This is a genomic window from Ruegeria sp. CDSB022 (genome assembly GCF_059611145.1).
On record NZ_JBXWOZ010000001.1, the window covers coordinates 55,786 to 504,862 of the forward strand.

The 449,077-nt window shown below is 56.9% G+C and carries 445 protein-coding genes, 7 tRNA genes and 2 riboswitches (2 of these 454 running past the window's edge); of the genes, 245 read left to right on the forward strand and 207 right to left on the reverse strand.

Annotated features, from left to right (window positions below):
- The 8 genes from AC2FIZ_RS00265 to cbiE all read right to left on the reverse strand — a co-directional run.
- On the reverse strand, positions 1-152 hold the beginning of the coding sequence (locus AC2FIZ_RS00265; protein ID WP_496692423.1) for a CbtA family protein. It extends 547 nt beyond the left edge of the window; 152 of the gene's 699 nt are visible here — the first part of the coding sequence; its start codon is at positions 150-152; its stop codon lies beyond the left edge, outside the window.
- A 4-nt stretch (positions 153-156) separates the two neighbouring features.
- The gene (locus AC2FIZ_RS00270; RefSeq protein ID WP_142632876.1) at positions 157-327 is read right to left on the reverse strand and encodes a CbtB domain-containing protein; all 171 of its coding nucleotides are present in this window, start codon (positions 325-327) and stop codon (positions 157-159) included.
- A gap of 37 nt (positions 328-364) precedes the next feature.
- Positions 365-573, reverse strand: a riboswitch (cobalamin riboswitch).
- Positions 574-616: 43 nt separating this feature from the next.
- A complete protein-coding gene (gene cobF / locus AC2FIZ_RS00275) occupies positions 617-1,360 on the reverse strand; it encodes a precorrin-6A synthase (deacetylating) (protein ID WP_496790406.1) in 744 nt (247 codons plus the stop codon).
- Positions 1,353-2,081: a uroporphyrinogen-III C-methyltransferase gene (gene cobA / locus AC2FIZ_RS00280; RefSeq protein ID WP_142632880.1), complete on the reverse strand. Its 729-nt coding sequence runs from the start codon at positions 2,079-2,081 to the stop codon at positions 1,353-1,355. The genes cobF and cobA overlap by 8 nt, the downstream gene beginning before the upstream one ends.
- Entirely contained in the window at positions 2,078-3,400 is a 1,323-nt protein-coding gene (locus AC2FIZ_RS00285; protein WP_496790407.1) for a cobyrinic acid a,c-diamide synthase CobB, read from the reverse strand. Before AC2FIZ_RS00285 ends, cobA begins: the two co-directional genes overlap by 4 nt.
- A complete protein-coding gene (gene cobM, locus AC2FIZ_RS00290; RefSeq protein WP_281971823.1) occupies positions 3,387-4,181 on the reverse strand; it encodes a precorrin-4 C(11)-methyltransferase in 795 nt (264 codons plus the stop codon). The genes AC2FIZ_RS00285 and cobM overlap by 14 nt, the downstream gene beginning before the upstream one ends.
- A complete protein-coding gene (locus tag AC2FIZ_RS00295; protein ID WP_142635069.1) occupies positions 4,178-4,546 on the reverse strand; it encodes a cobalamin biosynthesis protein in 369 nt (122 codons plus the stop codon). Before AC2FIZ_RS00295 ends, cobM begins: the two co-directional genes overlap by 4 nt.
- Positions 4,543-5,742, reverse strand: a complete 1,200-nt coding sequence (gene cbiE / locus AC2FIZ_RS00300; RefSeq protein WP_281971824.1) for a precorrin-6y C5,15-methyltransferase (decarboxylating) subunit CbiE — start codon at positions 5,740-5,742, stop codon at positions 4,543-4,545. Before cbiE ends, AC2FIZ_RS00295 begins: the two co-directional genes overlap by 4 nt.
- Between cbiE and AC2FIZ_RS00305 the strand changes: the two genes are divergently transcribed.
- Positions 5,741-6,490, forward strand: coding sequence for a cobalt-precorrin-6A reductase (locus AC2FIZ_RS00305; protein ID WP_142632888.1), 750 nt, complete (start codon positions 5,741-5,743; stop codon positions 6,488-6,490). The genes cbiE and AC2FIZ_RS00305 overlap by 2 nt on opposite strands.
- Here AC2FIZ_RS00305 and cobJ read toward each other — a convergent pair.
- The 7 genes from cobJ to AC2FIZ_RS00340 are packed head-to-tail and all read right to left on the reverse strand — an operon-like array spanning position 6,463 to position 14,419.
- A complete protein-coding gene (cobJ, locus tag AC2FIZ_RS00310; protein ID WP_496790409.1) occupies positions 6,463-7,215 on the reverse strand; it encodes a precorrin-3B C(17)-methyltransferase in 753 nt (250 codons plus the stop codon). The two genes, AC2FIZ_RS00305 and cobJ, sit on opposite strands and share 28 nt — an antisense overlap.
- Positions 7,212-7,940: a precorrin-2 C(20)-methyltransferase gene (locus tag AC2FIZ_RS00315; RefSeq protein ID WP_281994384.1), complete on the reverse strand. Its 729-nt coding sequence runs from the start codon at positions 7,938-7,940 to the stop codon at positions 7,212-7,214. The genes cobJ and AC2FIZ_RS00315 overlap by 4 nt, the downstream gene beginning before the upstream one ends.
- A complete protein-coding gene (locus tag AC2FIZ_RS00320) occupies positions 7,937-8,566 on the reverse strand; it encodes a precorrin-8X methylmutase (RefSeq protein ID WP_281971825.1) in 630 nt (209 codons plus the stop codon). The genes AC2FIZ_RS00315 and AC2FIZ_RS00320 overlap by 4 nt, the downstream gene beginning before the upstream one ends.
- On the reverse strand, positions 8,566-9,693 hold the full coding sequence (cobG, locus tag AC2FIZ_RS00325; RefSeq protein ID WP_281971826.1) for a precorrin-3B synthase: 1,128 nt from the start codon (positions 9,691-9,693) through the stop codon (positions 8,566-8,568). The genes AC2FIZ_RS00320 and cobG overlap by 1 nt, the downstream gene beginning before the upstream one ends.
- Positions 9,690-12,983 (reverse strand): cobaltochelatase subunit CobN, encoded by a 3,294-nt coding sequence (cobN, locus tag AC2FIZ_RS00330; protein ID WP_496790410.1) that lies wholly within the window; start codon positions 12,981-12,983, stop codon positions 9,690-9,692. Before cobN ends, cobG begins: the two co-directional genes overlap by 4 nt.
- 3 nt (positions 12,984-12,986) lie before the next feature.
- A complete protein-coding gene (cobW, locus tag AC2FIZ_RS00335) occupies positions 12,987-14,042 on the reverse strand; it encodes a cobalamin biosynthesis protein CobW (RefSeq protein WP_142632900.1) in 1,056 nt (351 codons plus the stop codon).
- A gap of 2 nt (positions 14,043-14,044) precedes the next feature.
- A complete protein-coding gene (locus AC2FIZ_RS00340; protein WP_142632902.1) occupies positions 14,045-14,419 on the reverse strand; it encodes a DUF1636 family protein in 375 nt (124 codons plus the stop codon).
- 94 nt (positions 14,420-14,513) lie between these two features.
- Positions 14,514-14,720: riboswitch (cobalamin riboswitch) on the reverse strand.
- Positions 14,721-15,911: 1,191 nt separating this feature from the next.
- Between AC2FIZ_RS00340 and AC2FIZ_RS00345 the strand changes: the two genes are divergently transcribed.
- The 3 genes from AC2FIZ_RS00345 (at position 15,912) to AC2FIZ_RS00355 (ending at position 17,933) form a co-directional block, all read left to right on the forward strand.
- Positions 15,912-16,298, forward strand: a complete 387-nt coding sequence (locus AC2FIZ_RS00345) for a hypothetical protein (protein ID WP_496790412.1) — start codon at positions 15,912-15,914, stop codon at positions 16,296-16,298.
- A 97-nt stretch (positions 16,299-16,395) separates the two neighbouring features.
- Complete coding sequence (locus tag AC2FIZ_RS00350) at positions 16,396-16,641, forward strand: helix-turn-helix domain-containing protein (protein WP_036560649.1); 246 nt, start codon at positions 16,396-16,398, stop codon at positions 16,639-16,641.
- The gene (locus AC2FIZ_RS00355) at positions 16,641-17,933 is read left to right on the forward strand and encodes a type II toxin-antitoxin system HipA family toxin (RefSeq protein ID WP_496790414.1); all 1,293 of its coding nucleotides are present in this window, start codon (positions 16,641-16,643) and stop codon (positions 17,931-17,933) included. Before AC2FIZ_RS00350 ends, AC2FIZ_RS00355 begins: the two co-directional genes overlap by 1 nt.
- 659 nt (positions 17,934-18,592) lie before the next feature.
- Here AC2FIZ_RS00355 and cls read toward each other — a convergent pair.
- The gene (gene cls, locus AC2FIZ_RS00360; protein WP_281994991.1) at positions 18,593-20,068 is read right to left on the reverse strand and encodes a cardiolipin synthase; all 1,476 of its coding nucleotides are present in this window, start codon (positions 20,066-20,068) and stop codon (positions 18,593-18,595) included.
- A 287-nt stretch (positions 20,069-20,355) separates the two neighbouring features.
- On the opposite strand from cls, the gene AC2FIZ_RS00365 reads away from it, so the two are divergent.
- Complete coding sequence (locus AC2FIZ_RS00365; protein ID WP_281994387.1) at positions 20,356-21,186, forward strand: YihY/virulence factor BrkB family protein; 831 nt, start codon at positions 20,356-20,358, stop codon at positions 21,184-21,186.
- A gap of 100 nt (positions 21,187-21,286) precedes the next feature.
- On the opposite strand, the gene AC2FIZ_RS00370 is transcribed toward AC2FIZ_RS00365, so the two are convergent.
- Entirely contained in the window at positions 21,287-22,285 is a 999-nt protein-coding gene (locus AC2FIZ_RS00370; protein WP_496790415.1) for an AraC family transcriptional regulator, read from the reverse strand.
- A gap of 303 nt (positions 22,286-22,588) precedes the next feature.
- On the opposite strand from AC2FIZ_RS00370, the gene AC2FIZ_RS00375 reads away from it, so the two are divergent.
- From AC2FIZ_RS00375 to AC2FIZ_RS00415, 9 genes are all read left to right on the forward strand, one after another.
- On the forward strand, positions 22,589-24,178 hold the full coding sequence (locus tag AC2FIZ_RS00375; RefSeq protein ID WP_281994389.1) for an arylsulfatase: 1,590 nt from the start codon (positions 22,589-22,591) through the stop codon (positions 24,176-24,178).
- A 134-nt stretch (positions 24,179-24,312) separates the two neighbouring features.
- Positions 24,313-24,816 carry a DUF1269 domain-containing protein gene (locus tag AC2FIZ_RS00380; RefSeq protein ID WP_281971833.1) on the forward strand — a complete coding sequence of 168 codons (504 nt, stop codon included), beginning with the start codon at positions 24,313-24,315 and terminating at the stop codon, positions 24,814-24,816.
- A gap of 11 nt (positions 24,817-24,827) precedes the next feature.
- Positions 24,828-25,316, forward strand: coding sequence for a PRC-barrel domain-containing protein (locus AC2FIZ_RS00385; RefSeq protein WP_281971834.1), 489 nt, complete (start codon positions 24,828-24,830; stop codon positions 25,314-25,316).
- Between the two features lie 163 nt (positions 25,317-25,479).
- On the forward strand, positions 25,480-26,046 hold the full coding sequence (locus AC2FIZ_RS00390) for an HdeD family acid-resistance protein (protein WP_281971835.1): 567 nt from the start codon (positions 25,480-25,482) through the stop codon (positions 26,044-26,046).
- Positions 26,047-26,116: 70 nt separating this feature from the next.
- A complete protein-coding gene (locus AC2FIZ_RS00395; RefSeq protein ID WP_281994390.1) occupies positions 26,117-27,820 on the forward strand; it encodes an alkaline phosphatase family protein in 1,704 nt (567 codons plus the stop codon).
- A 49-nt stretch (positions 27,821-27,869) separates the two neighbouring features.
- The gene (locus AC2FIZ_RS00400; RefSeq protein ID WP_281971837.1) at positions 27,870-28,670 is read left to right on the forward strand and encodes a transporter; all 801 of its coding nucleotides are present in this window, start codon (positions 27,870-27,872) and stop codon (positions 28,668-28,670) included.
- Between the two features lie 39 nt (positions 28,671-28,709).
- Positions 28,710-29,570 (forward strand): DUF1269 domain-containing protein, encoded by an 861-nt coding sequence (locus AC2FIZ_RS00405; RefSeq protein ID WP_281971838.1) that lies wholly within the window; start codon positions 28,710-28,712, stop codon positions 29,568-29,570.
- A 269-nt stretch (positions 29,571-29,839) separates the two neighbouring features.
- Positions 29,840-30,139, forward strand: a complete 300-nt coding sequence (locus tag AC2FIZ_RS00410; protein ID WP_281971839.1) for a hypothetical protein — start codon at positions 29,840-29,842, stop codon at positions 30,137-30,139.
- 10 nt (positions 30,140-30,149) lie between these two features.
- Positions 30,150-30,605, forward strand: coding sequence for a hypothetical protein (locus AC2FIZ_RS00415; RefSeq protein WP_281971840.1), 456 nt, complete (start codon positions 30,150-30,152; stop codon positions 30,603-30,605).
- Between the two features lie 61 nt (positions 30,606-30,666).
- On the opposite strand, the gene AC2FIZ_RS00420 is transcribed toward AC2FIZ_RS00415, so the two are convergent.
- Positions 30,667-31,953: an AI-2E family transporter gene (locus tag AC2FIZ_RS00420; protein ID WP_496790417.1), complete on the reverse strand. Its 1,287-nt coding sequence runs from the start codon at positions 31,951-31,953 to the stop codon at positions 30,667-30,669.
- Between the two features lie 357 nt (positions 31,954-32,310).
- On the opposite strand from AC2FIZ_RS00420, the gene AC2FIZ_RS00425 reads away from it, so the two are divergent.
- Positions 32,311-32,544, forward strand: a complete 234-nt coding sequence (locus AC2FIZ_RS00425; protein ID WP_281971842.1) for a hypothetical protein — start codon at positions 32,311-32,313, stop codon at positions 32,542-32,544.
- A 55-nt stretch (positions 32,545-32,599) separates the two neighbouring features.
- On the opposite strand, the gene AC2FIZ_RS00430 is transcribed toward AC2FIZ_RS00425, so the two are convergent.
- The 3 genes from AC2FIZ_RS00430 to AC2FIZ_RS00440 all read right to left on the reverse strand — a co-directional run bounded on the left by AC2FIZ_RS00430 (position 32,600) and on the right by AC2FIZ_RS00440 (position 35,139).
- On the reverse strand, positions 32,600-33,748 hold the full coding sequence (locus AC2FIZ_RS00430; protein WP_281971843.1) for a mechanosensitive ion channel family protein: 1,149 nt from the start codon (positions 33,746-33,748) through the stop codon (positions 32,600-32,602).
- Between the two features lie 614 nt (positions 33,749-34,362).
- Positions 34,363-34,641 carry a hypothetical protein gene (locus AC2FIZ_RS00435; RefSeq protein WP_281971844.1) on the reverse strand — a complete coding sequence of 93 codons (279 nt, stop codon included), beginning with the start codon at positions 34,639-34,641 and terminating at the stop codon, positions 34,363-34,365.
- A 424-nt stretch (positions 34,642-35,065) separates the two neighbouring features.
- Positions 35,066-35,139: transfer RNA gene (locus tag AC2FIZ_RS00440), tRNA-Cys, on the reverse strand.
- 228 nt (positions 35,140-35,367) lie between these two features.
- On the opposite strand from AC2FIZ_RS00440, the gene AC2FIZ_RS00445 reads away from it, so the two are divergent.
- From AC2FIZ_RS00445 to AC2FIZ_RS00455, 3 genes are all read left to right on the forward strand, one after another.
- Positions 35,368-36,021 (forward strand): protein-L-isoaspartate O-methyltransferase family protein, encoded by a 654-nt coding sequence (locus AC2FIZ_RS00445; protein WP_281972387.1) that lies wholly within the window; start codon positions 35,368-35,370, stop codon positions 36,019-36,021.
- Between the two features lie 95 nt (positions 36,022-36,116).
- Positions 36,117-37,535, forward strand: a complete 1,419-nt coding sequence (locus AC2FIZ_RS00450; protein WP_281971845.1) for a TolC family outer membrane protein — start codon at positions 36,117-36,119, stop codon at positions 37,533-37,535.
- A gap of 75 nt (positions 37,536-37,610) precedes the next feature.
- Entirely contained in the window at positions 37,611-38,327 is a 717-nt protein-coding gene (locus tag AC2FIZ_RS00455) for a hypothetical protein (protein WP_142632918.1), read from the forward strand.
- 3 nt (positions 38,328-38,330) lie between these two features.
- Here the strand turns inward: AC2FIZ_RS00455 and AC2FIZ_RS00460 are convergent, their stop codons facing one another.
- Both AC2FIZ_RS00460 and AC2FIZ_RS00465 read right to left on the reverse strand, forming a co-directional pair.
- Complete coding sequence (locus AC2FIZ_RS00460; RefSeq protein ID WP_282027318.1) at positions 38,331-39,788, reverse strand: cobyric acid synthase; 1,458 nt, start codon at positions 39,786-39,788, stop codon at positions 38,331-38,333.
- A 204-nt stretch (positions 39,789-39,992) separates the two neighbouring features.
- The gene (locus AC2FIZ_RS00465; protein ID WP_108785849.1) at positions 39,993-40,313 is read right to left on the reverse strand and encodes a DUF6280 family protein; all 321 of its coding nucleotides are present in this window, start codon (positions 40,311-40,313) and stop codon (positions 39,993-39,995) included.
- A 218-nt stretch (positions 40,314-40,531) separates the two neighbouring features.
- Here AC2FIZ_RS00465 and efp point away from each other — a divergent pair, with 218 nt between their 5' ends.
- The gene (gene efp, locus AC2FIZ_RS00470) at positions 40,532-41,095 is read left to right on the forward strand and encodes an elongation factor P (RefSeq protein WP_496790419.1); all 564 of its coding nucleotides are present in this window, start codon (positions 40,532-40,534) and stop codon (positions 41,093-41,095) included.
- A gap of 63 nt (positions 41,096-41,158) precedes the next feature.
- Here efp and AC2FIZ_RS00475 read toward each other — a convergent pair whose 3' ends face one another.
- Entirely contained in the window at positions 41,159-42,097 is a 939-nt protein-coding gene (locus AC2FIZ_RS00475) for an ABC transporter transmembrane domain-containing protein (protein ID WP_271947939.1), read from the reverse strand.
- Between the two features lie 106 nt (positions 42,098-42,203).
- A complete protein-coding gene (gene ygfZ / locus AC2FIZ_RS00480; protein ID WP_142632926.1) occupies positions 42,204-42,941 on the reverse strand; it encodes a CAF17-like 4Fe-4S cluster assembly/insertion protein YgfZ in 738 nt (245 codons plus the stop codon).
- A gap of 73 nt (positions 42,942-43,014) precedes the next feature.
- On the opposite strand from ygfZ, the gene AC2FIZ_RS00485 reads away from it, so the two are divergent.
- Positions 43,015-43,689: a TIGR04283 family arsenosugar biosynthesis glycosyltransferase gene (locus AC2FIZ_RS00485; RefSeq protein WP_496790421.1), complete on the forward strand. Its 675-nt coding sequence runs from the start codon at positions 43,015-43,017 to the stop codon at positions 43,687-43,689.
- Positions 43,690-44,527: 838 nt separating this feature from the next.
- On the opposite strand, the gene AC2FIZ_RS00490 is transcribed toward AC2FIZ_RS00485, so the two are convergent.
- Positions 44,528-45,397 (reverse strand): MurR/RpiR family transcriptional regulator, encoded by an 870-nt coding sequence (locus AC2FIZ_RS00490; RefSeq protein WP_142632930.1) that lies wholly within the window; start codon positions 45,395-45,397, stop codon positions 44,528-44,530.
- A gap of 156 nt (positions 45,398-45,553) precedes the next feature.
- Between AC2FIZ_RS00490 and AC2FIZ_RS00495 the strand changes: the two genes are divergently transcribed.
- The 9 genes from AC2FIZ_RS00495 to AC2FIZ_RS00535 all read left to right on the forward strand — a co-directional run bounded on the left by AC2FIZ_RS00495 (position 45,554) and on the right by AC2FIZ_RS00535 (position 56,029).
- Entirely contained in the window at positions 45,554-46,309 is a 756-nt protein-coding gene (locus tag AC2FIZ_RS00495; protein ID WP_496693363.1) for an N-formylglutamate amidohydrolase, read from the forward strand.
- Between the two features lie 8 nt (positions 46,310-46,317).
- On the forward strand, positions 46,318-46,890 hold the full coding sequence (locus tag AC2FIZ_RS00500) for a TRAP transporter small permease subunit (protein WP_185956598.1): 573 nt from the start codon (positions 46,318-46,320) through the stop codon (positions 46,888-46,890).
- Positions 46,887-48,206 carry a TRAP transporter large permease gene (locus tag AC2FIZ_RS00505; RefSeq protein WP_281994396.1) on the forward strand — a complete coding sequence of 440 codons (1,320 nt, stop codon included), beginning with the start codon at positions 46,887-46,889 and terminating at the stop codon, positions 48,204-48,206. The genes AC2FIZ_RS00500 and AC2FIZ_RS00505 overlap by 4 nt, the downstream gene beginning before the upstream one ends.
- Positions 48,207-48,258: 52 nt before the next feature.
- Positions 48,259-49,293, forward strand: coding sequence for a TRAP transporter substrate-binding protein (locus tag AC2FIZ_RS00510; RefSeq protein ID WP_142632938.1), 1,035 nt, complete (start codon positions 48,259-48,261; stop codon positions 49,291-49,293).
- 146 nt (positions 49,294-49,439) lie between these two features.
- Entirely contained in the window at positions 49,440-51,125 is a 1,686-nt protein-coding gene (locus AC2FIZ_RS00515) for a Na/Pi cotransporter family protein (protein WP_142632940.1), read from the forward strand.
- Positions 51,126-51,182: 57 nt separating this feature from the next.
- On the forward strand, positions 51,183-52,544 hold the full coding sequence (locus tag AC2FIZ_RS00520) for a glutamine synthetase family protein (RefSeq protein WP_281971850.1): 1,362 nt from the start codon (positions 51,183-51,185) through the stop codon (positions 52,542-52,544).
- A 130-nt stretch (positions 52,545-52,674) separates the two neighbouring features.
- Complete coding sequence (locus tag AC2FIZ_RS00525) at positions 52,675-54,057, forward strand: aldehyde dehydrogenase family protein (protein WP_496790424.1); 1,383 nt, start codon at positions 52,675-52,677, stop codon at positions 54,055-54,057.
- The gene (locus AC2FIZ_RS00530) at positions 54,054-55,199 is read left to right on the forward strand and encodes an iron-containing alcohol dehydrogenase (protein WP_496790426.1); all 1,146 of its coding nucleotides are present in this window, start codon (positions 54,054-54,056) and stop codon (positions 55,197-55,199) included. The genes AC2FIZ_RS00525 and AC2FIZ_RS00530 overlap by 4 nt, the downstream gene beginning before the upstream one ends.
- A gap of 59 nt (positions 55,200-55,258) precedes the next feature.
- Positions 55,259-56,029: an alpha/beta hydrolase gene (locus AC2FIZ_RS00535; RefSeq protein WP_496790427.1), complete on the forward strand. Its 771-nt coding sequence runs from the start codon at positions 55,259-55,261 to the stop codon at positions 56,027-56,029.
- A 107-nt stretch (positions 56,030-56,136) separates the two neighbouring features.
- On the opposite strand, the gene AC2FIZ_RS00540 is transcribed toward AC2FIZ_RS00535, so the two are convergent.
- The 3 genes from AC2FIZ_RS00540 to AC2FIZ_RS00550 all read right to left on the reverse strand — a co-directional run bounded on the left by AC2FIZ_RS00540 (position 56,137) and on the right by AC2FIZ_RS00550 (position 59,775).
- Positions 56,137-56,934, reverse strand: coding sequence for a DUF2927 domain-containing protein (locus AC2FIZ_RS00540; protein WP_281994400.1), 798 nt, complete (start codon positions 56,932-56,934; stop codon positions 56,137-56,139).
- 108 nt (positions 56,935-57,042) lie between these two features.
- Positions 57,043-59,001, reverse strand: coding sequence for a DNA topoisomerase IV subunit B (gene parE, locus AC2FIZ_RS00545; RefSeq protein WP_282021856.1), 1,959 nt, complete (start codon positions 58,999-59,001; stop codon positions 57,043-57,045).
- 213 nt (positions 59,002-59,214) lie between these two features.
- On the reverse strand, positions 59,215-59,775 hold the full coding sequence (locus tag AC2FIZ_RS00550) for an NYN domain-containing protein (protein WP_246097118.1): 561 nt from the start codon (positions 59,773-59,775) through the stop codon (positions 59,215-59,217).
- Positions 59,776-60,040: 265 nt separating this feature from the next.
- Between AC2FIZ_RS00550 and AC2FIZ_RS00555 the strand changes: the two genes are divergently transcribed.
- The gene (locus AC2FIZ_RS00555; protein ID WP_282021855.1) at positions 60,041-60,649 is read left to right on the forward strand and encodes a carboxymuconolactone decarboxylase family protein; all 609 of its coding nucleotides are present in this window, start codon (positions 60,041-60,043) and stop codon (positions 60,647-60,649) included.
- A 3-nt stretch (positions 60,650-60,652) separates the two neighbouring features.
- Here AC2FIZ_RS00555 and AC2FIZ_RS00560 read toward each other — a convergent pair whose 3' ends face one another.
- The gene (locus tag AC2FIZ_RS00560; protein ID WP_496790430.1) at positions 60,653-61,528 is read right to left on the reverse strand and encodes an alpha/beta fold hydrolase; all 876 of its coding nucleotides are present in this window, start codon (positions 61,526-61,528) and stop codon (positions 60,653-60,655) included.
- 111 nt (positions 61,529-61,639) lie between these two features.
- Here AC2FIZ_RS00560 and ppk2 point away from each other — a divergent pair, with 111 nt between their 5' ends.
- Complete coding sequence (gene ppk2, locus AC2FIZ_RS00565; protein WP_142632960.1) at positions 61,640-62,566, forward strand: polyphosphate kinase 2; 927 nt, start codon at positions 61,640-61,642, stop codon at positions 62,564-62,566.
- Between the two features lie 104 nt (positions 62,567-62,670).
- Positions 62,671-64,035, forward strand: coding sequence for an MATE family efflux transporter (locus tag AC2FIZ_RS00570; RefSeq protein WP_142632962.1), 1,365 nt, complete (start codon positions 62,671-62,673; stop codon positions 64,033-64,035).
- A 7-nt stretch (positions 64,036-64,042) separates the two neighbouring features.
- Here AC2FIZ_RS00570 and AC2FIZ_RS00575 read toward each other — a convergent pair whose 3' ends face one another.
- Both AC2FIZ_RS00575 and AC2FIZ_RS00580 read right to left on the reverse strand, forming a co-directional pair.
- A complete protein-coding gene (locus tag AC2FIZ_RS00575; protein ID WP_281971859.1) occupies positions 64,043-64,444 on the reverse strand; it encodes a hypothetical protein in 402 nt (133 codons plus the stop codon).
- An 11-nt stretch (positions 64,445-64,455) separates the two neighbouring features.
- Entirely contained in the window at positions 64,456-65,658 is a 1,203-nt protein-coding gene (locus AC2FIZ_RS00580) for a pyridoxal phosphate-dependent aminotransferase (protein ID WP_142632966.1), read from the reverse strand.
- Between the two features lie 92 nt (positions 65,659-65,750).
- On the opposite strand from AC2FIZ_RS00580, the gene AC2FIZ_RS00585 reads away from it, so the two are divergent.
- From AC2FIZ_RS00585 to AC2FIZ_RS00595, 3 genes are all read left to right on the forward strand, one after another.
- The gene (locus AC2FIZ_RS00585) at positions 65,751-66,140 is read left to right on the forward strand and encodes a helix-turn-helix domain-containing protein (RefSeq protein ID WP_142632968.1); all 390 of its coding nucleotides are present in this window, start codon (positions 65,751-65,753) and stop codon (positions 66,138-66,140) included.
- A gap of 32 nt (positions 66,141-66,172) precedes the next feature.
- The gene (locus tag AC2FIZ_RS00590) at positions 66,173-66,397 is read left to right on the forward strand and encodes a succinate dehydrogenase assembly factor 2 (RefSeq protein WP_281971861.1); all 225 of its coding nucleotides are present in this window, start codon (positions 66,173-66,175) and stop codon (positions 66,395-66,397) included.
- A 77-nt stretch (positions 66,398-66,474) separates the two neighbouring features.
- Entirely contained in the window at positions 66,475-66,972 is a 498-nt protein-coding gene (locus tag AC2FIZ_RS00595) for a MarR family winged helix-turn-helix transcriptional regulator (RefSeq protein WP_271947897.1), read from the forward strand.
- Here AC2FIZ_RS00595 and AC2FIZ_RS00600 read toward each other — a convergent pair.
- The 3 genes from AC2FIZ_RS00600 to AC2FIZ_RS00610 are packed head-to-tail and all read right to left on the reverse strand — an operon-like array spanning position 66,966 to position 68,820.
- Entirely contained in the window at positions 66,966-67,694 is a 729-nt protein-coding gene (locus AC2FIZ_RS00600) for a DUF1194 domain-containing protein (protein ID WP_496790432.1), read from the reverse strand. The genes AC2FIZ_RS00595 and AC2FIZ_RS00600 overlap by 7 nt on opposite strands.
- Positions 67,691-68,395 carry a DUF1194 domain-containing protein gene (locus AC2FIZ_RS00605; protein WP_271947892.1) on the reverse strand — a complete coding sequence of 235 codons (705 nt, stop codon included), beginning with the start codon at positions 68,393-68,395 and terminating at the stop codon, positions 67,691-67,693. The genes AC2FIZ_RS00600 and AC2FIZ_RS00605 overlap by 4 nt, the downstream gene beginning before the upstream one ends.
- Complete coding sequence (locus AC2FIZ_RS00610; RefSeq protein ID WP_142632976.1) at positions 68,392-68,820, reverse strand: VOC family protein; 429 nt, start codon at positions 68,818-68,820, stop codon at positions 68,392-68,394. Before AC2FIZ_RS00610 ends, AC2FIZ_RS00605 begins: the two co-directional genes overlap by 4 nt.
- A 175-nt stretch (positions 68,821-68,995) precedes the next feature.
- Here AC2FIZ_RS00610 and thyX point away from each other — a divergent pair, with 175 nt between their 5' ends.
- Complete coding sequence (gene thyX / locus AC2FIZ_RS00615; RefSeq protein ID WP_281971864.1) at positions 68,996-69,907, forward strand: FAD-dependent thymidylate synthase; 912 nt, start codon at positions 68,996-68,998, stop codon at positions 69,905-69,907.
- A gap of 436 nt (positions 69,908-70,343) precedes the next feature.
- Here the strand turns inward: thyX and AC2FIZ_RS00620 are convergent, their stop codons facing one another.
- On the reverse strand, positions 70,344-70,550 hold the full coding sequence (locus tag AC2FIZ_RS00620) for a cold-shock protein (RefSeq protein ID WP_142632979.1): 207 nt from the start codon (positions 70,548-70,550) through the stop codon (positions 70,344-70,346).
- 216 nt (positions 70,551-70,766) lie between these two features.
- Here AC2FIZ_RS00620 and AC2FIZ_RS00625 point away from each other — a divergent pair, with 216 nt between their 5' ends.
- Positions 70,767-71,084 carry an ArsC/Spx/MgsR family protein gene (locus AC2FIZ_RS00625; RefSeq protein ID WP_281972388.1) on the forward strand — a complete coding sequence of 106 codons (318 nt, stop codon included), beginning with the start codon at positions 70,767-70,769 and terminating at the stop codon, positions 71,082-71,084.
- Between the two features lie 41 nt (positions 71,085-71,125).
- Positions 71,126-71,494: a hypothetical protein gene (locus AC2FIZ_RS00630; RefSeq protein ID WP_281994410.1), complete on the forward strand. Its 369-nt coding sequence runs from the start codon at positions 71,126-71,128 to the stop codon at positions 71,492-71,494.
- A 1-nt stretch (position 71,495) separates the two neighbouring features.
- Here the strand turns inward: AC2FIZ_RS00630 and AC2FIZ_RS00635 are convergent, their stop codons facing one another.
- From AC2FIZ_RS00635 to thrS, 5 genes are all read right to left on the reverse strand, one after another.
- Complete coding sequence (locus tag AC2FIZ_RS00635; protein WP_281971865.1) at positions 71,496-72,014, reverse strand: DoxX family membrane protein; 519 nt, start codon at positions 72,012-72,014, stop codon at positions 71,496-71,498.
- Positions 72,011-72,772: an HvfC/BufC N-terminal domain-containing protein gene (locus tag AC2FIZ_RS00640; protein WP_281971866.1), complete on the reverse strand. Its 762-nt coding sequence runs from the start codon at positions 72,770-72,772 to the stop codon at positions 72,011-72,013. Before AC2FIZ_RS00640 ends, AC2FIZ_RS00635 begins: the two co-directional genes overlap by 4 nt.
- Positions 72,769-73,626: an MNIO family bufferin maturase gene (gene bufB, locus AC2FIZ_RS00645; RefSeq protein ID WP_281971867.1), complete on the reverse strand. Its 858-nt coding sequence runs from the start codon at positions 73,624-73,626 to the stop codon at positions 72,769-72,771. The genes AC2FIZ_RS00640 and bufB overlap by 4 nt, the downstream gene beginning before the upstream one ends.
- A 74-nt stretch (positions 73,627-73,700) precedes the next feature.
- Positions 73,701-74,003, reverse strand: a complete 303-nt coding sequence (locus tag AC2FIZ_RS00650; protein WP_281971868.1) for a BufA1 family periplasmic bufferin-type metallophore — start codon at positions 74,001-74,003, stop codon at positions 73,701-73,703.
- Between the two features lie 221 nt (positions 74,004-74,224).
- On the reverse strand, positions 74,225-76,183 hold the full coding sequence (thrS, locus tag AC2FIZ_RS00655; RefSeq protein WP_496790434.1) for a threonine--tRNA ligase: 1,959 nt from the start codon (positions 76,181-76,183) through the stop codon (positions 74,225-74,227).
- 218 nt (positions 76,184-76,401) lie between these two features.
- Here thrS and AC2FIZ_RS00660 point away from each other — a divergent pair, with 218 nt between their 5' ends.
- The 4 genes from AC2FIZ_RS00660 to AC2FIZ_RS00675 all read left to right on the forward strand — a co-directional run bounded on the left by AC2FIZ_RS00660 (position 76,402) and on the right by AC2FIZ_RS00675 (position 79,575).
- The gene (locus tag AC2FIZ_RS00660) at positions 76,402-77,151 is read left to right on the forward strand and encodes an alpha/beta fold hydrolase (RefSeq protein WP_281971870.1); all 750 of its coding nucleotides are present in this window, start codon (positions 76,402-76,404) and stop codon (positions 77,149-77,151) included.
- The gene (locus AC2FIZ_RS00665) at positions 77,151-78,131 is read left to right on the forward strand and encodes an alpha/beta hydrolase (RefSeq protein ID WP_281994412.1); all 981 of its coding nucleotides are present in this window, start codon (positions 77,151-77,153) and stop codon (positions 78,129-78,131) included. Before AC2FIZ_RS00660 ends, AC2FIZ_RS00665 begins: the two co-directional genes overlap by 1 nt.
- Before the next feature lie 28 nt (positions 78,132-78,159).
- Positions 78,160-78,774 carry a hypothetical protein gene (locus AC2FIZ_RS00670; protein WP_281994992.1) on the forward strand — a complete coding sequence of 205 codons (615 nt, stop codon included), beginning with the start codon at positions 78,160-78,162 and terminating at the stop codon, positions 78,772-78,774.
- Positions 78,775-78,858: 84 nt separating this feature from the next.
- Positions 78,859-79,575, forward strand: coding sequence for an alpha/beta fold hydrolase (locus AC2FIZ_RS00675; protein WP_142632994.1), 717 nt, complete (start codon positions 78,859-78,861; stop codon positions 79,573-79,575).
- On the opposite strand, the gene AC2FIZ_RS00680 is transcribed toward AC2FIZ_RS00675, so the two are convergent.
- Both AC2FIZ_RS00680 and phaZ read right to left on the reverse strand, forming a co-directional pair.
- Positions 79,566-80,150, reverse strand: coding sequence for a DUF6151 family protein (locus AC2FIZ_RS00680; RefSeq protein WP_281971872.1), 585 nt, complete (start codon positions 80,148-80,150; stop codon positions 79,566-79,568). The two genes, AC2FIZ_RS00675 and AC2FIZ_RS00680, sit on opposite strands and share 10 nt — an antisense overlap.
- A 5-nt stretch (positions 80,151-80,155) precedes the next feature.
- Complete coding sequence (gene phaZ / locus AC2FIZ_RS00685; protein ID WP_496700579.1) at positions 80,156-81,427, reverse strand: polyhydroxyalkanoate depolymerase; 1,272 nt, start codon at positions 81,425-81,427, stop codon at positions 80,156-80,158.
- 111 nt (positions 81,428-81,538) lie between these two features.
- Here phaZ and AC2FIZ_RS00690 point away from each other — a divergent pair, with 111 nt between their 5' ends.
- The 3 genes from AC2FIZ_RS00690 to phaR all read left to right on the forward strand — a co-directional run bounded on the left by AC2FIZ_RS00690 (position 81,539) and on the right by phaR (position 84,613).
- Positions 81,539-83,341 (forward strand): PHA/PHB synthase family protein, encoded by a 1,803-nt coding sequence (locus AC2FIZ_RS00690; RefSeq protein ID WP_496790436.1) that lies wholly within the window; start codon positions 81,539-81,541, stop codon positions 83,339-83,341.
- Between the two features lie 134 nt (positions 83,342-83,475).
- Complete coding sequence (locus AC2FIZ_RS00695; RefSeq protein WP_142633002.1) at positions 83,476-83,922, forward strand: phasin family protein; 447 nt, start codon at positions 83,476-83,478, stop codon at positions 83,920-83,922.
- A gap of 136 nt (positions 83,923-84,058) precedes the next feature.
- On the forward strand, positions 84,059-84,613 hold the full coding sequence (gene phaR, locus AC2FIZ_RS00700) for a polyhydroxyalkanoate synthesis repressor PhaR (protein ID WP_281994416.1): 555 nt from the start codon (positions 84,059-84,061) through the stop codon (positions 84,611-84,613).
- A 62-nt stretch (positions 84,614-84,675) separates the two neighbouring features.
- Here phaR and AC2FIZ_RS00705 read toward each other — a convergent pair whose 3' ends face one another.
- The gene (locus AC2FIZ_RS00705; RefSeq protein WP_281971875.1) at positions 84,676-85,890 is read right to left on the reverse strand and encodes a DegT/DnrJ/EryC1/StrS family aminotransferase; all 1,215 of its coding nucleotides are present in this window, start codon (positions 85,888-85,890) and stop codon (positions 84,676-84,678) included.
- Between the two features lie 212 nt (positions 85,891-86,102).
- Between AC2FIZ_RS00705 and AC2FIZ_RS00710 the strand changes: the two genes are divergently transcribed.
- Positions 86,103-87,080: a formylglycine-generating enzyme family protein gene (locus AC2FIZ_RS00710; protein WP_281994417.1), complete on the forward strand. Its 978-nt coding sequence runs from the start codon at positions 86,103-86,105 to the stop codon at positions 87,078-87,080.
- Between the two features lie 21 nt (positions 87,081-87,101).
- Here the strand turns inward: AC2FIZ_RS00710 and AC2FIZ_RS00715 are convergent, their stop codons facing one another.
- The 6 genes from AC2FIZ_RS00715 to AC2FIZ_RS00740 all read right to left on the reverse strand — a co-directional run bounded on the left by AC2FIZ_RS00715 (position 87,102) and on the right by AC2FIZ_RS00740 (position 94,594).
- Positions 87,102-88,406 (reverse strand): NAD(P)/FAD-dependent oxidoreductase, encoded by a 1,305-nt coding sequence (locus AC2FIZ_RS00715; RefSeq protein WP_496790438.1) that lies wholly within the window; start codon positions 88,404-88,406, stop codon positions 87,102-87,104.
- Between the two features lie 6 nt (positions 88,407-88,412).
- A complete protein-coding gene (locus tag AC2FIZ_RS00720; protein ID WP_142633012.1) occupies positions 88,413-89,771 on the reverse strand; it encodes a glutamine synthetase family protein in 1,359 nt (452 codons plus the stop codon).
- A complete protein-coding gene (locus tag AC2FIZ_RS00725; protein WP_281994418.1) occupies positions 89,771-90,451 on the reverse strand; it encodes a type 1 glutamine amidotransferase in 681 nt (226 codons plus the stop codon). Before AC2FIZ_RS00725 ends, AC2FIZ_RS00720 begins: the two co-directional genes overlap by 1 nt.
- Positions 90,452-90,510: 59 nt before the next feature.
- A complete protein-coding gene (locus AC2FIZ_RS00730) occupies positions 90,511-91,830 on the reverse strand; it encodes a glutamine synthetase family protein (protein ID WP_142633016.1) in 1,320 nt (439 codons plus the stop codon).
- A gap of 109 nt (positions 91,831-91,939) precedes the next feature.
- Positions 91,940-94,126 (reverse strand): molybdopterin cofactor-binding domain-containing protein, encoded by a 2,187-nt coding sequence (locus AC2FIZ_RS00735; RefSeq protein WP_496790440.1) that lies wholly within the window; start codon positions 94,124-94,126, stop codon positions 91,940-91,942.
- A 3-nt stretch (positions 94,127-94,129) separates the two neighbouring features.
- Positions 94,130-94,594: a (2Fe-2S)-binding protein gene (locus AC2FIZ_RS00740; protein ID WP_281994420.1), complete on the reverse strand. Its 465-nt coding sequence runs from the start codon at positions 94,592-94,594 to the stop codon at positions 94,130-94,132.
- Positions 94,595-94,732: 138 nt separating this feature from the next.
- Here AC2FIZ_RS00740 and AC2FIZ_RS00745 point away from each other — a divergent pair, with 138 nt between their 5' ends.
- The 5 genes from AC2FIZ_RS00745 to AC2FIZ_RS00765 all read left to right on the forward strand — a co-directional run bounded on the left by AC2FIZ_RS00745 (position 94,733) and on the right by AC2FIZ_RS00765 (position 98,872).
- Positions 94,733-95,344 carry a TetR/AcrR family transcriptional regulator gene (locus AC2FIZ_RS00745; RefSeq protein WP_281994421.1) on the forward strand — a complete coding sequence of 204 codons (612 nt, stop codon included), beginning with the start codon at positions 94,733-94,735 and terminating at the stop codon, positions 95,342-95,344.
- A 126-nt stretch (positions 95,345-95,470) separates the two neighbouring features.
- Positions 95,471-96,466, forward strand: coding sequence for a tRNA dihydrouridine(20/20a) synthase DusA (gene dusA / locus AC2FIZ_RS00750; protein ID WP_282027334.1), 996 nt, complete (start codon positions 95,471-95,473; stop codon positions 96,464-96,466).
- 38 nt (positions 96,467-96,504) lie between these two features.
- On the forward strand, positions 96,505-97,329 hold the full coding sequence (locus AC2FIZ_RS00755) for a sulfite exporter TauE/SafE family protein (RefSeq protein ID WP_281971883.1): 825 nt from the start codon (positions 96,505-96,507) through the stop codon (positions 97,327-97,329).
- 23 nt (positions 97,330-97,352) lie between these two features.
- Positions 97,353-98,108, forward strand: coding sequence for a phytanoyl-CoA dioxygenase family protein (locus tag AC2FIZ_RS00760; protein ID WP_281971884.1), 756 nt, complete (start codon positions 97,353-97,355; stop codon positions 98,106-98,108).
- Positions 98,109-98,143: 35 nt separating this feature from the next.
- Entirely contained in the window at positions 98,144-98,872 is a 729-nt protein-coding gene (locus AC2FIZ_RS00765; RefSeq protein ID WP_496790441.1) for a SpoIIAA family protein, read from the forward strand.
- Between the two features lie 257 nt (positions 98,873-99,129).
- Here the strand turns inward: AC2FIZ_RS00765 and AC2FIZ_RS00770 are convergent, their stop codons facing one another.
- Genes AC2FIZ_RS00770 through ccmI form a run of 3 tightly spaced genes read right to left on the reverse strand, consistent with a single transcriptional unit; the run spans position 99,130 to position 101,064 of the window.
- The gene (locus AC2FIZ_RS00770) at positions 99,130-99,363 is read right to left on the reverse strand and encodes a DUF1289 domain-containing protein (protein WP_281971885.1); all 234 of its coding nucleotides are present in this window, start codon (positions 99,361-99,363) and stop codon (positions 99,130-99,132) included.
- Between the two features lie 16 nt (positions 99,364-99,379).
- Entirely contained in the window at positions 99,380-99,844 is a 465-nt protein-coding gene (gene ruvX / locus AC2FIZ_RS00775) for a Holliday junction resolvase RuvX (protein WP_271947775.1), read from the reverse strand.
- Positions 99,841-101,064: a c-type cytochrome biogenesis protein CcmI gene (ccmI, locus tag AC2FIZ_RS00780; RefSeq protein WP_281994426.1), complete on the reverse strand. Its 1,224-nt coding sequence runs from the start codon at positions 101,062-101,064 to the stop codon at positions 99,841-99,843. Before ccmI ends, ruvX begins: the two co-directional genes overlap by 4 nt.
- A gap of 195 nt (positions 101,065-101,259) precedes the next feature.
- Between ccmI and AC2FIZ_RS00785 the strand changes: the two genes are divergently transcribed.
- The 4 genes from AC2FIZ_RS00785 to AC2FIZ_RS00800 all read left to right on the forward strand — a co-directional run bounded on the left by AC2FIZ_RS00785 (position 101,260) and on the right by AC2FIZ_RS00800 (position 106,539).
- The gene (locus AC2FIZ_RS00785) at positions 101,260-102,504 is read left to right on the forward strand and encodes a sarcosine oxidase subunit beta family protein (RefSeq protein WP_271947765.1); all 1,245 of its coding nucleotides are present in this window, start codon (positions 101,260-101,262) and stop codon (positions 102,502-102,504) included.
- 88 nt (positions 102,505-102,592) lie between these two features.
- Positions 102,593-102,922: a sarcosine oxidase subunit delta gene (locus AC2FIZ_RS00790; RefSeq protein ID WP_496790443.1), complete on the forward strand. Its 330-nt coding sequence runs from the start codon at positions 102,593-102,595 to the stop codon at positions 102,920-102,922.
- A gap of 43 nt (positions 102,923-102,965) precedes the next feature.
- A complete protein-coding gene (locus tag AC2FIZ_RS00795) occupies positions 102,966-105,980 on the forward strand; it encodes a sarcosine oxidase subunit alpha family protein (RefSeq protein ID WP_496790444.1) in 3,015 nt (1,004 codons plus the stop codon).
- On the forward strand, positions 105,973-106,539 hold the full coding sequence (locus AC2FIZ_RS00800) for a sarcosine oxidase subunit gamma (protein ID WP_281971888.1): 567 nt from the start codon (positions 105,973-105,975) through the stop codon (positions 106,537-106,539). The genes AC2FIZ_RS00795 and AC2FIZ_RS00800 overlap by 8 nt, the downstream gene beginning before the upstream one ends.
- Positions 106,540-106,599: 60 nt before the next feature.
- Here the strand turns inward: AC2FIZ_RS00800 and AC2FIZ_RS00805 are convergent, their stop codons facing one another.
- Both AC2FIZ_RS00805 and AC2FIZ_RS00810 read right to left on the reverse strand, forming a co-directional pair.
- On the reverse strand, positions 106,600-106,995 hold the full coding sequence (locus AC2FIZ_RS00805) for a hypothetical protein (protein WP_142633046.1): 396 nt from the start codon (positions 106,993-106,995) through the stop codon (positions 106,600-106,602).
- A 100-nt stretch (positions 106,996-107,095) separates the two neighbouring features.
- Positions 107,096-107,857, reverse strand: a complete 762-nt coding sequence (locus AC2FIZ_RS00810) for an FkbM family methyltransferase (protein ID WP_281971889.1) — start codon at positions 107,855-107,857, stop codon at positions 107,096-107,098.
- 101 nt (positions 107,858-107,958) lie between these two features.
- Here AC2FIZ_RS00810 and AC2FIZ_RS00815 point away from each other — a divergent pair, with 101 nt between their 5' ends.
- From AC2FIZ_RS00815 to AC2FIZ_RS00825, 3 genes are all read left to right on the forward strand, one after another.
- Positions 107,959-108,558 (forward strand): superoxide dismutase, encoded by a 600-nt coding sequence (locus AC2FIZ_RS00815; RefSeq protein ID WP_142633050.1) that lies wholly within the window; start codon positions 107,959-107,961, stop codon positions 108,556-108,558.
- 4 nt (positions 108,559-108,562) lie between these two features.
- The gene (locus AC2FIZ_RS00820) at positions 108,563-109,444 is read left to right on the forward strand and encodes a metallophosphoesterase (RefSeq protein WP_281994430.1); all 882 of its coding nucleotides are present in this window, start codon (positions 108,563-108,565) and stop codon (positions 109,442-109,444) included.
- Between the two features lie 209 nt (positions 109,445-109,653).
- Positions 109,654-110,106, forward strand: coding sequence for a host attachment family protein (locus AC2FIZ_RS00825; RefSeq protein ID WP_142633052.1), 453 nt, complete (start codon positions 109,654-109,656; stop codon positions 110,104-110,106).
- A gap of 36 nt (positions 110,107-110,142) precedes the next feature.
- On the opposite strand, the gene AC2FIZ_RS00830 is transcribed toward AC2FIZ_RS00825, so the two are convergent.
- Complete coding sequence (locus AC2FIZ_RS00830; RefSeq protein ID WP_281994432.1) at positions 110,143-110,706, reverse strand: LOG family protein; 564 nt, start codon at positions 110,704-110,706, stop codon at positions 110,143-110,145.
- 126 nt (positions 110,707-110,832) lie between these two features.
- Here AC2FIZ_RS00830 and AC2FIZ_RS00835 point away from each other — a divergent pair, with 126 nt between their 5' ends.
- The 3 genes from AC2FIZ_RS00835 to AC2FIZ_RS00845 all read left to right on the forward strand — a co-directional run bounded on the left by AC2FIZ_RS00835 (position 110,833) and on the right by AC2FIZ_RS00845 (position 114,425).
- Entirely contained in the window at positions 110,833-112,086 is a 1,254-nt protein-coding gene (locus AC2FIZ_RS00835; protein WP_496790446.1) for a LysM peptidoglycan-binding domain-containing protein, read from the forward strand.
- Between the two features lie 77 nt (positions 112,087-112,163).
- Positions 112,164-113,969, forward strand: coding sequence for an ABCB family ABC transporter ATP-binding protein/permease (locus AC2FIZ_RS00840; protein WP_496688505.1), 1,806 nt, complete (start codon positions 112,164-112,166; stop codon positions 113,967-113,969).
- A gap of 51 nt (positions 113,970-114,020) precedes the next feature.
- A complete protein-coding gene (locus tag AC2FIZ_RS00845) occupies positions 114,021-114,425 on the forward strand; it encodes a DUF2147 domain-containing protein (RefSeq protein WP_496688503.1) in 405 nt (134 codons plus the stop codon).
- Positions 114,426-114,457: 32 nt separating this feature from the next.
- Here AC2FIZ_RS00845 and AC2FIZ_RS00850 read toward each other — a convergent pair whose 3' ends face one another.
- Together AC2FIZ_RS00850 and AC2FIZ_RS00855 are read right to left on the reverse strand one after the other, a co-directional pair.
- The gene (locus AC2FIZ_RS00850) at positions 114,458-118,237 is read right to left on the reverse strand and encodes an efflux RND transporter permease subunit (RefSeq protein WP_496688501.1); all 3,780 of its coding nucleotides are present in this window, start codon (positions 118,235-118,237) and stop codon (positions 114,458-114,460) included.
- A complete protein-coding gene (locus AC2FIZ_RS00855; protein ID WP_281971892.1) occupies positions 118,234-119,466 on the reverse strand; it encodes an efflux RND transporter periplasmic adaptor subunit in 1,233 nt (410 codons plus the stop codon). Before AC2FIZ_RS00855 ends, AC2FIZ_RS00850 begins: the two co-directional genes overlap by 4 nt.
- A gap of 225 nt (positions 119,467-119,691) precedes the next feature.
- On the opposite strand from AC2FIZ_RS00855, the gene AC2FIZ_RS00860 reads away from it, so the two are divergent.
- The 5 genes from AC2FIZ_RS00860 (at position 119,692) to AC2FIZ_RS00880 (ending at position 124,964) form a co-directional block, all read left to right on the forward strand.
- Entirely contained in the window at positions 119,692-120,363 is a 672-nt protein-coding gene (locus tag AC2FIZ_RS00860) for a hypothetical protein (RefSeq protein WP_142633066.1), read from the forward strand.
- A gap of 38 nt (positions 120,364-120,401) precedes the next feature.
- Positions 120,402-121,724, forward strand: a complete 1,323-nt coding sequence (locus tag AC2FIZ_RS00865) for a PQQ-like beta-propeller repeat protein (protein WP_271947724.1) — start codon at positions 120,402-120,404, stop codon at positions 121,722-121,724.
- Between the two features lie 48 nt (positions 121,725-121,772).
- Positions 121,773-123,236 (forward strand): ribosome biogenesis GTPase Der, encoded by a 1,464-nt coding sequence (gene der, locus AC2FIZ_RS00870; RefSeq protein ID WP_142633070.1) that lies wholly within the window; start codon positions 121,773-121,775, stop codon positions 123,234-123,236.
- Between the two features lie 165 nt (positions 123,237-123,401).
- A complete protein-coding gene (locus AC2FIZ_RS00875) occupies positions 123,402-124,388 on the forward strand; it encodes a fatty acid desaturase (RefSeq protein WP_282021839.1) in 987 nt (328 codons plus the stop codon).
- A 39-nt stretch (positions 124,389-124,427) separates the two neighbouring features.
- A complete protein-coding gene (locus tag AC2FIZ_RS00880) occupies positions 124,428-124,964 on the forward strand; it encodes a helix-hairpin-helix domain-containing protein (RefSeq protein WP_496790448.1) in 537 nt (178 codons plus the stop codon).
- 57 nt (positions 124,965-125,021) lie between these two features.
- Here the strand turns inward: AC2FIZ_RS00880 and serS are convergent, their stop codons facing one another.
- Together serS and AC2FIZ_RS00890 are read right to left on the reverse strand one after the other, a co-directional pair.
- Positions 125,022-126,314: a serine--tRNA ligase gene (gene serS, locus AC2FIZ_RS00885; protein ID WP_496790450.1), complete on the reverse strand. Its 1,293-nt coding sequence runs from the start codon at positions 126,312-126,314 to the stop codon at positions 125,022-125,024.
- A gap of 72 nt (positions 126,315-126,386) precedes the next feature.
- Positions 126,387-128,048, reverse strand: a complete 1,662-nt coding sequence (locus AC2FIZ_RS00890) for a mechanosensitive ion channel family protein (RefSeq protein WP_142633078.1) — start codon at positions 128,046-128,048, stop codon at positions 126,387-126,389.
- Between the two features lie 202 nt (positions 128,049-128,250).
- Between AC2FIZ_RS00890 and yajC the strand changes: the two genes are divergently transcribed.
- From yajC to AC2FIZ_RS00940, 10 genes are all read left to right on the forward strand, one after another.
- The gene (yajC, locus tag AC2FIZ_RS00895; RefSeq protein WP_142633080.1) at positions 128,251-128,538 is read left to right on the forward strand and encodes a preprotein translocase subunit YajC; all 288 of its coding nucleotides are present in this window, start codon (positions 128,251-128,253) and stop codon (positions 128,536-128,538) included.
- A gap of 33 nt (positions 128,539-128,571) precedes the next feature.
- Positions 128,572-130,233: a protein translocase subunit SecD gene (gene secD, locus AC2FIZ_RS00900; protein ID WP_281994439.1), complete on the forward strand. Its 1,662-nt coding sequence runs from the start codon at positions 128,572-128,574 to the stop codon at positions 130,231-130,233.
- 1 nt (position 130,234) lies between these two features.
- On the forward strand, positions 130,235-131,209 hold the full coding sequence (gene secF, locus AC2FIZ_RS00905; protein ID WP_142633084.1) for a protein translocase subunit SecF: 975 nt from the start codon (positions 130,235-130,237) through the stop codon (positions 131,207-131,209).
- Positions 131,202-131,948 carry a sulfite exporter TauE/SafE family protein gene (locus tag AC2FIZ_RS00910; protein ID WP_271947703.1) on the forward strand — a complete coding sequence of 249 codons (747 nt, stop codon included), beginning with the start codon at positions 131,202-131,204 and terminating at the stop codon, positions 131,946-131,948. Before secF ends, AC2FIZ_RS00910 begins: the two co-directional genes overlap by 8 nt.
- Positions 131,949-131,957: 9 nt before the next feature.
- Positions 131,958-132,311: an Mth938-like domain-containing protein gene (locus AC2FIZ_RS00915; protein ID WP_281972390.1), complete on the forward strand. Its 354-nt coding sequence runs from the start codon at positions 131,958-131,960 to the stop codon at positions 132,309-132,311.
- 113 nt (positions 132,312-132,424) lie between these two features.
- A complete protein-coding gene (gene ccmA, locus AC2FIZ_RS00920; RefSeq protein WP_142633088.1) occupies positions 132,425-133,039 on the forward strand; it encodes a heme ABC exporter ATP-binding protein CcmA in 615 nt (204 codons plus the stop codon).
- Complete coding sequence (gene ccmB, locus AC2FIZ_RS00925) at positions 133,036-133,692, forward strand: heme exporter protein CcmB (RefSeq protein ID WP_496790452.1); 657 nt, start codon at positions 133,036-133,038, stop codon at positions 133,690-133,692. The genes ccmA and ccmB overlap by 4 nt, the downstream gene beginning before the upstream one ends.
- A 61-nt stretch (positions 133,693-133,753) precedes the next feature.
- Positions 133,754-134,527: a heme ABC transporter permease gene (locus AC2FIZ_RS00930; RefSeq protein WP_142633092.1), complete on the forward strand. Its 774-nt coding sequence runs from the start codon at positions 133,754-133,756 to the stop codon at positions 134,525-134,527.
- Positions 134,524-134,682, forward strand: coding sequence for a heme exporter protein CcmD (ccmD, locus tag AC2FIZ_RS00935; protein WP_281971899.1), 159 nt, complete (start codon positions 134,524-134,526; stop codon positions 134,680-134,682). Before AC2FIZ_RS00930 ends, ccmD begins: the two co-directional genes overlap by 4 nt.
- Positions 134,675-135,214, forward strand: coding sequence for a DsbE family thiol:disulfide interchange protein (locus AC2FIZ_RS00940; protein WP_142633094.1), 540 nt, complete (start codon positions 134,675-134,677; stop codon positions 135,212-135,214). Before ccmD ends, AC2FIZ_RS00940 begins: the two co-directional genes overlap by 8 nt.
- 199 nt (positions 135,215-135,413) lie before the next feature.
- Here the strand turns inward: AC2FIZ_RS00940 and acnA are convergent, their stop codons facing one another.
- The gene (gene acnA / locus AC2FIZ_RS00945) at positions 135,414-138,104 is read right to left on the reverse strand and encodes an aconitate hydratase AcnA (protein ID WP_496790454.1); all 2,691 of its coding nucleotides are present in this window, start codon (positions 138,102-138,104) and stop codon (positions 135,414-135,416) included.
- Between the two features lie 227 nt (positions 138,105-138,331).
- Between acnA and AC2FIZ_RS00950 the strand changes: the two genes are divergently transcribed.
- A complete protein-coding gene (locus AC2FIZ_RS00950; protein ID WP_496688478.1) occupies positions 138,332-139,033 on the forward strand; it encodes a DUF1223 domain-containing protein in 702 nt (233 codons plus the stop codon).
- Here AC2FIZ_RS00950 and AC2FIZ_RS00955 read toward each other — a convergent pair whose 3' ends face one another.
- The 4 genes from AC2FIZ_RS00955 to purB all read right to left on the reverse strand — a co-directional run bounded on the left by AC2FIZ_RS00955 (position 139,034) and on the right by purB (position 143,257).
- Positions 139,034-139,957: a lysophospholipid acyltransferase family protein gene (locus tag AC2FIZ_RS00955; RefSeq protein ID WP_496688476.1), complete on the reverse strand. Its 924-nt coding sequence runs from the start codon at positions 139,955-139,957 to the stop codon at positions 139,034-139,036.
- A gap of 106 nt (positions 139,958-140,063) precedes the next feature.
- Entirely contained in the window at positions 140,064-141,155 is a 1,092-nt protein-coding gene (locus AC2FIZ_RS00960) for a flagellar motor switch protein FliG (protein WP_281994443.1), read from the reverse strand.
- 69 nt (positions 141,156-141,224) lie between these two features.
- The gene (locus AC2FIZ_RS00965; protein WP_281971903.1) at positions 141,225-141,770 is read right to left on the reverse strand and encodes a tetratricopeptide repeat protein; all 546 of its coding nucleotides are present in this window, start codon (positions 141,768-141,770) and stop codon (positions 141,225-141,227) included.
- 182 nt (positions 141,771-141,952) lie between these two features.
- On the reverse strand, positions 141,953-143,257 hold the full coding sequence (gene purB / locus AC2FIZ_RS00970) for an adenylosuccinate lyase (RefSeq protein ID WP_281994445.1): 1,305 nt from the start codon (positions 143,255-143,257) through the stop codon (positions 141,953-141,955).
- An 89-nt stretch (positions 143,258-143,346) separates the two neighbouring features.
- Here purB and AC2FIZ_RS00975 point away from each other — a divergent pair, with 89 nt between their 5' ends.
- The 5 genes from AC2FIZ_RS00975 (at position 143,347) to AC2FIZ_RS00995 (ending at position 145,804) form a co-directional block, all read left to right on the forward strand.
- Positions 143,347-143,679: a hypothetical protein gene (locus AC2FIZ_RS00975; protein ID WP_281994446.1), complete on the forward strand. Its 333-nt coding sequence runs from the start codon at positions 143,347-143,349 to the stop codon at positions 143,677-143,679.
- Positions 143,676-144,098, forward strand: coding sequence for a DUF6314 family protein (locus tag AC2FIZ_RS00980; RefSeq protein ID WP_281994447.1), 423 nt, complete (start codon positions 143,676-143,678; stop codon positions 144,096-144,098). The genes AC2FIZ_RS00975 and AC2FIZ_RS00980 overlap by 4 nt, the downstream gene beginning before the upstream one ends.
- Positions 144,099-144,173: 75 nt before the next feature.
- On the forward strand, positions 144,174-144,761 hold the full coding sequence (locus tag AC2FIZ_RS00985) for a biotin transporter BioY (protein WP_142633110.1): 588 nt from the start codon (positions 144,174-144,176) through the stop codon (positions 144,759-144,761).
- Positions 144,762-144,897: 136 nt separating this feature from the next.
- Positions 144,898-145,455, forward strand: coding sequence for a hypothetical protein (locus AC2FIZ_RS00990; protein ID WP_246097122.1), 558 nt, complete (start codon positions 144,898-144,900; stop codon positions 145,453-145,455).
- Between the two features lie 10 nt (positions 145,456-145,465).
- The gene (locus AC2FIZ_RS00995; protein ID WP_271947672.1) at positions 145,466-145,804 is read left to right on the forward strand and encodes a hypothetical protein; all 339 of its coding nucleotides are present in this window, start codon (positions 145,466-145,468) and stop codon (positions 145,802-145,804) included.
- A 6-nt stretch (positions 145,805-145,810) separates the two neighbouring features.
- Here AC2FIZ_RS00995 and AC2FIZ_RS01000 read toward each other — a convergent pair whose 3' ends face one another.
- Positions 145,811-147,025 carry a bifunctional alpha/beta hydrolase/OsmC family protein gene (locus AC2FIZ_RS01000; RefSeq protein WP_271947669.1) on the reverse strand — a complete coding sequence of 405 codons (1,215 nt, stop codon included), beginning with the start codon at positions 147,023-147,025 and terminating at the stop codon, positions 145,811-145,813.
- A gap of 232 nt (positions 147,026-147,257) precedes the next feature.
- On the opposite strand from AC2FIZ_RS01000, the gene AC2FIZ_RS01005 reads away from it, so the two are divergent.
- Positions 147,258-147,440: a hypothetical protein gene (locus AC2FIZ_RS01005; RefSeq protein ID WP_271947667.1), complete on the forward strand. Its 183-nt coding sequence runs from the start codon at positions 147,258-147,260 to the stop codon at positions 147,438-147,440.
- Between the two features lie 4 nt (positions 147,441-147,444).
- On the opposite strand, the gene dddP is transcribed toward AC2FIZ_RS01005, so the two are convergent.
- The gene (gene dddP, locus AC2FIZ_RS01010) at positions 147,445-148,788 is read right to left on the reverse strand and encodes a dimethylsulfonioproprionate lyase DddP (RefSeq protein WP_281994448.1); all 1,344 of its coding nucleotides are present in this window, start codon (positions 148,786-148,788) and stop codon (positions 147,445-147,447) included.
- A gap of 122 nt (positions 148,789-148,910) precedes the next feature.
- Here dddP and AC2FIZ_RS01015 point away from each other — a divergent pair, with 122 nt between their 5' ends.
- Positions 148,911-149,669, forward strand: coding sequence for a heme-dependent oxidative N-demethylase family protein (locus AC2FIZ_RS01015; protein WP_281994449.1), 759 nt, complete (start codon positions 148,911-148,913; stop codon positions 149,667-149,669).
- A 21-nt stretch (positions 149,670-149,690) separates the two neighbouring features.
- On the opposite strand, the gene AC2FIZ_RS01020 is transcribed toward AC2FIZ_RS01015, so the two are convergent.
- The 5 genes from AC2FIZ_RS01020 to AC2FIZ_RS01040 form a co-directional block, all read right to left on the reverse strand.
- Positions 149,691-150,605, reverse strand: a complete 915-nt coding sequence (locus AC2FIZ_RS01020) for a hypothetical protein (protein WP_496790456.1) — start codon at positions 150,603-150,605, stop codon at positions 149,691-149,693.
- 197 nt (positions 150,606-150,802) lie between these two features.
- Positions 150,803-151,591 carry a lytic murein transglycosylase gene (locus AC2FIZ_RS01025; RefSeq protein ID WP_271947660.1) on the reverse strand — a complete coding sequence of 263 codons (789 nt, stop codon included), beginning with the start codon at positions 151,589-151,591 and terminating at the stop codon, positions 150,803-150,805.
- 65 nt (positions 151,592-151,656) lie between these two features.
- The gene (locus AC2FIZ_RS01030) at positions 151,657-152,301 is read right to left on the reverse strand and encodes an MSMEG_1061 family FMN-dependent PPOX-type flavoprotein (protein WP_496676162.1); all 645 of its coding nucleotides are present in this window, start codon (positions 152,299-152,301) and stop codon (positions 151,657-151,659) included.
- A gap of 105 nt (positions 152,302-152,406) precedes the next feature.
- The gene (gene glnA / locus AC2FIZ_RS01035; protein ID WP_142633127.1) at positions 152,407-153,813 is read right to left on the reverse strand and encodes a type I glutamate--ammonia ligase; all 1,407 of its coding nucleotides are present in this window, start codon (positions 153,811-153,813) and stop codon (positions 152,407-152,409) included.
- Positions 153,814-153,848: 35 nt separating this feature from the next.
- Positions 153,849-154,187 carry a P-II family nitrogen regulator gene (locus AC2FIZ_RS01040; RefSeq protein ID WP_142633129.1) on the reverse strand — a complete coding sequence of 113 codons (339 nt, stop codon included), beginning with the start codon at positions 154,185-154,187 and terminating at the stop codon, positions 153,849-153,851.
- A gap of 169 nt (positions 154,188-154,356) precedes the next feature.
- On the opposite strand from AC2FIZ_RS01040, the gene AC2FIZ_RS01045 reads away from it, so the two are divergent.
- The 3 genes from AC2FIZ_RS01045 (at position 154,357) to tig (ending at position 158,974) form a co-directional block, all read left to right on the forward strand.
- On the forward strand, positions 154,357-156,063 hold the full coding sequence (locus tag AC2FIZ_RS01045; protein ID WP_281971912.1) for an NAD(P)H-hydrate dehydratase: 1,707 nt from the start codon (positions 154,357-154,359) through the stop codon (positions 156,061-156,063).
- Positions 156,064-156,334: 271 nt separating this feature from the next.
- Complete coding sequence (locus AC2FIZ_RS01050; RefSeq protein WP_281994453.1) at positions 156,335-157,459, forward strand: porin; 1,125 nt, start codon at positions 156,335-156,337, stop codon at positions 157,457-157,459.
- A gap of 183 nt (positions 157,460-157,642) precedes the next feature.
- Entirely contained in the window at positions 157,643-158,974 is a 1,332-nt protein-coding gene (tig, locus tag AC2FIZ_RS01055) for a trigger factor (RefSeq protein ID WP_271948081.1), read from the forward strand.
- Positions 158,975-159,071: 97 nt separating this feature from the next.
- On the opposite strand, the gene AC2FIZ_RS01060 is transcribed toward tig, so the two are convergent.
- The 6 genes from AC2FIZ_RS01060 to rpsF all read right to left on the reverse strand — a co-directional run bounded on the left by AC2FIZ_RS01060 (position 159,072) and on the right by rpsF (position 162,791).
- A complete protein-coding gene (locus AC2FIZ_RS01060) occupies positions 159,072-159,929 on the reverse strand; it encodes an acyl-homoserine-lactone synthase (protein ID WP_281971914.1) in 858 nt (285 codons plus the stop codon).
- A gap of 97 nt (positions 159,930-160,026) precedes the next feature.
- On the reverse strand, positions 160,027-160,728 hold the full coding sequence (locus tag AC2FIZ_RS01065) for a helix-turn-helix transcriptional regulator (protein ID WP_185956601.1): 702 nt from the start codon (positions 160,726-160,728) through the stop codon (positions 160,027-160,029).
- A 191-nt stretch (positions 160,729-160,919) separates the two neighbouring features.
- On the reverse strand, positions 160,920-161,396 hold the full coding sequence (locus tag AC2FIZ_RS01070) for a lytic transglycosylase domain-containing protein (RefSeq protein WP_281971915.1): 477 nt from the start codon (positions 161,394-161,396) through the stop codon (positions 160,920-160,922).
- Between the two features lie 152 nt (positions 161,397-161,548).
- Positions 161,549-162,169, reverse strand: coding sequence for a 50S ribosomal protein L9 (rplI, locus tag AC2FIZ_RS01075; RefSeq protein ID WP_142633139.1), 621 nt, complete (start codon positions 162,167-162,169; stop codon positions 161,549-161,551).
- A gap of 12 nt (positions 162,170-162,181) precedes the next feature.
- On the reverse strand, positions 162,182-162,409 hold the full coding sequence (gene rpsR / locus AC2FIZ_RS01080; protein ID WP_005608650.1) for a 30S ribosomal protein S18: 228 nt from the start codon (positions 162,407-162,409) through the stop codon (positions 162,182-162,184).
- A 28-nt stretch (positions 162,410-162,437) separates the two neighbouring features.
- Positions 162,438-162,791, reverse strand: a complete 354-nt coding sequence (rpsF, locus tag AC2FIZ_RS01085; protein ID WP_142633142.1) for a 30S ribosomal protein S6 — start codon at positions 162,789-162,791, stop codon at positions 162,438-162,440.
- A gap of 285 nt (positions 162,792-163,076) precedes the next feature.
- Here rpsF and AC2FIZ_RS01090 point away from each other — a divergent pair, with 285 nt between their 5' ends.
- Entirely contained in the window at positions 163,077-163,595 is a 519-nt protein-coding gene (locus AC2FIZ_RS01090) for a hypothetical protein (RefSeq protein WP_142633144.1), read from the forward strand.
- Positions 163,596-163,721: 126 nt separating this feature from the next.
- Positions 163,722-164,294 (forward strand): YceI family protein, encoded by a 573-nt coding sequence (locus AC2FIZ_RS01095; RefSeq protein WP_281971916.1) that lies wholly within the window; start codon positions 163,722-163,724, stop codon positions 164,292-164,294.
- 58 nt (positions 164,295-164,352) lie between these two features.
- Here AC2FIZ_RS01095 and AC2FIZ_RS01100 read toward each other — a convergent pair whose 3' ends face one another.
- Positions 164,353-165,579: a cytochrome b/b6 domain-containing protein gene (locus AC2FIZ_RS01100; protein WP_281971917.1), complete on the reverse strand. Its 1,227-nt coding sequence runs from the start codon at positions 165,577-165,579 to the stop codon at positions 164,353-164,355.
- A gap of 171 nt (positions 165,580-165,750) precedes the next feature.
- On the opposite strand from AC2FIZ_RS01100, the gene fabD reads away from it, so the two are divergent.
- From fabD to mltG, 7 genes are all read left to right on the forward strand, one after another.
- The gene (gene fabD, locus AC2FIZ_RS01105) at positions 165,751-166,689 is read left to right on the forward strand and encodes an ACP S-malonyltransferase (protein WP_271947631.1); all 939 of its coding nucleotides are present in this window, start codon (positions 165,751-165,753) and stop codon (positions 166,687-166,689) included.
- 27 nt (positions 166,690-166,716) lie between these two features.
- The gene (gene fabG / locus AC2FIZ_RS01110) at positions 166,717-167,454 is read left to right on the forward strand and encodes a 3-oxoacyl-[acyl-carrier-protein] reductase (RefSeq protein WP_496790459.1); all 738 of its coding nucleotides are present in this window, start codon (positions 166,717-166,719) and stop codon (positions 167,452-167,454) included.
- 209 nt (positions 167,455-167,663) lie between these two features.
- The gene (locus tag AC2FIZ_RS01115) at positions 167,664-167,897 is read left to right on the forward strand and encodes an acyl carrier protein (protein WP_005982462.1); all 234 of its coding nucleotides are present in this window, start codon (positions 167,664-167,666) and stop codon (positions 167,895-167,897) included.
- Between the two features lie 177 nt (positions 167,898-168,074).
- The gene (locus AC2FIZ_RS01120; protein ID WP_342781993.1) at positions 168,075-168,575 is read left to right on the forward strand and encodes a GNAT family N-acetyltransferase; all 501 of its coding nucleotides are present in this window, start codon (positions 168,075-168,077) and stop codon (positions 168,573-168,575) included.
- A 120-nt stretch (positions 168,576-168,695) separates the two neighbouring features.
- Positions 168,696-169,439 (forward strand): 1-(5-phosphoribosyl)-5-[(5-phosphoribosylamino)methylideneamino]imidazole-4-carboxamide isomerase, encoded by a 744-nt coding sequence (locus AC2FIZ_RS01125; protein WP_271947626.1) that lies wholly within the window; start codon positions 168,696-168,698, stop codon positions 169,437-169,439.
- A 204-nt stretch (positions 169,440-169,643) separates the two neighbouring features.
- The gene (gene fabF / locus AC2FIZ_RS01130) at positions 169,644-170,909 is read left to right on the forward strand and encodes a beta-ketoacyl-ACP synthase II (RefSeq protein ID WP_142633158.1); all 1,266 of its coding nucleotides are present in this window, start codon (positions 169,644-169,646) and stop codon (positions 170,907-170,909) included.
- Complete coding sequence (gene mltG, locus AC2FIZ_RS01135; RefSeq protein ID WP_271947623.1) at positions 170,910-172,070, forward strand: endolytic transglycosylase MltG; 1,161 nt, start codon at positions 170,910-170,912, stop codon at positions 172,068-172,070.
- A gap of 33 nt (positions 172,071-172,103) precedes the next feature.
- Here the strand turns inward: mltG and AC2FIZ_RS01140 are convergent, their stop codons facing one another.
- Both AC2FIZ_RS01140 and AC2FIZ_RS01145 read right to left on the reverse strand, forming a co-directional pair.
- Positions 172,104-173,366, reverse strand: a complete 1,263-nt coding sequence (locus tag AC2FIZ_RS01140; protein WP_142633162.1) for a DEAD/DEAH box helicase — start codon at positions 173,364-173,366, stop codon at positions 172,104-172,106.
- Positions 173,367-173,683: 317 nt separating this feature from the next.
- Positions 173,684-174,220: a winged helix-turn-helix transcriptional regulator gene (locus AC2FIZ_RS01145; protein ID WP_142633164.1), complete on the reverse strand. Its 537-nt coding sequence runs from the start codon at positions 174,218-174,220 to the stop codon at positions 173,684-173,686.
- 40 nt (positions 174,221-174,260) lie between these two features.
- On the opposite strand from AC2FIZ_RS01145, the gene AC2FIZ_RS01150 reads away from it, so the two are divergent.
- From AC2FIZ_RS01150 to AC2FIZ_RS01245, 20 genes are all read left to right on the forward strand, one after another.
- Positions 174,261-174,638: a VOC family protein gene (locus AC2FIZ_RS01150; RefSeq protein WP_271947618.1), complete on the forward strand. Its 378-nt coding sequence runs from the start codon at positions 174,261-174,263 to the stop codon at positions 174,636-174,638.
- 206 nt (positions 174,639-174,844) lie between these two features.
- A complete protein-coding gene (locus tag AC2FIZ_RS01155; RefSeq protein WP_281994458.1) occupies positions 174,845-175,189 on the forward strand; it encodes a hypothetical protein in 345 nt (114 codons plus the stop codon).
- Positions 175,098-176,468 carry a DNA-packaging protein gene (locus AC2FIZ_RS01160; protein ID WP_496790460.1) on the forward strand — a complete coding sequence of 457 codons (1,371 nt, stop codon included), beginning with the start codon at positions 175,098-175,100 and terminating at the stop codon, positions 176,466-176,468. The genes AC2FIZ_RS01155 and AC2FIZ_RS01160 overlap by 92 nt, the downstream gene beginning before the upstream one ends.
- Positions 176,469-176,587: 119 nt before the next feature.
- On the forward strand, positions 176,588-177,400 hold the full coding sequence (locus tag AC2FIZ_RS01165; RefSeq protein ID WP_271947611.1) for a class I SAM-dependent methyltransferase: 813 nt from the start codon (positions 176,588-176,590) through the stop codon (positions 177,398-177,400).
- 171 nt (positions 177,401-177,571) lie between these two features.
- Entirely contained in the window at positions 177,572-178,735 is a 1,164-nt protein-coding gene (locus AC2FIZ_RS01170) for a phage portal protein (RefSeq protein WP_281971921.1), read from the forward strand.
- On the forward strand, positions 178,728-178,946 hold the full coding sequence (locus AC2FIZ_RS01175) for a GTA head formation protein, RCAP_rcc01685 family (protein WP_142633175.1): 219 nt from the start codon (positions 178,728-178,730) through the stop codon (positions 178,944-178,946). Before AC2FIZ_RS01170 ends, AC2FIZ_RS01175 begins: the two co-directional genes overlap by 8 nt.
- Before the next feature lie 14 nt (positions 178,947-178,960).
- On the forward strand, positions 178,961-179,518 hold the full coding sequence (locus AC2FIZ_RS01180; RefSeq protein WP_496790461.1) for an HK97 family phage prohead protease: 558 nt from the start codon (positions 178,961-178,963) through the stop codon (positions 179,516-179,518).
- Positions 179,519-179,553: 35 nt separating this feature from the next.
- Positions 179,554-180,732, forward strand: coding sequence for a phage major capsid protein (locus AC2FIZ_RS01185; RefSeq protein ID WP_281971923.1), 1,179 nt, complete (start codon positions 179,554-179,556; stop codon positions 180,730-180,732).
- A gap of 171 nt (positions 180,733-180,903) precedes the next feature.
- Positions 180,904-181,503 carry a head-tail connector protein gene (locus tag AC2FIZ_RS01190; RefSeq protein WP_281971924.1) on the forward strand — a complete coding sequence of 200 codons (600 nt, stop codon included), beginning with the start codon at positions 180,904-180,906 and terminating at the stop codon, positions 181,501-181,503.
- Positions 181,500-181,838, forward strand: a complete 339-nt coding sequence (locus tag AC2FIZ_RS01195; protein WP_271947601.1) for a phage head closure protein — start codon at positions 181,500-181,502, stop codon at positions 181,836-181,838. The genes AC2FIZ_RS01190 and AC2FIZ_RS01195 overlap by 4 nt, the downstream gene beginning before the upstream one ends.
- The gene (locus AC2FIZ_RS01200; protein ID WP_496790462.1) at positions 181,835-182,248 is read left to right on the forward strand and encodes a DUF3168 domain-containing protein; all 414 of its coding nucleotides are present in this window, start codon (positions 181,835-181,837) and stop codon (positions 182,246-182,248) included. Before AC2FIZ_RS01195 ends, AC2FIZ_RS01200 begins: the two co-directional genes overlap by 4 nt.
- A 20-nt stretch (positions 182,249-182,268) precedes the next feature.
- Positions 182,269-182,682 carry a phage major tail protein, TP901-1 family gene (locus tag AC2FIZ_RS01205; protein WP_142633188.1) on the forward strand — a complete coding sequence of 138 codons (414 nt, stop codon included), beginning with the start codon at positions 182,269-182,271 and terminating at the stop codon, positions 182,680-182,682.
- A 2-nt stretch (positions 182,683-182,684) separates the two neighbouring features.
- Complete coding sequence (locus AC2FIZ_RS01210; RefSeq protein ID WP_142633190.1) at positions 182,685-183,005, forward strand: gene transfer agent family protein; 321 nt, start codon at positions 182,685-182,687, stop codon at positions 183,003-183,005.
- Entirely contained in the window at positions 183,002-183,211 is a 210-nt protein-coding gene (locus AC2FIZ_RS01215) for a rcc01693 family protein (protein WP_271947596.1), read from the forward strand. Before AC2FIZ_RS01210 ends, AC2FIZ_RS01215 begins: the two co-directional genes overlap by 4 nt.
- Positions 183,198-183,860 carry an RcGTA-type gene transfer agent tail tape measure protein gene (locus AC2FIZ_RS01220; RefSeq protein ID WP_271947594.1) on the forward strand — a complete coding sequence of 221 codons (663 nt, stop codon included), beginning with the start codon at positions 183,198-183,200 and terminating at the stop codon, positions 183,858-183,860. Before AC2FIZ_RS01215 ends, AC2FIZ_RS01220 begins: the two co-directional genes overlap by 14 nt.
- A gap of 15 nt (positions 183,861-183,875) precedes the next feature.
- On the forward strand, positions 183,876-184,508 hold the full coding sequence (locus tag AC2FIZ_RS01225) for a DUF2460 domain-containing protein (RefSeq protein WP_281971926.1): 633 nt from the start codon (positions 183,876-183,878) through the stop codon (positions 184,506-184,508).
- A complete protein-coding gene (locus tag AC2FIZ_RS01230; protein WP_496790464.1) occupies positions 184,508-185,395 on the forward strand; it encodes a phage/gene transfer agent baseplate hub protein in 888 nt (295 codons plus the stop codon). The genes AC2FIZ_RS01225 and AC2FIZ_RS01230 overlap by 1 nt, the downstream gene beginning before the upstream one ends.
- The gene (locus AC2FIZ_RS01235; protein ID WP_271947589.1) at positions 185,392-185,838 is read left to right on the forward strand and encodes a C40 family peptidase; all 447 of its coding nucleotides are present in this window, start codon (positions 185,392-185,394) and stop codon (positions 185,836-185,838) included. The genes AC2FIZ_RS01230 and AC2FIZ_RS01235 overlap by 4 nt, the downstream gene beginning before the upstream one ends.
- The gene (locus tag AC2FIZ_RS01240) at positions 185,839-189,801 is read left to right on the forward strand and encodes a baseplate multidomain protein megatron (protein WP_281994463.1); all 3,963 of its coding nucleotides are present in this window, start codon (positions 185,839-185,841) and stop codon (positions 189,799-189,801) included.
- Positions 189,802-189,806: 5 nt separating this feature from the next.
- Positions 189,807-190,103 (forward strand): DUF7742 family protein, encoded by a 297-nt coding sequence (locus AC2FIZ_RS01245; RefSeq protein ID WP_281994464.1) that lies wholly within the window; start codon positions 189,807-189,809, stop codon positions 190,101-190,103.
- On the opposite strand, the gene AC2FIZ_RS01250 is transcribed toward AC2FIZ_RS01245, so the two are convergent.
- Entirely contained in the window at positions 190,084-190,422 is a 339-nt protein-coding gene (locus AC2FIZ_RS01250; protein WP_271948079.1) for a TraR/DksA C4-type zinc finger protein, read from the reverse strand. The two genes, AC2FIZ_RS01245 and AC2FIZ_RS01250, sit on opposite strands and share 20 nt — an antisense overlap.
- Positions 190,423-190,506: 84 nt before the next feature.
- On the opposite strand from AC2FIZ_RS01250, the gene cysE reads away from it, so the two are divergent.
- On the forward strand, positions 190,507-191,316 hold the full coding sequence (gene cysE, locus AC2FIZ_RS01255; protein ID WP_142633207.1) for a serine O-acetyltransferase: 810 nt from the start codon (positions 190,507-190,509) through the stop codon (positions 191,314-191,316).
- Between the two features lie 60 nt (positions 191,317-191,376).
- Here cysE and AC2FIZ_RS01260 read toward each other — a convergent pair whose 3' ends face one another.
- The 5 genes from AC2FIZ_RS01260 to AC2FIZ_RS01280 all read right to left on the reverse strand — a co-directional run bounded on the left by AC2FIZ_RS01260 (position 191,377) and on the right by AC2FIZ_RS01280 (position 196,864).
- Complete coding sequence (locus AC2FIZ_RS01260) at positions 191,377-192,681, reverse strand: pyruvate dehydrogenase complex dihydrolipoamide acetyltransferase (protein ID WP_281994465.1); 1,305 nt, start codon at positions 192,679-192,681, stop codon at positions 191,377-191,379.
- A gap of 15 nt (positions 192,682-192,696) precedes the next feature.
- Positions 192,697-194,067: a pyruvate dehydrogenase complex E1 component subunit beta gene (locus AC2FIZ_RS01265; protein ID WP_142633211.1), complete on the reverse strand. Its 1,371-nt coding sequence runs from the start codon at positions 194,065-194,067 to the stop codon at positions 192,697-192,699.
- A 15-nt stretch (positions 194,068-194,082) separates the two neighbouring features.
- Entirely contained in the window at positions 194,083-195,072 is a 990-nt protein-coding gene (pdhA, locus tag AC2FIZ_RS01270) for a pyruvate dehydrogenase (acetyl-transferring) E1 component subunit alpha (protein ID WP_496790465.1), read from the reverse strand.
- 175 nt (positions 195,073-195,247) lie between these two features.
- Positions 195,248-195,547, reverse strand: coding sequence for an FtsB family cell division protein (locus tag AC2FIZ_RS01275; RefSeq protein WP_185956602.1), 300 nt, complete (start codon positions 195,545-195,547; stop codon positions 195,248-195,250).
- 126 nt (positions 195,548-195,673) lie between these two features.
- Complete coding sequence (locus tag AC2FIZ_RS01280) at positions 195,674-196,864, reverse strand: phosphoglycerate kinase (RefSeq protein WP_496695793.1); 1,191 nt, start codon at positions 196,862-196,864, stop codon at positions 195,674-195,676.
- Positions 196,865-196,997: 133 nt separating this feature from the next.
- On the opposite strand from AC2FIZ_RS01280, the gene AC2FIZ_RS01285 reads away from it, so the two are divergent.
- On the forward strand, positions 196,998-197,504 hold the full coding sequence (locus tag AC2FIZ_RS01285; protein ID WP_271947577.1) for a peptidylprolyl isomerase: 507 nt from the start codon (positions 196,998-197,000) through the stop codon (positions 197,502-197,504).
- Positions 197,497-198,045: a peptidylprolyl isomerase gene (locus tag AC2FIZ_RS01290; RefSeq protein ID WP_142633219.1), complete on the forward strand. Its 549-nt coding sequence runs from the start codon at positions 197,497-197,499 to the stop codon at positions 198,043-198,045. The genes AC2FIZ_RS01285 and AC2FIZ_RS01290 overlap by 8 nt, the downstream gene beginning before the upstream one ends.
- Positions 198,046-198,104: 59 nt before the next feature.
- Here AC2FIZ_RS01290 and aqpZ read toward each other — a convergent pair whose 3' ends face one another.
- Positions 198,105-198,791, reverse strand: coding sequence for an aquaporin Z (gene aqpZ / locus AC2FIZ_RS01295; protein WP_496790467.1), 687 nt, complete (start codon positions 198,789-198,791; stop codon positions 198,105-198,107).
- Between the two features lie 153 nt (positions 198,792-198,944).
- Here aqpZ and AC2FIZ_RS01300 point away from each other — a divergent pair, with 153 nt between their 5' ends.
- Positions 198,945-199,742: a hypothetical protein gene (locus AC2FIZ_RS01300; RefSeq protein ID WP_496790469.1), complete on the forward strand. Its 798-nt coding sequence runs from the start codon at positions 198,945-198,947 to the stop codon at positions 199,740-199,742.
- A gap of 77 nt (positions 199,743-199,819) precedes the next feature.
- Here AC2FIZ_RS01300 and AC2FIZ_RS01305 read toward each other — a convergent pair whose 3' ends face one another.
- The 4 genes from AC2FIZ_RS01305 to AC2FIZ_RS01320 all read right to left on the reverse strand — a co-directional run bounded on the left by AC2FIZ_RS01305 (position 199,820) and on the right by AC2FIZ_RS01320 (position 203,209).
- Positions 199,820-200,320, reverse strand: coding sequence for a bactofilin family protein (locus AC2FIZ_RS01305; RefSeq protein WP_271947570.1), 501 nt, complete (start codon positions 200,318-200,320; stop codon positions 199,820-199,822).
- Positions 200,310-201,635 (reverse strand): M23 family metallopeptidase, encoded by a 1,326-nt coding sequence (locus AC2FIZ_RS01310; RefSeq protein WP_281994469.1) that lies wholly within the window; start codon positions 201,633-201,635, stop codon positions 200,310-200,312. Before AC2FIZ_RS01310 ends, AC2FIZ_RS01305 begins: the two co-directional genes overlap by 11 nt.
- Positions 201,636-201,845: 210 nt before the next feature.
- Positions 201,846-202,682 (reverse strand): ferritin-like domain-containing protein, encoded by an 837-nt coding sequence (locus AC2FIZ_RS01315; RefSeq protein WP_425595905.1) that lies wholly within the window; start codon positions 202,680-202,682, stop codon positions 201,846-201,848.
- 65 nt (positions 202,683-202,747) lie between these two features.
- Entirely contained in the window at positions 202,748-203,209 is a 462-nt protein-coding gene (locus tag AC2FIZ_RS01320) for a peroxiredoxin (protein ID WP_281994470.1), read from the reverse strand.
- Positions 203,210-203,277: 68 nt separating this feature from the next.
- On the opposite strand from AC2FIZ_RS01320, the gene AC2FIZ_RS01325 reads away from it, so the two are divergent.
- From AC2FIZ_RS01325 to AC2FIZ_RS01340, 4 genes are all read left to right on the forward strand, one after another.
- Positions 203,278-206,661 carry a YhdP family protein gene (locus tag AC2FIZ_RS01325; protein ID WP_496790470.1) on the forward strand — a complete coding sequence of 1,128 codons (3,384 nt, stop codon included), beginning with the start codon at positions 203,278-203,280 and terminating at the stop codon, positions 206,659-206,661.
- Between the two features lie 44 nt (positions 206,662-206,705).
- Positions 206,706-207,752, forward strand: a complete 1,047-nt coding sequence (queA, locus tag AC2FIZ_RS01330; RefSeq protein ID WP_282027353.1) for a tRNA preQ1(34) S-adenosylmethionine ribosyltransferase-isomerase QueA — start codon at positions 206,706-206,708, stop codon at positions 207,750-207,752.
- Between the two features lie 111 nt (positions 207,753-207,863).
- Complete coding sequence (locus tag AC2FIZ_RS01335) at positions 207,864-209,138, forward strand: MFS transporter (protein ID WP_271947562.1); 1,275 nt, start codon at positions 207,864-207,866, stop codon at positions 209,136-209,138.
- A 108-nt stretch (positions 209,139-209,246) separates the two neighbouring features.
- On the forward strand, positions 209,247-209,825 hold the full coding sequence (locus tag AC2FIZ_RS01340) for a DUF924 family protein (protein WP_142633241.1): 579 nt from the start codon (positions 209,247-209,249) through the stop codon (positions 209,823-209,825).
- On the opposite strand, the gene AC2FIZ_RS01345 is transcribed toward AC2FIZ_RS01340, so the two are convergent.
- Positions 209,822-210,256, reverse strand: a complete 435-nt coding sequence (locus AC2FIZ_RS01345) for a hypothetical protein (protein WP_496790472.1) — start codon at positions 210,254-210,256, stop codon at positions 209,822-209,824. The genes AC2FIZ_RS01340 and AC2FIZ_RS01345 overlap by 4 nt on opposite strands.
- Positions 210,257-210,470: 214 nt before the next feature.
- Between AC2FIZ_RS01345 and lpdA the strand changes: the two genes are divergently transcribed.
- Positions 210,471-211,865 (forward strand): dihydrolipoyl dehydrogenase, encoded by a 1,395-nt coding sequence (gene lpdA / locus AC2FIZ_RS01350; protein WP_496790473.1) that lies wholly within the window; start codon positions 210,471-210,473, stop codon positions 211,863-211,865.
- 134 nt (positions 211,866-211,999) lie between these two features.
- On the opposite strand, the gene AC2FIZ_RS01355 is transcribed toward lpdA, so the two are convergent.
- Entirely contained in the window at positions 212,000-213,385 is a 1,386-nt protein-coding gene (locus tag AC2FIZ_RS01355; protein WP_282027354.1) for a M20/M25/M40 family metallo-hydrolase, read from the reverse strand.
- 324 nt (positions 213,386-213,709) lie between these two features.
- Here AC2FIZ_RS01355 and hemA point away from each other — a divergent pair, with 324 nt between their 5' ends.
- The 4 genes from hemA (at position 213,710) to AC2FIZ_RS01375 (ending at position 219,192) form a co-directional block, all read left to right on the forward strand.
- On the forward strand, positions 213,710-214,933 hold the full coding sequence (gene hemA, locus AC2FIZ_RS01360) for a 5-aminolevulinate synthase (protein ID WP_271947553.1): 1,224 nt from the start codon (positions 213,710-213,712) through the stop codon (positions 214,931-214,933).
- 128 nt (positions 214,934-215,061) lie between these two features.
- Positions 215,062-216,273 carry a helix-turn-helix domain-containing protein gene (locus tag AC2FIZ_RS01365; RefSeq protein WP_496790475.1) on the forward strand — a complete coding sequence of 404 codons (1,212 nt, stop codon included), beginning with the start codon at positions 215,062-215,064 and terminating at the stop codon, positions 216,271-216,273.
- A gap of 70 nt (positions 216,274-216,343) precedes the next feature.
- On the forward strand, positions 216,344-217,465 hold the full coding sequence (gene ispG, locus AC2FIZ_RS01370) for a flavodoxin-dependent (E)-4-hydroxy-3-methylbut-2-enyl-diphosphate synthase (RefSeq protein ID WP_142633254.1): 1,122 nt from the start codon (positions 216,344-216,346) through the stop codon (positions 217,463-217,465).
- Positions 217,466-217,770: 305 nt separating this feature from the next.
- On the forward strand, positions 217,771-219,192 hold the full coding sequence (locus AC2FIZ_RS01375) for a pectate lyase family protein (RefSeq protein ID WP_142633256.1): 1,422 nt from the start codon (positions 217,771-217,773) through the stop codon (positions 219,190-219,192).
- A gap of 39 nt (positions 219,193-219,231) precedes the next feature.
- Here the strand turns inward: AC2FIZ_RS01375 and AC2FIZ_RS01380 are convergent, their stop codons facing one another.
- Together AC2FIZ_RS01380 and AC2FIZ_RS01385 are read right to left on the reverse strand one after the other, a co-directional pair.
- On the reverse strand, positions 219,232-219,990 hold the full coding sequence (locus AC2FIZ_RS01380) for a DsbA family protein (RefSeq protein ID WP_271947549.1): 759 nt from the start codon (positions 219,988-219,990) through the stop codon (positions 219,232-219,234).
- The gene (locus AC2FIZ_RS01385; protein ID WP_281994477.1) at positions 219,987-221,369 is read right to left on the reverse strand and encodes a M48 family metalloprotease; all 1,383 of its coding nucleotides are present in this window, start codon (positions 221,367-221,369) and stop codon (positions 219,987-219,989) included. Before AC2FIZ_RS01385 ends, AC2FIZ_RS01380 begins: the two co-directional genes overlap by 4 nt.
- Here AC2FIZ_RS01385 and AC2FIZ_RS01390 point away from each other — a divergent pair.
- From AC2FIZ_RS01390 to AC2FIZ_RS01400, 3 genes are all read left to right on the forward strand, one after another.
- The gene (locus AC2FIZ_RS01390; RefSeq protein WP_271947547.1) at positions 221,368-222,531 is read left to right on the forward strand and encodes a pyridoxal phosphate-dependent aminotransferase; all 1,164 of its coding nucleotides are present in this window, start codon (positions 221,368-221,370) and stop codon (positions 222,529-222,531) included. The genes AC2FIZ_RS01385 and AC2FIZ_RS01390 overlap by 2 nt on opposite strands.
- Before the next feature lie 66 nt (positions 222,532-222,597).
- Positions 222,598-223,818, forward strand: a complete 1,221-nt coding sequence (locus tag AC2FIZ_RS01395; RefSeq protein WP_142633265.1) for an N-acetylmuramoyl-L-alanine amidase — start codon at positions 222,598-222,600, stop codon at positions 223,816-223,818.
- Between the two features lie 95 nt (positions 223,819-223,913).
- Positions 223,914-226,403 carry a penicillin-binding protein 1A gene (locus tag AC2FIZ_RS01400; protein WP_281971944.1) on the forward strand — a complete coding sequence of 830 codons (2,490 nt, stop codon included), beginning with the start codon at positions 223,914-223,916 and terminating at the stop codon, positions 226,401-226,403.
- On the opposite strand, the gene AC2FIZ_RS01405 is transcribed toward AC2FIZ_RS01400, so the two are convergent.
- Positions 226,397-227,230, reverse strand: a complete 834-nt coding sequence (locus AC2FIZ_RS01405) for an aminoglycoside phosphotransferase family protein (protein WP_281971945.1) — start codon at positions 227,228-227,230, stop codon at positions 226,397-226,399. The genes AC2FIZ_RS01400 and AC2FIZ_RS01405 overlap by 7 nt on opposite strands.
- Before the next feature lie 77 nt (positions 227,231-227,307).
- Between AC2FIZ_RS01405 and prfB the strand changes: the two genes are divergently transcribed.
- The 4 genes from prfB (at position 227,308) to AC2FIZ_RS01425 (ending at position 231,440) form a co-directional block, all read left to right on the forward strand.
- Positions 227,308-228,435 carry a peptide chain release factor 2 gene (prfB, locus tag AC2FIZ_RS01410; protein ID WP_142633271.1) on the forward strand — a complete coding sequence of 376 codons (1,128 nt, stop codon included), beginning with the start codon at positions 227,308-227,310 and terminating at the stop codon, positions 228,433-228,435.
- 14 nt (positions 228,436-228,449) lie between these two features.
- Positions 228,450-229,142, forward strand: coding sequence for a M50 family metallopeptidase (locus AC2FIZ_RS01415; protein WP_496790478.1), 693 nt, complete (start codon positions 228,450-228,452; stop codon positions 229,140-229,142).
- Between the two features lie 94 nt (positions 229,143-229,236).
- Positions 229,237-230,631, forward strand: a complete 1,395-nt coding sequence (locus AC2FIZ_RS01420; RefSeq protein WP_281994480.1) for an amidase — start codon at positions 229,237-229,239, stop codon at positions 230,629-230,631.
- 29 nt (positions 230,632-230,660) lie between these two features.
- Complete coding sequence (locus tag AC2FIZ_RS01425; protein WP_496790480.1) at positions 230,661-231,440, forward strand: DUF2189 domain-containing protein; 780 nt, start codon at positions 230,661-230,663, stop codon at positions 231,438-231,440.
- A gap of 16 nt (positions 231,441-231,456) precedes the next feature.
- On the opposite strand, the gene AC2FIZ_RS01430 is transcribed toward AC2FIZ_RS01425, so the two are convergent.
- The 4 genes from AC2FIZ_RS01430 to AC2FIZ_RS01445 all read right to left on the reverse strand — a co-directional run bounded on the left by AC2FIZ_RS01430 (position 231,457) and on the right by AC2FIZ_RS01445 (position 235,205).
- Positions 231,457-232,200 carry a helix-turn-helix domain-containing protein gene (locus AC2FIZ_RS01430; RefSeq protein ID WP_496790481.1) on the reverse strand — a complete coding sequence of 248 codons (744 nt, stop codon included), beginning with the start codon at positions 232,198-232,200 and terminating at the stop codon, positions 231,457-231,459.
- A 285-nt stretch (positions 232,201-232,485) separates the two neighbouring features.
- Positions 232,486-233,046: an acetolactate synthase small subunit gene (gene ilvN, locus AC2FIZ_RS01435; protein ID WP_142633282.1), complete on the reverse strand. Its 561-nt coding sequence runs from the start codon at positions 233,044-233,046 to the stop codon at positions 232,486-232,488.
- Between the two features lie 6 nt (positions 233,047-233,052).
- Positions 233,053-233,445, reverse strand: coding sequence for a hypothetical protein (locus tag AC2FIZ_RS01440; protein WP_271947534.1), 393 nt, complete (start codon positions 233,443-233,445; stop codon positions 233,053-233,055).
- Positions 233,446-233,453: 8 nt separating this feature from the next.
- The gene (locus AC2FIZ_RS01445) at positions 233,454-235,205 is read right to left on the reverse strand and encodes an acetolactate synthase 3 large subunit (RefSeq protein ID WP_271947532.1); all 1,752 of its coding nucleotides are present in this window, start codon (positions 235,203-235,205) and stop codon (positions 233,454-233,456) included.
- 422 nt (positions 235,206-235,627) lie between these two features.
- Between AC2FIZ_RS01445 and AC2FIZ_RS01450 the strand changes: the two genes are divergently transcribed.
- Entirely contained in the window at positions 235,628-236,473 is an 846-nt protein-coding gene (locus AC2FIZ_RS01450; protein ID WP_142633288.1) for a HalD/BesD family halogenase, read from the forward strand.
- 78 nt (positions 236,474-236,551) lie between these two features.
- Here the strand turns inward: AC2FIZ_RS01450 and AC2FIZ_RS01455 are convergent, their stop codons facing one another.
- Together AC2FIZ_RS01455 and AC2FIZ_RS01460 are read right to left on the reverse strand one after the other, a co-directional pair.
- Positions 236,552-237,199: a response regulator transcription factor gene (locus AC2FIZ_RS01455; protein ID WP_142633290.1), complete on the reverse strand. Its 648-nt coding sequence runs from the start codon at positions 237,197-237,199 to the stop codon at positions 236,552-236,554.
- Complete coding sequence (locus AC2FIZ_RS01460; protein WP_496790482.1) at positions 237,196-238,629, reverse strand: cache domain-containing protein; 1,434 nt, start codon at positions 238,627-238,629, stop codon at positions 237,196-237,198. The genes AC2FIZ_RS01455 and AC2FIZ_RS01460 overlap by 4 nt, the downstream gene beginning before the upstream one ends.
- A 245-nt stretch (positions 238,630-238,874) precedes the next feature.
- On the opposite strand from AC2FIZ_RS01460, the gene AC2FIZ_RS01465 reads away from it, so the two are divergent.
- From AC2FIZ_RS01465 to AC2FIZ_RS01475, 3 genes are all read left to right on the forward strand, one after another.
- Complete coding sequence (locus AC2FIZ_RS01465; RefSeq protein WP_142633295.1) at positions 238,875-239,957, forward strand: TRAP transporter substrate-binding protein; 1,083 nt, start codon at positions 238,875-238,877, stop codon at positions 239,955-239,957.
- A gap of 119 nt (positions 239,958-240,076) precedes the next feature.
- Entirely contained in the window at positions 240,077-241,003 is a 927-nt protein-coding gene (locus tag AC2FIZ_RS01470; RefSeq protein ID WP_496691092.1) for a TRAP transporter small permease subunit, read from the forward strand.
- Between the two features lie 17 nt (positions 241,004-241,020).
- A complete protein-coding gene (locus tag AC2FIZ_RS01475; RefSeq protein ID WP_281971950.1) occupies positions 241,021-243,375 on the forward strand; it encodes a TRAP transporter large permease in 2,355 nt (784 codons plus the stop codon).
- A 135-nt stretch (positions 243,376-243,510) separates the two neighbouring features.
- Here the strand turns inward: AC2FIZ_RS01475 and AC2FIZ_RS01480 are convergent, their stop codons facing one another.
- The 4 genes from AC2FIZ_RS01480 to AC2FIZ_RS01495 all read right to left on the reverse strand — a co-directional run bounded on the left by AC2FIZ_RS01480 (position 243,511) and on the right by AC2FIZ_RS01495 (position 245,724).
- Complete coding sequence (locus tag AC2FIZ_RS01480) at positions 243,511-243,900, reverse strand: VOC family protein (RefSeq protein WP_271947522.1); 390 nt, start codon at positions 243,898-243,900, stop codon at positions 243,511-243,513.
- A gap of 6 nt (positions 243,901-243,906) precedes the next feature.
- The gene (locus tag AC2FIZ_RS01485) at positions 243,907-244,731 is read right to left on the reverse strand and encodes an arginyltransferase (RefSeq protein ID WP_142633303.1); all 825 of its coding nucleotides are present in this window, start codon (positions 244,729-244,731) and stop codon (positions 243,907-243,909) included.
- 75 nt (positions 244,732-244,806) lie between these two features.
- A complete protein-coding gene (locus AC2FIZ_RS01490) occupies positions 244,807-245,238 on the reverse strand; it encodes an RDD family protein (RefSeq protein WP_142635100.1) in 432 nt (143 codons plus the stop codon).
- Between the two features lie 63 nt (positions 245,239-245,301).
- A complete protein-coding gene (locus AC2FIZ_RS01495) occupies positions 245,302-245,724 on the reverse strand; it encodes a DUF2852 domain-containing protein (protein ID WP_496695748.1) in 423 nt (140 codons plus the stop codon).
- Positions 245,725-246,006: 282 nt separating this feature from the next.
- Here AC2FIZ_RS01495 and AC2FIZ_RS01500 point away from each other — a divergent pair, with 282 nt between their 5' ends.
- From AC2FIZ_RS01500 to AC2FIZ_RS01515, 4 genes are read left to right on the forward strand one after another with little or no spacing between them, the layout of a single operon-like run.
- A complete protein-coding gene (locus tag AC2FIZ_RS01500) occupies positions 246,007-248,796 on the forward strand; it encodes a [protein-PII] uridylyltransferase family protein (RefSeq protein WP_281994488.1) in 2,790 nt (929 codons plus the stop codon).
- Positions 248,783-249,055 carry a hypothetical protein gene (locus AC2FIZ_RS01505; RefSeq protein WP_271947514.1) on the forward strand — a complete coding sequence of 91 codons (273 nt, stop codon included), beginning with the start codon at positions 248,783-248,785 and terminating at the stop codon, positions 249,053-249,055. Before AC2FIZ_RS01500 ends, AC2FIZ_RS01505 begins: the two co-directional genes overlap by 14 nt.
- 38 nt (positions 249,056-249,093) lie before the next feature.
- The gene (locus AC2FIZ_RS01510; RefSeq protein WP_281994489.1) at positions 249,094-250,296 is read left to right on the forward strand and encodes an RSP_2647 family RNA methyltransferase; all 1,203 of its coding nucleotides are present in this window, start codon (positions 249,094-249,096) and stop codon (positions 250,294-250,296) included.
- Positions 250,293-250,835: an RSP_2648 family PIN domain-containing protein gene (locus AC2FIZ_RS01515; protein ID WP_142633313.1), complete on the forward strand. Its 543-nt coding sequence runs from the start codon at positions 250,293-250,295 to the stop codon at positions 250,833-250,835. Before AC2FIZ_RS01510 ends, AC2FIZ_RS01515 begins: the two co-directional genes overlap by 4 nt.
- A 71-nt stretch (positions 250,836-250,906) precedes the next feature.
- On the opposite strand, the gene AC2FIZ_RS01520 is transcribed toward AC2FIZ_RS01515, so the two are convergent.
- Positions 250,907-251,593, reverse strand: coding sequence for a M48 family metallopeptidase (locus AC2FIZ_RS01520; RefSeq protein ID WP_142633315.1), 687 nt, complete (start codon positions 251,591-251,593; stop codon positions 250,907-250,909).
- Positions 251,594-251,764: 171 nt separating this feature from the next.
- Here AC2FIZ_RS01520 and AC2FIZ_RS01525 point away from each other — a divergent pair, with 171 nt between their 5' ends.
- The gene (locus AC2FIZ_RS01525; protein WP_142633316.1) at positions 251,765-253,249 is read left to right on the forward strand and encodes an inorganic phosphate transporter; all 1,485 of its coding nucleotides are present in this window, start codon (positions 251,765-251,767) and stop codon (positions 253,247-253,249) included.
- A gap of 36 nt (positions 253,250-253,285) precedes the next feature.
- Here the strand turns inward: AC2FIZ_RS01525 and AC2FIZ_RS01530 are convergent, their stop codons facing one another.
- The 5 genes from AC2FIZ_RS01530 to AC2FIZ_RS01550 form a co-directional block, all read right to left on the reverse strand.
- A complete protein-coding gene (locus tag AC2FIZ_RS01530; RefSeq protein WP_496790483.1) occupies positions 253,286-254,470 on the reverse strand; it encodes a vWA domain-containing protein in 1,185 nt (394 codons plus the stop codon).
- Between the two features lie 3 nt (positions 254,471-254,473).
- Positions 254,474-254,644, reverse strand: coding sequence for a hypothetical protein (locus tag AC2FIZ_RS01535; RefSeq protein WP_185956603.1), 171 nt, complete (start codon positions 254,642-254,644; stop codon positions 254,474-254,476).
- A gap of 16 nt (positions 254,645-254,660) precedes the next feature.
- Positions 254,661-256,013 (reverse strand): DUF2927 domain-containing protein, encoded by a 1,353-nt coding sequence (locus AC2FIZ_RS01540; RefSeq protein WP_496688349.1) that lies wholly within the window; start codon positions 256,011-256,013, stop codon positions 254,661-254,663.
- The gene (locus AC2FIZ_RS01545; protein ID WP_271947502.1) at positions 256,010-256,459 is read right to left on the reverse strand and encodes a GNAT family N-acetyltransferase; all 450 of its coding nucleotides are present in this window, start codon (positions 256,457-256,459) and stop codon (positions 256,010-256,012) included. Before AC2FIZ_RS01545 ends, AC2FIZ_RS01540 begins: the two co-directional genes overlap by 4 nt.
- A 115-nt stretch (positions 256,460-256,574) precedes the next feature.
- Entirely contained in the window at positions 256,575-257,420 is an 846-nt protein-coding gene (locus AC2FIZ_RS01550) for an AAA family ATPase (RefSeq protein ID WP_271948074.1), read from the reverse strand.
- Between the two features lie 373 nt (positions 257,421-257,793).
- Here AC2FIZ_RS01550 and dksA point away from each other — a divergent pair, with 373 nt between their 5' ends.
- The gene (gene dksA, locus AC2FIZ_RS01555; protein WP_271947500.1) at positions 257,794-258,216 is read left to right on the forward strand and encodes an RNA polymerase-binding protein DksA; all 423 of its coding nucleotides are present in this window, start codon (positions 257,794-257,796) and stop codon (positions 258,214-258,216) included.
- A gap of 70 nt (positions 258,217-258,286) precedes the next feature.
- Positions 258,287-259,438 carry an FAD-dependent monooxygenase gene (locus AC2FIZ_RS01560; protein ID WP_281994491.1) on the forward strand — a complete coding sequence of 384 codons (1,152 nt, stop codon included), beginning with the start codon at positions 258,287-258,289 and terminating at the stop codon, positions 259,436-259,438.
- Positions 259,439-259,442: 4 nt separating this feature from the next.
- Here AC2FIZ_RS01560 and xth read toward each other — a convergent pair whose 3' ends face one another.
- Together xth and AC2FIZ_RS01570 are read right to left on the reverse strand one after the other, a co-directional pair.
- Positions 259,443-260,222, reverse strand: a complete 780-nt coding sequence (gene xth / locus AC2FIZ_RS01565) for an exodeoxyribonuclease III (protein WP_281994492.1) — start codon at positions 260,220-260,222, stop codon at positions 259,443-259,445.
- Between the two features lie 282 nt (positions 260,223-260,504).
- Positions 260,505-260,828 carry a HesB/IscA family protein gene (locus AC2FIZ_RS01570; protein WP_142633331.1) on the reverse strand — a complete coding sequence of 108 codons (324 nt, stop codon included), beginning with the start codon at positions 260,826-260,828 and terminating at the stop codon, positions 260,505-260,507.
- A 75-nt stretch (positions 260,829-260,903) separates the two neighbouring features.
- On the opposite strand from AC2FIZ_RS01570, the gene AC2FIZ_RS01575 reads away from it, so the two are divergent.
- Entirely contained in the window at positions 260,904-262,076 is a 1,173-nt protein-coding gene (locus AC2FIZ_RS01575; protein ID WP_496790485.1) for a deoxyguanosinetriphosphate triphosphohydrolase, read from the forward strand.
- Here the strand turns inward: AC2FIZ_RS01575 and AC2FIZ_RS01580 are convergent.
- A complete protein-coding gene (locus tag AC2FIZ_RS01580; RefSeq protein WP_496790486.1) occupies positions 262,058-262,609 on the reverse strand; it encodes a putative pterin-binding protein in 552 nt (183 codons plus the stop codon). The two genes, AC2FIZ_RS01575 and AC2FIZ_RS01580, sit on opposite strands and share 19 nt — an antisense overlap.
- 131 nt (positions 262,610-262,740) lie before the next feature.
- On the opposite strand from AC2FIZ_RS01580, the gene argS reads away from it, so the two are divergent.
- From argS to AC2FIZ_RS01610, 6 genes are all read left to right on the forward strand, one after another.
- A complete protein-coding gene (gene argS / locus AC2FIZ_RS01585) occupies positions 262,741-264,486 on the forward strand; it encodes an arginine--tRNA ligase (RefSeq protein WP_496790487.1) in 1,746 nt (581 codons plus the stop codon).
- 87 nt (positions 264,487-264,573) lie between these two features.
- Positions 264,574-265,638, forward strand: coding sequence for an SPOR domain-containing protein (locus tag AC2FIZ_RS01590; protein WP_281994494.1), 1,065 nt, complete (start codon positions 264,574-264,576; stop codon positions 265,636-265,638).
- Positions 265,635-266,642 carry a beta-N-acetylhexosaminidase gene (gene nagZ, locus AC2FIZ_RS01595; protein WP_496790488.1) on the forward strand — a complete coding sequence of 336 codons (1,008 nt, stop codon included), beginning with the start codon at positions 265,635-265,637 and terminating at the stop codon, positions 266,640-266,642. The genes AC2FIZ_RS01590 and nagZ overlap by 4 nt, the downstream gene beginning before the upstream one ends.
- Complete coding sequence (locus tag AC2FIZ_RS01600) at positions 266,632-267,426, forward strand: segregation and condensation protein A (RefSeq protein WP_142633343.1); 795 nt, start codon at positions 266,632-266,634, stop codon at positions 267,424-267,426. The genes nagZ and AC2FIZ_RS01600 overlap by 11 nt, the downstream gene beginning before the upstream one ends.
- Positions 267,419-268,066, forward strand: coding sequence for an SMC-Scp complex subunit ScpB (gene scpB, locus AC2FIZ_RS01605; RefSeq protein ID WP_271947486.1), 648 nt, complete (start codon positions 267,419-267,421; stop codon positions 268,064-268,066). The genes AC2FIZ_RS01600 and scpB overlap by 8 nt, the downstream gene beginning before the upstream one ends.
- 64 nt (positions 268,067-268,130) lie before the next feature.
- Positions 268,131-268,373, forward strand: coding sequence for a hypothetical protein (locus AC2FIZ_RS01610; protein WP_281994497.1), 243 nt, complete (start codon positions 268,131-268,133; stop codon positions 268,371-268,373).
- Here the strand turns inward: AC2FIZ_RS01610 and AC2FIZ_RS01615 are convergent, their stop codons facing one another.
- The 8 genes from AC2FIZ_RS01615 to AC2FIZ_RS01650 all read right to left on the reverse strand — a co-directional run bounded on the left by AC2FIZ_RS01615 (position 268,374) and on the right by AC2FIZ_RS01650 (position 273,723).
- On the reverse strand, positions 268,374-269,453 hold the full coding sequence (locus AC2FIZ_RS01615) for a 2'-deoxycytidine 5'-triphosphate deaminase (RefSeq protein ID WP_281971964.1): 1,080 nt from the start codon (positions 269,451-269,453) through the stop codon (positions 268,374-268,376).
- A gap of 61 nt (positions 269,454-269,514) precedes the next feature.
- Positions 269,515-269,591: transfer RNA gene (locus tag AC2FIZ_RS01620), tRNA-Pro, on the reverse strand.
- A gap of 61 nt (positions 269,592-269,652) precedes the next feature.
- Complete coding sequence (locus AC2FIZ_RS01625) at positions 269,653-270,252, reverse strand: MerR family transcriptional regulator (RefSeq protein WP_281994499.1); 600 nt, start codon at positions 270,250-270,252, stop codon at positions 269,653-269,655.
- Between the two features lie 18 nt (positions 270,253-270,270).
- Positions 270,271-270,573, reverse strand: coding sequence for an integration host factor subunit alpha (gene ihfA / locus AC2FIZ_RS01630; protein WP_037316145.1), 303 nt, complete (start codon positions 270,571-270,573; stop codon positions 270,271-270,273).
- Positions 270,574-270,669: 96 nt separating this feature from the next.
- The gene (locus AC2FIZ_RS01635; RefSeq protein WP_281994500.1) at positions 270,670-271,641 is read right to left on the reverse strand and encodes a beta-ketoacyl-ACP synthase III; all 972 of its coding nucleotides are present in this window, start codon (positions 271,639-271,641) and stop codon (positions 270,670-270,672) included.
- A 21-nt stretch (positions 271,642-271,662) separates the two neighbouring features.
- Positions 271,663-272,751: a phosphate acyltransferase PlsX gene (gene plsX / locus AC2FIZ_RS01640; RefSeq protein WP_142633356.1), complete on the reverse strand. Its 1,089-nt coding sequence runs from the start codon at positions 272,749-272,751 to the stop codon at positions 271,663-271,665.
- A gap of 22 nt (positions 272,752-272,773) precedes the next feature.
- Complete coding sequence (rpmF, locus tag AC2FIZ_RS01645) at positions 272,774-272,980, reverse strand: 50S ribosomal protein L32 (RefSeq protein WP_037316137.1); 207 nt, start codon at positions 272,978-272,980, stop codon at positions 272,774-272,776.
- 206 nt (positions 272,981-273,186) lie between these two features.
- Complete coding sequence (locus tag AC2FIZ_RS01650) at positions 273,187-273,723, reverse strand: YceD family protein (RefSeq protein WP_281994501.1); 537 nt, start codon at positions 273,721-273,723, stop codon at positions 273,187-273,189.
- 85 nt (positions 273,724-273,808) lie between these two features.
- Here AC2FIZ_RS01650 and AC2FIZ_RS01655 point away from each other — a divergent pair, with 85 nt between their 5' ends.
- From AC2FIZ_RS01655 to AC2FIZ_RS01665, 3 genes are all read left to right on the forward strand, one after another.
- On the forward strand, positions 273,809-274,285 hold the full coding sequence (locus tag AC2FIZ_RS01655) for an outer membrane protein assembly factor BamE (protein WP_142633360.1): 477 nt from the start codon (positions 273,809-273,811) through the stop codon (positions 274,283-274,285).
- Between the two features lie 98 nt (positions 274,286-274,383).
- Positions 274,384-275,118 (forward strand): GNAT family N-acetyltransferase, encoded by a 735-nt coding sequence (locus AC2FIZ_RS01660; protein WP_496688333.1) that lies wholly within the window; start codon positions 274,384-274,386, stop codon positions 275,116-275,118.
- Between the two features lie 41 nt (positions 275,119-275,159).
- On the forward strand, positions 275,160-276,968 hold the full coding sequence (locus AC2FIZ_RS01665) for an ABC-F family ATP-binding cassette domain-containing protein (RefSeq protein WP_496790490.1): 1,809 nt from the start codon (positions 275,160-275,162) through the stop codon (positions 276,966-276,968).
- Between the two features lie 81 nt (positions 276,969-277,049).
- Here the strand turns inward: AC2FIZ_RS01665 and AC2FIZ_RS01670 are convergent, their stop codons facing one another.
- Positions 277,050-277,805: a 3-hydroxyacyl-CoA dehydrogenase gene (locus AC2FIZ_RS01670; protein ID WP_496790491.1), complete on the reverse strand. Its 756-nt coding sequence runs from the start codon at positions 277,803-277,805 to the stop codon at positions 277,050-277,052.
- Positions 277,806-278,002: 197 nt separating this feature from the next.
- On the opposite strand from AC2FIZ_RS01670, the gene AC2FIZ_RS01675 reads away from it, so the two are divergent.
- Entirely contained in the window at positions 278,003-278,758 is a 756-nt protein-coding gene (locus tag AC2FIZ_RS01675) for a hypothetical protein (RefSeq protein ID WP_496688329.1), read from the forward strand.
- Positions 278,759-278,838: 80 nt separating this feature from the next.
- Here the strand turns inward: AC2FIZ_RS01675 and tyrS are convergent, their stop codons facing one another.
- Entirely contained in the window at positions 278,839-280,086 is a 1,248-nt protein-coding gene (tyrS, locus tag AC2FIZ_RS01680) for a tyrosine--tRNA ligase (protein ID WP_142633369.1), read from the reverse strand.
- A gap of 231 nt (positions 280,087-280,317) precedes the next feature.
- Here tyrS and AC2FIZ_RS01685 point away from each other — a divergent pair, with 231 nt between their 5' ends.
- Positions 280,318-281,394, forward strand: coding sequence for an anhydro-N-acetylmuramic acid kinase (locus tag AC2FIZ_RS01685; protein WP_496790492.1), 1,077 nt, complete (start codon positions 280,318-280,320; stop codon positions 281,392-281,394).
- On the opposite strand, the gene AC2FIZ_RS01690 is transcribed toward AC2FIZ_RS01685, so the two are convergent.
- A complete protein-coding gene (locus AC2FIZ_RS01690; protein ID WP_281994507.1) occupies positions 281,360-282,250 on the reverse strand; it encodes a fatty acid desaturase in 891 nt (296 codons plus the stop codon). The genes AC2FIZ_RS01685 and AC2FIZ_RS01690 overlap by 35 nt on opposite strands.
- A 3-nt stretch (positions 282,251-282,253) precedes the next feature.
- Positions 282,254-282,673 (reverse strand): cupin domain-containing protein, encoded by a 420-nt coding sequence (locus AC2FIZ_RS01695; RefSeq protein WP_281994508.1) that lies wholly within the window; start codon positions 282,671-282,673, stop codon positions 282,254-282,256.
- A gap of 85 nt (positions 282,674-282,758) precedes the next feature.
- Here AC2FIZ_RS01695 and AC2FIZ_RS01700 point away from each other — a divergent pair, with 85 nt between their 5' ends.
- The 6 genes from AC2FIZ_RS01700 to AC2FIZ_RS01725 all read left to right on the forward strand — a co-directional run bounded on the left by AC2FIZ_RS01700 (position 282,759) and on the right by AC2FIZ_RS01725 (position 288,357).
- Positions 282,759-284,177: a protein adenylyltransferase SelO gene (locus tag AC2FIZ_RS01700; protein WP_496790493.1), complete on the forward strand. Its 1,419-nt coding sequence runs from the start codon at positions 282,759-282,761 to the stop codon at positions 284,175-284,177.
- A gap of 127 nt (positions 284,178-284,304) precedes the next feature.
- Positions 284,305-285,009: an endonuclease/exonuclease/phosphatase family protein gene (locus AC2FIZ_RS01705; RefSeq protein WP_281971976.1), complete on the forward strand. Its 705-nt coding sequence runs from the start codon at positions 284,305-284,307 to the stop codon at positions 285,007-285,009.
- 73 nt (positions 285,010-285,082) lie between these two features.
- Positions 285,083-285,496: a Fur family transcriptional regulator gene (locus AC2FIZ_RS01710; protein WP_142633379.1), complete on the forward strand. Its 414-nt coding sequence runs from the start codon at positions 285,083-285,085 to the stop codon at positions 285,494-285,496.
- Positions 285,497-285,632: 136 nt separating this feature from the next.
- Positions 285,633-286,514 carry a DMT family transporter gene (locus AC2FIZ_RS01715; protein ID WP_142633381.1) on the forward strand — a complete coding sequence of 294 codons (882 nt, stop codon included), beginning with the start codon at positions 285,633-285,635 and terminating at the stop codon, positions 286,512-286,514.
- A gap of 124 nt (positions 286,515-286,638) precedes the next feature.
- Positions 286,639-287,916 (forward strand): phosphopyruvate hydratase, encoded by a 1,278-nt coding sequence (gene eno, locus AC2FIZ_RS01720; RefSeq protein WP_496701208.1) that lies wholly within the window; start codon positions 286,639-286,641, stop codon positions 287,914-287,916.
- A gap of 273 nt (positions 287,917-288,189) precedes the next feature.
- Positions 288,190-288,357 (forward strand): hypothetical protein, encoded by a 168-nt coding sequence (locus AC2FIZ_RS01725; RefSeq protein ID WP_185956604.1) that lies wholly within the window; start codon positions 288,190-288,192, stop codon positions 288,355-288,357.
- A gap of 51 nt (positions 288,358-288,408) precedes the next feature.
- Here AC2FIZ_RS01725 and AC2FIZ_RS01730 read toward each other — a convergent pair whose 3' ends face one another.
- The 3 genes from AC2FIZ_RS01730 to mazG all read right to left on the reverse strand — a co-directional run bounded on the left by AC2FIZ_RS01730 (position 288,409) and on the right by mazG (position 290,717).
- On the reverse strand, positions 288,409-288,858 hold the full coding sequence (locus AC2FIZ_RS01730; RefSeq protein WP_142633385.1) for a GNAT family N-acetyltransferase: 450 nt from the start codon (positions 288,856-288,858) through the stop codon (positions 288,409-288,411).
- Positions 288,855-289,796 (reverse strand): nucleoside hydrolase, encoded by a 942-nt coding sequence (locus AC2FIZ_RS01735; protein WP_281971977.1) that lies wholly within the window; start codon positions 289,794-289,796, stop codon positions 288,855-288,857. The genes AC2FIZ_RS01730 and AC2FIZ_RS01735 overlap by 4 nt, the downstream gene beginning before the upstream one ends.
- A 63-nt stretch (positions 289,797-289,859) precedes the next feature.
- Positions 289,860-290,717, reverse strand: a complete 858-nt coding sequence (gene mazG / locus AC2FIZ_RS01740; protein ID WP_281972393.1) for a nucleoside triphosphate pyrophosphohydrolase — start codon at positions 290,715-290,717, stop codon at positions 289,860-289,862.
- Positions 290,718-290,783: 66 nt separating this feature from the next.
- Here mazG and AC2FIZ_RS01745 point away from each other — a divergent pair, with 66 nt between their 5' ends.
- The 4 genes from AC2FIZ_RS01745 to AC2FIZ_RS01760 all read left to right on the forward strand — a co-directional run bounded on the left by AC2FIZ_RS01745 (position 290,784) and on the right by AC2FIZ_RS01760 (position 294,410).
- The gene (locus AC2FIZ_RS01745; protein WP_496790495.1) at positions 290,784-291,947 is read left to right on the forward strand and encodes a M20 aminoacylase family protein; all 1,164 of its coding nucleotides are present in this window, start codon (positions 290,784-290,786) and stop codon (positions 291,945-291,947) included.
- Positions 291,948-291,959: 12 nt separating this feature from the next.
- Positions 291,960-292,925: an agmatinase gene (speB, locus tag AC2FIZ_RS01750; protein ID WP_271947448.1), complete on the forward strand. Its 966-nt coding sequence runs from the start codon at positions 291,960-291,962 to the stop codon at positions 292,923-292,925.
- 63 nt (positions 292,926-292,988) lie between these two features.
- The gene (gene speB, locus AC2FIZ_RS01755; protein WP_496790496.1) at positions 292,989-293,936 is read left to right on the forward strand and encodes an agmatinase; all 948 of its coding nucleotides are present in this window, start codon (positions 292,989-292,991) and stop codon (positions 293,934-293,936) included.
- A gap of 69 nt (positions 293,937-294,005) precedes the next feature.
- Positions 294,006-294,410, forward strand: a complete 405-nt coding sequence (locus tag AC2FIZ_RS01760) for a DUF1499 domain-containing protein (RefSeq protein WP_496712993.1) — start codon at positions 294,006-294,008, stop codon at positions 294,408-294,410.
- Here AC2FIZ_RS01760 and AC2FIZ_RS01765 read toward each other — a convergent pair.
- The gene (locus tag AC2FIZ_RS01765) at positions 294,351-294,638 is read right to left on the reverse strand and encodes a hypothetical protein (protein ID WP_271947446.1); all 288 of its coding nucleotides are present in this window, start codon (positions 294,636-294,638) and stop codon (positions 294,351-294,353) included. The genes AC2FIZ_RS01760 and AC2FIZ_RS01765 overlap by 60 nt on opposite strands.
- Before the next feature lie 63 nt (positions 294,639-294,701).
- Between AC2FIZ_RS01765 and prfA the strand changes: the two genes are divergently transcribed.
- The 3 genes from prfA to AC2FIZ_RS01780 all read left to right on the forward strand — a co-directional run bounded on the left by prfA (position 294,702) and on the right by AC2FIZ_RS01780 (position 297,412).
- Complete coding sequence (prfA, locus tag AC2FIZ_RS01770) at positions 294,702-295,757, forward strand: peptide chain release factor 1 (RefSeq protein WP_281971980.1); 1,056 nt, start codon at positions 294,702-294,704, stop codon at positions 295,755-295,757.
- Positions 295,754-296,599 (forward strand): peptide chain release factor N(5)-glutamine methyltransferase, encoded by an 846-nt coding sequence (prmC, locus tag AC2FIZ_RS01775; protein WP_496790498.1) that lies wholly within the window; start codon positions 295,754-295,756, stop codon positions 296,597-296,599. The genes prfA and prmC overlap by 4 nt, the downstream gene beginning before the upstream one ends.
- 237 nt (positions 296,600-296,836) lie before the next feature.
- Entirely contained in the window at positions 296,837-297,412 is a 576-nt protein-coding gene (locus AC2FIZ_RS01780; RefSeq protein ID WP_496691122.1) for a DUF4167 domain-containing protein, read from the forward strand.
- A 58-nt stretch (positions 297,413-297,470) separates the two neighbouring features.
- Here the strand turns inward: AC2FIZ_RS01780 and rsmA are convergent, their stop codons facing one another.
- The 5 genes from rsmA to lptG form a co-directional block, all read right to left on the reverse strand.
- Complete coding sequence (rsmA, locus tag AC2FIZ_RS01785; RefSeq protein ID WP_496790500.1) at positions 297,471-298,313, reverse strand: 16S rRNA (adenine(1518)-N(6)/adenine(1519)-N(6))-dimethyltransferase RsmA; 843 nt, start codon at positions 298,311-298,313, stop codon at positions 297,471-297,473.
- Positions 298,314-298,397: 84 nt separating this feature from the next.
- Positions 298,398-299,360, reverse strand: coding sequence for a 4-hydroxythreonine-4-phosphate dehydrogenase PdxA (gene pdxA / locus AC2FIZ_RS01790; protein ID WP_496688311.1), 963 nt, complete (start codon positions 299,358-299,360; stop codon positions 298,398-298,400).
- Positions 299,357-300,610, reverse strand: a complete 1,254-nt coding sequence (locus AC2FIZ_RS01795; protein WP_496688309.1) for a peptidylprolyl isomerase — start codon at positions 300,608-300,610, stop codon at positions 299,357-299,359. Before AC2FIZ_RS01795 ends, pdxA begins: the two co-directional genes overlap by 4 nt.
- Entirely contained in the window at positions 300,601-302,763 is a 2,163-nt protein-coding gene (locus AC2FIZ_RS01800) for an LPS-assembly protein LptD (protein ID WP_496688307.1), read from the reverse strand. Before AC2FIZ_RS01800 ends, AC2FIZ_RS01795 begins: the two co-directional genes overlap by 10 nt.
- The gene (lptG, locus tag AC2FIZ_RS01805) at positions 302,763-303,863 is read right to left on the reverse strand and encodes an LPS export ABC transporter permease LptG (protein WP_142633419.1); all 1,101 of its coding nucleotides are present in this window, start codon (positions 303,861-303,863) and stop codon (positions 302,763-302,765) included. The genes AC2FIZ_RS01800 and lptG overlap by 1 nt, the downstream gene beginning before the upstream one ends.
- A gap of 246 nt (positions 303,864-304,109) precedes the next feature.
- On the opposite strand from lptG, the gene AC2FIZ_RS01810 reads away from it, so the two are divergent.
- From AC2FIZ_RS01810 to AC2FIZ_RS01820, 3 genes are read left to right on the forward strand one after another with little or no spacing between them, the layout of a single operon-like run.
- A complete protein-coding gene (locus AC2FIZ_RS01810) occupies positions 304,110-305,576 on the forward strand; it encodes a leucyl aminopeptidase (RefSeq protein ID WP_281971987.1) in 1,467 nt (488 codons plus the stop codon).
- Positions 305,577-305,580: 4 nt separating this feature from the next.
- A complete protein-coding gene (locus AC2FIZ_RS01815) occupies positions 305,581-306,039 on the forward strand; it encodes a DNA polymerase III subunit chi (RefSeq protein WP_496790501.1) in 459 nt (152 codons plus the stop codon).
- A 29-nt stretch (positions 306,040-306,068) separates the two neighbouring features.
- On the forward strand, positions 306,069-307,115 hold the full coding sequence (locus AC2FIZ_RS01820; RefSeq protein ID WP_496790503.1) for an aldo/keto reductase: 1,047 nt from the start codon (positions 306,069-306,071) through the stop codon (positions 307,113-307,115).
- 68 nt (positions 307,116-307,183) lie between these two features.
- Here the strand turns inward: AC2FIZ_RS01820 and AC2FIZ_RS01825 are convergent, their stop codons facing one another.
- Positions 307,184-308,170 carry a GlxA family transcriptional regulator gene (locus AC2FIZ_RS01825; protein ID WP_142633426.1) on the reverse strand — a complete coding sequence of 329 codons (987 nt, stop codon included), beginning with the start codon at positions 308,168-308,170 and terminating at the stop codon, positions 307,184-307,186.
- 131 nt (positions 308,171-308,301) lie between these two features.
- Here AC2FIZ_RS01825 and bcoG point away from each other — a divergent pair, with 131 nt between their 5' ends.
- Genes bcoG through AC2FIZ_RS01845 form a run of 4 tightly spaced genes read left to right on the forward strand, consistent with a single transcriptional unit; the run spans position 308,302 to position 311,999 of the window.
- Positions 308,302-309,216: a 3-dehydrocarnitine:acetyl-CoA trimethylamine transferase BcoG gene (gene bcoG / locus AC2FIZ_RS01830; RefSeq protein ID WP_496790505.1), complete on the forward strand. Its 915-nt coding sequence runs from the start codon at positions 308,302-308,304 to the stop codon at positions 309,214-309,216.
- A 7-nt stretch (positions 309,217-309,223) separates the two neighbouring features.
- Positions 309,224-309,778, forward strand: a complete 555-nt coding sequence (locus tag AC2FIZ_RS01835) for a lipocalin/fatty acid-binding family protein (RefSeq protein WP_142633430.1) — start codon at positions 309,224-309,226, stop codon at positions 309,776-309,778.
- Positions 309,778-311,244: a carnitine 3-dehydrogenase gene (locus tag AC2FIZ_RS01840; protein ID WP_281971988.1), complete on the forward strand. Its 1,467-nt coding sequence runs from the start codon at positions 309,778-309,780 to the stop codon at positions 311,242-311,244. Before AC2FIZ_RS01835 ends, AC2FIZ_RS01840 begins: the two co-directional genes overlap by 1 nt.
- Positions 311,241-311,999, forward strand: a complete 759-nt coding sequence (locus AC2FIZ_RS01845; RefSeq protein WP_142633434.1) for an SDR family oxidoreductase — start codon at positions 311,241-311,243, stop codon at positions 311,997-311,999. Before AC2FIZ_RS01840 ends, AC2FIZ_RS01845 begins: the two co-directional genes overlap by 4 nt.
- 1 nt (position 312,000) lies before the next feature.
- On the opposite strand, the gene AC2FIZ_RS01850 is transcribed toward AC2FIZ_RS01845, so the two are convergent.
- Positions 312,001-312,183 carry a hypothetical protein gene (locus tag AC2FIZ_RS01850; protein WP_142633436.1) on the reverse strand — a complete coding sequence of 61 codons (183 nt, stop codon included), beginning with the start codon at positions 312,181-312,183 and terminating at the stop codon, positions 312,001-312,003.
- A gap of 79 nt (positions 312,184-312,262) precedes the next feature.
- Entirely contained in the window at positions 312,263-313,132 is an 870-nt protein-coding gene (locus tag AC2FIZ_RS01855) for a helix-turn-helix domain-containing protein (RefSeq protein WP_271947415.1), read from the reverse strand.
- A 107-nt stretch (positions 313,133-313,239) separates the two neighbouring features.
- On the opposite strand from AC2FIZ_RS01855, the gene AC2FIZ_RS01860 reads away from it, so the two are divergent.
- From AC2FIZ_RS01860 to AC2FIZ_RS01870, 3 genes are read left to right on the forward strand one after another with little or no spacing between them, the layout of a single operon-like run.
- Positions 313,240-313,443, forward strand: a complete 204-nt coding sequence (locus AC2FIZ_RS01860) for a DUF2061 domain-containing protein (RefSeq protein ID WP_142635106.1) — start codon at positions 313,240-313,242, stop codon at positions 313,441-313,443.
- Complete coding sequence (locus AC2FIZ_RS01865) at positions 313,436-314,320, forward strand: fatty acid desaturase (protein WP_281994522.1); 885 nt, start codon at positions 313,436-313,438, stop codon at positions 314,318-314,320. Before AC2FIZ_RS01860 ends, AC2FIZ_RS01865 begins: the two co-directional genes overlap by 8 nt.
- A gap of 19 nt (positions 314,321-314,339) precedes the next feature.
- Entirely contained in the window at positions 314,340-315,242 is a 903-nt protein-coding gene (locus tag AC2FIZ_RS01870; RefSeq protein WP_281971990.1) for an EamA family transporter, read from the forward strand.
- Here AC2FIZ_RS01870 and AC2FIZ_RS01875 read toward each other — a convergent pair.
- The 3 genes from AC2FIZ_RS01875 to AC2FIZ_RS01885 all read right to left on the reverse strand — a co-directional run bounded on the left by AC2FIZ_RS01875 (position 315,239) and on the right by AC2FIZ_RS01885 (position 319,364).
- Positions 315,239-316,612: a DEAD/DEAH box helicase gene (locus tag AC2FIZ_RS01875; RefSeq protein ID WP_281994523.1), complete on the reverse strand. Its 1,374-nt coding sequence runs from the start codon at positions 316,610-316,612 to the stop codon at positions 315,239-315,241. The two genes, AC2FIZ_RS01870 and AC2FIZ_RS01875, sit on opposite strands and share 4 nt — an antisense overlap.
- A gap of 184 nt (positions 316,613-316,796) precedes the next feature.
- Positions 316,797-317,738: a glycosyltransferase family 2 protein gene (locus tag AC2FIZ_RS01880; RefSeq protein WP_496790506.1), complete on the reverse strand. Its 942-nt coding sequence runs from the start codon at positions 317,736-317,738 to the stop codon at positions 316,797-316,799.
- Positions 317,739-317,756: 18 nt separating this feature from the next.
- Positions 317,757-319,364, reverse strand: coding sequence for a peptide chain release factor 3 (locus AC2FIZ_RS01885; protein ID WP_281971993.1), 1,608 nt, complete (start codon positions 319,362-319,364; stop codon positions 317,757-317,759).
- Between the two features lie 109 nt (positions 319,365-319,473).
- On the opposite strand from AC2FIZ_RS01885, the gene AC2FIZ_RS01890 reads away from it, so the two are divergent.
- From AC2FIZ_RS01890 to AC2FIZ_RS01925, 8 genes are all read left to right on the forward strand, one after another.
- A complete protein-coding gene (locus tag AC2FIZ_RS01890; RefSeq protein WP_142633450.1) occupies positions 319,474-319,836 on the forward strand; it encodes a nuclear transport factor 2 family protein in 363 nt (120 codons plus the stop codon).
- A 74-nt stretch (positions 319,837-319,910) separates the two neighbouring features.
- Positions 319,911-320,690 carry an SDR family oxidoreductase gene (locus AC2FIZ_RS01895; RefSeq protein ID WP_496688658.1) on the forward strand — a complete coding sequence of 260 codons (780 nt, stop codon included), beginning with the start codon at positions 319,911-319,913 and terminating at the stop codon, positions 320,688-320,690.
- A 2-nt stretch (positions 320,691-320,692) separates the two neighbouring features.
- Positions 320,693-321,805, forward strand: a complete 1,113-nt coding sequence (locus tag AC2FIZ_RS01900; protein ID WP_496790507.1) for a YhaZ family DNA alkylation repair protein — start codon at positions 320,693-320,695, stop codon at positions 321,803-321,805.
- Between the two features lie 90 nt (positions 321,806-321,895).
- Complete coding sequence (locus tag AC2FIZ_RS01905; RefSeq protein ID WP_281971994.1) at positions 321,896-322,942, forward strand: methyltransferase domain-containing protein; 1,047 nt, start codon at positions 321,896-321,898, stop codon at positions 322,940-322,942.
- A gap of 80 nt (positions 322,943-323,022) precedes the next feature.
- Positions 323,023-324,108: an ABC transporter ATP-binding protein gene (locus AC2FIZ_RS01910; RefSeq protein WP_281994526.1), complete on the forward strand. Its 1,086-nt coding sequence runs from the start codon at positions 323,023-323,025 to the stop codon at positions 324,106-324,108.
- 121 nt (positions 324,109-324,229) lie between these two features.
- A complete protein-coding gene (gene surE, locus AC2FIZ_RS01915) occupies positions 324,230-325,012 on the forward strand; it encodes a 5'/3'-nucleotidase SurE (RefSeq protein ID WP_281994527.1) in 783 nt (260 codons plus the stop codon).
- Positions 325,009-325,659 (forward strand): protein-L-isoaspartate(D-aspartate) O-methyltransferase, encoded by a 651-nt coding sequence (locus tag AC2FIZ_RS01920; RefSeq protein WP_142633458.1) that lies wholly within the window; start codon positions 325,009-325,011, stop codon positions 325,657-325,659. Before surE ends, AC2FIZ_RS01920 begins: the two co-directional genes overlap by 4 nt.
- A 63-nt stretch (positions 325,660-325,722) precedes the next feature.
- On the forward strand, positions 325,723-326,874 hold the full coding sequence (locus tag AC2FIZ_RS01925) for a peptidoglycan DD-metalloendopeptidase family protein (RefSeq protein ID WP_496712948.1): 1,152 nt from the start codon (positions 325,723-325,725) through the stop codon (positions 326,872-326,874).
- Positions 326,875-326,937: 63 nt separating this feature from the next.
- Here the strand turns inward: AC2FIZ_RS01925 and AC2FIZ_RS01930 are convergent, their stop codons facing one another.
- Together AC2FIZ_RS01930 and AC2FIZ_RS01935 are read right to left on the reverse strand one after the other, a co-directional pair.
- The gene (locus tag AC2FIZ_RS01930) at positions 326,938-327,609 is read right to left on the reverse strand and encodes a helix-turn-helix transcriptional regulator (protein WP_496693449.1); all 672 of its coding nucleotides are present in this window, start codon (positions 327,607-327,609) and stop codon (positions 326,938-326,940) included.
- 21 nt (positions 327,610-327,630) lie between these two features.
- Entirely contained in the window at positions 327,631-327,936 is a 306-nt protein-coding gene (locus AC2FIZ_RS01935) for a hypothetical protein (RefSeq protein WP_142633465.1), read from the reverse strand.
- Positions 327,937-328,155: 219 nt separating this feature from the next.
- On the opposite strand from AC2FIZ_RS01935, the gene AC2FIZ_RS01940 reads away from it, so the two are divergent.
- The 4 genes from AC2FIZ_RS01940 (at position 328,156) to AC2FIZ_RS01955 (ending at position 330,709) form a co-directional block, all read left to right on the forward strand.
- On the forward strand, positions 328,156-328,371 hold the full coding sequence (locus AC2FIZ_RS01940; RefSeq protein ID WP_142633467.1) for a twin-arginine translocase TatA/TatE family subunit: 216 nt from the start codon (positions 328,156-328,158) through the stop codon (positions 328,369-328,371).
- A 6-nt stretch (positions 328,372-328,377) separates the two neighbouring features.
- Positions 328,378-328,836, forward strand: a complete 459-nt coding sequence (tatB, locus tag AC2FIZ_RS01945; protein ID WP_282021910.1) for a Sec-independent protein translocase protein TatB — start codon at positions 328,378-328,380, stop codon at positions 328,834-328,836.
- Positions 328,833-329,750 carry a twin-arginine translocase subunit TatC gene (tatC, locus tag AC2FIZ_RS01950; RefSeq protein ID WP_142633471.1) on the forward strand — a complete coding sequence of 306 codons (918 nt, stop codon included), beginning with the start codon at positions 328,833-328,835 and terminating at the stop codon, positions 329,748-329,750. Before tatB ends, tatC begins: the two co-directional genes overlap by 4 nt.
- A gap of 116 nt (positions 329,751-329,866) precedes the next feature.
- Positions 329,867-330,709, forward strand: coding sequence for an ATP-binding protein (locus tag AC2FIZ_RS01955; RefSeq protein WP_142633473.1), 843 nt, complete (start codon positions 329,867-329,869; stop codon positions 330,707-330,709).
- Between the two features lie 60 nt (positions 330,710-330,769).
- Here AC2FIZ_RS01955 and AC2FIZ_RS01960 read toward each other — a convergent pair whose 3' ends face one another.
- The 7 genes from AC2FIZ_RS01960 to AC2FIZ_RS01990 all read right to left on the reverse strand — a co-directional run bounded on the left by AC2FIZ_RS01960 (position 330,770) and on the right by AC2FIZ_RS01990 (position 337,608).
- Complete coding sequence (locus tag AC2FIZ_RS01960; RefSeq protein ID WP_496790509.1) at positions 330,770-331,414, reverse strand: SDR family NAD(P)-dependent oxidoreductase; 645 nt, start codon at positions 331,412-331,414, stop codon at positions 330,770-330,772.
- Between the two features lie 42 nt (positions 331,415-331,456).
- On the reverse strand, positions 331,457-331,705 hold the full coding sequence (locus tag AC2FIZ_RS01965) for a hypothetical protein (protein WP_281994532.1): 249 nt from the start codon (positions 331,703-331,705) through the stop codon (positions 331,457-331,459).
- 252 nt (positions 331,706-331,957) lie between these two features.
- The gene (gene purF / locus AC2FIZ_RS01970; protein WP_281994533.1) at positions 331,958-333,481 is read right to left on the reverse strand and encodes an amidophosphoribosyltransferase; all 1,524 of its coding nucleotides are present in this window, start codon (positions 333,479-333,481) and stop codon (positions 331,958-331,960) included.
- Positions 333,482-334,097: 616 nt separating this feature from the next.
- Positions 334,098-334,703 (reverse strand): CvpA family protein, encoded by a 606-nt coding sequence (locus AC2FIZ_RS01975; RefSeq protein ID WP_281994534.1) that lies wholly within the window; start codon positions 334,701-334,703, stop codon positions 334,098-334,100.
- A gap of 41 nt (positions 334,704-334,744) precedes the next feature.
- The gene (gene radA / locus AC2FIZ_RS01980) at positions 334,745-336,106 is read right to left on the reverse strand and encodes a DNA repair protein RadA (protein ID WP_281994535.1); all 1,362 of its coding nucleotides are present in this window, start codon (positions 336,104-336,106) and stop codon (positions 334,745-334,747) included.
- Between the two features lie 121 nt (positions 336,107-336,227).
- Positions 336,228-337,007, reverse strand: a complete 780-nt coding sequence (locus AC2FIZ_RS01985; protein ID WP_142633486.1) for a DNA repair protein — start codon at positions 337,005-337,007, stop codon at positions 336,228-336,230.
- Between the two features lie 148 nt (positions 337,008-337,155).
- The gene (locus AC2FIZ_RS01990) at positions 337,156-337,608 is read right to left on the reverse strand and encodes a paraquat-inducible protein A (protein ID WP_281994536.1); all 453 of its coding nucleotides are present in this window, start codon (positions 337,606-337,608) and stop codon (positions 337,156-337,158) included.
- Between the two features lie 119 nt (positions 337,609-337,727).
- Here AC2FIZ_RS01990 and AC2FIZ_RS01995 point away from each other — a divergent pair, with 119 nt between their 5' ends.
- Positions 337,728-338,138 carry a hypothetical protein gene (locus AC2FIZ_RS01995; protein ID WP_281994537.1) on the forward strand — a complete coding sequence of 137 codons (411 nt, stop codon included), beginning with the start codon at positions 337,728-337,730 and terminating at the stop codon, positions 338,136-338,138.
- Here the strand turns inward: AC2FIZ_RS01995 and AC2FIZ_RS02000 are convergent.
- Genes AC2FIZ_RS02000 through alr form a run of 3 tightly spaced genes read right to left on the reverse strand, consistent with a single transcriptional unit; the run spans position 338,135 to position 340,691 of the window.
- The gene (locus AC2FIZ_RS02000; protein ID WP_142633492.1) at positions 338,135-338,881 is read right to left on the reverse strand and encodes an ABC transporter ATP-binding protein; all 747 of its coding nucleotides are present in this window, start codon (positions 338,879-338,881) and stop codon (positions 338,135-338,137) included. The genes AC2FIZ_RS01995 and AC2FIZ_RS02000 overlap by 4 nt on opposite strands.
- On the reverse strand, positions 338,878-339,660 hold the full coding sequence (locus AC2FIZ_RS02005) for an MlaE family ABC transporter permease (RefSeq protein ID WP_142633494.1): 783 nt from the start codon (positions 339,658-339,660) through the stop codon (positions 338,878-338,880). Before AC2FIZ_RS02005 ends, AC2FIZ_RS02000 begins: the two co-directional genes overlap by 4 nt.
- Entirely contained in the window at positions 339,657-340,691 is a 1,035-nt protein-coding gene (gene alr, locus AC2FIZ_RS02010; RefSeq protein WP_496790511.1) for an alanine racemase, read from the reverse strand. Before alr ends, AC2FIZ_RS02005 begins: the two co-directional genes overlap by 4 nt.
- 232 nt (positions 340,692-340,923) lie before the next feature.
- On the opposite strand from alr, the gene AC2FIZ_RS02015 reads away from it, so the two are divergent.
- Entirely contained in the window at positions 340,924-341,466 is a 543-nt protein-coding gene (locus tag AC2FIZ_RS02015; RefSeq protein WP_281972004.1) for a GNAT family N-acetyltransferase, read from the forward strand.
- A 3-nt stretch (positions 341,467-341,469) separates the two neighbouring features.
- Here AC2FIZ_RS02015 and AC2FIZ_RS02020 read toward each other — a convergent pair whose 3' ends face one another.
- The 6 genes from AC2FIZ_RS02020 to AC2FIZ_RS02045 form a co-directional block, all read right to left on the reverse strand.
- Positions 341,470-342,960 (reverse strand): replicative DNA helicase, encoded by a 1,491-nt coding sequence (locus AC2FIZ_RS02020; RefSeq protein WP_142633499.1) that lies wholly within the window; start codon positions 342,958-342,960, stop codon positions 341,470-341,472.
- Positions 342,961-343,185: 225 nt separating this feature from the next.
- Positions 343,186-343,866, reverse strand: a complete 681-nt coding sequence (locus AC2FIZ_RS02025; RefSeq protein ID WP_142633501.1) for an orotate phosphoribosyltransferase — start codon at positions 343,864-343,866, stop codon at positions 343,186-343,188.
- Between the two features lie 128 nt (positions 343,867-343,994).
- Positions 343,995-345,176: an ammonium transporter gene (locus tag AC2FIZ_RS02030; RefSeq protein ID WP_281972005.1), complete on the reverse strand. Its 1,182-nt coding sequence runs from the start codon at positions 345,174-345,176 to the stop codon at positions 343,995-343,997.
- Positions 345,177-345,324: 148 nt separating this feature from the next.
- Positions 345,325-345,804 carry a CinA family protein gene (locus tag AC2FIZ_RS02035; protein ID WP_282021914.1) on the reverse strand — a complete coding sequence of 160 codons (480 nt, stop codon included), beginning with the start codon at positions 345,802-345,804 and terminating at the stop codon, positions 345,325-345,327.
- Complete coding sequence (locus tag AC2FIZ_RS02040) at positions 345,801-346,298, reverse strand: phosphatidylglycerophosphatase A family protein (RefSeq protein WP_282021915.1); 498 nt, start codon at positions 346,296-346,298, stop codon at positions 345,801-345,803. Before AC2FIZ_RS02040 ends, AC2FIZ_RS02035 begins: the two co-directional genes overlap by 4 nt.
- Positions 346,295-347,425: a bifunctional 2-C-methyl-D-erythritol 4-phosphate cytidylyltransferase/2-C-methyl-D-erythritol 2,4-cyclodiphosphate synthase gene (locus AC2FIZ_RS02045; RefSeq protein WP_282021916.1), complete on the reverse strand. Its 1,131-nt coding sequence runs from the start codon at positions 347,423-347,425 to the stop codon at positions 346,295-346,297. The genes AC2FIZ_RS02040 and AC2FIZ_RS02045 overlap by 4 nt, the downstream gene beginning before the upstream one ends.
- A gap of 184 nt (positions 347,426-347,609) precedes the next feature.
- Here AC2FIZ_RS02045 and dusB point away from each other — a divergent pair, with 184 nt between their 5' ends.
- The 5 genes from dusB to ntrX all read left to right on the forward strand — a co-directional run bounded on the left by dusB (position 347,610) and on the right by ntrX (position 354,861).
- Positions 347,610-348,593 carry a tRNA dihydrouridine synthase DusB gene (gene dusB / locus AC2FIZ_RS02050; protein ID WP_425595577.1) on the forward strand — a complete coding sequence of 328 codons (984 nt, stop codon included), beginning with the start codon at positions 347,610-347,612 and terminating at the stop codon, positions 348,591-348,593.
- Entirely contained in the window at positions 348,590-349,657 is a 1,068-nt protein-coding gene (locus AC2FIZ_RS02055; protein ID WP_281972009.1) for a two-component system sensor histidine kinase NtrB, read from the forward strand. Before dusB ends, AC2FIZ_RS02055 begins: the two co-directional genes overlap by 4 nt.
- A gap of 42 nt (positions 349,658-349,699) precedes the next feature.
- Complete coding sequence (locus tag AC2FIZ_RS02060) at positions 349,700-351,067, forward strand: response regulator (protein ID WP_496790513.1); 1,368 nt, start codon at positions 349,700-349,702, stop codon at positions 351,065-351,067.
- 99 nt (positions 351,068-351,166) lie between these two features.
- A complete protein-coding gene (locus AC2FIZ_RS02065; protein ID WP_281972011.1) occupies positions 351,167-353,455 on the forward strand; it encodes a sensor histidine kinase NtrY-like in 2,289 nt (762 codons plus the stop codon).
- Entirely contained in the window at positions 353,452-354,861 is a 1,410-nt protein-coding gene (gene ntrX / locus AC2FIZ_RS02070) for a nitrogen assimilation response regulator NtrX (RefSeq protein ID WP_142633520.1), read from the forward strand. Before AC2FIZ_RS02065 ends, ntrX begins: the two co-directional genes overlap by 4 nt.
- Positions 354,862-354,872: 11 nt before the next feature.
- Here the strand turns inward: ntrX and AC2FIZ_RS02075 are convergent, their stop codons facing one another.
- On the reverse strand, positions 354,873-355,352 hold the full coding sequence (locus AC2FIZ_RS02075) for a hypothetical protein (protein ID WP_142633522.1): 480 nt from the start codon (positions 355,350-355,352) through the stop codon (positions 354,873-354,875).
- Positions 355,353-355,448: 96 nt separating this feature from the next.
- Between AC2FIZ_RS02075 and trkA the strand changes: the two genes are divergently transcribed.
- The 4 genes from trkA (at position 355,449) to hflX (ending at position 360,000) form a co-directional block, all read left to right on the forward strand.
- The gene (trkA, locus tag AC2FIZ_RS02080) at positions 355,449-356,825 is read left to right on the forward strand and encodes a Trk system potassium transporter TrkA (protein ID WP_142633524.1); all 1,377 of its coding nucleotides are present in this window, start codon (positions 355,449-355,451) and stop codon (positions 356,823-356,825) included.
- A complete protein-coding gene (locus AC2FIZ_RS02085; RefSeq protein ID WP_142633526.1) occupies positions 356,825-358,363 on the forward strand; it encodes a TrkH family potassium uptake protein in 1,539 nt (512 codons plus the stop codon). The genes trkA and AC2FIZ_RS02085 overlap by 1 nt, the downstream gene beginning before the upstream one ends.
- A gap of 126 nt (positions 358,364-358,489) precedes the next feature.
- Complete coding sequence (gene hfq, locus AC2FIZ_RS02090; RefSeq protein WP_010440340.1) at positions 358,490-358,729, forward strand: RNA chaperone Hfq; 240 nt, start codon at positions 358,490-358,492, stop codon at positions 358,727-358,729.
- Positions 358,729-360,000 (forward strand): GTPase HflX, encoded by a 1,272-nt coding sequence (hflX, locus tag AC2FIZ_RS02095; protein ID WP_282021922.1) that lies wholly within the window; start codon positions 358,729-358,731, stop codon positions 359,998-360,000. The genes hfq and hflX overlap by 1 nt, the downstream gene beginning before the upstream one ends.
- Positions 360,001-360,052: 52 nt before the next feature.
- Here hflX and AC2FIZ_RS02100 read toward each other — a convergent pair whose 3' ends face one another.
- The 4 genes from AC2FIZ_RS02100 to hemB all read right to left on the reverse strand — a co-directional run bounded on the left by AC2FIZ_RS02100 (position 360,053) and on the right by hemB (position 364,903).
- Positions 360,053-360,445, reverse strand: coding sequence for a nuclear transport factor 2 family protein (locus AC2FIZ_RS02100; protein ID WP_496695612.1), 393 nt, complete (start codon positions 360,443-360,445; stop codon positions 360,053-360,055).
- Positions 360,446-360,551: 106 nt separating this feature from the next.
- Positions 360,552-363,014: a penicillin acylase family protein gene (locus tag AC2FIZ_RS02105; RefSeq protein WP_496790514.1), complete on the reverse strand. Its 2,463-nt coding sequence runs from the start codon at positions 363,012-363,014 to the stop codon at positions 360,552-360,554.
- Between the two features lie 173 nt (positions 363,015-363,187).
- Complete coding sequence (locus AC2FIZ_RS02110) at positions 363,188-363,763, reverse strand: lipid-binding SYLF domain-containing protein (RefSeq protein ID WP_142633534.1); 576 nt, start codon at positions 363,761-363,763, stop codon at positions 363,188-363,190.
- Positions 363,764-363,904: 141 nt separating this feature from the next.
- Entirely contained in the window at positions 363,905-364,903 is a 999-nt protein-coding gene (gene hemB, locus AC2FIZ_RS02115; protein WP_496790516.1) for a porphobilinogen synthase, read from the reverse strand.
- Between the two features lie 119 nt (positions 364,904-365,022).
- Between hemB and AC2FIZ_RS02120 the strand changes: the two genes are divergently transcribed.
- Together AC2FIZ_RS02120 and mfd are read left to right on the forward strand one after the other, a co-directional pair.
- Positions 365,023-365,550, forward strand: coding sequence for a component of SufBCD complex (locus AC2FIZ_RS02120; RefSeq protein WP_142633539.1), 528 nt, complete (start codon positions 365,023-365,025; stop codon positions 365,548-365,550).
- Between the two features lie 18 nt (positions 365,551-365,568).
- Complete coding sequence (gene mfd / locus AC2FIZ_RS02125; RefSeq protein WP_496790517.1) at positions 365,569-369,024, forward strand: transcription-repair coupling factor; 3,456 nt, start codon at positions 365,569-365,571, stop codon at positions 369,022-369,024.
- Here mfd and AC2FIZ_RS02130 read toward each other — a convergent pair.
- The 5 genes from AC2FIZ_RS02130 to AC2FIZ_RS02150 form a co-directional block, all read right to left on the reverse strand.
- Entirely contained in the window at positions 369,021-369,689 is a 669-nt protein-coding gene (locus AC2FIZ_RS02130; RefSeq protein ID WP_496790519.1) for an SH3 domain-containing protein, read from the reverse strand. The two genes, mfd and AC2FIZ_RS02130, sit on opposite strands and share 4 nt — an antisense overlap.
- On the reverse strand, positions 369,686-371,350 hold the full coding sequence (locus tag AC2FIZ_RS02135) for a hypothetical protein (protein WP_282027382.1): 1,665 nt from the start codon (positions 371,348-371,350) through the stop codon (positions 369,686-369,688). Before AC2FIZ_RS02135 ends, AC2FIZ_RS02130 begins: the two co-directional genes overlap by 4 nt.
- Positions 371,351-371,407: 57 nt before the next feature.
- Positions 371,408-372,616 carry a multidrug effflux MFS transporter gene (locus AC2FIZ_RS02140; protein WP_281994552.1) on the reverse strand — a complete coding sequence of 403 codons (1,209 nt, stop codon included), beginning with the start codon at positions 372,614-372,616 and terminating at the stop codon, positions 371,408-371,410.
- 75 nt (positions 372,617-372,691) lie between these two features.
- A complete protein-coding gene (locus AC2FIZ_RS02145; protein ID WP_281994553.1) occupies positions 372,692-373,351 on the reverse strand; it encodes a DsbA family oxidoreductase in 660 nt (219 codons plus the stop codon).
- A complete protein-coding gene (locus tag AC2FIZ_RS02150) occupies positions 373,348-374,865 on the reverse strand; it encodes a class I adenylate-forming enzyme family protein (protein WP_281994554.1) in 1,518 nt (505 codons plus the stop codon). The genes AC2FIZ_RS02145 and AC2FIZ_RS02150 overlap by 4 nt, the downstream gene beginning before the upstream one ends.
- A gap of 65 nt (positions 374,866-374,930) precedes the next feature.
- Here AC2FIZ_RS02150 and AC2FIZ_RS02155 point away from each other — a divergent pair, with 65 nt between their 5' ends.
- Positions 374,931-375,554 carry a helix-turn-helix domain-containing protein gene (locus AC2FIZ_RS02155; RefSeq protein ID WP_142633550.1) on the forward strand — a complete coding sequence of 208 codons (624 nt, stop codon included), beginning with the start codon at positions 374,931-374,933 and terminating at the stop codon, positions 375,552-375,554.
- Here AC2FIZ_RS02155 and AC2FIZ_RS02160 read toward each other — a convergent pair.
- Both AC2FIZ_RS02160 and AC2FIZ_RS02165 read right to left on the reverse strand, forming a co-directional pair.
- Positions 375,543-375,779, reverse strand: a complete 237-nt coding sequence (locus tag AC2FIZ_RS02160; protein WP_142633552.1) for a hypothetical protein — start codon at positions 375,777-375,779, stop codon at positions 375,543-375,545. The genes AC2FIZ_RS02155 and AC2FIZ_RS02160 overlap by 12 nt on opposite strands.
- A 561-nt stretch (positions 375,780-376,340) precedes the next feature.
- Positions 376,341-378,167, reverse strand: coding sequence for an extracellular solute-binding protein (locus AC2FIZ_RS02165; RefSeq protein ID WP_281972021.1), 1,827 nt, complete (start codon positions 378,165-378,167; stop codon positions 376,341-376,343).
- 290 nt (positions 378,168-378,457) lie between these two features.
- Between AC2FIZ_RS02165 and AC2FIZ_RS02170 the strand changes: the two genes are divergently transcribed.
- On the forward strand, positions 378,458-379,231 hold the full coding sequence (locus tag AC2FIZ_RS02170) for a 3-hydroxybutyrate dehydrogenase (RefSeq protein ID WP_496688253.1): 774 nt from the start codon (positions 378,458-378,460) through the stop codon (positions 379,229-379,231).
- 18 nt (positions 379,232-379,249) lie between these two features.
- Positions 379,250-380,275, forward strand: a complete 1,026-nt coding sequence (locus tag AC2FIZ_RS02175) for a patatin-like phospholipase family protein (RefSeq protein ID WP_281972022.1) — start codon at positions 379,250-379,252, stop codon at positions 380,273-380,275.
- Here the strand turns inward: AC2FIZ_RS02175 and AC2FIZ_RS02180 are convergent, their stop codons facing one another.
- The 4 genes from AC2FIZ_RS02180 to AC2FIZ_RS02195 form a co-directional block, all read right to left on the reverse strand.
- The gene (locus AC2FIZ_RS02180; protein ID WP_142633557.1) at positions 380,276-380,953 is read right to left on the reverse strand and encodes a DUF502 domain-containing protein; all 678 of its coding nucleotides are present in this window, start codon (positions 380,951-380,953) and stop codon (positions 380,276-380,278) included.
- A gap of 64 nt (positions 380,954-381,017) precedes the next feature.
- Positions 381,018-381,932, reverse strand: coding sequence for a pseudouridine-5'-phosphate glycosidase (locus tag AC2FIZ_RS02185; protein WP_271947324.1), 915 nt, complete (start codon positions 381,930-381,932; stop codon positions 381,018-381,020).
- Positions 381,929-382,822, reverse strand: coding sequence for a PfkB family carbohydrate kinase (locus tag AC2FIZ_RS02190; protein WP_496790520.1), 894 nt, complete (start codon positions 382,820-382,822; stop codon positions 381,929-381,931). Before AC2FIZ_RS02190 ends, AC2FIZ_RS02185 begins: the two co-directional genes overlap by 4 nt.
- A 56-nt stretch (positions 382,823-382,878) precedes the next feature.
- On the reverse strand, positions 382,879-383,499 hold the full coding sequence (locus tag AC2FIZ_RS02195; RefSeq protein ID WP_281972024.1) for a thiamine phosphate synthase: 621 nt from the start codon (positions 383,497-383,499) through the stop codon (positions 382,879-382,881).
- A gap of 153 nt (positions 383,500-383,652) precedes the next feature.
- Here AC2FIZ_RS02195 and AC2FIZ_RS02200 point away from each other — a divergent pair, with 153 nt between their 5' ends.
- From AC2FIZ_RS02200 to AC2FIZ_RS02215, 4 genes are all read left to right on the forward strand, one after another.
- Positions 383,653-384,396, forward strand: coding sequence for an RNA methyltransferase (locus tag AC2FIZ_RS02200; RefSeq protein WP_281972025.1), 744 nt, complete (start codon positions 383,653-383,655; stop codon positions 384,394-384,396).
- Positions 384,397-384,458: 62 nt separating this feature from the next.
- Positions 384,459-385,604: a heme A synthase gene (gene ctaA, locus AC2FIZ_RS02205; RefSeq protein ID WP_281994555.1), complete on the forward strand. Its 1,146-nt coding sequence runs from the start codon at positions 384,459-384,461 to the stop codon at positions 385,602-385,604.
- A 5-nt stretch (positions 385,605-385,609) separates the two neighbouring features.
- Positions 385,610-387,079 carry a carboxypeptidase M32 gene (locus tag AC2FIZ_RS02210; RefSeq protein ID WP_281994556.1) on the forward strand — a complete coding sequence of 490 codons (1,470 nt, stop codon included), beginning with the start codon at positions 385,610-385,612 and terminating at the stop codon, positions 387,077-387,079.
- A 196-nt stretch (positions 387,080-387,275) separates the two neighbouring features.
- Positions 387,276-387,770 (forward strand): hypothetical protein, encoded by a 495-nt coding sequence (locus tag AC2FIZ_RS02215; protein WP_271947312.1) that lies wholly within the window; start codon positions 387,276-387,278, stop codon positions 387,768-387,770.
- A gap of 140 nt (positions 387,771-387,910) precedes the next feature.
- Here AC2FIZ_RS02215 and gyrA read toward each other — a convergent pair whose 3' ends face one another.
- The gene (gene gyrA / locus AC2FIZ_RS02220) at positions 387,911-390,607 is read right to left on the reverse strand and encodes a DNA gyrase subunit A (RefSeq protein ID WP_496790690.1); all 2,697 of its coding nucleotides are present in this window, start codon (positions 390,605-390,607) and stop codon (positions 387,911-387,913) included.
- Between the two features lie 224 nt (positions 390,608-390,831).
- Here gyrA and AC2FIZ_RS02225 point away from each other — a divergent pair, with 224 nt between their 5' ends.
- Positions 390,832-391,101 carry an usg protein gene (locus AC2FIZ_RS02225; RefSeq protein ID WP_142633572.1) on the forward strand — a complete coding sequence of 90 codons (270 nt, stop codon included), beginning with the start codon at positions 390,832-390,834 and terminating at the stop codon, positions 391,099-391,101.
- A 103-nt stretch (positions 391,102-391,204) separates the two neighbouring features.
- Positions 391,205-391,900 (forward strand): lipid-binding SYLF domain-containing protein, encoded by a 696-nt coding sequence (locus AC2FIZ_RS02230; protein WP_281994557.1) that lies wholly within the window; start codon positions 391,205-391,207, stop codon positions 391,898-391,900.
- Here the strand turns inward: AC2FIZ_RS02230 and AC2FIZ_RS02235 are convergent, their stop codons facing one another.
- Positions 391,901-392,854 (reverse strand): radical SAM protein, encoded by a 954-nt coding sequence (locus AC2FIZ_RS02235; protein WP_281994558.1) that lies wholly within the window; start codon positions 392,852-392,854, stop codon positions 391,901-391,903. It abuts the gene before it with no gap.
- Between the two features lie 163 nt (positions 392,855-393,017).
- Here AC2FIZ_RS02235 and zwf point away from each other — a divergent pair, with 163 nt between their 5' ends.
- The 4 genes from zwf to AC2FIZ_RS02255 all read left to right on the forward strand — a co-directional run bounded on the left by zwf (position 393,018) and on the right by AC2FIZ_RS02255 (position 398,523).
- Positions 393,018-394,466, forward strand: coding sequence for a glucose-6-phosphate dehydrogenase (gene zwf / locus AC2FIZ_RS02240; RefSeq protein WP_271947306.1), 1,449 nt, complete (start codon positions 393,018-393,020; stop codon positions 394,464-394,466).
- A complete protein-coding gene (gene pgl, locus AC2FIZ_RS02245) occupies positions 394,463-395,134 on the forward strand; it encodes a 6-phosphogluconolactonase (RefSeq protein ID WP_281972029.1) in 672 nt (223 codons plus the stop codon). Before zwf ends, pgl begins: the two co-directional genes overlap by 4 nt.
- Positions 395,135-395,138: 4 nt before the next feature.
- Positions 395,139-396,752, forward strand: coding sequence for a glucose-6-phosphate isomerase (gene pgi / locus AC2FIZ_RS02250; protein ID WP_496790522.1), 1,614 nt, complete (start codon positions 395,139-395,141; stop codon positions 396,750-396,752).
- Positions 396,753-396,903: 151 nt separating this feature from the next.
- On the forward strand, positions 396,904-398,523 hold the full coding sequence (locus tag AC2FIZ_RS02255) for a long-chain-fatty-acid--CoA ligase (RefSeq protein WP_496790523.1): 1,620 nt from the start codon (positions 396,904-396,906) through the stop codon (positions 398,521-398,523).
- An 82-nt stretch (positions 398,524-398,605) separates the two neighbouring features.
- Here AC2FIZ_RS02255 and AC2FIZ_RS02260 read toward each other — a convergent pair whose 3' ends face one another.
- The 4 genes from AC2FIZ_RS02260 to AC2FIZ_RS02275 all read right to left on the reverse strand — a co-directional run bounded on the left by AC2FIZ_RS02260 (position 398,606) and on the right by AC2FIZ_RS02275 (position 401,658).
- Positions 398,606-400,069 (reverse strand): flavin-containing monooxygenase, encoded by a 1,464-nt coding sequence (locus tag AC2FIZ_RS02260; protein ID WP_496790524.1) that lies wholly within the window; start codon positions 400,067-400,069, stop codon positions 398,606-398,608.
- 317 nt (positions 400,070-400,386) lie between these two features.
- Positions 400,387-400,461: transfer RNA gene (locus tag AC2FIZ_RS02265), tRNA-Asn, on the reverse strand.
- Between the two features lie 127 nt (positions 400,462-400,588).
- Positions 400,589-400,663: transfer RNA gene (locus AC2FIZ_RS02270), tRNA-Asn, on the reverse strand.
- Positions 400,664-400,743: 80 nt separating this feature from the next.
- Positions 400,744-401,658: an MBL fold metallo-hydrolase gene (locus AC2FIZ_RS02275; RefSeq protein WP_281994562.1), complete on the reverse strand. Its 915-nt coding sequence runs from the start codon at positions 401,656-401,658 to the stop codon at positions 400,744-400,746.
- A 44-nt stretch (positions 401,659-401,702) separates the two neighbouring features.
- Here AC2FIZ_RS02275 and AC2FIZ_RS02280 point away from each other — a divergent pair, with 44 nt between their 5' ends.
- Positions 401,703-403,022 (forward strand): ATP-binding protein, encoded by a 1,320-nt coding sequence (locus AC2FIZ_RS02280; protein WP_496708494.1) that lies wholly within the window; start codon positions 401,703-401,705, stop codon positions 403,020-403,022.
- A 245-nt stretch (positions 403,023-403,267) separates the two neighbouring features.
- Here AC2FIZ_RS02280 and AC2FIZ_RS02285 read toward each other — a convergent pair.
- Positions 403,268-403,344 (reverse strand) — tRNA-Ile (locus tag AC2FIZ_RS02285).
- Between the two features lie 107 nt (positions 403,345-403,451).
- Here AC2FIZ_RS02285 and purM point away from each other — a divergent pair.
- The 3 genes from purM (at position 403,452) to rnd (ending at position 406,362) form a co-directional block, all read left to right on the forward strand.
- Entirely contained in the window at positions 403,452-404,498 is a 1,047-nt protein-coding gene (gene purM / locus AC2FIZ_RS02290; RefSeq protein ID WP_496790526.1) for a phosphoribosylformylglycinamidine cyclo-ligase, read from the forward strand.
- Positions 404,495-405,091 carry a phosphoribosylglycinamide formyltransferase gene (gene purN / locus AC2FIZ_RS02295; protein ID WP_496790527.1) on the forward strand — a complete coding sequence of 199 codons (597 nt, stop codon included), beginning with the start codon at positions 404,495-404,497 and terminating at the stop codon, positions 405,089-405,091. Before purM ends, purN begins: the two co-directional genes overlap by 4 nt.
- A 113-nt stretch (positions 405,092-405,204) precedes the next feature.
- On the forward strand, positions 405,205-406,362 hold the full coding sequence (gene rnd / locus AC2FIZ_RS02300; protein ID WP_281972036.1) for a ribonuclease D: 1,158 nt from the start codon (positions 405,205-405,207) through the stop codon (positions 406,360-406,362).
- A 6-nt stretch (positions 406,363-406,368) separates the two neighbouring features.
- On the opposite strand, the gene AC2FIZ_RS02305 is transcribed toward rnd, so the two are convergent.
- A complete protein-coding gene (locus AC2FIZ_RS02305; protein WP_271947285.1) occupies positions 406,369-406,893 on the reverse strand; it encodes a hypothetical protein in 525 nt (174 codons plus the stop codon).
- A 139-nt stretch (positions 406,894-407,032) separates the two neighbouring features.
- Between AC2FIZ_RS02305 and AC2FIZ_RS02310 the strand changes: the two genes are divergently transcribed.
- Entirely contained in the window at positions 407,033-407,443 is a 411-nt protein-coding gene (locus AC2FIZ_RS02310; RefSeq protein WP_281994564.1) for a SufE family protein, read from the forward strand.
- Here AC2FIZ_RS02310 and AC2FIZ_RS02315 read toward each other — a convergent pair.
- Both AC2FIZ_RS02315 and AC2FIZ_RS02320 read right to left on the reverse strand, forming a co-directional pair.
- Positions 407,440-408,102, reverse strand: a complete 663-nt coding sequence (locus tag AC2FIZ_RS02315) for a DUF1638 domain-containing protein (RefSeq protein ID WP_142633590.1) — start codon at positions 408,100-408,102, stop codon at positions 407,440-407,442. The genes AC2FIZ_RS02310 and AC2FIZ_RS02315 overlap by 4 nt on opposite strands.
- A 154-nt stretch (positions 408,103-408,256) precedes the next feature.
- Positions 408,257-408,955 carry a corrinoid protein gene (locus AC2FIZ_RS02320; protein ID WP_142633592.1) on the reverse strand — a complete coding sequence of 233 codons (699 nt, stop codon included), beginning with the start codon at positions 408,953-408,955 and terminating at the stop codon, positions 408,257-408,259.
- 279 nt (positions 408,956-409,234) lie between these two features.
- On the opposite strand from AC2FIZ_RS02320, the gene AC2FIZ_RS02325 reads away from it, so the two are divergent.
- A complete protein-coding gene (locus tag AC2FIZ_RS02325; protein ID WP_496790529.1) occupies positions 409,235-410,320 on the forward strand; it encodes a PA0069 family radical SAM protein in 1,086 nt (361 codons plus the stop codon).
- A 53-nt stretch (positions 410,321-410,373) separates the two neighbouring features.
- On the opposite strand, the gene gltA is transcribed toward AC2FIZ_RS02325, so the two are convergent.
- On the reverse strand, positions 410,374-411,669 hold the full coding sequence (gene gltA / locus AC2FIZ_RS02330; protein ID WP_142633596.1) for a citrate synthase: 1,296 nt from the start codon (positions 411,667-411,669) through the stop codon (positions 410,374-410,376).
- 121 nt (positions 411,670-411,790) lie between these two features.
- Entirely contained in the window at positions 411,791-413,191 is a 1,401-nt protein-coding gene (gltX, locus tag AC2FIZ_RS02335; RefSeq protein WP_496688195.1) for a glutamate--tRNA ligase, read from the reverse strand.
- A 78-nt stretch (positions 413,192-413,269) separates the two neighbouring features.
- On the opposite strand from gltX, the gene AC2FIZ_RS02340 reads away from it, so the two are divergent.
- On the forward strand, positions 413,270-415,285 hold the full coding sequence (locus tag AC2FIZ_RS02340) for a ComEC/Rec2 family competence protein (RefSeq protein WP_496790530.1): 2,016 nt from the start codon (positions 413,270-413,272) through the stop codon (positions 415,283-415,285).
- A gap of 3 nt (positions 415,286-415,288) precedes the next feature.
- Here AC2FIZ_RS02340 and lexA read toward each other — a convergent pair whose 3' ends face one another.
- From lexA to AC2FIZ_RS02370, 6 genes are all read right to left on the reverse strand, one after another.
- Positions 415,289-415,987, reverse strand: coding sequence for a transcriptional repressor LexA (gene lexA / locus AC2FIZ_RS02345; protein ID WP_142633603.1), 699 nt, complete (start codon positions 415,985-415,987; stop codon positions 415,289-415,291).
- A 77-nt stretch (positions 415,988-416,064) separates the two neighbouring features.
- A complete protein-coding gene (locus tag AC2FIZ_RS02350) occupies positions 416,065-417,237 on the reverse strand; it encodes a molybdopterin molybdotransferase MoeA (protein ID WP_496790531.1) in 1,173 nt (390 codons plus the stop codon).
- The gene (gene moaC / locus AC2FIZ_RS02355) at positions 417,234-417,707 is read right to left on the reverse strand and encodes a cyclic pyranopterin monophosphate synthase MoaC (protein ID WP_142633607.1); all 474 of its coding nucleotides are present in this window, start codon (positions 417,705-417,707) and stop codon (positions 417,234-417,236) included. The genes AC2FIZ_RS02350 and moaC overlap by 4 nt, the downstream gene beginning before the upstream one ends.
- Positions 417,707-418,519, reverse strand: a complete 813-nt coding sequence (trpC, locus tag AC2FIZ_RS02360) for an indole-3-glycerol phosphate synthase TrpC (protein ID WP_281994569.1) — start codon at positions 418,517-418,519, stop codon at positions 417,707-417,709. The genes moaC and trpC overlap by 1 nt, the downstream gene beginning before the upstream one ends.
- Complete coding sequence (trpD, locus tag AC2FIZ_RS02365) at positions 418,516-419,535, reverse strand: anthranilate phosphoribosyltransferase (protein ID WP_142633610.1); 1,020 nt, start codon at positions 419,533-419,535, stop codon at positions 418,516-418,518. The genes trpC and trpD overlap by 4 nt, the downstream gene beginning before the upstream one ends.
- Entirely contained in the window at positions 419,532-420,113 is a 582-nt protein-coding gene (locus AC2FIZ_RS02370; RefSeq protein WP_142633613.1) for an anthranilate synthase component II, read from the reverse strand. Before AC2FIZ_RS02370 ends, trpD begins: the two co-directional genes overlap by 4 nt.
- Before the next feature lie 193 nt (positions 420,114-420,306).
- On the opposite strand from AC2FIZ_RS02370, the gene AC2FIZ_RS02375 reads away from it, so the two are divergent.
- On the forward strand, positions 420,307-421,698 hold the full coding sequence (locus AC2FIZ_RS02375) for a divergent polysaccharide deacetylase family protein (RefSeq protein WP_496790533.1): 1,392 nt from the start codon (positions 420,307-420,309) through the stop codon (positions 421,696-421,698).
- Positions 421,699-421,748: 50 nt separating this feature from the next.
- Here AC2FIZ_RS02375 and trpE read toward each other — a convergent pair whose 3' ends face one another.
- From trpE to fabI, 5 genes are all read right to left on the reverse strand, one after another.
- On the reverse strand, positions 421,749-423,260 hold the full coding sequence (gene trpE, locus AC2FIZ_RS02380) for an anthranilate synthase component I (RefSeq protein WP_496790534.1): 1,512 nt from the start codon (positions 423,258-423,260) through the stop codon (positions 421,749-421,751).
- Positions 423,261-423,274: 14 nt separating this feature from the next.
- A complete protein-coding gene (locus AC2FIZ_RS02385; protein WP_281994571.1) occupies positions 423,275-425,116 on the reverse strand; it encodes a peptidylprolyl isomerase in 1,842 nt (613 codons plus the stop codon).
- An 81-nt stretch (positions 425,117-425,197) separates the two neighbouring features.
- On the reverse strand, positions 425,198-426,373 hold the full coding sequence (locus AC2FIZ_RS02390) for an aminotransferase (RefSeq protein WP_281972047.1): 1,176 nt from the start codon (positions 426,371-426,373) through the stop codon (positions 425,198-425,200).
- 36 nt (positions 426,374-426,409) lie between these two features.
- Positions 426,410-426,919 (reverse strand): xanthine phosphoribosyltransferase, encoded by a 510-nt coding sequence (gpt, locus tag AC2FIZ_RS02395; protein WP_142633622.1) that lies wholly within the window; start codon positions 426,917-426,919, stop codon positions 426,410-426,412.
- A 3-nt stretch (positions 426,920-426,922) separates the two neighbouring features.
- Entirely contained in the window at positions 426,923-427,729 is an 807-nt protein-coding gene (gene fabI / locus AC2FIZ_RS02400) for an enoyl-ACP reductase FabI (protein WP_142633624.1), read from the reverse strand.
- 135 nt (positions 427,730-427,864) lie between these two features.
- Between fabI and pdxH the strand changes: the two genes are divergently transcribed.
- The 4 genes from pdxH (at position 427,865) to AC2FIZ_RS02420 (ending at position 429,713) form a co-directional block, all read left to right on the forward strand.
- Positions 427,865-428,470 carry a pyridoxamine 5'-phosphate oxidase gene (gene pdxH / locus AC2FIZ_RS02405; protein WP_496790536.1) on the forward strand — a complete coding sequence of 202 codons (606 nt, stop codon included), beginning with the start codon at positions 427,865-427,867 and terminating at the stop codon, positions 428,468-428,470.
- 142 nt (positions 428,471-428,612) lie between these two features.
- Positions 428,613-429,119 carry a cold-shock protein gene (locus AC2FIZ_RS02410; RefSeq protein ID WP_282021219.1) on the forward strand — a complete coding sequence of 169 codons (507 nt, stop codon included), beginning with the start codon at positions 428,613-428,615 and terminating at the stop codon, positions 429,117-429,119.
- A gap of 6 nt (positions 429,120-429,125) precedes the next feature.
- Entirely contained in the window at positions 429,126-429,593 is a 468-nt protein-coding gene (locus AC2FIZ_RS02415) for a DUF192 domain-containing protein (protein WP_281994572.1), read from the forward strand.
- 43 nt (positions 429,594-429,636) lie between these two features.
- Positions 429,637-429,713: transfer RNA gene (locus AC2FIZ_RS02420), tRNA-Pro, on the forward strand.
- 12 nt (positions 429,714-429,725) lie between these two features.
- Here the strand turns inward: AC2FIZ_RS02420 and AC2FIZ_RS02425 are convergent.
- The gene (locus AC2FIZ_RS02425; protein WP_142633634.1) at positions 429,726-430,160 is read right to left on the reverse strand and encodes a hypothetical protein; all 435 of its coding nucleotides are present in this window, start codon (positions 430,158-430,160) and stop codon (positions 429,726-429,728) included.
- A 533-nt stretch (positions 430,161-430,693) separates the two neighbouring features.
- On the opposite strand from AC2FIZ_RS02425, the gene AC2FIZ_RS02430 reads away from it, so the two are divergent.
- Both AC2FIZ_RS02430 and AC2FIZ_RS02435 read left to right on the forward strand, forming a co-directional pair.
- Positions 430,694-434,314, forward strand: coding sequence for a vitamin B12-dependent ribonucleotide reductase (locus AC2FIZ_RS02430; RefSeq protein WP_281994573.1), 3,621 nt, complete (start codon positions 430,694-430,696; stop codon positions 434,312-434,314).
- A gap of 539 nt (positions 434,315-434,853) precedes the next feature.
- Entirely contained in the window at positions 434,854-435,099 is a 246-nt protein-coding gene (locus AC2FIZ_RS02435; RefSeq protein WP_271947247.1) for an EF-hand domain-containing protein, read from the forward strand.
- A 53-nt stretch (positions 435,100-435,152) separates the two neighbouring features.
- Here AC2FIZ_RS02435 and AC2FIZ_RS02440 read toward each other — a convergent pair whose 3' ends face one another.
- Positions 435,153-436,697, reverse strand: coding sequence for a trimethylamine methyltransferase family protein (locus tag AC2FIZ_RS02440; RefSeq protein WP_142633641.1), 1,545 nt, complete (start codon positions 436,695-436,697; stop codon positions 435,153-435,155).
- A 409-nt stretch (positions 436,698-437,106) separates the two neighbouring features.
- Between AC2FIZ_RS02440 and AC2FIZ_RS02445 the strand changes: the two genes are divergently transcribed.
- From AC2FIZ_RS02445 to AC2FIZ_RS02460, 4 genes are all read left to right on the forward strand, one after another.
- Positions 437,107-437,619: an outer membrane protein gene (locus AC2FIZ_RS02445; protein ID WP_496790538.1), complete on the forward strand. Its 513-nt coding sequence runs from the start codon at positions 437,107-437,109 to the stop codon at positions 437,617-437,619.
- Between the two features lie 318 nt (positions 437,620-437,937).
- Positions 437,938-439,338: a cysteine--tRNA ligase gene (gene cysS / locus AC2FIZ_RS02450; protein ID WP_496790539.1), complete on the forward strand. Its 1,401-nt coding sequence runs from the start codon at positions 437,938-437,940 to the stop codon at positions 439,336-439,338.
- A complete protein-coding gene (cimA, locus tag AC2FIZ_RS02455) occupies positions 439,335-440,969 on the forward strand; it encodes a citramalate synthase (protein ID WP_496688170.1) in 1,635 nt (544 codons plus the stop codon). Before cysS ends, cimA begins: the two co-directional genes overlap by 4 nt.
- Positions 440,921-441,748 carry a squalene/phytoene synthase family protein gene (locus tag AC2FIZ_RS02460; RefSeq protein WP_281972055.1) on the forward strand — a complete coding sequence of 276 codons (828 nt, stop codon included), beginning with the start codon at positions 440,921-440,923 and terminating at the stop codon, positions 441,746-441,748. Before cimA ends, AC2FIZ_RS02460 begins: the two co-directional genes overlap by 49 nt.
- Positions 441,749-441,751: 3 nt before the next feature.
- On the opposite strand, the gene AC2FIZ_RS02465 is transcribed toward AC2FIZ_RS02460, so the two are convergent.
- The gene (locus AC2FIZ_RS02465; protein WP_496790540.1) at positions 441,752-442,978 is read right to left on the reverse strand and encodes an MFS transporter; all 1,227 of its coding nucleotides are present in this window, start codon (positions 442,976-442,978) and stop codon (positions 441,752-441,754) included.
- Positions 442,979-443,074: 96 nt separating this feature from the next.
- Between AC2FIZ_RS02465 and AC2FIZ_RS02470 the strand changes: the two genes are divergently transcribed.
- The 4 genes from AC2FIZ_RS02470 to AC2FIZ_RS02485 are packed head-to-tail and all read left to right on the forward strand — an operon-like array spanning position 443,075 to position 445,172.
- On the forward strand, positions 443,075-443,707 hold the full coding sequence (locus AC2FIZ_RS02470; protein ID WP_496790541.1) for a DNA-3-methyladenine glycosylase family protein: 633 nt from the start codon (positions 443,075-443,077) through the stop codon (positions 443,705-443,707).
- Positions 443,704-444,369: an alpha/beta hydrolase gene (locus AC2FIZ_RS02475; RefSeq protein ID WP_281994579.1), complete on the forward strand. Its 666-nt coding sequence runs from the start codon at positions 443,704-443,706 to the stop codon at positions 444,367-444,369. Before AC2FIZ_RS02470 ends, AC2FIZ_RS02475 begins: the two co-directional genes overlap by 4 nt.
- A gap of 3 nt (positions 444,370-444,372) precedes the next feature.
- The gene (locus AC2FIZ_RS02480; RefSeq protein WP_281994580.1) at positions 444,373-444,876 is read left to right on the forward strand and encodes a GNAT family N-acetyltransferase; all 504 of its coding nucleotides are present in this window, start codon (positions 444,373-444,375) and stop codon (positions 444,874-444,876) included.
- The gene (locus AC2FIZ_RS02485) at positions 444,870-445,172 is read left to right on the forward strand and encodes a putative quinol monooxygenase (RefSeq protein WP_281994581.1); all 303 of its coding nucleotides are present in this window, start codon (positions 444,870-444,872) and stop codon (positions 445,170-445,172) included. The genes AC2FIZ_RS02480 and AC2FIZ_RS02485 overlap by 7 nt, the downstream gene beginning before the upstream one ends.
- Positions 445,173-445,174: 2 nt before the next feature.
- On the opposite strand, the gene AC2FIZ_RS02490 is transcribed toward AC2FIZ_RS02485, so the two are convergent.
- Positions 445,175-445,600 carry a VOC family protein gene (locus AC2FIZ_RS02490; RefSeq protein ID WP_281994582.1) on the reverse strand — a complete coding sequence of 142 codons (426 nt, stop codon included), beginning with the start codon at positions 445,598-445,600 and terminating at the stop codon, positions 445,175-445,177.
- A gap of 31 nt (positions 445,601-445,631) precedes the next feature.
- On the reverse strand, positions 445,632-446,237 hold the full coding sequence (locus tag AC2FIZ_RS02495) for a pseudouridine synthase (RefSeq protein WP_142633661.1): 606 nt from the start codon (positions 446,235-446,237) through the stop codon (positions 445,632-445,634).
- Positions 446,238-446,447: 210 nt separating this feature from the next.
- Between AC2FIZ_RS02495 and AC2FIZ_RS02500 the strand changes: the two genes are divergently transcribed.
- On the forward strand, positions 446,448-447,035 hold the full coding sequence (locus AC2FIZ_RS02500) for an HNH endonuclease (protein WP_496790543.1): 588 nt from the start codon (positions 446,448-446,450) through the stop codon (positions 447,033-447,035).
- Here AC2FIZ_RS02500 and AC2FIZ_RS02505 read toward each other — a convergent pair.
- Both AC2FIZ_RS02505 and AC2FIZ_RS02510 read right to left on the reverse strand, forming a co-directional pair.
- Complete coding sequence (locus AC2FIZ_RS02505) at positions 447,032-447,499, reverse strand: disulfide bond formation protein B (protein WP_281972061.1); 468 nt, start codon at positions 447,497-447,499, stop codon at positions 447,032-447,034. The two genes, AC2FIZ_RS02500 and AC2FIZ_RS02505, sit on opposite strands and share 4 nt — an antisense overlap.
- Positions 447,496-448,074 carry a YqaA family protein gene (locus AC2FIZ_RS02510; RefSeq protein WP_496790544.1) on the reverse strand — a complete coding sequence of 193 codons (579 nt, stop codon included), beginning with the start codon at positions 448,072-448,074 and terminating at the stop codon, positions 447,496-447,498. Before AC2FIZ_RS02510 ends, AC2FIZ_RS02505 begins: the two co-directional genes overlap by 4 nt.
- A 145-nt stretch (positions 448,075-448,219) precedes the next feature.
- Between AC2FIZ_RS02510 and AC2FIZ_RS02515 the strand changes: the two genes are divergently transcribed.
- Both AC2FIZ_RS02515 and AC2FIZ_RS02520 read left to right on the forward strand, forming a co-directional pair.
- Positions 448,220-448,305 (forward strand) — tRNA-Leu (locus AC2FIZ_RS02515).
- A gap of 398 nt (positions 448,306-448,703) precedes the next feature.
- Positions 448,704-449,077, forward strand: partial view of a TAXI family TRAP transporter solute-binding subunit gene (locus tag AC2FIZ_RS02520; RefSeq protein ID WP_142633669.1) — the beginning only. The gene runs 595 nt beyond the window's last position; the window shows 374 of its 969 coding nt (coding positions 1-374); its start codon is at positions 448,704-448,706; the stop codon falls past the right edge of the window.

Genomic DNA, 449,077 nt, shown 5'->3' on the forward strand with positions numbered 1-449,077 from the left:
ACGGTCTCGGCCCCGAAATGCACCAGCTCTCCGGATTCATAAAGCTCGGCATGCAACAATACTGGTTGCACAAATACCAACTGCAGCAAGGCGGCAATCAGCCCCGCTGCAGCACCAGCGAACAACGCGCTGGTCAATATACGACTGAACACGGTCTTAGTGGCAGGGGAAGCCGGTCGCGTGACGCACGTCATGCGCTGCATCATGCAGGGCCGCTGCCTGAACGTGACCGGTCAGCGTAATGAGGCCCAGACCCAGAACCACTGCAAACATGACCGGAACAAAGCCTGTACGCGCGGCGGATGCTGTTTTCGTTTGTGTTGCCATTTTGTATTCTCCTCTGCCGCCGCACCCGACGGCCGGTGTTTCGTTTTTGCGCCTGGCAGGTCTCCTGGCTTGCGGGTCGATGCCTCTGTTCGCCTTCCCCCCGGAGAACCGGGAGTGGCTGGTTGAACAGGGGCTCTCCGCTTACAGTCGCGGGGGCGGCTTTGGAGTTGACCACCGAGGCAGTCGCACCAAATTCCCTCTTAGCATCCGGATTTCTCCGGCAGGACCAGACACCCCCATTTAGCCGCTATAGCTGTGGCGGTGCAATCATCATTTGCGACGTATTGTGTCAGATTATGCGCTTTTTCAGCAAATAAATATCCATGATCCAACCATGGTCGGCACGGGCAAGGGCGCGGCGGTCCAGAATCTGCTGCGCAACCTCGGCCAAAGGGCCTTTGATCAGGATTTCCTCTTTCATGCCGACATATGCGCCCCACCAAATGTCCAAGTCTTGCATGTCCAGGTTTTGGAATGAACATTCGCCATCTAGCATCACCGCCACGTTTTCTGCGGTATCCGGCCATCCTTCGTCCCGGATGCGACGACCAGTTGTTACGATATAGGGCGCGCCCAGTTCGTTGATCGGAATCGCATGGGCCGCCGTCAGCGCTTGCAGCGCGGTGATGCCGGGAATCACCCGTGTTTCTGGCTGAGGGGTCAAACGTGCCGCGATTCGCAGCGAACTGTCATACAGCGACGGATCCCCCCAGATCAGCAGCGCCACATGGCGGGCCTTCGGGTGGGCTGCGATGGCCTCCTGCCAGCGCAATGCAATCGCGTCGTGCCATTCGTCCACTCCGCGTAAATAGCCATCATCGGCACGGCGTTTAGGAATGTCGAAATACGCGATTTGCGGAGGAGTATCCGCGACCTGAGCGATGATCTGCTCGCGCAGCCCTGCCAGATCGGCCTTGTTTTCGCCCTTGCGGGGGATCAGGATCAGGTCCGCCGAGCGGATCGCCTGCGCCCCTTGAAATGTCACATGATCCGGGTTGCCGGTGCCAATACCGATCAGCGTCAGGTCAATCATTTTCGAACTCTGCCAGAGGTCCATACAGGATCAGGGCCGGGGCGGTGCCGATCTCGGTTTCCAACTGCTGCGACAAGGCACCGATGGTCGAGCGTTGCAGTTTTTGCTCGGGGGTCGAGACGGACTCGGCCATCAAAGCAGGTGTGTCCAGCGGTAGGCCGTGGGAATGCAGGGCGCCAACCAAAAGGGGAAAGGTGCGCTTGCCCATAAACACGACGGTCGTAGCCTGTGGATCAGCCAGTGCTGCCAGGTTCAGATCTTCGGGCAGTTTGCCACTGACATCGTGGCCGGTGACGAATTGCACGCGCCGCGCGGTCAGTCGCCGGGTCAGCGGAATGCCCGCCGCTGCCGCCGCCGCTACCGCCGAGGGGATGCCGGGGATGATTTCATAGTCGATCCCGGCCTCTTGCAGGGCCACCAGTTCTTCTTCAAGCCGGCCGAACATGCCGCCATCACCGGATTTCAGCCGCACAACATGCTGACCGGTTTGTGCATATTCGACCAACAAGCGGCTGACGTGATCCTGCTTGGGCGAGGGGCGCCCGGCGCGTTTGCCGACACCAACCAGATCAGCATCCTCACGCGCGTGGCTCAGGATCGGGCCACTGCTGAGGTCATCAAACAGCACCGCATCGGCTTTCTGCATCCTGTCTACCGCCTTCAGTGTCAGCAATTCCGGGTCGCCGGGGCCTGAACCGATGAAGGACACAAAACCACTCATGCCGAGGCCTCGGCGATCAGATGAAAGAATGTCCCGGTGACATTGTTTCGCACCGATCCGGTTTGCGGGCCTTCCGCGCCTTCGGCGTCGAACACGCGCGCCAGCGGGGCGTCAGGCTGTTCGATGATCGAGGAATAGTGGAACTCATGCCCGCGTAGCGCTGTGCCTTCGGCAAATCCGGCCATTGGGGCCAATAATTCCGCCTTGCGATAACCCAGGTTGAACTTGCGCTTTTCATAGGAGGTCACAAGGCCCAGAAGGCCCGCCATTTCGTGCCGGTCTCCCTCTTTGTCGATCAACGCCTGACCCAGCGCCATGTAGCCCCCGCATTCGCCATGCACAGGTCTTGTCTCGGCATGTTTGCGCAGCCCAGTCTGGAAGGTGTTGGCGGCGGCCAATGTGCCTGCGTGCAACTCGGGATACCCACCCGGCAGCCAGACCAGATCGGCATCCGGGGCAGGGGCTTCATTCGCCAGTGGTGAAAACGGTAGGATTTCTGCACCCGCCGTGCGCCAGCCTTCCAGCAAATGCGGATAGGTGAACGAAAACGCAGCATCCCGGGCCAGTGCGATCCGCTGCGCCGGAGGGCGCGGCGGCACGGCTGACGATGGCCTATCTGGGCTTGAGGAAGCCGCCCGCTTGATCGCCTCCAGATCGACATGTTCACGCAGGAACGCAGCATAGCCGACAATAGCGCTTTCCAGATCGGGATGTTCCACTGCCTGGATCAAACCTAAGTGCCGCTCGGGAAGTGTCAGGTCTCCGCGTCGTGGCAGAACGCCCAGAACCGGCAGGCCTGCACGTTCCATACCCAACCGGGTCAGACGCTCGTGGCGCGGGCTGGCGCAGCGGTTCAAAATTACCCCGGCAAAGGGCAGGTCGGGGTTGTACATCCGAAACCCCAGCGCCGTGGCTGCAGCTGATTGCGCCTGACCGCCGACATCCAGAACCAACACCACAGGCCAGCCCATACGCTGCGCGGTTTCCGCGCTAGAACCATGGCCAATCTCACCGGGTTTGGCGACACCGTCGAACAGACCCATCGATCCTTCGGCTACGACGATATCCGCGCCGTCAGCCTGTGCCGATATTGCGTTCAGCAGAGGATCGCCCATCGCCCAGCTGTCCAGATTGAACGAGGCGCGCCCAGCCGCCGCCCGGTGAAAGGCCGGGTCGATATAGTCAGGGCCGCTTTTGAATGGTTGGACGGTCAGGCCATCCTCGGCCAGCGCACGCAGCAGGCCCAGCATCACGGTGGTCTTGCCAGTCCCCGAAGACGGTGCCGAAATCAGAATGCCCGGAGGGTTAGTCATCACCATGGCTCCAGCTTGACCAAGGGCTGTCCGCGCTTTGCGGGCGATACCGGCGGTCGTAATCCTTAGAATACAGGCAGCTTTCGTCAAACCCTTCACCAGCCAGTGCTGGACCCACCATGATCAGCGCTGTGCGTGAGATGCTCTCGTCCAGCGTGTCTTTCAGCGTCGCCAGCGTCGCACGGATGATCCGCTCATCGGGCCAGCTGGCACGGTAGACCACGGCCACCGGGCATTCGGCGCCATAGGCCGGGGTCAGATCGGCGATAACAGTGTCCAGATTGCCGATCGACAGGTGGATGGCCAGCGTCGCCCCGGTACGCGCAAAATTCGCCAACGTCTCGCCCTCGGGCATCGACGATGCGCGTCCCGGTGTCCGGGTCAGGACCACTGATTGCGCAAGTCCGGGCAGGGTCAGTTCCGTGCCCAATGATGCAGCCGCAGCGGCAAAAGACGGCACGCCGGGGGTCACGCTGACCGGGATGCCCAATTCCTTGAGGCGGCGGATTTGTTCGCCCATCGCCGACCAGACCGACAGGTCGCCGGAATGCAGTCGCGCAACATCCAGACCGGCCTGATGTGCGGTCTCGATCTCGGCCATGATTTGATCCAGATCCATCGCCGCCGTGTTCACGATCTTGGCGTCGTCGGGGCAATGGTCCAGAATTTCCTCTGGCACCAGCGAACCCGCATATAGGCAGACCGGGCAAGCGGCGATGATATCGCGCCCCCGTAAGGTCAGCAGGTCGGCGGCACCCGGTCCGGCGCCAATGAAATGAACGGTCATGTCTGTCCTCCGATGGCGATGGCGCAGGTGGCCAGCCGGTCGTCTGAAATCTGTCTGGGTGAGATCAGCCGCGCACCAGTTCCGGCGGCGGCAAGGGCGGATGCTTCGGCGACGCTGCCGGTGCCATAGGTGGCGCGGCTGCGGGTCGAGCAGGTGAGGGTGCGCTGCCCGGCCAGATCGGCGGGGGCAATGAAATGCAGCGGCAGGGCAATGGTCGAGGCAAAATCTGTCAGCGCGGCGTGACCTTCCTTGTCGGCAACTGTGGCCAGCGCGTCCACAGCGTGGCCGGCACTCGCCTGATCATAGGCGGCGCGCAGGCTGTCCAGCGTAGCGGTCGAGGAAAATCCGATGCCTGCGACGATCATAACGTGACGCTCCATTGCACCACCGGATAGGCCGATTTCCAACCGCGCCGTGGCCCCAGGGCCGAAGCCTGTGCCAATTCGATCCGCAGCAGCTCACCGCCCAGCATATCCTGCCATTGCGCCAGCAGCGCTTCGCTCTCCAGCGTCACCGCGTTGGCCACCAGCCGCGTGCCGGAGGGCAGGGTTGTATGCAGCCATTGCAACAGCTCACTGCTCAGCCCGCCGCCAATGAACACGACATCGGGTAGGGGCAGGCCGTTCAGCGCATCCGGGGCGGTGCCGTGCACCACCTGCAGCCGGTCTTGACCCAGCGCGTCGGCATTTCGGCGAATGCGCTCGGCGCGGTCTTCGCGGGGTTCGATCGTTGTGGCGCTGAGCGTTGGATCACACATCAGCCATTCGATGCTGATTGACCCGGTGCCGCCGCCAATGTCCCACAGATGCTCGTCCCGCTGCGGGGCCAGCGCCGAAAGGGTCAGCGCACGGATAGGGCGTTTGGTGATCTGGCCGTCGGTCTCAAAAATCTCATCCGGTTTGCCAGAGGCGCGCGGAAAGGCCTGCCCGCCGCCAGCAACCTCGAGCCCGACGCAGACCGGGTGATCGAACCCACCCAGCAGCGCCTCGGTCAGCGAGACACTGCGCGCCCGTTCGCGCGGGCCACCCAAGGCCTCCATCACGTGCAGATGTGTGTCGGCAAAACCAGTGTCGGTCAGATAGGTGGCCAGCTCGGTCACGGCCTTGCCATCGCGCAATAGCAGAATCGCGCGCAGGCCGGGGGCCAGATGGGGGCGCAGGCGGGTCAGCGGGGCTGCATGCAGACCAAATGTCTGCGTGCTTTCCAGCGGCCAACCCAACCGCGCAGCGGCCAGCGAAAAAGTGGATTGGCCGGGTAGGGCGGCCCATTCCCCGGCTTCGAAATTCCGCGCGATCACGGATCCGGCGCCGAACCAGAACGGATCACCCGAGGCCAGAACCACGGTTGATTGTCCGCGAAAACCGGTCAGGATCGGCAGACCATCGGCAAAGGGCACAGGCCATTCCACCTGCTGGGCTCCGAAATCGGGAACCAAGGACAGGTGTCGCGGTGGCCCCATGATGATTTCAGCGCGTTCCAGCACTTGACGGCTTGCGGGGGGCAAGCCATCCAGTCCATCTTCGCCCAAACCCAAAACGGTCAGCCACGGAGCTTCAGACATGTCCAACCTCCTGATATTGGGCGGCACGACCGAGGCCAACGCGCTGGCAAAAGCCATTGCCGACCGGGGTATTCCCGCGACCTACTCCTATGCAGGACGCGTGGACAACCCGCGCCCGCAAGCCCTGCCGGTGCGTGTTGGTGGGTTCGGTGGGGCCGAAGGGCTGGTGAAATATATCCATGACCACAGCATAAGCCACGTTATCGACGCGACCCACCCGTTTGCTGCCGGGATGAGCCGTAACGCGATTGAGGCCTGCCATGCGGCGCAGATTCCACTTGTTGCGCTGACACGGCCCGAATGGGCACCGCAGCCCGGTGACACCTGGCTGCGCGTCCCGGATATCGCCGCAGCGGTGGCCGCTTTGTCCGGTAATCCGCAGCGCGTGTTTCTTGCGGTCGGGCGCATGCATCTCGAAGATTTCGTCAGCCAGCCCCAGCACCATTACCTGTTGCGGCTGGTGGATGAACCCGATGTCCTGCCCTTGCCGAATTGCGAGGTTGTCGTGGCGCGCGGACCCTTTGCCGAGGCTGATGACCGGGCGTTGATGCAGCGCCACGGCACGCAGCTGGTGGTATCCAAGAACGCGGGCGGCGCCGGCGCGCGCGCCAAGCTGGACGCCGCGCGGGCTCTGGACATACCGGTGTTGATGATCGACCGTCCAGCCCTGCCGCAGCGGCTGGAACTGTCGAGCGTTCCGCAGGTTCTGGACTGGCTGGCTCATTCCGGGGTGAACCTCGGCGTATAGACGATCGGGTCACCGGCGCGTTCTATCACGCGGGTCAGCGATGAGCCGACGATGACAACGGTCTGCATATCGGCCATATCAGGCGTGGCCTCGACCAAGGTTGAAATCCGGATTGCCTCATCCGCCCGGCTGACAGCGCGGGCGAACAGGATCAGCCGCTCGGGTTCACATTCTTCGCGCAGGATTTCCAGAGTTTTGACAAAGCCTTCGGGGCGGGATTTCGAGCGGGGGTTGTAAAACGCCATCGCGAAATCCGCTTGCGCGGCCAGACGCAGGCGCTTCTCAATCAGAGGCCAAGGTTTGAGGTTGTCACTCAGGTTGATGGTGCAGAAATCATGCCCCAGCGGGGCACCAGCGCGGGCGGAGGCCGCAAGCATCGCAGTGATCCCGGGCAGCACCTCAACCGGTAGGTCGCGCCATTCACGGGGGCCGTTTTCCAGCGCTTCGAACACCGCTGCTGCCATGGCAAATACGCCCGGATCGCCCGAGGATACGACCACTACGCGCTTCCCTTCGGCCGCCATTTGCAACGCATGCTGAGAGCGGTCGATCTCAACCTGGTTGTCGCTGGCATGCAGAGTCAGGCCGGGGCGTTCGGCGATGCGCGCGACGTAAGGAATGTAGCCGACGACATCCGTCGCCTCAGCCAGCGCAGCGGATACTTCGGGCGTCACCAAAGCCTCGTTTCCTGGCCCGAGTCCTGCTATCTTGACCCAACCGCTCATGGCCGCCGCCCTTGTCCGTGAACGATGATGATCGAGAAATACGGAGTGATCCCCTCGCAATTTTCCGACAATTTGCACACGCGTTGATTGGGCATCTGAGCGTATTCCACGATCCAAGCACGGTCATACAAACCGGCCGTCTTCAGGGCCCGCTTCACTTTGTCTATATTGCGCCCGATCTTCATCACTACCAGCGCGTCGGTTTGGGCCATTCGGTGGGCCAGATCGTCTTCGGGCAATGTGCCGACCAGCACGGTCAATACGTCGTCTCCCCAGGTGATGGGGTCGCCGGTTGCGGTCCACGCGCCGGACATACCGGTGATCGCAGGCACGACTTCAACTTCAGCTTCGCCGCGTAGTCGATTGTAAAGATGCATGAATGATCCGTAGAAGAACGGATCACCCTCGCACAGGACCACCACGTCTTCGCCCTGATCCGACAATGTCTTCAGATGCGCGGCACAATCTTCATAAAACGCCGAGAGCAGCTCATTGTACCGCGGATCACTCAATGGAATTTCTGTGGTCACGGGGTATTCCATCGGGAATTCCACCGCGCCTTCGGGGATCATGCCATTGACGATCTTGCGCGCCTGACCACTGTGACCCGGTTTGCGGAAAAAGGCCACGTGACGGGCAGTGCGCAGTAGGCGGTCAGCCCGGACGCTCATAAGGTCCGGATCGCCTGGGCCGAGGCCCACGCCGTATATCTTGCCCGCGTTCATTCGGCGCGGCTCGCGATGGCGTTGATGGCTGCGACTGTGATGGCACTGCCGCCGAGGCGGCCCTTGACGATGCAGGACGGCACAGGCTGCGCCTCCCACAGAGCGTCTTTAGATTCGACCGCACCGACAAAGCCCACCGGGCAGCCGATGATGGCCGCAGGGCGCGGGCAGTCGGGGTCTTCCAGCATGTTCAGCAGGTGGAACAGCGCGGTGGGCGCATTACCGATGGCCACCACGGCGCCTTGCAGATGCGGGCGCCACAACTCCAGCGCAGCGGCGGACCGGGTGTTGCTCATCTCGGCAGCCAGCGGACGCACACGTTCGTCGTGCAGGGTGCAGATCACCTCGTTATCGGCGGGCAGGCGGAACCGGGTGACACCCTCGCTGACCATGCGGGCGTCGCACAGGATCGGTGCGCCGTCTTCCACCGCGGCACGGGCCGAGGTCACAAAACCGGGTGAGAAATGCACGAACTCTTCCAACCCCACCATACCTGCCGCGTGGATCATCCGAACGGCGACCTGTTCCTCATCGGCGTCGAACCGTGCCAGATCGGCCTCGGACCGGATGGTGGCAAAGCTTTGTTTGTAGATCGCCGCGCCGTCGGTTTCGTATTCATAGGGCATCAGGAGAAGTCCATGGTCATAAGTGTTTCGGGGCTTAACCCGCGCAGGTTTGGCTCATCTCCCGCGCGGCCTTGTTTGACAAGATCAAATCGACCATCGTGGCCGACCAGGGTGACATCAGCTGGTCTCATGCGCGCGCATCCTTTGGCACAGCCCGAGACATGCAAGTGGCCGGGAATACGCGAGGCAAGCGCGCGGGCGATATCGTGGGTCTCCACCTGCGCCTGCGGGCAGAGCGGGGCGCCGGGGCAGGCGTCAGTGGTCATCAGCGGGTCGGTGCCATCGGTGACGAACGCTGGGGCGGGTATCGCCGCCCCGCCTTCCATCAGGAACAGCCGCCAAGGGGTGACCCGCAGCGCAGAGGCACCGCAGGTCTCAATCAGCCCCGCAAGCCCGCGCGCTGGCAACTGACCGAACGCGGCTCCGTAAAACGCACCCAGTTCCACGATGCCCGGTTCAGGCAGAGCGCCAACATCACCCGGTGCGCTGCCTTGGCATTCTGACGGCAAATCCTGTGACGCAACCACGCGGGCCATGCGCCGGGCCTCGGGAGTGTGGTGATCCGCGAACCATTCGGCCAGCGCGATCAGGTGGTCGATGGCGATTTTTTCGGTCACGCGACGCCCTGTTTCGGCCCCATCAGCGCGTAGGATCAGCCCGTCGGGGCCTGTCTCCAGCCGGATATCCGCCGAATCCCCGACCAACAGGCGATTTGGTCCGGTGTCGATGGCAAACCCAAACTTGGCTGGTAGCGACGGCAATTCACCCAACCGGTCGATCAGTTCCTGCGTCAGTCGTGCGGTAAGATCGCCGGATTGGTAGAGCGGCGTCACCAGAATATTGCGCCGCACCTCGATACCCGGTTCCGCATCCAAAAGGTTCAGCGCAGCGAGTTCTTCTAGCAAAGGTTGGTGATCGGCCTCGGCCACACCGCGCAGTTGCAGATTGGCCCGGTTGGTCAGGTCAATGGTGCCATTGCCGAACCGGTCGGCAAGTTCGCACAGGCCTAACATCTGCGCTGCCTCAAGGCGCGCCAACCGCGGCCGAACCCGCACGACCAACCCGTCCCCCGACATCATCGGGCGATGGGCGCCGGGGCACCAGCCCTGAACGATCGGTGCACTCATCCCAACCCCTCCAGATCGGCTCGGATCGAGTTTCGGCGCGTGTTCCACAGGCCAGCCTCGAGCAGCGCACGGAACCGATCCTGCATGGCCTGATGCGCCTGTGGGTTCTTCTCTTGCAGAAAGGCATCAACCTCGGCGTTACCCAGTGTGGCATCGTGGTAGATGTCAAACAGATGCGGTGCAACGGTTCCCGATAGATGGGCAAAGCTTGCCATATGATCCAGCGTTGCCGCGATCTCGGCGGCGCCGCGGAATCCGTGCCGTTGCATTCCTGCGATCCAGTCAGGATTAGCCGCGCGCGCGTGGACAACGCGGCTGATTTCCTCAGAGAGGGTTCGGGCGCGGGGGGTGTCTGGGTTGGTATTGTCCAGATGGTACAGCTGCGCAGTACCGCCAGTGACTTTCTTGGCGGCGGCAAAACCGGCCTCATGCGTGGCATAGTCATTGGCCAACAGCAGATCGGTTTCGGTCAGGTCCTGAAGGTGAACAAAGCTATCGGCGTGGGCAACGCGTTGGGTAATACCATCGACATCCCGTGCAATTTGCTCGCCCTCAAGCGCAAAGGAACTGGCATCCAGCCAAGCCTGACCGGCCTGTGTGCGCGCTTCGTCCGTATAGATTTCGGATAGCTGCGTCATGTTCAGGCCATAGCTGCCGGGGGCGGGGCCATAGACACGGGCGGCCGGTGCCTGCCCGGCATATGGGTTCCAGTCTGCTGCCTCGTCCCGTTCACACAATGCTCGCACTGCCTGGCCATACAGCGCAGAAAGCGTCGGGAATACATCGCGGAACAGGCCCGAGACACGCAAGGTCACGTCTAGCCGTGGACGGCTGAGATCAGTGATTGGCAGCACCTCGATACCGGAAACCCGCTCCGACCCCTTGTCCCAAACCGGTTTCACACCCAGTAGGTGAAGCGCCATGGCGAATTCTTCACCCGCAGTGCGCATCGTGGCCGAGCCCCAGAGGTCGACAATCAGCCCCTTGGGGTAATCGCCTTCTTCCTGCAGATGCCGTCGCACTAGTTCCTCGGCCAGTTTGACACCTTGGGTATAGGCCGCGCGTGTTGGAACCGAACGCGGATCGGTGGTGTAAAGATTTCGCCCTGTCGGCAGCACGTCCGAGCGCCCGCGATAGGGTGAGCCAGACGGGCCAGCCTCGATCCGTTTCCCGGCCAGTGCGTCCAAAAGTGATTGACGTTCCGCATGCGCTGAAGGCGTGGCATCAAAATTGCCGGTCACTTCGGGGACGCGGCCAAAGACGTGCAAGCCGTCGCCGAACTGGCTTTCTTTGATGTCGCAGACAAATCGGTCGATACGGGTGATCGCTTCGGCGGTACAGGTTGCCTGATCCAGACCCAGATCGCTTTCCAGACCAATGGCCTGCGCCTCATCCCGTATGTCTTCTTGTAGTCGGTCGCGGCGTTTGGGGTCCAGCCCGTCGGCGTTCGAGAATTCGTCCAGCAGGGATTCCAGCCGCACCATACGGTCCGGCGTGTCACTTGTTCGCATCGGGGGCGGGATATGGCCCAGTGTAACCGCGCCGATCCGGCGCTTGGCCTGTGCGGCCTCGCCGGGGTCATTGACGATAAAGGGGTAGATCACCGGCAGATCTCGGACCAACGCCTCAGGCCAGCAGTTTTGGGACAGGGCGACCGATTTGCCTGGCAGCCATTCCAACGTGCCATGCGCGCCGATATGGATCAGCGCGTCCGCGCCATGCCCCTTACGCAGCCAGAGATAGAAGGCAACATAGCTGTGGCGCGGGGTGCGCGAAAGATCGTGATAGTCGTCATCGCGCAGCTCGGGCGTGCCGCGTTCCGGTTGCAGCGCGATCAGTGTCTTGCCCCGGTTCAAGGCGGTAAAGTGGAACGCACCATCGGCAAAAACCGGGTCGTCCTCAGGCTTGCCCCAAATGGATTGCAGATCCGTTTGCAACTGTTCCGGCAAGTCTGCCAGCGCGGTCTGATAGGCCGCGAGCGGCCAAGCCAGTCGCGCATCCAAAAGCGTCTCGGCTATCGGTTCGCCGGGTGCTGTATCATAGCCTTCAGCCTGCAGATCGGACAGCATCGCCTCGGCCGAGGCCAACGCATCCAGGCCAACCGCATGGGCCATCTGCCAGTCCTTGCCGGGATAAGTCGACAGCACCAACGCTGGAACCTGATCTGGCTTGGGTTTGTCGCTTAGGCGCAGCCAGCCGTCCACCCGGTCTATGATCGCCTCAACCCGTTCCGGCTCGGGGCGGTGGGCAAAACGGGAATATTCCAGATACGGGTCGCGCTTGCCCGGTTCCTTGAACGAAGCGATGCCCGCCGAAATGCGGCCATCCACCTCGGGCAGGACCACATGCATTGCGAGGTCGGCGGGGGACAGCCCGCGTTCCGCATCGACCCAAGCCTTGCGGCGTGCGGTGGACAAGGCGACCTGAAATACCGGCACATTGGCGGCGTCCAGCGGGGACGTTCCCGAGGCGCCTTTGCCCGAAAAGGAGGTGGCGTTGATGATTGCCGAGGGGGCCAGCGCTACGACCTGTTCGCGCAGCCAGTCAGCGGCGGTAGGGGCTTTGAGCGACGGCGCAAATAGGCCAACAGCCTGAAACCCACGCGCACGCAGGCGGTGGATCAAGGCCGCGACCGGGGCAGTGTCTGCCGAGGTCAGATAGGCGCGATAGAAGGTCACGAGGATGCGCTTGGCATCACCGGTGAATGCGGTATCCGCCGGGATCACACCGCGATCCGGGCACCATACGCCACATTCCGGGATCGTCTTGGCCCCCATCACCGGGCCAGAATAAAGCCCCGCGGCCAGCGCCATTTGCGCCAGCGCAGCCTGCGCTGCGACCTCACCGCCTGTGTCGCAAAGATGCGCCAGCCGCCGCAGGGTTGAAACGGGCAGGGTAGAATAGTCATCCAGGCGCGTATCTTCACGTCCATCCGCCGGCAGGACTGCCACAGCGATGCCTTTGGCGTGGGCCAGTGCCAGAACCTGCTGCAATCCGTAGGACCAGTAGGGCACGCCACCGATCAGGCGGATCAGAATGCCTTTGGCGCCCTCCAGCGTCTGCTCGACATAGGTGTCGACAGAAAGCGGGTGCTTCAGCGCCGTTAGATTGGCCAGCCGCAGGGTCGGCATCCGACCTTCGGGTCCGCCACCACGATGCCAGCCTGCCGCGAAAGCGCCAAGGTCACTGTCGGAAAAGGACAGCACCACCAGATCCGCCGGGCTCTGGCCCAGATCGGTTGGGGTCTCCGTTTCCTCTAACCCATGGCTTTCGCGGAAGACGACGTGCATGGCTTACTCGGCGGCCTCGGTCACACCCACGAGGATTTCGCGGATTTCAGCCTCTTTGATGTCGTCATGCTCGGCGATGACCACCAGACGCGAGCGACGCTCTTCACCTGGCTCCCACGGGCGGTCGTACTGATGACGCACACGGGCCCCGACTGCCTGCACCAAAAGGCGCATGGGTTTGCCGGTAACAGCGGCATAGCCTTTGACCCGCAGGATGTTCAGTTCATTCGCCAGACGTTCGATATTGGCGACCAGCTGGGCCGGATCGGTCTGTTCCGGCAGCTCGACAATGATGCTTTCGAAATCATCATGCTCGTGATCGTGGTGGCCATCGTGATGGCTGGGACGTGCCTCCATGTCATCTTCGGCAGCGGCCTCAAGCCCCAGCACAACACGTACATCCACAGCGCCTTCGGCCACTTCGACCACGGGCAGCGGGCGCGGAGCCTCTGCCGCGATGATTTCCTTGGCCTTGGCGACCCCCTCGGGGCCAGCAAGATCAGGCTTGGTCAGCAGAATGATGTCGGCGCAGGAGATCTGGTCCTCGAACACCTCGGATAGCGGCGTTTCGTGATCAATCGAGTCATCGGCCAGGCGCTGGGCATCCACCGCAGCGACATTCGGGGCAAAGCGACCGGCGGCCACAGCTTCGGCATCGGCCAGAGCAATTACGCCATCCACGGTGATTTTCGAGCGGATATCCGGCCAGTCGAACGCTTTCAGCAGCGGCTTGGGCAGGGCCAAGCCAGAGGTTTCGATCAGAATGTGATCGGGGCGCGGCTCTAGCGCCATCAGCGCCTCGATGGTCGGGATGAAATCATCTGCCACGGTGCAGCAGATGCATCCATTGGCCAATTCCATGATGTTTTCCGCCGGGCAATCGGGGATCGCGCAGGATTTGAGGATATCGCCATCGACGCCAACATCTCCAAACTCGTTGACCACAATGGCCAGGCGCTTGCCCTGCGGGTTCTGCATCAGATGACGCACGAGCGTGGTCTTGCCCGAGCCCAGAAAGCCGGTGATCACAGTGACGGGCAGTTTTTCGAGATTGCTCATATCTAAGCTCCAATCGGGGGAATGCGGGCCGCACAGTTTTTGCGGAAATGTTCAGGACGTTCGCGCCATTTAACGAGGCCATCTTGGGTCGCGAGATATTTGGTCGCGCCTTCAACAATGGTCTCGACATGATCGGTTTCATCGAGATGCTCATAGACAAAGGTCCAACGTTTGGGTCCGCCACGCAGCACAATCGAGCAGCCCTGATCGCAATTTGAAAGGCATTCTACTGCCTTCAAAGTGACGCCATCAGGAAGTTCTGCCTGCTCCAACGCCTTGTGCAGCAACGCCCCAGGACGATCTGCATCATTCTCGACGGGCAGGCCGCGGCGGCAGGTCGTGCACACCAGCAGTTCAACAGGTGTGGTCTCGGTCATGTCTCTCATCCCCCCAAATCCTCTTCGCGGGGGACGGGGTTTCATGCGGGCCACGTATTGCGACATGGGCCCGACACCGGATCACCCCGTCCGGTTTCAACTTCGGATGTTGGCAGGTCTCCCGGCTTGCGGATGTCAGAGGCTGGCCTCTGGCAGATGTCCCGCCTTCCCGGCCTGTCTGGCCAGTGGCTTTGGGCACCCTCTCCGGTCACGGTCGCGGGGGCGGCTGCGTTTGACGGTTGACCGCTGACGCATTCCCTTTTCATCTGCATGTGCAGACACCAACGGATGGGACATGCGGCACGGGCAGGGGGCTTGTCAAGCGCGGCAGACGCACGGAAATCATCGAGAATGGAAAAGCGACCTGCCAATGCCTGTCAGCGGCATGTTTGGTCAGCCATATGTAAAATGACCGCAGGCGAATTTGGGCTTTGCGCCTCGAAGATATCCAGACGAAAGGATTCGCGGGCCCGTTACTTCAAAGGGCATATCGCGTGGAATCGATAGAGCGGTCAAATTTACCGGCCGAGCCAGTGAGTTCACCGCCTTCTGATCAATCCGGTGTCAAGCTTCACTCAGCAGAGCACTGCCGTAGCGAGACGGCGTGTCGCAGGCTCGAAAAAACCGAATGCGAAGCAACTGTTTGAAAGTATTGGAGGCGAGTACCGGACCCGCTACCATTTTTCTAAGCCATTGAATAACCCGGATTATCGGGGAAGAGGTTGGCTTGTGTGTCTCACTTTGTGTCGCACAACGTGCAAATCGTTGTGAATAATGTCAATAGCCAACCCTTGTTCCCTGCATTCTGATAAACCTCACCACATAACGTCAATAACACGGCCATCGCTGTGCTGGCATACTCCCACGCCCCCTATAGACGTAAAGCCAGAACTGTCCGCGTAGTTCATATCGCATCGCATAGTTGAGCCCTTGTCTCCAAACATCACAGCGACGAGGTTACCGGTGGTTGTAGAGGTGAAAACGGGGACTGTTGTCCCATTGGCAAAGCCAACCCCAGAACCGCTGCTTGCATTGGCATACACGGCTTGCCCTTTAAAGTGTTCACCATCAATGGTTGTCTCATAGTAGTCTCGATCCATGCCTTGCTCATATTGGAATTGAACGCGGGTACCCTCGCCACGCACAACTCCTTGCATCGTTCCCCCACATGCTGCGAGCGTAGTCAGTGAGCATATTGCTGCGATCCTAGGTAAGTACTTCATAGTGCTGCCTGCTTTAATGGTTAGTATGTTTATTCTTACACTTTGGATGCAAAGTATCAAAGTTTTACTTCGGATGCTGCATCAATGTGCAAAAGCGGGGCTGATTACTTATAAGTGGTAGGTCTAAGTAGACACGGAATACCTGCAAAAAGTGCGAAGGGGTACGGGGTTCACGGTGGACCCCAAACCATCCTAAAACCATCCATAAACCACCTACGCGCAGGCGCGAGGTGGCGGAAGAGGTTGAAGATCTGGAATCTGAGAAGATCTTGGCAGTCTATCCCGAGGACAGGATCCGAGACCGGCGGACTACTCTGCGCCTGATCGCAGCAGCTGTGAAGGCCGGAGTGAAGCCCGATGATCTGAGGCAGGCGGTCAAAGCCTATGCCAAGGAAAGCGAGGGCTACACGCGCAGCAAGGTCTGTTTCTCAGACAACTGGTTCAAGATGCGCCGGTGGGAGAAGGGACTGGCCCAGATCCAGGCCGACCGCGAGAAGGCGCGAGAGGCCGAAGCCAAAGGTCGTGCAAGCCTCGCCGAATGGATCCACGAGCGCCATCCCCTGTGCCGCCATATCACGAACCGCCAGATCGAGGACTTGATCGCGTCAAAGCTGGTGACGCCCGAGCAGGTTCGTGCTGCGGGGCTGCAGGCATAAGTGCGACTCGAGTGATACGCTGTAGCGTAAAAAGCGGATATTTACGTTGCAGCGTAAGTTGTTTTCATTTACGCTGTGCCGTAAAAGGAGCCACATCATGGACCTCACAGCACGAACGGCCGAGCAGATCGGCGAGGCACTCCGCCGGACGCGCAAGGCGCGCGGCTGGACCCAAAGCGATATTAGCGCGCGCACGAATTTGCGCGTCGCGACGATTTCGTCGCTCGAGAATGGCGACGCGGGAACCAAGCTCGCCACAGTGCTCGCTGTCATGGCGGCACTTGGACTTGAGTTTCGCTTGGTGGAGCGCGGTGGCTCGCTAGAGATTGAGGATATCTTCTGATGGCGAAACGCGGGCGTAGCGGCACGATGAAGGTGCTTCTGAATGGAAAGCTGGTGGGGGCTTTGCGTCTCGCTGGTTCAGGCGCAATCAGCTTCACCTATGATCCGGACTGGCTGTCGTGGGAACATGCCATGCCCATCTCGTTATCACTGCCTTTGCGCGAAGAGGCGCACCAAGGCGGCCCTGTCATTGCCTACCTCGAAAACCTGCTTCCGGACAATCAGGCGATACGTGAGCGCGTCGCTGCCCGGGTGCGTGCGGGCGGCACGGACGCGTGGCACATGCTGGAGAAGATCGGCCGCGATTGTGTGGGGGCCTTGCAGTTCGTTTCGGGTGAGATCCCCGAGGTTGGCACACTCGAGGGAGAGCCCGTTTCCGAGGCACAGATTGCGGATATGTTACGCAACCTCGCAAGTGCCCCCCTTGGCTTAGACGAGGAAGACGACTTCCGCATTTCTATCGCAGGGGCGCAGGAGAAAACGGCGCTGCTACGCCACGAGGGCGCGTGGATCCGTCCATCGGGGCTCACCCCAACAACCCATATCCTCAAGACGCAGCTTGGCGTTCTGCCCGCAGGGATCGATTTGTCTGACAGTGTTGAGAACGAATTTTTCTGCATGAACCTCTGTCGGGCCATGGGCATGGATGTGGCGGAAGTCGAGATTGCCGACTTCGAGGGCGTGCGGAGCCTTGTTGTGACCCGGTTCGATCGGCGCTGGACCAAAGATGGCCGGTTGATCCGCCTCCCGCAGGAAGACTTTTGCCAGGCGCTCACAGTTCCACCCAGCCAGAAATACCAAATGGATGGCGGGCCGGGGATCACTGAAGGGATCGGGTTGTTGACTGGTAGTGATGACCCTGAAGCAGATCAGCGTGCCTTCTTCCGCGCGCAGGTGCTGTTTTGGCTTTTGGGAGCGACGGACGGGCACGCCAAGAACTTCAGCATTGCATTGCGCCCTGGAGGTTTCCGCATGACCCCGCTTTATGATGTGCTGAGCGCCCAGAAAGCCGTGGATGACGGTCAAATCCGCCAGAACCGGATGCGCCTCGCGATGGCCGTCGACGGACACTACCGGATCAACGAGGTGGTGCCGCGGCATTTCCTGCAGGCTGCGAAGGCGGCAGGTTTTGGTGTGGCGCTGGCGGAAGAGGTCTTGTCGAACGTCGCGACAGAGCTTGAACCCGCCCTGGACAAAACACTAGCCGACCTGCCGGATGAGTTTCCACAACCATTGGCGGAAGCCATTGTTGCTGGCGTGCGACGTCGGGCGGCTGCCTTTCATGCCGTATGATCCGCAGATCATATTTACGCTTTATGAAAGGTAGATCATATTGAGCGGCAGGCGTGCCTTCGTGAAGTAACAAGTATGTAGGGCCGGTTTACGCCGCGATTGTGAGATCGCAGGGGCCCTATTCTACTTGATGCATCGGGTTTTCCATATTTGTGGGCGCCAAAGCGGACCTTTAGGTCGATTGCAGAGAATGCCGGGAAAGAGCCCATACCGGAAGTGGCACAGCTATAATACTCGCAAGTGCAGCAAGGCTACCAACAAAGGCGTCAGCCGCGATGCAGAGAGAAAACCGGCCGTTCGTTCACAGCGCAGCGAGTTTTTGGGTGCCGATGTCCAAGTTGCGGACCAAACCATCGTCAGCTGCACCGCAGCACTGGACCTCTAGTTGAGTGTCTAATTTGCTAACAGAGCGGGTATCGTTTTAATCACTGAAGCGGTTTTCAACCCTTGGACATAAGGAACTGTTTCATTGGTGTTCGGATACGGGGTCCGAACTTGCTCCGTAATCAGGATGAAATTTGGTTGCCTAAGGAACATTTCCTTCAACTCCCAACCCGAATACAGCGGGCTAGGTCGGGCCCTACTGAAAGTTTAAGCCCGCGTGTGCCAAGTGAAAATTCTTAGCCCGAAATCTCGACCTCACGAACAAATGGCCAAAGCTACAGCACAGGCGCGAACAGGCGGGCAATCGGGGCACCTACACGGATGCCCAAGGGTTGTTCGGCAAGGGTCTTGTTCAGCATCCAAGCTCGATGAAAGTCATTCTCAAGCATAGCAGCAGTTGCGGCCGCAGGACGGGAATCAAAGAAAGTTGCCATAGCCTCAAAATTCAACCGAAACGACCTATTGTCCAGGTTTGTCGTGCCAATGGCGGCAAAGTCGTCATCCACCAAAACCACTTTCTGATGCATGAAACCCGGTTTGTAACGCCAGACCTGCACTCCCGCCTCACGTATCTCATCAAAATAGGCAAACGCCGCCAGCCAAGGAATCTTGTGGTCTATTACCTCGGGCACAAGAATGCGCACATCTACGCCGCGCAGTGCAGCATGCTTCATCGCTGTCAGTACGTCGGTATCAGGAACGAAGTATGGCGATGCAATCCAGACTCTGTGTTTGGCTGCAGTGATGGCCGAGAAGAAGAAGAGCGCGCCAGTTTCCATTTCGTCACCGGGGCCGGTCGCAACAATCATTGCCGTCATGTCTTCGGTCGCATGAGGAGCTTCCCAATTCAGATCGTTAATAAGCACCTCATTGGTAGCCCAATGCCAGTCTTCGCCAAAAACCAGCTGTAGTTGAGACACAACTGGGCCCTTCAACTGGGCGTGAGTATCGCGCCAATCACCAAATTTCGGGTTAAGTCCCATGTATTCGTCGCCGACGTTCAGGCCGCCGGTGAATCCGACTTTTCCATCAACGATAACGGTCTTTCGATGATTGCGCAGATTGATGTGAAACCGGTTCTTGGGGCCTCGTGTTTTTTTGGGATCCACGACGTGTACACCAGCTTCCAGCAGGCGTTGATAGTAAGCTCTGGGCAGTTTGGCGCTGCCGACAGCATCAAACATAAGCCGTACGACGACGCCACGCGCCGCAGCGGCAATCAAGTGTTCTTGGAGGGCTTGTCCCAGCGCGTCATCGTTAATGATATAGAACTGAACGAGGACATAGGTTTCAGCAGCGTCAATGGCACAGAATATTGCGTCAAATGTGGCTTTCCCATCAACAAGCAATATCATGTTGTTACCACGAGCCGTGGGCATTTCTGATATTTTTTCAAAGGGTTGAACTGAAAGCTCAGGTGTTTTCACAGGCGCGTTGGCCATTTGGTAAGTCCGAAGACCTTCAATGACTTCTTCGCTATCGCGCCGGGCGATCAAATAGTTTTTGAATTTGTGGTGCCCCAAAAACAGGTACAGCGGCACGCCTAGGTATGGTGCAGTGATCAGGAACACGACCCACCCAACAGCGCCTTGGGATGTTCGGGCAGACGAGACGGCGCGCCAGGCGAACCAGAAGGCAACAATTTCCAGAAAAATCAGCGCCAGTATGATAATATTTGAGCCCATTGATATTCCTAATTTTCGGTTGTTTAAGCGGTCCTTGTTAACGGCTCCGGCTGCGTATTCGACCATTTGCACGGACTAATTGACAACAGATGAGGTCCATCTGCAAGGCAGCCCCTGAACATGGCTTTGCCGAAACTCGATAGTATGTGACCTTTCCCTGATCTTTGGCAGCAGACCCGTCCATGTTTCATTGTGTCGGCAAGTCATGGGTTACCATGAAGATAGACTCCTGAGTAGCTTCCGAAATCCGAATTCTCGGCTGGTGCGGAAAGACGTGAGAAAATCGCCTGTATCAATCTAGACTTTCGGCGTGCTAGTCGAAGCCGAAGGTCTAGGTTGAGAGGATCCGTAAAATGACGGCACGGCAAGCGGCGGGGGCACTCTGGACGGCTTTGGTCTGGTTCGATGCAAAGAACGGCTGGTCAAGAAGCAGTCATATTGCCATGTCCATGATGCTGGCCCTCTTTCCGTTTACAATCTTTGCGCTGTCGTTGACACAGGCGGCGTCGGTAGATTTTTCGACTTTGGATATAGTTGAGTTCATCTATGGGACATGGCCTGACAGCATCGCTGAACCCATCGTCAAAGAGGTGCGGGCCGTGTTGCAAGACAGCAGCGTCAAGGCGATGACCATTGGCGGCCTATTGGCGGTTTTCTTCGCCTCTAATGGGGTCGATGCAGTGCGCCAAGCCCTCACGGATGCGTATCGTGAGCACGATCCGCGGCCCCTTTGGAAATCGCGCGCATTGTGTGTCGTATTCGTTTTGAGCGGCTCAGCAATTTTGACCGTGGCCGCGGTTTTGACGTTTGCGGTACCTATTTATATCGATACTGTTGACCGCGGCGGGGAAGGCGAGGGAACCTATGATATCTTACGGCTGGGTGTCTCTTTTGGCTTGTTGATTTTTTCGGTCTTTGCCTGTCATTTATGGCTTCCTGGTCGCCATCACACACTGAAGCAGGTTTATCCGGGGGTTGTCCTAACGGTGGCACTTTGGATTTCTGCCGGAAAGGTATTTGCGATGTATGTCGCAAATTTTTCGTCTTACAGCGTCACCTATGCCGGCTTGGCCGGAGTAATGTCAGCCCTTGTATTCATGAACCTGATGGCGGTGATCTTTGTGATTGGAGCTGAGTTTAATGGCCGACTTATTGCAATTAAACAGTCCGACGCAGAGGCGTGAGAGGGCGAGGAAAACGTAGTGGGTTTCGGCGGATGGATCCTGTTCATCATGAACTGACATCGCAGGTGCGAACGAACGTCGAAGCTTGGGGAGCGCTGTTTTAGGAAAGAACTTTGCTCTTTGCATATGTCGAAGGCGCACAGCCTTCCCAGCCAACGAACGCTTCCGAAAAACTCTGTCGATGCTCGAAACCAATTGCATTTGCCGTATCATCAATGCTGGCCCCAGAGGAGAGCAGGCGACAGGCTTCTTTGTGGCGTTCAATCTTTTGGATATCCCTAAACGCGGTACCTTCATCTTTTAATTGAACCTGAAGAGTCCGAGGGCCTACTCCAAGTACCTGTGCGGTGTCAGACAGCGACCATGGCGCAATGCCAAATGACGCCTTGATCAAACCGGCGACTAGGTCTGCCCTGTTCACTTGAGGTGCTTGCATAAGTTTCTTGCCACGCAGATAGCGCGAAAGGATATCCGCTCGAACGCTGTCTGAACGGTGCATTTTCGCCCGAAGCAAGTCTTCGTGAAATTCGATATAGCCCTGATTTGAGTCTCTGACTGACTCAACTGCTGAATTATTCTGAAAATGCTCCGAAGAGGCGCCAGGATAAGCCACCGTGATCTGCGGATCGACTTCGCCGAGGGCCATCAGGACAACTTTTGTAAGCAGCCCTATTGTATACTGGATGTCCTGCTTGCCATCATGAGAATTCAACAACGTAAAGTACCAGATACGGCATTTCCCACGATACGTTCTGATCACGAGTTCGGAGTTGTTCTGAAAATAGCGAAGCGCCGTCGTAGCGGTTTGCAAGGCCTCCCAAAGCGTATCCGATGAGACGATTGCTCTGCCAAAAACGCCCAGTTCGCCCACATCCTGTTCAAGGCTGACGTGGAGAAAAAAGTCATTGTCTTCCGCCGAGCGAATAACGTCACTGATGCCTTTCAGATATTCATCGGCTCCGATGATCTGTTCCGCATCCGTAGGCAAACCGAGTGATCGAAGTATCCGTGCGAAGTGTCGCGGGTCTCCGGCAAGAATTGCTGCTGGCCCGTGAAACGCACCTGCTCTGATGGCAAAATCGTTGGTTTCTTCTGACATGCAAAGCCTCATTCAGCTGTCTGGTTCACACCTTGCTCTTATAATGCTCCAATTTGTCAAGGTCTTGGCAATGGTGTCTCGAAACCGACGGTTCGTTCGTCAGCCCTCACTCAAGGCATGAACAAAGCGACGCAAATGTTTCAAGAGGCAGTGTTCGAATATTAGTTTGTTAGATTCGCATTTTCCGACAAAGCGAAGTTTTCCATCACTTAAGTTCCACATGGTTCTTGGAGCAGATCAACTCAAATGTCGCGAAGTTTGGGTGTGAATGGCGCGGAACATCGAGATCATTTTGGAGGAAACATGCGACCTATTCTTTATTCGACAAAGACGGCGGTGACGGCGGTAATGTCAGCTGTCGCGCTCTTTGCTGCGGGCCCAGCGTTCGCTCAAGACAAGCCAAACATCCTAGTAATCTGGGGTGATGACATCGGTGTCCACAATATCAGCGCCTACAACCATGGGATCATGGGCTACAAGACTCCGAACATCGACCGCATAGCAAATGAAGGCGCGATGTTCACAGATGCGTATGCTCAACAGTCTTGCACCGCCGGGCGCGCCGCCTTCATGACCGGCCAACATCCTTTTCGCACTGGGCTACTGACGATCGGCATGCCCGGATCCGAGCACGGGATTCCAGATTGGACACCCACAATTGGCGATGTGATGAAAGAGCATGGCTACATGACTGCTCAACACGGCAAGAACCACTTTGGCGACCAGGATCGCCACCTGCCAACCAACCATGGCTTCGACGAGTTCTTTGGCAATCTGTACCACTTGAATGCCGAGGAAGAACCCGAAAGCTATTATTATCCCAAAGACCCTGCGTTCAGAGAGACGTTTGGTCCACGTGGCGTGATCAAGTCGACTGCTGATGGGAAAGTCGAAGATACAGGCCCAATGACGCGCAAGCGTATGGAAACAGCTGATGACGAATTTCTTGCGGCTTCCGTCGACTTCATCAAGCGAGCAAACGAACAAGAAAAGCCGTTTTTCCTATGGCATAATTCAACGCGAATGCATGTCTGGACCCATCTGAAAGATGAAGCTGTAGGGCGCACAGGCATTGGCCTCTACCCAGATGGCATGGCTGAGCATGATGACCAAGTGGGCGTTCTGCTCGATCTGCTGGATGAGCTTGGTATCGCGGAAAACACAATTATCATGTACTCGACCGATAACGGCGCCGAGACGATTTCCTGGCCTGATGGTGGTACGACGCCATTCCACGGTGAAAAGGGAACAACCTGGGAAGGTGGATTCCGCGTCCCGCTTATCGTGAAGTGGCCCGGCCTTATCGAGCCCGGAGAAAAGTTTAACGAGATTGTCAGCCATGAAGACTGGATGCCGACCTTTGCCACAGCGATCGGAGAGACCACGCTGGTTGAGGACCTCAAAGAGGGAAAAACGTTCAACGGCAAAGACTTCCGCGTCCATCTGGATGGTCATGATCTGACTGAATACCTGTCTGGTGAAACAGACGAGAGCCCACGTGACTCGATCTTCTATTTTGATCAGGGCGCAAATCTGAACGCCGTCCGTGTTCAGGACTTCAAGGCGCACTTTGCAACACTTGAAGGCGGAATCAACACCGCAGTTCGGCAGGTCCCTGCTTGGCCTCTCGTGGTTAATCTAAAGGCCGACCCGTACGAAAAGGCCGTGCATGAATCCGAGATGTATCTGCGTTGGTATGCCGAGAACACGATGTGGATCTTCGTCCCTATCCAAGCGAAAATCAAAGAGTTCCTTCTTTCGCTCAAGGGCTACCCATTCCAGCAAGGTTCAAGCTTGTCGGCAGCCGGGATCAACTATGACTTCCTGACCAAAGTGCAGGCACTTCAACGTCTGGAAAACCTGGAAACCATCATGCCCGGTGCTCGGCAATAACGCGGTCAAACATTGAGCCGCTGGGAGCTTTGCTCGTGAAGATGAACTTTTCCCAGCGCTCACACAACTTGGAGCCGCGTGCCTGGCATGCGGCTTCGGGAAGCGAAACATAACTCAATCTGAGGAATGAACTTATGAGCGATTTAGTAGTCATCGTATTTGAAGGTCGTCACACAGCAGACGAAGCGCTTTTGCGCCTGCAAAAAATGAGCATGGACTGGGAAGTCGACCTCGACGAAGTCGTTGTGATGACCCGCGATCAAAACGGGGTCGTGCGCACCCGAAACTCCGACACATTGACCGCAGCGGGTTTTCTGGGCGGGACATCGCTTGGCGCTCTGACCGGTACCCTGATCGGGGCTATGGCTGGTAACCCGGCTGCAGGTTTTGTTGCGGGATCGGCTGTAGGTGCCGGTTCCGGGACGCTGGCAGGAATGCTGGATCAGGCAGACGAAGAAGACGCGCTAGCGGCCCGTGTTGGTGCAAAGATGAAGCCTGACTCGTCGGCATTGGCCGTGATCGGTTGGTCGAACCGGCCGACGAAACTGCTGAGCGAATTGGAAGGCATGAAGGGCGAGGTCATCGAGACGTCCTTGTCTGTCAGCGATGAAAACGAGCTTCGCGCAGCCCTGTCCTGAAGCTGACCAAGTTGATTGGAGAGGCCGGCGGCCGGAGCATCTTGCCGCCGGAAAATCAAAGTTCAAAAATCGAGAACGGAAAAAGTGAAATGAAAGAGCTTCTGACAACCGCGGCGATCTTGTGCGCATTCGCATTTGGAGCCCCTATGCCTGCATCCGCACAGTCTGCACCCCATGTGGCGGGTGGAGTAGTTGTTGAGTACAACAATCTGGACATCGCTGTGGTTGCTTCCGGCTGGAGTGTTGTCCAGCTTTTGCGCGGCGATGTTTACAATGCTGGCGGTGATTTTGTGGGCTATGTTCATGATGCGCTGGTTTTGCCGGATGGTGATACGACCTTCGTGATCGTCAATGTTGCCGGCTTTCTGAACATCGGCGAAAAGCTGATTGCGTTGCCTGCCGGCGCTTTCGAGATCAACGCTGATGGCGATCTACTGTTGCCCAACGCGACAAAAGACAACCTGAAAAGCTTGCCGCGGTTTTACTACGCACGAAACTAGGACCTCAAACCGCAGTTGTCTTTACAGCACAACCGCCCGGCATGTCTGAACATGCCGGGCGATCGGTTGGAAGGTGGGTCCAAGTCGCCTTCTGACCAACCAAAACAAAAAGGCTCCGCTTATTGTTTAAAACTAAGCGCACCGAAATCAAAGGACCAAGAGAATGAGTGATATAAAGATTAGCGCATCTGGAGATGTACAAACAAGCTGGGGTTGGTTTCTTGCTTTGGGCATTTTGATGATAATCGGTGGGGTAAGTGCGGTCTTTGCTCCTTTCCTAGTCTCCGTGATTGTCGAACAGATCGTAGGCATCTCTTTTGTTGCAGGTGGCGCCCTGATGCTGGTCCAAATGTTTACCACTAAGGACGGATGGAATGCCCGGATGATCTACCTGATACTGGGGCTGTTCACTACCATGGCCGGTGCATTGCTTTTGTTTCGACCGCTCGAAGGCCTTGTGGCCATAACACTGATTTTGATTGCTGGCGTTTTCGTCAGCGGCTTGATCCGTATCGCAATGGGTATCGCGGCACGCCCGGAAACTGGGTCTGGCTGGGTGATATTCGGCGGAATCCTGTCCGTTCTGGTTTCAGGTTATCTCATGATGAATTATCCCGAAATCAGTGTTGCTCTGCTTGGGTTAATGGCCGGATTTTCATTGATTGGCGAGGGCGCCGGATACGTCCGATTTGCCTACGGTCTTAAGAGCAATGCGGCGAGAGCAACTTAAGCATCCGTGGGGCAACTTAATGTCTTTAAAATCCCGCTCTAAAACGCAGCTCTTTTTTCAAGGGGAAAGCATGGTCGGCATCTTTTCAAAACTTGCTGTCGGGGGCACAATTGCCGTTGGCATTGTGTTCTCGTTCGCAACTTCGGCAACTGCCACAGAAAAACCCCGGCTGGTGCTCCAGATAACGGTAGATCAGTTGCGCGGTGACCTGATTGACAGATATCGGACACATGTTGGCGAAGGCGGGTTTCGATATCTGATGCAAAACGGGGTCATTTTTTCAAATGCCCATCATCGCCATGCTAACACCGAAACCATTGTCGGTCATACAACATTGTCCACTGGCACGGACCCGGCAATCCACGGCATGGTTGCCAACCTGTGGTTCGATCGAAAAACAGGCACCCCGTTCTACAATGTTCAAGACATCGAGTATCCACTTGTAGGGGCAGCAGGGATCGATGCAGCTAATGAGATTGACCCGACGCAACGCGCTGCGACAACTGACGGGCGGTCTCCGCGCAATATCATCAGTTCAACGATATCTGACGAAATTGCCATTCATTTTGGTCCGGCTTCCAAAATCTTTGGCGTGTCGGTCAAGGATCGCGGTGCCATTGCAATGGCGGGTCACGCAGGGCAGGCTTATTGGTTTTCGAAAGCCGAAGGCAGATTTGTCACCAGCACGTTTTATCGCGACGACTATCCGGCTTGGATCGCGGACTGGGAGGCGCAAGGCAAAGTGGCGTTGTACGCAAATCAGGACTGGACCCTGTTGCGGGATCGTGAGCTTTACGCTTTTGCTGATCACGACGATCAAGCATGGGAAACCGAATTGCCGGGTTTTGGTCGCACATTTCCCCATAACTGGGGCCCTGACGATAACAAGTATTTCACTACATTCCTAACTCTCAGCCCGGCAGGGGACGAGATCACGGTCGACTTCGCAAAAACGCTGATGGATGCCGAACAGATCGGAACAGACAGTGTGACGGACTATTTGTCGATCAGTCTTTCCTCGACGGACTATGTTGGTCATGTTTTTGGTCCTTCCAGTCTGGAAGCGGAGGACAACTTTGCCCGTCTGGACCGAAGCATTTCCGATCTGTTGGCGCATGTGGATAACACAGTTGGGCTGGACAAAACCCTGATTGTCTTGTCGGCGGATCACGGCGCACCCGAACACCCGGATTATCTCGCGACAGTCGGTATCGAGGCCGGGTTGTTTGACTTTCAGCGTGTGGACACCGAACCGGGGTTTGTACGCTTGCAGCTGGATTTCGGAGCTTCCCGCGATCTCATCCAGAATTTTTCAAATCCCTATCTTTATCTGAATCAGGAATTGATTGGCCAAAGGGGGCTTGATCCAACTGCCGTTGAACTGGCGATTGCCGAGGAGCTTCAGAAGTTACCCGGAATTGCCTATGCGGTCGGCAGCTCTGCATTGCGCAGCGGATCAGTCCCGCGCACCAAGATCACAGAAGCTGTTTTGGCGAACTTTCATCCTGACAGGTCCGGTGACATCTATGTAGTGTTTGAACCACACTGGTTTGTCGCCGATTTCGACGGATTAACGGTTGCGTCGGCACATGGCTCACCTTGGGCCTATGACACCCACGTCCCCCTGATATTTTCCGGCCCAGGCATTACGCCGGGGACAATTGTACGCCGCGTCGAGACGGTTGATGTCGCGCCAACGCTAGCGGCTTATCTAGGCACCAAACCTCCTTCGGGGACCACCGGCGTGCCACTGCCCGAGGTGATGCCACAATGATTGGAATACTCGGATGACAATAGATTCTAGTTCCCTTTGGAGACTGACCATGAAGATGTTCCATATTTTGTCCTTGGTTTGTGCAGTGTCTGTATGCCTGTTCAACACGCAGGCCCAAGCACAATCAGATGCCGCTTCAGATGCAGCTCAGGCGAACAACCCACTGGCCGACATCACTGCTTTTAACATCCAGAATTACTATATCAACGAATTGACCGGACCGGGGGATTTCGATGCAAACCAGTTTGTCTTGAGATACGCCAAGCCAGTTCAAATCGGTAATAGCAACTGGCTGGTCCGAGCATCGCTCCCCTTCAATAGTTTCCCTGTTGGTGATGGCGGATCGACGGAAAGCGGGATCGGTGACTTCGATATTTTTGCTGCATATCAAATCAACACTGGTGATCCCGCTGTCAGCTTTGCTATAGGTCCACAGGTCGTTGCTCCTACTGCAACCGAAGACCGTCTGGGATCGGAACAATGGCAGCTCGGTCTCGCGAATGTTTATTTCAACGCTCGTTCGGCAAAGGTGCAATATGGCTACCTTTTGACATGGCGCGGTGGAGTGGGTGACACAAATGGTCGCGAGCGCGTCAGTCTCGGCGCATTTCAACCATTCGTCTTTTACCAGCTTGGTGACGGCTGGTACACGGGCGGTGCGCCTATCTGGTCCTACAACTTCAAAAACGATAACTATTCTGTCCCGGTGGGCATTCGCTTGGGCAAAGTCTTCAAGAAGAACAAGACCGTTTACAACGTGTTCGTCGAACCGCAGTGGTCGGTGAGCGATAGCGGTAGCGGGCTGCCGAAACAGCAAATCTACTTTGCCGTTAATATGCAGTTCAAATGACACCTAATCCTCAATCAGAAAAATAAATGGAGAACTAAGTTGGACAAATTTGTAGCGGTTGTCTTTGACACCGAGGAAGCCGCCTTTAAAGGTGCAGAGGCAATGCGTGCTCTTCATCAAAACGGAGAGCTTGCTGTCTTTGCAGCGGGTGTGATCACAAAAGATGCAGACGGAGAAGTTGAACTGAAATCGAGCGCAGATGAAGGCCCAATCGGGACTGCATTTGGATTAATGTTGGGAGCTATGGTCGGGGTTTTGGCTGGTCCTGTGGCAGTTGCATCGGGCGCCGCACTTGCCGGTTCTGCGGCAGCAGCATCAGCCGCCGCGAGTGGCATGGCTGTTGGCGGCATGACTGGCGGGCTCTTTGGTGCATACCGGGATCTTTGGGTTTCGGGGATGGACGCCGTAATGCTGGACAATATCAGCACAGAACTTCTACCAGGAAAATCCTGTGTTGTCGCTTCAGTTGACGAAGTTTGGACTACGCCGATGGACACAAAGATGAGCGAGTTTGGTGGAACTGTTTTCCGAAAGTTGCGAGCTGATGCAGTTGACGACGAAATGGCAGCGGAAATGGACGCACTGGATCGCGAATGGGACGCGATGGAGGAAGAATGGCAGGCCGCAAGTGACGAAAGAAAAGCTGCTTTCAAAGAAAAGATGGACGGCATTAAGTCCAAAATGAAAGAAAGTGGTGAAAAGATCGACACTCGCATGGAAGAGCTCGATCAGGAGTTTGAAGCCCGGCTCGAAGCCATCGAAGAGCAGATTGAACGAGCCTCTGATACAACGAAGGCCAAGTTTGAAAAACGCAAAGCTGAGATCAAGGCAGATTGGCAAGAGCGCAAAAACAAACTCGCAGCCTCTTTGCGCAAGGCAGCGGCCAAGATTGAGGCCTGATTGCTCGAATAAACACAGCTTGTACGGGCGAACGCTGTCGCCTGTACAAGCTGCATTATGGATTCTGGAGCAGTCCACCAATCCACCAGAACACAGCATCCAAGCGGGGCCTCGGTTTTGGATACTTGACGTAGCGCAGTGTGCCTCGGATTGTGGTTACTAGGTGCTGACAGCCAGTGTTGTCGCAACTGGCGATTTGATCTTCAAGTTTGGTCGGCGCCGATGAGAAACGCAGAAAAGTTTGAAATTCATCGTGGGAGTTCTTCGTCATGGCAACCAAAATGGAGTTGGAAGCGGAGCTTGAGCGCCTGCGCGCACAAAACGAAACGTTACGTTCGGAGACCAGCGATTCACCCACGATGGATGTGGCGGATGATCCTCCGGGCGAAACAGATGCGATCAGTGATCTGAAACAGCTTCTGGACGAGCACGGCATCGATGGTGAAAATATTGATGCCTTGCGCACGCAGTTGACGGATGAATTCACAAAGCTTCAAAAGGAGTATCCAATAGCGGTCCTCCTGAGCATCTTCGTCCTTGGGTTTGTTGCTGGCCGGACGTTTAAGTAGGATAGAATGCATGAATAGAATTAGCAGAAATCTAACCACAATCTATCGCACAGAACGGCTGATAACACGCCGTCGTATCGCAGTAGTCCAACAACAAACGGTCTTGATGGCGCTTGCTGGATTGGCGGCACTAGCTGGACTTATCTTATTGAATATCACGTTCTACTTTGTCCTTACCAAGTGGCTTTCCCCAGCAGTTGCTGCTGGCACGCTTGCTGTCGTCAATCTTGCACTCGCCGGGTTGCTTGCATCAGTGGCCGGACGCATGAGTGTGGATGACGAGATCGCGCCAGCGATCGAAGTGCGGGATATGGCAATAACCGATCTCGAAGCAGAACTCGAAGGAATGACACTGGAAGCACGCCAGACGGTTAATGCAATCAAAGGACTGGGATCTAATCCGCTTGGTTCCGCTGCAGCGCTTTTGGTGCCGGTCTTGACGGCCGCATTGAAAAAGAAGGGCTGACACGCGAAAGCTTTTCAGCGGCGGAATGTCTGTAATTTTTCCTTCTTGGGGACAGGCTAAATCAGCTCGTATCTGTTTTGGGATTGGCGCCGGGTGACGGTTTAGACTTGCGTTGTCTGGCTTCTTTCCGCTCGAGCAACTCTTGTTTCATCAACGCAAGCTCTTCTTCTGTTTCAGAATGGGGCTGTCTCGTACCAGCATCAGAGCTTACGCTTTTGCGGCTCGACGGCCGTGCGACAGAATGCGGTGTATCATCGACTTTCACATTTTGTTCCTTTGGCAACACACCGTCGCTTGAGAGCAATCTGGCAAAGGGTTGCAAGCCCGGAATTTCCGAACAGACAATCATAATGACGACTGTCAGTGGCACGGCGATAAATGCTCCAATTCCACCCCACATAAGGCTCCAGAAGGTGAGCGCCACCATGACAACGAAGGTGCTCAAGTTAAGGGATTTTCCCTGTAGCTTTGGTTGCACGATGTTTCCAATAATAGCGTCACCGCCGCCGTATACTGCAACAACGGTCAAAGCCGGTACGATAGATTCAAACTGAAGAAGAGCCACCGTCGTCGGGAATAATACGGCGAGGAATGAACCAATGCTGGGAATGAAGTTGAGGAAAAAAACCAATAGAGCTAACGGAAGCGCGAAATCGACTCCCAAAACCGTCATAACGATAAAAGCCAGTGTACCGCTCATCGCGCTGGTGGATGCATTAATCCACATATATTGTCGGACGCCGATTGAAATCGACCTTAGGATATTTTCGACCTGCCTGGCACTATCCGGCGTTGCACAAAGCCTTGGAAGTTTTTCAGCGAACGCGCCTCGGTCACCCAACATAAATGCGACGTAGAGCAGGATCAGCCCAATATTCCCAATTGCGCCAGCAGTTGACGCCGCAAATCCTGTTAGCCAACTTTCGATGTCGATAGACAGAATGGATTTTTCGATCGCGGCGGCTCGTTCTGCTCCAACGAAAGCGTCAAATTGAGTTTCCAGCGACTGCAAGCGCTCTGTGTATCTGGGTCCGGCATCTGCGACCGCCGCAGCTTGGTTTGATAAAACGTAACCAAAACCCACAAGCAAAAGGAACAAACCGGCCGTCACCCCAATGTAGGCCGCCCAGCGAGGTATATCCCGCCCGAAAAATGTTGCAGAGTTCAAACGTTCGATCAGCGCGATATTGAGGATAAAAAGCAATGTGGCCAAAGCGAGTGGGATCAGGAAATCGCGGCCAAACCAAAGCAATCCAACTATGATGGGAAATGAGACGATGGTCAAAAACCATGTAGGAACAGCCGACGTGTTTGATGTATTTTTGCCCATAATTTTTTCGTTGGTCATCCGATATGCCTCGTCTTCTGAAGTCGTTGCCGTATCGTTTGACCGGTAATTACACTACTTTACACTGTACTACCCATGTTTCAAAGGACCAACTAAAAAGGCTCCCAGGCCCCTCATTCCCAAAAAAGTGTGCGTGTCGTTTGTATTCAGCCGTCGCTCACATGGTCGTGGGTGCGTGGCAGAACATAAAGTAGTGTAAACGGTGCAGGTGGCTTTTCGCGGCGAAGGCAAGATTGCCCGACGTGACTCACGTCGCTGCAAGCCTTCATTGCCACAAGGAGGGGCCGCAGTTGTTTGACTTCTATAGGTTTTGCGGACAACGTCGCACATGGATTTAATTAACGAAGGGACAAACGAATGATCGACGTAACCGAGATTGTGAAAGAGCTTAAACAACGCCGCGATGAGCTCAAACTGCAGCTTCATCTTGCTTCGAAAGAAGCCGAAGACGAATGGGAAGAACTTCAGGCCGAGTGGGACAAGTTTCTATCTCGATCAGAGTTTGACAAGTCAGCGGAAGAAGTAGGTGAATCTGCCCGCCAGTTGGGGCTAAAAATGAAAGCCGCATACGACAAAATGAAAACAACCTAGGTTCAAGCCCGTTTTACTGACTGGTTTTGCAAGCCGTCAACCAAAGACGCCAGCTCTAGGAATTGGGATCAAATGTGTTGTCCTGTAGCCCTTGGCTTTCCATGCTGGCGTCTATTTTCACTGTTTGGGTAGGATAGGCGAGTGTCGTGCCCGCATTGCGAGTTATGCTTAGAATCGCTAACGTTAAGCGTTCAGTGACTTGCAGATACTCTTGATAGTTTGGTCCCCGTGTCAAAACGTAAATCAGGATATCAATTGAGCTCGGCCCGAAATCGCTGACAAAGATATGCTTGGGCGCATCATCCCCAAGTTCAAAGTCCCCAGACGTCCGGTGATGATGTCGTATCCCATCCCGCACTGCCTCAATCTGCGACTGGGTGGCAGACAGCTGAAGGGGCACTTTCAGCATGATACGCCTGTGTTTCAGCGCAGAGTAGTTCAGAACAATTGAGTTCGACAAATCAGAGTTGGGGATATGTCGCGGGATTTGATCAAAGCCCACAACCAGTGTTGAGCGTAAATCAATCCTTCTTACAGTGCCAACAAACTGCCCCTCCACCTGAATAGCATCGCCCGTCTCAAAACGTTTCTCGCTGATATTCGTCATGCCTGCGACAAGGTTGCGGAGCAAATCCTGCGTTGCAATGGCCAGTCCAGCGCCCAGAACGCCAACACCGGTGAGCGCTCCTGAGATATCAATCTGCCAGACTTTCAGAAGCGATGTCAGGCCAAACAATATGACTGCAAATTGAGTTACTCTTTCAACCCAATCTGTTTCGCTGGCAACCAGACTGGAGGTGTCATCGCGCAATAACGACGCAAAAGGGCCGCTGAGGCGGTACCAAGCGCCAAAGACAGTAACAATGGCAACTGAGCTCAAAACCCTGGTTAGAAAGAGCCCCGTTTCATCGGTGGGAAAGGCTAGGCGGATAGCTACGTAAACCGCAAGAGTAACGAACAGAATTTCGGCGGCGGATTTTAGTTGTGCCTCCACATCGTCCGAAAGATTTACTCCAAACCGGGCCAGAAGTGCTTTGAAACCTACCAAACTTAACGCGGATAATGGTTTGCGTATCAAGAAGACCAAAGCAATGCCGATCAACGACCAAACCACTGAGCCCATATCCAAATAACCCAATGATTGCTTAAATGACTTGACCGTCGTCTCAAGGAACGCGTGAACCGGGCCTACTTCCGTCTCCACTTATCAACTCTCCCGATTTAAGCTCTGGGATTAACAATGCGATTTTTGACTACCATTGACCAGAGTTCGGCTTTACAAACATCGCCTAGGGTGATGTTTTCGAGGAGAATGCCCTTGTTTTTTATGGTTTATCTGCCAATTGCAGGCATTTTGTTCACGACGTCTATACATTGCCGTCTTCGACTGGCAATCACAAATATAGAATGGCTGACAGATTCCCGGTTTACGTGGCTTTGACGCGAGCATTTAGGATATTTAGTAGTAAGAACCGTCGCATTTTTTCGCGCTAAAACCAAGCCAGAGAGCGATGAATACAAGTTCAGACTAAGAGGATGGCGGCGTCGGCCTTCAAACCATGAACTCATCATGCTTTCGCCAACACCAATTGTCTGCTTCCCACCTAAACGTCCCACGGTTGTTGAATTTGCATCTGAAACCAAGAGTTCTTTCCAATCCTTCGCCTTAGTAAGCATGGCAGTCTAGTTTGTGCCGGAAACGACCGTTGAAACTGCAACAACGAAAGTCTGAAAAGTCCCGCTTAGCGGTCGCTAAAACAGAGTGCCGAGAACGGCAGCTAACAGTGCCGGCACACGCGCATTTGACCATTGTCTGGCCTATCTGCGGACGCCTCGGGCGGCTTCGGGATTTTCGGCCAGAAAACCGCGCAGAACCGCAAAGAGCTCTGTTGCATGCTGCAAGTCATCTCTGTGCAACGCGGCGCGAATATCGTCGCAAATCATCTCATGCACCTTCTGGGGCCCGTGATGCGTATGCATCAAGTATTCGCCCATAAGAGCAGCATCGTATTTTGTGATATGCTCATGTTCAGCTAGCGCTTCAATCTCGACCCGCGTCAGCGCAGACATGTCTTCAATATCTTCGATCGCAATCATGTATCACCCTCCCAAGCCATCTCATGCTACCGGTTTGGTGCTTTGATGCATTGATTTGGCTCAATCACGTAAAGGCGTTAGTTAGATGCCAATCATCATTGAGATATCGAACTTGATACTCGCATGCGGGAGCATTCCAGGGTCTCGTGAATACTAGCCACAGCTTCTGATGACTACTTCGTCCGCATACCTGACATTAGACTGTCTCTCGCTCAACGGCAGCGATGCTGAGAAACTGCTTAAGAAGTCTGTGTCTTGGTTTCTTGATTGTCCTCTCAAGATAAGGCAGTCGCCTCGATTTTTTCGCCAACGCGCTTGCGTTGAGGATACTAGCCACAGGGGTGGCTCAGCGCTGTTGTTTCAAATATCCGTGTTTGAAATTCGCGTATAGCTTCTGGAATTCGGCTAAGTACCTGAAATTAAATGGAGGCGAGTACCGGAATCGAACCGGTGTACACGGATTTGCAATCCGCTGCGTCACCACTCCGCCAACTCGCCTTTTCAAGTAATATCAAATACTTGCCGTGGTGTGACAGGCGTTTTAGCAGCTTTAATCCGGGGCGTCCAGTGGGTTCGGTCTAAATTTGAGGTACTGAAAATTGGATCACCCATTCGGATCACTCTAAAATCTTCACGACAGACGAAAGTTTCCGCTTGCGGGCCGTTGCTGGTTTGCCCGGGATGTGGCACAAGCCCATCAACCTTGGGAAATGAATGAGCGATCCAATGACAGATTTCGCAGCCCGCCGCCGCACCATGGTCGATACGCAGGTCCGGCCTTCGGACGTTACCAAGTTCCCGATCATTGATGCCATGCTGTCCGTCAAGCGCGAGAATTTTGTGCCAGACGCGCAACGCGAAGCCGCCTATGTCGAGGGTATGATAGAACTTGAGGCTGGACGCTGCATTCTGGAACCGAGAACACTGGCCAAGATGTTGGATGTGCTGAACATTACCAATGATGAGGTTGTTCTGGATATTGCTCCGGCGCTGGGATATTCGACGGCTGTTGCAGCCCGTATGGCGCAGTTGGTCGTAGCGGTGGAAGCGGATGAAGCGCTAGCTGCCGAAGCGCAAACGCTGCTGATGGAGGCTGACGCGGATAATGTGGTTGTTCACGTGGGGCCGCTGGATGAGGGCGCTGCCGAGCATGGGCCTTATGACGTGGTCATGATCCAGGGCGGTGTAGAAGAGGTTCCGTCTGCATTGATTGACCAGCTTAAGGATCATGGGCGTATCGCCTGCCTGTTCATGGAAGGTGATCTTGGGACCGTCCGTATAGGCCACAAATCAGGCGATCGCGTTACCTGGCGCCAGGCATTCAACGCAAGTGCACCAGTTCTGAAGGCTTTCTCGGCCGAGAGTGCATTTTCGCTATAGTCGGCGGGCAGATATATCTGCTGCCTTGATTAGTTCAACACAAAGACGCAAACTGGCCTGAGGGCTGCGTTATTTTGATTTGAGAGGATTTCGCCATGCGTTTTGCAGCAGGAGGAAAGCTGGTCAGGACTCTGGCAGTGACTGCAGGTATTGCTTTGGGCACGTTGCCTGGACGGGCGGTTTGGGCCGACAACCTGACCGACGCGTTCATCGGAGCATATAATACTAGTGGTTTGCTGGAACAGAACCGGGCGTTGCTGCGGGCTGCGGACGAGGATGTGGCGATCGCGCTATCGGCTTTGCGCCCTATTATCAACTGGACCGTCGCGGTTAGCCAAGACTATACGCGCAGCAGAAACAGTGGTGTTACGAACAGTGTTGATCCTTCGAACTTCTTCTCGGGCCTGACGCTGAGCCAGCTGTTGTATGATGGCGGAGCCTCGATTCTAGGCAAGCAATCAGCGCAGGAAACGGTGCTGTCGACCCGGCAGGCGCTGATCGATATCGAACAGCAGGTCCTGTTCCGCGCAGCGACCGCTTACCTGAGTGTTCTGCTGCAGGAAGAGACCGTATCGATTCGTCAAAACAACGTTGAACTGTCCGCAGAAGAGCTTCGCGCCTCGCAGGATCGTTTCGAAGTTGGGGAAGTTACCCGCACAGACGTCGCATTGTCTCAGGCTCAGCTTGCAAGCTCGCAGGCCGATCTGGCGAATGCGCGCGGCGATCTGAGCACTGCTCAGGCGGAATATGTGAACGCAGTCGGCAAACTGCCGGGCCGTACTGCTGGTCAGCCCAGCCTGCCAAACTTGCCCCGCTCCGAGGCCGAGGCTGTCAGCCTGGCACAACGCAATCACCCGTCCATTCTGTCCGCACAGCACCAAGTGCGGGCTTTTGATCTGGTCGTTCAGCAGCAGCGCGCGGGCCTGGGTCCGAATGTCAGCCTGAACGCTGATGCGGGCGTCACCGAGAGCTATGATGACGACGATTATGTGAATGATGCGAGTATCTCGCTGAACTTCAGCCAGCCGATCTATGCGGGTGGTCGACTCGCGGCAAGCGTGCGCCGCGCAATGGCATCGCGGGACGCGTCGCGTGCCAATCTGCTGAATGTTCAAAAGAACATTACGCAGGGCGTGTCTGATGCCTATGTCCGGTTTCAAACTGCAAGCGCAAGCCTGAGGGCCTCTTCGGAACGTGTGCGCGCCTCGGAAGTTGCGTTTGACGGTATCCGCGAAGAGGCAACTTTGGGTGCGCGGACCACTCTGGACGTGCTGGCTGCTCAGCAGGATTTGCTGGACGCGCAGCTTGCCGAAATTGCTTCCAGAACCGAGCGATCTCTGGCGGCTTATCAGTTGCTGCAGGCCCAAGGTTTGCTCACGGCCGAGCGTCTGGGTCTGGCGGTTCAGATTTACGATCCGACCCTTTACTATAATCTGGTGAAGAAAGCCCCCGCGCAGGTCAGCAAGCAGAGCAAAGATCTGGATCGGGTCCTGAAAGCACTGCGTCGGGACTAAACACCCAATACTGCCTGTTGTGAGGTCTGCATTGTTTGGCTACATTCGGACCTGAGGTTAGAGCGGTAGAAAACAATGACAGACAATGTCGTGAACTCCGGGATCGAAGACGTACTGTCATCGGTCAAGCGGCTGGTCAGCGAAGAAGGTCGAAAAGTTCCCGATCTGGTGCGTTCCAAGTCAGAGCGAAAGCCAGGGCGGCTTGTTCTGACTGATGCGCTCAGGGTTGGCGAGCAAACAGGTGTCGAGACGCAGCCTTTAAAGCTGGATGCTGAGTACAGCGCTGAAAAATCGGTGAAACCGATGCTTCTGCGCGCCTGCGATGTTGTTGCGGGTGATGAAGCGGAGTCGGCTACAGAACATTCACCTGATCCAGTTGCGGAAGAGGGCATAGCCAAAAGTCTAAGTGCCAAAATTGAGGCGCTGGAAGCCGCGATCGCCCGGACCGAAGATCAGTGGGAGCCGGACGGAGACAGCGTAGATGCCTATTCCGGAACACCAAATCAACCGTTGGAATGGCAACCCCAAGACGAAGCCCCAGATGCAGAGACTGAGACTGTTGAAAAGGCAGTGTTTGTACGGGACCCAGAGGTATCGGCTGCCGCGGATACAACAGGTTCAGAAGCAGATGCTGCCATGTCCCGGCTTGATGACGATGGCTTGCGCTCTTTGATTGCGCAGGTTGTTCGTGAAGAACTGCAGGGCGTACTGGGTGAACGCATTACGCGGAACGTTCGAAAAATGGTTCGCCGCGAAATCTACCGTGCGTTGGCCGAGCAAAAAGCCGAGTGAAAGTCAGCCTTTAATCGGCGTTTCAGCCAGTTCCAGCAAGCGGTCCAGATCCATATGTCGTTCCAGATGGTCGGCCAGACGATCAAGCGTATCTTCGACACCGTCCTCATAGTGCAGGGTGGAAGAGACTCCCAAAAGCTGTAGGTAGTCGGCCCGAAATTGATCGGATGAGAATATACCGTGTAGGTAGCTTCCGCGTATCCGGCCAGTCCGATCAGCTGCGCCCTCCGGGCGGCCCTCGACCTCCAGCCAAGCGCGGGTGCAATCGTTGCCTTCGGTGCGGCCCATATGGATCTCATATCCGGTTAGCGGTTGGTGCCCCGGCAGGGCGCGTGCAGTCCGCAGGGTCACCTTTTTCTCGCCGACCATAACGGTATCCACATCCAACAGCCCCAATCCATCGACTGTACCTGGCCGCCCGTCCACACCATCGGGATCAGCAATGGTGTTACCTAGCATTTGGTAGCCACCGCATAATCCCAACACGTGACCGCCACGTCGCACATGGGCATAAAGGTCGATATCCCAGCCCTGCGCACGAAAATAAGCCAAATCGCCAATGGTTGATTTGCTTCCGGGAAGCAGGACCAAATCCGCATCGCCGGGCAGCGCGCGGCCAGCGGGCACGATCTCGACCGTGATGCCAGGCTCTGCCGATAGCGGATCAAGATCATCAAAATTGGCCATCCGTTCCAACTGAGGTACTGCAACCTTACAGGAACCGCCACTGTGGGACCGGATATCCATCATATCTTCGGCTGGCAGTTTCCATGCATCGTCGAACCAGGGCACAACACCGATACAGGCCCAGCCTGTTCGAGCGGCGATGTCATCGCGACCTTCGTCGAATAGGGATACATCGCCCTTAAAGCGATTGATGGCAAAGCCTCGGATCATTGCCAGATCGCCAGCATCCAGCACGGCCTGAGTCCCGACGATCTGAGCAATTACCCCGCCTCGGTGAATATCGCCGACAAGTACGACCGGCACACCCGCGGCGCAGGCGAAGCCCATATTGGCAATATCACCCTGACGCAGGTTGGTCTCGGCCGGGCTTCCGGCCCCTTCAACCAACACCAGATCAGCGTCGGTGCAGAGCCGGTCAAAACTCTGGCGCGCGGCTGTCATCAGCTTGGATTTATCCTTGCGGTAATCGCCAGCCTGCATCGTTCCGGCGCGTTTGCCCTGAATGACGATCTGCGCGCCTGTATCTGTTTCAGGCTTCAAAAGGATCGGGTTCATATCCGTATGTGTGGCGCGTCGTGCCGCCAACGCTTGTAGGGCTTGCGCGCGCCCGATCTCGCCACCATTTTCGGTTACTGCGGCGTTATTCGACATGTTCTGCGGTTTGAACGGGGCAACCCGCAGGCCTCGGCGCGTATAGGCGCGTGCCAATCCGGCCACCAGAACCGATTTTCCAACATTGCTGCCTGTGCCCTGAATCATGATGGCGCGAACCATGCCGAGTCTCCTGTTAGCTAACGCGCAGATGACCTGATTTGACCGTGAAGGGAAAGCCCCGGATGATGCGGCATTGCCATCATTTTTCAGTCATCGGGTGAGGGAGCAGTTTCGCACCGGAACTCATATTCGGGGTCTATGCAACAAAAAAACACGCCTCCATCAATAGGAGGCGCGTTTTTTCAAACAGACTCGTGCCTGTGATCAGGCGGCTTCGGCCTGTTGGGCGGCGTTGCGGCGCTCGCTTTCTTCGCGCGAAAGAGCGACCGAAGTCCGCACACCGCGACCAACGAAATCCATCAATCCGCTGACAACCCGTTCATTTGGGTCGATACCCGCGCAAGACAGCACTTCGCGCCCATCGCGCGAGCGTGCCCAGCGGGCGATCTGTTCTGGGCCATTGCCATACTTTTTATCGTCGGCAATAGCATCATCCAGCGCAGCCAAAACGACAGCTGCGAAAAGTTTACGAGCACGGTTGCCTTGCTCATTGTTAAAGGCGGTGCCGTCAACGAAATCTCTCATCTCGTCTTCCTTGTTGTTCTTGCTCTTGCATTTTCGGCGTGACGGTTCTTATGACCTATTAAGTGCGATTCGGATACACCTAATGTGCATAGTTGCGTTGCGTCACGCGCATAGCTTGCTGCGGCTGCAGCACAAGGTGTCGTTGTCTTGTCAGGTGCGGCCACGCCAGATATAGGGTGCGCGACTGACGCATCAACCGTTTGTGAAGGATTTAAGTCATGCCCAAGATAAATGGGAACGAAATTCGCCCCGGCAATGTGCTTGAGCATAACGGTGGGCTATGGGCCGCTGTCAAAGTTGATCATGTAAAGCCCGGTAAAGGCGGGGCTTTTGCACAGGTCGAACTGCGCAATCTGCGCAATGGTTCCAAACTGAACGAACGTTTCCGCTCAGCTGACAAGGTCGAGCGTGTTCGCCTGGAACAGAAAGACCAGCAGTTTCTATACGAATCCGACGGCATGTTGGTGTTCATGGATTCCGAGACCTATGAGCAGATCGAACTGTCCGCTGATCTGTTGGGTGATCGCCGCCCGTTTCTGCAGGACGGCATGACTATCGTCGTAGAATTTTACGAAAGTGAGGCACTGAACGCCAAACTGCCACAGAAAGTGACGTGCAAGATCGTCGAGACCGAGCCTGTGGTCAAAGGTCAGACCGCTGCGAACTCGTTCAAACCGGCCGTTCTGGACAATGGTGTAAAAGTCATGGTGCCACCATTTGTGGGCCAAGATGAAATGATCGTGGTGAATACTGAAACCATGGACTATTCGGAACGCGCGTAACTGCACTTCTGCTTCAAGACACCGAGAACCGCGACAGCCCGCGCTGCGCGGTTCTTTCTATTTTTAGTCTTTGACGCGTCGGTATTTTTCTGGGTTCGGGCCAAATAGTTCGAGCATCAGTTCGAATTTGATCCGGTTTGCGCTGACCTGACGATAATAGGCGATCAGAAAGGCCGTGGGGCCTTGAATACGGCTGAGCCCACTGGTGGCGGCAACAACTGTGCCGACATCGGTTCTGCCCTGAAGGACAAGCCAGCCACCCAGCATCAGAACGCCAACTGTCCCGGCGCCGTTGATCACGCTTAGAAGGAATTTGGCCGAGAGCTTCCAGATGAACATCTTTCGGCGAGTTTCGTAGATTTTGTCGAATTCCGCTTCGATCTCGTGCGCGGCCGCGTCAATCTTTTCTGCTGTCAAACTGTCGGTGGCACGGCGCAGGATACGAACGCGTTCGGCGACAAAGACGTTTACTTTGCGTTGTGAAACCAGAACGATGATGATCTGCGGCGCGACCATTGAAAAAGCGATCAAACCCAGCCCCGGCTGTGTAGACGAGATATAGCCAATCACGCTGATCAGAGTGCCGATTTGGACCACGGGGTCGGAAAAGGCACCGCCTGCGAATTTACCCAGCTCTTCTGCTTCGGCAGAAATGGCGGTAGTCATGGTCCCCTTGCGCATGGTCTCGCCGGTTTCATCCAGATCGGCGGACCGGACCAGCAGCCTTTGCCGGATCAGGCGGATCATATCCTCGCCCAGTGTTCCTGCCCGATAGCCGAGCAGCCATTTCAGCCCCAGGCTCAGCAAGATAACCACCATCATGCCCGCACCAAGCAGGATCATCCGGTCCACAGATACATCGTCCGAGGTCAGGTGGTTGATGATATCGCGCTGAAACTCCAGCGGGACCGCTGCCAGAGCGGCAACCGCAATAGACAGGATGATAAGGATGATCTGCCGGGCGGAACTGGCACGCCAAATTGCTTTATACAGACGAAACATCAACTCACCCGGATCACTGAACCAAACCTAGTTTGGCAGCCTGTGCTGGGCGGATCAAATGGTTCCGGGGCTGGCGGGGCCATGGCCAGGCTGTATTCGAGAAATTTCATTCCGTCAGGCGCACGGTCGCGTCGCCCGCCTGCATATCGCTCTTGGCCCTGTCGAGCCTGAGATATGCGATCCCCTGGCCATCCGCTTGGGTAAACAGGCGCCCCACGGATTTCCCGTCAGCAGTTATTTCGGTTCCGACAGGCGTGGTGCCTGCGACAAGTACCGTGCGCAGCCCTTTACGCAGCTCGGTCTTGTGTTTCATGCGCGCGGTCACTTCCTGACCGACATAACACCCTTTTTTGAAATCAACGCCGTTCAGCAACTCGAACCCTGATTCCAGAATATAACTGTCTTCGGTCAGTTCGATTCCGGTTTCGGGAATGCAATGGAGCACGCGGATCGCGTTCCAATCGGTTCCGTCCTCGCTTTCGGCATCTTCGGTATATGCGCGCCAGCCCATATCTGAATGGCGCGGATCGGGCAGGGCCCCATCGGGTGCCAGGCCAGTGCCGCGTTGCAGATTCAGGCCGCTGGCTTCGATCGTCAGGTCGGCGCGCAGCTTGTACATGCTCAGACGTTTGATCAACCCGTCGGCAATAACCTCGGCGACGTCCAGCAAGATATCGTCGCCCTCGCGTTTCAGAAAGAAATCGGCCAGATACTTGCCTTGTGGGGTCAGCAGCGCCGTATAGACCAGACCCCGATCAAGCCCGGCAATGTCATTGGTCACCAGCCCCTGCAAGAAGCTGTCAACGTCGGCACCGGTTAGGCGCAGAATGCGGCGATTGGGCATGGCAGAGTCCTCGTCTTTTCCATGGTGCTCGTGATATATGAGAAGTCGCTCATAAGACCAGAGGATATCCGACGTGCCGGCACCGATCAGTATTGTAATTCCAACCCTGAACGCGGCCGAAACCTTGCCTGCGACACTTGGGGCGCTGATGGAGGGGCTGCGCGCAGGGTTGATCCACGAATTGATTGTGTCGGATGCAGGCTCTACCGACAAAACCCATGAATTCGCCGAGAATGCCGGGGCCAGGATCGTGACCGGAGAAGCCTCGCGCGGGGGGCAGCTGCGCCGTGGCTGTGCAGCCGCCAAAGCCGATTGGCTGTTGGTACTTCATGCGGATACGGTTTTGCAGGACGGGTGGAGCAATGTTGTGCGGGATCATCTGCCCTCCGGGCGACCTGCGGCGTTCAGACTGGCCTTTGTGGCCGCGGGCTTTGCGCCATCCTGGGTTGCCGGATGGGCCAATTTTCGTAGCCGGATCTTTGGGTTGCCCTATGGTGACCAGGGCTTGCTAGTCCGGCGTTCTGAATATCAAGATGCAGGCGGTTTCCCGGACCAGCCCTTGATGGAAGACGTGGCGCTTGCCAAAAAGTTGCGCCGCATCACGCTGTTGTCCGCCCGCGCCTTTACGAGCGCGGACCGGTATGAACGGGCGGGGTGGTTGCGTCGTGGTGGTCGGAATCTGTGGACTCTGACCCGCTATCTTCTGGGCGCTGATCCCGAGCGGTTGGCGCGGGCGTACCGGCAGTAAGCGTCGTTCTGAGTTCGACAATGGATTTGCCCAGCCGGAACGGGGCGGCGAAACTGACAAGGCACAGCGCAATGATCTGAAGCACCAGAATATGCCCGTTTTCCTGCAAATATTCCCATTCATCCTTAAGCTTGCCAACCTGAGTGACAAGATCATCGTAACTTTGAGCCAAGATCAAATAGTCGCCTGCGATTGCGGGAACTATCCTGCGCAGATTGTCGATAGCTTCCTGTGTCGAGTCATCCAGCGTTGTGAACACCAGAAACTGGTCGACGTCGAATGAGTGCACCTTCGATGTCATCGCGCGCATGTCATCGCGCTCTTCCCGGGCCTGCCGTCCAAACAGGAATTGTAGCCCCCTCAGAGGGGCGACTTCGTTTGTTACGGCAATAAACAACGGCAGGTCAGCGTTGCTTGCGGTTGAGGCTGAAAGGAACTCAACTTTTTCGCATAGCGCTCCGATATCCTTGTCATAGGCCGGGTCGCAGAACCGCAAACGAAACCGCGCGGCGTCGCGGTCAAAGGCAAGCGTTGCGGCATAGGCAACGTCAATCTGCCGGTCCAGACGGGAACTGTCCGCTGTATAAAGCCCGGCCATCACCGCAACCAATGCGCCGACCCCGCCCAGAACCACCCAGACCAGATCAGCCAGTTTCCATGCGCGATGCCCGGCTGGTTTACGAAACAGGAATGCTGTGCCAACTGTGCCGATCAGAAAAAACAGAATCAGCAGCGGCAGCTGGTTTTCGGTAATAAATGTCATGGAAACAAAGTGACCAACCGCCGGTCAAGTGGCAACACTCCTCACGGGCAGTTGTAGTTTTGGAACAATCCGAAGCTATGAGCCCGAACTTTGGCCGAATTTCCTAAACAGCTTGGTGCGATCAAAGGCCTGTTCCAGTTCGACCGTGCGATCTTTGACCGAATCCCAAAGCCGTTCCTGAACTTCGGCTATGGCGCATTCCATCAGGGTCAGTATCGCAGCCATCGAATCCCAGGCAGAAGGCACCGAGATGCGCGCCGCGAATGTGTGTTTGGCCAGCCGGTGGATTGGCGAGCGCCACTGATCGGTCAACAGCACGATTTCGGCCCCGCGCTCGTGGCAGAGCTGACCAATCAGCAGGCTCGCGTTCTCATAGCGCCGGACATCCAGCGCGATCAGCACATCCCCTTGACGCACGTCCAACAGATCATGGGTCCAGGATGCGGCGACCGGCAACAGGCGGACATCCGGTCGGATCATTTGCAGGTGCAGATACAGGTATTGCGCCAGTGTTCCGGTAATGCGGCCACCGGTGATGAAAATACGCCGGTTCTGATCGCTCAGCAGGCTGCAGAAGCTATCGAATTCGTCGGGGTCGATCTCGTCGATTGTGCGCTTTTGGTTGGCCAGAGAACGCTGGGAATAGCGGTTGAGGATATGTTCTTCGGGCAGGTCATTCTGCCAGACATCACGTTTGGCTACTGGCCCCGAGATCATTTCTTTGACCTCACCACGCAGCGCGGCCTGAAATTGAGGATATCCGTCAAAACCGGTCTTTTGCAGCATCCGTGCAACCGTAGTGGTCGAGACTGAGGCGGTACTGGCCAATTCGGTGATACTGCCCAGCCCGGCCATCGGGTAATCATCCAGCAGAACGCTGACCAGTTGCCGTTCAGACGGGGTCATCTTGTCTCGATGGGCCAGAAGCCTGTCTGTCACCCGCACTGGCGTGTCCTCCTATTATGCGACCAGACCATAATGTGAATAATTTTTCAGCAAGATCAAGCTTGGAAAAATTTATACAGAAAAAATATTGACAGGATGATGCGGTCTGTGGAAATTTTTCCACAATGTCTCATTTTGGAATCGCAGGACGGTAGATTGGACTTCGGCAAAGTTGTTCATACGGATTTGGCGGGCAATGCGCCTGTGGTCGTGCTGGTGTGCGAACATGCGTCTAATCGTATCCCGGCTTTTCTGGGCGATATGGGGCTAAGCGCTGAAGCACGCGAAAGTCATATTGCCTGGGATCCAGGCGCACTGGTCGTGGCGCAGGCTATGGCCAAACGCATGTCAGCACCTTTGGTCCATGGCGGGGTGTCTCGGCTGGTCTATGACTGCAATCGCCCGCCCGAGGCGGCGGGTGCAATGCCGATCCGCAGCGAGGATTACGAAATCCCGGCGAACATCAACATGTCGCCCGAGCAGCGAGTGGCCAGAATCGAAAACGTGTATCAGCCGTTTTGCGCCGCTCTGTCGGATTTGATCGATCAGCACAGCGCTTCACTTAGGCTGATGGTGACAATCCACAGTTTCACACCGATCTATCTGGGGCAGAAACGGCAGGTCGAACTGGGTATTCTGCACGGTGTGGACAACCAGTTTGCCACAGCGATGATGGCTGACGAAGCTATCGGCAGCCCTTTTCTCATCAGGCTGAATGAGCCTTATTCTGCGGCGGATGGAGTAGCTCATACACTGGATACCCAGGCGCTGCCCCACCGCTTGCTGAACGTGATGATCGAGATCCGCAATGACTTGATCCGCACGCCTAAGCAGCAGGCAGAGATGGCCGATTGCCTGGTGCCCTGGATTGCGCGTGTTCTGTCCGGTTTTCAGGAAGGGGCGTCAGCGTGATCAAAGCGATGAGCGCATATGTCCGTATCGTGGATGCGATCAACTATCGGATCGGGCGGGTCATGATGTGGGGCCTGTTTGTCATGATGGGCATCCTGCTGTGGTCTTCGATATCAAAGACCTTCTTCCTACCGTCGCTCTGGACACTTGAAATGGCACAGTTTGCGATGGTGACCTATTACATCATGGGTGGGCCATATTCGATCCAGCTAGGGTCGAATGTGCGCATGGACCTGTTTTATCACAACTGGAGCCCCCAACGAAAAGCGTGGTTCGATGCATTTACCGTGCTTTTGCTGATCCTCTATCTGGGTGTGCTTTTCTATGGCGGGTTGGGATCGACGGCGTATAGCCTTGGTTATTGGGGCGACGAACCCGTTTCCTACTTCACCGGACTGCTGACCGGCAGTGAAGAGATCGGTCGGCTTGAACGTTCGTCGACTGCGTGGCGACCGTATATCTGGCCGGTCAAATCCATCATGGTTTTCGGCTTCTTCCTGATGTTGCTGCAGGCAGTCTCGGAATTTTTCAAAGACATTGCGCGGATCAACGGGCAGGAAATCGGGGTACAGCGGGCATGAGCCAGGAATATATCGCCATCTTCATGTTCGCGTTGATGATGCTGATGCTGTTCACCGGTCAGCGCGTTTTTGGTGCGATCGGTGCGGTTGCGACGATCGCGGCGCTTTCATTGTGGGGAACCGGAGGGCAGGACATCACATTTTCAGCCGCGATGAAGCTGATGAAGTGGTATCCGCTGCTGACCCTGCCAATGTTCATTTTCATGGGCTATGTGCTCAGCGAAAGCAGGCTGGCGGATGACCTGTATCGCATGTTCCATGTCTGGATGGGGCCGGTGAATGGCGGGCTTGCCATCGGGACGATTGGTTTGATGGTCTTGGTTTCTGCCATGAATGGCCTCAGCGTGGCCGGGATGGCTATTGGAGCCACGATTGCTTTGCCTGAACTGTTGAGACGCGGGTACGACAAAACCATGGTGACCGGTGTCATTCAGGCCGGGTCCAGTTTGGGTATCCTTGTACCGCCTTCGGTGGTTCTGGTGCTGTATGCGATGATCGCCCGTCAACCTGTGGGGCAGTTATGGCTGGCGGGGATCGTGCCCGGCTTGATGATGGCTGGCATGTTCATTCTTTATATATGGATCCGCTGTCGCATTCAGCCCGAGCTTGGTCCAGCGATGAAAGACGCGCACGAGGTTCCGCGGGCCGAGAAAATCCGGTTGCTGGGCGCGGGTGCGTTGCCGCTGATTATCTTCGCTGCGATGATGGTGCCCTTTGTGAACGGGTGGACGTCACTGGTTGAAAGTTCGGCCATCGGAGCGCTGGCGGCATTGGTGGTTTCGGTGGCCAAACGTCGAATGACCTGGGCGATTTTTGAAACCTGTACCAAGCATACGCTGGCGATATCGTGCATGTTCATGTGGATCATCCTTGCAGCACTTGGTTTTGGCGCGGTTTTCGACGGGCTTGGTGCGGTGAAGGCAATCGACAACTTGTTCACCAACCAGTTGGGCCTGTCACCCTGGATGATCCTGATCTTGATGCAGCTCAGCTTTATTGTCATGGGCACGTTTCTGGACGACACCGCGATGCTGGTGATTGTGGCACCGCTTTATGTACCGCTGGTTGGTGCGCTGGGCTTTGACTTGATTTGGTACGGGGTTCTGTACACGATCACCACACAGATCGCCTATATGACACCGCCTTTCGGCTATAACCTATTTCTGATGCGCGCGATGGCACCGCCAGAAATCACGCTGAGGGATATCTATGGTTCGATCTTTCCGTTCGTCGCCGTGATGGTTCTGGCGCTTACGATTATCATGATCTTCCCGGAACTGGCTCTTTGGCTGCCCGGCTATGTCTATGGAAATTAACAAGAATGCCTTTCGAAGAGGCACGAAGCACTTCAACAGAGAGGAAATTGACATGACGACAAGACGTAAGTTTCTGAAAACCGCCGGGGTAGGGGTCGCAGCCGCACCTCTGGCCGCACCAGCGCTGGCTCAAAGCACGATCACGTGGCGCATGCAGACCTATGCCGGTCCTGCGCTGGCTGCGCATGTGATCGACCCGGCAATCGAGATGTTCAACAAGATTGCCGGTGACCGGATGCAGATCGAGCTGTTCTATGCTGACCAGCTTGTTCCGACAGGCGAACTGTTCCGTGCCATGCAGAAAGGCACCATTGATGCGGTACAGTCCGATGATGACTCGATGGCGTCGCCCACCGATGTCACAGTGTTCGGCGGCTATTTCCCGTTTGCCTCGCGCTATTCCCTGGATGTACCGGTTCTGTTCAATCAGTACGGTCTGAACGAAATCTGGGACGAAGAATACTCGAAAGTCGGGGTCAAGCACATCTCGGCTGGCGCATGGGACCCGTGCCATTTCGCCACCAAGGATCCAATCAACAGCCTGGCGGACCTGCAAGGCAAGCGTGTCTTCACCTTCCCTACAGCGGGTCGCTTCCTCAGCCAGTTCGGTGTGGTACCAGTTACACTGCCATGGGAAGATATCGAGGTCGCCGTACAGACCGGCGAGTTGGACGGCATCGCATGGTCGGGCATCACCGAGGATTACACTGTCGGCTGGGCGGATGTGACCAACTACTTCCTGACCAACAACATCTCAGGCGCCTGGGCCGGGTCTTTCTTTGCCAACATGGATCGCTGGAACGAGTTGCCGGAAGATCTGCAAACCCTGTTCCGTGTTTGCTGTGATCAGTCGCATTACTACCGCCAGTGGTGGTACTGGGGCGGCGAGGCCAGCTTGCGGGTCAATGGCGACAAGATGCAGCTGACCACGATCCCAGATGAGGAATGGGCACAGGTCGAAGGCGCGGCAATCGCATTCTGGGATGAGATTGCGGCAGAATCTGAGATCAAGGCGAGGGTTGTTGAGATATTCAAGCAATACAACGCCGACATGCTCAAGGCCGGACGGCCTTATCGTTACGGATAATAAGCAACTTCCCGACGCGGGTAACTCCTCTCGCGTCGGGATTGGACATCACCTGGCGACACCTCTTATGTTCATATCAATCCCAATAACAGAGATGCGAAACCGGATGCACAGTGCTGCTCACCGGTCGGACGGGGTATGAACACATGGCCATCGCTGGTTTTCTGATCGAGATTTTTGCCGCAACCATGTTGCTGCTTTTCGCCGTTCGCTTGGTTCGTACGGGGATTGAGCGGCGATTTGGCGCGCTATTTCAATCGCTTTTGACCCGACATTCAAACAGTTTTGTCGCCGGTGGCGCGGGTATGGTTCTGGCCACGATCCTGCAAAGTTCAGCCGCCGTGGCGGTTTTGCTGACAGGGTTTGCGGCGGCCGGAATGGTCAGTTTTGGCATCGCCCTGGCGGGGGTTTTGGGGGCCGATCTGGGATCGGCTCTGGTCATTCAGATACTGTCTTATGATTTGGGATGGTTGCAGCCGGTGTTGCTGGCGCTGGGCGGGTGGCTCTACCTCAAATCCGATCGGGCAAATGTTCGCCTGATGGGGCGGATTGTTCTGGGTGTGGCCTTCATTTTGGTATCACTGCAATTTTTGCGCGATGCTGTCGATCCGATCCGCGAAAGCGCCTTTTTGCCGGCCATCGCGGGCTATCTTGAAAGCGACTATTTCAGTGCCTTCATCGTTGGGGCTGTGCTTGCCTTTGTCATGCACAGCTCGGTTGCGACAATCCTGATGTGCGTGACGCTGGTACAGATCGGGGCAATCCCATTCGCGGCGGGTTTGTCGTTGGTATTGGGGGCCAATTTGGGCTCGGCCTTTATTCCGATCTGGTTGACGCGCGACCAGATCGTTTCGGCCCGCCGGATACCGATAGCCAACTTGTTGCTGCGCGGCAGTGCGGCGCTTGTGATGCTGTTTGCTGTCAACGTCACCGGGACCCATGCCGCATTGATGATCAGCGGACCGGGGCAATCGTTGATCTTTGCCCATATCGGTTTCAACCTAGTGGTGTTTCTGCTGGCAACCGGATTCGTCACCCGGATGGAAGCGCCGATGGCTTTGCTCATGCCCGAGACCGACCCTGAATCTGGTGTGGCAGATCAGTTCTCGGGTGCTCTTAATCCGCTAGGCGACCCCAGTGCCACAGGCCCTGATGTTGCGATGTCCTCGGTGCGCCACGAATTGTTGCAGATGGTCACTCAGGTCGAACGCATGTTCCGCCCGGTGCTGGATATCTATGAGCGTGACGACATTGATACCATTGCTGCCCTGTCGCAGCAGGATGAAATGGTAAACGCCCAGTTGACGGAAATCCGACGCTTTGTCGCGCGGTTGCCGCGGCAGAATATGAGCAAGTCTCAGATCAAAGCCGCCCGTGGTCTGGTGGAATACGCTATTCGGCTCGAGGCCGCTGGAGATGTCGTGTCGAACAGAATGACGCGTTCAGCAAAGATTAAACACATGGAAAGGGCCGAGTTTTCCGCCCAGGGGTGGAAAGAACTCAAGGATTTACACGCCACCATTCAGGAAAGTTTTTCGCTGGCGCGACACGTTTTGTTAGTAGATGACGTCGACTGTGCCCGCCGTCTTGTTCTGGACAAGGCCGAGATCAAAAGGATGTCCCGCGACAGCCGCAAGGCGCATCTAAAGCGGCTGGAGCGTGGTCAAACGGAAAGTTTCCAGTCCAGCGATCTGCATCTGGAGGCACTGCGCGCTATGCGCGATCTGCACGGCCATATTGCGGCCATCGCCTATCCGATCCTCTACAAAAGCGGACAGGTTCTGGAAACGCGGCTGGTTATGGAAATGGAGAAAGAAGCGGCCGAAGACTAACGGCCGTCGATGGGAACAGGGGCGCGGTGGGCCCGATTGTGATGAAGGATGAACATGATGGGTCATGATGTTGTGTTGGCGGACCTCAAAACCAAGGTTGAAGCAGGTGAAGTAGACACCGTTCTTGTTTGCATGGTGGACATGCAGGGGCGGCTGATGGGCAAACGGTTTCATGCCGGTCACTTTGTGGCAGGCGCTTGGCAAGAGACCCATTGCTGCAATTATCTGTTGGCGACAGATCTGGAAATGGGCACGCCTGACGGATATGCCTCGACCAGCTGGGAGCGGGGCTATGGCGATTACGTCATGAAACCTGATCTCAGCACTTTGCGCCCGGTGCCGTGGCTTGAGGGCACGGTGATGGTGATGTGCGATGTTCTGGATCACCACACGCATGAAGAGATCCCGCACGCGCCCCGGTCGATCCTGAAGAAACAGGTCAAACGCCTGAAAGCCATGGGTTACGACGCGATGTGCGCCACCGAGTTGGAGTTCTTTTTGTTTGAGAAGAGCTTTGACCAGATCCGCAAGGAAGGCTTTCGCGATCTGGCGCCGATCTCGGGCTATAATGAGGATTATCATATCCTGCAGACCACCAAGGAAGAGCATGTGATGCGTCCCATCCGCAATCATTTGTGGAACGCGGGCATCCCGGTCGAGAATACGAAGGGCGAGGCCGAGACCGGTCAAGAAGAGTTGAACATCAAATACGCCGCCGCCATGGAAACGGCCGAGTATCACTCGATCGCCAAGAATGCGGTGAAGGAAATCGCCTGGCAGCACGGGCATGCGGCCACGTTCCTGCCGAAATGGCATCATGACAAGGTTGGTAGTTCATCCCATGTGCATCAGTCGCTGTGGTCTGAGGGAAGGCCAATCTTTTTCGACGAAAAAGATCCGCTCGGCATGTCGGCAGTAATGAAAAGCTATATGGCCGGGTTGTTGAAATACGCTGCCGATTATACGTGTTTCATGGCCCCCTACATCAACAGCTACAAGCGTTTCCAAAAAGGAAGTTTTGCGCCGACGCGGATCATCTGGTCGGTCGACAACCGCACCGCCGGTTTCCGACTGTGTGGTGATGGAACCAAATCGGTTCGCGTGGAATGCCGTATTCCGGGCTCGGATATGAACCCGTATCTGGCGATTGCTGGTATGTTGGCGGCGGGTATCGCGGGCATCAAGGAAGGGTTGGAGCTTGAGCCACCAACCAAAGGCGATGCGTATCAGAGCGAGTCCGGCATGATCCCCGGGAACCTGCCCGCTGCGCGGGATGCCCTGCTTGGCTCAACCATGTTGCGGGCCGCTATGGGGGACGAAGTTGTTGATCACTATGCGCGCGCCGCCGAGGTGGAAATCGAGGAATTCGAAAGCGTGGTTACTGATTGGGAAATTGCCCGCGGGTTCGAAAGGGCCTGAGGGTGGACGAAGCTGGGGGCCCTGCCTGCCGCTATTAGTGCTTGAGCCAATGGCGCATCAATGACGGCCCCCGAGGTTTGTGTTGGCCAGATAAAGCAGGAGATTCTGCTTTTTAGAGGATGGAGTGGAGATGGGGCAGATGTTGAAATGCATCTCGCCGATCGATGGATCGGTTTATGCTGAGCGCGAAACCTTATCGCGCGAAGCAGCGTTTGAGGTGGCCGCGCGGGCCAGGGAAGCGCAAACAGCCTGGGCAGCACGCCCATTACAAGAGCGAATTGATCTTGTGATGGCGGGTGTCGCCGCTGTTGGTGCGATGAACGACGAAATCGTGCCCGAGCTGGCCCATATGATGGGGCGCCCAGTGCGCTACGGCGGAGAGTTCGGCGGGTTCAAAGAGCGCGCCGGCCATATGGCCGAGATCGCGCAGGGTGCACTGGCTGATATTGCGGTGGGCGAGGATGAGATCTTCAGGCGCTATATCAAACGCATTCCGCATGGGGTTGTCTTTGTCGTGGCGCCCTGGAACTACCCGTACATGACTGCGATCAATACGGTGGCCCCGGCGTTGATTGCGGGCAATACCGTGGTGTTGAAACACGCGACCCAGACCTTGTTGGTGGGTGAGCGGATGGCGCAGACTTTCCATTCGGCAGGTGTTCCTGAGGATGTGTTCCAGAATGTGTTCCTGAGTCATGATGTGACTAACGATTTGATCGCTGGAAATGCGTTTGATTTCGTGAACTTCACCGGCTCGGTCGGTGGTGGTCAGGCGATGGAACGTGCGGCGGCGGGCACATTCACCGGGGTCGGTACCGAGTTGGGCGGCAAGGATCCAGGCTATGTCATGGACGACGCCGATCTGGACGCAGCTGTTGATACGCTGATCGACGGTGCGATGTTCAACGCGGGCCAGTGCTGCTGCGGGATTGAGCGAATTTACGTGCACGAAAGCCTGTATGATGCGTTCGTTGCCAAAGCGGTTGAGATTGTTCAGGGCTATAAGCTGGGCAATCCGCTGGATGCAGAGACGACGATTGGACCGATGGCCAGTGTACGCTTTGCCGATGAGGTCCGCGCGCAGATTGCCGAGGCAGTCGCGGATGGCGCAGTTACCCATATCGACACTTTCCCCGAGGATGATGGGGGGGCATATCTGACCCCGCAAATCCTGACCAATGTCACACACGACATGCGGGTGATGCGGGATGAGAGTTTCGGCCCCGTAGTTGGTATCATGAAAGTGTCGTCGGATGACGAAGCCATCGCGCTGATGAATGACAGCGAGTTTGGCCTGACCGCCAGCCTCTGGACCCGCGACGTGGACCGGGCCGCGCAGGTCGGGGACCAGATTGAAACTGGCACCGTCTTCATGAACCGCGCCGATTATCTGGATCCGGGCCTGTGCTGGACCGGTTGCAAGAATACCGGGCGTGGCGGTGGTCTTTCTGTCATCGGCTATCACAACCTTACCCGCCCCAAATCCTACCATCTGAAGAAGGTGACATCATGAGCCTGTCTGGAAACTGGTCCTATCCGACCGCGATCAAATTCGGCGCTGGCCGCATCAAGGAACTGCCCGAAGCCTGCGCTGCGGCCGGAATGAAACGCCCTCTGCTGGTCACGGACAAGGGGTTGGCTGATCTGCCGATCACCTCGGCGACGCTGGATATTCTTGAGGCTGCGGGTCTGGGGCGTGGCCTGTTTAGCGAAGTGGACCCGAACCCCAATGAGAAGAACCTTGAGGCCGGCGTTGCGGCGTATCGGGCAGGCGACCATGACGGGGTAATCGCATTTGGCGGTGGCTCGGGGCTGGATCTGGGTAAGATGGTCGCTTTCATGGCCGGGCAGACGCGCCCGGTCTGGGATTTCGAAGATATTGGCGACTGGTGGACCCGCGCCGATGCCGATGCCATTGCTCCGATCATTGCGGTTCCAACCACCGCTGGCACCGGGTCCGAGGTCGGGCGCGCCAGCGTCATCACCAATTCGGAAACCCACGCGAAAAAGATCATCTTTCACCCTAAGGTACTGCCAACCGTGGTGATCTGTGACCCGGAACTGACCGTGGGGATGCCGAAATTCATCACCGCTGGTACTGGTCTGGACGCATTTGCGCATTGTGTCGAGGCGTTCTCCAGTCCGCATTACCACCCGATGTCACACGGCATCGCGCTCGAGGGGATGCGGCTGGTCAAGGACTACCTGCCGCGCGCCTATACCGATGGCACCGATATCGAAGCGCGGGCGCAGATGATGAGCGCGGCAGCCATGGGCGCGACCGCCTTCCAGAAGGGCCTCGGCGCGATCCACGCGATGAGCCACCCGATTGGCGCGGTATTCAACACCCATCACGGGACGACCAACGCAGTCTGCATGCCCGCGGTGCTAGAGTTCAACGCCCCCGCCATCGCCGACCGGTTCCAGCAGGCCGCGGCCTATCTGGGCATCGATGGAGGCTTTGACGGGTTCCGCGCCTTTGTGCAGGAGTTTAATGACTCGCTGGGTATCCCCCGCAAACTCTCGGATATGAAAGTGACCGATGCGGCAATCCCCGAACTGGTCAAGGGGGCGATCATCGATCCCTCTTGCGGCGGCAACCCGGTTGAACTGACCGAGGACAACCTGACGGCGCTGTTCAAAGCGGCGCTGTAAGCCTCTTGCCGATCCGCTCCCTCATCTCTCATAGTGATGGCAGGTGAGGGGGCGTTTCCATGACCAAAGAGATTGTTCTGATCCACGGAGCCTTTGCCGGACCGTGGTGTACGGCCGATTACGCGGGGTTCTTCCGCGACCGGGGCTGGACCGTGCACACGCCCGCTCTGCGGTACCATGACGGCGACCCCAAGGCCGAACCCGATCCGGGGCTGACCGACACCAGCGTCACCGACTATGCCAACGACATTGCAGAGTTCGTGCAGGGGCTGGACGGCAAGCCGGTGCTGCTGGGCCATGCCATCGCGGGGGTTGTGGCGCAGCAGGTGGCGGCGCGCGGGTTGGCCAGCGCCATTGTTCTGATCAACCCGAACGCGCCATGGGGCACGTTGCCCGAAACCGACGACGAACGCGCCGTGCCGCGCGCGCTGATGGAGGGCGGGGCGTTCTGGAAACAGCCCATGCGGGTTGAGTTCGATCTGATGGCCCCCTTTGCATTGAACAAGATGCCCGAGGCGCAGCAGCACGCGGTGTTCGACCAGCTGGGTGCCGAAAGCGGGCGGGTGATGTTCGAGATGTTCTTTTGGATGTTCGACGATCACCACGCGATGAAGGTGGATATCGACAAGGTCGACTGTCCGGTTCTGATCGTGTCTGGCACCGAGGACCGGGCCGTGAACCCCAACACCTGCCGTGCGTTGGCGAAGTTCTACGGAGACCGCGCGACGTTTCTGCCGGTCGAGAACCACGCGCATTTTCTGTTCATGGAGCCCGGGTGGGAGGGGCCAGTCGGGCAGATTGCGGAGTGGTTGGACGGGGTGTCGGAGTGACGCCCGATCGTGCGGGAATCGGGAATTGTGGTAATGCAGGATGGGTGTTTCGCCCACCTAGATGTGGAAAATTTGATGGTTAAAAACTCATCCTACGCTTGCGTGTTTTATTGACAGGAAGCGTTGATTACGTTTTGGGAAACTTCTTTCGTTCTTGCGGGGCTCTGCCCATTCACCATTTCATTATGATAAACCAGTTGCATTGCGATTAGAGGCCGGGCATCGAAATTTTGAAAAATAGGCGGACCAAAGGTTTCACCTGAAAGCGAATCTTCTGAAAATAGTGAATCCAAGCCTATCGGATCGCCCGGCACGCCACTTGCGTTGAAAATTTCTTCTTTCACACAATTCGCAAGCCTCATTGGCGAAGTCGATGTTTTGATCCAAACCTCGGAATACTCAATTTCTGCATCTGGCCAGTCAAAGTTCGTGGCAAGGCAGGTTAGCTTTTTGGATTTTAAGAATTTTCCAAAAAACTCCGGCACTAGAGAGGTTTGATTTGACTCATCAGAGTCGCCAACCAAGATTACGTGGATAACGCCAGTTACAGTTTCTGGATGCTCATCAAGATAGAACTCTAGCCCGGACAAGTGGTTAACCAAGTTGATTGTGTATGCGGCGTTAGCGTTGAACAGTTTTCTCGTTTTCTCAGAACCACCGTCATCTATAGTGATTTGTATGGGGCTTGTTCTTTTCTTCAACCCTTTGTCGCAGCCATCGGCTAAATGGCAGTACTCAACATCGTGTGCCATGTGGGCGACCAAGTCTGGGAATGAACCCTCGCCCTTAATGCTCTCATAGACTTCAATGTAATCACACGCAGGTTTTGACAGCTCTGAGCTTGCAGCAGTTGCGAAGGCGAGAAATATTGTACCTGATGCGATATTGAGTTTGAATTTATTCAATTTTGTAACAACTAGATTGTGAATCTATGAAGGATAGAACTATTGAGTTTTCGCGTCATTTAGATTGAAGCTGCAAAATCTTCGACGTTCACTTCTCAAAGCACAAACTCAAACATCCAACTCCTCCACAAACCGCGCGTTTTCCTGAATGTATTGGAACCGCAGTTCGGGTTTTTTGCCCATCAGGCGCTCGACCAGATCGCCGGTCTCGCCGGGTTCGTCCTCGTCGATGGTGACCCGGATCAGTTTGCGGGACGCGGGGTCCATTGTGGTTTCTTTCAGGTCCTTGGCGTCCATCTCACCTAGACCTTTGAAGCGTGAGACGTCGATCTTGCCTTTGCCGCCCAGACCTTTTTCCATCCATGCGTCGCGCTCTGCCTCGTCCAGACAATAGACGCGTTTGGCGCCTTGGGTCAGGCGATACAGCGGCGGGCAGGCGAGGTAGAGGTGGCCCGCGTCGATCATGGGCCGCATCTGGGTAAAGAAGAACGTCATTAGCAGCGCCGCGATATGCGCGCCGTCGACATCCGCGTCGGTCATGATGATGATCTTATCATAGCGCAGGTCATCGACGTTGAAACGGGTGCCAAGCCCGACACCCAGCGCCTGGGTCAGATCGTTGATCTCGGCATTGGTGCCCAGCTTGGAACTGGCCGCGCCCAACACGTTCAGGATTTTGCCGCGCAGGGGCAGCAGCGCCTGTGTTTTGCGGTTGCGACCCATCTTGGCCGAGCCGCCCGCCGAGTCGCCCTCTACGATGAACAATTCGGTGCCGTCCCGTGTTGAACTGGAACAGTCCACCAACTTGCCGGGAAGACGAAGTTTTTTAGTGGCGGACTTACGTTGTGTTTCTTTCTCGGCGCGTCGGCGCAGACGTTCTTCGGACCTCAGAATGAGGAAATCGAGAATAGCTCCGGCGGATTTCGTGTCCGCGGCCAGCCAGTTATCGAAATGGTCGCGGACCGAATTCTCTACCAGTCGCTGCGCCTCGACCGTCGCGAGGCGATCTTTGGTCTGGCCCACGAATTCCGGCTCACTGATAAAACAGGACACCAGCGCACAGCCGCCGGTGATCAGGTCGTCGCGGGTGATCTGCGCGGCCTTCTTGTTGTTGATCAGTTCGCCGTAGGCCTTGATGCCCTTGAGTACCGCAGCCCAGAAACCCGCCACATGGGTACCGCCTTCGGGGGTGGGGACGGTGTTACAGTAGGACTGGATGAACCCGTCGCGCGACGGCGTCCAGTTGATCGCCCATTCGACCTTGCCTGCTGCACCGAATTTTTCCCGAAAGTCCACGGTGCCAGCAAAGGGCTGATCGGCATAGGTGGACGAGCCGTTCATCGTTTCCTTCAGGTAATCCGACAACCCGCCGGGAAAGTGGAACGTCGCCTCGGTCGGGGTTTCGCCGTCATCGATGGCGGTTTTCCATCGGATTTCGACGCCCGAGAAAAGGTAGGCCTTGGAGCGGATGGATTTGAACAGCCGCGCGGGTTTGAATTTGTGGTGGCCAAAGATGTCGGGATCGGCATGGAAGGTCACAGTGGTGCCGCGCCGATTGGGGGCAGCACCAACCTTTTCAACCGGTCCCTGAGGTACTCCGCGCGAGAAGCGTTGTTCGAACAGCTGTTTGTCCCGGGCCACCTGAACAACCATGGAATCCGACAAAGCATTGACCACAGATGCACCAACCCCATGCAGACCGCCCGAGGTCTGATACGCCTTACCCGAGAACTTGCCACCCGCGTGCAATGTGCACAGGATGACCTCAAGCGCGGATTTGTCGGGGAATTTCGGGTGCGGATCGATCGGAATGCCGCGCCCATTGTCGCGCACGGTCAGGGCGTAATCTGCGTGCAGTTCGACCTCGATCCGGTTGGCATGGCCTGCCACCGCTTCGTCCATCGAGTTGTCGAGGATTTCAGCGACCATATGGTGCAGCGCACGCTCATCCGTGCCGCCGATATACATGCCGGGGCGTTTGCGAACAGGTTCAAGACCTTCGAGCACCTCAATGGATGAGGCGTCATAGGTATTGGTCGCTTCGGGCGTCAACAGATCGTCGGGCATATGGGCTGCTCTTGTTTTTGAGTTTCCCCATTATGGCAGGTGATGTGGTCCGGGGGAAGAGGGACGCGAGGTGTTGTAGATGGTTTGGGTCTTGGAAGCGCGAGGAGTAGGAGCGATGCTTTGGAATTGGACGTTCTGTGGTGTCTGTCTTTAGCTAAGTACAGACATACAAGCGAATACGTCAGGCAAAGCTACCCGCAAATTGGTGAGGTATCAAAGGGACAACCAAAGCATTCCGTCCTTGTAACCGCCGCGTATTGGTTTTCTGTCGTTTAGAACATCTTGGTAGTCATCAGCCCAATCGCGGAATCGGTCATTCGTAACGATGCTGGCTTGATAATCCCTGGCGGCTTGCAAGACTAATGGGTCTGCTGGTGTTCCTTTTGGAGCGACCATAACGCGATCTCTCGGTAGCCTAAGCTTGGAGGCCAGATATTTGTCACTCATGTATCGATCAGAAATTTTGTATCCCACATTCGCATCAAAGACCACTCCGGGCGTTAGCCCTGCTTTGGTCAGTGCGATCGTGACCTCGCGAACGGTCTCGATACTTGGAACATCGTCCTTCCAGTGCATGACGTTTGATCCGTCAACGACTGCCCACTTTCTTGCTTTTTGAAAGCGCTTCAGCCAGTTTTTGAGTAGCAATACCACACTTGCCAATGAGCAGGGCCCAGCCAGCAATACCCAATCGGTGAGCCCGGGTTGCGTCAATGCGACGACGGTGCCTATCCCGGAGAGCACGAAGACAGTACAGAGTATGCGCAATTCCAAAATCTCTTTCGCAAAATTGATAGTCTATGTGACTGAAGCGAATAAAACACCGAAATGAAAATTGTAATATAGCGGGGCCCGGGGCGACGTGGTGTTGGGTTTGGCGCTATGTGCACCCCAAAACGTTGTATAATAATCCCGAACCTTGTGTATCTATCTGGTTCGATGCCCCGAGGTACTAAAAGCTCTGCTTTTTACCTCGCAACGCTCAGTTTTCGCTTCTAGTCTTTTCGCGAAGCTGAACAACAGTAACAAGGCATGCTAAATGAGCTGGATCAAAACCATTCCTTTCGAACAAGCTACGGGCAAGCTGCGCAAGCTGTATGAGCGGGTGACCGGCCCCGACAACAATGTCGACAACATCATGATGGCGCATTCCTTGCGGCCGCATTCGATGGAAGGACATATGGCGTTGTACAAGAATGTGCTGCACCATTCGGCTAATCAGATTCCCAAGTGGTTTCTCGAAACTCTGGGTGTCTGGGTCAGTTCTCTGAACCACTGCGGGTACTGTGTCGAGCATCATTTCAACGGGTTGCAAAGGCTGTTAGGCGACGAAGTGCGCGGTAATGCAATCCGTGCCGCGATCGAAGCTGGGACACCCGAAAGCGCTCCATTGGAGGCTGCTCAGGTTGCGGCCATGTTGTATGCGCGCAAGCTGACGCAGGCCCCGGCGGATCTGGTGGAAGACGACATAGCCGTCCTGCGCAACACAGGGTGGGACGATGGTGAAATCCTCGAGATCAATCAGGTCTGCGCCTATTTTGCCTATGCCAACCGCACCGTTCTGGGGCTGGGATGTTCCACCGAGGGTGATATTCTGGGGCTGTCCCCCAATAACTCGGCTGATCCTGCTGATTGGGGGCATAAATAGGCCTCAGCCGTCTGTCCACTCAATGATTGCCTGTGCCATTGCTTCGGGCTTCTGGTGGTGTAACCAGTGATCCGTGCCCGGAATATCGACTCGTGTGAGGTCGGGCGCGAAATCTTCCAGACCGTCTGTCGCCTCGGGCAGCAGCGCTTTGTCATCGGAGCCCCATAGCAAAAGATGTGGGCAATGAACCATCAGCCGCTGGACCGGAAGCCGGGGCAGGTCTGTGCAGGGCTCGCCCGGTTTCGCCACAACCAGCGGAGAGGCCCGATACCAGTTCAGCATGGCATTCAGGCGACCGGGACGGGCCCATTCAGTGCGATAGTCCTCCATCCGGTCGTCGGACAGCCAGTCCAAGCCCATCCCGTGGCGAAAGAAACTTTCCAAGCGGGTAAAATTGTTCGCGGCAAAGTGTGTTGCGGCATCAGGGGCCCGTAGCGCGTTAATATATTGAGAGGCCGCGGATTGTGCGCCGCCCGATGCCATAGCCCGTTGGAAGGGCGCCGGGTGAACGCCGTTTGCGATGATCAGGCGACCGACGAGATCTGGGCGGAACATGGCCAGGCCATAGGCGACCGCGGCGCCCCAGTCATGGCCCAGAACACTGATTGGCGTATCCAGACCTTCGGCAAGTGCGATCATATCCGAGACCAGCTCGGACGTGGCATATTGGCCGACACCTTCTGGTGCCCAGCTTTGGCCGTAACCGCGTTGATCAGGGGCAATGCAATGGAAATGAGATGCCAGATGTGGCGCCAGATCGGCCCATGCCCCACCATATTCCGGAAAGCCGTGCAGCATCAGCAAGGGTGGCAGGTCGGATGACCCCCAACGGCGAATATGAAACCTCTGGCCATTCAGGATCTGAAATCGGGTTTCCATGTTTCTTGGCCTTTTCGCCGTATAAGTGAATTTGGTTTGACCCCAATCAAAGCGCGAAAGCTTCGGTTCTGCTAGCCGTTTTTTCGAACAGTGAAAAAAAGGAGAATATGTATGGATGCAGCTGCGCAACCCGAGCAAAATCTACCACGCGTGAATGACGAAACACCTGTTGCAGGTGCTGTTTCCGAGCCAAGCCCGGAAAAGATCCGCAAGGCATTCGAAAGCGGAAGATATCCCTATCATCGCAAGATGCCCCGGCGGGTCTATGAGGCCGAGAAGGCCAAACTGCAGGCTGAGTTGCTTAAGGTTCAGCTGTGGGCGCAGGAAACCGGTCAACGGTTCGTATTGCTGTTTGAAGGGCGCGATGCGGCTGGTAAAGGCGGTACAATCAAACGGTTTATGGAACACCTGAACCCCCGTCAGGCGCGCGTGGTCGCCCTTAACAAACCCACCTGGGAAGAAAAGGGCCAATGGTACTATCAGCGCTATGTGCACGAGCTTCCCACCGTTGGTGAAATGGTGTTCTACGACCGCTCTTGGTACAACCGCGCCGGGGTCGAGAGGGTGATGGGGTTTTGTTCTCCGAACGAGTACCTAGAGTTTATGCGCCAGACGCCAGAGCTTGAACGGATGTTGGTGAGGTCGGGAATTCAGCTTTACAAATACTGGTTTTCGGTCACGCAACCCGAACAACAGCGGCGGTTTCAAAGCCGTGAGACCGATCCGTTGAAGCAATGGAAACTATCTCCGATCGACAAGGCAAGCCTTGGCAAATGGGATGACTATACCGAGGCGAAAGAGGCGATGTTCTTTTATACAGACACCGCTGATGCACCCTGGACCATCGTGAAATCGAATGACAAAAAACGCGCTCGTCTGAACTGTATGCGCCACTTTCTGTCGACACTTGATTACCCGGACAAGGATCACGGCATTGTTGGCGAGCCCGATCCTTTGATCGTGGGTCAGGCGCATCATGTGATCCACCGATCCGAGCATATTCTGGGCAACGCGCTGCATCCTGACGCCCGCTGCTAGGCCTAAGGTTCGGGGCAGGGCACCTGTCCCGGATCCATGTCTCACTCTGAAATTTCTCTGTTCCGGTCTTGTCCCGGCCTTTCGCCGGGCCTATGGCTGGTGGAATGAATAAGGTGATGACATATCAAGGCCATTTCCGTGCCATTGCCGTCTTGGGTCTGCCATTGGTTGGCGGGCATCTGGCGCAGTTCGCAATCGGTCTGACGGACACGATCATGCTTGGCTGGTACGGGGTCGAAGCTCTGGCGGCGGTCACGTTGGCCAGCAGCTTTTACTTTGTCCTGTTCCTGTTCGGGGGCGGGTTCGGTCTGGCCGTTATGCCAATGGTGGCAACAGCCGCTGCCGAAGACGATGAAACCAGCATTCGCCGTTCGACCCGCATGGGGCTCTGGTTGTCGTTGCTATATGCAACAGTGGTCATGCCATTGCTGTGGTGGTCATACCCGATCTTGATCGCCACAGATCAGGATCCACAGGTGGCGGAAACTGCATCGGAATACCTGCGGGTTGCAGGCTGGGGTCTGTTCCCCGCTCTGGTGGTAATGGTCTTGAAGTCCTACCTTGCGGCGTTGGAGCGAACCCAGGTTGTTTTGTGGATCACTGTTGCTGCTGCGGTGGTGAACGGTCTGACCAACTATGCTTTGATCTTTGGCAACTGGGGTGCGCCTGAACTGGGCGTGATGGGCGCCGCTATCGCTTCGGTCGTGACGCAGACCGTGTCGTTGATTGCGGTTATCATCTATGCTGTAAAAGTTCTGCCCGAGCATAGCCTGTTCCAAAGGTTTTGGCGGCCCGACTGGGAGATGCTGCTGAGCGTTCTGAAGCTAGGCATACCCATCGGGCTGACCCTGCTGGCCGAAGTGTCTCTGTTCGCGATGTCGGCCTTTATGATGGGCTGGATCGGTCAGGTGCCGCTGGCGGCGCATGGGATCGCTCTGAACCTCGCCTCGGCGACATTCATGGTGCATCTGGGCCTGTCCAACGCTGCCACGATCCGGGCGGGCAATGCGCTTGGCCGCAAGGACCGCGCGCATCTGGAAAAAGGTGCCGTCGCCGTGACAGGGATGTCCCTTGTGGTGTCTATCCTGACAATCATCCTGTTCCTGACCTGCGCCGAGCCTCTGATTTCCGTATTTGTGGAACCGCAGGATCCGAAACGCCCCGAGATTCTGGCCATAGGTACCGGGTTGCTGGCCATGGCTGCGTTGTTCCAGCTGGTGGACGGTGCACAGGTGATCGCGCTGGGCCTATTGCGCGGATTGCAGGATGCCAAGGTGCCAATGGTCATGGCGGGGCTAAGCTATTGGGTCGTCGGAATTCCGGCGTCCTACTATTTTGGGTTCATCCGCGGCATGGAGGGCGTCGGTGTCTGGTTGGGCCTTGTGCTGGGTCTTGCCTGTGCCGCCGTACTGTTGATGGCGCGCTTCTGGTTGCGATCAGTGCGTATAATCGCTGAACCGGCAGCGTGAAGGCAAATTAGCCATTGTTCAGCCGGTCGGCTTTCTTCCGAACCAATACGCTGCGCAGATCATGCATCGCCAGTAGTAGCCGGTCCGTAACGTCCTCGAGCTGTTGGTCAGTCGCTTTGGACTGGGCCCACTGTGTGGTTAGGTTCAGATAGTCCACCGCGCGGTGAATATCGTCGATATCGCGCTGCGCCAGAAGATCTTTACGTTCTGCCATCCAGCGCTCGATTTCGGCCTGATCCGCCTCAGTCAGAGCGCGCTGACCCTGCGGCTTCACCTCTCCATTGCGGATGTTGATGACCGCGATCTGGTTCATTTCAATCCGACGTTGGCGGTTTTCCGTGTCGATCCGGAAAACCGCGGCACCGTTTTCGCGTATGCGGAAATAGTACTCAGGCAATTCGGCAGTCATAAAGTCTCCGATCAGGTCAGCGAAGCACAAAACCTCTGAATGCGCGTGCAGGCTTCGGTCAGCGCTTCATCTGACGTAGCATAGCTGACGCGGAAGTTGGGGGACAACCCAAACGCAGCGCCGAAGACGACTGCAACGTCAGCCTCTTCCAAAAGCTCGGTTGCGAAGGCTTCGTCTGTGTCGATCAAAGTGCCTGCAGGCGTGGTCTTTCCGATTAACCCGGAAATGGAAGGGTAGACATAAAACGCACCTTCCGGAGTTGGGCAGGTCACTCCTTCGATCTGATTCAGCATGCTGATGACCAGATCACGGCGGCGTTTGAACGTTTCATTGTTCGGGGCCAGAAAGGACTGTGTACCGTTCAGCGCCTCTACCGCCGCCCATTGGCTGATCGAGCAGGGATTCGAGGTCGATTGAGACTGAACCTTGCGCATTGCCGCAATCAATTCGGCAGGTCCTGCTGCATAGCCAATCCGCCAGCCAGTCATCGCATAGGCTTTGGATACACCATTGCAGGTCAGGGTGCGGTCATAAAGCCTAGGCTCGACTTCGGCCGGTGTGCAGAATTCAAACCCGTCATAGGCCAGATGCTCGTACATATCATCGGTCATTACCCAAACATGCGGGTGCCTGATCAGGACATCGGTCAAAGCTCTCAATTCCGCCCGGCTATACCCTGCACCGGTTGGGTTGGACGGAGAGTTGAAGATGAACCATTTGGTCTTTGGGGTAATAGCTGCCTCAAGCTGTTCAGCGGTTAGTTTGAAACTGTTCTCCAGGGTCGTTTCAACTGTCACAGGCGTTCCCCCGGCCAGAAGAACCATATCGGGATAGCTGACCCAATAGGGCGCAGGTATGACCACCTCATCGCCCGTGTTCATGGTGGCCATCAGCGCGTTATACAACGTCTGCTTGCCACCGGTTCCGACCGAGATCTGAGCAGGCGAATAGTCCAGTCCATGATCACGTTTCATCTTGGCGCAAACCGCCTGCTTCAACTCTGGTATGCCATCGGGCGCGGTGTATTTGGTCTTTCCAGCGGCGATGGCCGCCACCGCAGCATCCTTGATGTTCTGGGGCGTGTCGAAATCTGGCTCCCCGGCGCTTAGGCCAATTACGTCTCGTCCGGCTGCCTTTAATTCGGCCGCCTTGGCTGTCATCGCGATTGTTGGAGATGGTTTTACGCGTGACAGTGTCGCAGACAGGAAACTCATGGTCGGCCTCAGTTTGTATGTTTAGCCTGACTGTCATAGGGTGCGCCCGAACGACGATCAAGCGATATAAAACAAGAGATTTGGAGACCCCGATGAACGACGAAAATGACTGGTACGGACCCGACGCGGCGACATTCGGAGACCGGCTGGCAGGGGCGCGTGAAGCAGCGGGGATGACGCAGGCACATCTGGCCCGCAGGCTGGGTGTCAAGAAGTCTACGATTGCCGCCTGGGAAAATGATCTGTCTGAGCCCCGGGCCAACCGACTGTCGATGATGGCAGGCATGATCAACGTTTCGATCATGTGGCTTCTCACCGGCGAGGGCGACGGGATGGACGCCCCTGTCGAGGCTGGAGAAAACGCACCTGACCTTGCCGGAATCGTATCCGAGCTTCGTTCAATCCGAGGCGAGATGCGCGCCAGCGCCGAGCGGGCTGCAAGACTGGAGAAACGTGTGCGCATGATGCTGGAGGCGGAATAGTGGTCGAACCGCGCAATGTCAGGATCAAACGGATGAAAATGCGTTCCATGCGACGCGGCATCAAAGAGATGGATCTGATTCTGGCTGCCTATGCAGACCGCAATCTGGACTCCATGGATGCAACAGGGCTGGATGTTTACGACGCCCTGTTGCACGAGAATGATCAGGACCTGTATCAATGGGTCACCGGTCAGGTCCTGCCACCTGCCCAATTCTCGGACCTTGTTTCCGAAATCGCACAAACCTTTCAAAAATAAAGATTATCCGGCTTAACTGATTTTTCGGCTTTTCGCTTCATTCTGCCTGAAACTGCGCGAATGAATCGGAGGATCGTATGAGTTTGGAAATGCAGGTCTCCGCGCCGGGGGTCAAAGGCTTCATGACCAGCTATCTTGAGGCACTTGCTCTAGTTGAGCGGCTTCATCGTTTGTTGTTGGACGTTATCAAAGATGAGTTTGAACGGGTCGGTGTTCTTGAGATCAACGCGGTTCAAGCGTTGCTTTTGTTCAATATCGGAGATCATGAGGTTACCGCTGGTGAATTGAAAAGCCGCGGCTACTATCAAGGCAGCAATGTCAGCTACAACCTCAAAAAATTGGTCGAGATGGGGTATATGCACCACCAGCGTTGCGAAATAGACCGCCGTTCGGTGCGTGTCCGGTTGACGCCACAGGGCCGGGAAATCCGCGATATCGTCTCCGAGCTGTTTTCGAGACATGCCGAAGGTCTACAATCGCGCGGCGTGCTTGGACAGGAAGGGATCGAAGACATTACCGGAGCATTGCGGCGGGTAGAACGGTATTGGACGGACCAGATCCGCTATATCTACTGATGCTTGGTCGGCCTCTGTCCCGTATCCGATAGGGTCAGGCCTTCAAGTTCGCGGATCAGTTTACGGGTCATTGCTTCTTCGTAATCGTCAAAGCCCAGGGCAACCTCAACAAAGGCGCCGGGGCCAAGGATGACCCATGCTTTGAAATAGGCCAGCAGCTCTCCGACCTGAACATAGCGGGTGCTACCGATGTCAGGGTCGTCGGCACCGATGACCAGTCCATTGATCGTGATACCGTCGTCAGAGAGCGTCTGTTTCGCATTTCTTGGGTGCAGGCCGATATTGTGCTTTCCGTCCCCCGACAGATCCAATGTCCGCTTCCAGCAATCGGGTTTCTGGCCCAAAAGTTCGGCACCGAACAGCATGGCGGACCCGACGGCGGTTCCTTGCGGAGCGCCGCTGCGTTTCACATGGTCGAGCAGGGTGGCAATGCGCTCCAGATCGAGGTCCGATTGTACTGCGGTCCAGCCCAATAACAGGCGTTGGTGGTCGGGTTCGCTCCACTCAAAAATCGCGATTTGTACCGGGTTTGCTGTGTTTGAAAGAAAGAGTTGCTTAATCACGGGCCGGCGCAAAGCACCTGCCAAGCCGCCAAGCTGCAACCGGTATTCCGAGCTGTCGACTGATCCTGACACATCCAGGCCCAAAGCCAAAGCATGGCGGCATTCTGATGCCGCAGAGGTGGCCAATATGCTGACTATCGTTGCAAGCGCACGTATCATCGCTGGCCGGGGCCCGACAATGCGCCGATCTGCATACCTTTTAGTTCGCGTTCAAGTTTGCGCCGCATGGCGCGTTCGAAATCCTGGAACCCGTCGGCGATTTCCAGGAACGCGCCGGGGCCGTACAGGACATTGTTTTCAAAAAAGGGAATCAGATACAGCTCGCCTTCGAAGTCGGCGGCATTAATGACCAGGCCATTCACAATCGTATTCTCAAAGGGAAAATGCCGATAGGCGGAATCCGGGCCATATCCATCGTTGTTCGAACCGTCACCTGACAGATCAATGGTTTGAAAAAGACATGTCGGGGCCTGCTGCATCAGCGTCGCCCCAAAGGCCAGCGCATACCCCATCGCCGTGGCCGAGTCGCTGTCTGATCGGACCGATTGCTGTATCGTGGTCGCTGCCACCAGCAAATCGGTCTGCGTGTTGATCATCGTCCAGCCCAGTATGATATGCTGAACGTCCCGGCCGCTCCATTCATAAACAGCCAGCGCGACCGGCATCGGCGAGGAAAAGAAGGCCTCGGTCACCTCGGGGGCAACCAACGCTGCGGCAAGGCCCTGCCTTTGCAGCGCGTCCTCTTCTGCGCTTACCGATGTTGAAATGTCCATTGCCAGCGCAAGCGCAAGGCGACAGGGCTCGGCCCGCAGAGGGCTGGCTAAAAAGGCTAGGCCCAGTGTGATCAACCAGCGGATCACCAGTGCCCGGTGCTTTCCATGCTGGCCCAGGGTTCGGCCGGTTCCAGCGCATCACCGTTTTGTAGCAACTCTACCGAGATATTGTCGGGTGACCTGACAAACGCCATTCGGCCGTCGCGCGGTGGCCGGTTGATCACGACTCCATTGTCCTGCAGGTGCTGGCAGGTTTCATAAATATTGTCGACTCCATAGGCGAGATGGCCGAAATGGCGGCTGTCGTTGGGCAGATCGTCATCCCCATCCCAGTTATAGGTCAACTCGATTGGTCGATCCTCTTGCCCAGCAGGAGCCATGAAGATCAGGGAAAACCGCCCCTGTTCGCTGTCATAGCGGCGCGTTTCCTTAAGGCCCAGCAACTTGTAAAACGCCATGGATTTGTCCAGGTCCTTCACGCGAACCATGGTGTGGAGGTAAGTGAGCCCCATTGCGGGTTCCTTTCTGTTCCGGTGATGCCCTGCACCTTAGCGCGCGTACATCACGTGTCGAGAGGCCGCACGGACACAATTCTGAAAATGCAAATGTGGGCGCACATATCGCGGTTCCTGTCTTTTGATTGGCGATATATAGTGGCAGGCGACTCATTGCTGGAAAGGAAATTTCATGCCGCTGTCCTCTGACCAACTGGCCGAGATCGAAGCGCAACGGGCGCAATCGCATCCAACACGCCGTGTTGTAGCTGCGGGGATGGAGGAACACCTGTACACGGCGCATCAGGTTCTGGACCACGGTTTTGTGCGCGTGATCGACTATATGGGTGATGACGCTGCGATTTGTCAGGCCGCACGCGTGTCCTATGGCAAGGGCACCAAATCAGTGCAAAATGACGAAGGGTTGATCCGCTATCTGATGCGGCACTGGCACTCGACCCCGTTTGAGATGTGCGAGATAAAGTTGCACGTCAAGTTACCGGTTTTTGTCGCGCGACAGTGGATTCGGCACCGGACAGCGAATGTGAATGAATATTCGGCGCGCTATTCGATTTTGGACCGTGAATTCTATATCCCGGCACCCGAGCACGTGTCCGCGCAGTCCGAGATCAACAATCAGGGTCGCGGCGATACGTTGCAGGGCGAAGAAGCCGCGCGCGTCCTTGAGATTTTGAAAGCTGACAGCGCGCGTTGTTATGACAATTACGAGGCGATGATGGGTCAGGACGGGCAGCAAGGGCTTGCGCGTGAACTGGCGCGGATGAACCTTCCGGCGAATATCTACACGCAATGGTACTGGAAGGTTGACCTGCACAACCTGTTCCACTTCCTGCGTCTGCGCGCGGATCCTCATGCCCAATACGAAATTCGTGTTTACGCCGATGCCATGTGCAAGATCGTCGCTGATTGGGTGCCGGCCGCCTATAAGGCGTTTGAAGATTACCGCCTGGGTGCGGTCAATCTTTCCGCGCAGATGGTCGACAGCCTGCGTCGGATGTTGGCCGGAGAGACGGTCACGCAGGAAAACTCGGGCATGACCGGGCGGGAATGGCGTGAGTTCGAGGCGATCATCAAGGAAAGTTGAGTGCGCTTGCGGTCTGTCTATACGGGGCGTCATGAAATGGTTGCGATCGTTTCATGACACTTTCAGTTTTGATCAAAACCGGATGTCTGACCCTGTTCCTGCCTTGCGTGGCACAGGCCGAGTCCCCCCATCGTCGATGGTGATTTGCGAACCCACGGCTAAGTTGCACCAAAAATTTGCGCTCCAGTTCACCTCTGAGCGGGCAAGAGCCGGGATGTGCGATCCTGAACAACTGATGGAAGTGTGGACTAAATAATCCGGCAACTGGACGATGGTGGTCACCTGTGCGACCAGTACGTCCTGAATCGTGCCATGTGGAAAAATTGAACCACGCGCCCCGAAAGCAGCAGGGAGCGAGAATAGGCACATCACTTTCGATGGCCAACGGCCTGAAATTGGCCGTTGTCCTGATTTTCGTACCCGCAGTAACGGGATTTTACAGTGGCTTCAAATCTGAAGCCATTTGTCGGCCGTCACGTCCGTCTTCCAGTTCGTAAGCGACCTTCTGATTGTCAGCGAGTCCGGTAAGACCAGATCTTTCAACGGCCGAGATGTGAACAAATACGTCCTTGCCGCCTTCATCAGGGGCAATAAACCCATAGCCTTTGGTGGTATTGAACCATTTCACGGTGCCAGTTGGCATTTCCCGTGTCTCCTTCTACTTGCACGTTGTCCCACAAAATTGGTGGGGGTAGCGATTGACGTAACCGCAACACATCACCGTCTCGTCCACACGACACGGCCCGAATTACGTGTTTCGTCTTTTTCAACATTGCACGGTGAAGTAAAAAATCAAGAAATACCGGAATACACTGGCGAATTTGCCCATTATCAAGATCGAAACAGGAGCAGCCCGAAAATGCGCGTATATGGATTGAAGACTTGCGATACTTGCCGTAAGGCTCTGAAATTGCTTGAGGGTTCGGATTTCATCGATGTTCGCGCGCAAGGTGTGCCGGATGCGGTACTGGCGCAGGCCCTAAAACGTTTCGGCGAGGCTTTGCTCAATACCAGGTCGACAACGTGGCGCGGGTTGGATGCAGAGCAGCGCAAAAAAGAGCCGCTGGAACTCTTGCAGGAACACCCAACCTTAATGAAGCGACCGCTTGTTGAGAAAGACGGTGCACTTTATCTGGGCTGGACGGCTGAAACGCAGGCAGCCCTTGGCGTTGGCTGAGTGGGTACTTATGTGGTTGGTCGCAAGCTAGAGGGTTCTAAATGCGTAACGCAGCGATGATTTTAGGGGTAGTTGCCGGTCTGATCGGCATGTTGGTCGGGTTTGTTGGCTATGGATATGTCGAGTTGATCGACAGGTTTGGCGAAATCGACGGGATTGCCGAGCAGGTGGACAATGCGCAGTTGATCCGAACCGCGGCGATCCTTGCGCCTTTATTGGCTATTGCGGGCGGGGCGATGGCACATGCCCGCGCTCTGATTGGTGGCGTGTTGCTGCTGATTTCTGCGGCTGGGATGCATTATGCGTTCGGGTTCAATGTGTTCACCATGTTCCCGGTCGCCTTTGCCGCCGTGGCGGGTCTCCTTGGGCTGGCCGCGGGTAAACCGGACGAGCCCAAGGCACATTTCTGAGTTACTTCAGGCGCAGGATGCGATCGATCGAGATTGGGCCTGCGCCGTTTATCGCGATGACCAGAAACAGGAAAGTCCACATCACGCGCTGATCCATCAAAGTAAGTGCGTTGTCGAACAGGCCTCCCAGTTTGACGCCATGACCGGTCACGTCGACAATGGTCTGGACCCAAACAAACCCAATCATCCCAAGGGCTGCCACCCGGGTCAGCAGGCCGATCAGCAACAAGGCTGGCAGGACAAATTCGGCGGCTGTTCCCAGAAAGATTACGACGCGTTGGAAAAAAGTCATCTGGGTTACGTCATAAAGTACGGCCTCTGCCGCTTTGGGGAAAATCTGCCCAAACGCCCCCGCTGACGGAGAGAAAATCGATCCGTCGATTTTCAGGGTGGCTGAGTTCCAGTAGTAGACAAGCAACACGGCAACAAAGACAAGACGCGCCAGGGTTGGTGTCAGCCAGTTGGCCGAGCTGTCGATCCGTCCCAGGACGTTGTTATGAAGAGAGATCAGGGCAGTCATGTTGCCAGCCTTTCAATAGTCACAGAAGTGATAGCGCCGCCCTGTAACAGCAGCGCCAGAGTGGCCCCAAGATCAAAATCCGGGGTGGTTTCGGTAGTGTTTTCAAATGCCTGTCCGATTGTGTTTCCGGCCTTCATCGCGGCGATCCAACCCGCCCCGCCTTGCGGCAGGGCCTGAGGAACAGGATCATATTCGCGGCGCGTGATCAGGGTATCTTCAGCACCAGCTTGGGGTTTCGGTACGCCGTCTTCCGTATTGAACCGCCATATGGAAATGACTGGCCAATCCGAGCGCAAGATCTGCATCGAAGGTGCGAATTCCAATCGGGCCCGGAACAGATCTTCGGGTGGCACGGCTAACGCGTCGTCCGACGCTGGCACGCTGTCCGCCGCGTGGTAAGATCGGCGAAGGGCCAGTTCCAGTCGCGCCACATCGGGCAGGTACCCGATATGCGACAGTTGATCCATCTCGGCCAGGAAATCCGGAAACGCTTCGCCATAGAACATCATCAACGGCGAGGTTGGTGGGTGGCTGCGCAGAAAAAGCCCGGCCAACCCGTCCATGTTTTGCGAACCCAGCAACTTGGCGATCACCGGGAAGGCCTGATGCATGGCTTCGGTCAGCGAAACGGCAACATTGTTGCGATAAACACTGAAACGCCGTCCTGCCGGCTGATCCAACGCGTCCACAAGCCCCCCGGGCACTGACGTGACCGGATCCAGCAAAGCCAGATGAAAAGCTGACTGCGATACGCTCATGCCGGGATGCGGTCCAGAGCCGCTTGTGCGCGATCTGCTTCGGCACGCAAGACAGGCCAATCAGGGACGTCTGTATCCCATTCCACAAGAACAGGTTTTGGTCCCGATTGTTCAAGCACATAGTTCAGAAGCGCCCAAACCGGATCAACCACTTCTCGCCCGTGGCTATCGATCAGCAAGGGAAGCCCGTGGTCGTCTTCATCCTCATCATGCCCGCCAAGGTGGATCTCACCGACCTTGTCCAGCGGATAGGCGTCGATATAGCTCTGCGGTGAGAAGTCGAGATTTGTCGCCGATACGAAAACGTTATTCACATCCAGCAAGAGCCCGCATCCGGTGCGGCCCGAAATTTCGCGCAGGAAGTCGGGTTCGGACCACGTGCTTTCATCAAATGCTAGATAGCTTGACGGGTTTTCAAGTAGCATCTGTCGCCCAACGACATTCTGAACTTGGTCGATATGATCGCAAATCCGTGCAAGGGTTGCGTCGGTATAGGGCAGGGGCAACAGATCATTCAGGAAGTGACTGTCATGTGTCGACCAGGCCAGATGTTCGGAAAAGCTGGCGGGGTTGAGCCAGCCGACGAGGTGTTTCAAACGGGCCAGGTGGTCGGTATCCAGCGGGCCTTCACTGCCGATGGACAGGCCAACGCCGTGGACGGAAATCGGGAAGTGTTCCGACAAGTGCCGCAGCTGTGCCAGCGGGCGGCCACCATCGCCCATGTAATTCTCGGCGTGGATTTCTAGCCATGCGACCGGTTGCGGGTGATCCAGAATCTGCTGGAAATGCTGAGGCTTATAGCCGACGCCTGGTGCCGCAGGCAGCCTGTTCGATCGGATTGTGCTGTCCAGCATCTGGTAACCTCGCGGTCTTGAAAAAAGAGGCGGGCGATACTTGCCCGCCCCTCAGATTTGGCAAAAACTCAGGCTTATGCCGGCAGGTCGCGCTCCAGCGGCTCGAGCGATCCCTTGCGGGCACCGCCGTCAGCTGACTGAGGCAGGTCGATATCGGCGCAGGTGCCGGCATCTACCAGCGTCCAGGCATTGCCCTGATAATCAACAGTCGAGGTGCCCGCGCACGTGGTGCCAGGACCGGCGGCACAATCGTTCTGACCGGCCAGAGAAACGCCATAGCACTTTTCTTTGGCTTGTGCGGATGCAGTTGTGGCCATGCCTGAAACGGCTGCGGCTACGGCGCTAGCGATGACAAGGGATTTAGCGGTGTTCGACATCTCGGTTATCCTTTTGATGACTGCGTATGTCTGTGTTCGACAATGACAAAGGTAATGGGTTGCAGGGCACAGTTGAATTCACGAGCCTGTGTCTCACGAGCCCGTCAATGACTGTCATGACATCTTGCAAACTAATAGTTTGTTTTAGAAGAGATAAAACGCAAATGTTTCAATCCGGCCCCTCAGAGGGGGCCGGATTTTGTGCAATTTGCCGCTGATTGTTACAGCAGGTCGGGCGGCGTAGCGGCCCGCGACAGTTCATTTGTTACAGCTTCAAGCGGCTGCACTTGTGTCTGTTTCTCACCAAGACGACGGACACTGACTGTGCGGTCCTCAACTTCACGGTGACCGACGGCCAGAATGACCGGAACTTTGCCGACCGAGTGTTCACGAACCTTATAGTTGATCTTTTCGTTGCGGATATCCGCCTCGGCTCGGACACCTGCGGCCTTGAGTGTCTCAACCACTTCCTGCACGTAACCGTCAGCCTCGGAGGTGATCGAAGCGACCACGACCTGACGCGGGGCCAGCCAGAAGGGCAATTTGCCCGCGTGTTCTTCGATCAGGATGCCGATGAACCGTTCGAACGAACCCAGCGTTGCACGATGCAGCATGAAGGGGCGGTGCTTCGATCCGTCCGCGCCAATGAAATTGGCGTCCAGCCGCTCGGGCAGGTTGGGGTCCACCTGAAGGGTGCCGCATTGCCAAGTACGGCCGATCGCGTCGGTCAGGGTGAATTCAAGCTTGGGTCCGTAGAAGGCGCCTTCGCCTTCGAGAAGCTCATAGTCGTATCCTGCAGCCTTGCAGGCGTCACCCAGGGCTTTTTCGACCAGATCCCAGCTTTCATCCGACCCGATGCGTTTTTCCGGGCGCGTCGAGAGCTTGATGGTCCAATCATGGAAACCGAGATCGGCATAGACCTTCGACAGAAACGCGATGAATTTTGCGGTTTCAGATTCGATCTGATCTTCGGCGCAGAAAATATGCCCATCGTCCTGGGTAAAGCCGCGCACCCGCATGACACCATGCAGCGCGCCAGAGGGTTCGTACCGCGCGCAAGACCCGAACTCGGCCATGCGCAGAGGCAGATCGCGATAGGATTTCAGACCCTGATTGAACACCTGCACGTGGCAGGGACAATTCATCGGCTTCAGGGCGTTCACGGCCTTTTCACGGGCATGTTCCTCGTCGACTTCGACGATGAACATGTTTTCCTGATACTTGTCCCAGTGGCCCGAGGCTTCCCACAATTTGCGGTCAACAACCTGCGGTGTGTTGACTTCGACATAGCCGTCACGTTCCTGCATGCGGCGCATATAGTCCTGCAGGGTGGTATAGATCTTCCAGCCATTCGCATGCCAGAAGATCTGGCCCGGAGCCTCTTCCTGCATGTGGAACAGGTTCATTTCGCGGCCCAGCTTGCGGTGGTCACGCTTGGCAGCCTCTTCCAGCATGTGCAGGTGCGCTTTCAGCTTTTCCTTGCCGGTAAAAGCCACGCCATAGATGCGTTGCAGCATCGCACGGTCGCTGTCACCGCGCCAATAGGCGCCGGCGATGGACATCAGCTTGAACGCATCGCCCGGAACCTGGCCGGTATGCTGAAGATGCGGGCCACGGCACAGGTCCTGCCAGTCGCCATGCCAGTACATGCGCAATGGCTCGTCGCCCGGTATGGCGTCGATCAGTTCGACCTTATAGGGCTCGTTGTTTTCGGTGTAGAAATCAATCGCGCGCTGACGGTCCCAGACCTCGGTGGTCACGGTGTCGCGTTTGTTGATGATTTCCTTCATCTTTTTCTCAATCGCGCCGAGGTCTTCGGGCGTAAATGGCTCGGCCCGGTCGAAATCGTAGTACCAGCCGTTTTCGATGACGGGGCCGATGGTGACTTTGGTATCGGGCCAGATCTCCTGCACGGCGCGGGCCATGATATGAGCCAGGTCGTGGCGGATCAGTTCGTTTGCCTGATCTTCATCTTTCATGGTGTGCAGGGCGATTTCGGCATCAGATTCAATGGGCCATTGCAGATCCCAATGCTGGCCATTCACCGTGGCTGAGATGGCCTTTTTGGCCAGTGAGGTCGAGATGTCGGCGGCCACCTGCGCAGGGGTTACACCCACGTCATAGGATCGTGCATTGCCGTCAGGAAAAGTGAGAGAGATTGACTGTGCGTCCAAGGCCATGGCTGGCTCTCCTCGTCGGTTTGGCGCCCACTGAACGCCCGGTTGCGGGTTATGTTGTGTTCGCTTCATTTGTCAGGTGGGGGTGGACCTGTCAAGGGCCGGCGCGAGGGGCCAGCCCTTCGCGCTCCCCGAGGTATTTTTGGCCAGATGAAGGGGGATCTGGGAATTGCACTTGGGGGTGGGGCGTGCATGATATCGGAAAAAGAAAAGAGGGTGTCATGGCAGCGACGAATTTTCTGGAAACGGCGCAGGGACGGCGGCTGGCCTATCATAAAAGCGAGGGCATCGGGCCGACCATCGTGTTTCTGGGCGGGCTCAAATCCGATATGGAAGGCACCAAGGCGGTGCATTTGGAGGCCTGGGCGAAGGGGCGTGGCCATTCATTTCTGCGGTTCGACTATTCAGGTCACGGTGAAAGCGGGGGCACGTTCGAAGAAGGATGCATTGGTGACTGGCATGAGGATACGCTGGCCGCGATCACGGAATTGACGGATGGGCCGCTGATTGTTGTCGGCTCGTCCATGGGGGGGTGGCAGGCGCTGCTGTTGGCCAAAGCGCTGCCAGATCGGATTCAGGGAATGGTGACCATCGCTGCTGCGCCGGATTTTACCGAGGACGGGTATTGGGCTTCATTCTCGGAAAACCAGAAACAGGCACTGGAAACTGTTGGCCATGTCGAGCTGCCTTCGGACTATATGGAGCCTTACATCGTGACCAAACGGATGATTGAAGATGGTCGCCAACATTTGGTCCTGCGCAAGCCTCTGCATATGCCTTTTCCCGTGCGGTTTTTGCAAGGTACCGAAGACACAGCGGTTTCAACCGGAACAGCTGTGCGCCTGATTGAACATGCGTTCGGGCCCGATATGCGCCTGTCATTGATCAAGCACGCCGATCATCGCTTTTCGGATGGCCCATGCCTGGGGTTGATCGAACAAGCCGTTCTCGATGTGATGGCAGCCCAATAATGCGGATATTGGGTCGCGTTTTTCTGACATTGATCGTTGCGTTTGGCCTGATCTATTGGTTTGGCCCGCGTGAGAAGGTTGATCTGGCCCCAACATTTGACGCGCGCAAATTCGGTGAAGGGGTGCAGGTCTATTTCGAAAGTGTGGAATCTGCATTCGCCGACATCATTCCGGGGGTCGAAAAGCGAGTTTTTTGGCAAGAGGGCTATAAAGAGCAGCGAACACCTGTTTCGATTCTGTATCTGCACGGGTTTTCTGCATCATCCGAAGAGATCCGACCGGTTCCCGATCTGCTCGCCGAAACGTTGGGCGCCAATCTGGTCTACACGCGGTTGCAGGGTCATGGTCGCGGGGGGGATGCAATGGGTGAGGCGACGGCCTCGGGTTGGATGCAGGATCTTGCCGAAGGGCTGGCTGCCGCACGGGCGGTTGGGGATCAGGTCGTGGTGATTTCGACATCAACCGGCGGCACGTTGGCAGCGGCGGCCGCACTGAATGAAGAGCTGAGCCAAAACGTTGCAGGGATCGTATTTGTTTCTCCGAATTTCGGCATTAAAGCGGCCGGAGCATGGATACCCAGATTGCCTTGGGCGCGCATTTGGTTGCCCCTGATTATGGGTGAAACCCGGGGCGTCGCAGGGGTGAACCCGGAAATGAACAAATTCTGGTCGGCGGTCTACCCTTGGCAGGCTGTGGTGCCGATGACAGTGCTGGTGGATGTGGTCTATGCGCTGGATTTTTCAGACGCAAAGGTTCCCGCGTTGTTCTGGTTCTCGAATGAAGATCAGGTCGTGCGTGCCGACCTGACCCACGAGATTGCCAAAGCATGGGGCGCCCCTGCGTCGGTTGAGCTGGTAACAATGGGGCCCGGGGACGATCCTAATTCCCATGTGATCGCCGGGCGGTTGATGTCTCCGGGGCAGACCAACGATGTGGTGGCTGGTATCCTGAGATGGCTGAAAACCTTGGGGATCGAGTGAGGAAGAAACAATGCGCAGACCAGGCAGTATGTGGAGCCTTGAAACCCTCGGTCGTGTGCGTTTGTCCCGTCATTTTTTCATGCGCGATTTTCTGTATTCGGAAATAGGCAATTTTCACGAAAAGCAGAATTTTCCAGACGATCCCGACCTTGCCATCGAAACCGGAAAGGCGCTTTGCGAAACCCTGCTGGACCCGCTTGAGGAGACCTTTGGCCGGATTGCCGTACGATCCGGCTATCGCTCGGCATCATTGAACCGTTTCGGCAATGAAAACCGGCTGAATTGCGCGCGAAATGATAACCCGCTTGAATGTCACATCTGGGATCGCGCTGTGGGTGATGATCGGATTGCCGGGGCATCGATCGTGATCCCATGGTTTGCTGATCAATATGAGGCGGGGCGGGATTGGCGGGATTTGGCGTGGTGGATGCACGACCATCTGGAATATTCCGAAATCTGGTTCTTTCCAAAACTCTGTGCTTTCAATCTGGTCTGGAGGCCTGTGCCTCATAAGCGCATCGACAGCTATATCGCGCCGCGGGGCTGCCTTCTGCGCCCAGGAGGCACGCCTGGCGAGGGTGAACTTGAGCGGCAAAGACGATATGCGGACTTCCCCGCTTTTCGCGGTATCCGCTACCCCTGAACTTTAACTTGCCGAACCATACAAAACCTCTCATCCTGAAACTAATGACGACGATTTGAGTGACTTTTCCAAAGGAGGCGTTGTTTGATCGAGCCGTTGGTTCTTTTGCCCGGTTTGATGTGTGATGCGCGGGTATTTGAGCATCAGATGCGCGCCCTGTCACGTGATCGCGCCGTGACGGTCGCTTCGGTTTCGACTGCTGAACGGATTGAAGAGATCGCGCGGGGCCTATTGGTTCAGTTGCCACAACGCTTTGCATTGGCGGGCCTAAGCCTGGGCGCCGTAGTCGCTTTGGAAATTGTCCGATATGCACCCGAGAGGGTGTCGCGCTTGTGTCTGATGGCTTCGGATGCGCATTCGGAATCGCCCCAGACCGCAGCCGCGCGGGAGGAGCTGTTGGTCGCCGCCAAGATGGGTCGGTTAGAGGAAGTGATGCGTCGGCTGATTGGATCGGATTCGCTGGCCCCGGGGCCTCGACGTATTCCCATTCTTGCTGATGTCATCTCGATGGCGTTGGATTTGGGCCCGCAGGTGTTCGAGCGTCAGATTCGCGCGCTGCAGCGTCGCCCGGATCAGCAGGGCAACCTACGCCGGATCACGGCCCCGACTTTGGTGCTATGTGGGGCGCATGACACGGTTGTTCCGGTGCGAAGGCATGCGTTCATGGCGGACCTGATCCCAAATGCAGAACTGCACGTCATCAAGGATGCAGGACATTTGCCTACGTTGGAATCGCCTGAAAATGTCACCGAGGCGCTGAAGACCTGGCTCAGCGTGAAGCCTGCGCTGGATTACGCGTAGAGCGCTTTACGCTGTTCTTTGCTGAGAATGACCGGGGTTGAGATCGTCTGGCCCGTATGCTGATCAAAGAACGGGGTGTCCCTCCAGCTGCCAGAAAGCCGGGATTTTAGTACCCGCGTGACAGTCCCGGCGACAGCGTAACCCAGTCGCTTGTGTTTGTGTTTTCCATCGGCCTGCGGAATGAACCCTTGGGTCGTAACCGGCCCTAAACAGTCCGGATCGGAAACTCGTTTCACATCAAAGCCCGCAAACGGAAATTTTGGAGTATTTGATGTCGTCGCCAGCGGCGCATTGCAGCAGCTGGCATACCAGCGCAGCATCCCCTTGGGGCCAAGGCGCATCGCGGCCAGGTGTTCGATGCCGCCGTCGATCCTTATTTCTTCAGGGGCCATTTGGAAAATGTCCACCGGTTCCGGCGCAGGGTCCGGTTGCCCGAAATATATCTGCGCGGCCCGGCAATCACGGCAAAAGCAGACTACATGCGTTCCGTACTGAACGCCTCTGGCTGTAATGCTGCCAAAGAGTTTTCCACAGTTGCAGGCGAAAGCCGTCTGTTTGGCGACTTTCTTTCCCATCGGCGTTAGGCCACTTTGTTGCGGTTGGCCGCTTTGCGCGAGGGTTTGCGGGCGTTGGCGTTCATAAATTCGATCACCAATGGGCGGATATTGTCGCGCCAGCTACGGCCGGCGAAGATGCCATAGTGACCTGCGCCAGGTTCGACATGGCTGGCTTTTTTCGAGTCCGGCAGCCCTGTACACAGCTCGAGCGCAGCAATGCACTGGCCAGGGGCCGAGATGTCGTCATTCGCACCTTCGACTGTTTTGACTGCAACGTTTGTAATTTTGCCGATATCCACCTTGTGCCCTGCAACAACAAACTCGTTGCGCGCGATTTCGCGGTTTTTGAAGACGCGTTCGACGGTCGAAAGGTAGAACTCGGCGGTCATGTCCATGACAGCGAGGTATTCATCGTAGAATCTGTTATGGGCATCGTGATCCGAAGCCTCGTCCCGCATAACCCTCTGGATCTGCTCGGAAAACGCCTGAGAATGCCGGTCCGAATTCATCGACATGAACGAGGCCAACTGCAGCAGGCCGGGATACACCATGCGCCCGACGCCCTTATACTTGAAGCCGACGCGCTGAATCATGGTTTCTTCCAGCTGCCCCATTGTCACGCGGCGGCCAAAATCGGTCACGTCGGTAGGTGTGGCATCCGGGTCAACAGGTCCGCCGATCAATGTCAGCGTGCTGGGTTGGGCTTTGGGTTCGACCTCGGCCAGATAGGCTGTGGCGGCCAGAGTCAGCGGCGCCGGTTGGCAGACGGCTACAACATGGGTGTCCGGTCCCAATTCTTTCATGAAATCGACAAGGTAAAGTGTATAATCCTCTACATCAAACTTACCTTCGGACACGGGGATATCGCGCGCATTATGCCAGTCTGTGATATAAACTTCGCAATTCACCAAGAGGCTTTTTACGGTGGACCGAAGCAAAGTGGCGTAATGTCCAGACATCGGGGCGACCAACAGCACCTTGCGGGGCTGTTCGGCGCGGCCATTGACACGTATATGTATCAAATCACCAAAAGGGCGTTCGATCACCGGGACAATATCGACCAGATGATCCTTGCCGTCTTCGCAAGTGAATGTACGGATTCCCCAGTCGGGTTTTACAACCATGCGCTGGAACGTCCGCTCAGTCACCTCGCCCCAGGCGGCCATCATGCTGAACGCAGGGTTGGGCACCATCGAAAACAGCGGATAAGAAGCCATGGCACTTGCCGTAGCACCCATCCACTGATTGGTGTTGCGCAGCGTTTCCATCAGATCGTAGGTCATCATGTAGCGCATGAAATGGGCCTCCTGAGTGTCAGCCTGATAATTCGGACCATTCGTCGCTTTGCCCCCCGACGCCCACGACGTTATTCTGCATAGCAGCGAGGTTAGGGTGGAATTGTTAAAATGACAACAAGTGAAGATAACGCGCCAGAGCTGTCCGAGGAACACCTTGAACGGATTAGAGAAAATATGACGAAAGTCGAAGAACTGTCGAAAAGACTGATCGAAGTGATGGCTGGAAAAGAGGCGCACACTCCCGCGTTGGACGGTCCGAATCAAGATCTTTTCGCAAGAGCAGCAACTTCGTATTTCGCCGAAGCGTGGCAGAATCCCGCCAAGCTTCTGGAACATCAGGTCGCCTTCTGGGGACAATCCGTTATGAACTTTGCTGAGGCTCAGCAGGCGCTGGCCGCCGGCGGGGTCGAGGACAGCGAACCCGGACCCAAGGATAAACGGTTCTCAAACCCTCTTTGGGACACCAACCCCTATTTCCGGTTTATTCGCCAGCAGTATCAGACAAATGCCGATGCAATCGCGCAGGCGGTTGCTTCGGTCGACGATCTGGACGGCAAGGACAAGCAGAGGCTGCATTTCTTTTCGCAACAGATCATTGACTTGATGTCTCCGACGAATTTCCTGGCCTCCAATCCCGACGCGCTGGAAAAGGCGGTCGAGACGGAAGGGCAATCGCTGATCAAAGGGCTAGAGAATCTAGTTGCGGACCTAGAAGCCAATAATGGTGAAATGGTTGTCAGACTGGCGGATGAATCCGCGTTCAAGCTTGGCGAGAATATCGCGACAACTCCGGGCGACGTGGTCTATCGCAACAGGCTTATGGAGTTGATCCAGTACAAACCCACGACCGAGACCGTACACGAGACCCCGATCGTTCTGTTTCCGCCCTGGATCAACAAATACTATATTCTGGACCTTAAGGCGCAGAACAGCCTCATCAAATGGGTGACCGAGCAAGGCTATACCCTGTTTGTTGTAAGTTGGGTTAATGCGGATGCTTCTCATGCCGAGGTCGGTATGGGCGACTATGTCGAAGAGGGATTTCTGACCGCCATCGAGACCGTCAAGTCGATCTGTAAGGTCAAGCAGGTCAATGCGGTGGGATATTGCATTGCCGGCACCACGTTGAGCTTGACGCTGTCCCTGATGAAGCAGCGTGGCGACAAATCCATCAAATCGGCGACCTTCTTCACAACCTTGACCGATTTCGGTGAACAGGGGGAATTCACGCCGTTCCTACAGAATGACTTTGTCGATGGCATTCAAGAACAAGTGAAAAAAGACGGTATCCTAAAAGCATGGGTCATAGGTCGTACCATGTCGTTCCTGCGATCGAATGACCTGATCTACGGCCCTGCCATTCGAAGCTATATGATGGGCGAGACCCCTCCGGCGTTTGATTTGCTCTACTGGAACGGGGATGGCGCAAATCTTCCGGGCAAAATGGCAATCGAGTATTTGCGGGGGCTTTGCCAGAAAAATCAATTTGTGACCGACGGTTTCGATTTGCTTGGGCACAAACTGCATATCCGCGACGTTGATGTTCCTTTGATGGCCATCAGCTGTGAAACCGACCATATCGCCGCCTGGAAAGATTGTTATCGGGGTGTGCAGCAGATGGGGTCACGTTCGAAGACGTTTGTCGTTTCGGAATCCGGTCACATAGCAGGCATCGTGAACCCGCCGAGCAAGAAGAAATACGGCCACTACACCAACCCTGATTTGAATGCGGATGCCGATGCATGGATGAAAGAGGCCGATTTTCATAAAGGGTCCTGGTGGCCGCAGTGGGAAGCTTGGCTGAAGAAGAGATCCGGCAAGCAGATCCCCGCGCGCCAAGTGGGCGATTCGGGATACGCTTCCCTGGCCGAAGCACCAGGAACCTATGTTTTGGTGAAGGCAACAGATTGATTTTTAACAGTTTAGAAAAATATTGCTGCAGTGCAGCAAGAAAAAACTTGCAATGCTGCGATGCAGCAACGATATTGTCCTCAAGCTGATGAAGCCCGGGGTTGGCCCGGATCGGCAAGCAAAGGATTTGGACAATGGCAAAGACTCAAGACTTTACCGCGACCCTGAAAGACATGATGGGTGCATTCCCTGTTGACACCACCGCTCTGGAAGGTGCGTTCAACACCACCGCGACCCTGAACGAAAAGCTGTCGGGCGTTGCTCTGGAAGCGGCTGAGAAATCGGCTGAGATTTCGAACAAATGGACCAAGGAAACCCTGGCCAAACTGTCCGATATGTCGAAAGCGAAATCTGACCCTGCAGATTACGCAAAAGCTGCTACCGACTACGCAAGCGCGTCGGCTGAAGTTGCTGCTGAAAACCTGGCTGCTTTCGCTGAAATCGCGAAAAAAGTTCAGTCGGAAACCGTTGAGCTGCTGATGGCTGCTGGCAAAAACGCTGCAGAAGACGCAACTGCCGTTGTCAAAAAAGCAACCAACGACGTGTCCACTGCTGCGAAAAAAGCAGCTGGCGCCAAGTAAGGTAAGATAGCGAGGCGCACCCACTCCTCCCATTTGGTGCAATCGCGTTGGGCGGGTCGAAAGACCTGCCCTTTCTTTTTGTTCTGCACTCGCATAATCTCTGCTGCAATGCATCATTCCTTGGGGAGGGTAGACGGTGTCAGAACAAGAAAAACCGTTGCTAATCAAACGATATGCCAGCCGTCGGCTGTATAACACTGAAACCAGTGACTATGTCACGCTCGAAGATATTGCGGCATTCATACGTGACGGTCGCGAAGTTCAGATCATAGACCTGAAGACTGGGGATGATCTGACACGGCAATATCTGCTTCAAATCATTGCCGAGCATGAAAGCCGCGGTGAGAATGTCCTGCCGGTGAACGTGCTGAACGATCTTGTGCGCAGCTATATGTTGCCGGGCGGAGGAGTGATGCCGCAATTCCTGCAAAGCTCGTTCGAAATGCTGCGCGAAAGCCAAAGCAAAATGATGGAAAACATGTCTGCGATGAATCCGATGACCCAGATTCCGGGTTTCGAAGCACTGCAAGCGCAGCAAAAGGCATTTCTGAAGGCGATGACCAGCGGCATTTCCGGCAGTTGGTCCAGTTCGGAAACGGATAGCGAGGCCAAACCCCAGTCGAGTGAGGATCTGGACGACATCAAGAAGCAGTTGGCGGAGTTGCAGCAAAAGCTGTCTAAACTGAACTGAATTTGTCCACACAATGAAATAGGCCCGCCGCTGGCGGGCCTTTTCGTTTGAATTCAGCTTGTTCAGGTTCCAAATGCGATTTTCGGGGCGGTAATTTCCCCTACTGAAGCCAACAGAATATCAGCGATCACATCCAGTTCCGCGCCTGTCAGGCGTACAGGCAGGCGCACGTCGCAAGCTTTCATCAGCATGTTTCGCGTTTGTGGCAGCTCGGTCTGTTCCGGCAGGAATTGCCAGTTCCAAAAGGCACGGGCGTTGTCTTCACTCAGGCCGAATACCTGAACTTTCACCCCGCGTGCTTCGGATGCTGCGGCAAAGGCGCGGATATCATCATCGCTTAGGTCAACCAGATTGAACTGGATCGAGTCCGGCGCCCGGCGCTCTGGCACCAGCGGGGCAGGCACGTTGATATAGGGCGATGAGTTCAGGCGCTCTGCCACATAGTCGTGGTTTTGCAACCCATCGTGGACACGGCGTGCCAATTCAGGCATCTGGGGACGGATTACTGCAGCGCTCAGGTTGCTCATCCGCAGGTTATACAGCGGCAACTGGTTCTGCCAGCGGCCAAAGGCCTCTTCGAGTTCCGATGAGTTGTCGCCACGCGGACCTTTGTGTTTCTTCCAATTATGTTCGTAGGCGCCGGACATGATCACGGCACGCGCCACCAGATCAGCGTCGTCGGTTATCAGAATGCCACCTTCGCCCGCATTGATCATCTTGTAGGACTGAAACGAGAAACAGCCGATCTTGCCAATCGTCCCAATATTGCGACCATGCCAAGTTGTCCCCAGCGAATGGGCTGCGTCCTCGATCACCGGAATGTCGCGCGCGCTGCACAGGGTCATGATCGCGTCCATATCCGAAGTATGTCCGCGCATATGGCTAATGATCACGGCCTGCACGTTATCCAGTTTGGCGGCAAAGTCATCCATGTCGATGCGATAATTGTCACCCACCTCACACAGTACGGGGATGCAATCCGCATGTATGACCGATGAGGGCACCGCCGCAAAGGTAAAGCCCGGTATCAGCACCCGCGCGTCCCGCGGCAAACCCAGCGCCTTGAGCGATAGGAACAGTGCCGCCGAGCAGGACGATACAGCCAGCGCGTATTTCGTGCCCAGCAGTTCCGCGAATTCCGACTCGAGCAGCGCAACCGGAGCGTCCTGCGGCGCAGTGTAGCGGAACAGGTCGCCTGACTGCATCAAGGCATCAATGGCGTCGCGGGCGGCCGCGGGGATGGGTTCGGCGTCATGGACGTTAGGAGGCAGCGTCATATTTGGCATTCCTGAATTCTATCTTTGGGAAAGATAAAGCTAATGAAGTGTCAATCCAAGCCCTTAATCTTCAGGGTGGCGAAATTTCACTATTCTGTCGTAGTCAGAGAGACACAGGTTGGCTTACCCCGCGTAGCGGGAAATTCTTTTGAACTTGCAACTTTGGGGGAAGTACGGTGGCAATGGATCTTCTTTGACGTTGTTCTCGTATGATGGGTTGGATCACTGCATTGACTATCATTCGTTTGGCCCTTTGGGGCGCGCTTTCAACTTTCGCTTCGGCGGTTCACGCAGATTATCTTCTGTCGGATGGCACTGAAGTTGCGCCGCTTCAGATGTTTCAGGAATGCGATGTTTGCCCTGAGATGATTGCCTTGCCTATGGGTGAGTTCATGATGGGTGGACCACCGGGGGAGTCGAAACGAAACTTTCATTGGGATGAAAAAGGGCGCCGACCCGCGACAGCGGAAGAGCCGTATATCGCGCATCGTGAAGGTCCGGTTCATAGCGTCAGAATAGATCTGTCCTTTGCCATGGGACGTAACGAGGTTACCCGTGATGAGTGGATGGCCTGCGTTGAAGATGGGGGATGTAGCAAATATGTGCCGGAAGATTTTGTAATCGGCGATAGTTTTGAGCGCATAGATCTTACGGGCAATCATCCAGTGAATGATGTGTCTTATTTGGATGCTTTGGCTTACACGGATTGGCTGAACAAAAAACTCGGGATAGATGCCTACCGCTTACCAACGGAAGCCGAATGGGAATATGCCGCCCGTGCCGGAACGCAGACTCCTTTTGCGCAAGGAGAGGAAGTTACGACGGATCAGGCCAATTTCCATGCCAAACCGACAGAAGAGATGATTGGTGAAAAGCGGCCGGATTTAGTGTGGCGCGGTTACCCAGTTCGCGTTGATGAACTTGATGCCTCCAATGCTTGGGGTCTTCGGCATATGTCGGGGAATGTCGGGGAAAGAACGATGTCCTGCTGGACAGCGACGCACCCGGGTTGGTCGACTTCCAGCCAGCACTTAGAGATGGCGAGATCAGTCGATTGTCACAGGCGGGTTGTAAAAGGCGGTTCTTATCCATTTGCTATGGATTTTTCGCGCGCTGCAAGTCGCGGTGGGGCGGGCATTGATTGGCGGTCAAAATTGACGGGCTTTCGTATCCTGAGAGAGTTTAAGTGAGTTTCTCTGACAATCTCGAAATCAGAATCCCAGCCGGTCCCGCAGGGAAAACCATGTCATCGCCAGCACTAGCAACGGGCTGCGTAGGGCTGCGCCGCCCGGAAAGGGCAAGGCGGGCACGCGGGACATGGTGTCGAACCCCTCGGCCCGGCCCTGAATGGCCATCGCCATCAACTGCCCGGCATGGGTGGCCGTGCCGACCCCATGGCCGGAATAGCCCGAGGCCGACAGGATATTGGGCGCAACCCGCGTCAGATAGGGCATCCGCCGCATAGTGATGCCCAGAGTACCGCCCCAGGCATAGTCGATTTTCACATCGCGCAGATGCGGGAAAATCTCGGTCATCGGTTTGCGCACCTTGGAGGCGATATCTGTCGGGAAGCGGTAGCCATAGCTTTCTCCGCCGCCAAATAGCAGGCGGTTGTCGGCGCTGAGGCGGAAGTAATTTACCACAAACTTGGTATCGGCGACGGCGACATCCCGGGTCAGGACGCGGGCGGCATCGGTGCCCAAAGGCTCGGTCGCGGCGATGAAATTGTTGATCGGCATGACGCGCGACGCCACTTTGCCGTTCAGATCGCCGAGATACCCGTTGCAGGCCAATATGACGTGGTTGGCCGTCACCTTTCCCTGTGGGGTTTGCACGATGGCCAGATCGACTTCGTCGATCCCGGTGACCTCGGTACCCTCAAAGATGCGCACGCCAGCCTTGGCTGCGGCCTGCGCCAGACCCAGAGCAAAGTTCAACGGATGCAGGTGCGCCGCGCCCATGTCCAGATAACCGCCGCGATAGGTGGGCGACGGGCAGAGACCATGCGCGGCGCCTTCGTCCAGCAGCTCCATATGGTCATACCCATATCGCGCCGACAGATGCGCGGCGTGATCGTGGAGGTCTTGCTGATCCCCGGTGCTGAGGCCCAGAACCGCCACGCCCGGTTTCAGATCACAGTCGATTTTGTGCTTTTCGATCAGCGATTTGACCAGATCCTTGGCATCTTCAGCCAGATCCCACAGCTTGGCGGCATCGTCATCGCCGACCAGGCGTTCAAGGTCTTCCTGATCCATCCGCTGGGCGCTGCCCAGCTGCCCGCCATTGCGGCCTGACGCTCCGAAACCAACGCGATGCGCCTCAAGCAGCACGACGTCGAACCCGGCCTCGGCCAGATGCAGCGCGGCGGACAGGCCAGTATAGCCGCCACCGACCACACAGACATCCGCTTTGGTATCCCCAGCAAGCGCGGGAAAACGGTCGAGCGTGTTGGCCGTCGCGGCATACCAGCTGGCCGGATACTCGGCCTTGCGGTCGTTGGAATAGAGGAGATTCATCGCGGCTTAAACGTTCATGAGCAGGTGCTCACGCTCCCACGGAGAGATGACCTGTAGAAATTCTTCATACTCGGCACGTTTGACAATGCCATAGACGCGGGCAAATTCCGGACCCAGCACCTCGTGCAGGGCGGTGGCCTGATCAAACAGGTCCAGCGCATTGCCCATGACCTGCGGGATATCACCGTCACCTTCGTAGGCGTCGCCATAAAACTGACGGCGCGGACGTTCCTGCTGGGTCAGGCCGAGATAGCCGCAGGCGAGCGACAAGGCGATGCCCAGATAAGGGTTGCAGTCCATGCCTGCGATACGATTTTCAACGCGCCGCGCCTCGGGGCCGGACAGGGGAACACGGATGCCGGTCGTGCGGTTGTCACGAGCCCATTCCAGATTGATCGGCGCGGCATGGTCTTTCACATAGCGGCGGTACGAGTTCACATAAGGTGCCATGACTGCCAGGCCTGCAGGCAAGTGGTTTTGCAGCCCTGCAATGAAGTTATAGAATGCATCCGTTTCGCCGCCCTGAGGTCCGGAAAAGATATTCTGTCCGGTTTCGATCTCGGTGATCGAGTGGTGGATGTGCATGGCCGATCCGGGCTCATCCGCAATCGGTTTCGCCATGAAGGTCGCAAAGCAGTTGTGTCGCAACGCGGCTTCGCGGATCAGGCGTTTGAAATAGAACACTTCATCTGCCAACTTGACCGGATCACCATGGCGCAGGTTGATTTCAAGCTGTCCGGCGCCGCCTTCCTGGGTGATGCCGTCAATCTCGAATCCCTGATGTTCGGCAAAGTCATAGATGTCGTCGATCACCGGGCCGAATTCATCCACCGCTGTCATCGAATAGGCCTGCCGCGCGGCCGCCGGACGACCCGAACGGCCCATCATCGGTTTGATCCCCTGCGCGGGGTCGACATTGGGGGCGACCAGAAAGAACTCCATCTCTGGCGCGACAATCGGTTTCCAGCCTTTGTCGTGATACATTTTTACGACGCGCTTCAACACGTTGCGTGGGCTGAACGGGATCGGCTCTCCGTCCCGGTCATAGGCGTCGTGGATCACCTGCAGTGTCCAGTCACCCGTCCAAGGAGCAGCGGAAGCAGTCGAAAAGTCAGGCTTAAGGATCATGTCCCGTTCAATGAAGCCGTCCTCTCCGGCGGCTTCGCCCCAGTCCCCGGTGATAGTCTGGTAAAAGATACTATCGGGTAGATGGAAGTAGGACTGGCGTGCAAATTTGGTGGCCGGAACCGCTTTCCCGCGCGCGATGCCGGGCAGGTCAGAGATGATGCACTCGACCTCATCCAATCGGTGACCTTCAAAATAGGTACGGGCTGCCTGTGGCAGTTGTTCTGTCCAATCGGCCATCAGGCCCTCTCTTTCTTCAAAAACTCTGCCATGAACTGTCCGATCTTCGGACTGTCGTCGCGGGTGGGCAGGCGGTCGGCGGCGGCCTGCATCAGATTGTCTGGAACGACACCTTTGCCGCGTGTGTACATCAGCCCTTCGATGAAGCTGTCGCCATACTCCGGGTGGGCCTGAACGGTCCAGATCGTGTCGCCATAGGCCAGCATGGCATTCTGGCAAAAGGCGTTCGAACCGGTTACTTGTGCACCGGCGGGCAGCTCTACCACCTGGTCCTGATGCCAGGCATTCAAAGTGACGGTCTGTCCGTCCAAATCGTAGTCCGTCCGCCCCACGGCCCAGCCCTGTTCGAACTTTTCAACTTTCCCGCCAAGGGCTTGCGCAATGACTTGATGACCAAAGCATATGCCGATCAGGGGTTTGCCGCTTTGATGGATGTCGCGGATCAGCGCTTCGAGCTTGCGAATCCAGGCATGGTCCTCATAGGCGCCATAGCGCGAGCCGGTGATGATCCATCCATCAGCAGCGTCAAAACTTTGCGGAAAGTGATCGTCGACAACCGCATAGGTCACAAACTCAAAGCCGTTGCCATCCAGCAGCGCGCGAAACATGCCGTCATATTCACCGAACTGATCGTGCAATTCGTCAGGAGGGTGGCCGGTTACAAGGATACCGATTTTCATGGGTCACCAAATTTGATCAAATTTATTCTAGCTGAGCAGAACGAAGCGGGCAAGGGGGCTCAAACCGCCTCGAGATAACTTAGCCAATGCTCCTCGGGTGGGCGTTCGTCAAAGCGCAGGATCTCTTGTCGCTTTGTCATGGCAAGATTGCTGATCAGCGGGGCGGGAAAGATGCGCGCAACTTGCGGATCGGTTTCAAGGGCGGTGATGGCTGAAGCCCAGTCGCCAGCGAGTTGCGGCAGGCCGTCGATCTCATAGGCGTTGCCCGTGATCGGAGCTGGCGGTTCAGTTCCGTCCTCGATGCCGTTCAGCGCCGCACCGAGTACGGCGCTCAGCATGAGGTAGGGATTGATGTCACCACCAGCAACACGATGTTCGATCCTGCGGGCAGAGGGCGCGCCGCCGGGAACGCGCAGCGCGGCAGTGCGATTTTCATAAGCCCAGCATGCCTCAGTTGGGGCATGGGCGCCGGGGACAAGCCGGGTGTAGGAGTTCCCGTGCGGTGCAAAAATCAGAGTTGAACCAGGCATTGCGGACAGACATCCGGCTATGGCCGAGCGCAAAAGATCAGTGCCTTCAGGCCCGCCATTGTCAAAGATATTTTGCCCATCCTGGTCGACGACCGAAAAATGGACATGCATCCCATTGCCCGCATCCTGGGCATAGGGTTTGGCCATGAAAGTTGCGGTAAACCCATGTTTGCGCGCAAGGCCACGAGTCAACACCTTGAAAAGCAACGTATCATCTGCGCAGCGCATGGCGTCCTGATGGTTCAGGTTGATTTCAAACTGGCCGATCCCGCTTTCGGAAATGGCGGTTTGAGCCGGGATGCTCATTGCCTCGCATCCGTCATAGAGGTCTGTGAAAAAGGCGTCGAACGCATCCATTTCCGCCATTGACAGGACTGCCTCGTCGACCAGCCGTCGCCCCGTCAAAGGATTGATCGGAGGCACCGGCCGTGCACCTGATGAGTCCAATAGCGTGAATTCCAGCTCGGTCGCCGCAACAACAGACCAGCCACGCTCGGCATAGCGTTGCAGCACCGAGGTCAGAGCATGGCGAGGGTCGCCGGCAAAGGGCTTGCCCTGATCGTCATACAGGGACATCAACACCAGCGCTGTTTCGGTTTCAAGCCAGGGAACTGGGACGGGGCCACGCTCGGTTGGCAGTAATATGCCGTCCGCGTCGCCTGATTCAAACACAAGCGGGCTATCCTCGATATCCGCGCCCCACAGATCAACATTCAATGCCGAAAACGGCATCCGCACCACACCTTTACTCAGCTTGTCAGCATAAGAAGGAGGCACGCGTTTGCCGCGCAGCTGACCGTTAAGGTCGCAGGCCGCTACGCGAAAACTGTGTAGGGCGTTCAGGTCCATCGGCGTCTCCATCACTCTGGTACCCCGAGGTTTAATCGACACAAAGCGCCTTGTCACGAAATTTGATCAAATTATCCCCGCGCCGTTTTTTCGGCGCGGGGTCGGGACCTTATGCAAAGCTTATGCCGTTCTCGGCCATCGGCAGATCGGCAATCAAGGTCCCCGACATTGCCTTGATTGCGTTCGCGAGCGCGGGGGCCGAGGGCGGCGTGCCGGGTTCGCCCACGCCTGTGGGGGCCTCGGCCGAGGGCAGGATGTGGACGTCGATTGTAGCTATATCGCCGATCCGAAGGGGCTCGTAATCCGGGAAGTTGTATTGATCCACGGAACCGCCGGTCAGTGTGATCTGATCGCGCATCACATGCCCGATGCCATAGCCAATCCCACCTTCCATCTGGGCACGCACCACGTCGGGGTTCACCGCGATACCGCAATCGACAGCACAGGTAACCTTTTCGATCTTGATACCGTCATCCGGATCGCCCGAGATTTCGACCACCTCAGCCACATAAGAACCAAAGGATTTGTGCACCGCAATACCTTGCGCTCGACCGGCAGGGACGTTGCCCCAATCTGCTTTCTCGGCCGCAAGTTTCAGAACTGAGGCCTTGCGCTGTTGGTCTGCATTACCCGCATCCGCCAGATGTGCGAGACGGAACTCAACCGGGTCACGGCCCGCGGCGGTGGCGGCCAAATCCATCATTGTTTCCATCGTATAGGCAGTGTGGGTATGTCCTACCGACCGCCACCATAGGACCGATGTGGCCTTGGGTGTGTCGGTCAGTCCAAGCGCCATCCCCGGAATATCATAGGGGCTGTCTGCGATGCCTTCGATCGAGCTGTGGTCGACGCCGTCATGCACTGCAACCGCTTCGAACGGGGTGCCCTTCATGATCGATTGCCCAGCGACCTGATGCTGCCATCCGACGATATTCCCCTCCGCATTCAACCCGACACGAACTTTGTGGCCGAAGGCCGGGCGGTAATACCCGCTGCGAATGTCGTCTTCCCGCGTCCAGACCAGTTTGACCGGGCGCGAGCGGTCAGTGACAACAAAGGCCAACGCGGCCTCAACCTGATAGTCCGCATCCGGTGTTGCGCGACGCCCGAAAGACCCGCCGGCCAGCATCGTTCTGATGTGGATTTTCTCGGGTGGCAGCTGAAAGATTTGCTGATACGCCATGTGCGGGCCGGTTGGCATCTGAGCACCATCATGCAGAACGATGTCACCCTCTGCTGTCTGTTCGATTGTGCAGTTCAGTGGCTCCATCGGAGCATGGGCGAGAAGCGGGTAGTAAAAAGTTTTTTCTACGACCGTATCCGCCGCGTCGATCGCCGCCGAAACCGTGGCAACATCTGCCTTGTTCACGTTATAGGCGGGCTCGGCATTCAGCGCGTCCATGATCTCGGCCTTGATCTGATCCGAGTGGCGGGTTTCAGCGCCGGACATGTCCCATTCGACCTCAAGCGCGTCACGCGCCTGAATCGCGGCCCAGGTATCTTCGGCATAGACCGCAACGCCCGCCTGATTGGGCAATGCAGCGGCGCTGATATAGCCTTTGATCTCTTTCGAGGCGCTGTCGTCAAAGCTGATGACAACACCACCGCGCGACTCCGGACGTTTGATCATCGCAACCATCTGGTTGGGCAGGTGGACATCCATGGCGTACATCGCTTGTCCGTTGCCCTTGATGGCCGAATCCGTGCGACGCACGGCCTCGTTTCCGATCAGGCGGAATTCCGAGGGGTCTTTCAGGCGTGGCTCGGTCGGCGCTTCCATCTGCGAAGCGGCTGCCACGAAATCGGCAATCGGTGCAGATTTCTCGTCTGCTTTGATGATGCCTTCCTCAATGGCGATGCCTGATGCATCGACGCCCCATCTTTGGGCGGCGGCGTTGATCAGCATCTCACGGGCAGCAGCGCCAGCCTGACGGTATTGCAGCCAGGAATTCGCCATCGCGGTTGACCCGCCGGTGCCTTGGAAGGGGCCAAACAGCAGATTGTTATAGACTTGGGGGTTAGAGGGCGCGAATTCGTATTCGATCTGCTCCATGGATACACCGATCTCCTCGGCGATCAGCGTCGGCAGGCCGGTCGCAGGGCCCTGACCCTTTTCGAAATGCTTGACGATGGCGGTCACGGTGCCGTCGGCGTCAATTTTCACAAACGGGTTGAGTTGCGTCGTCTCAGATGAGGCCGCAGCCAGAACGCCATCGGGGCGGGAACCAACCAGCAAGACGGCACCGGTCGCAGCAGCGCCTTTCAGAAAACCACGGCGAGAGGTATTGATGGTCATGGATCAAGCCTCCAGAATTTCGGATGCGCGTTGGATACCGGCGCGGATGCGTTGATAGGTGGCACAGCGACAAGCGTTGCCAGACATGTAGTCATCGATTTCTTCAACGCTGGGCTTTGGATTCTCGGACAGCAACCCGACCGCCGACATCACCTGACCCGACTGGCAATAGCCGCATTGAACCACGTCCAGTTCGACCCAGGCCTGCTGAACAGCAGCGCCGATATCATTGTCGCCCACGGCTTCAATCGTGGTGATTTCGGCATCTTCAACATCCTCGATATACGTCTGGCACGAGCGCACCGGCTCTCCGTCCAGATGCACTGTGCAGGCCCCGCAGGATGCGACACCGCAGCCGAATTTGGTTCCTGTCATCTTCAGTTCGTCCCGGATCACCCACAGCAGGGGTGTGCCGGGCTCGGCCTCGACCGTGTGGGTCTGGCCGTTCAGTTTCAATGTTAAAGCCATTGGGGGGTCTCCTGTTGGGCTGGCTACCTGAATTAGTAAACTCATGGGTTTACTCTATTTAGGCGAGGGAGGAGTGTAAACCCGAGAGTTTACCTGACGTTTGACCGGCTCATGTCAAAGGGTCTATAGCTTTGAAGCATGAATGATCTCAGCGCACCGAAAGCATCAAAGCATGCCCAGATCATCGAGGCTGCCGTGGCCGAATTCCAGGAAAAGGGATTTTCGGCGGCCAGTATGGATCGGATCTCGGCCCGGGCCGAGGTGTCCAAACGTACATTGTACAAGTATTTCGAAAGTAAGGAAAACCTGTTCCGCTCGATCGTGGTTGAGCTGTCGAACCGCTTCTCTAAGGTTCAGGATATCAGATATGAAAAGGGCAGAGATATCCGCGCGCAACTGACAGATTTGGCTTGGGCCGAGGGGCGCATTCTCATGTCACCCGAGGTGATGGCGATGTCGCGTATGGTGATCAGCGAAACCTTGCACAATCCCGACCTTGCGGTCGCCGCGCAGGACAAATTGGACAAAACTGCCATCTTCTCGGCCATGCTTAAAGATGCGGCAGAGGATGGTCAGCTACGCATCGATAACCCCGACATCGCGGGTCGTGAGTTCATCGGATTGATCAAGAGCAGGGCATTCTGGCCCATGGTTTTTTGCGGGACCGTACTTAGTCAGGACGAAATGTCTGATACCATTCAGCGCAGCGTCGAAATGATGATTTGCCGGTACGGTGTCGACAATCGGTAACGCGGTTGGCAGACACAAGGACGGCCCCTTTCGAATATGCTAAACCCCGGGCTGCCCGATTCGATGGGCAGGAATTTGCGGTTTCGATCCGTCTGATTGGATACCGGGTGCGACGAGGACTCAGCATTGAATGACAAGGTAAGACAAGCCGCACGCCTGAGCGTCGCCCCTATGATGGATTGGACGGACAGGCATTGTCGCTATCTGCATCGGTTGCTGAGCACCGAGGCGCTGCTGTACACTGAAATGGTAACAGCGCCTGCGTTAGTTCGGGGTGGTGCGCTGCATTTGCTGGACTACAACCCGCAGGAGCATCCCGTGGCCCTGCAACTGGGCGGGTCGAACCCTCAGGAATTGGCACAAGCGGCCCGGTTGGGGGCGGATGCTGGTTATGATGAGATCAATCTGAATTGTGGCTGCCCGTCTGATCGAGTGCAATCTGGCACTTTTGGTGCGGTGCTGATGAAATCCCCTGACCGCGTTGCGGATTGTGTTGCCGCAATGCGCGAAGCCGTGGACGTAGATGTCACGGTCAAATGCCGCATTGGAGTCGACGACCAACAGCCCGAAGACATTTTGCCTGAGTTTCTGAGCCAGATCAGGCAAGCGGGATGCTCTCGGGTCACAATTCACGCGCGCAAAGCCTGGCTGCAAGGGCTCAGCCCCAAGGAAAACCGGGATATACCGCCTTTGGATTATGATCTCGTGCATCGGATGAAGGCGGAATTCCCGGATATGCACATCTCTATAAATGGTGGCATTGCTGATCTGGAACAGGCGCGCGGGCATCTGGATGCAGGGCTGGATGGTGTGATGATCGGGCGGGCTGCGTATCATCAGCCGTCAGATGTTCTGTCCACAGCGGATCCTGTGATTTTTGGGGTCGGTCAGGCCGCCGACCCGTTTGCTGTTGTCCGGAAAATGGTGCCTTATATCGAATGCCATCTTGCTGGCGGAGGGCGCTTGCACCAGATTACGCGACATATGCTTGGCCTGTTCGCAGGACGGCCGGGTGCGCGGGCTTGGCGACGGACCCTGTCTGAAGGTGCGGTGCATGACGGGGCGGGCCCCGAGGTTATGTTGCAGGCACTGGATCATGTCGCGCCTCTGACCGAGGCCTGAATGGTGGCAATACGGCAAAAGGTCGGTTGGGGGGAATGATGCCCGAAGTAATGTTGCTTGCTCAGATGCTGGTTCTTCTGCTGGTGATCGGAGCGCTGGCAGGCGTTTTGGCGGGTCTGTTGGGTGTCGGTGGAGGTATCGTGTTGGTCCCTGCTTTTTTCTATGCGTTTCAGACCCTTGGGTATGGCGGCCCGCAGTTGATGCAGCTGTGCCTCGCCACCTCACTGGCAACGATTATCGTAACCTCACTGCGGTCGGTTCTGGCACATAACAAAAAGGGTGCCGTTGATTGGGATATCCTGCGCAGTTGGGGTCCGGGCATCGCCATCGGTGCGGTGTTGGGCGTGATGGTGGCATCCGCTCTTCGGACCGAGGCATTGCAAGCCCTGTTCGGTGTATTGGGTATGGTGATTGGTGCCTATCTTGGTCTGGGTAAATCCGAATGGCGGCTTGGAGACGCCATGCCCAAGGGCCTGAAACGCGCTCTCCTGTCGCCCTCGGTCGGCTTCCTATCCGTTCTGATGGGTATCGGCGGCGGCAGCTTTGGCGTGCCGTTAATGAGCTTGTTCAACACGCCAATTCACCGGGCTGTGGCTACGGCGGCCGGGTTTGGCGTGATCATCGCTGTGCCCTCGGTCATGGGGTTCCTGTTTCTCGAAATTGCCCCTGAACACCGCCCGCCCTTTACCATCGGCGCCGTCAATCTGATTGCCTTTGGGATTGTGGTCGCCATGACCATGATCACTGCGCCTTGGGGCGTAAAGTTGGCCCATGCGATGGATCCAAAGCCGCTCAAGCGGATATTCGCGGTCTTCCTGACTCTGGTCGCCCTGAATATGTTGCGCAAGGCGTTGGGTTTTTGAGTTCTTTTGAGGAAAAGGGTTGGGTGAAATTTCCCCACGACCGGGCTATTCTGGACTGGGTATCTTATGCGCTGCCCGCAGCACGCGCTGCTGCGACGGATCCGGAATTCGCGCATTGGCTGGACTGTGAAGGGACCTGGTTCATTGGGGTCGACGCGCTGAACAACGACACCGAGGGCAGGGTCCAGGGGTCCCCGGTTCTGACCGGGGCCGTCATGGATTTCATAGTGTCGCGTTATGGGTCGTTGCCATTGCACAAAGCCCAGGTCTCGGTCATTTACCCCGGCTACCCGTTGCCCCGACGCGGAGAGGGCGAGTCTGCTGCCCAGTATCGAGCAAAGCGGGATGCGGCCCATGTGGATGGTTTACGCCCGTCCGGCCCGGACAGGCGCCGCAGGGTCGAGGAACCGCATGCGTGGATTCTGGGCATTCCATTGACTGATGCCAGCGAGAATGCGTCCCCGATGGTTCTTTGGGAAGGTAGCCACAAGATCATGCAGGCTGCATTTGCGGATGCACTTGAAGACAAGCGCCCGGACACTCTGGATCAGGTGGACATAACAGATGTTTATCAGGCTGCCCGTCGTGAGGTCTTTGATACTTGCCGTCGCATCGTATTGCCCGCACGTCCGGGCGAGGCCTATCTGCTGCACCGCCACTGCCTGCACGGGGTAGCGCCATGGGGTAGCGGGGCTGAGGCTGGGTCGGATGGCCGGATGATCGCCTATTTTCGGCCTGAATGCGCTGGCGGTGTGGCCGAATGGATCAAATCCTCCTAACGTTCTGTCATTATACAGATTTGGAGGATTTTTTGATGATTGCTGTCCACAAAAACTCTGACGGAGCATTGATTGAAATCGAGCTTTCCGGCGAAGTGACAGGTACGGACTATTCCACAACATTGATCCCGGCGATTGAGGCCGCACTGGCCGAACACGACACGGTGCGGTTGTTGGCGATCGTGCAGCCAGAGTTCAAAGGGTACGATCTGAATGCGGTTTGGTCGGATACAAAATTGGGCCTCAGCCACTGGCGCGGCTTTGACCGAATTGGAGTGGTGGCGGATCAGGGTTGGGTTCAGACCAGTATCCGGCTTGCGGCTCCGCTTTTCCCTTGCCCTGTGCAGGTATTCGATCACGCGAATATTGAAGAAGCGCGCCGATGGTTGCGCGAATCTCTGGGCTCTATTCACGTTATGGATCTGGGCGGCCCCTGCGTGCAGGTCAGCCTGATGGGAAAACTCGACCCTGACGAATTCAAAAAGGCCGAAACCGATCTGAACTACATTTTGCAGGAGAAACAGGGGTTTCGCCTGCTGATTGATCTGTCCAAGTTTGACGGATGGCAAGGCCTTACGGCGCTTGACTCGCATTTTCGGCTGGCCCGGGGGCATATTGGTAACCTGGATCGGGCTGCGGTTGTTGGCGACAAAGCCTGGCAACATCTGGCCCAACGGGTGGCCAGCCACATCCTTGGCACACGCACTCAGTTCTTTCCCGCCGAGGAAATTCAGAACGCCAAAACATGGCTTGCGTCTGGGTAGAAACGCAGCGGCTTGAGCCTGCTGTGACATTTACGTCAGGGCACAGAAATATCAGCGAGGATTTTTCTTGATCGATTGGTCAAAAAAGACGTACACAGATCGAACTCCTCTGCCGAACCACTGCAGAAGATCGATTGTTGAAACGCGCCGCTGTGGGTTGCCACTCACTCACCAGCTGTCAACGAACTTGACCCCCTCGTAGTTCAGACCAGCCCGCAGCGGTGCAGATTCAGCAATCACATCCTTTTGTGGAAATCTCAGGCCTTGTTGAGCCGCCCCGCCCGGCCGCCGCGCCGTTTGGCAAGCAGCGGTTTGCGAGACTGTAGGTCTGCCATGATATCGGCGCGCTCAGAGCTGTCCATTTTTGACCAGCGAGAGATTTCGTCGATCGTGCGGTAGCAACCGGTACAAATACGCTCGGTAGGGTGCACAACGCAGATCTGGATGCACGGGCTTTCGACCTCGTTCCTTTTCCAAACCATGTTCGACATCAGCGTTTTCCGATCCTTAAAGAAAGCGCATTCTGTCCAGCGCGCCTTGCAGAATATAGCCTGCCGCGACGTGGTCGATAACCTGTCCGCGACGCTTTCGTGTCGTATCCGCCTCAAGCAGTGCCTTTTCTGCCGCAACCGTGCTGAGCCGTTCGTCCCAGAACCCGATCGGAACTTCGGTCAAACGGGACAGGTTTCGGGCAAATGCACGGGTGGACTGGCAGCGTGGCCCTTCGCTGCCATCCATGTTTTTCGGCAGACCCAGTAGTATGCCCCCGATCTCACGGTCGGCTATGATTTCCAGCAGACGGGCAGAATCCAGAGTGAATTTCTTGCGCCTTACGGTCTCCAGCGGGCTAGCAACACCGCGCATCCGGTCCGAGACTGCAACCCCGATAGTCTTTTCTCCCAGATCAAGACCGATCAACGCGCTCATAGGCGCAAGCGAGCCTGCAAATTCCTCAAAAATGTCATGGATCATCGGGTCACCCCAGCCTGAGCTGCTGCCGCACCAAGGATATCCAGTGCGTTGTCATTGTCCGAGAATACGGATTGGGCTTCGGCGTAGATCGCGGTGGCCCGGTCGATGTCGCCAACCACCCCAAGGGCACCGATCAGCCGGGCCCATTCTTCGGGGGAGCCGCCTTCGGTTGCAAGCCTGTCTGACAGTTGCTCGACCATGCCAAGGATCATCTCTTGGCGCTCTTGTGCGGTCAGAGATGCAGCGGCCTCGATGTCATCCTCACCGGGGCCTGGGTTCCCTGCTGGCATAGGGGCGGCATTGAACACACCCGCACGAAAGGCCAGATCGTCCATCTGTGCGCGAATGGCCGTTGCCCAGGGGGCATTTGTCGGCGCGCTTGCAAGTGCATCCACCCAGATCCTGTAACCGATATCAGGTCGTCCGACCTGTACCATCATCTGTCCCAGGTAATACAAGGCCGGACCGTGGCGTGGATCACGCTGCAATGACTGTTTCAATGCGTCTTCAGCTTCGGGCGAGATATATCCGTTGGTAGCAAGGATCATCATCTCGGCAAGATGCGAATAGGCATCTGCGGGTGCCGTGTTCCCAGACAGTTCGATCACACGTTGCTGCGCTTTGTAGGCGGCATGGAAGTTACCTGCGTTCGCCTCGTGCTGGGCAAGAAGGATATGTCCTTGTAGGTCATCAGGACGACCGGAAACGGTTTCGCGAAGTTGCCCGAGAAGAGAGGCATAGCTTTCGTCAAGCTGTGGCAGTGGTGCGGGTGGCGTGGCGGCTTCTGCCTCGGCCTGACTGGGGCGCTCTGTGCGCAGGGCATCGGCCATTTCTAGCCGCAATGACAGGGGCTGATCGGGGAGCCCGGCTGCACCAAGCTTCAGATACATCCAGGATCCTCCGCCAACCAGGATGGCCGCGACAAATACGGATGCCGCAACCGAGATCCATTTGGACGGCCCTTGCGGTTCAGACAAAGATTGCATCTGCGCATCAGCCGCAAGAATGCGGCGTGAAATTTCCGTGCGAACTCGCTCGGCATCCGCGTCAGCGATGACACCACGGGCCAGGTCTCGATCTACGCTGGCCAACTGTTCACGATAGACCTGCAAGTCATACGCAGTGGATGGTTCGCGCGTATCTCGCCTACGCAGTATCGAAATCCCAAGAAAAACCGCTATCAGGACGGCGGTGGCTATGATGAGGGCCCAGAAGGTCATGATAACTCCAAGATGGCTGTCCTGACTTAGACCTGTGGCGGGGCGGAAAAAAGGGACAAATGGCCGCGAGGGGGCTTCATGTCGCAATAATAAGGGCGATGTCGCAATAGTGCGATATTATGGCGTTGCACGGCAGGGGCCAAAGGCGGTTACGCGGCATACCTGCGCCAATCACCGAACCGGATGGATTCGCTTATGAAACACTATTCAGCCTTTGCTGTGGCGCGCGAAGCGCTGCGCTATCATACCGGATGGGAACGCGCCTGGCGTTCGCCCGAGCCCAAGAAACGCTATGACGCCATCATTGTGGGGGCGGGTGGCCATGGTCTGGCAACCGCCTATTACCTGGGTAAGAACTATGGCATCCAGAATGTCGCTGTGATCGAAAAAGGCTGGTTGGGCGGTGGTAATACCGGTCGGAACACAACCATCATCCGCTCGAACTATCTGCAGGATCCGTCTGCCGCGATCTATGAAAAGGCGCGCAGCCTTTATGAGGATCTGAGCCAGGACCTGAATTATAACGTCATGTTCAGCCCGCGCGGCGTGATGATGCTGGCGCAGACCCAGCATGAAATCCGCGGCTATCAGCGCACGGCTCATGCGAATGCGCTGCAGGGTGTAAAGACTGAATGGATCACACCTGAACGGGTCAAGGAACTGGTGCCAATCATCAATCTCGAAGGCCCGCGCTATCCGGTTCTGGGTGCGCTGTGGCAGGAACGCGGTGGCACCGCCCGTCACGATGCGGTGGCTTGGGGCTATGCGCGCGCTTGTTCCGCCATGGGCATGGATATCATCCAGCAATGCGAAGTGACCGGGGTTCGGTCACAGGATGGTCGTGTTGTCGGTGTCGACACCACCAAAGGTGCGATCGACTGTGACAAGCTGGGCATCGTGGTTGCGGGCCATTCCGGTCAACTGGCCGAAATGGCGGGCTTCCGTCTGCCGCTTGAGGCGATTGCTCTGCAGGCGCTGGTGTCTGAGCCGATCAAACCCTGCATGGACGTGGTCGTGATGGCCAACACGGTGCATGGCTACATGTCGCAATCCGACAAGGGAGAGATGGTGATCGGTGGCGGCACCGACGGGTTCAACAACTACACCCAACGCGGCAGCTTCCACCATATCGAAGAAACTGTGCGCGCGTTGGTCGAGACCTTCCCGATGATCTCACGTCTGAAAATGCTGCGGCAATGGGGCGGGATCGTGGATATGACCGGCGACCGATCGCCCATCCTGTCAAAAACACCCCTGGGGAACTGTTTCATCAACGGTGGCTGGGGCACCGGTGGCTTCAAGGCCATTCCGGGGTCCGGCTGGGGCATGGCACAGCTGATGGCCACGGGTCATTCACCGCTGACCGAGGCGTTCTCGTTGGATCGTTTCAAAGAAGGCCGCTTCATCGACGAAAGCGTCGCGGCCGGGGTGGCGCACTGATGGAGATTTTTCGGCGAAAAATCTCGCGCACCCGTTACTTAGATTTCGCATGCAGCATGGTCTCGCCTGCTGCCGAGAGGATGAACATATGCTGATCCTGAATTGCCCCTATTGCGGTGTCGATGCCGAAGAAACCGAACTGGCCGCCGGTGGCGAGGCGCATCTGAAGCGTTTCGGTCCGGGCTCATCAGATGGTGATTTCCACGATTACCTGTTCATGCGTGAAAACCCTAAAGGCGTTCATTTCGAACGCTGGCGCCATGCGAATGGATGCGGCAAGTGGTTCCACACGGCGCGCTGCACGCAAACGCTCGAAGTTTTCGGCACCTACTCTGCCCAGGTGTTTGAGCCGCCCAAAGAAATTCGCGAGGCGATTACCGCCAAGCGCCCTGGCTGGACGTGGAGAGAATACAAATGATCCGCGCCACCACCCGTAATTCCGCCTGCGAAAGGTCCGCATCATGAGCACCCGTCTCGCAAATCAAGGCCGGCTGATTGATCGGTCGAAACAGGTCACATTCTCCTTCAACGGCACTTCGATGCAGGGCTACGAAGGCGACACGCTTGCCTCGGCCTTGCTGGCTAATGATCAGATGATGATGGGCCGGTCGTTCAAGTATCACCGCCCACGTGGTGTTGTCGCCAGTGGTGCGGAAGAACCCAACGCTCTGGTCGGTCTGGGGCAGGGCAATCGGTTCGAGCCGAACCAGCGCGCCACCACGACCGAGCTGTTCAACGGTCTGACCTCGATCTCTCAGAACCACTGGCCGAACCTGGAATTTGATATCGGTGCGATCAATACGCACCTGTCGCGGTTCTTGCCGGCTGGCTTCTATTACAAGATGTTCATTCATCCCAAGCCGTTCTGGAAACATGTCTACGAGCCGTTCATCCGCCAATCTGCCGGTCTGGGCAAAGCCCCCGACAAGGACAGCCGTGATGCGGATACCTATGAGCATTTCTACAACTTCGTCGATGTGTTGGTGATCGGTGGCGGCGTGGCCGGTTTGCAGGCTGCCAAAGTGGCCGCTCAGTCCGGTGCAAAGGTCATGTTGATTGAGCAGACCGCGCATTGGGGTGGCCGTGCCCCAGTTGATGGCGGCACAATCAATGATGAGCCTGTGGATAAGTTTGTGGAACAAATTGTTTCCGAACTTGAAACAATGGGCAACGTCATCTTGCGCAACCGCTGCATGGGTGCAGGGGTCTATGACCATGGCTATGTGCTGGGCTATGAACGCCTGACAGACCACAAGCCTGGTGCACAGGGCCCGCGCCATCGTCTCTGGCGTATTCGGGCGAAACAGGTCGTGACTGCTACCGGTGCGATTGAGCGTCCGTTGTCTTTTGCGGGTAATGATGTGCCGGGTGTCATGCTGGCCTCGGCCATGCGGGATTATGTCGTGAACTGGGGTGTGACACCCGGTGAAAAGGTGATTGTGGCCACCAATAATGACGACGCCTACCGGACTGCGATCACCTTGAAACAGGCCGGTGTCGATATCTTGCGTGTGGTTGACGCAAGGGCTACCTCCGGCCCTCTGGCTGAAGAGGCGCGCCAACTGGGTATCCGCGTCGATGTGGGCAAGGCCATTGCCAAAGTCAAAGGCGGCAAACGCGTCAAGAAAGTTGCCATCTGCAATCAGGACGGCATCGGTGGCGCCCGTGAAGAGGTCGAATGCGACGCTGTTGCGATGTCGGGCGGTTGGTCTCCGGTCGTGCATATGTGGTCGCACTGCGGCGGCAAGCTGATCTGGGACGATGCCAATGCGCATTTCCGGCCGGATCCTGCGCGACCCCCGCTTGGGGCCGATGGCGAAGGGTTCGTCGTAGCCGCCGGGGCATCGAATGGCCCGATGGCGCTGGGCGATGTGCTGGCCGATGCCGATGCAGCCGGTAAGGCCGCAGCCAAAGCGGCTGGATTCAAAACCAAACGCACCAAAGCGCCTGTCGGGGAAGCTACGTCCGAGGCACCTATGGCTGCGGTCTGGTTGATGCCTGCGAACGCGGATATTCAACTGCGGATGAAGTCCTGGCTGGACTTCCAAAACGACGTCAAAGTTTCGGACGTGCAACTTGCCGCGCGTGAGGGGTATGAGAGCGTTGAACATACCAAGCGTTACACCACTCTGGGCATGGCAACCGATCAGGGTAAACTGAGTAACATCAACGGATTGGCGATCCTAGCTGATGCGTTGGACTCCGAAATCCCGAAGGTTGGAACAACAACGTTCCGCCCGCCTTACACCCCAATTTCAATGGCATCTATCGGCGGTGAGGCACGTGGTGAGGTGTTCCAGCCAATCCGTCAAACCCCGATGCACAACTGGCACGACAAGAACGGCGCCGATTGGGAGCCGGTCGGCCACTGGCGCCGGACTTATGCCTATGTTCGTCCGGGTGAATCCGTGCATGACGCCGTGAACCGTGAGGTGAAAAATACCCGCGAGAACCTCGGCCTGCTGGATGCCTCGACCTTGGGCAAGCTGATCGTCAAAGGGCCGGACGCAGGCAAGTTCCTGGACATGATGTACACCAACATGATGTCTACTCTGAAGGTCGGCAAATGCCGCTATGGCCTGATGTGTTCCGAGAATGGCTTTCTGATCGACGACGGTGTTGTTGCCAGGATCGACGAAGACAGATGGTTGTGCCACACCACCACCGGCGGGGCCGAACGTATCCACGGTCACATGGAAGAATGGCTGCAAACCGAATGGTGGGACTGGAAAGTCTATGTTGCCAACGTGACCGAGCAATATGCGCAGGTCGCCGTTGTTGGCCCCAACGCCCGCAAGGTGCTTGAAAAGCTCGGCGGCATGGATGTGTCGAAAGAGGCGCTGCCCTTCATGGAGTGGCGCGATGGCAAGATCGGCGACTTTGATTGCCGGGCTTATCGCATCTCGTTCTCGGGTGAGCTGTCGTACGAGATCGCCGTCCCTGCATCACAAGGGCAGGCCTTCTGGAATGCGCTGATGGATGCAGGCAAGGAATTCGGCGTGATGCCCTATGGCACTGAATGTCTGCACATACTGCGGGCCGAGAAGGGCTTTATCATGATCGGCGACGAAACCGATGGAACCGTGATCCCGCAGGATCTGGGGCTGCATTGGGCGCTTTCGAAAAAGAAAGAGGATTACCTCGGCAAACGTGCCCATTTGCGCAGCCATATGGCCGATCCCGAGCGTTGGAAACTGGTGGGTCTTGAGACTGTGGATGGTTCTGTCATCCCGGATGGGGCTTACGCAGTGGGAGAGGGCGTCAACGCCAACGGTCAGCGCAACATGATCGGTCGTGTGACCTCAACCTATTATTCGGCCAATCTGGGCAAAGGCATCGCCATGGGCTTGATCAAGCATGGTCCTGACCGCATGGGCGAGATTGTCGAGTTCCCGGGCACCGATGGCAAATCCTACAAAGCAAAGATCGTGGATCCGATCTTCTTCGACAAGGACGGGGAGAAGCAGAATGTCTGAACCCATCAGCGCACTGAACCACGCCAGCTATGAGGGCATCGCCAAGGTTGAAGAATGCGGCCTGCAGGGCATGATCACCCTGCGCGGCGACCTGTCCGACAAGGTTCTGGTGAAGGCCGTCAAAGACGCCACCGGCCAGAAAGTACCCGGCCAGCGCGAGGCATTTGTCGACGGAGACAGCGGTGTTTGCTGGATGTCCACCGACGAATTGCTTGTGCTTGTCCCATATGCCGAGGTCGAGGCCAAACTGGCCGCGATGACCAACGCGCTAAGCGGTGTGCATGCCCTGGCGGTCAACGTCTCGGATGCCCGCGCGGTGTTCAGCATCTCGGGCTCGAACGCTCGCGAAGTTCTGGGCAAACTGGCCCCGGTAGATCTGTCGGCTGACGCCTTCCAACCCGGCCAAATCCGCCGCTCGCGCTTGGCGCAGGTTGCCGGTGCGTTCTGGCTGGATGACGCCGAAACTCTCCGCGTCGTCTGCTTCCGGTCAACCGCAGACTACGTGTTCAAACTGTTGAAGGTCGCAGCGCAGCCGGGCAGTGAGGTCGGGGTTTATTAGGTTCCGAAGCTAGGAAAAAAAGCCCCGGATTTTCCGGGGCTTTTGCGGTTTAACCGAAGCTTAACCATCGATCACTTTGCATTTGCCTTGCCCTGAAGGCTTGTTGACAAAGTTGGCATTCACCCAGTTGCCTCTCAGTTTCACGGTGTTGTCAGAAGGGTCAATGCGGGCCGTGTAATTTACCCGGACTTTTTGGCCGCCAAACTCTGTCAACTCAACGCGCCAATCCAGCTTGTAACGCTTCTTTCTATCAATTTTCAGCTTAGCGGACTGCATTTCGTTGTGCCCGCTGGCTGTTTGCGCACTAACGCCGTCCTTATCAATAACAAAGATATAGCGGGGCGCGACCCACCCGGTTCCGTCGCGGTCGCGAACGGCACAATCGTAAGTAATTGTTTCCGCCGCCGCTGCCTGTGCAAAAACGGTAAAAATGGATGCTAAGAAAAGATATTTCATGGTTCCTCGTTTAATCGGTCTATCCAGAAGGGAAGACACCAAACAATGCGAGAGTTTCAAGCGCATATGCAACTAATGCACGAAAAAAATTCTGCACATTCTATTCACGCAACACAACGGCGCGATACCGCTTCAACTCTTGAGGTTGCAGCAATTCTTCGACCTTTAGTGGGTGCCCGTTTTCGTCTTGAATTTCAGTGTAGAAGGCAAGGCTTTCTAAGAGTTGAGATGTCCGTATAAGCCGGTCTTCCTCGGCCAGAAGGGGCGAGTGGAGCGAAATATACAGGGCCGGGCGATGCTTTTTCAGAAAGGGCAAAAGGCTCGGCAGAACCGCAAATTCCGCCCCTTCGATATCCATCTTGACCAAGGAGACACGGGACAGGTCATTTACGGCCTCGAACTGATCCCACTCGATGGTCAATGCATCTGTCCCATGCACCCCGTCATGCAACAGTGAACTGGTGGAATCCCCGGGTTCACCGCGAACGGATGCCATACGGGCCACGCCGAATTGATCCGACAATGCGACGCCAAATGCCGAAACATTGCGAATGTCGTTCAGGTCCAGATTCCACGCCAGATGCCGAAACGCGGTGGGGTCTGGTTCGAAACACCAGACGTGGCGGGCTTTGCGGGCACCGTACAGCACCGTTGGGCCGATCCATGCCCCGATGTCCAGATAGTCGCTGTCCGGCGTTAGATATCTATCCAGCACGGCAAAAGTCTCGGGCTCCCACGCGCCGGCCGAGGCCTTGCGCCAGAACTTCGAGTGGTAGGGATCCAGCCGGAAAGGCTCGCCATTCAGGCTGCCCGCATAGTATCCGCGGGCGCGGTAAAACATCTTGCGCGCCTGAGTTAGCATCGCGGACCTCCGGGTTTTATGATCTCTGCCCTTGACCTGCGGCACTTGCCAAAGCATTTAACCTTGGGAACCGCAACTTACATTTTAAACAGGGGGCCGAGATGGCTTTTGAACTTCCTGATCTTCCTTATGCACACGACGCGCTGGCAGCCAAGGGCATGTCCGCCGAAACATTGGAATTTCACCACGACCTGCACCACAAGGCCTATGTCGACAACGGCAACAAGCTGATCGCTGGTACCGAGTGGGACGGCAAGTCGCTGGAAGAGATCATCACCGGCACCTACGACGCAAATGCCGTCGCGCAAAACGGCATCTTCAACAACATCAGTCAGCTTTGGAACCACAACCAGTTCTGGGAGATGATGGGCCCCGGCGACAACGCCATGCCTGGCGAGCTGGAAAAGGCGCTGGTCGAATGCTTTGGCTCGGTTGACGAGTTCAAGTCGCAGTTCAGCGCGGCTGGTGCCGGTCAGTTCGGTTCGGGCTGGGCGTGGCTGGTCAAGAATGCGGACGGTTCGCTGGCCGTGACCAAGACCGAAAACGGCGTGAACCCGCTGTGCTTTGGCCAGACTGCTCTGTTGGGCTGCGACGTGTGGGAGCATTCATATTACATAGACTTCCGCAACAAGCGTCCGGTGTACCTGTCGAACTTCCTCGACAATCTGGTGAACTGGGAAAACGTCGCTTCGCGGATGTGATCCAGTGACCCGTAGAGGGTTCATAAAGGGCCTGCTGGCAGTGATGCTGGCAGGCCTTTTTGCTGCCACGTATGGTTTCTTCATCGAACCCGCGCTGCGCCTGCGTGTTCGTAAGTGGCGGATCCGGCGCGCGGACTGGACCGCACCGCCGCTGCGGATCGCGGTGCTGGCTGATCTGCATGTTGGTGAGCCCTATGTGGGGTTGAAAAGAGTCCAGCAGATCGTTCGGCGCACAAACGCTCTGTCACCTGACCTTATCCTGCTGTTGGGTGACTATGCCGCCGGGCACAGGATAAATTTACAACCGGTTAAAATTGCCGATCTGGCGCCGGTGTTGTCCGGGTTGCAGGCAAAGCATGGTGTCTATGCGGTTCTGGGAAATCACGATTGGTGGGATGACCGGTCAGCCCAAAAGCGCAGGGGCGGGCCGAATCTGTACGGCGATGCGCTGAGACGGAATGGTATCCGGGTGCTTTCAAACGAGGCCTTCAAACTGGATGGTGCCGGGATTTGGCTTGCAGGCCTCGAAGATCAGTTGGCGATTTATACGGGCAATGGTCGATACCAAGGGCTGGATGACCTGCCTGCGACGCTTAGGCAGATCACGGATGATGCCCCGGTGGTGATGATGGCGCATGAACCGGATATCTTCCCCAAAGTTCCTGATCGCGTGGCCCTGACCCTGTCAGGTCATACTCATGGAGGGCAGGTACGGCTGTTTGGCTGGTCGCCGGTGGTGCCCTCGAAATTCGGCAATCGCTATGCCTATGGTCACGTGCGCGAAGGCAATCGTGATCTGGTCGTGTCCGGGGGTATCGGATGTTCGATCCTGCCCGTGCGTTTTGGTGTAACGCCCGAAATTACGGTCATCGAACTGTTCTCCTGACCGGTGAAAACCCGCCTATAGCGGCAGTTTCGGTGCCCGGCCGGATTGTAAGATGGCGCGCAGTGCCTACCTTAAAGGGAGCGGAGGAGAGAGCCGCAAATCACTTGCAAAAAACACAGGCGGCGCGGCGAAAAACAAAGCTGCGCAAATGGTTAGCCGTGCCTGAAAGATGAGGGATGGTCTCAGAAAAACCAAATCAGGAGATCACAATGGTCGCATTAACGCAGGGAACATGGATTGTCATCGCCGACGGGGAAAAGGCGCTGTTCATGGAGAATATCACGGATGCCGAAGACCCCAATCTGGTGGTTGTCTCGGTCGAAGAAAGCGATGTCCCAAACGCTAGGCCCTCTGATCGGGCGGGGCGGCGCTCGGACAATGGCCCAAATCAGAAATCAGCGGTCGAAGAACCCAAGTGGAAATCTCAGGCCAAGTCTTTGTTCGTGCAGGATGTGGCTAATCTGTTGAATCGCAAAGGTTTGAAGGGGGCATATAAACGCCTGGTTTTGGTCGCCAGCCCCCATGTTTTGGGCCTTCTGCGACGCCGCCTGCACAGCGAAGTCTTAAGGAAAGTAGTTGCCGAGGTTGATAAGACCCTGACCAACCACCCGCTGAACAAAGTGGAACAGGTTCTGATCAGCCGTCTAAAACCGGCCAGTTGAGTATCCGGCGATCTGCGGACGGACCATACTGCCCGACTAGCCCTTATGCGGGACCAGCATCGCCCTCAGGGTCGACATCGCCGTTTCCGGGCTGTCGACCCACGTTATGAAATCGGCCAGAGATGTGTCCGCAAATCCCTGGCCGATGACCTGCTGCACAAGATCATGCAGGGCATCCCAATATCCATCAACATTCATGACCAGAATGGGTTTGTCGTGCAGGCCCAACTGTCGCCATGTCAGGGCTTCGAACAATTCGTCCAGTGAACCCGGACCACCCGGCAGTACGACCACGGCATCGGCGTTCATGATCATGACCTTTTTCCGCTCGTGCATCGTTTCGGTAATCACGAAACGGGTCAGGTCGGTCTTGCCGACCTCGCGCTTTAACAGGTGAACGGGAATTACGCCGAATGTGTCGCCTCCGGCGGATTGTGCCGCGCGCGCAACTTCGCCCATTAGGCCCACATCGCCAGCACCATAGACCAGTCGCCAGTCCTCCTGCGCCAGAAGCTGGCCAAAGGACCGGGCGGCGTCGGAATAGCTGGTTTGGGCGCCATTGCGTGACCCGCAATACACACAGACGGATTTCTGAGACATCGGGAGGGTTCTCCGGGGTTGTATCTGGGGTTTTGACCCGTGATAGCGGTATTGATAGATTGGCTCAACCGTCAGGCAGATTGCGTTGCAGATAAGGCATTTGCGCTGCGGAGTGAAAGGAAGAGTATGGATTCCAATTCGGGTAGCGAAGGCTCCGGATCTTTCACCTGGGGGGTGATCGCCGGTTTGCTGGTTCTGTTAGGCGCAGGCGGCGCGTATTTTTCCGGCGCGTTTGATCGCACACCTCTGGACCCAGCGCCGCAAACAGATGTGGCGGAGGATGCGTCAGAGAACACCTCTGTTGCCTCCGACACAGGGGATGCCCCGCAGACCGACGATACGGATACGGATACGATAGAAGCCGAGGCGTCGACAGAAGGGGCGGACGAAACTGCTGAACCGGTAGCGGATGTTGCCGAAGCTGCACCTCCGGCCCTTGACCAGATCTTCGTCGAGCCTGATGGGAATGCGGTTCTGTCCGGTAACGCAGAGCCCGGCGTTGAGGTGCGAGTGTTGCTGGATGGCGAAACACTGCACAGCTTTACCGTCGATGACAGTGGCCAGTTTGCAGAATTCGTGTCCATTCCGTTTTCCACCGCCGCACGCGGTCTGACGCTGGAAACCGATGGGGTCGATCAACCTGTACGCTCTGATGACTATCTGATTGCGGCATTGCCCGAACCTGAACCAGAGGTCGCATCGGTCGATACTGCAGAAACCACCCCAGCCGACGAATCCGCAGTCGGCGATGAAACCGAGGCGGGGCAGGTCGCTCAAACCGACGACACATCTTCTGAAGAAACGGCAGATTCCACGCAAGGACAACAGGTTGCGATCCTGCGATCGGGGGAAGACGGGGTCGAGCTTGTCCAACCTGCGACGCCTCAGAGCACCGAACCTGATCAGGTCGCGTTGGATACGATCGGGTATTCAGACACGGGTGAGGTCGAGTTGACCGGCCGCGTGGCTGATGGTTCCGCGGTACGCGTGTACCTGGACAACCAACTGGTCGCCGATATGCAGCCCACGGATGATGGAAAATGGCGCAGCGAGATCGAAGGCATTGATCCCGGTGTGTATACGTTGCGTGTGGATGAGGTAGCCTCGGACGGCACGGTTAAAAGCCGTCTGGAAACCCCGTTCAAGCGTGAGCCTCTAGAAGTTCTGAGCGTGGCCGAAGTGGACGATGGGCCTGCACCCTCTCAGGAAACACCGGCCATCCGTTCGGTTACAGTACAAAAGGGTGATACTCTTTGGGCTATCTCTCGGGAACGATTTGGCGATGGTGTCTTGTATGTCAAACTGTTCGAGGCCAACCGAGGCGCGATCCGCGACCCGGATCTGATCTATCCGGGGCAGGTATTCACCATTCCGGAATAATCCTGTACCTCTGACCTTCCGGGGTCAGGGGCACTCTCTGACCGCAGTTCCGGTACGTGAAGAGACGAGTAGCCCCGATGAATTCCGACAATATCCCAAAATTGGACGCGCGCAGCTCTGGCTGGCGTACAATCCGGAAAGTTGCTCCTTATCTCTGGCCCGAGGATGAGCCCTGGGTTAAGCGCCGCGTTCTGATTGCTATGGGCATGTTGGTTCTGGCCAAGTTGATCGCGGTCTACACCCCGATTTTGTACAAAGGCGCGGTTGATAGCCTGGCGGGCGAGGGCGTTCCCCCCGTAGCGCTGGGTGCTGTTGGGTTGACGGTGGCATATGGTGTCGCGCGCATGATGACTGTTGGTTTGCAGCAGTTGCGGGATGCGGCCTTTGCTCCTGTCGGGCAGCGGGCATTGCGCGCACTGGCATTGGAAACTTTCCAGCATATCCACCAGTTGTCGATGCGCTATCACGTGACGCGGCGCACGGGCGGTCTGAGCCGTATTATCGAGCGCGGCGTAAAAGGGGTCGAGTTCCTCTTGCGTTTCCTGCTGTTTTCCATCGGGCCTTTGATCCTTGAACTGCTGCTTGTTGCGATCATTCTGATGTGGCTGTTTGATGTCTGGTATCTGGTGGTCGTCGCGGCAACGATCGCGCTGTATATCTGGTTCACATTTGCGGTGACCGAGTGGCGCGTGAAACTGCGCCGCGAGATGAATGATCAGGATACCGAGGCGAACCAGCGCGCCATCGACAGCCTGCTGAATTTTGAAACCGTCAAGTATTTCAATGCCGAAACGCGTGAAGCTGAACGGTATGATGTGTCAATGAAAGCCTATGCGGGGGCGGCTCTCAAGACGGCGTATTCTCTGGCGTTTCTAAATTTCGGGCAGTCCTTTCTGATCACCTGCGGATTGATCGGTGTGATGGTCTTGGCAGCCATTGGGGTGCAGGCCGGGACGCTGACCGTGGGCGATTTCGTTATGGTCAACGCCTATATGATCCAGATTACCGTACCGCTGAATTTTTTGGGTACGGTGTATCGGGAAATCCGCCAATCTCTGGTCGATATGGGCCAGATGTTTGACCTGTTGGAACAACCCGCCGAAGTGGTCGACAAGACTAATGCACCGGATCTGGATGTAACAGGGGGTGAGGTTACCTTGCATGATGTACAATTCGGATATGATGCTGAGCGGGAAATTCTCAAAGGTGTTTCCTTAACCATTCCTGCGGGCCAAACCGTAGCGATTGTGGGTGCGACGGGGTCGGGTAAATCCACCATCGGTCGGTTGCTGTTCCGGTTCTACGATGTCACCGGGGGCGCGCTGAAAATTGATGGGCAGGATGTGCGCGACGTCACGCAGACCAGCCTGCACGCGGCAATCGGAGTGGTGCCGCAGGATACCGTGCTGTTTAACGATACCATTCGCTATAACATTGCCTATGGACGCGACGGGGCCACGCAGGAAGATGTCGAAGCCGCCGCCCGGGCTGCCCAGATCCACGATTTCATAGTTACGTTGCCCGAAGGCTATGACACCACAGTCGGTGAGCGCGGGCTAAAGCTGTCGGGTGGGGAAAAGCAGCGGGTCGGTATTGCCAGAACGCTGCTGAAAAACCCGCCGATCCTTTTGCTGGACGAGGCGACATCGGCGCTGGACACAGATACCGAACAAGACATCAAGGATGCTTTGGCCCATGCGGGCGAGGGGCGTACGGTTCTGACGATTGCCCATCGCCTGAGCACAATCGCCGAGGCAGACAGTATTGTAGTGCTAGAGCGTGGCAAAATCCTGGAGCAAGGCACGCATGATGAATTGCTGAAACGTGAGGGGCGTTATGCCCAGCTTTGGAATCGCCAGCAATCGGATATGCAGGCGGCCTGATAGGCGGCCCAAACTATGTTACACTACAGATCACGCATCTGAGGTATTGTTATGCATAAATATTTCCGCAAGTTCATTGTGCCAGCCATAGCGGCAGTTGCCACACTTACACCGGTCTATGCGCTTGGAGACCCCATCATCGGAATTTGGAAGACCGAGCCGGACCGGAAGAACCTCGTCTCTGACATCAAAATTACAGCCTGCGGTGACAAGTTCTGTGGTCAGATTTTATCTGCATATGACGCCAGCGGAAAAGCAGTACAGACGCCGAATATCGGAAAGAAACTGTTCTGGGATGTCAGCAGCCAAGGCGGTGGTAAATATGGCGGGGGTGAATTCTGGGTGCCGTTAGTGGATGTTGATGCAGTTCCGCAAATGACGCTGAAGGGTGACACTCTGATGGTCAAAGGGTGTGAACATCACATTTGTGCGCATCAAACCTGGACGCGCGAGTAAAACAGGGCTGGATTGCCCAACCCTGTTGCTCTTTATTCGGCTGCTTTCAGCGGTGAACCGGTCGGTTCTTTCCCAGAACTGTCAGCGCTCGGATCGTCGGTACGCAGCTCATCATCCCAGACCATTTCGGTTGCCTGAGCATTCATCGCGGCTTTACCGATGGCCATATCCAGCGCCACCTGGCTGGATTTTCCCGCTGTAGCACGAGCCAAAATCTTACCCAACCAGATGGCATAGGTTGTCACCCAGACCCGCATAGCCAAAAGCGAAGGCGTCACGATCAGCGTCAGTACCGTCGCGATACCAAGGCCAAAGACAACTGCGGTTGCCAGCTGTTTCCACCACAGCGCTGTGGGGCTGTTGATCGAATACCCGCCGTTGATAAAGTCCAGCGACAGCCCGAACATCATCGGGGTAAGGCCAGCCATCGTGGTGAGTGTGGTCAACAGAACCGGACGAATGCGTGCCTCGGCGGTGCGTATGATCGCCTCGATCCTTGGCATGTACTGGCTATATTCCTGATAGGTGTCGATCAGAACAATGTTGTTGTTCACCACGATCCCTGCCAGAGCCACAATACCCGTTCCTGTCATGATGATCGAGAAGGGCTGTTGCATCACCATCATACCGATCAGAACACCTGTTGTGGACAGTACCACGGCCAGCAGAACTAGGATCGAATTGTAGAACGAGTTGAACTGCGCGAGCAGAATAACGAACATCAGCCCCAACGCGCCCATAAAGGCATTCACAAGAAACGCCCCGGATTCGGCCTGATCCTCCTGATCACCTGTCCATGTCCAGCTGACGGAACTGCCAAAAGGATCGGTTTCCAGCCATTCAGTCAACACAACAATCCGTTCGTTCGGGTTAATCAGACTGGTGCGCGCGTCACCGGATTCGATCAGCGTGCGCAAATCATCGGTGCTTTCTGCCTCGGTCAGCATGATCAGTTCGAACTGAGTCCCATCGGGAAATGCCAATGCGGTAGCTGTTGGGATTTCATCCTCTGCGAGTTCACGCACCACTGCCAATCTTTGATCGGCGCCATCCGGTCCTGTGACCACAACATTGCTCAGGCCGGGCTCAACATCCGCCTTCACGTCAAAATAACGTTCCTGATCGACACGGTTGATTTCGGCCAGTTTGGCGACTGGTTTGCGCGAGACAAAGTTGGACAGTGGCACCAAACCATCGACCGTGCGGACCTTGAGCGTGTCAAGCGTTGACAAGACACGATCCTGATCAGGCAGGCGAACACGGATTTCGATTTCATCATCCACGTTGTCCGGGCGCATTTCGCCCAGCAAAAGGCCACGCGTAACAAGCTGTACCATCGCACCGACGGTGGCTACGTCTGCGCCAAATCGGCCTGCTTTGGCGACATCAACGTCAATCTGCCAGTCGATGCCGGGCAAGGGCAGCGTGTCCTCGATCTTGATAAGGCCCGGGGTGGCGTCGAATACCTCACGCGCGGCCAGGGTGGCTGATGTCAGCTCTTGCCAGCCATCGGCCTTGATCCGCAGATGGACAGGTTTGGAAGAGCCTGGCCCTTGCTCAAGCGGCAAGGTCTCAACGATGATCCCCGGTAGCTGCGCAAGCTCCCTGTTCAACTCTTCCAGAACATAGTCGCCGTCATAGTCTGGCGCCACTGTGTGCCGGTCTAACAATCCTCCGAAAATCGGTTCCGAGACGTTCGGTCTGTCTTCCCAAGGGATGATTTCGAACTGAACCTGACCAACGGTATCCGCCGGGGATTGGCCACCAGGTCCACCGGTGTCCAAACCACCTTCACCAGCGAATGCAAAGACGTTGATAACAGCCGGGTGCGCACTGATAATCTCTTCTGCGGCGAGTACCATCTGGTCCTTTTCGGCCAAAGAGATATTGCCGCGCGCACGGACATAGGCCGTGGCCTGCTCTGGTTCGCTTTCAACGAAGAATTCAACACCGCGGTTGTTTTTCCCAAATGCGGTCATGACTGAAGCTACAGCAAGGCCAATCACCACAATTGATACAATCGGCATGATCGGGTTGCCCACAAGGAATTTCACCACATGCCCAAAGCGTGTGTGTTCGCGGCTGGTCTGCACATGCTCAACCGGGGCGCGTTCGATTTTTGCCGCGCTCAGGGTGACCGACCCGGCAAACGCACCTAGCATGAACAGGATCATTCCAAGAACCGAACTACCTGAATCGACCAGGTAGTCCGGGTTCAATGTCTGCATCGCCCCCAGGAAGATCAGGTATAACGACGGGGGAACCATCGCTGCCCGAACCCACCAGGCTGTTCGCGCCCTCAGCCAGTTCGACGACCGGTCAAACACGCGGCTGAGGCGGCCGGAAACGCCGCCCATCACGGGCAGGTAGATCAATGCAACGATCAACGACGCCGACAAAACGAATATCAGCGTAACTGGCAGCATCCCCATGAATTCGCCCGGAACGCCGGGCCAAAAGAGCATAGGCAAGAAGGCGCATAATGTCGTAGCTGTCGAGGATACGATCGGCCAGAACATCCGTTGTGCGGCTTCGACATAGGCATGCATGGGACCCACGCCCTCGTTGATCCGCTTGTCGGCATATTCAACCACCACGATGGCCCCGTCGACCAGCATTCCGACGGCAAGAATCAAACCGAACATGACGATGTTCGAAATGCTGACCCCCATCACTGCAAGGAATGCAAAGCACAGCAGGAATGAGGTTGGAATCGCAAAACCCACCAGCAGGGCGGCACGGGTCCCAAGCGAGGCCAGAATGACAATCATAACCAGCGCAATAGCGGTAAGAACCGAACCCTCAAGCTGGCTGACCATCGACCCTACGATCCGGCTCTGGTCGTTCGAGGTGCCCAGTTTGATCGCCGCCTGCATCTCGGCTGGCCATTTGGATTGGGCCGCTGCGATAGAGGCTTTGACCTCGTCGACCGTGTCGATCAGGTTATAGCCTTTGCGTTTGACGACCTGCAGTGCCACGGTGGCCTCGCCGTTGAAGCGGGCGGTGCCTTCGCGATCTTCGAAAGTATAGTTGATTTGCGCCAGCTCGCCCATGGTCACGACGCGGTCGCCATTGACCTTGACGGGTAGGTCATACACGTCCTGGGCGGTCTTGAAAGACGAAGGGATCTTGACCGAGAAGGTGCCTTGATCGGTTTCTACCTCACCAGCGGCGATCAGCTGGTTGTTGTTCTGAACAACATTGATCAGCTCGGCGGCGGTAACGTTATACGCTTCCAGCCGGAGCGGGTCGATGATCACTTCTAGCAATTCGTCTCGATTGCCGGCTATCCCTGCCTCAAGCACGGAATCCAATGCTTCCAGATCATCCTGCAAATCTTTGGCGACACGGGCCATTGTTCTTTCAGGAACAGCCCCGGTCAGATTGACAATCACAATCGGGAATTCAGAAAAGTTGATCTCGGTCAGGGTATATTGCTCAGCCCCTTCAGGAAAATCGGCCTGGGCGCTGTTCATGGCGTCGCGGACATCGGCCATGATCGCCGTCTTGTCCCATCCAAAATCGAATTCCAGCGCGACACCGGCATAGCCTTCGGCAGCCGTCGACGTCATTTCTTTGAGACCGTCCAGATCAGCCAGCTCGGTTTCCATCGGCTTGACCAGCAGGTTTTCAGAGTCTTCAGCGGAAATGCCGGGGAACTGAACCGAGACGAAAAGCGCAGGGATTTCGATATCCGGCTCACCTTCTTTCGGCAGGCCAACATAGGCGTATCCACCTACGATCAAGGAAATCGCGATAAATGCCAGAACCATTCGGGCTCGGCCAGCGGCCCAGCTTACTATTCCGGTCATTGCACTGCATCCCGATAAGTTGGCTCAACCATCACGCCGCGAGTCACGAATTCTTGCCCGACAATGATGATGTCCGCCGTTTCCGGCAACCCGTCAACCCAGACACCTTCGGAGGTGTCGCGCAACAAAGTGACCGGCAGGAAATCCACAATGTTCCCATTTCCAACGGTCCGTACACCAACTTTGCCATCGTTATTCAGCGTCAGTGCGGACTGAGGCAGCAGATGTGCCTTGGTCCCTTCAGCCGAGATTCGGATGTCCGCAGTCTGACCGTCCCGAATTGTCAGGTCGGGGTTAGGAACGGTAATCTCGACCTCAAAGGTCCGGGTGGTCTCATCGGCCGACCGGCTAAGGAAGGTGACCCGCCCAGAGACCTGAAGCCCCGAGATCAGCTGGGCCGAAGCCTCGGACCCTACGATGATCCGGTTCACATCTGCCTCGGGAACAAACCCGACCAACTTGATTGGGTCCAACTGGATCACAGTCGCACACAGCGACCCTGGTTGCATAAGGCTTCCAAGCTCAGCTGTGTCACTTTCTAACAGACCCTTGAATGGAGCTTCGATCGTCTGGCGTTCGATTTCACGTTCGGCGGCCTCGACTTCGGCTGATGCCGCTTCAATACCGGCGCGTGTTGCTTCCAGCCCGGCTTCGGCGCTTTTGATACCAGCCTGGGCTGTACTCATTTCTGCCTCGCTGGAAATCCTGCGGGTTTCCGACCCAAAACCGGTCTCTGATAGCTTTCGTGCGGCTTTCAAGTTGATTTCGGCTTCGGCTACGCGCGCATGTGCCTCCAGCAGACGCGCTTCGGCTTCGGGCACCCGGCTTTTGGCTTCAAGCTTGGCGGCTGTTGCTTCGGCCAGGCTTGCCGGACGGGTGCCTGGATCCAGCTCACATAACAAATCACCGGCTTCGACAAAACTGCCCTTGCGCTTGGGTTCTGATACGACAGTTGACGTCGTTTCGGCCAGAACTTCGACCTCGCGGTTTGCTCTGGTTTGTCCACGCAGAGTCACTGCACTGTCTACTTCGCGGGCGACAGAGCGCTGTGCAACTACACGGATTACGTGCCGATCCTCTGCGGGAATTTCAGAAGATTCTGCCTCGGACGTAGTGCCCGGGTTTGAATCTTCGCGGCCGGCGAATGCTAATAATGCATCCCTTTCGAATACCAAATAGAATAAGGCAACAATCACCAAAAAGGCGTTTACGAATGAAATCAAACGCATACAGGGTCTCTCCCAGAATTCTTTGCCGACTGTCCCTCGGCGCGCATGCTTAGAAATGGGGGCGGGGCCTCATCTTTTCCACACTAAACTGAATAGTTCGGTTCACTTTTTTCTGCAAGGGTATCCGCAGGTGGGGGAATTGTATGAAATCGGACCCTTGGCTTGGCAATGGCAGCGGGGTATGACATTGCCCAATATCACAGAACACAAGCCCGGGGAGCAGGGATGAGCGACGTCGACAGTTTCATTGATGAGGTGACCGAAGAGGTGCGCCGCGACCGTCTGTTCTTGCTTTTGCGCCGTTGGGGTTGGGTTGGCGTAGTGGCGGTTGTTCTGATCGTTGGTGGTGCCGCGTTCAACGAACTGCGCAAGGCGCGCGCAACCAGTCAGGCACAGGATCTGGGAGATGCGATTCTGGCCGCTATGGCACAGAATGAGTCCGCCGATCGTGCCGATGATCTTGCCTTGGTACCTGCACCAACACCCGGTGGAGATGCGATTGTTAAGATGCTGCTTTCTGCCTCGCAGACCGAAATCGAGTCCGGGCAGGGCGCTGTTGAGAGTCTGAACGCCATTGCGGTTCAGGGTGATCTGCCTGAAATTTACCGGGCCATCGCGACCTTCAAGGCTTTGCTGCTGCAAAGCGAGACAATGCCGGTAGCAGACCGGCGTCAGCAATTCGAAGCGCTGGCCGTGCCGGGAGCCCCATTGCGGTTGCTGGCAGAGGAGCAACTGGCACTGATCGAAGTGTCCGAAGGTCAAGTCGATGCCGCCATTTCCCGTTTGCAGGCAATGCGGCAGGACGCTGAAATCGGCGTAGATCTGCAGCAACGCGCAACACAGTTGATTGTTGCGCTGGGTGGTGAACCGGAACCGCTGGTCGCACGGCAAAGCTGAACCGGTAGAAAATAAATGACAGGCAAGTTCGGAGTATCATGGTGATTAGTCTCTTCCCCCGTATTGGGTTGCCGGTCGCGGTTGTTTCCCTGACATTGCTGGCGGCTTGTCAGGAGCCCGAGGTCATCCTGCCCGGAGCTCGTGAGGACATCCGACCAACATCCGACAATGAAACGGTTGAGACCCAGGGAGCCAAGCCGATCAGCCTTCCTGCCCAGACGGCCAATGCCAACTGGTCACAAAGCCCGGGAACCGCTGCGTATCGGACGACAAATGCCTCTTTGCGTAATACTCCACAGAAACTGTGGTCAACGTCGATCGGTGATGGAGATTCGCGCAAGCAGCGCATCACGGCCGAGCCGGTCGTTGCAGGTGGTTTGGTCTACACGCTGGATTCCGGAGCGACCGTTTCAGCGGTCTCACCGCAGGGGCAGGTTGCCTGGAGTACAGATCTAATCCCTGGCACCGACGGAGATTCAGATGCAACCGGCGGTGGATTGGCCTATGCTAATGGCGTTCTTTATGTGTCTTCTGGTTTTGGTCGCCTGACCGCTCTGGATGGCAAATCCGGTGCCATTCGTTGGCAAAAGCGCCTGAATGCTACGGGCAGCGGCTCACCTCTGATCAATGATGGCCTGCTGTATCTTGTCGCCGGAGATGAAATCGGATGGACGATTGATACAAAAGATGGGCGCATCCTCTGGCAGGTTCAGGGCACCCCAAGCGTTGGCAATGTATTGGGCGCGCCTGCGCCGGTGATTGCCTCGGATTTCTCGGTGTTTGCATTTGGCTCGGGCGATATAGCTGCAACGTTCCGTAGAGGTGGTATTCGCCGCTGGAACGCGTCGGTTGCTGGTGGGCGTCGAGGGCGCGCCGCAGCGCAGATCGTTGACGTAACAGGCGGCCCGATGGTGGTCGGCGATACCATCTATATCGGCAACCATTCAGGCCGCACCGTGGCATTCGATTCCACTTCGGGTGAGCGGAGGTGGACCGCGGATGAAGGCGCCGTTGATACGGTTTGGCCGGCTGGAAACAGCATCTTCCTGATTAGTGATCGCAGTCAGTTGGTGCGTCTGGATGCCTCGGATGGCTCGATTGTGTGGGCGCAGGACTTGCCTGGATTCGTCAAGGACAAGCCCGGTCGGCGTGGCGCAATCTATGCGCATTACGGGCCGATCATGGCTGGTGGGCGTATCGTTGTTGCATCGAACGATGGTTATCTAAGGTTCTATAACCCGCTCGACGGCACGCTGGTTCACCGCGTCGAGGTTCCCGGCGGTGCCACTACGGCGCCAGTTGTTGCCGGGCAAACCTTGTACGTCGTTTCGACCAAAGGTGAACTGCACGCTTTCCGTTGACGACAAGATGCGCTAAAGGGCGCGTCTGAGTCTTGAAAGTTGAGTAACATGTCCCTGACCCTCGCTATCGTGGGGCGCCCCAATGTGGGCAAATCCACTTTGTTCAACCGCCTCGTCGGCAAACGACTGGCATTGGTCGACGACCAGCCAGGTGTTACGCGCGATTTGCGCGAAGGCGAAGCGCGTCTGGGCGATCTGCGCTTTACCGTTATTGATACGGCGGGTCTTGAGGATGCGACAGACGACAGCCTTGAAGGCCGGATGCGACGCCTGACCGAGCGCGCCGTGGACATGGCTGATGTGTGCCTGTTCATGATCGACGCGCGTGTGGGGTTGACGCCCACAGATGAGATGTTTGCCGAGATTCTGCGCAAACGATCGAAACACGTGATCCTTGCTGCCAACAAAGCTGAAGGTTCGGCGGCTGATGCCGGTGTGCTCGAAGCTTATAATCTGGGTCTGGGCGAGCCGGTCCGCCTGTCGGGTGAACATGGCGAGGGGATGACCGATCTTTACGCACATCTGATGCCTCTGGCGGATGCTGCTGCGGAAAAAGCGATCGAAGAAGCGCCCGTAACTGATATCGAGCTTGATGAAGACGGCGAAGCCGTAACCCCGTTGATCACCGACGCCAAGCCGTTGCAAGTTGCCGTTGTTGGTCGCCCGAATGCCGGAAAATCCACCCTGATCAACAAGATCGTTGGCGAAGATCGCTTGTTGACCGGACCCGAGGCCGGGATCACACGCGATGCAATCAGCCTGCGGATCGACTGGGCCGACCCCGAGGGTGAAAGCACGCCGATGCGGATCTTCGATACGGCGGGGATGCGCAAAAAAGCCAAGGTACAGGAAAAACTTGAGAAGCTTTCTGTATCGGATGGTTTGCGTGCAGTAAAATTTGCCGAGGTTGTGGTGGTGTTGCTGGATGCGGCGATTCCGTTTGAACAGCAGGATCTGCGCATCGCGGATCTGGCCGAACGCGAGGGCCGAGCCGTCGTTGTCGCCATTAACAAATGGGATATCGAAGAGGACAAGCAGGAAAAACTGCGCGATCTGAAAGAATCGTTCGAACGTCTTCTGCCGCAGTTGCGCGGCGCTCCACTGGTCACGGTTTCCGCCAAAACAGGGCGGGGGCTTGAGCGCCTGCGTGCTGCTATCCTACGCGCCCATGATATCTGGAACCGGCGTGTGCCGACTGCTGCTTTGAACCGTTGGTTGATCGCAATGCTGGAACAGCACCCGCCGCCAGCGCCGCAGGGTCGCCGGATCAAGCTGCGGTATATGACACAGGCCAAAACCCGCCCCCCTGGATTCGTGGTTATGTGTTCGCACCCCGACAAGATGCCTGAAAGCTATAACCGTTATCTGGTCAACGGCCTGCGTGAGAGTTTCGATATGCCCGGGACCCCCATCCGACTGACCTTGCGCGGACAGGGAGACAAGAACCCTTACAAGGGACGGCGTAAGAAAAACGCAGGTGCCTTGGCCAAACATTTGAAGGGACGCGCGTAACTGCGCCAATCTGTTGCATTTTTCATCTCGGGGCGTGACAGCCCTTTGATGGCGCGCTAGCATTCGCTGGCGCGCTTTTGTTTCCAAGCGTGTCGCTTGTTTGCGGGAAGACCGCACTCGTTTTTAGAATCACATTGCAACGGGCCATTGTGGGGAGCCGACGGAATGGATTTGAGAGAATACACACGTCAATACGCGGTTCAGGACAATGGATTGGCCGCGATCAGCTACTTTGGGACTTTCGCGGTTTATTTCTCATCGTTGGCATTAGCCATCATCTATGTGGACCGCTGGTATGTCATGATGCCTGCCGGGGTGGTTTTCGCGTTTTCCGCTGTTCGCCTTTACGTGCTGCAGCACGATTGCGGCCATCATTCGCTATTTGAAACGCGTGCACAGAATGAATGGGCAGGGCATGGGCTGTCCCCGTTCACTTTCGCTCCATTCGAAGTGATGAAGCAAAATCACAACCTGCATCACTCCGGCATCGGCAATCTGGAACATCGTGAGACCGGCGAAATTCATACCATGACCGTGAGGGAATGGAATGCGGCGAACTGGTGGTCGCGGCTGTATTATCGCCTATACCGCAACCCGTTTGTCCTAGTACCGGTCGGAGCACTGTTTACTTATTTCATTCGCTACCGCTGGCCCAAGAATACGGTGCGGTTCGGCGTCAAAGGCGTGCTGCTGCACAACCTGTCGATCCTGATTTTCCTGGGCCTGCTGTATCTGATCGCCGGTGCGACCGGTATATTGGTTTGGGTGGCCTTTTCCTTCCTTGGCGGGATGCTGGGAGTTTTCCTAGTCTATCTTCAGCATAATTTCGAAGACACATACTGGGACCGTCGCCCAGATCTGGATCCGAAATTGGCTGCGCTGCAGGGGTCGTCGGCGCTGGATTTCGGCTGGTGGTTTGATAATGCGGTGGCCTGCATCACATTGCACGATATACACCACTTCAACGCGCGCATCCCCTCTTACCGGCTGCGGGAATGCCACTATAACCTCCCGTCCGAGTATTCGCCGCGCCGGATCAAATTCCCCGAGGCGGTAGCGGCTTTGAATCTGAAACTTTGGGATGAGGACACCAAACGGCTTGTACCTTTCCCTCCTAAGGATCAATCCCGGGGGCTGGCCCGTAGCAGCTAGCCGGTATTCCGGCCCGATGTGAGAAGGAAAGGAACTCTGATGACCGCAGTGACCGATGTAAAGGGTGTAGGCGAGGCGCTTGGGCAAGCGTTGATTGCCAATGGCTTCAAGACCGCAGAAGACCTTGCGAGCGCGAAACCCGCAGAGCTCGTCAAAGTTCCCCGCATTGGTGTGGCACGGGCACCGGTTCTTATTGCGGCGGCGAAAGCAGCCGTTTCAGCCAAAACCACGACTGCGCGCGCAGCAACCAAGCGCCCAGCTGCTCGGAAGGGCGTTACTGCTGCCTCCCGGAAGCGGGCTGAGGAAACCGCCCAGAAGGCTGCTGAAGAGAAAGCCGCTGCTGAAGCCAAAGCGCGAAAAAAGGCCAAGGCAAAAGCCAAGGCTGAGAAAGCTGCTAAAAAGCTGCTGGAAATGGAGGCCGCATTCTCAAAGGCAAAGGACAAGGTGAAAGCCAAAGCCAAAAAGGATAAAAAGTCCAAAAAGGACGACAAGAAAAAAGATCAAAAACAGGACGCCAAAGAGAAAGTGGGCAAGAAGAAGAGTAAGAAAAAAGATAAGAAAAAGGCGAAGAAGTAGACCTCCTCCACCTTTTGATTTTCTCAGGACCGGCGCAGTTGGTTAGCGCCGGTTTTCTTATGCCAGCGTGCCGTCCCGCTGCAAGGTCAGTTTACCGCCAAGATAGGGGGCCAGAACCTTGGGCAAGGTCACAGTACCATCGGCGTTCTGACCATTTTCCAGCACGGCGATCAAGCAACGACCGACAGCCAGGCCGGAGCCGTTCAGTGTATGGACGTATTCCGGTTTGCCACCCGCTTCGGGGCGGAACCGCGCGTTCATGCGGCGGGCCTGAAAATCACCACAAGTCGAGACCGAGCTGATCTCGCGATAGGTATCCTGTCCGGGCAACCATGCCTCGATGTCATAGGTACGGCGCGCGCCAAAGCCCATGTCGCCCGTACACAGGATCACGGTGCGATAGGGTATGCCCAATTTTTCCAGAATACCTTCGGCGCAGCGTAACATGCGCTTTTGTTCCTTATCCGATTTGTCCGGATGGGTGACCGAGACCATCTCGACCTTTTCGAACTGGTGCTGGCGCAGCATCCCACGGGTGTCTCTGCCAGCGCTGCCAGCCTCGGACCGGAAGCACAGGGAATGCGCGGTATAGCGGCGAGGCAGATAGCTTTCTTCGATCAGCGTTTCATTGACGATATTGGTCAGCGACACTTCGGAGGTTGGGATCAGCCACCAGCCTTCACGGGTCTGATAGCTGTCCTCGCCAAACTTCGGCAGTTGCCCGGTGCCCTGCATCATTTCGGACAGAACCAGAACCGGGCCGTTGACCTCGGTTAGTTCGTTTTCGTTGATATGTGTGTCCAGCATGAACTGCGCCAATGCGCGGTGAATGCGGGCTACGCCACCGGACAGCAGCACAAAACGCGAGCCGGACAGTTTCGCGGCTGTCTCAAAATCCATACCGGTCTGGACGGCTTCGATCTCAAAATGCTCTTTGGGCGCAAAATCCAGCGTGGGCGGAGTGCCCCAGCGGTTGACTTCGACATTGTCGTTTTCATCCGCACCTTCGGGAACATCTTCGGCGGGCAGGTTGGCGATGCGGATCAGTTGATCGGTCAGAAGGGCGTCCAGATCCTTGGCCTCGGTCTGCATCTGGGCGATCTCGGCCTTTTTCTCGGCGACCAGTGCGCGCAGACGCCCGAACTCGGCCTCATCGCCACGCCCCTTGGCCGCGCCCACCTCTTTGGAGGCTTTGTTCTGCTCGGCCTGAGCGGTTTCGGCGGCCAGAATCTTGGCACGGCGGCTTTCGTCCAGGCGCAACAGGTCCGACGACACCGGCGCGTCCCCACGGCGCGCTAGGGCGGCGTCGAAAGCGGCTGGGTTTTCGCGTATGGCGCGGATGTCGTGCATGGTTCAGGTCCTTAAATGCGTGAATCACTGAACCTGCTTATGCACCATATGAAAGGCAGGGTGTAGCACCGGTTACGACTTATCCGTTCCCTCGTGTGCTTCATGTGCCAGATGGCCATCCCAGCCTTCAGTGGGGATTTTCGGCTCGGGTGGATCGGCGATGTAAGACGGGGTCATAATCTGCACATTGTTCTCATTGAACACAGCCACAATATTGCGATGCAGGTCTGACCGAATTTTCGGGATGATGCTGCCCCGCGTAGTATAGCCGTTGATCTGATAATTGATCGCATAGTCGGCCAGAGCGGTCCACAAAACGAATGGTTCTGGCTTTGCCTTGATTGCCTTTGTTCGGCGCGCGGCTTCGATCAGCATCGCTTCGACCTTCTCCGTGGGCTCCTCATAGCCGATACCAACAGTCGTATGCAGCAACAGCCCGCTACCATCTGTTTTCTTTGAAAAATTGATCACATCCGAATTCATCAACTGCGCATTTGGGATCGAGATCAACTCGTTCTTGATAGACTTCAGGTGGGTCTCCATCAGCTTGATCCGTACAACGTCGCCGATGTGGTCGCCAATCTGGATGCGATCGCCGATCGAGGTTGAGCGGCGGTAGATCACAAACAGCCCAGCCAGCATGTTGGAGACCACCGAATTCGCGCCAAGCGATAGCATCGCACCCACCAGAATAGTCAGCCCCTGAAACGCTGCGGAATCCGAGCCTGGGATATAGGGTACTGCAAACACCAATGCGATCAGGATGACCAAAACGCGGGCAATGTTGAATGTCGGGTTTACCCAATGGCTTTCAAAATCGCCCAGTTCGAATGTGCCGGCCTCGACCGCGTCAAAGAACACGCGCATCCCTTTGATGATATACATCGCCAACCAGGCGATCAGCGCCAGCATGATAAGGTTGGGGATATAGCTGACCACTCCTTTGAAGATCAGCAGAACCGGTTCGGTCAGATAGGTCAGCAACAGCTGAGCGAAATACCGGGTTTCGGCAAAGGAAAGCAGAACAAAAGACAGGTAGTAGTAAAAGCCCAGAAAGAAGACGACCAGCAATATGAAGTTCAGACCGTAACTGACGAGGGCTGCAATGGCTTCGGCTTGAACGCTTTTGGCTGTTGCCGTTTCCACGTCCTTCAGATGGCGCGATACGAATTTCAGGGTACGACGTCTGATGCGCCGGTGCAGCCACAGAATAATGGCGATGAATACGGCAAACCCCAGCGTCCAGCCCAAAGCCTCAAGCGCGCCGGATACACGCGCCTGTTCGGTTCGGTTTGCGCGGTAAGCGACAATCGCATCATGGATGGCCGAGCCATGGAGATAGGTGATGACGTCCAGCTCCATCTGGTCCATTTCGGCATCGGCGACGGTGACCGTCGATACCGGCACGCCATCAACCAGAATACGCGTGCCCAGTTCCGTATCCTCATAAGTGACAGTAACTTCGGGATTTTCCGAGGACAGGGCCACTTGGATAATGTTGTTCTGAACGGTCTCGGCCCGTTCGGGCGCGGGCAGGGCGCTGGATCCGCGCAGGAAAAACAGGCTTTCGCCGTCGATGATGACCGGCGCTTTGAAATTCTCTGATTGTTCAGAGGTTTCAGGCGTTTCGATTGGCGCATCCTGTGCTAGCGCCATCGCTGTGCTGAACATAATCCAGACAAGCGTGAACCAGATGCGCGAAAGCGTGCCAAGCGTTTGGATTAATTGAATCATCGGTCCTCCTGCCGGCCAACTATATCCCAGCCGAGCCCGGATCAAAGGACCGATCTGCGACCCCGGTGTATTTCTTTGATCATTATGAGACAATCATTGTAAAAACCTGTGCTGCCATTCCTTGCAAACAGGTGGTTCAGAGAATAGGTTCTCGCAAAATTTGCGGAGCATTTTCGCAGTACCAAACCAAAAGGAATATCCCATGGAAGGTGGCGCAATCGCCCAGTTTCTCCCGCTGATCCTGATTTTTGCGATCATGTATTTCCTGCTGATCCGTCCACAGCAGAAGAAAATGAAGGAACATCAAGCCATGGTCGAGGCCGTGCGCCGGGGCGATCAGGTCGTTACCCAGGGTGGGCTGATTGGTAAAGTGGCCAAGGTCAAAGAAGGCGACAACGAGATCGAAGTCGAAATCGCCGAGGGAGTCAAAGTCCGCGTGGTTAAATCGACCATTTCGCAGGTTCTGAACAAGACTGAGCCGGCGAAGTAACTTCGCGATATAATCCCTTGAAAAGGCAGGGTAATGCTGCAAATTGATACCTGGAAGCGGGTTCTGATCTGGCTGGTCTGCGTGACTGGCTTGCTGATGGCCCTGCCGAATGCGTTTTATACGCGCGTTGAACAATCCAATGACGCCAAGGCGGCGATTGAGCTTGGCGTCGACACTCCTGAAATGCAGGCCGAGGCGGCGCAATGGCCGAACTGGCTGCCGTCTTCGCTGGTCAATCTAGGGCTGGATCTGCGTGGAGGCGCGCATCTTTTGGCCGAAGTTCGGGTGGGTGACGTCTACGAATCCCGCATGGATGCGATGTGGCCGGAAATCCGGGATGCGCTGCGGGATGAACGTGCCACTGTGGGCACCATCCGTCGCCAGGACTCGGCGCCTGATGAGATTCGCCTTCGCATCAGTCAGCCCGAGGGCATGTCCCGCGCGCTGGAGGTTGTCCGAGGTCTGGCCCGTCAGGTGCAGACCCTCAGCGGTGTAGGGGCCACGGATATCGAGGCCCGCGCCGAAGGTGATACGATCATTGTACAACTTTCTGAGGCCGAGAAGCTGGCCTCAGACGACCGCACCGTGCGTCAATCGCTGGAAATCATTCGCCGCCGGATTGACGAGGTGGGCACCCGCGAGCCGACCATCCAAAGGCAAGGCACCGACCGTATTCTAATCCAGGTGCCAGGTATCGGCAGCGCAGGAGAGTTGAAAGAGATCATCGGCACGACCGCGCAACTGACCTTTAACCCCGTCGTTGGGCGCGGAACCGACCCCGATGCGATAGCGGGCGTTGGCGAAGAGGTGGTGCCGTCGATTGACGAAAATGGCGTCTATTACACGTTGGATGCCGCGCCGGTTGTAACGGGCGAGGAACTGGTCGATGCGCAGCCCGCGTTTGACCAGAATGGCCGCCCGGCGGTGAGTTTCCGCTTTAACACCTCTGGCGCGCGTAAATTTGGTGATTACACGCTGGAAAACATCGGGGCACCCTTCGCCATCGTTCTGGATGACGAAGTGATCTCAGCCCCGGTGATCCAAAGTCATATCCCCGGCGGGTCTGGTATCATCACCGGTAATTTCACCGTCGAGGAAAGTACAAATCTGGCTGTCCTGTTGCGCGCAGGGGCACTGCCCGCCGGGCTGGAGTTTCTGGAAGAAAGAACCATCGGCCCCGAGCTGGGCCAGGACAGTATCGACGCGGGTAAGGTGGCTACCATCGTGGCCTTTGTCGCGGTGCTGACATTCATGGCGCTCAGCTATGGCCTGTTTGGTTTCTTCGCCAATATTGCGCTGATCATCAACGTTGGCCTGTTGTTTGGTCTGCTTTCCCTGATTGGGGCGACGTTGACCCTGCCTGGGATCGCGGGGATCGTTCTGACGGTAGGTATGGCGGTGGATGCCAACGTACTGATCTTCGAGCGTATCCGAGAGGAACTGAAATCTGCCAAAGGTCCTGCCCGCGCGATTGAGCTGGGTTATGAAAAAGCGCTGTCGGCCATTCTGGACGCCAACGTGACCACCTTCATTACCGCTGTAATCCTGTTTGCCATGGGCAGCGGGCCAGTGCGCGGGTTCGCAATCACTTTGGGTCTGGGTATTCTGACCTCGGTCTTCACCGCGATCTTCGTGACGCGCCTGATGATCGTGATTTGGTTCGAACGCCGCCGTCCGAAAACGATCGAGGTTTGACATGAGACTGAAACTCGTACCCCAGAATACCTCGTTCGATTTCTTCAGTCGCTGGAAGATCTGGCTGGGTATCTCGGCCTTGATGATGATTGTCGCGTTTACGTCATTCATGCTGCAGGGCCTGAATTTCGGCATTGATTTCCGTGGAGGGACCACCATTCGGACCCAAAGCGCGCAGGAAATCGATGTCGGCACATATCGTGACGCTATTGCGCCGCTTGGACTTGGCGACGTGACGATCACCGAGATTTTCGATCCGAGCTTCGGGCCAGATCAACACGTCGCGATGATCCGCATTCAGGCGCAGGATGATGCTGAGGCTGTCAATGCGGCCACGATTGAACAAATTGGCGAAGCTCTTGCCGCAGCGGACCCCGGGTTGAAGCTGCCCTTCGAAAGCGTCGAATCTGTAGGACCCAAAGTCTCGGGAGAGCTTATCCAGACCGCCGTAATCGCGGTGGTGCTCGCCATTGGGGCGGTGCTTGTCTACATCTGGCTGCGGTTTGAATGGCAGTTTGCGCTGGGGGCTGTCGCTGCGCTGGTGCATGACGTCATCCTGACTATCGGCATCTTTTCCGAACTGCAGATCCGCTTTGATCTGGCGATCATCGCTGCGCTGCTGACCATCGTGGGCTATTCGTTGAATGATACGGTGGTCGTGTTCGACCGGGTGCGCGAGAACTTGCGGAAATACAAGAAAAAGGACCTAAAGGAGGTTCTGAACATTTCGATCAACGAAACGCTCAGCCGGACAGTCATGACCTCTGTCACCACCTTGCTGGCGTTGATTTCGCTCTATGTTCTGGGCGGGGATGTGATCCGCGGGTTTGTCTTTGCTATGATTTGGGGTGTGATCGTAGGTACCTATTCGTCCGTCTTTGTGGCCTCAACCATCCTGTTGTGGCTGGGCGTCAAGCGCGACTGGTCCAAGCCATCAAACACTTCTGGCAACCAGTTTGCCAACATCGATGCCTGAGTATTTTGGCCAGTCCCCCACAGGGCTGGCCATCATAGTTTTTGCTGCCTTTCTTGGCGGTGTAGTGCGCGGCTTTTCCGGATTTGGGACCGCCCTGATATTCCTGCCAATCGCAACCCCATTCCTTGATCCTTTCAAGGCGCTGACCTGCCTGACAATCATGGATATACTGGGCCCGCTGCCCAACCTTCGCCGGGCCTGGCGCGAGGTCGACAGGGGTGATCTGGTCCGTCTGGTGGGAGGGTGCGCACTCGCTCTGCCATTGGGGCTGTGGTTGCTGACCACGGTCGATCCACATGTATTTCGCTATACCGTTAGCCTGTTGGCGTTTCTTATGCTGGCTATTCTGGTGTTCGGTCTGCGCTATCACGGTCATGTCAGTCGCAAAATGGTTTTGGGAATAGGAGGCGCTGGTGGGTTTTTGGGCGGTGTCGCGGGCCTGCCCGGACCGGCCGTTATCTTGTTCTATATGTCTCGACCTCTGCCCGTGGCCGTGATCCGTGCGACGATCCTGTTATACCTGTTCGCCTTTGATTTTCTGCTGCTCGGGTACCTGACTGGCATGGACCGTATCACGCTGCCTGCTGTGATATTGGGTCTGGTTCTGGCGGTCCCCAACCTGGCTGGTAATTGGCTGGGTGGTTGGATGTTCCGGCCCGAGCGGGAAAAGCTGTATCGTGCCGCTGCGTATCTGGCGATAGCGCTTGCAGCCTTGTCGGGCTTACCGCTTTGGGGCTAGATGCCTCCTATGCGTATGAATGAAATCTCTTATGACAATGCGGCCCCTGTTGACGGATATGGTCCTGGGTTTTTCCGCATCGGTGGTCAGGTCTATGACGGGTCGGTACTGACCGGCCCGTCAGGATCAGCGAAATGGGGCGGGTACGACGACAGGGATGGTCTGTTGAAATTGGCGGGTCAGGTCGATGTGCTGTTTATTGGAACCGGCGCTGAGCTGGCCCATATTCCTTCTGATCTGCGCGCCGCCTTGGAAGATTCGGGGATCGGGGTTGAGATCATGAACTCTCCGTCCGCGTGCCGCACATACAATATCCTGTTATCCGAAGGGCGCCGTATTGCGCTGGCGCTGCTACCGGTCTGATCGGATTCTTTTCCTCTGTCCTTGCGCTTAGATGCCACCCAAATACGTTGCTGTCGGTATGCTGCGGCAAATCCCGCCTTTTGCCTCTGACGGCAATAGGATAAGCGGGATTCATGACATTGACCGTGACCGACCTGTCGATCGCCCGAGGGGGCGTTCCTGTGCTGGAAAATCTCAGCTTTTCGCTGGAGCCCGGAAAGGCGCTTATCCTACGCGGGCCGAACGGGATCGGTAAAACAACGCTGCTGCGAACGCTGGCAGGCCTGCAGCCTCCGCTTGAGGGGCAGATCGACGGGGCTGAGGACCGGATCGCCTATGCCTCACATTCCGACGGACTCAAGCCGACTCTGACCGTGGTGGAAAACCTGTCGTTCTGGGCGCAGGTCTTCGGCAGTCACAGCATTCAACCGGCCTTGGACGCGTTTGCTTTGACTGAGCTGTCGGATCGCCATGCCGGCAATCTGTCGGCAGGCCAGAAACGTCGATTGGGGTTGGCGCGGATGTTGGTCACCGAACGACCCATCTGGATGTTGGATGAGCCCACTGTGTCGCTGGATAAGAATGCAGTGCAGATGTTTGCAGACGCGGTGCGCGCGCATCTGGGGCAGGGTGGGTCTGCCTTGATTGCCACCCATATCGACCTTGGTCTGGACGGAGAGGTCCTGGATGTGGGGCCCTACAAGGCTAAACCGAAACCTGTCGATGATCTCGACGGAGGTTTCCTGTGATCGCCCTGCTTTTACGTGATTTGAATCTGGCCTTCCGTGCGGGCGGAGGGTTTGGCCTTGGCCTGGCGTTTTTTCTTATCGTCACCGTGCTGGTGCCTTTTTCAGTTGGCCCGCAATCCGCGTTGTTGTCCACGATTGCACCTGGCGTGCTATGGCTGGGGGCACTTTTGGCCTGCCTTCTGTCACTTGACCGGCTGCTTGCGCTGGATTGGGAGGACGGCTCGCTCGACCTATTGGCGACGGCGCCCCTGCCGTTAGAAGCGGTCGTAACGATCAAGTCTTTGGCGCATTGGCTGACTACGGGCTTGCCACTGGTTCTGGCCGCGCCCTTCCTGGGCGTTCTGCTTAATTTGCCTTTGCCCGGCTTTTTCTGGCTTGTCGTCTCACTTTTGATTGGCACGCCCGCGATGAGCGTCATCGGAACCTTTGGTGCCGCTCTTACGGTCGGCTTGAAACGCGGCGGATTGCTGCTGTCGCTTCTTGTGCTGCCTCTTTATGTACCGACATTGATCTTCGGGGCCGAGGTCGCGCGCCGCGGCGCAACCGGAATGGAAACGCAGACACCCTTGTTGATGCTGGCTGGGATCACTGCGGCGACGATTGCCCTGTTACCTTTTGCCAGCGCCGCCGTGTTGCGCATTAACCTACGGTGACACAGTGTAACTTTGACGGATGTCAATTGAGAATGAACCCGACTCGGACTAGATAAGGCCCATGTCTATCGCAGCCAAAGCCAATACCCTCTGGGAATATGCCAATCCGCGCAAGTTTCTTGCCACCAGTGAACGGGTGATGCCGTTCTTCTGGGGCGCGGCTTTGGTTTGCATCGTCATTGGTCTGGTGTGGGGATTTTTCTTCACACCCGATGATTACAAGCAGGGATCGACCGTCAAGATCATTTACCTGCATGTGCCCGCCGCACTGATGGCGATTAACTGCTGGCTTATGATGCTGGCGACCTCTCTGGTTTGGCTGGTTCGCCGTCATCATGTCAGTGCGCTGGCTGCGCGCGCGGCCGCACCTGTGGGCATCGTGATGACATTGATTGCGTTGGCAACCGGGGCGATTTGGGGGCAGCCTATGTGGGGCACCTGGTGGGCCTGGGATCCACGTCTGACCTCATTCCTGATCCTGTTCCTCTTCTATTTGGGCTATGTCGCCTTGTGGGAGGCGATCGAAGACCCTGATACGGCTGCCGATCTGACCTCGATCCTGTGTCTGGTGGGGTCGGTCTTTGCTATCCTCAGCCGTTATGCGGTGAATTTCTGGAATCAGGGGCTGCATCAGGGCGCTTCTGTCCTGCGGGCTGGTGCCGTGACTGGAGCGGATACCGAAGAGAAGGTCAGCAATATCTATTTCTATCCTCTGCTGCTCTGCATTGTCGGGTTCGTGTTGTTGTTCATCGCCTTGGTACTTTACCGCACGGGTACTGAAATTCGCACGCGTCGGACCAAGACTCTGCTGGCGCGGGAAAGGGCAAATGGATGATCCCTGATCTTGGAAAATATGCCGATACGGTGCTCTGGTCCTATGTGGTTTCCATCGGGCTTTTGCTGGCGCTGGTTCTGGTCAGCGTGATGAGGGGCCGCAGGGCGCAGGCTGAGCTGGAAAAAGTTGAACAAAGGATAAAGCGCAATGGCTAAGATCTCGCCCCTGATGATTGCGCCCCCGCTGATCTTTGGCGCCTTTGCGGTCCTTGCCGGTATTGGCATGTTCCGCGATGACCCAAACGCTTTGCCCTCGGCCCGTGAGGGCCAAACCGCGCCACCGGTTGTATTAACAGATTTTGCAGGCAAGCCACAATTTGACGACGCAACGTTGCGCGATGGACAGATCAAGCTGGTGAATTACTGGGCCAGTTGGTGCGCGCCTTGCCGGGTAGAACACCCAAACCTGCAGGCCCTGTCGGATGAAGGCATTCCTGTCTACGGTATCAATTATAAGGACAAGCTGGAAAATGCCGAGGCATTCCTGAACGAACTTGGTGATCCCTATACGGGTATCGGCCGGGATGAACAGGGACGCATGGCGCTGGACTGGGGCGTTTACGGCGTACCGGAAACCTATGTGGTCGACGGCGACGGAACCATTATCCTGCGCTTTGCTGGGCCGATTACCCAGCGCGTCATCGAAGGAACTATTCGGCCCGCTTTGGAAAAGGCTAAGGCCGATTAACGCGGCAGGGTGAGGGAAGAAACACCAGTCTTCTGAATGATCTGGTCACAATCATCCATCTTGGTGCTGTCACCGTCGCCCCTCTGGTTGGGCAGAACCAAGTGGGAGGTCGGTGAAAAAGCCAGGCACAGTATCCTGGCGCAAATGGAACGTAAAAAGGGCGCCCGACCGGGCGCCCTTTTTAGATTGCTCAGAGATCTTAGTCGGCCTTGGCCAGGTTCCGCAGCACGTAATGCAGCACGCCACCGTTTTCGATATATTCGATTTCGGGCGCGGTATCGATGCGGCACTTAAGGGTTATGGTTTTCTCAGAACCGTCACCGTAGGTGATGGTGCAGGGCACCTCTTGCAGCGGCTGGATCGTATCCAGACCGTGGATCGAGACGGTTTCATCACCCTTCAAGCCCAGCGTCTTGCGCGAGTCGCCACCGGTGAATTCGAACGGTACAACGCCCATGCCAACCAGGTTCGAGCGGTGGATACGCTCAAAGCTTTCGGCGATCACCGCTTTGACACCCAGCAGAGCCGTGCCTTTGGCCGCCCAGTCGCGCGACGATCCGGCGCCGTATTGCTCGCCACCGAATACAACCAGCGGCGTGCCCTGTTCCTGATAGGCCATCGACGCGTCATAGATCGAGGTCTGCTCGCCATCGGGGCCTTTGGTATAGCCGCCTTCAACCGCGTCCAGCATCTCGTTCTTAATGCGGATATTGGCAAAGGTGCCGCGCATCATGACCTCGTGGTTGCCACGGCGCGACCCGTAAGAGTTGAACTCGCGCGGTTGCACCTGACGGTCGGTCAGGTACTTGCCAGCGGGTGTGGTTGTCGCAAAGGAACCAGCGGGTGAGATGTGGTCGGTGGTGACCATATCGCCCAGAATGGCCAGAACCTTGGCGCCTTCGATGTTCGAAATGGTGCCGGGCTCGTGCCCCATGCCCTGGAAGTAGGGCGGGTTCTGGATATAGGTCGAGGTCGGTGGCCAGTCATAGGTTTCGGCATCGGTGGTATCGACCGCTTGCCATTTCTCGTCGCCTTTGAAGACGTCTGCATATTTCGACAGGAACGCCTCACGGGTGACCGTCTGTTCGACCAATTCCGCCACTTCTTGCTGGGTTGGCCAGATGTCTTTCATGAAGACATCATTGCCGTCCTTGTCCTGACCGATCGGTTCTGAGGTCAGGTCGATATCCATCGTACCGGCCAGCGCATAGACCACGACCAGTGGCGGTGAGGCCAGGTAGTTGGCGCGAACATCCGGACTGATACGGCCTTCGAAGTTGCGGTTACCCGACAAGACCGACGTGGCTACCAAATCGCCCTCGGCAATCGCCTCAGAGAGCTCTTTCTGGATTGGACCCGAGTTGCCGATACAGGTGGTGCAGCCGTAGCCGACAAGGTTGAAGCCGATCTTGTCCAGATCTTCCTGCAGGCCAGCGGCCTCAAGATAAGCAGAAACAACCTGCGATCCCGGTGCGAGCGAAGTTTTGACCCAAGGCTGACGGTTCAGACCCAAGGCTGCGGCTTTGCGGGCCACAAGACCAGCGCCGATCATGACATACGGGTTCGAGGTGTTGGTGCAGGAGGTGATCGAGGCGATCACAACCTTGCCCGATTCCAGGGTATAGTCTTCGCCTTTGACGGCGACTTCCTTACCCATGGGTCGCTTGAACGTCTCGGCCATTTCCCTGGTGAACGCCGCCTTGGCACCGGTCAGAGCAACATAATCCTGGGGGCGCTTTGGGCCCGAGATCGCGGGAACGATGGTGCGCATGTCCAGCGACAGGGTGTCGGTGTAGATCGGTGCGTAATCTGCGTCGCGCCAGAAGCCGTTTTCCTTGGCATAGGCTTCGACCAGCGCGATGCGATCTTCGTCACGGCCGGTGTTACGCAGATAGCGCAGCGTTTCACCGTCAATCGGGAAGAAACCACATGTCGCGCCATATTCCGGGGCCATGTTGGCGATGGTTGCCCGGTCGGCCAGCGGCAGACGGTCCAGACCTTCGCCGAAAAATTCGACGAATTTGCCCACAACACCCTTTGCGCGCAGCATTTCGACGACCTTCAGAACCAGATCGGTTCCGGTGGTGCCTTCGACCAGATCACCGGTCAGCTCAAAGCCCACGACTTCGGGGATCAGCATCGAGATCGGCTGACCCAGCATAGCGGCTTCGGCCTCGATCCCGCCGACGCCCCAGCCCAGAACGGCCATGCCGTTGACCATGGTGGTGTGGCTGTCGGTGCCGACCAGCGTGTCGGGATAGGCAACCTCGTTGCCATCCTGATCCGTGTCGGTCCAGACTGTCTGCGCCAGATATTCCAGGTTTACCTGGTGACAGATCCCGGTTCCGGGGGGCACAACGCGGAAGTTGTTGAAGGCACCCTGACCCCATTTCAGGAACTGATACCGCTCCATGTTGCGTTCGTATTCGCGGTCAACATTCATCTGGAACGCGCGCGGGTTGCCGAATTCGTCAATCATGACCGAGTGGTCGATGACCAGATCAACGGGGTTCAACGGGTTGATCTTCTGCGCGTCACCGCCCAGAGCCTTGATACCATCGCGCATGGCGGCCAGATCGACCACCGCCGGAACGCCGGTGAAATCCTGCATCAACACGCGGGCAGGGCGATAGGCGATCTCGCGGGGGTTCTTGCCACCTTTGGCGCCCCATTCGGCAAACGCCTTGATGTCGTCGACCGAGACGGAAAATCCGTCATCTTCGAACCGCAACATGTTTTCCAACACCACCTTCAGGGCGGCGGGCAGTTTCGAGAAATCACCCAGGCCGGCCTCTTGCGCGGCGGGGATCGAGTAATACGAGATGGACTTGCCATTCACGCTCAGGCTGCGGCGTGTCTTGGCGGTATCCTGTCCGACTTTGATGGGCATCTGTGGCCTCCCTCTCAAATGACGTGGAATATGGGATTCGCTGAGGGCTATCTGCATCACCCAAGCGCGCGGTTCAAGGTCCAACAGACCAGGTGCGGCAATTTTTGTATACCATTGCACACATTTTTGCGAAAACCTTGTGTCACCGGTCTCAAGAAACCTTGATTGGTGCTTGATCAGCGTTCCGTCTAAACCAGTAATGCACCCCATGAAACCCGAGAGCAAACATGTTCAAATCTGCAACCGCAACCGCGTTGGCGTCCCTGTTTCTGGCTACTTCGGCCATTGCAGAAAGCGGACCCGTAGTGGTGGAGCTGTTCACCTCGCAGGGATGTTCGTCCTGCCCCCCGGCTGACCGGATCATGCAGGATCTGGCCAATCGGGATGACGTCATCGGGTTGGCGCTGCATGTGGATTATTGGGACTATATCGGATGGGAGGATGAATATGCCGACCCCACCCATACTGAGCGTCAGCGCAGCTATGCCGGAAATTCCGGGCGTACGGTGATCTATACGCCTCAGATGGTAGTGAATGGTCAGCAGGATATTGTAGGGGCAGATACGGCAAAGCTGGATTACCTGATCGGCGACCATTCCAAGGCCGCTCCGCAGGCGTCGGTTTCGGCCTCGCGTACAGGAGATAACGTAACTGTTGACGTTTCCTCGATCAGCTTGCCACCGGATCAGGTCTATGACATCCGGGTGGTGCAATACACGCCAATGCGCCATGCTTCGATCCGGCGCGGAGAGTTGGCCGGACAAGAACTGGATTATGCCAATGTGGTCGAGGCCTGGACAGTAGCCGGGCAATGGGACGGGACAGCGCCTAAGACCTATAAGGTATCTTTGACGTCAGGTTTACCGGCCGTTGTGTTGGTGCAAGGGGTTGGCCATGGGCCGATTATTGCGGCAGCACGCGTTCGCTGATCAGGGCATGTCTTTGGCTTGGACGCCTAGCCCGTTCCAGGTTTTCCAGCGACGATGAATCCAGAACCACTGACCCATATGCTGTCGGACAACCGCCTCGAGGTCATCATTGGTGAACTGGGTCATCGTCTTTGGATCCGTATGTGGGACCGGTTCGTGCAGGATGATTTCGAAATCAACCCCATTGGGCTGACGCACCGCATAGCACGGAATCAGGTCGGCTTTGTATTTCATTGCCAGTTCAGCATTCAAAACCGACGTCACGGCCGGTTTGCCGAAAAAAGTCAGCTCTTCCCCGCCATGTGCGTGCAGGTCTGACACAATAGCGATGATCCCGCCTTTTTTGAGTGTCCGCACCATTTCGACCATCCCGCGACGGCCTTGTTCGAACATCGGGGCGCCGGTTTTGTAGAACGCATCGACATACATGTCGTTGAAGTAGGGGTTCGCCATTCGACGGTAGAGACAGCCAATAGGCTGACCGCTGCGTTCTTGAAGGGCAATACGCGCGGCCAGGTAATGGCCGAAATGCGCAGTGATCATCATCACAGGTCGCCCCTCTGCCAAGGCGGAATCAAAGGCAGCAAGGCCTGTACCCGTGACTTTGGCAAAGCGTTGGCGTTCTGTGAAATCCTCGGGCGAGAAGTGCTCCATGATCGCGCGCCCGGCGTTGTCAGGAACGGCCTTGCAGATGCGTTTCACTTCGGATTCAGTCAGGTCCGGGCAGGTGAGTTTCAGATTGCTGCGTACTCTTTTCGAGAACCCGACCAACGGTGCAAGGTTTCTCGCTATGGCGCCCATTGTGGCAATGCGTGTCTCATAGGGCAGCAACCGTAACGCTTTGATAACGCCTTTCAGGAACATGCCGGATACATAGTATTTGCCAAGCTCGGACCTGCTTAGTTCAGACTTTTCAACGGGCATCAGAAGGTCTCGGCGTCTGTTGTGAATTGCCGGGTCAGACATACAAGCCGATCGCGGTAACCACAAGCTTTCTGCTCGGCCAGAAATTTTGGCGCGCTTTCTCTCTTTATTCGTCGCCGTCATCATCCCGGAGCGTGATGGTTCCCTCATCGACAAGTGTCCGGATGGCGCCAATGATCTGGGTCATCGCCTCCTCTGCATCGGGTTGTTTGATTTTTCCGACCTCATCCATTTCTTCGCGCAGGTTTTCGGCCATACGCGACGACATGTTGGACAACAGGTAGTCAACCGATGCCCTGTCTCCTTCCGTTTCTGCACCGGCGAGCGCTGTAACCAGGACGGGTTGTTCCACACCGCGTAGAATGGCCGGTACATCACGGGGCAGAATGCGGGACGGGATATGGGCGAAGGTGAAAATGGATTGGCGAACTATGGTGGCAAAATCGGCGTCCTCTTCTTCTAATGCGCTCAGCAGGCCGTCCCGGGTCGAAGCAGCGGACTGATTCAGTATCGCGCCAACGCGGGCACCCGGTCCGTCGGCAAACGCTGTGGCAGGGCGCTGATCCATCTGAGCCGCCAGCGACCATCCGATCCGCTCGACGGCCTCTGGGCTGACATTTGCTGTTTTCGAAACCGCATAGGTAATACGCCGAGCAACTGGGCCGGGAAGGTGCCCTAGCAGTTGCGCAGCTTTGGCGGTTTCAAGTTTCGATAGCATCACGGCCGCAATCTCAGTGCTTTCGGCCTGCGCCATTTCGGCCAGATCTTCTGTAGGGATCTCTCGCAATCGCTGCCAAGGATCGCCGATCTGGCGTATGCCGGCCACTTTACGCAAACGCGCCGCAGTTGCCGGGGCGATTTTGCCGTTCACCACATCCAAAGCGCCCGCCAGACCATGTGGAAAGGACAGGCCAACACTGTCCAGCGCATCTGCAAATTCACCGGCAACAGCGTCCAAGGTAACCCGGTCGACAAGGCCCATTTTGCCCAGTTGGTGGGTTAGCTTTTCCTGTAAATCGTCGGGGAGCTCTTCCAGCGGAATGTCCGCCCCATCATTCAGCAAGAGACGTACAACCACCGCCGCCTTTTGTCGGCTGCTGAGGCTGCGGGCCACCAAGCGAAGGTCGTCATCGTTTTCTTTGGCCAGCTGGGCAGAAGCCCCCGGGGCCACCTGTACCAATGTGTTTGTGTTCTGCATCTGCCTGCGGTGCCAAAGTTCCTGTTCCACAGGCAGATTACAGAGAGTCGGGTAAAGAAAGGCTGAAGCTTAGTAGTTGTAGGTCAGTCCGGTGCGGATCGCCTCGCGCAGGGAAACCTCTGCCCAGGTTCCTTCGCCGCCACGTGCTTTGATTTCACGCCACTGCGCAATCGCCAGATCAGTTTTGCCCTCGGCGACAAAGCCTTGCGCCATATAGGAACGTGCCAGGATATTGTCGGGATTTGCGTTAATTGCACCTTCATAGAACAGGTTGGCCAGTTCCAGCTTGCCCATCTTCCGATAGGTAAATCCCCAATAGGTCAAGACGCGATCGTCATTCTGGTCCATCACGCGCAGCACGCCTTGGGCGTTTTTGAACTGCCCGTCATAGGCCAGTTCACGCACGGCGTGGTACAGCTGATCCTGAGTGAAATTGGTGTTGCTGGGCTTTACGCATTTGCCCGCGGCCTCATCATAGACCCGTCCGAACAGACATTTCTTGGTGGTGTTTGTTGTTTTTGGCGGCGTCGATCCCCCGCCGCCACCTGCGGCATGAACCATGGGGGCAAATGTAAGGGCCTGAATTGCAATAACCGAAGCTAGGATGAGGCGCATAATTGGTCTCCGTTCGTAGGGCTGCTCAGAATAAGCATAGCGCGTTCTATACAAAAGCTAACAACTGATCGCGCGAATTTATTCACAAGTTAGAAAGCGGGAATGATCCTGCCGTGATCAAGCAAAGAAAAACCCGCACAAAAATTTTGTGCGGGTCAGTATTGCAGAGTCTTTACGAAATTTTACTCGCCAAACACCCGGGCAAAGATCGTATCGACATGTTTGGTGTGATAGCCGAGATCGAATTTCTCTTCGATCTCCTCCTTGCTCAACGCGGCGGTCACGTCAGTATCTGCCAGAAGTTCTTCTTTGAAGTCTGTGCGGTGTTCCCAGACCTTCAACGCGTTGCGTTGAACCATAGCATAAGCCTCTTCCCGGCTGACCCCTGCCTGCGTCAGCGCCAGCAGAACCCGCTGGCTCATCACTAGACCGGGGAACTTGTTCATGTTCTCCATCATGTTCTCGGGGAAGATCAGCATTTTGTCGATCACGCCCGTCAGTCGAGCCAGAGCAAAATCCAGTGTGATCGTGGCGTCCGGCCCAATCATGCGTTCCACCGAGGAGTGTGAGATGTCGCGTTCGTGCCAGAGCGCCACATTCTCCATCGCCGGGATCACCGCCGCGCGCACCATGCGCGCCAGCCCGGTCAGGTTCTCGGTCAGTACAGGGTTCTTCTTGTGCGGCATCGCCGACGACCCTTTCTGCCCCATCGAGAAGAACTCGGCCCCCTCAAGAACCTCGGTCCGCTGCATGTGACGGATTTCAATGGCAACGTTTTCGATGCTGCTGGCGATCACGCCCAACGTGGCAAAGAACGCGGCATGGCGGTCGCGGGGGATGACCTGCGTGCTGATCGGTTCGGGCACCAGTCCCAGCTTGTCGCAGACATGCTCTTCGACCTGAGGGTCGATATTGGCAAAGGTGCCGACCGCGCCGCTGATCGCACCTGTTGCAATCTCGGCCCGTGCGTCGCGCATGCGGGATAGGTTGCGATCCATCTCGGCATAGAAGCGCGCGAATGTCAGGCCCATTGTGGTGGGCTCGGCGTGGATGCCGTGGCTGCGGCCGATGCGGACAGTGTCCTTATGTTCGATCGCGCGGCGTTTCAGAGCGGCCAGCAAACCTTCGAGGTCGGCGATCAGGATGTCGGCAGCGCGGGTCAGCTGAACGTTGAAACAGGTATCCAGCACGTCCGAGCTGGTCATGCCCTGATGCACGAAACGCGCCTCATCACTGCCGACATGCTCGGCCAAATGGGTCAGAAAAGCGATGACATCGTGTTTGGTGACGGCCTCAATCTCATCAATGCGGGCCACATCGAATTCCACATCCTTTGCCTTCCACACGGCCTCGGCGTTTTCACGCGGGATCACGCCCAGATCGGCCATGGCGTCACAGGCATGGGCCTCGATCTCGTACCAGATGCGGAACTTCGTCTCGGGCGACCAGATGGCGACCATGTCGGGGCGGGAATAACGTGGAATCATTGGCAGCGGCACCTTTTTATGATTTGGCAGAGGTCGTTGCGGCGCGGTTTAAACCCAGCCGCCCTACGGAACAAGGCGCGAGTGCGGTGATGAGACGGTTTGCCCTGATTTTATCCCTTTGGCCTGGTGTTGCGGCAGCGACAGAGTTCTGGCCGCTAACGGGTGATGAAATTGCCGAAGCCTTGTCGGGCAAAAAACTAACTTATGGCGACGGCATCTGGCAAACATTCGACCAAAGCGGGGTGACCCATTATTTTTCGGGTCGTCCCAGCACCGGAAAGTGGGCCGTGCAGGGCGATCAGTATTGCTCGGTTTGGCCGCCTTCGGATATCTGGGCGTGTTATGATGTTCTGCAAAGCGGTGTCATCATTCGATTTATTGACGGCGCAGGCGAGATCACAGACGGGTATTATCCCGAATGAACTTTCCAAACGAACTGACCGACTTCGAAGGGGACTGGAGCCTGTCACGCACCATTCGGGATGCGCGGGCCGGGCAGGTGGTTTTAGCCGATGGCTCTGCGCGATTCACCAGGTCCAAAGACGGTCTGATCTATGACGAGACGGTAACTCTGCGCATTCCGGGCCAGCCCGAAATGATGGGAACGCGCCGATACCTGTGGCAAGACAAGGGCGAAAGCGTTGCGGTGCATTTTGATGACGGGCGTTATTTCCACGCTCTCAAGCTGGGCCAGGCGCAGGCTGCGGATCACCATAATTGCCCGCCGGACAGCTATGACGCAGTCTATGATTTCTCGGGCTGGCCCTGTTGGAGGGTCCGTTGGACCGTGTCCGGCCCCCGGAAATCATACGAAATGAATACGGAATACATGCTGCGGTAGCGTAATCATCTTGCAGATGCGGCGCTGACAGGGCATTCCTGTTGCAGAATCTCGGTCCGTTTAGGGAGAAACAACATGAATGCGAACGTATTGGCCAATGCATTTGGCCCACGTGAAGGGACGGCGCTGCGCGTCAAACAGGTGGTTTTGGTTGCTTTGGGCATCGTTGCCTTGGCGGTCGCCGCCAAGATCAAAGTGCCGATGTGGCCGGTTCCAATCACCATGGGTACATTTGCGGTTCTGACCATCGGCACCGCCTATGGCGCACGGCTGGGTCTGGTAACCATGATGGGCTATCTGCTGATCGGCGCGCTGGGCTTTGACGTGTTCGCGGGCTCTTCGGCTGAAAAATTCGGCCTGACTTACATGATGGGTGGCACTGGCGGCTATCTGGTCGGATATGTGCTGGCTACCCTGATGCTGGGTACACTGGCCGCGCGCGGCTGGGACCGTTCGGTCGTGAAAATGGCGCTGGCGCTGGTACTGGCCAACGTTCTGATCTACGTCCCCGGCCTGCTGTGGCTGGGCCAGCTCTATGGCTGGGACCAGCCGATCCTGGCATGGGGCCTGACACCATTCCTGGTGGGTGATGCGATCAAGCTCGCGCTGGCCGCGCTGCTGATCCCCGGCCTGTGGAAGCTGGTGGGCGACGCCCGCACCTAAACCACAGTCAACCTGGTTGACATGAACCGCGCCCGGAGCGATCCCGGCGCGGTTTTTTGTTGCGCCAACAAGAGGCTGGACAAAACCGGCTGACACAGTTCAAGCTGTAGCAATAGAAACAACAGGTTATTCAGATATGCCTAATCTATTGAGGGCTGTAACCCTTTCCTGCGCGGTTGTTTGCGCCGGGGCAGGGAGTGCAAAAGCCGAAACACCGATCACCTATACTGATGAAGGGCGCGCCTTGTTCAGCTTTGCGGTACCAGATTTTTGGTCGGTTCGTACTGGCGGCCCGCGTGAGGTCGATGACACCGAGCTGAACGATCCCCGCGCGGTTGCCCGAGTCATGGGGATCAAACCGGTAACGGATGACAACGTATGGATTGGATTTGTCTCGCCATCTGGTGTGTCATCCATCGACGGTGGCCTGCGATACCTTCAGGATATCGACAAGTTTCTGGTCAAAGATCCGATCGTTTCGGAAACAGTCGCAACCCGGATCGGAGGTCTGCCAGCGCGGGTTATCCGCGGTACCGGCACCCGTGATCGGCGGGGGATAAATTTCACGGCCACAGTGATTGACTTGCCGCGTGATCGCGTGGCTGTCGCAGTGGCCGTATTAAGAGACGGCGCCGATCCTGGCTATGTGGACGACCTGAATGCCGTATTCGCGTCATTCCGGTCGCTTCAGTGAGGAGGTTTGGATGACTCGAAAGCTGATGAAACGGTCGATCGCCGCGCTGGTATTCGGTTTGACCAGTATCACCTTGTCTGCCTGCGACGGCGTGACGGTTGGTGTGGGATACGGATATGATCCGTTCTATGACTCGATGCTTTGGAACGACTACTATCACGACGTTGATGTGGACATTGATGTAAATCGTCCACCGCAGGGTAAGCCTCCGGTCAAACCCAAACCTCCGGTCACCAAGCCCCCGGCGCGCCCACGCCCCCCTGTCGCCAAGCCCCCCGCACGTCCACCGGTTGCCCGGCCACCAGTTGCCCGGCCGCCTATTCACCGCCCGTCACCGCGGCGGCGCTGATGCGGATCAGGACAGCAATTCCGTCGTGATTTTCGCTGTTCCTTCAAGTGTCCTGTGAACAGGGCACTTGTCGGCGATTTCAAGCAGACGTGCGCGCTGATCCTGATCCAAGGGGCCCTCGAGCCGGATTTTGCGGCGGAACAGATCGACCTTGTTGTCAGTGATCAGACCCGCATCCTGTGCGTGGACCTTGTTATGGCAAACATCGACAGTGATGCCTGTTAGTGGCCAGCCCTTGCGCCGCGCATACATCCGGATTGTCATCGAAGTACAGGCTCCCAGACCCGATGACACAAAGCCATAGGGCGACATACCGCGGTCGGTGCCTCCATATGAGGCCGGTTCGTCTGCTACAGCATGATGCTTGGGGCCGGACTGAATGTCTTGCTGGAATCCGTTGGGATCGGCCTCAGTCACCCGCACCACGCCTTCGGGCGCACCCGGTGGTGGGGCAGGCGGGCGCAGCACCACATAGCGCGTAACCCAAGCCGCTATTACATCTGCCGCATATTCCGCATCCGCCGCGCGTGTAATCAGGTGATCAGCGTCGTCCAGCGTCACAAAGCTTTTGGGATGTTTGGCTGCCAGAAAGATCGCGCTTGCATTGTCAATACTAACCGTTTCGTCGCGTGGCGCATGAAGTATCAGCAGCGCGGCCTTCAGATCCGCAATCGCAGGGGTTAGCGCGGATTGGGCGATATCTTCGACGAACGCTTTGCCAATACGGAACGGGCGACCACCCAAAGTGACCTCGGCCGATCCCTTTTGTTGGATTTCCGACAGTGCGGCGTCGAAATGGTGCGAGACATGCCCTGGATCGGCAGGCGCGCCCAGCGTAACAACGGCCTTAACACTCGAAATACCAGCTCGGGCGCGCAGAACCGCTGCCCCTCCGAGAGAATGCCCGATCAGCAGAGACGGGGACATGTTCCGTCCAGCCAGATACCGTGAGGCGGCGATCAGATCCTCAACATTCGAGGTGAAAGTGGTGTTTGCAAATTCGCCGTCTGAATGACCCAAGCCTGTGAAATCAAACCGCAATACCGCGATACCCATCGCTGCCAGACGGGCTGCGATCCTGCGCGCGGCCGGGATATCTTTTGAACAGGTAAAGCAATGGGCAAACAATGCCGTAGCAAGGACAGGCCCGTCCGGCAGGTCGAGGCGTGCAGCCAGTTGGTGGCCGTCGTGACCGGCAAAGGTGATGCGTTCGGTGGGCATGGCAGTTCCTTACGTCATGAGGTGCCTCAATATTGTGGCCGCCAGCGAGGGGTCTCAACCCCAATGTAAGAAGCGTCACGGGAAGGTGAGACTGGGTCAGGTGCCGGCGGAGTTCTGGCGCGATAGGTTGAATCAACTTTTGTGATGCGTTCCCAATCAAACATTCACTTTAATAAAGCGAACGCCACCTTCATCTTGAGCCTGTCGAACATAACCAGCCACGGAGGCAACAATGGTACATCTCACTTCTCAGCCACATGGCACAAATCTTCGAGTAGATTTACTGATCGCTATCGCCGTAACTGCGGTCGTCAGTTTTGCCGCGGGTCAGAACTGGACACAGCCGACATCTTTTGCCAGCGCGGAAATCGAGGACTGGCATGGGAACGTCAAACGGTCAAACTGGCCGAACTGAGGGGTCAGGCCAGCCCCATAAGCTGTGGGTCAAAGGGATAGGTGGAAAGGTTTTCATACCCATCCTCAGTGATCAGAACCTGATCTTCGAGTTTGATTGAGAAATCTGCACCTATCTCGCCAACCGCGGCTTCGACGCACAGAACCATGCCCGGTTCCAGTTGGTAATCGTAGGCACCTGCAACGGCCTTGTCCGGATAGGCGACCAGAGGCCACTCGTCACACAGGCCAACGCCGTGCATCAGGCAACCGTATTTCTGATCCTGAAACTTGTCATCCAGCCTGTGACTGTTGGCGGTCAGTTCGGGGATCGTAACACCGGGTCTCAGCATCTCCATATTGGTCATGATATGCTCATGCGCGTGCTGCATGGCATAGACCATATCCGGGCGGGGTTTTTCGTCCCCGATCCACCAGGTGCGCGAGATATCGATGCAGATGCCGTAAGACCCGATCAGATCGGTATCGAAGGCGATGATTTCATTCTTTTGCGTGATCCGGGGACCACATTCCTGAAACCAAGGGTTGGTGCGCGGGCCTGACGCCAGCAGGCGGGTTTCGATCCACTCACCCCCTCGCCGGATGTTTTCGGCATGCAGAATGGCCCAAATGTCGTCTTCCGAGGTTCTTCCGTCTCCGACATTGGCGCGGGCAAATGCCTCCATCTCGGCCACCGCGGTCTCGCAGGCGTGATTGGCACAACGCATCGCCAGAATTTCGTCCGGGCCTTTCACGGCGCGGGACTTTTCAGTGACTTCCTCGCCTTCCATGATCTCGAACCCCTGGGCCTCAAGGGCGCGCAAACCGTGCAGCATGATCTTGTCCACGGCCAGCCGCTTGTTGCCGCCGCCATGCGCATCAATCAGCGCCCGCACTTCGTTCGAGAGCACATCCGCCGCAACATCGACCTTGTCGCCGCGATCGAAATAGAACAGGTCGGCGCCCGAACGTTGTTCCTTAACTAACGGGTTGAATTTGCTTAGAAAAGGTGAGTTTTTATAATCCCAGATCACCATATACCCGTCGGCACATAACAGCACCGCGCGGAAGGGGTTATGCGTGTTCCAGAGCTGCATGTTGGTGCTGTCTGTGGCGTATCGAATGTTCAGAGGATCAAACATCAACAAGCCACCATAGCCACGATCTACGATGGCCTTGGTCAGACGTTTCCACCTAAACTCACGCATCCTCTCAAGGTTCGGCAAGGACAGCCCGGCGGCTTCCCATTCGGCGAAGGCCAGCTGTGTGGGGCCGATCTCGATCCGGTCCAAATCATTGGGCGTGCCGTCCCCAAGCGCTGTGCCTTTGGTGGGGTCGATCTTGCGGATATCTCTATGGTGACGGTTCATAGTAGCCCTCCCTGCCTGTCTATCGAGCGTGAAGAAGCATTCTTTCAGCGTCTTGATAATTTGCGACCGCCATCCGTCGCTTTTTGACCGACAAGTCGAAGTGCCGATGTTAGGTCGGGTTCATGACGACCATTTTGCAGACCTCTACTCCCTATGATCCTTTGAAACCCCGCCCGCTGCCGGGTATTCAGCCCGCCAGTATGGAAACTTGGTTGCATCAGGACGAAGCGTTCGCGGCCCAGATGGAATATCGGGAAGCGTTGCTGAAAGAGCGTCACGCTGATGTTCTTGCGCTGGCGCTCGAAGCCGAACCAGCCGCACAAGAAGTCTTGGACCTGGTGTTGCAATATGCGTACCCCGGATGCTCAGACCTCGTCACGAGAGCCGATGGGCAGAAGGTCCAGATTGATCGGCAGGCCCCAATGGAAACCCTTTGCAGACTGGTGCAGGAGGATATCTGTATCTTGCAAAAGCAAGGGGACGAACATGTTTTGACTGGCGCGGTTTTGTGTTTTCCAGCCAGTTGGCGACTGTCAGAAAAATTCATGCGTCCCCTGATCGACATCCATGTACCGGTCAACAGCTACGACGAAAGCATCGCGCGCCGTGTCCAGCGGTTGTTTGATGGAATTCAGCCCGATAAGCCGCTCTGGCGGTTTAATGCGCTGTGGTATGAGGATGCCGATCTGCATCAGCCTCGAAGCGCTACAGAACCGCGCGAGGTCAGTTCACCCGGAGCCGCGTGCTATTTGCGCAGCGAGAGGCAAACATTGTTGCGGCTGCCGAAAACGCGGGCTGTGGTTTTTTCGATCCACACCTATGTTCTTGAGGCGGAAGCCTTCGCCAAAAAGAAAACCCCACCTGACGGCGGGGCTTCCTAGGAGGGTCTTATTGGAATTAGTCTACATGCCTAAAGCAGTTGCCACACCGGCAAAGGCACCGCTGGTGCTGAGCGCTGATATTGCAACCGAATAGGCAAGTACCTGAGTATTCAGGCGGAAATCTTCACCTCGGATCAGGTTGACGGCAGCCATCGAGGCCGCGATCGGGACCGACACGCTGGCCACGGCACCCGTAAGTCCCCAACTGGTAAGTCGCAGGATATCATTGGGTTTCTCGTGGTCGAGGGGGGGAGTGTCGGTCCGATCATCCGGTTTCTGCTCGATCGGTTCTGTCCGAAAAGCAATGCTAAGCAACTGCTCGTCTGACAGCTGGATTGGCCGCGCATGTGAGGTCTGCGTTTTGTTTCTTGGCTCATCCAGATCTTCTGTCTCCGTTAATTCAAGACCTGCAAACGGCCCGGAAACGGATTCGAAAATTTGTTTTCTGTCCCGCTGTTTAACGGGCGCCAGAGTGTCAAAAGCACTCATGAATTGTTCCATGGTCAGGACTGTATTCGGAGACAGCCATTCCACGCGCTGAGTCGCACAGATATCAACCATGCGATACAGGATCACAACAAGCATAAGCTCCGAGATCTCGCTGTCGTCCAGCAAGGCGGATACAGGGGTAATTGTGACCGTCAACCGGTTTTCGGGCAGGGTCACCCGGGGTTTCGAGAGGGTTCTCAGACCGGCCGCACGGTCCCGCCGTTCAAACCGGTCTTCTGTTTCAGCCAGTTGGGTATCCAGCGTAAGGCGCACGAGGTACTGACTTGAGACGATGCTCGCCTCGGTCGTGTTCAGGATCGTTTTGCGCTCAACAAGATGGCCGTAATCTTCCAGGGTCGCCGCCACAATGGCACCAAACCGCTCGATCGCGCCATTGGTCTTGCCTGTGAACTGCAGGCCGCCGTGATAGCTGTGCTTCGGAGTCACTGCGCATTCCTTTGTGCATTCCGTCAGATGACTCAAATTATCAACAGATAAGGGAAAGAATTGGGCGGAAATGGAAAAAAATGAGAAATCGGCAAGATTGATTACGCATTGGAAACCTAGGCATTTTAAGGGCTATTTAGCGTCTGTGGCGACAATGTGTCTGAATTGCGGTCGCTCTACATGACAGACCGACACAATCATCCGTCGATTCGAGCAGCCATGATTGCGATGGATTCTTGGTACACCGTCGCGGCATTCCACTGTTGAATGACCGCAAAATTCGGTTGGCCCGGTTGATATCCGCGTCCGGGCTTCCAGCCCTTTTTACGCAGGAAATTAGCGGTCGAGGCCAGCGCATCGGTCATGTTGTAGAAATCGACCTGACCGTCACCGGTGGCATCAACACCGTATTCCAAGGCATTGCCCGGCAGAAACTGTGTATGTCCCAGTTCACCGTGTTTGGCACCAACGGTGTTGGTCGTAATGCTGCCTTGATCAACCAGTTTCAGTGCTCCAATGGCGTGAGGGACAAAGAACTCGGATCGGCGACAATCGTAAGCCAAAGTAGTTATTGCTGACACAACCTGACTGTCGCCCATGAAATTCCCAAATCCTGTTTCCATTCCGTGGATAGCGATCAGGATGCCTGCTGGTACCCCATACTGACGCTCAAGCGTCGCATAGAACTGGGGGTTTCTGGCTTTGCGTTTGCGGCCTTGTGCAACGATGGTATCCGCGCCGCGGATCTGCATGAATTTATCCAGCGAATACCTAAAGCTCTTTTGGTTTCGGTCCGCGGCAATGGTTCTGGTGGCGTATTGGCTTTGGCTCAGCGCTTGCAGACCTTTCTTTTTCACACCAGCGCGCCGGGCCTGTTTGGCGAAATCCTGTTTCCAAGCCTCAAATCCGTTCCCGGTGTTGCCGCAGGGGGCCGCCGCCGCAAAACCTGGGAGAGAAAATGCCAGAATAAGAGCAAACCGAAACATCGTGTAATCCGATCCAATGAAATGACATAAGCAGCCTAGGCAGGTAAGCCGCGCCCGAAAAGGGGTTAATACAAGTCGAGTTCCCCGGTGCCCTTCAAGCTTTCGAACCACTCATCCGGCGTTTTGTCGATTTTAGCATGCTTGACCATCATAGCATTCATATTGGGGAGATCAGACGAATCCGGCCAGTTTTCAGGGTTCCACAGATCCGAGCGTATGACGCATTTGGGGCAATGTGCGAAAGCGGTCTCGACATGAATCAGAAGGGCCAGCTTAGGGGCGTGATCCTTCACCGCCAGACTGTTCAGCAGATCGGGGTCAGTACATATGCGTGCGGTTCCCCGGATGCGCAGAGTCTCCATCTTGCCGGGCACAAAGAAGATCACGCTGACGCGCGGGTCCAGGAGAATATTGTGAAACGTATCGGTCCGCTTGTTTCCGGGTCGGTCGGGAATGGCGATCAGATTATCCGAGACCACCCGGACAAACCCTTCGGGATCCCCCCGAGGAGAGATATCCAGATAGCCGCCGGGGTTGGCAGAGGCGATCAAGCAGAAGGTCGACTTGGCGATAAAGTCACGGCATATGCCGTCCAGCGCGGTCTGTTCCTTGGCGATGATCTGGGGAAGGGGCGCGCCAGTGATGCGTTCCAGCTCCTCTGTCGACGTGATGAAATCCGAAAATGGGGCGAATGCGGTTTCGGCTGACATGCGATCTCTCCTAACCGGGGTAACGGCAACTGTGAAAGATCGTGCCAAACGAAACAAGGGGCGCCCGGTGGACGCCCCTTTAGAATTTTCGACGAAAATTCTGGATCAGCAGCTGTAATACATGCCGTACTCAACCGGGTGCGGCGTGTGTTCGTAGGTTTCGACTTCGTCCATCTTCAGCGCGATGTAGCCGTCGATCTGGTCTTTGGTGAACACGTCGCCCTGCAGCAGGAAGTCGTGATCCGATGCCAGAGCTTCCAGAGCCTCACGCAGCGAGCCGCAAACGGTCGGGATGTCGGCCAGTTCTTCGGCAGGCAGATCGTAGAGGTTCTTGTCCATGGCTTCGCCTGGATCGATCTTGTTCTTGATGCCGTCCAGACCAGCCATCAGCAGCGCGGCAAACGCCAGGTAGGGGTTTGCGGCCGGATCAGGGAAGCGGGCTTCGACGCGCTTGGCTTTCGGGCTTTCGGTCCATGGAATACGGACACAACCCGAACGGTTACGAGCCGAGTAAGCACGCAGGACGGGGGCTTCAAATCCGGGGATCAGACGCTTGTAGCTGTTGGTCGCCGGGTTGGTGAAGGCATTCAGTGTCTTGGCGTGCTTCAGGATACCGCCGATGAAGAACAGTGCCTCGTCCGACAGATCAGCATACTTGTCGCCAGCAAACAGAGGCTTGCCGTCCTTCCAGATCGACATGTTCACATGCATGCCGGTACCGTTGTCGCCTGCGATTGGCTTCGGCATGAAGGTCGCCGATTTGCCGTAGGCATGCGCCACGTTATGGATGATGTATTTGAACTTCTGCAGCTCATCTGCCTGTTTGGTCAGGCTGTCAAAGATCAGGCCCAGCTCGTGCTGGCATGACGCAACCTCGTGGTGATGCTTGTCGACCTTCATGCCCAGACGCTTCATGGTCGACAGCATTTCCGAACGCAGATCCTGGGCTTCGTCGATCGGGTTGACCGGGAAGTAACCGCCCTTAACCCCCGGGCGGTGGCCCATGTTGCCCATCTCGTATTCGGTGTCGGTGTTCCAGGATGCATCAGTTGCATCAACTTCGTAAGATACTTTGTTGATGCTGTTGGAAAAACGAACGTCGTCGAACAGGAAGAACTCGGCTTCAGGACCCATATAGGCCACGTCGCCGATACCGGTTGCTTTCAAGTAGGCTTCGGCTTTCTGGGCGGTGCCGCGCGGGTCACGCTCATAAGCTTCGCCGGTGTCGGGCTCAACAACTGAGCAATGCACGCAGATGGTTTTCTCTGCGTAAAACGGATCGACATAGGCGCTGTTGGTATCGACCATCAGTTTCATGTCCGAGGCTTCGATGGACTTCCAGCCAGCGATGGAAGAGCCATCGAACATGAAGCCTTCTTCAAGGAAGTCTTCATCTACCTGATCGGCTACCAGGGTGACGTGCTGCAGTTTGCCGCGCGGGTCAGTGAAGCGGACGTCGACATATTCGGCGCCTTCGTCCTTGATTAGCTGAAGAACTGCGTCCTTGCTCATTCTCTTGATTCCTCTGAATTGAAGATTTGGTCTTGTTACAGTGCGTCCGAACCGGTTTCGCCGGTACGGATGCGAATTGCTTGTTCGACGGGTGAGACAAAGATCTTGCCATCGCCGATCTTGTCGGTTTTGGCGGCGGAAACGATGGCTTCGATGGCGGCATCGACCAGATCGTCGTCCAGCACAACCTCGACCTTCACCTTGGGCAGAAAGTCGACCACATATTCCGCGCCGCGGTAAAGTTCAGTGTGACCTTTCTGACGGCCAAACCCCTTGACCTCGATCACGCTGAGGCCCTGGACTCCGACGTCCTGCAGCGCCTCTTTCACTTCGTCCAGTTTGAACGGCTTGATGATCGCTTCGATCTTCTTCATACCGGGCTCCCTTTAACTCTTGTCAGGATGGCACTGACCACGTCTAAGATCGGGCGGCAATGTGAATGAGAAAATGGCGATGCCGGGTTGCATGGAAATTGGATGGCCGGTGAAATTTTGAACAGTTTGCACAAAAAATAGTCAAAATTGAATCGCACGAGGGTTCAGCATGACAGACTTACTGACTGCAGCACAGATGCGGGCGATCGAACAAGCGGCCATTGAGTCCGGTGAGGTGACCGGTCTTGAGCTGATGGAACGGGCTGGGCAGGGTGTTGTCGAGGCGATTTTCGAGGAGTGGCCAGAGTTGGACAAGCGAGGGGCCAGCCCCTCGCGTTCCCTGACGTATCCGCGGCCAGATGAAGAGGATCCGTTGCGGGCAGTTGTCTTGTGTGGGCCAGGAAACAACGGTGGGGACGGGTTCGTCGTGGCCAGGCTTTTGCGGGAGCAAGGGTGGGAAGTCGCGGTGTTTCTGTATGGCGACCTAGAGAAGCTGCCGCCGGATGCGCGGGTGAATTATGAGCGGTGGCTGGAGCTGGGTGAAGTTTCTAAGCTTACCCTGCCGACACCGACCAAACGTGAAGTTTCCAAGTTGGAGAAACACGCAGCCCGACCGTCAAGTTCGCAAGGCCCTGATTTGATATTGGATGCTTTGTTTGGAACAGGGCTAATACGTCCGATTGGTGGATTGAAACCTGCTCTTGCCAAGCTTCAGATAGGTTCAGAGGCGGATGCCGATCCGTGGTGGCCGCGCGTCGTTTCGGTCGACATTCCGTCTGGTCTTTGCGCTGATAGCGGTAGGATTCTGGGGGACGAAGGTGTAATTGTTGGCGCCCACCTAACAGTGACGTTTCATAGCAAAAAGCGTGGACATCTTCTGGACGTAGGGGCCCAGTTCTGTGGAAAGACCGTCATAGTTGACATTGGGCTGTCTTCACCAAGCGATCTCGGTTCGATCTCGCGCATGTCTTTGGCTGATCTGCATAGCGAGCGACGTTTGGGGAGAGTGCTGTCTCGATTGGTAGATGAAAGTGGATTGCCACAGAATCTCAGCAAGGCTTCGTTTGAGCACAAATACTCGCACGGCCACGCCTTGATCATGACCGGAGGCCCCGGCAAAACCGGTGCTGCGCGGCTGGCAGCGCGGGGGGCGCTGCGGATTGGGGCGGGGCTGGTGAATCTGGGCGTGCCTCCTGCGGCTCAGATGGAGGTTTCGGCGCAAGTGACGGCGGTCATGTTGCAGCGGGTCGAGAGCGCGGATGGTCTGTCGAAAATCCTAGAGGATGAGCGGCTGAACGCTTTGTGTCTCGGCCCCGGATTGGGGCTGGACCGTGCGCGCGATCTGGTGCCGGTTGCGTTGGCTGCGGAGCGGGCGACGGTTCTGGATGCTGACGCACTGACGGCTTTTGCGGATGATCCTGCAGCCCTGTTTGGGATGCTGCATGAAAACTGTGTTCTCACTCCGCATGGCGGCGAGTTTGCACGGTTGTTCCCGGACATTGCGGAAAAACTGAAAGCGGTTCCCATCAAGGGTCCGGCCTATTCCAAAGTGGACGCCACCCGAGAGGCTGCCAGGCGGGCAGGGTGCGTGGTTCTGTTCAAGGGGCCCGATACCGTGATTGCGGATTCGAACGGGCGATGCTCAGTGAATTCGGCCGTCTATGAACGTGCGGCGCCCTGGTTGGCGACAGCCGGGGCCGGCGACGTGTTGGCGGGGTTTATCACCGGGTTGCTGGCGCGGCGGTTCTCGCCTTTGCAGGCGGCGGAAACTGCGGCATGGCTGCATGTGGAATGTGCGCGATCTTTCGGGCCGGGGTTGATCGCTGAAGATTTGCCCGAACAGTTGCCACGGGTTTTGCGGGAAGTGGGTTCTTAATCGCCTCGGCGAAAATCCGCCGCTGCAGTATTCGATGTCCCAAAATGAGCGTATGATGAAATTCAGGTCAGGCGTCAGTATTGCGGCAAGCGGTCTGGGTGACTTGGATGACATATATTCTATCGTTTTGAAGTAGATCAAATTAACACCCTTCAGCTGCGGTTGTATTCGCACAAGATGCGCGAGCTGAATGGGCCCGAGACAGGGGATCATAGAGAAATCGCGCACAAGCGAGCAGTGCCCGTAAATGGATCCATTATGGTGAATGACTATGACCCAGAAAGTATCGATAAGCACGATTGCGACTTGTCTGACCGCTGCATCGGCCATCCCAGCAGCGGCAGAGCTTAGATATAACAACAACAGCGGCGGTTATGTTGAGCTGTATGGCCAGTTTAACCCCGTAATTGTCTCGGTTGACGACGGGGATGAGACGGAAACCCGTTTGCTGGACAATGATCTGTCCAACAGCCGTGTAGGGCTGTTTTTGATGCAACCCTACGGTAGCAATGAGTTTACCTTCCGGTTCGAATCCGGTCTGGGCCTGCCGAGCACGGGGAGCGCCAACCAGGATGGGACAAATGCCGATGGTTGGAACCGTGAAGATATTCGGCACGTCGATTTTGCGCTGAAGGGGGGCTTTGGTAAGTTCTCTGCCGGGCAGGGCAGCATGGCCTCGGACGGGGCGGCAGAATCCGATCTGTCCTATGTTGGTACCGCGCTCTATTCCTTTACCAACGATGAGAATGGCGCATTTTTCTACCGTGAGGCTGATGGTATGCTCAGCGGCATTACCGTTGGTGACACCTCTGATAACTTCGATGGATCACGGCGCGGGCGCATTCGCTATGACACGCCGGATTTCAATGGGTTTTCAGCAGCCATAGCCTATGGTCAAAACATCCTGTCCAGCAGCGATGACGATGATTACTACGATGTGTCGGTGTCCTATGGAAATACCTTATCCAACGGGGTGGAGATTGCTGCATCCCTCGCCTACGCCGTGCGCGATTACGATAGCAGATCCGGGGAGAGAAAAGACACAATCGGGTCCGCCTCGGTTCTGCTGCCCAGTGGTTTCAGCGTAACCGCAGCTTTGGGTACAAGAGATGACACTTCCAGCGGTGCCAGTGACCCGAATTATTGGTATGCGAAGCTTGCGTATGAAGACGATTGGGTGTCATGGGGTAAGACTGGTATCGGCATCGACTATTTCGACGGATCTGATTTCTCGATCGACGGCTCGAGTACTAAGGCCTGGGGTATCGCTGTGGTACAGCGCATCGACGGTATTAATACCGATGCCTACTTGAAATACCGTAACCATGATTTTGATGACACCACGAGTTTCGATGACAACGAGGCTTGGGTGCTGGGTGCGCGCTGGAAGTTCTGATCCCGCGAACAATTCCTCAAGAACGCTCCGGCCAGGTCCGGGGCGTTTTTTTGGTCAAATCGGCGGCAAAACAAGGCTGATCCGGGCTTTGCCCCTTGCACGCGGGCGGCTGGGCAAATAGAAGGCCTCAAATTTGCCCGGCGCGCCGTTTTGCGCGCCCCGAATCCTATGGGGACTACCATAATGCAGGTTACCGAGACGCTGAACGAAGGTCTGAAACGCGGCTATAACATTGTCGTATCCGCAGCTGAGCTGGACGACAAAGTTAACGAGAAACTGGTCGAAGCACAGCCTGAAGTCGAGATGAAGGGCTTCCGCAAAGGCAAGGTACCGATGGCACTGTTGAAAAAGCAGTTTGGTCAGCGTCTGCTTGGCGAGGCGATGCAAGAAAGCATCGACGGTGCAATGAACCAGCATTTCGAAGACAGCGGTGAGCGTCCGGCACTTCAGCCTCAGGTGAAGATGACCAATGAGGATTGGAAAGAAGGCGACGACGTACATGTCGAGATGTCTTATGAGGCCCTGCCTGCCATCCCTGAGGTCGACTTGAAATCGGTTGAATTGGAAAAGCTGGTTGTCAAAGCCGATGACGCGGCCGTTGAAGAAGCGCTGGGCAACCTGGCTGAAACCGCGCAGGATTTCAAATCCCGCCGCAAAGGCTCGAAAGCCAAGGACGGCGACCAGATTGTGTTCGATTTTGTCGGCAAGGTTGATGGCGAAGAGTTCGAGGGCGGATCCGCTGAAGACTATCCGTTGGTTCTGGGTTCCAACAGCTTCATCCCCGGTTTCGAAGAGCAGCTGGTTGGCGTAAAGGCCGAGGAAGAAAAAGACGTAAACGTCACCTTCCCCGAAGAGTACGGTGCCGAGCATCTGGCCGGCAAAGACGCTGTGTTTACTTGCACCGTCAAGGATGTGAAAGAACCCGTCGCCGCCGAGATCAACGATGAGCTGGCCACCAAATTTGGTGCAGAAGACTTGGAAGCGCTGAAAGGCCAGATTTCAGAACGTCTGGAAGCGGAATATAGCGGTGCTTCGCGGGCAGTGATGAAGCGTGCTCTGCTGGACGCATTGGACGTGAAGGTTTCGTTTGATCTGCCACCGTCGCTGGTAGATGCCGAGGCCAAGCAGATCGCACACCAGCTGTGGCACGAAGAAAACCCGGAAGTGGAAGGCCACGACCACGATGAGATCGAGCCGACTGACGAGCACAACAAGTTGGCCGAACGCCGCGTGCGTCTTGGCCTGTTGCTGGCCGAGCTGGGCCAGAAGGCCGAAGTTGAAGTCACCGATGCCGAGATGACCCAAGCGATCATGAACCAGGCGCGCCAATACCCTGGTCAGGAACGCCAGTTCTTTGAGTTCGTGCAGCAGAACGCTCAGATGCAGCAGCAACTGCGCGCGCCGATCTTCGAAGACAAAGTCATCGACTATATCGTCGAGCTGGCCCAGGTTGCGGATAAAGAAGTCAGCAAAGACGACCTGCAGAAAGCCGTAGAGGCATTGGAAGAGGAGTAATCCTCTTCTGCCCATAGAATTCTTATGGGCACAAAAAACGGAGCCGTCTGAAAAAGACGGCTCCGTGTGGGTGGCTTTATGCTATGAGGTGAGGGGGTCAGGCCTCATGAGCAAAAGCACGGGGGGTCCTTAGCAGAGCAGTTTTCTGCTCTGGGGTGAACCGATCCGAAACTGCTTCGATCAGGTTCAATACAGCTTCGGTTTCGGCTTTTGTGGTTGCCGAATTCATCTGTTCGACAAAGTATTTTTCCATCTGGCTTAGTGGTTGGTGGTCGTAATTCGCCACACCTGTATCTGCCGGTGTTTTGTTTCTGGCATACTGATCTATTGCCTGCTCGTCAGTCAGGAATACATCGTGAGCGATGTTCGCATATTCCCGAATTCCGGAAATTCTCTCATCTGAGCAGTCCATCAAAGCGGCCATGGCTACGACTTTACCCATGGGCTTAGCACTGCCGAGGTAGTCATAAGGCGCGTTACCGGACCTTTGCAGAACGCGGTTCATAACTGGATCAATCACCGCGATCGAGTCAAGAACGCCAGCCGCTTTGGCATATTCGAAAGAGCCAATCATAACTTCGCTGGTCACATAGGATACAGAATTTTCACCGCGCCCTCGGCCCAGTTTTTTAGTATCGACACAGAACCGGGTGGCTTCCCAGACTTGCGCGCTCCGAATTGGAGGTTCTCCATCCAAGATCGAATGGAAAACATCGGACAGCATATGCGGTCCTTTGGTTTGCAGTAGTCTCATGCACCCGACAACGTCCCCCTCGTCGTCGATGCTGACTACATGTGCTGGATGCAGATCATCGAAGTGGTCGCGCTCGCGCCCATCCTCAATATTGACCTCCCAACCAAGGCGATCGCCGAAAACACGAGCGCGCAGTTTGAACATGTCATCCAAGACATCTTTGAACTTATGTTGATTAATACCATCAATAACGATGATCATTTCCATCCCCCTACAGTCTGGTTACCGTAGGGATTAGGTTAACCAAGAAATAAGCGCAGACTATTAGGGATTTCCCGTAGAAGTGCTTTTTTTTTGATTAACCAGGGGCAATTAGGCCCAGGCCGATCGCACGACCAATAGCCTGTGAGGTGGTCAGTGCGCCCAACTTTTCACGCCCGGACCGCATATGAACTTCGACGGTACGGTGTGAAATAGACAAAATATCACCGATATCTTGTTGCGACTTTCCATCAGCTACCCATTGGAGGATTTCCTGTTCGCGTGTGGACAGCGTGGGCAGGTAAAGAGCTTTGGCCAGCAAGCCGGATTGCATAACAGTATCGTGGGCTTGAACGGCAGCAAGTTGCAGATCACCCATGACATGTTTCTTTAGCTTATCCCATTCGGAATCCGAACAGTCCCGGGTAACGTTTAACAGTCCGCATTCACCATAAGGTCCACGAACAGGAACTGTTAACCCTCTGGAACTAATGCCAAAATCATGGGCGTCACGGAACACCGCGTTGAACTTCTCGTCCTGATCAAAGCGTCCCCAATCAACGGGTGCAATGCTTAGGACAGATTGATAAAGCGTCGGATCGAAGTGATGAAAGCCCTGGCTGCCATAGTGGATTTTCCACTCATCAGGATAGTTTGCATAGCCCTGCACATCACCTTTCACAGGGTTAAAGGTGGCATAAGACGCATAGTCGAAGCCAAGCTCTTCGCAGACGGCGTTTATAACGTCAGCGGCCGACTTCTCTGTGTGGTCGACCGCGGCCAAATCTATAAGTTTCACCTGTCCAACCCTTGTGGCGGCATATCTCTCCCCCAAGACATGCCAGACTTGTCCTTAGGGGTATACGTTGCGTCAACCACAGGGCATTGTGCAAGCAAATTGTTCGCCTTGTGTAGTCATATTGCGATGTAATGGCAACAGAATGGTCCGAAACAGCATGTCTCAGATGATTCGTTTCGGGGTAAATCCGGTTATTCCGGACGTAGCCCTGTTTCGACCAGCATCCCACGTGCCTTGGCTTCGGGATAGAACCCTTTTGCGTAAAGGAATATGGCGCGTTGCTGGTCGCCGTCGGACAATAGCCAAGCGCCCCGCAGATATTTCCCGGCAAATTCGAGATTTGTGTCTGCATCCAAAAGGCCTTTGGCGCTTCCAGTATATCCCATTGAACGAGCTGTGGCCGGCAGGATTTGCAGCAAGCCATAATAGGGCCGATTCACAGCCCAAGGTCGGTGGGTGCTTTCGCGAATTGCTAGCTTGTGCACCAGTTCGCGCGGCACTTCGTAGTGGTCGGCCCATTTGTTTATGGAGGCCCGCAGTTCCGGTGTTTCGTTGGGATAGAGCGGAGGATCAAACGTGTTCTGGGTTGGGGTATCGGGCCCTCCGCACGCCGCAAAGGGTGCAATTATCAATAATGCCAATACACTGCGGCGCAGAAGAAATGTCATTGATCGTCTCCGAATAGTTATTATGCGATGATAGGAAACCTATTGATGACCGCAAGCAAAGGCCGGGGCCCAAGCTGGATTTCGCCGGGCGGAGGCATAAAAAAGGCCGCACAGATCGTGCGGCCTTTCTTGTTCAATTCGAAACCCGAGGATCAGGCTTTGGCTTCGTCTTCTTCGGCCGAAGCATCCTGAGCAACCAGATCGTCGTCGTCGGAAGCGGCGGAACCGATATCGTCGAACAGCTCGGCGATTTCGAATTCTGCGGCGGCTTCTTCTTCGGCGGCCAGTTCCTGAATCGATTTGCCAGATGCCTGTAGTTCGGCTTCTTCTTGCGAACGAGCAACGTTCATTTCGATTTTCACTTCAACCTCGGGGTGCAGTTTAACTGCGACTGTGTGCAGACCCAGATCCTTGATCGGTGCAATCAAGGCAATCTGCTTCTTGTCGACAGTGAAACCTGCTTCGGTAGCGGCGTCTGCGGCGTCACGCGGGGTGACCGATCCGTACAGTGCGCCGGCATCCGAGGCCGAGCGAATCACGATGAATTGCTGTCCGTCCAGCTTTTCAGCCAGCGCTTCAGATTCTTTCTTGGATTCCAGGTTGCGGGCTTCAAGCTGCGCTTTCTGGGCTTCGAACGACGCGATGTTGGCGTCCGATGCGCTCAGCGCTTTGCCCTGAGGCAACAGGAAGTTGCGGGCATAACCGGACTTGACGTCAACGACGTCGCCCATCTGACCCAGTTTCGCAACGCGTTCCAGCAGGATAACTTGCATGTCAGTATCTCCTTACTTAACGGCGTAGGGCAGCAGGGCGAGGAAGCGGGCGCGCTTGATAGCACGGGCCAGTTCACGCTGCTTTTTCGCCGAAACGGCGGTGATGCGCGAAGGTACAATCTTGCCACGCTCAGAGATGTAACGCTGCAGCAGACGAGTGTCTTTATAGTCGATCTTCGGCGCGTTCTCACCCGAGAACGGGCAGACCTTGCGGCGGCGGAAAAATGGTTTTGCGGCCATGGTTTAGTGTCCTTTCTTCAGGCGTTAATCAACGGCGCTCGCGGCGGCCTTCGCGCTCGTCGCGCTTCTGCATCTGGACCGAAGGGCCCTCGTTGTGCTCGTCGACCTTGATGGTCAGAACGCGCATAACGTCGTCATGCAGGCGCATCAGGCGTTCCATTTCCTGAACGGCGCCAGCAGGAGCGTCGGTCTTGAGGAAGGAATAGTGACCCTTGCGGTTCTTGTTGATCTTGTAGGCCATCGTCTTGACGCCCCAGTACTCGCTGTCGATGACGTTGCCGCCATTGTCAGCCAGAACGGTGCCGAAATGTTCGACGAGGCTTTCTGCCTGCGCGTTGGACAAATCCTGACGCGCGATCATTACATGCTCATATAGTGGCATGTGCACTCCTGTTTCTATCAAGGCGCATTTCATAGGCGGGGCCGTTTCGTCCTTCGCGACCCTGCCACGAGAGGCTGCGCGATTCATGTCGTTTGCGAAGGATGGCCCGATATACACGTTTGTACGCTGGGGGCAAGGCCTGCCACAGATGCCTTTGTGAAGTCGCGCTATTTCCTCTGCGCTGCCCAATTCCTGACGCTTTTCGGCTCAAAGTTGTTTTGTATACCGGAAATTAACCGGACTGACAAAAGTTGGAACGGCAACCTGAGAAACAGGGTACTGAAAATGACCGCGATTAACACAAATACCTTCGAGAAATCCGCCACAGGCGTAAGTTTTGAAAAGTCAGTGCCGGTGCTCATTAGCTTTGCACCAAATTGGAAAGCTCGGATGGTTCTGGCCCGTGTGGCTGGTGCGCTACTGATAGTTTCTGCCTTTTCCATGTGGTTGATGCCCAGCACGGCAATGGCCGCTGAAGTCTGGCCGATCAAATTGGCGGCCTCGCTGATGTTCCTTCTGGTAGGTGTCAGCCTTCTGACCATCGAAGTTCTGGACGCGCGTCCTGATGCGTATTTTGACCCGATCCGCCGCGAGGTCCGGGTATTGCAAAAGAATGAAAATGGCCGCCCGCAGACAGTTTTGCGCCGGAGCTATGACAGCCTGGGTGGTGCCCGTTTCATTGAAGACCAGATCGAGTTGTTCGATGTGGACGGCAGCTTGTTGATGAAACTGCCGCTTGAATCGGCGGATGTCAGCCGAGCGCTCAAAGGTCAACTTAGCGGAAGTGTAACAATTTTCGCCTGAGTTTTATTCTGTTCAATTAAGAACAGATATTGTGAAATAATATTACTTGTGTGCTGCCCTAGGGCAGCACATTTTCGTTGTCGAGCAACCCAAGAGGTTTGCATCTACAAAATTGCGGAGATTATCATGAAATCCACCCTTCTTGCAGCAGCGCTCGCGGTTTCGGCCACAACGGCATTTGCCGGCGCCGAAAAATACGTTCTGGACTCCAGCCACAGCCAGGTTCTTTTCAGCTATAACCACCTTGGCTTCTCGACCACCCATGGCATGTTCTCGGGGTTTGAAGGCGAGATCATGTTCGATCAGGAAAACCCGGCTGCATCCAGTGTTACAGTTTCCATGCCAGTGGTCGAGATGATTACCGGTTGGAAGCCACGTGAAGACCACTTTATGTCCGAAGATTTCTTTGGTGTGACCGAAGGAGAAATGGTGACCTTTACTTCTACTGGTATCGAAGTCACGGGCGAAAACACTGCCAACATCACTGGCGATCTGACTATGAACGGCGTGACCAAATCGGTTGTTCTGGATGCCAAGCTGAACCAGGTGGGTGAACATCCTATGGCAGGAAAGCCCTGGGCCGGTTTCGACGCAACCACCACCTTGGTACGTAGTGAGTTCGACCTTGGTCAATTTGCGCCATTCGTGAGCGACGAAGTTGAACTTCAGATTTCAGTCGAAGCCCAGAAGGCCGACTAATACCATTACAACGAGTTGAAACGAGGCCGCCGGAGTAACCCTTCGGCGGCCCATTTTCTTAGTTGCCACGTTTTGCTGAAAGATCAACTGATACTGTAACAGCAAAACCCAGCGAATCCTCGGTCGACTGCGAAGTGCCGATGTCGAAATCCAGCCGGTTCAGTTCAAGCTGTCCTGAAATAGCTGCGCTGTCATCCTGAAGGTCGAGAGTAAATGGCAACACTACGTCCACACTCTTGTCGCGAATGGTCAACGCGCCGCGCGCTTCGTACCCGTCCTCAGTTTTGAAGAGATCAGCTTTGAATTGAGCGGTTGGAAATTGCGCACTGTCGAAGAAATCAGCACCCATTGCCTGATCTGTGACTGTCCCGAGCTTGAGCGACGTTATCGCGATTGTGACATCTGCTGATCCGGCTAAGCCCGGCGTGGGCGGATCTTCGAAAGCGATTGCAGCGGTCCAATCGGAAAAGCTGCCGGTTACCGGGCTGCCCAGCTGGGTGATGGTAATGCTTAGATTGCCTTCCTGGACGTTCCAGTCGGACTGTACCTGGGTCAGTTCTGCGACCTCTGTGCTAGCTGTAGATTGGTGGTCAAACGCGCCGATTGACCATCCTCCGACCAGAACGGCACCCCAAATGGCCAAAGAGGCCAATGCGGGCGTCATTGAATGGCTTTGCTCTGGCGGTTCCGGTGCATCCGAGGCGCCCGGCATCATTCGACGCAGCGTGCTGTCTTTGTCGATAATGTGGTGTTTTAGCGCTCCGGCGACGTGCAGCGCGACTGACCCGGCCAGTGTCCAGACGAACAGCCAATGCAGGCTTCCGGTCAGCTCTGCCAGAAACTCGGATTTTGGTATAAGGGGTAGGTCCTGTCCGAAGGGCCACAAAATCGGAGCGAAACCTTCGGCGGCAGCGTGATGGGTCCAACCGGTCAGTGGGGCCAGAACCAAAGATGCGTAAAGCAGCCAATGCACGGTTTCAGCTGCAAAGGCCTCGGGCTTGTTCTCGGCGTTCAATAGGCCGGGTTTGGTCTGCGTTATCGCCCACAAGATACGCGCGAGCGCGACGAAGAAAACAGTGATCCCGACGGTTTTATGGAGAGAAAAAAGGCTGGCGGCGCGTGCAATGTCATCTTCGGTTGTGGCTATTGCAGGATCGTAAATCGCATGGGCCAATCCGTTGGCGACCCACCCCAGAGGGAATGCGGTGAAGATAAGTAACGCGGTCAGCCAGTGAAAAGTTTTGGTTACGCTTCCATAGCTTGAGAAGGTGTTTGACGAAGGCATCTGAGGCTCCGGAAGGTGGATCGTATGCAACAACCTACCGCTACAAGCCTAGGACACAATAGCAAGGGATGCACAGAGCCGGTGCCAAAGTGCAGAGATCAGGCAAAGCTTGTGCCGCGCGGTCTGTCGGTTTACACCCCGCGGCAACCTAACGTCATCCAAGAGGTTGCAATGACACGCGCATTTGTTTTCCCGGGGCAAGGTGCCCAGACTATCGGTATGGGTAAGGCTCTGGCCGAGGCCTATCCGGCTGCACAGGCTGTATTCGACGAGGTGGACGAGGCGCTCGGGGAAAAGCTGAGCGATCTGATCTGGGAAGGTGATATTGCGGACCTGACCCTAACCCAGAACGCGCAGCCAGCGCTAATGGCGACCTCGATGGCTGCGATGCGAGCCCTGGAGGCCAATGGGATTTCGATTGCGGATGCTGGTTTTGTCGCTGGGCATTCGCTGGGGGAATACTCCGCGCTCGCTGCGGCAGGGGCATTGTCGGTCGCTGATACGGCGCGCCTTTTGCGCACCCGCGGGCAAGCGATGCAGAGTGCGGTTCCCGTTGGAGAGGGCGCAATGGCCGCTATTCTTGGATTGGATCTTGATGCTGTGCGCGCTGTTGCAGACCAAGCTGCCCAGGGTCAAGTTTGTCAGGCTGCCAATGACAATGATCCCACACAAGTCGTGGTATCAGGCGCAAAGGCTGCTGTGGAACGCGCCGCCGAAATCGCCAAAGAAAAAGGCGCCAAGCGCGCGGTCATGTTGCCCGTCAGCGCACCTTTCCACTGTGCATTGATGCAACCTGCAGCTGATGTCATGGCCGAAGCCCTGGCAAATGTCGAAATCAAAGCTCCTGCCGTGCCATTGGTTGCCAATGTGCGGGCCGAGGCTGTCACAGATCCCGATCTGATCCGTGGGTTGCTGATCGAGCAGGTCACAGGTTCGGTTCGCTGGCGCGAAAGCGTACTGTACATGGTTGCGCAAGGCGTGAGTGAAACTTGGGAAATCGGGGCGGGCAAAGCTCTGTCCGGTATGATTCGCAAAATTGACCGTGCGATCGTTGGTAAAGCTGTCGGTACGCCTGATGACGTGCAGAATGTGACTCAGGCCGAATCGTAAGACACCGAGCATCAAGAGGAAGACCGAATGTTTGATTTGACAGGTAAGAATGCACTGATCACCGGTGCATCGGGCGGGATCGGTGGCGAAATTGCGCGAAGTTTGCATGCGGCCGGTGCAACTGTGGCTTTGTCTGGAACGCGAGTTGAGCCGCTACAGGCTCTGGCCGAAGAATTGGGTGAATGCGCCCATGTTCTGCCCTGCAACCTGAGTGATGCCGAGGCGGTGACAGCCCTTCCGAAGCAGGCTGCTGAGGCAATGGGATCGGTTGATATCCTGGTGAATAATGCCGGGATCACGCGAGACAATCTGTTCATGCGCATGTCCGATGAGGAATGGCAGAGCGTGATTGACGTCAACCTGACATCTACTGCTCGGCTGTGCAAAGGCGTTTTGAGGGGCATGATGAAAGCGCGCTGGGGCCGGATCATTAATATCTCATCGGTGGTGGGTGCGACTGGGAACCCGGGTCAGGCCAACTATGCTGCATCCAAAGCAGGCATGGTGGGCATGACCAAATCGTTGGCCTATGAGGTTGCCAGCCGTGGAATCACCGCCAATGCGGTGGCACCCGGTTTCATTACGACTGCGATGACCGACAAACTGACCGAGGATCAGAAATCTGGGATTTTGACGCAGGTTCCTGCCGGTCGTATGGGTGACCCCTCGGAAATTGCTGCGGCTGTGCTGTATCTTGCAAGTGCCGAAGCCGGATATGTTACCGGAACCACCTTGCATGTGAACGGCGGTATGGCCATGTTGTGAGCGCGGATCGAGGTGGGCGCGAAAGCGTTTGCCTCGGGCGTTGTCTGTGTTATAGGCGGCGCACATATGCAGGGGCTGGCCGGACGGTCAACCTTCTACTTACCCGGTAATCGGGGACCTAAACCGCCCAGAACGGGCACATCAAGGCCAGCCTGAGCGGGCAAGGGCAGAACCGGGCACTATGCCCTGAAATGAAATGAGGAATAGACATGAGCGACGTCGCAGATCGCGTTAAAAAGATCGTTGTTGAGCACTTGGGTGTTGAAGAAGATAAAGTGACCGAAAACGCGTCCTTCATCGACGATCTGGGTGCAGACAGCCTGGACACTGTTGAACTGGTTATGGCCTTCGAAGAAGAGTTCGGCATCGAGATTCCTGATGACGCAGCCGAAACCATCCAAACTTTTGGCGACGCCGTCAAATTCATCTCTGAAGCGTCTTAAGACCTTCTTTATCCGCTAAAACGGCGCTTCCGGGCAACGGAGGCGCCGTTTTTTTTGCCCAGCCGGAATTCGCGCTTGCCAGATAGCTATTGACCCGCAACCATTTACGCGAGGCAGGAAATTCTGAGCGGGCAGGGCATGCTACGATCCACCCCGATGATAAATACGGCACGTCTGATGCTTTGCGCTATGCGTCCCGACGACTTTAGTCGTTACGCTGAGATTTGGCGGAACCCTTGTGTTGTGCGCCATCTTGGCCGGGAACCGTTATCGCGGGGCGAAGCGTGGGAATCCTTTCTGAGGAATGCCGGCCACTGGCAGATGGCCGGTTTTGGCCAATGGGCCGTCTTTCGACAGTCGAATCGTCAGATGATAGGTCAAGCTGGCTTTTTCTATCGTAACCGAGGGTTAGGCGACGACTTCGACAGCTTTCCCGAGGCCGGATGGCTATTGGCACCAGAAGCCCAGGGGCAGGGATTTGGTCTTGAAGCGGCTCAGGCCGCACATGACTGGTTTGACAGAATAATGCCTGGACCACTGGTTTCCCTGATTGATGCTGAAAACCACGCGTCGCAGAATCTGGCGGCAAAGCTTGGTTATGAGCTCATGGCCGAGCGCGACTATATGGGAAGTCAGGTGAACCTGCTGAAAAGAAACGGGCCGCCCAAACTGGCTTAACCTTTCTCTTTGATCGTGCCGCAAATTGCCTTTGGTTTGCCGAAACTGGAAATTCTCGCCGATAGGGTTGAGGGTATGGTATCCTTTATTGACGTTGCGATTGAGCGGAGGAGCAAGCTCATGAGGATTTACCCTACGATGGAACTGCAGAACGGCCGCTGTGTCACACTGGACAAGGGTCGTCTGGATGAGGCCATGATTTGGCACGTGAATCCCGCAGAAACGGCGCGCAGTTGGGCCGATGCTGGAGCCGAGTGGATGCACTTGACCGATTTTGACGCGATTGAAGGGCGCGATACCAATTCGGAGTTGGTTGAAGAGATCATCCGTTCTGCCGAAATCCCTGTGCAGTTGGCAGGTGGTATGAGATCGCGCGAGCAAGTCGAGCATTGGATCGACAAGGGCGCAGGCCGGATTGTTATCGGCACTATGGCTGCGTGGGATCCAAATCTGGTGAAAGAACTGGCCAAACTCTACCCGGACCAAATCGTTCTGGCCGTGGACGTATGGCAAGGCTCAGTGATGACCGACGGTTGGCGTAGTCAAAGTGCGTTTACACCAGAGGCCTTTATCGAAGCGTTTTCAGAAACGCCGTTTGCGGCAATTCTGGTCACTGATATCGATAGCGACATGGAAGACGTTGAGGCACAGCTGGGCCTGATCTCGGGGCTGGCAGAGACATCTCGCACACCGATCATCGCAAGCGGTGTGGTCCGCACGACAGATGATATCTCGCGGTTGGCTTATATCCCGAATATTTCGGGCGCCTTGGTTGGCCGCGCGCTGTTCAGAAAGACGCTCGAGCTTTCAGATGCGCTGAATGTTGCCAGCACAGCGCACGAACCGGTTGCGGCGTTTCAGTAAGATTTCTTCCAAAACAACAGGTTCCGCCCTTTCATGTCCAGTGAAAGGGCGGGCTTTCATCTGGCCAGGAGCCGCATTGCAAGAGTGTATACTGTAGATGTTCCGCTCAATCTGCTTGTATGATGATTGCGCCTTGCTCTTGCCCCCGCACCCCGGCCCGGGGTATGAGCGTTTCTCAAACAGGAAGCAGGCAAGAGGCATTTTATGCGCAGAGTCGTTGTAACCGGTCTTGGGTTGGTCACTCCATTGGCCAGCGGGGTCGAGGAAACATGGTCGCGGTTGCTGGATGGGGAATCCGGTGCAGGCCCGATCACGCAATTTGATGCTGAGGCAAGTGGGGTCACCACAACGTATGCCTGCGAAGTTCCGCGAGGCGACGGCACCGACGGGACGTTCAATCCTGACGACTGGATGCCGCCGAAAGAGCAGCGCAAGATCGAAGACTTCATTCTGTACTCGATTGCAGCTGCTGAAATGGCCTGCAAGGATTCCGACTGGCTGCCCGAGGATGAAGAGGCGCGTTTGCGCACTGGTGTTCTTATCGGTTCAGGTATCGGTGGGCTGGGCTCCATTGCAGCAACGGCTAACCTGATCCGTGACAAGGGCCCTCGACGGGTGTCGCCTTTCTTTATTCCAGGCGCGCTGATTAACCTGGCCTCGGGTCAGGTGTCGATCCGCCATGGATTCAAAGGCCCGAACCATTCGGTTGTGACTGCATGTTCGACCGGTGCTCACGCTATTGGTGACGCAAGCCGCATTATCCGTGCCGGTGACGCTGACGTAATGGTTGCCGGTGGTGGCGAAGGGTGCATTTGCGAAATCGGTATCGCTGGATTCAACGCTTGCAAGGCGCTGTCGACCAAATACGCGGATAACCCCAAAGCAGCCAGCCGCCCCTATGACGTCGACCGAGACGGTTTTGTCATGGGTGAAGGTTCGGGCATCGTTGTTCTGGAAGAGTACGAGCACGCAAAAGCGCGTGGCGCGAAAATCTATGCCGAAGTTCTGGGCTATGGCATGTCCGGTGATGCCTATCATATCACCGCACCCAGTGAGGACGGCGATGGCGCAGAGCGTTCTATGAACGCAGCGCTACGCAGCGCGGGGCTGGAGCCGAAGGACCTAGACTATATTAACGCGCATGGCACATCGACCATGGCCGATACCATTGAATTGGGTGCGGTCGAGCGTCTCCTGGGCGAGCATTCGGCGAATGTAACCATGAGTTCGACCAAATCGGCCACGGGCCATCTGTTGGGCGCTGCAGGCGCGATCGAAGCCATTTTCTCGATCCTCGCAATCCGCGATCAGGTTGCGCCACCGACGATCAATTTGGACAACCCAGCGGTCGAGACACCGATTGATCTGGCTCCGAATGCCAAGCGTGAGCGCAAGATTGATGTGGCGTTGTCAAACTCGTTTGGATTTGGCGGCACCAATGCAAGTGTGATCTTCGGAAAGGTCAGCTAAATGTGGCGCGCGATGGCCTCCAACATGCTGACCATCCTGGTGGTCGGCCTGTTTCTTGCCGGTGGACTGATTTTATGGGGGCAGGCGCGATACAAGAATGCGGGCCCTCTGGAAACTGCGATGTGTTTGCAGGTCGAACGTGGCTCGAACATGACGCAGGTCAGCCGACAGCTGGAGGATCAGGGCGCGATCAGCAGCGCTACTATATTCCGTATGGCGGCGGATTATACCGACAAGGCACCTCAGCTGAAGGCAGGCAGCTTTCTGGTCCGCGAGGGTGCTTCGATGGAGCAGATCATTGATGAGATTACGCGGAGCGGGGCCAGTACCTGCGGATCCGAGATTGAGTACCGGATCGGTGTAACCCGCATACAAACCCGTGTACGCGAATTGAACCCCGCAACATTGGACTTCGATGAAATCGCATCGTTCGATGTAGCGGAAGAAGAAATACCCGCGGCTTATACCCAAAAGCGCGAAGACTCAGACACACGGTACCGGGTCTCGATTGCTGAAGGTGTTACATCCTGGCAAGTGGTCGAGGGTCTTAAGCAGATCGACGCGTTGACGGGGGAAATCCCTGAAATACCGGCCGAAGGGGCGCTGGCACCGGACAGCTATGACATTGTGCGAGGTGCCGATCGGGCGGCAATCCTGCAGTCGATGCAGGATAAGCAGCAACTGCGCATTAACGCCGCCTGGGAAGGGCGGCAGGATGATTTGCCAATCAATACCCCCGAAGAGATGCTGATTTTGGCGTCAATCATCGAAAAGGAAACTGGTGTTCCGCATGAGCGTGGACAGGTCGCTAGCGTATTTGTAAACCGGCTTGAGCGAGGCATGAAGCTGCAGACGGACCCGACTGTAATCTATGGTGTCACCAAGGGGCAGGGCACGTTGGGCCGAGGCCTGCGCCGCAGCGAACTGCGCCGTGCAACGCCTTGGAACACTTATGTGATTGATGGGCTCCCGCCAACACCTATCGCAAATCCTGGTCTTGCAAGTCTTGAAGCCGCAGTTTCGCCCGAAGCGACTGATTTTGTTTTCTTTGTTGCAGATGGCACCGGCGGACATGCTTTTGCCGAGACACTGGATGAGCATAATCGAAACGTCGCCAAATGGCGTGAGATTGAGGCCGAGCGCCAAAGCACCGGAAATTAAAAAAGGCGCCGCTAATAGCGGCGCCTTTTAGATTTAGGCGGCGGAGGATCGACGCGGTCGCCGACGTTTTGGGCCTCCGGGATTGCCCGACTTGTTAGCTGCTTGCGGTTTTGGACCACGGCGACGGAACCCTCCGCCTTTCCGCGATTTTGCGGGTTCGGCGAACTCGGGCATTGTGCCGCTGGCGACCGGAACCTCAATTTTCATCAGTTTCTGAATCTGCTTCAGTTGATCCAGTTCATCCGGTGCACAGAAAGCGATCGCCTCGCCTTCGCGACCGGCACGGGCGGTTCGGCCAATGCGGTGGACGTAGTTATCCGGCACTTCGGGTAGGTCGTAGTTGATGACATAGGCAACGCCCGGGATGTCGATGCCGCGAGCGGCCACGTCTGTTGCCACCAAGACATTTATTTCGCCTGCGCGGAAAGCTTTGATCGCCCGGTCACGCTGTCCCTGACTTTTGTTGCCATGGATCGAGGCGGCGTTGAAGCCGTCGGCCACGAGACCCTTCATCAGCTTCTCGGCGCCATGTTTTGTACGCGAAAACACCAGCGTCAGAGCTTCTTTGTCCGCAGATAAAATCTCCCGCAGTTTGCTCGGTTTTTCCGCGCGGCTCAGGAAATGAACCGATTGGGTGATCTTGTCGGCGGCTTTACCCGGAGGGGACACTTGAATGCGTTGCGGGTTTGTCAGGTAGGCCTGGCTGAGTTCTTCCATCTGCTTGGGCATAGTGGCAGAGAACAGCATCGTTTGGCGGGGCGTGCCCAACTGCGGTGCAATCCGGCGCAGAGCATGAATAAAGCCCATGTCCAGCATCTGATCGGCTTCGTCTAGTACCAGATGACGTACCGAGCCGAGGTCGACTGCTCTGCGTTCCATCAGGTCGATCAAACGACCAGGGGTGGCAACCAGAATGTCTGTGCCGCGTGCCAGAAACGAAATCTGCCTACTGATGGACTGACCGCCAACAACTGTCGCCACACGCAGCTTCGTATTCGTGGTCAAATTGCGCAGGCTATCTGCGATTTGGTTGACCAGTTCACGGGTCGGGGCAAGGATCAGAGCCTTGGCGGTTTTCGGCGCAGGCTTGCCGGTCTGAGCCAGCAGGTGGTCGATCAGAGGTAGGCCAAAAGCCAGCGTCTTGCCGGTGCCGGTCTGGGCAAGGCCCAGAATATCGTGCCCCTGCAATGCCATGGGGATTGCCTGGTTCTGAATCGGAGTGGGTTGTGAAAAATTGGCGCGTTTCAATGCGTCATTCAGGGCCGGGGCAAGACCCAGCATATCAAAGTCGAACAAATATCATTCCTTTTTTGCCCCTGGCGACTGGATCACCACGGGCGACATAAATCAGCAGCGCAATATGCGATGCCAACAGGGTTACGCTAAGACTCTGGATGCACAGGCGTTTCCTGCGGCATCCGGCCGTCGCATTCAGAACCCTGCGTGAAGGGGAACTATGGGGTGAATCGAGCGCTGTGGAGCAGGTCGGACCTGCCAATGCTCACGCGTCAGCGCTTTGTTAAGGCGCTCATGCAGGTTGCGGGGCGGAATGTCAAGCTGTGCGTTATAGATCACATCCGGCGAAAAGGATCGTTGTGGGCTGTCTGCAACCTTTAAGCAGTGAGATTGACCGCTTGGTTGATCGCAAAACCTGTTCTTACAGCTCGATATGTAGGGAAGGGCATCCGCGCGGCAGTTTCAATGTCCCGTCGGATCCAGTCGAGCGCCTCTAGCTGTTGAAGGGACGACGACAGCGCCCGATCCGTGATCGATACCAAATCCGATTTGATGGCGGAAAAGCGGTGCGGAGTGCCGGTGAGTGCCAGGATCGGGACGGTCCAGGATTTACGGACGAGCTTGAACTTGGTGTCATCCGGAACGGCGTTTACGATTGCGCTGGCCATACTGGCGGCTTCGATCCCCGGCAGGGTTAATCGGAATTCAGGGCGCAATGGGTGCCCGTGGCCCGGATTCCTTTCGATCAGGTCAAGGCGTATGAGATGGTCCAGACTTGCCGCGAAGGCAGTTCTTCCTGCGCTGGTGGCAGCAAGCAGAGCGGCCTGCCTGCCAGGAGTGCCGGAATGCATGAGTGCCAGAATATTCAGCGACCAAGCTCGGGAGGTCAGCTTGACAAGCAAATTAATGTCCATAAAGTATAGTTAATATAATTTAGCTCAAAAGGAAAGATTGATGCCCCTTGTTTCTTTGAAAAACACGATCACCCTTGCGATTTCGGTTCGGGACCGCCATGCAAGCGCCGAATGGTTCAGCGACAAATTGGGGTTTGAACTTTCCCATCACATAGACGAGGCGGGTTGGAGTGAGATGCGCACCAATGTGGATGGCGTCACATTGGGTTTAGGAGAGCAGGCCGAGCCCTCACCGGGAAATTGTGTTCCAGTGTTTGAGGTCGCCGATATCTCCACCGCGCGCAGTGCGTTAGAGGATGCAGGGGTGGCATTCGACGGTGCGACGGAAACGATCGAAGGAATGGTCAGCACGGCCACGTTTTATGATCCGGATATGAATGCGCTGATGCTGGCACAGGATTTGACTGGCAGCAGCTAAAGACGCGCGCGGGGAAGAAATTGTTAACCTGCACCGAACGTTCCCTGTTGCGTGGGTGTTGCGCAATTCATTGACTTTTCGAACTTAATTTGGTACGAACTGTGTCATGCTAGAAGAAGTGAGCAACGGCCTCGGGGTAACATCCGGCGGCCGTTTTTCGTTTCTCTCGTGCGGAGAAAACTCACGCATGAGGTCAATACGCAAACATGACATTGATTACCCCGGAAGAGCGGATTTCCCAAACGGCTGACTTGTTGCAGTCACTTGAGACATCCATTCGCGGTCTGCGCAAAGCAGCGGAAGAACTGCGCAGGCAGATCAGTGCCGGGGAGGATGCAGATATTGCTGGTGCAGGTAAGCAACTGGGACAGCTTGAGGGGCTGATCCGAAGTTGCCAAAAAGTGGAGACAAGCTTTGTCGAACAACATCACAGACAAGCCGGAGTTGCTCAAGGGGGCTATGCGCTCGACCTTGATCGGGCACGATCTGAGATCGGGTGCAGGCTGGCTCGCCTCCGCGCCTGTTGCGGTGCAGGACAGATTTCTGAGTGAGATCGGGGAGGGGGGGCTGTGCGCCCTCCCTTTCCTGTTTGAGTTCTGGGCGCTGCCGCATCAATTGCCGCCAGAAGGTGACTGGCGGTCCTGGGTGATCATGGGCGGGCGCGGAGCCGGTAAGACCCGGGCCGGGGCTGAATGGGTGCGGTCTATGGTCGAGGGGTCTTTGCCGTTGGACACGGGTAAGGCGCGCCGGGTGGCTCTGCTTGGCGAGACGTTTGATCAGGTGCGCGACGTGATGATCTTTGGCGTTAGTGGGATATTGCAATGCTCACCACCGGATCGTCGACCTATTTGGAAGGCGTCAGAGCGAAAACTAGTCTGGCCAAATGGGGCCGAGGCGCAGGCTTTCTCGGCCCATGATCCTGAGGGGTTGCGCGGGCCACAATTCGATGCGGCCTGGGTTGACGAGCTGGCCAAGTGGAAAAAGGCTGGGGAGACATGGGATATGCTGCAGTTTGCTTTGCGGTTGGGGGATCAGCCCCGGGTCTGTGTGACAACCACGCCGCGCAATGTGAAAGTTTTGAAGGATCTGCTGGCGTCGCCGTCCACGGTGCAGACCCATGCGCCGACCGAGGCGAACCGGGCCAATTTGGCGGGGTCGTTTCTAGCCGAGGTGCGCGCGCGCTATGCCGGTACACGGCTGGGGCGGCAGGAGCTGGATGGGGTGCTATTGTCGGATGTCGAGGGGGCGCTGTGGACAGGTTCGATGCTGGAGGCGGCGCGGGTTAGCCAAGTGCCAGAGTTGGACCGCATCGTGGTGGCGTTGGACCCGGCGGTGACGGCGGGGGCGGCTGCGGATGCTTGCGGGATCGTCGTCGTTGGAGCGTGTTTGCAAGGGCCGCCCGAGGAGTGGCGCGCCTATGTGCTGGCCGACCGGACGGTGCAGGGCGTCGGCCCGGCGGGCTGGGCGCAGGCGGCGATTGATGCGATGGATGAATTTGGGGCCGAACGGCTGGTGGCTGAGGTCAATCAGGGTGGCCAGCTGGTGGAAGAGGTCGTGCGGCAGGTGGACCCTCTGGTCCCGTACCGCGCGGTGCGGGCGTCACGCGGCAAGTTCGCGCGGGCGGAGCCTGTGTCGGCCCTGTACGAGCAGGGGCGGGTGGCGCATGTGGCCGGGCTGGACGCGCTGGAGGAGCAGATGTGTCAGATGACCGCGCGGGGGTATCAAGGGCAGGGCTCGCCCGACCGGGTCGACGCGCTGGTCTGGGCGCTGCATGAGTTGGTTGTAGGGCCTGCGGGGGCGTATCGGCGGCCTAGGGTGCGGAGTTTGTGAGGATAAAAAAAGGCGGAGAGCGGCGGTTGAAGGACTGATCGCGGTCCGAAGTGACGTAGCCAGCGATTTATGCTAGGAATACACCCTTTGCGACCACAGGGTCGGGGAGGGATTTCGTAGTGTCTACAAGTGACAAAAACTTCACCGGCTCAATTCCAGACATTTATGATGAATTTCTGGTTCCATTGATTTTCGAATCTTATGCCGCAGACTTGGCAAAGAGAGTCGCTGATACCAAACCCAAAGCTGTTTTGGAGACCGCCGCGGGTAGCGGAGTAGTAACACGTGCGTTGGCCCCGCTGCTGAGCGACGAAATTCGTTATGTGGTTACTGATTTAAATCAACCGATGTTGGACAGAGCGTCAACGCAGCAACCGAAAGCCAATCGAATAGAATGGAAGCAGGCGGATGCGTTGGCGTTGCCCTTTGAGACAAATACATTTGACGTTGTCTGTTGCCAGTTTGGGGTGATGTTTTTTCCTGACAAAGTAGCTGGTTACAAGGAAGCCCTTCGTGTTTTGAAGGATGGCGGGTGTTTTATCTTCAATGTTTGGGACAGTATCGAAGAGAACGAGTTTGCGCATTGCGTGACGAAGACGGCATCTCGGTTTTTCCCGGAAGATCCCCCAGTGTTTTTAGCAAGAACACCCCATGGGCACGGCAATATTGATTCAATTGTCGATGATCTTAAGGAAGCTGGTTTTACGGATATCGAAACACTGACCATTTCCGAGCAAAGCCGAGCGAGCAATCCGCAAGCTCCGGCAGTGGCTTACTGCCAGGGGACACCGCTTAGAAATGAGTTGGAAGAACGTGCTGCGGGCTCATTGACTGAAATTACAGACGCCGCCGCCGCCGACATCGAAAAGCTGTTTGGTAAAGGGCCGGTGTCCGGCAAAATTCAGGGGCATGTTTTTCTTGCGAGACCGTAAACGCCAAATTGATTTTTCTACCCACTCTATTCGCTTCTGCGTTGTGAATTAGTAAGAATTCCAACCCGTTGCCCTACCCCCGTACGTTCTATTCCCGAGGCATAAACTTCTCTGCGTCATAACTCCTTTCAACAAGCCGGACACAGCGGCGACAGAAAGGAGCATCTGGACATGGTATTCGATTTCTTGCGTCGTGGAGCGGCAGAGGAAGCGCCCGAAGCAAAGGCAAGTGCAGCCGGACCCGTGGTTGCATGGCAAACCGGTGGGCGCGTGGCGTGGAGCCCTCGGGACGCTGTATCGCTGACGCGGACGGGGTTTTCGGGGAATCCGGTGGGGTTTCGCTCGGTCAAGCTGATTGCCGAGGCGGCGGCGGCGTTGCCGCTGGTGCTGCAGGATCAGGCGCAGCGGTATGAGACGCATCCGATCCTGTCCCTGATGCGTCGCCCGAATGCGGCGCAGGGACGGGCGGAGTTGATGGAGGCCTTGTTCGGGCAGTTGCTGCTGTCGGGCAATGCATATGTCGAGGCTGTGCAGGCCGAGGAAGGGCTGCCGGTTGAGCTACATGTGCTGCGCTCCGATCGGATGAGAGTGGTGCCCGGGGCGGATGGGTGGCCCAAGGCGTATGATTACGCGGTTGGCGGCAAGAAGCACCGGTTTTCGGCGGAAAACATCTGTCATATCAAGTCGTTCCACCCGCAAGATGATCATTACGGGTTCTCGCCGATGCAGGCGGCGGCGATGGCGATTGATGTGCATAACAGCGCGTCGCGTTGGTCAAAATCGCTGCTGGACAATGCGGCGCGGCCTTCGGGGGCGCTGGTCTGGAAGGGCGGTGATGGCCATGGAGTTATGGCCGAGGACCAGTTCCAGCGTCTGTCCGATGAGATTGAGCAGAACTATCGCGGGGCGCGGAATGCTGGTCGTCCGATGGTTCTGGAAGGGGGGTTGGATTGGAAGCCGATGGGCTTTTCGCCCTCGGACATGGAGTTTCAGAAGACCAAGGAAGCCGCCGCCCGCGAGATCGCGCTGGCCTTTGGGGTCCCGCCGATGCTGCTGGGGATACAAGGCGACGCGACCTATTCGAACTATCAGGAGGCCAACCGGGCGTTCTATCGCCTGACAGTGCTGCCTCTGGTGACGCGGGTGGCGGCGGCGGTGTCGGAGTGGCTGGCGGGTTTTTCCGGTGAGGAATTGGTGCTGAAGCCCGATCTGGATCAGGTGCCTGCGCTGTCGGCGGAACGGGACGCGCAATGGGCGCGGGTCAATGGGGCCGAATTCCTGAGCGATGCCGAAAAGCGCGCCTTGCTGGGGCTGCCGGAGCGTGCGGATGGCTGAAGGATATCCGCCATTCGATTGCGCGCCAGGCTTGCGGCTGGCCGCGCATGAGCGGGTGGCCGAGATCCAGCATGAACATCTGTGCAGGCGGCTGGATCAGATCGAAGAGATGATGGAGCGGCTGGAGAGGCGATTGTGGCTGACGGTGTATGGCGTGGCAGCGGTGATCCTGGCGCAGGCGTTTCAGTCATTCCTTTCAGTAACACCATGAATTCAGCAGGTTACATGGAGAAGATTATGGATTTGGAGCATAAGTTCGCACGGTTCGGAGACGGCCTTTCGGTGACCGAGGACGCGGTGATCGAAGGTTATGCCAGCCTGTTTGGACAGGTGGATCAGGGCAGTGACGTGGTGCAGAAAGGTGCGTATCGCGGTTCCCTTGAGGGGCTGGCTACAGCGGGCCAAAGGGTCAAGATGCTGTGGCAGCACGATCCGGCGCAACCCATCGGGGTTTGGGACGAGGTGCGCGAGGACGACCGGGGCCTGTGGGTCAAGGGCCGTCTGCTGAAAAGCACGCAAAAGGGCCGCGAGGCGGCCGAGTTGATCCGGGCGGGCGCAATGGATGGCCTGTCGATTGGCTATCGTACCAAGCGCTCCGTGAAGAATGACAAGGGCCAGCGGGTCCTGACCGAACTGGAGCTGTGGGAGGTGTCGCTGGTGACGTTCCCGATGCTGCCCAGTGCGCGGGTGGCGGCAAAGGGGGTGGACCCCGAGGCCGAGAACACCTGGCGCAGTATTGCCGAGGTGTTTGATCACGCCCGGCAGGAGCTGGCGCGAACCTAGCGCGCCGAAACCTCACCCCCAAAAAGGAAGTGCTGATGAGCAAGACCGAAACCCCGGCCTTGACCGGAGAGGGTGTGCCCCTGGTTCAGGAGGTGAAGCAGGCGATGACTGGCTTCGTGAACGAATTCAAGGGCCTCAAGGCTGAAGTTAAGACAAAATTGCAACAGACAGAAGAGCGATTGACCATGCTGGATCGTAAATCAACCATCGCGGCACGCCCGCATCTTGCAGCCTCAATCGAGGACGGCGCACCGCATCAGAAGGCCTTTGATGCCTATGTGCGTTCGGGTGAGGATGACGGCCTGCGTGGTCTTGAGATGGAGGTGAAATCCCTCTCGAGCGCTGTGAACAGTGACGGTGGGTACCTGATTGACCCGCAAACCGCCGAGATCATCAAATCGGTGCTGAAATCTACGGCCTCTATCCGCTCGATTGCTTCGATCGTAAATGTCGAGGCGAACTCGTTCGATGTTTTGATCGACCACACGGATGTCGGTGCGGGCTGGGCAGATGAAAATGCTGCGGCGAGCGAAACCAGCACCCCGTCGATTGACCGAATCTCGATCCCGCTGCACGAGTTGAGCGCACTGCCCAAAGCCTCGCAGCGACTGCTGGATGACAGCGCGTTCGATGTCGAGGGTTGGCTGGCCGGCCGTATCGCGGACAAGTTTGCACGCGCCGAGGCCTCGGCCTTTATCAACGGCGACGGTGCGGACAAACCCAAGGGTATTCTGAACCACGCCAAGGTCGACAACGATGTTTGGGATTGGGGTAACATTGGTTATGTCCCCACCGGCATCGATGGCGGTGTCGAGGCGGATGCCATTGTGGACGTGGTTTATGCGCTGGGTGCGCAGTACCGGGTCAACGGAACCTTCGTGATGAACTCGAAAACTGCTGGTCTGATCCGCAAGCTGAAAGACAGCGATGGCCGCTTCTTGTGGTCGGACGGTCTGGCGGCGGGTGAGCCGGCACGTCTGATGGGCTATCCGGTGCTGATCGCCGAAGATATGCCGGATGCGGGAACCGACAGTTTCTCGATTGCCTTCGGTGACTTCCAGGCGGGCTATACCATCGCCGAGCGCCCGGACCTGCGCGTATTGCGCGATCCCTTCAGCGCCAAACCGCATGTTCTGTTCTATGCGACCAAGCGCGTCGGCGGTGATGTCAGCGACTTTGCTGCGATCAAACTCGTGAAATTCGGCACCGCCTAAAGCGGGCTGAATCCCGGGGGGCCTTCGCCCCTCGGGGCGGCGGGCGCGGGTCGGGGTGAGACCCCTGCGTTGTCTAGCTGCTCCCCTCCGTCCGAGCAACGTGGGGCGGCGCGTGCCCGTCAATTCCTGAAGTTACGGCCCCGGAGGGGTCCGAGATTGCGGAGTGAATGGATGATGTTGATCGAAGAAACCGCCATCGCGGATGCGGCGCTGCCGGTGGATCAGTTCAAGGCGCATTTGAGGCTGGGAACAGGCTTTACTGGTGCCAGCGTGCAGGATGAAGTGCTCAAGGGCTTCTTAAGGGCGGCGATTGCTGCGATTGAGGCGCGTACCGGGAAGGTACTTATCACGCGTGAGTTTTCCTGGAGCCTTAACAGTTGGCGTGACCCTGCGGGCGAAGTGCTGCCTGTGGCGCCGGTCTCGACCATCAATACGGTCAGTTTGACGGATGCAGCGGGTACTGAAATCGCCGTTTCGTCTGACAGATACAGATTGGATCGCGATAGCCAGCGCCCGCGGATACGCCCTGCCGGGGCTGTCTTGCCCGCTATTTCGACCGGCGGATCCGTGAAGATCGCGTTTATCGCCGGTATTGCCGGGGAATGGTCAAACTTGCCGGCAGATCTTGGGCAGGCGGTTCTGTTGTTGGCCGCGCATTACTATGAATACCGGGATGAGACCACGTTGGGTGCCGGCTGTATGCCCTTTGGCGTGACCAGCCTGATCCAACGCTATCGTGTGGTTCGTTTTGGTGCAGGGGTGGCCCAATGAAGGCACCCCGGCTGAATAGAAAACTGTTGCTTGAATCCTCTGTGCGCACCGCTGATGGCGCCGGTGGGTATCTGGAAACATGGGTCGCCTTGGGCTCGGTTTGGGCCGAAGTCACTGCGCGCAGCGGGTCAGAGAGAAATGTTGCAGGGTTGCCGGTTTCGCGTGTCGGCTACCGGATTGTGGTTCGTGGCAAGCCAGAAGGATCGAGCATGCGCCCCTCGCCGGATCAGCGGTTTGCGGAAGGCACACGCCGTTTCGTTATCCGCGCCGTCGCCGAGCGAGACCCGCGCGGCCAGTACCTGATCTGCTTTGCGGATGAGGAGGTGGCGGTATGAGCTATGGCGTTTCAGCCGCGTTCCAGGCGGCAATCTACCAGAAATTGTCGGAAGACACACAGATCAGCACTCTTTCAGGTGGAGCGATCTATGACGCCGTTCCAGCGGGTTCAGTTCCGCAAACCTATGTGACGCTGGGCCCGGAAGAGGTGCGCGATGCCTCGGACCGATCGGGGACCGGTGCCATCCATCGTTTCACGGTGTCCGTCGTGTCCGAAGCTGCCGGGTTCGGTGCAGCAAAAACGCTGGCGGGGGCGATTTGTGACGCCTTGGACAGTGCAGGGCTGACCCTGGATCGAGGCCGATTGGTCGGGCTGTGGTTCGAACGTGCCTCGGCCCGTCGGACCGGAACGGGCGGCGCGATCCGCCAGATCGACCTGAGATTCCGCGCCCGCGTGGAAGACGATTAAGTAATCAACGGAGAGAGTAAATGGCTGCCCAGAACGGAAAAGACCTGTTGGTCAAAGTGGATATGAACGGCTCAGGCCTGTTCGAGACCATTGCGGGGCTGCGTGCCACGCGGGTCAGTTTCAATGCGGAAAGTGTCGATGTCACCAGCCTGGAAAGCCAGGGTGGCTGGCGCGAGCTATTGTCGGGCGCGGGGGTCAAGTCGGCCTCGATCTCGGGCTCGGGCGTATTCAAGGACGCGGGAACGGATGAGCGCGCGCGACAGCTGTTCTTTGACGGTGAGACACCTGGTTTTCAGATCATCATCCCGGATTTCGGGATTGTTGAAGGTGCGTTCCAGGTGACCGGCATCGAATATGCGGGCTCTCACAATGGTGAAGCGACCTATGAAATGAGCATGGCAAGCGCCGGTGCTCTGACCTTTACGGCGCTGTAACGATGGCCAATCCGTGGACGGGAGAGGTGGCACTGACCATCGATGGAGAGCAACGGGTTCTGAAGCTGACGTTGGGCGCTTTGGCGGAACTGGAACGGGAGTTGGGCACAGGGACACTGGTTGAACTGGTGCAACGGTTCGAAGGCGGCGCCTATTCCAGCGGTGATGTTCTGGCGCTTATCGTCGCCGGGCTGCGGGGGGGCGGGGCCAATGTCACCCGCGCCGATCTGCTGAGTGCCGAGATTGAGGGCGGGCCAATGCACGGCGCGTGTGCTGCGGCCGAGTTGTTGGCAAGGGCCTTCATGGTGCCGGGGCAGGCATGAGCGGGTTCGACTGGCCCGCATTGATGCGGGTCGGATACCTCAGCCTACGCCTGACACCGGATCAATTCTGGAGCCTTACCCCGGCCGAGTTGCGGCTGATGCTGGGGCATGGCGCGGGCATGCCTTCGATGAACAGAATGGGTCTGGACGCGTTGCTGGCGGCCTATCCGGACAAGACAAAAGGAGAGCGTGATGACGGATCGTAACGGGTTGGAAGACCTGCAGGAGCGGGGCGAGGCGCTTGGCGACTCGTTGGGTGATGCGGCGTCGATGGCCGCGGCATTTGATGGGCAGATGAAGCGCATCAAAGCAGCCTTTGAGGAAACGGGCAAGGATGTGGCGACGCTGGAGCGTGGCATGTCCGGTGGCCTGCGACGGGCGTTCGATGGAGTCGTGATGGACGGAATGAACCTGTCCGATGCGCTGGACGTGTTGAAGAACTCGATGATCCGCACCGCTTATTCTGCTGCGATCAAACCGGTCACGGATCATTTCGGCGGCCTTCTAGCCAATGGGATCGGAGGTTTTGTGAAGGGCATTCTTCCTTTTGCTGACGGCGGCAGCTTCAGCCAAGGACGGGTGATGCCCTTTGCCAACGGTGGAGTGATCAGCGGTCCAACCACGTTTCCAATGCGTGGGGGCACCGGGCTGATGGGCGAGGCTGGCCCCGAGGCCATCATGCCGCTGGCCCGCGGTACCGATGGGAAATTAGGTGTGCGCATGTCTGGCGGCGGCTCTGCGGTGAACGTGGTGATGAACATCACCACCCCGGACGTGCAGGGTTTTCGTCGAAGCCAAAGCCAGATCGCGGCCCAGATGAGCCGCGCGCTGGGCCGTGGCAATCGCAATAGGTAGATCAGGGAGCAGACCATGAATTTCCACGAAGTGAGATTTCCGGCCAGCCTGAGTTTTGGTTCGGTTGGTGGGCCCGAGAGGCGCACGGATATTGTGACGCTGGCAAACGGGTTCGAAGAGCGCAATACCCCTTGGGCGCATTCGCGGCGGCGCTATGATGCCGGTTTGGGGATGCGGTCCCTGGATGACATCGAAACGTTGATCTCCTTCTTCGAGGCGAGGCAGGGGCAGATGTTTGGATTTCGCTGGAAAGACTGGTCCGATTTCAAATCTGGTGCGGCTACGGGCGAAGTTGCCCAAGGCGACCAGATCATTGCGCAAGGTGATGGTGTAGCGACAGAATTCCAGCTGGTAAAAACCTATTCCTCGGGTGGATTCACTTATGTAAGGCCGGTCGTCAAACCCGTATTGGGAACCGTCCGCGTGGGCGTCGAGCAGGATGAGATGCGTGAAGGTGTCGACTTCGAGGTGGATCTGAACTCGGGGTTGGTCACGTTCTATTCGCCTCCGCCTGAACGGGTTGATATCACCGCCGGCTTTGAATTCGATGTGCCAGTGAGGTTTGACACCGACAAGATCCAGACAAGTGTCGCGAGTTTTCAGGCAGGGGACGTTCCGAACGTGCCAGTGGTCGAGGTGCGTGTCTGATGGCTGGTGACAAACAGGCCCTGCAGGCCCATCTGCAGAGCGGTCTGACAACGACCTGTCGGTGTTGGGCGATTACGCGCACAGACGGTGTTCAGCTTGGCTTTACCGACCATGACCTGAAGCTGAGCTTTGAAGGCCTGGACTTCAATGCAAGTTCGGGTCTGACGGCGGCCGCGATCGAGCAGGCAACGGGGCTGTCCATTGATAACTCGGAAGCAATGGGTGCGTTATCGGATGTCGCAGTAACCGAAGAGGATATCGAATCCGGTCGCTTCGACGGGGCCGAGGTGCGGGCATGGCTTGTGAACTGGGTCGATCCATCGCAGCGAATGTTGCAGTTCCGCGGATCAATTGGTGAATTGCGACGGGCAGGTGGGGCTTTTCATGCCGAACTGCGGGGCCTGACAGATAAGTTGAACCGACCTTTGGGCCGGATTTACCAAAAGCCCTGCACAGCCGTGCTGGGCGACAAGGCGTGCGGGTTCAACACCGATGCCCCGGGATATTCTGACGAAGCCGAAATCGTCGGTTTGACGGGGGGCAGTATTTTGCAGCTGCGAGGGGCGGAAACTCACCTTGAGGCATGGTTTGAACGTGGGCGGCTTGATGTGCTGACAGGCCGTGCGGCTGGGCTGTGGGGGGCGGTCAAGAAGGACCAAAAGACCGACACAGGTCGATCGGTCGTTCTGTGGTCTGCAATCAGCGGAGGATTGGCCGAGGGCGACAAGGTAAGGCTGACCGCGGGTTGTGACAAGCGCATGGCGACCTGTCGTGTGAAGTTCAATAATATCAATAATTTCCAAGGTTTTCCTGACCTGCCTACCGAAGATTGGGTGATGGCCGTTCCCAAGAACAACGGGGCGAACCGCGGAGGCAGCAGACGATGATACCGATAAAGCAAAGCATTGTTGATGAGGCCCGAAGCTGGCTTGGTACCCCCTATGTTCATCAAGCTTCTGTCAAAGGGGTCGGAACAGACTGTCTGGGCCTGCTGCGCGGCGTATGGCGGGCGGTGCTTGGGCACGAACCTGAGGCCGTCCCGATCTATAGCATGGATTGGTCTGAACCACAGGGCGAAGAGCGTATGTGGGCCGCAGCACGCCGCCATCTTATCGAGAAAGACCCGGCATGGTTTTCTGTCGGAGACGTGTTGCTGTTTCGTATGCGGGAAAGTGGCGTTGCCAAGCATTTGGGGATTGTCAGCACCTGTCGAGACATCCCTCGGTTCATTCACGCTTATTCCGGACATGGCGTTGTTGAAAGCGCCCTGAGCGACCCGTGGCGACGGCGGGTTGTTTCTTGTTTTGAGTTCCCCACGGAGGATATCTAGATGGCGACGATATTACTGTCTGCGGCGGGTGCCGCAGTTGGCGGGGCCATTGGCGGGACGGTTGCGGGCCTGTCCACGGCAGTTATCGGCCGTGCCATTGGTGCCACTCTTGGGCGTGTCATCGACCAGCGTTTGATGAGCCAGTCGGTCATGGGCAGCGGCAGCGAAGTTGTAGAAACGGGCCGATTGGACCGTTTTCGCTTTACTCAGACGGGCGAGGGCGCCGCTGTCGCCAACATCTTTGGTCGGATGCGTGTCGGGGGGCAGGTTATCTGGGCTTCGGATTTTCTGGAAGCCCGCAGCACCAGTTCTACCACGCAATCGGTTGGGGGTGGCAAGGGATCCCCCAAGCAGCCCGAGGTTACAACGACCACCAACAGCTACAGCTATTCAGTTTCATTAGCGGTCGCGTTGGGCGCGGGGCAAATATCTGACGTGCCGCGTGTCTGGGCGGATGGCGAAGAGATTGAGCGCAGCAGTTTGAATATGCGCGTCTATCCTGGCACCGACGATCAGCTGCCCGATCCGTTGATCGAAGCAATCGAAGGTACTGGAAATGTCCCGGCCTATCGTGGCACCGCCTATATTGTGATCGAAGATTTGAAGCTGGGCGCTTTTGGAAACCGCGTCCCGCAGTTCTCGTTCGAGGTCGTGCGGCAAGAGCAGCCTGGTTTGCCTGATACCGAAAATTCCTTGTCACGTATTGTACGAGGCGTGGCGCTAATGCCTGGGACCGGTGAATATGCACTGGCGTCCCAGCAGGTGAATTACACAAAAGGCCGCGGCCGCAGTTGGGCGGCCAATGTGAATTCAACCTCTGGTTTGCCTGATCTCGTGACGTCCACACAAGCCTTGAAAAGTGAACTTCCGGGCTGTGAAGCCGCCTCTTTGGTTGTGTCCTGGTTCGGAAGTGATCTGCGATGCGGTCAATGCAAGATACAACCAAAGGTTCTGCAAAATGGTATCGAAGGCAAAAATATGCCCTGGGGTGTCGCGGGGCTGACAAGGGCAACCGCCCAGATCGTTCGTCAGGAAAATAACGAGCCCGTCTATGGCGCGACACCAGCGGACGCGTCGGTCATTCAAGCGATCCAACACCTTAAGCAAGAGGGGAAGCGGGTCATGTTCTACCCGTTTATCCTGATGGATCAGATCGGTGGAAACGGATTGCCCGATCCGTGGTCAGACGCCAGCGATCAGCCCCACCTTCCCTGGCGCGGTCGCATCACCCTGAGCGTTGCGCCTGGGCGGGACGGGTCTCCGGACCAGATGGCTGAGGCCGATGTTCAGGTGTCCGATTTCTTTGGTCAGGCGCGAGCGGATGATTTTGTTATCGGAAACGGCACGGTTTCCTACTCTGGCCCGCAGGAATGGGGGTTGTGCCGATTTATTCTTCACTACGCTGCCTTGTGTAAGGCGGCAGGTGGGGTGGACTCCTTCTGTATCAGTTCGGAAATGCGTGGTCTTACCCAGATTCGTGGCCTAAACGGATTTCCGGCCGTTGAGCAGCTGCGCGTTTTGGCAGGGCAAGTGCGTAGTATTCTGGGGCCAGACACAAAGATCGGTTATGCGGCGGACTGGAGCGAGTATTTCGGCTACCAGCCAAATGATGGCAGTGGGGATCGCTACTTCCACCTCGATCCGCTTTGGGCGGATGACAACATAGATTTCGTCGGTATCGACAACTACATGCCTCTGTCCGACTGGCGGGACGGTGAAGATCACGTGGATGCGGATGCCGGCGCAAAATCCATCTACGATCTTTCCTATCTGCGTGGGAACATCGAAGGTGGCGAAGGCTATGACTGGTATTATGCCTCGCCCGAAGAAGAGGCGGCACAAATCCGCACACCGATCGAAGACGGCACCCATAACGAGCCGTGGATCTGGCGTTATAAGGACGTTCGCAACTGGTGGTCACAACCGCATCACGAGCGAATCAATGGTGTGCGCAGCGATAACCCGACTCTTTGGTTGCCAGAGTCCAAGCCAATCTGGTTCACTGAGCTCGGTTGTGCGGCAGTAGACAAAGGCACCAATCAGCCCAACAAGTTTCTGGATCCTAAATCTTCAGAATCCGGGTTGCCGAAATATTCAAACGGGTTTCGGGACGACTTTCTGCAGGCGCAATACCTCAGGGCGGTCCTTGGCTATTGGTCGGACGCAGATATCAATCCAGTTTCATCCAGCTATGGTGGCCCGATGGTGGACGTGTCCAATGCCTATGTCTGGGCGTGGGATGCGCGGCCCTATCCGACCTTTCCAAACCTGCGCAGCCAATGGAGCGATGGGGCAAACTATGCCCGCGGCCATTGGCTTAATGGGCGTTCCGGCTCACGAACGCTGGCCTCTGTTGTGACCGAACTTTGCCATGCAGCCGGCGTTACCGAGATTGATGTCTCGGGTCTTTACGGTACCGTTCAGGGCTATGCGGTTGAACAGGTTTCGGATGCCCGTTCGGCATTGCAACCGCTCATGCTGCGGTATGGTTTCGATGCGCTTGAACGCGAAGGAAAGCTGATCTTTCAGATGCGGGATGGCGCACGTGCCCTGACCCTGAATGAAGAGCAGTTGGCCATCACTTCGGACATTGACGGACACGTGGAATATCGTCGCGAGGCTGAGGCGGAAATGTCTGGCCGTGTCAGGCTGCGCTTTGTTCAGTCTGATGCTGACCATGAAATAGCCTCGGAAGAGGCTGTGTTGCCTGATGATGAAACCCATTCGGTATCGGTAAATGAGATGCCGTTGTCCATGACGCGGGCCGAGGGGCGTCAAACGGTGGAACGCTGGCTGAGTGAGGCGCGTGTCTCGCGTGAAACGGCTAGGTTTGCATTACCGCCTTCGCTTTTGAATGTCGGGGCAGGGGATGTTGTGCGGCTGGTCAGTGGTGGGCAGGACGCGCGCTATCGCATTGACAGGCTTGAACAGGCCGAAATGCAACTGGCCGAGGCTGTCAGGATCGAGCCCGGCGTTTACACACCGCCAGATGCCCCCGCTGATGAAGTTACGACGAAGCCATTTGTCGCTCCGGTGCCGGTGCTGCCGGTATTCTTGGACCTGCCTCTGATCACCGGTTCCGAGGTGCCGCATGCGCCATATCTTGCGGTTGCAGCAGATCCCTGGCCAGGAAGCGTTGCGGTGTACGCCGCACCCGGAGACGAAGATTATGTGCTGCAACAGGTGATTACAGGGCAGACCGTCATAGGTTTCACCGAAAGCCCGATGCGAAGGGCCAGTGCCGGACTTTGGGACGAGGGCGATGCCTTGCAGGTCAATCTGGTAGATGGCCTGTTGGAATCTCGTCCACGGTCTGCCTTGTTAAGCGGGGCAAATCTTGCGGCGATTGGCGACGGAACGCCGGACAACTGGGAGGTGTTCCAATTCGCGGATGCGGCTTTGCAATCGACAGGTGCCTACTCCGTGTCCGGGCGGTTGCGCGGTCAGCTGGGGACAGATGCGATTATGCCCGATCTCTGGCCCGAAGGATCAATGTTCGTGTTGTTGGACGAACGTGTCTTCCAGACAGGGTTGTTGCGGTCGGAACGTGGCCTGACCAAACATTATCGCATTGGCCCTGCAACCAGAGGGTATGAAGATCCCTCTTACGAGCATCTGGTCGAGGCCTTTGAAGGCAATGGTTTGCGGCCCTACGCCCCCTCTCATCTTCGCGTGCAGCAATCCAGCTCGAGGGACGTGTTCTCATGGGTGCGGCGGACACGTCTGGATGGCGATGACTGGTCCGGGCTGGATGTGCCGTTGAATGAAGAAACCGAAGCCTACCTTATTCAGGTCCGGCAGAATGGTAGCCTGATCCGGGAACAGGTCGTTGCCCAGCCGGATTGGAATTACACGTCGTCCATGAAGGCCGGTGACGCTGCAACTGGGTCTTATGAGGTGTCGGTTTCGCAGATATCTGCGGCTTACGGACCTGGATTGCCTGTCAGGCTGCAGGTCGGATAGGCGCGGTGCGGCCCGTATTGCACGGAGATGTCAGCGCGGCGGCGCGTGTTTTGTTGAACGCGCCGCCCGATCAGCGTGAACGCTTATGCCGACGTATGATTGCCGAAGCTGAAACGGCTGAAGGCCATGTAAGTAAAACAGGGCGGCTACACCCGTTGTTCGGCAACGGTTCGTTAATGGCTGCGGCGCGAAACCGGCGCCTTGCCGCCGAACCCGCATTCGATGATCTGCAGTATTGCCGGTGTTTTGAGACGGTGCTGCGTCATTTGATCCGGTTCCGCATCAACCAGAAGCACAGCTGACACATCTGGTTGCGGCGAGGTCCAATTCAAGTCGGCCATTTGGAATCGGCTCGCCGCAATCTTCGCAGAATCCGTATTCTTGACTTTCAATCCGCTTCAACGCGGCCAAAAGGCGTCGGTATTCAAGGTCCCGATTGACTTGGTGCGCCTTGGCCATGGCCTGGTTCTGTAGCGCATCCATCCGGCTCAGACGACCGATAGATTGTTGATCCAGTTCAACAACAGATTGCGCATCTTTCCCGGCCTGCGACTGGCGCGCCAATTCGTCCAGCCTGGCACGGATTTTCTCGTTGATCTGCTTCAGGTCAGCCTCATTCATTTTCGTTGCTTTGCCGATCACGGGTTTGCGTTTGGCGTTTTAGCCACTAAATGGCATTCTAGGCGCAGCAAAGGATCAAAAGCCATGTTGGAAAAGCGCAGTCATGTCACACCTGTAGATCCCGTTTGGGATCGCATCACGACCGAGGCTCAGGCCGCGGTCGAGAATGAACCACTGATGGGTGGATTGGTGCACGCCTGTATTCTGCATCATCGCAGCCTGACCAGAGCATTGTCCTATCGCGTTTCCGCAAAACTATGTTCGAACGAAATGTCGATGATGGTTCTGCGCGAGATCGTGGACGAAGCTTATGCTGACGATCCCCATTTGATTGAGGCCGCCCGCGCAGACCTGATGGCGGTCTACGAGAGGGACCCGGCCTGCCACCGTCTTCTGCAACCGATTCTGTATTTCAAGGGTTATCAAGCGATGCAGGCCTACCGCGTCGCCCATTGGCTATGGCTCAAGGGGCGATATGATCTGGCCTATTTCTTCCAGATGCGGTCCTCTGAAATCTTCGGTATCGACATTCACCCGGCTGCCAAAATCGGCAAGGGGATCATGATCGACCATGCTCATTCCATCGTGATCGGTGAAACGGCCATCGTTGGCGACAATGTTTCGATGTTGCATTCGGTCACGCTGGGCGGGACTGGAAAAGAAGAGGAGCAACGTCACCCCAAGATTGGTGATGGCGTTTTGATCGGCGCCGGCGCCAAAGTCTTGGGCAATATCAAAGTGGGCCATTGTAGCCGGATTGCCGCCGGTTCGGTGGTGCTGCAAGAGGTGCCACCATGCAAAACTGTTGCCGGTATTCCGGCCAAGATCGTCGGTGAAGCTGGATGTGACCAGCCCTCGATCTCGATGGATCATATGCTGGGCAAAGATCACTAGATCTGAAGGTTCTTAAAGAAAAAGGCCGCCCAGTAGAGGGCGGCCTTTTTTAGCCAGATATCAGGCTAGCATGACCATCGGGTTTTCCAGATTGTCGACGATCGCCTGCAGCAGCTGCGCACCGAGGGCACCGTCGATGACCCGGTGATCGACCGACATCGTAACCGACATGACTGTTGCAACCGTCAGTTCGCCATCGTCACCAACAACTGGTTTCTTTGCGCCAGTGCCGACGGCCAGAATGCCCGCATGCGGTGGGTTCACGATAGCGTCGAAATTGTCGATGCCGAACATGCCCAAGTTCGAGACCGCAAATGTGCCGCCCTGATACTCATGCGGGGCCAGCTTGCGTTCGCGGGCACGGGCAGCCAGGTCCTTCATCTCGGTTGAAAGCGCTGACAGCGACTTGGTGTCGGCGTCTTGCAGGACCGGCGTGAACAGGCCACCTTCGATCGCGACGGCAACGGCCACGTCCGAGGGTTTCAGCTGCAGAACCCGATCTCCCGCCCAGACGGCGTTGCATTCGGGCACCTGTTGCAGCGCATTGGCCAAGGCCTTGATGATGAAGTCATTGACGCTGAGTTTGAGGCCGCGGGCCTCAAGTTGCTTATTCAACTGACCGCGGAATTTCAGCAGTGCATCCAGCTTGATATCCCGGCGTAGATAGAAATGCGGGATTGTTTGTTTGGCCTCGGTCAAGCGCGCGGCGATGGTTTTGCGCATCCCGTCCAGCTTAACCTCTTCGTAATCGCGGGATTCGTACATCCGCATGACCATATCCGTCGAGGGGCCGGTTGGCGCGGCTGTGGAGGCTGGTGCTAATGCGGCCTGTACAGGGGCAGCCGCCACAGCAGGGGCTGCGGTTGCGCTTTCGACATCCGCCTTGACGATACGCCCATGTGGGCCGGATCCACTGATTTGCGCTAGGTCGAGACCTTTTTGCGCAGCGATGCGACGAGCCAGGGGCGAGGCGAAGATACGACCGCCATCTGCCTTGACCGGCGCTGCCGGGGCGGGGACGGGCGCTTCGGACGCCGCTGGAGCGGAGGCCTCGTTGCCCGTGGCGGCTGGCGCCGCCGCCGGAGCCGCTGCAGGCGTTGCACTGATATCATCAGCGCTTTCGCCTTCTTCCAGCAAAACCGCGATGGCGGTGTTGACCTTGACCCCTTCGGTTCCTTCAGGGATCAGGATTTTGCCGATTGTGCCTTCGTCAACGGCCTCGAACTCCATCGTGGCCTTGTCGGTTTCGATTTCGGCGAGCAGATCTCCGGAGGAGACTGTGTCGCCCTCTTTGACCAGCCATTTGGCAAGCGTGCCTTCCTCCATGGTCGGCGACAGGGCGGGCATCAGAATTTCGGTGGGCATCTGTCTGTTGCTCCCTTACCGGTAGGTCACTTGTTTGACGGCTGCGATCACCTCGTCGGTGGTCACCAGCGCCAGTTTTTCGAGGTTCGCTGCGTAGGGCATCGGAACATCCTTGCCGGTGCAGTTGATGACAGGCGCGTCGAGGTAATCAAACGCTTCCTGCATCACCACCGATGAAATGTAGCTGCCGACCGAGCCTTGCGGCCAGCCTTCTTCGACGGTCACAAGACGGTTGGTTTTCATCACCGAATTGATGATTGCGCCTGTGTCCATCGGGCGGATGGTGCGCAGGTCGATCACTTCGGCACTGATACCGTCCTCGGCCAGTTTGTCGGCGGCTTCCAGTGCGAACTGCATGCCGATGCCAAAGCTGACGATGGTCACGTCTGTGCCCTCGCGCCAGATGCGGGCCTTGCCCAACGGAATGCTCAGGTCATCCACCTGCGGTACTTCGAATGAGCGGCCATAGAGGATTTCGTTTTCCAGGAAGATCACCGGGTTCGGGTCACGGATCGCGGATTTCAGCAAGCCTTTGGCGTCGGCCGCTGAATAGGGCATGACGACCTTGAGGCCGGGGATCTGCATATACCAGGCCGCATAGTCCTGACTGTGCTGGGCTGCCACGCGGGCGGCGGCACCGTTCGGACCCCGGAACACGATGGGACAGCCCATCTGACCGCCGGACATATAGAGCGTCTTCGCGGCCGAGTTGATGATCTGGTCAATCGCCTGCATGGCGAAGTTGAAGGTCATGAACTCGACAATCGGTTTCAACCCGCCAAAGGCCGAACCAACTGCGATCCCGGCAAAACCATGTTCGGTGATCGGGGTGTCGATTACGCGCTTGGCGCCAAACTCATCCAGCAAACCTTGCGAGATTTTATAAGCGCCCTGATATTCGGCGACTTCTTCACCCATCAGGTAGACGTCACCGTCATTGCGCATTTCTTCGGCCATGGCGTCGCGCAGGGCTTCACGCACGGTTTCAGATTTCATCTCGGCATCAGCTGGCCAATCTGGGGACAGATCTACCTTAGGTGCGGCTGGGGCAGAGACAGGAGCAGGGGCCTCAACCGCAGCAGGGGCGGCTTCGGTCGTCGCTGCGGCTGTGGGTGCAGCCGCAGGCAGGGCGGAGGCGTCTTCGCCTTCTTCGACGAGGATGGCGATAGGGGTATTTACTTTGACCCCTTCGGTGCCTTCAGCGATCAGGATCTTGCCCATGATCCCTTCATCAACGGCTTCAAACTCCATCGTGGCCTTATCTGTTTCGATTTCGGCCATGATATCGCCGCTTGATACGGTGTCGCCTTCCTTGACCAGCCATTTGGCCAGGGTGCCCTCTTCCATCGTGGGGGAAAGGGCGGGCATGAGAATTTCGGTTGCCATGTCTTAATCGTCCTCTCAGGCGTAGATATCTGTCCAAAGCTCGTCCAGCGACGGCTCGGGGCTTTCTTTCGAGAATTCAGCGGCTTGATTGACGATCTCCTTGATCTCTTTGTCGATCGCCTTCAGGTCATCCTCGGTCGCGTGTTTGCCGGAAAGCAGCAGCTCGCGGACATGTTCGATCGGGTCGCTTTGTTCGCGCACCCTCTGAACCTCTTCGCGGGTGCGGTACTTGGCCGGGTCGGACATCGAGTGTCCGCGATAGCGATAGGTTTTGATTTCCAGAATGTACGGACCTTTGCCCGCGCGGCAATGGGCGACAGCCTTTTCGCTGGCCTCTTTGACCGCTAGCACATCCATTCCGTTGACGATCTCGCCAGGGATGCCGAACGCCTCGCCCCGATGGTAGATGTCTTTGGTCGAAGTCGAACGTGCCTGGGACGTCCCCATGGCGTATTGGTTGTTCTCGATCACAAAGATCACCGGCAGTTCCCAGATCGCGGCCATGTTGAAGGTCTCATAGACCTGCCCCTGGTTTGCGGCGCCGTCCCCGAAATAGGTGAAGGTGACGCGGCCGTTTTCCTGATACTTGTCGGCAAAGGCCAGACCGGCACCCAGAGGAACCTGCGCTCCGACGATGCCGTGACCGCCATAGAAATGCTTCTCTTTCGAGAACATATGCATCGAACCGCCTTTGCCCTTGGACAATCCGCCCTCGCGCCCGGTCAGTTCTGCCATTACGCCGCCCGGATCCATGCCGCAGGCCAGCATATGCCCATGATCGCGATAAGAGGTGATCCGCTTGTCACCTTCTTCGGCGGCTGCTTCCAGTCCCACAACAACTGCCTCTTGACCGATATACAGGTGGCAGAAACCACCGATCAGACCCATGCCGTATAGCTGGCCAGCCTTTTCTTCGAATCGGCGGATCAGCAACATTTCACGGTAATAGGTCTTGAGTTCTTCCGCAGAAACGTTTGGTTTCTTTGTGGTTTTTCGCGCAGCCATTGTGGCGATCTCCCCCTCTCGGCAAGATAGTTTAGCGTTAAACTATCTAATAGAACATTTGAGGCTTTCTGGCGAGTGGAAATATTGCGCTGTGGTTTGACACGCGGAAAACCGTTCAGGTAGGGACGTATGCGTTACCACAGCAGGGATTTCCGACGAAGAATTTTGGTCCCGCTCAGCGGATGACAATCTCATCCGAGCGGATCATACCAAGGATCGAGCGCGCCTGCTGATCCAGTAAATCGAGGTCAAGATAGGTGTCTGAAAGCCTGCGGGTCAGATTTTCCATTTCGGCGATTTCGGTGCTCAACGCTGCAAGGTCGCGCGACAGAGCATCCCGTTCCGCTGCAATCTCGACCCGTCGAAACAGGCCATAGTCTCCCTGGACGGCAGCAAAGGTGAAATACACACCCAGCATGAAAGCCACCGAGAAAAAAGCAACTGAGCCCAAACCGGGCCGATGGGAACGGGACACTCTGTTTACCGCCGTATGAAGTCTGCCTCAATGTCGTGCCATTATGCTTGGCATCTGACTGCACTATGTCACAGGTGATTCGGCTTGTGAATCCCCCGATTCGCAAAATTACCCGTGCAGCTGAATTTATTGTTCCAGCGCGGCGACGCCGGGAAGGGTTTTTCCTTCCATCCATTCCAGGAATGCGCCGCCTGCTGTCGAGATATAGGTGAAATCCCGCGCCGCGCCGGACGCGTTCAGGGCGGCTACGGTATCACCACCGCCCGCGACCGAGACCAACTGGCCCGAACGGCTGAGCGCGGCAGCTTTCAGTGCGGCCGCATTCGTTGCTGCATCGAACGGTTCCAGTTCAAAGGCGCCCAAAGGGCCGTTCCAGATCAGGGTTCGGCTTTGGCTGATGACTTCAGTGATAGCGGCGACACTCTCGGGGCCTGCATCCAGGATCATGCCGTCTTCGGGGCATTGGTCTGCGGGCAAAACCTGATGCGGCGCATTGGCCTGGAAGGTTTTTGCAACAACCACGTCACACGGCAGAACGATCTGGCAACCAGAGTTTTCCGCCTTGGCAAGAATCTCTGCGGCAGTGTCTTTCATCGCGGTTTCCGCCAGCGATTTGCCGACACTGATACCTTGTGCCACTAGGAAGGTGTTGGCCATGCCACCGCCGATGATCAGGTGATCCACCTTGTCGATCAGGTTGCCCAGCAGCTCCAGCTTGGTTGACACTTTTGCCCCACCGACCACTGCTGTTACCGGACGCTCGGGCGCGCCAAGGGCGCTTTCAAGTGCTTGCAGCTCGGCCTGCATCAGCCGACCAGCGCAGGCAGGCAGCAGGCGAGCGATGGCTTCGGTTGAGCTGTGGGCGCGGTGCGCAGCGGAAAAGGCGTCGTTGCAGTAGACCTCGCCCAGTTTGGCCATGCCTGCGGCCAGATCAGGATCATTCTTGGTTTCAGCAGCATGAAAACGGGTGTTTTCCAACAGCAATACTTGCCCGGCTTGCAGGGTGTCTGCGACAAGCTCGGCCTCGGTTCCGACGCAATCGGCTGCGAACAGAACCTGCGCACCAAAGGCGCTTTCCAATGTGGGGATAAGTTGTTTCAGCGACAGGCTTTCGCGCCGCTCTCCGCCCGGGCGTCCGAAATGGGCCAAAAGGATAGGCTTGCCACCTGCAGCGAGAATATCGCGTACTGTGGGTACGATGCGCTGAATCCGGGTAGCGTCGGTCACGACCCCATCCACCACGGGCACATTGATATCCACGCGCACCAGCACGCGCTTACCGTTCAGGTCCATATCGTCCAGTGTTTTCCAGCCCATCGCGCGATCCTCGTGTTTGGCAACCGATCTAGGCGGTTCTTTTCCTGCATTTTGCCCTCAGGTCAATGCGTCACTTGGCTTTCGCGTGCGTGGCGCATAGGTATTTGCGCAAGATAAACGACAGGAGGGCCACATGGCCGAGATCAAGGATCCCGAAAACACAATCATCATCGAGCTGAAGGGCGGCAATGTCGTCATCGAGCTGCTGCCAGATGTGGCCCCGCAGCATAGCGCTCGGATGAAGGAACTGGCGCGCAGCGGTGAATATGACAACGTGGCATTTCACCGTGTGATCGACGGTTTCATGGCGCAAACCGGTGACGTGCAGCACGGCGATATGGAAGACGGATTCAACCTGCGCAGTGCAGGCACAGGCGGGTCATCGCTGCCGAATGTTCCGGCAGAGTTTTCGAAACTGCCGCATGATCGCGGCACGTTAGGCGCGGCTCGGTCGCAGAATCCGGATTCGGCCAATTCGCAGTTTTTCATCAACTTTAGCGACAACCATTTCCTGAACGGCCAATACACGGTCTATGGCCGTGTTATCGACGGGATGGAGCATGTGGACGCCATCGTTCGGGGCGAGCCGCCCGCAAGCCCGGATCGTATGATCAGCGTCAAGGTGGCTGCCGATGTATAAGCTGGCCGCCGCATTTGTCCTGCTGGCCGGTCCTGCACTGGCCACGGGCCTTGAGATCGAGATTGAGGGTGAAGGGGCCAATGGCACCGTAACCGTTGATCTGTTTGACGATATTGCCCCCAAGCATGTTGAACAAATTAGCGCCCTTGCCGCTGCTGGTCAGTATGATGGCGTGGTGTTTCACCGCGTGATCGACGGCTTTATGGCTCAGACCGGTGACGTTGAACACGGTCGGGTCGGTGGCGATATGCGTCGTGCCGGTACTGGCGGTTCGGATCGGCCGGATCTGCCAGCTGAGTTCTCGGACTATAACTTTGATCGTGGTGTTATTGGCATGGCGCGGGCGCAGGATCCCGACAGTGCCAACTCGCAATTCTTCATAATGTTTGAACCTGGGCCGTTCCTGAACGGTCAGTATACGGTTGTCGGTCAGGTCACTGACGGAATGGACGTTGTTGATGCGATCAAGCGGGGCGAAGGCCCGAACGGAGCCGTAATCGGCCAGCCGGATGCGATGAAAAAGGTCACCGTGACCGAATAGATAAAAGGACCCCGGTGCCTGGTCAGGTGCCGGGGTCTTTTTGTAAGCGTGCGCTTGGATCAGTCGTCAGACATGGCCTTCCAGATCAGCGCACCAATCGCGCCACCAATCAGCGGGGCAGCCCAGAACAACCATAGCTGAGCCAGCGCCGGCCCATCGGCAAACAGGGCAACACCGGTTGACCGTGCCGGGTTGACAGATGTGTTGGTCACCGGGATCGAGATCAGGTGGATCAGCGTCAGCGCCAGACCGATGGCAATCGGCGCGAACCCTGCCGGAGCACCGCTTGAGGTCGCGCCCAGAATGATCAGGATGAAAAATGCCGTCAGCACGATCTCGATCACCAAGGCGGACATCATCGAATAGCCCATGGGTGAAGCCTCGCCATAGCCATTGGACGCAAAGCCTCCGACCCCGGCGAAATCTGGTGCGCCGCTGACGATCAGATACAGTACAGCCGCTGCTGCAATGGCTCCGATGACCTGAGCAATCCAATAGGGCAGCAGATCCTTAGCCGGGAACCGTCCGCCGATCATTAAACCCAGACTGACTGCCGGATTGAAATGCCCGCCTGAAATGTGGCCAACGGCAAATGCCATAGTCAGCACTGTTAGGCCAAAGGCTAAAGATACGCCCAACCAGCCGATACCGACATCCGCGACGCCAGCCGCTAAAACAGCGCTGCCGCAACCGCCAAGCACCAACCAGAATGTACCGAAAAATTCTGCCATGAGTTTTGTTGACATGAAAAGTCCTCCGAAAACCAATGGGCTGTAGTGTAATCCAAAACGCAGAAATATCGAAGCTACTCATCACACATAGAAATTCGGCGGAGAATGAAGGGGTATTTGGGCGCGCTTGCCACGTCAAAAGGGGGCAGATAGACCTATGGGTGTGGCATGGAAATATGGGTTCAGCCTACGATGACGTCAAAGACGAATAAGCCGGTTAAGGCCAAGTTATTGCCGGATGATCCGTTCTTCCCGCTTATTCAGGATGCTTATCGCGGTTTTAAACGTCCAAAGCCAAGCAGTATCGAGGTCTGCGAAGGGTGCTGCATGGAACCGGATATCGAGGCTGATTTCTTTCACCCGCCCATTCAGGAACTGCCGTTGCACTATCTTCAGGACTGGTATTTTGCAGCGAGTGATCCGGAAGGTATTGCCAAGAATACCTGGGCCTATCTTTTGCCGCGTGTGCTAGAGGTCTTGGCCTGTGGCGAAGAGGTAAGCTCTGTCGGGATCGAGGTCAGCCTGAGCCGGTATCCGACGGGACAGGCCCGGAACTGGTCGTCGGAGGAGTGGCGTGTCCTGGACAATTTTCAGAAACGCTTTCTTCTGAAGGCGATCGAAGGGGGCTCAGAAGAATGTCTGGACGATACGCTTTGCATGTTTCGCCTCGGGGGGTGGCCAATGGATAGCCTTTTGGCGCAAGTAACCGCAGTTAAAACGGCGACTTTGGCAGAACGGTTCTGGCAGGACTGGTGTTACGGGTATGCGCCCTCGGTTTGGATCACGGCCTTCTGGGAAAGCCCGGACGGCACGGCTGCATTTGATTTTTACACGTCTGAAGTCATGTATCGAAGAATGCAGCAGCTTGCCTTTGATGATGGCACGCCACCAGATTTGTCCGAAAAGGCGCTGATGGTCGCAGAAGTGATCGAGGCCAATGCGACCTGGAACCAACCTGATCAGTGAAAGCACTTCGGTCAGAATTGCAAAAGAAAACGCCGCAGGCTGTCCCGCGGCGTTTGTTTCCTGTCAGTCTGTCAGAATTACTGTTTGACGTCTGCAGCCGGGTTAGCGCCCGGTTTTCCGCTGCGGCCAGGGTTCAGAGGATCGTCCTGACGCTGAACGGAGCCTTCGAAATGCGCGCCGCTTTCGATGGCGATTGTCTTGTGAATGATGTCGCCTTCGACCCGTGCGGTCGAGGTCAGGCGCACTTTCAGGCCACGCACGCGGCCAACGATACGGCCGTTGATGACAACGTCATCTGCAGTGACTTCGCCCTTGATGGTCGCCGTTTCACCGATGGTCAGCAGATGCGCACGAATGTCACCTTCCACCGTACCTTCGACCTGAATGTCACCCGAGGTTTTCAGGTTGCCGGTGATGTGCAGATCCGAAGACAGGACCGATGCAGGTGGCTTGGGTTTGGGCGCGGTGCTGGCCTTGGTTTCCGTCGGTGCAGGGGTTGCCGGAGTGGCCGGAGCGGCAGGCTTGGCGGCCTCTGGGGCATTGGTTCCGGGCTCGTTGATTTTGCTCTTAGAAAACATTTCTTGCAGCCTTGATGTAAGTCATTGGGTTAACAGGTTTTCCGTTTACGCGGACCTCATAGTGCAGGTGCGTTCCGGTCGACCGTCCGGTGTTACCCATATCAGCAATATGATCCCCGCGCGAGACCCTTTGGCCAACCTTAACCCGTAACTTGGTGTTATGAGCGTAAAGTGTCTCAATTCCGAAGGCGTGCCGGATTTTGACCAGACGCCCGAAACCCGATTGCCAGCCCGCATGGGTGACTACGCCGTCGGCGGTCGCAAAGATATCAGTTCCAAGTGCACCGGCGAAATCGGAACCGTTATGCATGCGGCGACCGCCCGTTTTTGGGTCACGGCGCGTGCCGAAGCCACTGGTAAAGCGGACAGCCGCTTTCACCGGGCTGGCAAACGGGGCCTTTTCTGCTGCGATACGATAGAGGTTCAGCTGGTCCATCTGTTGCAACAGAGTGTTCGCGCGGATCTCGTCGGGGGTCAGGTCCTCACCGCGCGTGCTGAAGGAAATTGGGGTGAGGGGGCCACCCATGCCGCTATAGCCACGCCGTACTTCTTCAATGATACGGTCAGTTGGCATACCTGCCTGTCGGAACATCTTGTCGAGCGGTTCAACCGAGATGATCATTGCTTCTTCTAGCTGACGGAAAATCTCGTCGCTGCGTTCCTGCATCAGCCGGATCTCAAGCTCGAGATCGTCCCGCTGATCCAGTGCGTTCCGGGCGTCGGCTGCGATCTGATCACGCTCCTGCGCGGTGCGGGTCAGAGCAACGGTCATAAATTCCATCTGTTCGGGGCTGGCAGTGTTTGCCAACGTGAGCCCATCATCGGAATCTGATTGTTGCAGCGCCGCAAGCTCCTGACGGGCAGATTCCCGTTGTTTCATGGTGGTGCGCAGGGTGGACTGGATTACCTCGATCCCCGTTTCCAACTCACGGCGGCTGTTTTCGGACGCCAGCAGCTCGGATTGCATCGCAGAGATCTGTTCAAGCGCGGCGTTGAACCGGTCCTGAGCCATCAGAGCCTCATGAGCGCGCACGTCACGCTCTGCTGACAGAATATTCAGCCGCTCCTGATATGTCGCCTGATCGCGCTTGGCCTGTTCTCGGAAGTTGCCTGATCCGATGCTGTCCATCAACAGGATTGCGGTAGTGACCGCAGTCCAGCCAACAAACAGGGCAACACCAGCAACTGCAAAGATCTGTGTCTCTGAGCTGAGCCGGATGAACCGTGTGTCATTGTCAGATTTCAGAAAGACCCGGCGTTCCGGGAAGTGCTGCTCAAGCAGCGAATGTAGTTTGATTGCCAGACGTGCTCGCACGCGCCTTACCTCTCGATCCCCAAATTCGGGATCGGTTGTGAGTGGTCTCCGTCCCTTGGGGCAACTGAATAGAGGGGACGTCCGATTTGGGCAAGATTGTTAACTAGTTCACACAACAAACAGGGTTAATCCCGCCAATTCTCGGCGAGAAATTGCCGATTACATCAACTGGAGGATGATTCAAAGACCGCTATGACCGTGCATGCCGACCTAGCGGGCAGAGCCGGGCGGCGGCAGGCCTTCGGTCAGCGGCCAATAGAAATCCGGCGGTAACCCGGCTTCGGCCCGCTTTTCTTCGTTGAAGGGCGGTTTAAGAACGCCATGAAAATAGCGCCGGACCAGATCGTGAAAGATACCCTTTGGGTCAGCGTTCTCGCGTCCGCAAAGGAAATGGAACCACTTGGACCCGTAAGCAACATGCCCGACTTCTTCGGCGTAGATCACCTCGAGCGCGGCAATGGCCTGTTCAGCCTTGGCCTTGCGGAAGATGTCAATCATGCCGGGGGTCACATCCAGACCCCGCGCCTCAAGCACCATCGGCACTACGGCCAAACGGCCCATCAAATCTTCTGCTGTATCTTCGGCAGCGCGCCACATACCCGCATGGGCGGGCAGGGCGCCGTAATGACTGCCCATCTGTTCCAGGCAATCACAGACCATTTCGAAGTGGCGCGATTCCTCTTCGGCGCATTTGACCCAGTCGTCGTAGAAACCGATAGGCATAGGGACATGGCCAAATCGGGCGATTAAATCCCAATGCAGATCAACCGCGTTCAGTTCGATATGGGCGACCGCGTGTAGCAGGGCGATGCGCCCAGCCTCGGAGCCGGGGCGGCGCCTTGGGACATCCCGGGGGGACAGCAAATCTGGTTTGTCCGGTCGGGCGGGATTCAACGGCGGTGTTGCGGTGCCCACTTCAATCGCAGGAGCGTCCCCTGATCGCGCCGCAAACCAAGCTGCGGCATGGCGCTTGGACAGGGCGGTCTTTTCGCGCCCGTCTGCTGTGGTCAGAACTTCGGTCGCCATTTGGGTCAGTGTTTTCGACACCGGGATATCTCCGCTTTCAAGATTTGTTCGGGTAATAATCCGGATGACGACCGCGGTGAAGAGGGTTACAGCGCGCGCGCGGCTTCCAGTACCTCTTCCACATGGCCGGGCACTTTGACCTTTCGCCAGATGCGAGCGATCTTACCGTCGGCGTCAATCAGAAAGGTTGAACGCTCGATCCCCATCGACTTGCGCCCGTACATGTTCTTCTCGACCCACACACCGTAATCCTCGCAAACGGCCGAGCCTTCGTCGGACAAAAGTGGCGTCGTAAGACCGTGTTTGGCGACGAATTTGTCATGCTTAGCCACCGTGTCGCGCGAGATGCCGAAAACCAGGGCGCCGGCATCAGCAAAGGCTTGAAGTTGTTCCGAGAAACCGATGGATTCCTTGGTGCAGCCCGGCGTATCATCACGGGGATAGAAAAACAAAACGACGGCGCTGCCTTGCAGGTCTGACAGCGTAACCTCACCACCGCCGTCGCGGGGCAAAGTGAAACCGGGGGCGATGTCTGTAACGTCGGGCATTGGAAACTCCGCTAAAGGTTTTTAAGTGCTGCCTGACATCATGGTGCGGTGCAAGCAGGTAATAGGGCGTGGGTCGGAATTTGGCGCGGCAAGAAGATACACAAGAAGGCCCGGACGGGAAACCCCGCCGCCGTCGGTCACGCCGCCGCATCGCTGCTTGGGGGATCGTCGGAACCTTCCTGTTGCTTTGCCTGCTGGCCTTTGGCGGCTGGTTCTTTCTGATTGGCAAACAACTGCACGCGCCCGACTGGATGCGGGCGCAGGCCGAAAAACGGCTGGATGAAAGCCTTGGAGGGATCAAGATCCGCTTTGGCGACGCCAGCTTTATCGTCAACGAAAACTGGTTGCCACGTTTGCGACTGACGGATGTGACCATAAGCGACGCGGCGGGACAACAGATCGCGCAAGTGGCGGATATGCGCACCCGGTTGTCGATGCGGTGGCTGCTACGGGGGAAAATCCGCCCGCGCACGATTACCCTGCGCGATGCCCAAATCGCATTGACCCGCGGATTGGACGGGGCGCTTTCGTTGACAGTCGGTTCTGGCAGTGCACCGGTTCAGCGGGCGCGGACATTGATCGAGTTGATCGAGGAATCTGACGATGTCTTTTTGTCACCACTGCTGTCGGGGCTGCGGTCGGTCGAGCTTGAGTCGTTGACGCTGGACTATCAGGATTTGCGCCTGTCGCGCGCCTGGGTTTTCGACGGCGGACATATTTCGATCATCCGTACCGGTGACGAAATGCGCATGTCCACCGGGTTCTCTGTTCTGACAGGGCGCGATTATGCCAGTTCGATTGAGGTAAACTATACCAGCGTACTTGGAACGCCCCAGGCAAGCTTTGGCTTTGCGATAACCGACCTGCCTGCCGAGGATATTGCAAGTCAAAGCCTAGCCTTGTCATGGTTGCAGGTCCTTGACGCTCCGATCTCGGGCGCGGTGCGCGGCAGTGTTGATGGCAACGCGGCGCTGGGGCCGTTATTTGCGACCCTGAACCTTGCGGCAGGCGCGGTGCAAGCCAACCAAGAGACAAAACCGATTCCGTTTGAATCCGCCAGGGCTTATTTCAGCTATGACCCAAGTCGGCAGGAGCTGGATTTCGACGAGGTTTCTGTAGTCTCCGCCTGGGGGTCCGTTCAGGCCGAGGGAAGGGCCTTTTTGAGAGGTATCGAGAATGGACTGCTGGAAAGCCTGACCTCTCAACTCCGTCTCAGCAGCATCGACATCAACCCGGCTGGGCTGTTTCCGGAACCCCTCAAGTTGGCGCGTGCCGACCTTGATCTGAAGATGAAGCTGGCCCCGTTCGAGTTGCGCCTCGGACAGATGACGGTTGAAGACGAAAACCTAACGCTGCGTGCTAGGGGTAATCTGAATGGTGAAGCCGAAGGTTGGTCGGGGTACCTCGAGGCCCATCTGGACGAGTTGGAGTCAGGCCAGTTGCTGAGATACTGGCCCCAATTACTTGCCGAAAAGCCGCGTAAATGGGTGTCCGACAATTTATATGAAGGCCGGCTCTCGGATGTCGATTTTGCATTGCGGTTGAAGCCGGACACCAAGCCGGACATTTACTTGGACTTCGGGTTCGACGACGCCAAAGTCCGCTTTGCCAAAACTTTACCGCCGGTCCATGACGCTCAGGGGCAGGCCAGCCTGATCAACCAACGGTTTACGGTGACAGCCGAGAAAGCGGTTGTCATTGCCGATCAGGGCGGCCCGATAGACGGGTCAGGAACATCCTTCATTATTCCGGATACGTCGATCAAAAAGCTTTCGCCGGCGATTGTGCGCGTCAAGGCCAAGGGCTCGGCAACGGCCGCCTTGTCTTTGATGGATCGTCCCCCTCTGCAGCTGATGACAAAGGCAAATTTGCCCGTGGATGTGGCCTCTGGCGATGTGGAACTGTCAGGCACCTTATCTCTGCCGATGAAGAAGGGGCTGAAGTTCGATGAAACCCAGTTTCACTTTACTGGTAAGATTGGTGATGTGCACAGTGATCGCTTGGTCAAAGGTTTTGTCGTCAGCGCGCCTCAGTTGACTATTTCAGGTGACCAATCCGCTGTCGAAGTCGGCGGCGACGGATATTTCGGCGACGTGCCCCTGCAGGCAACCTGGCGCCAGCCTATTGGGGGTCGAGAACCGAAACCCAGTGAACTGAAAGGGCAGATCGAGATTTCGCCCCGGTTGGTGACCGAGCTGCGTGCCGGGTTACCAAAGGGTATGCTGACTGGAAAAGGCGTTGCCGAAATAACCTTGGGCATCGGTGCTGGCCGCCCCCCGAAACTGACGGCGACATCGGATCTGGAAGGCGTAGTGCTGTCTATCCCCGAGCTCGGTTGGCGCAAAGGCGCTGGTACCAAGGGGTCGATCGATGTCGAGGCAACGCTGGGCGATCAGATGCGCGTGGATACACTTCGGCTGGATGCGGCGGGGTTGAGAAGCCTGGCCTCCATTAATTTCAAAAATGGTGCTTTCGATCGTGTAGAGTTCAGCTCATTCGAATTGGGGAACTGGCTTGCGGTTCCGGCGGAGCTGATTTCACGGGGGTCAGCCTTGCCCGACATCAGGGTTTTAGGGGGCGTGATGAATCTGGGGGGCGCGACCTTTGGATCCTCCGAAGGTGGTGGCGGTGGTTCCGGGCAGGGGCCCGAGCTGGATGTAGTGTTGGATCGCCTCCAGATTACAGAGACGATCGCCCTGACCGGGTTCAAGGGAAAATTTGCGACAACTGGCGGTGTCAGCGGCGCGTTCACGGCGAATGTAAACGGCGGTGCTGCTGTGCGCGGGCAGGTGACCCCGCGCGGAGGGCGCAGTGCAGTCAATCTAATCTCTGGTGATGCAGGCGACGTTCTGAGATCGGCCAAAATGATAACCCAGGCGCGCGGTGGCAAACTGGACCTGCAACTGGAACCGGTCGGCGGGGCCGGGAACTTCGATGTCATCATGAAGATCGTGAACACCCGAATTCATGACGCCCCGGCCATGGCTGCCTTGCTGAACGCAATCAGCCTTGTTGGGCTTGTGGATGAAATGGCTGGGCAAGGCATCTTTTTCTCGAGCATCGAAAGCCGAATGCGGATTACTCCGACCGAAATCAAGGTTCTCAGCGGCAGCGCCGTCGGTCCTTCGATGGGATTGTCCTTCGACGGGACAATCGACACGGTTAGCGAAATGCTGAACTTGCGTGGCGCGATTTCCCCAATCTATCTGGTGAATGCGATTGGAAGTGTCTTCACCAAAAAAGGTGAAGGTGTGATCGCGTTCAATTATACTCTGACCGGCCCTTTGAAATCACCCTCTGTCTCGGTCAACCCTCTGTCAGGGCTTGCGCCATTGTTCTTGCGCAACCTTCTAAGGGAGCCCGCGCCGAAGGTTCAGGATGGGCCAAATGCACAGAAAGCCAAGCCGGATGAGCCCAAGCGCACATTTGGATCGCCGCCAAAAGACAACTGAACAGGGATATAGCCGAATCTGATACGACCCTGTAAGGCGCGCCCATGAAACTCAGCGATTTCGATTTCCACCTGCCCGAGAATTTGATTGCCACCCGGCCTGCCAACCCGCGGTCTTCGGCGCGTTTGCTTGTGGCCGAGGGCGATGCAATCTCGGATGCGCACGTCTTTGACCTGCCAGACTGGCTGCGACCCGGTGACCGGCTGGTGTTGAATGATACGCGGGTCATCCCGGCACGCCTCAGCGGGCGGCGTCATCGCGACAGTGCGCAAGGGCCGGTGTCTGCGTCGATCGAAGCGACGTTGCTTGATCCGCAGGCAGACGGCACCTGGGCCGCGTTGATCAAACCGCTCAAGAAGGTCAAGACAGGTGAGGTTATCCGGTTTTCGGATCAACTGAGCGCTGAGTTGGATAGGGTGGCGGACGGACAGGCCTTTCTGCGGTTTAACCTTACGGGGCAGGATTTTGATGCTGCGCTGGAACAGGCCGGCGCCATGCCGCTGCCGCCCTATATTGCCGCGAAGCGCCCTGCCGATGCGCAGGACAAGACGGATTACCAGACGATCTGGGCGCGCAACTCCGGGGCCGTGGCCGCGCCCACCGCGTCGCTGCATTTTGACGAAGCGCTGATGCAGGCGCTTACCGCGCGCGGCGTTTCTGTTTCCTACGTTACGCTTCATGTCGGTGCCGGAACGTTTCTGCCAGTCAAGGTCGAGGATGTGACGACCCATAAGATGCATGCAGAATGGGGCAGGGTCAGTGCGGAAGCCGTCAGTGAAATTCGTGAAACCAAAGCCATAGGTGGCCGTGTCATTCCGGTGGGCACAACCGCGCTGCGATTGATCGAAAGCGCCGCCCGCAGTGGGCAGATCGTACCCTGGGAGGGCGATACCGACATCTTCATCTATCCGGGCTTTCAGTTTTACGTCACGGATGCGCTGATCACCAATTTCCATCTGCCGAAATCCACGCTGCTGATGTTGGTTTCAGCTTTGATGGGGCAGGATCGGATGCAAGAGGTTTATGAGCACGCGATTGCGCAGAACTATCGGTTCTTTTCATATGGGGATGGGTCGCTTTTGATCCCTTGAGCGGCGTGTTGTCGGGATCGTTGCGTTTCGATGTCGTAGACAAGCTGGTTCAAAGCCGTTTTTGATATAAAAACGAATCTCTAGTTCAGGTTAGCAATCTCGGAGGCCTCTATGCTTCAGGTCATTACCAGCGCGTGGTCACTTCTTCTTGGCATGGGCCTGCTTATGATTGGCAATGGCCTACAGGGCACAATCCTGGGCGTCCGAGGCGAGATCGAAGGGTTTTCGACCCTTCAGATGTCTGTTGTGATGTCAGCTTATTTCGTAGGTTTCCTCGGAGGTTCTCGCCTTGCACCGGAGATGATCCGGCGGGTGGGGCATGTGCGGGTCTTTGCTGCGCTCGCTTCTTTTATTTCGGCCGTGATGATCATGTATCCGATGTTGACCGAGCCAGTCGCGTGGGCTTTGGGGCGTGTCGTGATCGGGTTTTGTTTCTCGGGAGTGTATGTCACCGCCGAAAGCTGGCTGAACAACGCGGCCAATAACGAGAACCGGGGCCAGGCGCTTTCGCTTTATATGATCGTACAGATGACTGGGATCATCACCGCTCAGGGGCTTATGCTGGTTGGCGATCCTGCTGGTTACGAAACCTTTGTGATCGCATCCATTCTGGTTTCGGTTTCCTTTGCTCCGATTCTGCTGTCGATTTCACCGACACCGGCATTTGACACGACCAAGCCCATGACATTGCGTGAACTGATGGGGAAGTCGCCGTTGGGCTGCGTGGGCATGTTCCTGCTGGGCGGAGTGTTCTCGGCCCAGTTTGGTATGTCGGCGGTCTATGGCGCGCGCGCTGGGCTGACACTGGTTGAGATTTCGACCTTCGTGGCGGCTTTCTATGTCGGGGCAATACTGCTGCAATATCCGCTGGGTTGGTTCTCGGACCGGATGGATCGCCGGTTCCTGATCATGCTGGCGGGCATCATTGGTGCTTGCGGGGCGGCCACTGCGATGATGTTCGGGTCGACTTCATTTCCGTTCCTTCTGGCCTCGGCCTTTGTGATTGGCGGCATGTCTAACCCGCTGTATTCGCTGCTGATTGCGCATACGAATGACTTTCTGGAGCATGAGGATATGGCGGCGGCCTCTGGCGGTCTGGTCTTCATCAATGGACTGGGCGCCATTGCTGGCCCGCTGATTACCGGTTGGTTGATGGGCGATGACGTGTTCGGACCGTCGGGCTTTTTCCTGATCATCTTTGCACTGCTTGCAGCCACTGCTGTCTATGCGATGTATCGCATGACACAGCGTGCGGCGATTCCTGTGGATGAGACGGGCACCATGTCTCCGCTTTACCCAACGGCCTCGCCGGTGGCTTTCGAATTGGCGCAAGAGGTGGCTATCGAAGCCGCCGAAGCCGATCAGGAAACGCAAGATGTAGCCTAGGACACGAAATTATGTCGCAAGTGTTGCAAATTTTTACTGTCACAAATCTGTAAATCAGCCTTAAATGACGTTACGTCCCTGGGGAGGGCAAAACGACGGAGCAAGGCAATGGTAGGGCCTGAAGAAGTATTGAGTTTTTGGCTGGATCAAGTGGGTCCAGATGGTTGGTATATTGAGGATGAAGCGCTAGACGCAGAGATCCGCGAAAAATTTCTTTCCACATGGGAAATTGCTAATGAGGGAAAGTTCTCTCTCTGGCTGACATACCCCAGCGGGGCACTGGCCTATATAATTCTGATGGACCAGTTTCCTAGAAATATGTTCCGCGGCAGTGGTAAGGCGTTCGCCACTGATAAGGCGGCCTTGTCGGCAGCGAAATGCGCCATCGACAAGGGCTGGGATCTGAAGATTGACGAACCCGCGCGGCAGTTCTTTTATCTTCCACTGATGCACTCGGAAAATCTGTGTGACCAAGAGCGTTGTGTACGCCTGATGTGCCAGAATATCGACGAATCCAAGTCAACCAACCTGCTGCATGCAAGGGCGCATAGGGAGGTGATCCGAAAGTTCGGCCGTTTCCCCTATCGTAACGAAGCATTGTCGCGCCCCATGACCGAACATGAGGCCGCCTATGTAAACATGGGCGGGTACGGGTCCACCGTCCGAGAGCTTCAGGCCGCAGGTTAGCCTTCGACCGAACAACCTTTGATTGTGATAATACGGTCGGCCACAGTGTCGGCCGTTTTTTCTATTGCGGTGCCGATGAAGGCGTCAGGCGTTTCGGCAACCGCAACGATACGAGACTGCGCCGCCTGCAGCGTATCTTCGATTTGGCTCAGACGGTCGAGCGTTTGCGAGACCCGTTGGGCGGTGGCGGTGTCGGCAAGCGCGCCATTGACTTGTATAGTTGCGAGTTCAGTGCGAAGTGCTGCCAATTCACTGCGCACGCCTTGAACCTCTTTGCGCAAAGGGGCGACGATCTGAACCTTCTGTGAAAAATCAGACATCAGGGACTGCGCTGTTGTGGTCAGCTTCCAGCCCAAAAACAAACACAAGGCCACCAGGATAAGCGTGGCGTTGATTAGGGCGAGGACCAGATCTTTCAGCGTTTTAGCCATGTTATGCCTTTCGCGTAAATGGATTTAGAATGGAGCAACTGGGATACTTAGCTATCTTCTAGCGTTTTGAACGGGTGCGGTATAGGCTCGAACCTCTGCAATCCGTATGGGTTTACCCTGCGTAGCTTTTGTCGCGGGGACTAAGTGTTGAAGGGTGGCTGATATTAGTTTAATGGTAAACTAATTTGGAAATGACCTGCTCCGAGAGGGAAACATGGCAGCACAATCTTTTGATCTGATCGTAATCGGCGCTGGTCCTGGCGGGTATGTCGCAGCCATTCGCGCAGCACAGCTTGGTTTGAAAACCGCCGTGGTCGAGCGCGAACATCTCGGGGGGATATGTCTTAACTGGGGCTGCATCCCAACAAAGGCGCTGCTGCGGTCTTCAGAAGTGTTTCACCTGATGGAGCGCGCAAAGGATTTTGGGCTGAAGGCCGAGAAGATCGGATATGATCTGGATGCTGTGGTCAAGCGATCGCGCGGTGTCGCCGGGCAACTTTCGGGCGGTATCGGTCACCTGCTGAAAAAGAACAAAGTGACGGTTGTCATGGGCGAGGCGACGATCCCGGCCAAGGGCAAGGTCTCCGTCAAGACCGACAAGGGCAGCGAAGAGTTGACAGCCAAGAACATCGTTCTGGCAACCGGCGCGCGCGCCCGCGAGCTTCCCGGGCTGGAAGCGGATGGTGATCTGGTTTGGACTTACAAACACGCCCTGCAGCCGCCGCGGATGCCAAAGAAATTGCTGGTCATCGGGTCGGGTGCAATCGGGATCGAGTTCGCTAGCTTCTACAATACGCTCGGTGCAGATACGACGGTGGTTGAAGTCATGGACCGGGTTCTGCCCGTCGAGGATGCCGAGATCAGCGCCTTCGCCAAGAAAGCCTTTATCAAACAGGGCATGAAGATCATGGAAAAGGCGATGGTCAAGCAGTTGGACCGCGCTAAGGGTAAAGTCACCGCGCATATCGAGGTGAAAGGAAAGGTTGAAAAGCACGACTTTGACACTGTGATTTCTGCCGTGGGCATCGTCGGCAATCTCGAAAATCTGGGGCTTGAGGCTTTGGGTGTCAAAATCGACCGGACCCATGTTGTGACTGACGAATTCTGTCGCACCGGTGTCGATGGCCTATACGCCATCGGTGACATTGCCGGAGCGCCATGGCTGGCGCATAAAGCAAGCCATGAGGGTGTCATGGTGGCCGATCTGATCGCCGGGAAACATGCCCATCCGGTCAAACCCGAAAGCATCGCGGGCTGCACCTATTGCCATCCGCAGGTTGCGTCGGTCGGCTATTCCGAGGCAAAGGCGAAAGAGCTTGGCTATGACATCAAGGTCGGCCGTTTTCCCTTCATCGGCAACGGCAAGGCAATCGCGCTTGGAGAGCCCGAAGGGCTGGTCAAAACAGTCTTCGACGCCAAAACCGGAGAGCTGTTGGGCGCCCACATGATTGGCGCGGAAGTCACTGAGTTAATTCAGGGGTATGTGGTCGGGCGCCAGCTTGAAACCACCGAAGAGGATCTGATGAACACAGTGTTCCCGCATCCGACTTTGTCCGAGATGATGCATGAAAGCGTTTTGGACGCTTACGGGCGCGTGATCCATATGTAATTCAGGGCAGGGGGCTCTGCCCCCGCCGCCCTTCGGGCGACTCCCCCGAGGTATTTTCGGCCAGATGAAGCAGGGGATCCAATCTTCATCTGGCTCTAAATACCTCGGAGCGCGAGGCAGAGCCTCGCCAAATGTTACTGGGTCAGCGCTTCGAGAATGCGCGCCCAGGACCGGATGCCTTTGTGAAAGCTTTTGACATCATATTTCTCATTCGGTGAGTGAATTGCGTCATCATCATTGGCAAAGCCCACAAGCATGGAATCCATGCCAAGTTCCGTGTCGAAGTAGCCAACGACAGGGATTGACCCGCCCATTCCGGTAAAGACGGCTTCGCGCCCCCATTCATCGGACAATGCGCCGCGGGCGGCTTCGAATTCGGGGCGGTTGATATTCATGACGGATGCGGGCGAGCCTTCGAGATCGTTGTCCCACTGTACTTTCGCGTCGGGTGACAGGCGGTCTTCTACATGCATGCGAATCTGGTCACGCAAGGCGTCAGGGTTCATGTCACCCACCAGACGGCAGGTGATCTTGCAATGCGCCTGTGAGGGAATGACCGTCTTCGAACCGGCGCCGTTATAACCGCCCCAAAGCCCGTTTACCTCAAGCGTCGGGCGCGCCCATTGTTGTTGCAATGTCGAATACCCTTTTTCGCCATGTGGCTGAGAATACCCCACCGAGTTCAGATAATCCGCCTCATCGAACCCGCAGTTTTCCCATTGGCGCAACTGTTCGGCCGGGACCTCATGAACCCCGTCATAAAAGCCTTCGACAGCAACGCGACCGGTTTCGTCGTCATAGAACGAGGCGACGATCTTGGAGAGCTCTCGCAGCGGGTTTAGCCCCGGTCCGCCGTAATGGCCCGAGTGCAGGTCGATCCGCGGACCGATGATGGTGAATTCGTCCTTGAGCATCCCGCGCAGCTGAGACGCGATTGATGGCACCCCACGCGACACCATCGAAGTGTCGCATACCAATGCCAGATCCGCTTTCAACTCGGCCACGTTTTCACGCAGGAACGGGACCAGCGACGGCGAACCGGATTCTTCTTCGCCTTCGAAGAAGAAGGTGATGCGGCAGGGCAGGGTGCCATGGACGGCCTTCCATGCGCGGCACGCTTCGACGAAGGTCATCAACTGTCCCTTATCGTCCGAAGAGCCCCGACCCCGGATAACTGGCCCATTTTCGGTTTCTTCAATGGCCGGATCGAACGGATCCCGGTTCCACTGGTTCAGCGGGTCAACGGGTTGCACGTCATAATGGCCATAGAACAGAACATGGGGCGCGCTGTTGTCCTCACCTATATGCCCGACCACCATAGGATGTCCGGTGGTTTCACGTTTTTCAGCCTGAATTCCTATGTTTTTCAGGTCAGATACCAGCCAGTCAGCTGCCTGGTTGACCTGTTGGTCAAAGGCCGGATCGGTGGAAATTGACGGAATGCGGAGCAGTTCCATCAGGCGGTCGATTGAGGTTGGCAAATCGGCGTCGATGCGGTTCAGAACAGCGTCCAGCGACATAAGAGGGCTCCTGCTTGATTTGGATTTTCCGGAACCCTATCAGCGCCACTTTTGCCGTCTAGCCCGCAAGGACAGGAATCTGGTATAATATCGGAAACCCGGATGAGATAATGTGCTGTGCCTGCGTCGTTTCCTCGCGTCCAGGGGGCGTAACTTTACTTGTCGGTCAGGGTCAGAGCGGATATTTGATGCAAATCAAATAAGCTTTCACTGTGCTTGCGGTATCAAGCAGGCAGTGGGAAATGCTCTGGTGCAGATTCGTATCCTGCGCAGAAGAAGACGTTCGGTCGCCGTAATATCGGTCGGGCAACTAAGGAGAAACCGGTGGATTATACTGCTCAGCTTGATTCAGCGATCGCAAGGCTGCATGACGAAGGACGGTACCGGACCTTCATTGATATCGAACGTCGCAATGGTCATTTCCCGCATGCGGTGCGCACGCGCCTCGATGGATCGCAGCAAGATATCACTGTCTGGTGCGGCAACGACTATCTTGGCATGGGGCAACACCCTGTGGTGCTGGAGGCGATGCACGAGGCCGTGGATGCCGCAGGCGCCGGATCAGGTGGAACCCGCAACATTTCGGGCACCACGGTTTACCACAAACGGCTTGAGGCCGAGCTGGCCGATCTGCACGGCAAAGAAGCTGCGTTGCTGTTCACCAGCGCCTATATCGCAAATGACGCGACACTCAGCACTTTGCCGAAACTGTTTCCTGGTCTGATCATTTATTCTGACGCATTGAACCATGCTTCGATGATCGAAGGGGTGCGCCGCAATGGCGGGTCCAAGCGCATCTTCCGCCACAATGACGTCGCCCATCTGCGCGAACTGCTTGAAGCGGATGATCCCGCAACGCCCAAACTGATCGCTTTTGAGTCGGTGTATTCGATGGACGGCGATTTTGGCCCGATTGAAGAGATATGTGATCTGGCCGATGAATTCGGTGCGCTGACCTATATTGATGAGGTCCACGCCGTTGGCATGTACGGACCGCGCGGCGGTGGCGTGACCGAGCGTGATCGTCTTGCCCATCGGATTGACATCATCAACGGCACATTGGCCAAAGCCTATGGCGTCATGGGGGGCTATATCGCGGCCAGCACTAAAATGTGCGACGCTGTGCGGTCTTATGCTCCGGGCTTCATCTTTACGACGTCCCTGCCACCTGCCGTTGCTGCGGGTGCCGCAGCTTCGGTTGCCTACCTCAAAACTGCGTCCGAATTGCGAGAGCAGCATCAGACGCAAGCAAAGATCCTCAAGCTTCGACTCAAGGGGATGGGCCTGCCACTGATTGATCACGGCAGCCACATTGTGCCCGTGATTGTCGGCAACCCCGTGCACACGAAGAAACTCAGCGATATGCTGCTGGATGACCATGGAATCTACGTTCAGCCCATCAATTTCCCCACTGTTCCGCGTGGAACAGAACGCCTGCGTTTCACACCGTCCCCGGTTCATGGACCTGACGAAATGAACCGTTTGATCCAGGCGATGGACGAACTTTGGTCACATTGTGCGCTAAATCGCGCCGAACTTGCCGGTTAACCTAACGCTAAAGTGTGCAATTCGTATGCCGCGTGCTAAAATTACGCTAACAAAACTACGGCGCGAATCATTCTTTTAATGATTCGACCACGGCGTGAAACACGCACAGGCAGAATGGGGCAGCAGGGATGATTGGGCGCAGATCACAGCGCGGATCCGAAGGCGACACTGACGTCAGGCCCAAGGGCTTTGACGACTATGAGGTGCGGCTGGGTGACATGATGCGTGGTGAACGCGCAACAATGGGCAAATCCCTACTGGATGTGCAGCGCGAACTGCGGATCAAAGCCAACTACATTGCAGCCATAGAAGATGCCGACCCGGACGCCTTCGATACGCCCGGATTTATCGCTGGGTATGTGCGCTCTTACGCCCGCTATCTGGGGATGAACCCCGACGAAACTTTCTTTGCGTTTTGTAAGGAAAGCGGGTTTGAGGTCGCGCATGGCATGTCGGCCGAGGCGTCAGTGGTTCGAAAGACCTCGGGCAGCTTGCCGGCTCGCGGTCCGATGGGGCGCGATCCGTTTATCTCGCCAAACACTCCCTATATTCCCGGACGGGAATCGTTGGTCAGCCAGATCGAGCCGCGTGCCATCGGGTCGTCTCTAGTTCTGTTGGCTGTGATCGGCGGTATTGGGTATGGCGGATGGTCCGTCCTGAACCGGATTCAGCAAGTGCAGGTAAGCCCGGTTGAACAGGCTCCGGTTGTCTTGTCTGATTTGGACCCGCTTGAGGCGGCGCGTGGCACCACCGAAGATCAAGTCGCGCTGATCGACACCCCCTCGACTGAGGCTCTGGATAGGCTGTATCGCCCACAGGCCCTGGATTTGCCGGTGCTCGTTGCCCGTGATGCACCAATTTCTACACTGGACCCGCGTACCGTTGGCACCTTCCAGCCGCCTGAGCCGCCCAAGGTTGAGGTTGCCGAAGTCCATACGGTTCTTCGCCCGGCATTGCCGCAGGTGGTTGAACAGATTGATACGACCCTGAAAATCGTCGCCGTTGATCCGGCGTGGATGCGGGTCACCGCTGCGGATGGAAGTATCATCTTCGAGGGTACGCTTGGAACCGTCGAACAGGGCAGTACATTCGAGGTACCGCTGACAGAAGAACCGCCTAACCTACGTGCAGGTGCCGCCGGATCTGTCTATTTCTCGATGAATGGTGACCATTTCGGCCCGGTCGGAGCACCAGGAACTGTCGCCAAAGGTGTCGTTCTGTCCAAGGATGCGGTTTCCGAACGCTATACGGTAGCTGATCTTGAGGCCGAGCAAAACGTCGCCCTCAAGCAACTGGTGGCGGAACTTCAGGCGCAAAGCTCTGCCGCACCGACAGAATGATCTGACCATTGCAGTGGCCAGTTAGGCTGACTATTTAAAGATCAACTCAGACAGTCTTGGACCCGTCCACATGTCCCTTAATCACGTGCGCCCATGGCGCAATATCTACCGCCGCAAATCTCGTCAGATCATGGTTGGAAACGTCCCCGTCGGAGGTGACGCTCCGATTGCGGTGCAGACGATGACCAACACGCTGACGACGGATGTGGCGGCGACTGTGGCTCAGGTGCAGGCCGCCGCAGAGGCGGGTGCGGATATCGTGCGCGTTTCGGTCCCGGATGAGGCCTCGTCCAAGGCGCTGAAAGAGATCGTGCGCGAAAGTCCAGTACCTATCGTGGCGGATATCCACTTTCACTATCGCCGTGGGATCGAGGCCGCCGAGGCAGGCGCAGCATGCTTGCGGATCAACCCTGGCAACATTGGGAATGAAAGTCGGGTGAAAGAGGTTATTCAGGCCGCGCGTGACCATAATTGCTCGATCCGGATCGGGGTGAATGCGGGAAGCTTGGAAAAGCATCTGCTCGAGAAATACGGCGAGCCTTGCCCCGAAGCGATGGTTGAAAGCGGGCTAGAGCATATCCGTATTCTTCAGGACAACGATTTCCACGAATTCAAGATCAGCGTGAAAGCCAGCGATGTCTTCCTGTCGGCAGCTGCCTATCAGGGCATCGCCGAGGCCACGGACGCCCCCATCCATCTGGGTATTACCGAGGCCGGAGGACTGGTTTCGGGCACCATTAAATCGGCGATTGGTCTGGGCAATCTGCTGTGGATGGGCATTGGCGACACGATCCGCGTCAGCCTGTCTGCGGATCCTGTCGAAGAGGTCAAGGTAGGGTTCGAGATTCTGAAATCTCTGGGCTTGCGCCATCGCGGGGTTAATATCATCTCATGCCCCTCTTGTGCGCGGCAGGGGTTCGATGTGATCAAAACAGTCGAGGCGTTGGAACAGCGTCTTGAACATATCAAAACACCAATGAGCCTATCGATCATCGGCTGTGTCGTGAACGGCCCGGGCGAAGCGTTGATGACCGATGTCGGCTTTACCGGCGGCGGTGCCGGATCGGGTATGGTGTATCTGGCGGGCAAGGCCAGCCACAAGATGTCCAACGATCAGATGGTCGACCACATTGTTGAAGAGGTCGAGAAGAAGGCCGCTGAATTGGACGCTGCGCAAGAAGCCGCTGAGTAATTTTCCAGCTTGATTGGCCGTTGAATGACCAGATCGGCGGGCATGCAGGGTCAATTCATAGGGCCTGCATGTTATTGGCCGCGTGTATCTGGTGGACCCCAATCCCAGACACCTCATTGAAAACGCGACGATGTTGGTCCACATTATTGTGAGGAATGAGATTTTCATTCCCGCTTAGATTTGTTGTTTTTGTTTCATGGGTTTCTTAGTCGTATGCCAGTAAGCGATCGTTTGAAGATTAGATTGTCTCCTGCCTCTTCGGCCCTCAATCTTTGCGGTCCGGACTCTAACAGGGGGCTTATGCAATGCGCCGTAACTTGAAAGCCTTCGGCCTGGGTGCAGTGATCGCCGGGTGTTCGGGTTTCATGGTGGCAGATAGCGTAGTGGCCGATCAGCCCGCATTTCCCGGTGCGGTGGGATATGGGCAGAACGCTACGGGTTGGCGTGGCGGCGAAGTGTTTCATATCACAACCCTGGACGATACCGGACCGGGCAGCCTGCGTGAGTGCGTCGAAAATGACGGCTCCGGACGGGTTTGCGTTTTCGATATTTCAGGGACGATCACTGTAGACACCCAGATGAAAGTGGCTTCGAACACCTATATCTCCGGACAGACCGCGCCGGGACAGGGGGTGCAGATCAAACTTGGCAAGGTTCTGGATTCACCCCTGATGATTTTTGAGGCGCAGGACGTTTTGCTGCGGAACCTCAAATTTCGGCCTGGACCCAGTTACAAGCCCTCGTCGAACGTGGACGGGCTTTCCATAGAGAGCAGTTCGAATATCTACGTTGACCGTGTCTCGATCCAATTTGCCACGGATGAGAATCTGGGCGTTGGAACGGAAAACCTGCCAAGCGAAGATATCACGATAGCCCGCAGCATCTCAGCCCTGGCTCTGGATAAGTCCACCCATACAAAGGGAAAGCATTCAAAAGGTGCTCTGCTGTGTTCCGATGATGGAACGGCAAGGCAATGTGGGCGGGTCACCCTGTATCAAAACCTGTTTGCCCATAACCGCGACAGAAATCCAGACATCCAGTCGTCACCATCTGGGCAAGTCGACATTATTAACAACGTGTTCTACGACGCGACCTCGCAATTCGGTGAGTTCTGGAACCATTACGGCGACACATGGATCGCCTATGTGGGAAACGTGGTCCTGCCGGGCCCCAGTACACGGAACAGGCCGCCCCCCGCCGCATTCGAGGTGTTCCCTTATGGCGCGGACAAAGGGTTCAGCATCTCGGTTTTCGAACAAGATAACCTGCATCTGGACAGCCGTATTGAGCTGCTATGCGACAGATCAGTGAAGGGCAAGATTGCGGATGATGCGGCGGTCGAATTCCTTGTGGCTGAACCTCACCAGCCGCTGTCGGTTGAACCTGCCGAGGTGAGCACGACATACGAAACCGTTCTTGGAACCGTGGGGGCCCGGCACGGGGATGACCAAGCTTTGGACAGTCTGGATGCGATGGTGATCGAAAACGTCCGCGGCTGTGATGGACATCGGATAAACGATCCGGGCGAGGTGGGAGGTTGGCCGGATTTGCCCATTGTTCACGCGGCAGTTGATACTGACCGGGACGGAATGTCTGATACTTGGGAAACAGGGCGGACTGGCCTGGACCCGAATGATCCCTCTGATGTCTGGGCGGACCGGGACGGCGATGGCTGGTCTAATCTAGAGGAATATCTAAGCCACCTTGCTGGCGACCCGATGCCCTGACGGAATGGCCGGCTCCTGTTGCGGAACCGGCCTGCCAAATCAGCCTTGCTCGGCGCGAACGGCATTCGCAATTTGCTGCATCTGATCTGCTTTCAGGTACCCGCGCAGCATTTCGGTGCCCAGCACAAACGAAGGCGTGCCCGAAATCTGCATCCGCTGCGCCAATTCACGGGTCTTTTGGATTTCCTCGGTGACCTGTTCGCTGTCCATTGCCGCCAGAATCGCGTCACTGTCCAAACCCAGCCCGTCCGAGATACGGCGCAAAGTAACCGGCGACGGTTCCCCGGTGAATTCGAGCAGGGCATCGTGAACCTGTTTATAGGCATCGTCCCCGGCAACATGTTTGGCGGCAACGGCAAAGCGGGATGAGATCATCGACGCGTCTCCGAGGATCGGAAACTCTTTGATCACAAGCCGAATATTGCCATCTTCGGCCAGCAGGCTGGCCACTTCGGGAACCGCACGGCGGCAATATCCGCAGCGATAGTCCATGAACTCGACCAACGTGATATCCCCGTCCGGATTGCCGCCCACCCAGCTGTACCCGTCGTTGAAAAGCTCATCAGCATTGCTGGCGACAAGCTCTTTATCCGCCTGCGCTTCTTCCACGGCGTTGCGTTGTTCCAGAATGTTGATCGCTTCGATGATGACTTCGGGGTTTTCCAGGAGGTATTCGCGTACCTGCTCTCCGAATTGTTGTTTTTCGGCGTCGGTCAGCTGGCTCAGGTCCAGGGCCTGCGCCGATCCTGCGATCAGGGAAAGCCCCAGAAGGGCTGGTGCAGCGTGTCTGAGGATCATTTCCGTTTCCTTTTCGAATTACTCTTGTTTGCTTGTTCAAACGCAATCAACACATCTTGGGCCCGTTGCCAACCCGGTGATCCGACCGGCAACTGCGCAACCGCGCGTTTCGCGTGAATACCGGCGTCATCCAAACGGCCCTGCAGGGCATATCTTTCGGCTGTAACCGCCGATGCCATGCCAGTATTGCCTGTTTTGGCATAAGCTGCACCCAGGTCTTGCATCAATCTTGCGTTACGAAAATCTCTGGCCCGCGCTTTTTCAAGAATGGTCAGGGCTTCCACTGTCTTACCTTGAACCAACAGGGACCGCCCGAATCCGGCCAGGATAAGTGGGTTATTCGGCGCCAATTCAACGGCTTTGCCATATGCTGCTACCGCATCAGCCACTTGACGGTTTTCAAGCATGATCTGGCCTTTGAGGTCATAGTAATAGGGGTCATTGGGCCGGATTGCCAAAGCACCATCAATCGCAGCGCGCGCTTTGGTTAGATCACGGTTTTGATGGTGGGCTGCTGCCTCGCGCATCAGTCGTATGTCCTGGGCGGTTTCTTCTTTGGCGCGCCGCATCGTCCATGTGGGCGAGCGGATGAAGGCCGATAGTTTACCTTTCGCCCTTGCGAACCAGTAATCGGCATTCTGGCTGGGTTTGGCTTTATCGCCGAACTCTTCCAGAAACGCCTCGGCGGCGCGCAGCCTCTCGCGGCTGGTGGGGTGTGATCGCATGTATGGGTCCTGGTTGACCGTGTTTAACAGCTCTTGCCCCGCGAATTTACGGTGCAGAGACACCATGCCACTGGGCGAGATGCCGGCCCAACGTAAATAGCTTGCTGCGCTGCGATCCGCCGAGGACTCTTCAGCGCGGGTGTGGCCAAGAAAGCTGCGCAGGGCTGCCGAATTAGTACCGGCTGCAATTCCGAATGCGGCCTCGCCGCCGCCAGCAGCTGCAGCAATCAGTGCCAAAGCCGTCCCAAGCCCGGCTTTTTGCCGTGCTGCATTCAGGTTTTCGTAACGGCGCGATAAGTGCCCGTTGGCGATATGGGCCGCCTCATGTGCGATAACCGCTTGCAACATCTCGGGGCTTTCAACTGAAAGAATTAGCCCATAGTTCAGATAGATCGCATTGTAATCCAGAACGAAGGCATTGAACGTGCTGTCATTGACCACCAGTATCTGGACCCGGTTGGTATTCAGACCGGCGGCGCGCAGAACGGGAAAGGCCAACTCTCGCAGACCGTGTTCAATATCTGGATCACGGATCAGGCTTTGGGCCTGAACAGCGCCTACGAGCCAAGTCACTGCAAACAGCAACAGGGCTGGGATTGACGCCAGCCTGGATACGCGTTCAAAAGCCATGATTGCAACATGGGAGATGGCCATGCGAAACTCAACCCGGTCCGGGGTCGATCCGTTCATCGTGATGGACGTGATGGAGGCTGCCCGCAAAGCCGAAGAAGCTGGCCGCCACATCATCCACATGGAGGTCGGCCAGCCTGGAACCGGCGCACCCAAAGGGGCGACCGAGGCATTGGCTAAGGCAATGGAGCAAGGCCCGCTGGGATATACCGTTGCATTGGGTCTGCCAGCACTGCGCCGCCGGATCGCGCAGATGTATGGCGAGTGGTATAATGTCGATCTCAATCCCGAACGGGTGGTGGTAACCCCCGGTTCGTCAGGCGGATTTCTGCTGGCGTTCACCGCGCTGTTCGACAGCGGGGATCGCGTGGGTATTGGGGCCCCCGGCTATCCGTCATATCGGCAGATATTGCGGGCCCTGGGGCTGGTCGCGGTTGATCTGCCCACCGCTCCGGAACACCGCCTGCAGCCGGTGCCAGCCGATTTCGCAGGGCTAAATTTGCAGGGACTGATGGTGGCCTCGCCCGCCAACCCGACAGGCACCATGCTGGATCGCTCCGCAATGGGGACGCTGATCGAGGCCGCTCAGGGGCAGGGTGCGTCTTTCATCAGTGATGAGATTTACCACGGTCTGGAATACGAAGCCAAAGCCGTCACCGCGCTGGAGCTGACAGATGAGTGCTATGTGATCAACTCATTCTCCAAGTATTTCTCTATGACAGGTTGGCGCGTTGGCTGGATGGTTGTGCCTGAGGATCATGTGCGCGTCGTTGAGCGGATTGCGCAGAACATGTTTATCTGCGCGCCTCACGCCAGCCAGGTGGCAGCGCTGGCGGCGATGGATTGTGATGAGGAATTGCAGGCCAATCTTAATGTCTATCGGCGGAACCGGGCGCTGATGCTGGACGGTCTGCCCAAAGCCGGTTTCACCAATATCGCGCCACCTGATGGGGCATTCTATGTCTACGCCGATGTGTCTGACCTGACCGACGACAGCCGTGCCTTTGCGGCTGAGATTTTGGATAAGGTCGGCGTGGCGGTCACTCCGGGGCTGGATTTCGATCCTCAGCGCGGGCACGGCACCATCCGTTTTTCCTATGCACGTTCGACTGGGGATATCGAAGAGGGGCTGCGGCGGCTTCAGCGTTTCATGGCTGATCGGGGCTTGATTTCTGCCCAAGCCTAAAGCGTTCACATCCAAGTGCGGGTCGGGTAGGCTGCGCTTCAATCGATCTCGGGAAAACTTGAGGCCATGAGCAGAATTATCTACGCCATCGCGCTGATCTGGGCGCTAGGCAGTACCGCCGTTGCGCAGGATTTCAGCGCACTCGCCCGTGTTTTGCCAGACCAAAGTTCGATTGTTGATGACGGGCGGTCCGGTGTAAGCATCCAGCTTGGGCTTAGCCAGGGGGTGCCTTATCGCGTTTTTACCCTGCGCGACCCGTATCGGATGATCCTGGATTTCCAGGAGGTAGACTGGACCGGTCTTGATCGTGACCGCTTTCTACAGACTGGTCGTATCAGTGGTGTGCAGTTCGGCTCTTACGTACCGGGCTGGTCCCGCATGGTGCTAGAGTTGGGCGCGCCTCTGATGGTCGAGACGGCGGATATGCGAGTGGACTCTGCGACTGGGGCCGCGCATTTGACGCTTGGGCTGCAAGGGACAGATTTCGACAGTTTCGCAGCCAGCGCTGGCACGCCCCGGCAAACCGGCTGGGATTTGCCGGAACCGGCGGTAACATCTGTCACGCCTAGGGGGCAGGGCAACGGAACTTTGCGTGTCATGTTGGATCCCGGGCATGGAGGAATTGATCCCGGCGCCGAAGTTGACGGTGATGATGAGAAAACGCTGATGCTGACCTTTGCCCGAGAGCTGCGCGAGATGCTATTGCGCACGGGCGGATACGAGGTTGAGATGACGCGGACCGATGATCAGTTCGTTTCTCTTGAACGTCGTATTGCATTGGCACACCGTGCAGGTGCAGATGTGTTCATCTCTATACATGCCGACATTCTGACAGAAGGGCGGGCTCATGGCGCGGCCGTTTATACGCTGTCTCAAGATGCCTCGGATGTAGCAAGCCACAAACTGGCCGAGCGGCACGACCGCAGTGATTTGATTTCGGGCGTCGATCTGAGCGGTGCGGATGATCAGGTTGCAGATGTTCTGCTGGACCTTGCGCGTCAGGAAACCAGGCCGCGTACGGATGCGTTGGCACAAATGCTGGCGAATGGAATGACGCAACAGGGCGGTCCGATGAACAACAAGCCAATTCGCACCGCCTCATTTTCGGTTCTGAAGGCAGCGGATATTCCTTCCGTTCTGATTGAGCTTGGCTTCCTTTCCAGCCCTAGAGATTTGAAAAATATACGAAATCAGGAGTGGCGCATGGGAATGGCGCGCGGTATTCGGGATGGGCTAGAGAAATGGCGCCAGGACGATATGGTAAAACGATCCCTGATTGGACAGTGACCCCGTGGCGCAAACCGGCTATTATTGGCCATGGTGTTTTGACCCTGCACAGGTGCGACACTATATAGGCGGCACCGCGAGCAAAAGGCAGTAACGTGATCCGTTTCATTCTTTCGATTTTCGGGGCGATATTCAGCCTCGTGACCTTGGGTATTTTTATGGCTGCGCTGGTTATCGGCGCGGTGTTCTGGATGTATGGGCGCGACCTGCCCAGTCACGAATCCCTGGCGCAGTACAAACCGCCCACGATCAGCCGGATTTATTCTGGCGAGGGTCAGCTGATCGACGAATTTGCGCAGGAACGCCGTCTGTTCACCCCGTCAGAAGAAATCCCCGAACTGGTTAAGCAGGCCTTTATTTCGGCCGAAGACAAAAATTTCTATAACCATAAGGGCTATGATCCGCGCGGGATTATTGCCGCTGGTGTCGAGGCAGTGAAATCCAAGGGCGAGAATGTACGGGGTGCATCGACGATCACACAGCAGGTAATGAAGAACTTCCTGTTGTCGGGGGACCGTCGGGCCGAGCGCAAGATCAAAGAGATCATCCTGGCCACACGGCTTGAGAATACGCTGGATAAGGAACAGATCCTAGAACTGTACATGAATGAGATTTTTCTGGGCCAGAACTCGTATGGTGTAACCGCAGCGGCGCAAACCTATTTCAACAAGACCCTTCAGGAATTGGCTCCGCATGAGGCCGCCACTTTGGCGGCTATGCCCAAGGCGCCGTCGGATTATCACCCGGTTCGGCAGAAAGAACGCCTTGTGAACCGGCGCAATTACGTGCTGCGCGAGATGAACCAAAACGGTTATATCGACACGGCGACCTATGAGGCCGAGGTCGAGATGCCTTTGCGGTCTGTCCAGAATGGTGATTTCGAAAGTTTCCGCACCGCCTTACCGCCGCGGGATTACTTCACCGACGAAATCCGCCGCCAGCTGAGCGAAGATTTCGGCGAGGGCGAGTTCTTTACAGGTGGTTTTACTGTCCGCGCCTCTGTGGACGAGGAAATGCAAGTCAAAGCCGCGCACGCCCTGCGCGAGGCGCTGCAGAAATACGACCGGTCTCGTGGAAAATGGCACGGGACCGACGAAGTGATCGCCGAAGAAATACTGGCGGATGAGGTGCAGTGGCGTGAGACCTTGGCGATTCTGGAAATCCCCCGTGATGTGGTTCTGCCTACGCAGTGGTATCCCGCCGTAGTACTGGATGTCGGTGAGCAGGCCCTGACCGTCGGCATTGAAAATGGTCCGGCTGACGGCATCATCCCGCGCTCGGACATCAAGTGGATGCAGGGCAGCTTCTTCGACAACTTCAAACGCGGTGACGTCATTCTGGTGATGGCCGGGGAAGAAGGCCAATGGTCCGCCCGTCAGGTCCCCGAGGTTCAGGGCGGCTTTGTTGCGATGGATGTGAACTCGGGCCGAGTTTTGGCGATGCAGGGCGGATTCTCGTATCAGGATTCTGTGTTCAACCGTGCCACGCAGGCGCAGCGTCAACCCGGGTCAAGCTTTAAGCCTTTCGTCTATGCCGCTGCGTTGGACAGCGGGTATAGCCCTGCGACCATTGTGGTCGACGCTCCGATCGAAGTGAACACACCGCAGGGCCTGTGGCGACCCAAGAATTCGACCAACAAATTCTACGGGCCGACGCCATTGCGTACCGGGATTGAACAGTCGCGGAACCTGATGACTATCCGTCTGGCGCAAGAAGTCACGATGCCCGTGGTTGCCGGATACGCGGAACGCTTTGGCGTTTATGACCGGATGGGTGCTTTCCTGGCCAACTCGCTGGGGTCCGAAGAGACGACGCTGTACAAGATGGTTGCGGCCTATGCGATGTTCGCAAATGGCGGCGAGCGGGTTGAACCCACTCTGGTTGACCGTATTCAGGATCGGTTCGGCAAGACAATCTATCGCCACGATGACCGCCAGTGCCTGGATTGTAATTCGGCCTGGCTGGAACCTGATGAATCCCCCACGATCGAGACAAACCGCAGTCAGGTCATGGATGCGATTACCGCCTATCAGCTGACGTCGATGATGAAAGGTGTCGTAGATCGCGGCACGGCATCCAGCGTTATCAATCTGCCTGTGCCCACCGCTGGGAAGACCGGAACAACCAACGAATCCAAAGACGCCTGGTTCATCGGCTTTACCTCGAACATTGTTGCAGGCTGCTATATCGGCTATGACCGCCCCCGCCCGATGGGCCGGGGCGCGTATGGCGGCACTTTGTGTGGACCTGTGTTCCAAAGCTTCATGGAAACCGCAGTCGAGAAATACGGTGGAGGCCCGTTCGAGGTGCCCCCAGGTGGTCACTTTATCAAAATCGACCGGTTCAGCGGCGCGCGCTTGCCATCTGATGCGTCCGGAGACTTTGTCGTGGCCGAGTATTTCCGCGATGGCGCCGACGGCTTTATCGACCGCATCTATGACGGTGGTTTTGCGATGGGTTCCGACCTGCCGCTGTTTGAAGAGGTCAACAGCTCGGGTCGTCAGGTGACCACGTCGACCGGCGACACCATCACCGTTGGCCCAAATGCCAGCCAGGGCGATTTGCAGGGCGGCGGGCTTTACTGATCCGCCGCGCGCAACAATAGGTTCAAGAGCGTTGCCTCGGGCGCAGCTGAAACTGTCCCGTGGCCGCGCCACATGATGGATAGCGCACCTTTTGCAGCGGCCCATTGGGCAAGACGTTTCCGCGACACACCTAACGCTCCGGAGTAAAGCTGGAGGCAGCGTTCGATCTGGTCGCGGCTGCGAACCAGATCGGGCATACCTTTGGGATGCCGCAATGCGTTTGCAAGTTCAAAAGCAGGATCGCCCAGATACCCCTTTGCATCAATTACCCGTGCCCCTGAAGGCGTTTGAATTACGTTATCGGTGTGAAGGTCACCATGCAGCGGCACCACCTGCGGTTGGCTCGTCAGAAGGTTTGATGCCAGTTCCGTTGCGCGGATCACATCGCGTTGTAGTGCATCAGGGCAATCGCGGGCAAACGTGCAATCAAACAGTGGATTGAATACCTCGTGCAACGGTCGCAGCTCGTCGAACGCAACCGTGGGCTTTTGGTGAAGGCGGTGGGCCATCTCCGAGAAAACCTGCAGCGCGCTTTCAGCGTTTCCGTCACGCGCGATGTCACCCAGTGTCGGACCCTCCAACCACTCCATCAATACGGCTTTGCCCGCTTCGGCATAAATGGCAACCGCGCCACGATCCTGCCAAAGCGACAAAAGCCTGGTCGAAGCAGCTTCGTTCCCGCGATCTGCGCGGTGGTATAACTTTAGCGCGGCCGACCCATAATCCCGCGCGTGAACTTTCCAGACTAACGCATGCTGGGCTTCGGCGATCAGAGCGGCACGGCATAATCCCCAGCAATCCATGATATCACCCGGAACAATATGCATTCAGGTCTCCGCTGTCTTGTGGTGGCCCCACGCTCTTGCTATCACGCAGGCCTGATTGAGCAAGTTGGGACGTAACCATGCGCGCCGAAACCCAGAATACCGTGGCGGAAATTGAAAAGTCGCTAGAGCTGCTGGCGCAGCGCATGGACTATGAAACCGCACCCCATCGCCTTGAGGAATTCAATGCCCGGGTTGAGGATCCCAACCTGTGGGACAACCCCGAGAATGCGCAGAAACTGATGCGCGAGCGGCAGATGCTGGTCGATGCTATTGAAATCTATGAATCCATCAAAACCGACCTCAGCGACAATATGGAATTGATCGAACTGGGCGAGATGGAAGAGGACGAAGAGGTCGTCACCGACGCTGAAGAGGCGATCAGAAAGCTAAAAGCCAAAGCCGCCAAGAAAGAGCTTGAGGCGCTGCTGGACGGAGAGGCCGACGGCAACGACACCTTCCTCGAGATCAATTCGGGCGCAGGCGGCACCGAAAGCTGCGACTGGGCTTCGATGCTGGCGCGGATGTATGTCCGCTGGGCCGAGAAAAAGGGCTATACGGTCGAGCTGCAATCCGAGACCTCGGGCGAAGAGGCGGGTATTAAATCTGCGGCGTACAAAATTTCTGGCCACAACGCCTATGGCTGGCTGAAATCGGAAAGCGGCGTGCATCGGCTGGTGCGAATTTCACCTTATGACTCGGCGGCCAAACGGCATACATCGTTCAGTTCGGTCTGGGTTTACCCGGTGGTGGACGACAATATCGAGATCGAGGTCAACCCGTCCGAGATTCGCATCGACACCTACCGGTCCTCGGGGGCCGGGGGTCAGCACGTGAACACGACAGACTCGGCCGTGCGGATCACGCATATCCCGACCGGGATCGTTGTTACATCATCCGTGAAATCCCAGCACCAGAACCGTGATATTGCGATGAAAGCGCTGAAATCCCGCCTGTACCAGCAAGAGCTGGACCGCCGCAATGCTGACATCAATGCAGCCCACGAGGCAAAGGGCGATGCGGGCTGGGGCAACCAGATTCGGTCGTATGTTCTGCAGCCTTACCAAATGGTGAAGGACCTGAGGACCAACCATGAAACCTCGGATACCAAGGGGGTTTTGGATGGGGATCTTGACGGGTTCATGGCCGCCACGCTGGCCTTGAACGTGGCCGGAAAAAGCCGTTCCGAAGCGCAGGGCGAAGGCTGATAGCAGCGCGTTCGATGCCCATGATGAAGCTGATCAAAGGACATTGGCAACTGATTGCGCTTGTCGCTTTGGTGTTTGTGTTCTGGTCTACGCCGATTGTGGTGCCTCTGAAGATACTCATCGTTTTCCTGCACGAGCTGTCGCACGCGATAACCGTCGTCCTAACCGGTGGTTCGGTCGAGAGCTTCTCGATCTCACCGCAGCAGGGTGGTCTTGTCACAGCGCGTGGTGGGCAAAGATTCTTCAGCCTGTCCGCCGGTTATCTCGGGTCGCTGGCGCTAGGGATGGGGTTGTTGCTGATAGCATTGCGCACGCATTGGGACCGGGCGGTGCTGGGTGGATTTGGCGGCGTGATGCTGTTGGTAACAGCGCTTTATGTTCGCGATCCCTTTGCCATGGCGTTTTGTGCAGGTGTTGGGGCGGTAATGATCGGCATGGCGTTCTATCTAAGTCGGCCGATCTGTGATCTGGCTTTACGCGTGATCGGGCTGACCAGCGTGATCTATGTGCCTTATGATATCTTTGATGACACGATCCGGCGCTCGGGTGTCCGCTCGGATGCCTACATGCTGGCCCAAGAATTCGGCGGCACGACCATGATGTGGGGCGGGATCTGGCTTGTGTTAAGCGTCCTTTCCATCCTTTTGTGCGTAAAACACTTTCTTGGGCACGACAGCAATTTGCATTTTGGGTCTCGATCCAAGTGACCTCGGGTGGTCTTTGGTAAAAAGATGCATTCAAACTGAGGGTTTAAATGAGGATACGCTCCGGCTAGGCTGACCAAAAAGGTGGAGCCCAGGGATGGATCTAGGCCAAATAACAGCAGCCGAATTGTTGAGTGCATTGTCCTCTGGGCGTTTATCGGCGGCTGAACTGATGCAACTGACGCTAGAGCGGATCGGCGCAGTGAACGAGCGCCTGAATGCAATCGTGGCGATGCGTGATCCTGATGATTTGATGGCCGAGGCCCGTGCTGTTGATGCCGGACCAAACCGTGGTCCGCTGCATGGTCTGCCGATTGCCGTCAAAGACTTGGTGAATGTTGCGGGCGTGGTTTCGTCCCAAGGATCACCAATCCTGAATGGGTTCATTCCGGAAACAGACGATCTGTTAGCCCAGCGGATGAAAGAGGCCGGGGCAATCCTGATCGGTAAAACCAATACCCCGGAATTCGGGTTGGGCTCACATACGTTCAATCCAGTATATGGCGTGACATGCAATCCATATGACCCCGAGCGTACTTGCGGCGGTTCATCCGGTGGAGCAGCGGTCGCGCTGGCGTCTGGCATGGTGGCGCTGGCCGATGGGTCTGACATGATGGGCAGCCTGCGCAACCCTGCGGCATGGAACAACGTCTATGGCTTCAGGCCCAGTTGGGGACGGGTGCCAAATGAACCCGACGGTGACGGGTACTTGCACCAGCTTTCTACATTGGGCCCGATGGCGCGGAGCCCCGAAGATATTGGTCTATTGCTTGATGTGATCAGCGGCACTCATCCGTCTCAACCTTTGGGTCATCCGGGGGAAAGCGTGTCTCCGGTCCAACCCGCTGATCTGACCGGAATGCGTATCGGGTGGTTGGATGACTGGGGCGGAGCCTTTCCATTCGAACCTGGTATCCGCGAGGTATGCTGTGACGCGCTCGAGGTGTTCACTCAACTCGGGGCCAAGGTCGAACCCCTCACACCGCCCTTTGACGCAGACCAGATGTGGAATAGCTGGATTACATTGCGTTCGTGGAGCGTGGCCGCCGGTCTTGCGTCTCTGACAGAACACCGCGCGTCACTGAAGGACACTGCGCAATGGGAACTGGACCGCGGTCTGGCGCTGACAGCGATGCAGGTCCATCGTGCCAGTGTTGTGCGAACCGAGTGGTTCCGACGTGCGACCGAAGTTTTCCAGGACTATGATGCGCTTATCCTGCCGTCGGCCCAGGTCTGGCCATTCGACTTGCAGCTTGCATTTCCCACCGAAATCAACGGCACCCGGATGGATACCTATCACCGTTGGATGCAGGTCGTGGTGCCGGTCAGCCTGATCGGACTGCCTTGCCTCTCGGTTCCTGTTGGATTTGGATCCGAAGGCTTGCCGATGGGGATGCAGATCTTTGGTCCGCGCGGAGCGGATTCTCGCATTTTGTCCATCGGATCTGCATATCATTCTGCCACCAGTTGGCCGCAAAAACGACCCGCCTGAAAATCGACCGGATACGAAGGATAAAAGCCATGGACAAACAGTTTGGTGTTCCGAACATGGGGCGGGTAGATGTCGAAATGCTGCACGAGGCCCTAAGGCGAGGCTGGAGCGATTTTCGCCGCGCTCCGCTCTTTGGGCTGCTCTTTTCCGGGTTTTATGTTTTGATGGGTTGGCTGATGGTTTGGGTCACTCTCACGACAGGAACGACCTATTGGCTGATTTTGGCCGCAATCGGTTTCCCGATGCTGGGCCCCTTTGCCATGGTGGGGCTGTATGAGGTATCGCGGCGCATTCAAGAGGGTGAAGGTTTGGATCCTCGGGCCATATTTGGCGTAATCCTGGGTCAAAGCCGCCGTCAGTTACCTTCGATCTGCGCCATCATTGTTGTGATGTTTCTGTTCTGGTTCTTTCTTGGCCACATGATCTTTGCCCTTTTTATGGGGCTATCGACCATGACCAATGTGTCTTCGTCCCTTGAGGTGTTCCTTACATCAAACGGGTTGACGATGTTGGCGGTTGGAACAGCTGTTGGTGCGATTTTTGTGACCATCCTCTACATGATCACGGTGCTTTCAATTCCGATGCTTTTGGACCGAGAGCTGGATTTTGTGACCGCAATGATTGCCAGCTATAGCTATGTGGCCGCAAACCGCAGATTGATGCTGGGGTGGGGCGCGCTGATTGCGGTTCTGACGTTTGCCGCAATGATTCCCTGGTTTTTCGGCTTGTTGATCGTAATGCCGCTATTGGGGCACGCCAGTTGGCACCTTTACTGGCTGATCTCTCAGGGCGGGGAAAGTGCGGGTTAACACGGCAGGATCGTCGTCAAGCGCGGGCCATGGCTTCTGGTCGGCGTGCAATGCGCGCGGCGGCCAGGACTGTCGAGGTGTCGTCCCCTAGATGTCTGAGCAATATCCGCCGTGTCGTCGTTGCGGTAGCTGTAGTTTTTGACAGGCAAATTGCGACACCGCGCCAACAGTCTGTTTGATTTTCAATTCCACGTGTCACCAGATAGATCCTGCTTTTCTGAGACGCACGACAGGACATGAGCATATAAATCTGCCGCCCGGCACAGGCCACGATACCCTGTACTTCGCGCTCTGCGACTGATGCTCCGGGTGTCTCGGAAATTGGTTCAAACCCTCTAACCAAAGTACATTGCGGTAACCTTTTGGCGTGAAAAAGCCTGTGTCTCAGGGGTTTTGTGCCATCAAGTTCTGTCTCGGTCGCATAATAGAACCCGCCGGGAAACAGAATTTCAGTCAGGGTGGCTGGGGTGGATCCCAGAAACTCGGTCAGGGCGACGGCAGCCGGGTGCTTGGACGGTTGGTCAATCTGATCCAAGGGATGGAGCAAAATCCGAGCATCAACATCAAAAAAGCGGCATATTCGGTCAAGGACATCGGGTCGGGGAAAGCTTTCGCCGCCAAGATAGCGATTGAACTGAGTTCGGTTCACTCCAAGCTGGCGGCACAGCTCGGAAACTGAATTATATTGTCCAGCAAGAGTTCGCAGATTGGCGCCGAACATCCTGCGTAGGTCGTCGGGGCTGCGGCTGTCGTTCGTCATTTTCGTCCCGGTACTTGTGTGTATTCCGAATAACCGCGACACAACTGGCTAACAAACCAGGCGCTGTCTGAAATCGTACAGATGACCCAGCGGACGCATCCCAACGCCGCGCTACCCTTAAAGGCTAACGCGATGATGCATAGACGCAATAGGTTAATTCTGATTTAGCTTAAACTTTTTAGGCAAATGTGACGTTGATGTTCACGTTTGGCGTATTGTGATCTTGCAAATTGGGTATTGCCGATACCCCGCCGCCAACTGGATGCGCCGGCGGGGCAGTTTTGGTCAATCGCCGCGCAACAGGGCTGCAACGCCGGTCCGGGCGATTTCGATCAGACCCAGCGGGCGCATCAGATCGGCAAAGGCGTCGATCTTGTCAGGTGCGCCGGTGATCTCAAAAATGAACGAATTCAACGTGCTGTCCACGACATTGGCACGGAAAATATCGGCCAGACGCAGCGCCTCGACCCGCTTGTCGCCGTCGCCGACCACCTTGATGATGGCCAATTCCCGCTCGACCGACGCGCCTTCGACCGTCAGGTCATGCACGTCGCGTACCGATACGATCCGGCCCAGCTGCGCCTTGATCTGTTCGATCACCTGCGGGGTGCCGGTGGTGACGATGGTGATGCGGCTGAGATGGCCGGTATGGTCCACCTCGGCGACGGTCAGGCTTTCGATGTTATAACCACGGCCCGAGAACAGGCCGATGACGCGGGCTAGAACCCCCGGTTCATTCTCGACCAGAACTGCGATGGTATGGCGTTCCTGTACGTCGGAAAACGTGGGTCGTAGGTTATAGGCCGAATGGCGGGTGGAGCCTTTTTTGATATGTAGGGCAGACATGCTGAGCTAGTCCTCTTCGTAGCGAAGGTTCGATACACCTTCGGCATTCTCCAGAATTTTCCAAATTGCGCCACGCAATGCATCCACCTTGGGGGCTGCGTGGTATTTCTTGAACATCTTTCTCACATGCTCGGTCTTTGGTGAGAACTGAACCAGATGGCCATCACCATAGTTTGAGCAGCCGAAAACCAGGGCAAACGGCTCGTCGTGATCAATTTCGTGATACCATCCCCAGTCCTCGGCACAGGCGAAGGAAACCTCAAACCCGGATGCGGCAAGCTCTTCACTCAGAAAGATGCTGAGTTCCTTGCCAAACACATCCGGATTGATGAAATCATCAGATTCTTCGTTCAACTCGTCCGGGGTAGGCTGGAAGCGCGTTGCGTCAAAACTGATCATCTGCGCTGTCATACCAGAACCGAACCTTTGCTATCGATCACGCCCTGCGTCTCGGCCTCGCCCAGCAGCATCTCGTTGTGGGCCTTGCCAGACGGGATCATGGGGAAGCAGTTCTCGTGCTTTTCGACCAGACAGTCGAAGATCACGGGGCCGTCATAGTTGATCATCTCCATGATCGCATCGTCCAGATCGGCGGGGTCAGAACACAAGATACCCTTGGCGCCAAACGCCTCGGCGAGCTTGACGAAATCAGGCAGCGCTTCGGACCAGGAATGCGAATACCGTTCGCCATGCAGCAGTTCCTGCCACTGGCGCACCATGCCCAAGCGTTCGTTGTTCAGGATGAACTGTTTCACCGGCAGGCGATACTGCGTTGCGGTGCCCATTTCCTGCATGTTCATCAGCCACGAGGCCTCACCAGCCACGTTGATCACCAGCGCGTCGGGATGTGCCATCTGAACACCGATCGAGGCCGGGAATCCGTAACCCATCGTGCCCAGACCACCTGAGGTCATCCAGCGGTTGGGATCTTCGAAGCCAAGGTATTGAGCGGCCCACATCTGGTGTTGGCCAACCTCGGTCGTGATGTAACGGTCATGCTTTTTAGTCAGTTCTTCAAGGCGTTGCAGCGCGTATTGCGGTTTGATGGTCTTTTCGCTGTTGGTATAGGCAAGGCAGTTCACCTTGCGCCATTCGCCGATCTGTTCCTGCCATTTCGCAATAGCTGCGGTGTTGGTCTTGCGACCGCGCGATTTCCAGACCTTGAGGATATCCTCAAGAACGTGGGCCACATCGCCAACAATCGGGATATCAACGCGGATCACCTTGTTGATCGAAGACGGGTCGATGTCGATATGCGCTTTTTTGGAATCGGGCGAGAACGCGTCGATCCGTCCAGTGATGCGGTCATCAAAACGAGCGCCGATATTGATCATCAGATCGCAATCATGCATCGCCAGATTGGCCTCATACAACCCGTGCATGCCCAGCATACCAAGCCAGTTTTTGCCCGACGCCGGATAGGCGCCCAGACCCATCAGGGTCGAAGTGATCGGGAAATCTGTTGCGTCTACCAGTTCCCGCAGCAACTGGCTGGCTGCCGGGCCCGAATTGATGACGCCGCCGCCGGTGTAAAAGACGGGTTTCTTGGCGGTCTCAATCGCAGCAACCAACTCGGTGATCTCTTCCAGATCGCCCTTCACTATCGGTTGGTAGTGCGAGGTCGAGGGCTTTGGGGCGCTATAGTCACCGGTAGCGAACTGAACGTCTTTGGGGATATCGACCAGAACCGGACCAGGGCGGCCCGAGGTGGCGACATGGAACGCCTCGTGCAGGGTATCGGACAGCGAATTCGTGTCCTTTACCAGCCAGTTATGTTTGGTGCAGGGGCGGGTGATGCCAATAGTATCAGCCTCCTGAAAGGCGTCCGAGCCGATCATGAAGGTTGGAACCTGTCCGGTCAGAACAACAATCGGGATCGAGTCCAGAAGCGCATCTGTCAGCCCGGTCACCGCATTGGTAGCGCCGGGGCCCGAGGTCACAAGTGCAACGCCGGGCTTGCCGGTCGAGCGGGCATAGCCTTCGGCGGCGTGAACCGCACCCTGTTCGTGACGCACCAGAATGTGGCGAATGTCGTTTTGCAGAAAGATCTCGTCATAGATCGGTAGCACGGCGCCACCGGGGTATCCGAATACCGTGTCCACGCCCTGATCCTTGAGGGCCTGAACTACCATCTTTGCGCCGGTCATCTCACGTGTCATCTGCTTTGCTCCGTTCGCGACATGTGTCTTGCGTTTCGCATAAAAAAAGCCCCCGAGATTTTCGGAGGCGCATGGGTTCGATTATGGTTTACCGTTACCGGCCCATGCGCGTGGTTCCTACGATTGCGACTAGCGTTCTCATCGCCAGAGGCTCCTTTTTGCGTGGGTTGGACATTATGGGCGGTGGAAAGGGGCGTCAACAGGCAATTACACCAATTTTCTAACTTCTGGGTGGTATTTTGCGACATTTTATTGCGCATTTTGACGCATGTTCGGAACTTTCGGGATTTTCGCCCCTTTGCAATGCTTGGCGAGTGGCACGGAAGTGTCGAAATGCGTCATGCCGATGTCCGAAACGGGCATGATCGTGATTTTAGGCTGAGTCACGCTGGACTTAATTGCAGTGGCGAGGGAGGCCGAACATGTTGCAGGATCTGGTTGATCTCGGGCGATACCCGATAGACCGCCCCGGTTCATGGGCATATGAGCAGCTGATAGGTGATCTGAGGCGCGAGCTGGATCGGGACGGCTGTGCTGTTCTTCCAGGTTTCGTACACGAGGATGGCGTGGCGCGTTTGCTGAAAGAAGCTGATAAGACTGCCGTTGGTGCACATAGGTCATTTAGCCGAACGAATCCGTATTTCACCAAAGACGACCCGGCATTGGCGCCAAGCCATCCGGTGCGTCGATTTTATGATCGGTCGAATGCCTTTGTGCCAGCGGACAGTTTTTCCAAATCCGGACCGCTGCGACGTATTTATGAGTTCGCTGGTTTTTTACCTTTCATTCGAACGGCATTGAACGAGTCCGAAGACCGGTTCTTTCGCTACGATGATCCTTTGGCTGATGTCATCATCAACGTGGTCGAAGAAGGGCAGGGGTTTCCCTGGCATTTTGACACCAACAACTACACCGTGACGCTGGCCATTCAGAATGGAGAATTCGGTGGTGAATTCGAATATGCCCCCAACCTGCGAAGCGCCGAGGATGAGAATTTCGCGGCTGTTTCTGCGGTTCTGGGCGGTGATCGGACACGGGTGCACCAGTTGGTGTTGAACCCAGGGGATCTGCAGATTTTCAAAGGGCGCTATTCCTTGCACCGGGTCGCTCCCGTGAAAGGAGAGCGCAGACGTTATGTCGGGATCTTTTCTTTTGTCGAAACCGAAGGCATGTGCGGTGGGGTGGAACGGACCCGTCAGTTATATGGGCGTGTTCTTCAGCATCACCATGACAAGGAAGGAGTCCGGCGCGACGCCCTTCTGGATTGACGGTAACTAAGAGTGCTCTCGCCCGTTGCCCGCCTGCCTGCGGCGGCTAGGCCGAGCAGCGCGTGCCGCGCTACGGGATCAGAACCCTGGGCTGGTGCCCTGTAGAACGCCGTGCTCCAGCGCATAGCGGGTCAGGCCGGCAGTTGAGGATATGCCCAATTTTCGTTTGATGTTCTTGCGATGGGTTTCGACCGTTCGCACTGAGATATCAAGTGTTTGGGCGACTTCCTTGTTCGATTTCCCTTGTGCCAGCTCCAGCAAGATCGTCTGCTCGCGCCCGGTCAAAGCCTCGCGCGTTGTGTCGCCTTTGGGTTTGAGGGAACCGCTTGCGCCCGTGCACAAATATTGTTCCCCCCGCATGACGGCGTCGATGGCCTTTTTGATTTCATCCGTTGGGACGTCCTTGAGCACGTACCCTTTTGCACCATGGCTGAGAGCAGTCGAAATATATTCGGGGCTGTCATGCATGGACAGGATCAGAATGCAGGTGTCCGGTATGCGTTCAAGGATGATCTCGGTTGCGCTCAGACCGCTTAGCCCGGGCATGTTCAGGTCCATCAGGATGACGTCAGGCTTCAGATCGGCAACCTGATCAACCGCTTTCTTTCCGCTGCTGAGTGTCCCGACCACGGTAATGTCATCATAGCTTTCGAGGATCGACTGGATCCCCTCGGCCACCATTGGATGATCGTCGACAATCAGGACCCGGATCGTCTGGTCGCTCATGTACCGGCCTTTCGGTTCGGAGTTGCGTCTTCCTGTGGCGGCAACAGGTGGCTGAGTGGCAGGCTGACCTCGATCACTGTGCCGCTGCGGTGGCCGCGTGATGACAGAATACGCAGCGATCCGTCAAGTTGCTCGATCCGTTCCTGCATATTGCGCAACCCAATCCCGGTACTGCCCCGACCCGGAGAGTTGCGCAAACCGCGGCCATTGTCGGTTATTCGCATGGTTGCGCCTTTCTTGTGCCCGCGCAGATCGATGGTGACATGGGTGGCACCGGAATGGCGTTCGATATTGGTCAGGGCCTCTTGGGCAATGCGATAGAGGGCGATCTTGCTATCCTGATCCAGCCGGTTGCGGAAAACAACGGTCGAGAAATCGGTCTCGATCCCGGTTCTCTCGCGGAAATCATCTGTCAGAGCCTCAAGCGCGGGGCCGAGGCCCAAATCGTCCAGCACGCCGGGGCGCAAGTCGCGACTGATGCGGCGGACCTCGCTGATGGCGGTTCCCAGATGCTCGATCCCCTTGTCCAGTGGATCATGCGCGCCCACATCATCGCCGCGCGACAGGCGACGGCGGGCGTTGTCCAACGCAAAGCGCACGCCCACAAGGATCTGACTGATCCCGTCATGAAGCTCGCGTGCCACACGGCCGCGCTCTTCCTCTTGCGCGTCGAATACCCGCTGGGTCAGCTGTTTCAGTTTGGCATCGGCCAGACGTCTTTCGCGGATGTTGAGCAACATGCCTGAGGCAAAGACAATCAGAACAGCGGCCAGAACAATGGCACCGATATACATGAAGGTACGCTGCACGCGCGCTTCAACCTCGGCCCGTGCGCTGGCAACTGCGGCAACAATGTCATCGATGAATACCCCGGTGCCCACGACCCAGCGCCAATCCTGAAGGCCGACGACATAGGCGATCATCTGCGCTTCTTCCCCGGACGAGGGCTTTTGCCACATAAAGCTGTGCCAACCCGCACCCTGACGAGCAAGGCGAATGAACTCATTCACCACCGGTGTGCCGTCGCTGTCGGTCAGACCCTCCCAATTTCGGTTGATGAACTCAGTCTGACGGGGGCTTACCAGATTGGTGCCGTCATAGTCATAGACGAAAAAGAACCCGTCCTGCCCATAGATCATGGCCGACAGGATTTGCGCTACCTGAGTTTTGGCGGCGGCGTCATCCGGAGCCGCGCGCCCGTAGATATAGGCAAACCCATTGCGCGCCTGAGTCACATAGTTGCGCAGCTCTTCCTTCTTGGCCTGAATCAAAGAGCGTTCCAGTGCTTCAATTTCGCGCTCGGCAGTGGCGCGCGCCTCATAGGCAACCATCACCGCAATCGCGGCCACCGCCACGACCAGCGGGATCGCCGCCACCAGCGACAGCTTTTGAGCATAGGTCAACGAGACCAGTTGTCGAAGTCTTTGCATGGACGAATCGATACGCAAGCCACAGCAAAATTGCAAAAAGATTGGGCGTCTGGCGGGAAAACGGCACCAAAAATCCCTGTTTTGCTATGATTGGACCGTTATTGCCTGTGCAATTCGCGCAGAAAGCCGCGTTTCTACGCAGTAGTAGGTATTCCCTTTCACTTCCTTGTGACTAGTCTTGCCGCTGTTGAATACGACAGGCCCGGACAATCCGGGTCATGATTATGAAGGGGAGGATCACTCATATGGACCGTCGTTCATTTCTGAAAACATCCGCACTGGGCGGCTCGGCTGCTGCAGCGACCACGCTGGCGGCACCGGCCTATGCACAGGGCAAGCGCACGCTGACCATGGTCACATCCTGGGGCCGTGGCCTTGCAGGTGTGTTCGACAGCGCGCAGCGCTGCGCCGACAGCATCACCACCATGTCGGACGGCAACCTGAACGTTGAGATCAAAGCAGCCGGTGAGCTGGTTGGCGCGTTCGAAGTGTTTGACGCGGTATCATCCGGTCAGGCCGACATGTACCACGCGGCAGACTATTATTTTGTGGGTCAGCATCCGGGCTATGCATTCTTTACCGCTGTTCCGTTTGGTATGACCGCCCAGGAACTGGTGAACTGGTACTACCATGCCGGTGGTATGGAACTGCATGACGAGCTGGGCGAAATCTTTGGCCTGAAATCCTTCCTGGCTGGTAACACCGGTGCGCAGGCGGGTGGCTGGTACTCGAAAGAGATCAACAGCCCCGAAGATTTCAACGGCCTGAAGTTCCGCATGCCGGGGCTGGGCGGTAAAGCTCTGGGTAAACTGGGCGCATCCGTACAGAACATTCCGGGCTCCGAAGTGTATCAGGCGCTGTCATCCGGCGCGATCGACGGAACCGAGTGGATCGGTCCGTGGGCTGACGAAAAAGCCGGTTTCCAGGAAATCACCAAGACATACTACACCGCGGGCTTCCATGAGCCGGGTGCGGGTCTTTCGCTGGCAACCAACCGCGAGGTCTATGACAGCCTGTCTGCCTCGCAGCAGAAGATCATCGAGATCGCCGCAGGTGAATGCCATCAGTGGAACCTGGCGCAATTCCTGGCCAACAACGGCGCGGCGCTGCAGCGTCTGCAGGCAGGTGGCGTCAAGGTCATGGAGTTCCCGGACAGCGTTTGGGACGCGTTTGGTGCCGCAAGCCAGGAAGTCCTGGACGAAAACATGGGCGACGAGCTGTTCAAGCGCATCCACGACAGCGCGATGGAATCCATGGCCGCGTCTTCGGCCTGGAACAATCTGTCGTCGGGTGTCTACACCTCGCAGCGCGACCGCGTTCGCGGCTAAGTCACTTCGATCTTTGAAATCGGTTCCCCCGCATGTCGGGGGAGCCTTTCCCGTTGCGCATCTGACGGTCGGACAAACTGTAACTCTCAAATGTGCAACTGACGCGACCTGGGGACAACATGCAGGACGAAAACGGTATCTCGTTCTTCGGCGCCCTGTGGAATGGACTGATATGGTTCATTCAGAGCATTGCCGAAGCCTTCATTAATTTCGGATACGCCATCACGCATCCGCAACTCTGGCTGGACTGGTCGGACAAAGAAGCGGTCATGCGCTTTGTCTATTACGGCGGGTCGGTCGAGTTCTTCTTTGTGGTTTTCACGCTGTTTCTGGTGTTGACGGCCATTGGTCTGTACTACCGCAACTTCATGTGGGCGATGGTGCGCGGGCTTGAAGGCTTTGCCAACACGACGGGGCGTTTCTTCGCCTGGGCAGGCCTCTTGATGGTGGTTCAGCAGATCATCATCGTGTTCATGCAGCGGGTCTTTACCCGCCCGGATATGTCCTTTGGGCTGGGTATCCCGTTTCAGATGGATATCAGCTGGTTCGCGGAAGAGCTGAAACTGTATAACGCCATGGTCGTGTGCCTGTGCTGCACCTACACCTTTGTACAGGGCGGCCATGTCCGCGTTGACCTGATCTATGCCGGCATCAGCCACCGCGCCAAACGTGTGGTCGACATGTGTGGTGCTGTACTGTTCATGATGCCGATGGCGGTGCTGACCTGGATGTATGGCTGGTACTTCATGTGGCGGCATCTGATCGTGCCGAAGCCCTCGGCCAGTGATACTTTGGACCGGCTGGTGGCCAAGTCCCGCGCGCTGCGCTGGAACGTGGAAACCATCGGGTTCAGCCCCAACGGATTCAACGGCTATTTCCTGTTCAAGATCCTACTGATCGCCTTCGCAGCGATGGTGTTCCTGCACGCGATTGCATTCCTGTACCGCTCGTATCTGGAATATGTGGAAGGCCCGGAAAGTGTTGGAAAATACCTCGACAAGGACAGCCTTGGCGAGGGTGAAGAAGCCTACGAAGGCGCGCATTAGGGACGGAGAACCAGACAATGCTATTCGGACTTGATGGCGTCGAGATAGGCCTCATTATCGTATTTTTCTGCCTCTTCGGAGGTATTCTATCCGGTTTTCCGGTGGCCTTCGCCATCGGCGGGGCAGGAGTGATCTCATTCGGCATCATCGCCGCATTGGACAGCGCAGGTTTGCTGATTCACCAGGCGATCGACACCGGCTCTGCGGCGTATCAGGATCTGGTCAGCACGGGGGTTAAACCCGATACCATATCAGTGTTCCGCTTCCCGGACTTACCAAGGATTGCCGAGCCTGTTTTTGTCTCGGGCTGGGAAACCGCTCTGGACCGCAACGTGTCGTTCATCGTGAACCGCATGAACGAGCGTGTTCTGGCCGGTCAGTCCATTGAAACCCTTCTGGCGGTTTTGATGTTCGTGCTGATGGGCATCACGCTTGAACGGTCGAAGATCGCCAATGATCTGCTGACCACAATGGCGCGCGTCTTTGGACCGTTGCCGGGTGGTCTGGCCGTTTCGATTGTGGTCGTGGGGGCGTTTCTTGCGGCCTCAACCGGGATCGTGGGCGCGACCGTTGTAACCATGGGCTTGCTGGCGCTGCCAACCATGCTGCGCAACAACTATTCGCCTGAATTGGCGACGGGTGTCATTGCGGCTTCAGGTACGCTGGGGCAGATCATCCCGCCCTCGATCGTGATTGTTCTGCTGGGAACGCTGGCCGGTGACTTGTATTCGACGGCCCAAGAGACCCGCGCGGTTGACGCAGGATGCACGGACGCACTGACCTATCTGGGTGAGCCTGCGGTTGTCTCGGTCGGTACTTTGTTCCAGGCCGCCTTGCTGCCAGGGATCATGTTGGCGCTGCTATATGCGCTTTATGCCTTTGGCTATGCGCTGCTCAACCCGCATAAGGCGCCTGCGGTGCCCATGACCGGCGGCAGCGGAGAGCCCATTACCCGTTCAGAAGGTTTCACCTGGTTGTTGGGTGCGCCTGTCGCGCTGATCGTGGGTACAGTTCTGCTGGGCAATCTGGGGGTTATCGGCAGCCAGAACGTCTCGGTCTCGGCCTTCTCAGATATCGGGCAGGGCGCATCGCTGCGGACCAACGTTTCCGAAACTTGCAAAGCCTCGATGATCGAGCTGCATGGTCAATCCGCCTGGGATCAGGCCGTGGCCGAGCAGACGGCCATTGATGACGCAGGTGGTGCCGCAGAATCAACTCGTCTGACCGAGGAAGAACTGGCCACGGCGCAGCAGGAGAAGATTGCCAACGCCGCTCCGATTGGAACGGGTGTTGCGGTGATGGTTCTGTTGCTGGGCCTGACCATTGTGCTGGGTCGGGGTATTGCTCCGTCACGGTCGCCACAGCCGCTGATCCTTGGGTCCATTGGTCTGATCCTGATGTTGCTTGTCGATATTCTGTTCGTGTCGCCAACAACCTCGTCAGGGTTGACCTTTGTGATGCTGGCGTTGCCCTTTGCCTTGGCCATCTATGGCTGCAAAGAGGCTGCGGCGCGCTGTGCCACCAATGATCTGATCCGGGTGGTCTTTCCTCCGCTGGTTCTGATCATCGCGGTGCTGGGGTCGATCCTGGGTGGGGTGACCAACCCAACACCGGCGGCGGCATTGGGCGCGGGTGGTGCGATCATGCTGGCGGCCTATCGCAAGCTGCAAGATCAGGAGCGGTCCGGCAAGGTCATCATCTGGGCCACCTTCGCCGTGGTCATTGCCCTGTTGATGGGGGTCAATTTTGATCTACGCATCAATCAGAGCAGCGCCTCGGCCGAAACCTGGATTGCCTTCATCATAGCCTATGCGGCCTATCTGTATGCCCTGTTCGGTTTGCTGTTCGGCTGCTGGGTTCTGTATTCCAGCGGCGTGCTGACCCCGGTGGTGCGGGAAACCGCCAAGGTGACCTCAATGGTGTTCACCATTTTGATCGGGTCACAGCTGTTGAATCTGGTGGTGATCTCGTTCGGCGGTGAGCACTATATCCAGCAGTTCCTCAAGAGCTTTGACAATGAATTCACAGTCTTCCTGATCGTGATGCTGGTGCTGTTCTTCCTTGGGTTCGTGCTGGATTTCCTGGAGATCATTTACATCGTGATCCCGATTGTAGGCCCGGTAATCTATGGCGGGTCTTTTGATCCGAAATGGGTGACGATCATGGTGGCGGTGAACCTGCAGACCTCGTTCCTGACACCACCTTTTGGATTTGCGCTGTTCTATCTGCGCGGGGTCGCGCCGAAAGAAGTGACCACCGGCCATATCTATCGTGGGATTGTACCGTTTGTGCTGATCCAGGTGGTAGGTATCGGAATCCTTTGGTTCTTCCCTGCGATTGTGACCATCGTGCCGGATCTGATCCCGAATTGATCAAAGATCATGTGTTCAAATGAAAAGGGGGCCAGCTGGCCCCCTTTGCTTTGTTTGTAGGTAGAAGGGGCCAGCCCCTTCTTGGCCTGCGGTCAATTCAACCCCGAGGTATTTTTGGCCAGATGAAGATGCGGATCAGGTGAATTGGATCAGATCCCATCTGTTTCCGAACGGGTCCTGCCAGACTGCTACGGTTCCATATGGTTCATGGCGCGGGGCTTCTTCGAAATGGACGCCTTTGGCCAGCATGGCCTTATAGTCGCGGTCGAAATTGTCTGTTTCCAGAAAGAAGCCGACCCGACCACCTGTCTGGTTGCCGATTGCGGTTCTCTGATCTGCATCGGCGGCTCTGGCGAGAAGAAGTGAGCCCCCGGTGGATCCATGTGGGGTTACGCGGACCCATCTTTTTCCAGCGCCCAAGTCGATGTCCTGCGTCAGGGAAAAGCTGAGTGTATGCGTGAAAAAGGCGATGGCATCATCGTAATCCGGCACGACAAGCGTAACGGCGTGGAGGCTTTGTCGCATCAGGTTTCAGCCTTTGGTCGGGTGACGATCAGGCAGTTGGATGCTGGCAACCTGTTCGGCGATGGGGGCGGTGGACAGCGGGTGGTGGCCGTCATGTGCAATGTCACAGGGATCCTTGACCCGTTTCCATTCGCCCTGACTGTACACTTCCAGCCCTGCAAAGCGGGATTTGTATCCCATTTTCGGGCTGCCAGGCACCCAGTAGCCAAGATAAATATAGGGCAGACCCGCCTCGCGTGCGATGTCGATGTGATCCAGGATCATGTACGTGCCCAGTGAATTCTGAGGCTGTTCCGGGCTATAGAATGAATAGACCATGCTCAGCCCGTCATCCAAGACATCGGTCAAACTGACAGCGATCAGATTACCGGATTCGGGGTCTGAGTATTCGACCACTCGACTGCGTATGGGGGTCTCTTCGATCATGGCTGCAAATTCGAAGACGTCCATATCCGCCATGCCGCCATCCGCATGTCGGGTGTCAAGATAGGTGCGGAACAGGTCATACTGTTCGTCGGTTGCCCATGGGGAATTCGCCCGGCGTCGCAGATATGAGTTCCGCCTGACCGCGCGTTTTTGGCTTTTGCTGGGTTGAAAGGCCGAAACGTCGATCCGCGCGGACAAACACGCGGCGCAATCGGTGCAGGAAGGGCGGTATAGGACGTTCTGAGACCGTCGAAACCCTTGCTGGGAAAGGGAGTCATTCAGTTGATTCGCGCCTTCGCCTTGCAGGGCTGTGAACAGCTTACGCTCCATCTTGCCCTCAAGATAAGGGCAAGGCTGAGGGGCCGTAACGTAGAATTGCGGCGCGATTGGCAGCGTGTGTCGCATGAATGTCCTATGTTTCCTGAAACGGGATGATAACAACCGTTCCCGGAGCCGCCAAGTGATTCACGCGACAGTCTTTTAAGCGCGACGGTTAATCATAACCGTGCCGAGAAGGGTGTCGGTCAGGCCCTGGCCGCGCGCGCCGGTCAGCATCATGATGACTGAAATGATTTGCAGCACCGGAAATGCCATGCTGACAAAATAACCGGCTGTGTGTGCGACCGCTTTACCTGTGTCCATTCGTTCACCAAAAGCGTCGCGCAGTTCGACCCCCATGAAACGCATACCTAGAGTGGCCGAGCCGTTGGCGATTGTGACGACGCGATAGACAAAACTGACCACCGCATAAATCAGGGCGAGTATCAGTACGCCGAGCCCGAGGGTCAGGACGATGGCGACGGTACAAAGCAGTGAAATAAAGGCGATATCGAACAGCCAGGCCAGGAACCGTTTGGTCGTGACGGACTGGTAAAACTCGGGCTGTCGGTTCGGGTCTGGCAAGGAGTGCATACGGGTCATTCCGGTAGATGTTTCAAATACCCTGTCCCGATTGTCGGAACAGGGCAAGGTCGATCAGGCGTTATCGCCGGATTCGTCGCTTTCGCGGTTCTCGCGGACGCGTTCATCCATGAACTGGTCGAATTCGGCCTTGTCTTTCGCTTCGCGCAGACGATGCAGGAACGCTTCGAATTCCTGTTGCTCACGCTCCAACCGAGCCAGAGTATCGGACTTGTAGGCGTCGAATGCGCTGTTGCCCGAGGGCTTCATTGCGCTCATGTGGCTGTGCCAGGATTTGCGACGGCTGCAGGATTTGTTGAACATACGTTTGCTCCAGATCATGTAGGCCAGAAGGGCCAGGCCGACGGGCCAGAAAAAGATAAAGCCAAGGACCATGGCTGCGATCCAGGCCCCTTTGCCTTTATCGTCAAGCCAGGCTTCTGCGCGGCTGAGCCATCCCGGGTTTTCAGGGACGGCGTGTTCGGTCAATGCGGTCATTGGTGCTCTCCGGGTTAGATGTAAATTGCTTTCACATTGAATAGATGGGGGCACCAAACCCAGTTACAAGAGGTCAATGTGAAAATGATTTACATTTCTGAATTTCGGATGGTTGACCTGACATCTGAACAAGCGCAATTTCAGTCTAACGCACCACGGTTTCTTTCAAACATTGGCTGGGTTGTCTGCTGCGGCGCTGTTTTGAGTTAAGCGCCAAATTGTTGCAATGTCGGGTCAGATATTTGGCCACAGAAATACTGAAACCACGTCATCGGAGATGAAATGACAGGACTTCTTGCCGTCAACCGTGTACCGCGCGCCTTTGATCCTTCACTTGGTTCCGAAGCGCGCGATGCAGTGGGTGGCATTACACCTGAGCAGGGGGAACTGATCGCAGGGGCTGCGGGCTCCAGCCCCTATCTCAAAGGCCTGATTGATCTGGAAGCTGACTGGCTACCGCAAGCTTTGGCGCAACCGGACGCGATGCTTGCATCCATTATGGAAACCGCAAGGGCCTTGCCTGCGGATCAACTCAGGCCGGGGCTGAGGCAGGCCAAGAGGCGTTTAGCGCTGTTGACCGCCCTAGCGGATCTGGCAGGGGCCTGGCCGTTGGAAAAAGTTACAGGGGCACTAACCGATTTCGGGGCCATGGTAGCGGATGTTGCCGCCAAGGCCGAGATTGCAACCTTGATCCGGCGAGGTAAATTGCCGGGGATGACCGAAGATGATATCGCCTCTGCCGCGGGAATGATCATATTGGCCATGGGCAAGATGGGTGCGCATGAGTTGAACTACAGCTCTGATATCGACCTGATCGTTTTGTTTGACGAAACGCGCTATGATCCGGACGATTTCTATGATGCGCGGCAAGGGATGGTCCGGGCGACACGGAATTTCTGCGCCACACTCAGTGACAAGACAGCGGATGGATATGTATTTCGCACGGATCTAAGGCTGCGGCCTGACCCTGCGGTGACGCCAGTTTGTCTGGCTGCGGAAGCTGCCGAACGGTACTATGAAAGTCTGGGCCGCACTTGGGAGCGCGCCGCATATATCAAAGCGCGTCCCTGCGCTGGCGATATCGCTGCGGGGCAGCGTTTCCTGGATACGCTCCGCCCCTTCATCTGGCGAAGGCATCTGGACTTCGCGGCTATTCAGGATGCCCATGACATGCGCTTGCGTATCCGCGAAAACAAAGGGACAGGCGGTGCGCTGACCATTCCGGGTCATGATATGAAACTAGGGCAAGGCGGGATACGCGAGATTGAATTCTTCACTCAGACCCGACAGTTGATTGCCGGAGGTCGCGATACGGACCTGCGCGTGCGTGGCACTGTACCGGGTTTGGCGGCTTTGGCCGGCAAAGGGTGGGTGCCCGAGGACGTGGCTGAAAAGCTTACCGATCACTACCGCGCGCATCGCGAAGTCGAACACCGCATTCAGATGATCCATGATGCGCAGACCCATAAGATTCCGCAATCCTTGGACGGGATTGAGCGGATTGCATGCCTGATGGGGATTGATAGCGCCGATCTGACTGCGGATCTGAAACGGCGACTGACCGAGGTTCATGAGTTGACCGAAGGTTTTTTCGCCCCCGGCCCGACAGCCCGTGCACCTTTGCCAGAAGTTGAATTTGACGAAAGCATATTGGCGCGCTGGACGACCTACCCATCACTGCGTTCTCAGCGCGGGGCGCGGATTTTCGAACGGCTGAAACCAGAGCTGCTGACGCGTCTTGCCAAAACCGCCCAACCGGATGAGGCGCTGCTGGCACTGGACGGCTTCCTTCGCGGGTTGCCTGCGGGCGTGCAGCTGTTTTCTCTGTTCGAGGCCAACCCGCAGCTTATCGACCTGCTTGTCGATATAGTAGGCACGTCGCATGCATTGGCCGCGCATTTGTCGCACAACGCCTCGGTCTTTGATGCGGTGATTGGCGGCAGCTTCTTTGACGACTGGCCGGGCCGGACGGTGCTGCAGGGCGAATTGGAGCGAGAACTCTCGCAGGAGCAGGACTACGAAAGCCAGCTTGATCTGGCGCGGCGCTGGTGCAAGGAATGGCATTTCCGGATCGGCGTTCACCATCTGCGCGGGTTGATCGACGGCGTGCAGGCCGGGCAGCAATATGCCGAACTTGCAAGCGCGGTGATCGCTGCGATCCTGCCATGTGTTGTGGACCAGTTCACCAGCAAACACGGGCCCGCACCTGGTCGCGGTGCCGCTGTGTTGGGCATGGGATCCCTGGGGGCAGGGCGGATCAACTCGCAATCTGACCTTGATATGATCGTGATCTACGACCCGCTGGATCAGGACATGTCCGAGGGCCCACGGCCTCTTGCCACGCGGACCTACTATGCCCGGTTCACGCAGGCACTGATCACGGCGCTGTCGGCTCCAATGTCGCAGGGGCGACTTTATGAGGTCGACATGCGGCTGCGCCCCTCGGGCAATCAGGGGCCGGTGGCGACCAGTTGGGCCAGCTTCACGAACTATCAGCAGAATGAGGCATGGGTGTGGGAACACCTAGCCCTGACGCGCGCAAACCCCGTCGCCGGTGAGCCCTCTCTGGCCGACGATATCGAGGGCTTTCGAACAGAGCTTGTTTCGCGCTCCCGCGATCAGGCGCAGGTTTTGCGCGAAGTTGCCGAAATGCGCGCGCGTCTGGCAGCCGCGAAAACCCCCGCCGGTATTTGGGATGCCAAGAATGGGGCCGGACGCATGATGGACATAGAGCTGATGGCCGAAACAGGCGCTTTACTGTCCGGTGTTGCAAAGCGCGATGTACATGCCGGGTTGGACGGTGCAGTCGCAGCCGCGCTTTTGGATGTCGCTCAGGCGCAAACGTTGAAGGATTGCTACGATCTATGCTGGTCTGTGCAATGCGCAGCTCGGCTGTTGTCAGGTAAGGTTATCGAGGCCGATAAAATCGGAGAGGGCGGTTCTGCCTTCCTGTGTCGGGCCACCGGGTATGAGCAGGTAGAACAGTTGCAGGCCGCGTTGCAGGAAAGCTACGATATCGCCGCCGAAATTATCGGCCGCGTGATTCAGGAGGATAAAGATGCCGCGCAATGACGATCCGAACGATCACAAAGGCCTGATCCGCGAGGCCTATCGCATCGATGGCATCACATTGCCCGAATGTCGCAGTATCTTTCTGGACTGGGCGTTAAGCCTTCCGGAGGGGCGTGATCAGAGGCAAGCCCTGTCTGACCTGCACGCCATCTATGCCAAAGATGAGGTCGATCACCCAATGACACAGGTGCTGACCGAAGGGTTGCAATCAGCTCAGGCGCCGAAACGGCGCGGTGGTTGGCGGTCTCGCAACCGCTAGGGCTTTCCCCTCGGCGCGTTCGCGACTATGAGGTCGCCATGACCCAAACTGCAGACCGTCCCCGTATCCGCCTGAAACCCAAAGCCAATGCGCGCGGCCTGCGCCATGGCTTCCCGTGGGTCTATGCCAATGACATTGTCACCGACCGTCGCACGCGCAAAATCCCTGCTGGCGCGCTGGCCGTGCTCGAGGATGAAAATCGCGCGCCGATCGCGCTGGTGGCGGTCAATCCTGAATCGAAAATCATGTGCCGTGTGCTGGACCGCGATCCTGACGCCGAGCTGACGGCTGATTGGTTCGAAACCCGTCTGCGCCGCGCGCTTGATATGCGCGAACGCCTGTTTGACTCGCCCTTTTACCGCCTGATCCATGCCGAGGCCGATGGCTTTCCGGGTGTCATCATCGACCGGTTCGGTGAGGCGTGTGTGATCCAGCCCAACGCTGCCTGGGCCGAAGCGCATCTGGATATGTTGACCGATGCACTGACCGCCGTGACCGGCGTGACGACCGTGCTGAAAAACGCCTCGGGCCGGACACGCGGTCTGGAAGGGTTGGATGATGTCAACCTGACCTTGCGCGGCACTGTCCCAGATGCGCCTTTGCCCGTGTTGATGAACGGTGCAACCTATATGGCGGATTTGGCGGGCGGTCAGAAAACCGGCCTGTTCTATGACCAACGCCCCAATCACGCCTTTGCTGCGCAGCTGGTTCAACCCAAGGCACAGGTACTGGATGTCTTCAGCCATGTCGGAGGGTTCGGGTTGGCGATGCTGGCGGGTGGCGCCGGACAGGCGCTGTCGGTCGACGGGTCGGCCACGGCATTGGAGTTGGCCGCAAAAGGGGCCGAGGCTTCTGGCTTTGCCGATCAATTCGACACGCGCCAAGGCGATGCCTTTGATGTGTTGGCTCAGTTGAACGACGAAGGCGCTAAATTCGACGTCGTTATCTGTGATCCTCCCGCCTTTGCACCATCAAGGCAGGCGCTGGATGCAGGGCTGCGGGCCTATGAACGCATTGCGCGATTGGCCGCCACACTGGTCAAGCCGGGCGGATATCTGGGCTTATGCTCTTGCTCGCACGCTGCTGATCTGGGCCGCTTCCGCGACGCCTCATCCCGTGGTATCGGGCGCGCCGGGCGCTCAGCCCAACTGATCCATACGGGCTTTGCCGGGCCCGATCACCCGCAACTGCCGCAGCTGGCTGAAAGCGGTTACCTCAAGGCCGTGTTCTACCGGTTATGAAGGCTGTACTCGATACCTGCGTCATCTATCCAACGGTGATGCGTGAGATGCTGTTGGGCACCGCCCGACTAGGTCATTTCACCCCTATATGGTCGGCGCGCATCCTCGAGGAATGGGCCCGCGCCGCACGCAAGCTGGGCCCCGAGGGCGAGGCGCAGGCCCGTGCCGAGATTGCCCTGACGCAGGTCAAATGGCCCAAGGCAGAACGCCCAGCCAATGATGGCCTGCAGGCTCGGCTCTGGCTGCCGGACGCCGCTGATATCCACGTTTTGGCCACTGCAGTAGCCGCGTCAGCGGATACCATCGTCACGGTCAACGCCAAGGATTTCCCCAGAAATATTCTTGCAGAAGAAGGGCTTGAGCGGCGTGACCCTGACAGTCTGCTGTATGGTTTCTGGTATAACGACCCGCAAGGGCTGGACCAGCTTGCACAGCAGGTACTGGCCGAAGCAAACCGCCTGTCAGGCGATACATGGACTTTGCGTGGATTGATGAAAAAAGCCCGCCTGCCGCGTCTGGGTAAAGCGCTGACTACCTAGGCGCGATCCCTGTTTCATCTGGCCAAAAATACCTCGGAGAGCGCGAGAGGCTGGCCTCTCGCCGCCGAGCCTCAGCCACGCGCCCAACGCTGCTCAAGCACTTCCAGTGCCGCAATCCGCTCATCCGTTTTGGGATGGCTCATCAACCAGGCGGGTACAACGCCCGCGCGTTGCTGCGTCAAATCCTCAAGCTTGTGAAACAGAGACTTTTGCGGGCCGATGCCGATTCCGGCTTTGGTCAGCAGGGCGGCGGCATATTCATCTGCTTCATATTCATCCCCACGTGACAGGCGCGACGCCAAAAGCGCAGTCAGCGCATTTGCAATCATCGCACCGATGAATGGGATGAACCGGCTCAGAAGCAGCATCAAGGCTGTCCGCAACGCATTCTGCCCAGAAAAATCAATCATCCGCCGCCGAGCATGACCCAAGGCCACATGCCCCAGTTCATGTGCGATGACGCTCGCCATCTCTTCGGCGGAAACCTCGCCATTGAGGAACTTGCGATAAAACCCGCGTGTGATGAATATTCGTCCATCCGGCGCCGCAAGCCCGTTCACCGGGTCGATTTCATATATATAGACCGGAACCCTCTCGATCCCCAGCGCCGCCGCCAGCCGGTCAGTCATACGCTTGAGGGCGGGATCGGCCAGTTCGGTCGATTTCAGGTCAAGCTCGCGATGGGTGCGCCAGACCGAGATCCGGTACATCACCACGGCATACAGAACCGCCAGAAGAATCGGAGTAATTCGGAGCATGGTTCTGATATGGGGATAAGCAGACACAAGGGCAAGGCATCAGCGTTTCCGTGGGCCTGAAAGGCTTCCTAGCTGCCATGACGCAGTGGAAACTGGGTTCTTTAGGATTCTAACTGTTGAAAAACGCCGCCTGCCGCCTTATCCGCACGGGAACTCGTCGGAGAACACACAATGTCCAACAATGACCACGAAGCCCGTCACCTGGAAACGCTTGACCGCGACCTTAGACGCTTTTCTCGGCTAGAAGTGGCAACCTCCCAGGTGGGTCGCCCATTTGTCGGGTCTGGCATCGCGCTTTCTTTTATCGTTGTCGCTGGTCTTGTGGCAGCCTTCCTGTTCGGACAAGGCAACAACACGCTGATCGTAGTACTTGCGGCAATGTTTGGGGCATATATGGCGCTGAATATCGGGGCCAATGATGTTGCCAACAATATGGGACCGGCGGTCGGGGCCAATGCGCTGACCATGGGGGGCGCCATCGCGATTGCTGCCATATTCGAAAGTGCAGGCGCGCTGATCGCTGGAGGTGACGTTGTTTCCACGATCGCGAAGGGCATTATCGCTCCTGAAAGCATGGGAACGCAGACTGTATTCATCTGGGCGATGATGGCGGCTTTGTTGTCTTCGGCGCTTTGGGTCAACCTGGCGACCTGGGTCGGAGCGCCCGTGTCCACGACCCACTCGGTTGTCGGAGGCGTCATGGGGGCGGGGATCGCCGCAGCCGGTTTTGGCGCAGTAAGCTGGGGGACGATGAGCAAGATCGCGGCCAGCTGGGTTATCTCGCCGATGCTTGGCGGTCTGGTGGCGGCTGGTTTTCTTTGGTTCATTAAGGCCAGGATCATCTATCAGGACGACAAGATCGCGGCGGCCCGGAAATGGGTTCCGATGCTGGTTGGTATCATGGCGGGGGCGTTTGCAAGCTACCTGGCGCTGAAGGGTATCAAGAAGATCGTCAAGATCGACCTGAGCACTGCTCTGCTGATCGGGGCAGTCTGCGGGGCGTTGGTCTGGGCCGTGATGATTCCGGTTATTCGGCGTCAATCCGAAGGGCTGGAGAACCGCAACAAGTCCCTCAAAATATTGTTTGGCATTCCGCTGATCGTGTCCGCTGCACTTCTCAGCTTTGCACATGGGGCCAATGATGTGGCCAATGCCGTTGGGCCTTTGGCAGCCATCGTGCAAGCCTCTGCCTCGGGTGATTTCACCCAGGCGATCAGTATTCCCTATTGGGTCATGATCATCGGCGCCTTTGGCATTTCGTTTGGCCTGTTCCTGTTTGGGCCAAAACTGATCCGAATGGTTGGCAGCCAAATAACCAAACTTAACCCGATGCGTGCCTATTGCGTTGCGCTGTCCGCAGCCATCACCGTTATCGTGGCCAGTTGGCTGGGTCTTCCCGTAAGCTCGACCCATATTGCAGTGGGTGCCGTCTTTGGCGTCGGCTTCTTCCGGGAATGGGATGCTGAAAGACGGCTGCGTAAAGCCCGCATTACAGTGCCTGAGCGGACGGTTCTGGCACCGGAAGAACGCCGCCGGCGCAAGCTGGTGCGCCGCTCGCACTTTATGACGATCATAGCAGCCTGGATTATTACCGTGCCCGCGGCGGCTGTGTTGTCGGGTGTTCTGTTTCTGGGCATTCAGGCCATCGCCGGGTAATCCCGGCCTCGGCAGAACCTGATCCGCGGGCTGGCGCTATCGCGTCAGCTCGCGCATTCCTTTTCCCAGCCCGGCCAGCGTCATCGGCACCATCCGATCCTGAAAAATCTCGCGGATCATTCCGATTGAGTGAGTATATTCCCAATACTTCTCAGGCACTGGGTTAATCCACAGGTTCGATGCCCATTGGTCGCGTGCCCGCTGCAGCCAGATCTGGCCAGCCTCCTGGTTCCAATGTTCATTGGCACCGCCGGGATAGGCGACCTCATAAGGGCTCATCGAGGCGTCACCGACGAAGATGCATTTGTAATCGGGACCATAGGTGCGCAACACCTCATGGGTCGGCGTCTGCTGGTCCCAGCGGCGGATGTTGTCACGCCAGACACCTTCGTACAGGCAGTTGTGGAAGTAGTAATATTCCAGATGCTTGAATTCGGTTCTTGCGGCCGAGAACAGCTCTTCCACCACTTTGATATGTGGGTCCATTGAGCCTCCGACGTCCAGAAACAACAGAACCTTGACGGCATTGTGCCGTTCGGGCCGGGTTTTGACGTCTAGATATCCATGCTCGGCTGTGGCGCGGATGGTGCCGTCCAGATCAAGCTCTTCTGCAGCACCCTCGCGGGCCCAGCGGCGCAGGCGTTTCAGCGCGACCTTGATGTTGCGCGTGCCCAGTTCGACCGTGTCGTCCAGGTTCTTGAATTCGCGCTTGTCCCAAACCTTGACCGCGCGCTGATGACGGCTTTCCTTCTGGCCGATCCGCACACCTTCCGGATTGTACCCGTAGGCTCCGAAGGGCGACGTTCCTGCCGTACCGATCCACTTGTTGCCACCTTGATGGCGGCCTTGCTGATCCTTGAGCCGCTCTTTCAGCGTCTCCATCAGCTTGTCGAACCCGCCAAGGGCCTCGATCTCGGCTTTTTCCTCTTCGCTGAGGTGCTTCTCCGCCATCTTCGCCAGCCAATCGGCAGGGATGTCGACGGCTTCGAGGACCTGTTCGAACCCGATCTGTTCCAGCCCTTCAAAGCTGGCGGCAAAAGCGCGGTCGAACTTGTCGATATTGCGTTCGTCCTTCACCATCGACACGCGGGCGAGGTAATAGAACGCCTCGACATCATAGGTTGCCAGCCCCTTTTTCATACCCTCCAGAAAGGTCAGATATTCCCGCAGGGATACGGGGATACCGGCTTTGCGAAGGTTTTCGAAAAAGGGAACAAACATGGGCTACACCACAAAGCGAACCAGAACCAAGGACAGGATTAGCCCGACCAGCGCAAAGGCGATTCCATATCCGGCTGCATATTGCGCGATATCGGCGCCGCTGCCGTTGCGTTTGCGCGCGGTCAACGCCCCAAGGAGCGCACCCAGCACCGCCAGTCCCAGAACCACTATCATGCGTTAATCGCCCCCGTTAATTGACTGGTCCTTCTGCGACGTCCTGCATAAGCGACCGGGCCACTACATCCGAGCCAAAGCCGTATCGTGCCCATCTCAGACTGTCCAGTCTGACGGAACGTGCCTCTGCGGAACGGCCGACTTCATTCAGGACCTCGGCTTTCAGCAACAATAACGTTGCAAGCTGCGAGGCGTTCTCAGCCCGTGTCATCACGTTAATAGCGTCGTCGATTTTGGGCAGGAACTCTGGCCCATTGCCTTGCGAAAGCGCAAAGGCGCCCAGTTGGGTCGTGATGTAGGATCGATGCAATTCCGTGCCCGGTGTAGCGCGCAGAAACTGCAGGGCAATATCATATTGGCGCAACGCTTCATGCGGATCATCGAACTGTTCCATGCGGCCCATCAGGTAATGAGGGTAAGCGCGCCGGTGATCGGTCCAACCTTGTTCCTTGCCAATTCGGGCTGCCTTGCGGGCCTGCCTCATGCGCGATTGCTGGCTGCGACTGGATTGCAAGGATTTCTGAATTGCTGAAATCCAGGCTCGTGGAGTTTCCGACATGGGCTGTACCGGCACCGCATCACCGCGCGGATTCAGACGCGAGAGAATTTCGGGTATGGCCGTTTCGACCTGTTCACGTGTCATACCGCTGTGCAGTTGGGATGAATATGCGGCCTTCAGGATCAACATGTCGAACCCGGTCAGGACCGTGTGGATATTGTCATCGTTGAATACCGAGTCCGGAAGGCGATACAGGTCATTCAGCGGGCCAAGCGCCTGTGCAATCTCTTCGTGCAGGCAGTCACGTTTTTCCTGCGGACTTGCATCTGCGGGAATGAAGATGCCCAGTCGCTCACGGCTGCTCAGTTTGGTCCAGCTGCTTTTCTGTTTGAACCGATCCCGGCGGTACTCCTCAAGGCTTGAGGCATTGGGTACCACGAAACATGCAGCCTGAGGCAGGATGTCCTGAATCTCTTTTTGACTGACCGCCGCGATCGTGATGTTGGCCTGACCGTCCCTGATCTGTTTGATGTCTATCCCGGCCTCGGTGCGCAGACGGGTCAGCAGGCGGCCCAGATCCTTTTGAAGCGAGGCCGTCGCAGCCCCTGTCAACCGCACCGTGATCGGGGTTTCGAACCGGGTAAAAACAGGCAGTTCCGTACCCCCTTCCAGTGCGAAATGCAGAGAGATGAAATCCGCTGCAATGTTTTCATTCGACCGCGCCGGAGGCGAGGGGTATGCACGCGTAAAGGACTTGGCGGGGGGCAGGGGTGGTTCGACGTCCACAATCTCGGGTGGGCTTTCGGCAGGCTCAATCGTGGCACATGCGGTCAGGACAAAGCTGATCAAGATTGCGACCCATCGCGTCATGGGCGCTGATACTTGATGAAAGGTGTCTGTTTGCCAATCCTGTCATAGAGCTTTCGCGCGGTATGGTTGAAATCCTGCGTCAGCCAATAGACAGACGGTGCACCTTGCCGATCCGCTTCTTCGTAAACGGCCTGAATCAAAGCGCGACCGACCCCCATGCCGCGCGCCTCGGGGCGGGCGAATAGGTCCTGCAAGTAGCACACGCTTTCTTCCTTCCAGGCATGGCGGTGGAACAGAAAGTGGGTCAAACCCACAAGCCCCCCGTCGGCCTGCGCGACGAAACAAGAAAAATCGTTCGGATCATCCCCCAGCAGTCGCGAGAATGTGCTGTCATAGACGGAATCCGGAACCGTCGTTTCATAAAACGCCAGATAATCCCGCCACATATCCGCCCAGTCCTCGCGATCAGTCGGATGCAAGGCTCGAATTGTTACTGTTTCTGGCATTGCTGAGTCCCGTTGGGTCTGATGGTAAATTGCCCGGACAAGCCGGGCAACCCGAGACCAATGCTTGCATCCGAGACTTGCTAAGGCAAGCGGCGATCACCGAGGGTTTACCGGCTCAGCGTTTGTTGCGGGCCATGAATGCTAGGCGTTCGAACAGGTGCACGTCTTGTTCATTCTTAAGCAGCGCACCGTGCAGTTTGGGCAGGGCATTGGCGCCATCGCGCTTGAGATCTTCGGCGGTCAGGTCCTCGGCCAGCAGCAGCTTGAGCCAGTCCAGCACCTCTGAGGTTGATGGCTTTTTCTTCAGGCCCTGAGTTTCGCGAATCTCATAGAACTGGGTCAGAGCCGTTGTCAAAAGCGCATCTTTGATGCCGGGATGATGGACCTCGACGATGCGGCGCATCGTGGCCTCATCAGGGAACCGGATATAGTGAAAGAAACACCGGCGCAGGAAGGCGTCGGGTAGTTCCTTTTCATTGTTCGATGTGATGATGACGATCGGACGGTTCTTGGCGCGGATCGTTTCGCTGGTCTCGTAGACGTGAAACTCCATCTTATCGAGCTCTTGCAGCAGATCGTTCGGAAACTCGATATCGGCCTTGTCGATCTCGTCGATCAACAACACGACCTTTTCATCGGTTTCAAAGGCCTGCCACAATTTACCCTTGCGGATATAGTTCGACACGTCGTGCACGCGCTCTTCACCCAACTGGCTGTCGCGCAGACGACTGACGGCATCGTATTCATACAGCCCCTGCTGCGCACGGGTGGTGGATTTCACGTTCCACTCGATCATCCGCAGCCCCAACGCTCCGGCCACCTGCTTGGCCAACTCGGTCTTGCCAGTTCCCGGCTCACCTTTGACCAGCAAGGGACGTTCCAGCGTCACGGCGGCATTTACCGCAATAGTCAGATCGTCTGTGGCGACGTATTCGGCTGTTCCTTGGAAACGTGCGGTCATTGGCCCCTCATCAAGTGTCGCGCGAAATGCGCCCTTGGGGTTACCGCGCAGCAGAAATTTTGACAAGCCAGGTCGCTGCGTCGCATGAAGGGAAATTGCCAAGTAACTACAATGCTTTTGGTTGATTCGTGCGCTAACCTCCGGTGCCGTCTTTTTGGCGTTGCCCTGAAATGGTCAGTTAATTTTCACAGAAAAACAAGGTTTTGTTGTTTGATTGGACGTATTTAGATCACGCGCAATGGCGCGGCGCCGGGGCGACGTTTGCATAGTGACAATTACTGCGCTGTCAGATAAACGCTCCGCAGAAGGGGATTGCCGCATGTCAGGTAATGAGAGAGTGACCGGCGTCGCAGGCCACACCGAGGGAGCAAAAATGAAGCAGGAAGTTTTTCTGCCTGAAGATTACCGTCCAGCTGAAGACGAACCATTTATGAATGACAGGCAGCTAGAGTATTTTCGTCGCAAGCTGCTGGATTGGAAAAACGAACTAATGGCTGGCAGCCGCGATACGATCGAAGGGCTGCAGGACAACACCCGTAACATTCCGGATGTCGCTGACCGCGCAAGCGAAGAAACCGATCGCGCGCTGGAACTGCGCACCCGCGATCGTCAGCGCAAACTGGTGGCCAAGATCGACTCGGCCCTGCGCCGCATCGACGAAGGCGAGTACGGCTATTGCGAGATGACCGGTGATCCGATCTCGTTGAAACGTTTGGATGCGCGCCCAATCGCGACCATGACGCTTGAGGCGCAGGAACGGCATGAGCGTCGCGAAAAGGTTCACCGCGACGATTGATCGCTGGGAAAATCTGATAACATAGACGCCGGGGCCTTTTGCTCCGGCGTTTTTGCGTTAAGCCGGTGACATGAACATCAGCGGATCGAAATTCGGCATAGTCGGAGGTGGCATTGGCGGCCTCGCGGCTGCTTTGACCTTGCGACAGCGCGGCGCCGTGGTGACCGTGTTTGAGCAGGCACCAGAATTGACCGAGGTTGGCGCGGGCCTTCAGATCAGCGCCAACGGGATGGCTGTGCTGCGTGCGCTGAAGGTTGTTGCGGACACGCCCGAGGCTGGGCTTTTGTCCCATGGAACGGTCCTTCGTGATTACCGGGCAGGGCGGCTGGTCTGCAAAATCGTGCCACCCTCTGCCGGGCCTACCTATTATTACCATCGCGCTGACCTGCTTGATCTTCTCTACAAAGCGGCGGTTCAAAAAGGGGTAGAGTTTCACCTTGGTGCGCGTGTGGAACGGGTGCGAAAGCACCCGTCCGAGGCCGAAATTACCCTCGATACGGGGGCGAGATTTCGGGTTGATTGTGCAGTCGCCGCGGACGGCGGCCAAAGTGCAATTCGTGCTGACCTGACTGGCAGGGAAACACCGAAATTCACACATCAGGTTGCCTGGCGCGCGACGATTCCATGGGACCGGCGCAACAAGAACCCTTGCGCGGTGCTAACCATGGGGCCGGGACGGCATGTAGTGACGTATCCTTTGCGCGATCAGACCCTGATGAACATCGTGGCAATCGAAGAGAGGTCTGACTGGCAGGAAGAAGGCTGGCGTCTGCGCGGTGATCCAGAAGAGCTGAGGGCGCGATTTGCAGGTTTTGGCGGCTTGGTCAAAGAGATTTTGCAAGAGGTTCAGGACCCGAATATCTGGGCATTGTTCCTGCGCCCTGTTGCTGAATGCTGGCAGAATGGGCGTGTGGCGCTTTTGGGCGACGCAGCTCATCCAACGCTGCCTTTCATGGCCCAAGGTGCTTGCCTTGCACTAGAAGATGCCTGGACTCTGGGGCGGTCTTTCGAAGAACAATCCGGCGTTTCGCAAGCACTGGCCGCCTATGAAGCGACCCGTCGCCAGCGGGCAACTCGGGTGGTCGCTGCCGCTGGAGCCAACGCGCGCAACTTCCATCTACGTGGCCCTATGCGTGTCGGGGCGCAACTGGCGTTGATGGCAGTTGGATCGCGGTTGGGCCGAAAATATGATTGGATCTATGAGTTCGATGCCACGGCTTAGCCGATTACAGATCTAGATCTATCCAAACCGGAACATGATCTGAAGGTTTTTCGTGCCCCCGAATTTCGGAATCGATTTTGCAATCGCGCAAAAGGTCAGCGGCCTGAGGGGTCAGAAGGAAATGATCAATACGAATCCCGTCATTTCGGTTCCACGCACCCGCTTGATAATCCCAGAATGAATAATGTTCCGGACCTTGCGTGCCAGCGCGAAAGGCCTCGGTGAAGCCGAGATTCAGAATTTTCCGAAATGCGGCCCGGCTTTCAGGGCGAAACAATGCATCCTCGCGCCAGGCATCGGGACGCGCTGCGTCTTCGGCCTGGGGAATGATGTTGTAATCACCTGCCATCAGAGCGGGTTCTTCACTGTTCATCAGGTCGCGGGCCCGATGATAGAGTCGCTCCATCCAGGAAAGTTTGTAGTCGTATTTTGGCCCCGGGGTGGGGTTGCCGTTTGGCAGATAGAGCCCGCAGATACGCAGTGCCTGTTTGCCGACGACCGTGGCCTCGATCCAGCGGGCCTGTTCATCCTCATCATCACCGGGCAAACCCCGCGAGACGTCCTCGAGCGGTAGCTTCGACAGAATGGCAACGCCGTTAAAGCTTTTCTGCCCGTGCGTTTCCACGTTGTACCCGCGCGCCTCAAAGATCTCTCTGGGGAAGTTATCGTCGACTGACTTGATCTCTTGCAGCAGCACAACATCGGGCTGGGCATCATCCAGCCAACGCGGCAATGCTTCGGCCCGCGCCTTGATGCCGTTGATGTTGAATGTGGCGATTTTCATGCGCGGCCCTCCGACAGTCCTTGGCAACCTATCGCCCAGAACGGGCCCAACGGCAAGGCGGAGAACAGGTTTGCGAGGCGCTGCCTCGCGCTCCGAGGTATTTTTGGCCAGATGAAGAAACGGACCGTTAACCAGAATCTCCGAAAATCAGCTGGCGGTACAGGCGGAGGCGCCGATGACCGCGCCAGGTGAAGCTCTCCGGTCTAGAAATCGGAGAGCGGATCCTTGCTTCATCTGGCTAGAAATACCTTGGGGGTGTGGGGGTGAAACCCCCACGGGTGATCACATTGAAAACGAAGTGCCGCAGCCGCAGGAGGAGGTGGCGTTTGGGTTTTCGATCACAAAGCGTGCGCCGATCAGTTCTTGTGTGAAATCAATCACCGCATTTTCAAGAAACGGCAGTGAGATTGCGTCGACAATGACCTTCTGCCCCTTACCCTCAAGAACCAAATCGTCGTCTTTGGGTTTGTCCAATGCAATTTCGTACTGAAAGCCCGAACACCCGCCGCCTTCGACAGCGACACGCAGGGCTTGACCCTGATCGGCTGCGCCGATCTCGGCAAGGCGGTCAAAGGCGCGTTCTGTAACTGTCGGGGGCAGATTCATGCCAAACTCCAAAGGTTTATTTCTTAACCACTCTACCATATAGAAAGCCCAAGGACAGGCGACAAGGACAGACCGTTGGACAGAGCAGGTTTTGCCTCGAATCCCGACCGCGCAAGAGGGCGGTTGGTGCCAGAGGAAGAAAGCAGTTTCCGGTCATGCTTTCAGCGCGACCGGGACCGGATCATTCATGCCAGCGCCTTTCGGCGGCTCAAGCACAAGACCCAAGTTTTTGTTGAGCACGAAGGGGATAGTTATCGAACGCGGTTGACCCATTCCATCGAGGTCGCGCAGGTGGCGCGGACGATTGCCAGGGCTTTGGGTTTGAATCCAGAACTGACCGAAGCGGTGGCTCTGGCCCATGATCTTGGCCACACGCCGTTCGGACATACTGGCGAGGATGCCTTGCATGAGATCATGCAGCCGTATGGCGGGTTCGATCATAACGCGCAGGCCATTCGGATCGTCACCCGGCTCGAGCGTCATTATGCCGAGTTCGATGGGTGCAACCTTACGTGGGAAACCCTGGAAGGCATTGCAAAACACAATGGACCGGTAGAAGGGGCTTTGCCTTGGGCGCTGGCGGAATGCAATGCGGCTTTTGATCTGGAACTGTACACGCACGCAAGCGCAGAGGCGCAGGTGGCGGCCTTGTCTGACGACATCGCCTATAACAATCATGACCTGTTGGACGGGCTGAGGGCGGAGTTGTTCAGCGACGAGGACATTCAGCGACTGCCGATCGTGGGCGACTGTTATGCGGAGGTGGATCGCAAGTACCCGGGCCTCGACCCCTATCGCCGTCGGCATGAGGCATTGCGGCGGGTGTTTGGGGTTATGGTGTCGGACGTGATCGACACGTCTCGGGCTCTGATCGCAGGGTCCGGTGCCCAGAGCGTCGAAGAGATCCGGCATCTTGGCTATCCGGTCATTCAGTTCTCAACAGGCCTTTGGGCGCAACTGAAGGAAATTCGCGCTTTCCTGTTTTCGCGGATGTACAGGGCGCCGTCGGTGATGACGGTGCGCGCCGAGGTCAGCAAAGTGGTCGAGGATTTGTTTCCAATCTACCTTGGCGATCCGAAGCAAATGCCCGCGCGCTGGCACGCGGACATTGAAGAGGCTGAGGATGAGACTGCCTTAGCCCGGATCGTATCGGACTATATTGCCGGGATGACCGACAGGTTTGCGCTACAGGATCATGCCAGACTGACTGGCCACCCGATACCGGCGGATCACTCGACCCCGATATAGGCCAAAGCCCAGACTTGTTGGCCCGTCTGATCCTGCGCCGCCTCAGCGTCGTCGGTGGGTGGGAAGACGATCATCGTTGGGCCATACCCTCCGATCCCCATGGGGGCGCCGTCGGCGTGGGTGGCGAGGATAGGCTGATAGGTCGAGATACTATGCCAGGGAATTTCGGCTTGATACCCGTCCATTGCCATCGGTTTGGCCGTCTTACCTTCGGCACCGGCTATGACCATCACATCCGACAAAAGCGGGCCGCTAAAGGTGATGTCGCGCTGGTTGTCCTCGGTGCCGTAGGGAATTGTGATCTCGACCTGATCCAAACTATCCATCAATGTCGCGTCAAAGCCAGCTGCCCCGTCATGGGTGACCTCCAGATATCCCAGCAAGCCGCCGTCCTCTGCACCGCGTGCGGGCAGGTTGGTTTTCTCAACCGAGCCGCCGAGCGTTATCAGCACATGGCCTTGCGGGGCGGGCATTTCTGCAAAAGCGGGCAGGGCGGTCGACAAGAGCAGGCACAGGGGCAGGGCAAGGCGCATAGGAATCTCCGTTTAGATAGATATGACCGACCTTAGCGGCGGCGGCTCTTATTCCAAGCGCATTCTGGCGCCGTCCATTGACCTTGCTGCACCGCGTGGTAAACCGCCGGGCAAGCAAAAGGACATTCGAAATGAACCTGTTTTCCGAGATCCGCAGCCTCGTGCTGGACGCGCTAGCACAGATGCAGTCCGAAGGCGCGCTGCCCGAAGGGCTGAGCTTTGACAACGTGGCCGTTGAACCGCCGCGCGATGCGGCGCATGGCGACATGGCGACGAATGCGGCTATGGTGCTGGCAAAGCCCACCAAGATGAAACCGCGCGACATTGCCGATGCGCTGGCCGGAAAGCTGGCCGAGGATAACCGGATCACCAGTGCCGAGGTTGCCGGGCCGGGGTTCTTGAACCTGCGGTTGGCGCCATCGGTCTGGCAGAGTGTACTGGCTGCGGTGCTGCAACAGGGCACGGACTATGGCCGCTCGACCATGGGGCATGGGCAGAAGGTCAACGTGGAATACGTCTCGGCCAACCCGACCGGCCCCTTGCATGTGGGTCATACGCGGGGCGCGGTGTTCGGAGATGCGCTGGCAAGCCTGCTGGCCTATTCCGGCCATAACGTGACTCGTGAATACTACATCAATGATGGCGGCGCGCAGGTGGATGTTCTGGCACGCTCGGCTTACGAACGGTATCGCGAGGCAAACGGGCTGAGCCCCGAGATTGCCGAAGGCCTGTATCCTGGCGACTATCTGATCCCGATTGGTGAGGCGCTGAAAGAGAAATACGGTGACAGCCTGATCGACAAACCGGAAAGCGACTGGCTGGAAGAACTGCGCGAGTTTTCGACAGACGCGATGATGGACCTGATCCGCGCCGACCTGAAGGCGCTGGGCGTTGAGATGGATGTGTTCTTCTCGGAAAAGTCGCTCTATGGCACGGGTCGGATTGAAGCTGCGTTGCAATCCCTGACCGACAAGGGCCTGATCTATGAGGGCGTGCTGGAGCCGCCCAAGGGCAAAAAGCCCGAAGATTGGGAACCACGTGAGCAGACCCTGTTCAAATCGACCGAGCATGGCGACGACGTGGATCGCCCGGTCAAGAAATCGGACGGGAGCTGGACCTATTTTGCCCCGGATATCGCCTATCACTATGACAAAGTGACCCGTGGGTTTGACGCGTTGATCGATGTGTTCGGCGCTGACCACGGTGGCTATGTCAAACGGATGAAGGCCGCAGTATCGGCTCTGTCCGATGGCAAGGTACCGCTGGATATCAAGCTAACCCAGTTGGTGAAACTGTGGAAGAACGGCGAGCCGTTCAAGATGTCCAAGCGGGCAGGGAACTTCGTCACATTGCGTGATGTGGTCGATCAGGTTGGCCCGGATGTGACCCGTTTCGTGATGCTGACCCGCAAGAATGACGCTGCCCTGGATTTTGACTTCGACAAGGTGTTGGAACAAAGCCGCGAGAACCCCGTTTTCTACGTCCAATATGCCCATGCCCGCGTGATGAGTGTTTTGCGCCGTGCAGCTGAGGCCGGGATCGACGCGCAGGACCCAACGCTGAAAAGCGCCAATCTAGGCAAGATCGACCATGCCTCTGAGCTGACTGTTGCCAAGAAGCTGGCCGAATGGCCGCGTCTGGTTGAGATCGCCGCGCGCACCAATGAGCCGCACCGGGTTGCCTTCTATCTATATGAACTTGCAGGGGATTTCCACGCGCTTTGGAACAAGGGCAACGATGAGACCCAGCTGCGGTTTATTCAGGATGGCGATGTTGCCACAAGCCAGTCAAAAATCGCACTGGCCCGGTCCGTTTCTGTTGTGATTTCAGCAGGCTTGGGTATTCTTGGCGTTACCCCGGCGCAGGAGATGCGGTGAACAACACCGTCCGAACCGCCGGTACGAGGTAGGCAAGAAATGACCCGCGCGCCTTATTTTCGGCGCTAAACGGGCGGTGAGGCGGACATGGCAAGTTACGATTACCCGGGGCAAATGCGCCCCGAGCAGATGCATTATACGAATCAAGCTCATCCTCAGGATGGGAATGACCTCCCTAATGACTTGCACGGATATGACGAAACGCCCCATCCCGCGGGTTTGGGTCGTATTGTTAGTGCTCTGGGTGCCGTTGCATCATTGGCGCTGGTCGCTGGCATCGGTGTTTGGGGTTACAATTTGGTAATGCGCGATGTGAGTGGCGTGCCGGTTGTTCGGGCCTTAGATGGACCAATGCGTATTCAGCCGGATAGCCCGGGTGGCACCCCTGCGGATCATCAGGGTTTGGCCGTGAACACGGTTGCGGCAGTGGGCACAGCAGCGCCGCCTGCTGATCGGCTGATCCTTGCACCGCGCCCGGTTTCCCTGACAGATGAAGATACTCCGGTGGCACCGTTGCAACCGACACCTGCCGTACATGTGGTCCAGGAAAACGTCTCTGACCGGACGGCCACACAGATGCGCCAGGGCGCGGTTGATGCACTGGTTGCTGAACTGGCGGGAGAGGCGGAAAATTCCGATCAGGTTGGCGAGCAAAGTTTTCAGTTGGCCTCTTTGACCATCCCCGAGGAAGAGCCTGCTATTGATCCGGCTGATCTGGCTGCATCGCAACCGGACCCAGAACTGGCGGCTTTGCCTGGTGTGCGCCGGTCGCTGCGCCCGGTCCTGCGCCCCGCTGGCGGTGTGCGCAGCGCAATTACGTCAAACAGCACTACCGAAGACGCGATCAACGCGGCGGTCAAAGCTGCGGTCGGCTTGGATGTGGATCCTGAAACTCTGACCAAGGGCACCCGTATGGCCCAGCTTGGCGCCTATGAAAATTCGGACGTCGCGCGCTCGGAATGGGATCGTATGAATGGACGATTCGGGGATTATATGGATGGAAAACAGCGTGTTATACAGAAAACCTCAAGCGGTGGGCGAACCTTCTATCGTCTTCGGGTTCTGGGGTTTGACGATCTGAGCGACTCGCGTCAATTCTGTGCCGCTTTGCAGGCCGAAGGCGCTGATTGCATTCCGGTTGCCGCGCGGTGAATTTCGGCGCAGTCATTACGGACGCTGAAGGTCTGCGCCTGACGCCTGATGAGAAAAAACTGTTCCGAGAGATGAACCCATTCGGGTTCATTCTGTTTGCCCGTAATATCGAGTCTGCGGATCAGGTGCGCGCCCTATGCGACGATTTCCGCGAGGCTGTGGGGCGAAACTGCCCGATCACTGTTGATCAAGAGGGTGGACGCGTGCAACGACTGCGCACACCGCTGGCACGGGAATGGATGCCGCCGCTGGATCACGTGGCCCAGAGCGGAGAGCAGGCCGAACGTGCCATGTATCTGCGCTATCGTCTGATTGCGAATGAACTGTTCGAGCTTGGGATCGACAGCAACTGCGCCCCCATGGTGGATCTGGCCCGGAACGAGACGCATCCGTTCCTTAAAAACCGCTGCTATGGGTCTGATCCCAAAAGGGTTTCCCGGATCGGTCGTGCGGTTGCCGAGGGGCATTTGGATGGCGGTGTATTGCCGGTGCTCAAACACATGCCGGGTCATGGTTTGTCCACGCTGGACAGCCATCATGACCTGCCCCATGTCGATCTGACGCAAGAGGACCTGACCGAGGCCGATTTCGGCCCGTTTCGGGATTTGAACGATCTGCCGATGGGGATGACGGCGCATCTGGTCTATGACCGGATTGACCCTCAACCTGCTACGATTTCTCGGACCATGATCAGCCTGATCCGCAAAACGATCGGGTTTGGCGGGCTGATCATGACGGATGATATCTCGATGAAGGCCCTCAGCGGAAATCCAGAAGAGATTGCCAATCAGGCGCTAGCTGCAGGGTGCGATGTGGTTTTGTACTGCAACGGCTCTTTTGATGCCCGTGCTAAGGTGCTGAGCACCGCCGGAAAGATGTCCGAACAGGCACAGAAACGCGCTAAACGCGCGTTGGCGATGCGCAAAGCCCCGCAGGAACTTGACATCCAAGCCGCCGAAGCCGAACTTTCTCGCCTAATGGGCGGGCAGGTGTATGTCGGATAATCTTTTTAGCGAAGACCCCGTCTCGGTCGCGGATCGCCTTGCGGCAGAGGCATTGATCGTAGATGTCGACGGGTTCGAAGGCCCGCTCGATGTTCTGCTGATGTTGTCCCGCACGCAAAAGGTAGATCTGCGCAAAATATCGGTTCTGGCGCTGGCGCAGCAATACTTGTCCTTTGTTGAAAAGGCACGGGCGCTGCGGATCGAACTGGCCGCCGACTATCTGGTGATGGCGGCATGGCTGGCCTTTCTGAAATCGCGCTTGCTGCTGCCTCCGGATCCGAATGACGAAGGCCCCTCTGGCGAAGAACTGGCCGCGCATCTGGCATTTCAGCTCGAGCGGCTTCAGGCCATGCGTGATGCCGCCGCCCGTTTGATGGGGCGCGATCAGCTGGGGCGCGATTTCTTCAAACGCGGGCAGGGCGAGGATGTCACGCGCATCCGCACCGTGACCTATTCCGCCACTCTGCTGGACCTGATGCAGGGCTATGCCCGCATTCGCACCCGTGATGAATTCCGCCCCTTTGTCATGGACCGTGACGCCGTATTCACGATGGAACAGGCGCTGGAACGTATGCGCCCGCTGATCGGCTTTGCCGGGGCCTGGACGGATATGGAGACCTATCTGCCCGAGGGCTGGGATGCCGACCCGGTGCGCAGGCGGTCCGCGACGGCGGCTACTTTTGCGGCCTCACTTGAGTTGGTGAAAGAAGGACATATGGAAATACAGCAGAGCGAAACTTTTGCTCCGATACAGCTACGCAAGAGGACCCAATCCCGTGACTGACGCGCCTCAGGAAGAAGGTACCGGCACCCTGTTCGAAGCTCCGCCTATGGCCGAGCAGGAACGCATGGTTGAGGCCGTGTTATTCGCCAGCGCCGAGCCGGTGACGATCGCCGATCTAGAAGTGCGGATGCCCCATGGCAGCGACGCGTCACAGGCGGTGGATATGCTTAAGAAACGCTATGAAGGGCGTGGTGTTCGTGTGGTTCAGGTTGGTGAATCCTGGGCCATTCGCACTGCCCCAGACTTAGGTTTTCTGATGCAAAAAGAAACGGTTGAAACCCGCAAACTCAGCCGGGCCGCGATCGAAACGCTGGCGATCGTGGCATATCATCAACCCTGTACACGTGCCGAGATCGAAGAAATTCGCGGCGTATCGGTCTCGCGCGGGACCATCGACCAACTTTTGGAGATGGAGTGGATCAGATTGGGTCGTCGTCGCATGACGCCGGGCCGTCCGGTGACTTTCGTGGTGACTCCGCAGTTTTTGGATCACTTTGGGCTGGAGAACGCCAGGGATTTGCCGGGGTTGAAAGAATTGCGCGCTGCCGGTTTGCTGGAGAACAGACCGCCTCCGGGAACGATCCCACTAGGAGAGGGGCAGGAAGACGAAGATCAAACCGAACTGTTCGAGGAAGAGTGATCACGGGGCCCTTTTGTTGCCGCACAAATCGACTATTTAGAGGCCTGGAAATCGGAGTTGAGCAATGAATGCCAATCGTATCATTGACATGATCGTGCGACAGGTCATGCGGCGGCTTGTCACCAAAGGGGTGGACAAGGGGTTCGACATGGCCAACCGCGTGGGCCAGAAGTCGGGGCAAGAGCAGCAACCGGATAAGAGCTCTGATGCGTCTGGCCAGTTGCAGGCGGGTGGAAACCGCCAGCGTCAAAATATGCGTCAAGCCCAGCGAGTGGCCAATCAGATGCGCCGGTTTATCCGGTTCTGATCAGGTTACCGCTTTGAAGTGCTTGGACAGTTTCAATCCTTGTCCCTGATAGTTCGAGGCGATGCCTGCACCATAAAGCTGCGTGGGCATTTCTGACATCCGCTCGTACACCAGCCGCCCGACGACTTGGCCGTGCTCCAACACAAATGGGGCCTCGTGACAGCGGACTTCCAACACTCCGCGTGATCCTTCGCCACCTGCGGCGGCATGGCCAAAACCGGGATCGAAGAAACCGGCATAATGCACCCGGAATTCCCCGACCATCGCCAGATAGGGGGCCATTTCAGCCGCATACATCGGCGGGATATGCACCGCCTCGCGGCTGACCAGAATGTAAAACGCACCGGGGTCGAGGATGATGCGCCCATCGGTGGTACGCACCTCTTCCCAATATTCCTGAGGGTCGTATTCGCCAATCCGGTCCAGATCAATGACACCGGTATGAGGCTTGGCGCGGTAGCCCACCAAATCGGTGTCGGGAAGCCGCAGGTCCACCGAGAACCCGAGCCCGTCCTGAATGACAGCGGGGCCATCGACCAGCGGGGATTCGGCGTGCAGGGCGCTTAGATCGGTATCGCTCAGCACGGCCTGTCCCTCCCGGAACCTGATCTGGTTCAGCCGCATTCCCGGACGCACCAGAACCGAGAATGAGCGGGGGCAGATCTCGGCATACAAGGGGCCGGTATAGCCTGCAGGCACCCGGTCAAACTCGGTCCCGCCATCGGTGATCGTGCGCGTCAGAAGATCCAGCCGCCCGGTCGAGCTTTTTGCATTGGCGGCCGCGCTCAGCCCCTGGGGCAGGGCCAGCGATTCCATCAACGGCACTAGATAGACACAGCCCTTTTCCAGCACGGCACCTTCAGAGATATCGATGCGGTGCATCTCAAATTCCGACAAACGTTCGGCTACGGTGCGACCTTCGCCTGCCAGAAACGAGGCACGTACCCGGTAAGCTACTGTACCTAAACGCAAATCAAGGCTGGCGGGTTGAATCTGGGCGGGGATGACCTCTGGGCTTGCGGTAATCTCACCGCGCGCGATCATCGCCTCTATCTGCTGGTTCGGGCATACGCCGGTCATTCCGATCCCCCCTGATGCCAGAGCGGGATCTGGCCTGTGTGCCATAAACGTCGGTGTGATTTGGTCGGGCTAGCAGGACTCGAACCTGCGACCTTCCGTCCCCCAGACGGACGCGCTACCAGGCTGCGCCATAGCCCGACGTTGAGGTGTTCATAAAGACTTTCCCGGCGGGGGCAAGAGGAAATCATCGCCTTTTTTCTTATCCCGCCGATCGGTTTTCTATTCGGTTCAACACGCTGCGCAGCTCTTGCGCGATGGGCGCTATCTGGCTGAGCAACTGGTCATCGAATACGTCTCGGGTCCAGGCCAATGTCGCGATCCCACCCAACAAGGGCGAGGCGTCGGGACAAGACGGCTGGGCTTGGGCCGCAGGCTCAGCTTTTGGCGGAGCGGGGGCAGGGGTCGGTTCGGGTTTTTGCGCGTCGCCAAGATCCAGATGTATCTGCTCTTGCGGGGGGGCTGGCTTGGCCGTGAATGGCACAACGACATTTGCATCGGGTGAGGGTTCAAGATTCGCCATTTCATCCAGGCCCTGGGACACTGAAGAAACATGCGCCACGCCCTGTTCACGCAAGATGCGCTGTACGCCTTTGATGGTGATCCCATCCTCATGCAAAAGCTTCTTGATGCCGCCCAGCAGGCGCATATCGTTGGGGCGATAATATCGGCGCCCACCGGCCCGTTTTACCGGTTTCACCTGATTGAAGCGGCTTTCCCAGAATCGCAGAACATGCGGCTGCACACCCAACCAGTCCGCAACTTCACTGATGGTGCGAAAGGCGTCTGGGGACTTGCTCATATTCGTGCCGTCCTGATCTTATTTGCGGTTCCCTGCGGCGACGCGATCTTTCATCAGATGCGACGGGCGGAAGGTGAGAACACGGCGAGGCTGAATTGGAACTTCTTCGCCTGTCTTGGGATTGCGGCCGATACGAGCTGTCTTGTCCCGAACACTGAACGTTCCAAAAGACGAGATCTTCACCTGTTCACCGCGCACCAATGCGTCGGACATATGGTTCAGAACGCTCTCGACCAGTTGCGCGCTTTCATTGCGTGAAAGGCCAACTTCACGAAATACGGCCTCGCTCAGATCCATTCGGGTCAGTGTTTTGTCGCTCATGCCAATTCCCCTGTTGCTATCAGAGCATAGGGTCAGGGCAAATTCGCTGTCAATATCAATGAATTGCGGGCGAGTGTGTAAGCTGAATTGCGCTTGTTACCACCGCAAGAGGACTGAGCCCCAGGCCAATCCACCTCCGATTGCCTCCGTGACCAGCAGATCACCCTGTTTGAACTGCCCACGCTGTTTCGCAACAGACATTGCCAGGGGAATAGATGCGGCCGAGGTATTTCCGTGGTCCTGCAGGGTAACGACAACGTGTTCCATAGGAACGCCCAATTTCTTGGCTGTGCCCTGAATGATTCTAATGTTCGCCTGATGCGGTACGATCCAATCCACATCTTCATGGCTTAGCCCAGCCTTCTCGAGGCAGGTTTCTGCGGTAGAGGTCAGACGTTCAACTGCCTGCCGAAACAGCTGGTTTCCTTTCATCCGCAGATAGCCTGTGGACTGGGTCGAGACGCCTCCATCCACATAGAGCAGGTCCTTATAGCGCCCGTCCGAGTTCAGGTCGGTTGCCAGAATGCCCCGATCGTCCGAGGTTCCCGCGCCCTCATGCTGTTCAAGGATTATCGCTCCGGCGCCGTCGCCGAACAACACGCAGGTCGACCGGTCGGTCCAGTCCATGATACGAGAGAACGTCTCGGCGCCGATGACCAGCACGCGTTTGGCCTGGCCTGACACGATCAGCGCATTGGCATTGGTCATGGCATAGACGAATCCGGCGCAAACCGCCTGTACGTCAAAGGCGAAGCCTTTGGTCATGCCAAGCTGCGATTGAACCATTGTTGCGGCAGAGGGAAACGTCAGGTCAGCGGTCGATGTTGCAAGAATAATCGCATCAATATCATCTGCCTCCAGACCCGCATCGACCAGTGCGGCACTGGCAGCCTTTGTAGCCATAATCGAAGTGGTTTCGTCTTCCGCTGCAAAATGCCGGCGTTCGATCCCGGAACGTGTCCGTATCCACTCATCAGACGTATCGAGCGTTTCTTCGAACTCGGAATTCGGGACGATGCGCTCTGGCAAATAGTGCCCGACACCAACTATAATTGAACGGCCTGCCATGCTGGGGTACTGCCTTTTTTGTTATTCACCGGCCTTCGACGGCGTGTCTGCGGCATCTTGTGCAAGCTCGGCTGTCGATGCAACCCGTGCTGCCAATTTTTCGGCGAAGCCGGACTCGGCCAGGGTAAAGGCCAGCTTTACAGCGGCTGACACGCCGGTCGAGTCTGCACCACCATGTGATTTGACGACGGTTCCGTTCAGGCCAAGGAAAACCCCACCATTCACGCGCCGAGGATCAATTCGTTTCTTCAACCGCTGCAAAGATGTGATTGCAAGGATCGAGGCCAGTCGTGAGAGCGGAGAATATTTGAACGCCTCGCGCAGAAGATCTCCGATCAGGCTGGCTGTGCCTTCTCCGGTCTTGATGGCGACGTTGCCTGTAAACCCGTCTGTTATAATGACATCGGCTTTGTCTCCCGGGATGTCGCTGCCTTCGACAAAACCCACAAAGTCAAAGCTGGCCTGATCCGCAAAATCCGAGATCATGCCATGCGCTTCTTTTAGCTCGGCGCGCCCTTTATGTTCCTCGGTGCCCACATTCAAAAGGCCGATCCGGGGACGTTCCAACGCCATGCCGTTTCGGGCATAAGAGGCACCCATCAAAGCATATTGCAGCAGGTCCTTGGCGTCCGCGCGCACATCGGCGCCTACGTCCAGCATTACATTGAAGCCCTGCGGATTGCGCGAGGGCCACAAAATAGCGATTGCCGGGCGGTTTACCCCCGGCAGCTTACGTAGACGCATCATCGACAGGGCCATCAATGCGCCGGTGTTGCCACAGGAGACCGCGCCATGGGCTTCACCCTGACGTACCGACTCCAGTGTGGACCACATCGAAGTTTGCTTACCGTGCCGGACGACCTGGCTGGGCTTGTCCTCCATCGTGACCACATCGGGACAATCACGAAAAACGACGCGCCCGTTCAGGACACGCCGTTTTGCGACAAGTTTGCGCAACATGGCCTCAGGCCCGTGCAAGATGAACGCGATATCGGGGTTCTTATCCGCCGATTTGGCGATCCCCGCCACAACAGCAGCGGGCCCCGAATCTCCGCCCATTGCGTCAACCGAGATGGTAATCCGTCCGGCGTGCGTGGGCTGTTCTGTCATGCTTGGCCTGCGCTTTTAGGGCTTAGGCCGCGTCTTCGTCCAGGTCGATTTCGTCGGCCTGAGCGACGACTTCGCGGTCATCATAGTGGCCGCAGGACGCGCAGACGTGGTGCGGGCGCTTCAGCTCACCACAGTTGGCGCATTCGTTCGGGTTTGCAGCAACCAGAGCGTCGTGCGCGCGGCGGTTGTTGCGACGCGACTTGGAAACTTTGTTCTGTTGGACAGCCATGGTCTCAACCTTTGTCTACTAAGGGCCGGCAGATTCGCTGCGGGCCAGGTTTCATTCTTCGTTTTTCTCGTGGTTTGACGCGCGTTTAGGGGACGGGCCCCGCGATGTCCAACCCAAATTCCGATGAGCGCGCGAAAATACTGCGATTCTCAGCATGTTCAAGCGATTTTTCTGAGCGCCTGCTATGACAGGATTTCAGGCCCGTGTCACTCGTCTTTTTTCAGTGCATCGCGCAGCCCGGCCAAGCCCGCAAAGGGTTTGACATCTTCATCCGTTATTGCCTGTTTGCCGGGTTCGGTAAAGCCCGCCTGTTCCAATTCGGCACCTTCTTTCCGGGGATACTGGGGCAGGGCAAGTGCCAGCGCTTCGGACATGACCTCGGTCAGAACGATTTCGGTCCCTAGCGGCTCAGATTCGTCACCTTCCGGGATTTCGAACTCTTCCTCGTCAGGGTTTGTCCAATCTGACAGAAACATCCGGGTCACCGGAATGTCGATCCGCGTGGTAACCGGTGTCAGCGTCACGACACAGGGTTGAATCACGGTTGCCCCCAGTTTTCCTGAAAGCGCCCAATCACGCTTTCCATGCGCACGCACCTCGCCGACAAAACTCAGCTTACGTAGCCCAAGCAGGCTCAACTCGTTCTTTAAGACATCCAACTCCTGTGCGTCAGGGCGAATTTCAAAGGGCGTCGGTGCGTTCTGAGGCAGGTCGGCGACCCTTAAAGATGTCTGGTTGCTCATACGTGGCCCTTTCGTGTGTTGAACCGGGGTGGCGGTTTGATGTAATCGGATAGGGGCCGCACGGTCCCAAGGCAAGAGGGTGTGAATGTTGAAAGTTATGAGCAGGTTGAAACCAGCGTCCAGAACGCTCGTATTTGCGGCCTGTCTGACCGCTGCTGGTGCGTGTGCTCCGGTCTTCAAGAAACACGGATATGTCCCCACAGCCGAGGACCTGGCCGAAATTCAGGTGGGTGTAGATACACGTGAAAGCGTACTCGAATCCGTTGGCGCGCCCAGTACTTCAGGCGTCGTTCGCGATTCCGGCTTTTATTATGTGACATCACGCGTTCGTCATTATGGTCCGAAACGACCGAAAATCGTCTCGCGCGAGCTTGTGGCGATCAGCTTCGATGACCGAGGTGTCGTGCGCAATATTGAACGCTTTGGCCTTGAGGATGGAAACGTTGTGACGCTGGATCGTCGTATTACCGAATCCTCAGTTCAGAACCGTGGGTTCTTGCGGCAGCTGCTTGGCAATATCGGCAACTTCAACCCGGCAAACATTCCTGGCGCGACCAACTAATTCATAGTCACGTCTTGTCAACTTCACAGGGCGGTCACAAATCCTGTGTTATTGACCCTGCAAGACGAAACAGGTCAGCAACCCAGGAGGATGCGACCATGGCACTATTGCTCGGCAAGGGCCGGTACCGTGCGCGTCAGGCGCAAACACCGCAGGATGTTGCGGCGGCACAGTGTCTTCGAACACTGGCTTTCGGGACTGATCAGGTGGATCAGGATGAGTTCGACAGCCGTTGTACGCATATTCTGGTCGAGGATATGCGTGCCAACGGTAAACTCGTGTGCTGCTTTCGCTTGTTGATGATGGAGCGCGGGGCCGAGATTGGCCAAAGCTATTCCGCCCAGTTCTATGACCTCTCGGCACTTGAAGGGTTTAAGGGGCGTATGGTCGAGATGGGGCGCTTTTGCGTGCATCCTGGTCGAAACGACCCAGACATTCTGCGTGTTGCCTGGGGGGCGATGACTGCATTTGTCGATCAGAATAATGTTGAGATGCTGTTTGGCTGCTCTTCGTTTGCGGGTACAGAAACGGCGGAATATCTTGATGCTTTTGCGATGTTGAAACATCGCCATCTGGCCCCGAAACGCTGGTTGCCACGGGTCAAGGCCCCAGATGTTTTCCGGTTCGCCGCGAGATTGCGTCGGCGCCCGGATGCCAAAAAAGCCATGATGCGCATGCCCCCTTTGCTGCGTACTTACTTGATGATGGGCGGCTGGGTCAGTGACCACGCAGTCGTTGACCGTCACATGAACACTTTGCATGTCTTTACCGGCCTCGAAATCTGCGCCATTCCGCCCGCACGTAAACGTTTGCTGCGGGCCGTTGCCGGGTAATCGCCGTTGACGGCTCGACGCTGCGGGGTTAGCTGGCGGGCATGGCAAGAATCCCTTTATTGCAGATGTCCGGCATTTCCCTGACTTTCGGGGGCGATCCGGTTTTTTCAGACCTTGATCTGGTGGTTCAACCAGGCGACCGCGTCGCTCTGGTTGGGCGGAACGGATCCGGCAAGTCAACTTTGATGAAGGTGATGGCCGGTTTGGTGGAAGCGGACAAGGGCGAGATTGTAATTCCCCCGGGTAAGTCAGTCGGTTACATGGAGCAAGACCCCGGAATGGAAGGGTTTGCTACGCTCGGCGACTATGCCTCCAGCGGGTTAGAGCCGGGTGAACTTTACAAAGTCGAACGCGCAGGCGAAGGGCTGAAATTCGACCCGGCGCGCGCTGTTGAGACGGCCTCGGGCGGTGAACGCCGCCGTGCCGCGCTGGCCAAGCTGATGGGCGAAGCCCCGGATTTGATGCTGCTGGACGAGCCGACCAACCATCTTGACATCGAAGCCATCGCCTGGCTCGAGCGTGAGCTGGGATCGACACGGACGGCCTATGTGCTGATCTCACACGACCGTGCCTTTCTGCGCGCCTTGACCCGCGCGACGCTATGGATCGATCGTGGGGCGGTCCGACGGCAGGAGCAGGGGTTTACGGCATTCGAGGCTTGGCGCGACAAGATCTGGGAGGAAGAGGACCAGCAACGTCATAAGCTGAACCGTCTGATCAAGTCCGAGGCGCGATGGGCCGTCGAGGGCATCAGCGCCCGTCGCAAGCGCAACCAGGGTCGGGTCCGAGCCCTGCAGGATCTTCGGTCCGAAAAAGCCGCACAGATCAAACGTCAGGGATCGGCCGCGATGACCCTTGAGGCTGGACCAAAATCAGGGCGAAAAGTGTTTGAAGCCAAAGGCCTATCCAAGTCTTTTGGTGATCATCAGATCGTGCGCAACTTTGACCTGTTGGTACAGCGGGGCGACCGCGTGGCCTTTGTTGGCCCAAACGGCGTCGGCAAGACAACATTGCTGAAAATGCTGTTGGGACAAGAGAACCCGGATGAGGGTTCGGTCACGCTGGGCACCAATCTTGAGATTGCAGTATTCGACCAGGCCCGCGCGCAGCTCGACCCCGAAATGAGCCTTTGGGACAGCCTGACTGGCGACCCCGAGATGCGTGTTTCCGGCAAGGCTGATCAGGTGATGGTGGGTGGCCAACCCAAGCATGTGGTCGGCTACCTCAAGGAGTTTCTGTTTGACGAGGGGCAGGCCAGAGCAGCCGTTAAGTCACTGTCAGGTGGGGAAAAAGCCCGTTTGCTGCTGGCAAAGCTGATGGCCAAACAGTCGAACCTGCTGGTATTGGACGAGCCGACCAACGATCTGGATGTGGAAACACTGGATCTGTTGCAGGAACTGCTGGACGATTATGACGGCACCGTTTTGCTGGTCAGTCACGACCGCGATTTCTTGGACCGTGTGGCCGCAACGACCATCGCGATGGAGGGTAACGGCCGTGCAACCGTCTATGCCGGGGGGTGGTCGGACTACCTCGCTCAGCGCGGCGAGGTGTCTGATAAGAAAGAAGTAAAAACAAAATCTTACAAGCCAAAGGTAAAGCATGAGGCGCAACCGAAACTGGGGCTATCATTTTCAGAGAAACACCGTCTTGAGAAATTGCCTGCCGAGATTGAGCGGCTTGAGGCGGAAATCGGAAAGCTTGAAGAGCTGATGTCCGATCCTGAGCTTTTCAGCCGTGAACCTGTTAAGTTTCAGAAAGCGACCGAGGCTTTGGTCGAGCGGCAGGAAAAGCTGGCCGCAGCCGAGGAAGAGTGGCTGATCCTCGAGGAAAAGGCCGAGGGCGCCTAGATCAGCTTTCGGGCTGTGGCCGGCTATCCGACCACAGTTCATTTGAGCGAGCTGTTTTCATCGGTAGGTGATCAGCCACGCTCAGCGCATTCGCAGCGCGCCGTCGATACGGATGACCTCGCCGTTCAGGTAACCCATTTCGACGATGAACCCGGCCAGTCGCCCGTATTCGCGGGGGTCGCCAAGGCGCACAGGGTTGGGAACGTCAGAGGCCAGTTGTTGCTGCACCTCTTCGGGCAGACCGGCCAGCATCGGAGTCATAAAGATTCCGGGTGCGATGGTCATCACGCGGATACCGGACGCGGCTAGATCCCGTGCCACGGGCAGTGTCATACCCACCACACCGCCTTTCGAAGCGGCATAGGCAGCCTGACCCTTTTGCCCATCAAAGGCGGCAATTGAAGCCGTGTTGATGATAACCCCACGCGCGCCATCCGGTTCTGGGTCGTTCTTTGCCATTTCCGCGGCTGCAAGGCGTGAAACGTTGAATGTACCCACAAGGTTGATGTCGATCGTGCGCTGAAATGCATCAAGCGGGTGCGGGCCATCCTTGCCTACGGTTTTCATGCCAACCGCGATTCCGGCGCAATTCACTGCCGCGTTGATCGCTCCCATCTTCTCGCGGGCATGGGCGATGGCCGCGGCCACGGATGTTTCATCGGTTACATCCGTCTGGGCGAAATGCCCGCCAATTTCTGTTGCGATCTGGCTGCCTCGGTCCGCATCCCGGTCCAGAATGGTTACCTGTGCATTGTTTTCTGCAAAAAAGCGGGCCGTTGCCTCACCCAGCCCCGAGGCGCCTCCGGTGACAATGGCTGCGGTGGTCGACAGGTGCATCTGGATCTCCTTCCAAAAGATATGAACATACGTTCATTTAATATCAGCAAAGGGACAGTGTCCATAGGGGGGCGTCGGGCAGGCGGCCCTTCCTCAAGGCTTTCTCAGGTCAGCTTCAGGCGTTCTTAATGTTGGGATCTCAAATCGACACTGAACGCAATCGAGCGTCTGGGTGGCGCATTTGAGGAGGACAAACTATGCGAATTGGAACCAAATCAGGGCTTTCCGCTTTGGTTGCCGCTCCGTTTCTGGGGATTATGGCGGCTGGAAGTGCGGCCGCTGCACCAGAGGTCTGCAACTGGAAAACGGCGCGGAATGCTGCAAACAGCGGCGATTATGCGACCATGTGTGAGTGCACGCAGGTAACCCCCAGCTTTCTGGAGCGCTTGCAGAAACGTGCGGATTTCGAAACCACATTGCGAAACACATCCGCTCAATGCCCGGGGTTGGCCGCCTTGTTGACCGACTTTCCGACAGCATCGATCGTAAGCGCGGCAAATGCGGGCGAAGATCGCAGTTCGGACCCAAGCCGTCCGGTCACGCCGGTTGGCGGCGGTGGAACTGGGTCCGACGGGGCGGGCGGTAACGGTCCCGGCAACGGCGGCGGCGATGATCCGGGTGGCGATAACCCGGGCGATGATCCGGGCAACGGTGGCGGGGATGATCCCGGTGACGACAACCCAGGTGATGATCCCGGCAATGGTGGTGGCGATGGCCCCGGCAAACCCGGAAATGGCAATGGTCCCGGCAAAGGGGGCAATGGTCCGGGTAAAGGCGGTAACGGCCCCGGAAATGGCAATGGAAACGCTGGGAACCCCGGCAATGGCGGGGGCAATAATGGCGGCTCTGGCCCCGGCACCGGAAACGGTGGAGGTAACAACGGCCACGGCGGAGGTCACGGTAATGGCGGCGGCGGCCATGGAAACGGCGGAGGCAAAGGGGGCAAGCGATAAGCCTGCAAGTGACGGATTTGCTCATGCAAAACAGAAACGGCCACCCAATTAGGTGGCCGTTTTTCTTTCAGAGGTCTTAGTTAACCCAACTGAACCAGCGCGTGCCGTTTCTTGCCGGCGCTTAGTTTGATTGGCGAGGACAAGGCGCCTGCGTCGATCATCAATCCCGCGTCTGTTAAAGAAGCGTCGTCCAGTTTGGCGCCGTTTTCTGCAATCAGGCGCTTGGCCTCTTTGCCAGATTTCGCCAGGCCAGACTGTACGATCAGTTGCACGATGGATATCGGCAAGTCTGCTTCGCCGACCGTTAGGGTCGGCAGATCGTCCCCGACGCCACCTTTTTCGAACACTTCGCGAGCGGTGGCCTCGGCGTTTGCCGCAGCCTCGGCCCCGTGCAGCAAGGAGGTGACCTCGTTTGCCAGGCGGATCTTGGCCTCGTTGATCTCGGACCCCTGCAATGCGCCAAGGCGGTCACACTCATCCACAGGCAGTTCGGTGTACAGCTTAAGGAACCGCCCAACATCCGCGTCGGTGGTGTTGCGCCAAAACTGCCAGAACTCATAGGGTGAGCGCATCTCGGCATTCAGCCAGACCGCACCGTCTTGCGATTTGCCCATCTTCTTGCCATCGCTGGTGGTCAGCAGGGGTGAGGTCAGGCCATAAATCTCGTTATCCAACACGCGACGGGTCAGGTCGATACCGTTGACGATATTGCCCCACTGATCGCTACCGCCAAGCTGTAGGACACAGCCATAGCGACGGTTCAGTTCAAGGAAGTCATAGGCCTGCAGGATCATGTAATTGAATTCGAGGAAGGACAGCGATTGCTCGCGGTCCAGCCGGGATTTCACCGATTCAAAGGCCAACATCCGGTTGACCGAGAAATGCCGGCCGATGTCGCGCAGGAAGTCGAGGTAATTTAGGTCGTCCAGCCACTCTTCGTTGTTCAGCATCAGTGCTGCGTTTTCTGCGCCGCTATCATAGTCGATATAGGCGGCAAACACCTTTCTGATGCCTGCGATATTGGCGTTGATCTGGTCCGGGCCCAGCAGGGGGCGCTCATCTGACCGGAAGGACGGATCGCCCACCTTCGTGGTGCCGCCGCCCATCAGGGTGATCGGCTTATGACCTGTTTTCTGGAACCAGCGAAGCATCATGATCTGGATCAGGCTGCCCACATGTAGGGACTTTGCCGTTGCATCAAACCCGATATACGCCGACTGACACCCGCTGATCAGCGCCTCGTCAAGGCCCTGATAATCGGTGCAGTCAGCCAGAAAGCCGCGCTCGATCATCGTGGCGATGAAATCCGATTTGGGGTGGTAGGTCATATCGTGCCCTTTGGGTTAATGTTGCGGGGCAGTGTATAGGCGGTGGGGATGACAAGGAAAAGGCACCTTGTCCAAGAAAAACACGCGGCTTATGTGATCTGGCTTGCCTTGGGTTTGCGTTAACGTGCAGGTTGTGGGCAACGCGACGACAGAACGGGCGCGAACAGGCGAAAGAGGGCTGGCGTGGGTCGGGCAATTAGCAAATCAGGCGTATTGACTGCATTGGGTGCAATGTCGGGGACCTCGCTGGATGGCGTGGACGCGGCGGTGATCAAAACGGACGGTTACAGAATTCTTGGCTTTGGGCCCACTGGATACCGCGCCTATTCAGATGCGGAGCGGAAAACGCTTCGCGCAGCATTGGGGCAGTGGCATGGCCATGATGTGGATACCGCGGCGGAATTGGTCACGCTTGCCCATGCCGAAATACTGGCCGACTTCGATGAGATTGACCTGATCGGGCTTCATGGTCAGACCCTAGCGCATGAACCAAGCGGGCGCGGCACGTTGCAGGTGGGTGACGGCGATGGCCTGACGCAGGCCTTGGGTGTCCCCGTCGTTTGGGATTTCCGCAGCGATGATGTGGCGATGGGGGGCGAGGGCGCTCCGCTTGCGCCCTTTTACCACTTTGCCTGTGCCAAGTGGATTGAGGCCAACCAACCGCTTTGTTTTCTGAACCTGGGCGGGGTCGGGAACCTGACCTATGTAGATCCTAGGTTTGATGGCCCTGAAATACCAGGTGCGCTCTTGGCTTTTGACACCGGTCCGGCCAACGCACCGGTTGATGATCTGATGCAGGAACGTCTGGGTCTGCCCATGGATCGCGACGGCGCGGTTGCGCGCGGCGGTAGGGTCGAGGCCGGAGCACTTGAACTGTTTCTGGCAGAGCCTTTCTTTAACAGGATGCCGCCGAAATCGCTGGACCGGAACGACTTTGCCGAGATAATCCGCCTGGTTCAGGAATTATCAGATGCTGATGCAGTTGCCACGCTTACCGGCATGTGCGCCGCCGGAGTTGCGCAAGGGATCGAGCATTGCCCGGAACCGCCGTCGCGTGTGTTGGTGACAGGAGGGGGACGGCATAACCCGGTCCTGATGGAGATGCTGCGCGTTTCGCTGGATTGTCCGGTGGAGCCGGTCGAAGCGGTTGGTCTGGATGGGGATATGCTGGAAGCACAGGCCTTTGCCTATCTTGCTGTCCGTGTCGCGCGCGGGCTGCCGACCTCTTGTCCCGGCACCACAGGGGTTAAGGCACTGGTCGGGGGCGGGATGGTCAGCGTTCCATCGAGCGAACGTAGTCTGACGTAAATTCTGAATACCCGTCAGAGGTCGATTTCAAATGTGCCTTGGTCCAGTCATGCAGCGTCGGCAGCTGGTGAAACGGCACGTTTGGAAAGGCGTGGTGTTCGGCGTGATAGGGCATGTTCCAAGCCAGATATCGGACCAATCGGTTGGTGAACATAGTGCGCGAGTTTTCAAGCATATTCGCCACCGGCGGGCAGAGACCGTGTTCCGCAAGCAGGTACAGCCGAAGAACGGGCTGTGCCACCAAGACCGGCAACAGCCATAAGCTGACCACCAAAGGTGACACCAGCAGGCTTGCCCCTGCAAGCGCGTAAATGGCCAGCAGGACACGGGCCTCAATCCGCATGGCCTTATGTTGGCGATGCGGCAAATAGGGCGCCTCGATCCGGCCCATTGCGTTACTGATCACAACGCGCGCCATTCCAGACCAATAGGGCCAACCGCTCAGATAGATCATCAGGCTCGGCAAGCTGTCGGGCCGCGGTTTGCCCCCCAGTTCGGGGTCTTTGTCCGGGTGGTTGGTCCATTTGTGATGCGCGAGGTGAAAGTATCGAAACCAGGTAAAGGGCAGGGCGATTGGGATTGAGACAAGATGCCCAACCGCATCATTCATCCAGCCAGTCCGAAACGGTGTTTTGTGGGTGCATTCATGGCTGAGGGTGAACAGAAACACCAGCAGCACGCCTTGCGGCAGGATCAGCAGCGGCCAGAGCGGGATTTGCACGGCGATGCCTGTACTCGTTGCGCTCAGCACCAATAGATACAGCACCAAGTGCCTCAGACCCGCCGCGTCAGACCGCATCTGCAGCCGGTCTTTGGCCTCGGCCGGGAGTGATGCGATGAGGGCGCGGTGATCCATCGGTCAGCCTCGGGGGATGTCGAACCCTGGGGCGGCGAGTTCGAACCCGTCGAATTCAAACCCCGGGGACACGGTGCAAGAGACCAGCGTATAGGCCCCGCTGCTGCGCGCGGCCTGCCAGTGATCCTTGGGCACGATCAGTTGCGGCGCACCCTGTGATAGATCCGGGGTCAGCAAGTGATCAACCGCCGGACCAGTGTCGGTTGCGCTGAGCGACAGCACCAAGGGTGCCCCTGCGTGATACAGCCAGATCTCGGTCGCATCGACGCGGTGCCAATGGCTGGCCTCGCCCTCGGGCAGCAGGAAATAGATGCAGGTTCCGGTCGCACGGCTCTGGTTCTTGGCGCGCCAGGTTTCGCGGAACCAGCCGCCCTCGGGGTGGCGTTGCAGGTTCAGGTGTTGGATGATCTCTTGTGCGGTCATGGGGCCTCGGGTGTTTCTGAGAGATTATGCACGGGTTTGAACGATCCGCTATGGTATTCGTCCCGATCAGGAATATGTTTGGGCAATGACCCTGATGATCCCCTTCGACAACAGTTACGCCCGTTTGCCAAACAGCTTTTATGCGCGGCAAGCGCCGGTGCCGGTCCGTGCGCCTCGCTTGATTGCTTTCAACTCCGATCTTGCGCAGATTCTGAGAATCACGCCCGGCGAGGTGCATGAAATGGCCGAGGCCTTTTCCGGCAACGTCCTGCCAGAGGGGGCAGAACCGATTGCACAGCTCTATTCAGGGCATCAGTTCGGAAATTATAACCCCCAGCTTGGGGACGGGCGCGCGGTTTTGCTGGGTGAGACGGTTGGGACGGATGGCGTCCGCCGGGATATACAGTTGAAAGGATCAGGCCCCACACCGTTTTCCCGTCAGGGCGACGGGCGCGCATGGCTGGGGCCGGTGTTGCGCGAATATGTGGTCTCTGAGGCGATGCACACGCTGGGCATACCAACCACGCGGGCGCTGGCGGCGGTCGAAACCGGCGAGGCCATTTTTCGCGAAGGCCCGATGCCCGGTGCGATCCTGACCCGTGTCGCGCAAAGCCACCTGCGTGTAGGCAGCTTTCAGGTCTTTGCCGCGCGTGGACAGTTGGACAGTCTGCGTCGACTGACAGATTATGCCATCCAGCGCCATTACCCGCAGGCCGACGGCCCGATGGGTCTTTTGCGCGCTGTTGTCGACGCACAATCGCAGTTGATTGCCGCATGGATGAGTGTGGGATTCATCCATGGGGTGATGAATACTGACAACTGCTCGATCTCAGGCGAAACCATTGATTACGGCCCTTGCGCCTTCATGGATAACTATCATCCGAATACCGTCTACAGCTCGATCGACCGCATGGGTCGCTATGCCTATTCCAACCAGCCCGAAATCGCCGTCTGGAATGCGGCGCAACTGGCGACCGCGCTGATCCAGCAGTTCGACGATAAAGAGGCCGCCGTCGCTGAGGCCACCGAAATCGTCCACGGGATGCCCGACCTGATACAGCGGCACTGGCTTACAAAGTTCCGGGCCAAGATCGGTCTTGTGACGCAGGAAGACGGCGATCTTGAGATGATCTCGGACTTGCTGAATTGCATGGCGCAGAACCAGGCGGATTTCACCAATACCTTCCGGGCGCTGGGCGGCGATCAGGCGCGGGATCAATTCACCGATCCGCAGGCCTTTGATCAATGGGCAGACGGTTGGCGGTCGCGGCTGTCTCGTGAAAAAAAACCTGCTGAGGTGATTAACAAGGCCAATCCGGCCTTTATCCCGCGCAACCACCGGGTCGATCAGATGATCCAGGCGGCGGTGCAGGGGGAATTTGACCCATTCCACCGGCTCAACAATGTGCTGTCCCGGCCCTATGAGGATCAACCCGGCGCTTTGGATCTGACACGGCCACCGGCACAGGATGAGGTTGTTCAGGCGACCTTCTGCGGTACATGAGTTCCTCACACCTGTTTTCGCAGTCAGCGACGTCGGTGTTTCGCCATGCGCTTGCATTGGTGAAGCCGGCTTGCAATCAACGATGAGCAGCGCAATCCTGCGATCTCAAACGGACTTTCAGGAACCCATGTCTCAGACCGCAATCCTGCGCATCGCCAGCTATAATATTCAGAAATGTGTCGGACTGGATCTACGTCGACAGCCCCAGAGGATTCTTCAGGTCATCGAAAGCCTGAAGGCCGATATTGTCGTCTTGCAAGAGGCCGACAAACGATTGCCTCCGCGCCCTGCGGCCCTGCCGCATTTCATGCTGGACGAAGCGGGATGGCAGATCGTTGATTTGGGTGGGGCTGGCAGCTTGGGGTGGCATGGGAATGCAGTGATCTGGCGGGGTGATGCGATCCGTGTCCGGCAGACCGGGCATCACGAATTACCGGGGCTGGAACCGCGTGGGGCTGTCAGGGTCGAGTTTGACACACCAATCGGTCCGCTTCGGGTGATGGGCATGCATCTGGGGCTCTTGCCCGCCTCACGCCGTCAGCAAATCACCCACCTCAGACGGTGCGATGCGAATCTAGAGGATTTGCCAACTGTCTGGGCGGGGGATTTCAATGAATGGTCCCGACAGCCGGTTCTGGATCACCTGGCCCCGGATATGCACTTTCTTCCACCATTCCCCAGCTTTCCAGCGGCACAGCCGCTGGGCGCGCTGGATCGGATCGCGCTCGGCGCGGGGCTTGAGGCTGTTTTGCATGGCGTGCATTCGGTACGACCCGCGCATATCGCCTCGGATCACTTGCCAATCTGGGCCGATCTACGCCTTGTAGCTTAGCCGGTAAATCCCCTGTAGCGCCGATCACGCATACGGTTTAATACAGAGAACCGAATATATGCCGAGGGTCCCTATGTCCGACACGATCATCGCCCGTTGCGAAGCCAAAGGCCTGCGTATGACAGGACAGCGCCGCACGATTGCACAGGTGCTGCAACAAAGCGATGATCATCCCGATGTCGAAGAGCTCTATTCGCGCGCCTCGCAGGTTGATTCTGGTATTTCTATCGCCACCGTCTATCGGACCGTCAAACTGTTCGAAGAGGCCGGGATTCTAGAGCGTCTGGAATTCGGTGATGGTCGCGCGCGGTACGAGGATGCCGAACGGGACCATCATGATCACTTGATCGACATGCAGTCAGGTGAAGTCATCGAATTTGTAGACCCTGAGATCGAAGCGCTACAGGAAAAGATTGCAGCTAAGCTGGGCTACAAGCTGAAAGGGCACCGGCTGGAACTGTATGGCGTTCCGCTAGACCACGACTGATCCATCACAAAAAACGAACGGCCTGCGCACGGGAATTCATGATTCCCGGGCGGATATTGCTTGCCTGACCGCCCGGCATCGGCTTTTGCTTGGATATGACCGGCTGAACGCGCCGCAATATTCTACGGACAAAACTATGAACAATGTGAACGGCATTTTGCTGGTCGTCGGCGCAATGGCGGCCTTTGCACTTGAAGATATGTTCATCAAACACCTGTCGGTCACAGTGCCAACAGGACAGATCATGGTTCTTTTGGGCCTTTCCTGTGGTCTGGTCTTTGTTGGTATGGCGGTGTTCACCCGCAAACGCATCTTTGATGCTGCCGCGTGGCAGACTTTGCCCCTGATACGTGCGCTCTGCGAGGGGTTCGGGGCCGTGGCTTTTGTGACCGCGCTGTCTCTGGTCGATTTGTCAACGGTTGCCGCGGTGTTTCAGGCAATGCCTTTGGTCGTTACAATGGGGGCGGCGTTGTTCCTGGGCGAGCAGGTTGGATGGCGGCGATGGAGCGCAATCGGCGTTGGTTTCATCGGTGTTCTCTTGATCATCCGACCGGGGTTGGACGGGTTCCAGCCAGAAACCCTTTTCGTCGTGGCCAGCGTTGTGGCTATTGCCGCCCGCGATCTGATCACACGCAGGCTGGATGTGCGTGTGGCCTCGGCAGTAGTTGCGATGCAGGCCTATGGGGCGGTTACCATTGCCGGTTTTGTGCTGATCTCAATGGCCGGCCAACCGGTCGTTGCACTGAACCAGGCGCAATTCGGGCCGTTCCTGGGCGCGATTGGATTTGGTGTTCTGGGGTATTACGGGATTGTCAGCGCAATGCGGATTGGCGATGCTTCGGCCCTGACCCCGTTCCGATACACCCGGCTGGTGTTTTCTATTGCGGCCGGAATGCTGATGTTCGGGGAACGCCCGGATATGATGACGGTTGCCGGTGCATCGCTGATCCTGGGGTCGGGGCTCTATACCTTCCTGCGCGAACGAAGCCTGGCGCGGTCACTGGCTGTCGCGGCCTGACGGATCGTCGCAGGTTTGCGCAAACAGGCTCTCAGATCTGTGTTAGCGATAACATGAGTGGTTTACTTTTTGCCCTATACTGATATGAGGCTGGCAACTGATTGCAGCCACAGGGACGGGCCTCATGAGCACCATCATCGACATCCATGCACGCGAAATTCTGGACAGCCGGGGCAACCCGACCGTCGAAGTGGACGTGATCCTGGAAGACGGCACCATGGGCCGTGCCGCCGTCCCGTCAGGTGCCTCGACCGGCGCCTATGAGGCGGTCGAAAAGCGTGATGGTGACAAATCGCGCTATATGGGCAAGGGCGTGCTCGAAGCGGTTGCCGCCGTAAATGGTGAGATCGCCGAAGAACTGGTTGGGTTCGACGCGACCGAGCAGGTGGCGATCGACCAGACTATGATCGAACTGGACGGCACCGAGAACAAAGGACGTCTGGGCGCAAACGCCATTCTGGGCGTTTCGCTGGCAACGGCCAAGGCGGCAGCGGATTTCACCACACAGCCGCTGTTTCGCTATGTCGGCGGCACCTCGGCCCGTATCCTGCCCGTGCCGATGATGAACATCATCAACGGTGGCGAACATGCCGACAACCCGATCGACATTCAGGAATTTATGATCATGCCGACCTCGGCGGCGAATATCCGCGACGCGGTGCGCATGGGGTCCGAGGTGTTCCACACTTTGAAGAAAGAGCTGTCGTCGGCAGGTCTTGCCACAGGTGTCGGCGACGAGGGCGGCTTTGCCCCCAACATCGCCAGCACGCGCGAGGCACTGGATTTCATTCTGAAATCCATCGAAAAGGCGGGCTACAAGCCGGGTGAGGAAATCCATCTGGCTTTGGACTGCGCCGCGACCGAGTATTACAAAGACGGCAAATACGTCCTGTCCGGTGAGGGCAAGAGCCTGACCTCGGAAGAAAATGCCGACTATCTGGCCGCTCTGGTCAAAGACTATCCGATCATCTCAATCGAAGACGGCATGTCTGAGGATGATTGGGACGGCTGGAAAGCCCTGACCGACGCCATCGGCGACAAGGTGCAACTGGTGGGCGACGATCTGTTCGTCACCAACCCCACGCGACTGGCGGAAGGGATTGAACGCGGCTGTGCCAACTCGATGCTGGTCAAGGTGAACCAGATCGGATCGCTGACCGAGACGCTGCGCGCCGTCGATATGGCCCATCGCGCACGCTATACCAATGTGATGTCGCACCGCTCGGGCGAGACCGAAGATGCCACGATTGCCGATCTGGCAGTGGCCACGAATTGCGGTCAGATCAAAACCGGATCACTGGCGCGGTCAGATCGGTTAGCCAAGTATAATCAACTGATCCGTATCGAAGAATCTCTGGGTGAGATTGCCGAATACGCAGGGGCCTCAATCCTCAAGCGCTGAAACCTGTAAGCCTGAATTTTGATTGCCTGGCCTGTGGAAATGGGCCGGGTTTTTTTGTGTTGGATTGTAGGTTTTGCCCATGTCTAAATCTCAAACCGGCACTTTAGCATGATTGGGTCAGAAGAAACTTGGGAGGTTATGAATAGTATTATCTAGATATATTAATGACTTATATAGGGGTCCTGCGCTAGCGATCCTTATGTGTGAACTTTTTCCTTTTTGTTCTGTAGTGCGCATTCGTATCATATTGAAATAACAGATAAGGGGAACACTATGAATGGTTCGAAACTTCTTCTGGTAGCGTCTGCACTCAGCACTGTATTTCTGGTTGCTTGCTCAGAGCCTGGAACATATCCGATCACCGGTACGGCAGTGTCCCCTGACGATCCGGTGGCAAACCTTGAAGCACCGGTTTACATCCGTCGCGGTGAGGCCCGGTAGGGCCTTCAATCTTTCGCGGGTGGCCTTGTTGTTCAGCCACACAGAAATGGATCAAAGGGTTTTGCTCATCAGCATATAGCGGTCACGAGGCTTGAAACCTGTGCGTAGATACAGTTTCTGTGCCGTCTCGTTTGTACGATCGACTTCAAGATGCAAGGCTGTGAGCCCCGCGCTCGCCAACGCCTTGGGCAAATCCAGCAAGACTTCAGACGCAATTCCGCGTCCTCGCACGGCAGGACGAATATAGATCTCATCCACGAATCCATCCATGCCGCCGAATTCAACCGACCACCCAAAGGTCAGGATGACATAGCCCAAGGGTGCGCGACCGGGGCCAATCAGGTAGATGCACCCAAAAGGTATTCCCTCGAGAAGAGGCGCAAGCGCATTGCGCGTCTGATCAGCATCCTGGGTAATGCCTTCTTCGGCGTGAAAGGCGGCGACCAGACCAACCAGACGTTCCAGATCCTCGGGGCGAGCAAGGCGAAGTGCGGCGCTCATAGTCGGGCCAGCCGATCCGTGAGCAGATCAAAAAACCCGCCAGCGTCAATTTCTCCGATGAACAGGGCGTTGGGTTTTCTGTCGGTAACACCCCACCAATCGGCAACTGTCATGCCCAAGGTCAGCTTTGATTGGGTCTCGACCTCGACATTCACCAGCCGCCCGGTAAACAGTTCGGGCTTGATTAGATAGGCAGTCACGCAAGGGTCGTGTAGCGGAGCACCTTCCGAGCCGTATTTGTTTTTGTCGAACCTTTCAAAGAAATCGGTCATCTCGGCCACCGCGACACCGGCCTTGTTTCCAATTCTACGGAAGGCATCGTTGCGCGTCTTGGTCACCAGAGCTTTATGCGTGACATCAAGCGACATCACCACAATGGGACGTCCAGATTTGAACACAATATCAGCGGCTTCTGGATCGACGTAAATGTTAAATTCGGCGGTTGGGGTGATGTTTCCAACTTCGAAATATGCCCCTCCCATCAAAACGATCTCTTGAACCCGGTCAACGATGTCAGGCGCTTTGCGGAACGCTGTGGCGATGTTGGTCAATGGCCCAAGGGGACAGAGCGTAACGGAGCCTGGTTCATGCGCGCGCAACGTGTCGATGATGAAATCGACGGCATGTCCTTCGGACAGCGGCATCTGCGGATCCGGCAGAACCGGCCCATCCAAGCCAGTTTTGCCATGCACATGCTCCGCGGTGATCAGGGGGCGCTCTAACGGGCGGTCGCATCCGGCATAGACGGGGGTCTGGGTATGGCCAGCCAGTTCGCAGACAATACGCGCGTTTTTGGCTGTCAGCTCTAAGGGTACGTTGCCAGCGACTGCGGTAATGCCCAAAACCTCAATTTCGTCGGGGCTGGCAAGCGCCAGCAGAATGGCGACGGCATCGTCCTGTCCCGGATCGGTGTCTATAATGATTTTGCGAGCGGGCATGATCGTCTCCGGAGGTCGTGAAGGTGGGACACTCGCAAGTGTCCGAGAGCTTGTCTAGCGGTTTTACGTTCCGGCCTCGGCCTTTGCCGGCGGGAGTTTGCCATTGGCCCGATGTTCCTCGATCTTCACCTCATCCCAAAGCGCGTCCATCTCTTCCAGCGTGCTTTCCGTTGGGGTTTTTCCCCGTGCAGCCAGGCGCGACTCGACCTGTTCGAACCGGCGGGTGAACTTGGCGTTGGTCCGGCGCAGGGCGGTCTCGGGCTCGACCCCAAGATGGCGGCCCAGATTGACCATAACGAATAGCAGATCGCCGAACTCATCCTCTAACGCATCCACATCCATGCGGTCGCGTGCCTCTTCCAGCTCGGCAGCCTCTTCGGTAATCTTGGCCAGCACATGGCTGGCATCGGGCCAGTCGAATCCAACACGGGCGGCACGTTTCTGCAATTTGAGAGCACGCAGCAGGGCGGGCAGGTTGGCGGCGACACCGTCCAACGCGCCTTGTTGTTCTTTACCAGCACGTTCGGCTGCTTTGATGGCTTCCCAGTCCAGTGTTTGCTGCTCTGCCGATTTGTCGCGGGATTCGTCGCCAAAGACATGCGGGTGCCGGGCGACCATCTTGTCCGACATGGTGCGCACCACGTCCTGAAAGGTGAAATGCCCGGCTTCTTCGGCCATTTGTGCATGAAAGACAGACTGGAACAGCAGATCCCCAAGTTCGCCCTTCAGCTCATCATAAGCCTCACGTTCGATGGCATCAGCGACCTCATAAGCCTCTTCGATCGTATAAGGAGCGACCGTGCCGAAATCCTGCTCGATATCCCATGGGCAGCCGGTTTGAGGGTCGCGCAGTCGGCGCATGATCTCTAACAAGCGTTCGATGCCAGCATCGCTGTCATGGATCAGAGGATTTTCGGCCATTGCGAACCCTTTCGTTCCGGTGTCAGATGCATCCATTCCGCAGTCACGATCAGGAGTCCACCCCAGATGCCCGTCGTCAACCGAATTGCCGATTTCTCTGCCGATATGGCCGCATGGCGCCAGCATCTGCATACGATCCCCGAGCTTGCATTCGAATGCCACGAAACCGCGGCCTTTGTTGCCGACCGGCTGCGAGAGTTCGGTGTCGACGAGCTGCACGAGGGCATCGCCACCACAGGGATCGTTGCGATCATCAACGGGCAGGGCGAAGGACCGACGATTGGTCTGCGCGCTGATATGGACGCTTTGCCTATCCCCGAGGAAACAGGGGTCGCGTACCAATCAACCAAGCCCGGAAACATGCATGCCTGCGGTCATGACGGGCACACCACGATGCTGTTGGGCGCAGCGCGCTATCTGGCGGAAACCCGAAATTTCCGTGGACGCGTGGCACTGATCTTTCAACCGGCCGAAGAAGAGGGTGGTGGCGCGGGCGTCATGGTCGAAGAGGGGATTATGGACCGGTTCGACATTTCCCAAATCTATGCATTGCACAATGCGCCTGGAATTCCCGAAGGATCCTTTCAGACAACCCCCGGGCCGATCATGGCTGCTGTTGATACGTTCGAAGTTCACATTCAGGGCCTTGGTGGCCATGGTGCCATGCCGCATGAAACCCGGGATCCGGTGATGGCGGCCTGCGGTATCGCCAAGGCGATTCAGACCATCGTCAGTCGTAACAACTACGCTTTGGACAGTCTGGTGATCTCGGTCACGCAAATCCATACCGGCACCGTGAACAACGTGATCCCCGATACCGCCTTTATCAACGGCACTGTGCGTACTTTTGATCCGACTGTGCAGAAAATGGTGATGGAGCGGATGGAACAGATCGTACAAGGACAAGCCCAATCCTATGGTGTCGAAGCGCGGCTGGACTATGAGGTCAACTATCCTGCAACAATCAATGACGCCGACAAGACTGGTTTTGCCGCAGAAATCGCGCGTGATGTTGCCGGTGCAGATCGCGTGATGACCAATGTCGACGCGATGATGGGGGCCGAGGATTTTTCATACATGCTGCAGTCGCGCCCCGGCGCTTACCTGTTTCTGGGGCAAGGCGAGGGGGCCGGATTGCATCATCCGAAATACAACTTCAACGACGACATCGCGCCGGTTGGGGCGTCTTTCTTTGCGCGGATCGTCGAAAAGGCCCAGCCTTTGGGCTGACAGGAGAAAGACATGGCACTGGAAGATTCAAAGAATTTCGTCGATGAGGCGTTTACCAATCCTGAACTGAAAGGCGTCTCGTACGAGAATACTTTTGGGGGGGCGATGTCATTTTTGCGCCGCTTGTATACCAAGGATCTGACCGGGATCGATATCGCCGTAACCGGCGTGCCATTTGATCAGGCGGTGACGAACCGCCCCGGTACGCGTCTTGGGCCACGCGCCATCCGCGAGGCCAGCACGTTGCAATCCCCGGATGAGCCTTATGGCTGGCCGTTTGATGCGCTAAGCGAATTGGCAATCGTGGATTATGGGGACATGGCTTATGACTACGCCAATATACCTGCCTTTCCGGACACATTGACGGACCACATTCGCACAATTCTCAACGCTGACGTGGCCTCGGTGACGCTTGGTGGGGACCACTATATCAGCTTTCCGATCCTGAAGGCCTATGCCGAGAAATACGGGCCGATGTCCTTGCTGCAATTTGATGCGCATACGGATACATGGGCTGACGACGACATGTCCCGCGTGGATCATGGGACCATGTTCTACAAGGCGGTCAAATCAGGGATAGTGGACCCCAAGCGTTCCGTTCAGGTGGGTATTCGTACGACGAACGAAGATACTTTGGGGGTCAACATCATTGACGCTCGGGAGGTGTACGAGTCCGGTCCCGCCGCCGTGGCGCAAAAGATCAAAGGCATTCTTGGTGACAACCCGGTTTACCTGAGCTTCGATATCGACGGTCTGGACCCGGCCTTTGCGCCTGGCACGGGAACGCCGGTCTGGGGTGGACTGAGTTCGATTCAGGCCCAGATCATCCTGCGCGACATTGCTGGGATTAACATCAAAGGCGGGGACGTGGTCGAGGTTTCGCCGCCCTATGACACCTCAGGTGCGACAGCGATTGCAGGCGCACATGTGGCGACGCAAATCATTTGCCTGCTGGGATGGAACAAGCTGAATCCTTAACCTTTGGTTAGCCATCTTTCCGGTATCAGGTTAGCAGCAGGGCAGGACGGAAGACATAACGGCATGACACAATTCAACCAACCAATCAGCGGTAACGATCTGGCGCGTTTTTCCGGCCCAAACACGTTTATGCGCCTGCCGCAGGCGGATACGTTGGCCGGATTGGATGTGGCCGTAATAGGCATCCCGATGGACATTGGCACCTCTTGGCGGTCGGGGACACGGTTCGGACCGAAACAGATCCGCAGCGAAAGTGCGATGCTGCGGCCTTACAATATGGCCACCTTTGCGGCCCCCTTCGACAGCCTGCAAATCGCCGACATCGGCGATCTGGCGATCAACACCTTTTCGCTGTCCGACAGCCTGAGGATCATCAAGGAAAGCTATGACGCGATTCTGGCGCAGGGTGTGACACCTGTGGCGATGGGGGGCGATCACTCGATCACCTTGCCGATCCTGCGGGCCATAGCCGCGAAACACGGGCCTGTGGCGCTGGTGCATGTGGATGCCCATGCGGATGTGAATGATGAGATGTTTGGGGAAAAGGAAACCCACGGCACCGTTTTCCGGCGCGCCTATGAAGAAGGGCTGATCGTGCCGGACAAAACCTTTCAGATCGGCATCCGAGGCTCTGGCTATGCGGCATCGGACTTTACCGAGGCCAAAGGGTGGGGCTTTCGCCAATACCCCGCATGGGAGTTTTGGCAGCAGAACCTGACGGTCATGGGCGCGCAGATACGCAATGAGATCGGGGATCATCCGGTCTATATCACCTATGACATTGACAGTCTGGACCCGTCTTTCGCCCCCGGAACCGGCACGCCCGAGATCGCCGGGTTAACCACACCGCAAGCGTTGCAACTGATCCATGCCTTGGGCGGGACAAATGTGGTTGGGTGTGATCTGGTCGAGGTTTCTCCGCCGTATGATCCCTCTGGCAATACGGCGCTGACCGCTGCCAATCTGCTGTTTGAACTGCTGTGCATATTGCCCGGAGTGACGTCACGGTAGGGATCACGGCAGTCTCTTGTTTGCTATGCGGAACTGCATATGGTTCCGCAATCTAACAGAGTGGAAAAGATGAAAATGGCGCTGTGGCTGATTGCGGGTCTGATTGTCCTTGTGGGGGCGTATATACGGCTTGCGCCGTCTGATCCCGCCATCTGGCACAATACCCCCGTCGGCGACGCGAACAGGGACCTCCGTGGTGGCGTCGTGCGAGTACTTGAAACGGGGCCGGACGGGTTGGCGCAGTTGAACGAAATCGCTGCGTCCGCTCCGCGTACTAAGGTTCTGGCCGGGTCAATTGATGACGGGATGGTCACCTATATCACCCGTACCAAAGTGATAGGTTTTCCAGATTATACAACCGCCCAGCAGAACGGCGATACACTGCGCATCTATGGCAGGTTGCGCTTTGGTCGCTCAGATTTTGGGGTAAACCGAAACCGCGTTGATGGCTGGCTCGCGCGGATGCAGCCCTGAGGACAGGCATCCTTCCTGTACCTCGCGCCACATCGGAACGTTCAGTGACATCTGACATTGTGCAGTGAAAATGCGACCGTCGACCTGCAGGCAGATCATCTCACCCAATTCAACGCGTGACCCGGATTTGTCAGTGCAATAGCAGTCCTGTACCTTGCCGCCGGGACCGACGACATCGGCCATCGCGGGCGTCGCAAAAAGCGATAGAACCAGAACCAACCGTCTCATGCGGGGCAGCTTAGCATACGGACAGCCCTTGACCATAGCCCCGGATTAAGAGACACCGCCAGGATGATCCCCGAAGAACGCCTCGAACAGATAACTCAGCGATTCCAATACCTCGAAGCAGCCATGGCAGATGGTGCTTTGGGCGGCGATATTGCTGTACTGGCCAAGGAATATTCGGACCTCAAGCCCGTGGTCGATCAGATCATGGCTTGGCGCCAGCTGGTCACTGACCTTGCCGAGGCCGAGGCGATGCTGGCCGATCCTGATATGAGGGAGCTGGCCGAAGAGGAAATCCCCGACCTGCAGGCCCAAATTCCCGGTGCAGAACACGCTCTGCAACTGGCCTTGTTGCCTAGGGATGCAGCCGATGCGCGCCCGGCCATGCTGGAAATCCGTCCTGGAACCGGCGGTGATGAGGCCGCGCTTTTTGCGGGCGACCTGCTGCGCATGTATCAGCGGTATTCCGAAGCGCGCGGTTGGAAATTCGAGATTATCGAGGAGCAGGCGTCGGATCTAGGCGGCATCAAAGAGGTGGTTGCCCATATCAAAGGCGACAACGTCTTTGCCCGTTTGAAATACGAATCTGGCGTTCACCGGGTGCAGCGGGTGCCGGAGACCGAAAGTGGCGGGCGCATTCATACCTCGGCGGCGACGGTGGCGGTTCTGCCCGAGGCCGAGGATGTCGATATTCAGATCGACGCCAATGATATCCGTATCGACACGATGCGCAGCTCGGGTGCGGGTGGGCAGCACGTGAACACCACCGATTCGGCCGTGCGGATTACACACTTGCCCACCGGGCTTGTGGTGACCAGCTCCGAGAAATCTCAACACCGCAATCGCGAGATCGCGATGCAGGTTCTGAAGACTCGACTCTATGATCAGGAGCGTCAGCGGATTGACAGCGAACGCTCGGCAGATCGGGCGAACCAGGTCGGGTCTGGCGACCGGTCGGAACGGATCAGGACCTATAATTTCCCGCAAGGCCGCATGACGGACCACAGGATCAATCTGACGCTGTACAAGTTGGATCAGGTGATGCAGGGCGATCTGGATGAGGTAATCGACGCATTGACCGCGGATGATCAGGCGCGTCTCCTGGCCGAGATGGCGCAATGACCGGCGGCCAGACAGCGGCTCAGGCCATGGTGGCCGCTACGGCAAGATTGCGTGCGGCTGGTGTGGCTGATCCGGCGCGAGATGCGCGGGTTCTACTCGCCCACGCCGCCCGGATCGAAGCAAGTCGCGTGACACTGATTACACCCGAAGAGCTTTTACCGGATATTGCTGAGCGATACGAGCAACTGATCTCGCTTCGGGTCATTCGTGTGCCCGTTTCTCATCTGTTGGGGGAACGTGAGTTTTACGGCCGTCGGTTCAAAGTTAGCCGGGACGTGCTGGATCCACGCCCGGAAACAGAGGTTCTGATCGAGGCCGCGCTGAGCGAACCCTTTGACTATGTCCTCGATCTGGGGGTTGGATCGGGGTGCATCCTGATCACATTGCTGTCCGAACGCACCAGTGCATCGGGTATTGGTGTGGATCTGAGTGAGGCGGCCTGCCTACAGGCCAGTGCAAATGCCGTGCAACACGATGTTCAGAACCGGATCGAAATTAAGCAATCCGATTGGTTTGGAGACATTGAAGCTAAATTTGACCTGATTGTTTCAAACCCGCCCTATATTTCCCTTCCGGAAATGGACACCCTGGCACCTGAAGTGCGGGACCATGAGCCGCGGATGGCATTGACAGACGAAGGTGACGGCTTGGGGGCCTACCGCAGGATTGCTGCCGCCGCCCCGGATTTTCTATTGCCCCATGGTCGGTTACTTGTCGAAATCGGACCCGAGCAAGGGCAAAGCGTCGCATCTTTGTTCGACGCAGCAGGATTGACAGACGTACGGATCATTCCCGATCTGGACGGTCGCGACCGCGTCGTTTTCGCCAGAATGCCTTCATGACGGAACATTCTGAGGCCGAAATGCGCCGATTGATATAAAAAAGGTACAAAAATTGGGACAAACCTCTTGTCTGCACGCTCTGGACGTGTTTACTCAGGTGTAGTCAGAGAGGTTGACGCTGTTACAGCGGGCCCCTGACGCCAAGCCCAAAAAAGCCGACATCGTGTCATAGCTAAGCCCTTGAGCAGTGCAAGACGCGAACTGATCGGCAGCGAACGACAAGGCTGACTAAAGTAGATGAGATCTTCCAAATCCCGCTCTCGGGCAAAGAATAACCGCAATCGTCCTTCTGGCGGCAACGTCGTAAACCGAGTTTTCGACAGTTCGGGCCCAGAGGGCAAAGTGCGTGGCACGCCGCAACAGATTATTGATAAATATAATCAGCTTGCACGCGATGCTCAGTTGTCTAACGACCGTGTAGCTGCCGAAAACTTTCAGCAGCACGCCGAACATTACCTGCGTTTGCTTAGCGAAGCTCAGCGTGAAATGGATGCACGCCGTGAGGAGCAAGAGCGTCAGAATCGCGAACGCCAGGCTGAACGAGATCGTGAGCGTGCCGAGCGTCAGGAACGCGAAACCGTCCGCCAGTCGGACCCCGCTGAGGCACCTCAACCTGATGTGATGGGGTTTGCCGCTGACGCAGCTGCTCCGGAATCCGGGCTTGTAGAAACGCCTGAAAGCAAAAGCCCTGAAGAGGCCGAGAAAAAAGAAAAACCGGCCCGTCGGCCTCGGGCGCGCAAGCCCAAAGCCGCACCTGCTGCGACTGAGGACGCGCCCTCTGGCAACGGTGATACGCCTGAAGCGGCAGAGTAAATCAGCCAGTATAGAAAAGAAAAACCCTGCGGTCTGTTAGGCCGCAGGGTTTTTTGTTTCAGGATCTTTTGACTTCGCGGGCCAATGCGCAGAACGCTTCTAAAGGCACTTGTTCCGCACGTTCAGTGGGTTTGATCCCGGCGGTTATCAGGCGGTCTTCGATATCGGGTGCGACGCCTTTCAGTGAAGCCCGCAGCATCTTGCGGCGCTGATTAAATGCGGCGGCAACCACGCGGGACAGGGTGGCAGGGTCAGCCGGATATCGTGGTTGCGGCAGGGCGGTTAGGTGGACCACAGCGCTTGATACCTTGGGGGGCGGGGTGAACGCGCCGGGTGGCAGTGACATGGCGATGCGCGCGTCGGCCCGCCATTGGGCAAGGATGGCCAAGCGGCCATAGGCTTTTCCGCCGGGCTGGGCGACGATCCGTTCCGCCACTTCGCGCTGAAACATCAGGGTCAGGCTTTGCCAGAACGGAGGCCATTGCGGCGGGGTCAGCCAGCGGACCAGCAACTCGGTGCCGACATTGTAGGGCAGGTTCGCCGCCACACGGATCGGAGGGGTCAGATGCGTAAGCGGATCAATCTCAAGCGCGTCACCGTTGATGACCTCAAGCTTGCCGGGATAGGCGGCGCCGATGTCATTCAGGGCAGCGATACAGCGGGTGTCTTTTTCAACTGCAACAACCTTGCGCGCACCTTCTGAAAGTAGCCCACGGGTCAGCCCGCCGGGGCCGGGGCCGATTTCCAGAACATCGCATTCCGCAAGATCTCCGGCCTGCCGCGCGATCTTGGCGGTCAGGTTCAGATCCAGCAAAAAGTTCTGGCCCAGCGACTTGCGAGCCGAGAGTTGATGCGAGGCGATAACCTCGCGCAGAGGAGGAAGGTTGTCGATAGTGCTCATGATCCGATCACCGTGGCGCGGTTTGATAGGAGAGTGCCAGAGAATTTTTACCTCTGGCCGGGATATTTTCAGCCTGCTGAAGGATCAAGAGCTTTGTGCCATCTGCTGGGCAAGTTTCAGCGCTTCGATCAGGCTGGTGGGGTTTGCAAGGCCTTGTCCCGCAATGTCCAATGCAGTCCCGTGATCGGGTGAGGTTCGGATAAATGGTAGGCCTAGGGTAACGTTCACACCGCGATCGAAATCCAGCGTCTTGATCGGAATCAGAGCCTGATCGTGATACATGGCGATGGCGGCGTCATAGCGCGCGCGCGCTGCGGCGTGGAACAATGTATCCGCGGGGTGCGGGCCGGTTACGGTATACTCTTTGCGGGGCAGCTCCGCGATCAGCGGCGCAATCCAGTCCAGTTCTTCTTGTCCCATCTTGCCGCCTTCACCGGCATGCGGGTTGAGGCCCGCGACGGCTATCCGCGGGGTGGCAATACCGAACTGTGATTGTAGTCCCTGGGCGGTGATTTCGATGGTTTCCCGCAAAAGCTCGGGCGTAAGCTCGCAAGGAACGCGTGAGAGCGGGATGTGGATGGTTGCTGGTACAACGCGCAGCTGGTCGCTCGCCAGCATCATCACAACACGTTGGGACCCAGCCAAGGCGCCCAGAAATTCAGTATGGCCGGGGAATGAGAAACCTGCCCCGTCGATAAGTGCTTTCTTGTGGATCGGTGCGGTACATAGCGCCGATGCAGAACCGGACTGAACCAGCGCCACGCCGGTTTCAATGGCAGTGACAACTGATCTGGCGTTGGCTGGATTAGGGTGCCCAGACCGGTTGGGGGCTGGAAAGTCCAGTTGCAGTACGGGCAGGGCAGAGCCACAGATCTCGACCGCCTGAGAGGCGTCGCTGATCTGTACCGACGGTGTCTCGGGCGGCAAATGCGCGGCATCGCCAATATAGAAGAAAGGGCAGGTGGTTCTAAGGCTGGCCCAGGCTTTTGCGGCGATCTCGGGCCCAATTCCGGCCGGGTCGCCGCAGCTGAGCGCGATTGGCTTCATTGTTCAACAATAGTTGCGTCGGCACGCATTTGCCCCAACAGGCTTTCTGCAAGTGTTTGCAGCCTTTGCTGGGTCAGAGCATTGGCGACATCTGCACGCGTTGTCTCTTCGCCAAGGTTGCGGGTACGTGTGCACAACATCACAAAAGCCAGTGTTTGGCCGTTGTTACGGGTCAACGTGGTTGAAACTTCGTTCAGGTCCAGTTTGGCTAGTTCCAATGCGATATCGCGCGGGATTTCCGACGGTTTGCTGACATTCCGCTCTAAGACTTCTGCTGGCTTGTTTTGCACGATACCGTACAGATCATCGCAAGTGTCTATTTCTTCTTTCAGCTTTTCGGCTGCGGCCAGTGTTTCCGCGCTACGACCACCGGGCATGTAATAGACAGCATAGTCGATCTCGGAATAGGTGGGCGTACTCGCAGCGGTCTCACGCAAACCGCGCATCTGAAACAGTGCAACGGCATTGGGCAGCGGAATGGGCTGGGTGATGTCACCATTTTTGAGCCCGATGATGACCGGCTGCAGCGCCGGGGGCAGATCGGTCAAGTTCAACCAGTCAAGGCGCCCCCCATTGGTGCGAGTTCCGGCCGCCGAGTACTGTGTTGCGGCGGTTGAAAAGGAATCATAGCCCTCGATCAAGGCGATCTCTTCGGCCAGCAGTTGAACCTGTGGCAGGTTTTGTTGGTTCACAGGAATAATGATTTCCGAAAGAAGGACTTGCAGGCCACCACTTCCAGATTGTCCAAGTGCGCGATTGATCTCGTCTTCCGATGGTCTCGCCTGCGACAGAAAACGCGCGCTGACGAATTCACGCCAGGAAATCTGATCCTCGATGAAATCCCGAACCGTCTCACGGTCAACACCGGCATCCGCCAGAAGCTGCAGGAATTCGTCGCTCGAAAGCTGACCGCGGGCTGCAAATTGGTCTATTCCAACCTGAACGTCTTCGGGGGCGACCACGATTCCAGCGTCGCGCATCGCCTGTTTGCGCAGGCGGTCGTCTATCAGAGCTTTGCGCACGTCTTCCTCGGTTGCGCCGGGAACACCCAGAATCGACAGGAATTGCAGGCGCTGTTCCAGCTCATACCAGGTCACGATGTCTTGATTGACCTTTATGGCAGGCGAGAACAGGTTCTGCGCCACTGCCTTTACAGGTGCTATGGCAATCGAAACTGCAACCAGTGCCGGAGCAACCAGCCCGATATGGCTGGAACGAAAGAAACGTGAAAAACCTGTTATCAACTGCATCTTCTCTTGTACTGTTTGCCGCCACCTTCGACAGAATATCCTGTCAGAGCTACGGTAAAGCCGAATTCGGTCGAAGGCTCAATACTTGATGACGAGGTATAGCGCCTGCTGACCGACATGTTAACCTGAACACACTCGTTCCGGTACGTGATACCCAACCCATATCTGATCGGTTCAGATTCGCTCAGGTCATACCGCGCCTGAGCACGGGTTTGCCAGTTCTGATCGATGTCGTACCGCCCGCGCAACCAGATCTCAGAAATCTCATCGTCGACATTTTCTGCGGGATCGGGTTCTTGCCAGACATAGCTTCCGCTGAGGGCCGTTGTTTCCTTTTGCCATGCTGCACGCAGCTCGGCCTTGGCAAAGCTGAAATCTCCGTTCACCAAACCTCGCCCGGCCAGAGACCACCCGTTGGGCGTTTCAAGTTGTCCGGCGATCAACACATCGGACGATGTGCCCTGAAGGCCCGATGTAAGGTTAAAGTCGGGATCAGCATCCGCACGAAAGACCTGACCGATCGTGGCACGCGCTTGCCAGCCCCTGGAGCCATAACGCGCCCAATTCATCCCAACAACGCCGCTGACCCCATCTTCGCGCCTGTCCTCGGCAGGGAATCGGGACAGGGATAACAGGTTACCCTGGTCAAACTCCTGAAACGTACTTTCGTCGATAGGAACATCATTGTCGGAGACATGCGTCCACCCGATCTGCGCGATGGGTTCCAGCAACTGGGTTGCGCCCGACGCCTCGCGGCGAGTCATTGGAAGGCGCAGCGTCAGTGCGGCGCGCGGGGTCGTGCGGGTCACCTGATCGGGATAGGCGCTGTCGTGGCGAATATTGAACGTGTCGATTGACGCGCCTACTTGGGCATCTGCACGTAGCCCCCAGCCCAGTATCCAGCTGCGCAGCCATTCGGTATCGAAGGTCGCTCGGGCAACATCGCGCCCGATAACGTCCTCATTGCTCGTTCTTTCATGGGCATGGCCGATGAAAGCCATCCGCACCTCTCCTCCGACAGCTGCCGGGAAGAAGCGTTTGCGATAGTTCAGGTCGAAGATGCGAGAAGGAATCTGATCCTGATCCTCGCTATCTCGCAAGGTTTTATAGTGGTTTAGGCTGGTCCGGAAAGCGGTATCGCGCTTGATCCTTTCCAGGGCAATTTCGCTGCGCAGACGGTCAAAGTTGGGCAGGCCGTAATCAGCCAGATAGGAATCGTCGGACGTGGTTCGAATGTTGAAGGTCAGGCGATAGTCGTCCGGCAGATCAAACCAACCGTTGGTAAAGAAATATCCGCGCGCCTCGTCCCGTTGAAGGTCATCGCGAGTATGCGCGCCTTCGATTTTGATCCGTCCGTTCTTAAAGGCCTGACGATAGCGATAGCCCAGAGTTCTGGTCTTGCCGGAAAGGTAAGGTGTCAGCGTGAGGTCCTTGTGATCTCCAAGCTTGAAGAAATAGGGAACCTTTATGCCTGTGCCCAACTGCGAGGTGGTGCGGACCGATGGGACCAAAAAACCAGTCGCCCGGTCCAGCGTTGGATCGGGAAGACGCAGGTAAGGGAAATAGAAGACCGGCACATCCAGCACCCGGAATTGCGCACCTTCGAAATAGAGCTGTCGTTCCAACTGATCATGGGTCACCTTGCGGGCACGGATTTGCCAGAGCGGTGGCCGCCCATCCGTGCAGACATGGCAAGACGTCGCCGAGACTTTGCTGAACTGGGTGTATCTGCCGCCAGCACGTGTCGCCTGCACCGAGGCAATTTGCACCTGTTGGTCGAACACCATTCGGGCGCCGATCAAAAGGCCGTTGAGCAAACCCCGGTCGAGTTCTCCGGAATCCGCCAGAACTGTCGTTCGATTGCCCTGATCAATCCGGATCGGTCCTTCCAGTGTAAGCTCACCGCTTTCGCGGTCGTACAAAATCCGACTGGCCGTCATTTTGACGTCACCCTGAAACGCTTCGACATTGCCCTCTGCGATCAGCACACGCTCTGGGGTTATGAAAATCTTGTCGGCGACAAGTAAGGCTGGTGGCTCTTGCTGGGACGCGTCCGTCGTTTGATCCTGTTCCGGCAAAGTCTGGGCCAGGACACCCGAAGGCAAAGACAATGCAACCGCACCCGAGAGCAATAGCAGAGCGAATTTGCGCATCAGCCATCCTCCGCGTGCAACAGCAGGCCAAGAGAAAGAAGGATGGCTGCAAATGGCGGGGCCCAGGCTGCAACGAAGATAGGCAACTGACCGTTTTCTCCCAATATTTGCGCGAAATTACGGACGAAATAGATGGCGAAGCCCAGTAACACGGCCGTCAGCACCGCTATTCCGGTGCCGCCGAACCGGACATGCCGCATGGTAAAGGCCGCGCCAATCAAGACCATTGCGACCAGAAACAGAGGTCTTGCCAGTTGGACCTGAAACCAGACCTCGTATTGCTTGGTCGAAAAGCCCGCCTCGCGCAGGTCTCGGATCAACTGGGGCAAATCGTAGACTGACATCGAATCCTGGTTGGCCAGCCTGTCCAGAATGCGCTGACGTGTCAGGGTGGTCGGAATCTCCAGACGATCATGCTCTTTCGAGCCAGCTTCGGGATTGATGCCGTTCATAAGCGGCCAGATCTTGGCATCCTGTAAAACCCAAAAACCGTCTTCCAACTTGGCCTGTTTGGCAGAGATTTGGCGTGTCGGCTGACCAATCGCGTCGAATGTTATTATGGTGACGTCCTTCAACAGCAGGGTGTTACCGTTGGACGTTCGGCGCGCGTGGACAACCGATTGGCCCTCTTCTGTAGCTTGCCGTAACCACAAACCCTCACTGCTGATCGAAAGAGCTGAGCTGGTGCGGTTACGGTAGGAATCGGAAAGCCGTTGGAATTCTTCGGAAGTTGCGGCAGCAAACGGGTTAAGCACCGCAACCGCCAAGGCTCCGATCAACAGGGCCAAAGTTACAGGTGCAAGCAGGACGCGAATTCCAGATCGCCCGATCGAGCGCGTCACCACCAATTCCGAGCTGCGCGCCAATCCGATGAACAACGCAATCGTGGACAGGATGATCAGCAGGGGCAGCATCTCACCGATGGCGGCGGGCGTATTCAATAGGGTCAGATACAAAAGCCGGCCAAATGACAGATCGACCTCATCAAAGCGCCGTACCTGTTCAATCAGATCGATCAGAATCATCAGCGTCAAAAAGATACAGCCAATGACCAGAAAGCTCTGGGTGAACCGGCGGGCAAAATATCGATCCAGGATCACAAACGCGCCCCCGGCATCACTGCGTTGCCTGCAGCGGGGGCCTTGAAGTTAAGAGAATCAGCGGTACATGCGCCAGCGCGCAACGGCCTATGCCTGCCCCGATTTGCCAATTCGCCCTCCCGCTCTCCGACCCTGCCGGAACTTTTTCCGCGACTGTAATGCAAATGCCCGGCGGGGAAAACTGCTATCTGGTCAATGCGGTCGCCGCGGGCTAGGTCTTGGGAAACAGATTTTCAGGAGTTCCCAATGAGCAGTCTTGTTCCAATTCAGTTTAAGGCTTTTGACGTGGACGTGATGGCGCAGACCAAAGGGCGCGTCGTGATTATTGTCTCGGATGAAGGCAAGATGAACCCAGCCGCACGCCGCGCCAACCGTCTGACCCGGGGCGCAGTCGCGCGACTTGTCGAAAGCGACCGGTTCGAAAAGGTGAAATCCGGCGATGTAGTCTCTCTTGCCTGGCCAGGCGGAATGGCCGCTGAAGCGCTTGATATTCTCGTGCTGTCGCGCCGTGCCGATGCTGCAGAGGCGCGCAAGGCCGGGGCGAAGCTGGCCAAATTGTCTGATCACCAGCCCTTGTTGGTCATGGCCGGAAATCAGGCTCGGACCGAAGAACTGGCATTGGGGATCGTTTTGCGCAGCTATGATTTCGATGCCCATAAAACCCGAGATTCGGATGAAGCCGGACCAGTAACAATCAGTCATCAAAAACATGATGAAGTCGAAGCCGCATTCGCACCGCTGTATGCGATTGCCGATGGTGTCCGGATGACTCGGGATCTGACCAATGAACCCGCCAATGTGCTGACGACGACCGAATTCGCAGATCGTTTGTCCGAAATGAAGGCGCTTGGCCTGGACGTCGAAGTGCTCGACGAAGACAAACTGGCCGAATTGGGTATGCGCACCTTGTTAAGCGTCGGGCAGGGCTCGGTCAGCCCGTCGAAGGTTGTGGTGATGCAGTGGAATGGGGGCGACAAGGATGATGCGCCGCTGGCACTGGTGGGTAAGGGCGTCGTGTTTGACACTGGCGGCATTTCCTTGAAACCCGCCGCAGGTATGGAAGACATGACCATGGACATGGGCGGTGCAGGTGTGGTCGCAGGCACCATGCGGGCGCTGGCCAAGCGCAGGGCCAAAGCCAATGTCGTGGGCCTTGTCGGGCTGGTAGAGAATATGCCTTCGGGCAATGCCACGCGTCCCGGCGATGTCGTCAAGTCGATGAAGGGCGACACGGTCGAGGTCATCAATACCGACGCCGAGGGCCGTTTGGTCCTGTGTGATGTGATGTGGTACGCGCAAGAGCGGTTTGCCCCCGTGGGCATGATCGACCTGGCAACATTGACCGGCGCGATCATCATTGGGCTTGGGCATGAGAATGCCGGTGTCTTTTCGAACAATGACACGTTCTGCAACGCCTTCCTAAAGGCTGCCGGGGCCGAGGATGAGGGCGCATGGCGGATGCCGCTGGGCAAAGCCTATGACGAGCAGCTGAAATCGCGCATCGCCGATATGAAGAATGTCGGTGGACGACCTGCCGGATCCATCACTGCTGCGCAGTTCCTGCAGCGGTTCGTGAAGGACGAAACCCCCTGGATCCATCTGGACATTGCTGGGGTGGCTTCGATTGCAACCGAGACATCCTATGCGCCCAAAGGGGCCACCGGTTGGGGTGTCCGCGCACTGAGCCGGTTCGTGCAGGACAATTTCGAATAATCCAATGGGCGCCGTTTTTTTCTATCACCTGACCCGCCAACCGCTGGAAAACACCTTGCCCGTGTTGCTGGACAAGGCGCGGCAGGCCGGGTGGAAGATAGCCGTGCGGGGAACTGATCCCGCACGGATGGATTGGTTGGACGAAAAGCTGTGGCAGGGCCCCGAGGAAGGGTTCCTGCCACATGGCCGCACCGGGGGGCCGCATGACAGGGACCAGCCCATATTGCTGACGACAGGGGCCGAGGCCGCAAATGATCCGGCTTGCGTGATGGCTGTTGATGGTGCCGCGGTTGAACCCGAGGAAGTGAACGCGCTGGAACGCGTGTGCATCCTGTTCGATGGGAATGATGATCAGGCTCTCCAACATGCCCGCGGGCAATGGAAAACACTGACCGGGGCGGGCTGTTCGGCGCAATATTGGTCCGAGGAATCGGGCCGGTGGGAAAAAAAAGCCGAGGCATAGGGCCTCCGCAGATTTCAGGAGAATGAGCGATGGAAATGAAGCCCCTGGGCCGTACTGGAATCATGGTGACAGACCTGTGTCTGGGTACGATGACATTTGGTACGCAGACATCCGAGGCCGACGCGCATACTCAGATGGACATGGCACTTGATGGGGGCATTAATTTTGTCGATGCCGCCGAGATGTATCCGGTGAATCCCATCTCGAAAGAGACGGTGGGCCGGACCGAAGAAATTCTGGGCAACTGGAACGCCGTCAACCCGTCACGGCGTGGTGAATATGTTCTGGCAACCAAGCATTCTGGGGCAGGGTTCGCACATGCGCGCGATGGCGCACCGATTTCACCGCAGACAATCCCCGAGGCGGTCGAAGGTTCCTTGCGCCGACTGCAAACGGATTGCATCGACCTTTATCAGTTTCACTGGCCGAACCGCGGCAGCTATATGTTCCGGCAAAACTGGACCTATGCGCCTTCGGGGCACAATACCGATGAGGTTCTGGACAATATGCACGAGTGCCTTGTTGCCCTGAAGGAACAGGTCAACAAAGGAAATATCCGAGCGTTTGGCCTTTCGAACGAAAGCGCTTGGGGCACCGCTCAGTGGTTGCGGATCGCCGAAGCCACCGGCACGCCCCGCGTGGCATCGGTTCAGAATGAGTATTCTTTGATGTGCCGGCATTTCGACACCGATATGGCCGAGCTGAGCGCGCATGAGGATGTGGGGCTGATGGCCTTTTCACCGCTTGCCGCCGGATTTTTGACCGGGAAATACCAAAACGGCATGGTGCCCGAGGGTTCGCGGATGTCATTGGTGCCTGAGGTGGGTGGACGTCATCGCAGACGGGCATTTGAGGCGGTTGCGGCCTATCTAGAGATCGCTGACCGCCACGATCTGGACCCGGTCCATATGGCGCTGGCCTGGTGCCGGACGCGGCCCTTCATGATGTCGGCCATTTTCGGCGCGACAACGGTGGCGCAGCTTGGGCATATTCTCGACGGTAAGGAACTTCGCCTTTCTGGGGAAATTCTGACTGAAATCACCGAAGCGCATCGCGCGCATCCTATGCCGTTTTAGGGACGCTGGCCTCGTCTCCGCAGGCGGAGCCTCCCCCGAGGTATTTCAGCCAGATGAAGCAGATCCGCTTAGTGATGGCTGGGTTGTGTCCTGTCTTGCCTCAGGTCCCGGGCCGAAAGGCCGTGCGCTGTGCGAAAGGCACGGGAAAAGCTGGATTGCGAGGCGAAACCCGTCGCCAGAGCCACATCCATCAGTGACATATCGGTGTCCGTCACCAATCTGCGCGCCTCGGCCAGTCGGAGCTGCAGGTAATGGTCCTGCGGCGTGGTGTTCAGGCGCAGGCGGAATTGCTGTTGCAGGGTGCGTGAACTGGTGCCCAGGGTTTCGGCGATATCTGCCAATGGCATAGGGTCGTCCAGTGCGGATTGCATCAGCGTATTGGCTTTGGCGGTCAAAGCTGTGTGGCGGTGCGGCGCACCGGTGCGGCTTTGTGGTTTTGTGGGATCAGGCGCACCGTCATAGAGGAACAGACCCGAGACGCGGGCGGCAAATCCGGCGCCATGGCGGGCGGCGATGATATGCAGCATCATCTCGACCGCTGGGATCGCCCCGCCCGAGGTCAGGCGGCCTTCAGAAACGGTAAACCGGTCAGGGCGCACGTCCACTTCGGGGAAGCGGGCAGAGAAGTTCTCCAAATCTTCCCAATGGGTGGTGGCGGCGTGGCCGTCCAGCAGGCCTGCCTCGGCCAGCAGCCAAGGACCGCCATCAATACCTGCCATTGTGGCGCCGGTCTTGGCGATGCGGCGTAGGCCGGCCAGCAGGCTGGGTGTGGCATGGCGGGCCAGTTGGAACCCGGCAACGACAATCATCAGATCGCAGGATTGCAGCCGGGCCAAAGGTACACCCGGAACCGAAAGCGCACTGGTCAGCATGGCCGGTTCAGCAGTGGCTGTCACATAATCCCAATCAAATGCCGGACGATCCGCCAACCGATTGGCGGCACGCATTGGATCAACGGCCGACGCAAAGCTGAGCGTGTTGCATTCGTCCAGCACCAGCACAGCCGTTTTCAGGGCACGATGTTCGGGCTGCAATATGTTTTTTGCGGATTTCATCAAGTTCGATTCGCATTCTGACAAGTGTTTGACCAAAGCTGCGCCAAACTCGGGGGCGAAAGCAAATCGAAATCCGTGGAGAAGCCTGGGGAAAACTCAGGGTTAACCGGGTATAAGCTGGGGAGAACGCCATGCCTTTGGAAATGAACCGCGACGTCTTCATTACATGCGCCGTCACAGGCTCGGGTGGGACGCAGGATCGCAGCCCGCATGTGCCGCGTTCGCCAAAGCAGATCGCCGACAGCGCGATAGCTGCAGCCAAGGCAGGGGCAGCGGTGGTGCATTGCCATGTGCGCGACCCTGAGACCGGAGCGCCTTCGCGTGATCTGGCACTGTATCGTGAGGTCACAGATCGCATTCGCGATGCCGAGGTCGACGCCGTGCTGAACCTGACTGCTGGCATGGGTGGCGACATGGTGTTTGGCGGTATCGAAAACCCGCTGCCGCTGGCCGAGGCGGGAACCGATCTGGTTGGCGCGACCGAGCGTGTGGCCCATGTGGCCGAATGCCTGCCGGAAATCTGCACCCTCGACTGCGGCACCATGAATTTTGCCGAGGCCGATTATGTGATGACCAACACCCCGGGTGCGTTGCGCGCGATGGGCCAGATGATGACCGATCTGGGGGTAAAGCCCGAGATTGAGGCCTTTGATACCGGTCATCTGTGGTTCGCCAAGCAGCTGGTGAAAGAGGGCGTTCTGGAGCCGAACGCTCTGGTTCAGCTGTGCATGGGCGTGCCGTGGGGCGCGCCGGATGATCTGAACACCTTCATGGCGATGGTGAACAACGTGCCGGACGACTGGACCTTCAGCGCCTTTTCACTGGGTCGGAACGAGATGGCCTATGTGGCCGCCTCGGTTCTGGCGGGCGGCAATGTACGGGTCGGGTTGGAGGACAACCTGTGGCTGGACAAAGGCGTGCTGGCCGAGAACTGGCAACTGGTTGAACGCGCGGGCAGCATCATCGAGAACATGGGTGCGCGCGTGATTGGCCCCGCAGAAGTGCGTGAGAAGCTGGGCTTGGTAAAGCGGGCGCCGAAAAGCTAGGCGCGCCATGTTCCGCCGAGTTCTTTCATGGGTAGTTGGATGTTTGCTCGTTGGATTGATTCCAACGTGTGGCTTGGTAGACAATGAGGGCTTTCGAGCACGTCAATTTAATATTCAACCCGTCGAAGCGGTGAACTGGTCGATCTTTGATGAACCGTATTTTGAGGTTGCTGCGTCCAGACGCAAAAGCAAGGGCAAGCAGCGGCTTTTTGTGAGGCTTGAGGGACAGCCATACCCTAGCTATCAATTGCGTGACCCGGACCGGACCGAATGTTTTGGGTACATCGCAGGAGCAAGTGATTGCTTTGAAAACCACCTGAGCGTGCCTACCCGGCGATCCGAGTCTGCACTTGAATATGACATCACTGCCGCAAGCCCCACAAAGTTTCACATCATCTACGTGGGTGACGGGGAGCAGATGGTTGTATTGGCCCGCCCAGATAGGTCGTTTGCAGTTGTACTGAGCAGAGATTTAACGATCACACAAAATCAACTGACGATTGCGCGTGACGTACTGAGCGAAAATGGGTTTGACCCTCAAGAGTTGAAAGTAGTGAAGTGATGACAAAAACAGCAGCAATCATTGGCGGCGGAGTTATCGGCGGCGGATGGGCCGCGCGGTTCCTGCTGAACGGTTGGAACGTTCGGGTATTCGACCCGGACCCGGAAGCCGAGCGTAAGATCGGAGAAGTTTTGGACAATGCGCGCCGCTCGTTGCCGGGGTTAAGCGATGTGCCTTTGCCTCCCGAGGGGGCGCTATCGTTTAATGATGACATGGCCGATGCAGTGCAGGGTGCCGAGTGGATTCAGGAAAGCGTGCCGGAACGTCTGGACCTGAAGCTGAAAGTTTACAAGGGCTTGCAAGAGGCTTGTGATCCTGGTGCGATCATCGGGTCCTCAACCAGCGGGTTCAAGCCGTCAGAGTTACAGGAGGGCGCGCTGCGCCCCGAACAGATCGTGGTGACGCATCCGTTCAACCCGGTCTACCTGCTGCCGCTGATCGAACTGGTGCCAACTGGAGCGAACCCGCCGGAGATGATCGAACGGGCGCAAGAGGTCCTGAAATCGGTCGGGTTCTTCCCGCTGCACGTCAAGAAAGAGATCGACGCGCATATCGCTGATCGGTTCCTTGAGGCCGTCTGGCGCGAGGCGCTGTGGCTGGTCAAGGACGGCGTCGCCACGACCGAGGAAATCGACGAAGCGATCCGTATGGGGTTTGGCATCCGTTGGGGGCAGATGGGTCTGTTCGAAACCTATCGTGTCGCCGGCGGCGAGGCCGGGATGCGGCATTTCATGGCGCAGTTCGGCCCGGCACTGAAATGGCCCTGGACCAAGCTGATGGATGTGCCCGAATTCACTGACGAGCTTGTCGATCTGATTGCGGATCAGTCAGATGCGCAATCCGGCATGCATTCGATCCGCGAGCTGGAGCGTATCCGCGACAACAACCTTGTGGGCATGATGCGCGCACTCAAGGCGCAGAACTGGGGCGCGGGGGCGGTGCTGAACCAGCATGATGCTCTGCTGAAATCGGGTGCGCTGCCATCATTGGAGCAAGCGGATCTGAGCCAACCGATCCTGACTCTGTCCCGTGCGGTGCCTTTGGATTGGACCGATTACAACGGCCATATGAACGAAGCCAAGTATCTTGAGGCTTTTGCCGACGCCACTGACCGGTTCATGGAGATCATCGGCTGCGATATGGAATATATCTCGTCCGGGGGCAGCTATTTCACTGCGGAAAACCACATTCGTTACATGAATGAGGTCCATGCGGGTGCAAAGATCGAGGTGCGCACCCAGATGCTGTTGGGGCAGGGCAAGAAACTGCACGTGTTCCACAGCATGTATAGCGGTGAGACGCTGCTGGCGACCGGGGAGAGCTTTTTGCTGCATGTCAGCCTGGAAACACGCCGCCCCAGCCCGCCATCGCCCAGCATTGAGGCCGCCATGGCCCGCATCGCCGAAGCGCAGGCCGGATTGCCTTATCCCGAAGGGGCCGGGGTTGCGATCCGGAAACCCTCATGACCTGCCGGGTGTTGGTGACGGCTGGCGCTTCGGGTGTTGGTCGGGCTATGGCAGAGGCGTTTGATGCGGCCGGGTATGATGTCTGGATCACAGATATTGATCGGGCGGCGCTAGATGGCGTGCCGGATCATTGGACAGCCCACCATGCTGACGTGTCGGATGAGGGTGATATGCATGCCGTGTTCGCCGCGATTTCTGATGCGGGTGGTCTGGATTCGCTCTGCGCCAATGCGGGAATTGCCGGGCCAACCAGCGCTATCGAGGATATTGACCTCAAGGACTGGCGGGGGTGCGTTGCGGTCAATCTGGACGGGGCGTTTCTGGCCGCCAAATATGCCGCGCCTATGATGAAATCTGCCGGTGCCGGCAGCATCATCCTGACCTCATCCACGGCGGGGCAATACGGCTATCCTTTTCGGGCGCCCTATGCCGCGGCCAAATGGGCGGTGATCGGATTGATGAAAACACTGGCGATGGAGCTTGGTCCCCACGGCGTCCGCGCCAATGCGATTTGTCCCGGCGCGGTGGAGGGCCCAAGGATGGAAGGCGTTCTGGCACGCGAGGCGGCGACCAAAGGCATGAGCCGGGACGAGGTCTATCAGGGCTATGCCTCGGGCACGTCCATGGGTCGTTTCGTCGAAGCGCAGGACATCGCCAATATGGCTGTCTTTCTGGCCTCTGGCGCGGCGCGGTTGGTGTCGGGTCAGGTGATCGCGGTGGATGGTCACACGGTCAATCCCGACCCGAAACTGTAACCTAGCCCTGGTTGGGGCCTCGGATCTGGCGGATGGTCTGACGAACGGCTTGCCAATCGCGGGCTTGCTGAGCGTTCCCGGCAGCCTCGCATTCGCGCATTTTCATTGCGGCTTCTGCCTCGGCCTGGTCACCGTGCGCCGTGTATAAAGCCCGTGCATATTGGGCTGTTTTCAGTGCGTCCATTCCTGTGGTCCTCCGTCTGTGGTCGGAATGCCCGAAAGTTCGCGCCCGGTGACGATACCACAGGTTGTACGGGGATGCATCACATGTCGCGGGAAATCGCTGCTCTGAGCTGTTGCAGGTGCTCTGGAAAGTCCCGCGCAGTCACGACCGCCTCGCGAACCAGAGTGTCGAAATGGCGGCTGAAAATTTCAATCCGGTCGCGATCGCGAAAGGCCATGTAATGGCTTCCTGCGTAAAACACGCAAAGAAGGGGACCGAAAATCGTTACGGGAGCCGAATACAGCCGTTTGGCATCAAACAGATAGATGCGCAGCCGTGGGTAGAGCTGTTCACACAACTCCAAAAGGTGGTCAATCTGATCCAGCCGCTTGCGAAGGCTAAGACCTTGATAATAGCCGGTTGCATGCGCAAAGCTGTCGATTTCGTACATCGGCATTGCGATCTCGTAATCGGACTGGGCGCTGCGCATCCAGGTCAGTCGATCTTCGGACGCACCTATGGCCTGATCTGCCGTGCGCCCCAGATGCGGTGCGTATTCCCATTCCAGAACGGTGCGGGTCTTGAGCATGTCGGGCAAGGTCGCAGGAACATATCTGATTTTGTAACCCGCTGCCTCTTGGTGCCACTCGAATATGCGCTCATCTACCAGGGCGCGGGGGGCCTCAGTCATGCTCAGCGACAAAGCCAGCAACTCGGCCGCGCTTTCCGGCCGGTCAGACAGGCTCAGCAACCAGTCCGCCGAAACACCCAATGCCGTCGCGCAGCTTCCGACAACATGGGCATTCGGCAACCGTGCCCCGTGATCGGTCAACAGTTGCGATACGGTTGAGCGGTCAACACCGATCTGGCGCGCGAAGGCGCTTCGGCTGATTTGGCGTTCTTCCATTGCGCGGGCCAGGCGCAAACGGAATTGAGCGGCGCGGTCGCGTTTGTCGATTTTATCCTGCATGTGGTGATAAATATCACGTTTGATGAGTTTTGTTAATCATATTCAGAATGTTCAACCTAAGCGGCGGGCCGTATTTCTTAAGCCATAACAATATTATGGGTGACGGAATGGAAACACGACGCAGATCGGTCGTGAAGGCGGTTTTGTGGAACGTGATGGGCCTGATCATCATGTCGGTGGTTGGGCTGGTTGCGACAGGGTCCGCCGCGATTGGCGGAACTCTGGCCGTAGTAAACACGGCGATCGGGCTGACACTCTATGTGGTTTATGAGAGGGTCTGGGCGGGCATTTCGTGGGGGCGCAATGTCTGAGCGCCCGGGTCCGGAATGGGGCACTTTCACGCTGATGCTGGCCTGTTATGCTGCCTGGTTGGCCGTGATCTTCTTCCTGCCCATCTGGTTGGCGGTTCCAGTGATGGGCGCGGTGGCCGCGTTACATTCATCATTAACGCATGAGGCGCTGCATGGACATCCTTTTCGCGCCAGATGGCTGAACGAGGCGCTGATGGCGCTGCCCTTGACCTTATTCATCCCATATCAGCGGTTCCGAGACCTGCATTTGGCGCATCATCGGGATGCAACGCTGACCGACCCCTATGATGATCCTGAATCAAACTATCTGGACCCAAAAGTTTGGTCGGGGCTAGGTCACTGGCACAGGCGGTTGTTATCGGTGAACAATACTCTGTTGGGGCGGATCGTTTTGGGCCCTGCAATCGGGCAGGTTGCCTTTGTCAGGGACGAGTTGCGAGGGGCCGCGCGTGGCGAATGGGACATATTGCGCGCATGGGCTTTGCATATGGCAGGCGTGGTTGCGGTTATCTGGATCGTGACCTTGTCGCCCATGCCGGTCTGGGCCTATGTCCTGTCCGCGTATTTGGGGCTTGGCCTTGTCAAAATACGCACTTTTCTGGAACACCGTGCGCATGAAGATGTGGGGGCAAGAACCGTTATCATCGAAGATCGCGGGATACTGTCTTTTCTGTTTTTGAACAACAATTTACATGTAGTTCATCATCTGAACCCGCGTACCCCCTGGTATCAACTTCCGAAGATCTACCAGCAGGGTAAAGAGGGCTATCTGGCCACGAACAACGCCTATGTATACCCTTCATATGCCGATGTTTTCCGGGCGTATTTCTGGAAAGTAAAAGACCCGGTGGCGCATCCGCTCTGGCCAAAGGGTTGATTTGCGGCGAAAAGGCGGCATGAGCCTCTGGATACCTGTCACTATCGCCGCCGCAACGTTTCAGACGGTGCGGTTCATGCTGCAAAAATCGCTGAGCAGTGTAAAGCTGACGGCCGCCGGGGCGACATTTGCCCGGTTTGCCTATTCGATCCCGCTGGTTCTAATCGCTCTGATCGTGGCGCAGCAGTTGACGGGGTATTCCTTGCCGCCGTTGACCGCCCGGTTCTGGGTGTTTGCCACCATTGGAGGAACGGCTCAGATCCTTGCCACGATCTGTGTCGTCGCCTTGTTCAAACAGCGCAATTTTGCTGTCGGCATAACTTTTAAGAAAACCGAAGTAATCCAGACCGCCATCGTTGGTTTTCTGGTCCTGGGCGATCAGGTCTCGTCCTGGGCGCTTGGGGCGATCTTTCTGGGGCTGACGGCTGTGTTGCTGCTGTCGAAAAGTCCCGGAGGAGACGGGGCGTGGTGGCGACACCTGACGAACCGGGCCTCACGGCTTGGCCTGGGATCAGGTGTGCTGTTTGCGTTTTCCTCGGTCAGTTATCGGGGTGCCTCGCTTGAACTGGGCGAGATTGATGCGTGGTTTCGGGCACTTGTGACGCTGGCAGTCGTTGTCTCGCTCCAGTTCGTCAGCATGGGCCTGTGGCTGTTGTGGCGAGACAGGGCCGAGCTGCGCGCCGTGTGGCAAACACGCCGAACAGGCGTATTTGTCGGACTGACCAGCCTGTGCGGATCGTTCTGTTGGTTCTTGGCATTCACCTTGCAAAACGCCGCCTACGTCAAGGCTCTGGGGCAGGTCGAGCTGATCCTCAGCTTGTTCGCGTCGATCTTGTTTTTCCGCGAAACCATCACCCGGCGCGAGATCGCCGGGATGACGTTATTGGGCGCATCAATTCTGGCGTTGGTTTTGTCTATTTAACCCGTGCGGCGTTCGTCGAAGCTGAGCGCGATAAAGCTGGGCAGGTGATCGCCCATTCCCACGACCGAAGGACCGTTGTCAGCGCGCCGTCCACGGCCTCTGACTTCTTTATCCTTCTTGCGATCTTCTCTTTTATCGTCGCTTTTGGGGGCCTCTGTTGGCCGGACTTCTGTTGGCCGGGCCTTTTTCTCGGGCTTTGGCCTCTCGGGTTTCGGCTCTTCCTTTACCGGATTGTCCAAGCGAGGAATTTCTTTTTGAATCAGCTTCTCGATCGCGGCCAATGCTTTTTCATCGCGTCCCGAACAGATAGTGATCGCTTTGCCTTCGCGTCCGGCGCGACCTGTACGGCCGATCCGGTGCACATAATCCTCGGGGTGGCCGGGGACGTCGAAATTGATCACATGACTGACCGAGGGCACATCCAATCCGCGCGCTGCAACGTCCGAGGCGACAAGCAGGCGTAGTGTTCCGTCACGGAAACCGTCCAGTGTTTTCGTCCGTTGTGACTGATCGAGATCGCCATGGATCGCGGCAGCATCATAGCCGTATTTCTTCAGCGATTTCGCACAGATATCCACATCGGTCTTACGATTGCAGAAGATGATCGCGTTGGTGCATTTTTCGCCCTCGGAGTCGATCAGCGAACGCAGGACCTGGCGCTTGGCGCTGGCCTCGCGGTCACGGCGACCACCTTTGAACATGACCACACTTTGCTCGATGGTTTCCGAGGCCGTTGCCTGACGGGCAACTTCGATCCGGGTTGGGGCCGACAGGAATGTATCGGTGATCCGCTCAATCTCGGGCGCCATGGTGGCTGAGAAGAACAGCGTTTGGCGTGTGAACGGCGTCAGCGAAAAAATGCGTTCGATATCGGGGATAAAGCCCATATCCAACATTCGGTCGGCCTCATCCACCACCATGATCTGGACGCCGGTCAACAGCAGTTTGCCGCGTTCGAAATGGTCCAGCAGACGACCCGGTGTAGCGATCAGAACGTCGACGCCACGGTCGATCAGCGCATCTTGCTCCTTAAAGCTGACGCCGCCGATCAACAGCGCTTTGGTCAGTTTCAAGTGCTTTGAGTAGGTATCGAAATTCTCGGCCACCTGCGCGGCCAGTTCCCGCGTCGGACACAGCACCAGCGACCGCGGCATGCGCGCACGTGCGCGGCCACGGGCCAGCAATGTGATCATCGGTAGCGTGAAGCTGGCGGTTTTGCCTGTACCGGTCTGGGCGATACCCAGAACGTCCTTGCCCTCAAGCGCGGGTGGGATTGCGCCTTCCTGGATCGGTGTTGGCGTTTCGTATCCGGCTTCCTCAATGGCTTTGAGGACCTTCGGGTTCAGGTTCAGTTCGTTAAACTTTGTCATGTATGTCCGGTTGTTGCGGACACTAAAACCTGGCCCGCGCGTAAAGAATGTGCCGGGCCCGGATGGCCATGCGATATTTTGTGCATTTCGGCTTGGCGGGACATAACAAAATCACGGGGCAGGGTCAAATGAAGTCACTTTTATGCTGCGACACCGGCTGACCATGCGGATTTATCGCAACAATTCAGGTACTTCCGGGGAAATGTTTCGCGACTTTTCCATCCAAATCCAGCGGACGGTGCTTAATCAGCCCAAACTTTTCGAGGCGGGTGCGAACTTCTTGGTCGGCGCCACTGATTTCATCATAGAAAGCCCGCAGGCCGTGAGCCCCATCTTCTTCTTCGATCCAGCTCAGTAATTCATTCATGTTCATCCCGCCTTGTTCGCGCGGAACATTGGGTGACATGCCTGGCTGATACGAGCCCTTTTCGAACCGGAACCGATAATGGGCTAGCCAATGATCCCAGTCAGGTGCATGACGGTGGCATAGATCAACCTGGGGCAGCTCGACCTTGGTCGGGAGGATTTCGCCATCCTGAAACAGATTGTGAATCCGGAAATTGATCTGAGGTAAGCCTTTGCGAACAAACAGTTTACCCTGAACATGGCTGAGGAATCCAGCAAGAACAAATCCGCCAAAATTCGGATATAGTGCCTGAACGATCCCATCACGGCCCTGACCAGCGGGGATATAGGCTTTGTACAGGTCTTCGGTTCCGCCCACGGGCTCGATCGGACGAACGCGCACCGCTGCGATATGTTGCGGAATCTCCGCTAATATCGCGCCAAGGTCGGATTGCGGCCAGAGGAACTCGTCCAGATCAATATGGGCAAGCCAGTCGACCTCAGCCTTTCTGTAAGTAAAGCTGGCATTTGCGGTTTGCCGGACCTGATGTTTGTCGGGCCTCTCGCGCTTTCGGTTCGCCCAGTACCCTTCGTCGCAGTTGCGTATTTCGATCCGTGGGTGGCGGTTCAGGACGTTGAACGCAGCCGGGCAGGGCTCGTCCAGATACAAATACATCCGGTCGGCCCCGAGATCGAGGTGATAGGCCGCAAACCGAAGTATGTCCGGGGCCGAGCCCCGGATCGTTGATACAATGCCCCAGTTCGGGACATTATCCGGCATATGAAGCTCGTGACCCTGTCACGCCATCATCTCTTTGGTGGCGGTCAGGTTCAGGTCGGGATAGTCCCGCACGACCCGGTCGATGTCCCACTGCAGGCGAGTCAAATAGACGATGTCGCCGTCATGATCATGAGCGATGTGCTGCTTGTTGGCATTGACGAATTTCTCGACCTCAGCCTTTTCACCACTGACCCAGCGGGCGGAGGTGAACTGAGACGCCTCGAACCGTACCGGCAGGCCGTATTCCATCTCAATCCGGCTGGCCAGAACCTCGAATTGCAGTGCGCCAACGACGCCGACGATAAAGCCCGATCCGATCGACGGTTTGAACACCTTGGCCGCGCCTTCCTCGGCGAATTGCATCAGGGCTTTTTCCAGATGCTTGGCTTTCATCGGATCGCCCGGGCGCACGGTCTGCAGCAGTTCCGGCGCAAAGGAGGGGATGCCAGTTACCCGGATCGCTTCGCCCTCGGTCAGCGTGTCGCCGATGCGCAGCTGGCCGTGGTTTGGGATGCCGATGATGTCTCCGGCCCAGGCCTCTTCGGCCAGTTCCCGGTCGGATGCAAGAAACAGCACAGGGTTCGAGATTGCCATCGGCTTTTTCGATCGAACATGGGTCAGCTTCATGCCGCGTTTGAAATGGCCCGAGGCCATGCGCACAAATGCCACCCGGTCGCGGTGCTTGGGGTCCATATTGGCCTGAACCTTGAAGACGAACCCAGAGACTTTCTTTTCTTCTGGCGCGATCTGACGGGGTTCCGCGGACTGCACCTGCGGCTGTGGACCATAGGCGCCGATGCCTTCCATCAGTTCCTTGACGCCGAACGAATTGATCGCCGAGCCGAACCAGATCGGGGTCATGTGGCCTTCCAATACCGCTTGGGGGTCAAGCGCGGGCAGCAATTCGCGTGCCATCTCAACCTCTTCCAGCAGCTTCTCAAGCAGGTGCTCGGGCACATGTTCGGCCAGCTTGGGGTCGTCCAACCCGTTGATCTGGATGCTTTCGGCCACTTTATTACGGTCAGCGCGGTCCATCAGCTCCAGCCGGTCGCGCAGCATGTCGTAACAGCCGATAAAGTCGCGGCCTACTCCAATCGGCCATGCAGCGGGCGTGACGTCGATGGCCAGCATTTCCTGAATTTCGTCGATGATCTCGAACGTATCGCGGCTTTCGCGGTCCATCTTGTTACAGAAGGTCAGGATCGGCAGGTCGCGCAGGCGGCAGACCTCAAACAGTTTCTGGGTCTGGCTTTCCACACCTTTCGCGCCGTCGATCACCATCACGGCCGCGTCCACCGCGGTCAGAGTGCGATAAGTATCTTCCGAGAAATCGCTGTGGCCGGGCGTGTCCACCAGATTGAACCGGAAGTTTCCATAGTCGAAGGACATGGCCGAGGCCGAGACCGAGATCCCGCGATCCTTCTCCATCTGCATGAAATCCGAACGTGTCCGCCGTGCCTCACCCTTGGCGCGTACCTGACCGGCCATCTGGATGGCGCCGCCATACAGCAAGAACTTTTCCGTCAGGGTCGTCTTGCCCGCATCCGGGTGCGAGATGATGGCAAATGTCCGGCGCCGGGCGATCTCGGGCGGCAAGGTGGGTTGGTTCGTGGCGGTATCAAGCATAGTCGCGCGTATAGGCGGGGAATTCTGCCGAAGCAAGACAAAGAGGCTGGTTCGAATCGTCTGCCTGTGGCAATAAGAACATATAGTGAACAAATAATGGAGAGGATCAATGAATTTGAAAGAAATCGCCGATGAGCTGGTGGCGGGATGCCGGGAAAACCGGGCCAAGGCCAATCTGGATAAGCTGTATGCGGCAGATGCCGTTTCGGTTGAGGCCGTCGATGCATCCGGTATGGGACGCGAGGCGCATGGGCGCGACGCGATCCGTGGCAAGCACGATTGGTGGGAGAGTTCGACCGAAGTGACGGGCGGAAACGTCAGTGACCCGATGGTGCATGGCGAAGACCGTTTTGCTGTGATCTTTGAGGTGCAGGGCAAGTTCAAGGAAAGCGGTGAGAGCTTCGATATGCGCGAAGTTGCGCTGTATCACGTCGCGGATGGCAAGATCGTCCGGGAAGAGTTCTTCTACTAACCCCTTGTCATCAATCTGTCTTCCCTGTCTGCTGGGTGCAAGACATGCGGATAATCACAGATGGGGAGGAACAGATGGATCTGGGAATAGGTGGAAAGCGCGCGCTGGTCTGTGCCAGCAGTAAAGGTTTGGGTCTGGGCTGCGCCGAGGCTCTGGCGGCGGCTGGTGTGAATCTGGTGATGAACGCGCGAGGGGCCGACGCGTTAGAGGCTGAAGCTGCGCGTTTGCGTTCGGAATTTGGTGTCGATGTGCAGAGTGTTGCGTGTGATGTGACTTCGGAAGAGGGGCAGGCGCAGGTGATTGCTGCCGCGCAGGGCGTTGATATTCTTGTGACAAATGCTGGCGGTCCGCCTCCGGGCCTGTGGTCGGATTGGCAGCGCGAGGACTTCATCAAGGCGTTGGATGCCAACATGCTGACCCCGATTGCCTTCATGAAGGCCCTGTTGCCCGGCATGATGGATAAGGGCTGGGGCCGGGTGGTCAACATCACCTCACAATCCGTACGTGCGCCGATTGCCGTTCTTGGCCTGTCTAATGCCGCACGGACCGGGCTAACCGGATATGTGGCCGGAACGTCCAGGCAGGTCGCGCCGCATGGTGTGACAATCAATAACCTGTTGCCGGGGATACATGCGACGGATCGGGCGGATTCTCTGGACGGTGGTGTGGCTGCGCAGCAAGGCATTTCCGTTGACGAGGCACGCGCGCAGCGTGAGGCAACCATCCCCACGCGCCGCTATGGCTCGCGGCAGGAGTTCGGGGCAACCTGCGCGTTTCTGTGTTCGCAGCATGCGGGCTTTATCGTCGGCCAGAACATCCTGTTGGATGGTGGCGCGACCAATCTGACGATGTGACCATGGCGCAAGGGTTTTCACTGAAGGATCAGTTGTTTAATGCAGAAAAGACCGGCTATCTGGCGGGGCTTTTTGCCGAGGCTGATCCAGGGTTCGATGCACAGGCGTTTCAAACGCAGGTGATGTCACGCCTTCTCGAGCTTGAGTTGAAAGAGCGGATGGCGTGGATCGCCGAATGCCTGCAGCAACAGGTTCCGGGTGAGCTGCCAACTGTCGCTCCGACCCTTTTACGGGCCTTGCCGCCGCCGCTGGATCCGAACAAGACCGACGACGATTTTGGCGATTTCATCTTTGCGCCGCTGGGGGATTGGGTCGTGAATGTCGGCCTTGATCACCCCGACCTCGCGCTGGACGTGCTGGCTGAACTGACGCAGAGGTTTTCGATGGAATGGGCCATTCGCCCATTTCTCAATCGCCACCCCGAACACGTCATGGAGCGGCTGGAGGATTGGTGCGGACATGACAGCTATCACGTGCGGCGTCTGGTGTCCGAAGGAACCCGCCCGCGTTTGCCATGGGGGCAGGCTGTGGGGCTGGAATTAACAGATCCGCTGCCTCTGCTGGATCGGCTGCATCAGGACCAAACGCGCTATGTGACGCGGTCGGTGGCCAACCATCTGAACGACATCTCCAAAAAAGACCCGGATCTGGTACTGGACCGCCTGCAGGGCTGGTCTCGTTCAAAGCGTCAAGACGCGGACGAGCTGCGGTGGATGACCTCTCATACCCTGCGCGGTCTGGTTAAGGCCGGGCACCCACGCGCGATGAAGATGCTGGGATATGACCCTGATGCCGATATACAGGTCTCGGTTATGGTAAATGGGCAGGCAAAGATTGGCGGCGCGCTTGAGTTTGATGTTTCATTGGCTGGTGAGGCGAACCAACCCGTTTTGATTGATTATATCATCCATTTCCAACGACCTGGCGGCAAAAAATCGGCCAAAGTTCACAAGCTGAAACAAGCCGCGCTAAGGAATGGAAACCTGACCTTGAGCAAAAAGCACAAGCTCAAAGGCGATGCGACCACGTTCAGGCTTGTTCCCGGCGCACATCTTCTGGAGATTCAGGTGAATGGCCGGGTGCGCGCGGATCTGGATTTTGAGCTGCTGGGCTAGCTCAACCTTTCGTCAGATTGCTCGGCTTTTGATTGCACGGTGCGCGGTGCTGGGTTAGCTCAACATCAGTCAGATCAGGGGATGACAGCGATGAAGCATGAATCGGTGCAGAACTATTATGGCGAGGTCCTGCAAAGCAGCGCGGACCTGCAGACCAACGCGTGTTGTACGCCCGACGATATGCCGGATCATCTGAAAAAGATCCTCGCCAAGGTCCATGATGACGTGCTGACCCGCTATTACGGCTGCGGGCTGATCGCGCCGCTGGATCTGGAAGGGATGAGGATCCTTGATCTTGGCTGTGGCGCGGGTCGGGATGTATACGCCCTGTCTGCCATGGTGGGCGAGAAAGGGCGCGTGGTCGGCGTGGATATGACGCCCGAGCAGTTGGATATCGCCCGCGCGCATCAGGATTATCACGCCGAAACCTTTGGGTATGCCCAAAGCAACGTGGAATTCCATCACGGCTACATCGAAAAGCTGGATGAACTGGACTTAAAGGCGGGGTCTTTCGATATCATCGTTTCGAACTGCGTGATCAACCTGGCCACCGATAAGGAGGCCGTTCTGCGCGGCGCGCACCGCCTGCTTAAGGACGGTGGAGAGATGTATTTCTCGGACGTTTATGCGGATCGTCGCGTACCGCAGGCAATGGCCGAGGATGAGGTTCTGTATGGCGAGTGTCTGTCCGGTGCGCTGTACTGGAATGACTTTCTGTCGATGTCGCGCAAGGCCGGGTTTGGCGACCCGCGTCGGGTCACGCACCGTCCGTTGACCATCGAAAACCCGGTTCTTGAGGACCGCGTGGCGCCGCTGAAATTCCTGTCGGCCACCTATCGTCTGTTCAAACTGCCCGCGTTGGAGCCCGCCTGCGAAGATTACGGTCAGGCCGTGATCTATAAGGGCACTATCCCCAATGCGCCGCATGTGTTCGAACTGGATGACCATCACACAATGGCGGCGGGGAAGGTGTTTCCGGTGTGCGGCAACACATGGATGATGCTCAAAGACACGCGGTTTGCGCGGCACTTTGAGTTCATCGGTGATTTCTCAACCCATTACGGCATCTTCGAAGGCTGCGGTGGTGAAAGCCCATTTGAGGCGACCGGGCAGGCCGAAACGGGCGGCTGCTGCTGATCCCTTGCACCCAAAGGGAGGTGTTGCTATCCCCGCCCAAGCCCGATTGATTTGATCGGGTAAGGCTACGGGGTCCATCGGTGACAGTAAACGCAACTCCTCCGCGTCTGGAAATTCGCAATCTGGTCGCCCGGTACGAAGGTCGGGTGGTGGTTGATGACGTCTCGCTGACCGTGCAGGCGGGGCAGGTGACATGCCTGTTGGGGCCGTCAGGGTGCGGCAAGTCAACGACGCTGCGGATGATTGCCGGTGTCGAGATGCAAGAGACAGGCCAGATCTATGTCGATGGCGCGCTGATCTGCGATACGGTGTTCCGTGTCCCGCCTGAGCGGCGCGAGATTGGCCTGATGTTTCAGGACTTTGCCCTGTTCCCACATCTTAGCGTAGCTGACAATGTTGCCTTTGGCCTGAAGGGTAGCAAAGATGAAAAACGCGCACGCGTGGATGAGTTGCTGGCCAAAGTCGACCTGATGCGTTTCGCAGACAGCTTTCCACATCACTTGTCGGGCGGTGAGCAACAGCGGGTGGCTCTGGCGCGCGCATTGGCCCCACGCCCCCGGATCATGTTGATGGATGAGCCGTTTTCGGGGCTCGATAACCGGTTACGCGATGGAATTCGGGATGAAACTCTGGCGATCCTCAAGGAAGAGGACGCCGCAGTCCTGTTGGTTACCCATGAACCCGAAGAGGCAATGCGTATGGCCGATGAGATCGCCCTGATGCGCCGTGGCAGAATCGTTCAGCAGGGTGCGCCTTACAACGTCTACACCCGTCCTGCGGACAAAGCTGCAGTTGCATTCTTTAGCGATATAAATGTGTTAGGCGCGCAAGTTAACGGAGCTTTGGCCGATACGCCATTTGGTCAGTTTCTTGCTCCGGGTGTGCCGGATGGAACGAATGTTGAGATTGTATTTCGGCCTCAGCACGTCCGTTTGGATTTTGATCGCAATGGCAAAGGTCCACTGCCGACACCGACGGACGGGGTAGCCGCGCGTGGTGTGGTCGAACGGGCGCGTTTTCTGGGCAACGAAAGCTTGATTGAATTCCGTATGGACTATGATGATTCAATCTTGAAAGCGACCGTTCCCAACGTGTTTGTCCCGCAAGCGGGGCGGGTCATGTGGCTGACCATTCGCCGCGATCGGTGCTTTGTATTCCCCAAATAGGGTCTAAAACTGCAGTTTAGGCGCAAGTGGTGCGTGAAAGCCTCAGATTGCGCCTGCGGGTTGCTTGCCGCAGTGCAGGGCTGGGTCTATCAAGGAAAAAACGCTGCGGTGGATGGGGCATATGCGTATTCTTTTAACCAATGATGACGGTATCAATGCGCCGGGACTTATCGCACTCGAGGCGATTGCTGCCGATCTGGCCGGACCGGGCGGTGAAGTCTGGGTCGTTGCGCCCGCTTTCGAGCAATCCGGCGTGGGGCATTGCATCAGCTACACGCACCCGATGATGGTTGCCAAGCTGGGAGAACGCCGTTTTGCTGCGGAAGGATCACCAGCTGATTGTGTCTTGGCTGGTTTGCACGATGTGATGAAGGACGCGCCGCCTGATTTGGTGTTGTCCGGTGTGAACCGCGGGAACAATTCAGCCGAGAACACGCTGTATTCCGGCACAGTCGGCGGCTCGATGGAGGCCGCCTTACAAGGCATCCCCGCGATTGCGCTGTCGCAATATTTCGGTCCGCGCAATTTGGGGCTGGATGACCCGTTCGAATCCGCGACCCGATTTGGTGCTGAACTGGTACGTAAGATACTGGGCGCGGCGCCGGCAGAACAAGGCGATTACCGTTTGTTTTACAACGTCAATTTCCCCCCAGTGCCTGCGGATGAAGTACAGGGCACCCGGATCGCCCCTCAGGGTTATCGGCGTGACACACATTTCTCGGTCGAGCCGCACAGCTCACCTTCGGGGCGGCGGTTTCTGTGGATCAAGGGCGGGTATCAACACAACCCGACTGCACCTGGGACGGATGCTGCCGTCAATCTGGCAGGCTATATCTCGGTCACACCAATGCGTGCGGATCTGACGGCGCATGACGCGCTGGAAGCGTTAAAGTCGATCGAATGAGCGGACTGGACCCTGAAACAACCATGCAGTTCCTGTTTGCCCTGCGCTCGCGCGGGGTGACGGATGCACGCGTGCTGGCAGCAATGGAGCAGATAGATCGCGGCAGATTTGTCAAAGGCCTGTTTGCAGAACGCGCCTATGAGGATACGCCGCTGCCGATTGCGTGCGGCCAGACGATCAGCCAACCGTCTGTCGTTGGGCTGATGACGCAGGCACTGGAAGTACGTCCGCGTGATACTGTGCTCGAGATAGGGACCGGATCGGGCTATCAGGCCGCGATCCTGTCGAAACTGGCACGCCGGGTATATACGGTCGAGCGTCATAAGCGACTTGTGCGCGAAACCGGCCAGTTGTTCCGTGATTTGGGGCTGACGAATGTGACGGCAATGTTGTCGGATGGTTCGTTTGGTCTGCCCGAGCAAGCCCCGTTTGATCGTATCATCGTGACCGCAGCTGCCGAGGACCCGCCCGGGCCGCTCTTGGCGCAGCTCAAAATCGGCGGTATCATGGTTTTGCCGGTGGGGCAGTCGGATACGGTCCAGACATTGATCAGGGTCCGACGCACCGAATCCGGTTTGGACTATGACGAATTGTTGCCTGTCCGTTTTGTGCCCTTGTTAGAAGGGCTTGGGAAGGATGGAGCTTAAAAGAATATTCTGCAAAATGCGCCGGAACCCCGATGAACAGGGGCAGGTGTCGAGGACAATAAAATGAGAGCAGTTTCCAAATCAGCAATGCGCCGCTGTGCGTTAGGAGTGGCTAGCCTTGCAATCCTGGCTGGGTGCGAAGGGCCGCTGGACTATGATCTTCGCGGACAGGTAGGCGGTTTTTCCACCGCCGAAGCAGCACAGTCGGCGACGACCAACCGGCCCGCTCCGGATGCCAGGGGTGTCATCACATATCCGACCTATCAAGTGGCGATTGCTCGCCGCGGTGACACTGTCAGAGACTTGGCCGCAAGGGTTGGTTTGCCTGAAGGAGAGCTGGCGCGTTTCAATGGTCTAATGCCTACAGATACCCTGCGCGAGGGCGAAGTTGTGGCACTGCCCCAGACGGTCGGTTCCGCAAGCTCTGTCGATATAGCGACGATAGCTGGTACGGCAATCGACGAGGTCCCCGCAAATGGCTCGGTCCGTACATCAACGCTTGAGCCCGCAAAACCTGCGGCGGCACCGGCACCAACCGGTCCCGAACCGATCCGCCACAAGGTGAAACGTGGTGAAACGGCATTTACAATTTCACGCCTCTATGACGTTCCCGTTGAGGCGCTGTCAGACTGGAATGGATTGGATTCCGATTTTACCGTCCGCGAAGGCCAGTTCCTTCTGATCCCGGTGAAAAGCCAATCCGCACCGCGCAAAGCTGCTGTGCCTGCAACGAATGTGACACAGCCCGGCCAGGGGTCTCCGACACCGACGCCGCCCAGTGCTACGCAGCCCTTGCCTGACGAAACCATTTCCCCGGCCACTCCGGCACCTGATGTGACCGCCGAGGCACCAACAAACCAAAGCAATTCGGCGCTTGGGCTTCCTGTGAACGGTACGATTATCCGCACCTATCAAAAGGGAAAGAACGAGGGGATCGACATCGCAGCGGCCGCAGGATCGCCTGTAATGGCGGCAGAGGCGGGAACTGTTGCGGCGATCACTGCTGATGCAGATCAGGTTCCGATCATCGTTGTTAAACACAACAGTGATCTGCTGACCGTCTATGCCAATGTGGCAGATATCACGGTCAAGAAAGGGGATCGCGTGCGACGAGGGCAGAAGATTGCCTCGCTGCGGAGCGGGGACAACGCCTATGTCCATTTCGAAGTGCGCAAAGGCTTCGAATCTGTAGATCCAGAGCCCTATCTGAAATGATAAGAATGGCCCCGTCAGGGCCATGCCGCTGGCAGGGATAATCCCAACCCGATGACGGCAGGGTTAAGCGTATGGGTCGTAATCGCTCAGACGCTTTCCCGGCTCGTCTGCAAAAATCTCGGGCAGGGGAAGGACGGTTTCGATCAGGTCAATTCGGAAGACCCGGAAACCATCGCGGAGTTCACACCAGGAAGTCAGCGTCCAGACTCGTCCCCAATACTCCATATGCAATGGCCGAATGGTGCGCTCGGTCAGCACGCCGTCGATCCTGCGGTAACTCAGACGTAATTTTTGTCGTGATTTGATGGCGGCGCGGATCGGGGCCATATGCGCCAGCCCGCGTGCGGCATCGGCAAAGGGGTATACCGCAAATTTCCAGCTGTCAGCCTCGGCAATCACCTGGGTCGGCAGCACGGCGTCGATCTTTTCAGCCAAAGACTCGGCGGCGGTTTTCAAGTCGGGGTCGGCGGCCTCGGCCACGATTGCCATGCCAAGGTTCAGCGCTTCCAGTTCGGCCGGGGTCAAATTCAGCGGGGGCAGGGTGATCTGCTCACGCACCATATAACCCACGCCGCGCTCACCTTCGACCGGAACGCCCGAAGCGGCCAACGTATCCATGTCGCGATAAATCGTGCGGACCGACACCTCGAGTCGATCCGCAATGTCCTGCGCACGGTGCAGTTTGCCGTCGCGCAGGATCTGGATGATGTCGAACAGACGGTCAGTGCGGCGCATGACACGCCGTTCTGACCGCGATCAGGCGGTCATGTTCCATAGCACGTTCTCGTGGCGCATCTGCATGCCTTCGGGGTTGATCGCGGCGATCAGTGCGGGCGCAAAACCCTGCTGCGGGAACTGCGCAGCTGCGTCCTGTGCGGCCTTCATATCTGTCCAGATCACGTAGTCAGTCCAGCGCCCGTCTTCGCCTTGACTGAGTTGACGATGGGCAAACCCTGGAGCTGCGCGTACAAAGGCCTCGGACGCTTGGCTGAGTTTTACAAACTCTTCCGGGGTTGTCCCGTTGGCGAGGGTGAAGGTGACGATTTCTGCAACATGGGTCATGTGAATCTCCGTTGACCAGGTTTCGATACCGCCTACCTAGCCCCTATCAACTGACACAAACCTGTCAGTTGATCAATCCGAGGCCGTAAAAAACATCGGATCGGATCAAATTTGAACGCAGATTTGAACCAACTCACTTTTGCAGGCGGGCCAGCGGGCGTAGACACGGACCCAGATCACATTTCCGGCGTACGGCGCCGACGTTATAGGAGAAGAGAGATGCTCAACAATATTGGCCTTCCCGGCATTCTGCTGATCGCAGTTGTGGTACTGGTGCTATTCGGCCGTGGCAAAATCAGCTCGTTGATGGGCGAAGTGGGCAAAGGCATTACGTCATTCAAGAAGGGCGTCAAAGAAGGCGCAGAGGAACTGGATCAGGACGCATCCGAACTGGCCAAAGACGTCACGCCCGAGACCGACAAAGACAAGGTCTGATCCGGTATGTTTGATCTGGGCTGGACCGAGCTTCTAGTCATCGGCGTCGTTGCCCTGATCGTTGTGGGGCCAAAGGATCTGCCGGTTTTGTTCCGTAATGTCGGTCGTTTTGTCGGCAAGGCCCGTGGCATGGCGCGCGAATTCAGCAGTGCCATGAACGATGCGGCGGATCAGGCCGGTGTGAATGACATCAAAAAAGGTCTCAACGCGGCCACCAACCCTGTAGGCAGCGCCATGGATGGTGTGAAAGAAGCCGCGCAGGACCTGGCCAAAAGTATCGACCCCACCAAGTTCGACCCCGATAGCGAGACCGGTAAGCTGGCTGCCGAACGGGCCGAGCAGGCCAAGAAGATTCAGGCCTCGACCGCACGCGCTGCGGCCGAGCGGAAGGCGAAAGAAGCCGCCGAAGCGATGGCCAAGGCTGAAGAGGCCGAAGCCGCGCTGAAAACCGAAGGCAAATCATGACCGACACAGACGAGATCGAAGACAGCTCGGCCCCATTGATCGAGCATCTGGCGGAACTGCGCACCCGGCTGATCCGCGCGGTCATTGCCTTTGTAATAGGCATTGTCCTGGCCTTTACGGTCGCGGAACCGATCCTGCAATTCCTGGTTCAACCAATCGAGGCAACGCTGCGCGATCTGGGCGATCCGTCTCCGACTTTGCAATATACCTCGCCACAGGAATATCTGTTTACGCTGTTCCGAATTTCGATGGTGTTTGGCTTTGCGCTGGCCTTCCCGGTGATTTCCTATCAGTTGTGGCGCTTTGTGGCACCTGGTCTGTACAGGTCTGAGAAGGGCGCTTTCCTGCCATTCCTGGTCGCCTCGCCGTTCATGTTCCTGCTTGGGGCATCTTTTGCACAATTCGTGGTAACGCCGCTGGCCATGCAGTTCTTTTTGGGCTTTGCGGATGTCAGTTCGATTTTTGCCAATCTGTTGTCGGCGACTACCGGAGATGTTCCAGAAGAGATCGTGGTAGTGCCCGAAACCACCGAGGGCGTGAAGATCACGTTCTTCGGCAAGGTGAATGAATCGCTGGATATCACGCTGAAATTCATCCTTGCCTTTGGCCTGTGTTTCCAGCTGCCGGTTCTGCTGACCTTGATGGGTAAGGCCGGTCTGGTCAGCGCCGAAGGTTTGGGCAGTGTCCGCAAATACGCCATGGTGGGCATTCTGGTGCTGGCCGCCCTTGTGACGCCGCCGGATGTGATCACTCAGATCATCCTGTTTGTCGTGGTCTATGGCCTCTATGAGGTGTCGATTTTCCTTGTCGCCCGAGTTGAGAGAAAGCGCGAGGCCGAGCTGCGCGCAGAAGGCTACTATGACGACGAAGAAGAGGCGGATGCCGATATCATCCACGAAGAAGACGGCAAATAAACGTCGATCATGCAATGAACAGGCGCGCCCATCCCGGCGCGCCTTTTTCATGCGCCACTCTTGTCGCGCCGGGCGGAACATGGTTTGAGACCCTCCAAGCACGACCGGAGGCCCCAATGGATACACAAGCTCTGAACCGTATTGCCGACGCGCTGGATCGCATGGCCCCGGCGCCTTTGGCCGCTCCCGATTTCGCCGCAGCTCCGGCTTTTGTCTGGCATGTCGAACCCGACCGCCTAGAACCGGTTAAGCAGGTCAATCGGGTCGATTTGGATCTCTTGGTGGGTATCAACCGGTCTCGCGATACACTATTGGACAATACACGCCGCTTTGCCGCTGGATTTAAGGCCAACAATGCACTGCTCTGGGGTGCGCGCGGTATGGGCAAATCCAGCCTTGTCAAAGCGGTCCACGGCACCCTGCAGAACGAACATCCCGATCTGAAACTGGTTGAGCTGCAGCGCGAGGATATGGGCTCGGTCGCGCGTCTGCTGAACCATCTACGCGCCGCGCCGCATCGGTTCATCCTGTATTGTGATGACCTGTCCTTCAGCCACGATGATCAGCACTACAAATCGCTCAAGGCAGTGCTGGACGGTGGCATCGAAGGTCGCCCGGAAAATGTGGTGTTCTACGCCACCTCAAACCGCCGCCACCTGATGCCGCGGGATATGATCGAAAATGAACGTTCCAGCGCCATCAACCCGTCTGAGGCCGTAGAAGAGAAGGTCTCACTGTCGGACCGGTTCGGGCTATGGCTGGGTTTCCATCCTTGCGATCAGGACGAATACCTTGCCATGATCGACCGCTATTGTGCTTCTTACGGCGTCTCGGTCGACGCAAACACCCTGCGCGCCGAAGCGATCGAATGGCAGGCCACACGTGGTGCGCGCTCGGGCCGTGTGGCATGGCAATTCTTCGTCGATCTGGCCGGAAGAAACGGTGTTCACATCGCGTAATCCGCCGGCTTCATCTGGCTAAAAATACCTCCGCCGGAGGCATGGCCCAATGGGCCATTCCTATAACAGAGCCAGAATGCGCGCCGCTTCATCTGCGGTGCTGGTCAATGCCTCCCGATCCTCACCGGGATGAAACCGGGCACGCACGGCAGTTGGCATAGCAGCCGGTTCCACGATGTTTACACGCGGCCCGGTGCGCTCAGTTTCCAGCGCCCAGCTACGGGCCAGAGCCATCTGCGCCGCCTTGGTGGCACCGTAGATGCCATAGAATTTCTCACCCGCCTTTGGATCATCGAAAAATACCGCATGGCCGGCCTCACCCAGCAAAGGCGTAACATAGGCGATCAGGACCGACGTGGCAGTTGCGTTGGTGTTAATGGCTTTGGTCCATTCCTTGGGGTCAATGAAATGGGTCGGCGTCAGGGCCGAAGTGTGAACCGCAGTATGCAGCCACAGGTCCACCTTGCCCCAGCGATCATGGATGCCACGACACAGTGTCGCCATCGCATTCGGGTCGGCAATGTCCATAGGGGCCAGGGTGGCTGAACCGCCCTTTGCTTTGATGCGGTCGTCCAGTTCTTCCAACCCGCCGGTGGTGCGGGCGACAGCGACGATGTGGTACTCTGGTGCCAGCGCCTCGGCCAGGGCAGCGCCCAGCCCGCGAGAGGCCCCGGTGATGAGGGCGATTTTAGTCTGATCGGTCATGACTGCGGTTTGAACCCAAGCGCGCAGCGCGTCAAGACAGGATTAGCTGCCTGGGATCGCTATGCGCGTCGTCTGACCGCTTTGTTGCAGCATGATGCCCTCGGCATCAATGGCCACAATAGTACCTGAAGACACACGGCTGCCCAGCTTGACCTCTTTGACCCGGCCAGAAGACATCCGCATCAGCGCGCGCATATCGGCTTTTGGCCCAAACACCCCAAGCAGGGTGACAGAGTTTTTGCTAAGCGCGCCCTGTTGCGTGGCCGCGCTTGTGACGGTTTTGTTTGACATAGAGTGCGGTTGCGGCACGCGGCCCCAACCCCTTTTGATGAGTGGTTGGAGGCGGACTATCAAACGCAACAAGGGAACAAAAGGTCTGGTGAATTGTCCGTTCCGTCACTTTCAAAAGGCAATCGGTGAACCCATTGCGATTGCATTTCCTTCGCCAAAAAGTTGTGCGCGGAAACTAAGCGAATTTACACCGATGCAGGTCGGAAACCGCCCGGCTTGGACCGGGCAGAGAGCTACCGATTCGCCGGGAACTTATCCCGAAGCCAGCTTCGCCGCATTCCAGGATCCGCCGGGCACCTGCATGTCTTCACGTTTCTTACTAACGCGTGAGCTGCTTTCGAGCGTATCCAGATAGTCTTTGCTGACGCTTCCGGTGATGTATTTTCCGTCAAAACACGAACAGTCGAACGCTTCGATTTCTGGATTTCCTTCCTTGGCGGCCCAGATCAGATCGTCCAGATGCTGATAGATCAGGGCGTCGGCACCGAGCTCTTGCCGGATTTCTTCGACCTCTTTGCCATGGGCAATCAGCTCATGTTTGGTGGGCATGTCGATGCCATAGACATTGGGGTATTTCACCGGCGGTGAGGCGCTGGCAATGTAGACCTTCTTGGCTCCAGCCTCGCGGCACATTTGCACAATCTTCTTGATCGTGTTCCCGCGGACGATGGAATCATCGATCAACAGAACATTGTGGCCGTCAAACTCCAGCGGAACCGCATTCAGTTTGCGGCGCACGGATTTCTGACGTTCGGCCTGACCGGGCATGATGAACGTTCGTCCGACATAGCGGTTCTTTACCAGACCTTCGCGATAGGGAATGCCGGTGATCTTGGCCGCCTCAAGCGCGACCGGGCGGGCGCTGTCTGGGACCGGGATGATCCGATCAATCTCAAGCCCTGATTCCTGGATCTGTTTGGCCAGCGTCTGCCCCATACGCATCTGCGTTTTATAGACAGAGACGCCGTCCAACAGAGAATCCGGACGCGCCAGATAGACATATTCAAAGATACAGGGTGTCAGTTTGCCTTCGACCGCCTGGAATTCGTGCATGTTGCCGTCCAGGTCGATCAAGATCGCTTCGCCAGGGCGCAGGTCGCGCATCTTGTTGAAGCCGTTGATGCCAAAGGCCACATCTTCCGAGGCAAACGCAAAGTCGTCGCCACCGCTTTCGGTTTCGCGGATGGCCACCGAGAGCGGGCGAATTCCGTGCGGGTCGCGGAAGGCCAGCATTCCGACACCTGCAATCAGGCAGATCACCGAATAGGCGCCCTGTACTCGTTCCATCGTCATCTTCACACCGGCAAAGATATTCCGAATGGGCTCGGCGTTGCCATTGACCTTGATTGCGTCAGCAACCTTGTCCGCCAGAACGTTCAGCAGAATTTCCGAATCTGACGTTGTGCGCAGGTGGCGGCTGTATTTTCCGGTGACCTTCTCACGCTGTGCGGCAGTGTTGGTGATATTGCCGTTATGAACCAGGTAGATGCCATACGGGGCATTCACGAAGAACGGCTGCGCCTCGGCCGCGCTGAGCGACCCGGCAGTCGGATAGCGCACATGGCCAATGCCGACCTTTCCAAGCAGGGTATCGGCGTCCTGAGCGTTAAACACATCCTTGACCAGCCCGTTGGCTTTCTTTTCGCGGAAGAACTCTCCGGTATAAGTGACGATACCCGATGCATCCTGACCCCGGTGCTGTAGCATCAGAAGCCCGTCATAGATTTCCGCAAACACATCATGTGTTCTGCTTGCGATCCCCAAAATCCCACACATGTACGGGCTCCAAATTACTATGACGATTTAAGTTGTGGCGGTGTTCGGAACATCAGCATGGCGGTGTCTTTGCCTGATACTTCCCATAGATCTTGGGATGCAGACGCGCCCTGGTCGCAAGCGGCAGGCGCGAAAGAAAACAGGTACAGCAAGATCGGCAGCTCCGATTCCATGTCAGTTCGGACTTCACATAAAGCCTTACGGAGGCTGTGTCATCAAAGGATCACATTTGCGATTTGACGCAGGTGGAATTTGCCACAATGGCCGAACAAAAGGTGACAGGTTTCGCAGCTTGTGCTGTCATAGAGGAAACAATCCGAAACAATAGTTTCTTCAAGCCAAGCGGATTTCAGACATGTGGCAAAACAATCAAGGTCAGAAAAAGCAAGAACCGGTAAAACGCCGGTGCCACCGATGCCGTGGAATGGGGCGCGCACCCTGTCAGATTTGCGGAGGCGCAGGTGAAGTGATCAAAAGTCGGGACATTTTTGGCAAGCCCGTCATGTCCCGTTGCGAAGGGTGCTTTGGGCTGAAAAACATCAGATGCACCGTTTGCGCCGGAGAAGGGTTTGTCTAAGTCGAATTGAAAAAGCCCGGCTTTGACCGGGCTTTTGCTTTATTCCGCTGCAGGTGCTTCAAGGGCGGCAGGTGCGTCGGATGGATCGGCGCTTTCACCACAGCTGGCTACCAGTTCTTCATATTGGGATGTTACCCACCCCAGCGCGGCTTCGGGGTTTTGCTCTTCGATTTTGTCGCTGAATTGTTCGAACACTTTGGCTGACCGGCTTTCGTCGACGATGGTGTAGGATTGGCCCGTCATGACTGTGTCATAGACGAAGAAGGCAATCGCCACCAAAAGGATGCCGCGCGCGATTCCAAAGAAAAACCCAAGTGCCTGATCCAAGCCGCCCAGTGCAGACCTTTGCACAAGAGATGAGAACAGTGGGGTAAATATACTAACCACGATCAGGGCAATGGCAAACACGCCAGCGAACCCGGTGATAACCGACAATTCACAACTGTCGCGCAGGAAATCTCCGACAACGGGGATTTCTTTGACCAGTGGAACGGCCTGTGGTGCGAAAATGAATGCCAAAACTGCCGCCGCAACCCATCCCGCGATCGCGAGAATCTCCCGCAACAGGCCACGGGAATAGGCCAGCAGACCCGATATAACGATGATCAGGGCAACTACCCCGTCAATTATTGTAAAACCTTCCATGGCCCTCGCCCGTAATTTTTTCTGCCCCTCAAGGCGTTACCTTAACCTGCTCCGAAGGTTTCGCCAACAAACCCTACCAAATCAGAGGGCCGGGTGAGTGTCAGACCTGCCACAGTACCGGTTTTCCCGCCTGCCGGAGCTATGGCGGATGAGAAACCAAGTTTTTGGGCTTCTTTCAACCTGTTTTCTGTCTGAGGGGCCGGTCTAAGTGCCCCGGACAACGAGATTTCTCCGAAAACGACGGTGTCCGTTGGCAGGGCTGTGTCCTCGCGCGCGCTGAGTAGCGCGGCAGCAACGGCAAGGTCCGCGGCTGGCTCGGTGATTTTAAGCCCGCCTGCGACGTTGAGATAGACATCAAGCCCGGCAAAGGGGATGCCGCAACGGGCTTCGAGCACGGCAAGGATCATTGCCAGCCGTCCGCTGTCCCAGCCGACGACGGTTCGGCGAGGCTGAGAGTGGGGGGATGGGGCAACCAGCGCCTGAAGCTCGACCAGAACCGGCCGTGTCCCTTCGATACCAGCAAATACGGCCGATCCGGGGCTGGGCTTGCCGCGTTCAGATAGAAACAGGGCCGACGGGTTTGTGACTTGTGCCAGACCCTTGCCTGTCATCTCGAACACTCCAATCTCATCGGCTGGACCAAACCGGTTCTTGACCGCGCGCAGAATGCGGAACTGATGCCCGCGTTCGCCTTCGAAATAAAGAACGGTATCAACCATGTGTTCAACCACGCGGGGGCCAGCGATCTGACCATCTTTGGTGACATGGCCAACCATGATGATTGAAACTCCGTGTCGTTTCGCAAACGTGGTCAATTCATGTGCTGCGGCGCGGACTTGTGACACTGAACCCGGTGCGCTGTCGACGTTGTCGGCCCACATGGTTTGAATTGAGTCGATGATTGCGAGACCGGGTTTCTCGGCTTCCAACGTGGTGAGGATGTTACGCAGGTTGGTTTCGGCGGCCAGTTGCACGGGCGCATCTTCAAGCCCTAACCTGCGCGCGCGCATCCTAACCTGCGCGCTGGCTTCCTCGCCCGAGACGTAAATGGTTTTCACACCTGCACGCGAGAACCGGGCCGCGGCCTGCAGCAAAAGGGTGGATTTGCCGATGCCCGGATCCCCACCTACCAGCAAGGCCGAGGCGGGGACGAGTCCGCCTCCCAGCACGCGATCCAGCTCCTCGACCCCGCAGAGCGTGCGGGGAGGGGGAGTTTCCTCGGTCGACAGGTCCGTGAGTGTGATAGACTGGCCGCGCTTACCACCGAGGGATTTTTTGGCCGGGCCAGCCGAAAGGGGTACGTCTTGCGTGATGGAATTCCATTCACCGCAGCCGTCACAGCGCCCGGACCACCGTGAATGAGTGGCTCCGCAGGCCGAGCATGAAAAAGTTATCTTTGCCATGACGCCCTTGGTGCCCGAGGAATGGCGGTTCTTCAAGCCCTCGTGAGCCTTCATCTCGGCCGGTAGCGCGCCATATCCTTAGGCCCGTTTGGGCCATTGTCCAAAGCGGGCGCCGTCGCGCCTATTCGGCGGCGCGAGGTGGCGACATAGCTATGACGCTCGACGGCTTCGATGCACCGTCCTTGGGCTGCTGCAGTTGCGCTGACAGTTCCGGCAACAGTTCGAAAAGTTCGTCGCGCAGGCGGGTTAGCTGAGAACGAGCGATGGATTCCTCGATTTCAACATCATGGGTCCACTGGCGCAGCTCGTGCTGAATGGTTTGCGCCTCTTCCAGCCGTTGCTGAAACAGTTCGATCTCTTCCTGGCGTTGCTGCAGGAATGTGCGGGCACGGGCGATGCGGGTATCCCCGTAAGTTTCGGCCAGTTCTTGGCTTATCTGGCTCATTTGCGCGGCCAACTCCAGAATCTCTGGTTCGAGCGATTGCAGGTTGGGATGTTGGCGCAGGAAGGCCATCCGCTCTTTGACCGCATCAAATTCGGACGACAGGATAAATGCCCCGCTGCGGTCCTGCGCATGGGCCAGCTGATAGGCATGGGCGATGTCGTGCATGTTCAGCGCAAATTTACGGTGCGCGTTTTCCAGCGCCATCATCCGGGCATTCGCAGGAAGGTAGAAGGCCAGCATCAGGATCAGAGCGGTCAGGCCAATCTGAACATAGATCCCGGCGTCGATGATGGTACCGCCTGCCAGTCCGGCTTGCATGGAAAGCCATGGCAGCACGCCCAGGGCGGATAGCATAGTGGTTGCGACGGCCAGAAAAGCCGCGGAACAAATCAGAAAAAATGTCAGTCGTAAAAATGCGTTTTGAAACTGTAATGTTAACGTGTGGAGTGCGGTCATGTTCGACGATCTCCTTCTCAAACCGATACATATCGGGCCGAAGCGGACAAAGGTTGAACATAATTTTTGATCCGCTACGGACCGATCACTACAAGAAACTGGCTGCTCGAAATATTAAGATGATACTCAGATAAGCGTTTTCAATCAATTAGGTCTGATGATTTCGTGATCTGGATGTCATCTCGGTAATAATACCCAAGCCGATTGAGGCCAAAATACAGGCCGTAAACAGGTAAAGCCCCCAGGCGGTTTCGATGGTCGCGTAAGAGATGCCCTTGGCCAGCGTGATGTAGAGAGCGATCAGGAAAATGTCGGCCATCGCCAGCTTGCCGAGGATGTTCAGCGCAGGTTGAACGCGCGCATCCAGCAGGTCCCATTGGATCAGGGCGGTGCCGATGGTTTTCAGATAGGGGGCAAAAAGGGCGAAGACGGTGACGATCAGCGCGAGGAAGATATCGGACTTCCAAAGGGACTGGAGCCCGGTGATGACGCTGATTTCAGAAAGGCCAAAGATGGGCAGGAACCCCGCACGCATCAGCGGGGCGAACCACGCGATGGGGTAGAGGATCAGCAGGGAGAAGGTGACGAGGCGGAGGGTCATTATAGATACTCTTCGGAACTTTTCGATGAGGTGAATATTTCACCTCAGTCTGTATTGTGCCTATACCGATATCCGAAACGCTATTGATACACATCACTTTGTTTACGAAAAGAATTTATATGGCTGAACCTGTTATAAAAATTGTCGAAGGCCCGTCCCCAACCCAGAAGGGGGTCAGCGAGGCTATAACTGTTGGCCTCGCGGGGGTTCTTTCAGCGGGAAGTGTCGCTGCAGACATTATGCCATTTGATCGCGAACAGTTGTTTGGCGTAATGCATTTTCGCCTCCAGGAAGCGCTGCAGGCGCAACGCAGGGCGCGTTGGTTCGGTGGAAAAATTTACAATCGATTTTCAGGGCAAGATCCCAATTACGTTCTGTTTTCGGGAACTCATCTGGGTCAAACATTGGCGCTTGCCCGGATTCAGACGCCAGATTTTGTGGTCCCGCGTGGGAAATACTTGCTGCGGCTAGATTATGTAAAAGAAGCCTACGAGAACTTGAAACAAGAAAGGAAAGGTGCGCCTGTCTAACGAACCGCCTCGATCGGCCCTTCAGCACTCCCGCTGATGAACTGTTCCACATAGGGATCACCCGAGGCGTCCATTTGCCCGACGGGGCCGGTCCATTGGATAACGCCTCCGTGCAGCATGGCGACGTTGTCGGCAATCGCGCGGACCGAGCTCATGTCGTGGGTGATGGTCATCGCGGTGGCGCCCATTTCGGTAACGATCTCGCGGATCAGGTCGTTGATGACACCGGACATGATGGGATCAAGGCCGGTGGTGGGCTCATCGAAGAAAATGATCTCGGGCTCGGCGGCGATGGCGCGGGCCAGGCCCACGCGTTTTTGCATACCGCCCGACAGTTCGGCCGGGAAACGATCGGCCACATCCGCTTTCAGACCCACGCGGCGCAGTTTCTCGATGGCGATCTCGCGCGCCTCGTCCACGGGGCGTTTGAGCGAACCGCGCAGCAGGCGGAAGGCGACGTTTTGCCAGACGGGCAGCGAGTCGAACAGCGCTCCGCCCTGAAACAGCATTCCGAACCGGGCCAGAAAGGCATCGCGGTCGCCTTTGGTGGCGTCTTTGCCGTCCACATAGATCGTGCCGCTGTCAGGTTTGATCAGGCCAAGAACGCATTTCAGAGCCACAGATTTGCCGGTGCCCGACCCGCCGATGATGACCATCGAGGTGCCCTTGGGGATCTCGATATTGACGCCTTTCAGGACCTGATTAGACCCAAAGGCTTTATGTACACTCTCCATCCGGATCATATCGAGAAGAACACCCCTGTCAGAACGAAGTTTGCAGCCAGAATCATGATTGCGGCAGCCTCGACCGAAGATTTGGTCGCAGCGCCAACGCCCTGCGCGCCCCGGCCCGAGTTCATGCCGTAGTAACAGCCCATGGTCGCCGTGATCAGGCCAAAGGCAGCGCCCTTGGTAAGCGAAGAGACGATGTCATGAAATTCGAGGAAATTCATGGTGTTTTGCAGGTAGGCCGCGGCGTTGAAGCCCAGGCTTTGGGTCGCCACGATATATCCGCCCGCAATGCCGATCACATCGCCAACCGCAACAAGAATCGGCACGGTAATAACGGCGGCCAGCACCCGCGGCGCGGTGAGGTATTTCATCGGATGGGTGGACAAAGTTACCAGCGCGTCGATCTGCTCGGTCACTTTCATGGTCGCAATTTCCGCAGCGATGGACGATGTGACCCGCGCTGCAATCATCAGACCACCCAGAACAGGCCCAAGCTCGCGCACCATGCCAATCGCTACGATTTGTGGCACCACAGCTTCGGCATTGAAACGCGCACCACCTGCATAGATCTGAAGCGCCAATGCACCGCCGGTAAATATCGCCGTCAGGCCAACCACCGGCAGGGACATCCAACCGATATTCATCAGAGCGACCGCAAATTCGCGCGGATAATAGGGGGGGCGGAAAATATGCGAGATTGCGTCAACGAAGAACAGTGCGACCTTGCCGAAATTTGCAAGCAAAGACAGGGCTGTACGTCCCAACCCGCCCAGCATTGAAAGAGGGTTCATTCGATATAGCCCCGAGAGTAGCGCGCGCCTAGAGATGTCAGAATTTCATACCCGATGGTGCCGGCGGCCTCGGCCAGATCATCCACTGTCTGGTGGCCGTTGAGAATACGCAGGCGTTCCGGATCCTCGGGCAGATCCGTTACGTCGATGGTGATCAGATCCATTGAGATCCGGCCAACGACAGGGCAGGGCCTGTCCGCCACAAAGGCATCAATGCCGCCTCCGATAGCGCGGTGAAGCCCGTCCGCATACCCGGCCGCAACCGTGGCAATACGGGATTTGCGCCGCGCGACCCAGCTGTTGCCGTATCCCACACTTTCGCCGGGCTCGACCTCGCGCACCTGAATGACCGGAAGGTCGACGGTGACGACGGGTTTCGCATCGGCAAAGGGTTGTCCGCCATACATCCCGATACCGGGACGGCACAGGTCGAAGTGATAATCGCTGCCCAGAAGGATACCGCCGGTGGCCGCAAGCGATCTGGGGGCCGCACTTCCATCGGTCAATTCGCGGAACACCCGCAGTTGGTGGCGATTCATCGGGTTGTCAGGTTCATCCGCACAGGCGAGATGCGACATCACCAGCGACGGATTAAGCGGCTCGATCTCTGTGCGCAACGCGGCCCAGTCCGCAGGCTCAATCCCCAAGCGATTCATGCCGGTATCCAACTGGATTCCAAAGGCGTGTTCAGGCAAGGCCTGACGATGGCGGCGGAACTGTTCGGGCGAATTCAGCAATGGCGTCAAATTGTGTTGGAGCAGTAGGTCGCTGTCGCCTTCCATATGCCCGGAAAAAACACTTATCGTTGCGTCGGGTCCGACAGCCTCGCGCACGGCGGCACCTTCTTCGGCAGCCGCGACAAAGAAATTTCTGACACCTTCTTCAGCAAGTGCGGCAGAGACAGGACTAGCGCCCAGGCTATAGGCGTCGGCCTTGACCACGGCACCCGTTTCACAGGACGTCTTTGCATCAAGCGCCTGCCAGTTGCTGGCCAGTGTATAAAGATTGATCGTTAAGCGTGCAGTACTCATGCGTCTGTTCATGACATTGGATCGCGTCAGGTCAAGGGGGGTCGCAGCGATAATTGACCTGTACGTTGCGCATAACGGCACCTTGAGGCCGGGAAGCGGGTTGAAACAGCGTAAATCTGCGTATTGAACATCTGAGGGCGCCAAATCACTATTGTGCGCACATCGTGGTCAACCATGATCGGGTCAAGGTGATCGTTCACTAATACCCAAGGGGGCCTGTTGGGATGAAAACATGATTGAACTCTCGTTTGGGTACAAAAACCAGAGCAGTAGGTTGCCTGATTTCTTTTATGATGTGTTCTCTGCTTCAGAGGGGGCCGAGGAAGGACGGGCCATTCAATCTTTGATCAGGGAATTGCTGAAAACCGAGCCCGATCAGGATCTGCAGGGATGTGTTGCGACTGATGGGGGCGATCTTCTGGGATGTATCATATTCTCGCGCCTGACCTTTGATCAGGATCCGCGGCGGGTGTTTCTGATGTCGCCCGTGGCCGTGCGGACGGATCGTCAACAGGGTGGGATCGGGCAGAAGCTGATCACCTTTGGTCTGGACCAACTGCGGGCCAAAGGCGTCGATTTTGCAATAACCTACGGAGATCCGTCATATTACGGCAAAACCGGTTTCCTGCCCATTTCTGAGGCATTCGCGCAGCCGCCAATGCCGCTTAGCCAGCCGATCGGATGGCTAGGGCAATCTCTGTCTGGTTCACAGGCTGATCCGATAGTGGGGCCGTCACGCTGTGTCAGCGCGTTTGACCGACCTGACCTTTGGTGACGGTCAGTAGCCTTCGATCTGACCGTCCTGCTGCCAGGGTTTGACGAGGTTCCCAAAGCGGGTGAACTGTGCTTCGAAGGACAGCTCGACCGTACCGATGGGGCCGTGGCGCTGTTTGCCAACGATAACTTCGGCCTTGGCGTGCAGGCGTTCCATGGCCTGCTTCCACTCTTCCATCTTCTCCAACTCATGATCGCCGGGCTTTTCACGTTCTTTGTAGTATTCCTCGCGGAACACGAACATCACCACGTCAGCATCCTGTTCGATCGAGCCTGATTCCCGCAGGTCGGACAGTTGAGGGCGCTTGTCGTCTCGGTTTTCAACCTGCCGGGATAGCTGAGACAATGCGATGACCGGGATGTTCAGTTCCTTGGCAATGGCTTTCATACCCATCGAAATCTCAGCGATTTCGTTGACGCGGTTTTCGGCCATGCCGCGGCACAACTGCAGATAGTCGATCACCAGCAGGTCCAGACCGTGAGTCCGCTTCAACCGCCGTGCACGCGCGGCGAGCTGTGAAATCGGTAGTGCCGGGGTGTCGTCAATGAACAGCGGGCAGGCTTCCAACTCCTTGGCCGCATCAACAAAGCGGCGAAACTCACCCTCGGTCATGTCACCCTGGCGGATCTTGTGGCTCGAGATTTCCGAGGCTTCGGCCAGAACCCGACCCGCCAACTGCTCGGCGCTCATTTCCAATGAGAAGAACCCGACAACGCCGCCGTCAATCGCGCCTTCGGTGCCGTCGGGTTTCAGCCCGCGCTTGTACGCTTTGGCCACGTTGAACGCCACGTTTGTCGCCAATGAGGTTTTCCCCATCGACGGACGCCCGGCCAGAATGATCAGGTCGGACGGGTGCAAGCCACCCAACTGCTTGTCCAAATCGGTCAGACCGGTGGAAATCCCGGCCATTCCACCACCGCGCTGATAGGCCTCGTTGGTGACGTTGACAGCCTCGGTGACCGCCTTGAGGAAGGATTGAAACCCCTGTTCTGTCTGGCCTTGTTCAGACAGCTGATACAACTGCTGTTCAGCCTCGACGATCTGTTCCTTGGGCTCGCTCGCCACATCGACCCGCGCCGCCTTGTCCGAGATATCGCGGCCAAGCCGGATCAACTCGCGCCGGATGGCAAGATCATAGATCATCTGGGCATAGTCATGCACCGCAAAGGCGCTGATCGAGGCCCCGGCCAGCTTGACCAGATAGGCCGGACCGCCCAGTTCCTTCAGGCCTTCATCCTCGGCCATGAAAGATTTCAGCGTGACGGGCGAGGCCAGCGCGTTCTTGGCGATACGGGTCGCGGCGACCTCGTAAATACGCGCATGGACCGGATCATAGAAATGCTCGGCCCCGATGATCGAGGCGACCCGGTCATACAGATCATTATTGGTCAGGATCGCACCCAGAAGCTGTTGTTCAGCCTCAATAGAATGCGGCATGGTATCGGCGTTTTGGATCTGTGCCGCTGCCTGCTCGATGCTGCTTATCTCGTTCATTTTGTCCCCGCTGCCCGTCCCGAGGTTCTATACGCGAAACGCCATTGCAAGCTATCTGGAAATACCTGTGGCTAACTGGGGGTAAGGCCTAGGGATAACTTTCCAGACAGTTTGGACGCTGTGGTGTGCTTGGCCTATTATGTAGGAAAGCGGGGAAAAGTCACCAGATATCGTATATGCTCAGCCGATTCTTTGGCGCTTATCCCCAATCCATCCACAACAGGTTTAGGAGGGTTTATTGGCCTCTTGCCAGCCGCGCGGGTCGTTCAGGAAGGCTTCGACACCGTCAAGTGTTTCCGTATCAAAGGCTTTCTGCGCTTTGGCCTCGGCCAGAACATCCCACCAGGTGCACAGCGAATGCAGCTTCACCCCATGATCGCCCAGAGTTTTCTCGGTTTCCGGAAAGATGCCATAATAGAAGATCACCGCCGTATGCCCGCAGGTCGCGCCGGTTTCGCGGATCGCATCAACGAAGGACAGTTTGGATCCGCCATCGGTGGTCAGATCCTCAACCAGCAACACACGCTCGCCCTCGTTCATCGCGCCTTCGATCCGGGCGTTGCGGCCATAGCCTTTGGGCTTTTTACGCACATATGTCATCGGCAGGGCCATGCGTTCAGCGACCATCGCGGCAAAGGGAATGCCCGCAGTTTCGCCGCCAGCGATATTATCGAACGCTTCAAAGCCCGCATCCCGCATCACTGTAACGGTCAGGAAATCCATCAGAGTAGACCGGATGCGCGGGTACGAGATCAGCTTTCGGCAGTCGATATAGGTCGGGCTGGGCAGTCCGCTGGCCAATGTGAATGGCTCGCGCGAATTGAAGTGAACGGCCTTGATTTCCAGTAGCATCCGCGCGGTCAGACGGGCGATTTCGGTGCTGTCGGGAAAGGAACTGGGGATCATGGCGGGACCTCTGAGCTGAAAAACCTTCGGGGCTGATAGCCTGCTGCTGCCGTCAGAGTCGAGAGGGCAGGCAAAAGAAAAGCGGGCCCAAATGGGGCCCGCTGTAAGCTTTCATAATGGCTTGGTGATTAGCTTGACATGTCGTAGGCACGTTCGCCATGCACCGACAAGTCAAGGCCATTGGTCTCAGTCTCGGCATCCACACGCAGCGGCGTGACGGCTGAGACCAGCTTGATCAGCACAAAGGTCACCACAGCGGTAAAGACGCCCACGATTGCCAGCCCGCCAAGCTGCGCGGTCCAAGTACCCAGACCGAACAAGGCGATCATGATCGTGCCAAAGATGCCGCCAACGCCATGCACTGCAAACACGTCCAGCGTGTCGTCGATTTTCAAAATGTTGCGCATGACATAGACCGCTTCCTGACACAGGATACCTGCGACTCCGCCGATGATCAGCGCCTGAACCGGGCCGACGAAACCCGATGCTGGGGTAATCGAGGCGAGACCGGCGATGGTTCCGGTCACAAGACCCACCATCGAGGCTTTGCCAAAGCGAATTTTTTCCCACAAGGCCCAGGTCAGGGATGCAGTGGCCGCCGAAAGATGCGTCACGGTCATCGCCATCGCCGCACCACCATCTGCCGCCAGTTGCGAGCCGCCGTTGAACCCAAACCAGCCGACCCACAGCATTGCGGCGCCGATCATGACATAGCCCGGATTATGCGGAGGCGTTGTGCGATTGCGGCGCGGGCCGAGTGCAACGGCAATGATCAAAGCGGCCAGACCTGCCGTTTCATGCACCACAATGCCACCGGCGAAATCTCGCACACCAATCTCGCCAAAAATGCCGCCATCGCTCAGCATTCCGCCGCCCCAGATCCAATGCACCACCGGCGCATAACACAGCAGCATCCACAGGGCCGAGAAGGTCAGAACAAAGCCAAAGCCGACCCGTTCGACATAAGCACCGACGATCAGGGCGGGGGTGATAATGGCAAAGGTCATCTGGAAGGCAAAGAACAGAATCTCGGGCAGGGTGCCGGCCAGGCTGTCGGCATCAACACCATTCAGAAAGGCCTTGTCCAACCCGCCCCAAATCCCGCTTTCACCGGGGCCGAAGGCGATGGAATATCCTGCGACCAGCCAGAGAATGCTCATCAAGCAGGCGATGCTAAAGCAGTGCATGAACACGCTCAGCACGTTGCGGGCGCGTACAAGGCCGCCATAGAAGAGGGCCAGGCCCGGAAGTGTCATGAACAGGACCAGTGCGGTTGCTACTATGATCCAGGCGGTATCGGCTCCATTCATCAGCCACTCTCCTTTTCAGAATGCGTGGCGGGGCTTGAAGCGGATTGCGACTGGGGAAAAAAGAGGCAGAGCCCAAAAAAGCAGCCTATTTCAGGGGCCTTTTTTGAAGAGTTGATTAATTGGGCGTCAAATTGTCGAGCATGCCCGATTATTGGGCAGTGCTGAAAAGTGCCTTTGACAGCAGTGCCAGCGCGTGATCCCGCGCAGCGCGGCGCACCCGATCGCGGCCCAATGCGCCGAATTCGACGGTTTCTGTCATGGGTGGGATGCCGTCACCGGCCACACCAAAACATACCCGGCCTTCGGGTTTAAACTCGGATCCGCCCGGGCCTGCAATGCCGGTAACCGACACTGCCAGTTGCGCCTGTGAATTCCGCAAGGCACCCTCGGCCATTTCGCGCGCGACCTGTTCAGAAACCGCGCCATGGGCATCCAATGATTCCTTGCGGACACCCAACATTTGCTGTTTGGCAGTATTTGTGTAGGTCACAAAACCGCGCTCAACGACCGCAGAGCTGCCGGGGATGTCGGTCAGAGCCGCAGCGACCATCCCGCCAGTGCAGCTTTCGGCGGTGGTGATCATCACCCCTTTCGCTTTGGCGCTTTCTAGCAGGTCGGAAACGGTCACAACCCCAGAACTCCGTGGCTGAACCCGGCGGCCAACATGATGCCTATGGCCGCGAATACCCCGGCAATCACATCGTCCAGCATAACGCCCATCGGATCACCGCGCCGGTCGGCCCAACCCACGGGGCCGGGTTTCAGGATGTCGAACAGGCGGAACAGTACAAACCCAGTTACCCAGCCTGGCCACAGCGCCGTAATGTCGATCCCGTGCGCCCAACTGGGATAGGATATCGCCCAAAGCGCGAGGAACTGACCTGCGACCTCGTCAATCACAATCTCGGAAGGGTCGTGGTCTTCTTGCCCGGCGGTCATCACCCGCGTGGCCCACAGACCGCCGAAAAACACTGCGACTGTCGCGACCACCAGTAAGGGGAAACCGCCCAGAGTATGCAGGACCCATACCAAGGGCAGGGCAACCAAAGACCCCCAGGTGCCGGGGGCGGGTCGCAGATATCCGACGCCACAAACAGTGCCAATCAGTTGTGCAACGGTCATGATTTCACCAAACAAGCTGTTGCAATAGAAGCAATTCCTTCACCACGCCCGGTAAAGCCCAAACGCTCGGAGGTTGTGGCCTTGACCGAAATCTGATCCTGGCGCAATTCCATGATCTTCGCCATCTCTGTCTGCATGGCCGCGGCGTGAGGCCCGACCTTGGGGTATTCGCAGACCAGCGTGCAGTCGACATTCGATATACGATATCCCATCTGCCCGGCCAACTCGACCGCGTGGCGCAGGAATATTTCGCTTGCCGCGCCTTTCCATTGGGGATCTGAGGGCGGAAAGTGCTGTCCGATATCCCCTTGTGCCAATGCTCCGTAAATCGCATCGGTGACTGCGTGCATACCGACATCCGCATCAGAATGCCCCTGAAGCGATCGGTTGTGCGGAACTTTGATACCGCACAGGATTACGTGATCCCCGTCACCAAAACGATGCACGTCGTAGCCGTTCCCCAGCCTTACATCCATATCCGTTCCCAATATGCGTTCCGCCCTGGCAAAATCCTCGGGTCGGGTGATTTTCAGGTTGTCCGTATCGCCCGGCACGATGCAGACGTCCAGCCCGGCGGCGCGCGCGACTTCCACGTCATCCGCTGAACCTCCGGGATGCGCGGTGTGGGCAGCGACGATTGCGTCATAGTGAAAGCCCTGCGGGGTTTGCGCTGCATGCAACCCGGATCGATCCTGCGTGCCAGTGACCATAGTGTCGCTTGCTGTCCACAAGGCGTCCGTCACCGCAAGGCCAGGTGCGGCACCGGGGAAATTGTCCAGAGCGGCCAGAACGGCATCAATGATCTCGGTGCTGACACAAGGACGTGCGACATCGTGGATCAAGACGCGGGTCACATTCATCCCGTTCAACGCCGACAACCCGCTGCGCACCGATCCTGCTCTGTCTGACCCGCCTTCCGCGAGGATCAGATCGGCGCTTTCAAATTCTTCCCAGGCGGGGGCATCCTCCTTCGACAGCACAAGGACGATGTGATCGACTTGCCCGCGGAATCGGTCGATGGTCCAGTCGGCCACCCGACGACCTGCCAGATGGCGCCACTGTTTTGGCGTGCCGCCTCCGGCGCGTTGACCGCGTCCTGCGGCGACAATGATAGCTGCGGTCGTCATGTGTCGTGCTCTCCGACGAGTTAAGGGCAATGTTTAGGGTGCGGTGAAAGCAGAGGCAATCACTCGGTTTCATCTGCTTAAAAAATAGGCAAACGATGATTTTGCATGCTTGTTCATGGCGGTTTTGTTGTTCATATGCACTCAATTCGATATCAAAGCTGCAACTGCTCAAGGATTAAGCACGTTGACTCTGCGACTTGCCGACAAAGATTTGAACCCGCCCGTACTACTGGCGCCCATGGCTGGAATCACTGATCGTCCGTTTCGCGATCTGGTGATGCGCTTTGGTGCCGGTATGGTGGTCAGCGAAATGGTGGCTAGCCAGGAAATGGTGCAGGCCAAACCCGGTGTGCGCGAACGGGCCGAGCTGTCTGCGGATGTGGAAAACACAGCTGTCCAGCTTGCCGGACGCGAGGCGTATTGGATGGCCGAGGCGGCCCGCCAGGTCGCTGATCGGGGTGCGCGCGTGATTGATATCAATATGGGCTGCCCGGCCAAGAAGGTGACAAATGGATATTCGGGCTCGGCCCTACTGAAGACACCTGACCACGCGCTGACATTGATCGACGCCGTTGTCAGCGCCGTGGACGTGCCCGTGACGCTGAAAACCCGGTTGGGATGGGATGACAAATTGCTGAACGCGCCCAATGTGGCAAGGCGGGCGCAGGATGCTGGGATACAAATGGTCACGATCCATGGCCGCACACGTTGCCAGTTCTACAAAGGGCATGCCGATTGGAGCGCAATCCGGGCGGTCAAAGAAGCGGTCTCGATTCCGGTGATTGCGAATGGTGACATAGTTGATTCTGGCGCTGCACGCATAGCGCTGGATCAGTCCGCCGCCGATGGGGTCATGGTTGGGCGTGGGGCGCAAGGTAAACCGTGGCTACTGGCGCAGATGGGGCATGAGCTATACGGGGCAGAGGCGCCAGTCATTCCCGCTGGTAGTGATCTGATCGACATGGTTCGTGCCCATTATCAGGCCATGCTGGGGTTTTATGGTTTGGATCTGGGCCTGCGCGTCGCTCGCAAGCATCTCGGCTGGTATATGGATGAGGCTGGAACACCGGCCCCGTTGCGCCGGGCGGTGCTGACTTCGCGCAACACGGACGAGGTGATGCACCTGTTGAGTGCTGCACTTGGCAGTGATGCAGAGGTGGCGGCATGACCTCGGATCACAGCATCTGGACCTCGCTACCCGTTCCTGCCTTTGTCATAGATGCAGGTGACCGGATCGCAGACATAAACTCCGCCGGTGAAGGGTTCCTGAACGCCTCGCGCAAATCCGTGATCGGGCATCCCGTCTGGGATCAGATTGCCGTGGACGCTCCATTAGAAGAAGCGTTTCTGAGAGCGCGTCAGCAAGGTACGCCACTATTTGTGAACGATGTGGATGTAGGGTCAGGCAACCGCGCGCCGTTGCAATGTGCGCTTCAGATCGCGCCGCTTGTCGGACACCCGGGGTCAATGATCATGATCATCACGCCGCGTGAACTTGCTGGGCGTATGACCCGTGGAAACACGGTGAAATCTGCTGCGCAATCGGCGATAGGCATGGCCGAGATGCTTGCGCATGAAATTAAGAACCCTCTGGCAGGAATTACTGGCGCGGCGCAGCTTCTCAGCATGAATATCTCGCAGCAAGACCTTGAATTAACAGATCTTATTGTCGAAGAGAGTCGTCGTATCGTAAAACTGTTGGAGCAGGTTGAACAATTCGGAAATCTCTCTGAGCCCGATTTCAAACCGGTCAACATACATGACGTGCTGGATCGGGCACGGCGGTCGGCCCTGTTGGGTTTCGGTGCCCAAATGACGATCATCGAGGATTACGACCCGTCGTTGCCACTTGCTTATGGCGACCCGGATCAGTTTCTGCAGGTCATCTTGAATTTGTTAAAGAATGCCTCGGAAGCCGCTGATCCTAAAGGGGGAACCATACGTTTAAGGACGTATTTTGAACATTCTTTCCGCCTGCGACGCAGCGACGGGTCAGGTCATTCTCTGCCACTGCAAATCGAAGTGACCGATGACGGCCCCGGTCTGCCGGAGAAGATTCGGGGCGAGATATTCGACCCGTTTGTGTCGGGCAAGGAAAACGGCACCGGCCTAGGGCTGGCGCTGGTCAGCAAGATCATTTCGGACCACGACGGCTGGATTTCGGCCGAGTCGGTTCCGGGACGAACGGAATTTCGCATCTCTCTGAGGCGCGCGCCGAGTGACGCGAAATAGTCAATAAATCGCCGGAAAGAGCAAGAATAAGGAAAGCACCTGATGGATGGAACAGTACTGGTTGCAGATGACGACCGCACAATTCGGACCGTTCTGACACAGGCCCTGACACGCGCTGGGTGTAAGGTGCATGCAACCTCGTCGTTGACCACTTTGATGCGTTGGGTAGCCGAGGGCAAAGGTGACGTGGTCATATCCGATGTAGTTATGCCGGATGGCAATGGGTTGGAGATGTTGCCAAAAATCGCACAGGACCGACCGGGATTACCGGTAATCGTAATTTCGGCGCAAAACACGATCATGACGGCCATCCAGGCAGCCGAGGCGGAAGCTTATGACTATCTGCCGAAACCCTTCGACCTGCCGGATTTGATGAAGCGTACCGCGCGCGCGCTGGAACAGAAACAGCGCACGCCGTCAGATGCCGGTAACACGTCCCTAGAGCGTCCGGAAGAGCTGCCTCTGGTGGGGCGGACACCAGTGATGCAGGCGCTGTATCGCTTGGTGGCGCGGGTGATGAATACCGATCTGTCGGTCATGATTTCGGGCGAGAGTGGAACGGGCAAGTCGTTGATCGCCAAAGCGATACATGATTTTTCCGATCGCAGGACGCTGCCATTTGTAACGACCACTGCCGCCGACCTGCGGGATCTTGAAGGCCCGGCGCGCGTCATGGCACGGGTGCGGGGCGGTACGCTGCTTATCGACGAGATCGCGGATATTGATGACGAATTGCAGGCGCGTCTCGTTCGGATGATGGACACTCCAGGCGATCATGTTCCTCGGTTCATGGCTACGAGCCAATCGGACCTGACCGAAGCCATGGAGAACGGGCGCGTCCGGCAAGACCTGTATTATCGCCTTTGCGGTGCGACAGTGCATGTTCCGGCCCTTCGCGAAAGGGTCGATGATATCACCTTGCTTGCGGATCATTTCCTGGCGCGTGAAGAACGCGAACATGGCGCGAAACGCTGGTTCAGTCCGGATGCGGTCGAGTTGGTACGGCGCTATTCCTGGCCCGGAAATGTACGGCAGCTTGAAAATGCGGTCCGTCGATTGAGCCTTACAAGCCGCGCCGATGAAATCTCCAAAACCGAGGTCGAGTCGGTGCTGGGCAGCCAACCCGAAGCCGAGCCGGTGCTGGGCAATGGAGAACGCGAAAAGCTCTCGGCTTCGGTCGAACGCCACCTGCGCCGCTATTTCGATCTACATGGAAATATGTTGCCACCTCCAGGTCTGTATCAGCGTATTTTGCGTGAGGTTGAGGCGCCTTTGATTGAACTGGCCCTGGATGCGACCGGGGGAAATCAGGCAAAATGTGCTGATCTTCTAGGGATTAACCGGAATACGCTGCGCAAAAAGATAACAGAGCTCGATATTCAGGTGACACGGCGGCGCAAACTGATGTAATATCGCCACACAAAGCGTGGCATCCGGGTTTCGACCGGGCAACGACCACGACATATGGCGGTAAGTCGCGCAAGCGGCACATCAGGATGAGGGCAGACGGTGGCAACCCGAGCACAGAGCGGGCTGATTTTATCAGTCAATCGGTGGCGAAAATCCCGAAGGCTGCGCAATTTTGGAACTTTGGGTCTGGTTTTGCTGGGCCCGGTGCTGGCTTTGACTACCTATCTGGTCATTGGTCCATTCGATCTGGGTGCAACCGCGCCCTCATTGCGCCTGATCCTGCTTGCGGATCTGGTCTATGTTCTCGTGGTTGCGGCGCTGGTTCTGGGTCAGGTAGGCAACCTGATTGCAGCGCGCCGGGCCAAATCCGCGGGGTCCCGTTTGCACCTGCGACTGATCGGAGCTTTCACGCTGTTGGCTCTGGTGCCGACTGTCACGGTTGCAATCTTTGCCGGTCTGACGGTGAATATTGGTCTTGAGGGCTGGTTTTCCGACCGCGTAAGGCAGGTTGTCGGATCCTCGCTTACTGCTGCGGAAGCTTATGAACAGGAACACCGAGAGGGCCTGACGCAAGACGCCGTCGTATTGGCGCTTTTTCTGGACAATGCCCGGACGCGCGATTTCTATATTTCCGATGCTGAACTGCGAGAGGTTCTGGCGCAAGGGCAGGCGCAAATCCAGCGCGGTCTGCGTGAGGCCTATGTCATTGATGGAAATGGCGAAATCCGATCCCGGGGGGATCGCTCTTATCTGTTCAACTTCGAAAAGCCGACCTCTGAACAGATGGCCCAGGCGACTGAGAATGAATTGCTGATCATTGCCGATTGGCAAAACAGTGAATTCAGGGCGCTTGTGCCTTTGAAGGCTTATCTTGATCGGTATCTCTATGTCAGCCGGGAAGTGGACGGGCAGTTGCTGACGCTGCTGGACGATACCAAGGAAACAGTTCAGTTCTATCAACAGCTTGAAAGTGAACGCGGACGGGTTTTGTTTGAATTCGGCCTGCTTTATCTGGGTTTTGCCGTGATCCTGATCCTGGCTGCAGTGTCGCTGGGAATGTGGTTCGCCGAGCGTCTCTCGCGCCCGGTTGGACGCCTGACCACCGCTGCGCAGCGTGTCGGGGCAGGCGATCTGGGCGTTCAGGTTATCGAAGAAGCCACCGATGACGAAATTGCGATGCTGGGCCGTTATTTCAATCAGATGACCCGACAGTTGAAAGGGCAGCGCGATACCCTTTTGGAGAACACACGGCAGATCGAACGCCGGCGTCGGCTGTTCGACTCGGTTTTGACCTCGGTCACATCCGGTGTTGTTGGTGTCGACCCCGATGGTTGCGTGACGTTTGTGAATCGATCCGCCGAACGCCTGTTGGATTGGTCCCGTGGAGAGGAACATCTTGCCATTGGCATTGCGGTGCCCGAATTCATGCCTTTGTTCGAAAGCCTCAAGGACAGCGGGCAAGAGGCTGTGCAGGGTGAAATCAAGGTCACGCGAAAAGGCCATTTGGAAAACCTGTTGGTCCGCATGGCGATCCGCCGCGGCGAAGATGGCGGGCTTGAAGGATATGTGGTTGCCTTTGACGACGTGACCGATCTGGTCAGTGCACAGCGAATGGCAGCCTGGGGTGATGTGGCGCGCCGCATCGCACATGAGATCAAGAACCCCTTGACCCCGATCCAACTGAGCGCCGAGCGGATCAAACGAAAGTTTTCGTCCAAACTGGATGAGGATGATTGCGATATCCTTGTATCCATGACTGATGTGATCGTTCGCCAGACGAATGACCTGCGGCGGATCGTGGATGAATTCTCAAAGTTTGCGCGCATGCCGGAACCGGATCGGCACGAAGAAAATCTGGTGGGGTTGGTGCGCGAGGCTGTTCTGTTGCAGCAAGCCGGTCAGCCGGATGTCGAAATCGAAGCGATGCTTCCAGATCAGCCGATTTCAGGTGATGTAGACGCAACAATGCTGAATCAGGCGCTGACCAACCTGATCAAGAATGCAGGCGAAGCGATTGAAACGCTGAAACAAAAAGGGGCACCCGAGAACCTCAAGCCTCAGATCAAGGTTACTGTGATCGGCGACGATGCGGGCACGGTAATTACCATTGCCGACAACGGTATCGGCTTGCCGGAAGATCGTGCGCGGCTGTTTGAGCCTTACGTGACCACACGCGACGAGGGCACCGGGTTGGGGCTGCCGATCGTCAAAAAGATTATCGAAGAACATGGCGGGGTGCTGACACTTGAGGACGCCCCCGTATTTGACGGACAGGACCATTTTGGCGCAATGGCCGTGATCCGTTTGCCCGGGAGCAATATTTCCTCAAATTCAGCGCCGAAAAAGCAGGCAATTGATACAAACAAACTGAAAGCAGGCCAAAGATGAGCGACATTCTGATTGTAGATGACGAGCGTGATATTCGCGAGCTTGTGTCCGATATTCTCGAGGACGAAGGCTATTCTACCCGGCTGGCTGGCAACTCGGACGAGTGTATGGCAGCCATCAATTCCGAACCCCCGGGGCTTTTGATCCTGGATATCTGGCTGAAAGACAGCCGGATGGACGGGATTGATATTCTGAAGACTGTAAAGCGCGACAACCCAGACATTCCGGTGGTGATCATTTCGGGCCACGGGAATATCGAAATCGCTGTCGCTGCGATCAAGCAGGGGGCGTATGACTTTATTGAAAAGCCCTTTAACATCGACCAGCTGATGGTTGTGATCCGCCGCGCGATGGAAACCTCGCGCCTGCGCCGCGAAAACGCCTCGCTAAAGCGTAAAGAGGTCACAAGCTCGGATATGATCGGCAAATCGGCCTCGTTCCGGGCAATGCAGAGCCAACTGGACAAGGTGACCAAGTCCAACGGGCGTGTGATGCTGACAGGCCCTGCCGGTTCAGGCAAGGAAATCGCCGCGCGCTATATCCATGCAGAATCGAATCGGGCAAATGCGCCCTTTGTGACCGTGAACTGCGCCGGGATCGAGCCGGAGCGCGTTGAAGAGGTACTGTTCGGCCGTGAAACCACCGAACGCGGGGTTGAGGCAGGCCTGTTGGAAGAGGCCCATGGTGGCGTCGTCTACTTTGATGAAGTGGCAGATATGCCCATGGGAACCCAGTCAAAAATCCTGCGGGTTCTGGTTGATCAACAGTTTCAACGGGTTGGAGGTACCGACAAGGTTCGGGTCGACCTGCGGGTGATCTCTTCGACCAATCGTGACCTCGATGCAGAAATCGCCGCTGATCGTTTTCGGGAAGAACTTTACCATCGTCTGAATGTTGTGCCTATTTCGGTGCCTTCGCTAGAAGATCGGCGCGAGGATATTCCGGTTCTTGCCGAATTTTTTATTGAAATGTGTAATGAATCCCAGGGCCTGCCGGTGCGCGAGATTTCAGACGAAGCTGTCGCGTTGCTGCAGACCATGACCTGGCCGGGCAATGTGCGACAGCTTAAAAACCTGATCGAACGGGTGCTCATTCTGGGTGACGGTACGGGCCCGATCGAAGCGCGTGAGCTGCCAAACGAAGAAGAAAAAGCCGATGAATCGGGACGCGTCGTTCTGTCCGGGGCATTGGCGACCTTGCCGTTGCGCGAAGCTCGCGAGGCGTTCGAGCGTGAATATCTGCTGACCCAGATCAACCGGTTCGGGGGCAATATCAGCCGCACTGCCAGCTTTGTCGGCATGGAACGCAGCGCGCTTCATCGTAAGCTTAAATCTCTGGGCGTTGTGACCTCGAACAAATCGGGGGCGCGAGTTGCACAACTGGACGAGGCTGAACCGGCGGAGTGATCCGCCGGCCTTTACCCTGCCTGACCTGGGGTAATTATCTGAAACGTTCCGTTGTCGAATTTGACGAAACATGAATCTGTGCTGAGCGGTGGCAGCTGTGTTGTTGGGACCGCAGCAACACGCGACTTTACGCCCTGCTTGCAAGGCGGAAGGCTGACCGGGCGATAGCCTTTCTGCGCCATGCATTGTGCTTCCAGCTTGTTGCGCAGCCCTTTGTTCACATCGACCGTATAGATCTGACCGGGCTGCCACCAGCCTCCGGTGCGATGACACCTTCCCCGACCATCGCAGTAGGTGCGACCTGGCCAATAGGTTGGTGCCCCTTGTCGCACCTGATTGGCAACGGGGGCGTCTTTGAGGGACTGAACCTGACATCCAGTCGTTTCAGACTGCATTTGCGAAACTGTCTCGCCCTCTTGATAATACAGGGAAAGCGGCCCACACGCAGTTAGCAACAGAGTCAAAGAAATCGTGAGAGCTATTGTTTTCATACGCTTACCTTGCCTCAGCTTTGCTTGTGTTACAAACTAATTGACCGTCTGGGGGGCATCTGTCATTCAAAGATTTCAGGCAGAAGGGCCAATAGCATGAAGGTCATCATTTGCGGTGCGGGTCAGGTTGGCTGGCAGATTGCACGGCATCTTTCGGGCGAGTTGAACGACGTTACTGTGGTTGACAACAATCCTGATCTGGTGCGACGGGCGACCGAAACCTTGGATGTTCAGGGGATTGCGGGATTTGCAAGCTATCCGGATGTTCTGAACCGAGCGGGCGCGCGCGATGCGGATATGATTATTGCTGCCACCCATTCGGACGAGGTGAACATGGTCACCTGTCAGATGGCACATTCGGTTTTCTCCATTCAGCGCAAAATCGCCCGGCTTCGGTCGAAATCCTATCTCGAGGCGATTCATTCGGATCTGTATCGCCGCGATCACCTGCCGATTGATGTGGTGATCAGCCCCGAGCGCGAGGTTGCCGCAGCGGCGATGCGCCGGTTGTCTGCCCCATCCGCATTTGACACCGAGATGTTCATGGACGGCAAAGCGCAGTTGCTTGGCATACGCATCGCCGAGGATTGCCCGATCGTGAACACGCCATTGCGGCAACTGACCGATCTGTTTTCGACGCTCAGCTCTATCGTGGTGGGTGTCCGGCGCGAGGGTACGCTGTTTGCCCCGGAATCCGAGGACCAGCTGTTTGTCGGTGACGAATGCTATGTCTTTAGCAATGTCAAAGACGTGGACCGGACGATGGAGGTTTTCGGCAAGGCGCAAAAACGGCAGGACCGGGTGGTGATTGTCGGCGGCGGTAATGTCGGTCTTGAAGTTGCTCGGACTTTGGAAGAACGTGAAAGCCGCGTGCGTGCCAAGATAATTGAACGAGACCGCCACTGTGCGGAAGTGGCAGCCGAAGCGCTTGAGCGAACGATTGTCCTTCACGGTGATGGTCTGGACGCGGCGCTGCTGCGCGAAGCTGGCATCGAACGCGCGGATGCAATGTTGGCCGTCACGGATGATGACCGTGTAAATATGTTGGTTGCCGTGCGTGCCAAGGCCGAAGGTTGTGCTCTGGCGATTGCACTGATCAATGATCCCAGCATGGTTGCCCTGATGGGGCCGCTGGGTATCGACGCCTATATCAACCCCCGCGCCACCACCGTCAGTTCGATTCTGCGCCATATTCGGCACGGACGCGTGCGGCAGGTTTATTCCATCGGCGATGCCGAGGCCGAAGTGATCGAGGCCGAAGTACTTTCAACCTCGCCCATGGCCGGGCAGAGGCTGCGCGACATTGATTTCCCCGAAGGTGTGCTGGTTGGCGCAGTGCGTAAGGGCGATGAGATGTTGCGCCCCACCGGTAGTCTCAGGATTGAAGAAAAGGATGTGGTGGCGATTTTTGCCTTAGCCAAAGACGTGCCCGAGGTGGAACGGCTGATGCAGGTCTCGATCGATTTCTTCTGATGGCGCATGCACGGAAAAAACAGGTTAGCCTCATTCGGCGATTGCCGCTGTTTCTTCTGCTCTGGGGTATTTTTGCCGCCGCTATGTGGATGCCTGCCATATTTGCGCTGGTGCTGGATGATCACGAAACGTCCCGGTCGTTCTTCTATTCCGGGTTGCTGGGGTTGTTCGTGGTCGGGATCATCTCGCTGGCAACATCCAACAGAATGCCGCGCCGAGGGACATTGGGCCAGTTGGCGGTCTTGTTAGGCTGTTTCACCGTATTGCCCTTGTTTCTTGCGATCCCTCTGCATGATGCGTTGGGTAATACGAGCTTTCTGAACGCCTATTTCGACATGGTCAGCGCATTGACCACTACCGGGGCTGATTTGTTTCCTGATCCAGACCGGTTGTCGGCGCCGTTACACCTTTGGCGGGCTCAGGTCGGATGGATGGGCGGGCTTTTGATGTGGATTTCAGCGGCCGCGATCCTCGCGCCGTTGTCGCTGGGCGGGTTCGAGGTGACAGCCCGTGGTCAACCCGGTCGCCCGGTTTCAGGCGTGGCGCAAAGCGAGATGGTAGACCCGCGCGGGCGTCTTATCCGCGTCACGCTGACTTTGACGCCGGTTTATGTCGGGCTGACCGCTGTAATTTGGCTGTTGCTCGTGATCGCAGGAGAGCAGGGCCTGACCGCCATCTGTCATGCGATGTCGACCATGGCCACATCGGGTATCTCACCGGTTGGTGGGCTTGAGGGAGCGCAGGCCGGCGTAACCGGTGAGGCCATCCTGTTTCTGTTCCTGTTCTTCGCTTTGTCGCGGCTTACCTTTTCCTCGGACACAGCTACCTCCGGATATTCGCGGCTGGATAAGGACCCCGAGTTCCGGATCGGGCTCATGATCGTTGCAGGCGTAGCGGCGCTGCTTTTCTTCAGGGTTCTTGCCGGCGTCAGCGAAATTGGCGGCCAGATGGAGCCTCTTCAGGCGTTGAGCGTAATTTGGGGCATGATTTTTACGGTCTTGTCATTTCTGACAACCGCGGGGTTCGAAAGTGCGAACTGGGATGATGCCCAGCAAATTTCCGGTCTGGGCACCCCGGGATTGATCCTGATGGGGCTTGCGCTGATCGGCGGTGGAGTTGCAACAACGGCGGGCGGGGTAAAGCTGTTGCGGGTTTTTGCTCTGTACCTTAACGGCGCGCGCGAAATTGACCGTTTGATTTATCCGTCTTCGGTCAGCGGAGTAGGTGGTGGAAACCGCCGCATCCAAAGCGATGGGGCCTTTATCGCTTGGATATTTTTCATGATGTTTGCCCTGACAGCTGCTGTGTTCAATGTGTTGCTTGCTGCCATGGGTACGGGGTTCGAACACGCTATGGTGCTTAGCGTTGCAGCGCTGAGCACGACAGGGCCGTTGATCGAATTGGCAACCGATGTTCCTATCCGATTGATCGACCTTTCGGGCGGTGCCAAGCTGACCATGTGTGCCGCTATGGTGATCGGCAGATTGGAAACGCTGGCGATTATTGCCTTGATCACACCCGCTCTATTGAGGGGTTAAGAAACAATAACCATGCTAGTGACTGATTTTTCATCTGGAATATCGGTTAACGACACTCCATACTCCGCCGGAGGGAGCGCGTTGGTCCGCAGCGCGTAGCAAGAACAATGGCGAGATTATAAGAATATGGCTTCGGACAGACAGAATCTGCAGGACGCGTTCCTGAATAATGTACGGAAAGCAAAAGTCCCGGTCACAATTTTCCTGATCAACGGTGTGAAATTGCAGGGTGTGATCACCTGGTTCGACAACTTCTGCGTATTGTTGCGCCGCGACGGACAGTCGCAGCTGGTCTACAAACACGCGATTTCGACCATCATGCCATCGCAGCCGATCAGCCTGTATGAGGGCGAAGACGCCTCTTGATGGAACATGAAAGGGTGCGCACCCGAGCGTGGGTGCTGCATCCGGAAATCAAATCAGATGAACAGCGCCGCGTTCCAGGACCGGCGCTGGCAGAAGCGGTGGCGCTGGCCGCTGCATTGCCCGACCTTGATGTGATCGGATCCGAAGTTGTGCGCTTACCTCGGGCGCAGGCCGGTTTTCTGTTCGGTAGCGGCAAGATCGAGGAACTGGCCGAACGGTTGCACGAGAACGAAGTCGAGCTGGTTTTGATCGACGGATCGGTTACGCCCGTTCAGCAACGCAATCTTGAAAAGGCGTGGAAGGTCAAAATCCTCGACCGGACCGGGCTGATCCTCGAAATCTTCAGCGACCGCGCGCGCACCCGTGAGGGCGTTTTGCAGGTGGAAATGGCCGCGCTGAGTTACCAGCGGACCCGGCTGGTGCGTGCCTGGACCCACCTGGAACGGCAGCGGGGCGGATTGGGCTTTGTGGGTGGCCCGGGTGAGACCCAGATCGAAGCGGACCGCCGGGCCATTGATGAACAACTGGTGCGCTTGCGTCGTCAGTTGCAGAAGGTGGTCAAGACTCGCACGCTGCATCGCGCCGCGCGGGCCAAGGTGCCATATCCGATTGTGGCGTTGGTAGGCTATACCAACGCGGGCAAATCAACCCTGTTCAACCGCCTGACCGGGGCTGATGTCATGGCCAAGGACATGTTGTTCGCCACGCTTGACCCTACCATGCGTCGAGTCGAACTGCCTGACGGTCCCGAAGTGATCCTGTCGGACACGGTGGGGTTCATTTCGAACCTGCCCACCGAATTGGTCGCCTCATTCCGGGCCACGCTGGAGGAAGTGTTGGGCGCTGATATCGTGGTTCATGTGCGCGATATCAGCCACGATGAATCTGAGGCGCAGGCGAAGGATGTCGAAACTATCCTGACTTCACTGGGTATTGACGATACGCGGCCCCGGATTGAGGTCTGGAACAAGATCGACCTGCTGTCCCCGGATGAGCGCGAAGCCGCGATGGCGCGGGCAGAGCGGGATCAGGGGATTTTCGCGATTTCAGCCGTCACCGGCGAAGGGATCGCCCCGCTTTTGGCGGAAATTGCCGTCACGCTGCAGGGCGTACGTTCTGAGGTAACGCTGGAACTGGGATTTGCCGAAGGCAACAAGCGCGCGTGGTTGTTCCGCCAGGAGGTCGTGCAGTCCGAAAAGCAGACCGAAGATGGCTTTGTGATCGACGTTTTGTGGACAGAAAAACAGGCCTCGCAATACTCCGCGCTTTGAACTCTGACTGGGGGCGAATTCCCCTATACCCATCGAACAAAGTGGTCCGTGATCAGCCGTCAATCTGGCGCTGAAAATCCTCGGCATCGAACCAAACCAGAGAGGTCTGGACCTGATTGGTGTCGGTCATTTCCCATTCTTCCCAACCCCGCGTCACGACGTCGTTGCCGGTCTTGGAATGCTGCCCTTCAAGTGTCCAGACAAATATTGCGTGGCTTCCCGCCCAGCGAAACATGTCGCAGCGGACCTCAAGATCGGGGAAATCAGTGTAAAACCCGCGCGCCATTTCCGCCACCGCAGCGCGGCCTATGATCGGTTCTCCACGGTTGATCGTGATCTGTCCGTCGGGAGCATAGAAACTGGCAACGGCCTCGGGGTCGCCCGAGCTCCAGGCGATCGCATAATCCCGCGCGAGATTGTTCAGCTTATCCCGGATACTGGCCATTTGGTCCCCCGCACACAAATCCTAGGCCTTTGGATCGTATGCCAAACGCCATTCAGCGTCCACGCGATGGAAAATAAACGGGCGAGGTCTTGCCGAAGCACGGACCTTAGCGGGGGATAAGGGTGGTCACTCCGACGGCGGCTGCATGTGCCAGGTCAAGGTCCAGCGACATCGGGATGTATTCACCCCGACGCCAAAGCTGGGCCTGATCGTCATAGTAGCGTGAAAGGAAGTGACCCGACTGGCCCGTAGCCGTGATAAACACCGAGCTGTCGGGATCCGCAAAATCATATACGCCGCGATACCCTGCACCGTGCACGTTCTGAAACGGATCAGGGCCTTCGCCCGATGTTCTGCCGCGCAGCAGGGTGTTGTCACCACCACTGGTGGACTGTCGGATATTCACAAAGAATCGCAGCACCGGAACCGATCCCAGAACCGGGTGGTCATGTGTCGCTTGGTGCGCGTCACCCCAGCGCAGGGATTCCAGTGATCCTCCGTATTTTTCGGAAATCCAGATCAGCGCATCGTCCAATGCCATGCGTGCCATATCGGTGCAGGTCTCTGTCGGCGCACTCTGACGCACATTACACCAGGCCGAAGCTCCGTCGATGTCGCGATAGACACGTTCGATGAACAGTGGTTCGACATGTTTGTATTCAGCCGCCAGGGGGCCAAGCTCATCTGCGATCAACCGGATTTGCAGCGCCCGAACCCAAGCAGCATAGATCAAGGGTTCTGGCAGGTGTTCATTCATCTCACCATTCCACTCGGCCAAAAGGTTCAGCGCGATCTGGCGCTGGCGTTCCTGGGTACCTTCGGGGGCAGAGGCGCCGGTGTACCACAGATCAGCCCCGATCAGCGGAAGCAGAGAGCGCGCGGTAAAGCTGACCGTGTCCAGCTGTGCCTCGATAAAGCTGTCGCGCGTGTGTACCTCGCGCGATTGCATCAGCCGTTCCCAGCGATGGATGCGCTGCGTATCCCCCCATTCATATGAGACATGTTCGGGAAATGGCCGGTCGATGATCTTGTTGTTTGTGTTGCCCAGAATGCCGCCCGCAGGTGCGACGAATTCGGGGTTGTCAGCATAGGGCAGGCGGCCTTGCCACCGGTTTTCGGCCAGCCAGCCAGGCGTCGGAATACGCCCCCGGCTTTGGTTCTTTGCGGCACGTTGCGGCATTGCGCCGATCAGCTTCATGCCGATGGTGTCCTTGTCGACCAATGACAGGTTCTGAGATGGCGCCATGAACAGCTCGGCTGCGGTGATGGCTTGTCGGACAGTGTCCGCATTCATCAGCGCCATTGAGGCTGACATGGATGTGTCCTGTGCGCTCAGGGCTGTCCAGGACAGCGAGGCGACATGACCCGGCGGCGTGATCGTCCCAAGATCGTAATGGGTGCCCGGCAGAACGGGTCCGTTCTCGGTCCAACGCAGGGTCAGAGTGATTGGGGCTTCGTCTTTGATCTCGATGATCGAAGGGCGGCTGCGAAAGGTCTTGTATCCTTCGGGGGTCAGGTATTCCTCGGGGTTTTCTGGGTTCAACTGCTCGATATGGATGTCCTGATCATCCAGATAGGATGAGGTCAAACCCCAGCCCAGCCGATCACTGCGTCCGGTCATCACCGCCGGGATGCCGGGGATCGTGGCACCGATCACGCCGCCTTTGGCCAGTTCCAGACGGGCCAGATACCAGATACCCGGCGCTGTGAAACCCAAATGCGGGTCATTGGCCAGAAGCGTCCCTCCGCTGGCAGATCTTGTGGGCGCGGCAGACCATGCGTTCGATGCTCCGGCCAATCCGCGCTTTGGAAAGGGCGAGATGGGCGTGTCCGGCATCGACGATCCGGCCGCATATCTGGGCAGGTTAGGAAACAAGGTGGCGTATTCGGGCAGAGCGGCGATTCCCGGCCCGGGAACATCAGGCAGAATATCCGTCAGTCGGGTCTGGTCATCCAGCATAAGCGATGTGCGCGCGCGCAGCACTTCATCCTCAAGATGGCCAGAAAGTTGCAGGCTCATGAGTTTGATGACGGCCAGGCTGTCGCCCGGTTGCCAGGGCGATACAGGCGCATTGAACAAAAACATCTCTGGCGCACCGCGGCCCAATGCGTTTTCGTTAATCTCGGCAAGTCGTGCATTCACCCCGGCGGCATAAGCGCGCAGGGCCTCTTTGGTATAGTCGTCCTGGGCTTGTACCGACCGGTGTGCAAGCCCGTACAGATCAAACCGTCGCAACAGCTTGTCGATATGAACAGTGCGAGCGCCAAAGACTTCGGACAATCGGCCCTGCGCTGTCCGGCGCAGAACGGTCATCTGCCAGAGGCGATCCTGTGCATGGGCATAGCCAAGCCCAAAGAAGACATCCGGGTCTGATGCGCCCAGAATATGGGGAACATTCGCTGTATCCCTGACAACCTCAACCGGCGAAGTCAGGCCATCAACTTTAACGGTCTGATCGTAATCCGGCAGGGATTGACTGGCCAGAAAATACACCAGCATTACAGCCGCCAATGTCAGCAGAACAAGGCCCGAGGCGATACGCACAAGCCAGCGAAAGACAATTCCCATCAGCGGTCACATTTCCGTTCACTCTATGATTGTGTAGACACTAGAGGATGGCTGGACGGATCGAAAGAGGAACCGCATGAGAACATGCGTGTTTACCGCAGTTTGAATGAAAAACCCCGCCTCGGGCCAAAGGCCGAAAGCGGGGTTTCTTGAAGGGGGAGGGTAGTCCGGTATCAGGGAATGATGCGGGTGTATTTCGTGCCTTCGACCGTCGCGCCGAACTTTAGCCCTGCCTGTCCGAAGACCGCCGCCAGAACCGGCGAACGCAGGGTGGTGGTGTCGGTCGACAGAGAGTCGCCCGTCGCATCGACCACGTAGCCGACTTCGGCCCCGGCGGTCCATCCGCTGGAACGGCGGAAATCGTTCAACGCATCCTGTGTCATGAAGAACAGGACATGCGCATATTGCTGGGCACCGATTTGCAGGCCGGCGGTTCCCGAAATTGCGGAATAGTAATCAACTGTCGCGCCCTGAATGCGTAGCGCGCCTGTGCCGTAGGCACCGCCAAAGACGATTAGTCCGGCATCGGTTATCAGAGGCATGACCAGCATGCCGTTGGCCTTGTTCGCGATTTCGAGCGTGTTGGGGTAGGTGGCGTACATCTGGTTCAATGTCGCATCCACACGGGCGTCAATCGTCGCTGCGTTGGAACTGCCGACGCCATTGCCGCAAGCGGCGGTCACTGACAGACCGGCCATGCCAAAAGCAAAGCCACGACGGCTTAATCGAGTAGGTTTGGAACTGCTCATGTTTTTTATCTCTGTATAAATGCCTGATTGTCGGGTGCTCCCGATCTTGTCCGCAAGAATACGCCGATTGTCGCCTCGTGTCACGGGAAAGCTGCCCGGTGGCCAAAAATCGTCGGCGAAAAATCGCGGAAACGCGGGGGATTAGCCCTGCAGGATCCGGGCGGCCTGAGGCGCGAAATAGGTCAGGATCCCGTCGCAGCCCGCGCGTTTGAACGCAAGCAGACTTTCGAGCATGACCTTCTCTCCGTCGATCCAGCCATTCTGCGCCGCGGCCTGTATCATCGCGTATTCACCCGAGACCTGATAGGCATAGGTCGGCGCGCCAAACGTGTCCTTGACCCGGCGGCAGATGTCCAAATAGGGCATGCCGGGTTTTATCATGACCATGTCCGCGCCTTCGGTCAGGTCACGCTCGATCATGCGTAGCGCCTCGTCCGAGTTTCCGGGGTCCATCTGATAGGTCTTTTTGTCCCCCGTCAGCGCGCCCGAGGCGCCCACTGCATCTCGGAACGGTCCGTAGAACGCACTCGCATATTTGGCCGCATAGCTGAGGATCATCACGTTGTGATGGTCTGCGCCTTCAAAGGCGCGCCGCATTTCACCGATCCGGCCATCCATCATATCTGACGGTCCGATGATGTCGGCGCCCGCATCTGCTTGCGCCAGCGTCATCTTTACCAGCGCCTCGATCGTTTGATCGTTTATGATCTCACCATCGACCACATAACCGTCATGGCCGTTGATATTGTATGGGTCCAGCGCCACGTCCGTCATCACTGCGATATTGGGTGCGGCTTTCTTGATGGCGCGAATGGCTCGGTTGGACAGGTTATCGGGGTTCCACGCTTCGGCGCAATCTTCGGTCTTTAGGGATGCGTCGGTGTAGGGAAAGATGCAGATTGCCGGGATACCCAGGGCCTGCGCCTCGACCGCAGCCTGTGCGATCAGATCGACCGAGCGGCGCATGACGCCAGGCATCGAGGGGACAGGCTCTTCAATACCTTCGCCGTCTCGGACGAAAACCGGCCAGATCAGATCATCGGTGGTCAGTGTATTCTCGCGAACCAGCGCCCGCACCGCCTGTGATTGGCGTGTTCGACGAAAACGGGCCAGAGGATAGGGGGCAATGGTCGGTTTCATGACGCGCTCTCCTTGTAAATTCCAGCATTGGGTGGCATGAATTCCGTGTAGTCTCAAGGGTAACGATGGACGCGTCTTTGCGAAGAAGGTCCCTGAAGACGGAAATTAAGGGCTGACGCGTGGACTTATACTCTTCGATTTTTGAACTCATCGACATGCGCAGCTTTTCGAATCTCTGGTATTGGATCGGGCTTGCGGTGTTGTGGTCATCGGCCAGCCACTGGGCCATGGGCGTGCCGTATGACCTTGTTGTGCGCGCAAGACGGGTAGGCGGGCAATCGGAACAGGATTTGATGGATATCGTCCGCATTAACGGAAACCGATTGCTCTATATATTGGATGTATCCGGCCTCGCGATACTAGCGTTTAGTTGTTTTCTGTTCACGGGTCTCGCCACTTTGGGGTTCTATTACGGTGTCGAATTCGCGCAGGCCGTGTTTTTGTTGCTGTTTCCGATTTGTCTTGTCGTGCTGATCAATGTATCAGCCGCACGGAAACTGCGCCGGGAAACACCCAGTCTGGAGTATATTTCCAAGATTCTTACGCGCTGCCGGATCTATACCCAGATAGTTGGTATGATTTCGATCTTGATCACTTCGCTTTGGGGTATGTACCAGAATTTTTCCATCGGCGTCCCGGGTTGGTAAAATCAGAAAGGCTTGGCGATGACGGGTCCGAACCAAGTAATCGTTGGCGGCGCCCCCGAAGGGTTTGACGCACAGCTTGTCCTGAATGAGCTGGCGCGCTCGGGCGGGCCGGTGTGCCATGTTGCGCGTGATGACAAACGGCTAGAGGCGATGCGCGCGGCGCTTGCCTTTTTTGCGCCTGACATGCCGGTATTTGTGTTCCCAGGTTGGGATTGTCTGCCATATGATCGGGTATCGCCCAATGCGGATATCTCGGCAGCGCGTGTGGCCACCCTTGCTGCACTTGTGCACCAGATGCCGCAGCAATACGTGCTGTTGACAACTCTGAACGCCGCAACCCAACGCGTGCCCGCCCGTGCAGTGCTGCGAGAGGCGGCGTTTACCGCCCGTGTCGATCACCGCATTGATGAAACCGCGTTGCGGAATTTTCTTGTGCGCATGGGCTTCACGCAAAGCCCCACGGTGATGGAGCCCGGCGACTATGCCGTTCGAGGGGGCATCATCGACATTTTCCCGCCCGGCGAATCCGGGCCGGTGCGGCTGGACCTGTTCGGGGATGTTCTGGATGGAGCACGTCGGTTTGATCCGGTGTCGCAACGTACGACCGAAAAGCTGGCTGTTGTGGAGCTGGCGCCAGTGTCCGAGGTCATTCTAGATGACGCCGCCATCACCCGGTTTCGGCAGAATTATCGCATCGAGTTTGGTGCGGCGGGCACCGATGATCCCCTGTACGAGGCCGTCAGCGCAGGCCGCAAGCATCAAGGCATCGAGCATTGGTTGCCGTTCTTTCACGAAAAGCTTGAAACGCTGTTTGATTATCTGCCTGGTGCCACAATCTCGCTGGATGATCAGGTCACGCCTGCGCGTTTGGCACGTTGGGAAACCATTGCCGATCAATACGAAACGCGGCGGCTCGCACTGGAGAACCGGTCGCGCATGGACACGGTGTATAAACCGACACCACCGGGCCTACTGTATCTGGATGACACTGCTTGGGAACAAGCTGTCGGCGATAGGCGCGTTCTGCAATTCAATGCATTGCCTCAGGCCCTTGGGCCCGGGGTGATCGATGCCGGTGGTCGGATCGGGCGCAACTTTGCCCCGGAACGCCAGCAGGAAAGCATCAGCTTGTTCGGAGCACTGGCCAGCCATATCACCGACAAAATGGCCAAGGGGCCGGTTCTGATTGCCTCTTATTCCGAAGGGGCCCGCGAACGTCTGACTGGGCTGATCGAGGATGAAGGCCTTGCCGAGGCGATCCCCGTGCCCGACGGTACGCGCATCGGCAAACGCGGGCTGCATCTGGCCGTCTGGGCGCTGGAGCACGGGTTCGAAACGCCCGACCTGACCGTGATCGCCGAACAGGATGTGTTGGGCGACCGGCTGATCCGGCAGCCCAAAAAGCGCCGCAAGGCCGAGAATTTCCTGACCGAAACCCAATCCCTTAGCCCGGGTGATTTGGTGGTTCATGTGGATCACGGCATCGGGCGCTATCTGGGGATGGAGGTCGTGACGGCGGCCGGTGCCGCCCATGAATGTCTGCTGCTGGAATACGCAGAACAATCCAAACTGTACCTGCCGGTCGAAAATATCGAACTGCTGTCGCGATACGGTCATGATGAGGGTCTGCTGGACAGATTGGGCGGCGGCGCGTGGCAGGCCAAGAAGGCCAAGCTGAAAGAGCGCATTCGCGAGATGGCGGATAAGCTGATCCGCATCGCTGCCGAACGGGCCTTGCGCAAGGCCCCGATCATGGACCCGCCTCCGCACGCGTGGGAGGAGTTCAGCGCGCGCTTTCCCTATCAGGAAACTGACGATCAGCTGCGCGCAATCGGTGAGGTCATGGAAGACATGCATTCTGGCGCGCCGATGGATCGTCTGATTTGTGGCGACGTGGGCTTTGGCAAGACCGAGGTCGCAATGCGTGCCGCTTTCGTTGCCGCAATGTCGGGCGTGCAAGTGGCGGTGATCGCACCGACAACGCTGTTGGCGCGTCAGCACGCGGCCAGCTTCAAGGATCGCTTCCGGGGCTTCCCGCTTGAGGTGCGGCAGCTGTCCCGCTTCATCTCGGCCAAAGAGGCGCAACAGACCCGTGACGGGTTGGCGCGCGGCACGGTGGATATTGTGATCGGCACCCATGCCTTGCTTGCAAAAGGGATTCGGTTCAACAATCTGGGTCTGCTGATCATCGACGAGGAACAGCATTTCGGTGTTGGCCACAAGGAGCGTCTGAAACAGCTGCGTAGCGATATCCACGTCCTGACCCTGACCGCGACGCCGATTCCACGAACGCTGCAACTGTCCCTGACCGGCGTGCGTGACCTGTCGATCATCGGCACACCTCCCATCGACCGGCTGGCGATCCGCACCTATGTCAGTGAGTTCGACGCGGTCACGATCCGCGAAGCCCTGCTGCGTGAACATTACCGTGGTGGGCAGAGTTTCTATGTCGTCCCGCGCATCTCGGACCTACCCGAGATAGAGGAATTCCTGAAAGAGCAACTGCCCGAGCTGACTTATATGGTGGCGCATGGGCAGATGGCGGCGGGGGAACTCGACGATCGGATGAATGCGTTCTACGACGGGAAATACGATGTCTTGCTGGCCACCACGATTGTGGAAAGCGGGCTGGATATCCCGACTTCAAATACGATGGTTGTGCACCGGGCGGATATGTTCGGGCTGGCGCAGCTCTATCAGATCCGCGGCAGGGTCGGGCGGTCGAAAACCCGCGCCTATGCCTATCTGACAACAAAACCGCGCGCCCGTCTGACTGCCACGGCCGAAAAACGCCTGCGCGTTCTGGGCTCGCTCGACACGCTGGGGGCGGGGTTCACGTTGGCGTCTCAGGACCTTGATATTCGAGGGGCGGGTAACCTGTTGGGCGAGGAACAGTCGGGCCAAATGCGCGATGTGGGCTATGAACTCTACCAGTCGATGCTGGAAGAGGCGATTGCCAAGATCAAGGCCGGTGAGATGGAAGGCCTGTCGGATGCAGATGACCAATGGGCGCCGCAGATCAATCTTGGCGTCCCGGTCTTGATCCCCGAGGGTTATGTGCCCGATCTGGATGTCCGCCTGGGCCTGTATCGCCGTTTGTCGTCGCTGTCGACCAAGGTGGAATTGGAAGGCTTCGCGGCTGAATTAATAGACCGCTTTGGCACGCTGCCGAAAGAGGTCAACACCCTGATGCTGGTCGTGCGCATCAAGGCGATGTGCAAACGGGCGGGGATTGCAAAGCTAGATGGCGGGCCCAAAGGCGCGACGATCCAGTTTCACAACGACAAATTTGCCTCGCCTCAGGGGCTGGTCGAGTTCATCCAGAACCAGCGCGGGTTGGCCAAGGTCAAGGATAACAAGATCGTCGTGCGCCGCGATTGGAAGAAGGACAGCGACAAGATCAAGGGGGCCTTTGCCATCGCCCGCGATCTGGCGGAAAAACTTGTGGCCGAAAAGAAAAAGGCCAAAGCCTAGTCACCGCTGACAAAGGTGCACAGCTGCCAGTCGCCCGCGTCGGATTGCGCCAATGCAGCCCGGAACCCGGTCATGGGCCACAGGAAATCGCTGTGCATATAGCCCTGGCCGCCGTCTGTCAGCAGAACCCTCTGGTACTGCGCGATGGGGGAGAAGTCGCGGATGATGACGACCTCATAGCTGATGAGGTCCAGTATCGCCGCGCCTCGGTTTGGTGCGTTGCGCAGAGTTACATCCTGAGCGGTCACAAAATAGGCCAACGCCGGATCCAGCGAAGCGGGTAGGGTGAGCTGCCATTGGTGGGGCATCCAGAACTCGCCGTCTTCGTTGAAATAGCCAGGCTGTGTCAGGGTGTTTTCCAGATCGGACCAAAAGGTTTCAACGACCTTTTCCCTGTCATCATCATCTTGCTCTGACGTTTCCGGTCCGGGAGTAAGATACTCGCGCAGCTCGTCCGGGCCGCCATTGCCGCCGTGGCTAAGGTAAATATCCGGGCAGGCAACAGACAGCACGCCTTCGATGTCGCGCTCGGCTACCATGTTCAGCAGGTTTGCCCGGAACGAGACGAGGGTGGCATCCCGCTCGGCCTCGTCGACGGGCGGAAAGGATTGTCGATCCGCCAGCGCCGGGCTGCAGAGCAAAGCAAACAGTAGGGCGTACCTCATTCGGCGGCCCTCATGGCGGCTTGAGCACAGAAACAGGACGCCCCAACAGCCCGGTCCGCACGAGCCAAAGCCAAATCCAGCCGTTGTCTGATCTGCACAATCTCAACCGTCTCACCGCGCGCCTTCAGGCAGTCATGCAGGCCCTTGAGGCTCCAGACATTGTCAGGATGGACAGAGGCTCGGCTGAGCGTATCGCCCACCCCCAAATCCTCGCGGTATATGGCCTCGGCTTCGGCGGTATGCCCTTGTTCGAACAGCAATGCACCCAACGCGTGACGAGTGGGCTGCATCCATCCCCATGGCTCGTCATAGGGCAATGTGTCGTCCAGTTCGACCGAGCGGCGCAGATGGGCGTAGGCCGCATCGTAGTTTTCCATGCGATACTCGATTTCGCCACGCAGCATTTCGCGGGCAATGTCCAGCAGGTCGATCACGCGGTTATTGTGCAGCAATCGCGATTCTGGCACGCGGGCCTTGGCAGCGAGGAACAACTGCTCTTCGGCTTCGGCTTCGCTGACCTGCCCAGTGGCAGCAAAAGCAATGGCCCGGGCATAATGCGTGGTTGCCGTGAGAGTGCAGTACAGATCGGGGTCCGAGGGCAGCTCAAGCGCCATTGCCTCTTCCCAACGGCCAAACCGGATGAGGATATGCGGCCCCATTGACATGTAACTTTCGAAGAAATCCGCCATGGGCGGGCTTTCTATGCGCAGCATGTCTTCGGGGGTGGTGTCCCACAATCCCTGATTGGCCCGCAGAGCAGGTTCCATCTGTCCCAGAAATAGGGCGCCATATATGACAAAGTGATAATTGTGCTGGCGGTAGCCGGTGTAGATGTTGAACGCGCCTTCGCGTTCGTAATATTTCAGGTCGGCCTCAACGGCTTTTTGGTTCCAGTGGACGACGTTCTGGTAATGGCCGCACAGCACGTCGATATGGGTTGGCATATGCACCAGATGCCCCGCATCGGGCACCAGCGTCCGCAGGATGTCCCCGGCCTTCAGCGCCTTTTCCGGGGTGGGCGACATTTCCATCAGGTGAACATACAAGTGCAGCAGACCGGGGTGGGTCATCGCTGCCGGGTCATTCGCCATCGCCGCTTCCAGCGCTTGTTGCGCTTCGACAGTGGCGGCCCCCTTTGCGGGTTGGCCTGACTGCAGGTCCCACATCTGCCAGGGGGTCAGGTTCATCAGCGACTCTACATAGATCGAGCGCAGGTCCAGATGAGCGGGCTGCGATGCAAACGCTGCGCGCATGGCATCGGCAAAATCGTGATCCCAGTTGTGCATGTCGTCAATGGCTTCGCGCTGGGGGTAGCGGGCGGGAAGCGCGCGGATCAACGCTTGTTCAACCGGCGTACATTCGCCCGCAAGAGACATGGCCAGCTGCGTCGCATCATAGGCCAGCGTCAGCGCCTTTTGCCGGCCCGCGTCATCGTGCAGGTCCCAGGGCATGTTGTAATTCGGCCCCGCCGCATAGGCGACGCCCCAATGGGCCATGGCGCAGTTCGGGTCATGCTCTAGCGCGCGCTGAAAACAGACGACGGCCTCTTCGTGGTTATAGCCATAGGTCCAGACCAGCCCCCGGTCGAACCACAGTTGCGCATCGGGCGAAGAGGTGCTTACCGGACAGGAATGCGTGCCCAGATCGTAGTAATCGCTCATTGAATATCTCCCCTCGAAACAAGGGGAGGATAACGTGTTTCACGCGCTCTGCACAGATCAGGCGGGCAATCTGTCTTCTATCCGGCCCATATACAGCATCAGGCCGAACCCCATCGTGCACATGGTCAGGACACCTATTGCCAAGGGCAGGATCGATCCGTCAAACAACTGTCCCAAGGGGGCTGCCACTGCAGCGGCCAGAACGGTTGATACCGCGCCTATGACTGACGCTGCCATGCCCGCAATATGGCCCATCGGCTCCATCGCGATGGCATTCAGGTTGCCCATCGTCATACCGGCCATGAAGAACACGGCAGTCTGCCAACTGACGAAAAGCGCAAATGAGGCGCCATCAGAAAGGTCCAGACCATTCATTACCATGACAAAACATGTAAAGACGATCTGTGCGCCCAAAGTCCAGGTTACAATCCGGCGCATCCCCAATCGGATGACCAAAGTCGCGTTCAACAAACTGGCCGAGCCAGCCATCAGAGCAACGAAACCAAACCAGAATGGGAAACTGTCTGCTCTGTCGTAGATGATGTCATAAACAGGTTGTACCATCGTCAGCATGGTGAACAGCATCCCAAGGCAAAGCGTTTGCACCATGATCGAAACCCGCACAGTCGGGTGTGCAAACATCTGCCGCGCTGCATCAATCATAAGCGGCAGGCGCAGGGGGCGGCGATTTTCGGGTGCCAGAGGTTCGCTCAGACGCAGGCCCATCCACGTGATGGTGATCAAAGAGAACAACATGAACGAAGCGAAGATGCCACGCCACCCGGCCAGAGCGATCACCCCGGCACCCATCATGGGCGCGATTGCGGGAACCAGCGTAAAGATCATCATGGCAATCGAGACGATGCGGGCCATCTCACGGCCGGAATAAAGGTCACGGATAATGGCCATGGCTACCACGCGTGGGGCCGCGCTGCCGATGCCTTGAAAGATGCGCGCAATCAACAGCATCTCAAGCGAGGAGGTGGCCCAGGCAACTGCGGCAGACAGGATATACAGCGCAGAGCCGATGTAAATTACCGGCTTGCGCCCGAATGCATCCGACAGAGGGCCGGTGAAAAAGGTGCCGATCCCCATGCCCAGCACAAATGAGGTCAGGATCAACTGCGCCTTGTTTGCATCACCTGGGCTGAGTTGCGCGCTAATCTGCGGTAGGGCGGGCAGCATCGAGTCGATAGAAAACGCGATTGTCGCAAACATCATTGCGATCAAAGCGACGAATTCTCCGCGCGGCATGCGATTACTCATGGGGCTCTCCTGACCCGTTCGCGCTATCACAGCGGATTGGGCACGGCCAGTGGTCAGAATGCACAGGAGGCTGTGCTATTTTGCAGGAGAAGCCTCGATTTGAGACATGATTTCACCGATCACGCGTTCCCACATTTCCGGTGGTTGCGCGCCGGGGACAGCATGTTGGTTGGCAACGATAAAAGTCGGTACCGACGTCACACCCATCTGCCGGGAATGCGCGTCACGGTTGCCGATGTCGGAGCGGTCGGCATCGGATTTCAGCAGCTTCATGACGACGGCGGCGTCCATCCCCTGACTGTCGGCAATATCCGCCAGAACCTCGTGGTCGCCGATATCGCGACCCTGTACAAAATAGGCCTGAAACAGGGCATCAACTATAGCGTTCTGCTTGTTTTCGATTCCGGCCCAGTGGATCAGCCGATGAGCATCCAGCGTGTTCGGGGTGCGCTTCATCCCCTCAAAGTCGATGCCCAACCCTGCATTTTCGGCATGCTCGACCACCGGGGCATACGCACGGATGGCTCCGTCTTTTCCGCCGAATTTGCGCTCCAAGTATTCGCGCCGATCCATGCCTTCGACCGGCATATCGGGGTTCAGCTGAAAGGGGTGCCATTCAATGATGAATGGATGATCCGGAGTCGCGGCCAACGCCTTGTCCAGATGAGTCTTGCCAATATAGCACCAGGGGCAGATCGGGTCAGACATGATGTCGAGCTTGACGGTCTGGGTCATGTATTGGTCGCCTTGAAATAGGCCGGCAGCGCCCGGCGCAAAAGTTTGCTATTGCCGCCTGTTGGCAGCTGAGGCAGATGGATAAAGGCGCGCGGTTGCTTATAGCGCGCCAGATTTGTCTCGACATAGGCGCGCAGGGCGTCCTCGTCCAGCTTTTCCGGCCCGGTATAGAATGCCACTATGACAAAACTGTCCTGCTTGACCTCAACTGTGGCCGCGCCGACCTGCGTGATGCCGGGATATCGGGACAATGTGGCCTCGACCTCGATCGGTGAGACCCGGTAGCCGCCTGCATTCATCATATCATCGTCTCGGCCAAGATAGGTGATCTGACCATCAACTGCCATTACACCCTGATCGCCGGTCAGAAACCACTCGCCCTGCATCCTGGCCTGCGCTTCGTCCGGCGCGTTGAGATAGGTCAGCATTAGGCCGGGGTCTGATCGGTGGATGGCGATGGTCCCTTCTTTCCCCTGTGGAACCGGCCCGTCTGGACCCAGAATTGCCACACGCCGCCCCGGTTGTGGTTGCCCCAGTGCATCGCCACGTGCCGGATAGGCCGGGCTTGAAGAGATGAAGGTCGAGCATTCGGACATTCCAAAAGCTTCATACAACTCGCGCCCGGTGATCCGTGTCCATTTCTGGTGCAGATGCCGTGAGAGTTTTTCACCAGCGCAAAGGCCGTGCCTCAGATCGGGAAGGTGCAGATCGTTTGCTTCGTTCAAAATTTTCCGAAACACGCCAGGAGCTGCAGCAAAAATCGTGGCACGGTGATTGCGCAGCATATCGGGTAGGGTCGACAGATCGGTGCCGGGCTCCGGTATCAGCGCTGTCGCGCCAATGGTCCAGGGATCCATCAGTCCTGTCCCCAACGTATAGGTCCAGTTGAACGCACCTGCATGGCACAATCGATCCGTTTCCTGCAGGCCGTACCACCCATCCACCATCATCTGCCGCGCCCAAATTGCACGATGGGCATGTGCAACGGCCCGTGGCTTGCCCGAGGTGCCAGACGTATAGACCACATAAGCCATGTCTTCGGGGTCGCCCATCCGAAACTCGGCCAGAGGTAGATCGCGCATCTCGCGCAGTTGGCTCAAAGATATTTGGTTCGGGTGATCCGCGCTGGCGATATCGGGATCGCGCAATATGGCGGCGGGCTTCAGATCTTGGATGATCTTTGCCGTTTCTGGCTGTGTCAGCTGTGACGATGTCGGCACGGGTACAATGCCGACCGCGATTGCACCCAGATAGGTTATTGGGAAATCAACCGTGTTCCCCAAACGCATCAAGACCAGATCGCCCGGTTTCAAACCGGCCCGCAGCAGACCTGTACCGGTTGCAAGGATCGCGCGTTTCAACGCAGCAAAGCTCCAGTTCTGTGCCGATGTTGCGCCAAGTACGGACAAGGCAATCTTGTCGCCATTGCGATCTGCTTGACGCAACACATGCGCGGCCAGATTGAAGGGGGTGGGGCAGGCCTTGGGCGGGCCTTGATCGAACAGGGAAAGCATGGCGTCTGGCTAACGCGGCAACTGCTGCGTTGCAAGCGGGACAGGCTGGCCCTATAGAGTGGCCCATGAGAACCAAAGAGCAGACATCTCTGATCCGAATTGCCCGAAACTCGGGCGAGCATACAGAGGTTGAACCGCTGGACCTTGGCGTCCGTGTGCGTGAATTGCGCAAGGCGCGAAACTGGACTTTGGAACAAGCGGCCAATCAGGCGGGATTGGCGCGTTCAACGCTCAGCAAAATCGAAAACGGGCAGATGTCGCCTACATACGATGCGCTGAAGAAACTGGCGATCGGGCTGGAAATCTCTGTTCCGCAGCTGTTCACGCCGCCACAGCGCGAGCAGGTGATCGGGCGTATGGCCGTGACCCGGATGGGGCAAGGCACCAGCCACGCAACCACAACATACGAGCACGAACTGCTGGCTGAGACGCTTACGAAAAAGCAGATGCTGCCCTATCGCGCCCGTGTACGTGCCCGGTCGATGGATGAGTTTGACGGGTGGGTCCGCCACGATGGCGAAGAATTCCTGTACGTGCTGACGGGTGTCGTTCGCCTGTATACCGAGTTCTACGAACCCGTCGAAATGCGCCGCGGTGACAGCGCCTATTACGACGGCAGCATGGGGCATAATGTCGTTTCGGTCAGTGAAGAAGACGCGATGATCCTGTGGGTGACGTCACTTACCTAGATGTTTGGTGACTTCACGGGTTAGCGCTTCGGTGAACAGGAAATCCTCAAGCTCTTCATGTGCCTCGTTCACCGTCAGATGATGGCGTTCGGCCAGATAAGCCTCGAATTGCGCACGGTCGCGCCCGACCGCATCCATGTCTCGGTCGCGCAAATTGGGAAACCGCCGTTTTGCACGGGCGTACATTTCATTCCAATCTTGCGTCAGATCGTTCCACTTAAACATCAATTGGGCTTTCTGTTTGTCTGGCTACAGATCTGCTCGGCCCTGAATTCAGGGTACGAATGGTGTTTGCAGGTAGGGCTATGGCAAAATGTCGCACCTTGAGCGTGCGAAGTTTAAATCAGTTAGGCCCGCCACAGGAAATCTGAGACGGGCCTACGGACCAAATAGTTTTGAGTGAGTGGAGGCTGGTCCGAAAATACTGTTCCTGATGTTGTAACACAGCTATGTGTCGGTAATGTTTGGCGTAATTCAAATTGGATACATTTGTACTAGTCGCAGGCTATATCTTTCGAACCCGTTACGTAAAGCCCCTTGTTGAAATTTTTCAAATTTGTCTGAAACTAGGGATCGCATCAATTTATAGCGGAATGCCCACAGCCTTTACCTGCATGTCGTGGTACTGCGGGTCTGTGCCAGAATCCGCCGAAGGGTATGAGACCCACACAGCAAACGCCGAACGGGTCTTATTGCATCACATCTGCAGCGGTTGCGATCCTCTGGAACGAGATTGGCACGGACAGTTAGCAATTAGGAAAGGACGGGGCCGCCTCTTTTGAGGCGCTATTCCTCGTACCACCAGACCTGCGGCATGTATTCCGGCCCGTCACCGTATATGGGCAGGGTTTCCGGCTGTTTCAGCTCACGCGCATGTGCAATCCGGCCGACGTCAAAGCTCCAGATCGGGATGACATACCGGCCAGCGGTTAGAACGCGATCCAGCGCGCGGGTCGCAGACACGAAATCTTCGTGGCTTTCAGAGGCCAGCATCGTATCGATCAAACCGTCCACTGCTGGCGACTGAACCCCCATCAGGTTACGTGTTCCTGCCGTGTCAGCATTTTCACTGCCCCAATACAGGCGTTGTTCGTTACCCGGCGACAGGGAAAGAGCCCGGCGAAATGGGGTCATGTCAAAATCATGCGCATCCATCCGAGAGGTGTATTGTGCGTCGTCGATTTTTTCGACTGTAAGCTCGATGCCAAGCCGTTCAAGCGTACGCGCATAGATTTCGGCGATCGTTCCGACATTCTGGACAACGTTGAGGCTGCCCTGGCTGATGACCATGTCAACGATGAACGCTTCGCCATCTGCGTTTCGCAACACGCCATCCTGAACTGTCCAGCCAGCCTCTTGCAGAAGCTTGGTTGCCTTGCGCAGATTGGCCCTGTTGCGTTCCGAACCGTCACCTACCGGCAGCTCGTAACCTTCCAGCGTACCGGGCAACAGTGTATCGGCGTACGGCTGCAGCAGTTCAGCCACCTGACCGGTGGCAGTACCGGGTTGCATCGCCAGATCCGAGCCCGAGAAATACGAGGTTATCCGCGGTTGCGCGCTTCCGGTGACGGTGTCGTTGATGAATTCGAAATTGAAAGCCAGAGTCAGAGCCTCGCGCACGCGCCAATCATCGAAGGGTGGCTTGCGCGTATTCATGACAAATCCGGTCATGCCCGAAGGCTTGCGATGCGGGATTTCGGTTTTCAGCACATCGCCGCGCTGTACCGCGGGGAAGTCATACTGGTTGTTCCACTTATCGGCGTTAAACTCGCGCACGGCTGAGAGCTCGCCTGCTTTGAAGGCCTCGAATGCGACTGTGCCATCCCCGTAGAACTCGATCCGCATCTCATCCAGATTCATGGTGCCGCGCCGAAACGGAATGTCAGCGCCCCAGTAATCCGGATTGCGACGCAGGTTCACATACCGTCCGGCTTCGTACCCGTCGATGACATATGGTCCAGACCCCAAGGGGATGTCTTGCAGCGGCGCGTCGGCAAAGTCTTTACCCTCCCACTGTGCCTTCTGAAGGATCGGGCGCATCCCGGCGATCAACGCAAGCTCGCGGTCGGGGTCGTTAAACGTGATGCGGACGGAACGCGGTCCGGTTTGTTCGATACTGTCGATCTTTCCCCAAAGGCCGCGATATCTCAGATGCCCTTCGGTTCCCAAAGTCTCATATGACCATATGACATCCTCGACAGTGACTGGTGACCCATCCGAGAATCGGGCATTCTCTCGCAGGGTAAATTCGACCCAGGATCGGTCTGGAGCCGTCTCAACTGATTCGGCTAACAACCCGTAAAGAGTGAAAGGTTCGTCCCAGGAACGCCCCATCAGGCTTTCATGGGTCCAAAATCGCAACTGCCAGGGTGACGTGCCTTTTTGCACAAACGGGTTAAGGCTGTTATAGCCGCCGGTATTTCCAAATACGACTTTGCCGCCTTTGGGTGCATCAGCGTTGACATAGGGTAGCGACACAAAATCCGGTGGTAGGGCAGGGTCGCCATACATAGCTATGCCATGGGTCGATTCTGCATGGGCTGCTGCAACGGCAAAAACACTAACGATTCCCGCGATCATAGGGCGAACGGGGCGAAGGAAATCGGGGCTCATTTTGGAAACAATCCTGCTCTGGCCTTATTTTGTTGGGATTCACCGTAGCCATGATTTTTCATATTATCAAACTTTTAGCTTGGACGAAGGCGTAGAATTGCTTATAAAGGGCGTACTGCTCGATAGGTTTCTTGCCTGTATGAAACCTGCCTCAATAACTTAACGCCCGCTTCGTGCGGGCGTTTTTTTGTGCGATTTTCGCTGATACAGCGCCCCCAATCTTTCCCCGTTTTCTTTGCAGGTGCAGCATGGCACTGTGCCGTCAACACGGAATCTGACGGAGAGCACCCATGAGTCTTTCAGGCAAAACAGCAATCATCACAGGATCGAATTCGGGCATCGGGCTGGGCATCGCCCGCGAGCTGGCCAAAGCCGGGGCGGATGTGGTGCTGAATTCGTTTACTGACCGCGACGAAGATCATGCTCTGGCCGCAGAGATCGGGCAGGAAACCGGAACCAACGCGCGCTATTTCAAAGCGGACATGTCCAAGGGTGACGAGTGTCGGGCGCTGATCGAAAAGGCTGGAGCCTGCGATATCCTGGTCAACAATGCCGGCATTCAGCATGTGGCGCCGATTGATCAGTTTCCAACCGACAAATGGGACGCGATCATTGCGATCAACATGAACTCGGCCTTTCACACCACTGCCGCCGCGTTGCCGATGATGCGCAAGGCGGGCTGGGGACGGGTGGTGAATATTGCATCGGCCCATGGGTTGACGGCATCGCCTTTCAAAGCCGCCTATATCGCGGCCAAGCACGGTGTTGTCGGGATGACCAAAACCGTAGCCCTCGAGACCGCACAAGAGCCGATTACCTGTAATGCGATTTGCCCGGGATATGTGCTGACGCCGCTGGTCGAAGAGCAGATACCCAATACGATGAAAGAATACGATATGAGCCGTGAGGATGTCGTGAAGAATGTCCTGCTAAAGCGGCAACCTTCGAAAGAATTCGCTACGGTCGAACAACTGGGCGGTACGACGATCTTTCTGTGCTCGGATGCGGCGGCGCAGATCACCGGCACGACGATTTCAGTTGATGGCGGGTGGACCGCGCTCTGAGCCTTGGGGAGTAGGGCAGTGATACGTATCAATCTGGCTTTGCAGGGCGGCGGCGCGCACGGCGCGTTCACTTGGGGTGTGCTGGATCGTCTGCTGGACGAAGATGATATCGAAGTCGCGGCGATCACCGGAACATCGGCAGGTGCACTGAACGGTGCGGCCTATAAGTCTGGCATGGTACGGGGCGGCCGGGAGGGCGCGCGCGCCAATCTTGATGCGCTCTGGGCTCGTATGGGGGCCGTCGACGATACGAACCTGACCAACTGGATGCGTGCGTTTGAGCCCTCACATATCGCACAGTCCATCGAAAATTCGCTGCCGTTTGCTGTAGGCGACGCCTGGTCGCGATTGGTTTCGCCTTATGCCTATGGGCCGTTCTACCGTAACCCCTTGCAGCCCGTGGTTGAGCGCTTTGATTTCGATGAAATATGCGCTGCCGAAGGTCCGCGTCTGTATGTCTGCGCGACATGCGTGCGCAGCGGAAAGATACGGGTGTTCACAGGGAATGAGCTGTCGACTGAGGCCATCCTTGCTTCCGCCTGTTTGCCAACCCTGTTTCAGGCGGTCGAGATATTCGATCCAAAATCGGGCCGGACCGAGGCTTACTGGGATGGCGGATATACCGGTAATCCAGCTCTGTATCCCTTGTTCAATTCCGATCTGCCCGAGGACGTGGTGATCGTAAACATCAACCCTCTGGAACGGGAAGAAATCCCCAAGACGCCGCAGCAGATTCAGAACCGGATCAATGAGATTGGCTTTAACTCATCGCTGTTTCGGGAACTGAGGGCCATAAGCTTCGTTCAGCGCTTGCTGGAAGATGGCAAGCTGAAAGCGGGCGAAATGAGCCGTGTTCTGGTTCACATGATTGCCGATGACGCGTTGATGAATGACCTCTCGGTCGCGACCAAGACAGTGCCCAACCCTGTGGTCCTGCATAAGCTCAAAGAAGCTGGCCGCAATGCAGCTGATCAGTTTTTGACAGATCACAAGGCCGATCTGGGTGCACGCAGCACGGTCAATCTGCCGGAAATGTTTGGATAGTCACTCTGGTGGCTGGGTCGGGTCTTTGTCGTTCGGGTAAACAAGACCGGCCGAAATCACCAGCTTGGCGGCATCTTCGATCGACATGTCCAATAGGATGACGTCCTCGATCGGAAAGAACAGCAGGAACCCCGATGTCGGGTTGGGTGTCGTCGGAATGAACACGCTGTACAGATCGCCACCCGCTTCTGCGCGTTCGTTGACTTCTCCCTTGGCGGTGGTCGAGACGAACCCGATGGCCCAGATGCCACGGCGCGGATATTGAACCAGACAGGCTTTTTCAAATGACCGTTCAGTCTGGGCAAAGACGGTCTCGGAAATCTGCTTGATGCCTGAATAGATGGACCGGATGACCGGCATCCTGTTCACCAGGCTTTCGGTGAACGAGATAAAGGATCGGCCCAGGATGCCCTTGGCAACCCAGCCAACCACGACGGTGAACACCAGAAAAAAGATGACACCTACACCGCGCAGGTTGATGCCAACATATTGTTCAGGCTGGAATTGGTGGGGAACCAGCGGCAGGACCGCACTGTCGATCCAGCCGACAACAGACCAGATCAGCCAGATCGTCAACCACACCGGCGCAATAACGACGATGCCCGTCAGAAAGGACGCGCGCAGCCGTGAGAACAGGCCGGGCTGTCGGTTGGGTTCTTCGTCAAAAGGAGTGTTCATTACGGTCCTGAGTGGCTTGCGAATTTAGTTAAGCAGTCCTTGGCCTTGGTACAATAGCTATATGTTAATCCGCCTTGGCGGACAGGGCGCGGGCGATCCCGGCTGCCAGGCGGGCATTGTTGCGGACCAATGCGATATTGGCGGTCAGAGAACGACCTTCGGTCTGCTCATAAATCCGTTGCAACAGGTAGGGTGTGACCCCTTTACCGCTGATCCGATGCACATCTGCATCCGCCTGTGCCGAGGCGATGATCGGGGCCAGTTCCTCGGATGGGATCTGATCGGCCTCCGGGATCGGATTGGCGACAAGTTGGCCGCCGGGCAGGCCAAGCGCGCGTCTGGTCGCATGTGCGTGCGCGATGTCTTCCGCACTGTCCATGCGCAGAGGGGCTGCCAGCGGGGATTTTGCCGACCAGAAGGCCGGAAATTCGTCCTGGCCATAGGCAATGACCGGAACGCCCAGTGTTTCCAGAACCTCAAGCGTCTTGGCCAGATCGAGGATGGCTTTGGCGCCTGCGGCAACAACCGTGACCGGGGTATGGGCCAATTCGTGCAGGTCAGCAGAGATATCGAACGAGGTTTCAGCCCCTTGGTGGACGCCTCCAATACCGCCGGTGGCAAAAACGTCGATCCCGGCGTGATGGGCGGCGATCATGGTTGCGGCGACCGTTGTTGCACCGGTCCCACCGGTTGCCATGCAGGCGGCCATATCGGCACGGGACAGTTTGGCGACCCCATGCGCTTGGCCCAGTGCTTTCAACTCTTCGGTTTCCAGACCGACGTGAAGCGTACCATTGATCACCGCCATGGTGGCTGGCACCGCGCCCGCCTCTCGAATGTCTTGTTCAACCTGTGCCGCAACCTCGATGTTCTGCGGGTAGGGCATACCGTGGGTGATGATCGTGCTTTCCAGCGCAACGATAGGTTGGCCTGCGTCTTTGGCGGCGCGGACCTCGGCAGAATATTGAATGTTGATCACAGTGGGGTTTCTCCGGAAACGTAAGTTGCGGCGGCATGCAGGGCACGTGACAGGGCCTCATCGCTTGGGGCACCGGTGGCCTCGGATGCGATATGCGCCGCCATGAATGTATCACCCGCGCCGGTCACACGGGTGACTAGAACGGATGGGGGTTTTTGGGTCAAGATTTCCTCAGCGCTGGCAACGGTTGCCGAACTGCCGCCATCAGTCACCAGCACGCGCAGCGCGCCGCGATCTAGCAGCCCCTTGGCGGCGCTTGCCGAATCCGCGAATTCGCGCTGGCACAGGATGCCAGCTTCTTCGAGGTTCACATAAAGCGTCGCGCGGGCATGTTTGAGGAAAGGCAGCAGGCGATCGGCCTTGCCGGGTGAGGCCGGTGCCACGCGCAGGTCGGCCCCGGCGAAGGCTGGGCTTTGCGCGATTTCTTCCAAAAGCGACAGCGTCAGGTTGCCATCCAAAGCAACAGGACCATCGAATGGCATGGTCTCTGTGCCTAATGGGCGTTGCATCAGGGGTTTCAGAATTTTTGCCCCTGCAGCCTCAAGTGAATGGGCGTCCGCAATCGCGGCAATCAACCCATTGGCGCCCTCGACAGCCATATATCGGTCGGTCGGCAGGTCCTGCGAGCGATAGATGTGATCCGTTACCATCCCTAGCCGGGCGCAGGCATTGACCAGCTCATCCCCTTCGGGATCGCGGCCAATAGCGGTCAACAGGGTGGGCGTCATGCCAAACCGCACCAGCGTCATGGCAATGTTCATCGCCACGCCACCGGGCAGGCGGGTGATCCGCCCGGGCACGTCCGACCCCTGCCGCATGGCGCTGGCAGAACGTCCGATCACGTCCCACAGGACAGAACCGATACAAAGAATTTCGCTGTTCTGAGTCATGTCGACGTCATGCCGCAGCCCCGGCGTGGGTGCAAGGGTTAACGCTCACATCCTGCTCAGCCCATGGCGGTGATCAGGTCGTTCAGTCCAGCGGCCGGGTTATCCTGTGACCAGATCTCATCCCCGATGCCAAAGAAATCGGTGAAGGGGCTGAGGTCGCGGATCAATTCGGGGGTCAGGCCACCTTCTGCCACAACCGGCACTTCGATCATCTCGGACCACCACTGGAACAGATCGTGCTCGGCCACGGTTCCGTCACCCAAAGAGGACGTACCAACCGGGCCAAAGGCCACATAATCCGTCCCGGCCTCACCAGCCGACATGCCGTCATGGCTGGAGGTGCCGCAGAAGCAGCCGACAATGGCATCGGCACCCAATTCCTTACGCACATACCGGACCGAGCGCGCGCCATCATCCAGATGCACCCCATCCAGACCCAGACGCTGCGCCAACAGGACGTGGTTGGAAATCACCAGCGCCACGTCCCGTGTATGTGCCACCTCGCGGCAGGCATCAGCGGCACGGGCAATCGTATCCTCGTCATTTCCCGCAAGGGCCAGTCGGATACAGGCGATTTCGGTGCTGTCCAGAACGCGGGCCAGTTGGTCAGGGAACGTGCTCAACGTGATGGTCGGCGGGGTGATCAGGTAAATCTGCGGCTGCTCGGGGGTGTCCATCGGCGCGTCCTTAGCTTTAAGTCTTTTGCGCGGTTTAGCGGATTGCGGGCCGGAAGCAAACTTTTATGCCTGTTTCAGGCAGAATTGGCGCCGCCAATGGCTTGCCCTGCGTTGGCGCGACGATTACAGCAGGCGCAGTTTTCGGAGACAACCATGCCCAGCGACAAATCCCAGCCCTCATTTGTACTCGTGCGCCCGCAGATGGGTGAAAACATCGGTGCCGCCGCGCGAGCGATGTGGAATTTCGGGCTGGACCGGATGCGGATCGTGGCCCCACGTGATGGCTGGCCAAACCCCAAGGCGGTGGCCATGTCCAGTGGGGCGGGCCGTCTGCTGGATGAGGCGCAGCTGTTTGATGATCTGGCTGGCGCACTCTCCGACAGCACCTATGTCTTTGCCACCACGGCCCGCCAGCGCGGGTTGACCAAGCCGGTCTTCAGCCCCGAACGGGCTATGCAGATCGCGGCCGAAAAGGTCGCTGCGGGCGAAAAAGTCGCCGTGCTGTTCGGCCCGGAACGGGCAGGGCTTGAGAATGAGGATATCGCCAAGGCCAATGCCATCATCTCGGTCCCGGTGAATCCGGAATATGCCTCATTGAACCTTGGACAATGCGTGTTGCTGACCGCCTATGAGTGGATGCGTCAGACAGGCGACGTCGTGCATGAGGCAACCGATCTGGGCAAAGGCGACTGGGCCACAGGCATCGAGGTCGAAAAACTGGTCGAACATTATGAAGACCGGCTGGAAGAGGCGGGGTTCTTTTACCCCCCCGAAAAGGCCGAAAGCATGAAGACCAATCTGCGCAATCTGTGGTCACGGATGCGAATGACGCGGGCGGATGTGCAGATGTTGCACGGGGTCATGCGTCAGATGGTCCGTTGGAAAGACAAAGGGTAAGGCTGGACCTCGTCCCATGGTGGTCCTAGCTTGCAACGAAATTCAAGACACATGAGGAACGCATGAGCGGCAAGCGCAGCATCTTCGAAGAGGTCTCAGACTCTGAAAAACAACAAGCGGTTCAGCCTGGTATGATTGACCGGGGCCGTGGCGGCGCGCGCAAGGCCATCCGGGCCTGGCTGATGATCCTGTTTGCACTTGTGGTTGTGATGATTGCGGTGGGTGGGCTGACCCGCCTGACCGATAGCGGGCTGTCGATCACCGAATGGCGCCCGCTCACCGGGGCTGTCCCGCCGATGACCGAGACCGACTGGCAGGCCGAATTCGACAAGTACAAGCAAATCGACCAGTGGCGCATCCAGAACCAGTGGATGGAGCTTGCGGATTTCAAGTCCATCTATTGGTGGGAATGGGGCCACCGGCAGCTGGGCCGTGTGATCGGGCTGGTATGGGCACTTGGCTTTTTCGGGTTCCTTATTGCCCGCAAGATACCAACAGGCTGGACCGGCAAGCTGATGATCCCAGGTGCTTTGGGTGGGATTCAGGGAGCGGTTGGCTGGTGGATGGTTGCGTCCGGCGTAACACAGGGCGAGGGGATGATCGCCGTTGCCAGCTATCGCCTGGCGATCCATCTGGGTCTGGCCTTTGTGATCTTGGGTTTCCTCGCCTGGTATATGTTCGAACTTGGCCGGGATGAGCGTGACCTGATGCAGGCCCGCCGGGCGAAAGAGGCCAAACTGTTTTCCCTGTCTACCGGCCTGATGCATTTCGCATTCCTACAGATACTCATCGGTGCACTTGTCGCAGGTATCGACGCTGGGCGGTCTTATACCGACTGGCCATTGATCGGCGGGCAGATTTTCCCGCCGGACGCGGCGATACTGGAACCGATGTGGCGGAACTTTTTCGAAAGCCCCGGGCTTGTGCAGTTCATCCATCGTTGCGCGGGTTATCTGCTGTTCATCTTTGCCATCGTTGTCTGGCGGCGTGGCAATTCCAGTGCGCATCCGCAAACGCGCTTTGCCTTCAACACGATGTTCGCAGCCTTGTCGCTGCAGGTGGTTGTCGGGATCATGACCGTGATCTACGCGGCCCCATGGCAGATCGCCATTTTCCACCAGTTCATGGCCGTGATCGTGTGGACTCTGATCCTGCGTGCGCGCTTCCTGACAGCCTATCCCATCGCAACTTCGATCCGCGGAGCCTGACCCAGATGACTGCCTATGATGAACTGATGGCCTTCCAACGTGAAATCTCGGCCCTTGGTCAGATTGCCGGGCGTCTGGGATGGGATCAGGAAACAGTGATGCCGCGCGGCGCAGCGCCGCAGCGCGCAGAAGAAATGGCCGCGATCGAAGCTGTTTTGCATGCCCGACGGTCTGATCCGTGTGTGGCAGAGTGGCTGGAGCAGGCCGAGCCGCAGGACGATGTCGCCCGCGCGCAACTGCGCGAGATACGCCGGTCCTATGAGCGGACCGTGAAAGTGCCCGCCGATTTGGCCAAGACCATCGCACGCGTTACCTCAGCCGCGCAGGGCACATGGGCACAGGCGCGCGCCGATGAGGATGTGGCGGCCTTTTTGCCCGTGTTGGAAGAGGTTGTGGCGCTCAAACGTCAGGAAGGTCAGGCCCTGGCACAGGGCGGTGATGTCTATGACGCCATGGTTGAAGATTACGAGCCCTATACGACCGGCACTCAGATCGCTGCGATCTTTGACCAGATGCGTCCGCGTCTGGTGGCATTGCGAGCAGCCGTACTGGACCAACCCGGACCGGCCGCCCTGACTGGGACGTTTGACGCAGCGACCCAGATGCAACTGTCACAGAAGCTGGCCACCGGATTCGGTTACGACCTGAACACTGGCCGGGTCGACAAGGCCGTTCACCCGTTCAGCTCGGGCAGCGGATTGGACGTGCGGATCACCACGCGCACCAGCGAGACCGATCCGTTCAACTGTTTCTATTCAACCATTCACGAGGTCGGCCACGCCGCCTATGAACAGGGCATCGACCCAGCCTACCTTTTGACCCCGCTGGGGCAGGGCGTGTCGATGGGCGTGCACGAAAGCCAGAGCCGGATTTACGAAAACCAACTGGGTCGATCACGCGCCTATACTGGCTGGCTGTTTGGCCAGATGGTCGAGGCTTTTGGCAGTTTCGGCGTCGCCGATGCCGATGCGTTCTATGCCACGGTCAACCGGGTCCATAACGGCTATATCCGCACCGAGGCGGATGAGGTGCAGTACAACCTGCACATCATGCTGCGCTTTGATCTTGAGCGTGCGTTGATGAGCGGCGATCTGCAGGTCAGAGACCTTGAGGGTGCATGGAATGACCGGTTCAAGGCCGATTTCGGCTATGCGGTTGATAAGCCCTCGAACGGGTGTCTGCAGGATGTCCATTGGTCCGTCGGTCTGTTCGGGTATTTCCCGACCTACTCGCTGGGCAATGTCTATGCCGGATGCCTGAATCAGGCTCTGCGATCCGCGCTGCCCGATCTGGATACTCAACTGGCCGAGGGTGACACGTCGGGCGCCACCGGTTGGCTGCGCGAAAACCTCCAACGCCACGGCGGCCTTTTCGCCCCACGCGAGATCATCCAACGCGCAAGTGGAATGGAACCGGGTCCAGAACCACTGTTGGAGTATCTGGAGCAAAAGTTTGGATCGTTGTACGGGTTGTGATAGTGGGCCTAACTGGGCCTGACCAGACAACGCGCTCAATCGTACACCCAATTCGTGATAGGAGACGAAAGCTTGCTCTGAGCCCAAACCTGCCGAGAAAGCGCCAACCTGCTTATAAGTTGACACTTGTCAAGGATCGAGACTTTTAGTTCACCTACTCTGACAATGGATTGTCCACTACTTAGGCGCTTCTGACATGAACGGATTTATCCAAATTGGTATAGCAATCAGTATTATAGTTTGGGCAGTTCCCTCAACTGCCCAGAGGGCGAATCCCCATTTGATCTACGAAGAGAATTGCGCGTCTTGTCACCTGCCGCATGCAGGAGATTTTGTCTCCGAAAAATTGATTGTGTCAGAAAGCGGCATTGTCGGAAAAGCTTCTGGTCGTCCCGTCATTGATTATCTGAAGGCAGGACACGGCGAGTTGTCAGACGAAGAAATCAATGTGCTGATAGAACAGTTTGAGTTCATCCAAGAATCTGGCCGTCTATTCCAAGAAAAATGCATTATTTGCCACGACAACGCCGCCGAATTTGCGCGCCAAAAGTTGATCTTGCGCGATGACATAGTTACGGGCCGGTACACAGACAGAGATGTCGCAGAGTTTTTGTTGCAGCACGGACGGCTTGATGCTTCTGAGGCACAAAAGATGGTTGAGGTCCTTATGCGCCAACTTCAGGTAAAATAAAGAGCATCAAAATACCACGCGATGCAGGTCGGTTCTTAGCCTTAATTCGGGCATTAGGTCTATGCATTGATAGGCAGTTTTGTCCGCACACCAGACACCCAGAAACATCGCCGAGGCCAGAGAGCCTCGGCTTTCATTGCTTACTCTTCCGTCTCGTCCTCATCACCCTGATCTGCGATCCAGGCAACGGATACGACCTCTTCGCCTTTGCCGGTGTTGAACACCTTCACGCCACCTGCTGACCGCGAGCGGAATGAGATGCCTTCGATCGGGACCCGGATCGACTGACCCTTGGACGTGGCCAGCATGATCTGATCTTCGATATCGACGGGGAACGAGGCCACAAGTGCCCCGCCGCGCATCGCCTTATCCATCGCCGCAACACCCATGCCACCGCGCCCGCGAACGGGGTAGTCGTGGCTGGAGCTCAGCTTGCCTGCACCGCCCGTGGTGATCGTCAGGATCATGTTTTCGGCGGCGGACATTTCGGCATAGCGTTCCTGCGTGATCGTGCCGGGGGTTGCTTCATCCTCATCCGTCTCACCGTCATCGGCGATGCCTGCCACTGCGCGGCGCATCTTGAGATAGGCGGCGCGTTCATCCGGATCAGCTTCGAAGTGGCGGATCACCGACATCGAGACGACACGGTCGCCACCGCTCAGCCTTATACCCCGAACACCGGTAGATTCGCGTGAGTTGAACACGCGCACATCAGTGGTGCGGAACCGGATTGCGCGGCCCGAATTGGTGACCAGCATCACATCTTCGTCTTCAGAGCAGATGCGTGCATTCACCAGTTCGATGCCTTCGGGCAATTTCATCGCAATCTTGCCGTTGCGGCGGACATTGGTGAAATCCGACAGTCGGTTCCGGCGCACATCGCCTGCGCTGGTGGCAAAGATGATCTGTAGGTTTTCCCATTCTTCGTCCGGCACATCCACGGGCATGATCGCCGCGATGGAAACCCCGGTCGGAATCGGCAGGATGTTGACAATGGCCTTGCCCTTGCCAGTGCGCCCGGATTGCGGCAGACGCCAGGTTTTGAGCTTGTAGACCATCCCGTCAGTGGTGAAGAACAACAACTGTGTATGCGTGTTCGCCACGAAGAGGTTGGTAACGACGTCCTCTTCCTTGGTCTGCATTCCCGACAGGCCCTTGCCGCCCCGCTTTTGCGCGCGGAAATCGGCCAGCGGAGTACGTTTGATGTAGCCGCCCGACGTGACGGTCACGACCATATCCTCACGCTCGATCAGGTCCTCATCTTCCATGTCGCCGGACCAATCGACGATCTCGGTGCGACGGGGCACGGCAAACTGTTCACGCACGCTGCGCAGCTCATCCCCGATGATCGACATGATGCGCTCTCGCGAGGACAGAATATCGAGGTATTCCTGGATCTTACCCGCAAGTTCTTCCAGTTCGTCCGTAACCTCTTTGACACCGATCTGGGTCAATCGCTGCAGGCGCAGGTCGAGGATCGCGCGGGCCTGAACGTCGGTCAGGTTATAGGTGCCGTCGTCGTTCATCATGGACAGAGGGTCGTCGATCAGGCGCAGATAGCTTTCGATCTCAGCCGCGGGCCAGCGGCGGGTCATCAGCTTTTCACGCGCTTGCGCGGCGTCAGCGGATGACCGGATGGTTGCAACCACCTCATCCACATTCGACACAGCCACGGCCAGACCGCACAGGATGTGGCTGCGTTCGCGGGCCTTGCGCAGGTCGTAAGCCGTACGGCGCGCAACAACGTCTTCGCGGAAATCGATAAAGCTGGTCAGAAAGCGGCGCAGGGTCAACTGCTCGGGCCGGCCACCATTCAGCGCCAGCATGTTGCAGCCAAACGAGGTCTGCATCGGCGAGAAACGGAAAAGCTGGTTCAAAACAACTTCGGGCGTGGCATCACGTTTCAGTTCGACCACAACGCGTACGCCGTTACGGTCGGATTCGTCCTGAACGTGGCTGACGCCTTCAATCCTCTTCTCACGCACGGCCTCGGCGATCTTTTCGATCATCGAAGCCTTGTTCACCTGATATGGAATCTCATCAACCACGATGGCATAGCGGTCTTTGCGGATTTCCTCGACGCGGGTCTTGGAGCGGATTATGACGCTGCCGCGCCCTTCCAAATAGGCTTTGCGCGCGCCGGACCGGCCCAGCATTACGCCGCCGGTCGGGAAGTCGGGGCCTGGAACATACTCGATCAGCTGCTCGGACGTCAGATCGGGATCGTCGATTAGGGCGAGGGTGGCATCGACCACCTCACCAAGATTATGCGGCGGGATATTGGTCGCCATGCCCACGGCAATGCCGCCAGCGCCGTTGACCAGCATGTTCGGGAACCGTGCGGGCAAGACTGTCGGCTCTCTGTCTTTGCCGTCATAGTTGTCCTGAAAATCGACGGTGTCTTTCTCGATATCCGCCAGCAGAGAGGCGGCGGGCTTGTCCATCCGCACTTCGGTATAGCGCATGGCCGCCGGGTTATCGCCGTCCATCGAGCCAAAGTTGCCCTGACCATCCAGCAGCGGCAGCGACATCGAGAAATCCTGAGCCATCCGCACCAACGCGTCATAGATCGCGCTGTCGCCGTGTGGGTGGTATTTACCCATTACGTCGCCGACCGGACGGGCCGATTTGCGATATGATTTGTCATGGGTGTTTCCGGTCTCGTGCATCGCGTAAAGGATGCGCCGATGTACCGGTTTCAACCCATCGCGCAGATCAGGAATCGCACGGCTAACAATGACCGACATCGCATAGTCCAGATAGGACGTGCGCATTTCGGATTCGATGGAGACCGTCGGGCCACCGTAAACGGGGCGTTCTGGCGGGTTTTCATCCATATTTTCAGGAACTTCTGGCGTATCGCTCACGTAAACTGCCCGTTCTGTATGCAGACTCTATATCTTGTGGATACACCTTATCAGACCCGGCACATAAGGTGCAAGCAAGCAACCATTTTGCAAGTGAGAAACTCCGGTAACATCACGGTAACATATTGTTAACTAAGGATTAGGGTGTTTTCGTGATACAATAGGGGGACCTTGCAATTAATATTGAGGTCGAAATGGAGCGCAGCGAAACGGAATTGATGCTTAAAGGATATGGGCTGACAACGGCGGAATTATTCTACCACATGCCCGACTATATCCATGTTCTGAACACCTTCATCTGGCAGGAATACGATCTGGCGCCGGATCATCCGAAACTGTTCGAGTTCATTGATTTCTGGCAGCGAGAGATCGAAGGCCCCTTACATTCTGTAAAATTCACGCACCGTAAGATGATCGCGCCCGGAGAGTGGCGCAACCAAGTTGGCGAGTTTCGGGTGAATTAGCCACCCTGGCAGATTATTGGCTGTGTAACGAAAGGGCGTGTTCCATTTGATTTTCTTAGGCTAGGGTCGTGTCCAAACCATTGATCAGCTAAGGAAATGCCGCATGCCCAGAATGTTGCTGTTTGTCGCCGCCGTTTTGCTTGGTGGGCCAGTCGCCGCTGAGGGAGTTTTCGACAAGATCAAAAAAGGCGCGGCAAACGCGGCTGACGTTGTCGGGCAAGGGGCCGAAACCGTTGGCGAGACAATCGATAAAGGCGCGAAAGCTGTTGAGGGTACGGTCGACTCGACCACCGAATTGCTAAGCAATGAGGCCACTCCGGAAGAGACGCGCGCCAAGCTGGACACATTGGCCACGCAGATTCTGGATCAGTTGCTGGCCGAAAATCCCGAAGCGCATGCGCTGTACGAGGTCTGTGCCGGCTATGCCGTGTTCGACTCGCGCAAGGTTACGGTGTTTCCAGTCTCGGCTGGGTATGGGCGGGGTGTGGCGGTGTCAAAGGACACCGGCCAGCACACATATATGAACATGGGAACAGGCGGCGTGGGTGGCGCGATCGGCATCGGCGGCTTTGAATCCAAGTTTGTGATCATGTTCGAAACCCCTGCTGATCTGGATAAGTTCATCACCCAGGGCTATGACGCGACGGCCGAAACCGGTGCCATGTACGGCGATGAAAACACGACGGAAACCGTGCGCTTCACCGATGGCCGGTCTTTTTTTGAACTGTCCAAGAAAGGGTGGCGCGTGGCAGCGGGCGCGTCGGGCTCAAAGTTCTGGAAATCGCCGGAACTGAACTGATCACCCCGAACAGCTGGCCCCGCCCAGGACGCAGAATTTGGCGCAATGCGGATGGTTCAGATGCACGTCCGCTTCCGCCTCGGCCAGCGTATGGCCCATCTCGAATTCCGGCTCATAAGGCAGCAGCGTGCAGGCCAGAACAGCCGGTTTTTCAGCGCCCTTGCGTTTGACCACCATCCGGGCGCTGGCACACATCACAGTCGCGGGTGATTTGTCCAGGATACCCCAGCAGGCGGTGGTAATTTCCGGCACTTCGACAGTTTCGTCCATCTCAGGGAAAAGAACCGTTCGCGCAGGGTCATGTGCGTCGATGCCAAACCCGTGGTGGTTGAATAACGTAGCATATCCCTGACGGCTTTTTTCATCGTCCTCGCCCCATACGGTTCTGCCGGCAACAGCCATCCGGAATCCGCCATCGCGTAGCCACTTCATACCTTCCACGGTTTTGTCAAAACTGCCTTTGCCGCGTTCCTTATCGTGCAGGTCGGCACGATAATGGTCGAGCGATACCCGCAGCGTCAGTTTCCCAGCGTAGTCGCGCTGAAGTTCAGTCAATCCCTCGCGCATCTTCTGGCGCATCATTGGCCGCATGGCGTTGGTCAGGATCAACACCTCATAGCCGCGTTCCAGCGCAGCGCGCGCCATCTCGATCATGTCGGGGTTCATGAACGGCTCACCACCGGTAAAGCCAATCTCACGCACGGGCCAGTTTCTGTCTTCGATCTGGTCCAGATAGTCGCGCACTTCATCCGCCGAGATATAGACCAACGCATCATTGGTCGGGCTGCTTTCGATATAGCAGTTCACACATTCGATGTTGCACAAAGTCCCGGTATTGAACCAGAGCGTCTCGGGGTTGGTCAACGCCACCGAGGCACGAGTCTGGCCATCCGCTGTCACCAATTTGTTTTGAAACTTGCCGATATTGACGATCTGAGGGGCGTTGTCTTTCATTCCGGTTTCCGGTTCTTTTCTGTTGTCACCTTGAATTAGAGGTTTCAGACCGTTTCGCAAAGTGAGACATGGGTGAGCTGACAGAGAATTGATGTCGCGGAAATCCGCAAAAATGGTTGCGCTAACATTGGACATTGAGCATAGGGCAAGGTAAGGAAAACACATGGTTTCTCGCGTCATACCTGTAGACCCCTTTGATCTGGTCATTTTTGGCGGAACCGGCGATCTGGCGCAGGGTAAAATCCTGCCTGCTCTGTTTCGCCGGTTTTGTGCTGGCCAGTGGGCTGAAGGCGCGCAAGTAATCGGGGCGGCCAGAACGGATTACGACCGTGACAAGTTCCGCAATTTGGTCCGCAACTCGCTTGAGGCACATGCCGGACGACACAGTCTGGACACTGCTGCGTTGAACGCGTTTTTGCAGCGGGTTGATTATGTGACATTGGATGCTGTTGCGGATCATGGCTGGGCCGAGCTTGCGCGGAAACTTCAGCCGAATCGGGTTCGGGCGTTCTATTTTTCGGTGGGGCCGCGGTTGTTTGGCCCTCTGGCGGAACGGATCGAGGCGTATGATCTGACAACGCCGCAGACGAGGATCGTGGTTGAAAAACCCTTTGGCCATGATCTGGAAAGTGCGCGGGCTTTGAATGCCACGCTGGCCGCGCATTTCAGGGAAAGTCAAATCTATCGAATCGACCACTATCTGGGCAAGGAAACCGTCCAAAACCTGATGGCTGTTCGGTTCGGCAACATGTTGTTCGAACCACTTTGGAACAGCCAGTATGTCGACCATATCCAGATCACCGTAGCCGAATCCGTCGGAATTAACGGCCGTGAAGAGTATTACGAGCGCGCAGGCGCAATGCGCGACATGATGCAGAACCACCTGATGCAGCTTTTGTGCCTGATCGCCATGGAACCTCCGGCCAAGTTCGACCCGGATGCGGTGCGTGATGAAAAGCTCAAGGTCATTCGCGCTCTGGACCCGGTAAAGCCGCATCATATCGTGCGGGGGCAGTTTGAGGGCGAAAGTTCAAGTTACCGCAAAGCCGTTGGAAATCCGCGCTCGACCACGGAAAGCTATGTGGCGCTGCGGGCGCATATCAGCAACTGGCGATGGGCGGGAACACCGTTCTACTTGCGCACGGGCAAGCGCCTTGTGGCCCGGTCTTCGGTGATCAATGTGATGTTCAAAGACGCGCCGCACTCGATCTTTGGAGCGGATGCCGGGCGTCATGCGAATGCGCTGTCGATCCGCCTGCAGCCAAATGAGGGCATCACGCTGAAAGTGACGATCAAAGAGCCCGGGCAAGGCGGCATGCGTTTGGTCGACGTGCCCTTGGATATGAGCTTTGCCGAGGCATTGGGCGCCGAGAATCAGGACCCGCCAGACGCCTATGAACGTCTGGTGATGGATGTGATCCGAGGCAATCAGACGCTGTTCATGCGCGGTGATGAGGTCGAGGCCGCCTGGGCCTGGACAGACCCGATCATCGCAGGATGGCAGGCGCGTGGCGACGTGCCGAAACCTTATGAGAGCGGCAGCACTGGGCCGGGCGACGCCGAGCTGCTGATGAAACGGGACGGTCGCCGTTGGCAAGGGATAAACCCATGAAAGTTCAGGAATACGCCGACCGGGATATGCTAGCCATCGACGTGGCCAATGCTATCGCCGGAGATCTTGAGGCGGCGCTGCTGCATCACGATCTGGTCTCTTTTGCTGTGCCGGGCGGTACCACACCCGGGCCGGTCTTTGACGGATTGTGTGCCGCTGATTTGGATTGGGACCGGGTCCGAATTCTGCCAACGGATGAACGGTGCGTGCCCAGCGACAGCGATCGCGCAAATGCGCGGCTGATCCAAGAGCGTTTGCTGACCAATCGCGCCTCAGTCGCGCAATATGTGCCTCTGTATCTGGATGGCAAAGATCCGGAATCGGTGCTGCCCGAAATTGAGAGCTTGATTGCGCCCGTGCTGCCTCTTTCGGTTCTCATGCTGGGTATGGGCGAAGATATGCACACCGCCTCGCTGTTTCCGGGGATGGACGGGTTGGCCGCCGCATTGGACGGACATGCGCCACCTTTGGCCGTGGCCCGACCAGAAGTTCAGCCCGAGGCGCGGATTACATTAACGGCTCCGGTCTTGGATGGCGCATTGTCTAAGCATCTGGTGATTTTCGGGGAAGCCAAACGCAAGGCGCTGGACCGAGCCATGTCCCTGCATCCCAAAGAGGCACCGATTGCTGCTGTGTTGGGCGGCATGACGGTCCATTGGGCGGAGTAGAGTTATGAACCTGGATACTCTCAAGGCATTTGCGTCAGATGGCGGTCGTTCCATTTTGGACTTGTTCGAACAAGACGTGGATCGGGCACATGTTTTCTCGGCCTCGACGGGCGATATGCTGTTTGACTATTCAAAGACGCAGATTGACACGGATATTCGCGCGGCCCTGATCCGCCTATGCGACGAGGCGGGGCTTGCCGACAGGCGCGACGCGATGTTTGCGGGTGCCAAGATCAATGAAACCGAAGAACGCTCGGTTCTGCATACGGCATTGCGGAATCTGGATGGCGGTCCGGTCGACGTGGATGGTCTGGATGTCATGCCTGGCGTTCTGGATACGCTGCAGCGGATGCGTGTCTTTGCCGAAGAGGTGCGCGGTGGCGCGGTGGCCGGGGCAGGGGGCAGCTTTACCGATGTGGTGAATATCGGAATTGGTGGGTCTGATCTGGGACCGGTTATGGCCACGCATGCACTGGCTCCGTATCACGACGGGCCGCGGCTGCACTATGTCTCGAATGTAGACGGGGCACATATTGCCGATGTTCTACGGCAGCTGGATCCGACGCGGACACTTGTGATTGTCGCGTCCAAGACGTTCACGACCATTGAAACCATGACCAATGCCCGCACCGCGCGCGCCTGGATGGTCGATGGCGGCGGGGAGCCGGCCCGACAGTTTGCTGCGGTTTCCAGTGCTTTGGGCAAGACTCAGGCCTTTGGCATTCCCGAACAGCGCGTGTTTGGTTTCGCCGATTGGGTCGGCGGACGTTATTCGGTTTGGGGGCCTGTGGGCCTGCCGGTGATGATTGCCGTAGGCTCGACGGCCTTTGACGCGTTTTTGCGTGGTGGACAGGCAATGGACGTGCATTTTCGCGCCGCCGATTGGTCCGAGAATATGCCGGTGATGTTGGCTTTGACCGGTATCTGGCATCGGCAGGTTCTGGGATATGCCAGCCGGGCCGTGCTGCCATACGATCAGCGTCTCCTGCGCTTGCCCGCATATTTTCAGCAGCTCGAGATGGAGTCGAATGGCAAATCCGTTGCCATGGACGGCAGTGCGCTGACCATTCCTTCGGGTCCGGTGGTCTGGGGTGAGCCTGGTACCAATGGTCAGCATGCGTTTTATCAGCTGATCCATCAGGGCACAGACGTTATCCCTTGCGAATTCATGGTCGCTGCCGAGGGACATGAACCCGAGCTGACCCACCATCACCGGCTGCTGCTGGCCAACTGTCTGGCCCAGTCCGAGGCGCTGATGCGCGGCCGATCGCTGGACGAGGCGCGGCAGCGCATGGCCGACAAAGGGTTGACGGGTGAAGAATGCGAACGTCAGGCCCGACATCGGGTGTTTGCTGGCAATCGTCCCTCGACCACGCTGATGTACCCCAAGCTAACGCCTTTTGTTCTGGGTCAGGTCATTGCCCTGTACGAGCATCGCGTATTCGTCGAAGGGGTCCTGTTGGGGATCAACTCTTTTGACCAGTGGGGCGTTGAACTGGGCAAGGAACTGGCGACTTCACTGGGGCCAATCGTGGACGGTGCAGAAGGTACCGAGACCAAAGACGGGTCAACCGCCGCCCTTGTTGCCTATGCCATGTTGCACCGGGAAACCGAATAAAAGCCAGCTTTGCAGCCCTTGCATGACGCATTCTTCTATTGTCAGACAATTAAATGCTTGGCAGGGTTTCTTTTGACCGCGCCGATTGCAGAAGATGCGTGGCAAACAAGAAGGTGCTGCAAAAAGCGGCCCCGACACAGGGAGGATGTCCATGCTGGGACAAATGATGACGCAACCGTTGCTGATCTCGTCACTGATCGAGCATGCCGATCGCTATCATGGCCAAACCGAGATATATTCTGTCGAAACTGACGGCAGCTTGACTGAAACGAACTGGTCGCAAGTCGCCGCGAACGCACGAAAATTAGGTTCTGCACTGTTAGGTCTTGGGCTGGAACCGCACGCTCGGATAGCGACATTGGCATGGAACAACCGCCGCCATCTGGAAATCTACTATGGCACTTCGGGTGCTGGATTCGTCTGCCACACCGTAAACCCCAGGCTGTTTCCAGAGCAGCTGACCTATATCATCAATCATGCGCAGGACCGGGTTCTGTTTTTCGACGCTACATTCATCCCGCTTGTCGCCGCTTTGAAGGACCAACTGACAGAGGTGCAGCATTTCGTGTTAATGGGTCCGCGGAATGATGACGCAATCGCGCAGGTTCCAGGGGTGCAGTTCTATGATGAGCTGATCGAAACCGGTAATTCCGGCTTTCAATGGCCGAGGCTGGACGAAAACACAGCCTCAAGCCTTTGTTACACTTCGGGCACAACCGGCAACCCCAAAGGGGTGCTCTATTCCCATCGCTCGACAGTTTTGCACAGTTTTGGGTCCAACACGCGTGACGTGATCGGGTTTTCGGCGATGGATGTGGTACTGCCAGTTGTACCGATGTTCCATGTGAATGCTTGGGGATCGCCGTACGCTTGCGCGATGTCGGGGTCTCGGATGGTATTACCGGGACCAGATTTGCATGGCGAGGCATTGGTCAATTTGATTGACAGCTATGGGGTGACACTGGCCATGGGCGTGCCGACGATCTGGCAGGGTCTGCTGGCCTCTGCCAAGAAGTCGGGCAGTCAACTGTCCAGTCTTGAGCGCACAGTTATTGGTGGGGCCGCATGTCCGCCGTCGATGATCGAGACGTTCCGCGAAACCTACAGTGTCGATACAGTCCACGCCTGGGGGATGAGCGAGATGAGCCCGCTGGGAACCGCGAACCAGCCCTTGGCGAAACATGGAAAACTACCCAAAGAAGAGCAGTATGGACTTCGGGAAAGTCAGGGCCGTCCTTGTTATGGGGTCGAATTGAAAATCGTTGATGATCTCGGCAATGAGCTTCCGCGCGACGGTGAAACACAGGGAGACCTGATGGTGCGCGGATACTGGGTATTGGACAGCTATTTCATGATGCAGGATCAGGGTCTGCTGCAAGACGGTTGGTTTACCACTGGCGACGTGGCGACACTGGACCCGGACGGGTATATGACGATCCGAGATCGCTCAAAGGACATCATCAAATCCGGCGGTGAATGGATCAGTTCGGTCGAGCTCGAAAATATCGCGGTGGCACATCCAAAGCTGGCAGGCGCAGCCGTTGTAGGTGTGCCGCATCCGAAATGGGACGAACGGCCCGTTCTTGTGGCGGTGAAAGCCGAGGGGGCGAACCCAAGCGAAGAAGAATTGCTGGCGTTTTTTGGTGGTAAGATCGCCAAGTGGCAGATCCCGGACAGGGTAGTCTTTGTGGACGCGCTGCCACTGAACGCGACTGGCAAGATCCTGAAACGCAACCTGCGGGAAGACTTCAAAGATCTGCTGAGTACCTAGCGCAAAAACACTGGCCTGGCAGACACAAGCGAGATTGTTTGCCGGGTTTTCTGACTTCGCGGCGAAGTAGATCTATAGCCCCTCAGCCTTCTGAAGATCCACGCGTGAATTCTGCCAGTTTGGGTTTCCTCGTGCGCCAGAAATACTCGAATGAACTGCCGGGCCAGTTGGTGGTTATCCGCTCGCCATCTTTGTAATAGCTGCGCTCGATCCGCGCCCACTGACTTTTGGCAAGACGCTGTTGCATCTCGTCATCGAAACGCAATGCCGCCTCAGGTTTTACTTCGATCGTGCCGTGATCGGCAGCCTTGATAAGTTGGATGACAAAACCGATTTGCGCTTCGATCATGGCCAGTACCGTCGTGTGGCCCAGGTTTGTGTTTGGTCCGTAAATAATGTGCAGATTAGGGAATTTGGGAACCGAGATGCCAAGATAGGCCCGCGCACCACCATCATCCCAAACATCGCGCAACAAGATACCATCACGTCCCTTGATATCAATAGCTTGCAGGAAGGGGTTGGATTGGAACCCAGTGCCAAGAATGACCACATCATGGGGGCGTTCGGTGCCGTCTGTGGTCTTGATCCCGTCTTTGGTGAAACAGTCGATCCCGTCCGTTACCAGATCAACCTTATCCTGGTTCAGGGTCTGATAGTAGCTGTCGGAAACCAAAAGACGGCGTGCGCCGGGTGGGTATTTTGGTCGAAGCTCCTCGCGGAGTTTTGGGTCCGATATCGTCTTTTCCAGATGCCGGTTCAGTATGTTCTGCATCAGCATCTCGTGCAGTTTCGATCCTTTCATGACTGGAAAGATCTTGAACTCATTCTCGGCCCAAAGGCGGAAGCGATAAAGTTTTTGAAGGAAAGGCATCGAACGCATCAGCGACTTGAAGCTCTCGCCATAGGTCTTGTTGCCTTTGGGCATGACCCAATTTGCCGTGCGTTGATAAACTGTCAGACTGCGTGCCTGTTTGGCGATCTCTGGGATAAACTGCAGCGCGCTGGCTGCATTTCCAATCACGGCAACCGATTTGTCCTTCAGGTCGATATCATGGCGCCATTCGGCAGAATGGAATATGGTTCCTCCGAAGAGTTTCATCCCCGGTATCCCAATACGGTTGGGAAAGTGCAACTGACCAACCGAGCAAACCACGTGGCGGCAGAGATAGGTTTCATCTCCATTGCCCTTGGTCGTTACAGTCCACATTTCACTTGTCGGATCGAAGCTTGCTGAAGTGACGGCGCAGCCAAGGCGTAAATGCGCGATCACTCCGAATGTTTCCGCACAATCCCGGATGTAATCCAGAATCTCTTTCTGTCCCGACCATTTTCGGCTCCAGTTCGGCGTTTTGCTGAAAGAGTAAGAATACAAATGCGAGGGCACATCGCATTCCGCACCGGGATAGGTGTTATGCTGCCAAGTGCCCCCAAATTCAGTGGCCTTGTCGAGTATTGCGAAGCTGTCGATTCCCGCTTGTCTGAGCTGGTAGCCCATACCAATGCCGCCAAAGCCAGCACCTATGATCAAACAGTTCACCTGCTTCATGATACTTCCTTATGCTCGTATGTCCGTTTCGCGACTTACCAGTGGCGTTTCTGATCTGCCTGGTTTGGCTTTGGGACAAGCGTGACCGGCATAAAATCTTCTTTCAATCTATCTCAAGTTCACCTGAGCCTGCTAATAACTTGGGCCCAGACTAAGTCCTTCAATGCAAATGTAATTGGGAACTTATCCCTCAACTTTGAGTTGAATGGAATGAAAAAATTAGAGGATGAACCTTTGAAACCGTTTATCATCTGCCTTGAGTTATGGCGCACGGCCTGAGGCAGGGTGTTTCTATAGTCGTGAAAATTTTGGAAGATTGGCTCCGGCGGTAGGGATCGAACCTACGACCAATTGATTAACAGTCAACTGCTCTACCGCTGAGCTACGCCGGAACGGTTCGCGCCGTATAGCAACCCGACTCTTCGGCGTCCAGAGGGGGGCGTGAGTTTTTTCGTCGAAAAAACATGCGCACAGCGAAGGCGGGCATCCATGATAATTTGCGGTGTGTTTTGGGGAAATTGGCTCCGGCGGTAGGGATCGAACCTACGACCAATTGATTAACAGTCAACTGCTCTACCGCTGAGCTACGCCGGAACGGTTCGCGCCATATAGCAACCCGAAATTTCGCCGTCCAGAGGGGAAGCGCGGTTTTGGAAAAAAATTTACCTCGGCATCTATGGGGTTCTGGCGAAGATCGCGCCGACAGATAATTTTGACTGCGGTGCAACCAGAAATCGGCACGTAAGATCAACGAGATGGGCGAATACATTCCGTTCGGCAGCGGGCAACAGGGCGGCGGGGGTTTCGGTATAGATTCGCTCGGCCAATTCCCGGGCGGTTCCTGGCCTGGTTTCCAATGCGGACAGAATCTGTTTTTCCCGGGCGCGCCGGTGGGTGATCAACCAATCGAGCCTTTTGGCAGGGTCGTTAATCGGTGCGCCATGCCCTGCGTGGAATACGGACCAGTTATGTTGCCCTAGCTTTTCGCAAGCCGCCATGAAATCGGTCAGATCACCATCAGGTGGTGACACCAGTGAACTGGCCCAACCCATCACATGGTCGGCGGTAAAGCAGACATCCCCCCAACCCAGCGCAATATGGTTACCAAGATGACCGGGCGTATGGATCACATTCAACTGCCACCCTTCGGCGGCGATTACATCACCATCTTCGACTTCGATATGCGGGCGGAACGCCGTGTCGATCCCTTCACCTCCGCCTGCGAGCCCCTGAGTAGCCAATTCGGCCATCACCTCACTGCGGCCTGCTTCGGGGCCTCCGAAAGCAATGATCTTTGCTTGCGTTCGTTCGGCCAGCGGTGCAGCAAGCGGAGAGTGGTCCAGATGAGAATGTGTGACAATGATGTGGCTGATCCGTTGTCCGGGTTTAACCGCGTTCAGGATTGCATCCAGATGGTCCGAATTGGCAGGGCCGGGGTCAATCACCGCAAGATCGGTTTGGCCAAGCAAGTAAGTATTGGTGCCGCGATATGTCATCGGAGACGGGTTGGGGGCAAGAATCCGCCTCAGGCCCGGTTGTAATTCGTCATCTCGACCTGGCATTGGATTGAAATCGTCCGGTGCTTGCATTCTGCACTCTTTCTCTCGTCTGAACAGCTCGTTAGGTTTAACCCATGACGACGCAATGGCTCAAACTTTATATGCCGCGCAGCCTGTATGCTCGGGCGGCTTTGATTCTCATTTTGCCGGTGGTGGTGATGCTGCTGGTGATCAGTGTCGCCTTTTTGCAAAAGCACCTAGAAGATGTCACTGCGCAAATGACTCGTGCCGCATCGCGTGAGGTTACGCTGGTTACGGATGTGATAGAACATTCTGAAACGCAGCAACAGGCGGTGGCCGAACTTCGGCCCGATCTGGCCGCGCTTGATATGAAACTGCGGTTTCTCGGGATAAACGAAACGCCAGTCATCGGGAATCGCCGCTGGTATGATTTCATTGCACCTCAAGTCGAATCCGAGTTGCGCGCCCTGCTTCCCGATCTTGTAGCGGTCGCCTTGCCAAGCGGGCAGGAGGCTCGATTGTATCTGCAGACGGATTTGGGTGTATTGCAGCTAACTTTCGACCGTCGGCGATTGTCCCCCACCGCGCCGCATCAGTTGATTGTGACTGTCTTGTTCTTTGCGATCATCATGACAACCATTTCGTTTTTGTACATGCGCAACCAGCTACGACCGATCACCCGTCTGGCCGAGGCTGCACAGGCGTTCGGACGCGGGCGGGTTGTTCCTTATTCGCCAGGCGGCGCGATCGAGGTGCGAGCGGCTGGCAGTGCGTTTCTGGATATGCGCGCCCGGATAGAGCGTCAGATGGAGCAGCGCACCATGATGCTGTCCGGTGTCAGCCACGATTTGCGAACGCCTTTGACGCGTCTCAAGCTTGGGCTGTCTTTGTTGCCCGAAGGTGAGGCAGCGCCATTGCAACAGGACGTGGATGAAATGCAGCTATTGCTGGACGCGTTTTTGGATTTTTCCAAAGGAGCGGCAGAGGTGGCGCCGGAATCCGTAGACCCTGAGAGGTTCCTTCGGCAGATCGTCAAGGATGCGTGCAGGGCAGGGCATAAGGTCGAATTGGTAAAGGTTGATGGCGCAGGAACCGCGATGTTGCGCCCGACGGCTATTCGTCGCGCGGTAGAGAATTTGATCGGGAATGCGGTCAGGTACGGAAATCGCGCTGAGATCAGCCTGTCGGTCTCTTCCAAATCGCTGCGTATCCGCGTCGAAGATGATGGTCCGGGTATTCCGCCCGAGCAGCGCACCGAAGCGGTCAAACCTTTCTCGCGATTGGATCCGGCGCGCAACCAGAATCGGGGCAGCGGTGTTGGTCTAGGGTTGGCCATTGTGGCAGATGTCGCCCGAGCCCATGGCGGCGTGCTTCGATTGGGCAAAAGCGAACATCTGGGCGGTCTGTGTGCCGATATTATCATCGGTCGCTAGAGCATCGTGCACCGGACCTCTGCTCTGCCAAATCTGGTGTGAGTTCATCTTGGATTGTCGGATGTTCAGTGACCGATAAACTGATTCAAGCGCCTGAAAAGTTACCGGGATATCCCGGGCGGGAATCGAAGATATGTCCTGAAACCGTGGGGCACTTGCCTCGCAACCTATTGTTAGGTCGTGGAGCATCTCTCTCGATTTTCGGGCTGATCGATCGTTGTTTCTAAAGGAAAATTTGCGGATTTTGGTAGGCCCGGAGGGACTCGAACCCCCAACCAAAGCGTTATGAGCGCTCTGCTCTAACCAATTGAGCTACAGGCCCGCCTAGGCGCTTTGCCTATCATGGTGAACGCCCGCGTCAAGCCTGACCGTTGCAACATCTCCAACAATCGACTAACCCGCGCGGGAACCATTCAAAAGAGGTTGGCCATGACAGCAGGCAAAAACGGAATCACCTACGCGGATGCGGGCGTTGATATTGATGCGGGGAATGCTCTGGTCGACCGGATAAAACCTGCTGCCAAGCGGACCAACAGATCCGGTGTGATGAGCGGGCTGGGCGGGTTCGGCGCATTGTTCGACCTGAAGGATGCAGGTTATCGGGACCCGATTCTTGTCGGCGCCACCGACGGTGTTGGCACCAAGTTGCGGATCGCGATTGATACAGGCCTGGTCGATGGCGTCGGTATCGATCTTGTAGCCATGTGCGTCAACGATCTGATCTGTCAGGGGGCTGAGCCACTTTTCTTCCTCGACTATTTCGCCACAGGCAAACTGGATACCGAGACCGCCGCACGGATTATTGAGGGCATTGCCGAAGGCTGCGTTCAATCGGATTGCGCATTGATCGGTGGTGAAACTGCCGAGATGCCGGGCATGTATCCCGATGGTGATTTCGATTTGGCCGGGTTTTCGGTCGGTGCGATGGAGCGCGGCGCACACCTTCCTGCAGATGTTCAACAGGGTGACGTGTTGCTTGGGCTGGCCTCAAACGGGGTGCATTCCAATGGCTATTCGCTAGTGCGCAAGCTGGTCGAGATCTCGGGCCTGGGTTGGGATGCGGCATCGCCTTTTGGGGATGGATCGCTGGGCGAGGCACTGCTGACCCCGACGCGCCTTTACGTGAAACCTGCGCTACAGGCGATCCGGACAGGCGGGGTGCATGCGCTCGCCCATATCACCGGCGGTGGCCTGACCGAAAACCTGCCACGGGTGCTGCCCGAAAGGCTGGGTGCCCAGATCGACTTGAACTCCTGGGATTTGCCACCCGTATTCCGCTGGATGGCAGAAACCGGCGGTATTGCTGAATCCGAGATGCTCAAGACTTTCAACTGTGGCATCGGCATGATCGTGGTTTGCGGCGCAGAGCAGGCCGACGACCTGTCGGCACTGCTGGCCCAAGCTGGTGAGACGGTTTCGCGGATTGGCACCGTGACCGACACCGCAGGAGTGGCCTATTCGGGCAAATTGCTGTGAGCCATAAGCGCGTCGCCATTCTGATCTCGGGCGGGGGGTCGAATATGGTCTCTCTGGTCGACAGCATGACCGGTGACCATCCGGCCAGACCTTGTTTGGTCTTGTCGAACGATGCTGAGGCTGGGGGACTGAAAAAGGCAGCTAATCGGGGAATTGCAACCGCAGCCGTAGATCACCGGCCATTCAAGGGCGACCGCGCAGCTTTTGAGGCCGAGCTGCTGAAACCGTTAGAGCAAGCACAACCGGACATCGTGTGTTTGGCTGGGTTCATGCGGGTGCTGACCGGTGATTTCGTCTCGCGCTTTCAGGGTCGGATTCTCAACATCCACCCGTCACTGTTGCCGAAATACAAGGGTCTGAACACCCATGCCCGTGCGATTGCAGCAGGTGATATCGAGCATGGATGCTCGGTTCACGAAGTGACCGCAGCGCTGGACGATGGCCCAATCTTGGGGCAAGCCCGCCTGAATATTGAGGCTGGAGACACTCCTGAGACTTTGGCGGCGCGCGTTCTGACCTACGAACACAGGCTTTATCCTGCCGTATTGCGCCGCTTTGCCGGAAATGACCGCACACCGGTGCTTTTGCCGTGAATCCCGCGGGGTGATTTACACGCGGTTGCCATTCGGCCTATGGTTCGCCCGACGGCCCGGAAACGTGTAGGACTGACGGGTGATTAAAAACAAAAGCAAGAATAGCACCACGAATGAAAACCCTCACGACGACGCAAGAGCTGGCCGATTTCTGCAAAGCGGCTGCGGCCTTTGATTACGTAACCGTAGATACCGAGTTCCTGCGCGAACGGACCTACTATTCCAAACTTTGCCTGCTTCAACTGGCGGTCCCGTCGCCCGACGAAGACAGCGCCGTTTTGGTCGACCCGTTGGCCGAAGGGATGACTCTGGAGCCTTTGTACGAGCTCTTCGCCGATGAAAGCGTGGTTAAAGTATTTCACGCAGCCCGTCAGGATCTTGAGATTTTCTGGGTTGAGGCGGGTGTGTTCCCCAACCCTCTGTTCGACACCCAGGTCGCTGCTATGGTCTGTGGATTTGGCGAGCAGGTTGGCTATGAAACCCTGGTGCGCAAGATTTGTAAGGAAGGCGTGGACAAGACCTCTCGATTTACCGACTGGTCACGCCGCCCACTGTCCGAGGCGCAAAAGACGTATGCCCTGGCAGATGTAACGCATCTGCGGAAAATCTATGAGTATCTGTCGGCCGAGTTGACGAAAACCAAGCGCAGCCATTGGGTCGCCGAAGAGCTGCGCACGCTGACGCAATCCGGCACCTATGAGATCCAGCCCGAAAATGCGTGGAAGCGTATCAAAACCCGGACGAACTCGGCCAAGTTTTTGGCTGTTGTTCGCGAGTTGGCCGAGTTTCGCGAAGCCTATGCGCAGGAAAACAACGTACCGCGTAGCCGGGTGTTCAAAGACGACGCTCTGATCGAACTGGCATCGACCAAGCCGAAATCCCTCTCAGATTTGGGTGGATCGCGCCTGCTGCTGCGCGAGGCCCGCAAAGGGGTCATTGCGGATGGGATTCTGGCCGCCGTCAAAAAGGGTGTTAATTGCCCACCAGAAAAATTGCCCAAGATTGATATCAGCCGTGACAAGTTGAAGGTAAATCCTGCGCTCGCCGACCTATTGCGGGTGCTGCTGAAATCAAAAACGGAAAGCTCGGGCGTGGCCGCCAAACTGATTGCTACCAGTTCCGAACTGGATCAGATCGCAGCCGGTGAACGGGAATTACCTGCAATGTCCGGTTGGCGGTTCGAGGTATTCGGCGAAGATGCCCTGAAACTGTGCGATGGCAAAATCGCCCTGGCAGCTAAAGGGCAGACCGTCACGGTCGTAGAGCTTTAGCAGGAATTATCTGCGGCGGGATTCCAGGGCATTTTGTTCCCCTTTGACGCGGACCAGCCGAATGTTTGCAAGCTCGTCTCGGCTGATATTGATTGCATTGGATACTCTTCGGGACCGTTCGGTCCCCTGGCTTGTCGCATATGACGGGTAGTCGACACGGAACGTGAATTCGAGAATGCCGTTTTTTGCATTCTCTTCGCTTTCAACACGAACAAGCCGCGCATTATAGGCACCCTGCCTTGCAGCAATCCCAGTCGTGTAAACGATAGCTCCATTCGGAATTGGATCGATCCGCAATTCTTCGATCTTGGCGATCGGGAAGCTCTTATCCTCGGGTGGCTTCTTGGAAAACAGGCCAACACCATCGTCTGTCTGGGGAACCAGCGCATTTGCATCGTTCACCGAGACTTCAGAGGGTGCCGGAGTACTGGACCCAAACCAGTTTGTCGGGTTGACCCGAGAATCACGCCAAGCGCTGCAAGCCGACAGGGTCAAGGCAGCAGCCAAAAGAACAGACAGTGATTTCTTCATCGTCACAACACCCAGAGCAGTCTATATGGCAATGAGTTATCGCACTTTTCCGGGTTTGAAAAGCCACGTGGGGGGCTGGACAGATGCTGGTCAGGATCATAGTTCAAAAATGTGAACCCAATGAGAGGACAGCCCCGAGATGGCGACACCTGCTTTTGAAGAAATCGTCGAAGATTTCGAATTCCTGGAGGACTGGGAAGACCGGTACCGCCATGTCATCGAGCAGGGGAAAGCGATGGCGCCATTGGATGATGCGTTGAAGGTGCCTGCAACCAAAGTCCATGGTTGCGCCAGCCAGGTCTGGCTGCATCCCAGTGTCGAGGGAGGGACCTTTCATTTTGACGGCGACAGTGATGCTCTGATCGTGAGGGGGCTAATTGCGGTTCTGCGATCCCTATATAACGGCCTGCCGGTTCAAGAAGTCCCGCAGGTTGACGCAGGAGGCGAACTGGCGCGGCTGGGGTTAAACGATCATCTTTCCTCGCAACGATCTAACGGTTTGAGGGCGATGATCGACCGTATCCGCGAGGTCGCGATAGAGGCCGCCTAAAGCGGGCGGCTGGCCCAGTCGCTCAGCGTGGATTGCAGATCACCATAGCCGGTAAAACGGCGCTCGAAAGCCAGGCCCATTCGGTCTGCGCACTCCTTGGCCCGTTCGGTCAGAACCGCATCATCAGTCTGTGCCTGATAAACCAGTTTCGTGTAGTTGCCGAAATACATTTCCCTAAGCTCAGGGTGCCGATCCAGCCCCAGCGGCTTCCAGACGAAGGCATCGAATTGACGTGCTAGGAAATCTGTTAGGTAGAACGCTGTAGTTTCATCCTCGCCGCGATTTTCAAAGACCTGGTTCCCCTCGAAGAAAGAATAGCAGTGGGGCCCTTTAATCATCTCCACGCCCATCTCCTCGCAGGCTTTCTGCAACAGGCCACCGGTGCCGCAATCTGCGTAGACGACATAAACTTTATCGTATTGGTCGCGGTGTTTGGCAACGGCCTCTTCCACCGCCTGCGTGATCCGTTCCGGGTGGACGTGCAAGATGGCGGGCAGGCAGGTCAGTTCCATATGATCCCAGCCGTTACGACGCTTTAGGTCCAGGATTTCCCGCGCCAGCGCACCGCAGGCCAATAGCAGAATTCGCCCTGCGCCGTGATGGTCTGAATAGCCCTGTGTTGTCAGGCTGGCGTCGTCGGGAAGTTGGTCCTGAGTCATTTCGCGCCTCTTTCTCGTTATCTAGAAAATCGGCATATTCGGTGGCTGGCAAGCCCGTATTCGACACATAATGTCAGCTTCGGATCAGGGTAGGGTGAATAAATGAAAAAGGCCGCCCGAAAACCGGACGGCCCTGAAATGGTCTAGACGTCGATCAACCCGCCAGCTGATTGTGCTTGCGCGAGACAAAATCCTTTGCGGTCTCAACCGCTACGGCTGCGTCACGGCAATAGGCATCAGCACCGATCGCCTTGCCGAACTCTTCGTTCAGGGGCGCGCCGCCAACCAGAACGATATAGTCGTCGCGCCGACCCTGTTCGATCAGTGTGTCGATCACGACTTTCATATATGGCATGGTCGTCGTCAGCAGGGCCGACATGCCCAGGATATCGGGCTGTTCGGTATCAAGCGCTTCCAGATAGTTTTCGACGGGGTTGTTGATGCCGATATCAACAACCTCGAATCCGGCGCCTTCCATCATCATTGACACCAGGTTTTTGCCAATGTCGTGAATGTCGCCTTTAACAGTGCCGATCACCATTTTACCAACGCGCGGTGCGCCGGTTTCGGCCAGCAGCGGCTTGAGGATAAACATGCCGCCCTTCATTGCGTTTGCGGCCAGCAAGACCTCGGGTACGAACAGAATGCCGTCACGGAAGTCGTGGCCCACGACCGTCATGCCGCCGACCAGTGCCTTGGTCAGGATGTCATAAGGTGTCCAGCCGCGCTCCAGCAGGATGTTCACACCTTCTTCGATTTCTTCTTTCAGACCGTCGTAAAGGTCATCGAACATCTGTTCGACCAGTTCTTCGTCGTTCAGTTCGGACAGGACGATGTCTTCTTCATCGGACATGGGGCGTTTCCCTGAGCTGTTCGGGCCTTGCGCCCGTGGTGGCATTTTTTCCGTTTTGGCCATTTCGCCGTAATACTACTGTGACGATTGCGACCTTGGCAGTTCCGAGACCGACCTATAGGCCAAATTTGTCGTTATCTCGACGTCATTTTACACATGAACATCCTGCAATTCGTTCAAATGCACCAAATGTCCAGGGCCTGATTGGGGCTCTGATGATGCCTCAGAAAGGTAAATGTGCCGCTTGCCGGACCGGTCGATATTCCATATACCAAATGCATGAACAAAAGTAGAACAAACCTGCCTTCGGCCATTGCCAAGGGGCGAGCGGCCACGGAAAATTCGGCAGGCAGATTCGAACGGTTTGACACAATCCCCTGCGATGACGGCTGGGGGTATGATGACGATCTTCCTCCGTTGCGGACTGAAATCAGGCACGAAACGGTACGCAGCATAATCACTTATAACCGCTCCCCCGACTTGCCATTTGATCGCTCGATTAACCCCTATCGGGGGTGTGAGCACGGCTGCATCTATTGCTTTGCGCGGCCCAGCCATGCCTATCTGGGTCTGTCGCCGGGGCTGGATTTTGAGACGCGCTTGATTGCCCGACCCAATGCGGCCGTGCTTCTTCGCAAAGAGCTTTCTGCGAAAGGTTACACTGTTGCGCCGATCGCGATTGGAACCAATACCGACCCTTATCAGCCAGTTGAAAAAAACCTCAGAATCACAAGGTCTTGTTTGTCGGTGCTTACTGAGTTTCGCCATCCGGTTGCGATTGTGACCAAGGGGGCACTGATCGAACGTGACCTCGATCTGCTCGCACAGATGGCGGAACAGGGTTTGGTTCGGGTCGGGATATCTCTGACCACGTTGGATGCGGATTTATCGCGCCGAATGGAGCCACGGGCACCCGCGCCAAATCGGCGCCTGAAAATCATTCGCAGGCTGACCGAAGCGGGGGTTCCGGTACGAGTCATGACCTCGCCTTCTATTCCCGGTTTGACAGATCATGAGATGGAAAGCCTGTTAGAGGCGGGCAGGGATGCCGGGGCGGATGCAGCAAGCTGGATTATGCTGCGGCTGCCGCGCGAAGTTTCGCAACTTTGGCAAACCTGGCTGCAAGAGCAAGAGCCAACGCGCGCCGAAAAAGTCATGTCCAAGCTTCGGCAAATGCACGGGGGCAGGGACTATGATCCGCGCTGGGGCCACCGAATGCGCGGTGAGGGCGAATATGCCGAGATGGTGGCTAAGCGGTTTTCACTGGCTGTAAAACGACTGGGCCTTGCAACGCGCACCCCGAAGCTGCGGTGCGATTTGTTCGATATCCCGCCCCAAGCCGGGGACCAGTTGACGCTGTTCTAACAAATCAGCCCCGGATTCTGGTCCGGGGCTGTTTGGTTTGTTGGGGATCGAAATCAGCGTTTTTCGATGTCCACGTAATCGCGACTGGTTTCGCCCAGATAGAGCTGGCGCGGGCGGCCGATTTTGTTCTGTGGATCTGCGATCATCTCTTTCCACTGACTGACCCAGCCAACGGTGCGCGACAGTGCGAAAATCGGGGTGAACATCGACGTCGGGAAACCCATCGCCTCGAGGATGATCCCTGAATAGAAGTCCACGTTCGGGAACAGTTTCTTTTCGGAGAAATACGGATCTTCCAGTGCCTGTTTTTCCAGCGCCTTGGCGACCTGCAGCTTGGGATTGTCCTCAATCCCCAGCAGATCCAACACTTCGTCGGCGGATTGCTTCATAACCTTGGCGCGCGGGTCAAAGTTCTTATAGACGCGGTGACCAAAGCCCATCAGGCGGAACGGATCAGCCTTGTCTTTGGCGCGGGCGATAAATTCCGGGATACGGTCAACCGTGCCAATTTCTTCCAGCATTTCAAGGCAGGCCTGGTTTGCGCCGCCATGGGCAGGGCCCCAAAGACACGCGATACCAGCGGCAATACACGCAAACGGGTTCGCCCCCGAGGACGAGGCCAAACGCACAGTCGAAGTCGAGGCATTCTGTTCGTGATCCGCGTGCAGAGTAAAGATGCGGTCCATCGCGCGGCTGAGGATTGGGTTCACCTCATATTCCTCGGCAGGGACGCTGAAGCACATGCGCAGGAAGTTTGACGCATAATCCAGATCGTTGCGCGGGTACACGAAAGGCTGACCGGTGTGATACTTGTAAGCCCAGGCAGCTATGGTCGGCATCTTGGCGATCAGACGATGGGATGCGACCTCACGCTGATGCGGGTCGGAAACATCGGTCGAATCGTGATAGAACGCAGACATCGCGCCCACGACACCAACCATGATCGCCATCGGATGCGCATCACGGCGGAAGCCACGATAGAAATATTGCATCTGTTCGTGCAGCATGGTGTGGCGGGTGATCGTGGTTTCAAACTTTTCCAGTTCCTTGGCCGCCGGCAGCTCTCCATAAAGCAACAGGTAGCACACTTCGAGGAAATGCGATTTCTCGGCCAACTGGTCGATCGGATAGCCACGGTGCAGCAGTTCACCTTTTTCGCCGTCGATATAGGTGATGGTGCTGTCGCAGCTGGCGGTCGATGTGAAGCCGGGGTCATAGGTGAACACATCCGCTTCGCTGTACAGCTTGCGGATGTCGATGACATCAGGTCCCACGGTAGGCGAATGAACCGGCAACTCGTATGTTTTACCATGTACGGTCAAAGTGGCTGATTTATTGCTGTCGGTCATAATGTCCCTTCCTCATTCATACGTGAAACGGATCGTCGTCCGTTTCGGCGGGCAACGGTTGCGCACAGGGGCGCAGCCCGGGTGTTAGCGGAGCAGCGTTACCCAAATGTGAAACCTTTGGTTATGTCGCTGCGTCGGAGAGCCGTGCCAGGGTTTCATCCCGCCCAAGCACAAGCATCATATCAAAAACCGAAGGCGTTACAGCCCGACCAGCCAATGCAGCGCGCAACGGCCCTGCCAGCTTGCCAAACTTTAGCCCTTTCGCTTCTGCAAACGAGTTCAGGGCACTCTCCAGTTCGTTCCGGGTCCAGCTAGCATTTTGCACGTGCGGCGTCAATTCACTCAGTATACCGTCGGATACAGAGGACAGCGCCTTTGCAGCCTTCTCATCAGGTTTAATCGGGCGTGACGTCAGCACAAAATGCGCTTTTTCAAGGAGTTCCGGGAATGTGCGTGCCCGATCCTTGAGGCAATACATCGCACGTTCCAGATCACCTGATTGTGCATTGGTGAGAGCGGGCAGTCCCGCCGCCGCCAGGTATCCCTGAATTTCCTGCCGCAACGCGGCATCGCCAGTGATTGGAATATGCTGACCACATAGATTCTCGAGCTTTTTCAGATCGAACCGTGCAGGGCTTTTACCGATTCCAGCCAGATCGAACCACTCTTTCGCCTGCTCATCAGTAAAGAATTCGTCATCCCCATGGCTCCAGCCGAGACGGGCTAGATAGTTGCGCATACCCGCGGCCGGGTACCCCATCGCCTGATATTCTTGGGCACCCAAAGCTCCGTGACGTTTGGATAGTTTCTTGCCGTCCGGGCCATGAATCAGCGGAATATGTGCCCAGACCGGAACATCCCAACCCATGGCTTCATAGATCATCATCTGGCGTGCGGCATTATTCAGGTGATCGTCGCCCCGGATAACATGGGTCACACCCATGTCGTGATCATCCACAACAACCGCCAGCATATAAACCGGTGTTCCGTCCGAGCGCAGCAGGATCATGTCGTCCAACTGATCGTTGCGGATTGTCACGTCGCCCTGAACCTGATCGCGGATCACGGTGACCCCGTCCCGCGGTGCCTTTATGCGGATCGCATATGGGGCGTCAGGTTGGGTCGAAGGGTCAGCGTCGCGCCAGGGGCTCTGGAACAGTGTCGATTTTCCCTCTGCACGCGCCTGTTCGCGAAAGGCTGTGATCTCGTCCTGGGTCGAAAAACATTTGTAGGCTTTGCCGTCCGCCAGCAGCTGATGTGCCACTTCAGCATGACGCGGGGCGCCTTCGAATTGGCTGATCACATCGCCATCATGGTCCAGGCCCAACCAGGACATCCCCTGAAGAATTGCTGCAGTAGCCTCTGGGGTTGAGCGTTCGCGGTCCGTGTCTTCAATCCGCAATAAGAACTTGCCACCACGTCCCCGAGCAAAGAGCCAGTTGAACAATGCAGTGCGCGCGCCGCCGATGTGAAGAAAACCAGTGGGTGAAGGTGCAAAACGGGTGACGACCTGATCGGACATAGTGTGGATTAACCTTTTGGTAACCGTGTCGGGCTTAACTTGGCGCCTGTCTAACGAGCCCGAAGGACGGGGGCAACCATGCGTGTTCTGGCACGGGTCGAGACCGCATTGCTGAGCCAGACAGGCTATTTGTTTCAGTGGTCACCAGTGTGCTTGGCCATTGGCATCGGCCTGTATTTCGCGCTCCGGTTCGAGCCGGGGTGGCAGATTTACATTTGTTTCAGCGCGGTGATTGTTGCGGCTATGGGGATGGCCCGCAAATCGCGGTCTGGCTGGGCTTCGTTGGCAATCGGGGGGACGCTGATCGCTGCCGGGTTTATCCTGGCCGGCGCACGTGCCCATACGGTGGCAGAGCCGGTTCTGTCTTGGCGGTACTATGGCCCGGTCGAGGGACGTGTTGTCGCCATAGACCGCTCTGCGTCGGATGCGCTGCGGGTGACGCTCGATCGGGTGCGATTAGGGGACGTGCCCTTGGATCGACGACCGCGGCGCGTCCGACTTTCCCTGCATGGTGGGGATGTCGCACTGGTTCCCGGGCAAAGGATCATGACAACAGGTCATCTGTCGCCGCCTCAGGGGCCGGTAGAGCCCGGCGGTTTCGATTTCCGTCGCCACGCATGGTTTCAACGTTTAGGGGCGGTCGGGTACACGCGCGTACCGGTGTTGTCGGTTGCCCCGCCGGACAGGACCAATCTCCGCATCACGGCGTGGAGGACGGCGATCTCTGAACATGTGCGCGCATTGCTGCCTGGAGAGGTCGGAGGTTTCGCCGCGGCTGTCACGACGGGTGATCGCAGCGGAATGGGGCAGGAAACGCTGAACAATCTACGGGCATCTAATCTGGCTCATCTGTTGGCGATATCCGGATTGCATATGGGGTTGCTGACAGGTTTCATTTATCTGATCTGCAGGGTCACGCTGTCTGCTGTCCCGGTGCTCGCTCTTAGACTTCCGGTCCGCAAGTTTGCAGCGGTTTGCGCCTTGGTCGCGGCGGTTGTTTATCTATTGCTGTCTGGCGGGAATGTCGCAACAGAGCGGGCCTTTATCATGGTCAGCGTAATGCTGGGGGCCATTTTGATCGACAGAAGGTCAATTTCGCTACGCGCGGTGGCCGTCGCTGCCCTTATCGTGCTGTCGTTGCGACCAGAATCTCTGTTAAGCCCCGGTTTTCAGATGTCTTTTGCTGCAACAACGGCACTTGTGGCCGTTTTCGGAGCCTTACGCGGTTTCGGTTCTGCTTTCGGGCCGAAATGGCTACGGCCCATTATCGGGGTATTGATGTCCTCTGCCATAGCCGGGCTTGCAACCGCACCGATTGGGGCCGCGCATTTCAATTCACTGTCTCACTATGGGCTGGTTGCGAATATGCTGTCGGTCCCGGTGATGGGAACCGTCGTGGTTCCTGCGGCCGTTATTGCCGCAATCCTGGCGCCATTCGGGCTTGAGTGGATTGGGCTGGCGGTCATGGGGGCAGGGTTGGAATGGATTCTGGCGGTTTCAGACTGGATCTCGGGACTGGAAGGTGCGCAAGGATATGTGGTCAGTCCACCGTCCTACGTCTTGCCCATATTTGCATTGGGCGCGCTGTGGATCGCCTTGTGGCGCGGTGGGGCAAGGTGGGTCGGCGTCGCACCTTGCATGGTGGCGATTGCGCTTTGGGGGCAGGGTAACCGTCCGGAAGTTTTGGTCGCAGCTTCCGGTGGGTTGGTTGGTGTGATGACTGATCAGGGGCGCGCGCTGAGCAAGGAAAAGGGCAGCAAGTTTATTGCAACCGTATGGCTTGAAAACGACGGAGACGGCGCGAGCCAGAAAACTGCCGCAAATCGCTGGCCCGATGGGAAAGATCTGTCGCAAAGATATTTCTGGCAGGGCAAAGAGCTGATTCACCTCACCGGCAAACGATCTGCGCGCGAATTCAGCGAATGTGGAGATGACCAAATCGTCATCTCTGCTGTTCCGGTCCAGCTGTCCGGCACCTGTATGGTGATTGATCCCGAGTTGCTGACCAAGACAGGAAGTATTGCACTGTCTAGCGGAAACGTAATGACCAGTGCCGAAGTCATAGGCAAAAGGCTGTGGTCGCCAGACAGCTAAAGATCAATAGCTTCGGATCAGCCCAACCAAACGGCCCTGAACCTTGACCTTATCTTCGGGCAGTACACGCGTTTCATAGGCCGGGTTGGCAGCCTCAAGCGCTATCGCCTGACCTCTCCGAAAGAACCGTTTGAGCGTTGCTTCCTGATCTTCGACCAGAGCGACAACGATATCGCCATTATCAGCCGCGGAGGTTTCGCGGATGACGACCACATCCCCGTCGTTGATGCCTGCGTCAATCATCGAATCGCCGCGTACTTCAAGTGCGTAGTGCTCGCCTCTGCCGGAAACCATGCTTCCGGGGACGGCAACGCGGTGCGAGACATGGCTGATCGCCTCGATCGGAACACCTGCTGCGATGCGTCCCATGACCGGCAATTCCATTGCGTCAACGGTCACTGGTTCGAAATTCGCGGGGCGTCTGCCTTCGGGTTTGTCACCTTCGATAACACGGGGCTTGAAAGCGACTGTAGGCTCTCCTCCCAGGCTTTCAGGAAGTTTGACGATTTCGATGGCCCGGGCACGATGGGCCAGACGACGGATAAAGCCGCGTTCTTCAAGCGCTGTGATCAACCGATGGATGCCGGATTTGGACCGCAGGTCCAGCGCAGCTTTCATTTCATCGAAACTTGGGGGGACGCCATCCGCCTGAACTCGTTTATGGATGAACTCCAACAAATCCAACTGCTTCTTGGTCAGCATTGCTCACACCTCGTCGCTCATACGTTTTCTTTTGTTCTACGCATGTTCACGTTTTGTGTCAATGGTTTTGCGCGGTCTCAGATCGGAAGGAACATCACTTCGTCACCGGCCAGGCGCGCCGGATCATTCGGTTGCCGAACCAAGAGCGCGTTTGCTTCGGCGAGGACGCTGAGCAGCGAGCTGTCCTGGTTTTGGCAGGCTTTTATCCCGTCCGCGGTCACGATGGCACGCATGTAATGCTCTCGCGGCCCATTCGCGGGGATAGCCTCGGTTAAATTGGCGCTTTGAAGCGGGGTCAGAACCTGTTCCAGGCCCAGCATCTTACGGATCATCGGGGCAAGAAACAGATAGCTGCAAACCATTGCGCTGACCGGATTACCCGGAAGTCCAACCATCACGCTATCGCCCAAGCGACCGGCCATCAGCGGTTTGCCGGGGCGCATGCGGATTTTGTAAAAACTCCGCTCCAACCCCAGTGCGGTGGAGACCTGAGAGACAAGATCATAATCCCCAACCGAGGCACCGCCGATCGTAACCACCAAATCAACGTCGGCTGCTAGAGCAAAGGCGGTCTCAAGGGACGAAACCGTGTCAGAGGCGATAGGCAGAACCCGAACATGCGCTCCAACATTCTCTAACAACGCTTTAATACCAAAGGTGTTTGAGGCGATTATCTGATCCGGTCCCGGTGTTTCGCCGGGCATGATCAATTCATCCCCGGTTGCGATTAGCGCGACCACGGGTTTACGTGCAACCGGCACCATGGGGATATTCATCGCCGCCAAAAGCGCCAGATCCTCGGGGCGCAAACGACGTGGAGCCGTAATCTTGGCGCCAATTTCGAAATCGACGCCTTTTGGACGAATGTTGGATTTAGGGCCCGGCAGATCAGAAATGGTGATTAGGTCACCTCGGCGATCAACATCCTCTTGAATGACAACAAAATCTGCACCTTCAGGAATAGGGGCGCCAGTGAAGATCCGAACCGCCTGTCCGGGTCCAACCTGACCGTCAAATCGCCGACCGGCCGCAGCCTCGCCAATGACTTTGAACATGGCGTGCGGCTCTACCTCGGTCGATTTTACCGAGTAGCCATCCATCGAAGACGAAGCGAATGGCGGCTGATCGCGTGTGGCTGCTACATCCTCGGCCAGTACTCTACCCGCCGCATCCATCAAGGGAGCCGTCTCTGAGGGGAGGGTGTTTACAAGATCGAATAACTGCGCCCGGGCGCTTTCAACGGTTATCATTTCGCCTCGTAACGGCCTGATTTACCACCATCTTTTAGCAAGACGCGAATGCCGCCAATTTCCATTGCCTTATCGACGGCTTTGGCCATGTCGTATATGGTCAGTGCGGCGGTTGAGGCCGCTGTCAGCGCCTCCATTTCCACGCCGGTTTGACCAGATGTCTTGACGGTTGCCTGTACCTGTATGCCGGGTAATTCTGGGTCCAGTGTCAGGTCTACGGTAACTTTAGTCACTGGCAGTGGGTGACATAGCGGGATCAGATCGGGTGTCTTCTTTGCCCCCATGATACCGGCCAGACGTGCAACCCCCAAGACGTCACCTTTTTTGGCGCGACCTTCTGCGATCAAGTCGAACGTATCTTGTGCCATCGTGATATGAGCCGCTGCGACGGCGACACGATCCGTGATGGGCTTGTTCGACACATCGACCATATGAGCCTGTCCCTGGGCATCAAAGTGAGTCAGCGGCATCACATCACACCCGGGCTGAGCGGACGCGACAGCAGATCGTGTGTCGCTGCTGCGACGTCATCCTGACGCATCAGGCTCTCGCCAATTAGAAAACAACGCGCACCGAAACGGGCGATATCGGCCAAGTCTGCTGGAGTGCTCAACCCGCTTTCGCAAACGATGGTCCGGTCAGCGGGTACAAGTTTTGACAGGCGGCGTGTGGTATCAAGAGTGGTCTCGAAGGTCTTGAGATTACGGTTGTTTATCCCAATCAACGGGCTTTTGAGCTGCGTTGCACGTTCCAGCTCGGCTTCATCATGAACTTCAATCAGAACGTCCATGCCCCAGTCAAAGGCGGTCTGTTCCAACTCAGACGCCTGGCTGTCATCAACCGATGCCATGATGATCAGAATACAATCCGCCCCAAGAGCGCGGGCTTCGGCCACCTGATAGGGATCGTACATGAAATCTTTGCGTAGAACCGGCAAAGAACAGGCTGCGCGTGCCTGAACCAGAAACTCTTTGGCACCCTGAAAGCTGGGCGTGTCGGTCAACACGGAAAGGCAGGCAGCGCCACCTTCTTCGTAAGCCAGTGCAAGTGCTGGTGGATCAAAGTCAGCGCGGATCAGACCTTTGGAGGGGCTGGCTTTTTTGACTTCTGCAATCAGCCCGTACCCAGTACGTACAGCCATTTGCAAGGCTGATGCGAATCCGCGTGGTTCAGAGGCTGATCTTGCTTCGTTTTCAACAGCTTCCAGAGACTTATTGGCCTTGTCCGAAGCGACCTCTTCGAGCTTGTAAGCTTTGATTTTGTCCAGAACCGTTTCGGTCATGCGGCCTCCTGAGTAATGCGGGCCAGGGCCGCGATCTTGTCTTTGGCTTTTCCGCTGTCGATACTTTCAGCGGCTTTTGCGACACCTTCGCGCAGATCAGCAGCGGCCTCTGCGACGACCAGGGCAGCTGCGGCATTCAACAATACCGCATCGCGATAGGCGGAGGCCTCGCCGTCTAGAAGAGCTCGGAAGGCTACTGCGTTTTCCTCGGGGGTTCCGCCGAGAATGTCCTCGAAGGGATGTACCGGCAGCCCTGCATCTTCTGGGTGAAGCTCGACCTCTTTAATTGTGCCGTCTTCGAGGGCCGCAATCCAACTGATACCCGTGATGGTCAATTCGTCTGTGCCGTCCGATCCGTGCACCAGCCATGCGCGTTCGGACCCAAGCAGGCCCAACGTTTCGGCCATCGGGCGGATCAACTCTCGGCTAAAGGCTCCGGTCAACTGCCGCTTGACGCCTGCCGGATTGGTCAGCGGACCGAGAATGTTAAAGATCGTCCGTGTCCCAAGCTCTTGCCGGGTGGGCATGACATGCGCAATCGCCGGGTGATGCATGGGGGCCATCATGAATCCGATGCCGACATCTTGCAGTGCATTTTCAACGGTTTGCGGGCCGACCATAACGTTGATACCCAGCTGGCCTAGCGCATCTGCGGCTCCGGATTTAGAACTCAGGTTCCGGTTGCCGTGTTTGGCCACGGTGACACCGGCACCCGCAACCACAAAGGCGGTCGCGGTCGAGATATTCAGCGTTCCCTTGCCGTCACCGCCGGTGCCCACAATATCTATCGCGCCAGCTGGTGCCTGAACTGCATTGCATTTTGCACGCATCACGGCAGCGGCGGCGGCATATTCATCGACGGTCTCTCCGCGTGTGCGCATAGCCATCAATAGCCCGCCGATCTGGCTGGGTGTTGCGGCGCCGTCAAACAGGATCCCAAAGGCTTCTTCCGCTTCGGCGCGTGTCAGGGGGCGGTCGGCGGCAACTCCGATCAGCGGTTTCAGGGCGTCGCTCATGCGGGAACTTTCATCTCGGACAGGAAATTCTTGAGCAACGCGTGGCCGTGCTCGGAAGCGATGGATTCCGGGTGGAACTGTACGCCATGAATGGGCAGTTCGCGGTGCTGGAGGCCCATTATGGTGCCATCTTCCAATTCCGCCGTAATCTCCAGGCAATCGGGCAGGGTATCGCGATCCACAATCAGCGAATGATAGCGCGTCGCCTCAAACGGCGTGGGCAGGCCCGCGAACACACCTTTACCGGTGTGGTGCATTGTTCCCATTTTGCCATGCACAATCTCATGGCAACGCGTGACTTTTCCACCGAAAACCTGACCTATGGTCTGATGGCCAAGGCAGACACCCAACAAAGGCGTCCGTGTTTCGGCGGCTGCCTCGGTCAGGGCAAGGCAAATGCCTGCCCGGTCAGGGTCGCAAGGGCCAGGGCTGAGCAGGATGCCAGCGGGGTTCATGGCCATCGCTTCTTGCACGTCCAGCGCGTCATTCCTTCGAATGACCATTTCCGAGCCAAGTTCGCCTAAATAATGTACGAGGTTGTAGGTAAATGAGTCGTAGTTGTCGATCAGCAGCAGCATTTGGCTCTTGTCTCGTGTTGGTCATTTCGGGCTGGCGATGCAACCCAAGGCCACGGTATAGTGTTGGCACATACATGCTCAGGCTTGTGGGGCAGCGTCAAGGGTGCATCCCGAACTTGGCGGTCCTGCAGGCAGGTGCCACAACAGATGGTGCAAGGGCAAGGCAGCAGGACTAAGGCGAGAGGCAAATATTATGGGCGGATTTGTCGGCGGAATGATCGCAGGCGCAGTTGTCGTTGTGGTGCTGGGGGCAGTCTTATCGCTCAACGCGCCGCTGTCGAAAAAGCCGTCCATAGCGACAGTCGCACCAGAACCTGCACCGGTGCAGACGTCGGAGAGCTCCGAGGTTGTCGCTGAGGCGGGTGCAGATGCCGATCTGCTCAAACTCCCTGCGCAGACGCCCGAGAATGAAGTCGAAGAAGAGGATTCTCTGGCCGGTTTATCCGAAGCTGAGAACGCCCCGGACAGCCAGCCGGTAGTGAATGACGTAAGCGTTCCGGTCGAAGCGCCGACGCCCAGCGAGGCGGATTCCGTAAGCATCTCGAGTGAGGCCCCGGTCGTTCCGCGAATGCCTGTCCCCGTTCAGCCTGCGCCGCTTGCCGACCTCAGCCCAGATGCCGCAGAAGATGCCCCTGAGCCACCGGCTGATCAGGTTGCTCTTGCCGAGCCCTTGCCCGAAGTCTCGCCTTCGGAATCAATCGAGCTGGAGGTGAATCCGGAGGATAACCCAATCGCAGTGGAAGGGGACGAGGACACGCTGCCCAGTCAGCCGCTACCGCGTATCGCCTCGGTTCCGCAGATCGGCGCAGAGGACAACTCGTCGGGAAATACCACTATCGGGCGTCGTGTAGTGCCTTTGACTGAACGAGATGATGAAGCAGCCCAAAATCCGCAGGAAGAAGTTCCTGTAGGTAAACCGATCGAGGCCTTCGCAGAGAAGTTTGACAATCCGGATTCCAAACCCCTCATGTCGATCATTCTGATTGACGATGAAGGTGCATATGGCGCCGAGGCGCTTCAGGATTTCCCATATCCGCTTACGTTTGCGGTGCGCCCATCAGACCCCGATGCAGCTGAGAAAATGGCTCGACATCGGGCGGCCGGGTTCGAAGTGATGGTCACTGCTGACCTGCCCAAGGCGGCCAGCGCACAGGATGCTGAGGTATCGCTTTCGGTGTGGCTTGAAGCGTTGCCCGAAACGGTAGGAATTCTTGAAGGTGATGGATCCGGCATCCAGGGTAACCGAAAACTGGCGGATCAGGTCGCCGCCATCGCCGGTGGAACGGGTCGAGGACTGATCACTCAGGATAACGGGCTCAACACGGTACAGAAGTTGGCCTCCCGTAATGGAATTCCGTCTGCGGTAATTTTCAGGGATATCGACGGCGCGCGGCAGGATGCAAAAATCATGCGACGTTTCCTGGACCAGGCTGCGTTCCGGGCCGGGCAGGAGGGCACTGTTGTCATGTTGGGCCGGTTGCGCCCGGATACCATATCGGCCTTGCTGCTTTGGGGTCTGGAAGATCGCGGAGGCCGCGTTGCAATGGCGCCTATTTCGGCGGTGATGATGCAAGGGGCGCAATAAGCCCGATCACATCCTTCCCCGAAACAGGCAGCCCAGACGGGCTGCCTTTATCAATTCTTGCCGGACAGCGTAAATCGGGCCGCGTCAGCCGCAGCGCGTCTGATGGCGTTGGACTTGTGGACGGTTTCCATGAATTCAGCCTCTGGATCGCTATCATACACAACGCCACCACCGGCCTGAATATATAGCTTTTGATCCTGAACGATGGCCGTTCGCAGGGCGATACACATGTCCATGTCTCCGCCGGCGCTGAAATAGCCGACGCCGCCGCCGTAGACACCGCGTTTTTCCGGCTCAAGCTCATCAATGATTTCCATGGCTCGTACCTTGGGCGCGCCCGAGACCGTCCCCGCAGGCATTCCCGCAAAAAAGGCGTCCAGCGCATCCTTACCCTCGGCCAGCTCACCCACAACGTTTGAAACGATGTGCATAACATGGCTGTACCGTTCAATGATGAACTCTTCGGTCGGGCGCACCGTTCCGATTTTTGAAACCCGCCCGGTGTCATTGCGGCCTAGATCCAACAGCATCAGATGTTCGGCCAGTTCTTTCTTGTCGGCCAGCAACTCAATTTCGTAAGCTCTGTCCTCTTCCGGGGTCGCTCCACGTGGGCGCGTCCCGGCGATGGGTCGTATGGTGACTTCATTGCCAAACACGCGCACCAGGATTTCCGGGCTGGCGCCGATCACCTGAAACCCGCCAAAGTTAAAATAGAACATGAAGGGCGACGGGTTTGTTCGCCGCAGCGACCGGTACAACGCAAATGGAGGCAGCGGGAAATCCTGCGTCCAGCGCTGCGCTGGCACTACCTGAAAGATATCGCCAGCTCGAATGTATTCCTTGGCTTTCTCGACTGCTTCCAGATAGCCGGACTTGGTAAAATTCGAGACGGGTGGAGCGACTTCGTACGCATCGCCAAGGTCGCGTGTTTCAGCAGGCATCGCCCGCTCCAGATCGCGCACTGCGTCCATGACGCGCTCGGCGGCCTGGGCATACGCAGCCTTGGCTGACTGGCCATCGCTGACCCAGGCGGGGGAAACGACCGTGACTTCGCCCTTCACACCATCCAGTACCGCGACGACAGAAGGGCGCAGCATGACGGCATCCGGCAGGCCCAAAGGGTCGGGGTTGATGTTCGGCAGATACTCGACCAAGCGCACCATGTCGTAACCGAGATAGCCAAATAGTCCCGCCGCAGCTTGTGGAAGGTCGTCAGGCAGCTCGATCCGGCTTTCGGCCAGAAGCGTCCGAAGGTTGTCCATCGGATCGCCATCCTGAGCCGTGAAAGCGTCCGGGTCGAACCGGGCCGAGCGGTTCAGTTCCGAGGTTTCAGCGCGACAGCGCCAGATCAGGTCGGGTTTCATACCGATGATCGAATACCGTCCGCGGACCTCGCCACCAGTTACCGACTCGAGCATAAAGGCGTCTTTTTGCGCGCCGGTCAGTTTCAGCATCAAGGAGACAGGCGTATCAAGATCGGCTGCCAGACGGGTGTAAACGACCTGGTTCTCGCCGGCCTCATAAGCACGGGCGAAGCTGTCAAACTCGGGGGTCAGGGCCATATTCGGTCTCTTAATTAATAGCTCGCCTGAACGGCGTTCAGTGCTTGCTGATCCACCACAGGACGGGCGCGGGCCTGGGCGTCGCGAACATAGGCATCGAAAATGTTCTGTGCCAGAGCCTGATTCAGCTGAGCGGCCAGCGCTTGTTGAACCTGACGGCGTTCATCGGTCTCGGCGGGGGGCAACAATTCGTCAAGTCGAACGATCAACGCGACCCCGGCACCGGGAACGACACGATAGCTTCCTAGTTCCATGTCGAACACTTCCGGCATGAAACCTGCGGGTACATCTTCTAGAAATGCAGTTCGTGTCAGAGCGTTTTCCACGCGGTGAGGTAGGCCGGTCGTGGTGAAATCCCCGTTCTCCTGCAACTGCTCCAACACGGCATTCGCGTGGTCTTCCAACGCTTTGTCAGTTTGAACCTGTGTCCAGGCCGCCGCAACGCGATCACGCGCTGATTCCAGCGGTTCAGGCCGACGAGGCAGCGTTTCGTTCAGGCGCAGCGCAAAGATCGAACCGTCCTCCAGGAATGCAATCTCGGGAAAATCCCCGTCTTGCACGGCTTCGGCTGCACTGCGGAAACCGTCATATGCGGCCACGCCATCCTGACTGGCGCGAGTCCAGTCGATCTGTCCCAGCTCCATCCCGGTCTCGGCTGCTAACTCCTCGAGTGTTGCCCCGCCTGCAAGCAGGTCATTGATGTCTTCGGACTGAGCCTCGATCTGGCGGCGCGCACGGTCTGCGGCCAACTCTTCGCGCAGAGCTGGGGCGGCGTCTTCGAAGGGAGTGTTGTTCTCAGCCAGCGAGCCGTTGATACGGAAAAGGGCAGGGCCGAATACCGAGGGCAGAGGTCCAACAACAGTGTCCAGTTCAGCCGCGAAAATGGCCTCGGCCGCATCGCCCAGGTCGTCGCGGGTAACGTCGCCCAGATCCACGTCGCTCAGCTCAAGCTCACGGTCACGGACAAGTTGTTCGAAGGTTGTCCCGCCAACTTCAATCTGTGCCATGGCATCTTGCGCAGCGGCGTCATCAGAAAAAGAAAGGCGTTCAACAAGGCGGCGCTCGGGTTGCTGAAACTCGTCTGCGCGCTGTTCGAAAAGCCGGAGAACTGAATCTTCGTCCACCTCGACACTATCCAGCAGCATATTGGGCGACAGAATCGTATAGGTCAGCTTTTTGGTGCGGGGCAGGGAAAACTGGTCCTGGTTCTCGTCGTAATAGGCCTGGATTTGTTCATCGGTTGGGGTTGCAACCGGCTCTGCCAAAACTTCGGGTGAAACGGTTGCAACAGTAAAGCTGCGGCGGGCACCGACAAAGTCTGTCAGAACTTCAGTCAGGATCGAGGGCATTTCTACTCCGCTGACCACGGCATCCTGCACGATGGTCCGTGCGGATTCTTTCCTCAGATCGGTTTCAAACTCGGTGTCGGTCATGCCAACCTGTTCAAGCTGAAAGCGATATGCCTCACGGTCGAAAGAACCATCAGGCCCCTGAAACGCAGGGATCGAGACGATTTCTTCCTGCAAATTTTCATCGCCGATCGAAATACCCAGCAGACCAACTTCGTTATCCAAAGCAGCCAGCGCGGTGAGGCGCGACAGAGCCAGCTGGTCCAAGCCAAAATCGCGGGCCTGTGACATTTGCAGGGGCTGGCCGGTCTGGCTTTCGACCGCGCGGATTTCGCGCTGAAGTTCGCGGACGTAATCGTCAATCGAGATATCTTCGTTGCCCACCTGTGCTACAGTGCGCACAGTTCCAGTCAGGCTGGTCGCGCCAAATCCTGCAAGGCCCAGCATCAAAAGACCCATGAGGATCCAGACAAAGGTCTTTGATAGATTTTTCATGCCTGCGGCCATGGTGCCCTCTTGTTTTATTCGGCAAGTATTTGCCCTGTCGGTTGCGGCCCTGAATACGACGCGCACCGCCGGGGGGCAAGCTTAGAAGGAGAGAGCGTGCAGGCGGTCAAACAATTCCGTAATTCCGTTGCGATCAAGATTGGCAAATGCGATGCGGACTTGTCGTTTCCCGGCCGGGTCGTGGTCGGGCATGAACATCGTGCCTGGCAGCAACAGAATGCCGGCATCCGTGACCAGCCGACGGGCTAAATCATCCGAAGAGATGTCAAACGGGTGTTCGAAATAGGCAAAATAGGCGCCCAACCCAAGCAACCGCCATCCTTTACTGGTCAGTTTGGGAAGTTGTCTTGTAATGACAGCGCGACGGTCGAGGATTTCCCTTCGTTCATCGGCCAGCCATTGCGACAGGTTTTGCATCCCCCAGAGCGCACCAAACTGACCGATTTGGTTTGGACAGATCGCGACGGTATCCAGAAATTTCTCAATCTCAGACAGCAGAGACGGACTGGTCGCAACAGCACCTACTCGGTGACCGGTCAGACGGTAGGCCTTTGAAAACGAATATAGATGAATCAGAGTGTCATCCCAGCCCGGCTGAGCGAACAGATCATGGGGCGGGCCGCTGCGGCTGTCAAAATCGCGGTAGGTCTCATCCACCAAGAGCTTAATTCCGGTTTCGCGTGCCAGGTCGAAGAATGCGCTTAGCAGTTCGGCGGGATATTCGACGCCTCCGGGATTGTTCGGGGTGACCAGGGCAATGGCCCGAGTCCTTTCGGTGATCAAATCTCTTGCCGCGTTCGCGTCTGGCAACAGGTCATCATCAGTTCTCAGATCAATGGCATTAACACCTGTCATATCCAGCCACATTTTATGGTTGAAATACCACGGCGTGGGCAGAATGACCTCATCCCCTTGGTCTGTGATGGAGGAAATCGCAGCGGCGAAGGCCTGATTGCAGCCAGAAGTAATGGCAACCTGTTCCTGTGCGACAGGTGCGCCATAATGAACCGTAATCTGGCTGGCCAGTTCAGACCTGAGGGCGCTGTTGCCCAGAACCGGGCCATAGAGATGAGCGGAATCCTCGGTCGACGCATAAGCCGCCATCGCCTGACGCATCTCAAGTGGAGGCGGATCGACGGGGGCCGCCTGACTTACGTTTATCAAGGGCCGCTCTTCAGGGAAGGTCACGCCTTCGATCCACCGGCGCGCCTCCATGACTGGGGGCGGAAAGGTGGCGGCGGTGCGTGTCCGGGTCATCTCTGCGCCCCAGTCAGTTGCTGCGCTTGGGCCGGATCAATCCGTGCCCCGGTAGGGTTCGACATATTGCAAAGCCATATCCCACGGGAAGAAAATCCAGGTGTCCTGGCTGACTTCGGTGATGAAAGTGTCAACCATCGGGCGGCCTTTCGGCTTGGCATAAACCGTCGCGAAATGCGCCTTGGGATACATCGCCCGCACCAGTTCCAGAGTTTTGCCACTGTCGACCAGATCGTCGACAATCAGGATTCCGGTGCCGTCGCCCATGAGGTCAGCGTCGGGTGCTTTGAGCACTTCGGCTTCGCCTTGATCCTGGTGATGGTAGGAGCGCACGCTGATCGTGTCGACTGTGCGAATGTCCAGCTCGCGGCTGACAATCATCGCCGGTGCCATACCGCCACGGGTAATGGCAACGACGCCACGCCAGGCCCCATCATTCGGACCTTGCCCATCCAGCCGCCAAGCGAGCGCTCGGGAATCGCGGTGAATCTGATCCCAGCTGATGTGAAAGCCTTTTTCGTGGGGCAGGCGGTCCTTGGCACTCATGATTCAACCCTTCTCAACGTCTGGAGCATCAACGGCTTTCATACCGACGATGTGGTATCCCGAATCCACATGCAGGTTCTCACCAGTGACACCGCCGCTTAGATCGGAAAGCAGATACAGCGCCGAGTTGCCCACATCGTCGATGGTCACATTGCGGCGCAGGGGTGAGTTATATTCGTTCCACTTCATGATATAGCGAAAGTCGCCGATGCCGCTGGCGGCCAGTGTCTTGATCGGCCCGGCCGAGATCGCATTCACACGAATGCCGTCCTTGCCTAAATCCTCGGCCAGATATTTGACCGATGCTTCCAGCGCGGCTTTGGCAACGCCCATGACATTATAATGCGGCATCACCTGTTCGGCGCCGTAATAGGTCAGGGTGATGGCGCTGCCGCCTTCGGTCATCATCTTTTCGGCACGCTGCATCACGGCGGTAAAGGAATAAACCGACACGTCCATCGTGAGGTTGAAATTCGCCCGCGACGTATCAACGTAGCGCCCGCGTAGCTCATTCTTGTCTGAAAACCCGATTGCGTGGACAACAAAGTCCAGCTTTCCCCATTTCTCGGATAGCGCATCAAACAATCCGTCGATCGAGGCTTCATCGCTGACATCGCAGGGCAGGACGATTTCACTGCCCAGCTGTGCCGCCAGAGGGTCAACGCGCTTTTTCAAGGCATCCCCTTGATATGAGAATGCTAACTCGGCCCCGGCCTCGGACAAGGCGCGGGCGATTCCCCATGCGATTGATTTGTCATTGGCCAGTCCCATGATGAGGCCGCGCTTTCCGGCCATCAACTGATTTGACATGTTCGGTTCTCCGCCTGTCTTCGCGTTATGTTGCGTTGGTTTATGCCATTGGCTGGTCTGCTTCAAGACCGTGCACTCTTGCCCGTGGCGGGAACTCGCCCTAGGGTATCCCTCAATAGTTTCCAGGGGATGGAAATGAGCGAACGTGATGGCATCTTCGCAGGAACCGACCCATTTGCAATAGCAGGGCGGTGGCTGGGCGAAGCTGTGAAGAGTGAACCCAACGATCCTAACGCGATTGCACTGGCAACCGTGGGCGAAGATGGTATGCCCAATGTACGAATGGTGCTGTTGAAAGAGATCGAAGCCGACGCCTTCGTTTTCTACACAAATTACGAAAGTGCCAAGGCAGGCGAGTTGGACAATGCTGGCAAGGCGGCCTTCGTGATGCATTGGAAATCTTTGCGGCGTCAAATCCGCGTTCGTGGTACAATCACGCGCGAGGATGGACCAAAGGCTGATGAATATTATGCCTCCAGGTCATTGAAAAGTCGGCTTGGTGCATGGGCGTCCAAGCAATCTCAGCCGCTTAGCAGCCGTTCCGCGCTGATGGCGGATGTGGCGAAAGTGACCGCAAGGCTTGGCCCTAACCCTCCGCGCCCTAAATTTTGGGGTGGTTACCGGCTTGTGCCGACGGAAATTGAACTCTGGGCAGACGGCGCATTTCGTCTGCATGACAGGTTCAGGTGGTGCCGGGATGACGCTGATTCCGAATGGCAGATTCAGAGGTTGAATCCATGACGTTCACGTGTCGCGAATTGCAATGCGCAGATAACAAAGGGATTTTTCACCTTGAATTTGCGCGTCAATCCCATACACATCGGACCCTTAACAAAGTGAAAAAAAACGCAGTGGGACCACAGTGCCAGAAGATCTGAACAACATGTACCGCGTCCGAGGACACGTTAAATGGTTCGACCCTGCCAAAGGATACGGCTTTGTCGTATCGGATGAAGGTGGGCCGGATATTCTGCTGCACGTAAACGTTTTGCGTAATTTCGGTCAAAGCTCGGTTGCAGACGGGGCGGGCATCGAAATTATGACGCATCGCACTGATCGCGGTGTGCAAGCTGTCGAAGTCATCAGCGTCGATCCGCCAGCGCGCGCCGATACGATGATGCTCGCGGATTTTGCTGAACTTGATCCAGTTGAGATTGCAGCGGCTCCTTTGGTGGCTGCGCGGGTTAAGTGGTTCGACAAGGGCAAGGGGTTTGGCTTCGCTAATGTATTCGGGCGTGGCGAGGATGTGTTCCTGCATATTGAGGTTCTACGCCGTTCGGGGCTTGCGGATCTGCAACCCGGTGAAGCATTGGCCATGCGGGTCATAGACGGACAGCGTGGTCGGATGGCGGCCCAGGTTATGGCCTGGGAAGCAGCTATGGATGACTGATCTGCCATGGCAGGACTTTTCAAGGTTCTGACTGTCGTCTTGTTACTTTGGGCCGGTGGCGCAGAAGCCGCCTGTCGTACAGATCGTGTTAGCCTGAAAAATGATAAGTCCCAAATCGGCTTTGATATTGAACTCGCCGTGTCGCCACAGGAGCGATCGCGCGGACTCATGTTTCGAGAATCGCTTCCGGTACGTTCAGGGATGCTGTTTGTATTCGACCCGCCGCAACCTGTTGCGTTCTGGATGAAGAACACGCTGATTCCTCTGGACCTGATCTTCATAGATAAGACGGGTATGGTAACGAAAGTTCATCACAACGCGATTCCCGGTGATTTGACCCCCATCGGAGGGGGCGATTCGGTATTCGCGGTGTTGGAAATCAACGCTGGTCTCGCAGATCGTTATCTGATCACGCCTGGAACACAGATCCAGCACAAAGTTTTTTCACTTGGTCCGGCGATTTGGCCCTGTTAGGGCTTTTCAAATCAGAACGGCACGGTTAGGAAGGCGCACGGTTCGGGGCGTGGCGCAGTCTGGTAGCGCACCTGTTTTGGGTACAGGGGGTCGTAGGTTCGAATCCTGCCGCCCCGACCACTTCTTCAAAAATTAAAATGGCGACCCACCCATCGTTCGATAGATGGCGCTAAGGGTTTTATCCAATTCTTTGCTTTCTACAGGGACTTTTGCAGCAGGCCCTGTTTCGCGCGGCACATTAAAAAACAGATCCGCTTCAACTAGATAGCCACCTGCGTTTTTTTCGGCGGTCAGCCGAGTCACACTTTTGGGTAGGTTCTGTGGATAGCCGTCATAGTTGAGAATCAGGTAGGCTGTGGTCTTCGGAGGCAGAAGTTCCTGACACTCGAACTGACGATTTCCGATTTTCCTAAATTCCTCACCCGGGCCGTTGCAAGATGTCTCGAACGTAGCAAACAACTTGTCGGGAAAGGCTGAGAACTGCGCGCTGCGCGATGTGGCGGGCGTTTCTTGTGGTGTGCAGGCCACGATCAGGACAAACAGGGAAATTATTCGAAACGCGGTCATTGATCGGTCTGCCCTTTGTTGGATGTGCTTTTACGCGCACCTCTGAATAATGTCGAAATCGGCCGGATGCTGATTCTATTTCAACCTAGACATCTTAAGGCTGGTTTATCAAATCCCGATAAGTAAGCCGGAAAGAACGGTTAATCGTATTACGGACTTGGCTAGGTGATGGCGAACCATGGCGGATAACTCTGTGGAGGAATCGGAAACTGTCCTTCACCAGTTTGTCTATGCGGATCGGTCAACATAAAAGATTCCAAAAATGGCGGAAAAAGGCCGTTGACGATCTATGTGTGAATACGCCAGATTGTATAGGCCGAAAGTGCTGCCACTAAATCTGGTAGAAAATCCAGAACGTGGCACAGGGCGAGGGCTGGAGAGCACATCATACTTACGTGCGTCCGTCGGAACGGGGTCACGCTGCTTCGGGCAGCGGCCGGTTTCCTGCGCCCAAGATTTTCGGTTAGGGCAGATGGTCCGTTTATTGGGATCAAAAGCCAAGGGACAAGTTGATTGAATCTAGGGCGGCGGACATGAAGATTGACAGAAAATTTACCAAATCGGGACAGGATGCTTATGCAGAGCTTAAGTTCGCTTCTGCGACGTCAGAAATCCGAAACCCGGATGGGACCATCGTTTTCCGCCTGGACGATATCGAGGTTCCTACCAGCTGGAGCCAGGTCGCAAGCGACGTCATCGCGCAGAAGTATTTCCGCAAAGCAGGCGTTCCGACCAAGCTGAAGAAGGTCAAGGAAAAGGATGTCCCTGAATTCCTGTGGCGTTCTGTTCCGGCTGAGGACGCTGAATTTGGGGGCGAAATCTCGTCTAAGCAGGTGTTTGACCGTCTTGCCGGCGCCTGGGCCTATTGGGGCTGGAAAGGTGGCTATTTCTCGACCGAGGATGACGCGAGCGCCTATTTCGACGAGATGCGTTATATGCTGGCGACTCAGCGCGCTGCGCCGAACAGCCCGCAATGGTTCAATACCGGCCTGCACTGGGCTTACGGAATCGATGGCCCAGCACAGGGGCACCACTATGTCGATTATAAGACAGGCAAGCTGACCAAATCGAAATCCGCCTATGAGCATCCGCAGCCGCATGCGTGTTTCATCCAGTCCGTAGATGATGATCTGGTGAACGAGGGTGGCATTATGGACCTGTGGGTCCGCGAGGCGCGCCTGTTCAAATACGGAAGCGGAACCGGGACCAACTTTAGCCACCTGCGTGGCGAGGGTGAGGCACTGTCGGGTGGCGGTAAATCCTCGGGTTTGATGGGCTTTCTCAAGATCGGCGACCGCGCCGCTGGCGCGATTAAATCAGGCGGCACGACCCGTCGAGCAGCAAAGATGGTCATCGTCGATGCAGATCACCCAGACATCGAGAAATTCATCGAATGGAAGGTGATCGAAGAGCAGAAGGTGGCCTCGATCGTTGCCGGATCGAAGATGCACGAGAAGATGCTGAACGGCATTTTCGAGGCCATCCGCAGCTGGGACGGCGCGCAGGAAGACGCGTATGATCCCAAGACGAATGACAGCCTGAAAAAGGCGGTTCGCGAGGCGAAAAATGTTGCGATCCCAGAGACTTACATCAAACGCGTTCTGGATTACGCCAAGCAGGGCCACGATAGCATCGAATTCCCGACCTACGATACGGATTGGGATTCGGAAGCCTACAGCTCGGTTTCGGGCCAGAACTCGAACAACTCGATTCGCGTAACTAACGCCTTCCTGACCGCTGTCGAGAAGGACGCGGACTGGGAGCTTATCAACCGCACAAACGGGAAAGTCGCCAAGACCGTCAAGGCGCGCGACCTGTGGGAAAAGGTTGGCCACGCGGCCTGGGCCTGCGCCGATCCCGGCATCCAGTTTCACGACACAGTCAACGAGTGGCATACATGCCCCAAAGATGGGGAGATTCGCGGATCGAACCCATGTTCGGAATATATGTTCCTCGATGATACGGCCTGTAATCTTGCGTCGATGAACTTGCTGACTTTCCTCAAGGATGATGAGTTCCAGGCAGTGGACTATATGCATGCCTCGCGCTTGTGGACCCTAACGCTGGAAATCTCGGTGACCATGGCGCAGTTCCCGTCCAAGGAAATCGCGCAGCTGTCCTATGACTTCCGCACTTTGGGTTTGGGCTATGCCAATATCGGCGGTCTGCTGATGAACATGGGCTATAGCTATGACTCGGATGAAGGCCGCGCGATCTGTGGCGCGCTGACCGCGATCATGACCGGTGTAGCCTATGCAACCTCGGCCGAGATCGCTGGTGAATTGGGTCCGTTCAATGGCTATGAGCGCAACGCCGATAACATGCTTCGGGTCATCCGCAACCATCGCCGCGCATCTCAGGGTGTGACTGAAGGGTATGAGAAACTGGCAGTGAAGCCTGTACCTCTGGACCATGGCAACTGCCCGGATAAACGTATGGTTGATCTGGCGATGTCAGCTTGGGACGAAGCGCTGAGCCTGGGTGAGCAGAACGGTTACCGCAATGCGCAGGCCACTGTGATTGCGCCAACCGGAACCATCGGTCTGGTGATGGATTGCGACACCACTGGGATCGAGCCGGACTTTGCTTTGGTAAAGTTCAAGAAACTGGCCGGTGGCGGATATTTCAAAATCATCAACCGCTCGGTGCCTGCAGCGCTGGAAAAGCAGGGGTATTCCTCGGCTCAGATTGAAGAGATCGTCAGCTACGCGGTTGGTCATGGCACCATCGGCAACGCTCCGGGGATCAACCACACCTCGCTGACGGGTCACGGCTTTGGCCCCAATGAACTGGCCAAAGTGGATGCCGCGCTGGAAAGCGCCTTCGACATCCGGTTCGTGTTCAACCAGTGGACTCTGGGCGAGGATTTCTGCACCGGGGTTCTCGGCATCCCTGCGACCAAGCTGAATGACCCGACCTTCGATCTGCTGCGCCATCTGGGTTTTACCAAAGCGGATATCGACGCGGCCAACGACCACGTTTGCGGAACCATGACGCTGGAAGGCGCGCCGCATCTGAAGGAAGAGCATTATTCGATCTTCGACTGTGCCAACCCGTGCGGCAAGAAAGGCAAGCGTTTCCTAGGTGTTGACAGCCACATCACCATGATGGCTGCAGCGCAGAGCTTCATTTCGGGTGCGATCAGCAAGACGATCAACATGCCGAATGACGCCACCATCGAGGATTGCCAGAAAGCTTATGAGCTGTCCTGGTCGCTGGGTGTGAAGGCCAACGCGCTGTATCGCGACGGCTCTAAACTGTCGCAGCCATTGGCAGCCGCGCTGGTCGAGGATGACGAAGAGGCAGCAGAAGTTCTGGAAACCGGGACGCCGCAGGAAAAAGCCGTCGTTCTGGCCGAGAAGGTCATCGAGAAGGTCGTCGTCAAGGAAATCATCCGCAGCCATCGTGAGAAACTGCCGCATCGCCGCAAGGGTTACACTCAAAAGGCAATCGTGGGTGGCCACAAGGTATACCTGCGCACGGGCGAGTTCGAAGACGGCCAATTGGGTGAGATCTTCATCGACATGCACAAGGAAGGCGCTGGCTTCCGTGCGATGATGAACAACTTTGCCATCGCCGTGTCGGTCGGTCTGCAATATGGCGTGCCGCTGGAAGAGTTCGTGGATGCCTTCACCTTCACCAAGTTCGAACCGGCGGGAATGGTACAGGGCAACGACTCGATCAAGAATGCGACGTCGATCCTGGATTACATCTTCCGCGAACTGGCCGTGTCCTACCTTGATCGTACTGATCTGGCCCATGTGAAACCCGAAGGCGCAAGCTTTGACGATCTGGGTCGGGGTGAGGAAGAGGGTGTCTCGAACGTGTCCGAGATCAGCGAAAGCGCTGCATCCAAGTCTTTGGAAGTTCTGAAACAAATCAGCTCGACCGGGTATCTGCGCAAACGGATGCCGCAGGAACTGATGGTTCTGAACGGCGGACAGAACGTGGTGAACGGCATGGCCGAAACCGCAGCCACTTTTGAAGCTCCGGTGGTTGAATCCGCCGCCGCAACCGGAATGGATGCCCGCACCAAAGCCAAGATGCAGGGCTATGAGGGCGATCCTTGCGGTGAATGCGGAAACTACACGTTGGTGCGCAACGGCACCTGCATGAAATGCAACACCTGCGGCTCAACAAGCGGGTGTAGCTGAGTTAAGCGCCCCGGCAACCCGGGGCGCAGGGGTCGGAAGCTGCCACAGTTACCGGCCCCGACGAATACGGAGCAAGGCGCAGAGACTTACCTTCGATGCCTTGGTCCACTCGGCCGACATGCCCGTGTTGGCCGGGAACAGGGTGGGGCGGAATATTTGCTCTTTCCCACTCTTTCACGGAACGGGTGCGCTCGTTCCATGCGACGTCCAGGCCGCAGGCAAACAAAACACCGGGCGGTCAACGAATGGAGCCTGGATGGCGAAACTGACAGGGGGCTTCGGCCCCCTTTCTTTTTGTCCTAAAGTCGTTAACTCGGCAGAGCCTCGCCATATTGCCTGTTTCCCATCGGGCAAGAACCGCCGACCGTGTTTGGGGGAGTTTTACCCAGCGACAGATCGCGGATGCGACTCTGGCAAACGCGCGGAGTTTGGCGCGAAATCAAAACGATGGCACTCAGTGGCTGACAACTGGTGGTGATTGCGTGTTCTTGATGCTTGTCCGGACACAAAACACACAAACTCTATCAGGAGGCATCACAATGAAACTGAATACTCTGGTCACATTTTCCGCACTTGCTTTTGCTCTGCCGACTTTGGCTGTCGCGCAGTCTGCGGCTGATACCAATGGGGACGGCGTTCTGACAATCGAAGAAGTTCAGGCCGTCGTGCCGGACGTTGACGCAAACGGATTTGCAGCAATGGATGCAAATGGCGACGGCGCGCTGGATCAGGATGAAATTGCAATCGCGCAGGAAGCCGGGTTGCTGCCGTCCACAAACGGCTGATCAACAAATTATCAAGGCGGCCGGACGAGAATTCTGGCCGCCTTTCTACGTGTTTATCGGGGTAGGTGAATGTTGAATTTACTGCGAATCTGCGCATCCAATGCCGGATCGAACTGTGCTGGCGAAGAGGTCGACAGGATTTCCAGTTTTCGCGCGGTCGCTTTTTCGATCAAGTCAGGTTTGCCAAGCTCGACCCATTCTTTCGGAGACGTTCGATCTCCATGTGCGGGGTACACATAATCGGCCTGCATGCGCCCAAGTGTGGCATCGGTTCCCAAATAGTGACCGGGCCCACCAAGGCAAACCTCGGCCATCTGATCCAATGCCAGTGTTTCGTCAGATACTTCGATCCCGCGGACGCAGCGCATCGCCTGTCCGATAAGATCATCCCCTAAGATCAGGCTTTCAAAGCAAAAACCCAACAGAGACGAGTGCATTCCAGCGGATTCATAAACCATGTTCAGGCCCGACAGGCCGGCCATGACGTTCGAGCACATCTGCTCCCATCCCGCTTGCATATCAGGCAATTTGGAATCCGATGCGCCTGCGGCGGCTCCGCCTGGCAGATCATAAAACTTGTGCATTTGGGCACAGCCTGCGCTGAGCAGAGCCTGTTCACCTGATCCTACGGACATTGCGCCTGTCCGAAGGTCCAACCCAAAGGGCCAGGTTCCAAAAATCGCCGGTGCACCTGGCTTTACGGCATTTACATAAACCAAACCGGCAAGACATTCTGCAGTTGCCTGGGCAATGGCGCCTGCGATTGTGGACGGAGCAGTTGCACCTGCCATTCCGGCCGAAAGAAGAAGAACAGGCATTCCTGCCTTGATGCATTCCTCCATCACCTGACAGCTTTCAGTGGCAAACTTCATGGGCGGTACGACAAAGCAGTTCGAGTTCGAGATGAATGGCCGCTCGCGCCACTTGTCTTCACCGCCTGCGATCATGTGGATTAACTCCATCGCTGGCGCGACATAACTAGGATCGGTGAATGATGTGCCGATATGCTTGTAAGTACCAGAACTACAAGCGTAAATCGTGTTCAGGTCCATCTCGAGATTGTCGGAAATATCGCGACAAACCATCGGGCGTTGGACAAAATGGATGTTGTCCAGCTGTTGGCAAATCCGCGCGGCATCGTGCAGATCCTGCACAGTCGAATCGCGGTATTCGCGGCCGTTGACTTCAACCATACTGACAGCGGCACCGGCGGTCCCGTAGTGAACCTTTGCCCCCGACAATTCCAGGTCAGTTTGACCATCCCGGCTGAACAAAGTGACCGAGCGGTTGGCTTTGGCAATAGTGTCTTCAACCAGCGCGCGCGGAAACCGGATGCGCCCGTCGTCGCCAAGTGTGCAGCCTGCGCCAACCAGATAGTCGATCCCGCTTTGCGGAGCATCCGCCAGACCTATGGTTTCAAGCGCCTGCAGCGCGGCCTCGTGAATGCGTTCGACTTGTGGCTGAGTCAGTGGCTTGTAGCGTCCGCCCTCCATTCCCGGGCGGATAGGGCGCAGATGATCAGGCAGAGCAGATGCGCGGGCAGCACGACGCGCAGCACGTCCGCCACTGCGGGAAGAGTTACGGGGTTGGTCGTTCATGTTTAGGATCCAATAGTGAGAAACGTATTTTGAGAGGCGTTACAAAAAGCCTGACGGCCGCCCTCTGGCAGCACGCCCCCGATCCGCGCCGATTGTGCGGCTGATCAGGTGGATTTTCCAAAATTCGTTCTGCATTTGGTTCCTCATCCAGTGGCCGCAGTGTTCCAATTCAGAACGGCATTATCTGTTCTGTTTGCGACCTTGATGCCGAAAAGCGAAGCAAATTCTCAAGTGATTGTTGCCTAAAGATATTTTTCCCCGAGGCGGTCGAAATCTGCTATAATTCCTGTGCTTACTTGAATTGGGCCTCTAGGCTAAACACTTTTTTAACGAATGCGGCCCAGTTTGTAGCAAATTGATCTGAATACTCGAAAGCATTGCTGAAAGGTTTTTGGTGAATCGTAGGAAGGTGCATATCGCATTAATTGTTGCTCTGGCGACATCCGGCTCCTCACCGGCTTTGGCCGAGGATTGGAGCGGTGCCTATGCGGGATTCAGCTTTGGCTATGCTGATGCAGACGGGCCGAATGGTTCAAGCGGCAGCGACACCAGCTTTGGTCCTCATCTCGGGTATGACTTTGATTTCGGCAAGTTCGTGTTGGGTGGTGAGCTTGAGTATAACCGGCTGTCGCTGAATCTTGGTCAGGGCGAAGGCAGTCTGGATAGCATGACCCGGCTGAAACTGCGCGGCGGATACGATTTCGGCAATGCGTTGGGATATGTAGTTATCGGTGCGGCACGCGTGGATTCCACGGTCGAAAACGATACCGCAGCGGTTTATGGCATTGGTGTCGCTTATCCGATTGGCAATAATTTCGTCATCAGCGGTGAGGCGCTGCGCCAGAATTTCAATGACGTTACCCGATCGAATGGGGGGCTGGATTCGAATGTGTTCAACCTGCGTACGACATTCCGGTTTTAGCAAGATTTCCAGATTGAATATGATCTGAGCTGCCGAATTCACGACCAAGAAGGTCAGGTGTTTGCGGAACATGGCGTCAATTTCCTATTCCAATTCAAGGCGTTCGCCAATCACTCCCTGGTCATGATAGAACGTAAGGCTTGGCGCGGCGGGATAGCCGTGCTAGAGGATGATCCATGAACCGGATGACCTGCATCATTATCTGCTGCATTACCTGCTGATTTATCAAGCGGGCCGGTTTCTTTCGTTTTCTTCCCTGAGACAAGTTGCTAAGCCCGCGCCAACGCGAGACGCTATGCCGTTCTTAGGAGCCGACAGATGAAGACGATCAAACTGCACAACACACGGACACGGACAAAAGAGGATTTCGTTCCGATCAGCGCCGACAATGTGCGGATGTATGTCTGTGGACCTACCGTCTATGACCTTGCCCATCTGGGTAACGCGCGGCCCGTGGTCGTGTTTGATGTGCTCTATCGTTTGCTGCGGCATGTTTATGGCGCAGATCATGTGACCTATGTGCGCAATTTCACCGATGTGGATGACAAGATCAACGCGACCGCCCTGGAACGCCAAAAGGCGGGGGCCGCGGGGACGTTGGAAGAGTTGGTGAAGGAACGGTCAGATGAGACCATCGGCTGGTATCTGCGCGACATGGGTGAGCTTGGCGCGCTACAGCCCGATCATATGCCGCGCGCCACTGAATTCATCGCGCAGATGGTCGCGATGATCGAGGATCTGATTACCAAGGGTCACGCCTATGCGGCCGAAGGGCATGTTCTGTTCGCGGTGGACAGTTGGAAAGAGCAGTACGGAGCCCTGTCCGGTCGGTCCGTGGATGACATGATCGCGGGTGCCCGGGTCGAAGTTGCGCCGTATAAGAAGAACCCGATGGATTTCGTTCTGTGGAAGCCGTCTACCGACGAGTTGCCCGGGTGGGAGTCTCCTTGGGGCCGAGGGCGTCCGGGTTGGCATATCGAATGCTCGGCCATGAGCTATGAGCTGTTGGGTGAGAGCTTTGACATTCACGGTGGTGGCAACGATTTGATGTTCCCGCACCATGAAAACGAGATCGCCCAGAGCAAATGCGCCCACCCGCATAGCGAGTTTGCGCGCGTTTGGCTGCACAATGAGATGTTGCAGGTCGAAGGCAAGAAAATGTCCAAATCGCTGGGCAACTTCTTTACCGTGCACGATCTTCTGGAGCAGGGTGTGCCCGGTGAGGTGATCCGCTTTGTCTTTTTGCAGACGCATTATCGCAAACCGATGGACTGGACAGAGAAAAAGGCACGTGAAGCGGAAGCAACGCTGCGCAAGTGGCGGGCGCTGACATCAGGCATCGAGCCCGCCGCCAGCGCGGCGCCCGCGGTCATCGCTGCGCTGAGCGATGATCTGAACACAGCGGGCGCCATCACCGAGCTATACCGGCTGGCGTCCGAAGGTGACCATGCAAGCCTGTTGGCTGGCGCCCAGGTTATGGGTCTGTTGATGCCCGAAATGGGTGCATGGGCCGATCTGGCCTCAGTGGATTTAGGGTCGTATGCGGATAGACTTGCAGAAGCGCGGGCCGGGGCGATGCAGAGCAAGGATTTCTCAGAGGTGGATCGCCTGAAAGCAGTATATGTGGCCGCTGGCCTTGAAGTGCGGATGAGCAAAGAAGGTGTAGAGTTGGTTCCTGGTACCGGCTTTGACCTCACCAAGTTGGAGGGAGTGTTATGACAAAAACTCGCCTCTACCTCTACGACACCACCTTGCGCGATGGGCAGCAGACGCAGGGCGTGCAGTTCTCGACCGCTGAGAAGGTGCAGATCGCGCAGGCGCTGGACGAGTTGGGTGTGGATTACATCGAAGGTGGTTGGCCCGGTGCGAACCCGACTGACAGTGCGTTTTTTGATGCCGCGCCGAAAACTGCGGCGCGGTTGACCGCTTTTGGGATGACCAAACGCGCGGGTCGGTCGGCTGAGAATGACGATGTTCTTGCGGCGGTGATGAACGCTGGCACGAAGGCAGTGTGTCTTGTGGGCAAGTCGCATGATTACCACGTGACCCAGGCGCTGGGGATCACTCTGGAGGAGAATGTCGAGAACGTGCGCGCCTCGGTTGCGCATATCGTGGCGCAGGGGCGTGAGGCGCTTTTTGACGCCGAGCATTTCTTTGATGGCTACAGGGACAATCCCGGATATGCGGTCCAGGTTTGCAAGGCCGCTTTAGAGGCCGGAGCTCGCTGGGTTGTTCTGTGTGACACCAATGGGGGCGCATTGCCCGGTGAAGTGTCGCGGGTTGTGGCCGAGGTGATTGCCGCAGGCCTGCCCGGGGATCGTTTGGGCATTCATACGCATAATGATACGGAAAATGCGGTTGCATGCTCTCTGGCTGCTGTGGATGCGGGCGTGCGTCAGGTTCAGGGAACGCTGAACGGGTTGGGCGAGCGTTGCGGGAATGCAAATCTGACCGCCTTGATCCCGACCTTGTTGCTGAAAGAGCCTTATGTGTCGCAGTTTGATATCGGGGTCAGCGTCGGGGCCTTGGCGGGTCTGACTCGGGTCAGCCGTATGTTGGACGAAATCCTGAACCGGGTGCCCAGCAAGCAGGCGGCCTATGTGGGTGCGTCGGCTTTTGCACATAAGGCGGGGCTGCATGCCAGCGCGATCCTGAAGGATCCGTCGACATACGAACATGTCGATCCGGCGACTGTCGGCAATGCACGGATCATCCCGATGTCGAACCAGGCGGGGCAGTCGAATCTGCGTAAACGCCTGACTGAGGCCGGCCTGAGCGTGGAAAGTGGTGATCCGGCGCTGGGGCGCATTCTTGACCGGATCAAGCAACGCGAGGCCGAAGGCTATTCTTATGACACCGCCCAGGCCAGTTTTGAGCTGTTGGCGCGCGATGAGCTGGGCCAGTTGCCCGCTTTTTTCGAGGTCAAACGCTATAAGGTCACGGTTGAGCGGCGGAAGAACAAGTATGACAAGATGGTCAGCCTGTCCGAGGCGGTTGTCGTGGTGAAGGTCGACGGGGAAAAGAAGCTGTCGGTCAGTGAATCTCTGGACGAAGATGGCAGCGACCGGGGTCCGGTGAACGCTTTGGCCAAGGCTCTGGCCAAGGATCTGGGGCAATATTCGCGGATATTGGACGACATGCATCTGGTCGATTTCAAGGTGCGGATCACCCAAGGCGGAACCGAGGCCGTGACGCGGGTCATCATCGACAGCGAAGATGGGCAGGGGCGGCGCTGGTCAACTGTCGGGGTCAGCGCGAACATAGTGGATGCGTCGTTTGAGGCCCTATTGGATGCGATCCAATGGAAGCTTGTACGGGATTGCCGTCCTCGGGCGGTGGTGGCCGAGTGACGGTGCAGTTCAATGACGATCTGAAGGCTTGTGCTGCATTGGTGCATCGCGCCGATCCGGACCGGTTCATGGCGGCGATGGCCGCGCCGGTTGCCGCACGTTCGGTTCTGTTTCCGATCTATGCCCTGAATGTCGAGGTCGCCCGAGCGCCCTGGGTCACGCAAGAGGCGATGATTGCCGAAATGCGCCTGCAATGGTGGCGCGATGCATTGCAGGAAATTGCTGAAGGTCCGACTGTGCGTCGACATGAGGTCGTGACGCCGTTATCGCAGGTTCTTTCCCCACATCTGGCGGTGATGCTGGATGAATACGTGGCCGTAAGGCGCTGGGATATCTATCGCGATCCTTTTGAGGACGAGGCCCATTTCGAGGCCTACCTAAATCACAGCTCGGCCAGTTTGATGGTGGCGTCGGCGCAATCTTTGGGTGAGGCCGACGAGCCTGTGTTACGAGAGTTCGGCTATGCCGTTGGCGTGGCGAACTGGTTGCGCGCAATCCCGGATCTTGAGGCGCGCGGGCGTATTCCTTTGTTGGATGGAACACCCGATGCAGTGCGCGATCTGGCGCAAAAGGCTCTGAACCGGTTGCGGCGCGCACAGGGACAGCGTCTGGCGATTTCACCAGAGGCGCGCCCGGCGCTTTTGGCGGGTTGGCAATCTGAATGGGTGTTGCGCAAGGCGATTGCTCAGCCAGATCGCGTGGCCGCAGGGAATTTGATGCAGGGTGAGGTTCGGCGCCGGGTTTCCCTGATGTGGAAGGTGGTCCGGGGTCGCTGGTAGACCTCAGACCGTTTCGGGATCGGACGGGCGCAGAACCAACCAAAGCAATGCGCCCCCGGCCAGAGTCAACAATGGAACCATGGCAAGGTTTACCGCGGTCCAGCCTTCAACCGGTGAGCCGCCAGAGCAGTTCATTAACCCACCCGAAGCAAGTGAAGCCAGTGTGACGCCACCGAATACCAGCAGGTCGTTCAGACCCTGCATACGGCCACGCTCGTTGATGTCATGCGATGCCGCCAACATGGTGGTCGCGCCAATAAAGCCAAAATTCCAACCGACGCCCAGCAAGATCAGAGCGATGAAGAAGTTTTCGAGCTCAACCCCATGCAAGGCGACAACGCCAGCACCGGCAAGGATTGCCAGACCAAGAGCTACGATCTTTTCGACGCCGAAACGGGCAATCAACTGGCCGGTGAAGAAACTGGGGATGTACATGGCGAGAACGTGAAAAGAGACCACATCTGCCGCGTCATTGGCTGTGTAGCCACAACCAACCACTGCCAGCGGAGTGGATGTCATGACCAGATTCATCAACGCATAAGAAACCATTGCGCAGATGATGGCCACGGCGATGCGCGGCGTCTTTAGCATCTCAAGCCGGGTGCGTCCGGTCGGGGCCCCCTCAGCGGCTTTTGCAGGCGTGGGGATGTCCAGAAAGAAAAACAAGACCGAACCCAGAATGTTGAGCACAATCACCGCCAGATAGGTGCCTAGGAATGGGATCACATAGGCGGTTGAGGTCAGCTTAACGATTTGGGGGCCAATGAGCGCGGCGGCCAGACCGCCGGCCATGACGTATGAGATTGCCTTAGGGCGAAAGGCGTCCGAGGCTGTGTCCGCGGCGGCAAAGCGATAGAATCCGTGCGCGCTCATATAGATGCCGGTCAGCAGACTGCCCGCCAGGAAGACCGGGAACGAGGCCAGATACAAACCGTAGGCCCCAACCAGCCCCCCGCAGGCACCTGCCGTTGCCCCAACCAGAAACCCTGCGCGCCGTCCCCAGCGTTGCATTATGGCCGAAATCGGTGTTGCCGCCAGCATTGACCCCAGCACGATCAGCGAGATGGGCAGGGTTGCTAGACAGGCATTGGTGGCCAGCGACTGCCCGGCCAGACCGCCAACAATAAAGATCATCGGCATCTGCGATCCCAGAATGGCCTGAGCTGCGACCAGAACAGCGACATTACGCTTGGCCTGACTGTTATCCGGGATCGTGGGTGTCATTGTCATGCGCCAATGCGTAGCGATGAAAGCAGGGTCATACAAGACGGTTGCATCTGCGACAAAGCACCCTAACGTGCTGCTGACCAATTTGCCGGAGCGCGCATGTCCGTCGGACGTATCATTGAAACCCCCGATTGCGTGGCCGAGGGGGCCAAGTGGCTGGCCGAGACCTGTCCGCGCATGGCCTATGCGATGGACCAGACCGGGCCTTTGCCGCTGCGCCGTAAGCCTGACGGGTTTGCCCAGCTGCTAAGTGCGATTGTCAGCCAACAGGTCAGTGTGGCCGCGGCGAACGCCATCTGGAAACGACTGCAAGATGCAAAACTGACGGGCCCACGCAAAATCATGTGGGCCACCGATGAGGATTTGCGTGCGGTGGGCCTTAGCCGCCAAAAGATCAGATATGCTCGAGCGCTTGCGGAGGCTCGTATTGATTACAAGGCGTTACGCGACGCACCTGATGAGGATGTTGTGGCGATCCTGACCGAAATTTCAGGCATAGGCGTCTGGACTGCCGAGATTTACGCGATGTTTTCTCTGGGCCGTGCCGATGTGATTGCACCGGGCGACCTTGCGCTGCAAGAGGCCGCGCGCATCCTCTATGATTTACCCAAGCGCCCTACGGATAAAGAACTGCGCAAGATGGCCGAAGCGTGGTCACCCTGGCGGTCGGTTGCAGCGCGGGTGTTGTGGGCCTATTACCGGGTCGCAAAAGAACGAGAAGGGATCAGATGACACGGGTTTTGAATGCGCTCCGAAAAGAGCCGGTTTCGGGCGATACGCGCTCGGTCGTGGTGTTCGTGCATGGCTATGGCGCCAACGGGGCCGACTTGCTGGGGCTGGCCGATGTGTTGGGCGAGCACTTGCCGGACACGCTGTTCGTTGCCCCTGACGCGCCCGAGCAGATCCCGGGTATGCCCAATGGCTTTCAGTGGTTCCCGATCCCGTGGATTGATGGCTCTTCCGAGGAAGAGGCGCGCCGTGGCATGGACATGGCGGCGGATGATTTCAACGCTTTCCTAGATGCGCTGATGGTGGACGAAGACGTTCTGCCCGAGCAGGTGGTTCTGTTCGGATTTTCGCAAGGCACGATGATGAGCCTGCATGTCGCCCCGCGCCGCGAGGACCCAGTGGCCGGGATAGTAGCCATTTCAGGACGCCTTCTGGAACCCGATCTGCTGCCGGATGAAACAGTCAGCCGCATGCCGGTCCTACTGGTACATGGCGACGCCGATGACGTCGTGCCGCCACAATCATTGCCCGAAGCCGCCGAGGCCCTGCAAGCGGCTGAGTTCAAAGAGGTCTATGCCCATGTCATGAAGGGCACCGGCCACGGTATTGCCCCGGATGGTCTTAGCGTCGCACTGGCTTTCATGCGTGACAAGCTGAGCCTTTAAGCAATGATTGCGGTCCGCCCCATGATGCCCGAGGATGTCGCAGCAGCTTGCGATTTGCTCAACCAGATCATCGCCATTGGTGGTACGACTGCGAATGAAACCCCTTTCTCCGAGGCGCAGTTTGCGCAGAGTTATCTATTGGGTCTCGATAAGATTTGCAGCCATGTGGCGATGGATGCGCAAGGTGAGGTTGCCGGGTTTCAATGGCTTGGGGTGAATGACGCACTGCCCGACGATTGTGCTGACATTGCAACCTTCACCCGCCGCGAACCGGTTTTGAAGGGGGCAGGGCGTGCCTTGTTTGAAGAAACCGCCAAATTTGCCGTAGGGGTTGGGCTCGGTTCCATCAGCGCGACAATAAGGGCTGATAACCGGATGGGCCTGAACTATTACGAGAAGATGGGATTCCAAGATTACTCGGTTGATTTTGGTGTGCCCCTTCGTGACGGCACGCCGGTCGACAGGATTACCAAACGGATTGATCTGAGATTGGAGATACCATGCTGATCGTAACCGGAACTATCGAAATTACGCCGGAAGGTGTCGAGGCTGCCAGAAAAGCTGCGCAGGAAATGGTTGCCGAGACGGTGAAAGAAGCAGGCTGCACGGTCTATGAATTCAGCCAGATTCTGGGTCATGCCAATCGGTTTCGGATCTACGAAGAATGGGAAAGTCAGGCCGCGCTCGAGGAGCATTTTGCCACACCGCACATGGCAACATTTCAGGCGGTGCTGGGCAAGGTCGGAGTGACTGAAAGTCTAATCTATCGGATCACGGGAGGTGACAAGAAACCGCTGCGGTGATCCTAGTCCCATAAGGAAGGCTCGGCGAATTCGATGGAATTCCCGGACGGGTCGCGAACGTATAGAGACAGTATTCCGTTCGGCCATTCAAATTCAGCGTCTACGGGCACGTTCCAGTCTATAAGATGTTTTCGCATCACCGCGATTTGCGCGCGCGCCATGCCAAAGCAGGCATGACCCGGACCTTGGGCGCCATGGGCGGGAACAGGCAGGCGCGGGTTGCCCGGAGGTTTTTCGGTCTCTGCCGCATTGAATAGCAGCAACACTGAACCACCCACCTTGTAGAACACATGCCGGTTGGCGACACGCTGGATTTGCTCAAGCGCCAGAACGTCCCCATAGAAATGCTCTGCAGCATCCAGGTCGTCGACATAAAGTGACGCTTCTAAAAGGCCGGTTGGCTGCGGAATGTCAGGTGATACCTTCATTCCTCTATCCTATCACAATTAGGCGTATCGGTCACCGACGTGGGCGCCGGTCCCGTTTGCGCGAAGAAGATGGCGCGAGGGCAGGCATAGATAGGCTATCCCATTGCCCCGGCTCAAGCCCGTCCAATGTCCAGTCGCCAATCCGGGCGCGGATCAGTCGAAGGGTCGGGTGCCCAACGGCCGCCGTCATCCGGCGCACTTGCCTGTTTCGACCTTCTCGAAGGACCAGTTCGACCCAACAATCCGACACCGTCTGCCGCACTCTGATCGGCGGGTCGCGCGGCCATAATGCCTCGGGCTGATCCATCAATCGCGCCTTGGCAGGGCGGGTCAAGCCCTCCTTCAGCTCAACACCATCGCGCAGGGCTTTTAGGGCGGAGGCGTCTGGCTCTCCTTCGACCTGCACCCAATAGGTCTTAGCCATTTTATGCTTGGGATCGGCTATCTGCGCCTGAAGGCGACCATTGTCGGTCAACAGCATCAAACCTTCGCTATCGCGGTCCAATCGCCCGGCCGGATACACATCCGGCAGATCAATGAAATCCGACAGCGTCCTGCGCGGAGACTCCGCATTCGCGCGATCCGTGAACTGTGGCAATACATCGAATGGTTTATTGAAGCGGATGAACCAGGACATTACCCGCCATAGCCCGGCGATCGAATTGGTGCAACCTGTGGATAACTGTCATCGGCCTGTTACGGATTCGGAATACTCAATCCCCGAGATATTGTGGAAACTCAGGGCTTGTCAGAGCTTTAACACGATATATAGTAAAGCTAAGGCCGGGGCGGGGGTTCTCCGCTCTGATGTCAAAATAGGCAGAGCAGAGCGTGGAGCGATTCTGATATGGAAGGAGACTTCAGGACCGAATTTGTCAGGGAACCCGGTGCGCTCAAGCATCATCCGGCATTGGTTTTGAACGCCGATTACCGCCCCTTGTCCTACTATCCACTATCGCTCTGGCCGTGGCAGGAGGCCATAAAAGCTGCCTGGCTGGACAGGGTGGATATCGTCGCCGAATATGACGAAGTTGTCCGAAGCCCGAGCACCGAGATACGAATACCCTCGGTCGTTGTGCTGAAAGATTATGTAAAACCCAGAAAGCGCGTGGCCTTCACGCGCTTTAATTTATTTCTGAGGGATGAATTCCGCTGCCAATACTGTGGCAGCCGTGGGGATCTGACCTTTGATCACGTGATCCCGCGCGCGGCGGGCGGGGTGACAAGCTGGCAGAACGTTGTTGCGGCCTGTAGCCCATGTAACTTGCGCAAAGGGTCTAAATCACTGCGGCAAGCAGGAATGACATTGCGCAAGCCTCCGCGGCAGCCGGATGCCGAGGCTTTGCGCAACGTTGGACGAAAATTCCCACCGAACCACCTGCATGACAGTTGGATCGACTTTCTCTATTGGGATGCGGAACTGGACGAGCTCTAACGGCCTTCACGCCACGCGGCGAACCAGAGCAGAACCAGAACGAAAGACAAAGCGGCATTCCATCCGGCCATTGAAACACCAAATAACTCCCATGGAATATCATCACAGCGTACCAGTGGTGCCGACATGATCTGATCCAGCAGTTCTTCTGCCGACAGACCGCCGATGCTGCTTGATGTGCAGCTTGACGGACCTTCCCACAAACCGCGTTCTACACCAGCGTGATAGATACCAATGACCGCAGTAGACAGCGCCGCCAGTGCACCCAATAGAGGCAAGACAGACTGTCGTGGCAATGCCAGCGCCACAGCGCCGATCAGGATGGCGACGCCATGTGGATAGCGTTGCCAAATGCACAGTTTGCAAGGTGGAAGCCCGCCAAGATACTGAAAGGCAAAGGCGCCAAGTAACAACGCCATAGACCCAAGCGTCGCAATCAGGATCAGTAAACTTCGTCGTGTCATAAGAATTTCACCGCTAGGAAACCGCCAAACAGAAGGATGATAAACAGGGAAAACATTAGGCCCAGCCGCTTTTCTATAAAGCTGCGGATCGGCTCTCCGAAGCCCCAAAGCAAACCTGCGACAATGAAAAACCGTATCGCTCGGGCCAGAATCGAGGTGGCAATGAAGGTGCCCAGGGGCATCCCTGTCCAGCCGGACATGATGGTGATGACCTTATAGGGAAAAGGCGTAACCCCAGCGGCCAGAACAGCCCAGAAACCAAAGTCATTGAACCGTGTGTTGAACTCTTCCATGGCGTGGGCTTTGCCCATGGATTCAAGGATGGGCTGGCCGAGGCTTTCATAAAAGAACGCGCCGATTGCATAGCCTAACATTCCGCCCAAAACCGAAGCTACCAGTGCTACAGAAGCAATCAGCCAGGCCCGGGAGGGTCGGGCAAGGATCATGGGAATCATCAGAACGTCCGGCGGTATCGGAAAGAAAGAGCTTTCGATGAAGGAAACAATAGCCAGCGCCCACAAGGCATTCGGGTGTTCTACCAGGCGAATGGTCCAGTCATAAAGAGGTCGCAGCATCAGGTGCAATTTCCCTGTACATGTGTTGGGTAAGCCAAATCATGCGCCCCGCAGGCCGTCAACCTTGCAGGCTGGAACATTCCTCAATCAGGGTGTTTTTTGCCTCTGGACCTTCTCGATTTTGAACGCTAGTTCAGTGTCCGTGGCCCAAGTGGCGGAATGGTAGACGCAGGGGATTCAAAATCCCCCGGTAGTGATACCGTGCCGGTTCGAGTCCGGCCTTGGGTACCAAAGTAAAAACAGAGGGTTAGGGGAACCTGCCTTCTGTTTTTTCTTTCCGGCAGTTCTAATTGCTCGCATTCCCAACTCACACGTTCGCGTTCTGGTCAGAATTCCCGATGTCAAAAGCGCATAATTGGATTTGTTTGCGGTCACTGCGGGGCAGATGCGCAAGAAAAGCGTCAAAGGCGGGGAAAATTCAGGAGGGCTTGTCAAATCTGAGGATACGCCTGCTTTGGTGACCTGCTGGCCTTGACAAGCTAATGCTCAGAATGAAACCTCTTACGGGTTGGGAGATTCTGAAAAATCAAAGATATGCCTGCTGCATAGCGGGCGTTGTTGCATATCGCAGGGCCATTTATCCGGCGCTTTGATGTGTCTCCCACCAGAAAAATAATGGGAGTTCACTTATGAAAAACAGCAGCAAGCTTAGCCTCGGCGCGGTTGTCACGGCGGCTCTGATGGCGCCTGCGGCCTATGCCGAAGAGTTTATCACGATCGGCACAGGTGGCGTGACCGGGGTGTATTACCCAACTGGCGGTGCAATCTGTCGTCTGGTCAACAAAGGGCGTAAGGAACATGGTGTGCGCTGCTCGGTCGAATCGACCGGCGGTTCCGTGTACAACATCAACACCATTCGCGAAGGCGAGCTGGAGTTTGGTGTTGCGCAGTCCGACTGGCAGTACCATGCCTATAACGGCAGCTCGAAATTCGAAGAGGCGGGCCCGTTTGAAAACCTGCGCGCCGTCTTCTCGGTTCACCCCGAACCGTTTACCGTTGTGGC

Excerpts from the sequence above, each read along its gene's own strand:
- hflX (WP_282021922.1), top strand. The coding sequence starts at position 358,729 with ATGGAACATGAAAGGGTGCGCACCCGAGCGTGGGTGCTGCATCCGGAA.
- AC2FIZ_RS00295 (WP_142635069.1), bottom strand. The coding sequence starts at position 4,546 with ATGATCGTCGCAGGCATCGGATTTTCCTCGACCGCTACGCTGGACAGC.
- AC2FIZ_RS01190 (WP_281971924.1), top strand. The coding sequence starts at position 180,904 with ATGATGTTGATCGAAGAAACCGCCATCGCGGATGCGGCGCTGCCGGTG.
- AC2FIZ_RS01900 (WP_496790507.1), top strand. The coding sequence starts at position 320,693 with ATGGCGCAAGGGTTTTCACTGAAGGATCAGTTGTTTAATGCAGAAAAG.
- AC2FIZ_RS00305 (WP_142632888.1), top strand. The coding sequence starts at position 5,741 with ATGTCCAACCTCCTGATATTGGGCGGCACGACCGAGGCCAACGCGCTG.
- phaZ (WP_496700579.1), bottom strand. The coding sequence starts at position 81,427 with ATGCGCTACATGATGACCTACGATCTGATGGAAACGCTGCGCAACACC.
- AC2FIZ_RS00875 (WP_282021839.1), top strand. The coding sequence starts at position 123,402 with ATGGATTTGAGAGAATACACACGTCAATACGCGGTTCAGGACAATGGA.
- AC2FIZ_RS02495 (WP_142633661.1), bottom strand. The coding sequence starts at position 446,237 with ATGTCCTGGTTCATCCGCTTCAATAAACCATTCGATGTATTGCCACAG.
- AC2FIZ_RS01230 (WP_496790464.1), top strand. The coding sequence starts at position 184,508 with ATGGCTGGTGACAAACAGGCCCTGCAGGCCCATCTGCAGAGCGGTCTG.
- AC2FIZ_RS00555 (WP_282021855.1), top strand. The coding sequence starts at position 60,041 with ATGAGCTGGATCAAAACCATTCCTTTCGAACAAGCTACGGGCAAGCTG.
- AC2FIZ_RS01705 (WP_281971976.1), top strand. The coding sequence starts at position 284,305 with ATGTCTCAGACCGCAATCCTGCGCATCGCCAGCTATAATATTCAGAAA.
- AC2FIZ_RS01690 (WP_281994507.1), bottom strand. The coding sequence starts at position 282,250 with ATGGATCACCGCGCCCTCATCGCATCACTCCCGGCCGAGGCCAAAGAC.
- AC2FIZ_RS01420 (WP_281994480.1), top strand. The coding sequence starts at position 229,237 with ATGGATCTAGGCCAAATAACAGCAGCCGAATTGTTGAGTGCATTGTCC.
- AC2FIZ_RS01365 (WP_496790475.1), top strand. The coding sequence starts at position 215,062 with ATGATTGGGCGCAGATCACAGCGCGGATCCGAAGGCGACACTGACGTC.
- gltA (WP_142633596.1), bottom strand. The coding sequence starts at position 411,669 with ATGACCGACAGCAATAAATCAGCCACTTTGACCGTACATGGTAAAACA.
- AC2FIZ_RS01040 (WP_142633129.1), bottom strand. The coding sequence starts at position 154,187 with ATGAAGAAGATCGAAGCGATCATCAAGCCGTTCAAACTGGACGAAGTG.
- AC2FIZ_RS00415 (WP_281971840.1), top strand. The coding sequence starts at position 30,150 with ATGAATAGAATTAGCAGAAATCTAACCACAATCTATCGCACAGAACGG.
- trpE (WP_496790534.1), bottom strand. The coding sequence starts at position 423,260 with ATGGCCCTGACCCCCGAGTTTGACAGCTTCGCCCGTGCTTATGAGGCC.
- efp (WP_496790419.1), top strand. The coding sequence starts at position 40,532 with ATGCCCAAGATAAATGGGAACGAAATTCGCCCCGGCAATGTGCTTGAG.
- prfB (WP_142633271.1), top strand. The coding sequence starts at position 227,308 with ATGCGCGCCGAAACCCAGAATACCGTGGCGGAAATTGAAAAGTCGCTA.
- AC2FIZ_RS01580 (WP_496790486.1), bottom strand. The coding sequence starts at position 262,609 with ATGCGCCTTGCCCTGCCCCTGTGCCTGCTCTTGTCGACCGCCCTGCCC.
- AC2FIZ_RS00505 (WP_281994396.1), top strand. The coding sequence starts at position 46,887 with ATGAGCCAGGAATATATCGCCATCTTCATGTTCGCGTTGATGATGCTG.
- fabD (WP_271947631.1), top strand. The coding sequence starts at position 165,751 with ATGACACGCGCATTTGTTTTCCCGGGGCAAGGTGCCCAGACTATCGGT.
- trpD (WP_142633610.1), bottom strand. The coding sequence starts at position 419,535 with ATGAGCGACGCCCTGAAACCGCTGATCGGAGTTGCCGCCGACCGCCCC.
- AC2FIZ_RS02005 (WP_142633494.1), bottom strand. The coding sequence starts at position 339,660 with ATGAACCCTCTTTCAATGCTGGGCGGGTTGGGACGTACAGCCCTGTCT.
- AC2FIZ_RS01825 (WP_142633426.1), bottom strand. The coding sequence starts at position 308,170 with ATGAAATCCGCAAAAAACATATTGCAGCCCGAACATCGTGCCCTGAAA.
- cbiE (WP_281971824.1), bottom strand. The coding sequence starts at position 5,742 with ATGTCTGAAGCTCCGTGGCTGACCGTTTTGGGTTTGGGCGAAGATGGA.
- AC2FIZ_RS01160 (WP_496790460.1), top strand. The coding sequence starts at position 175,098 with ATGCGCTCGACCTTGATCGGGCACGATCTGAGATCGGGTGCAGGCTGG.
- AC2FIZ_RS02170 (WP_496688253.1), top strand. The coding sequence starts at position 378,458 with ATGAGTCTTTCAGGCAAAACAGCAATCATCACAGGATCGAATTCGGGC.
- AC2FIZ_RS00500 (WP_185956598.1), top strand. The coding sequence starts at position 46,318 with ATGAGCGCATATGTCCGTATCGTGGATGCGATCAACTATCGGATCGGG.
- AC2FIZ_RS01170 (WP_281971921.1), top strand. The coding sequence starts at position 177,572 with ATGGTATTCGATTTCTTGCGTCGTGGAGCGGCAGAGGAAGCGCCCGAA.
- AC2FIZ_RS00390 (WP_281971835.1), top strand. The coding sequence starts at position 25,480 with ATGAGTGATATAAAGATTAGCGCATCTGGAGATGTACAAACAAGCTGG.
- AC2FIZ_RS00940 (WP_142633094.1), top strand. The coding sequence starts at position 134,675 with ATGGCTAAGATCTCGCCCCTGATGATTGCGCCCCCGCTGATCTTTGGC.
- dksA (WP_271947500.1), top strand. The coding sequence starts at position 257,794 with ATGAAGCAGGAAGTTTTTCTGCCTGAAGATTACCGTCCAGCTGAAGAC.
- AC2FIZ_RS01050 (WP_281994453.1), top strand. The coding sequence starts at position 156,335 with ATGACCCAGAAAGTATCGATAAGCACGATTGCGACTTGTCTGACCGCT.
- rpsF (WP_142633142.1), bottom strand. The coding sequence starts at position 162,791 with ATGCCACTATATGAGCATGTAATGATCGCGCGTCAGGATTTGTCCAAC.
- AC2FIZ_RS01100 (WP_281971917.1), bottom strand. The coding sequence starts at position 165,579 with ATGCCTTCGTCAAACACCTTCTCAAGCTATGGAAGCGTAACCAAAACT.
- AC2FIZ_RS01070 (WP_281971915.1), bottom strand. The coding sequence starts at position 161,396 with ATGACATTTCTTCTGCGCCGCAGTGTATTGGCATTATTGATAATTGCA.
- AC2FIZ_RS01500 (WP_281994488.1), top strand. The coding sequence starts at position 246,007 with ATGACAGGACTTCTTGCCGTCAACCGTGTACCGCGCGCCTTTGATCCT.
- AC2FIZ_RS01475 (WP_281971950.1), top strand. The coding sequence starts at position 241,021 with ATGCTATTCGGACTTGATGGCGTCGAGATAGGCCTCATTATCGTATTT.
- ccmD (WP_281971899.1), top strand. The coding sequence starts at position 134,524 with ATGATCCCTGATCTTGGAAAATATGCCGATACGGTGCTCTGGTCCTAT.
- AC2FIZ_RS01215 (WP_271947596.1), top strand. The coding sequence starts at position 183,002 with ATGAGCGGGTTCGACTGGCCCGCATTGATGCGGGTCGGATACCTCAGC.
- rplI (WP_142633139.1), bottom strand. The coding sequence starts at position 162,169 with ATGCAAGTTATCCTGCTGGAACGCGTTGCGAAACTGGGTCAGATGGGC.
- AC2FIZ_RS00745 (WP_281994421.1), top strand. The coding sequence starts at position 94,733 with ATGAATGATCTCAGCGCACCGAAAGCATCAAAGCATGCCCAGATCATC.
- AC2FIZ_RS01305 (WP_271947570.1), bottom strand. The coding sequence starts at position 200,320 with ATGTTTTCTAAGAGCAAAATCAACGAGCCCGGAACCAATGCCCCAGAG.
- rpmF (WP_037316137.1), bottom strand. The coding sequence starts at position 272,980 with ATGGCTGTCCAACAGAACAAAGTTTCCAAGTCGCGTCGCAACAACCGC.
- AC2FIZ_RS01905 (WP_281971994.1), top strand. The coding sequence starts at position 321,896 with ATGAAGCATGAATCGGTGCAGAACTATTATGGCGAGGTCCTGCAAAGC.
- eno (WP_496701208.1), top strand. The coding sequence starts at position 286,639 with ATGAGCACCATCATCGACATCCATGCACGCGAAATTCTGGACAGCCGG.
- AC2FIZ_RS01615 (WP_281971964.1), bottom strand. The coding sequence starts at position 269,453 with ATGACCGGCGTATGCCCGAACCAGCAGATAGAGGCGATGATCGCGCGC.
- AC2FIZ_RS02415 (WP_281994572.1), top strand. The coding sequence starts at position 429,126 with ATGGCAGGACTTTTCAAGGTTCTGACTGTCGTCTTGTTACTTTGGGCC.
- AC2FIZ_RS00950 (WP_496688478.1), top strand. The coding sequence starts at position 138,332 with ATGTTCAAATCTGCAACCGCAACCGCGTTGGCGTCCCTGTTTCTGGCT.
- AC2FIZ_RS01030 (WP_496676162.1), bottom strand. The coding sequence starts at position 152,301 with ATGTCAGCCGAAACCGCATTCGCCCCATTTTCGGATTTCATCACGTCG.
- pgi (WP_496790522.1), top strand. The coding sequence starts at position 395,139 with ATGAACCTGGATACTCTCAAGGCATTTGCGTCAGATGGCGGTCGTTCC.
- AC2FIZ_RS01840 (WP_281971988.1), top strand. The coding sequence starts at position 309,778 with ATGACAAAAACAGCAGCAATCATTGGCGGCGGAGTTATCGGCGGCGGA.
- dddP (WP_281994448.1), bottom strand. The coding sequence starts at position 148,788 with ATGAACCGTCACCATAGAGATATCCGCAAGATCGACCCCACCAAAGGC.
- AC2FIZ_RS00890 (WP_142633078.1), bottom strand. The coding sequence starts at position 128,048 with ATGATTCAATTAATCCAAACGCTTGGCACGCTTTCGCGCATCTGGTTC.
- AC2FIZ_RS00955 (WP_496688476.1), bottom strand. The coding sequence starts at position 139,957 with ATGCCCGTTGAAAAGTCTGAACTAAGCAGGTCCGAGCTTGGCAAATAC.
- speB (WP_496790496.1), top strand. The coding sequence starts at position 292,989 with ATGACACAATTCAACCAACCAATCAGCGGTAACGATCTGGCGCGTTTT.
- AC2FIZ_RS02015 (WP_281972004.1), top strand. The coding sequence starts at position 340,924 with ATGATTGAACTCTCGTTTGGGTACAAAAACCAGAGCAGTAGGTTGCCT.
- AC2FIZ_RS01385 (WP_281994477.1), bottom strand. The coding sequence starts at position 221,369 with ATGGCCATCTCCCATGTTGCAATCATGGCTTTTGAACGCGTATCCAGG.
- plsX (WP_142633356.1), bottom strand. The coding sequence starts at position 272,751 with ATGACAGAACAGCCCACGCACGCCGGACGGATTACCATCTCGGTTGAC.
- aqpZ (WP_496790467.1), bottom strand. The coding sequence starts at position 198,791 with ATGTCAACAAAACTCATGGCAGAATTTTTCGGTACATTCTGGTTGGTG.
- AC2FIZ_RS01425 (WP_496790480.1), top strand. The coding sequence starts at position 230,661 with ATGGACAAACAGTTTGGTGTTCCGAACATGGGGCGGGTAGATGTCGAA.
- AC2FIZ_RS02325 (WP_496790529.1), top strand. The coding sequence starts at position 409,235 with ATGAACAAAAGTAGAACAAACCTGCCTTCGGCCATTGCCAAGGGGCGA.
- rnd (WP_281972036.1), top strand. The coding sequence starts at position 405,205 with ATGAAAACCCTCACGACGACGCAAGAGCTGGCCGATTTCTGCAAAGCG.
- AC2FIZ_RS02260 (WP_496790524.1), bottom strand. The coding sequence starts at position 400,069 with ATGAAGCAGGTGAACTGTTTGATCATAGGTGCTGGCTTTGGCGGCATT.
- AC2FIZ_RS01015 (WP_281994449.1), top strand. The coding sequence starts at position 148,911 with ATGACGACCATTTTGCAGACCTCTACTCCCTATGATCCTTTGAAACCC.
- AC2FIZ_RS01525 (WP_142633316.1), top strand. The coding sequence starts at position 251,765 with ATGTCCAACAATGACCACGAAGCCCGTCACCTGGAAACGCTTGACCGC.
- AC2FIZ_RS01880 (WP_496790506.1), bottom strand. The coding sequence starts at position 317,738 with ATGCCGGATAATGTCCCGAACTGGGGCATTGTATCAACGATCCGGGGC.
- AC2FIZ_RS01510 (WP_281994489.1), top strand. The coding sequence starts at position 249,094 with ATGACCCAAACTGCAGACCGTCCCCGTATCCGCCTGAAACCCAAAGCC.
- AC2FIZ_RS01505 (WP_271947514.1), top strand. The coding sequence starts at position 248,783 with ATGCCGCGCAATGACGATCCGAACGATCACAAAGGCCTGATCCGCGAG.
- AC2FIZ_RS02320 (WP_142633592.1), bottom strand. The coding sequence starts at position 408,955 with ATGTCCGATGAAGAAGACATCGTCCTGTCCGAACTGAACGACGAAGAA.
- AC2FIZ_RS01465 (WP_142633295.1), top strand. The coding sequence starts at position 238,875 with ATGGACCGTCGTTCATTTCTGAAAACATCCGCACTGGGCGGCTCGGCT.
- AC2FIZ_RS01265 (WP_142633211.1), bottom strand. The coding sequence starts at position 194,067 with ATGGCAACCGAAATTCTCATGCCCGCCCTTTCCCCCACGATGGAAGAG.
- gltX (WP_496688195.1), bottom strand. The coding sequence starts at position 413,191 with ATGTCCGATCAGGTCGTCACCCGTTTTGCACCTTCACCCACTGGTTTT.
- AC2FIZ_RS01390 (WP_271947547.1), top strand. The coding sequence starts at position 221,368 with ATGCGAAACTCAACCCGGTCCGGGGTCGATCCGTTCATCGTGATGGAC.
- AC2FIZ_RS02225 (WP_142633572.1), top strand. The coding sequence starts at position 390,832 with ATGGAGCGCAGCGAAACGGAATTGATGCTTAAAGGATATGGGCTGACA.
- purF (WP_281994533.1), bottom strand. The coding sequence starts at position 333,481 with ATGTGTGGGATTTTGGGGATCGCAAGCAGAACACATGATGTGTTTGCG.
- AC2FIZ_RS00340 (WP_142632902.1), bottom strand. The coding sequence starts at position 14,419 with ATGACCGAGACCACACCTGTTGAACTGCTGGTGTGCACGACCTGCCGC.
- AC2FIZ_RS00400 (WP_281971837.1), top strand. The coding sequence starts at position 27,870 with ATGAAGATGTTCCATATTTTGTCCTTGGTTTGTGCAGTGTCTGTATGC.
- AC2FIZ_RS00370 (WP_496790415.1), bottom strand. The coding sequence starts at position 22,285 with ATGTCAGAAGAAACCAACGATTTTGCCATCAGAGCAGGTGCGTTTCAC.
- AC2FIZ_RS01455 (WP_142633290.1), bottom strand. The coding sequence starts at position 237,199 with ATGAGCGACCAGACGATCCGGGTCCTGATTGTCGACGATCATCCAATG.
- AC2FIZ_RS00915 (WP_281972390.1), top strand. The coding sequence starts at position 131,958 with ATGCGTATGAATGAAATCTCTTATGACAATGCGGCCCCTGTTGACGGA.
- AC2FIZ_RS02410 (WP_282021219.1), top strand. The coding sequence starts at position 428,613 with ATGTACCGCGTCCGAGGACACGTTAAATGGTTCGACCCTGCCAAAGGA.
- AC2FIZ_RS01490 (WP_142635100.1), bottom strand. The coding sequence starts at position 245,238 with ATGCACTCCTTGCCAGACCCGAACCGACAGCCCGAGTTTTACCAGTCC.
- AC2FIZ_RS00850 (WP_496688501.1), bottom strand. The coding sequence starts at position 118,237 with ATGACCGGAATAGTAAGCTGGGCCGCTGGCCGAGCCCGAATGGTTCTG.
- AC2FIZ_RS00680 (WP_281971872.1), bottom strand. The coding sequence starts at position 80,150 with ATGGGAAAGAAAGTCGCCAAACAGACGGCTTTCGCCTGCAACTGTGGA.
- AC2FIZ_RS00930 (WP_142633092.1), top strand. The coding sequence starts at position 133,754 with ATGTCTATCGCAGCCAAAGCCAATACCCTCTGGGAATATGCCAATCCG.
- AC2FIZ_RS01730 (WP_142633385.1), bottom strand. The coding sequence starts at position 288,858 with ATGAGCGCCGCACTTCGCCTTGCTCGCCCCGAGGATCTGGAACGTCTG.
- AC2FIZ_RS01815 (WP_496790501.1), top strand. The coding sequence starts at position 305,581 with ATGGGCGCCGTTTTTTTCTATCACCTGACCCGCCAACCGCTGGAAAAC.
- AC2FIZ_RS00985 (WP_142633110.1), top strand. The coding sequence starts at position 144,174 with ATGAATGCGAACGTATTGGCCAATGCATTTGGCCCACGTGAAGGGACG.
- AC2FIZ_RS01125 (WP_271947626.1), top strand. The coding sequence starts at position 168,696 with ATGAGGATTTACCCTACGATGGAACTGCAGAACGGCCGCTGTGTCACA.
- AC2FIZ_RS00410 (WP_281971839.1), top strand. The coding sequence starts at position 29,840 with ATGGCAACCAAAATGGAGTTGGAAGCGGAGCTTGAGCGCCTGCGCGCA.
- AC2FIZ_RS01450 (WP_142633288.1), top strand. The coding sequence starts at position 235,628 with ATGTTGCAGGATCTGGTTGATCTCGGGCGATACCCGATAGACCGCCCC.
- bcoG (WP_496790505.1), top strand. The coding sequence starts at position 308,302 with ATGCCTTTGGAAATGAACCGCGACGTCTTCATTACATGCGCCGTCACA.
- AC2FIZ_RS01860 (WP_142635106.1), top strand. The coding sequence starts at position 313,240 with ATGGAAACACGACGCAGATCGGTCGTGAAGGCGGTTTTGTGGAACGTG.
- AC2FIZ_RS01025 (WP_271947660.1), bottom strand. The coding sequence starts at position 151,591 with ATGTTTCGGTTTGCTCTTATTCTGGCATTTTCTCTCCCAGGTTTTGCG.
- AC2FIZ_RS01725 (WP_185956604.1), top strand. The coding sequence starts at position 288,190 with ATGAATGGTTCGAAACTTCTTCTGGTAGCGTCTGCACTCAGCACTGTA.
- AC2FIZ_RS01590 (WP_281994494.1), top strand. The coding sequence starts at position 264,574 with ATGGCAAGTTACGATTACCCGGGGCAAATGCGCCCCGAGCAGATGCAT.
- cls (WP_281994991.1), bottom strand. The coding sequence starts at position 20,068 with ATGGTCGAATACGCAGCCGGAGCCGTTAACAAGGACCGCTTAAACAAC.
- AC2FIZ_RS00795 (WP_496790444.1), top strand. The coding sequence starts at position 102,966 with ATGAGCACCCGTCTCGCAAATCAAGGCCGGCTGATTGATCGGTCGAAA.
- AC2FIZ_RS01440 (WP_271947534.1), bottom strand. The coding sequence starts at position 233,445 with ATGATCAGTTTTGACGCAACGCGCTTCCAGCCTACCCCGGACGAGTTG.
- AC2FIZ_RS02100 (WP_496695612.1), bottom strand. The coding sequence starts at position 360,445 with ATGGCCAGTATCCGGGATAAGCTGAACAATCTCGCGCGGGATTATGCG.
- AC2FIZ_RS01515 (WP_142633313.1), top strand. The coding sequence starts at position 250,293 with ATGAAGGCTGTACTCGATACCTGCGTCATCTATCCAACGGTGATGCGT.
- AC2FIZ_RS00720 (WP_142633012.1), bottom strand. The coding sequence starts at position 89,771 with ATGGCCGATTGGACAGAACAACTGCCACAGGCAGCCCGTACCTATTTT.
- AC2FIZ_RS02385 (WP_281994571.1), bottom strand. The coding sequence starts at position 425,116 with ATGGCCGCAGGCATGAAAAATCTATCAAAGACCTTTGTCTGGATCCTC.
- AC2FIZ_RS01930 (WP_496693449.1), bottom strand. The coding sequence starts at position 327,609 with ATGCGCCGCACTGACCGTCTGTTCGACATCATCCAGATCCTGCGCGAC.
- AC2FIZ_RS01470 (WP_496691092.1), top strand. The coding sequence starts at position 240,077 with ATGCAGGACGAAAACGGTATCTCGTTCTTCGGCGCCCTGTGGAATGGA.
- AC2FIZ_RS02480 (WP_281994580.1), top strand. The coding sequence starts at position 444,373 with ATGATTGCGGTCCGCCCCATGATGCCCGAGGATGTCGCAGCAGCTTGC.
- AC2FIZ_RS01145 (WP_142633164.1), bottom strand. The coding sequence starts at position 174,220 with ATGGACATTAATTTGCTTGTCAAGCTGACCTCCCGAGCTTGGTCGCTG.
- AC2FIZ_RS00770 (WP_281971885.1), bottom strand. The coding sequence starts at position 99,363 with ATGTCGAACATGGTTTGGAAAAGGAACGAGGTCGAAAGCCCGTGCATC.
- hfq (WP_010440340.1), top strand. The coding sequence starts at position 358,490 with ATGGCTTCGGACAGACAGAATCTGCAGGACGCGTTCCTGAATAATGTA.
- ispG (WP_142633254.1), top strand. The coding sequence starts at position 216,344 with ATGTCCCTTAATCACGTGCGCCCATGGCGCAATATCTACCGCCGCAAA.
- AC2FIZ_RS01875 (WP_281994523.1), bottom strand. The coding sequence starts at position 316,612 with ATGACAAAGTTTAACGAACTGAACCTGAACCCGAAGGTCCTCAAAGCC.
- AC2FIZ_RS00595 (WP_271947897.1), top strand. The coding sequence starts at position 66,475 with ATGAGTTTGGAAATGCAGGTCTCCGCGCCGGGGGTCAAAGGCTTCATG.
- AC2FIZ_RS02235 (WP_281994558.1), bottom strand. The coding sequence starts at position 392,854 with ATGAAAGACAACGCCCCTCAGATCGTCAATATCGGCAAGTTTCAAAAC.
- AC2FIZ_RS01670 (WP_496790491.1), bottom strand. The coding sequence starts at position 277,805 with ATGCACCTGTCGACCACCGCAGCCATTGTCACCGGAGGCGCCTCGGGG.
- AC2FIZ_RS00435 (WP_281971844.1), bottom strand. The coding sequence starts at position 34,641 with ATGATTGCGATCGAAGATATTGAAGACATGTCTGCGCTGACGCGGGTC.
- prfA (WP_281971980.1), top strand. The coding sequence starts at position 294,702 with ATGATCCCCGAAGAACGCCTCGAACAGATAACTCAGCGATTCCAATAC.
- tatC (WP_142633471.1), top strand. The coding sequence starts at position 328,833 with ATGACCGACACAGACGAGATCGAAGACAGCTCGGCCCCATTGATCGAG.
- mfd (WP_496790517.1), top strand. The coding sequence starts at position 365,569 with ATGACGGGTCCGAACCAAGTAATCGTTGGCGGCGCCCCCGAAGGGTTT.
- AC2FIZ_RS02045 (WP_282021916.1), bottom strand. The coding sequence starts at position 347,425 with ATGACGACCGCAGCTATCATTGTCGCCGCAGGACGCGGTCAACGCGCC.
- AC2FIZ_RS02490 (WP_281994582.1), bottom strand. The coding sequence starts at position 445,600 with ATGAAGGTATCACCTGACATTCCGCAGCCAACCGGCCTTTTAGAAGCG.
- AC2FIZ_RS00730 (WP_142633016.1), bottom strand. The coding sequence starts at position 91,830 with ATGGACCTGAACGCCCTACACAGTTTTCGCGTAGCGGCCTGCGACCTT.
- lpdA (WP_496790473.1), top strand. The coding sequence starts at position 210,471 with ATGGCAGCACAATCTTTTGATCTGATCGTAATCGGCGCTGGTCCTGGC.
- AC2FIZ_RS01560 (WP_281994491.1), top strand. The coding sequence starts at position 258,287 with ATGAACATCAGCGGATCGAAATTCGGCATAGTCGGAGGTGGCATTGGC.
- AC2FIZ_RS00570 (WP_142632962.1), top strand. The coding sequence starts at position 62,671 with ATGAATAAGGTGATGACATATCAAGGCCATTTCCGTGCCATTGCCGTC.
- AC2FIZ_RS00670 (WP_281994992.1), top strand. The coding sequence starts at position 78,160 with ATGTGGAGCCTTGAAACCCTCGGTCGTGTGCGTTTGTCCCGTCATTTT.
- AC2FIZ_RS02390 (WP_281972047.1), bottom strand. The coding sequence starts at position 426,373 with ATGACCCGGACACGCACCGCCGCCACCTTTCCGCCCCCAGTCATGGAG.
- secF (WP_142633084.1), top strand. The coding sequence starts at position 130,235 with ATGAGACTGAAACTCGTACCCCAGAATACCTCGTTCGATTTCTTCAGT.
- AC2FIZ_RS00765 (WP_496790441.1), top strand. The coding sequence starts at position 98,144 with ATGATTGCTGTCCACAAAAACTCTGACGGAGCATTGATTGAAATCGAG.
- AC2FIZ_RS02370 (WP_142633613.1), bottom strand. The coding sequence starts at position 420,113 with ATGCTGCTGCTGATCGACAACTACGACTCATTTACCTACAACCTCGTA.
- AC2FIZ_RS01835 (WP_142633430.1), top strand. The coding sequence starts at position 309,224 with ATGTTCCGCCGAGTTCTTTCATGGGTAGTTGGATGTTTGCTCGTTGGA.
- AC2FIZ_RS01000 (WP_271947669.1), bottom strand. The coding sequence starts at position 147,025 with ATGCCCACCGAACGCATCACCTTTGCCGGTCACGACGGCCACCAACTG.
- AC2FIZ_RS00965 (WP_281971903.1), bottom strand. The coding sequence starts at position 141,770 with ATGCGCCTCATCCTAGCTTCGGTTATTGCAATTCAGGCCCTTACATTT.
- AC2FIZ_RS01185 (WP_281971923.1), top strand. The coding sequence starts at position 179,554 with ATGAGCAAGACCGAAACCCCGGCCTTGACCGGAGAGGGTGTGCCCCTG.
- AC2FIZ_RS02110 (WP_142633534.1), bottom strand. The coding sequence starts at position 363,763 with ATGAGCAGTTCCAAACCTACTCGATTAAGCCGTCGTGGCTTTGCTTTT.
- AC2FIZ_RS00425 (WP_281971842.1), top strand. The coding sequence starts at position 32,311 with ATGATCGACGTAACCGAGATTGTGAAAGAGCTTAAACAACGCCGCGAT.
- AC2FIZ_RS01895 (WP_496688658.1), top strand. The coding sequence starts at position 319,911 with ATGGATCTGGGAATAGGTGGAAAGCGCGCGCTGGTCTGTGCCAGCAGT.
- AC2FIZ_RS00510 (WP_142632938.1), top strand. The coding sequence starts at position 48,259 with ATGACGACAAGACGTAAGTTTCTGAAAACCGCCGGGGTAGGGGTCGCA.
- pdxH (WP_496790536.1), top strand. The coding sequence starts at position 427,865 with ATGAGCGAACGTGATGGCATCTTCGCAGGAACCGACCCATTTGCAATA.
- cobF (WP_496790406.1), bottom strand. The coding sequence starts at position 1,360 with ATGATTGACCTGACGCTGATCGGTATTGGCACCGGCAACCCGGATCAT.
- AC2FIZ_RS00805 (WP_142633046.1), bottom strand. The coding sequence starts at position 106,995 with ATGAAATATCTTTTCTTAGCATCCATTTTTACCGTTTTTGCACAGGCA.
- AC2FIZ_RS02255 (WP_496790523.1), top strand. The coding sequence starts at position 396,904 with ATGCTGGGACAAATGATGACGCAACCGTTGCTGATCTCGTCACTGATC.
- AC2FIZ_RS01995 (WP_281994537.1), top strand. The coding sequence starts at position 337,728 with ATGGCTGAACCTGTTATAAAAATTGTCGAAGGCCCGTCCCCAACCCAG.
- AC2FIZ_RS01340 (WP_142633241.1), top strand. The coding sequence starts at position 209,247 with ATGGTAGGGCCTGAAGAAGTATTGAGTTTTTGGCTGGATCAAGTGGGT.
- AC2FIZ_RS00740 (WP_281994420.1), bottom strand. The coding sequence starts at position 94,594 with ATGGCTTTAACATTGAAACTGAACGGCCAGACCCACACGGTCGAGGCC.
- AC2FIZ_RS01965 (WP_281994532.1), bottom strand. The coding sequence starts at position 331,705 with ATGTCAAACAAAACCGTCACAAGCGCGGCCACGCAACAGGGCGCGCTT.
- AC2FIZ_RS02340 (WP_496790530.1), top strand. The coding sequence starts at position 413,270 with ATGCGTGTTCTGGCACGGGTCGAGACCGCATTGCTGAGCCAGACAGGC.
- AC2FIZ_RS00395 (WP_281994390.1), top strand. The coding sequence starts at position 26,117 with ATGGTCGGCATCTTTTCAAAACTTGCTGTCGGGGGCACAATTGCCGTT.
- trkA (WP_142633524.1), top strand. The coding sequence starts at position 355,449 with ATGAAGGTCATCATTTGCGGTGCGGGTCAGGTTGGCTGGCAGATTGCA.
- AC2FIZ_RS01570 (WP_142633331.1), bottom strand. The coding sequence starts at position 260,828 with ATGAATCTGCCCCCGACAGTTACAGAACGCGCCTTTGACCGCCTTGCC.
- AC2FIZ_RS01735 (WP_281971977.1), bottom strand. The coding sequence starts at position 289,796 with ATGCCCGCTCGCAAAATCATTATAGACACCGATCCGGGACAGGACGAT.
- AC2FIZ_RS02085 (WP_142633526.1), top strand. The coding sequence starts at position 356,825 with ATGGCGCATGCACGGAAAAAACAGGTTAGCCTCATTCGGCGATTGCCG.
- AC2FIZ_RS00270 (WP_142632876.1), bottom strand. The coding sequence starts at position 327 with ATGGCAACACAAACGAAAACAGCATCCGCCGCGCGTACAGGCTTTGTT.
- AC2FIZ_RS01850 (WP_142633436.1), bottom strand. The coding sequence starts at position 312,183 with ATGGACGCACTGAAAACAGCCCAATATGCACGGGCTTTATACACGGCG.
- AC2FIZ_RS01675 (WP_496688329.1), top strand. The coding sequence starts at position 278,003 with ATGCGAATTGGAACCAAATCAGGGCTTTCCGCTTTGGTTGCCGCTCCG.
- AC2FIZ_RS02180 (WP_142633557.1), bottom strand. The coding sequence starts at position 380,953 with ATGAACACTCCTTTTGACGAAGAACCCAACCGACAGCCCGGCCTGTTC.
- tatB (WP_282021910.1), top strand. The coding sequence starts at position 328,378 with ATGTTTGATCTGGGCTGGACCGAGCTTCTAGTCATCGGCGTCGTTGCC.
- AC2FIZ_RS00845 (WP_496688503.1), top strand. The coding sequence starts at position 114,021 with ATGCATAAATATTTCCGCAAGTTCATTGTGCCAGCCATAGCGGCAGTT.
- argS (WP_496790487.1), top strand. The coding sequence starts at position 262,741 with ATGAACCTGTTTTCCGAGATCCGCAGCCTCGTGCTGGACGCGCTAGCA.
- AC2FIZ_RS00610 (WP_142632976.1), bottom strand. The coding sequence starts at position 68,820 with ATGGGGCTCACTTACCTCCACACCATGGTTCGCGTGAAGGACCTGGAC.
- ntrX (WP_142633520.1), top strand. The coding sequence starts at position 353,452 with ATGAGCGACATTCTGATTGTAGATGACGAGCGTGATATTCGCGAGCTT.
- AC2FIZ_RS01150 (WP_271947618.1), top strand. The coding sequence starts at position 174,261 with ATGCCCCTTGTTTCTTTGAAAAACACGATCACCCTTGCGATTTCGGTT.
- AC2FIZ_RS02055 (WP_281972009.1), top strand. The coding sequence starts at position 348,590 with ATGACCTCGGATCACAGCATCTGGACCTCGCTACCCGTTCCTGCCTTT.
- AC2FIZ_RS01430 (WP_496790481.1), bottom strand. The coding sequence starts at position 232,200 with ATGACGAACGACAGCCGCAGCCCCGACGACCTACGCAGGATGTTCGGC.
- AC2FIZ_RS02060 (WP_496790513.1), top strand. The coding sequence starts at position 349,700 with ATGGATGGAACAGTACTGGTTGCAGATGACGACCGCACAATTCGGACC.
- AC2FIZ_RS01625 (WP_281994499.1), bottom strand. The coding sequence starts at position 270,252 with ATGAGCAAGTCCCCAGACGCCTTTCGCACCATCAGTGAAGTTGCGGAC.
- AC2FIZ_RS01695 (WP_281994508.1), bottom strand. The coding sequence starts at position 282,673 with ATGACCGCACAAGAGATCATCCAACACCTGAACCTGCAACGCCACCCC.
- AC2FIZ_RS00355 (WP_496790414.1), top strand. The coding sequence starts at position 16,641 with ATGGCGAAACGCGGGCGTAGCGGCACGATGAAGGTGCTTCTGAATGGA.
- AC2FIZ_RS01345 (WP_496790472.1), bottom strand. The coding sequence starts at position 210,256 with ATGGCTAAAACGCTGAAAGATCTGGTCCTCGCCCTAATCAACGCCACG.
- AC2FIZ_RS01045 (WP_281971912.1), top strand. The coding sequence starts at position 154,357 with ATGACAGACTTACTGACTGCAGCACAGATGCGGGCGATCGAACAAGCG.
- cobA (WP_142632880.1), bottom strand. The coding sequence starts at position 2,081 with ATGAGTGGTTTTGTGTCCTTCATCGGTTCAGGCCCCGGCGACCCGGAA.
- AC2FIZ_RS00315 (WP_281994384.1), bottom strand. The coding sequence starts at position 7,940 with ATGAACGCGGGCAAGATATACGGCGTGGGCCTCGGCCCAGGCGATCCG.
- mazG (WP_281972393.1), bottom strand. The coding sequence starts at position 290,717 with ATGGCCGAAAATCCTCTGATCCATGACAGCGATGCTGGCATCGAACGC.
- AC2FIZ_RS00695 (WP_142633002.1), top strand. The coding sequence starts at position 83,476 with ATGGCAAAGACTCAAGACTTTACCGCGACCCTGAAAGACATGATGGGT.
- AC2FIZ_RS02210 (WP_281994556.1), top strand. The coding sequence starts at position 385,610 with ATGACTGCCTATGATGAACTGATGGCCTTCCAACGTGAAATCTCGGCC.
- AC2FIZ_RS01235 (WP_271947589.1), top strand. The coding sequence starts at position 185,392 with ATGATACCGATAAAGCAAAGCATTGTTGATGAGGCCCGAAGCTGGCTT.
- AC2FIZ_RS02500 (WP_496790543.1), top strand. The coding sequence starts at position 446,448 with ATGGAAGGAGACTTCAGGACCGAATTTGTCAGGGAACCCGGTGCGCTC.
- tig (WP_271948081.1), top strand. The coding sequence starts at position 157,643 with ATGCAGGTTACCGAGACGCTGAACGAAGGTCTGAAACGCGGCTATAAC.
- AC2FIZ_RS02350 (WP_496790531.1), bottom strand. The coding sequence starts at position 417,237 with ATGATAACCGTTGAAAGCGCCCGGGCGCAGTTATTCGATCTTGTAAAC.
- AC2FIZ_RS01550 (WP_271948074.1), bottom strand. The coding sequence starts at position 257,420 with ATGACCGCACGTTTCCAAGGAACAGCCGAATACGTCGCCACAGACGAT.
- AC2FIZ_RS01250 (WP_271948079.1), bottom strand. The coding sequence starts at position 190,422 with ATGAATGAGGCTGACCTGAAGCAGATCAACGAGAAAATCCGTGCCAGG.
- AC2FIZ_RS01710 (WP_142633379.1), top strand. The coding sequence starts at position 285,083 with ATGTCCGACACGATCATCGCCCGTTGCGAAGCCAAAGGCCTGCGTATG.
- purB (WP_281994445.1), bottom strand. The coding sequence starts at position 143,257 with ATGATTCCACGTTATTCCCGCCCCGACATGGTCGCCATCTGGTCGCCC.
- AC2FIZ_RS01405 (WP_281971945.1), bottom strand. The coding sequence starts at position 227,230 with ATGCATATTGTTCCGGGTGATATCATGGATTGCTGGGGATTATGCCGT.
- AC2FIZ_RS02230 (WP_281994557.1), top strand. The coding sequence starts at position 391,205 with ATGCCCAGAATGTTGCTGTTTGTCGCCGCCGTTTTGCTTGGTGGGCCA.
- AC2FIZ_RS02485 (WP_281994581.1), top strand. The coding sequence starts at position 444,870 with ATGCTGATCGTAACCGGAACTATCGAAATTACGCCGGAAGGTGTCGAG.
- AC2FIZ_RS01855 (WP_271947415.1), bottom strand. The coding sequence starts at position 313,132 with ATGCAGGATAAAATCGACAAACGCGACCGCGCCGCTCAATTCCGTTTG.
- cobJ (WP_496790409.1), bottom strand. The coding sequence starts at position 7,215 with ATGAGCGGTTGGGTCAAGATAGCAGGACTCGGGCCAGGAAACGAGGCT.
- AC2FIZ_RS00960 (WP_281994443.1), bottom strand. The coding sequence starts at position 141,155 with ATGCAGAACACAAACACATTGGTACAGGTGGCCCCGGGGGCTTCTGCC.
- queA (WP_282027353.1), top strand. The coding sequence starts at position 206,706 with ATGAAACTCAGCGATTTCGATTTCCACCTGCCCGAGAATTTGATTGCC.
- AC2FIZ_RS00825 (WP_142633052.1), top strand. The coding sequence starts at position 109,654 with ATGGTCGCATTAACGCAGGGAACATGGATTGTCATCGCCGACGGGGAA.
- AC2FIZ_RS01285 (WP_271947577.1), top strand. The coding sequence starts at position 196,998 with ATGGCCGAGATCAAGGATCCCGAAAACACAATCATCATCGAGCTGAAG.
- AC2FIZ_RS00710 (WP_281994417.1), top strand. The coding sequence starts at position 86,103 with ATGGGTTGGATCACTGCATTGACTATCATTCGTTTGGCCCTTTGGGGC.
- AC2FIZ_RS01800 (WP_496688307.1), bottom strand. The coding sequence starts at position 302,763 with ATGCGCAAATTCGCTCTGCTATTGCTCTCGGGTGCGGTTGCATTGTCT.
- AC2FIZ_RS00865 (WP_271947724.1), top strand. The coding sequence starts at position 120,402 with ATGGTGATTAGTCTCTTCCCCCGTATTGGGTTGCCGGTCGCGGTTGTT.
- lexA (WP_142633603.1), bottom strand. The coding sequence starts at position 415,987 with ATGCTGACCAAGAAGCAGTTGGATTTGTTGGAGTTCATCCATAAACGA.
- fabI (WP_142633624.1), bottom strand. The coding sequence starts at position 427,729 with ATGTCAAATCAGTTGATGGCCGGAAAGCGCGGCCTCATCATGGGACTG.
- AC2FIZ_RS02460 (WP_281972055.1), top strand. The coding sequence starts at position 440,921 with ATGGAAGCTTGTACGGGATTGCCGTCCTCGGGCGGTGGTGGCCGAGTG.
- xth (WP_281994492.1), bottom strand. The coding sequence starts at position 260,222 with ATGAAAATCGCCACATTCAACATCAACGGCATCAAGGCGCGGGCCGAA.
- AC2FIZ_RS00650 (WP_281971868.1), bottom strand. The coding sequence starts at position 74,003 with ATGTCGAACACCGCTAAATCCCTTGTCATCGCTAGCGCCGTAGCCGCA.
- AC2FIZ_RS00285 (WP_496790407.1), bottom strand. The coding sequence starts at position 3,400 with ATGGTGATGACTAACCCTCCGGGCATTCTGATTTCGGCACCGTCTTCG.
- AC2FIZ_RS00975 (WP_281994446.1), top strand. The coding sequence starts at position 143,347 with ATGAGACGGTTTGCCCTGATTTTATCCCTTTGGCCTGGTGTTGCGGCA.
- AC2FIZ_RS00635 (WP_281971865.1), bottom strand. The coding sequence starts at position 72,014 with ATGACTGCCCTGATCTCTCTTCATAACAACGTCCTGGGACGGATCGAC.
- trpC (WP_281994569.1), bottom strand. The coding sequence starts at position 418,519 with ATGACCGAAACGGTTCTGGACAAAATCAAAGCTTACAAGCTCGAAGAG.
- AC2FIZ_RS02160 (WP_142633552.1), bottom strand. The coding sequence starts at position 375,779 with ATGTTTAAGTGGAACGATCTGACGCAAGATTGGAATGAAATGTACGCC.
- ruvX (WP_271947775.1), bottom strand. The coding sequence starts at position 99,844 with ATGATCCATGACATTTTTGAGGAATTTGCAGGCTCGCTTGCGCCTATG.
- cimA (WP_496688170.1), top strand. The coding sequence starts at position 439,335 with ATGACAAAAACTCGCCTCTACCTCTACGACACCACCTTGCGCGATGGG.
- AC2FIZ_RS00460 (WP_282027318.1), bottom strand. The coding sequence starts at position 39,788 with ATGGTTCGCGCCATCATGATTCAGGGCACAGGCAGCAATGTTGGAAAA.
- AC2FIZ_RS01975 (WP_281994534.1), bottom strand. The coding sequence starts at position 334,703 with ATGGAAGGTTTTACAATAATTGACGGGGTAGTTGCCCTGATCATCGTT.
- AC2FIZ_RS00585 (WP_142632968.1), top strand. The coding sequence starts at position 65,751 with ATGAACGACGAAAATGACTGGTACGGACCCGACGCGGCGACATTCGGA.
- AC2FIZ_RS00660 (WP_281971870.1), top strand. The coding sequence starts at position 76,402 with ATGGCAGCGACGAATTTTCTGGAAACGGCGCAGGGACGGCGGCTGGCC.
- fabG (WP_496790459.1), top strand. The coding sequence starts at position 166,717 with ATGTTTGATTTGACAGGTAAGAATGCACTGATCACCGGTGCATCGGGC.
- AC2FIZ_RS00600 (WP_496790432.1), bottom strand. The coding sequence starts at position 67,694 with ATGATACGTGCGCTTGCAACGATAGTCAGCATATTGGCCACCTCTGCG.
- AC2FIZ_RS01395 (WP_142633265.1), top strand. The coding sequence starts at position 222,598 with ATGAGCAGAATTATCTACGCCATCGCGCTGATCTGGGCGCTAGGCAGT.
- AC2FIZ_RS01335 (WP_271947562.1), top strand. The coding sequence starts at position 207,864 with ATGCTTCAGGTCATTACCAGCGCGTGGTCACTTCTTCTTGGCATGGGC.
- AC2FIZ_RS02305 (WP_271947285.1), bottom strand. The coding sequence starts at position 406,893 with ATGAAGAAATCACTGTCTGTTCTTTTGGCTGCTGCCTTGACCCTGTCG.
- AC2FIZ_RS00620 (WP_142632979.1), bottom strand. The coding sequence starts at position 70,550 with ATGCCAACTGGCACCGTGAAATGGTTCAATACCACCAAAGGCTATGGG.
- cysE (WP_142633207.1), top strand. The coding sequence starts at position 190,507 with ATGTTGGAAAAGCGCAGTCATGTCACACCTGTAGATCCCGTTTGGGAT.
- pdhA (WP_496790465.1), bottom strand. The coding sequence starts at position 195,072 with ATGGCTGCGCGAAAAACCACAAAGAAACCAAACGTTTCTGCGGAAGAA.
- thrS (WP_496790434.1), bottom strand. The coding sequence starts at position 76,183 with ATGGCCTTGGACGCACAGTCAATCTCTCTCACTTTTCCTGACGGCAAT.
- AC2FIZ_RS00690 (WP_496790436.1), top strand. The coding sequence starts at position 81,539 with ATGACAACAAGTGAAGATAACGCGCCAGAGCTGTCCGAGGAACACCTT.
- AC2FIZ_RS02470 (WP_496790541.1), top strand. The coding sequence starts at position 443,075 with ATGTCCGTCGGACGTATCATTGAAACCCCCGATTGCGTGGCCGAGGGG.
- AC2FIZ_RS00590 (WP_281971861.1), top strand. The coding sequence starts at position 66,173 with ATGAAAATGCGTTCCATGCGACGCGGCATCAAAGAGATGGATCTGATT.
- AC2FIZ_RS01495 (WP_496695748.1), bottom strand. The coding sequence starts at position 245,724 with ATGACCGCATTGACCGAACACGCCGTCCCTGAAAACCCGGGATGGCTC.
- AC2FIZ_RS01920 (WP_142633458.1), top strand. The coding sequence starts at position 325,009 with ATGAGCGGACTGGACCCTGAAACAACCATGCAGTTCCTGTTTGCCCTG.
- cobM (WP_281971823.1), bottom strand. The coding sequence starts at position 4,181 with ATGACCGTTCATTTCATTGGCGCCGGACCGGGTGCCGCCGACCTGCTG.
- AC2FIZ_RS02280 (WP_496708494.1), top strand. The coding sequence starts at position 401,703 with ATGACGACGCAATGGCTCAAACTTTATATGCCGCGCAGCCTGTATGCT.
- gpt (WP_142633622.1), bottom strand. The coding sequence starts at position 426,919 with ATGAGTGCCAAGGACCGCCTGCCCCACGAAAAAGGCTTTCACATCAGC.
- AC2FIZ_RS00535 (WP_496790427.1), top strand. The coding sequence starts at position 55,259 with ATGACCAAAGAGATTGTTCTGATCCACGGAGCCTTTGCCGGACCGTGG.
- ppk2 (WP_142632960.1), top strand. The coding sequence starts at position 61,640 with ATGGATGCAGCTGCGCAACCCGAGCAAAATCTACCACGCGTGAATGAC.
- AC2FIZ_RS00995 (WP_271947672.1), top strand. The coding sequence starts at position 145,466 with ATGACTCGAAAGCTGATGAAACGGTCGATCGCCGCGCTGGTATTCGGT.
- AC2FIZ_RS02020 (WP_142633499.1), bottom strand. The coding sequence starts at position 342,960 with ATGAACGAGATAAGCAGCATCGAGCAGGCAGCGGCACAGATCCAAAAC.
- AC2FIZ_RS01660 (WP_496688333.1), top strand. The coding sequence starts at position 274,384 with ATGGCACTATTGCTCGGCAAGGGCCGGTACCGTGCGCGTCAGGCGCAA.
- AC2FIZ_RS01600 (WP_142633343.1), top strand. The coding sequence starts at position 266,632 with ATGTCGGATAATCTTTTTAGCGAAGACCCCGTCTCGGTCGCGGATCGC.
- cobG (WP_281971826.1), bottom strand. The coding sequence starts at position 9,693 with ATGAGTGCACCGATCGTTCAGGGCTGGTGCCCCGGCGCCCATCGCCCG.
- AC2FIZ_RS01890 (WP_142633450.1), top strand. The coding sequence starts at position 319,474 with ATGAATTTGAAAGAAATCGCCGATGAGCTGGTGGCGGGATGCCGGGAA.
- AC2FIZ_RS00725 (WP_281994418.1), bottom strand. The coding sequence starts at position 90,451 with ATGAAAATCGGTATCCTTGTAACCGGCCACCCTCCTGACGAATTGCAC.
- AC2FIZ_RS02105 (WP_496790514.1), bottom strand. The coding sequence starts at position 363,014 with ATGGGAATTGTCTTTCGCTGGCTTGTGCGTATCGCCTCGGGCCTTGTT.
- AC2FIZ_RS02025 (WP_142633501.1), bottom strand. The coding sequence starts at position 343,866 with ATGATCCCCAGTTCCTTTCCCGACAGCACCGAAATCGCCCGTCTGACC.
- AC2FIZ_RS01480 (WP_271947522.1), bottom strand. The coding sequence starts at position 243,900 with ATGCGACAAAGCCTCCACGCCGTTACGCTTGTCGTGCCGGATTACGAT.
- AC2FIZ_RS01810 (WP_281971987.1), top strand. The coding sequence starts at position 304,110 with ATGAGCAGTCTTGTTCCAATTCAGTTTAAGGCTTTTGACGTGGACGTG.
- AC2FIZ_RS00980 (WP_281994447.1), top strand. The coding sequence starts at position 143,676 with ATGAACTTTCCAAACGAACTGACCGACTTCGAAGGGGACTGGAGCCTG.
- AC2FIZ_RS01535 (WP_185956603.1), bottom strand. The coding sequence starts at position 254,644 with ATGATAGTGGTTCTGGGACTGGCGGTGCTGGGTGCGCTCCTTGGGGCG.
- AC2FIZ_RS00630 (WP_281994410.1), top strand. The coding sequence starts at position 71,126 with ATGCGTAACGCAGCGATGATTTTAGGGGTAGTTGCCGGTCTGATCGGC.
- AC2FIZ_RS01780 (WP_496691122.1), top strand. The coding sequence starts at position 296,837 with ATGAGATCTTCCAAATCCCGCTCTCGGGCAAAGAATAACCGCAATCGT.
- AC2FIZ_RS01820 (WP_496790503.1), top strand. The coding sequence starts at position 306,069 with ATGGAAATGAAGCCCCTGGGCCGTACTGGAATCATGGTGACAGACCTG.
- ygfZ (WP_142632926.1), bottom strand. The coding sequence starts at position 42,941 with ATGCCCAATCGCCGCATTCTGCGCCTAACCGGTGCCGACGTTGACAGC.
- AC2FIZ_RS00640 (WP_281971866.1), bottom strand. The coding sequence starts at position 72,772 with ATGAGCGTATCGCAGTCAGCTTTTCATCTGGCTTTGCTGGATCCGGTC.
- AC2FIZ_RS02215 (WP_271947312.1), top strand. The coding sequence starts at position 387,276 with ATGAACGGATTTATCCAAATTGGTATAGCAATCAGTATTATAGTTTGG.
- AC2FIZ_RS00785 (WP_271947765.1), top strand. The coding sequence starts at position 101,260 with ATGAAACACTATTCAGCCTTTGCTGTGGCGCGCGAAGCGCTGCGCTAT.
- AC2FIZ_RS00465 (WP_108785849.1), bottom strand. The coding sequence starts at position 40,313 with ATGAGAGATTTCGTTGACGGCACCGCCTTTAACAATGAGCAAGGCAAC.
- cobW (WP_142632900.1), bottom strand. The coding sequence starts at position 14,042 with ATGAGCAATCTCGAAAAACTGCCCGTCACTGTGATCACCGGCTTTCTG.
- AC2FIZ_RS01610 (WP_281994497.1), top strand. The coding sequence starts at position 268,131 with ATGAATGCCAATCGTATCATTGACATGATCGTGCGACAGGTCATGCGG.
- AC2FIZ_RS01925 (WP_496712948.1), top strand. The coding sequence starts at position 325,723 with ATGAGAGCAGTTTCCAAATCAGCAATGCGCCGCTGTGCGTTAGGAGTG.
- acnA (WP_496790454.1), bottom strand. The coding sequence starts at position 138,104 with ATGCCCATCAAAGTCGGACAGGATACCGCCAAGACACGCCGCAGCCTG.
- AC2FIZ_RS01115 (WP_005982462.1), top strand. The coding sequence starts at position 167,664 with ATGAGCGACGTCGCAGATCGCGTTAAAAAGATCGTTGTTGAGCACTTG.
- AC2FIZ_RS01960 (WP_496790509.1), bottom strand. The coding sequence starts at position 331,414 with ATGACCGATCAGACTAAAATCGCCCTCATCACCGGGGCCTCTCGCGGG.
- AC2FIZ_RS00525 (WP_496790424.1), top strand. The coding sequence starts at position 52,675 with ATGGGGCAGATGTTGAAATGCATCTCGCCGATCGATGGATCGGTTTAT.
- radA (WP_281994535.1), bottom strand. The coding sequence starts at position 336,106 with ATGGCAAAGATAACTTTTTCATGCTCGGCCTGCGGAGCCACTCATTCA.
- serS (WP_496790450.1), bottom strand. The coding sequence starts at position 126,314 with ATGCACGACATCCGCGCCATACGCGAAAACCCAGCCGCTTTCGACGCC.
- AC2FIZ_RS01460 (WP_496790482.1), bottom strand. The coding sequence starts at position 238,629 with ATGCAAAGACTTCGACAACTGGTCTCGTTGACCTATGCTCAAAAGCTG.
- AC2FIZ_RS01005 (WP_271947667.1), top strand. The coding sequence starts at position 147,258 with ATGGTACATCTCACTTCTCAGCCACATGGCACAAATCTTCGAGTAGAT.
- AC2FIZ_RS00625 (WP_281972388.1), top strand. The coding sequence starts at position 70,767 with ATGCGCGTATATGGATTGAAGACTTGCGATACTTGCCGTAAGGCTCTG.
- AC2FIZ_RS01760 (WP_496712993.1), top strand. The coding sequence starts at position 294,006 with ATGAAAATGGCGCTGTGGCTGATTGCGGGTCTGATTGTCCTTGTGGGG.
- AC2FIZ_RS02510 (WP_496790544.1), bottom strand. The coding sequence starts at position 448,074 with ATGCTGCGACCTCTTTATGACTGGACCATTCGCCTGGTAGAACACCCG.
- AC2FIZ_RS02375 (WP_496790533.1), top strand. The coding sequence starts at position 420,307 with ATGGGCGGATTTGTCGGCGGAATGATCGCAGGCGCAGTTGTCGTTGTG.
- AC2FIZ_RS00800 (WP_281971888.1), top strand. The coding sequence starts at position 105,973 with ATGTCTGAACCCATCAGCGCACTGAACCACGCCAGCTATGAGGGCATC.
- AC2FIZ_RS01940 (WP_142633467.1), top strand. The coding sequence starts at position 328,156 with ATGCTCAACAATATTGGCCTTCCCGGCATTCTGCTGATCGCAGTTGTG.
- AC2FIZ_RS01715 (WP_142633381.1), top strand. The coding sequence starts at position 285,633 with ATGAACAATGTGAACGGCATTTTGCTGGTCGTCGGCGCAATGGCGGCC.
- hemB (WP_496790516.1), bottom strand. The coding sequence starts at position 364,903 with ATGAAACCGACCATTGCCCCCTATCCTCTGGCCCGTTTTCGTCGAACA.
- AC2FIZ_RS01485 (WP_142633303.1), bottom strand. The coding sequence starts at position 244,731 with ATGCGACACACGCTGCCAATCGCGCCGCAATTCTACGTTACGGCCCCT.
- ilvN (WP_142633282.1), bottom strand. The coding sequence starts at position 233,046 with ATGTCTGCCCTACATATCAAAAAAGGCTCCACCCGCCATTCGGCCTAT.
- AC2FIZ_RS00830 (WP_281994432.1), bottom strand. The coding sequence starts at position 110,706 with ATGTCTCAGAAATCCGTCTGTGTGTATTGCGGGTCACGCAATGGCGCC.
- purM (WP_496790526.1), top strand. The coding sequence starts at position 403,452 with ATGACAGCAGGCAAAAACGGAATCACCTACGCGGATGCGGGCGTTGAT.
- AC2FIZ_RS00320 (WP_281971825.1), bottom strand. The coding sequence starts at position 8,566 with ATGCCCTATGAATACGAAACCGACGGCGCGGCGATCTACAAACAAAGC.
- AC2FIZ_RS02465 (WP_496790540.1), bottom strand. The coding sequence starts at position 442,978 with ATGACAATGACACCCACGATCCCGGATAACAGTCAGGCCAAGCGTAAT.
- AC2FIZ_RS02190 (WP_496790520.1), bottom strand. The coding sequence starts at position 382,822 with ATGACTCAGAACAGCGAAATTCTTTGTATCGGTTCTGTCCTGTGGGAC.
- AC2FIZ_RS00575 (WP_281971859.1), bottom strand. The coding sequence starts at position 64,444 with ATGACTGCCGAATTGCCTGAGTACTATTTCCGCATACGCGAAAACGGT.
- der (WP_142633070.1), top strand. The coding sequence starts at position 121,773 with ATGTCCCTGACCCTCGCTATCGTGGGGCGCCCCAATGTGGGCAAATCC.
- fabF (WP_142633158.1), top strand. The coding sequence starts at position 169,644 with ATGCGCAGAGTCGTTGTAACCGGTCTTGGGTTGGTCACTCCATTGGCC.
- AC2FIZ_RS01200 (WP_496790462.1), top strand. The coding sequence starts at position 181,835 with ATGAGCTATGGCGTTTCAGCCGCGTTCCAGGCGGCAATCTACCAGAAA.
- AC2FIZ_RS00455 (WP_142632918.1), top strand. The coding sequence starts at position 37,611 with ATGACAGACAATGTCGTGAACTCCGGGATCGAAGACGTACTGTCATCG.
- AC2FIZ_RS01530 (WP_496790483.1), bottom strand. The coding sequence starts at position 254,470 with ATGTTTGTTCCCTTTTTCGAAAACCTTCGCAAAGCCGGTATCCCCGTA.
- AC2FIZ_RS00860 (WP_142633066.1), top strand. The coding sequence starts at position 119,692 with ATGAGCGACGTCGACAGTTTCATTGATGAGGTGACCGAAGAGGTGCGC.
- AC2FIZ_RS00350 (WP_036560649.1), top strand. The coding sequence starts at position 16,396 with ATGGACCTCACAGCACGAACGGCCGAGCAGATCGGCGAGGCACTCCGC.
- AC2FIZ_RS01355 (WP_282027354.1), bottom strand. The coding sequence starts at position 213,385 with ATGTCGCTGGACGCTGTTCTGAACCGCATCGACGCCGATTTGCCAACC.
- AC2FIZ_RS01260 (WP_281994465.1), bottom strand. The coding sequence starts at position 192,681 with ATGCCCACCGAAATTCTGATGCCCGCCCTGTCGCCGACCATGGAGGAA.
- AC2FIZ_RS01225 (WP_281971926.1), top strand. The coding sequence starts at position 183,876 with ATGAATTTCCACGAAGTGAGATTTCCGGCCAGCCTGAGTTTTGGTTCG.
- AC2FIZ_RS01665 (WP_496790490.1), top strand. The coding sequence starts at position 275,160 with ATGGCAAGAATCCCTTTATTGCAGATGTCCGGCATTTCCCTGACTTTC.
- AC2FIZ_RS01220 (WP_271947594.1), top strand. The coding sequence starts at position 183,198 with ATGACGGATCGTAACGGGTTGGAAGACCTGCAGGAGCGGGGCGAGGCG.
- AC2FIZ_RS02435 (WP_271947247.1), top strand. The coding sequence starts at position 434,854 with ATGAAACTGAATACTCTGGTCACATTTTCCGCACTTGCTTTTGCTCTG.
- AC2FIZ_RS01745 (WP_496790495.1), top strand. The coding sequence starts at position 290,784 with ATGCCCGTCGTCAACCGAATTGCCGATTTCTCTGCCGATATGGCCGCA.
- AC2FIZ_RS00840 (WP_496688505.1), top strand. The coding sequence starts at position 112,164 with ATGAATTCCGACAATATCCCAAAATTGGACGCGCGCAGCTCTGGCTGG.
- AC2FIZ_RS02040 (WP_282021915.1), bottom strand. The coding sequence starts at position 346,298 with ATGACCGTTGCACAACTGATTGGCACTGTTTGTGGCGTCGGATATCTG.
- AC2FIZ_RS02315 (WP_142633590.1), bottom strand. The coding sequence starts at position 408,102 with ATGACTCAGGACCAACTTCCCGACGACGCCAGCCTGACAACACAGGGC.
- AC2FIZ_RS00715 (WP_496790438.1), bottom strand. The coding sequence starts at position 88,406 with ATGAATCTCCTCTATTCCAACGACCGCAAGGCCGAGTATCCGGCCAGC.
- AC2FIZ_RS01210 (WP_142633190.1), top strand. The coding sequence starts at position 182,685 with ATGGCCAATCCGTGGACGGGAGAGGTGGCACTGACCATCGATGGAGAG.
- cobN (WP_496790410.1), bottom strand. The coding sequence starts at position 12,983 with ATGCACGTCGTCTTCCGCGAAAGCCATGGGTTAGAGGAAACGGAGACC.
- AC2FIZ_RS00420 (WP_496790417.1), bottom strand. The coding sequence starts at position 31,953 with ATGACCAACGAAAAAATTATGGGCAAAAATACATCAAACACGTCGGCT.
- AC2FIZ_RS00580 (WP_142632966.1), bottom strand. The coding sequence starts at position 65,658 with ATGAGTTTCCTGTCTGCGACACTGTCACGCGTAAAACCATCTCCAACA.
- AC2FIZ_RS02130 (WP_496790519.1), bottom strand. The coding sequence starts at position 369,689 with ATGAGGTACGCCCTACTGTTTGCTTTGCTCTGCAGCCCGGCGCTGGCG.
- pdxA (WP_496688311.1), bottom strand. The coding sequence starts at position 299,360 with ATGAAGCCAATCGCGCTCAGCTGCGGCGACCCGGCCGGAATTGGGCCC.
- AC2FIZ_RS01300 (WP_496790469.1), top strand. The coding sequence starts at position 198,945 with ATGGAAATATGGGTTCAGCCTACGATGACGTCAAAGACGAATAAGCCG.
- AC2FIZ_RS02135 (WP_282027382.1), bottom strand. The coding sequence starts at position 371,350 with ATGAGCGATTACTACGATCTGGGCACGCATTCCTGTCCGGTAAGCACC.
- cysS (WP_496790539.1), top strand. The coding sequence starts at position 437,938 with ATGAAGACGATCAAACTGCACAACACACGGACACGGACAAAAGAGGAT.
- AC2FIZ_RS01520 (WP_142633315.1), bottom strand. The coding sequence starts at position 251,593 with ATGCTCCGAATTACTCCGATTCTTCTGGCGGTTCTGTATGCCGTGGTG.
- AC2FIZ_RS01205 (WP_142633188.1), top strand. The coding sequence starts at position 182,269 with ATGGCTGCCCAGAACGGAAAAGACCTGTTGGTCAAAGTGGATATGAAC.
- AC2FIZ_RS00705 (WP_281971875.1), bottom strand. The coding sequence starts at position 85,890 with ATGACGCTGCCTCCTAACGTCCATGACGCCGAACCCATCCCCGCGGCC.
- AC2FIZ_RS00560 (WP_496790430.1), bottom strand. The coding sequence starts at position 61,528 with ATGGAAACCCGATTTCAGATCCTGAATGGCCAGAGGTTTCATATTCGC.
- thyX (WP_281971864.1), top strand. The coding sequence starts at position 68,996 with ATGCCGCTGTCCTCTGACCAACTGGCCGAGATCGAAGCGCAACGGGCG.
- AC2FIZ_RS02200 (WP_281972025.1), top strand. The coding sequence starts at position 383,653 with ATGCCCAGCGACAAATCCCAGCCCTCATTTGTACTCGTGCGCCCGCAG.
- AC2FIZ_RS00755 (WP_281971883.1), top strand. The coding sequence starts at position 96,505 with ATGCCCGAAGTAATGTTGCTTGCTCAGATGCTGGTTCTTCTGCTGGTG.
- AC2FIZ_RS00990 (WP_246097122.1), top strand. The coding sequence starts at position 144,898 with ATGCCTAATCTATTGAGGGCTGTAACCCTTTCCTGCGCGGTTGTTTGC.
- AC2FIZ_RS02155 (WP_142633550.1), top strand. The coding sequence starts at position 374,931 with ATGAGAACCAAAGAGCAGACATCTCTGATCCGAATTGCCCGAAACTCG.
- AC2FIZ_RS02165 (WP_281972021.1), bottom strand. The coding sequence starts at position 378,167 with ATGAGCCCCGATTTCCTTCGCCCCGTTCGCCCTATGATCGCGGGAATC.
- AC2FIZ_RS02195 (WP_281972024.1), bottom strand. The coding sequence starts at position 383,499 with ATGGACACCCCCGAGCAGCCGCAGATTTACCTGATCACCCCGCCGACC.
- AC2FIZ_RS01195 (WP_271947601.1), top strand. The coding sequence starts at position 181,500 with ATGAAGGCACCCCGGCTGAATAGAAAACTGTTGCTTGAATCCTCTGTG.
- AC2FIZ_RS01090 (WP_142633144.1), top strand. The coding sequence starts at position 163,077 with ATGACCGCGATTAACACAAATACCTTCGAGAAATCCGCCACAGGCGTA.
- AC2FIZ_RS02145 (WP_281994553.1), bottom strand. The coding sequence starts at position 373,351 with ATGACCCAGACCGTCAAGCTCGACATCATGTCTGACCCGATCTGCCCC.
- ccmI (WP_281994426.1), bottom strand. The coding sequence starts at position 101,064 with ATGACCTTCTGGGCCCTCATCATAGCCACCGCCGTCCTGATAGCGGTT.
- AC2FIZ_RS01380 (WP_271947549.1), bottom strand. The coding sequence starts at position 219,990 with ATGATCCTCAGACACGCTGCACCAGCCCTTCTGGGGCTTTCCCTGATC.
- zwf (WP_271947306.1), top strand. The coding sequence starts at position 393,018 with ATGGTTTCTCGCGTCATACCTGTAGACCCCTTTGATCTGGTCATTTTT.
- AC2FIZ_RS01955 (WP_142633473.1), top strand. The coding sequence starts at position 329,867 with ATGGATACACAAGCTCTGAACCGTATTGCCGACGCGCTGGATCGCATG.
- AC2FIZ_RS01795 (WP_496688309.1), bottom strand. The coding sequence starts at position 300,610 with ATGCAGTTGATAACAGGTTTTTCACGTTTCTTTCGTTCCAGCCATATC.
- gyrA (WP_496790690.1), bottom strand. The coding sequence starts at position 390,607 with ATGGATGAAAACCCGCCAGAACGCCCCGTTTACGGTGGCCCGACGGTC.
- ccmA (WP_142633088.1), top strand. The coding sequence starts at position 132,425 with ATGACATTGACCGTGACCGACCTGTCGATCGCCCGAGGGGGCGTTCCT.
- pgl (WP_281972029.1), top strand. The coding sequence starts at position 394,463 with ATGAAAGTTCAGGAATACGCCGACCGGGATATGCTAGCCATCGACGTG.
- alr (WP_496790511.1), bottom strand. The coding sequence starts at position 340,691 with ATGAGTACTGCACGCTTAACGATCAATCTTTATACACTGGCCAGCAAC.
- AC2FIZ_RS01155 (WP_281994458.1), top strand. The coding sequence starts at position 174,845 with ATGACATTGATTACCCCGGAAGAGCGGATTTCCCAAACGGCTGACTTG.
- AC2FIZ_RS01175 (WP_142633175.1), top strand. The coding sequence starts at position 178,728 with ATGGCTGAAGGATATCCGCCATTCGATTGCGCGCCAGGCTTGCGGCTG.
- AC2FIZ_RS00445 (WP_281972387.1), top strand. The coding sequence starts at position 35,368 with ATGACAGATTTCGCAGCCCGCCGCCGCACCATGGTCGATACGCAGGTC.
- surE (WP_281994527.1), top strand. The coding sequence starts at position 324,230 with ATGCGTATTCTTTTAACCAATGATGACGGTATCAATGCGCCGGGACTT.
- AC2FIZ_RS00380 (WP_281971833.1), top strand. The coding sequence starts at position 24,313 with ATGAGCGATTTAGTAGTCATCGTATTTGAAGGTCGTCACACAGCAGAC.
- AC2FIZ_RS01655 (WP_142633360.1), top strand. The coding sequence starts at position 273,809 with ATGTTGAAAGTTATGAGCAGGTTGAAACCAGCGTCCAGAACGCTCGTA.
- AC2FIZ_RS02000 (WP_142633492.1), bottom strand. The coding sequence starts at position 338,881 with ATGATCCGGATGGAGAGTGTACATAAAGCCTTTGGGTCTAATCAGGTC.
- AC2FIZ_RS01060 (WP_281971914.1), bottom strand. The coding sequence starts at position 159,929 with ATGATCATCGTTATTGATGGTATTAATCAACATAAGTTCAAAGATGTC.
- AC2FIZ_RS01700 (WP_496790493.1), top strand. The coding sequence starts at position 282,759 with ATGACCCTGATGATCCCCTTCGACAACAGTTACGCCCGTTTGCCAAAC.
- AC2FIZ_RS01120 (WP_342781993.1), top strand. The coding sequence starts at position 168,075 with ATGCTTTGCGCTATGCGTCCCGACGACTTTAGTCGTTACGCTGAGATT.
- AC2FIZ_RS01415 (WP_496790478.1), top strand. The coding sequence starts at position 228,450 with ATGCCCATGATGAAGCTGATCAAAGGACATTGGCAACTGATTGCGCTT.
- AC2FIZ_RS00530 (WP_496790426.1), top strand. The coding sequence starts at position 54,054 with ATGAGCCTGTCTGGAAACTGGTCCTATCCGACCGCGATCAAATTCGGC.
- AC2FIZ_RS00520 (WP_281971850.1), top strand. The coding sequence starts at position 51,183 with ATGGGTCATGATGTTGTGTTGGCGGACCTCAAAACCAAGGTTGAAGCA.
- AC2FIZ_RS01290 (WP_142633219.1), top strand. The coding sequence starts at position 197,497 with ATGTATAAGCTGGCCGCCGCATTTGTCCTGCTGGCCGGTCCTGCACTG.
- AC2FIZ_RS00880 (WP_496790448.1), top strand. The coding sequence starts at position 124,428 with ATGACCGCAGTGACCGATGTAAAGGGTGTAGGCGAGGCGCTTGGGCAA.
- AC2FIZ_RS00515 (WP_142632940.1), top strand. The coding sequence starts at position 49,440 with ATGGCCATCGCTGGTTTTCTGATCGAGATTTTTGCCGCAACCATGTTG.
- yajC (WP_142633080.1), top strand. The coding sequence starts at position 128,251 with ATGGAAGGTGGCGCAATCGCCCAGTTTCTCCCGCTGATCCTGATTTTT.
- AC2FIZ_RS02310 (WP_281994564.1), top strand. The coding sequence starts at position 407,033 with ATGGCGACACCTGCTTTTGAAGAAATCGTCGAAGATTTCGAATTCCTG.
- secD (WP_281994439.1), top strand. The coding sequence starts at position 128,572 with ATGCTGCAAATTGATACCTGGAAGCGGGTTCTGATCTGGCTGGTCTGC.
- AC2FIZ_RS01985 (WP_142633486.1), bottom strand. The coding sequence starts at position 337,007 with ATGACCGCACTCCACACGTTAACATTACAGTTTCAAAACGCATTTTTA.
- AC2FIZ_RS00910 (WP_271947703.1), top strand. The coding sequence starts at position 131,202 with ATGCCTGAGTATTTTGGCCAGTCCCCCACAGGGCTGGCCATCATAGTT.
- AC2FIZ_RS02030 (WP_281972005.1), bottom strand. The coding sequence starts at position 345,176 with ATGAATGGAGCCGATACCGCCTGGATCATAGTAGCAACCGCACTGGTC.
- AC2FIZ_RS01650 (WP_281994501.1), bottom strand. The coding sequence starts at position 273,723 with ATGAGCAACCAGACATCTTTAAGGGTCGCCGACCTGCCTCAGAACGCA.
- AC2FIZ_RS01180 (WP_496790461.1), top strand. The coding sequence starts at position 178,961 with ATGGAGAAGATTATGGATTTGGAGCATAAGTTCGCACGGTTCGGAGAC.
- AC2FIZ_RS00835 (WP_496790446.1), top strand. The coding sequence starts at position 110,833 with ATGGATTCCAATTCGGGTAGCGAAGGCTCCGGATCTTTCACCTGGGGG.
- AC2FIZ_RS00450 (WP_281971845.1), top strand. The coding sequence starts at position 36,117 with ATGCGTTTTGCAGCAGGAGGAAAGCTGGTCAGGACTCTGGCAGTGACT.
- AC2FIZ_RS01375 (WP_142633256.1), top strand. The coding sequence starts at position 217,771 with ATGCGCCGTAACTTGAAAGCCTTCGGCCTGGGTGCAGTGATCGCCGGG.
- speB (WP_271947448.1), top strand. The coding sequence starts at position 291,960 with ATGGCACTGGAAGATTCAAAGAATTTCGTCGATGAGGCGTTTACCAAT.
- AC2FIZ_RS01845 (WP_142633434.1), top strand. The coding sequence starts at position 311,241 with ATGACCTGCCGGGTGTTGGTGACGGCTGGCGCTTCGGGTGTTGGTCGG.
- AC2FIZ_RS01765 (WP_271947446.1), bottom strand. The coding sequence starts at position 294,638 with ATGAGACGGTTGGTTCTGGTTCTATCGCTTTTTGCGACGCCCGCGATG.
- AC2FIZ_RS01635 (WP_281994500.1), bottom strand. The coding sequence starts at position 271,641 with ATGGCAGGCCGTTCAATTATAGTTGGTGTCGGGCACTATTTGCCAGAG.
- AC2FIZ_RS02505 (WP_281972061.1), bottom strand. The coding sequence starts at position 447,499 with ATGACACGACGAAGTTTACTGATCCTGATTGCGACGCTTGGGTCTATG.
- AC2FIZ_RS01280 (WP_496695793.1), bottom strand. The coding sequence starts at position 196,864 with ATGGGCTGGAAAACACTGGACGATATGGACCTGAACGGTAAGCGCGTG.
- AC2FIZ_RS02140 (WP_281994552.1), bottom strand. The coding sequence starts at position 372,616 with ATGAGTAATCGCATGCCGCGCGGAGAATTCGTCGCTTTGATCGCAATG.
- AC2FIZ_RS01095 (WP_281971916.1), top strand. The coding sequence starts at position 163,722 with ATGAAATCCACCCTTCTTGCAGCAGCGCTCGCGGTTTCGGCCACAACG.
- AC2FIZ_RS00665 (WP_281994412.1), top strand. The coding sequence starts at position 77,151 with ATGCGGATATTGGGTCGCGTTTTTCTGACATTGATCGTTGCGTTTGGC.
- ctaA (WP_281994555.1), top strand. The coding sequence starts at position 384,459 with ATGAGCGGCAAGCGCAGCATCTTCGAAGAGGTCTCAGACTCTGAAAAA.
- tyrS (WP_142633369.1), bottom strand. The coding sequence starts at position 280,086 with ATGACCTACCACCCCAAATCGGATTTCATCGCCACGATGATCGAGCGC.
- rpsR (WP_005608650.1), bottom strand. The coding sequence starts at position 162,409 with ATGGCCGCAAAACCATTTTTCCGCCGCCGCAAGGTCTGCCCGTTCTCG.
- AC2FIZ_RS02440 (WP_142633641.1), bottom strand. The coding sequence starts at position 436,697 with ATGAACGACCAACCCCGTAACTCTTCCCGCAGTGGCGGACGTGCTGCG.
- AC2FIZ_RS00855 (WP_281971892.1), bottom strand. The coding sequence starts at position 119,466 with ATGCGTTTGATTTCATTCGTAAACGCCTTTTTGGTGATTGTTGCCTTA.
- AC2FIZ_RS01240 (WP_281994463.1), top strand. The coding sequence starts at position 185,839 with ATGGCGACGATATTACTGTCTGCGGCGGGTGCCGCAGTTGGCGGGGCC.
- AC2FIZ_RS01540 (WP_496688349.1), bottom strand. The coding sequence starts at position 256,013 with ATGACGCGATGGGTCGCAATCTTGATCAGCTTTGTCCTGACCGCATGT.
- prmC (WP_496790498.1), top strand. The coding sequence starts at position 295,754 with ATGACCGGCGGCCAGACAGCGGCTCAGGCCATGGTGGCCGCTACGGCA.
- AC2FIZ_RS01990 (WP_281994536.1), bottom strand. The coding sequence starts at position 337,608 with ATGACCCTCCGCCTCGTCACCTTCTCCCTGCTGATCCTCTACCCCATC.
- AC2FIZ_RS01935 (WP_142633465.1), bottom strand. The coding sequence starts at position 327,936 with ATGACCCATGTTGCAGAAATCGTCACCTTCACCCTCGCCAACGGGACA.
- rsmA (WP_496790500.1), bottom strand. The coding sequence starts at position 298,313 with ATGAGCACTATCGACAACCTTCCTCCTCTGCGCGAGGTTATCGCCTCG.
- AC2FIZ_RS00365 (WP_281994387.1), top strand. The coding sequence starts at position 20,356 with ATGACGGCACGGCAAGCGGCGGGGGCACTCTGGACGGCTTTGGTCTGG.
- ihfA (WP_037316145.1), bottom strand. The coding sequence starts at position 270,573 with ATGAGCGACAAAACACTGACCCGAATGGATCTGAGCGAGGCCGTATTT.
- AC2FIZ_RS02425 (WP_142633634.1), bottom strand. The coding sequence starts at position 430,160 with ATGACCGCGTTTCGAATAATTTCCCTGTTTGTCCTGATCGTGGCCTGC.
- AC2FIZ_RS02430 (WP_281994573.1), top strand. The coding sequence starts at position 430,694 with ATGAAGATTGACAGAAAATTTACCAAATCGGGACAGGATGCTTATGCA.
- AC2FIZ_RS01445 (WP_271947532.1), bottom strand. The coding sequence starts at position 235,205 with ATGACACGTGAGATGACCGGCGCAAAGATGGTAGTTCAGGCCCTCAAG.
- AC2FIZ_RS00735 (WP_496790440.1), bottom strand. The coding sequence starts at position 94,126 with ATGACCATCAATACCTCTCGCCGTGGTTTTCTGAAAGGCGCTGCTGCG.
- AC2FIZ_RS01320 (WP_281994470.1), bottom strand. The coding sequence starts at position 203,209 with ATGCCCGACGTTACAGACATCGCCCCCGGTTTCACTTTGCCCCGCGAC.
- parE (WP_282021856.1), bottom strand. The coding sequence starts at position 59,001 with ATGCCCGACGATCTGTTGACGCCCGAAGCGACCAATACCTATGACGCC.
- mltG (WP_271947623.1), top strand. The coding sequence starts at position 170,910 with ATGTGGCGCGCGATGGCCTCCAACATGCTGACCATCCTGGTGGTCGGC.
- AC2FIZ_RS01870 (WP_281971990.1), top strand. The coding sequence starts at position 314,340 with ATGAGCCTCTGGATACCTGTCACTATCGCCGCCGCAACGTTTCAGACG.
- moaC (WP_142633607.1), bottom strand. The coding sequence starts at position 417,707 with ATGCCGCTGACTCACTTTGATGCCCAGGGACAGGCTCATATGGTCGAT.
- AC2FIZ_RS02075 (WP_142633522.1), bottom strand. The coding sequence starts at position 355,352 with ATGAAAACAATAGCTCTCACGATTTCTTTGACTCTGTTGCTAACTGCG.
- AC2FIZ_RS01545 (WP_271947502.1), bottom strand. The coding sequence starts at position 256,459 with ATGCCAGAAACAGTAACAATTCGAGCCTTGCATCCGACTGATCGCGAG.
- AC2FIZ_RS00475 (WP_271947939.1), bottom strand. The coding sequence starts at position 42,097 with ATGTTTCGTCTGTATAAAGCAATTTGGCGTGCCAGTTCCGCCCGGCAG.
- AC2FIZ_RS01885 (WP_281971993.1), bottom strand. The coding sequence starts at position 319,364 with ATGCTTGATACCGCCACGAACCAACCCACCTTGCCGCCCGAGATCGCC.
- bufB (WP_281971867.1), bottom strand. The coding sequence starts at position 73,626 with ATGCTGGACAGCACAATCCGATCGAACAGGCTGCCTGCGGCACCAGGC.
- AC2FIZ_RS01685 (WP_496790492.1), top strand. The coding sequence starts at position 280,318 with ATGTCGGGGACCTCGCTGGATGGCGTGGACGCGGCGGTGATCAAAACG.
- AC2FIZ_RS02275 (WP_281994562.1), bottom strand. The coding sequence starts at position 401,658 with ATGCAAGCACCGGACGATTTCAATCCAATGCCAGGTCGAGATGACGAA.
- glnA (WP_142633127.1), bottom strand. The coding sequence starts at position 153,813 with ATGAGCAAGGACGCAGTTCTTCAGCTAATCAAGGACGAAGGCGCCGAA.
- AC2FIZ_RS02475 (WP_281994579.1), top strand. The coding sequence starts at position 443,704 with ATGACACGGGTTTTGAATGCGCTCCGAAAAGAGCCGGTTTCGGGCGAT.
- AC2FIZ_RS01865 (WP_281994522.1), top strand. The coding sequence starts at position 313,436 with ATGTCTGAGCGCCCGGGTCCGGAATGGGGCACTTTCACGCTGATGCTG.
- AC2FIZ_RS02150 (WP_281994554.1), bottom strand. The coding sequence starts at position 374,865 with ATGCTTTCCCTGTTCGATCAAGGCCCGCCCAAGGCCTGCCCCACCCCC.
- AC2FIZ_RS00375 (WP_281994389.1), top strand. The coding sequence starts at position 22,589 with ATGCGACCTATTCTTTATTCGACAAAGACGGCGGTGACGGCGGTAATG.
- AC2FIZ_RS00810 (WP_281971889.1), bottom strand. The coding sequence starts at position 107,857 with ATGCTAACTCAGGCGCGCAAGATGTTTTACCGCGCCCGCGGATACTAT.
- AC2FIZ_RS00790 (WP_496790443.1), top strand. The coding sequence starts at position 102,593 with ATGCTGATCCTGAATTGCCCCTATTGCGGTGTCGATGCCGAAGAAACC.
- AC2FIZ_RS00815 (WP_142633050.1), top strand. The coding sequence starts at position 107,959 with ATGGCTTTTGAACTTCCTGATCTTCCTTATGCACACGACGCGCTGGCA.